420 protein-coding genes, 1 tRNA gene, 1 pseudogene and 1 riboswitch (2 of these 423 only partly in view) are annotated in these 461,373 nt (G+C 43.0%); of the genes and pseudogenes, 203 read left to right on the forward strand and 219 right to left on the reverse strand.

Going from position 1 to position 461,373, the window contains the following annotated elements:
* Nucleotides 1-1,250: the 3' portion of a PAS domain S-box protein gene (locus tag J3L18_RS27460; protein ID WP_129568987.1), read on the forward strand. The gene continues 103 nt to the left of window position 1, outside the view; only the last 1,250 of its 1,353 coding nucleotides appear in the window; the start codon falls outside the window, past its left edge; its stop codon occupies nucleotides 1,248-1,250.
* Between the two features lie 56 nt (nucleotides 1,251-1,306).
* Here the strand turns inward: J3L18_RS27460 and pfkA are convergent, their stop codons facing one another.
* The 4 genes from pfkA to J3L18_RS27480 form a co-directional block, all read right to left on the reverse strand.
* A complete protein-coding gene (gene pfkA, locus J3L18_RS27465) occupies nucleotides 1,307-2,284 on the reverse strand; it encodes a 6-phosphofructokinase (RefSeq protein WP_090532241.1) in 978 nt (325 codons plus the stop codon).
* A 146-nt stretch (nucleotides 2,285-2,430) separates the two neighbouring features.
* Entirely contained in the window at nucleotides 2,431-4,188 is a 1,758-nt protein-coding gene (locus tag J3L18_RS27470; protein ID WP_129568988.1) for a protein-disulfide reductase DsbD family protein, read from the reverse strand.
* A 23-nt stretch (nucleotides 4,189-4,211) separates the two neighbouring features.
* Nucleotides 4,212-4,664 carry a protein-disulfide reductase DsbD domain-containing protein gene (locus tag J3L18_RS27475; RefSeq protein WP_091167161.1) on the reverse strand — a complete coding sequence of 151 codons (453 nt, stop codon included), beginning with the start codon at nucleotides 4,662-4,664 and terminating at the stop codon, nucleotides 4,212-4,214.
* Between the two features lie 16 nt (nucleotides 4,665-4,680).
* Entirely contained in the window at nucleotides 4,681-5,454 is a 774-nt protein-coding gene (locus J3L18_RS27480; RefSeq protein ID WP_129568989.1) for a biotin--[acetyl-CoA-carboxylase] ligase, read from the reverse strand.
* A 47-nt stretch (nucleotides 5,455-5,501) separates the two neighbouring features.
* Between J3L18_RS27480 and rsfS the strand changes: the two genes are divergently transcribed.
* The 3 genes from rsfS to J3L18_RS27495 all read left to right on the forward strand — a co-directional run bounded on the left by rsfS (nucleotide 5,502) and on the right by J3L18_RS27495 (nucleotide 8,773).
* Nucleotides 5,502-5,876, forward strand: a complete 375-nt coding sequence (gene rsfS / locus J3L18_RS27485; protein ID WP_091167167.1) for a ribosome silencing factor — start codon at nucleotides 5,502-5,504, stop codon at nucleotides 5,874-5,876.
* A gap of 90 nt (nucleotides 5,877-5,966) precedes the next feature.
* The gene (ftsH, locus tag J3L18_RS27490) at nucleotides 5,967-8,078 is read left to right on the forward strand and encodes an ATP-dependent zinc metalloprotease FtsH (RefSeq protein WP_091167169.1); all 2,112 of its coding nucleotides are present in this window, start codon (nucleotides 5,967-5,969) and stop codon (nucleotides 8,076-8,078) included.
* Nucleotides 8,079-8,134: 56 nt separating this feature from the next.
* Nucleotides 8,135-8,773, forward strand: a complete 639-nt coding sequence (locus tag J3L18_RS27495) for a LutC/YkgG family protein (protein ID WP_091167171.1) — start codon at nucleotides 8,135-8,137, stop codon at nucleotides 8,771-8,773.
* A 135-nt stretch (nucleotides 8,774-8,908) separates the two neighbouring features.
* Here J3L18_RS27495 and J3L18_RS27500 read toward each other — a convergent pair whose 3' ends face one another.
* Nucleotides 8,909-9,994: a metallophosphoesterase gene (locus J3L18_RS27500; RefSeq protein ID WP_129568990.1), complete on the reverse strand. Its 1,086-nt coding sequence runs from the start codon at nucleotides 9,992-9,994 to the stop codon at nucleotides 8,909-8,911.
* A 150-nt stretch (nucleotides 9,995-10,144) separates the two neighbouring features.
* Here J3L18_RS27500 and J3L18_RS27505 point away from each other — a divergent pair, with 150 nt between their 5' ends.
* The 5 genes from J3L18_RS27505 to J3L18_RS27525 are packed head-to-tail and all read left to right on the forward strand — an operon-like array spanning nucleotide 10,145 to nucleotide 13,730.
* Complete coding sequence (locus J3L18_RS27505; RefSeq protein ID WP_129568991.1) at nucleotides 10,145-10,516, forward strand: hypothetical protein; 372 nt, start codon at nucleotides 10,145-10,147, stop codon at nucleotides 10,514-10,516.
* Between the two features lie 53 nt (nucleotides 10,517-10,569).
* Entirely contained in the window at nucleotides 10,570-11,229 is a 660-nt protein-coding gene (locus J3L18_RS27510) for a hypothetical protein (RefSeq protein WP_129568992.1), read from the forward strand.
* Entirely contained in the window at nucleotides 11,193-12,023 is an 831-nt protein-coding gene (locus tag J3L18_RS27515) for a sensor histidine kinase (protein WP_129568993.1), read from the forward strand. Before J3L18_RS27510 ends, J3L18_RS27515 begins: the two co-directional genes overlap by 37 nt.
* On the forward strand, nucleotides 11,989-12,630 hold the full coding sequence (locus J3L18_RS27520) for a response regulator transcription factor (RefSeq protein WP_091167184.1): 642 nt from the start codon (nucleotides 11,989-11,991) through the stop codon (nucleotides 12,628-12,630). The genes J3L18_RS27515 and J3L18_RS27520 overlap by 35 nt, the downstream gene beginning before the upstream one ends.
* A 29-nt stretch (nucleotides 12,631-12,659) precedes the next feature.
* Complete coding sequence (locus J3L18_RS27525; RefSeq protein ID WP_129568994.1) at nucleotides 12,660-13,730, forward strand: PA0069 family radical SAM protein; 1,071 nt, start codon at nucleotides 12,660-12,662, stop codon at nucleotides 13,728-13,730.
* 99 nt (nucleotides 13,731-13,829) lie between these two features.
* Here the strand turns inward: J3L18_RS27525 and J3L18_RS27530 are convergent, their stop codons facing one another.
* The 4 genes from J3L18_RS27530 to J3L18_RS27545 form a co-directional block, all read right to left on the reverse strand.
* Nucleotides 13,830-14,201 carry a ribosomal maturation YjgA family protein gene (locus J3L18_RS27530; protein ID WP_129568995.1) on the reverse strand — a complete coding sequence of 124 codons (372 nt, stop codon included), beginning with the start codon at nucleotides 14,199-14,201 and terminating at the stop codon, nucleotides 13,830-13,832.
* Nucleotides 14,202-14,282: 81 nt separating this feature from the next.
* Entirely contained in the window at nucleotides 14,283-15,026 is a 744-nt protein-coding gene (locus J3L18_RS27535; RefSeq protein ID WP_090532210.1) for a zinc ribbon domain-containing protein, read from the reverse strand.
* Nucleotides 15,026-16,123 (reverse strand): Nif3-like dinuclear metal center hexameric protein, encoded by a 1,098-nt coding sequence (locus J3L18_RS27540; RefSeq protein WP_129568996.1) that lies wholly within the window; start codon nucleotides 16,121-16,123, stop codon nucleotides 15,026-15,028. The genes J3L18_RS27535 and J3L18_RS27540 overlap by 1 nt, the downstream gene beginning before the upstream one ends.
* 32 nt (nucleotides 16,124-16,155) lie before the next feature.
* Nucleotides 16,156-16,512 carry a TM2 domain-containing protein gene (locus J3L18_RS27545; protein ID WP_223266146.1) on the reverse strand — a complete coding sequence of 119 codons (357 nt, stop codon included), beginning with the start codon at nucleotides 16,510-16,512 and terminating at the stop codon, nucleotides 16,156-16,158.
* Nucleotides 16,513-16,649: 137 nt separating this feature from the next.
* Here J3L18_RS27545 and J3L18_RS27550 point away from each other — a divergent pair, with 137 nt between their 5' ends.
* The 5 genes and pseudogenes from J3L18_RS27550 to J3L18_RS27570 form a co-directional block, all read left to right on the forward strand.
* Nucleotides 16,650-17,633 carry an NAD-dependent epimerase/dehydratase family protein gene (locus J3L18_RS27550; protein ID WP_129568997.1) on the forward strand — a complete coding sequence of 328 codons (984 nt, stop codon included), beginning with the start codon at nucleotides 16,650-16,652 and terminating at the stop codon, nucleotides 17,631-17,633.
* A 2-nt stretch (nucleotides 17,634-17,635) separates the two neighbouring features.
* Entirely contained in the window at nucleotides 17,636-18,427 is a 792-nt protein-coding gene (locus tag J3L18_RS27555) for an SDR family NAD(P)-dependent oxidoreductase (RefSeq protein ID WP_129568998.1), read from the forward strand.
* Between the two features lie 4 nt (nucleotides 18,428-18,431).
* A complete protein-coding gene (locus tag J3L18_RS27560) occupies nucleotides 18,432-18,707 on the forward strand; it encodes a hypothetical protein (protein WP_129568999.1) in 276 nt (91 codons plus the stop codon).
* A gap of 335 nt (nucleotides 18,708-19,042) precedes the next feature.
* Entirely contained in the window at nucleotides 19,043-21,409 is a 2,367-nt protein-coding gene (locus tag J3L18_RS27565) for an ABC transporter permease (RefSeq protein WP_129569000.1), read from the forward strand.
* Between the two features lie 142 nt (nucleotides 21,410-21,551).
* A pseudogene (locus J3L18_RS27570) lies at nucleotides 21,552-23,864 on the forward strand (ABC transporter permease); the annotation flags it as partial.
* Here J3L18_RS27570 and J3L18_RS31140 read toward each other — a convergent pair.
* From J3L18_RS31140 to recQ, 3 genes are all read right to left on the reverse strand, one after another.
* Complete coding sequence (locus tag J3L18_RS31140) at nucleotides 23,858-23,920, reverse strand: YSIRK-type signal peptide-containing protein (protein WP_223266147.1); 63 nt, start codon at nucleotides 23,918-23,920, stop codon at nucleotides 23,858-23,860. The pseudogene J3L18_RS27570 and the gene J3L18_RS31140 overlap by 7 nt on opposite strands.
* Nucleotides 23,921-24,019: 99 nt before the next feature.
* On the reverse strand, nucleotides 24,020-25,381 hold the full coding sequence (locus J3L18_RS27575) for a UDP-N-acetylmuramoyl-tripeptide--D-alanyl-D-alanine ligase (protein ID WP_129569002.1): 1,362 nt from the start codon (nucleotides 25,379-25,381) through the stop codon (nucleotides 24,020-24,022).
* Between the two features lie 173 nt (nucleotides 25,382-25,554).
* Entirely contained in the window at nucleotides 25,555-27,732 is a 2,178-nt protein-coding gene (recQ, locus tag J3L18_RS27580) for a DNA helicase RecQ (protein ID WP_129569003.1), read from the reverse strand.
* 292 nt (nucleotides 27,733-28,024) lie between these two features.
* Between recQ and J3L18_RS27585 the strand changes: the two genes are divergently transcribed.
* Together J3L18_RS27585 and J3L18_RS27590 are read left to right on the forward strand one after the other, a co-directional pair.
* Nucleotides 28,025-28,783 (forward strand): IS5 family transposase, encoded by a 759-nt coding sequence (locus tag J3L18_RS27585; RefSeq protein WP_129571991.1) that lies wholly within the window; start codon nucleotides 28,025-28,027, stop codon nucleotides 28,781-28,783.
* 76 nt (nucleotides 28,784-28,859) lie between these two features.
* Nucleotides 28,860-31,367 carry a M14 metallopeptidase family protein gene (locus J3L18_RS27590; RefSeq protein ID WP_129567907.1) on the forward strand — a complete coding sequence of 836 codons (2,508 nt, stop codon included), beginning with the start codon at nucleotides 28,860-28,862 and terminating at the stop codon, nucleotides 31,365-31,367.
* A 134-nt stretch (nucleotides 31,368-31,501) separates the two neighbouring features.
* On the opposite strand, the gene J3L18_RS27595 is transcribed toward J3L18_RS27590, so the two are convergent.
* The 4 genes from J3L18_RS27595 to J3L18_RS27610 all read right to left on the reverse strand — a co-directional run bounded on the left by J3L18_RS27595 (nucleotide 31,502) and on the right by J3L18_RS27610 (nucleotide 36,530).
* A complete protein-coding gene (locus J3L18_RS27595) occupies nucleotides 31,502-33,949 on the reverse strand; it encodes an outer membrane beta-barrel family protein (protein WP_129567908.1) in 2,448 nt (815 codons plus the stop codon).
* 303 nt (nucleotides 33,950-34,252) lie between these two features.
* On the reverse strand, nucleotides 34,253-34,474 hold the full coding sequence (locus J3L18_RS27600) for a hypothetical protein (protein ID WP_129567909.1): 222 nt from the start codon (nucleotides 34,472-34,474) through the stop codon (nucleotides 34,253-34,255).
* 12 nt (nucleotides 34,475-34,486) lie between these two features.
* Nucleotides 34,487-36,172 (reverse strand): PspC domain-containing protein, encoded by a 1,686-nt coding sequence (locus J3L18_RS27605; protein WP_129567910.1) that lies wholly within the window; start codon nucleotides 36,170-36,172, stop codon nucleotides 34,487-34,489.
* Between the two features lie 25 nt (nucleotides 36,173-36,197).
* Entirely contained in the window at nucleotides 36,198-36,530 is a 333-nt protein-coding gene (locus J3L18_RS27610) for a PadR family transcriptional regulator (protein ID WP_090532189.1), read from the reverse strand.
* Nucleotides 36,531-36,758: 228 nt separating this feature from the next.
* On the opposite strand from J3L18_RS27610, the gene J3L18_RS27615 reads away from it, so the two are divergent.
* From J3L18_RS27615 to J3L18_RS27625, 3 genes are read left to right on the forward strand one after another with little or no spacing between them, the layout of a single operon-like run.
* A complete protein-coding gene (locus J3L18_RS27615) occupies nucleotides 36,759-39,902 on the forward strand; it encodes a SusC/RagA family TonB-linked outer membrane protein (RefSeq protein WP_208102371.1) in 3,144 nt (1,047 codons plus the stop codon).
* A 20-nt stretch (nucleotides 39,903-39,922) separates the two neighbouring features.
* Nucleotides 39,923-41,380, forward strand: a complete 1,458-nt coding sequence (locus J3L18_RS27620) for a SusD/RagB family nutrient-binding outer membrane lipoprotein (RefSeq protein WP_091167231.1) — start codon at nucleotides 39,923-39,925, stop codon at nucleotides 41,378-41,380.
* Nucleotides 41,381-41,397: 17 nt separating this feature from the next.
* Nucleotides 41,398-42,303, forward strand: a complete 906-nt coding sequence (locus J3L18_RS27625) for a DUF1735 domain-containing protein (RefSeq protein ID WP_112656100.1) — start codon at nucleotides 41,398-41,400, stop codon at nucleotides 42,301-42,303.
* A 190-nt stretch (nucleotides 42,304-42,493) separates the two neighbouring features.
* On the opposite strand, the gene J3L18_RS27630 is transcribed toward J3L18_RS27625, so the two are convergent.
* Nucleotides 42,494-42,901 (reverse strand): DoxX family protein, encoded by a 408-nt coding sequence (locus J3L18_RS27630; RefSeq protein ID WP_129567912.1) that lies wholly within the window; start codon nucleotides 42,899-42,901, stop codon nucleotides 42,494-42,496.
* Between the two features lie 456 nt (nucleotides 42,902-43,357).
* Here J3L18_RS27630 and J3L18_RS27635 point away from each other — a divergent pair, with 456 nt between their 5' ends.
* The 3 genes from J3L18_RS27635 (at nucleotide 43,358) to J3L18_RS27645 (ending at nucleotide 46,191) form a co-directional block, all read left to right on the forward strand.
* Entirely contained in the window at nucleotides 43,358-44,662 is a 1,305-nt protein-coding gene (locus tag J3L18_RS27635) for an amidohydrolase (RefSeq protein WP_129567913.1), read from the forward strand.
* A 123-nt stretch (nucleotides 44,663-44,785) separates the two neighbouring features.
* Entirely contained in the window at nucleotides 44,786-45,292 is a 507-nt protein-coding gene (locus J3L18_RS27640) for a Cif family virulence factor (RefSeq protein ID WP_112656106.1), read from the forward strand.
* 110 nt (nucleotides 45,293-45,402) lie between these two features.
* Entirely contained in the window at nucleotides 45,403-46,191 is a 789-nt protein-coding gene (locus J3L18_RS27645; protein ID WP_129567914.1) for a DUF1835 domain-containing protein, read from the forward strand.
* A 157-nt stretch (nucleotides 46,192-46,348) separates the two neighbouring features.
* Here the strand turns inward: J3L18_RS27645 and J3L18_RS27650 are convergent, their stop codons facing one another.
* On the reverse strand, nucleotides 46,349-47,911 hold the full coding sequence (locus J3L18_RS27650) for a glycoside hydrolase family 10-like protein (protein WP_112656110.1): 1,563 nt from the start codon (nucleotides 47,909-47,911) through the stop codon (nucleotides 46,349-46,351).
* A 337-nt stretch (nucleotides 47,912-48,248) separates the two neighbouring features.
* On the opposite strand from J3L18_RS27650, the gene J3L18_RS27655 reads away from it, so the two are divergent.
* The gene (locus tag J3L18_RS27655; RefSeq protein WP_129567915.1) at nucleotides 48,249-49,166 is read left to right on the forward strand and encodes a DUF8428 domain-containing protein; all 918 of its coding nucleotides are present in this window, start codon (nucleotides 48,249-48,251) and stop codon (nucleotides 49,164-49,166) included.
* Nucleotides 49,167-49,475: 309 nt separating this feature from the next.
* Here J3L18_RS27655 and J3L18_RS27660 read toward each other — a convergent pair whose 3' ends face one another.
* From J3L18_RS27660 to J3L18_RS27700, 9 genes are all read right to left on the reverse strand, one after another.
* Complete coding sequence (locus tag J3L18_RS27660; protein WP_129567916.1) at nucleotides 49,476-50,276, reverse strand: hypothetical protein; 801 nt, start codon at nucleotides 50,274-50,276, stop codon at nucleotides 49,476-49,478.
* A 24-nt stretch (nucleotides 50,277-50,300) separates the two neighbouring features.
* The gene (locus J3L18_RS27665; RefSeq protein ID WP_112656116.1) at nucleotides 50,301-50,801 is read right to left on the reverse strand and encodes a heavy-metal-associated domain-containing protein; all 501 of its coding nucleotides are present in this window, start codon (nucleotides 50,799-50,801) and stop codon (nucleotides 50,301-50,303) included.
* Nucleotides 50,802-50,870: 69 nt separating this feature from the next.
* The gene (locus tag J3L18_RS27670; protein WP_091167255.1) at nucleotides 50,871-51,260 is read right to left on the reverse strand and encodes an HYC_CC_PP family protein; all 390 of its coding nucleotides are present in this window, start codon (nucleotides 51,258-51,260) and stop codon (nucleotides 50,871-50,873) included.
* Nucleotides 51,261-51,430: 170 nt separating this feature from the next.
* Nucleotides 51,431-52,111 carry a YiaD family glycine zipper/OmpA-like lipoprotein gene (locus J3L18_RS27675; RefSeq protein ID WP_112656120.1) on the reverse strand — a complete coding sequence of 227 codons (681 nt, stop codon included), beginning with the start codon at nucleotides 52,109-52,111 and terminating at the stop codon, nucleotides 51,431-51,433.
* 256 nt (nucleotides 52,112-52,367) lie between these two features.
* The gene (locus tag J3L18_RS27680; RefSeq protein ID WP_129567917.1) at nucleotides 52,368-53,702 is read right to left on the reverse strand and encodes a sensor histidine kinase; all 1,335 of its coding nucleotides are present in this window, start codon (nucleotides 53,700-53,702) and stop codon (nucleotides 52,368-52,370) included.
* Between the two features lie 4 nt (nucleotides 53,703-53,706).
* A complete protein-coding gene (locus J3L18_RS27685; RefSeq protein WP_112656124.1) occupies nucleotides 53,707-54,390 on the reverse strand; it encodes a response regulator transcription factor in 684 nt (227 codons plus the stop codon).
* A gap of 9 nt (nucleotides 54,391-54,399) precedes the next feature.
* A complete protein-coding gene (locus J3L18_RS27690) occupies nucleotides 54,400-55,308 on the reverse strand; it encodes a hypothetical protein (RefSeq protein WP_129567918.1) in 909 nt (302 codons plus the stop codon).
* Nucleotides 55,298-55,639: a hypothetical protein gene (locus J3L18_RS27695; RefSeq protein ID WP_091167264.1), complete on the reverse strand. Its 342-nt coding sequence runs from the start codon at nucleotides 55,637-55,639 to the stop codon at nucleotides 55,298-55,300. The genes J3L18_RS27690 and J3L18_RS27695 overlap by 11 nt, the downstream gene beginning before the upstream one ends.
* Nucleotides 55,640-55,825: 186 nt before the next feature.
* Entirely contained in the window at nucleotides 55,826-56,764 is a 939-nt protein-coding gene (locus J3L18_RS27700) for an FAD:protein FMN transferase (RefSeq protein WP_091167267.1), read from the reverse strand.
* A 411-nt stretch (nucleotides 56,765-57,175) separates the two neighbouring features.
* Between J3L18_RS27700 and J3L18_RS27705 the strand changes: the two genes are divergently transcribed.
* Nucleotides 57,176-58,621, forward strand: a complete 1,446-nt coding sequence (locus tag J3L18_RS27705) for a glycoside hydrolase (RefSeq protein ID WP_189549046.1) — start codon at nucleotides 57,176-57,178, stop codon at nucleotides 58,619-58,621.
* 132 nt (nucleotides 58,622-58,753) lie between these two features.
* On the opposite strand, the gene J3L18_RS27710 is transcribed toward J3L18_RS27705, so the two are convergent.
* Nucleotides 58,754-59,230, reverse strand: coding sequence for an Lrp/AsnC ligand binding domain-containing protein (locus tag J3L18_RS27710; protein WP_090532141.1), 477 nt, complete (start codon nucleotides 59,228-59,230; stop codon nucleotides 58,754-58,756).
* Between the two features lie 151 nt (nucleotides 59,231-59,381).
* Here J3L18_RS27710 and J3L18_RS27715 point away from each other — a divergent pair.
* Nucleotides 59,382-59,493: transfer RNA gene (locus J3L18_RS27715), tRNA-Asp, on the forward strand.
* Between the two features lie 584 nt (nucleotides 59,494-60,077).
* Nucleotides 60,078-63,500, forward strand: coding sequence for a ThuA domain-containing protein (locus J3L18_RS27720; RefSeq protein ID WP_129567920.1), 3,423 nt, complete (start codon nucleotides 60,078-60,080; stop codon nucleotides 63,498-63,500).
* Between the two features lie 130 nt (nucleotides 63,501-63,630).
* Here J3L18_RS27720 and J3L18_RS27725 read toward each other — a convergent pair whose 3' ends face one another.
* Nucleotides 63,631-64,203, reverse strand: coding sequence for a porin family protein (locus J3L18_RS27725; RefSeq protein WP_091167635.1), 573 nt, complete (start codon nucleotides 64,201-64,203; stop codon nucleotides 63,631-63,633).
* 192 nt (nucleotides 64,204-64,395) lie between these two features.
* On the opposite strand from J3L18_RS27725, the gene J3L18_RS27730 reads away from it, so the two are divergent.
* The 5 genes from J3L18_RS27730 (at nucleotide 64,396) to J3L18_RS27750 (ending at nucleotide 69,109) form a co-directional block, all read left to right on the forward strand.
* Nucleotides 64,396-64,611, forward strand: coding sequence for a hypothetical protein (locus J3L18_RS27730; RefSeq protein WP_090532134.1), 216 nt, complete (start codon nucleotides 64,396-64,398; stop codon nucleotides 64,609-64,611).
* Between the two features lie 63 nt (nucleotides 64,612-64,674).
* Nucleotides 64,675-66,426 carry a S41 family peptidase gene (locus tag J3L18_RS27735; protein WP_311084693.1) on the forward strand — a complete coding sequence of 584 codons (1,752 nt, stop codon included), beginning with the start codon at nucleotides 64,675-64,677 and terminating at the stop codon, nucleotides 66,424-66,426.
* Nucleotides 66,427-66,555: 129 nt separating this feature from the next.
* Complete coding sequence (locus tag J3L18_RS27740; protein WP_129567921.1) at nucleotides 66,556-67,062, forward strand: hypothetical protein; 507 nt, start codon at nucleotides 66,556-66,558, stop codon at nucleotides 67,060-67,062.
* Between the two features lie 252 nt (nucleotides 67,063-67,314).
* A complete protein-coding gene (locus tag J3L18_RS27745) occupies nucleotides 67,315-68,190 on the forward strand; it encodes an OmpA/MotB family protein (protein WP_129567922.1) in 876 nt (291 codons plus the stop codon).
* Between the two features lie 376 nt (nucleotides 68,191-68,566).
* The gene (locus J3L18_RS27750; protein ID WP_208102370.1) at nucleotides 68,567-69,109 is read left to right on the forward strand and encodes a hypothetical protein; all 543 of its coding nucleotides are present in this window, start codon (nucleotides 68,567-68,569) and stop codon (nucleotides 69,107-69,109) included.
* Nucleotides 69,110-69,196: 87 nt separating this feature from the next.
* Here the strand turns inward: J3L18_RS27750 and J3L18_RS27755 are convergent, their stop codons facing one another.
* The gene (locus tag J3L18_RS27755) at nucleotides 69,197-69,634 is read right to left on the reverse strand and encodes a DUF5990 family protein (RefSeq protein ID WP_129567923.1); all 438 of its coding nucleotides are present in this window, start codon (nucleotides 69,632-69,634) and stop codon (nucleotides 69,197-69,199) included.
* A gap of 137 nt (nucleotides 69,635-69,771) precedes the next feature.
* Here J3L18_RS27755 and J3L18_RS27760 point away from each other — a divergent pair, with 137 nt between their 5' ends.
* Nucleotides 69,772-70,428, forward strand: coding sequence for a metal-dependent transcriptional regulator (locus tag J3L18_RS27760; RefSeq protein ID WP_091167289.1), 657 nt, complete (start codon nucleotides 69,772-69,774; stop codon nucleotides 70,426-70,428).
* A 93-nt stretch (nucleotides 70,429-70,521) separates the two neighbouring features.
* On the opposite strand, the gene J3L18_RS27765 is transcribed toward J3L18_RS27760, so the two are convergent.
* The gene (locus J3L18_RS27765) at nucleotides 70,522-71,022 is read right to left on the reverse strand and encodes a hypothetical protein (protein ID WP_129567924.1); all 501 of its coding nucleotides are present in this window, start codon (nucleotides 71,020-71,022) and stop codon (nucleotides 70,522-70,524) included.
* Nucleotides 71,023-71,188: 166 nt separating this feature from the next.
* On the reverse strand, nucleotides 71,189-72,172 hold the full coding sequence (locus J3L18_RS27770; RefSeq protein WP_129567925.1) for a pyruvate dehydrogenase complex E1 component subunit beta: 984 nt from the start codon (nucleotides 72,170-72,172) through the stop codon (nucleotides 71,189-71,191).
* 152 nt (nucleotides 72,173-72,324) lie between these two features.
* Between J3L18_RS27770 and J3L18_RS27775 the strand changes: the two genes are divergently transcribed.
* The gene (locus J3L18_RS27775) at nucleotides 72,325-72,669 is read left to right on the forward strand and encodes a DUF7957 family protein (protein WP_129567926.1); all 345 of its coding nucleotides are present in this window, start codon (nucleotides 72,325-72,327) and stop codon (nucleotides 72,667-72,669) included.
* Between the two features lie 6 nt (nucleotides 72,670-72,675).
* Here J3L18_RS27775 and J3L18_RS27780 read toward each other — a convergent pair whose 3' ends face one another.
* Both J3L18_RS27780 and pdxA read right to left on the reverse strand, forming a co-directional pair.
* The gene (locus J3L18_RS27780) at nucleotides 72,676-73,863 is read right to left on the reverse strand and encodes a DUF5009 domain-containing protein (protein ID WP_129567927.1); all 1,188 of its coding nucleotides are present in this window, start codon (nucleotides 73,861-73,863) and stop codon (nucleotides 72,676-72,678) included.
* 82 nt (nucleotides 73,864-73,945) lie between these two features.
* Nucleotides 73,946-75,001, reverse strand: coding sequence for a 4-hydroxythreonine-4-phosphate dehydrogenase PdxA (gene pdxA, locus J3L18_RS27785; RefSeq protein WP_091167301.1), 1,056 nt, complete (start codon nucleotides 74,999-75,001; stop codon nucleotides 73,946-73,948).
* Nucleotides 75,002-75,272: 271 nt separating this feature from the next.
* Here pdxA and rsmA point away from each other — a divergent pair, with 271 nt between their 5' ends.
* Nucleotides 75,273-76,052, forward strand: coding sequence for a 16S rRNA (adenine(1518)-N(6)/adenine(1519)-N(6))-dimethyltransferase RsmA (rsmA, locus tag J3L18_RS27790; RefSeq protein WP_091167303.1), 780 nt, complete (start codon nucleotides 75,273-75,275; stop codon nucleotides 76,050-76,052).
* A gap of 106 nt (nucleotides 76,053-76,158) precedes the next feature.
* Here the strand turns inward: rsmA and J3L18_RS27795 are convergent, their stop codons facing one another.
* Entirely contained in the window at nucleotides 76,159-77,010 is an 852-nt protein-coding gene (locus J3L18_RS27795; protein WP_090532114.1) for a DUF4198 domain-containing protein, read from the reverse strand.
* A 59-nt stretch (nucleotides 77,011-77,069) separates the two neighbouring features.
* Here J3L18_RS27795 and J3L18_RS27800 point away from each other — a divergent pair, with 59 nt between their 5' ends.
* Nucleotides 77,070-79,049, forward strand: a complete 1,980-nt coding sequence (locus J3L18_RS27800) for an alpha-ketoacid dehydrogenase subunit alpha/beta (protein ID WP_129567928.1) — start codon at nucleotides 77,070-77,072, stop codon at nucleotides 79,047-79,049.
* Between the two features lie 219 nt (nucleotides 79,050-79,268).
* Here J3L18_RS27800 and J3L18_RS27805 read toward each other — a convergent pair whose 3' ends face one another.
* From J3L18_RS27805 to J3L18_RS27830, 6 genes are all read right to left on the reverse strand, one after another.
* Nucleotides 79,269-80,921: a hypothetical protein gene (locus J3L18_RS27805; protein ID WP_129567929.1), complete on the reverse strand. Its 1,653-nt coding sequence runs from the start codon at nucleotides 80,919-80,921 to the stop codon at nucleotides 79,269-79,271.
* A gap of 4 nt (nucleotides 80,922-80,925) precedes the next feature.
* Nucleotides 80,926-81,090: a hypothetical protein gene (locus J3L18_RS27810; RefSeq protein WP_189549048.1), complete on the reverse strand. Its 165-nt coding sequence runs from the start codon at nucleotides 81,088-81,090 to the stop codon at nucleotides 80,926-80,928.
* A complete protein-coding gene (fucP, locus tag J3L18_RS27815; RefSeq protein ID WP_129567930.1) occupies nucleotides 81,090-82,322 on the reverse strand; it encodes an L-fucose:H+ symporter permease in 1,233 nt (410 codons plus the stop codon). The genes J3L18_RS27810 and fucP overlap by 1 nt, the downstream gene beginning before the upstream one ends.
* A 13-nt stretch (nucleotides 82,323-82,335) precedes the next feature.
* Nucleotides 82,336-83,259 (reverse strand): ROK family protein, encoded by a 924-nt coding sequence (locus J3L18_RS27820; RefSeq protein WP_129567931.1) that lies wholly within the window; start codon nucleotides 83,257-83,259, stop codon nucleotides 82,336-82,338.
* A 21-nt stretch (nucleotides 83,260-83,280) separates the two neighbouring features.
* Nucleotides 83,281-85,185, reverse strand: a complete 1,905-nt coding sequence (locus tag J3L18_RS27825; RefSeq protein ID WP_129567932.1) for a glycoside hydrolase family 97 protein — start codon at nucleotides 85,183-85,185, stop codon at nucleotides 83,281-83,283.
* 437 nt (nucleotides 85,186-85,622) lie between these two features.
* Nucleotides 85,623-86,339 carry a hypothetical protein gene (locus tag J3L18_RS27830; protein WP_129567933.1) on the reverse strand — a complete coding sequence of 239 codons (717 nt, stop codon included), beginning with the start codon at nucleotides 86,337-86,339 and terminating at the stop codon, nucleotides 85,623-85,625.
* A gap of 54 nt (nucleotides 86,340-86,393) precedes the next feature.
* Here J3L18_RS27830 and J3L18_RS27835 point away from each other — a divergent pair, with 54 nt between their 5' ends.
* Together J3L18_RS27835 and J3L18_RS27840 are read left to right on the forward strand one after the other, a co-directional pair.
* Nucleotides 86,394-87,110: an SAM-dependent methyltransferase gene (locus J3L18_RS27835; protein ID WP_129567934.1), complete on the forward strand. Its 717-nt coding sequence runs from the start codon at nucleotides 86,394-86,396 to the stop codon at nucleotides 87,108-87,110.
* Nucleotides 87,107-88,720: an FAD-dependent oxidoreductase gene (locus J3L18_RS27840; protein WP_129567935.1), complete on the forward strand. Its 1,614-nt coding sequence runs from the start codon at nucleotides 87,107-87,109 to the stop codon at nucleotides 88,718-88,720. The genes J3L18_RS27835 and J3L18_RS27840 overlap by 4 nt, the downstream gene beginning before the upstream one ends.
* A 69-nt stretch (nucleotides 88,721-88,789) precedes the next feature.
* Here the strand turns inward: J3L18_RS27840 and J3L18_RS27845 are convergent, their stop codons facing one another.
* The 9 genes from J3L18_RS27845 to J3L18_RS27885 form a co-directional block, all read right to left on the reverse strand.
* Nucleotides 88,790-90,706, reverse strand: coding sequence for a T9SS type B sorting domain-containing protein (locus tag J3L18_RS27845; RefSeq protein ID WP_129567936.1), 1,917 nt, complete (start codon nucleotides 90,704-90,706; stop codon nucleotides 88,790-88,792).
* 238 nt (nucleotides 90,707-90,944) lie between these two features.
* Nucleotides 90,945-91,886 (reverse strand): acyltransferase family protein, encoded by a 942-nt coding sequence (locus tag J3L18_RS27850; protein WP_129567937.1) that lies wholly within the window; start codon nucleotides 91,884-91,886, stop codon nucleotides 90,945-90,947.
* Nucleotides 91,887-91,967: 81 nt separating this feature from the next.
* Entirely contained in the window at nucleotides 91,968-92,669 is a 702-nt protein-coding gene (locus J3L18_RS27855; RefSeq protein WP_129567938.1) for a LytR/AlgR family response regulator transcription factor, read from the reverse strand.
* Between the two features lie 375 nt (nucleotides 92,670-93,044).
* Nucleotides 93,045-93,644, reverse strand: coding sequence for a MiaE family protein (locus tag J3L18_RS27860; RefSeq protein ID WP_208057661.1), 600 nt, complete (start codon nucleotides 93,642-93,644; stop codon nucleotides 93,045-93,047).
* Between the two features lie 207 nt (nucleotides 93,645-93,851).
* Nucleotides 93,852-94,307, reverse strand: coding sequence for an FKBP-type peptidyl-prolyl cis-trans isomerase (locus J3L18_RS27865; RefSeq protein WP_129567939.1), 456 nt, complete (start codon nucleotides 94,305-94,307; stop codon nucleotides 93,852-93,854).
* Nucleotides 94,308-94,392: 85 nt separating this feature from the next.
* Nucleotides 94,393-94,857, reverse strand: coding sequence for an FKBP-type peptidyl-prolyl cis-trans isomerase (locus tag J3L18_RS27870; protein WP_129567940.1), 465 nt, complete (start codon nucleotides 94,855-94,857; stop codon nucleotides 94,393-94,395).
* A gap of 63 nt (nucleotides 94,858-94,920) precedes the next feature.
* On the reverse strand, nucleotides 94,921-96,666 hold the full coding sequence (aspS, locus tag J3L18_RS27875; RefSeq protein ID WP_129567941.1) for an aspartate--tRNA ligase: 1,746 nt from the start codon (nucleotides 96,664-96,666) through the stop codon (nucleotides 94,921-94,923).
* A 202-nt stretch (nucleotides 96,667-96,868) separates the two neighbouring features.
* Nucleotides 96,869-97,162, reverse strand: a complete 294-nt coding sequence (locus J3L18_RS27880; RefSeq protein WP_129567942.1) for a type II toxin-antitoxin system RelE/ParE family toxin — start codon at nucleotides 97,160-97,162, stop codon at nucleotides 96,869-96,871.
* Entirely contained in the window at nucleotides 97,147-97,383 is a 237-nt protein-coding gene (locus J3L18_RS27885) for a hypothetical protein (protein WP_129567943.1), read from the reverse strand. The genes J3L18_RS27880 and J3L18_RS27885 overlap by 16 nt, the downstream gene beginning before the upstream one ends.
* A 374-nt stretch (nucleotides 97,384-97,757) precedes the next feature.
* On the opposite strand from J3L18_RS27885, the gene J3L18_RS27890 reads away from it, so the two are divergent.
* The 3 genes from J3L18_RS27890 (at nucleotide 97,758) to J3L18_RS27900 (ending at nucleotide 102,328) form a co-directional block, all read left to right on the forward strand.
* Nucleotides 97,758-100,211, forward strand: a complete 2,454-nt coding sequence (locus J3L18_RS27890; protein ID WP_311084708.1) for a TonB-dependent receptor — start codon at nucleotides 97,758-97,760, stop codon at nucleotides 100,209-100,211.
* Between the two features lie 69 nt (nucleotides 100,212-100,280).
* Nucleotides 100,281-100,913 carry a nicotinamide riboside transporter PnuC gene (pnuC, locus tag J3L18_RS27895; RefSeq protein ID WP_129567944.1) on the forward strand — a complete coding sequence of 211 codons (633 nt, stop codon included), beginning with the start codon at nucleotides 100,281-100,283 and terminating at the stop codon, nucleotides 100,911-100,913.
* Between the two features lie 323 nt (nucleotides 100,914-101,236).
* Nucleotides 101,237-102,328, forward strand: a complete 1,092-nt coding sequence (locus J3L18_RS27900) for an acyl-CoA dehydrogenase family protein (RefSeq protein ID WP_129567945.1) — start codon at nucleotides 101,237-101,239, stop codon at nucleotides 102,326-102,328.
* 324 nt (nucleotides 102,329-102,652) lie between these two features.
* On the opposite strand, the gene J3L18_RS27905 is transcribed toward J3L18_RS27900, so the two are convergent.
* Nucleotides 102,653-103,189: a YfiT family bacillithiol transferase gene (locus J3L18_RS27905; RefSeq protein WP_090532080.1), complete on the reverse strand. Its 537-nt coding sequence runs from the start codon at nucleotides 103,187-103,189 to the stop codon at nucleotides 102,653-102,655.
* Nucleotides 103,190-103,279: 90 nt separating this feature from the next.
* On the opposite strand from J3L18_RS27905, the gene J3L18_RS27910 reads away from it, so the two are divergent.
* The 3 genes from J3L18_RS27910 (at nucleotide 103,280) to J3L18_RS27920 (ending at nucleotide 106,701) form a co-directional block, all read left to right on the forward strand.
* Nucleotides 103,280-105,109 (forward strand): FAD-dependent oxidoreductase, encoded by a 1,830-nt coding sequence (locus J3L18_RS27910; protein ID WP_129567946.1) that lies wholly within the window; start codon nucleotides 103,280-103,282, stop codon nucleotides 105,107-105,109.
* A gap of 75 nt (nucleotides 105,110-105,184) precedes the next feature.
* Nucleotides 105,185-106,174, forward strand: coding sequence for an AAA family ATPase (locus J3L18_RS27915; protein ID WP_129567947.1), 990 nt, complete (start codon nucleotides 105,185-105,187; stop codon nucleotides 106,172-106,174).
* Nucleotides 106,174-106,701 (forward strand): hypothetical protein, encoded by a 528-nt coding sequence (locus J3L18_RS27920; protein WP_129567948.1) that lies wholly within the window; start codon nucleotides 106,174-106,176, stop codon nucleotides 106,699-106,701. The genes J3L18_RS27915 and J3L18_RS27920 overlap by 1 nt, the downstream gene beginning before the upstream one ends.
* A gap of 50 nt (nucleotides 106,702-106,751) precedes the next feature.
* Here J3L18_RS27920 and dinB read toward each other — a convergent pair whose 3' ends face one another.
* The 3 genes from dinB to J3L18_RS27935 all read right to left on the reverse strand — a co-directional run bounded on the left by dinB (nucleotide 106,752) and on the right by J3L18_RS27935 (nucleotide 109,925).
* A complete protein-coding gene (gene dinB / locus J3L18_RS27925; RefSeq protein ID WP_129567949.1) occupies nucleotides 106,752-107,870 on the reverse strand; it encodes a DNA polymerase IV in 1,119 nt (372 codons plus the stop codon).
* 524 nt (nucleotides 107,871-108,394) lie between these two features.
* The gene (locus tag J3L18_RS27930; protein ID WP_129567950.1) at nucleotides 108,395-108,952 is read right to left on the reverse strand and encodes a DUF922 domain-containing protein; all 558 of its coding nucleotides are present in this window, start codon (nucleotides 108,950-108,952) and stop codon (nucleotides 108,395-108,397) included.
* Between the two features lie 25 nt (nucleotides 108,953-108,977).
* The gene (locus tag J3L18_RS27935) at nucleotides 108,978-109,925 is read right to left on the reverse strand and encodes an SPFH domain-containing protein (RefSeq protein ID WP_129567951.1); all 948 of its coding nucleotides are present in this window, start codon (nucleotides 109,923-109,925) and stop codon (nucleotides 108,978-108,980) included.
* A gap of 94 nt (nucleotides 109,926-110,019) precedes the next feature.
* On the opposite strand from J3L18_RS27935, the gene J3L18_RS27940 reads away from it, so the two are divergent.
* Nucleotides 110,020-110,208, forward strand: coding sequence for a hypothetical protein (locus tag J3L18_RS27940; RefSeq protein WP_090534854.1), 189 nt, complete (start codon nucleotides 110,020-110,022; stop codon nucleotides 110,206-110,208).
* 217 nt (nucleotides 110,209-110,425) lie between these two features.
* On the opposite strand, the gene J3L18_RS27945 is transcribed toward J3L18_RS27940, so the two are convergent.
* Nucleotides 110,426-111,553, reverse strand: a complete 1,128-nt coding sequence (locus J3L18_RS27945) for a CapA family protein (RefSeq protein ID WP_129567952.1) — start codon at nucleotides 111,551-111,553, stop codon at nucleotides 110,426-110,428.
* Between the two features lie 62 nt (nucleotides 111,554-111,615).
* Nucleotides 111,616-112,221, reverse strand: a complete 606-nt coding sequence (locus tag J3L18_RS27950) for a C40 family peptidase (RefSeq protein ID WP_112658808.1) — start codon at nucleotides 112,219-112,221, stop codon at nucleotides 111,616-111,618.
* A 467-nt stretch (nucleotides 112,222-112,688) separates the two neighbouring features.
* Between J3L18_RS27950 and pdhA the strand changes: the two genes are divergently transcribed.
* From pdhA to J3L18_RS27985, 7 genes are all read left to right on the forward strand, one after another.
* A complete protein-coding gene (gene pdhA, locus J3L18_RS27955) occupies nucleotides 112,689-113,684 on the forward strand; it encodes a pyruvate dehydrogenase (acetyl-transferring) E1 component subunit alpha (RefSeq protein WP_090534807.1) in 996 nt (331 codons plus the stop codon).
* A gap of 138 nt (nucleotides 113,685-113,822) precedes the next feature.
* Nucleotides 113,823-115,478, forward strand: a complete 1,656-nt coding sequence (locus J3L18_RS27960) for a dihydrolipoyl dehydrogenase family protein (protein WP_129567953.1) — start codon at nucleotides 113,823-113,825, stop codon at nucleotides 115,476-115,478.
* A gap of 301 nt (nucleotides 115,479-115,779) precedes the next feature.
* A complete protein-coding gene (locus J3L18_RS27965) occupies nucleotides 115,780-116,205 on the forward strand; it encodes a cytochrome B (protein ID WP_129567954.1) in 426 nt (141 codons plus the stop codon).
* Nucleotides 116,206-116,453: 248 nt separating this feature from the next.
* Nucleotides 116,454-117,863 carry an anthranilate synthase component I family protein gene (locus tag J3L18_RS27970; RefSeq protein ID WP_129567955.1) on the forward strand — a complete coding sequence of 470 codons (1,410 nt, stop codon included), beginning with the start codon at nucleotides 116,454-116,456 and terminating at the stop codon, nucleotides 117,861-117,863.
* A 72-nt stretch (nucleotides 117,864-117,935) separates the two neighbouring features.
* Complete coding sequence (locus tag J3L18_RS27975; RefSeq protein ID WP_091167367.1) at nucleotides 117,936-118,553, forward strand: anthranilate synthase component II; 618 nt, start codon at nucleotides 117,936-117,938, stop codon at nucleotides 118,551-118,553.
* 462 nt (nucleotides 118,554-119,015) lie between these two features.
* On the forward strand, nucleotides 119,016-119,798 hold the full coding sequence (gene trpC, locus J3L18_RS27980; RefSeq protein ID WP_090534816.1) for an indole-3-glycerol phosphate synthase TrpC: 783 nt from the start codon (nucleotides 119,016-119,018) through the stop codon (nucleotides 119,796-119,798).
* 349 nt (nucleotides 119,799-120,147) lie between these two features.
* Nucleotides 120,148-125,529 carry an Ig-like domain-containing protein gene (locus J3L18_RS27985; RefSeq protein ID WP_189549050.1) on the forward strand — a complete coding sequence of 1,794 codons (5,382 nt, stop codon included), beginning with the start codon at nucleotides 120,148-120,150 and terminating at the stop codon, nucleotides 125,527-125,529.
* Between the two features lie 40 nt (nucleotides 125,530-125,569).
* On the opposite strand, the gene J3L18_RS27990 is transcribed toward J3L18_RS27985, so the two are convergent.
* From J3L18_RS27990 to J3L18_RS28000, 3 genes are read right to left on the reverse strand one after another with little or no spacing between them, the layout of a single operon-like run.
* Nucleotides 125,570-126,421 carry a hypothetical protein gene (locus J3L18_RS27990; protein WP_208102369.1) on the reverse strand — a complete coding sequence of 284 codons (852 nt, stop codon included), beginning with the start codon at nucleotides 126,419-126,421 and terminating at the stop codon, nucleotides 125,570-125,572.
* Nucleotides 126,422-126,432: 11 nt separating this feature from the next.
* Nucleotides 126,433-127,206 (reverse strand): GDSL-type esterase/lipase family protein, encoded by a 774-nt coding sequence (locus tag J3L18_RS27995; protein WP_129567957.1) that lies wholly within the window; start codon nucleotides 127,204-127,206, stop codon nucleotides 126,433-126,435.
* Nucleotides 127,207-127,237: 31 nt separating this feature from the next.
* Entirely contained in the window at nucleotides 127,238-129,355 is a 2,118-nt protein-coding gene (locus tag J3L18_RS28000) for a prolyl oligopeptidase family serine peptidase (protein WP_129567958.1), read from the reverse strand.
* A 342-nt stretch (nucleotides 129,356-129,697) separates the two neighbouring features.
* Here J3L18_RS28000 and J3L18_RS28005 point away from each other — a divergent pair, with 342 nt between their 5' ends.
* Nucleotides 129,698-130,453 (forward strand): outer membrane beta-barrel protein, encoded by a 756-nt coding sequence (locus tag J3L18_RS28005; protein WP_112652635.1) that lies wholly within the window; start codon nucleotides 129,698-129,700, stop codon nucleotides 130,451-130,453.
* A 123-nt stretch (nucleotides 130,454-130,576) separates the two neighbouring features.
* Here J3L18_RS28005 and J3L18_RS28010 read toward each other — a convergent pair whose 3' ends face one another.
* Both J3L18_RS28010 and J3L18_RS28015 read right to left on the reverse strand, forming a co-directional pair.
* Entirely contained in the window at nucleotides 130,577-130,924 is a 348-nt protein-coding gene (locus tag J3L18_RS28010) for a hypothetical protein (RefSeq protein WP_112657142.1), read from the reverse strand.
* 11 nt (nucleotides 130,925-130,935) lie between these two features.
* Nucleotides 130,936-131,178 carry a hypothetical protein gene (locus J3L18_RS28015; protein WP_129567959.1) on the reverse strand — a complete coding sequence of 81 codons (243 nt, stop codon included), beginning with the start codon at nucleotides 131,176-131,178 and terminating at the stop codon, nucleotides 130,936-130,938.
* A 114-nt stretch (nucleotides 131,179-131,292) separates the two neighbouring features.
* Here J3L18_RS28015 and J3L18_RS28020 point away from each other — a divergent pair, with 114 nt between their 5' ends.
* The 3 genes from J3L18_RS28020 (at nucleotide 131,293) to J3L18_RS28030 (ending at nucleotide 134,884) form a co-directional block, all read left to right on the forward strand.
* Nucleotides 131,293-132,039 carry a UDP-2,3-diacylglucosamine diphosphatase gene (locus J3L18_RS28020; protein ID WP_129567960.1) on the forward strand — a complete coding sequence of 249 codons (747 nt, stop codon included), beginning with the start codon at nucleotides 131,293-131,295 and terminating at the stop codon, nucleotides 132,037-132,039.
* A 328-nt stretch (nucleotides 132,040-132,367) separates the two neighbouring features.
* Nucleotides 132,368-133,441, forward strand: coding sequence for a peptide chain release factor 1 (gene prfA / locus J3L18_RS28025; RefSeq protein ID WP_091167385.1), 1,074 nt, complete (start codon nucleotides 132,368-132,370; stop codon nucleotides 133,439-133,441).
* A gap of 222 nt (nucleotides 133,442-133,663) precedes the next feature.
* Nucleotides 133,664-134,884 carry an IS4 family transposase gene (locus J3L18_RS28030; protein ID WP_129567961.1) on the forward strand — a complete coding sequence of 407 codons (1,221 nt, stop codon included), beginning with the start codon at nucleotides 133,664-133,666 and terminating at the stop codon, nucleotides 134,882-134,884.
* A gap of 196 nt (nucleotides 134,885-135,080) precedes the next feature.
* Here the strand turns inward: J3L18_RS28030 and J3L18_RS28035 are convergent, their stop codons facing one another.
* The 7 genes from J3L18_RS28035 to J3L18_RS28065 form a co-directional block, all read right to left on the reverse strand.
* A complete protein-coding gene (locus tag J3L18_RS28035; protein ID WP_129567962.1) occupies nucleotides 135,081-137,354 on the reverse strand; it encodes a Tex family protein in 2,274 nt (757 codons plus the stop codon).
* A 287-nt stretch (nucleotides 137,355-137,641) separates the two neighbouring features.
* The gene (locus J3L18_RS28040; protein ID WP_129567963.1) at nucleotides 137,642-138,988 is read right to left on the reverse strand and encodes a DUF58 domain-containing protein; all 1,347 of its coding nucleotides are present in this window, start codon (nucleotides 138,986-138,988) and stop codon (nucleotides 137,642-137,644) included.
* A gap of 9 nt (nucleotides 138,989-138,997) precedes the next feature.
* Nucleotides 138,998-139,975 (reverse strand): AAA family ATPase, encoded by a 978-nt coding sequence (locus J3L18_RS28045; RefSeq protein ID WP_112657134.1) that lies wholly within the window; start codon nucleotides 139,973-139,975, stop codon nucleotides 138,998-139,000.
* Between the two features lie 3 nt (nucleotides 139,976-139,978).
* Nucleotides 139,979-141,154 carry a DUF4350 domain-containing protein gene (locus tag J3L18_RS28050; protein WP_129567964.1) on the reverse strand — a complete coding sequence of 392 codons (1,176 nt, stop codon included), beginning with the start codon at nucleotides 141,152-141,154 and terminating at the stop codon, nucleotides 139,979-139,981.
* Nucleotides 141,151-141,924: a DUF4129 domain-containing protein gene (locus tag J3L18_RS28055; RefSeq protein ID WP_189549052.1), complete on the reverse strand. Its 774-nt coding sequence runs from the start codon at nucleotides 141,922-141,924 to the stop codon at nucleotides 141,151-141,153. Before J3L18_RS28055 ends, J3L18_RS28050 begins: the two co-directional genes overlap by 4 nt.
* A gap of 7 nt (nucleotides 141,925-141,931) precedes the next feature.
* Nucleotides 141,932-142,777: a glycerophosphodiester phosphodiesterase family protein gene (locus J3L18_RS28060; protein ID WP_129567966.1), complete on the reverse strand. Its 846-nt coding sequence runs from the start codon at nucleotides 142,775-142,777 to the stop codon at nucleotides 141,932-141,934.
* Complete coding sequence (locus J3L18_RS28065) at nucleotides 142,761-143,735, reverse strand: stage II sporulation protein M (RefSeq protein ID WP_129567967.1); 975 nt, start codon at nucleotides 143,733-143,735, stop codon at nucleotides 142,761-142,763. The genes J3L18_RS28060 and J3L18_RS28065 overlap by 17 nt, the downstream gene beginning before the upstream one ends.
* Nucleotides 143,736-143,822: 87 nt before the next feature.
* On the opposite strand from J3L18_RS28065, the gene J3L18_RS28070 reads away from it, so the two are divergent.
* Nucleotides 143,823-144,581 (forward strand): RDD family protein, encoded by a 759-nt coding sequence (locus J3L18_RS28070; protein WP_129567968.1) that lies wholly within the window; start codon nucleotides 143,823-143,825, stop codon nucleotides 144,579-144,581.
* An 11-nt stretch (nucleotides 144,582-144,592) separates the two neighbouring features.
* Here J3L18_RS28070 and J3L18_RS28075 read toward each other — a convergent pair whose 3' ends face one another.
* Both J3L18_RS28075 and J3L18_RS28080 read right to left on the reverse strand, forming a co-directional pair.
* On the reverse strand, nucleotides 144,593-144,889 hold the full coding sequence (locus tag J3L18_RS28075; RefSeq protein WP_223266082.1) for a DUF2752 domain-containing protein: 297 nt from the start codon (nucleotides 144,887-144,889) through the stop codon (nucleotides 144,593-144,595).
* A gap of 35 nt (nucleotides 144,890-144,924) precedes the next feature.
* The gene (locus tag J3L18_RS28080) at nucleotides 144,925-145,362 is read right to left on the reverse strand and encodes a DUF5684 domain-containing protein (RefSeq protein ID WP_129567969.1); all 438 of its coding nucleotides are present in this window, start codon (nucleotides 145,360-145,362) and stop codon (nucleotides 144,925-144,927) included.
* A 129-nt stretch (nucleotides 145,363-145,491) separates the two neighbouring features.
* Between J3L18_RS28080 and J3L18_RS28085 the strand changes: the two genes are divergently transcribed.
* The gene (locus J3L18_RS28085; protein WP_129567970.1) at nucleotides 145,492-146,919 is read left to right on the forward strand and encodes an L-serine ammonia-lyase; all 1,428 of its coding nucleotides are present in this window, start codon (nucleotides 145,492-145,494) and stop codon (nucleotides 146,917-146,919) included.
* Nucleotides 146,920-146,923: 4 nt separating this feature from the next.
* Here the strand turns inward: J3L18_RS28085 and J3L18_RS28090 are convergent, their stop codons facing one another.
* Genes J3L18_RS28090 through J3L18_RS28110 form a run of 5 tightly spaced genes read right to left on the reverse strand, consistent with a single transcriptional unit; the run spans nucleotide 146,924 to nucleotide 149,958 of the window.
* A complete protein-coding gene (locus J3L18_RS28090; protein WP_129567971.1) occupies nucleotides 146,924-147,385 on the reverse strand; it encodes an RES family NAD+ phosphorylase in 462 nt (153 codons plus the stop codon).
* Nucleotides 147,382-147,789 carry an Xre family toxin-antitoxin system antitoxin gene (locus tag J3L18_RS28095; RefSeq protein WP_129567972.1) on the reverse strand — a complete coding sequence of 136 codons (408 nt, stop codon included), beginning with the start codon at nucleotides 147,787-147,789 and terminating at the stop codon, nucleotides 147,382-147,384. Before J3L18_RS28095 ends, J3L18_RS28090 begins: the two co-directional genes overlap by 4 nt.
* A gap of 56 nt (nucleotides 147,790-147,845) precedes the next feature.
* Nucleotides 147,846-148,565, reverse strand: coding sequence for an SGNH/GDSL hydrolase family protein (locus J3L18_RS28100; protein WP_208102368.1), 720 nt, complete (start codon nucleotides 148,563-148,565; stop codon nucleotides 147,846-147,848).
* Nucleotides 148,565-149,320, reverse strand: a complete 756-nt coding sequence (lipB, locus tag J3L18_RS28105) for a lipoyl(octanoyl) transferase LipB (RefSeq protein ID WP_129567973.1) — start codon at nucleotides 149,318-149,320, stop codon at nucleotides 148,565-148,567. The genes J3L18_RS28100 and lipB overlap by 1 nt, the downstream gene beginning before the upstream one ends.
* The gene (locus tag J3L18_RS28110) at nucleotides 149,317-149,958 is read right to left on the reverse strand and encodes a 4'-phosphopantetheinyl transferase family protein (protein ID WP_090530799.1); all 642 of its coding nucleotides are present in this window, start codon (nucleotides 149,956-149,958) and stop codon (nucleotides 149,317-149,319) included. The genes lipB and J3L18_RS28110 overlap by 4 nt, the downstream gene beginning before the upstream one ends.
* A gap of 211 nt (nucleotides 149,959-150,169) precedes the next feature.
* Between J3L18_RS28110 and dcd the strand changes: the two genes are divergently transcribed.
* The 3 genes from dcd (at nucleotide 150,170) to J3L18_RS28125 (ending at nucleotide 156,512) form a co-directional block, all read left to right on the forward strand.
* Complete coding sequence (dcd, locus tag J3L18_RS28115; RefSeq protein ID WP_090530796.1) at nucleotides 150,170-150,706, forward strand: dCTP deaminase; 537 nt, start codon at nucleotides 150,170-150,172, stop codon at nucleotides 150,704-150,706.
* A 159-nt stretch (nucleotides 150,707-150,865) separates the two neighbouring features.
* Complete coding sequence (locus tag J3L18_RS28120) at nucleotides 150,866-153,583, forward strand: TonB-dependent receptor plug domain-containing protein (protein WP_129567974.1); 2,718 nt, start codon at nucleotides 150,866-150,868, stop codon at nucleotides 153,581-153,583.
* Nucleotides 153,584-153,671: 88 nt separating this feature from the next.
* Nucleotides 153,672-156,512, forward strand: a complete 2,841-nt coding sequence (locus tag J3L18_RS28125) for a hypothetical protein (RefSeq protein WP_129567975.1) — start codon at nucleotides 153,672-153,674, stop codon at nucleotides 156,510-156,512.
* An 84-nt stretch (nucleotides 156,513-156,596) separates the two neighbouring features.
* Here the strand turns inward: J3L18_RS28125 and J3L18_RS28130 are convergent, their stop codons facing one another.
* Nucleotides 156,597-157,466 carry a DOMON domain-containing protein gene (locus J3L18_RS28130; RefSeq protein WP_129567976.1) on the reverse strand — a complete coding sequence of 290 codons (870 nt, stop codon included), beginning with the start codon at nucleotides 157,464-157,466 and terminating at the stop codon, nucleotides 156,597-156,599.
* Between the two features lie 99 nt (nucleotides 157,467-157,565).
* On the opposite strand from J3L18_RS28130, the gene J3L18_RS28135 reads away from it, so the two are divergent.
* Together J3L18_RS28135 and J3L18_RS28140 are read left to right on the forward strand one after the other, a co-directional pair.
* Entirely contained in the window at nucleotides 157,566-157,847 is a 282-nt protein-coding gene (locus tag J3L18_RS28135) for an ATP-dependent Clp protease adaptor ClpS (protein ID WP_090530789.1), read from the forward strand.
* Nucleotides 157,848-157,867: 20 nt separating this feature from the next.
* Nucleotides 157,868-158,416, forward strand: a complete 549-nt coding sequence (locus J3L18_RS28140; protein ID WP_208102367.1) for a histidine phosphatase family protein — start codon at nucleotides 157,868-157,870, stop codon at nucleotides 158,414-158,416.
* Between the two features lie 170 nt (nucleotides 158,417-158,586).
* On the opposite strand, the gene J3L18_RS28145 is transcribed toward J3L18_RS28140, so the two are convergent.
* Both J3L18_RS28145 and J3L18_RS28150 read right to left on the reverse strand, forming a co-directional pair.
* Complete coding sequence (locus tag J3L18_RS28145) at nucleotides 158,587-159,657, reverse strand: branched-chain amino acid aminotransferase (RefSeq protein ID WP_112657100.1); 1,071 nt, start codon at nucleotides 159,655-159,657, stop codon at nucleotides 158,587-158,589.
* A 127-nt stretch (nucleotides 159,658-159,784) separates the two neighbouring features.
* Complete coding sequence (locus J3L18_RS28150; protein WP_129567977.1) at nucleotides 159,785-160,738, reverse strand: tryptophan 2,3-dioxygenase family protein; 954 nt, start codon at nucleotides 160,736-160,738, stop codon at nucleotides 159,785-159,787.
* 84 nt (nucleotides 160,739-160,822) lie between these two features.
* On the opposite strand from J3L18_RS28150, the gene J3L18_RS28155 reads away from it, so the two are divergent.
* Nucleotides 160,823-161,305 (forward strand): universal stress protein, encoded by a 483-nt coding sequence (locus J3L18_RS28155; RefSeq protein ID WP_189549054.1) that lies wholly within the window; start codon nucleotides 160,823-160,825, stop codon nucleotides 161,303-161,305.
* Here J3L18_RS28155 and J3L18_RS28160 read toward each other — a convergent pair.
* Together J3L18_RS28160 and J3L18_RS28165 are read right to left on the reverse strand one after the other, a co-directional pair.
* Complete coding sequence (locus tag J3L18_RS28160) at nucleotides 161,302-162,591, reverse strand: HAD-IB family phosphatase (protein ID WP_129567979.1); 1,290 nt, start codon at nucleotides 162,589-162,591, stop codon at nucleotides 161,302-161,304. The two genes, J3L18_RS28155 and J3L18_RS28160, sit on opposite strands and share 4 nt — an antisense overlap.
* Before the next feature lie 70 nt (nucleotides 162,592-162,661).
* A complete protein-coding gene (locus J3L18_RS28165) occupies nucleotides 162,662-163,630 on the reverse strand; it encodes an NAD-dependent epimerase/dehydratase family protein (protein ID WP_091167429.1) in 969 nt (322 codons plus the stop codon).
* A 165-nt stretch (nucleotides 163,631-163,795) separates the two neighbouring features.
* On the opposite strand from J3L18_RS28165, the gene J3L18_RS28170 reads away from it, so the two are divergent.
* The 4 genes from J3L18_RS28170 to J3L18_RS28185 all read left to right on the forward strand — a co-directional run bounded on the left by J3L18_RS28170 (nucleotide 163,796) and on the right by J3L18_RS28185 (nucleotide 169,907).
* Nucleotides 163,796-164,977 carry a formimidoylglutamase gene (locus tag J3L18_RS28170; protein ID WP_129567980.1) on the forward strand — a complete coding sequence of 394 codons (1,182 nt, stop codon included), beginning with the start codon at nucleotides 163,796-163,798 and terminating at the stop codon, nucleotides 164,975-164,977.
* Between the two features lie 58 nt (nucleotides 164,978-165,035).
* Nucleotides 165,036-166,223, forward strand: coding sequence for a TlpA disulfide reductase family protein (locus J3L18_RS28175; RefSeq protein ID WP_129567981.1), 1,188 nt, complete (start codon nucleotides 165,036-165,038; stop codon nucleotides 166,221-166,223).
* Between the two features lie 102 nt (nucleotides 166,224-166,325).
* Nucleotides 166,326-167,456, forward strand: a complete 1,131-nt coding sequence (locus tag J3L18_RS28180) for a TlpA disulfide reductase family protein (protein ID WP_129567982.1) — start codon at nucleotides 166,326-166,328, stop codon at nucleotides 167,454-167,456.
* 372 nt (nucleotides 167,457-167,828) lie between these two features.
* Nucleotides 167,829-169,907, forward strand: a complete 2,079-nt coding sequence (locus J3L18_RS28185; protein ID WP_129567983.1) for a TonB-dependent receptor — start codon at nucleotides 167,829-167,831, stop codon at nucleotides 169,905-169,907.
* Between the two features lie 218 nt (nucleotides 169,908-170,125).
* Here J3L18_RS28185 and J3L18_RS28190 read toward each other — a convergent pair whose 3' ends face one another.
* Both J3L18_RS28190 and J3L18_RS28195 read right to left on the reverse strand, forming a co-directional pair.
* Nucleotides 170,126-172,681 carry a family 20 glycosylhydrolase gene (locus J3L18_RS28190; protein WP_129567984.1) on the reverse strand — a complete coding sequence of 852 codons (2,556 nt, stop codon included), beginning with the start codon at nucleotides 172,679-172,681 and terminating at the stop codon, nucleotides 170,126-170,128.
* 132 nt (nucleotides 172,682-172,813) lie between these two features.
* Nucleotides 172,814-173,740, reverse strand: coding sequence for a cobalamin-binding protein (locus tag J3L18_RS28195; RefSeq protein WP_129567985.1), 927 nt, complete (start codon nucleotides 173,738-173,740; stop codon nucleotides 172,814-172,816).
* A 167-nt stretch (nucleotides 173,741-173,907) separates the two neighbouring features.
* Between J3L18_RS28195 and J3L18_RS28200 the strand changes: the two genes are divergently transcribed.
* A complete protein-coding gene (locus J3L18_RS28200; RefSeq protein ID WP_091167448.1) occupies nucleotides 173,908-174,531 on the forward strand; it encodes a LysE family transporter in 624 nt (207 codons plus the stop codon).
* Nucleotides 174,532-174,615: 84 nt separating this feature from the next.
* On the opposite strand, the gene J3L18_RS28205 is transcribed toward J3L18_RS28200, so the two are convergent.
* The 5 genes from J3L18_RS28205 to J3L18_RS28225 form a co-directional block, all read right to left on the reverse strand.
* Nucleotides 174,616-175,542, reverse strand: a complete 927-nt coding sequence (locus J3L18_RS28205; RefSeq protein ID WP_129567986.1) for a bifunctional riboflavin kinase/FAD synthetase — start codon at nucleotides 175,540-175,542, stop codon at nucleotides 174,616-174,618.
* A 75-nt stretch (nucleotides 175,543-175,617) separates the two neighbouring features.
* The gene (gene truB, locus J3L18_RS28210) at nucleotides 175,618-176,349 is read right to left on the reverse strand and encodes a tRNA pseudouridine(55) synthase TruB (RefSeq protein ID WP_375339189.1); all 732 of its coding nucleotides are present in this window, start codon (nucleotides 176,347-176,349) and stop codon (nucleotides 175,618-175,620) included.
* A gap of 147 nt (nucleotides 176,350-176,496) precedes the next feature.
* Nucleotides 176,497-177,291 (reverse strand): undecaprenyl-diphosphate phosphatase, encoded by a 795-nt coding sequence (locus tag J3L18_RS28215; protein WP_091167458.1) that lies wholly within the window; start codon nucleotides 177,289-177,291, stop codon nucleotides 176,497-176,499.
* 95 nt (nucleotides 177,292-177,386) lie between these two features.
* Nucleotides 177,387-177,671 (reverse strand): DUF3098 domain-containing protein, encoded by a 285-nt coding sequence (locus J3L18_RS28220; protein ID WP_090530735.1) that lies wholly within the window; start codon nucleotides 177,669-177,671, stop codon nucleotides 177,387-177,389.
* A gap of 85 nt (nucleotides 177,672-177,756) precedes the next feature.
* Entirely contained in the window at nucleotides 177,757-178,635 is an 879-nt protein-coding gene (locus J3L18_RS28225) for a cell division protein FtsX (RefSeq protein WP_091167461.1), read from the reverse strand.
* Nucleotides 178,636-178,979: 344 nt separating this feature from the next.
* Here J3L18_RS28225 and J3L18_RS28230 point away from each other — a divergent pair, with 344 nt between their 5' ends.
* Nucleotides 178,980-179,180, forward strand: coding sequence for a hypothetical protein (locus tag J3L18_RS28230; protein ID WP_129567987.1), 201 nt, complete (start codon nucleotides 178,980-178,982; stop codon nucleotides 179,178-179,180).
* A 79-nt stretch (nucleotides 179,181-179,259) separates the two neighbouring features.
* Here the strand turns inward: J3L18_RS28230 and J3L18_RS28235 are convergent, their stop codons facing one another.
* The 3 genes from J3L18_RS28235 to J3L18_RS28245 all read right to left on the reverse strand — a co-directional run bounded on the left by J3L18_RS28235 (nucleotide 179,260) and on the right by J3L18_RS28245 (nucleotide 182,588).
* Nucleotides 179,260-181,008 carry an ABC transporter ATP-binding protein gene (locus tag J3L18_RS28235; protein WP_129568013.1) on the reverse strand — a complete coding sequence of 583 codons (1,749 nt, stop codon included), beginning with the start codon at nucleotides 181,006-181,008 and terminating at the stop codon, nucleotides 179,260-179,262.
* Nucleotides 181,009-181,216: 208 nt separating this feature from the next.
* On the reverse strand, nucleotides 181,217-182,011 hold the full coding sequence (truA, locus tag J3L18_RS28240; RefSeq protein WP_129567988.1) for a tRNA pseudouridine(38-40) synthase TruA: 795 nt from the start codon (nucleotides 182,009-182,011) through the stop codon (nucleotides 181,217-181,219).
* Between the two features lie 55 nt (nucleotides 182,012-182,066).
* Nucleotides 182,067-182,588, reverse strand: coding sequence for a DUF892 family protein (locus J3L18_RS28245; protein ID WP_189549056.1), 522 nt, complete (start codon nucleotides 182,586-182,588; stop codon nucleotides 182,067-182,069).
* Nucleotides 182,589-182,718: 130 nt separating this feature from the next.
* On the opposite strand from J3L18_RS28245, the gene J3L18_RS28250 reads away from it, so the two are divergent.
* Both J3L18_RS28250 and J3L18_RS28255 read left to right on the forward strand, forming a co-directional pair.
* Nucleotides 182,719-183,186, forward strand: a complete 468-nt coding sequence (locus J3L18_RS28250) for a DUF4293 domain-containing protein (RefSeq protein WP_091167471.1) — start codon at nucleotides 182,719-182,721, stop codon at nucleotides 183,184-183,186.
* A 373-nt stretch (nucleotides 183,187-183,559) separates the two neighbouring features.
* Nucleotides 183,560-185,392, forward strand: coding sequence for a DEAD/DEAH box helicase (locus J3L18_RS28255; protein WP_129567990.1), 1,833 nt, complete (start codon nucleotides 183,560-183,562; stop codon nucleotides 185,390-185,392).
* A gap of 236 nt (nucleotides 185,393-185,628) precedes the next feature.
* Here the strand turns inward: J3L18_RS28255 and J3L18_RS28260 are convergent, their stop codons facing one another.
* The 10 genes from J3L18_RS28260 to J3L18_RS28305 all read right to left on the reverse strand — a co-directional run bounded on the left by J3L18_RS28260 (nucleotide 185,629) and on the right by J3L18_RS28305 (nucleotide 196,894).
* Nucleotides 185,629-185,949, reverse strand: coding sequence for a hypothetical protein (locus tag J3L18_RS28260; RefSeq protein ID WP_090530718.1), 321 nt, complete (start codon nucleotides 185,947-185,949; stop codon nucleotides 185,629-185,631).
* A 47-nt stretch (nucleotides 185,950-185,996) separates the two neighbouring features.
* Nucleotides 185,997-186,308 (reverse strand): hypothetical protein, encoded by a 312-nt coding sequence (locus J3L18_RS28265; RefSeq protein ID WP_091167474.1) that lies wholly within the window; start codon nucleotides 186,306-186,308, stop codon nucleotides 185,997-185,999.
* A gap of 31 nt (nucleotides 186,309-186,339) precedes the next feature.
* Nucleotides 186,340-187,347, reverse strand: a complete 1,008-nt coding sequence (locus J3L18_RS28270) for an NAD(P)H-dependent glycerol-3-phosphate dehydrogenase (protein WP_129567991.1) — start codon at nucleotides 187,345-187,347, stop codon at nucleotides 186,340-186,342.
* A gap of 273 nt (nucleotides 187,348-187,620) precedes the next feature.
* Nucleotides 187,621-189,777: a DUF2231 domain-containing protein gene (locus J3L18_RS28275; protein ID WP_129567992.1), complete on the reverse strand. Its 2,157-nt coding sequence runs from the start codon at nucleotides 189,775-189,777 to the stop codon at nucleotides 187,621-187,623.
* Between the two features lie 25 nt (nucleotides 189,778-189,802).
* The gene (locus J3L18_RS28280; RefSeq protein ID WP_091167483.1) at nucleotides 189,803-190,828 is read right to left on the reverse strand and encodes an NHL repeat-containing protein; all 1,026 of its coding nucleotides are present in this window, start codon (nucleotides 190,826-190,828) and stop codon (nucleotides 189,803-189,805) included.
* Between the two features lie 204 nt (nucleotides 190,829-191,032).
* Complete coding sequence (locus J3L18_RS28285; RefSeq protein ID WP_090530702.1) at nucleotides 191,033-192,490, reverse strand: DUF1501 domain-containing protein; 1,458 nt, start codon at nucleotides 192,488-192,490, stop codon at nucleotides 191,033-191,035.
* A 4-nt stretch (nucleotides 192,491-192,494) separates the two neighbouring features.
* Nucleotides 192,495-194,813, reverse strand: a complete 2,319-nt coding sequence (locus J3L18_RS28290) for a PSD1 and planctomycete cytochrome C domain-containing protein (protein WP_129567993.1) — start codon at nucleotides 194,811-194,813, stop codon at nucleotides 192,495-192,497.
* A gap of 234 nt (nucleotides 194,814-195,047) precedes the next feature.
* Nucleotides 195,048-195,551 carry a hypothetical protein gene (locus J3L18_RS28295; protein WP_129567994.1) on the reverse strand — a complete coding sequence of 168 codons (504 nt, stop codon included), beginning with the start codon at nucleotides 195,549-195,551 and terminating at the stop codon, nucleotides 195,048-195,050.
* Between the two features lie 47 nt (nucleotides 195,552-195,598).
* Nucleotides 195,599-196,273, reverse strand: coding sequence for an energy transducer TonB (locus J3L18_RS28300; protein WP_129567995.1), 675 nt, complete (start codon nucleotides 196,271-196,273; stop codon nucleotides 195,599-195,601).
* Nucleotides 196,274-196,471: 198 nt separating this feature from the next.
* On the reverse strand, nucleotides 196,472-196,894 hold the full coding sequence (locus tag J3L18_RS28305; protein ID WP_129567996.1) for a VOC family protein: 423 nt from the start codon (nucleotides 196,892-196,894) through the stop codon (nucleotides 196,472-196,474).
* A 176-nt stretch (nucleotides 196,895-197,070) separates the two neighbouring features.
* Between J3L18_RS28305 and bshA the strand changes: the two genes are divergently transcribed.
* The 3 genes from bshA (at nucleotide 197,071) to J3L18_RS28320 (ending at nucleotide 200,448) form a co-directional block, all read left to right on the forward strand.
* Nucleotides 197,071-198,225, forward strand: coding sequence for an N-acetyl-alpha-D-glucosaminyl L-malate synthase BshA (bshA, locus tag J3L18_RS28310; RefSeq protein ID WP_090530693.1), 1,155 nt, complete (start codon nucleotides 197,071-197,073; stop codon nucleotides 198,223-198,225).
* A 94-nt stretch (nucleotides 198,226-198,319) separates the two neighbouring features.
* Nucleotides 198,320-198,511 (forward strand): hypothetical protein, encoded by a 192-nt coding sequence (locus tag J3L18_RS28315; RefSeq protein ID WP_090530691.1) that lies wholly within the window; start codon nucleotides 198,320-198,322, stop codon nucleotides 198,509-198,511.
* Between the two features lie 425 nt (nucleotides 198,512-198,936).
* Nucleotides 198,937-199,001: riboswitch (Fluoride riboswitch) on the forward strand.
* Between the two features lie 58 nt (nucleotides 199,002-199,059).
* Nucleotides 199,060-200,448 (forward strand): voltage-gated chloride channel family protein, encoded by a 1,389-nt coding sequence (locus J3L18_RS28320; RefSeq protein ID WP_129567997.1) that lies wholly within the window; start codon nucleotides 199,060-199,062, stop codon nucleotides 200,446-200,448.
* Between the two features lie 3 nt (nucleotides 200,449-200,451).
* Here J3L18_RS28320 and J3L18_RS28325 read toward each other — a convergent pair whose 3' ends face one another.
* Nucleotides 200,452-201,198, reverse strand: coding sequence for a class I SAM-dependent methyltransferase (locus J3L18_RS28325; protein ID WP_129567998.1), 747 nt, complete (start codon nucleotides 201,196-201,198; stop codon nucleotides 200,452-200,454).
* A 194-nt stretch (nucleotides 201,199-201,392) separates the two neighbouring features.
* Here J3L18_RS28325 and J3L18_RS28330 point away from each other — a divergent pair, with 194 nt between their 5' ends.
* The 4 genes from J3L18_RS28330 to J3L18_RS28345 all read left to right on the forward strand — a co-directional run bounded on the left by J3L18_RS28330 (nucleotide 201,393) and on the right by J3L18_RS28345 (nucleotide 205,096).
* Nucleotides 201,393-202,241: a helix-turn-helix domain-containing protein gene (locus J3L18_RS28330; protein WP_129567999.1), complete on the forward strand. Its 849-nt coding sequence runs from the start codon at nucleotides 201,393-201,395 to the stop codon at nucleotides 202,239-202,241.
* A 95-nt stretch (nucleotides 202,242-202,336) separates the two neighbouring features.
* Nucleotides 202,337-203,032: an alpha/beta hydrolase gene (locus J3L18_RS28335; RefSeq protein WP_129568000.1), complete on the forward strand. Its 696-nt coding sequence runs from the start codon at nucleotides 202,337-202,339 to the stop codon at nucleotides 203,030-203,032.
* A 106-nt stretch (nucleotides 203,033-203,138) separates the two neighbouring features.
* Nucleotides 203,139-203,996 (forward strand): helix-turn-helix domain-containing protein, encoded by an 858-nt coding sequence (locus tag J3L18_RS28340; RefSeq protein WP_129568001.1) that lies wholly within the window; start codon nucleotides 203,139-203,141, stop codon nucleotides 203,994-203,996.
* Nucleotides 203,997-204,301: 305 nt separating this feature from the next.
* Complete coding sequence (locus J3L18_RS28345) at nucleotides 204,302-205,096, forward strand: alpha/beta hydrolase (protein ID WP_091167525.1); 795 nt, start codon at nucleotides 204,302-204,304, stop codon at nucleotides 205,094-205,096.
* Between the two features lie 83 nt (nucleotides 205,097-205,179).
* On the opposite strand, the gene J3L18_RS28350 is transcribed toward J3L18_RS28345, so the two are convergent.
* Nucleotides 205,180-205,803 carry a polysaccharide deacetylase family protein gene (locus tag J3L18_RS28350; RefSeq protein WP_129568002.1) on the reverse strand — a complete coding sequence of 208 codons (624 nt, stop codon included), beginning with the start codon at nucleotides 205,801-205,803 and terminating at the stop codon, nucleotides 205,180-205,182.
* A 101-nt stretch (nucleotides 205,804-205,904) separates the two neighbouring features.
* Here J3L18_RS28350 and J3L18_RS28355 point away from each other — a divergent pair, with 101 nt between their 5' ends.
* Together J3L18_RS28355 and J3L18_RS28360 are read left to right on the forward strand one after the other, a co-directional pair.
* Entirely contained in the window at nucleotides 205,905-207,350 is a 1,446-nt protein-coding gene (locus tag J3L18_RS28355; protein ID WP_129568003.1) for a TolC family protein, read from the forward strand.
* A gap of 36 nt (nucleotides 207,351-207,386) precedes the next feature.
* Nucleotides 207,387-208,724, forward strand: coding sequence for an efflux RND transporter periplasmic adaptor subunit (locus tag J3L18_RS28360; protein ID WP_090530676.1), 1,338 nt, complete (start codon nucleotides 207,387-207,389; stop codon nucleotides 208,722-208,724).
* Nucleotides 208,725-208,986: 262 nt separating this feature from the next.
* Here J3L18_RS28360 and J3L18_RS28365 read toward each other — a convergent pair whose 3' ends face one another.
* A complete protein-coding gene (locus J3L18_RS28365) occupies nucleotides 208,987-209,547 on the reverse strand; it encodes an RNA polymerase sigma-70 factor (protein WP_091167536.1) in 561 nt (186 codons plus the stop codon).
* Between the two features lie 241 nt (nucleotides 209,548-209,788).
* Here J3L18_RS28365 and J3L18_RS28370 point away from each other — a divergent pair, with 241 nt between their 5' ends.
* The 5 genes from J3L18_RS28370 (at nucleotide 209,789) to J3L18_RS28390 (ending at nucleotide 219,887) form a co-directional block, all read left to right on the forward strand.
* Entirely contained in the window at nucleotides 209,789-210,853 is a 1,065-nt protein-coding gene (locus J3L18_RS28370) for a FecR family protein (protein WP_129568004.1), read from the forward strand.
* 221 nt (nucleotides 210,854-211,074) lie between these two features.
* Complete coding sequence (locus J3L18_RS28375; protein ID WP_208102366.1) at nucleotides 211,075-214,575, forward strand: TonB-dependent receptor; 3,501 nt, start codon at nucleotides 211,075-211,077, stop codon at nucleotides 214,573-214,575.
* A 23-nt stretch (nucleotides 214,576-214,598) separates the two neighbouring features.
* Entirely contained in the window at nucleotides 214,599-216,380 is a 1,782-nt protein-coding gene (locus tag J3L18_RS28380; RefSeq protein ID WP_129568005.1) for a RagB/SusD family nutrient uptake outer membrane protein, read from the forward strand.
* Between the two features lie 187 nt (nucleotides 216,381-216,567).
* Nucleotides 216,568-217,698, forward strand: coding sequence for an acyltransferase family protein (locus tag J3L18_RS28385; RefSeq protein WP_112651176.1), 1,131 nt, complete (start codon nucleotides 216,568-216,570; stop codon nucleotides 217,696-217,698).
* 281 nt (nucleotides 217,699-217,979) lie between these two features.
* On the forward strand, nucleotides 217,980-219,887 hold the full coding sequence (locus J3L18_RS28390) for a beta-N-acetylhexosaminidase (protein ID WP_129568006.1): 1,908 nt from the start codon (nucleotides 217,980-217,982) through the stop codon (nucleotides 219,885-219,887).
* 308 nt (nucleotides 219,888-220,195) lie between these two features.
* Here the strand turns inward: J3L18_RS28390 and J3L18_RS28395 are convergent, their stop codons facing one another.
* From J3L18_RS28395 to J3L18_RS28410, 4 genes are all read right to left on the reverse strand, one after another.
* Entirely contained in the window at nucleotides 220,196-221,812 is a 1,617-nt protein-coding gene (locus J3L18_RS28395; RefSeq protein ID WP_208102365.1) for an aminopeptidase P family protein, read from the reverse strand.
* A gap of 321 nt (nucleotides 221,813-222,133) precedes the next feature.
* A complete protein-coding gene (locus J3L18_RS28400; RefSeq protein ID WP_223266314.1) occupies nucleotides 222,134-223,501 on the reverse strand; it encodes an IS110 family RNA-guided transposase in 1,368 nt (455 codons plus the stop codon).
* Nucleotides 223,502-223,787: 286 nt separating this feature from the next.
* Nucleotides 223,788-224,783, reverse strand: coding sequence for a glycoside hydrolase family 43 protein (locus tag J3L18_RS28405; RefSeq protein ID WP_112651170.1), 996 nt, complete (start codon nucleotides 224,781-224,783; stop codon nucleotides 223,788-223,790).
* A 185-nt stretch (nucleotides 224,784-224,968) separates the two neighbouring features.
* Nucleotides 224,969-226,198 (reverse strand): DEAD/DEAH box helicase, encoded by a 1,230-nt coding sequence (locus tag J3L18_RS28410; RefSeq protein ID WP_176844447.1) that lies wholly within the window; start codon nucleotides 226,196-226,198, stop codon nucleotides 224,969-224,971.
* A gap of 163 nt (nucleotides 226,199-226,361) precedes the next feature.
* Here J3L18_RS28410 and J3L18_RS28415 point away from each other — a divergent pair, with 163 nt between their 5' ends.
* Complete coding sequence (locus J3L18_RS28415; RefSeq protein ID WP_129570789.1) at nucleotides 226,362-226,892, forward strand: GNAT family N-acetyltransferase; 531 nt, start codon at nucleotides 226,362-226,364, stop codon at nucleotides 226,890-226,892.
* A gap of 37 nt (nucleotides 226,893-226,929) precedes the next feature.
* Here J3L18_RS28415 and J3L18_RS28420 read toward each other — a convergent pair whose 3' ends face one another.
* From J3L18_RS28420 to J3L18_RS28450, 7 genes are all read right to left on the reverse strand, one after another.
* Complete coding sequence (locus J3L18_RS28420; protein ID WP_129570790.1) at nucleotides 226,930-227,370, reverse strand: low molecular weight protein-tyrosine-phosphatase; 441 nt, start codon at nucleotides 227,368-227,370, stop codon at nucleotides 226,930-226,932.
* A gap of 78 nt (nucleotides 227,371-227,448) precedes the next feature.
* Nucleotides 227,449-228,243 (reverse strand): S1/P1 nuclease, encoded by a 795-nt coding sequence (locus J3L18_RS28425; protein ID WP_129570791.1) that lies wholly within the window; start codon nucleotides 228,241-228,243, stop codon nucleotides 227,449-227,451.
* Nucleotides 228,243-228,824: a fumarate hydratase gene (locus J3L18_RS28430; RefSeq protein WP_129570792.1), complete on the reverse strand. Its 582-nt coding sequence runs from the start codon at nucleotides 228,822-228,824 to the stop codon at nucleotides 228,243-228,245. The genes J3L18_RS28425 and J3L18_RS28430 overlap by 1 nt, the downstream gene beginning before the upstream one ends.
* Before the next feature lie 53 nt (nucleotides 228,825-228,877).
* On the reverse strand, nucleotides 228,878-230,275 hold the full coding sequence (gene fumC / locus J3L18_RS28435) for a class II fumarate hydratase (protein WP_129570793.1): 1,398 nt from the start codon (nucleotides 230,273-230,275) through the stop codon (nucleotides 228,878-228,880).
* Nucleotides 230,276-230,455: 180 nt separating this feature from the next.
* A complete protein-coding gene (locus J3L18_RS28440; protein ID WP_129570794.1) occupies nucleotides 230,456-230,794 on the reverse strand; it encodes a hypothetical protein in 339 nt (112 codons plus the stop codon).
* Nucleotides 230,795-231,036: 242 nt separating this feature from the next.
* A complete protein-coding gene (locus tag J3L18_RS28445; protein ID WP_129570795.1) occupies nucleotides 231,037-231,696 on the reverse strand; it encodes a DUF6624 domain-containing protein in 660 nt (219 codons plus the stop codon).
* A 39-nt stretch (nucleotides 231,697-231,735) separates the two neighbouring features.
* Nucleotides 231,736-232,341: a hypothetical protein gene (locus J3L18_RS28450; RefSeq protein WP_129570796.1), complete on the reverse strand. Its 606-nt coding sequence runs from the start codon at nucleotides 232,339-232,341 to the stop codon at nucleotides 231,736-231,738.
* A 197-nt stretch (nucleotides 232,342-232,538) separates the two neighbouring features.
* On the opposite strand from J3L18_RS28450, the gene J3L18_RS28455 reads away from it, so the two are divergent.
* From J3L18_RS28455 to J3L18_RS28475, 5 genes are all read left to right on the forward strand, one after another.
* A complete protein-coding gene (locus tag J3L18_RS28455; protein ID WP_090530637.1) occupies nucleotides 232,539-233,147 on the forward strand; it encodes a DUF4142 domain-containing protein in 609 nt (202 codons plus the stop codon).
* Between the two features lie 121 nt (nucleotides 233,148-233,268).
* The gene (locus J3L18_RS28460) at nucleotides 233,269-234,285 is read left to right on the forward strand and encodes a Gfo/Idh/MocA family oxidoreductase (protein ID WP_129570797.1); all 1,017 of its coding nucleotides are present in this window, start codon (nucleotides 233,269-233,271) and stop codon (nucleotides 234,283-234,285) included.
* A 39-nt stretch (nucleotides 234,286-234,324) separates the two neighbouring features.
* Nucleotides 234,325-234,813 carry a TlpA family protein disulfide reductase gene (locus J3L18_RS28465; protein WP_091167572.1) on the forward strand — a complete coding sequence of 163 codons (489 nt, stop codon included), beginning with the start codon at nucleotides 234,325-234,327 and terminating at the stop codon, nucleotides 234,811-234,813.
* A gap of 473 nt (nucleotides 234,814-235,286) precedes the next feature.
* Nucleotides 235,287-236,372 (forward strand): glycine cleavage system aminomethyltransferase GcvT, encoded by a 1,086-nt coding sequence (gene gcvT, locus J3L18_RS28470; protein ID WP_129570798.1) that lies wholly within the window; start codon nucleotides 235,287-235,289, stop codon nucleotides 236,370-236,372.
* 51 nt (nucleotides 236,373-236,423) lie between these two features.
* A complete protein-coding gene (locus tag J3L18_RS28475) occupies nucleotides 236,424-237,179 on the forward strand; it encodes a 2-phosphosulfolactate phosphatase (RefSeq protein ID WP_091167578.1) in 756 nt (251 codons plus the stop codon).
* A 170-nt stretch (nucleotides 237,180-237,349) separates the two neighbouring features.
* On the opposite strand, the gene gltX is transcribed toward J3L18_RS28475, so the two are convergent.
* A complete protein-coding gene (gene gltX / locus J3L18_RS28480; protein ID WP_129570799.1) occupies nucleotides 237,350-238,879 on the reverse strand; it encodes a glutamate--tRNA ligase in 1,530 nt (509 codons plus the stop codon).
* Nucleotides 238,880-239,093: 214 nt separating this feature from the next.
* Between gltX and J3L18_RS28485 the strand changes: the two genes are divergently transcribed.
* Together J3L18_RS28485 and J3L18_RS28490 are read left to right on the forward strand one after the other, a co-directional pair.
* Nucleotides 239,094-240,311, forward strand: a complete 1,218-nt coding sequence (locus J3L18_RS28485; RefSeq protein WP_129570800.1) for a sensor histidine kinase — start codon at nucleotides 239,094-239,096, stop codon at nucleotides 240,309-240,311.
* On the forward strand, nucleotides 240,286-240,801 hold the full coding sequence (locus J3L18_RS28490; protein WP_223266236.1) for a DinB family protein: 516 nt from the start codon (nucleotides 240,286-240,288) through the stop codon (nucleotides 240,799-240,801). Before J3L18_RS28485 ends, J3L18_RS28490 begins: the two co-directional genes overlap by 26 nt.
* A gap of 116 nt (nucleotides 240,802-240,917) precedes the next feature.
* Here the strand turns inward: J3L18_RS28490 and J3L18_RS28495 are convergent, their stop codons facing one another.
* A complete protein-coding gene (locus J3L18_RS28495; protein WP_091167589.1) occupies nucleotides 240,918-241,292 on the reverse strand; it encodes a DUF6249 domain-containing protein in 375 nt (124 codons plus the stop codon).
* 207 nt (nucleotides 241,293-241,499) lie between these two features.
* Between J3L18_RS28495 and J3L18_RS28500 the strand changes: the two genes are divergently transcribed.
* The 5 genes from J3L18_RS28500 to J3L18_RS28520 all read left to right on the forward strand — a co-directional run bounded on the left by J3L18_RS28500 (nucleotide 241,500) and on the right by J3L18_RS28520 (nucleotide 246,917).
* Nucleotides 241,500-242,300: a hypothetical protein gene (locus J3L18_RS28500; RefSeq protein WP_129570801.1), complete on the forward strand. Its 801-nt coding sequence runs from the start codon at nucleotides 241,500-241,502 to the stop codon at nucleotides 242,298-242,300.
* A gap of 106 nt (nucleotides 242,301-242,406) precedes the next feature.
* Nucleotides 242,407-243,063 carry a ligase-associated DNA damage response endonuclease PdeM gene (gene pdeM / locus J3L18_RS28505; protein ID WP_129570802.1) on the forward strand — a complete coding sequence of 219 codons (657 nt, stop codon included), beginning with the start codon at nucleotides 242,407-242,409 and terminating at the stop codon, nucleotides 243,061-243,063.
* A gap of 181 nt (nucleotides 243,064-243,244) precedes the next feature.
* On the forward strand, nucleotides 243,245-244,036 hold the full coding sequence (locus J3L18_RS28510; protein WP_090530615.1) for a succinate dehydrogenase cytochrome b subunit: 792 nt from the start codon (nucleotides 243,245-243,247) through the stop codon (nucleotides 244,034-244,036).
* Nucleotides 244,037-244,077: 41 nt separating this feature from the next.
* Complete coding sequence (locus tag J3L18_RS28515; protein WP_129570803.1) at nucleotides 244,078-246,012, forward strand: fumarate reductase/succinate dehydrogenase flavoprotein subunit; 1,935 nt, start codon at nucleotides 244,078-244,080, stop codon at nucleotides 246,010-246,012.
* Nucleotides 246,013-246,131: 119 nt separating this feature from the next.
* Nucleotides 246,132-246,917, forward strand: a complete 786-nt coding sequence (locus J3L18_RS28520) for a succinate dehydrogenase/fumarate reductase iron-sulfur subunit (RefSeq protein ID WP_091167597.1) — start codon at nucleotides 246,132-246,134, stop codon at nucleotides 246,915-246,917.
* A gap of 388 nt (nucleotides 246,918-247,305) precedes the next feature.
* On the opposite strand, the gene J3L18_RS28525 is transcribed toward J3L18_RS28520, so the two are convergent.
* From J3L18_RS28525 to J3L18_RS28550, 6 genes are all read right to left on the reverse strand, one after another.
* A complete protein-coding gene (locus J3L18_RS28525; RefSeq protein ID WP_129570804.1) occupies nucleotides 247,306-247,623 on the reverse strand; it encodes a 2Fe-2S iron-sulfur cluster-binding protein in 318 nt (105 codons plus the stop codon).
* 2 nt (nucleotides 247,624-247,625) lie between these two features.
* The gene (locus J3L18_RS28530) at nucleotides 247,626-248,636 is read right to left on the reverse strand and encodes an NAD(P)/FAD-dependent oxidoreductase (protein WP_129570805.1); all 1,011 of its coding nucleotides are present in this window, start codon (nucleotides 248,634-248,636) and stop codon (nucleotides 247,626-247,628) included.
* A gap of 77 nt (nucleotides 248,637-248,713) precedes the next feature.
* Nucleotides 248,714-249,613, reverse strand: coding sequence for a LysR substrate-binding domain-containing protein (locus J3L18_RS28535; protein WP_223266237.1), 900 nt, complete (start codon nucleotides 249,611-249,613; stop codon nucleotides 248,714-248,716).
* A 526-nt stretch (nucleotides 249,614-250,139) separates the two neighbouring features.
* Entirely contained in the window at nucleotides 250,140-250,679 is a 540-nt protein-coding gene (locus J3L18_RS28540) for a DUF4199 domain-containing protein (protein WP_129570806.1), read from the reverse strand.
* Nucleotides 250,680-250,790: 111 nt separating this feature from the next.
* The gene (locus J3L18_RS28545; protein ID WP_129570807.1) at nucleotides 250,791-251,258 is read right to left on the reverse strand and encodes a response regulator transcription factor; all 468 of its coding nucleotides are present in this window, start codon (nucleotides 251,256-251,258) and stop codon (nucleotides 250,791-250,793) included.
* A 144-nt stretch (nucleotides 251,259-251,402) separates the two neighbouring features.
* Entirely contained in the window at nucleotides 251,403-251,771 is a 369-nt protein-coding gene (locus J3L18_RS28550) for a hypothetical protein (RefSeq protein WP_129570808.1), read from the reverse strand.
* 163 nt (nucleotides 251,772-251,934) lie between these two features.
* Between J3L18_RS28550 and J3L18_RS28555 the strand changes: the two genes are divergently transcribed.
* The 4 genes from J3L18_RS28555 (at nucleotide 251,935) to J3L18_RS28570 (ending at nucleotide 256,283) form a co-directional block, all read left to right on the forward strand.
* Nucleotides 251,935-253,878, forward strand: coding sequence for a DUF1800 domain-containing protein (locus J3L18_RS28555; protein ID WP_129570809.1), 1,944 nt, complete (start codon nucleotides 251,935-251,937; stop codon nucleotides 253,876-253,878).
* Nucleotides 253,879-253,896: 18 nt separating this feature from the next.
* Nucleotides 253,897-255,168, forward strand: coding sequence for a DUF1501 domain-containing protein (locus J3L18_RS28560; RefSeq protein WP_129570810.1), 1,272 nt, complete (start codon nucleotides 253,897-253,899; stop codon nucleotides 255,166-255,168).
* A gap of 87 nt (nucleotides 255,169-255,255) precedes the next feature.
* The gene (locus tag J3L18_RS28565) at nucleotides 255,256-255,450 is read left to right on the forward strand and encodes a hypothetical protein (RefSeq protein ID WP_129570811.1); all 195 of its coding nucleotides are present in this window, start codon (nucleotides 255,256-255,258) and stop codon (nucleotides 255,448-255,450) included.
* A gap of 332 nt (nucleotides 255,451-255,782) precedes the next feature.
* Nucleotides 255,783-256,283, forward strand: a complete 501-nt coding sequence (locus J3L18_RS28570; RefSeq protein WP_129570812.1) for an RICIN domain-containing protein — start codon at nucleotides 255,783-255,785, stop codon at nucleotides 256,281-256,283.
* An 89-nt stretch (nucleotides 256,284-256,372) separates the two neighbouring features.
* On the opposite strand, the gene J3L18_RS28575 is transcribed toward J3L18_RS28570, so the two are convergent.
* Entirely contained in the window at nucleotides 256,373-256,978 is a 606-nt protein-coding gene (locus tag J3L18_RS28575) for a YceI family protein (RefSeq protein WP_129570813.1), read from the reverse strand.
* A 123-nt stretch (nucleotides 256,979-257,101) separates the two neighbouring features.
* Here J3L18_RS28575 and J3L18_RS28580 point away from each other — a divergent pair, with 123 nt between their 5' ends.
* Both J3L18_RS28580 and J3L18_RS28585 read left to right on the forward strand, forming a co-directional pair.
* The gene (locus tag J3L18_RS28580; RefSeq protein WP_223266238.1) at nucleotides 257,102-257,977 is read left to right on the forward strand and encodes a winged helix-turn-helix domain-containing protein; all 876 of its coding nucleotides are present in this window, start codon (nucleotides 257,102-257,104) and stop codon (nucleotides 257,975-257,977) included.
* A gap of 330 nt (nucleotides 257,978-258,307) precedes the next feature.
* On the forward strand, nucleotides 258,308-259,129 hold the full coding sequence (locus J3L18_RS28585) for an alpha/beta fold hydrolase (protein WP_129570815.1): 822 nt from the start codon (nucleotides 258,308-258,310) through the stop codon (nucleotides 259,127-259,129).
* 83 nt (nucleotides 259,130-259,212) lie between these two features.
* On the opposite strand, the gene J3L18_RS28590 is transcribed toward J3L18_RS28585, so the two are convergent.
* Nucleotides 259,213-260,046, reverse strand: a complete 834-nt coding sequence (locus tag J3L18_RS28590; RefSeq protein WP_129570816.1) for a glycosyltransferase family 92 protein — start codon at nucleotides 260,044-260,046, stop codon at nucleotides 259,213-259,215.
* A gap of 779 nt (nucleotides 260,047-260,825) precedes the next feature.
* Here J3L18_RS28590 and J3L18_RS28595 point away from each other — a divergent pair.
* The 3 genes from J3L18_RS28595 to J3L18_RS28605 all read left to right on the forward strand — a co-directional run bounded on the left by J3L18_RS28595 (nucleotide 260,826) and on the right by J3L18_RS28605 (nucleotide 263,452).
* Entirely contained in the window at nucleotides 260,826-261,848 is a 1,023-nt protein-coding gene (locus J3L18_RS28595) for a glycosyltransferase family 2 protein (protein WP_129570817.1), read from the forward strand.
* A 53-nt stretch (nucleotides 261,849-261,901) separates the two neighbouring features.
* Nucleotides 261,902-262,480: a Crp/Fnr family transcriptional regulator gene (locus tag J3L18_RS28600; RefSeq protein WP_243771431.1), complete on the forward strand. Its 579-nt coding sequence runs from the start codon at nucleotides 261,902-261,904 to the stop codon at nucleotides 262,478-262,480.
* 75 nt (nucleotides 262,481-262,555) lie between these two features.
* Nucleotides 262,556-263,452, forward strand: a complete 897-nt coding sequence (locus J3L18_RS28605) for an SDR family oxidoreductase (RefSeq protein WP_129570818.1) — start codon at nucleotides 262,556-262,558, stop codon at nucleotides 263,450-263,452.
* A gap of 153 nt (nucleotides 263,453-263,605) precedes the next feature.
* Here the strand turns inward: J3L18_RS28605 and J3L18_RS28610 are convergent, their stop codons facing one another.
* From J3L18_RS28610 to J3L18_RS28620, 3 genes are all read right to left on the reverse strand, one after another.
* Nucleotides 263,606-263,788: a LytTR family DNA-binding domain-containing protein gene (locus J3L18_RS28610; protein ID WP_091171600.1), complete on the reverse strand. Its 183-nt coding sequence runs from the start codon at nucleotides 263,786-263,788 to the stop codon at nucleotides 263,606-263,608.
* Nucleotides 263,789-264,098: 310 nt separating this feature from the next.
* Entirely contained in the window at nucleotides 264,099-264,605 is a 507-nt protein-coding gene (locus tag J3L18_RS28615; RefSeq protein WP_129570819.1) for a hypothetical protein, read from the reverse strand.
* A complete protein-coding gene (locus J3L18_RS28620; RefSeq protein ID WP_129570820.1) occupies nucleotides 264,602-265,183 on the reverse strand; it encodes an RNA polymerase sigma factor in 582 nt (193 codons plus the stop codon). The genes J3L18_RS28615 and J3L18_RS28620 overlap by 4 nt, the downstream gene beginning before the upstream one ends.
* Nucleotides 265,184-265,733: 550 nt before the next feature.
* Between J3L18_RS28620 and J3L18_RS28625 the strand changes: the two genes are divergently transcribed.
* The 3 genes from J3L18_RS28625 (at nucleotide 265,734) to J3L18_RS28635 (ending at nucleotide 268,156) form a co-directional block, all read left to right on the forward strand.
* On the forward strand, nucleotides 265,734-266,696 hold the full coding sequence (locus tag J3L18_RS28625; protein ID WP_129570821.1) for a hypothetical protein: 963 nt from the start codon (nucleotides 265,734-265,736) through the stop codon (nucleotides 266,694-266,696).
* 3 nt (nucleotides 266,697-266,699) lie between these two features.
* Complete coding sequence (locus J3L18_RS28630; protein WP_129570822.1) at nucleotides 266,700-267,521, forward strand: MeeY/MeeF family manganese export membrane protein; 822 nt, start codon at nucleotides 266,700-266,702, stop codon at nucleotides 267,519-267,521.
* Between the two features lie 167 nt (nucleotides 267,522-267,688).
* Entirely contained in the window at nucleotides 267,689-268,156 is a 468-nt protein-coding gene (locus tag J3L18_RS28635) for a phosphatidylglycerophosphatase A family protein (RefSeq protein WP_091171610.1), read from the forward strand.
* Nucleotides 268,157-268,291: 135 nt separating this feature from the next.
* On the opposite strand, the gene J3L18_RS28640 is transcribed toward J3L18_RS28635, so the two are convergent.
* From J3L18_RS28640 to J3L18_RS28650, 3 genes are all read right to left on the reverse strand, one after another.
* Nucleotides 268,292-268,984: a response regulator transcription factor gene (locus J3L18_RS28640; RefSeq protein ID WP_091171612.1), complete on the reverse strand. Its 693-nt coding sequence runs from the start codon at nucleotides 268,982-268,984 to the stop codon at nucleotides 268,292-268,294.
* Between the two features lie 128 nt (nucleotides 268,985-269,112).
* Entirely contained in the window at nucleotides 269,113-270,924 is a 1,812-nt protein-coding gene (locus J3L18_RS28645) for a sensor histidine kinase (RefSeq protein WP_129570823.1), read from the reverse strand.
* 221 nt (nucleotides 270,925-271,145) lie between these two features.
* The gene (locus J3L18_RS28650; RefSeq protein WP_091171616.1) at nucleotides 271,146-271,514 is read right to left on the reverse strand and encodes a DUF3127 domain-containing protein; all 369 of its coding nucleotides are present in this window, start codon (nucleotides 271,512-271,514) and stop codon (nucleotides 271,146-271,148) included.
* Nucleotides 271,515-271,602: 88 nt separating this feature from the next.
* Between J3L18_RS28650 and J3L18_RS28655 the strand changes: the two genes are divergently transcribed.
* The 5 genes from J3L18_RS28655 to J3L18_RS28675 all read left to right on the forward strand — a co-directional run bounded on the left by J3L18_RS28655 (nucleotide 271,603) and on the right by J3L18_RS28675 (nucleotide 275,814).
* The gene (locus J3L18_RS28655; RefSeq protein ID WP_091171618.1) at nucleotides 271,603-272,778 is read left to right on the forward strand and encodes a THUMP domain-containing class I SAM-dependent RNA methyltransferase; all 1,176 of its coding nucleotides are present in this window, start codon (nucleotides 271,603-271,605) and stop codon (nucleotides 272,776-272,778) included.
* The gene (locus J3L18_RS28660; RefSeq protein ID WP_091171619.1) at nucleotides 272,779-273,276 is read left to right on the forward strand and encodes a hypothetical protein; all 498 of its coding nucleotides are present in this window, start codon (nucleotides 272,779-272,781) and stop codon (nucleotides 273,274-273,276) included.
* Nucleotides 273,277-273,526: 250 nt separating this feature from the next.
* Nucleotides 273,527-273,766: a helix-turn-helix domain-containing protein gene (locus tag J3L18_RS28665; protein WP_091171621.1), complete on the forward strand. Its 240-nt coding sequence runs from the start codon at nucleotides 273,527-273,529 to the stop codon at nucleotides 273,764-273,766.
* A 53-nt stretch (nucleotides 273,767-273,819) separates the two neighbouring features.
* Entirely contained in the window at nucleotides 273,820-274,470 is a 651-nt protein-coding gene (locus J3L18_RS28670; RefSeq protein ID WP_129570824.1) for an HD domain-containing protein, read from the forward strand.
* A 36-nt stretch (nucleotides 274,471-274,506) separates the two neighbouring features.
* Nucleotides 274,507-275,814 (forward strand): carbohydrate porin, encoded by a 1,308-nt coding sequence (locus J3L18_RS28675; RefSeq protein WP_129570825.1) that lies wholly within the window; start codon nucleotides 274,507-274,509, stop codon nucleotides 275,812-275,814.
* 114 nt (nucleotides 275,815-275,928) lie between these two features.
* On the opposite strand, the gene J3L18_RS28680 is transcribed toward J3L18_RS28675, so the two are convergent.
* The 3 genes from J3L18_RS28680 to J3L18_RS28690 all read right to left on the reverse strand — a co-directional run bounded on the left by J3L18_RS28680 (nucleotide 275,929) and on the right by J3L18_RS28690 (nucleotide 278,813).
* The gene (locus J3L18_RS28680; RefSeq protein ID WP_129570832.1) at nucleotides 275,929-276,324 is read right to left on the reverse strand and encodes an HIT family protein; all 396 of its coding nucleotides are present in this window, start codon (nucleotides 276,322-276,324) and stop codon (nucleotides 275,929-275,931) included.
* A gap of 126 nt (nucleotides 276,325-276,450) precedes the next feature.
* Nucleotides 276,451-276,924, reverse strand: coding sequence for a transcription elongation factor GreA (gene greA / locus J3L18_RS28685; RefSeq protein WP_090530524.1), 474 nt, complete (start codon nucleotides 276,922-276,924; stop codon nucleotides 276,451-276,453).
* A 353-nt stretch (nucleotides 276,925-277,277) separates the two neighbouring features.
* Nucleotides 277,278-278,813, reverse strand: a complete 1,536-nt coding sequence (locus J3L18_RS28690; protein WP_129570826.1) for a carboxylesterase/lipase family protein — start codon at nucleotides 278,811-278,813, stop codon at nucleotides 277,278-277,280.
* A gap of 224 nt (nucleotides 278,814-279,037) precedes the next feature.
* Here J3L18_RS28690 and pafA point away from each other — a divergent pair, with 224 nt between their 5' ends.
* Together pafA and J3L18_RS28700 are read left to right on the forward strand one after the other, a co-directional pair.
* A complete protein-coding gene (gene pafA, locus J3L18_RS28695; RefSeq protein WP_129570827.1) occupies nucleotides 279,038-280,720 on the forward strand; it encodes an alkaline phosphatase PafA in 1,683 nt (560 codons plus the stop codon).
* A 118-nt stretch (nucleotides 280,721-280,838) separates the two neighbouring features.
* Nucleotides 280,839-281,465, forward strand: a complete 627-nt coding sequence (locus J3L18_RS28700; RefSeq protein WP_129570828.1) for a thiamine phosphate synthase — start codon at nucleotides 280,839-280,841, stop codon at nucleotides 281,463-281,465.
* Nucleotides 281,466-281,624: 159 nt separating this feature from the next.
* On the opposite strand, the gene J3L18_RS28705 is transcribed toward J3L18_RS28700, so the two are convergent.
* A complete protein-coding gene (locus J3L18_RS28705; protein ID WP_129571973.1) occupies nucleotides 281,625-282,632 on the reverse strand; it encodes an IS110 family RNA-guided transposase in 1,008 nt (335 codons plus the stop codon).
* Nucleotides 282,633-283,041: 409 nt separating this feature from the next.
* Between J3L18_RS28705 and J3L18_RS28710 the strand changes: the two genes are divergently transcribed.
* From J3L18_RS28710 to J3L18_RS28735, 6 genes are all read left to right on the forward strand, one after another.
* On the forward strand, nucleotides 283,042-283,614 hold the full coding sequence (locus J3L18_RS28710; RefSeq protein ID WP_129568090.1) for a thiamine diphosphokinase: 573 nt from the start codon (nucleotides 283,042-283,044) through the stop codon (nucleotides 283,612-283,614).
* Between the two features lie 150 nt (nucleotides 283,615-283,764).
* Nucleotides 283,765-284,880 carry a DUF6515 family protein gene (locus tag J3L18_RS28715; protein ID WP_189549075.1) on the forward strand — a complete coding sequence of 372 codons (1,116 nt, stop codon included), beginning with the start codon at nucleotides 283,765-283,767 and terminating at the stop codon, nucleotides 284,878-284,880.
* 151 nt (nucleotides 284,881-285,031) lie between these two features.
* Nucleotides 285,032-285,376: a four-helix bundle copper-binding protein gene (locus J3L18_RS28720; protein ID WP_129568093.1), complete on the forward strand. Its 345-nt coding sequence runs from the start codon at nucleotides 285,032-285,034 to the stop codon at nucleotides 285,374-285,376.
* A 157-nt stretch (nucleotides 285,377-285,533) separates the two neighbouring features.
* The gene (locus J3L18_RS28725; protein WP_129568094.1) at nucleotides 285,534-286,814 is read left to right on the forward strand and encodes a replication-associated recombination protein A; all 1,281 of its coding nucleotides are present in this window, start codon (nucleotides 285,534-285,536) and stop codon (nucleotides 286,812-286,814) included.
* Between the two features lie 193 nt (nucleotides 286,815-287,007).
* A complete protein-coding gene (locus tag J3L18_RS28730; RefSeq protein ID WP_129568095.1) occupies nucleotides 287,008-288,483 on the forward strand; it encodes a DUF5687 family protein in 1,476 nt (491 codons plus the stop codon).
* 4 nt (nucleotides 288,484-288,487) lie between these two features.
* On the forward strand, nucleotides 288,488-289,204 hold the full coding sequence (locus J3L18_RS28735; RefSeq protein ID WP_129568096.1) for an ABC transporter ATP-binding protein: 717 nt from the start codon (nucleotides 288,488-288,490) through the stop codon (nucleotides 289,202-289,204).
* A gap of 119 nt (nucleotides 289,205-289,323) precedes the next feature.
* Here J3L18_RS28735 and J3L18_RS28740 read toward each other — a convergent pair whose 3' ends face one another.
* Nucleotides 289,324-290,565: a peroxiredoxin family protein gene (locus J3L18_RS28740; RefSeq protein ID WP_129568097.1), complete on the reverse strand. Its 1,242-nt coding sequence runs from the start codon at nucleotides 290,563-290,565 to the stop codon at nucleotides 289,324-289,326.
* 57 nt (nucleotides 290,566-290,622) lie between these two features.
* Nucleotides 290,623-291,762 (reverse strand): acyl-CoA dehydrogenase, encoded by a 1,140-nt coding sequence (locus tag J3L18_RS28745; protein ID WP_129568170.1) that lies wholly within the window; start codon nucleotides 291,760-291,762, stop codon nucleotides 290,623-290,625.
* Between the two features lie 408 nt (nucleotides 291,763-292,170).
* Between J3L18_RS28745 and J3L18_RS28750 the strand changes: the two genes are divergently transcribed.
* A complete protein-coding gene (locus J3L18_RS28750) occupies nucleotides 292,171-292,410 on the forward strand; it encodes a helix-turn-helix domain-containing protein (protein ID WP_112651072.1) in 240 nt (79 codons plus the stop codon).
* 88 nt (nucleotides 292,411-292,498) lie between these two features.
* Nucleotides 292,499-294,553 carry a M13 family metallopeptidase gene (locus J3L18_RS28755; RefSeq protein WP_129568098.1) on the forward strand — a complete coding sequence of 685 codons (2,055 nt, stop codon included), beginning with the start codon at nucleotides 292,499-292,501 and terminating at the stop codon, nucleotides 294,551-294,553.
* A 214-nt stretch (nucleotides 294,554-294,767) separates the two neighbouring features.
* Here J3L18_RS28755 and J3L18_RS28760 read toward each other — a convergent pair whose 3' ends face one another.
* The 6 genes from J3L18_RS28760 to J3L18_RS28785 form a co-directional block, all read right to left on the reverse strand.
* Nucleotides 294,768-296,393: an NADP-dependent glyceraldehyde-3-phosphate dehydrogenase gene (locus tag J3L18_RS28760; RefSeq protein WP_091171655.1), complete on the reverse strand. Its 1,626-nt coding sequence runs from the start codon at nucleotides 296,391-296,393 to the stop codon at nucleotides 294,768-294,770.
* Between the two features lie 177 nt (nucleotides 296,394-296,570).
* The gene (locus J3L18_RS28765; RefSeq protein ID WP_129568099.1) at nucleotides 296,571-297,362 is read right to left on the reverse strand and encodes a mechanosensitive ion channel family protein; all 792 of its coding nucleotides are present in this window, start codon (nucleotides 297,360-297,362) and stop codon (nucleotides 296,571-296,573) included.
* A gap of 366 nt (nucleotides 297,363-297,728) precedes the next feature.
* Complete coding sequence (gene groL, locus J3L18_RS28770) at nucleotides 297,729-299,360, reverse strand: chaperonin GroEL (RefSeq protein ID WP_091171658.1); 1,632 nt, start codon at nucleotides 299,358-299,360, stop codon at nucleotides 297,729-297,731.
* Nucleotides 299,361-299,510: 150 nt separating this feature from the next.
* A complete protein-coding gene (gene groES / locus J3L18_RS28775) occupies nucleotides 299,511-299,786 on the reverse strand; it encodes a co-chaperone GroES (RefSeq protein ID WP_090530466.1) in 276 nt (91 codons plus the stop codon).
* A 423-nt stretch (nucleotides 299,787-300,209) separates the two neighbouring features.
* On the reverse strand, nucleotides 300,210-300,971 hold the full coding sequence (locus J3L18_RS28780) for a hypothetical protein (RefSeq protein ID WP_091171660.1): 762 nt from the start codon (nucleotides 300,969-300,971) through the stop codon (nucleotides 300,210-300,212).
* 174 nt (nucleotides 300,972-301,145) lie between these two features.
* Nucleotides 301,146-303,884, reverse strand: a complete 2,739-nt coding sequence (locus J3L18_RS28785; protein WP_129568100.1) for a DNA gyrase/topoisomerase IV subunit A — start codon at nucleotides 303,882-303,884, stop codon at nucleotides 301,146-301,148.
* Nucleotides 303,885-304,181: 297 nt separating this feature from the next.
* Here J3L18_RS28785 and J3L18_RS28790 point away from each other — a divergent pair, with 297 nt between their 5' ends.
* The 4 genes from J3L18_RS28790 to J3L18_RS28805 all read left to right on the forward strand — a co-directional run bounded on the left by J3L18_RS28790 (nucleotide 304,182) and on the right by J3L18_RS28805 (nucleotide 308,258).
* Nucleotides 304,182-304,886 (forward strand): hypothetical protein, encoded by a 705-nt coding sequence (locus J3L18_RS28790; RefSeq protein ID WP_129568101.1) that lies wholly within the window; start codon nucleotides 304,182-304,184, stop codon nucleotides 304,884-304,886.
* Nucleotides 304,887-305,042: 156 nt separating this feature from the next.
* Nucleotides 305,043-306,941 carry a DNA topoisomerase IV subunit B gene (locus J3L18_RS28795; protein ID WP_129568102.1) on the forward strand — a complete coding sequence of 633 codons (1,899 nt, stop codon included), beginning with the start codon at nucleotides 305,043-305,045 and terminating at the stop codon, nucleotides 306,939-306,941.
* A 166-nt stretch (nucleotides 306,942-307,107) separates the two neighbouring features.
* Complete coding sequence (locus tag J3L18_RS28800) at nucleotides 307,108-307,599, forward strand: cytidine deaminase (RefSeq protein ID WP_091171669.1); 492 nt, start codon at nucleotides 307,108-307,110, stop codon at nucleotides 307,597-307,599.
* Nucleotides 307,599-308,258 carry a GDSL-type esterase/lipase family protein gene (locus J3L18_RS28805; RefSeq protein WP_129568103.1) on the forward strand — a complete coding sequence of 220 codons (660 nt, stop codon included), beginning with the start codon at nucleotides 307,599-307,601 and terminating at the stop codon, nucleotides 308,256-308,258. The genes J3L18_RS28800 and J3L18_RS28805 overlap by 1 nt, the downstream gene beginning before the upstream one ends.
* Before the next feature lie 68 nt (nucleotides 308,259-308,326).
* On the opposite strand, the gene J3L18_RS28810 is transcribed toward J3L18_RS28805, so the two are convergent.
* Nucleotides 308,327-308,755, reverse strand: coding sequence for a nuclear transport factor 2 family protein (locus J3L18_RS28810; protein WP_167516316.1), 429 nt, complete (start codon nucleotides 308,753-308,755; stop codon nucleotides 308,327-308,329).
* A gap of 173 nt (nucleotides 308,756-308,928) precedes the next feature.
* Between J3L18_RS28810 and J3L18_RS28815 the strand changes: the two genes are divergently transcribed.
* The 4 genes from J3L18_RS28815 (at nucleotide 308,929) to J3L18_RS28830 (ending at nucleotide 311,098) form a co-directional block, all read left to right on the forward strand.
* A complete protein-coding gene (locus J3L18_RS28815; RefSeq protein WP_129568104.1) occupies nucleotides 308,929-309,441 on the forward strand; it encodes a YdeI/OmpD-associated family protein in 513 nt (170 codons plus the stop codon).
* Nucleotides 309,442-309,488: 47 nt separating this feature from the next.
* Nucleotides 309,489-309,824 carry a winged helix-turn-helix domain-containing protein gene (locus J3L18_RS28820; protein ID WP_091171675.1) on the forward strand — a complete coding sequence of 112 codons (336 nt, stop codon included), beginning with the start codon at nucleotides 309,489-309,491 and terminating at the stop codon, nucleotides 309,822-309,824.
* A 167-nt stretch (nucleotides 309,825-309,991) separates the two neighbouring features.
* The gene (locus J3L18_RS28825) at nucleotides 309,992-310,480 is read left to right on the forward strand and encodes a molybdopterin-dependent oxidoreductase (protein WP_129568105.1); all 489 of its coding nucleotides are present in this window, start codon (nucleotides 309,992-309,994) and stop codon (nucleotides 310,478-310,480) included.
* Nucleotides 310,481-310,648: 168 nt separating this feature from the next.
* Nucleotides 310,649-311,098 carry a hypothetical protein gene (locus J3L18_RS28830; protein WP_129568106.1) on the forward strand — a complete coding sequence of 150 codons (450 nt, stop codon included), beginning with the start codon at nucleotides 310,649-310,651 and terminating at the stop codon, nucleotides 311,096-311,098.
* 178 nt (nucleotides 311,099-311,276) lie between these two features.
* Here J3L18_RS28830 and J3L18_RS28835 read toward each other — a convergent pair whose 3' ends face one another.
* Nucleotides 311,277-311,579: a DUF4286 family protein gene (locus tag J3L18_RS28835; protein WP_090530427.1), complete on the reverse strand. Its 303-nt coding sequence runs from the start codon at nucleotides 311,577-311,579 to the stop codon at nucleotides 311,277-311,279.
* Between the two features lie 140 nt (nucleotides 311,580-311,719).
* Nucleotides 311,720-313,528: a tetratricopeptide repeat protein gene (locus J3L18_RS28840; protein WP_129568107.1), complete on the reverse strand. Its 1,809-nt coding sequence runs from the start codon at nucleotides 313,526-313,528 to the stop codon at nucleotides 311,720-311,722.
* A gap of 184 nt (nucleotides 313,529-313,712) precedes the next feature.
* On the opposite strand from J3L18_RS28840, the gene J3L18_RS28845 reads away from it, so the two are divergent.
* The 3 genes from J3L18_RS28845 to J3L18_RS28855 are packed head-to-tail and all read left to right on the forward strand — an operon-like array spanning nucleotide 313,713 to nucleotide 317,924.
* Nucleotides 313,713-315,575, forward strand: coding sequence for a S9 family peptidase (locus J3L18_RS28845; RefSeq protein ID WP_167516317.1), 1,863 nt, complete (start codon nucleotides 313,713-313,715; stop codon nucleotides 315,573-315,575).
* 6 nt (nucleotides 315,576-315,581) lie between these two features.
* Nucleotides 315,582-317,228: a sensor histidine kinase gene (locus J3L18_RS28850; RefSeq protein WP_091171688.1), complete on the forward strand. Its 1,647-nt coding sequence runs from the start codon at nucleotides 315,582-315,584 to the stop codon at nucleotides 317,226-317,228.
* A 3-nt stretch (nucleotides 317,229-317,231) separates the two neighbouring features.
* Nucleotides 317,232-317,924, forward strand: coding sequence for a response regulator transcription factor (locus tag J3L18_RS28855; RefSeq protein ID WP_090530416.1), 693 nt, complete (start codon nucleotides 317,232-317,234; stop codon nucleotides 317,922-317,924).
* A gap of 132 nt (nucleotides 317,925-318,056) precedes the next feature.
* Here the strand turns inward: J3L18_RS28855 and J3L18_RS28860 are convergent, their stop codons facing one another.
* The 6 genes from J3L18_RS28860 to J3L18_RS28885 all read right to left on the reverse strand — a co-directional run bounded on the left by J3L18_RS28860 (nucleotide 318,057) and on the right by J3L18_RS28885 (nucleotide 324,689).
* Entirely contained in the window at nucleotides 318,057-318,680 is a 624-nt protein-coding gene (locus J3L18_RS28860) for a class I SAM-dependent methyltransferase (protein ID WP_129568108.1), read from the reverse strand.
* Between the two features lie 3 nt (nucleotides 318,681-318,683).
* Nucleotides 318,684-319,574, reverse strand: coding sequence for a UbiA family prenyltransferase (locus J3L18_RS28865; protein WP_223266091.1), 891 nt, complete (start codon nucleotides 319,572-319,574; stop codon nucleotides 318,684-318,686).
* 33 nt (nucleotides 319,575-319,607) lie between these two features.
* Nucleotides 319,608-320,900, reverse strand: a complete 1,293-nt coding sequence (locus J3L18_RS28870) for a metallophosphoesterase (protein ID WP_129568109.1) — start codon at nucleotides 320,898-320,900, stop codon at nucleotides 319,608-319,610.
* A 15-nt stretch (nucleotides 320,901-320,915) separates the two neighbouring features.
* Nucleotides 320,916-322,421, reverse strand: a complete 1,506-nt coding sequence (locus J3L18_RS28875) for a sigma 54-interacting transcriptional regulator (protein ID WP_129568110.1) — start codon at nucleotides 322,419-322,421, stop codon at nucleotides 320,916-320,918.
* 117 nt (nucleotides 322,422-322,538) lie between these two features.
* Nucleotides 322,539-323,636 carry a vWA domain-containing protein gene (locus J3L18_RS28880; RefSeq protein WP_090531322.1) on the reverse strand — a complete coding sequence of 366 codons (1,098 nt, stop codon included), beginning with the start codon at nucleotides 323,634-323,636 and terminating at the stop codon, nucleotides 322,539-322,541.
* A gap of 174 nt (nucleotides 323,637-323,810) precedes the next feature.
* Complete coding sequence (locus J3L18_RS28885; RefSeq protein WP_129568111.1) at nucleotides 323,811-324,689, reverse strand: carbohydrate kinase family protein; 879 nt, start codon at nucleotides 324,687-324,689, stop codon at nucleotides 323,811-323,813.
* Nucleotides 324,690-324,871: 182 nt separating this feature from the next.
* Between J3L18_RS28885 and J3L18_RS28890 the strand changes: the two genes are divergently transcribed.
* Both J3L18_RS28890 and J3L18_RS28895 read left to right on the forward strand, forming a co-directional pair.
* Nucleotides 324,872-325,291 (forward strand): YybH family protein, encoded by a 420-nt coding sequence (locus J3L18_RS28890; RefSeq protein ID WP_129568112.1) that lies wholly within the window; start codon nucleotides 324,872-324,874, stop codon nucleotides 325,289-325,291.
* Between the two features lie 124 nt (nucleotides 325,292-325,415).
* Nucleotides 325,416-325,898 (forward strand): adenylyltransferase/cytidyltransferase family protein, encoded by a 483-nt coding sequence (locus tag J3L18_RS28895; RefSeq protein ID WP_090530395.1) that lies wholly within the window; start codon nucleotides 325,416-325,418, stop codon nucleotides 325,896-325,898.
* Between the two features lie 39 nt (nucleotides 325,899-325,937).
* Here the strand turns inward: J3L18_RS28895 and J3L18_RS28900 are convergent, their stop codons facing one another.
* Nucleotides 325,938-326,789 (reverse strand): helix-turn-helix domain-containing protein, encoded by an 852-nt coding sequence (locus J3L18_RS28900; protein ID WP_090530392.1) that lies wholly within the window; start codon nucleotides 326,787-326,789, stop codon nucleotides 325,938-325,940.
* A 124-nt stretch (nucleotides 326,790-326,913) separates the two neighbouring features.
* Here J3L18_RS28900 and J3L18_RS28905 point away from each other — a divergent pair, with 124 nt between their 5' ends.
* Nucleotides 326,914-327,891: a phytanoyl-CoA dioxygenase family protein gene (locus tag J3L18_RS28905; protein WP_223266092.1), complete on the forward strand. Its 978-nt coding sequence runs from the start codon at nucleotides 326,914-326,916 to the stop codon at nucleotides 327,889-327,891.
* Nucleotides 327,892-328,039: 148 nt separating this feature from the next.
* On the opposite strand, the gene J3L18_RS28910 is transcribed toward J3L18_RS28905, so the two are convergent.
* The 4 genes from J3L18_RS28910 to J3L18_RS28925 form a co-directional block, all read right to left on the reverse strand.
* Nucleotides 328,040-328,921 carry a cupin-like domain-containing protein gene (locus J3L18_RS28910; protein ID WP_091215547.1) on the reverse strand — a complete coding sequence of 294 codons (882 nt, stop codon included), beginning with the start codon at nucleotides 328,919-328,921 and terminating at the stop codon, nucleotides 328,040-328,042.
* A 385-nt stretch (nucleotides 328,922-329,306) separates the two neighbouring features.
* Nucleotides 329,307-329,852 (reverse strand): fasciclin domain-containing protein, encoded by a 546-nt coding sequence (locus J3L18_RS28915; RefSeq protein ID WP_091171993.1) that lies wholly within the window; start codon nucleotides 329,850-329,852, stop codon nucleotides 329,307-329,309.
* 100 nt (nucleotides 329,853-329,952) lie between these two features.
* The gene (hemW, locus tag J3L18_RS28920; RefSeq protein ID WP_129568113.1) at nucleotides 329,953-331,074 is read right to left on the reverse strand and encodes a radical SAM family heme chaperone HemW; all 1,122 of its coding nucleotides are present in this window, start codon (nucleotides 331,072-331,074) and stop codon (nucleotides 329,953-329,955) included.
* 375 nt (nucleotides 331,075-331,449) lie between these two features.
* A complete protein-coding gene (locus J3L18_RS28925; protein ID WP_129568114.1) occupies nucleotides 331,450-332,079 on the reverse strand; it encodes a hypothetical protein in 630 nt (209 codons plus the stop codon).
* Nucleotides 332,080-332,926: 847 nt separating this feature from the next.
* Between J3L18_RS28925 and J3L18_RS28930 the strand changes: the two genes are divergently transcribed.
* From J3L18_RS28930 to J3L18_RS28975, 10 genes are all read left to right on the forward strand, one after another.
* Nucleotides 332,927-333,364, forward strand: coding sequence for a universal stress protein (locus J3L18_RS28930; protein WP_091171820.1), 438 nt, complete (start codon nucleotides 332,927-332,929; stop codon nucleotides 333,362-333,364).
* Complete coding sequence (locus J3L18_RS28935; protein WP_091171822.1) at nucleotides 333,357-333,614, forward strand: DUF2061 domain-containing protein; 258 nt, start codon at nucleotides 333,357-333,359, stop codon at nucleotides 333,612-333,614. The genes J3L18_RS28930 and J3L18_RS28935 overlap by 8 nt, the downstream gene beginning before the upstream one ends.
* 56 nt (nucleotides 333,615-333,670) lie before the next feature.
* Nucleotides 333,671-336,343 (forward strand): formate dehydrogenase subunit alpha, encoded by a 2,673-nt coding sequence (gene fdhF / locus J3L18_RS28940; RefSeq protein WP_129568115.1) that lies wholly within the window; start codon nucleotides 333,671-333,673, stop codon nucleotides 336,341-336,343.
* 562 nt (nucleotides 336,344-336,905) lie between these two features.
* Entirely contained in the window at nucleotides 336,906-337,112 is a 207-nt protein-coding gene (locus tag J3L18_RS28945; RefSeq protein ID WP_129568116.1) for a hypothetical protein, read from the forward strand.
* A gap of 21 nt (nucleotides 337,113-337,133) precedes the next feature.
* Nucleotides 337,134-337,757 carry a nitroreductase gene (locus J3L18_RS28950; protein ID WP_129568117.1) on the forward strand — a complete coding sequence of 208 codons (624 nt, stop codon included), beginning with the start codon at nucleotides 337,134-337,136 and terminating at the stop codon, nucleotides 337,755-337,757.
* A gap of 456 nt (nucleotides 337,758-338,213) precedes the next feature.
* Nucleotides 338,214-338,963: an SDR family NAD(P)-dependent oxidoreductase gene (locus tag J3L18_RS28955; protein WP_129568118.1), complete on the forward strand. Its 750-nt coding sequence runs from the start codon at nucleotides 338,214-338,216 to the stop codon at nucleotides 338,961-338,963.
* Nucleotides 338,964-338,983: 20 nt separating this feature from the next.
* A complete protein-coding gene (locus J3L18_RS28960; RefSeq protein WP_129568119.1) occupies nucleotides 338,984-339,988 on the forward strand; it encodes a lysylphosphatidylglycerol synthase transmembrane domain-containing protein in 1,005 nt (334 codons plus the stop codon).
* 95 nt (nucleotides 339,989-340,083) lie between these two features.
* Nucleotides 340,084-340,944, forward strand: a complete 861-nt coding sequence (locus tag J3L18_RS28965; protein WP_129568120.1) for a universal stress protein — start codon at nucleotides 340,084-340,086, stop codon at nucleotides 340,942-340,944.
* A 101-nt stretch (nucleotides 340,945-341,045) separates the two neighbouring features.
* On the forward strand, nucleotides 341,046-341,867 hold the full coding sequence (locus J3L18_RS28970) for a phosphatidate cytidylyltransferase (protein ID WP_129568172.1): 822 nt from the start codon (nucleotides 341,046-341,048) through the stop codon (nucleotides 341,865-341,867).
* Nucleotides 341,864-342,550: a CDP-alcohol phosphatidyltransferase family protein gene (locus tag J3L18_RS28975; RefSeq protein ID WP_243771430.1), complete on the forward strand. Its 687-nt coding sequence runs from the start codon at nucleotides 341,864-341,866 to the stop codon at nucleotides 342,548-342,550. The genes J3L18_RS28970 and J3L18_RS28975 overlap by 4 nt, the downstream gene beginning before the upstream one ends.
* A gap of 21 nt (nucleotides 342,551-342,571) precedes the next feature.
* Here the strand turns inward: J3L18_RS28975 and J3L18_RS28980 are convergent, their stop codons facing one another.
* Entirely contained in the window at nucleotides 342,572-342,793 is a 222-nt protein-coding gene (locus J3L18_RS28980) for an SHOCT domain-containing protein (protein WP_129568122.1), read from the reverse strand.
* An 18-nt stretch (nucleotides 342,794-342,811) separates the two neighbouring features.
* Nucleotides 342,812-343,717, reverse strand: a complete 906-nt coding sequence (locus J3L18_RS28985) for a universal stress protein (RefSeq protein WP_129568123.1) — start codon at nucleotides 343,715-343,717, stop codon at nucleotides 342,812-342,814.
* Nucleotides 343,718-344,060: 343 nt separating this feature from the next.
* Here J3L18_RS28985 and J3L18_RS28990 point away from each other — a divergent pair, with 343 nt between their 5' ends.
* The 6 genes from J3L18_RS28990 to J3L18_RS29015 all read left to right on the forward strand — a co-directional run bounded on the left by J3L18_RS28990 (nucleotide 344,061) and on the right by J3L18_RS29015 (nucleotide 348,292).
* Nucleotides 344,061-344,582, forward strand: a complete 522-nt coding sequence (locus tag J3L18_RS28990; RefSeq protein ID WP_091171846.1) for a YciE/YciF ferroxidase family protein — start codon at nucleotides 344,061-344,063, stop codon at nucleotides 344,580-344,582.
* Nucleotides 344,583-344,603: 21 nt separating this feature from the next.
* Nucleotides 344,604-345,707, forward strand: a complete 1,104-nt coding sequence (locus J3L18_RS28995; protein WP_129568124.1) for a baeRF3 domain-containing protein — start codon at nucleotides 344,604-344,606, stop codon at nucleotides 345,705-345,707.
* Nucleotides 345,708-345,807: 100 nt separating this feature from the next.
* Entirely contained in the window at nucleotides 345,808-346,248 is a 441-nt protein-coding gene (locus tag J3L18_RS29000; RefSeq protein WP_112653269.1) for an Hsp20/alpha crystallin family protein, read from the forward strand.
* A 215-nt stretch (nucleotides 346,249-346,463) separates the two neighbouring features.
* The gene (locus tag J3L18_RS29005; RefSeq protein ID WP_129568125.1) at nucleotides 346,464-346,985 is read left to right on the forward strand and encodes a DUF892 family protein; all 522 of its coding nucleotides are present in this window, start codon (nucleotides 346,464-346,466) and stop codon (nucleotides 346,983-346,985) included.
* A 7-nt stretch (nucleotides 346,986-346,992) separates the two neighbouring features.
* Nucleotides 346,993-347,667: a dienelactone hydrolase family protein gene (locus tag J3L18_RS29010; protein ID WP_129568126.1), complete on the forward strand. Its 675-nt coding sequence runs from the start codon at nucleotides 346,993-346,995 to the stop codon at nucleotides 347,665-347,667.
* Entirely contained in the window at nucleotides 347,660-348,292 is a 633-nt protein-coding gene (locus tag J3L18_RS29015) for a phosphoribosyltransferase (RefSeq protein ID WP_129568127.1), read from the forward strand. The genes J3L18_RS29010 and J3L18_RS29015 overlap by 8 nt, the downstream gene beginning before the upstream one ends.
* Nucleotides 348,293-348,322: 30 nt before the next feature.
* Here J3L18_RS29015 and cfa read toward each other — a convergent pair whose 3' ends face one another.
* From cfa to J3L18_RS29035, 4 genes are all read right to left on the reverse strand, one after another.
* Nucleotides 348,323-349,180, reverse strand: a complete 858-nt coding sequence (gene cfa / locus J3L18_RS29020; protein ID WP_223266094.1) for a cyclopropane fatty acyl phospholipid synthase — start codon at nucleotides 349,178-349,180, stop codon at nucleotides 348,323-348,325.
* 6 nt (nucleotides 349,181-349,186) lie between these two features.
* Nucleotides 349,187-349,432 carry a hypothetical protein gene (locus J3L18_RS29025; RefSeq protein WP_223266095.1) on the reverse strand — a complete coding sequence of 82 codons (246 nt, stop codon included), beginning with the start codon at nucleotides 349,430-349,432 and terminating at the stop codon, nucleotides 349,187-349,189.
* A gap of 19 nt (nucleotides 349,433-349,451) precedes the next feature.
* Entirely contained in the window at nucleotides 349,452-350,732 is a 1,281-nt protein-coding gene (locus J3L18_RS29030) for an erythromycin esterase family protein (protein ID WP_129568128.1), read from the reverse strand.
* A 554-nt stretch (nucleotides 350,733-351,286) separates the two neighbouring features.
* A complete protein-coding gene (locus J3L18_RS29035; protein WP_129568129.1) occupies nucleotides 351,287-352,378 on the reverse strand; it encodes an NHL repeat-containing protein in 1,092 nt (363 codons plus the stop codon).
* Nucleotides 352,379-353,053: 675 nt separating this feature from the next.
* Between J3L18_RS29035 and J3L18_RS29040 the strand changes: the two genes are divergently transcribed.
* On the forward strand, nucleotides 353,054-353,758 hold the full coding sequence (locus J3L18_RS29040) for a hypothetical protein (protein ID WP_129568130.1): 705 nt from the start codon (nucleotides 353,054-353,056) through the stop codon (nucleotides 353,756-353,758).
* 112 nt (nucleotides 353,759-353,870) lie between these two features.
* Here the strand turns inward: J3L18_RS29040 and J3L18_RS29045 are convergent, their stop codons facing one another.
* The gene (locus tag J3L18_RS29045) at nucleotides 353,871-355,748 is read right to left on the reverse strand and encodes a glycoside hydrolase family 97 protein (protein ID WP_129568131.1); all 1,878 of its coding nucleotides are present in this window, start codon (nucleotides 355,746-355,748) and stop codon (nucleotides 353,871-353,873) included.
* 468 nt (nucleotides 355,749-356,216) lie between these two features.
* Here J3L18_RS29045 and J3L18_RS29050 point away from each other — a divergent pair, with 468 nt between their 5' ends.
* From J3L18_RS29050 to J3L18_RS29080, 7 genes are all read left to right on the forward strand, one after another.
* The gene (locus J3L18_RS29050; RefSeq protein ID WP_129568132.1) at nucleotides 356,217-357,122 is read left to right on the forward strand and encodes a DUF4271 domain-containing protein; all 906 of its coding nucleotides are present in this window, start codon (nucleotides 356,217-356,219) and stop codon (nucleotides 357,120-357,122) included.
* An 18-nt stretch (nucleotides 357,123-357,140) separates the two neighbouring features.
* The gene (locus J3L18_RS29055; protein ID WP_090530369.1) at nucleotides 357,141-357,899 is read left to right on the forward strand and encodes a uroporphyrinogen-III synthase; all 759 of its coding nucleotides are present in this window, start codon (nucleotides 357,141-357,143) and stop codon (nucleotides 357,897-357,899) included.
* A 252-nt stretch (nucleotides 357,900-358,151) separates the two neighbouring features.
* Entirely contained in the window at nucleotides 358,152-359,468 is a 1,317-nt protein-coding gene (porK, locus tag J3L18_RS29060; RefSeq protein ID WP_129568133.1) for a T9SS ring complex lipoprotein PorK/GldK, read from the forward strand.
* A gap of 62 nt (nucleotides 359,469-359,530) precedes the next feature.
* Nucleotides 359,531-360,331 carry a type IX secretion system motor protein PorL/GldL gene (gene porL / locus J3L18_RS29065; protein WP_091171858.1) on the forward strand — a complete coding sequence of 267 codons (801 nt, stop codon included), beginning with the start codon at nucleotides 359,531-359,533 and terminating at the stop codon, nucleotides 360,329-360,331.
* Between the two features lie 44 nt (nucleotides 360,332-360,375).
* Nucleotides 360,376-361,896, forward strand: coding sequence for a type IX secretion system motor protein PorM/GldM (gene porM, locus J3L18_RS29070; protein WP_091171860.1), 1,521 nt, complete (start codon nucleotides 360,376-360,378; stop codon nucleotides 361,894-361,896).
* 6 nt (nucleotides 361,897-361,902) lie between these two features.
* Complete coding sequence (gene porN, locus J3L18_RS29075; protein ID WP_129568134.1) at nucleotides 361,903-362,880, forward strand: type IX secretion system ring subunit PorN/GldN; 978 nt, start codon at nucleotides 361,903-361,905, stop codon at nucleotides 362,878-362,880.
* A gap of 357 nt (nucleotides 362,881-363,237) precedes the next feature.
* Nucleotides 363,238-363,633, forward strand: coding sequence for a hypothetical protein (locus tag J3L18_RS29080; protein WP_129568135.1), 396 nt, complete (start codon nucleotides 363,238-363,240; stop codon nucleotides 363,631-363,633).
* An 83-nt stretch (nucleotides 363,634-363,716) separates the two neighbouring features.
* Here the strand turns inward: J3L18_RS29080 and uvrC are convergent, their stop codons facing one another.
* From uvrC to porW, 4 genes are all read right to left on the reverse strand, one after another.
* Nucleotides 363,717-365,537, reverse strand: a complete 1,821-nt coding sequence (gene uvrC, locus J3L18_RS29085; RefSeq protein WP_129568136.1) for an excinuclease ABC subunit UvrC — start codon at nucleotides 365,535-365,537, stop codon at nucleotides 363,717-363,719.
* 69 nt (nucleotides 365,538-365,606) lie between these two features.
* Entirely contained in the window at nucleotides 365,607-365,990 is a 384-nt protein-coding gene (locus J3L18_RS29090) for a four helix bundle protein (RefSeq protein ID WP_129568137.1), read from the reverse strand.
* A 35-nt stretch (nucleotides 365,991-366,025) separates the two neighbouring features.
* Nucleotides 366,026-368,290 carry a transglycosylase domain-containing protein gene (locus J3L18_RS29095; protein ID WP_176844528.1) on the reverse strand — a complete coding sequence of 755 codons (2,265 nt, stop codon included), beginning with the start codon at nucleotides 368,288-368,290 and terminating at the stop codon, nucleotides 366,026-366,028.
* 3 nt (nucleotides 368,291-368,293) lie between these two features.
* Nucleotides 368,294-371,260, reverse strand: a complete 2,967-nt coding sequence (gene porW, locus J3L18_RS29100; protein ID WP_129568138.1) for a type IX secretion system periplasmic lipoprotein PorW/SprE — start codon at nucleotides 371,258-371,260, stop codon at nucleotides 368,294-368,296.
* A 70-nt stretch (nucleotides 371,261-371,330) separates the two neighbouring features.
* On the opposite strand from porW, the gene J3L18_RS29105 reads away from it, so the two are divergent.
* From J3L18_RS29105 to J3L18_RS29160, 12 genes are all read left to right on the forward strand, one after another.
* Nucleotides 371,331-371,561, forward strand: coding sequence for an AtpZ/AtpI family protein (locus tag J3L18_RS29105; protein ID WP_129568139.1), 231 nt, complete (start codon nucleotides 371,331-371,333; stop codon nucleotides 371,559-371,561).
* Entirely contained in the window at nucleotides 371,558-371,944 is a 387-nt protein-coding gene (locus tag J3L18_RS29110; RefSeq protein WP_129568140.1) for a hypothetical protein, read from the forward strand. The genes J3L18_RS29105 and J3L18_RS29110 overlap by 4 nt, the downstream gene beginning before the upstream one ends.
* A gap of 32 nt (nucleotides 371,945-371,976) precedes the next feature.
* Entirely contained in the window at nucleotides 371,977-373,041 is a 1,065-nt protein-coding gene (gene atpB, locus J3L18_RS29115) for a F0F1 ATP synthase subunit A (protein ID WP_223266097.1), read from the forward strand.
* A 47-nt stretch (nucleotides 373,042-373,088) separates the two neighbouring features.
* Nucleotides 373,089-373,298 (forward strand): ATP synthase F0 subunit C, encoded by a 210-nt coding sequence (atpE, locus tag J3L18_RS29120; protein ID WP_110585792.1) that lies wholly within the window; start codon nucleotides 373,089-373,091, stop codon nucleotides 373,296-373,298.
* Between the two features lie 113 nt (nucleotides 373,299-373,411).
* Nucleotides 373,412-373,903 carry a F0F1 ATP synthase subunit B gene (gene atpF / locus J3L18_RS29125; protein ID WP_129568142.1) on the forward strand — a complete coding sequence of 164 codons (492 nt, stop codon included), beginning with the start codon at nucleotides 373,412-373,414 and terminating at the stop codon, nucleotides 373,901-373,903.
* Nucleotides 373,904-374,021: 118 nt separating this feature from the next.
* Nucleotides 374,022-374,564 (forward strand): ATP synthase F1 subunit delta, encoded by a 543-nt coding sequence (gene atpH, locus J3L18_RS29130; protein ID WP_090530328.1) that lies wholly within the window; start codon nucleotides 374,022-374,024, stop codon nucleotides 374,562-374,564.
* A 42-nt stretch (nucleotides 374,565-374,606) separates the two neighbouring features.
* On the forward strand, nucleotides 374,607-376,181 hold the full coding sequence (gene atpA / locus J3L18_RS29135) for a F0F1 ATP synthase subunit alpha (protein ID WP_091171886.1): 1,575 nt from the start codon (nucleotides 374,607-374,609) through the stop codon (nucleotides 376,179-376,181).
* A 146-nt stretch (nucleotides 376,182-376,327) separates the two neighbouring features.
* Entirely contained in the window at nucleotides 376,328-377,215 is an 888-nt protein-coding gene (atpG, locus tag J3L18_RS29140) for an ATP synthase F1 subunit gamma (protein WP_091171888.1), read from the forward strand.
* 302 nt (nucleotides 377,216-377,517) lie between these two features.
* Nucleotides 377,518-378,132 (forward strand): tetratricopeptide repeat protein, encoded by a 615-nt coding sequence (locus tag J3L18_RS29145; protein ID WP_129568143.1) that lies wholly within the window; start codon nucleotides 377,518-377,520, stop codon nucleotides 378,130-378,132.
* A gap of 543 nt (nucleotides 378,133-378,675) precedes the next feature.
* On the forward strand, nucleotides 378,676-379,059 hold the full coding sequence (locus tag J3L18_RS29150) for a hypothetical protein (protein WP_129568144.1): 384 nt from the start codon (nucleotides 378,676-378,678) through the stop codon (nucleotides 379,057-379,059).
* A gap of 141 nt (nucleotides 379,060-379,200) precedes the next feature.
* Nucleotides 379,201-380,094: a DUF4349 domain-containing protein gene (locus J3L18_RS29155; protein ID WP_129568145.1), complete on the forward strand. Its 894-nt coding sequence runs from the start codon at nucleotides 379,201-379,203 to the stop codon at nucleotides 380,092-380,094.
* Nucleotides 380,095-380,155: 61 nt separating this feature from the next.
* Complete coding sequence (locus J3L18_RS29160; protein WP_090530314.1) at nucleotides 380,156-380,353, forward strand: hypothetical protein; 198 nt, start codon at nucleotides 380,156-380,158, stop codon at nucleotides 380,351-380,353.
* 67 nt (nucleotides 380,354-380,420) lie between these two features.
* Here J3L18_RS29160 and gldB read toward each other — a convergent pair whose 3' ends face one another.
* Entirely contained in the window at nucleotides 380,421-381,458 is a 1,038-nt protein-coding gene (gene gldB / locus J3L18_RS29165) for a gliding motility lipoprotein GldB (RefSeq protein ID WP_129568146.1), read from the reverse strand.
* A 145-nt stretch (nucleotides 381,459-381,603) separates the two neighbouring features.
* Between gldB and J3L18_RS29170 the strand changes: the two genes are divergently transcribed.
* Both J3L18_RS29170 and J3L18_RS29175 read left to right on the forward strand, forming a co-directional pair.
* On the forward strand, nucleotides 381,604-383,253 hold the full coding sequence (locus tag J3L18_RS29170; RefSeq protein WP_129568147.1) for an NAD+ synthase: 1,650 nt from the start codon (nucleotides 381,604-381,606) through the stop codon (nucleotides 383,251-383,253).
* Nucleotides 383,254-383,363: 110 nt separating this feature from the next.
* Nucleotides 383,364-387,104 (forward strand): S8 family serine peptidase, encoded by a 3,741-nt coding sequence (locus tag J3L18_RS29175; protein WP_129568148.1) that lies wholly within the window; start codon nucleotides 383,364-383,366, stop codon nucleotides 387,102-387,104.
* Between the two features lie 27 nt (nucleotides 387,105-387,131).
* Here J3L18_RS29175 and J3L18_RS29180 read toward each other — a convergent pair whose 3' ends face one another.
* On the reverse strand, nucleotides 387,132-387,626 hold the full coding sequence (locus tag J3L18_RS29180; protein WP_129568149.1) for a hypothetical protein: 495 nt from the start codon (nucleotides 387,624-387,626) through the stop codon (nucleotides 387,132-387,134).
* 243 nt (nucleotides 387,627-387,869) lie between these two features.
* On the opposite strand from J3L18_RS29180, the gene ggt reads away from it, so the two are divergent.
* The 4 genes from ggt (at nucleotide 387,870) to J3L18_RS29200 (ending at nucleotide 392,137) form a co-directional block, all read left to right on the forward strand.
* On the forward strand, nucleotides 387,870-389,591 hold the full coding sequence (gene ggt, locus J3L18_RS29185) for a gamma-glutamyltransferase (protein ID WP_129568150.1): 1,722 nt from the start codon (nucleotides 387,870-387,872) through the stop codon (nucleotides 389,589-389,591).
* Between the two features lie 195 nt (nucleotides 389,592-389,786).
* Nucleotides 389,787-390,230, forward strand: coding sequence for a MarR family winged helix-turn-helix transcriptional regulator (locus J3L18_RS29190; RefSeq protein ID WP_129568151.1), 444 nt, complete (start codon nucleotides 389,787-389,789; stop codon nucleotides 390,228-390,230).
* 401 nt (nucleotides 390,231-390,631) lie between these two features.
* Entirely contained in the window at nucleotides 390,632-391,138 is a 507-nt protein-coding gene (locus tag J3L18_RS29195) for an FKBP-type peptidyl-prolyl cis-trans isomerase (RefSeq protein WP_091172003.1), read from the forward strand.
* A 72-nt stretch (nucleotides 391,139-391,210) separates the two neighbouring features.
* Nucleotides 391,211-392,137, forward strand: coding sequence for an FKBP-type peptidyl-prolyl cis-trans isomerase (locus J3L18_RS29200; RefSeq protein WP_091171905.1), 927 nt, complete (start codon nucleotides 391,211-391,213; stop codon nucleotides 392,135-392,137).
* A 5-nt stretch (nucleotides 392,138-392,142) separates the two neighbouring features.
* On the opposite strand, the gene J3L18_RS29205 is transcribed toward J3L18_RS29200, so the two are convergent.
* The 9 genes from J3L18_RS29205 to trxA all read right to left on the reverse strand — a co-directional run bounded on the left by J3L18_RS29205 (nucleotide 392,143) and on the right by trxA (nucleotide 399,757).
* Nucleotides 392,143-393,456, reverse strand: a complete 1,314-nt coding sequence (locus J3L18_RS29205; RefSeq protein ID WP_129568152.1) for a cryptochrome/photolyase family protein — start codon at nucleotides 393,454-393,456, stop codon at nucleotides 392,143-392,145.
* A complete protein-coding gene (locus J3L18_RS29210; RefSeq protein ID WP_129568173.1) occupies nucleotides 393,446-394,354 on the reverse strand; it encodes a TIGR01777 family oxidoreductase in 909 nt (302 codons plus the stop codon). Before J3L18_RS29210 ends, J3L18_RS29205 begins: the two co-directional genes overlap by 11 nt.
* 44 nt (nucleotides 394,355-394,398) lie before the next feature.
* A complete protein-coding gene (locus J3L18_RS29215) occupies nucleotides 394,399-395,865 on the reverse strand; it encodes an SDR family oxidoreductase (RefSeq protein WP_129568153.1) in 1,467 nt (488 codons plus the stop codon).
* Between the two features lie 79 nt (nucleotides 395,866-395,944).
* Nucleotides 395,945-396,259, reverse strand: a complete 315-nt coding sequence (locus J3L18_RS29220; RefSeq protein ID WP_091171910.1) for a Dabb family protein — start codon at nucleotides 396,257-396,259, stop codon at nucleotides 395,945-395,947.
* A 42-nt stretch (nucleotides 396,260-396,301) separates the two neighbouring features.
* Nucleotides 396,302-396,694, reverse strand: coding sequence for a hypothetical protein (locus J3L18_RS29225; protein WP_129568154.1), 393 nt, complete (start codon nucleotides 396,692-396,694; stop codon nucleotides 396,302-396,304).
* Between the two features lie 11 nt (nucleotides 396,695-396,705).
* Entirely contained in the window at nucleotides 396,706-397,275 is a 570-nt protein-coding gene (locus J3L18_RS29230; RefSeq protein WP_129568155.1) for a hypothetical protein, read from the reverse strand.
* An 88-nt stretch (nucleotides 397,276-397,363) separates the two neighbouring features.
* Nucleotides 397,364-398,698, reverse strand: coding sequence for an ABC1 kinase family protein (locus J3L18_RS29235; RefSeq protein WP_129568156.1), 1,335 nt, complete (start codon nucleotides 398,696-398,698; stop codon nucleotides 397,364-397,366).
* Between the two features lie 4 nt (nucleotides 398,699-398,702).
* Complete coding sequence (locus J3L18_RS29240) at nucleotides 398,703-399,356, reverse strand: TetR family transcriptional regulator C-terminal domain-containing protein (RefSeq protein ID WP_129568157.1); 654 nt, start codon at nucleotides 399,354-399,356, stop codon at nucleotides 398,703-398,705.
* 104 nt (nucleotides 399,357-399,460) lie between these two features.
* Nucleotides 399,461-399,757, reverse strand: a complete 297-nt coding sequence (trxA, locus tag J3L18_RS29245; protein ID WP_090530271.1) for a thioredoxin — start codon at nucleotides 399,755-399,757, stop codon at nucleotides 399,461-399,463.
* A gap of 198 nt (nucleotides 399,758-399,955) precedes the next feature.
* Between trxA and J3L18_RS29250 the strand changes: the two genes are divergently transcribed.
* Nucleotides 399,956-400,837, forward strand: a complete 882-nt coding sequence (locus J3L18_RS29250; protein WP_129568174.1) for an alpha/beta hydrolase — start codon at nucleotides 399,956-399,958, stop codon at nucleotides 400,835-400,837.
* 167 nt (nucleotides 400,838-401,004) lie between these two features.
* Here the strand turns inward: J3L18_RS29250 and J3L18_RS29255 are convergent, their stop codons facing one another.
* From J3L18_RS29255 to J3L18_RS29270, 4 genes are all read right to left on the reverse strand, one after another.
* A complete protein-coding gene (locus J3L18_RS29255) occupies nucleotides 401,005-401,835 on the reverse strand; it encodes a DUF6263 family protein (protein ID WP_129568158.1) in 831 nt (276 codons plus the stop codon).
* A 62-nt stretch (nucleotides 401,836-401,897) separates the two neighbouring features.
* Nucleotides 401,898-402,284 carry a hypothetical protein gene (locus J3L18_RS29260; protein ID WP_129568159.1) on the reverse strand — a complete coding sequence of 129 codons (387 nt, stop codon included), beginning with the start codon at nucleotides 402,282-402,284 and terminating at the stop codon, nucleotides 401,898-401,900.
* Nucleotides 402,285-402,332: 48 nt separating this feature from the next.
* Nucleotides 402,333-403,202 carry a hypothetical protein gene (locus J3L18_RS29265; RefSeq protein ID WP_129568160.1) on the reverse strand — a complete coding sequence of 290 codons (870 nt, stop codon included), beginning with the start codon at nucleotides 403,200-403,202 and terminating at the stop codon, nucleotides 402,333-402,335.
* A 422-nt stretch (nucleotides 403,203-403,624) separates the two neighbouring features.
* Nucleotides 403,625-404,869, reverse strand: coding sequence for an alkaline phosphatase family protein (locus J3L18_RS29270; protein ID WP_129568161.1), 1,245 nt, complete (start codon nucleotides 404,867-404,869; stop codon nucleotides 403,625-403,627).
* A 150-nt stretch (nucleotides 404,870-405,019) separates the two neighbouring features.
* On the opposite strand from J3L18_RS29270, the gene J3L18_RS29275 reads away from it, so the two are divergent.
* Nucleotides 405,020-406,252, forward strand: coding sequence for a serpin family protein (locus J3L18_RS29275; RefSeq protein ID WP_129568162.1), 1,233 nt, complete (start codon nucleotides 405,020-405,022; stop codon nucleotides 406,250-406,252).
* A gap of 37 nt (nucleotides 406,253-406,289) precedes the next feature.
* Here the strand turns inward: J3L18_RS29275 and J3L18_RS29280 are convergent, their stop codons facing one another.
* A complete protein-coding gene (locus J3L18_RS29280) occupies nucleotides 406,290-407,144 on the reverse strand; it encodes a LysR family transcriptional regulator (RefSeq protein ID WP_129568163.1) in 855 nt (284 codons plus the stop codon).
* 87 nt (nucleotides 407,145-407,231) lie between these two features.
* Here J3L18_RS29280 and J3L18_RS29285 point away from each other — a divergent pair, with 87 nt between their 5' ends.
* Nucleotides 407,232-408,203 carry an alpha/beta fold hydrolase gene (locus tag J3L18_RS29285; RefSeq protein WP_129568164.1) on the forward strand — a complete coding sequence of 324 codons (972 nt, stop codon included), beginning with the start codon at nucleotides 407,232-407,234 and terminating at the stop codon, nucleotides 408,201-408,203.
* Between the two features lie 91 nt (nucleotides 408,204-408,294).
* On the opposite strand, the gene J3L18_RS29290 is transcribed toward J3L18_RS29285, so the two are convergent.
* The 16 genes from J3L18_RS29290 to rpsL all read right to left on the reverse strand — a co-directional run bounded on the left by J3L18_RS29290 (nucleotide 408,295) and on the right by rpsL (nucleotide 421,325).
* Nucleotides 408,295-409,392 carry a thioredoxin family protein gene (locus J3L18_RS29290; protein WP_129568165.1) on the reverse strand — a complete coding sequence of 366 codons (1,098 nt, stop codon included), beginning with the start codon at nucleotides 409,390-409,392 and terminating at the stop codon, nucleotides 408,295-408,297.
* 2 nt (nucleotides 409,393-409,394) lie between these two features.
* Nucleotides 409,395-411,176 carry an NRDE family protein gene (locus tag J3L18_RS29295; protein ID WP_129568166.1) on the reverse strand — a complete coding sequence of 594 codons (1,782 nt, stop codon included), beginning with the start codon at nucleotides 411,174-411,176 and terminating at the stop codon, nucleotides 409,395-409,397.
* Nucleotides 411,164-411,664, reverse strand: coding sequence for a DinB family protein (locus J3L18_RS29300; RefSeq protein ID WP_129568167.1), 501 nt, complete (start codon nucleotides 411,662-411,664; stop codon nucleotides 411,164-411,166). The genes J3L18_RS29295 and J3L18_RS29300 overlap by 13 nt, the downstream gene beginning before the upstream one ends.
* 33 nt (nucleotides 411,665-411,697) lie before the next feature.
* A complete protein-coding gene (locus J3L18_RS29305; RefSeq protein ID WP_129568168.1) occupies nucleotides 411,698-412,096 on the reverse strand; it encodes a DoxX family protein in 399 nt (132 codons plus the stop codon).
* Between the two features lie 30 nt (nucleotides 412,097-412,126).
* A complete protein-coding gene (locus J3L18_RS29310) occupies nucleotides 412,127-412,810 on the reverse strand; it encodes a phosphopantothenoylcysteine decarboxylase domain-containing protein (RefSeq protein WP_189549077.1) in 684 nt (227 codons plus the stop codon).
* A gap of 64 nt (nucleotides 412,811-412,874) precedes the next feature.
* Complete coding sequence (locus J3L18_RS29315; protein ID WP_189549506.1) at nucleotides 412,875-413,765, reverse strand: IS1595 family transposase; 891 nt, start codon at nucleotides 413,763-413,765, stop codon at nucleotides 412,875-412,877.
* A gap of 156 nt (nucleotides 413,766-413,921) precedes the next feature.
* Complete coding sequence (locus J3L18_RS29320; protein WP_091171942.1) at nucleotides 413,922-414,365, reverse strand: YHS domain-containing (seleno)protein; 444 nt, start codon at nucleotides 414,363-414,365, stop codon at nucleotides 413,922-413,924.
* Between the two features lie 44 nt (nucleotides 414,366-414,409).
* A complete protein-coding gene (locus tag J3L18_RS29325) occupies nucleotides 414,410-414,880 on the reverse strand; it encodes a YHS domain-containing (seleno)protein (protein WP_129571489.1) in 471 nt (156 codons plus the stop codon).
* Nucleotides 414,881-415,048: 168 nt separating this feature from the next.
* A complete protein-coding gene (locus J3L18_RS29330; protein WP_129571490.1) occupies nucleotides 415,049-416,275 on the reverse strand; it encodes an RNA polymerase sigma factor in 1,227 nt (408 codons plus the stop codon).
* Between the two features lie 164 nt (nucleotides 416,276-416,439).
* Nucleotides 416,440-416,793, reverse strand: coding sequence for a YciI family protein (locus J3L18_RS29335; RefSeq protein WP_091171949.1), 354 nt, complete (start codon nucleotides 416,791-416,793; stop codon nucleotides 416,440-416,442).
* A gap of 153 nt (nucleotides 416,794-416,946) precedes the next feature.
* A complete protein-coding gene (locus tag J3L18_RS29340; protein ID WP_129571491.1) occupies nucleotides 416,947-417,147 on the reverse strand; it encodes a hypothetical protein in 201 nt (66 codons plus the stop codon).
* Nucleotides 417,148-417,154: 7 nt separating this feature from the next.
* Entirely contained in the window at nucleotides 417,155-417,469 is a 315-nt protein-coding gene (locus tag J3L18_RS29345; protein WP_129571492.1) for a hypothetical protein, read from the reverse strand.
* Between the two features lie 173 nt (nucleotides 417,470-417,642).
* A complete protein-coding gene (gene rpsJ / locus J3L18_RS29350; protein WP_022830652.1) occupies nucleotides 417,643-417,948 on the reverse strand; it encodes a 30S ribosomal protein S10 in 306 nt (101 codons plus the stop codon).
* A 174-nt stretch (nucleotides 417,949-418,122) separates the two neighbouring features.
* A complete protein-coding gene (gene fusA, locus J3L18_RS29355) occupies nucleotides 418,123-420,234 on the reverse strand; it encodes an elongation factor G (RefSeq protein ID WP_091171954.1) in 2,112 nt (703 codons plus the stop codon).
* A 190-nt stretch (nucleotides 420,235-420,424) separates the two neighbouring features.
* A complete protein-coding gene (gene rpsG / locus J3L18_RS29360; protein ID WP_129571493.1) occupies nucleotides 420,425-420,892 on the reverse strand; it encodes a 30S ribosomal protein S7 in 468 nt (155 codons plus the stop codon).
* A gap of 19 nt (nucleotides 420,893-420,911) precedes the next feature.
* Nucleotides 420,912-421,325 (reverse strand): 30S ribosomal protein S12, encoded by a 414-nt coding sequence (rpsL, locus tag J3L18_RS29365; protein ID WP_073405808.1) that lies wholly within the window; start codon nucleotides 421,323-421,325, stop codon nucleotides 420,912-420,914.
* A gap of 179 nt (nucleotides 421,326-421,504) precedes the next feature.
* On the opposite strand from rpsL, the gene J3L18_RS29370 reads away from it, so the two are divergent.
* Complete coding sequence (locus J3L18_RS29370) at nucleotides 421,505-421,741, forward strand: hypothetical protein (RefSeq protein WP_129571494.1); 237 nt, start codon at nucleotides 421,505-421,507, stop codon at nucleotides 421,739-421,741.
* A gap of 270 nt (nucleotides 421,742-422,011) precedes the next feature.
* Here the strand turns inward: J3L18_RS29370 and J3L18_RS29375 are convergent, their stop codons facing one another.
* The 13 genes from J3L18_RS29375 to J3L18_RS29435 all read right to left on the reverse strand — a co-directional run bounded on the left by J3L18_RS29375 (nucleotide 422,012) and on the right by J3L18_RS29435 (nucleotide 432,424).
* Nucleotides 422,012-422,701, reverse strand: coding sequence for a hypothetical protein (locus J3L18_RS29375; protein ID WP_129571495.1), 690 nt, complete (start codon nucleotides 422,699-422,701; stop codon nucleotides 422,012-422,014).
* Between the two features lie 249 nt (nucleotides 422,702-422,950).
* Nucleotides 422,951-423,133 (reverse strand): hypothetical protein, encoded by a 183-nt coding sequence (locus J3L18_RS29380; RefSeq protein ID WP_090530234.1) that lies wholly within the window; start codon nucleotides 423,131-423,133, stop codon nucleotides 422,951-422,953.
* Between the two features lie 136 nt (nucleotides 423,134-423,269).
* The gene (locus tag J3L18_RS29385) at nucleotides 423,270-423,608 is read right to left on the reverse strand and encodes a type II toxin-antitoxin system RelE/ParE family toxin (RefSeq protein WP_129571496.1); all 339 of its coding nucleotides are present in this window, start codon (nucleotides 423,606-423,608) and stop codon (nucleotides 423,270-423,272) included.
* Nucleotides 423,598-423,819 carry a hypothetical protein gene (locus tag J3L18_RS29390; protein WP_129571497.1) on the reverse strand — a complete coding sequence of 74 codons (222 nt, stop codon included), beginning with the start codon at nucleotides 423,817-423,819 and terminating at the stop codon, nucleotides 423,598-423,600. The genes J3L18_RS29385 and J3L18_RS29390 overlap by 11 nt, the downstream gene beginning before the upstream one ends.
* Before the next feature lie 25 nt (nucleotides 423,820-423,844).
* Nucleotides 423,845-424,051, reverse strand: coding sequence for a cysteine-rich CWC family protein (locus J3L18_RS29395; protein WP_129571498.1), 207 nt, complete (start codon nucleotides 424,049-424,051; stop codon nucleotides 423,845-423,847).
* A 162-nt stretch (nucleotides 424,052-424,213) separates the two neighbouring features.
* Nucleotides 424,214-426,586, reverse strand: a complete 2,373-nt coding sequence (locus J3L18_RS29400) for a ribonucleoside-diphosphate reductase subunit alpha (protein ID WP_129571499.1) — start codon at nucleotides 426,584-426,586, stop codon at nucleotides 424,214-424,216.
* Nucleotides 426,587-426,733: 147 nt separating this feature from the next.
* A complete protein-coding gene (locus tag J3L18_RS29405) occupies nucleotides 426,734-427,708 on the reverse strand; it encodes a ribonucleoside-diphosphate reductase small subunit (protein WP_090530224.1) in 975 nt (324 codons plus the stop codon).
* A 560-nt stretch (nucleotides 427,709-428,268) separates the two neighbouring features.
* Complete coding sequence (locus tag J3L18_RS29410; RefSeq protein WP_375339190.1) at nucleotides 428,269-428,685, reverse strand: methionine-R-sulfoxide reductase; 417 nt, start codon at nucleotides 428,683-428,685, stop codon at nucleotides 428,269-428,271.
* A gap of 189 nt (nucleotides 428,686-428,874) precedes the next feature.
* Nucleotides 428,875-429,417, reverse strand: coding sequence for an RBBP9/YdeN family alpha/beta hydrolase (locus J3L18_RS29415; RefSeq protein ID WP_129571500.1), 543 nt, complete (start codon nucleotides 429,415-429,417; stop codon nucleotides 428,875-428,877).
* A gap of 64 nt (nucleotides 429,418-429,481) precedes the next feature.
* Entirely contained in the window at nucleotides 429,482-429,946 is a 465-nt protein-coding gene (locus J3L18_RS29420; protein ID WP_129571501.1) for an SRPBCC family protein, read from the reverse strand.
* A gap of 98 nt (nucleotides 429,947-430,044) precedes the next feature.
* Nucleotides 430,045-431,481 carry an asparagine--tRNA ligase gene (asnS, locus tag J3L18_RS29425; protein WP_129571502.1) on the reverse strand — a complete coding sequence of 479 codons (1,437 nt, stop codon included), beginning with the start codon at nucleotides 431,479-431,481 and terminating at the stop codon, nucleotides 430,045-430,047.
* 182 nt (nucleotides 431,482-431,663) lie between these two features.
* A complete protein-coding gene (locus tag J3L18_RS29430; protein WP_090530211.1) occupies nucleotides 431,664-431,873 on the reverse strand; it encodes a hypothetical protein in 210 nt (69 codons plus the stop codon).
* Between the two features lie 59 nt (nucleotides 431,874-431,932).
* Nucleotides 431,933-432,424 (reverse strand): hypothetical protein, encoded by a 492-nt coding sequence (locus J3L18_RS29435; RefSeq protein WP_129571503.1) that lies wholly within the window; start codon nucleotides 432,422-432,424, stop codon nucleotides 431,933-431,935.
* 112 nt (nucleotides 432,425-432,536) lie between these two features.
* On the opposite strand from J3L18_RS29435, the gene J3L18_RS29440 reads away from it, so the two are divergent.
* The 4 genes from J3L18_RS29440 to J3L18_RS29455 all read left to right on the forward strand — a co-directional run bounded on the left by J3L18_RS29440 (nucleotide 432,537) and on the right by J3L18_RS29455 (nucleotide 437,185).
* Complete coding sequence (locus J3L18_RS29440; RefSeq protein WP_091171974.1) at nucleotides 432,537-433,406, forward strand: DMT family transporter; 870 nt, start codon at nucleotides 432,537-432,539, stop codon at nucleotides 433,404-433,406.
* A 388-nt stretch (nucleotides 433,407-433,794) separates the two neighbouring features.
* Nucleotides 433,795-435,738 carry a DNA primase gene (gene dnaG, locus J3L18_RS29445; RefSeq protein ID WP_129571504.1) on the forward strand — a complete coding sequence of 648 codons (1,944 nt, stop codon included), beginning with the start codon at nucleotides 433,795-433,797 and terminating at the stop codon, nucleotides 435,736-435,738.
* A complete protein-coding gene (locus J3L18_RS29450) occupies nucleotides 435,738-436,106 on the forward strand; it encodes a YraN family protein (RefSeq protein WP_091171976.1) in 369 nt (122 codons plus the stop codon). Before dnaG ends, J3L18_RS29450 begins: the two co-directional genes overlap by 1 nt.
* A gap of 5 nt (nucleotides 436,107-436,111) precedes the next feature.
* Nucleotides 436,112-437,185, forward strand: a complete 1,074-nt coding sequence (locus tag J3L18_RS29455; protein ID WP_223266287.1) for a glutaminyl-peptide cyclotransferase — start codon at nucleotides 436,112-436,114, stop codon at nucleotides 437,183-437,185.
* 93 nt (nucleotides 437,186-437,278) lie between these two features.
* Here the strand turns inward: J3L18_RS29455 and tnpA are convergent, their stop codons facing one another.
* Nucleotides 437,279-437,713 carry an IS200/IS605 family transposase gene (gene tnpA / locus J3L18_RS29460; RefSeq protein ID WP_129571505.1) on the reverse strand — a complete coding sequence of 145 codons (435 nt, stop codon included), beginning with the start codon at nucleotides 437,711-437,713 and terminating at the stop codon, nucleotides 437,279-437,281.
* 346 nt (nucleotides 437,714-438,059) lie between these two features.
* Nucleotides 438,060-439,706 (reverse strand): glucose-6-phosphate isomerase, encoded by a 1,647-nt coding sequence (gene pgi, locus J3L18_RS29465; RefSeq protein ID WP_091171980.1) that lies wholly within the window; start codon nucleotides 439,704-439,706, stop codon nucleotides 438,060-438,062.
* Nucleotides 439,707-439,959: 253 nt separating this feature from the next.
* Between pgi and J3L18_RS29470 the strand changes: the two genes are divergently transcribed.
* From J3L18_RS29470 to J3L18_RS29485, 4 genes are all read left to right on the forward strand, one after another.
* A complete protein-coding gene (locus tag J3L18_RS29470; RefSeq protein WP_091171982.1) occupies nucleotides 439,960-440,397 on the forward strand; it encodes a hypothetical protein in 438 nt (145 codons plus the stop codon).
* A 100-nt stretch (nucleotides 440,398-440,497) separates the two neighbouring features.
* A protein-coding gene (gene prfB / locus J3L18_RS29475; protein WP_129571506.1) for a peptide chain release factor 2 occupies nucleotides 440,498-441,590 on the forward strand; the annotation gives its coding sequence in 2 pieces (ribosomal slippage) (nucleotides 440,498-440,557 and nucleotides 440,559-441,590; 1,092 coding nt in all).
* 207 nt (nucleotides 441,591-441,797) lie between these two features.
* Nucleotides 441,798-442,712 (forward strand): alpha/beta hydrolase, encoded by a 915-nt coding sequence (locus tag J3L18_RS29480; RefSeq protein ID WP_129571507.1) that lies wholly within the window; start codon nucleotides 441,798-441,800, stop codon nucleotides 442,710-442,712.
* A gap of 107 nt (nucleotides 442,713-442,819) precedes the next feature.
* On the forward strand, nucleotides 442,820-443,248 hold the full coding sequence (locus J3L18_RS29485; protein ID WP_129571508.1) for a hypothetical protein: 429 nt from the start codon (nucleotides 442,820-442,822) through the stop codon (nucleotides 443,246-443,248).
* A 623-nt stretch (nucleotides 443,249-443,871) separates the two neighbouring features.
* Here J3L18_RS29485 and J3L18_RS29490 read toward each other — a convergent pair.
* The 4 genes from J3L18_RS29490 to J3L18_RS29505 form a co-directional block, all read right to left on the reverse strand.
* Nucleotides 443,872-444,249 (reverse strand): nuclear transport factor 2 family protein, encoded by a 378-nt coding sequence (locus J3L18_RS29490; protein WP_129571509.1) that lies wholly within the window; start codon nucleotides 444,247-444,249, stop codon nucleotides 443,872-443,874.
* 47 nt (nucleotides 444,250-444,296) lie between these two features.
* On the reverse strand, nucleotides 444,297-444,974 hold the full coding sequence (locus J3L18_RS29495; RefSeq protein ID WP_223266289.1) for a LytR/AlgR family response regulator transcription factor: 678 nt from the start codon (nucleotides 444,972-444,974) through the stop codon (nucleotides 444,297-444,299).
* Between the two features lie 3 nt (nucleotides 444,975-444,977).
* On the reverse strand, nucleotides 444,978-446,507 hold the full coding sequence (locus J3L18_RS29500; protein ID WP_208102364.1) for a sensor histidine kinase: 1,530 nt from the start codon (nucleotides 446,505-446,507) through the stop codon (nucleotides 444,978-444,980).
* Nucleotides 446,508-446,667: 160 nt separating this feature from the next.
* Nucleotides 446,668-447,540, reverse strand: coding sequence for a transglutaminase family protein (locus J3L18_RS29505; protein ID WP_129571510.1), 873 nt, complete (start codon nucleotides 447,538-447,540; stop codon nucleotides 446,668-446,670).
* Nucleotides 447,541-447,584: 44 nt separating this feature from the next.
* Here J3L18_RS29505 and J3L18_RS29510 point away from each other — a divergent pair, with 44 nt between their 5' ends.
* Nucleotides 447,585-448,184, forward strand: coding sequence for a hypothetical protein (locus tag J3L18_RS29510; RefSeq protein WP_129571511.1), 600 nt, complete (start codon nucleotides 447,585-447,587; stop codon nucleotides 448,182-448,184).
* A 115-nt stretch (nucleotides 448,185-448,299) separates the two neighbouring features.
* Here the strand turns inward: J3L18_RS29510 and J3L18_RS29515 are convergent, their stop codons facing one another.
* Nucleotides 448,300-449,427 carry a BamA/TamA family outer membrane protein gene (locus tag J3L18_RS29515; RefSeq protein WP_129571512.1) on the reverse strand — a complete coding sequence of 376 codons (1,128 nt, stop codon included), beginning with the start codon at nucleotides 449,425-449,427 and terminating at the stop codon, nucleotides 448,300-448,302.
* A gap of 208 nt (nucleotides 449,428-449,635) precedes the next feature.
* On the opposite strand from J3L18_RS29515, the gene J3L18_RS29520 reads away from it, so the two are divergent.
* The 9 genes from J3L18_RS29520 to J3L18_RS29560 form a co-directional block, all read left to right on the forward strand.
* Complete coding sequence (locus J3L18_RS29520; RefSeq protein WP_090530168.1) at nucleotides 449,636-450,616, forward strand: deoxyhypusine synthase family protein; 981 nt, start codon at nucleotides 449,636-449,638, stop codon at nucleotides 450,614-450,616.
* A 252-nt stretch (nucleotides 450,617-450,868) separates the two neighbouring features.
* Nucleotides 450,869-452,152 carry a c-type cytochrome gene (locus J3L18_RS29525; protein WP_129571513.1) on the forward strand — a complete coding sequence of 428 codons (1,284 nt, stop codon included), beginning with the start codon at nucleotides 450,869-450,871 and terminating at the stop codon, nucleotides 452,150-452,152.
* Between the two features lie 36 nt (nucleotides 452,153-452,188).
* Nucleotides 452,189-455,251, forward strand: a complete 3,063-nt coding sequence (locus tag J3L18_RS29530) for a TAT-variant-translocated molybdopterin oxidoreductase (protein WP_090530163.1) — start codon at nucleotides 452,189-452,191, stop codon at nucleotides 455,249-455,251.
* Nucleotides 455,252-455,277: 26 nt separating this feature from the next.
* On the forward strand, nucleotides 455,278-456,750 hold the full coding sequence (nrfD, locus tag J3L18_RS29535) for an NrfD/PsrC family molybdoenzyme membrane anchor subunit (protein WP_091165019.1): 1,473 nt from the start codon (nucleotides 455,278-455,280) through the stop codon (nucleotides 456,748-456,750).
* A gap of 5 nt (nucleotides 456,751-456,755) precedes the next feature.
* Nucleotides 456,756-457,292, forward strand: coding sequence for a DUF3341 domain-containing protein (locus J3L18_RS29540; RefSeq protein WP_090530157.1), 537 nt, complete (start codon nucleotides 456,756-456,758; stop codon nucleotides 457,290-457,292).
* Complete coding sequence (locus tag J3L18_RS29545; RefSeq protein WP_091165023.1) at nucleotides 457,276-457,860, forward strand: c-type cytochrome; 585 nt, start codon at nucleotides 457,276-457,278, stop codon at nucleotides 457,858-457,860. The genes J3L18_RS29540 and J3L18_RS29545 overlap by 17 nt, the downstream gene beginning before the upstream one ends.
* 13 nt (nucleotides 457,861-457,873) lie before the next feature.
* Nucleotides 457,874-459,142 carry a quinol:cytochrome C oxidoreductase gene (locus J3L18_RS29550; RefSeq protein ID WP_090530151.1) on the forward strand — a complete coding sequence of 423 codons (1,269 nt, stop codon included), beginning with the start codon at nucleotides 457,874-457,876 and terminating at the stop codon, nucleotides 459,140-459,142.
* Nucleotides 459,143-459,190: 48 nt separating this feature from the next.
* The gene (locus J3L18_RS29555; protein ID WP_129571514.1) at nucleotides 459,191-460,378 is read left to right on the forward strand and encodes a cytochrome c oxidase subunit II; all 1,188 of its coding nucleotides are present in this window, start codon (nucleotides 459,191-459,193) and stop codon (nucleotides 460,376-460,378) included.
* 20 nt (nucleotides 460,379-460,398) lie between these two features.
* Nucleotides 460,399-461,373: the 5' portion of a cytochrome c oxidase subunit I gene (locus J3L18_RS29560; protein ID WP_175490027.1), read on the forward strand. Its footprint extends 915 nt past the window's final position; only the first 975 of its 1,890 coding nucleotides appear in the window; the start codon lies at nucleotides 460,399-460,401; its stop codon lies off the right edge, out of view.

Raw genomic sequence — 461,373 nt, forward strand, 5'->3', positions numbered from 1 at the left:
AGGTCGGCGCTGATCACCTTCATCAAAATGTTGATTTTTTGATTGGATTGGTAAAACCTGAAACGTTTGCCGGTGTAAAGCAACTTACTGAGGGGCTTGCTATGAACGAGTCGATCCAAATAACGTATCCACTGGAGGCCGGCCAAAAGCAGCTAACCGAGAAACGTACACTTACTACTGATGGCCTTACCGGCCATAAAATCATATTAAGTAATATAACTTCTGCCCTCGATGGTGTTCGTACCCCGATCCCTTTTATTAAACCCGGCCTGAGCGAGCAGTTCCTCAATTCGCTTATTGATTCGCAAACCAATTTCCTGGTGAGGGTAGATACCAATGGCAGATTTAGCTTTGCTAACCGCCGGTTTTTTAAAACCTTCGGTTATGATGAGGCTGACATAATAGGTCATCATTTTTCAAAAACAACCATTCCGCAGGATGCGCAGCTGTGCCAGGACGCTTTTGTGGAATGTATTAATAATCCCGGCAAGATCGTCAGGCTCGCTCACAAAAAGCCTGCTAAAAATGGGAACCTGCATGATACCGAATGGGAGTTTGTATCCATCGCCGACGATAACGGAGTGGTAGTTGAAATACAGGGTATAGGCAGGGACATTACATCTCAAATGCAAATGCGGGAAGAGGCTTTGCATATGAAAGACAGTCTTGAAGCATTGATCAATAATACCAGGGACCATATCTGGTCGGTTGATAAGGAGTTGCGTTATTTGTACATGAACCAGGCCTATGTTGAGCAGGTGACTCATTTAACGGGCCAAAAACCTTTTAAAGGTGAATACTCCTATAAACATAAGGGCTTTGGCAAGCAATTAATTAACGATTGGACTGTTTACTATAACCGTGCTTTAAGCGGAGAACGGTATGATATTATCAGTGAAAGCATAGACCCGGTAAATGGGCAGCGGTTGTATTACGAAGTGAGTTTTAATCCTATTTATACCGCAACCGGCGACGTAATAGGTGCCGGATGTTTTGGCCATAATATTACCGAACGGCTCAAAATACAGAAAGAGCTTGTTAGCCAGAACGATCGTTTAAGAAACATAGCTTCTTTAAGCTCGCATGAGTTACGCCGGCCGGTGGCAAGCATGCTGGGGCTTATCAGCTTAATGGATCATGAAGATTTCTTTAACCCCGAAAATAAGGAGATCATAGCGCACCTGTTTACCGTGAGTGCCGAAATTGATACAGCGATAAGGCTTGTTGTTGACAGCACCATTGCCAAATAAAAACAGCCCCGGCTTGATTAAGGCGGGGCTGTTTTTATTTATCGTTTTAGCTTAAATTACATAGAAAGCATTTCAACCAGTTTGATCATGTTTGGATCGATGCCCTGGTGGTGTTTAATAGCATGCTCAAATGGGGTATAAGCAATTTCACCATTGATGAGGCCTATCATTTCGTTGCGGTGCCCGTCTCTCAAAGCTTCAACTGCGGCAGCGCCGACACGGCTTGCCAAAACTCTGTCCATACAGCTTGGTGCTCCGCCGCGTTGTATGTGACCTAAAATAGAGATCCGGGTATCATAATTAGGGAACTTTTCCTGCACTAACCTGCCCACTTCAAACGCGCCGCCCGCATCTTCACCCTCGGCAACAATTACTATACGCGATGTTTTATCTTTACGGCCAAATTCAAGACGGTTTAACAAACCTTCGAGTCCGGTTTTGCTTTCGGGGATCAGGATAGCCTCGGCACCGGTAGCAATACCTGTACGTAAAGCAATCAGGCCCGAGTCGCGGCCCATTACTTCAACAATAAATAAACGGTCGTGCGATTCTGCAGTATCCCTGATCTTGTCAACGGCGTCAACAACAGTATTAATGGCGGTATCGTAACCAATGGTAAAATCGGTGCCTACAAGGTCATTGTCAATTGTACCTGGTAAACCAACCACCGGAATATCATACTCGCTGCCAAAAACTTTAGCGCCGGTAAAAGTACCATCGCCGCCAATGGCTACCAATGCGTCAACTTTATTTTTTACCAGGTGCTCATATGCTGCCTTACGACCTTCGGGTGTTCTGAACTCATCACACCTTGCAGTTTTAAGGATTGTACCGCCACGCTGGATAATGTTTGAAACGGATTTACGGTTCATGGTAAAAAAATCACCTTTGCCCATGCCGTCGTAACCACGGCGGATCCCAGTGACTTCAATTCCGTAATACATGGCGGCACGTACAACCGCCCTTATGGCAGCGTTCATTCCGGGGGCATCACCACCCGAAGTAAAAACGCCGATATTTTTGATCTGAGTCATTTTTTTATTTTGGTTATAAACAGGCTAACCTATTCATAACTAATTAGGGTTGTAAATATTGTTCGTTATTCAAACGCCGCGCCTAACCAATAACACGCAGAATTTGAATTTTGCGCGAATTTACACTTATTTTTTAAACCCGATCCCTATTTTTTGTAAGCCGCTACGCCGCTATCCAAAAATTTAAGGTAGCTGGCTATGTCATAATTTGCAGGTGAGGTAGGGATTTCGGCCCCCGACGCGTCTTTTAGCAGGTTGCCGTCACTATCAAGCATGACATATAACGGTTGCGAATTGGAGTTGAAGCGCTGCGCCTCCAGGTTGCTCCATTTACCGCCAAGCGTTGTGATCTTTTTACCGCTGTAATCTGATACAAAGTGTTCCGCCGCAGGTAATTCTGCTTTGTCATCAACTACCAGCTGCAGCAGCACAAAATCATTTTTAATGCGGCTAAACACCTGTGGATCTGACCATACGTTGGCTTCCATTTTACGGCAGTTAACACAGTTAAAGCCAGTAAAGTCAATGAGTATCGGTTTATGCAGGGCCTTTGATACCTGTAAAGCCTGGTCATAATCATACCATGCATCCAGCCCTTTGGTTTTGATACGGGTATAGTTGGAGGCATATTTACGTTCGCCAATACTTGCCGGGATTGTGGCCGACGGGCTTGCTAAAGCTGAACCCGAGCCATCCGGAATATTTGAAAGGTTAAAATCCTGCGTAGCTTCAGGAGGTAAAAAAGCGCTTATGGATTTTAGAGGCGCTCCCCATAGGCCAGGGATCATGTAAATAACAAATGCAAATACAATTATGGCGAGGAATGTACGCGGAATAGTAAGGTACTTTACATCACTGTCATGCGAAAACTTGATCTTACCGATGAGGTAAAGCCCGATCAGTAAGCCAATGGCTATCCATAACGATAAAAATATCTCGCGGTCAAACCAGTTCCAGTGGTAGGCCAAGTCAACATTTGATAAAAACTTCAATGCAAATGCCAGCTCAAGGAAACCCAATACAACTTTAACGCTGTTAAGCCATCCGCCTGATTTAGGCAGGGTTTTCAGTGCTGAAGGGAATAAAGCGAATATGGTAAATGGTAAAGCTAATGCTAACGAAAAGCCAAACATACCCATTGCCGGACCAAGCCTGTCGCCTTTTGAAGCCGCATCAACCAGTAACGTACCTATGATAGGGCCTGTACATGAAAACGAAACAACAACCAGTGTTGAAGCCATAAAGAATATGCCTGCAAGGCCACCTTTATCCGAATTTGCATCCAGCTTATTGGCCAGCGAACTTGGTAGTGTGATTTCAAACGCACCCAAAAAGGAAATGCCAAATACAATGAGCAGCAAAAAGAAGAAAATATTAAATATGCCGTTCGTTGCCAGTTCATTGAGTGCATCCGAACCAAAAATAATGGAGATCAGCAACCCTAACGTAACATAAATTACAATGATTGATACCCCATATATGAGCGATTGCATAACGGCTTTGCTCTTGCTGCCACTTTTTTTGGTGAAAAAGCTTACGGTTAAAGGCAGTAAAGGATAAATACAAGGCAAAATCACCGCGGTGAAGCCGCCTAACAAACCTTCAATAAATATCTGCCAAAGTGATTTTGGCTTTTCTGCTGTTTTTGATGCAGCGGCGGGTGTCTTCGATGCCTTGGCTGCTTCTGCCTTTTTTACCGAATCGGCTTGCTTTTTCCTGATGGCTACGCTATCGGCAGCGGTGGGGATATCTGTAAATGTAACATCGGCAGCTGATACCGAAGTATCAGCTGCTTTTTTTTGCACAGCATAAGCCGGGTTTGCTCCGGCTATATTAAGGACAATCAGGGTAATTAATGTGATAAGCCCGGCGCGCAGGTAAGCACCTTTATTTAATAACTTCATGACTACTGTTGAGGTGTGTTGAATTATTTACCTAAAGGGATAGTGAAATCAACATCTTCCGGTGGCAGGCATTTCATATCGTTACAGGTCATGTAGGTTAGTTTTCCTGTAACTGCTGTTGCTTTGGGCGATTTTAAACTAATTTTTTGGCTGAAAACAACTTCCTTTTCAAAGTAGCTAACATTCATGCTGAATGATTTTTCATACTTGGTTACCGGAGTTGGCTCCGTTGTTTTGCCAACGGCAGCATATAATTTTGATGGGGTAAAATCAAATGAAGTTTTTATTGGGCCACCGTCTTTTACGGTTTGTGAATAAATGTGCCAGCCGTTTTGTATGGTTGCTTTCAAAAATACAACAGCTTCTTTGTCATTTACCTTTTTTGCCGCGTATGACCACCTTACCGGCGATTCGATCTGAGCGTAAGCGCCAACGCTGATGATAAGCGCGGTTACCAATACCAATAGTTTCTTCATTTGTTTGTTACGGTTATTATTTATTTAAAAATTTCAATTCTTTGAGGTTAAACTCCATTTGTTGCCCGTTAGTATCTTCAATAAGCAATAAGCCGTTTGGCAGTACATTTTTTACAATGCCATTGAATACCCTGCCGTTTGACTCAAAACTTTTAACCTCGTTTAACCAGTATAGTCGGCTTAAGTAACTATTCCTTACAAAATCAATTTGTCCGGCCTTCAGTTTCAGGTAGTATACTTCAAGCTTTTTGCAAATTTCCGATAATAACAGTGTTAAATCATAATCCTTTTGTAAGATTTGTTTTACAGAAGTGGCGTTTGAGGCGCCGGGCGGAAAATTTTCCTGGTTTATATTTAAACCAATGCCAATAACCGAGTCTTTGAGCTGAGCACCCTGTATGGTGTTTTCAATGAGCATGCCCCCAAGTTTTCGGTCGCCGTAATAAATATCATTGGGCCATTTTATTTTTAACCGATCGCCTAAGAGGGGATGCAGGGCGTCATATACGCTTAAACTGGCCGCGCGGTTCAAATCAAATTGTGCTTCAACCGGTAAGAAACGGGGTTTTAATAAAATACTGAAAGTAAGGTTTTTTCCAGGCTCGCTATGCCAGGTATTTTGTTGCTGGCCCCGGCCGGCGTACTGCTCTTCTGCCATAATGACCGTACCTTCGGGTACTGGCTTGGAATTTGACAGTAGATTTTTAAGAAAACTATTTGTTGAGTCAACTTGTTTAATTGTTACTAAATTTTGACCAACAAATAATCCTGAAAATATGTTATTTTGCAAAGTGTAATAATTTTATACTCAAAAACGTTCAAAACTAATTCTTTTTGATGGTAAAAAACAAAGTGTTAAGTGAATCTGCCTATATTTCAGAGCTGGCAATACATGGTATCCAGGAAAAAAAAGGCAACGATATTATCAGGTTAGACCTTCGTAATATATTCAGTTCAGTAGCAGATTATTTCGTGATCTGTCATGCTGATTCCTCGACACAGGTAAAAGCTATAGCAAATAGCATTGAGGATGAAATTTTCAAAGCCACCCAAGCCGAGCCCTGGCGCAAAGAGGGAATTGAGCATGGTGAGTGGATACTGCTTGATTATGTGGATGTTGTGATCCACGTGTTCAGGACCGATAAACGTGAGTTTTATGGAGTGGAAGATTTGTGGGGCGATGCAGATATTAAATATTATAAAAGTGCATAAACATCCGTCACAAAAAGGCTCAACGCATAGTCTTACTGTTACCGCGTAAAATTTAAATTATAGATTGTAAGTTTGAGCTCGTTAAAAGAAATGAAAGATATTAAAGATTCTAAATCAGAAAATCCAAGACCTATCCGTAAAATTGTGAACAAGAAGCCCTCGCCAAAACCGCCCAAGTTCAATATCATGTGGTTATATGGTATTGTTATTTTGGCCTTTTTACTGATTCCGGCCTTGTTAAACGGCGGATCGGGCAAACCGGTTACTTTCCAGGAATTTGAAGCAAACATGCTTCGTACAAATGATGTTCAAAAAATTGTAGCTTATAAAAGCGGGGACCTGGTAATGGCCGATGTTTACATTAAACAACAAAGCTTGTCAAAGCCATATTTTGCCAGTAACGTATCTAAAGACAAAAACTTTTTTAATACCAGTACCAATAGCGGTCCGCAGTTTACTTTTACGGATGCTTCTTATGAAAGCCTGAAAAAGTCTATTGCCGATGCTCAAAAGGATGTGCCTGATGATCAAAAAGTATCTTTACAATTTGAACAGGGACACGAAAGCCTGTTATCAAACTGGCTGGTACAGGGCGTTATCATGGTGATATTGTTTGCCGGCGTGTGGATCTTTATCATGCGCAGGATGAGCGGTGGTTCGGGCGGTGGCCCGGGCGGCCAGATCTTTAACATAGGTAAATCAAAAGCTACCCTGTTTGATAAAGAAGCCCAGGTAACCGTTACATTTAATGATGTTGCCGGTTTGGAAGAAGCCAAACAGGAGGTAATGGAAATTGTTGATTTCCTTAAAAACCCTAAAAAATATACTAACCTGGGTGGTAAAATTCCTAAAGGCGCGCTGTTGGTAGGCTCGCCGGGTACCGGTAAAACCTTATTGGCCAAAGCTGTTGCAGGCGAGGCGCAGGTACCTTTCTTCTCTCTGTCAGGTTCTGATTTCGTGGAGATGTTTGTAGGTGTAGGTGCTTCACGCGTACGCGACTTGTTCCGCCAAGCTAAGGACAAAGCTCCTTGTATCATATTTATTGATGAAATTGATGCTATCGGCCGTGCCCGTGGCAAAAATAATATAGTAGGTGGTAACGATGAACGTGAAAACACCCTGAACCAATTACTGGTTGAGATGGATGGTTTCGGTACCGATTCAGGCATTATTATCTTAGCTGCTACCAATCGCCCAGATGTGCTTGATTCAGCTTTATTGCGTCCAGGACGTTTCGACAGGCAGGTATCTATCGATAAACCGGATTTGATTGGTCGTGAGCAAATTTTCAAAGTTCACCTGAAACCAATTAAATTATCTGATGGTGTTGATGCCAAGAAATTATCGGCACAAACCCCGGGTTTTGCCGGTGCCGAAATTGCCAACGTTTGTAATGAGGCTGCGCTGATTGCCGCCCGAAAAAATAAAGAGTCGGTTGATATGACCGATTTCCAGGATGCTATCGACCGTGTTATTGGTGGTTTAGAGAAGAAAAACAAAATCATCTCTCCGGAAGAAAAACGTATTGTTGCTTACCACGAAGCTGGTCACGCTATTGCAGGCTGGTTCCTTGAACATGCCGATCCATTGGTTAAGGTATCAATTGTGCCTCGTGGCGTCGCTGCGTTAGGTTATGCCCAATATCTGCCAAAAGAGCAGTTTTTGTACACTACCGAGCAATTGCTTGACGAAATGAGTGTATCTATGGGCGGTCGTGTTGCAGAGGATATCGTTTTCGGTAAAATCTCTACCGGTGCACTGAGTGATTTGGAGCGTATCACTAAACTTGCTTATGCCATGACCAAAATTTATGGTATGAACGATAGTGTAGGTAACGTATCATTTTATGATCCGCAAGGCGAGTACCAGTTTAACAAACCATATTCTGATACTACAGCCGAAATGATTGACGCTGAAGTACGAAAGCTGGTTGATGTGGTTTATCAAAAAACCAAAGACCTGCTGAATGCTAAACGCGACGGTCTTGAAAAGATAGCTCAAAAGCTATTGGAGAAGGAAGTATTGTTCCAGAGTGATCTGGAAGAGATCCTGGGCAAACGTCCGTTTGACGAGCGCACAACTTATGATAAGTTTGTAAACGGTGAAGCCGCGTTAAATCCGGATGTGGATAACAATGCTATTCCAGACTCGCTGACTAATCCTGAACTTTCAAGAATAGACAGCGAAGATCCGAAACTTTAATTTTTAAATTATAATACAAAGCCACCGGCAAAGCTGGTGGCTTTTCTTTTTTAGCCATGAGGGATATCACTACATCAAAAGAAAAACTGCTTAAAAAAATCAGGAAAGCACTTTTGGAGAAAAGGGATAATCCATACCCTCAACTGGAAGATCAGCCCCTTTATCCTGCAACGGATGAAATGCCCGAGGTGGTCTTCGCCGAACAGTTTACTAACGTAGCAGGCCAATTTGTTTTTTGTGAGGATGAACTGCAATTTATTGAAAATCTGCTTACCCTTGCCGAAGAACGCAAATGGCACAAAATTTACTGCTGGGAGCCTAAGTTGCAGGAGATCCTGAACCAGTTTGAATACCCGCACTACGAAACCGATAAAGACTTTGAACAAGCCGAAGTTGGTTTTACTCTTTGCGAGGCTTTGATTGCCCGTAACGGAAGCATCCTGCTTTCAAACGGTAATATGGCCGGCCGCAGGTTAAGCATCTATCCATCGGTGCATATTGTACTGGCTTATACTTCGCAAATGGTTATGGACTTGAAAGATGGTTTTAAACTCATCAAAACCAAATATGGAAACCAACTGCCATCCATGATCAGCACGGTAACCGGCCCAAGCCGTACCGCTGATATTGAGAAAACACTGGTATTAGGCGCCCACGGCCCTAAAGAGCTTTTTGTTTTTATGCTGGAAGGCTGACCGTTGATTTTTTGATTACGATGATTTGGTTGATTTTTTCTGAAGTGCGATTTTTCGATTAGAGATTGATCTGATTTTTGCGCCATCTGATTGCCGTTCCTTTCGTCTTTAACCTTTAACCTTTCACCGCTCTCCTCAAAACAGCTCTTCCAAACCACATTCCTCTAATACTATTCGTTCACTTTGATTTAGCTTGTTGTATTCCCATTTAACGAGGCGGATGTGGCCATCTGAGATTTCGATGCCTGTTATATCGCCATCATCGTAACAACAGCAGCCGCTATTGAAATAGCTTGGGTCGCATGCGCTAAAATCGGGAGCCACATCACCTTTCACTTGCCGGTTAACGATCTGTTTATTTAGTTCATCGGCCAGGTTATCGTCTCCGGCTTTCCTTGCTTTCGCTATATCGTTATACAGTTTTTCGAGATGGGTTAATGACCTGAATACCGGCTGATGTGTGTGCCCGGTTATTAGCAGCGTGTTTTTTTGCCTCTGGCTCCATTCATACATAATGCGGTTATGATCTGTTTTGAGCAGGTCATTGTTTGCCGGGGTATTGATATTTACCTTCAGATATGCCTGGAAAGGTGCCCATACATTGGATACAAACCATTTACTGAACCAGTTGCCATCGCTTTGCAAATCGCCCTGGTGGCCATGCGTCATGAATATATTTAGTGGTTTACCATTAACTGTTGTTTGTAGTACAGCTCCTTCATAGATCTTAATTACTTCATCATAAATTTGCTTTAATCCAACTGCCGCTAAAGGGTCATTGTCCCAAAACAGATCATGATTGCCAAATATTTTCATGAATTCTTTACGTTGTATGAACCGTTTTTCGCTTTCAAATGTGGCTTTGTTGTGCTTTTTTATGGTGATGAACAAGTTTTCCCAAAGCTCCTCGCTGTCGCCAAGATTGATGTAGAAAAATTGTTGGCTGCAGTAATAATCAAGTGCTGTAAGGTAGTTCTTCTCGGCAAGGGCGAAAATGTCCATATCATCACGGGCGCCCTTGTGTTGATCAGAAAAGATAATGAATTTACCTTTTTCTGCGTCGAAAGGTATTATAAGGCCTTTTTTACCCGACCCGGTTAGCAGGCTTTTGTATAACCGGTTCAGTGATCTGTTAACCCGCTTCTTATCCGGTCGTGATGAGATCCTGTCGGCCAACCGGGCAACCGGCTTAGTTAACAGTTTTTGTAAAAACTTGCGCATGATTTTTTAACGTATGATATAGTGTATTGTGTTGTAAGTTGACAGTTACTTTTACCGTGTTTATACGGGATATAATACAGTGAAATAACGGATAGGTTGTTTTATTATAATTAGTTAGATTAGGCCTGATTTAAAGACACCCTAAATTATATGGAACCTATTGACTTAAAAACAGCCAGGGAAATGGTGGCCCGCTATAAGCAGACCCGAAAAGCGGTTATTGACAAACATCATGACGTTAATGATACGGAATCGACATGGATTTCGATTGATAAGCTAAAGGAGTTTGTTAATAATTTACCACCTGAAGCCACAGGTGTAAGGTTACATTTCGGAGTTCATGATGCCGATCATAGTAATGCGCCGCACCAAACGTCGGTTGCTATAGTTGGCACTGTTGCCGGAGCGGGTAAAGATGAGCATATTGATGCGATACAAAGTGATCAGGTAGCAAACCTGTCTGTGAGCGGCCTTGCAGCTTTAAGCAGCGGAAGGGAATGTCCGCCAATGTGCCAGGGATAGAATAAATTAATCAGTTTCATGAATGCTAAAGTATATATGTTATTTTAGCATTCATGCTGGAGAATTTTTACTATGTAATGGATGTGGTGGCTTTTGTATGCTGCCTTTTTACATATAAAGGGCTTGACAAGAACTTTAAAAGACTACTGCCCTTGTTGAGCTTTTTGCTTGTTTACGATTTTGTGAACATTTTTGGCTGGCTAAATATTTATCATTCAAACGCGTGGTGCAATAATATTGAAGACATACTGCTATTTGCCTTTTTTACATGGTTTATACAAGGCTTTGATGAGCGTATTGGACGACGAAAGAAGGTTTATATAGGTGCCGGCGTAGTTATCTTGTTATCAATACTGGATATCTTATTTGTACAAGGGGGGATATGGAAAAGAGCAACTGCAGCTACCCTTATACAAGATCTTTTTTTGATATGGATGATTTGCGATTATTACTATCGCCTGCTGAACAATGATAGTGACGAGTATATTGAGCTGATAACCCACCCCCCTTTCCTGGCATTAACGGGCGTATTTTTTTATTACTTATCCACAACATTTTTTTACTCATGTTTTGGTTATATGGTGTATCGAAATAATTATCATTTCTATTTGATAGCAGCAACGCTGCTTAACCTAACAACTTTTGCATTGAATTTTTTATTCTCAATAGCCTTTATATGCTCTTTCAGGAAGAACAGGTTATCCTCGTTATAATAGCGGGCTCCGCCTTCATACTGCTGCTTGGTGTATTCATTATCGGCTTTATGCTCATGTACCAAAAAAAGCAGAACAAAAACCTGCTTGAGCGCGAAAACCTTAAAGCCTCATTTAAGCAGGAGATGCTTAAAACGCAGATAGAGATCCAGGAGCAAACGCTTAACGATATAAGCCGTGAGATCCATGATAATATCACGCAGGTTTTGTCATTTGTAAAATTGAACCTGGGCCTGCTTAACAATAGCCTTGATGACGAAAAAAAAGCCCGTGTAAATGAGAACCGCGAACTGGTTTCGCAAACCATTAATGATTTGAGGCACCTTTCAAAAAGCATGAGTTTTGAGCATATCAGCTCACAGGGACTTATAAAAACGCTTGAAACCGAAACCGAACGTTTAACCCGCAGCGGTATCATCAATGTTGTTTTTGATGTTGAAGGTGATGTATATAGTTTAGGAGAGCAGCGCGAACTGGTGATATTCCGAATCTTCCAGGAAGCTGTAAATAATACCCTGAAATACGCTAAGGCAGCTAACCTTAAAATCGGTTTGTATTATACTGCACAAATGTTTAATTTGCTCATCGAAGATGATGGTGCTGGTTTCAATGCCGAAAAGGTTGATAATAAGGGCGGTTCGGGATTGCGGAACATTGAAAACAGGGCAGCTTTAGTAGGCGCGGACGTAATTATTGCCAGCTCGCCTGGTAAGGGTTGCCAGATAAAATTGTCGTTCAATCCCCTGGTACAACAAATTTATGCTAAAGGAACCCATTCAAATAGCCTTAGTTGATGATCATAAACTCTTCAGGAGCGGTATGGCTGCTCTTGTCTCCAATTTTAAAAGATACAACATACTATTTGAGGCCGCAAACGGGCAGGAACTAATAGACACGATAAGCAAAGGCATAGTTCCTGATATTATACTGCTGGATATCAGTATGCCGGTTATGGATGGCGTTGAAGCCGCGCAAGTGCTCAGGGCAAAATATCCCGGCGTTAGGGTCATCATATTATCCATGTTTGAGGATGCCGAAAAGGTACTGCTCATGGTAAAAATGGGCGTTAAAGGCTACCTGCTTAAAGATTCGGAGCCTTATGAAGTTGAAGAGGCCCTTTTAAAGGTTTCGCAGGGAGAGCTTTACTATCCGGAATTTGTAACCCGCCATCTCATTACCAACTTTAACAGCAAGTTAGAGAACATCAAGCTTAACCCGCGCGAAATAGAATTCCTTCGTCTTACCGGCACTGAACTTACTTATAAAGAAATTGCCGAAACCATGAACATCAGCGTGCGCACCGTTGATAGCTATCGCGACCAGCTTTTTGAAAAACTCCAGATTAAAAGCCGCGTAGGGCTGGTTTTGTATAGTATAAAAAATAAACTGATTGAATTGTAATTTGCTAATAAATTTAGCAAATTTGTTCAATGTCACATGAGGAAAATCCGGATTTTTTTAAAGGACGAGGGGCGCAGGTAAATACGCACAATAAGTTTCTGAAAAACAAGTATGTACTTGATCATATCGAGGGTATTGACGAGCCTTTGCTTGAAAATGGCAACACACAACTTTTTGAAGAAACGCCAAAGAAAATAGTAAGCGAATCCAATAGTCCTGATTTGAGCCATATGTACTCGATCAACCCTTACCAGGGTTGCGAGCATGGTTGTATTTACTGTTATGCACGTAACAGCCATGAATATTACGGTTTTAGCGCCGGGCTCGACTTTGAACGCAAGATCATTATTAAACCCAATGCCCCCCAGCTGCTTGAGCAATATTTCAACAAAAAAAATTATAAGCCGGTTTGTATCATGCTGTCGGGCAATACGGATTGCTATCAGCCTGTTGAACGCAAACTCGGTATCACCCAGGCGCTCCTTGAGGTTTTCTGGAAGTATAAAAATCCGGTTAGTATCATCACTAAAAACAACGTTATACTGCGGGATATCGATTTGCTTACAGATATGGCCAGGCTGAACCTGGTACATGTAAACATATCCATCACCTCCCTTAATGAGCAACTGAGGCAGAAACTTGAGCCGCGCACTGTAACAGCAACAGGCCGTTTGGCGGTAGTTCAAAAGCTTTCGGAAAAAGGCATCCCGGTACGGGTAATGGCAGCGCCGATCATTCCCGGGTTAAACAGTAATGAAGTGCCTAATATCATTAAAGCCGCCGCCGACAGAGGCGCTTTAGCCGCCGGTTTTACCATGGTGAGGCTCAACGGCAGCATAGCCGAAATTTTTAGCGACTGGATATATAAGGCTTTTCCAGATCGCGCCGAAAAGGTACTGAATATGATCCGCTCGACGCATGACGGCAAGTTGAATGATAGCGATTACGGTCGCCGGATGAGCGGCGAGGGCAAGGTAGCCGAATCCATTCACCAGATGTTTAAAATGGCTTGCAAACGCTTTATGAGTGATAGGCAGATGCCAGAATATGATTATAGTTTATTTGTACCGAGGAAGGGGAAACAGACAAGTATGTTTTAAGTGGGATTTCTTTCGACGCTCTTTTACAATCTTGTATAAACAGTTTAGAACGTAAGTGGTTTAAAGTTAATAGTCAAATAAGGTTTAAAGTTTCCAGGGCTATCGGCTCCGTGTGAATAAAAGCTTTTCAACTCCAACACCTATCCCCACCCCAATAACATAACACAACAAATCGCTCCACAAAAAGCCCTCACCTAAAACGAGCCTGCCAAACAGTGTGTACCTGATGTCATTTATCCATGGTGCTTTATAAAGCTGGCTAAACTCTATCGCAAAGCAAAACAGCAAAGCCGCAATAGCATTGAACCTGATAGTTTTGGTAATAAACAGAAATCTCATGATAAAGTAAACCATAGCAGCCCATAAAATATCGCCAATAAATAAAGGGATAAATTTAAAGTGACGGGATAGCAAGCCGAAGATAATGGTTGCTATTGTTAATATAAAGTAGGTTATCCTGGTTTTAGGCATGGAATAAATATCGCTAAATAAATGCAACAAAAAAGGCACCCATTGGGCGCCTTTGATATATTTAACTTTATAAATGGTTGCTTATGCTTCTTCAGCTTCCAAAGCCATTTGCTCGTCAACCAAGATACGTCCGCAATGTTCGCAAACGATGATCTTTTTACGCTGACGGATGTCTGACTGGCGCTGAGGAGGGATTTGGTTAAAGCAACCAGAGCATGAATCACGTTGGATAGTTACAACTGCAAGGCCGTTTTTAGCGTTTTGACGTAAACGGGTGTAAGCAGTTAATAAACGTTCTTCGATGTTGTCCATAGCTTTTGCAGCCTGGGCATTTAATTCGGTCTCTTCTTTTTCAGTTTCGGCAGTAATGGTGCCTAATTCTTCTTTCTTAGCGTCCAGGTCGGCCTGGCGGGCTTCCAGATCGGCCAATGCTTTTTCGTAAACCTGGGTTTTGTTGGTGATTTCGAAGCCGTATTCGCGAATCTTCTTTTCACTTACCTGTATATCTAAGCCCTGGATCTCAATTTCTTTTGAGATTGCATCATATTCGCGGTTGTTTTTAACCTCGTTAAGCTGGCCTTCGTATTTTTTGATGTTCGCCTGAGCTTCTTTGATCAGGTTTTTACGGGTAACTATGTCATCTTCCACATCGTCAAGTTCACCTTTGATCTTTTGGATGCGGGTTTCAAGGCCTGCAACGTCGTCCTCAAGGTCGGCAACTTCCATTGGCAATTCGCCCCTTACCTGGCGGATCCTGTCAATCTTGGTGTGGATAGTTTGTAGTTCGTATAAAGCTTTAAGCTTTTGTTCTACGGTTTGTTCCATTAAATAAAATATTTGACGGGGTTTGTATTTACTTCTGTTAAACGGACGGCAAAGATAGGGAATTTTTTTCTAATTATTTCATACAATAATTGCTGCGTAAATTGTTCACTCTCAAAGTGTCCGATATCTGCAATAACTATCTTTCCTTCGGCATCAAAAAACTCATGATACTTGTAATCGGCCGTGATAAAAACGTCGGCTCCTGCGGCTATGGCGTGCTTTAGCAAAAAGCCTCCCGAACCGCCGCACACAGCTACTTTTTTAACGTGTTTGCCCAATAATTTAGTATGCCGTATCACATGCGTGCGCATCTTATCCTTTACATGAAACAGGAAACTTTCTTCATTAAGCGGCAGTTCCAACTCGCCTATCATACCCGAGCCTACCTGCTGGTGCTGGTTGGTTAAATTGTAAAGATCATAAGCAACTTCTTCATACGGATGGGCCAGGATCAGCGCCATCAGGATCTTGCTCTCCAAATTGGCCGGATATACCGTTTCAATGCGGATCTCATCTTCCTTGTGGCGTTTGCCAATTTCGCCCACATAAGGGGTTGCGGCATCATTGCCTTTAAATGTCCCTGTTCCCTCTGCATTAAAACTAACCTCGCTGTAATTACCAATATTGCCTGCACCTGCTGCAAACAAAGCATCACGTACAGTGTCGGCATGGTTTAGCGGAACGTACGTAACCAGTTTTTTGATCAGGTTATGTTTGGGCAGCAGTATTCGGCTGTTTTTTAAACCCAAAGTTTCGCAGATGCGGGCATTAACACCGGTCATGATGCTATCTAGGTTGGTATGAATGGCATAAATAGCAATACCTTTACGGATAGCTTTTTCAACCACGCGTTCTACATAAGTCTTACCGTTGAATTTCTTGAGCCCTTTAAAAACTATAGGGTGGTGAGATATGATCACCTGGCAGCCGGTGGCGATGGCTTCATCAACCACAGCTTCGGTGCAATCAAGCGAGATCAGGGCCTGGCTTACCTCCTGCTCCGGGTTGCCAACGATCAGGCCAGAATTGTCATAATCTTCCTGGTAATTGAGCGGTGCGAGGCTTTCAAGGTAAGCGGTTAGGGCAGATAGTTTCATCAAGTTTTTTTAGAGATAAATAACGGCTTTGTTTAGCTGCTCATTTTAGCCATTTGGTAGCTTTCATAAGCCATATTCTTATTATACTCCAAAGTTATCGACTTATTGTTGATCAAATCCACAATGGTGCCAATCCAGCAAAAGCCTACTGTTAGTAAATAAACAATACCCATCCCAATCTGGCCTAATACAAAGCGCTGAATGCCGGCAAAACCTACAAAACCAAGCAAGGTAAACAACAATATATCCTGCGAGTTTTTGCGCTTATTGCTGTAAACCATGTAAAAATATTTTTTCTGGCTTTCTGTCAGATCGGGGGTGGCGTGTTGTAAAAATCCCAACTCTTCCGGCGAAAAACCGGCAAACGTACTATGTGGGTCCTGGTACATGTTCATATAGGTAAGGCTTATTAAAAAGTAATAAGCCAAATTTAAATATTTACCGCATTAAAACTATAGGTTAAAAAATGATTTAAAAATTCTTTTCCATACATAGGGGTAAACAATAGTGAGGTTGTAATACCTGTATGAAAGTTTTAGTAACCGGGGCAACAGGGTTTATTGGCAGGCAGCTCACGTTGTCGCTGGCTATGCAGGGCTACGATGTTAAAGCCTTATGCCGTAATACCGATCATCCATGTTTAATAAAGCATAAAAATATTGAACCGGTTACAGGCAATATCCTGTACCGGCAAAGCCTGGGAAGGGCTATGCAGGGCTGCGGACAAGTTTACCATACTGCCGCCCTTGCCAAAATGTGGTGCCGTAACCCTGATGATTACCATGAAACCAATGTTGTTGGTACCCGTAACGTACTTGAAGTTGCAGCAGGTGCCGGTGTACAAAAAATAGTTTATACCTCTACCTGCGGTGTATGGGGACCAACTGTTAAACACCCCATGAGCGAGAACGATCCGCGGATTGTGGGCTTCCCTATTGCTTATGAGCGTACCAAATACCTGGCCGAGCTTGAAGTGCAAAATTTTGCAAAGCAGGGAGGGATATACATCGTTACAGTAAATCCATCACGCGTATATGGCGAAGGGCCTGTTACCGAAAGTAATACGGTAGGCAAAATGGTTTTGGCCTATTTACGTGGCAAATGGCATTTTATTCCCGGCAACGGCGAACAGGTAGCCAATTATGCTTTTTTAACCGATGTGGTTGATGGACATTTTGCGGCTATGAATAATGGAACCAGCGGCGAACGCTATATCTTGGGCGGAGAGGATATTAGTTTTAATGATTTTTTCAAAACAGTACATCAGGTATCAGGTAAACAACATCGTCTCATTCATCTGCCGTTAAAGACTATTGAATTTTATAGCCATTTTGAAAAGCTTAAATCACAGCTTACCGGGTTACGTCCCTTTTTTTTACCTGAGTTTGCCGAACGTTTAAAGTATGATCAAAAGTATAGCAGCAATAAGGCTATAACCCAATTGGGTTATCGGATAACCCCCTTTGCCGAAGGGATGCACAAAACAATCAACTACCTTAAACAAGCCTGAACATGGTACATCAAACTGCAATTATAACCGGAGCCAGCGAAGGGTTGGGCAAATCATTTGCCATTGAACTGGCATTACGCCATGTAAACCTGGTACTGGTTTCATTGCCGGGTTCAGGTCTGCCCGAACTGGCATCGTTTATCCGCAAAAATTTTGAGGTTAAAGTAAGTTATCTTGAAATTGATTTAACCCTTGCCGAAAGTTACCCGGCTATTTTTAATTACCTTAGTGATAAGCAAATTACGGCCCACCTACTCATCAATAATGCGGGTTTAGGTAACTGGTCGTGGTTTGAAGATTTGAACATTGGGTTTTATAAAAAGCAAATTGAACTGAACGTGATTACACCCGTACTGCTTACGCGCCTGTTCCTGGCCCAGGCCGACGCTGCTGTTACTTCATACATATTAAATGTAGGCAGTTTGGGCGGCTTGTTTGTGGTGCCTAAAAAGCAGGTTTATGGTGCTACCAAATCATTCATCAGGTATTTTACCAAATGTTTGCAACTGGAGCTTCAGGGCTCAAATGTGAAGATCAGCCTGCTTAGCCCCGGAGGCATTAACACCAAGCCCGAGCTGCTGGTAATGAATAATAAGCTCAAAGGCCTATCAAAGGCAACCATTATGGAGCCCGGGCACGTAGCACGTATAGCGGTGGATGGCTTGCTGAAAGGAAAAAAAGAGATCATCCCCGGTATGATAAACAGGATGCTTGTTTTATTAAACAGTTTGCTGCCTGCCGCTGTTAAAGACATCATTATAAGGCAGCGCCTGGCCACCATTATTAAAAGCTGACAGCATGATCATTTCATTACTTACCTATCGGCATATTAAAAACCTTTGCAGCTTTTTCAAGCGCACGCGCAATAGTTTTAAGCTTATTAATAACGAGCGGATTGTTATTATCTCGGGCAGTATGCGTGGGTTGGTATTGTATTTTGACCGCGATGCCTGTGAGGTTAAAAATGGTGAAACAGATTTCATCAGTATTGATATAACGCGCGATTTTTCTGTTGATATGCTAATGCGGATCCTGGTAAATCACAATATCATAACCCCGGTTTTTGAAGGTTGATCGCATTGCTATCCTGGTAATTTAATTCGGTAATAGTTTAATAACCAGACCTAACCGTTTAAAGCCGTACACTGGCTGTAACGTTTCCGAACAATAGTGCCCTTTATTGCCTTTCAATGTGTTCATTGTAAGTTATTTATATTGTGGCATGAAATTTAATATCATGTTATGGTACCTGTACCGATATTACAAATGCGATGCCTGATTAGTTTAAATATGTGCTGAAAAAGATTATTGGGACATATCTGTGAGTATAATAGCATAACGCTGTTGGGGACTGTATATTGATGAATAAAATTGTTCTTTTCGTTAGTAAAACTTAAACCTACATAACCATGATCAGAACGTACTTTAAACTCGCTTACCGCAATTTAATTAAAGACAAAACCTATTCCGTTATTAATATATCTGGTTTGGCAATTGGCCTCGCAGCAAGTATCCTGATATTGCTTTGGGTACAAAACGAACTGAGTTACGATATGTTTCATAAAAATGCGGCACAACTATATCGTATAAACTGGGATGTTGATGGCTTAACCATGGCCGGCACACCTACTGCAATGGCTGCCTCGGTAAAAGCGCAATTACCGGCTGTGAAAAATGCAGTACGTATAAACCCGAAGAGTTACTTGTTTGAAGCCAACGACAAAAGGTTTATAGAAGACAGGGTAATTTATGCCGATCCCAATTTTCTGGATGTATTTTCATTCCCGCTTGTAAAAGGTGATCGTGCAGAAGCTCTAAAGCAAATAGATGGCGTTTTAATAACGGAAGCTACAGCCGTGAAATATTTTGGTAATGAAAATCCCGTTGGCAAGTTTCTGAAAAAAGACAATAGTGAAAACGTGATAGTGACCGGGGTTTTAGCCAACATTCCCGCCAATTCTCACATGCAATTTGATTTTGTAATGCAAACGGCAGCGTTATACAAAGCTAACCCTAAGGTGGAAAAATACCAATGGGAGGCGCTCTATTTTCATACTTATGTTCAGTTAGATAAAAATTTTGACCCAAGCCCTGCCAATTTAAAAAAATTGGAAAGTCAGATTTTTCAGATCTATCATAAATACGAACCACAAATGAAAAGTGCGTTCCATCTTCAACCCGTTACCCAAATTCACATGGCCCCGGCGATAGAGATGGATTTACCCGGGCACGGTAATGCGCTATACCTAAAAATGTTTTTTGTTGTAGCTATTTTAATACTTGCCGTTGCCTGTATCAATTTCATGAACCTGGCTACTGCGCGTTCGGCCCGACGGGCAAAGGAAATTGGCTTGCGCAAAGTAGCTGGGGCGCAAAGGTTTCAACTGATATTTCAGTTTTTAAGCGAAGCCGTGTTCACTGCTTTTTTATCGCTGCTTCTTGCACTTTGGATAGTAGTTTTGGTCCTGCCGATGTTTAATCAGCTGATTGGTAAACAACTTACCATTGATTTTGCCGATGCGAAGCTTTGGCTTGGTCTGTTATGTATCGCGTTATTAACAGGGGTGATATCGGGAAGTTACCCGGCACTGTTTTTATCGGGTTTTAATCCTGTTAAAGTGCTTAAGGGGAATGTGAAATCAATGGGCGGTAATTTAATTTTTCGCCATGCTTTGGTGGTGACCCAGTTTGTTGTTTCGGTGGTTTTACTGATAGGTACGATAGTTATTTACCAGCAACTTAAGTTTGTACGAGAAAGAAATCCCGGCTTTAACAAATCCAGCCTTTTATATATGGACATGAACGGTGACATGGTAGATAAAGAAGCTTTGCTGAGAAATGAGCTACGGCAAAATCCGCTCACCAGTGATTTTGCTATTACCAACGAACTTCCTATAGATGTGGGAGCCGGCGCAAACGCGTCGTGGCCCGGCAAAGACCCCAAAACGCTCGGAAACCCAACGCCGGGAATTTACGTGAGCGAAAATTTTGCCCATTTATTCGGATTGAAATTATTGGCAGGCCGCTTCTTCTCTGAATCGATCAAAACCGACTCCAATAACTGTGTCATCAATCAAAAGCTGCTGGGCCTGATGGGGTTTGCCAATGCGGCGGCAGCTATCGGAAAGCCGATGACATTGCACAACAAACCAAGCGTTATTATTGGTGTAGTTAAAGACCTTAATTTTAAACCGGCCCAGTCGGCTATTGAGCCGTTGATCATTGCTTTAACAGGGGGTAGTGGCACAGTTGTTATGCGAACCAAACCCGGAGCAACCGCGGCAACTATTGAAGCTCTGGAAAAAATAAGCAAAGAAATTAGTCCTGCCTATCCTTTTAGTTTCAATTTTGTTGCCCAGCAAATGGCAACCCTTTACCGCGGCGAGCAGCAAATGAGCGATATTTTTAAGCTGTTTGCCGCGATGGGAATTTTTATTTCATGTCTTGGTTTATACGGTTTATCGGCGTTTATTGCCGAACAGCGTACCAGGGAAATAGGCGTACGCAAGGTATTGGGCGCATCGGTATTTAACCTGGTTTATTTATTATCATCCGGAATTACCAGGTTGATCCTGATAGCTATCTGTATAGCATTACCGGTTGCGTGGTACGGGGCAAATACTTGGCTGGCTGGATTTGCTTATCATATTAATGTTAGCTGGCTGATATTCTTGGTGGCATCGGGGTCAGCTTTGGGTATAGCCTGGCTTACGGTTAGCTATGAATCTATCAAAGCCGCAACCGTGAACCCTATTAAGAGCTTAAGAACTGAGTGATGCTTGCGTTACATAAATGAACACCCAATTGTCCGTATCCGAACGATAATGTGCTGTTGCTTTCATTTAAGTTGTTGACATGTAGCTATTTGTGATATTGCCACTGTTTTGCATGCCACACAATTAAATAAAACGGATTTTTATGCTGAAGAACTATATCAAAACCGCCTGGCGGAACCTTGTCCGCAATAAGTTTTATTCGGTGATCAATATTGCCGGGTTAACCCTGGGCCTCGCCATTGGGATCCTGATCCTGCTTTGGGTGCAGGACGAATTTAGCTTTGATAGCTTTCATAAAAACGCATCAAATATTTACCGGGTAGAGCTTTTTGGCGGTACAGGGGCCAGCAAGCAGATCTGGCAAACAACAGTAGCACCGATGGGGCCGCTGGCTAAACAGGAACTGCCCGCTGTGCAAGATCAGGTGCGCATAACTAATAACTGGTTTTTCTCATTATTTAAATACCAGGATAAAATTTTTAACGAGCAGGCGGCAGGATTTGCTGATCCCTCCTTATTTACTGTTTTTGATTTTCCGCTGATTGAAGGTAACAAGGCAAAGCCTTTTACCAGCGACAACTCGGTTGTGATCACTAAAAGTACAGCAAAAAGATACTTTGGGAATGAGGATGCTTTAGGAAAAGTTATTGTGGCCGATAACAAAGAGAATTTTACTGTATCGGGCGTTATTGATGATTTCCCGCTTAACTCAAGCATTAATTATGATATGATCATGCCCATGAGCTATCATATCAAATATATGTTTACCAACAATAAGGTTGATCTGAACCATGATTTCAGCAATTACGCTTATGAAACCTATTTGTTGTTGAAGCCGGGTACTTCTTTAAAAAAGCTATCGGCCGATTTGAATAAAGTCCACCTGAAACGGAAGCCTGAAGATACCGATGCCGATTACCTCTTGCTGCCCGCAACTAAAATGCATCTTTATAATGCCGATGGTACCGACCGGGGGATCAGCACTGTACATATCTTTATCATTATCGCCTTAGTAATATTAGTAATTGCCTGTATCAACTATGTTAACCTTTCAACCGCGCGGGCTATGCTGCGCGCCAAGGAAATAAGCATGCGAAAGATCATCGGCGCGGCAAAAACACAATTGTTTATGCAGTTTGTGGTGGAAACAGCTTTGCTGTTTATCCTTTCGTCGGTTTTAGCAGTGTTGGTAATTTATAACGTAATTCCTGTATTTAATGAAATTGCGGGTAAGCAACTGGTATTTAATCTTTCCAACTACCATATCTGGTTGGTTATTGCGGGTACCATCACTGCTACACTTGTATTGTCCAGTATTTACCCGGCGCTACTGCTTTCATCTTTTGAACCATTAAAAGCACTTAAGGGTAAAATATCCAATGGTATTGGAGATGTGGTTTTCCGTAAGATCCTGGTAGTGGTGCAGTTCACCTTTTCAGTAGTATTGATCATCAGTACCATTGTGATCACCAGCCAGCTTAATTACATCCGGTCTAAAAATTTAGGCTATGATAAAAGTCATGTGTTTGCTTTTTGGATGCGCGATATGAAAGATCATTATGGTGCTGTTAAAGCCGAACTTTTGAAACAACCGGGGGTTGAAGCCGTAACGCGTTCAAGCGGCAATATTGTTAATAATGGTGGTATTTCCGGCGATAACGATTGGGATGGTAAAGCCACCGGTCAAACGTTTATTGTACATCCCCAGGGAATTGATAAAGATTTTATTTCTTTTTTTAAGATAAAAATGGCTGCAGGTCGCGGTTTTGATGGCTCGGTGAGTGATTCGGCTCATTATATCCTGAATGAGGCCGCAATTAAGGAGTTAGGTATGAAAGACCCGATAGGCAAACGTTTCAGGTTGCGTAAAACTGAAGGAACTATCATAGGCGTGGTAAAGGATTTTCACTTTGCAAGTATGCGTGAAAAAATTGGGCCGATGGTGTTTTTCTACGCCCCGGATACGTATGCTTCACTGTATATTAAAACAACCGGCGATGGTGCGCCAAAAGCCATAGCAGCTGCCGAAAAAGAGTTTAAACAATACAATGGCCAGTTTCCGTTTGGTTACACTTTCCTGGATGACATATTCAACAAACTTTACCAGGGCGAACAGCGGGAAGGTACATTGTTTAACTATTTTGCGGGGATAGCTATTTTAATCTCCTGCCTTGGCCTGCTTGGTTTGGCAGCTTACACCGCTCAGGTACGTACCCGCGAAATTGGTGTGCGGAAAGTTTTGGGTGCTACCGTAACAAATGTTGTTGCCTTGTTAGCAAAAGATTTTATTAAGCTGGTGCTTATTGCTATCGTTGTGGCTTTCCCGATTGCCTGGCTGGCCATGAGCCACTGGCTTGATGCATTTGCTTACCGAGTTGGCATAAGCTGGACAGCCTTTGTATTAGCTGCCGTGATTGCCCTATTGATTGCCTTTATCACTATCAGTTTTCAATCGGTTAAGGCCGCGCTGGCTAACCCGGTTGATAGTTTGCGGAGAGAATAAAGATTGATTTAGAAACGTAGAGACGCATCACATGCGTCTCCCGAATGCCGGGCTTTTTGCCTGTTTGTCCTTTGGGAAACACATGTGATGCGTCTTTCTTTGAAAACTTAAAACAACTCCACCAACCGCTCTAAAGCCATTCCTCTCGATCCTTTGATCAGGATAGTTGAATTGGTAATAGGCTGTGCTTTCAAAGCAGCAATGGCATCTTCGGCAGTTTCATAAAACTTGTCCATGGTCAATGGTCCATGATCCATGGACTGCGAAGCACCCAAAAAATCCTTTCCGATAAAGATGCGTTCATCAACAGCGGTATCCATAGCTTTGCGGATAACAGATGCATGTTCAACAGCCGCTTCCGGCCCCATTTCAAACATATCGCCCAAAATAAGTACCTTCCGTTTTGCTTCAATTTTGCCCACGTTTTCAATGGCTACAAACATGCTGCTTGGGTTGGCATTGTAATAATCGCAAATGAGCGTATTAGTAGCTGTTTGTACAATTTGCGAGCGGTTATTTTTAGGCTGATAACCCTCGATACCGGCGTTGATTTCATTAGCCGGTAAACCGAGATAGGTGCCTATACATATGGCTACTAAAATATTGGGCAGGTTATAAGTACCCGTTAGCTGGGTTTTAACTTGATAGCTGTCGCCGGTTTTATTATTGGTCCAACCTAAAGTGAGCAACGGAGAATTTTCCAACAGTTCACCGCTGATGAGATTGTCAATAGCATCGGTTCCGTAATACTCCACGTGAGGTAAACGACGGGCCGCGGCCATCTCCATTAAAACAGTATCATCGCTATTGACAAAGGTAATGCCATCATGTCGATAGGCACCCCCTTTAGGGGGCGGGGGGGGCGTCGCCATAAAGTCATACAATTCCCCTTTCCCTTTCTTAACACCTTCAACTCCGCCAAAACCTTCCAGATGCGCTTTACCAACATTGGTAATTAAGCCAAGCGATGGTTGAGCAATACTGCAAAGCAGCTCGATCTCTTTTTGGTGATTGGCCCCCATTTCAATAACGGCCACCTCATGGCTGGCATCAATGGTTAAAATGGTAAGTGGTACACCAATATGGTTATTTAAATTGCCTTGGGTAGCCTGGGTTTTAAAATGCTGCGATAATACGGCGTTGATCAGTTCTTTGGTGGTGGTTTTTCCGTTGGTACCTGTAAGTCCGATAACCGGGATGTCAAGCTGACGGCGATGATAACGCGCTAAATCCTGCAAGGTAGTTAAAACATCCTCAACCAATAAATACTGTTCGCCCAGTTGATATTCGGCGTTGTCAATTACTGCGTAAGCTGCACCGGCCTCAACTGCTTTTTGTGCAAAAGTGTTGGCGTCAAACTTATCGCCTTTGAGGGCGAAGAACAGACTGCCAGGCACTATCTTCCGGGTGTCGGTGCTAATTACGGGGTGTTTGAGGTATATATCGTACAGTTGGGTTGTGGTAGTCATGTGTGTTGAACAAATACAATTCAAAAATATGTCATCATTAGCTTGCGCACGTTTGCAACGAGTGCTTAACGTGGCTCGGCTCTTGTATCGCCGGGCTTGCGTTTTAAACGCAAGCCCATTTTAAGCGCTCGTTGCAAACGAGCGCAAGGTTATTCTTTCAAACTTAACAAAAATTATTCCCCCTTGTTCATCCAGCCAATTACAGCTTTGATTTCACCGTAGCTGTAATCATCGCCTAAAACTTCTTTTAAGGGGGATAGTCTTTCAGCTCCATAACTTTCAACGGCGTCGGCAATAACAGCGATCTTTTTCTGCGGAACTATTTCGGTTATATCCAGATCGCCGTTTTGTACATAATAACTCAGGTGTGTTTCTATGGTAGCTGTAGTGAACCCACGCTCAGCAGCTATTTCGACAACGGTTTTTCCGGAGCGATATAGGTTAAACGTTTCGGCTTTAGTATCATTGCTTCGCGAAGAAGATTTGGTTTGCCCCGGTGATTTCGCCTTCCGCTCCCGTTTAGGCGATTTCTGTTTTATTTTTGAACCGAGGCCTTTTTCAGCACAATAAATCTTAACCGGTTCAAGCAGTTCGCGACCATAACGGGCCAGTTTAATATCGCCAAAACCAGAAATCATTCGCAATTCATCCAAACTTTGTGGCAGGTAGGTAGCCATTTCCTGCAGTGTAGCATCGGATATAATAACATAAGCCGGTACATTTTCACCCTCGGCAATGCCCCGCCTAACTTCCCTTAACCGGTTGAATAACGGAATCTCATAAGGAAGGCTTTCTTCATGATGAACTTCTTCAACTTTTTCTATTTCAATAAACTCAACTTTTTGGCCGCCTTTTAAAACAGCTGCACTTTGCGCGGTAAGCTTTAAAACCGGATATTCGTCGCCGGCGGTTTGCAGATAGCCCATGGTAACCAGCTCGCGGATGTGGTGCTGCCAGTCGGCCTTGCTGATATCTGCACCGATACCGTAGGTTTTTAACTGCTTATGTTCTTCACGGATCTTATCGCTTTTTGATCCCCGCAAAAAATCTATTACATAGTTAGCCCCGAAACGTTCATTTAACCGGGCTACCGCCGAGAGCGCTTTTTGAGCGATCAGCGTGCCATCAAAACGTTTATATTCAGTTAAGCAAACATCGCATGAGCCGCATTTGGCCGGAAATTCTTCGTCGAAGTATTTCATCAGGTATTGCCTGCGGCACGATAGCAGCTGACAATATTTAACCATATCATTAAGCTTATTAAGCATGATGCGGCTTTGCTGCTCGTTGCCCTCTACTTTGGCAAAAGCCTGCAATTTCATTGCATCGCCGGGCGAGTAAAGCAATAATGCTTCCGATGGAAGCCCATCGCGCCCAGCCCTGCCGGTTTCCTGGTAATATCCTTCAATGTTTTTTGGCAGATCAACATGTACTACATAGCGCACGTTTGATTTATTGATACCCATACCAAAGGCGATGGTTGCCACGATGATTTTGAGGTCGTCACGTAAAAAAGCTTCCTGGTTACGGGCTTTAACTTCATTACTAAGACCGGCGTGATAGGCCTCGGCAGCAAACCCCTCATCTTTTAAATCCTCGGCCAAAGCCTCGGTAGATTTACGGGAGAGGCAGTAGATAATCCCGGATTCATCTTCATGTTCATTTAAAAAGGCGATGAGCTGTTTAAAGCTGTTCTTTTTAGGTGCTACGCGGTAAGTAATATTTGCCCTGTTAAATGAGGATACAAATATTGCCGGCTTATGAAGGTTGAGCTTTTCAAGGATATCTTTTTGCGTAAGCTTATCGGCTGTTGCCGTAAGTGCTATAACCGGCACCGACGGAAACTCTTCCTTAAGCCCGGCAAGCATTAAATATTCAGGCCTGAAATCATGCCCCCATGATGAGATACAATGCGCCTCGTCAATTGCTATCTGGGAAACTTTCAGCGTTTTTAAAAAAGGAATAAGCTTACTTTCTTTATTCTCTTTGCTTTCGGCACTGAACAAACGTTCGGGGGCAAGGTAAAGTAGTTTGATCTCATTGTTTCGGAGCCGGTTTACCAGCACCCTCGTTTCCTCGGGATTTAACGACGAATTGAGGAAAGCCGCAGGGATGCCGTTAACGTTCAGGCTATCTACCTGGTCTTTCATCAAGGCAATAAGCGGCGATATCACAATGGTCAAGCCATTGAGTAAAACAGCGGGTAACTGGTAGCATAATGATTTGCCGCCGCCGGTAGGCATCAGCGCCATTACATCTTGCCCCTTAAGTATATTTTGAATGATAGCCTCCTGCTCATGCCTGAAGGTACTATAACCAAAGTATTTTTGCAGGGCCTGGATAGGTGTCATGTTTGTTGATTGCAGATATGCAAATGTGCAGATTTCAGATTATAAATATGCGGATTTCAGATGTGCAAATTTTAAATTATAGATGTGCAAATTCCAGATGTGCGGTTCTCTTCTACCTTAACTAACTGTAATTACATTTTATCATTTACATATGCACATCTGAAATTTGCACATCTTAGAAGCTGTTTAAAAACGGGTGAAAGAAAATGTTATGTGTTGAAAAGTTGATAAAAAGGCCATCGCTGATAGCTTGAATAAATACTAATTGTGAATAACCACAAACCCAATTAGAATGACAAATTACCCAAGCAACTTAAGCGATAGCCAATGGCAATTTATATCAAAATACTTTGATACACAACGTACCCGTCGTTATGAACTGAGAGAAATCATAAATGGTATTCTTTACCTGGTAAAAACGGGCTGTCAATGGCGTATGCTACCAAAGGATTTTGCACCCTGGCAACTGGTTTATTACTATTTTAACACATGGAAAAATCAGGAGATCTTTGAAGTAATTCAGGAGAGCCTCGTTCAGCAAACGAGGTTAAAGCAAGGGAAAACCGAGCAACCAACGGTTGGTATAATTGATGCTCAATCTATCAAATCAACACTTGTAAGCAGCGAAAGCAGGGGTTTTGACGCAGGAAAAAGAATAAAAGGGATCAAACGTCACATTATTGTTGATACGCTTGGGATGGTGCTTGCTGTGGTTATTCAAAGTGCTTCGGTTCAGGATAGGGACGGAGCGATGGATGTAATCGCTAAGCTATTTGAAACATGGAACAATATCATTAAAATATTTGCCGATAATGGTTACCGGGGCGCGCTAATCGATAAAGTGAAAAACAAATTCAAAATAGCTTTTGAGGTAATAAAAAGAAGCGAATTACACATCTTTAAAGTATTACCAAAGCGCTGGATCGTAGAACGGACATTTGCATGGATCGATACTAACAGAAGAGCCGCTAAGAATTATGAGCGTTTTAACAATACAAGTACTGCCATCGTTCATTTATCTGCCATAAGAATTATGTTGAACCGTTTTTAAACAGCTTCTAACAATTTGCCAATATTTTTCTGCATATTAGCTTATCTCTTTTCTCCTATATATCTATTATTTATTTATGATAAAAAAACATTTACTCCTTTTTGTATTTGTGAGTTTTTTTTGCCCGGCCTTTGCGCAAAAGATCCAATCGCCGCAGGAGTTCCTGGGTTATAAACTGGGTGAGCATTTTACTCCACATTATCGTATCGCCGAATATTTTAGATACGTTGCGTCGGTTTCAAAAAATGTAAAACTACAGCAGTTTGGTACTACCAACGAGGGCCGGCCTTTACTGGCGATGTTCATTGCATCTGATGAGAATATTGGCAGACTGGAAGAGGTCCGTCATAATAATCTTAAACTGGCCGGGATTGAAAGCGGCGGCGGCAGCACTGCCATGCCTGTTGTTACCTGGCTAAGTTATAATGTACACGGTAACGAGCCTGCATCAAGTGAAGCTTCGATGTGGACTTTGTTTGACATGGTTGATCCGGCAAATGCTGCTACTAAAGCCTGGCTTAAAAATATGGTTGTTGTTATCGATCCATGTTTAAACCCCGATGGGCGCGACCGCTATGTTAATTTTTATAATTCGGTAGTTGGCGCTGCGCCAGATCCCAGCCCAACATCGCGCGAGCACGTTGAACCATGGCCGGGTGGCAGGGTAAACCATTTTTATTTTGACCTTAACCGCGATTGGGCCTGGCAGCAGCAAAAAGAAACCCAGGCCCGCGTAGGCTTATACAACCAATGGCTGCCGCAGGTTCATGTTGACTACCATGAGCAGGGTTACAACGCACCCTATTACTTTGCCCCTGCTGCCGAGCCTTACCATAAAGATATTACCCAATGGCAACGCCAGTTCCAGATCACCATTGGTAAAAACAATGCCAAGTACTTTGACCAGAACGGTTGGATGTATTTTACAAAATACGAGTTCGATCTGCTTTACCCTTCATATGGCGATACTTATCCTTTATACAATGGCTCTATCGGCATGACGTATGAGCAAGGTGGTATCAGTGCCGGTTTGGCTGTGGTTACCCGCAGCGGTGATACCCTTACTTTGGTGCAACGTGTGGCCCATCACCACTCAACAAGTTTAAGCACGCTTGAAATAGCCGCGTTAAATACTCAAAAGCTTTTGGATGAGTATAAAAAATTTTTTGACAACAGTCGGGCCAATCCCCCGGGCGATTACAAAACCTATGTTATTAAAAACGATAACAATAATAAAATTAACGCGTTGGCAAAAATGCTGGGCCGCAACGGCATCCAGTATGGTTTTGGCTTAGCTAATAAAACCGTTACCGGCTTTAACTATGTTACCCAAAAAACGGAGCAATATAATGTTGGCGCAAACGACCTGGTAGTTAATGCCTATCAGCCTAAAGCAGTATTACTGCATGTGCTTTTGGAGCCCAAAACCTTTATCCCGGACTCTAATACATATGATATCACGGCATGGTCGCTTCCGTATGCTTATGGATTGAAAGCTTACGGATTGAAGGAATCATTTAAACCTGCCAGTACCGAATGGAGCGTGGCCGAGCCTAAGCCTCTGGTAAATACACATGCTTACGCATATGTATCGGCGTGGCAATCGGTTAATGATGTGAAGTTTTTGGCTGCTTTGCTAAAAAAGAAGATTAAAGTGCGTTATGCCGAGAAGCCTTTTGAAGCAGGGGGCAAGCAATTTACAGCAGGTTCATTAATTGTTACCCGCGCGGGCAACGACCTGGCTGCTTTTGACCAGGTGGTTACACAAACAGCTGCAGCACTTAATCAGGAGATCACTCCTATTTCAACAGGCTTTGTTGATAAAGGATCGGATATTGGTTCGGATGCGGTAAGGTTTATCCATCAACCTAAAATAGCATTGATTGCCGGCGACGGTGTTAATTCGGAAGCTATGGGCGAAGTTTGGCATTTGTTTGAGGCGCAGATTGGATATCCGGTTACTTTAATAAGGTATCAGGACTTAAGTCGCACAAAACTGGGCGAATTTGATGTGGTGATTTGCCCCGATGGCCGTTATGAAGATTTCCCTTCAGAGAAATTGCAAAACTGGATCCGTGATGGTGGTAAGCTGATAGCCGTGGATAATGCTGTATCGTTACTGGTTGATAAAAAAGGCTTCCTGATTAAGCATAGGGAAGAGAAAAAAGAAGATAAGGACAAAGAAAAGGACAAGGATAAAACGGTTAAGTTATATGGAGACCGCGACCGGTTAGCGCTTAGCGAGTCTATTCCAGGCGCTATTTATAAACTGAACCTTGACAATACCCATCCGCTTGGTTTTGGTCTGCCGGATTACTACTATTCATTAAAGTTGAATGATGATATCTATGACCTTTTCTCTGGCGATGATGGCTGGAACGTAGGCACTATAAAAAAGGATAGTTACGTATCAGGCTTTGTGGGTGCCGAATCAAAAAAGAAGATCAACAACGGCTTGCTGCTTGGCGTACAACCCATGGGGCGTGGTTCGGTAGTTTATATGGTTGATGACCCGTTGTTCCGCAGCTTCTGGGAAAATGGTAAACTGCTGTTCAGTAATGCCGTGTTTATGGTGGGACAGTAACCCCCCAGCCCCCTGAAGGGGGAGCAGCGACATCGCTTTAAAAGTAAAGGGCTTGTTCCATTTTGGAAACAAGCCCTTTACTTTTAACTTATAGCCATGCTAATCAAAGGCTCCCCCTTCAGGGGGCTGGGGGGTTAATTATTCCCCTTTACCCTTCCTTTTTCATCATCGGCGCCGCTGCGGTGCTGACGCATTTTGATGGAACTGTTACCAAAGTTATAAGTAAAAGTAAGGCGCATTACCCGGGTATCATTTTTTTGTTTGATAACAAAGTTATTGTTCACCACCTGGCTGCTCAAATCATTGCGGCGAATGTTAAAGATGTCATCGCATGAAGCTTTGATGTTGAATTTCTTTTCCATGAATGATTTACTGACACCCATATCTACCGAGTAGCGCGGCCTGATCTTGTAAATGCCGTAGGTTAATGATGATTGGTAATCGCCGGTTACTTCAAAGCGGTAGCCTGCAAACTTGAATGTTTGTGTTGTACGACCCTGGAAAGCCCATTGCCCATCGTTAAACTTTTGACCGGCAAGGGTATCCGACTTAAAGCCCAGGTAAAACGCGGTTGCGTTAACATTGCCCTCCCACCATTTGGTAATGGTGAATGGTGTGTTGACGTTGACATTGTAACCGGTTTGGGTTTGCAGGTTTTGATGTGTTTCAAATGAGCGCTTGCCTTCGGTTAGTATCAGCTCGGTAATAGCATCGGTAGTATGGCTGTAACCGAGGCTTACGTTGATGGTTTTATTATAAGTATAATTAAGCTCAAAGTTTTGAGTGTATTGCGGGTTCAGGAACGCGTTACCTTGCGAATAAGTGTAAGGGTCAAGGTAATAAACAAAAGGGTTCAGGTCGTCATAGCCCGGACGGTCGATACGGCGGCTGTATGAAAAGCTTACTTCGTTTTTATCATTAATGGTTTGATTAATGAATACGCTTGGGAAAAGATTTAAATAGCTTCTCTTAACAGGTGTGCTACCAATAAGGTTACCTGTAGATCGGGTTTGTTCGGCACGTAAGCCTAATTGTACAGAGAATTTTTTGAATTGCTTATTCAGGTTCAAATACCCGGCATTAATTTTTTCGGTGTAAATAAACCGGTTGGTACGTGTAGTATCATTAATATAAGCACCGTTGCTGAAGATCTGCGCTTGCAGGTCATTATCGGTTTTAACACTGCTGAATTTTACCCCGGCTTCCAGTTTGATGGTTTTGGTAAGCGGTTTGGTGTAGTCAGCTTTACCGGTGTAGATGCTTATGGTTGAAGGTGTTTGGTTACGCAGCATTTGTGGTTCATGCTGTATACTTCCATCAGGTAAAAAATAATCGGTATTGTACATGGCATTGGAGTTGTTTTTGAATTTAGAGTAATCCAAATCAATGCTCAGCTCCTGGCCGCTGGTATCAAGCTTAAGCCTGTCGTTAAGGTTAAGGGCGAAGTTTTTATAGGTTTGCCTGATATCTGATGTAGTGCGCAACGATGAATCGGGCACGCCAAATTGTTTGCCGATAATTGTGCGGTTATCATTCAAGTCTTTTTCGCTGTTTGAATAGCCGCTTACCACAAAACCTATGGTATGTTTCGGGGTTAGGTCATAGTCGGCACCTAAACGATAGTTGTTGTAATGGTTGATACTTGGCAGGTTTGATTTCTGGTTGAAATAAGTTTTATTGCCAAGCGAATCAGTAATGATACGGTCAATGCCAATATCGTGGCCGCGTTTGTTATCACCCCGGCTTAATGAGGTAAACACATTGAGATTGCCCTGTTTGTGATTAAGGTTTAGGCTGCTGTTATCGCGCCAGTATTTGCTTTTGGCACCGCCCACGGTAATACTGCCGTTTGTGCCCGATTGTGTATTCTTTTTCAATTTAATATTAATGATGCCCGAATTGCCGGCCGCATCATATTTTGCCGATGGGTTGGTAATGATCTCAATAGATTTAATGGTATTGCCATCAGTTGAACGTAATAAAGTAGCCAGCTGCGCTGCCGTAAGATAGGTTAGCTTGTCATTGATCATGACAGTTACGCCCTGTTTACCTTTCAGGCTGATGTTATCGTCCTTATCAACAGTAACGCCCGGTGCACGTTCTAAAATCTCCATGGCGGTATTGCCGGCTGCAAGTACGCTGTTTTCAACGTTCATTACGGTGCGGTCTATTTTACGCTCAATAAGGGGTTTTGTGGCGGTGATGGTAACGGCCTTTAATTCGGTGCTGCCCGTGTGCAGGTTTAAAGCAGGAGCTGTAACATGCGGTGTATTTGCAGGCACGGTGAAGCTTTTGCTTACAGCTTTTTGATAGCCAACAACAGTGGCTTTAATAATATAGTTGCCCGCTTTTATGTTGTCAAAAACATAAACACCGGCATCGTTACTTAATGCTCCTTTAACCACAGTTGAATCGGAGGCGCGTAAAAGGCTTACAGTCGCATAATCAAGTGGTTTGCCCTGCTCGTTAACTAAGGCCCCTGATACCTTGGCGGCAGGCGGAGCCTGCTGGGCAAACGATACACTACAGCTGATAGCAACAAGCAGCAGTGTATAAAATATGTTGTGTATGATAGCTTTCATTTTTAGTTCGGTTTAAAAGTAAGGGCAATACAATGCCGTTAAAGGATTGCTCCTTTTTAAAAATTTGTAAATAAGTGTTTTTAGTTTCCGGGGTGCTTTTTCCGGTTTTTTAGGGTTTAGTAATTATGAGATATAGGCGATTGTTTTCATAGTATTCATGCTTTTGATTTAAATTTTTAGCAAAACAATCCCACCTGGCTTTTTAGGCCATTTTTTAACGATTATTAAATTTATGTTGCCGGATTACCCGGAAATGGTAATTGTGTTGCTTTTTATAGTAAGATGCAAAAACAGGGGTGTTGGTTACAGATTATTTTCACTTTTTAATGCAGGCATTAAATTTTTTGCCATATCCTTAATAATCCTGAAGGTAATTGGCATTTCATTTTGGCAGGGAATGTTTGCTTCAGGATTGCTTATCCTGTTGTTTAAAAGCGATTTGCCTCCTGTTTGCGACAGAAAGTAAAAAGGAATAATAAGCCCGCTAAAAATTAGCAGGCTTATATATTTAAAAATGCTTTTCATAGGAAGTTGTTTTTATTGGCCCTGCACTTTTGCAGTATCCGGACTTACCTGTGTAGTATCCTGTTCCTGTCTGAGGGCTTTTAAACTGTCGGCTTTGAATTTAGCTGCCTTTATTGGGTCAACTTTACATTCTAACCCATTGGCAGTCATGATATAAGTGGCCGTGGTAATGCCGTCGCCATCGTTTTTGCACTCATATATATTAAAGTTGATGTTGCGGTCGAGTTTTTGATCGATAATGATCTTAGCATTAAGCGGCACCTTTAAGGTAAGGTGTAGTTCCTGCCCGCGCCATAAAAAGCCTTTAGGCATTTCCAGGTGACGGTCAAAATTCAAAACTGAATCTTTTTGTTCAAAGCGATAGGCCGCGCTACGGGCGTTGATCAGGGCCTCCTCAAGATTGCTGCCGCGGGCGCTGAAGGTTTCGATAAGCACAGGTTGCGGCACATCGCTTTTTTCAATATCAATGGTAACGTTGCGATTTGGCATATCATCGCCATTAAAATCATCATCTAAAATGATCATCCCTTTAAAGCGCTCATTTATTTTGAGGCGGGTGCTGTCTTCATTACTTAAATACTTAGTGTCGTTCAGCTGCAGGTAATACGTGTTGTTTGTAGCTGGCTTAAGTTTAATCGTTTGCGTAAACTTACCGCCCTCGCGGAAGCCGGCCGCCGTTTTTACGCCATAATATGAAACCGCACCCAGGGATGCTAACCAGATACATAACAAGGTAGTACCAATTGAACGGTTAAATGAAGCTTTTTTAAACAAGAAGCCTATCGTTGATAAAATAATGGCTAATAAAGGTATAGTTAGTACTAAAAAGCCGCTCGCCATGAAAATACCATTGGCCTGGTGATTAGTTATGTTGAACGGAAACAGGTTGTAGATGCCCATATTACCAGCCGCAAATAAAGCGACAAGCGAAACGATTAGCGCTATGGTCATGCCAAGGCAGGCCAATAAAACAGCTGCAGCCAATAGTTTGCCAAGTAAACTGCCCGTACCCCTTAAAAAGGCGCCAAGATGTTCAAAGATATCGCTGATCAGATCGCGAACCTGGTAAATGAACGGTTTGGCTTCATGCTTAAAGTTTTGAAGGTTTTCACGTACGGTACTCAACTCTTCTTCAAAGTTCTTTTTAAAACCCTTCAAGTCCTGCTTTTCGCCTTTCATAGCCATACGGTCGGCGCGGGTAATGGCTTTTGGGACAGCCATCCATAGTATAAAATATATAATAAGGCCCATGGCGGCAAAAGGTACCAGGATAGCGAAGGCCAGCCTTACCCAGGCCGGGTTAATGTCAAAATAATTGGCAATACCAGCACATACACCACTGATGAGGTGATCATCCGGGTCGCGGAAAAGCCTGCGGCGTTCGGTATTGTACTCAAACGGATTGCCACCTGCAGCTTTGGCGTCGGTTTCGGCAGTTTCAAAATCCTGTACGCTGCCCATTTGTTCGGTAACTTCCTTAACGTCGGTCTCAACAATAACTTGTTTGGCGTCTCGTGCCAGGATCTCGTTAAACATTTCGGCAATGCGGTTTTCAATGTCGGTTGTGATCTCCAGGCTATCGGCCGAAGTAGAAAAATGACGCTTTACATCCGTCATATAATTCTTCAGCACTTCGTAGGCATCTTCTTCAATGTGAAAAACCATGCCGTTTATATTTATGATAATTGTTTTGTTCATGATTGTAGTGAGTTTGTAGGTTTTTCTATTTTCTATCGCCGATAGCTGTTTGAACAGCAAATACCAGCTCCTGCCAGGTTTTATCTAATTGTTCAAGTACCGCCCGGCCTTCGTCCGAGAGCACATAGTACTTTCGGGGCGGCCCGGAAATTGACTCTACCCAGTTATAGGTGAGCAGTCCGTTATTTTTTAAACGGGTTAAAAGAGGATACAGAGTACCCTCAACTACAAGCAGTTGGGCTTTCTTAAGTTCAGCAATTATGTCTGATGCATATGTTTCGCCCTTAGCTATGATGGAGAGGATGCAATACTCCAGTATGCCTTTCCTCATTTGGGTTTGGGTGTTTTCGACGATCATAATACAAAGATATATGTTTTAGATTGTATTATGCAATACATAGTACTATAATTATTATTCTTTTAGCTGAAACTTGGTTTTTTGAAAAAAAAATGACGTTTTAAAAGAAATTACTTGACTTTTTGATAACGTAACATTACTTTTATGATTAATTAACTATTAACTGATCTTATTATTAACGAAATGAAAAAACTTCTACTCGTAAGTTTGTGCTTACTTGTGTTGTCTATGACGCAAGTATTCGCGCAAAACCGTACAGTTACTGGTACGGTTACGGCCAAAGACGACGGCCTACCCATTCCGGGAGTAACAGTAAAGATTAAGGGTACAACCATAGGTACCCAAACCAGTGCAGCCGGTAAATTCTCTCTCAGTATTCCGGCAAATTCAACGCTCACATTTTCATTCGTTGGTTACACGTCACTTGACAAGGCGGTTGGAACTTCATCAATTGTTAATGCAGTTCTTGAACCCTCAGCTAAACAGCTGGGAGAGGTAGTTGTAACTGGTGCTTTGGGCATTAAAAAGGCGGCAAGAGAAACCGGTTACTCATCAACTAAAATTGGTGGTAAAGAACTTACCCAATCAAACGTTATTAACGTTGCTAACGGTTTAACTGCAAAAGTTGCCGGTTTGGCGGTATCAACCATTGATAACAGTATCGATCCTCAGGTGAGGATTACCTTACGTGGTAACAGGTCGGCCCTGGGTAACAACACCGCGCTTATCGTTGTTGATGGTGTGCCAATCCCGGGCGGATCATTATCATCAATCAACCCGAACGACATCGCCGACATTAACATCCTTAAAGGTGCCGGTGCAGCCGCGCTTTATGGTTCGGAGGCAGCAAACGGTGCGATGATCATCACTACTAAAAGAGGTACGGATGCCAAGCCTGTAATTACTTACAGCAATTCGTTCCAGCTTCAGGACGTTGGTTATTTCCCTAAACTACAAAACCAATACGGTATCTACGGGGGTGAAGGCGCTCCTTATGTTGATCCTATCACCGGTTTCTCGCTGTACACTCCTTATGAAAACCAGCAATATGGTCCGCTGTATGACGGTCACATGGTGCAGGTTGGTTACCCTGCAGGCGGTCCTAATGGTCCGGTATTGATGGTTCCATACTCTGCTCAGAAAAAAAATCCTATCAAAGCTTTCTTCAACACAGGTATTGTTGAACAAAACAACATTAGCTTCTCTCAGGGCGATTCCAAAAGCTCATTTTATTTCTCTGCTCAGAACGCTTACCAAAAAGGTGTAGTGCCAAGCGATAAAAACAACCGTACGTCGGTGAGTGTGCGTGGCGCTAAAAGTTACGGAAACTTCAAAGCCGATTTCTCGGTTGAATACACCCGTACAGATATCAGCACTTACGGTACAGGCTACAATGGCTCGCTGTTGTTCACCAACCTTATCCAGTGGCCATCATTCCTGAATATTAAAGATTTCAGGGATTCAAACAATGGTACCTTCTCAAATCCAAGCGATTTTTATGATGCTTACGCCATCAACCCATACTGGATCACTGACAATTCAAGGATCAACAAACAAAGGGATGTGTTCTTGTCAAACTTAACCTTGTCATACACCGTGAACAAATGGGTTGATCTGAACTACAGGGTTTCACATAACTTTGGTATCGACCAGGAGAAATACACCCGCCGCGAGGTAAACTTTACGCCTTACAGCATCAGCGATCCGCTGGGTGCAGGTAGTGTACAAAGTACCTTTACTACAGGTAAAGCCCCGGGCCAGGTAAATGATTACTACCAATATGGTGACGGTACCGCCAATGGCGATGGCTATGCGAGGTTACAAGGAGATGCGATAGTGACTATCCATCATAAATTTTTCAATAACGACCTTGGTGTTAACTTACTTTTAGGTAATACCATTACTCAAAAATACCGTAAAGCGATGAGCACAGGTAGCAATAACCTGTTGATCAAAGACTTTTATAATATTAACACAATCGGTGGCATTGCCTCAGCTTCAGAGGGTGAGCAAAAAATTCGCCAGGTTGCATATTATGCGGCTTTAAACTTAAGCTACAAAAATTATCTGTTCCTTGAAGGTACCGTAAGGAATGAGCGTGATTCTCGTTTAAGTACTGCAAACAGGTCGTTTTACTATCCATCAGGTAAAGTGTCGTTCATCCCCACTGATGCTCTCGACTTCCTGAAAAATAACAAAGTTTTAAGCTACTTAAAATTATACGGCGAGGTTAGCCGCGTGGGTAACATCTCAATTGATCCTTACAACTTAACTGATACCTACAGCGTTACCTCTGGTTTCCCTTATGGTTCGTTAGGTGCTTTAACTGCAGGTTCAATTCACTATAACTACGGTTTGAAACCAGAGTCGATCAACGAGATTGAGTTTGGTGCTGAGGCTTCATTCTTTGACGGCCGCGTTAGTGCAAAAGCCACATATTACAAACAAAATAGTAAAAATCAAACCCTTAAAGTTAGTACCTCTGCGGCTACAGGTTATCAGCAAGTTTTATTGAATGCTGGTGAAATTGAGTCAAAGGGTGGTGAATTTGAATTAACCGCCGATGTGTTAACCAAAGCTAAAAACAAAGTTGGTTTACGTTTAGGTGGTAACTTATCAATTAACGATTCGAAAGTTATATCGTTATTGCCAGGTATCAACTCGTTACAAATTAATAACAACGTTTTTGCAGTGGTGGGGCAGCCTTTCCCGGTTTACAAAGGTTCAGATCTGTTGCGTGATCCTCAGGGCCGTGTAATTGTAAGCGGTACTACCGGTTTGCCATCGGTTGATCCTACTCAAAGAAACTTTGGCCGTACAACGCCTAAATACATCCTTGGTGTTAATGCCCAGGTTAGTTACGATATCGTAACTTTATCGGGTGTTGGTGAGTTCCGCGGCGGTTACATCATCTACAACGGTGTTGGTTCAACCTTAAACTTTGGTGGTTCATCACAAATTTCAACCGAAGCAGGCCGTTCACGTTTTGTGTATCCTAATTCGGTTATCCAAACTTCGCCGGGTGTTTACACTCCAAATACCAATGTCACTGTTGCCGATGGTAACTATGGTTTCTGGCAAAGTTCTGCTTATAACACCGCAAACGGCCCAAGGGTATCGAGCGCTGCATTCTGGAAAATCCGTGAAATCGCACTTAATTTTGACTTAACTAAATTTATCCGTACAACAGGATTCATCAAAGGTTTAAGCTTTGCATTAACCGGTCGTAACCTGGCGTTATGGACTCCGAAAAGCAACCCTTGGGGCGATCCTGAGTTCAGTAACTCTGTTGGTAACGATGTTGGTACAAACAGTGCTTCGCAAACGCCCGCAACCCGTGTTTACGGTGCTGATCTTCACGTAACGTTTTAATTAGTTTAAAAAATAAAGAGATGAAAAAATATTTTTATATAATGGTAGGTCTGGTTACCATCGGTTTATCCGGTTGTAAGAAAGACTTCTTAGAACTTTCGGTGAACCCGAATACGCCGTCGGTCACCACTCCGCAATTTACGTTGGCCGGTGCACTTAAAGTAGCGTCGGATATCGTTAATATCAATTACCCTCACTACGGCGTTTGGGCAGGTCAGTTATCACCAAGCGGTAACTACGTGCCGAGCCCGCAATTGCAGCAATACCAGTTCACTACGGATAACTATCAGGTATTTGCCCCGCTATATGCAAACTTAACCAACTTTAACACGCTGGAAACTATTTCTGCTGATGCTTCATTTGCAAAATTCAGGGCGATTGCCAAAATCATGAAAGCGTATGATTTTGAACAGCTGGTTGATAATTATAACAATGTTCCTTACACAGAGGCATTTAACTCGTCAAAAACGCTGTTCCCCAAATATGATAAAGGAGCTGATATTTATGCCGACCTGATTAAACAAATCGATGCAGCTATCGCATTAATTGACGGTAACGCTTCAGCTACCAACCCTGATATTTCAGATATCGTATTTAAGGGCGATATGGCTAAATGGAAATTGTTTGCCAACACTTTAAAATTACGTTTGGCTGTTCGCGGTAAACTAACTGCTACATTACCAGCTTCGGGTGATGCTAACTATCTTAACGCAAGTGTGAAAGCCGCTACTCAACCTGGTTATGCCAATAGCGACGCGGTAGGTGGTCAGCAAAGCCCTTTCTGGAGAAGTTTTGGTTTTGATCAAAACGGTAACCCAACCGGTAACAACGCGTACTACCGTGCTAATGCATACGAATTAGGTATCTTAACAGCCACTAATGATACATTAAGGGCCAGGGCGTTTTATGCTGCGATAGCCAATGATCCAAAGAAAATCAAACGTGTTGGTATCATATTTGGCGATGATTCTGCTGTTCCGAATGCGGGTACAAGCGCCATCGGCCCGGGCTTGTTGAAATCAGCTACACAGGATGGTATCATGATGTCATCGGCCGAGTCATACTTTCTTCAGGCTGAAGCTGTATTGAATGGAACTATTACAGGTAACGCGCAAACTCTGTACGAAAGCGGTATAACAGCATCGTTTGTTGCTTTAGGCCTTAGTGCGGATGATGCCAAAACTTACTACAATCAGCCAATTGCTAATGTAAGCTGGGCCGCGAGCACTAATAAACTTCAGGCTATCATTACTCAAAAATGGATTTCATTAACCGGTTACGGAAGCCTTGAAGCTTATAACGAGATCAGGAGAACAGGCTACCCTGCTGTACCAAGATCAATTGATTCAAAAGCAATTGGTACAGGTTTACCAACCAGGGTGTTTTATCCAACTTCTGAGTATCAGCAAAACGCCGATAACGTAGGTAAAGAAGGAACCATTGACCCATTCAAATCAAAGATTTTCTGGGCTAAATAATTTAAAACGAGATAGATATGAAAAAGTTTATATATTCGAAGCTAACGGGCCTTATCCTGTTGGCGGGTGTAACATTACTTAGCTCGTGCCTTAAAGATGACAGGTACGTAGACTTTGGGGCATCAAAACCTATTGCCGAATTACCGATAAGCGGTTTGACAAATTTTAGTAAAGATGCGTTCACCGAAGCGGGCGATACTATTGTTAGGCAGTTTGCAGTTAATATTGCGTCGCCGTCAATCCCAACAACTGATACGAAAGTAACTTTGGCAGTTGATAACTCGGTTATTGCAGCTTACGCGAAAATTGATAACAGCGTTTCTTATGTAGCTATGCCTGCAAACGCTTTTGTGTTTACCGATGTCTCTGTAACTATAGCAAAAGGTACCCGCACAAAAATTGTTTCGGTTACTATTTATAAAAATAAGTTAGATCCGTCTTTAAGTTACATGCTTCCAATTGTAATAAAAGATGCTTCAGGAACTACTATCAGCGGTAACTTCGGTATCCATTATTATCACGTAATTGGTAACCACTTTGCCGGCGTTTATAAATGGGATTATTTACGTTACAATAACAGTTCAGGCACAGGAACTCCAACAACTGATTCCAAAGGACAGTCGGCCACTTTGTCTCCGGTTACTCCAACTCAATTTGAAGTTGCTTCAGGATACCTGGGATTACGCTATGAAGTTACATTTACGCAGAATGCGGGTACTTATTCTAACTTCGCAGTAGCGATAAATGCTGATGACGCAGCTGCTTTGGCTGATGGAACTTTGGCCGGAGCAAAAATATCGATCAGTTCGCCTGCCGAAATAGTATCTGTTGATCCTATAGCTCAGAAATTTATTTTCAAGTTTAAGGTTCATAATAATGATAACGGAACAGATAGATCGCTTCAGGATACTTACTATAAATAAAATTATTTAATAAGATTAATAAACAGGTCGCCAATCGGTGACCTGTTTTGCTTTAATAGATATCGGCTTTTACTTTTGCTTTCAATATGAGGTTGCAAAAACTATGCATCCAAATTTGTTTGCTTTTTGAGGCGAAAGTGATGTCAAATGTTGATAGGGATTCGGGTATTTTAATATTAAATTAATATAATTATTTTTTATCCACGCTATATTTCCCTGGCCCAATAAATATTAAACCGGCAAACATAACAGCGTCTTCAATGGCATGTGCTGCATCGCCCAGCCCGCCTCCGGTGCCCAGGTGCATTAACGCGGCTACCACAAGGTTAATAAACAGCAGGATACAAACCGGCCTGAAAGCTAGCCCGATGATAAGGAGGAAACCGCCAAAACATTCTGTAACTGCAGCAAGTAATCCCCAAATCATCGGCCAAAAATGGATGCCGACATATTTCATCGAGTCGCCAAGGTGTTTCCAGCTTTCGGTGCCTCCCATTAGTTTGGGATAGCCATGATAAATGAACATAATACCAAGACCGATCCGGATGATCAATAACCCGAGGTTTTTGTAATTGCTTAAATTGCCTAAAAGTGCCATTTAAAGATATTTTGTTGATGTGAGGACTTAAGGTAATAAAAATGTTGGAAGGTGTTAAAATAAGAGACTAATTCCTCCTTTGAGCGCGAGCGCTGGAATAACGATGAAGCGTCAATGTTCACACCGCTGCTAAACATAGCCCCCCCGCCGACTTCTATGCGAGACCACGAGATTATGCGCTTTTTCTTATTTAAGTTGATGGCCTCCCGGCTCCAGTTTGTCGACGATTTAGGTAACCCTATGTGTTTGTTAAATAATTGATCTTCAATAATTTGTGTTCGTATAATCGAAATTGTGTTAACCCTGTTACCCCCCTGCAGCCCTAAGTTAACGGCTCTGTCATCTCAAGAAAAGAACCACGCTTGCTTACCTTTTTTATTGGGGCTCATAGGCAGTACTCCCCAATCTACCATATTCAAACTATTGTGCTTATATTACTATCTCCAAACAACCCGTATGAAAGTAAGCCTTATTTTATCCTTATGTATTTTTTCATTGCAGGCATTGGCACAAAAAAATGCGTTGCGCCAGCAGGTAAATGCTAAAGCCGATGCCCTGCAGGAACAGGTAATAACCTGGCGCCGGGATTTTCATGAACATCCCGAACTGGGCAACCATGAGGTACGCACGTCGGCCATTATCGCCAAACATCTACAATCGTTAGGTATCGAGGTAACAACCGGCATAGCGACCACTGGTGTGGTTGGGGTATTGAGAGGCGGGCATCCGGGCCCGGTTGTGGCTCTGAGGGCAGATATGGACGGGTTGCCGGTTATTGAGCGCACACCTGTGCCATTTGCATCTAAAGTAAAAACTACTTATAACGGACAGGAGGTTGGCGTGATGCATGCCTGCGGGCACGATTCGCACATGGCCATACTGATGGCGGTTGCGCAGGTGCTATCGTCAATGAAAGCAGATTTACACGGCACCGTAAAATTCATTTTTCAACCCGCCGAAGAGGGTGTTGAACCCGGTCAAAAAGGCGGGGCAGAGCAAATGGTAAAAGAGGGCGTGCTGGAAAACCCCAAAGTGGATGTGGTTTTTGGGCTGCACATTAATTCGCAAACGGAGGTTGGCAAAATAACCTACCGGCCGGGTGGTACCATGGCGGGGGTTAATGATATGCAGATCATCGTAAAAGGGCGGTCGGCCCACGGAGCTTATCCATGGTCGAGCGTTGATCCGATTGTAACATCAGCACAGATCATCAATAACCTACAAACTATAGTAAGCCGCAATATCAATGTAACCGAAAACCCGGCGGTGGTAACTATTGGCGCCATAAAGGGAGGCAACAGGTCAAACATTATTCCCGAATCGGTTGAGATGCTGGGTACCCTCCGCTCCTTCACCCCTGCTGATGAAAAAATGCTGGTTACCAGGGTAACCGAAATTGCCACCAAAACAGCCGAAGCGCAGGGAGCAACAGCTACGGTAAAAATACCCTACAGCAACCACTATCCCGTAACTTATAACGATCCTGAGCTCACTCAAAAAATGCTGCCAAGCCTGCAGCAAACTGCCGGCGCTGCTAACGTACTATTACGCCCGCCGGTAACCGGTGCCGAAGATTTTAGCTTTTACCAGGAAAAGGTACCGGGCTTGTTCATATTTTTGGGCGGTATGCCAAAGGGGCGCGATCCGCTGAAAGCACCATCGCACCATACGCCCGATTTTTATATTGATGAAAGCGGCTTTAGTTTAGGTGTAAAAGCTTTGTGTAATATGACCATTGATTACATGAACAACAAGAAATAAGTTACTCAGTACCCTATAGCTCTTTTTAGTTTAGCTGAAACAATAGCGATCAAAAAGTATTTTTACACAAGCTTATTCGTATATTGAACGGCTTTAATAGCATAGTGTGAAATTGTTAAGATCATGAAAAAGCATTTACTACCCCTTTTATGCCTGTGCATGTTTATGAGCAGTTTGCCTGGTATTGCAGCTTCGGCAAAAATGATGCTGCCTGCCGATACGGTAGCTAAATTAAAGCCCGAGGTACGCCAGGTTGTTGAAACGGTAATAAAAGCTTCCGGCACTTTCAGTATCGAAGCGGTATCTGATCTTTACGCTCCTAATGCCGTAGTAGCCGACGAACAGCCTCCTTTTTCGTGGAACGGGCAACTGGCCGGTGTGCAATGGATAAATTCGGTACAAAAAGCGGTTAAGGATTTTAAGATCAGGGATTTTAAAGTCGATCTGCAGCGCATCAAAACTTTTCAGCAAACCGACGAAATAGTTTACCTCATAGCGCCTGTTGAATATACCGGCCTTGTGAATGGCGAACATTTTGAAGAACAGGGGGCTTTTTCGTTCGTATTAAGGATAGTGAGCGGTAAATGGCTCATTAAAAGCCAGGCCTGGGTACCGCGCAACGGCATGTAAAACACCAGTCTGTATCATAAGCCGGCCTACTTTTGCAATCTGAATTTAAAATTAAGGTTGACAAACTTCCCTTTAGAAAAGGTCTTGGTTTTATTTATAATTTAGCTTGTATGAACGCTATCCTACATATATTAAATGGCGATGCCGCGTTAGATGGTTTTGATCAAACCGGGCTCGACGGGGATGTTATGGTTTGGCGCGAAGTGTTTTCTGAAGGCCCTTTACAGGAAAATATCCTTTCAGGAAGTTTCTGGAGTGAGCGCCGCGATTGGATTGGGAGAACATTCGATGCCCCGGCAGATGAATATCAGCATAAAGTAATAGACGAACTGGGCAAACTAAACAGCCGGTATACCGAGATTAACCTGTGGTTTGAATTTGATTTGCATTGCCAGGTAAACCTGCTGGGCGTATTGGAAATGCTTTCGCTGAAAACCGATATGTCGGCCCCGGCCATTTACCTCATTTGCTTGGCAGATTGTGTTCAGTTTGATAATAAGAAAGGCCTGGGTGAATTAACCGGTGAACAATTTGAAGAATTGTATGATGCCCGCGAACGCCTGAACGAATGGGAGCTTGGCCTGGCCGCCGATGCCTGGAGGCTATATGTTAATAATGACCTCGCCGGGTTAGAAAAATGGCTTAATGAAAATACCTTTTGGGGCGGCATTCCGCTGCTTAAGCCTGCACTACAGGCACACCTGAAACGGATGCAAACCAATGCGGATGGGTTGAGCTATATCGAACAAAAACTACTGGATATTTATAATAACGGCGCTAAAACCAAGACGGCCATTTACCACGCCTTTTGGAAAAATGAAAGTATTTTTGGCATGGGCGATAGCGAGATCGATATCTATCTCAATAAACTGAAGGAAAAAGAGTTGATAGAGTTATAAATTGTGTCATTTCCTGACTGAGCAGAGAGGGGCTGAACATTGGGGCGAAAGAGAAATCTTATATGCCCGGCTTAAACGCCTTGGATAGCCGCTTGATATAGTGCATAAGATTTCTCACCCGGTCCTCGTTTTGAAATGACAACGGGATATTAAAGTATTACGGAACTGTGACGGCTATCGTTGGCGACCTTTCACTCTCATTCTTCATCCTATCTAATGCTGTGACTACATAAAGATAAGTTTTACCCTTAATAACAGTATTATCATCATACCCAAGCGTCGGATCATATTTGATTTTGAGAATGTTTTTAGGATTGTCGATGTCTATCTTTTCACCATCGTTAAAGCGGTAGATCACATAGCCGTAAACCGGCTCTTCGTCTTTAGCTAAAGTTGGAGTAAGCCACCTTACTGCTACACTTCTACCTACGGCTTTGGCCGTAACCTGTTGAGGGGCGTTAGGCGGTATCGAATCGCGCCATAGCATTACCGGCGGCAGTGCAGGGTATTGGTAATAATTGTCGCGGAGTGAGTCGGTAAAGCCAAGCGGGTTGCTGGTGAGCGAATTGGAACTAAAGTAAACACTGCCCTGAACCCTTGGGTTGTTGCGAATAAGTTCTATTTGCTGAGGTAGCTGAGCCGGGTTTCTGAAAGCCTGAACTTTGCGCTCGTTGATGCGGTAAGCCGCCTGGCCTACATATAAATGCCTGCCATAAGTATTGTCGCCCCACCAGTCGAGCAGCTTTTGAAAATCGGCAGCACGGTTGCCTATCTGCCAGTAAAGCTGCGGATTGATATAATCTATCCAGCCTTCTTTTACCCACTTGCGGGTATCGGCATAGTTTTCATAATATGAGGAACCGCCATTGGTTTCGGAACCTTCCTCATTTTGCGCTTTATTAGCCCAGATGCCAAAAGGACTTACGCCAAATTTGATGTTAGGATCATGCGCATGAACGCTGTCGGCAATCATATGTATCAGCAGGTCTACATTGTGGCGGCGCCAGTCTTTAATATTATCGTAACCTTCGCCGTACTTTCTAAATGTTTCCTCGTCGTTTATTTTTTGACCTGCAATTGGATAGGGATAAAAATAATCGTCCATGTGTACGCCGTCTATGTCGTAATTATCTACAACATCCAGTATTACCTGTACAATATAATCGCGCACTTCGGGCAGGCCGGGGTTAAAAGTTTTAATACCGCCGTAGGTAAAGAACCACTCAGGCTTTATTTTGGTAATATGCTGCGGACTAAGCGCTGCAAAGTTGCCGTCAAAAGTAGCGCGGTAAGGGTTAAACCAGGCGTGCAGTTCCATGCCGCGTTTATGTGCTTCGGTGATGGCAAATTCAAGCGGGTCATAGTTGGGGCTTGGGGCCTGGCCCTGTTTACCGGTTAAATATTTCGACCAAGGCTCACGGCTTTTGGCATAAAATGCATCGGCAGCGGGCCGCACCTGAAGCATAACCGCATTGATCCCGGTTTCCTGGTGCGAGTTTAGTATATCGATAAGCTCTTGTTTCTGCTTTTCTGAAGGCGATTTGGAGTTGGTTGGCCAGTCGATGTTAACCACGGTGGCTATCCATACCCCCCTGAATTCGCGTTTGGGCTGCATTTTTACATCAACCGGTGCCGGTACAAGATCGGCAGGTTGCGCATTGACTGTTAAACTTGTAAACAGGATTATAATCAGGAGTATGAACCGTTGGTATATATGCATCAAATAGAATTAAATTGAAAGTTGCAAAGATATAAACTCATAACGTAGCAGGTTTATTATGAAGTATAAAAATTGAAGCCTTATTGTGTTTTAAACATTTTGTAGTTATTTTAGCTCAACGCCTAAAACAATTGATGTAATAATTTTTTAAAAAATCATATTTTTAGTGTTTTAACGTTCAATATGTTAACCATTAAGGATAAATGCATCTGTATATACTTGCAGGAAAGCGCTTTACATCAATTAATAGTTGATATTTCGTTAAAAACTAAACACTATAGCTAAGCTTTTGTTATACCACTTGCTTAACTATGCTAAAACTTAACATTTAATTGCTATGGAAAACCAATCTGGGCAACAACAACCTAAGAAAAACTCAAACGTCATTTATTTTCTTATTGTAGTAGTACTTGCTTTATTGGGTACCGATGTGTATCTGTACCTGCAAAAAAACAACTCCGATAAAAAAATAGTTTATCAGCATGATGAGCAAACAAGGCTGCAAACCGAGCTCGACAGTCTTGAATCGCAGGTTGAACAGGTCACTGCAGGCAAAGCCAAAATGACAGCGGCACTAACCGCCAAAAACGATTCGTTAAAATCTACCATTAAAGTCTTGAGGGCTAAACTGGCCAAAGGTAAACTTACCGCACAGGAACTTGCCAAAGTACAGGAGGATGTAAAACAACTCCGTTATTTTGTAACCAAGTATACTGCCGACATTGATGAGCTCAAAAAACAGAACACATCGCTCACCACCGAAAGGGATACTTTAAAAACCAATTTGGCAACGGTTGCCAAAAAGGTGGATACGCTATCCAAACAAAATGAGGATCTTGGTGCTAAGGTGAAAGTAGCCCAGGCGCTCAAGCTTGCAACTTCGGATGTGGTTGCCTATAAAATAAAAGGCAGTGGAAAAGAGGTTGACGTAACCCGTGCAAACCCAGCCAAAAAACTGAAGATCAACTTCACTGTGGCCAGCAATACTTTGGCTACAAAAACTATGCATGATATTTATGTACGCGTGATTGACCCAACCGGAAACCTGATCACGGCACCTGATTCAGGAACTTTCAGCGCCGATGGCCAGGACCTGCAATACACCTACAAAACATCCATTGATTTTAAGGATGATGGCACACAATACACCATCGACTGGATAAACCCAACCCTGCCATTCCAGAAAGGCACTTATACCATTATGCTTTATGCTGATGGTGGTACTATGGGTAAAACAGGTGTAACGCTTAAATAATTATCGGCACTAATTTTTCGATTTAGGTCGGATTTCACGAATTACAAGAAGAGGCCCGGTTTGCGTAGCAAACCGGGCCTCTTCTTGTGTTTGATATTCCAAAAGGACATTATTACAATAAAGATGGAATTATGCATTACTCCAATTCGTGTAATTTGATTTAATTCGAAAAGTTAGTCATCATTAAATTTTCATCAGCGCCGGGCTTATCCTTAAATACACCTCAAATCCAATTGGTGTGCTGTCATAAATGATGTTGGGCAAAAGCCTCAACCAATATCACATACACGATGGTGAACGAAAGCAGGGTTAAAGATTAAAAAAGTTGTACTCCAGCCTGATGAGGTACATATTTTTAGTATTCCGTTGCATATCATTATAGACAGGCGTACGGTACGAGAAATCAAGCCGGCAGGTACTGTTAAAGATCAGTTGCAAAGCGGGTGCAACATCCAGATAACTTTCGCTATGCCCTGGGTTGATTTTGCCCAGCAGTTCACAATACAAGTTTAAATTGACCTGCTTGTAGTCGCGATAATTACGTGGTAAAAGCAAATAGCCGCCAGATAAGGTATAAGCCGCGGCATTACGTACTCTATTGGTTGAAATTTCATAGTTCCCGCTGTTATTAAAAGCCCGCAAATAGCTTGCCGAACCTGAAAGCGCCAGCTTATGCAGCAACTGGGTGAAAACTACACCGCCCTGTGCACCGCTGTTATCACCTTCTAAAGTGATCTCCCGGTTCACTATAGGATTGTTAATACTTGATAGCTTGGCAAAAAATGCGCCCCTGAAATGCTTTTGAACGGTATCGATAGATAGGAACCGATACTTAGCGTACACGCTGCCACCTTCAAAGTGCTGGCTTGAATTATAATAATCAGACATGTAAACCGAGCCATGCACCATCAAATGCCGGCTAACGCCATACATGGCTTCAATAGTACTGCGGTTTTTGTACGATGGCTTAAAATATCCCTGGTTTTCCACGCGAATGCCCAATGAGCCGGTTGCCATATTGCTGGCAGGTTCTGTATTTACATACAGTTCCTGCGCCGATACAGGGCGTGCCATTGCCATAAGGCAAACAGCCAATAATATCCTCTTCATAAAAAATGATGTTAAATGAAGAACTTAGATAGCTAAATGATAAACGCGGCCGCTTGCAGGGGCGGTATCCGTAACCTGGCCAAGGTATTTTTTTGATACCGATTTGGGTGCGAAACCATTGTCAACCACGGTAAAGCTCACATCGCCGGTGAATGATTTATCGGCAGCGTTAAGCAGGCGGTAAGTATCGCCCCCGTAGTTAAATGCATTCTCGGCAACTTTGGTATTGGCAAAATTATAAGTGGCTTTTAAACTGTTAACCGAAAATCCAGAACCCTGAACCTTTTTGCTGATCTGCTCAAAATTTACCGGAACGTCATTTTTAAAGGTAATGAGGTAAGTGTTACGGATCAGATCAGTTTTGATTTCGCCAATAAACGGCAGTGTGCGTAATGCTTTTTCGGTTGATTTGGCGCATAGTGCGCAGGTAAGGCCGCTAACCTGGAGTTCGGCTTTGGTAAATTGGGCTTTAGCTGCTGTTACAGAAAGCGCAAATATGATGATGAATATTTTTAAAGTTTTCATGTTGATCGTATAATTAATTGTTAGAGAATAAACTATTGATAAGGTTTACCGGGTTTAACAATTAACAGATCAAATGCGGAAGATACAGTTGCGGATAAATGTGGCGATGCCCTGAACCGATGGATCGGGAGGGCTGCGGTCATAAAATTTGTCGGAAGAGGAAGATGGTAAGGCCGGAAATAAGCTATCGAACGACCAGCTTGGCAGTTCAAAGCCAAACATCTTTGCTAAAAAGGAAGTTGATTCGCCCTGGTGAGCGTCTTTTACTTTTACTTCAACCTGTTTATCCTTGCAGCATTTCATTTTGCCGCCTTTTTGGTCCATTTTGCAGTTAACCGCCGGGGCATCAATTTTTACAGATGCTACATAGTCGCCGCAAATATGGAAATTAAGAGCAAAGCCCAATACCGTAACTGTGTACAGCATAGTGAGTAATATCGCTCCTGATCTTTTTACCATACTGCAAAAGTAGGTGATTAACTTGTTGATTACAAAATGTTTTTATCAGTTGGGATAATACATTGTTTAACAAATGTGCAAATAGTGATTTTGGCATATACCAAAAAGCCCCGGCTTTGCGCCGGGGACTTTCTCTTTAAACTATTAACTGATCTTATTATTACGCTGTATTACTGGGCAGCCTGTTTTGCCTGCTCCTTCATTTTTTCGTTTGCCACAATGGTGATCTCAACCCTGCGGTTTTGTGCGCGGCCATCGGCAGTGGTATTATCGGCAATTGGTTCACTTTCGCCCTTGCCGGTCACTGTCATACGTGATGAGGCTACGTTACCCGCAACTAAATATGATTTTACAGCATCCGCCCTTTTTACTGAAAGTGTTTGATTATAACTGTCAGATCCGGTATTATCGGTATGGCCGATGATGGTAATGTTAGTTTCAGGGTTTTTCTGTAATGAGGCAGCCAGGTTTTGCAGGTTAGTTTCCGCAGCAGGTTTCAAATCTGATTTATTGGTGTCAAATAAAATACCTGAATCAAATTTAACCAAAATGCCTTCACCTTCGCGGGTTACTGTGGCGCCCGGCACTGTTTGTTTAATTTCGGCAGCTTGTCTGTCCATATTACGGCCGATAAAAGCACCTGCGGTACCACCTACAGCACCACCTATAATAGCACCTAATGCGGTATTACCGGCAGCTTTACCAATAAAAGCACCTACTGTACCACCGGCACCCGCGCCAATAGCAGCACCTTTTTGTGTTTTTGTAAGTGAATTACATCCTGAGCCTAATATGCCTGCTGTAGCTAATGCTATACCAAGGGTGGCTACTTTTAATTTAAGCGTTCTCATCGTACTTGTATAATTATGTTATACCGTACTTTTTACAAAGCAGATGCCAAAAAAACCTGATGGCAGTATTATAGACTGCTTCCTTTAAAAGAACACCCTCCATCAATCATAGCAACATTTTTTTAATGATAAGTAAAGTTAATTTCAGTGGAGTAAAGAATGCAGGATTATTGATTTTTACAACACTGCCCGATTTTTAGTACAAAGCAGTAGTAAAATTTTTGCTACAGTACAATTTGGCATGCTTTTTTGAAGTTTAGGAAATTACTATCAACGTGGCCGGGAAAATAAGTTTGAAGGTGCTCCCTTTATCTTTTTCAGAAATTACATTGATTTCAATATCATGAAAGGCCGCTATTGATTTTACAATAGGCAGGCCCAATCCAAAGCTGTCTTGTTGTAATGACTGTCTGAATTTTTTAAAGCGGTTAAAGATCAGTGGGATGGCGGCTTCATCTATACCGACGCCAGTATCAGCTATACTGATCATAAATTTATCATTTACAGCAATACCTGTTACCTTAATGCTGCCGCCCTCATGATTGTATTTAATGGCATTGTTAATAAGATTAAAAAACAGGTTAAAGAGTAAAAATTTATTGACGTTGACAAAATGCCAGTTGTCTGGCATCAACATCTCGTAGCTGATATTTTTATCCTGTAGACGAATGGAGATCTCGTCATAAACCTCCTGTAATAGTTCGGATACCGATATCTTGTCTTCTTTTAAAAACTGTTCGTTCTCTATCTGCGAAATGAGCAGCAGCGTTTTCGTAATGCTCTTCAACCGGTTCAGGATCTTTTGCATTTCCAATAACCTGCCTTTAAGCTCATCGTTGATATCCTCCTCCTCAAACATATTCTCGATTTTTGACTGAAGAATAGAGATAGGTGTCATAAGCTCATGCGATGCGTTGGAAATAAACTCCCGCTCTTTATGAAATTTATCCGCAATGGTTTCAATCATGTTATGGATACTGATATCCAGGTGCTGAAAATCTGATGTGGTAGTACGTACCTGCCGGTAGGTATGAAAATTAGGGAATTTTTGCCCTACAAGCTTGGTTTTAATAATAAGCCGTAAAGGCTTAAGTACATAGGTTGAATATACCTGGTCGGCTAATACGGTCAACAAGATCATTCCCAGCAATACCTGGAAAGCTATGTTTTGTAGCGGGACGCTGGTTTCATCCAAAGTATCTACACTTTTGCCAATTTCCAACAGATAATTTTTGTTCTTGACCTTAAAGGTGTGGCTTAGTATGCGATACTCTAAAGTATCCCCTTCACTAAAAAGGCGCTTGCCTCTTTTTATAGTATCCAGGAAATAATCGGGATCAACTTCGTCCAGGCTGATATATTCTTCCTTAAGCGGGAGGTAGCTGCCGTAGCCTTCGCCGTTTTCGATGTAGGTTTCAATGCCCTTGCTTTTTACAATTTGCAGCAGCTTGTTTTTTTGTTTGATAAGCTTGCTGTCGACATAATTACGGCTGATATTTTTGATCAATACAGGAACAAGCAATACAAACAGTATCACGATTACCAGCTTGGAGATGGCGTTAAAAAGGGTAAGTTTTGTTCCTAATTTCAAATACTCAGACGTTGATCTTTATTTTATAACCCAAACCACGTACCGTTTCCAGCCAGTCGGGCGGGGCATAGGCATTTAATTTTTTACGGATATTTTTAATATGCGCGTCAATATAATTGCTGTCATAGTCATTATTCACCACGCTGCCCCAAATATGCTCGCTCAGCTGCATGCGGGTAAGCGTACGGTTTTTATGTAAAATTAAATAGGCTATGAGGTCAAATTCTTTTTTGGTAATGGTATTAACAACGCTGTTATAATAGGATATAGTACGTGCGGTAAGGTCGATCAGGAAACCACCCAGTTCAACAATGTTATTTTTAACACCAAACTTACGCCTGATGATTGCCTGCATACGGCTTTGCAGCTCAAGCAACGAAAAAGGCTTAGGCAGATAATCGTCGGCGCCAAGGTCGAGGCCTTTGATCCGGTCGTTGATCTCTGCGCGGGCGGTGAGTATAATACATGCCGCCTCCGAATTAGTTTTTTTTGATTCCCTGAGCAGATCAAGGCCGTCATAATCGGGCAGGCCCAGGTCTATCAATATAAAATCATACAGGTTTGTGGCAATTTTTTCGGATGCCGAAGTGCCGTCAAAACAAACCTCGCAGATATAGTTATAGTTTGAAAGAAAAATTTCAAGTTCGTGGGCAAGTGCTGTTTCGTCTTCTATTATTAAAACATTCATGTATTATGATTAATAAAAAACGTAGTAAAAAGTTAAATTATAAAATGACTCGCGCCGGTTAAGCAATACTCCTTCTACGTTAACCGGGATAGAATATTTGTACGAAAATTCAAACGTATAATGCGGCCGGTTATAAGCCACCGGGATTTTGAAGCTGTAATTAAGCATGTTGAACCGGCGGTTACGGCTCGCATAACGCGGGTCATATTGTATAGAAATATTGGCGGCCTCATCCCTGAAATGATGATCAAGCGAATACCGCTGAACAAAATTCTGCGTGCCCAGGATGAAATTAAAGGAAGGGTTAAAGGAAAGAAAATCCTGGTCGTCAAAAATGCTCCAGCTGCTTTCCCAGTATTTTGAATTGCTTATCGTTAAAAAAATGTCGTTCGATTTGCCGAAAAGATAATCGAGCACTGCACTTGTTTTCAGGTAATGCCAATCGTATGAATTTTTAAAATTGATATCATTTGAGGAGGCCGACTTGATAACCTGCGCTGCATCCCTGGCAAAAAAGAACCGCGTATAACTTGCTGAGCCGGAAAATGCTTTTGAAAACTTGTAAAAATATCCCCCGCCCAAATCAACCTCATCAACAGGGGCATAACCCAAAACCTTGAAAGCCGACCCATATAAAAAGATACCCGACTTGGTATTATAAATCAGATCGGCAGTAACAAAAGGATATTTTACCGGTCCGGTACGACCAAAAAACAGCACGTCGCTGCCATAACTTACCCCGGCCGAAATTGACCGCTTACGAATAATGGTATCAGAATCGGCTACTAAGGGGTGCTTACCGGCAAAAATGCGCAAATCAGTATCCGCACCAAATACGGTACCGCTTGCAGCCATAAAAAAAAGTAAGCAAAGGTATTTCATCAATATGGTAAATTGTTTAACCGGTTTAACTGCCATTTCTCCTCGGTATTTCGGGCGGGCGCTCCATGCCTTCGGGGCGGCGCTGCCTTTTTGGTTTGGGCTTAGGCGGTACGGCATCTTCGTCAACGGTAGCCGGCTTAGCCTGCCGCTTTGCTTTGGCTATTTCTTTAATTTTTTTCTTTTCATCCTCCAGTTGCTTTTTGGTTTTGGTAGTAGTATCAGCCGCTAATAAAGTATACGACAACGCACCCGGTTTTTTGTTACCGGCATGAGCAAGTGCATCAATGTTTTTTGTAAGGGCATTGGCAAATGATATACGTGTTGCAAATATCAATAACAGGACAATATACGCAAACCACTTTATCATTGAGGGGAAGAAAAGGTAAAAATAAGGCTCAAATAAAGGACAATTTAAATGTTTACACCAAAATGAGAAAGGTACAACAAATAACAATTCATTTGCAGGAGCACTTGTAAAAATGCCGATGCAAATGAATTATACCAGATCACAATTATGACGAAAGGTTTATGAGTGTACTTTAATGTTTGAAAGTCAGAGAGCAATATCTTTTGACGGATAAACCCGGTTTTGATCATCAATAATAACGCAGGCCACCTGGTTAAGCTGATTGATCATGTATAAGCCGGCGTTAACACCTATGGTGAGTATTGGTGTGGCCAAAGCGTCGGCAAATTCGGCGGTAGGGCTAAGGATGCTTACGCTTGTAATACCGCTAACCGGAAAACCTTTTTTAGGGTTAAATACGTTGGTGAATTTTTTATTGCTGATACTTGCATATTTTTCGGCATTAACCGATGTTGCAAAAGCAAGATTACTGATCTCCAAATCAGCAAAGGGTTGGTTTAGCTGGCTAATGTCGGCATCGGCAACAGTCCAGGGCTGCAGGTTTGGTTGTAAGCCCCATGCAAGCAGGTCACCGCCAAAATTGATCACGCCGCTGCTCACACCGTTCATTTGCAATACATATTTAGCCCGATCGGCAGCGTAACCTTTGCCGTTTGCGCCAAAACCTATGCGCATCCCTTTTTCTTTCAGAAAAACAGTTTGTTTTACAGCATCAAGCACTATGTTTTTGTAGCTGGCCAGTGGAAGCGTACGTTTGGCGGTTTTTACCGAAGCGTTTTCGGCTGTGGTTTCGTTAAATGCGTTATCAGCCAGGTAGGTAATATCAAAAGCGCCGTAAGTAAGTTCTGATATTTGCAGTGCCCTGTTAATGAGCCTGAATGTTTCACCATCGGCTTTAACCGGGGCAATACCGGCATTACGGTTTATGTGGTTGATGCTGCTGTCATCGCTAAAAGCCGAAAGCAGTTTTTCAACCCTGTTAATTTCATCAATGGCAATGTCAATTTGCTCATCGGCCAGCAGGGGGTTATTGCCCACTACACTAATCTCAAATTTATCGCCCATTAAACGTATGTTGCGTTTGTAGACTGTTAAATTATCGGTTAAAGTTTTTATAGCCAGCATAATAATAATCTTTTAAGTATCTAAAAATGAACACACAATGCACCGTAAATTACCTTACGCGAGTTTGATCAATTACGCTACATCACTCCTTTACAAAAACTAAAGTAGCGGCGCTTTATGAAATTGAGATGAAAAAGGCTTTTTAATTAATATAATTAACTGATTTTGACATTTTTTAACACTTAAATGATAAAAAGAGTTAAAGCGGGCAGAAGCGCTAACTTAAGAGGGCAGTGTTGAAGCAACATCGAAATAAAATATCTTTTTTCCTCTGCTTTTATAAATTTTCAGCAGGATATGGTGTTGAATATCCTGAAAGTAATATAGTCCATATAAAACCTGATTATGTCCATTTATCAGCTTGTTTTATTATCGAAAATTACGGACCAATTATCAATCAAAGAAAAGTTTATGAGAAAGAATCAAATCTTTTCAGCAATAGCTGTGACACTGGCTTGCGCTGTTTTGTCCTGTCGTAAAAATGCTGTGCCTCCTGCACAGCAACGCGTGAATCAGCCAGTTATAAATTCCGTTCAAAGCGGGGGAAGCATAACTGTAGGAATAGGAAGCCCCCTCCAGAAGATTGACCTTATAGGGGCGGGCTGCTATTTTTATAGTGGGCACCTGGTAAACGGGATAACTAATTTTACTGATGCAAGCAACTGGCTTTGGCATGACCTTAATGTAAATGTTTTTAAAATTGTACTTAGAGCTGATGGAGTGGAGGATGTGAATGATAATACAGACCCGAATAACACCGATTTTTCTAAATTTAATTTTATCGGCAATTCTAACCTGGTTGACCAGATAACAGCGTTAAAAAAAGCGCAACTTATAAATCCGGCTATTAAAGTTTGGGCTATTGCATTATCTCCGCCTAAATATTTGAAAACTAACAATAGCGTTAATAATGGAGGAACGCTTAATGCAGGTGTAACAAATGCTTATAGCGAATTCGGCGAATTTTTGTATGCTCATATTAAAAATCTAAAAGACAATGGAATAACAGTTAATTATTTGAGCTTAATGAATGAGCCCGATTACCCGTCTTCGGGTATAGCATATGAATCGGCGGAGTTTACCACAGCGCAAGCCCAAAGTGTATATACAAGCACTGCCGGATGGCTTAAAACTAAATTACAGTCATTGAGTATCTCTGTACCTGTTTTTGCATCCCCGGATTGTATTGATGTAACCCATACCGGATCATATGTTTCGGGGCTTAATGCCTCGGGGAACGTAAGTCTTTTCACCACTCATCAATATTTAAATAGTTCGGCTGCTAACTTTTCATCAGCCTCTTCATCAGCGGGTGCAAAGGGCCTGTATATGACGGAGTGGCACGCTGGCTTTGGTATGGGAACTACACCGGATGAATTAACGGCTGCCCTTGACCTTGTTAATAAATTTCATGATGCCTTTAGGGGCGGAGCCAAAGGCTGGCTGTATTTTGAATGGGGTAATCCTGAAACTAATTTTGGCGGGCTGCTGTATACTCCCTGGGGAGCGTCGGCGGTACGAAAGAAAAATTACTACGTTTTTCAACAATATACGGCTAACCTGCTTAACGAAAACTATATTCCGACAACCTTAACCGGCATAACGAACTTTGGAGCGGATAACGTAAGCGCTTTTACAACCTCAAACAAGGCCGATATTAATGTAGTTAACTGGAATACTGATCCCCAAAACAGGGTTAGGCTGTACTTTGGCGGCAATATAAGTACAATAAGGATTTACAGGACCAGCGCAACGGAAAATAACGCGTTGATTTGGAGCCAGGATAATGTGAATCAAAATTATTATGATGTTGATTATGCCGGAAAATCTTTCACTACAGTAAGGGTGACATGGTAATCGGCGCATGAATTTTCCCTTTTAACGCTCAATAGTCCGTTTTTGGGTAATCAATTTGAGGTTTTCATAAAACAAACGCCTATAGCCCGGTAAAAACCAGGCTGTAGGCGTTTCAATAATTTGAGTAAAAATTTATTCCAGCGTTATTTGCCTCCTGATACTTTCTTCAAGTGAAATAAAGGTTTCGGTACGTTGAATGCCTCTTACACCCTGGATCTGCTCGTTCAAAACTTCACGCAGGTGAGTGGTATCATGACATACAATTTTAGCAAAAATGCTCCATTCGCCGGTAGTGTAATGCAACTCGACAATTTCTTTAATTGTTTTTAATTGCTTTACAGCTTCATTATACTGTGATCCTTTTTCGAGGTAAATACCCAGGAATGCAGTGATGTCATATCCTAACTTTTGCGGATCTACCTCAAGGCTGGCCCCTTTTATTACACCCATCTCCTCTAACTTTTTCATCCGCACGTGTATGGTTCCGCCAGAAACAATCAACTCTTTAGCTATCTCGGTGTATGGAGTGGTAGCATTTTTCATTAATATTGATAAAATCTGGATGTCAAGATTATCAATTTCTAAATTTTGAGCTTTTCTGTGGGACATAAATTTGAATATCTATATTGAAATACAAGTTTAATTAAAATTCGATTAAAAATAAAATATTTTTGTTGAAATATTTGCAAGAAATAGATAGTCCTATTAAATTTGTATCAAGCAAAAGGGAAATGCTTAATGTTCTTTAAAGTAAAAACAATGTTGGGTGGTGAAATTTTTGGCAGACACACCTCCTTGTCCCGGTGGCGGAGATCATGGAAAACCCGAAGCGGGCTAACCACTCTGTGAAGGTTCGAATCCTTCCCCAACAGCAAGTTTAAGTACAAAGTCAGAAGTCTTAAGTCAAAATACTTAGAACTTCAGACTAATTACTTAAGACTTACAACACTGTAGGATGGTGAAATTTTTGGCAGACACACCTCCTTGTCGCGGTGGCGGAGAAATTGGGAAACTTTTAGCAATAAAAATAACCACTCCGTGAAGGTTCGACTCCTTCTCCTACAGCTCTTCTCATAATTTAGGTTTATAATTGGTTAGTAAAGGCCCCTGCCCATCAGGGGCTTTGCTGTTTTTACAGTTTTTTTATTTTGCACTCTCCAAAATATTGTAATCAGCCTAAGCCAATTCGCATAACATCATCCGGATAGCTTCACGGGCACCTGCCGAAAAAAGCAGGAAAGGAAATAACCTTTCTATATATGACCGGACGCAGCAAAAACCGTCAAAATCACAGTAAAAAATAATGTGTCATTTTTACACATTGCATATTGTTTCGTAAAGATTTAGTTATAAATTTGGTAGGCACCAATTTATTGCAATCGATTGTGGTATATTGCTGCCTTGAGTCCTGAAACCGATCCGAACACCAATTAACCCAATCTGCAATTAAGTCGATATGAAAAAAATCGTCCTGATGGTTCTTGTGGCATTCAGCTGCATTTACTTATCCTGTAACAAAACACGCCCCAATAAACCGCGCGTGCTTATCTTTTCAAAAACAATGGGCTTTCACCATGCATCCATCGATGCAGGTATAGCCGCTATCAAAAAGCTTGGCGCCGAAAATGGCTTTGAGGTAGACACTACAAAAAACTCGGCAATGTTTAACGAGGATACCCTCAAAAAGTATTCAACTGTTATTTTCTTAAGCACTACTGCCGATGTACTTGATTACAGGCAGGAAGCAGCCTTTGAACGTTATATTCAGGCGGGAGGCGGTTATGTAGGCATTCATGCTGCCGCCGATACAGAATATGACTGGGGGTGGTATGGTCGCCTGGTTGGCGCCTGGTTTTATGACCACCCGGGTATCCATGATAAAAACCCGAATGTACAGCCCGGCACTTATAATATAGTTGATGCCAACAACGATGCAACTAAAGATCTGCCTAAAGTATGGAAACGCACCGATGAGTTTTATAGTTTCCGCAAGCCATTGGCCACAGATGTACATGTACTCATTACCCTTGATGAAAACAGTTACAAAGGAGGGAAGCGTATGGGTGACCACCCTGCCACCTGGTATCATGATTTTGACGGCGGCCGTGCATTTTATACAGCCATGGGCCATACCGACGAAAGTTATAAAGAAACAGGCTTCCTGAAAATGCTGCTTGCCGGTATTAAATATGCCATAGGCGAAAATAAGGAATTGGATTACAGCAAGGCTAAAACCCAACTGCCACCCGATGAGGATCGCTTTAAAAAGACACAATTATCAACCGGCGAATTTTTTGAGCCAACCGAGATGACCATATTGCCGAACCTGGATATTATGGTGATCCAGCGCCGCGGCGAGATCATGCTGTACAAGCACGATACCCAGAAGGTGAAACAGGTTGGTTTTTTTGATGTGTATTGGAAAGCCCATGTGCCCAATGTAAATGCCGAAGAAGGGATGCTTGGACTGGCTAAAGACCCTGAGTTTGAAAAAAACAACTGGATTTATATTTATTATAGTCCTGCCGATAGTTCGGTAAACCGCCTTTCGAGGTTTACGTTTAAAAACGATACCCTGGATAAAAAAACGGAGAAGGTTATTTTGGAGGTGAAAGCCCAGCGTGATATCTGCTGCCACACAGGTGGCTCGATAGCATTCGGTCCGGGGCCTGATAAAACCCTGTTCTTCTCGGCCGGAGATAACTCAACTCCGTTTGACGAAAAAGGACAAAAGTACGTAAGCAGCGGTTATGCACCGCTTGATGACAGGCCGGGTCACCTGCAGTTTGATGCCCGCCGCTCGGCTGGTAATACCAATGACCTTCGCGGTAAAATTATGCGTATCAACCTTAAAGATGACGGCACATATGAAATCCCCGAAGGCAACCTGTTCCCGAAAGGTACGCCAAAAACCCGCCCGGAGATTTATGTAATGGGCGACAGGAACCCATACCGGATTTCGGTAGATCAGAAAAACGGCTACCTGTACTGGGGCGAAGTGGGTCCAGATGCGCACAATGACAGCCTTGACAACCGTGGCCCTATGGGATACGACGAGGTTAACCAGGCTAAAAAAGCGGGTAACTTTGGCTGGCCATATTTTGTAGGCGATAACAAACCGTACCACCTTTATGATTATGCCACAGGCAAATCGGGCCCGGCGTTTGATCCTAAGCACCCGGTTAATAACTCGCGTAATAACACAGGTTTAACCGATCTGCCGCCGGCGCAACCTGCATTTATCTGGTATCCTTATGGCCCATCGGCAGATTTTCCGCAGGTTGGTACCGGCGGTCGTAACGCTATGGCTGGTCCGGTTTATTATACAGATATGTTCCCGGAAGAAACCCGCTTGCCTGATTATTACAACGGCAAGTTTTTAGCATACGATTGGATGCGCGGTTGGATAAAGGCCATCACGCTAACTCCTGAAGGTGATTTTGATAAGATGGAACCTTTCTTCCCTAAATTGAAGGTAAACTCCATGATTGATATGGAAGTTGGCCCAGATGGCAGGCTTTATGGTTTGGAGTACGGCAGCGGTTGGTTTTCACATAACCCGGATGCTGGCCTGTTCCGTATTGACTATATTTCAGGCAACCGTCCTCCCGAAATTTCATCTTTCAAAGCTGATAAAACATCTGGCGTACTGCCTTTTACTGTTAAGTTGACTGCCAAAGCCGCTGATCCGGAAAAAGATAATATTTCTTACACCTGGAACCTGGGTAATGGTGTAACTAAAGAAACAACCACCCCATCGCTTAGCTATACTTACACAACAGTTGGCGATTACAAAATTACTGTTGAAGCAAAAGACGATAAAGGTGCAGCAAGCAAAAGCGCGCCGGTTAGTGTTTACGCAGGTAACGAGCAACCAACTGTTAGCATCAATATCAGTGGTGGTAATAAATCGTTCTACCTGCCTGGCGTGCCGTTCAAATATGCGGTTAACGTAACCGATGGACCTGCCACCAAAGCGATAGATCCAAAACGTATTTATGTTGGGCTTGATTATATTGAGGGTTTCGACAAGGCGCAATCAGCGGCTCAGCACGAGCAAGGCGAACCCGAAAACCGCGGTAAAACACTCATGTTAACTATGGATTGCAAAAGCTGCCATAAGGAAGACGGTAAATCAATAGGCCCGTCATTTGTTCAGGTTGCGGCCAGATACAAAAAAGATCCTAATGCCATGGCCAAACTCACCCAAAAGGTAATTAAAGGTGGTGCCGGTGTTTGGGGTGAAACAGCTATGTCGGCCCATCCAAACATTAAGCAGGGCGACCTTGATCAGATCATTAACTGGGTACTTTCGCTCGATAACAGCAATCAAAAACCTTCTTTAGCTGCATCTGGCACTATTATGCCTGCTCCGCCTGAAAAACAGCAGTCGGCAGCCTTAGTGTTATCGGCCAAATACACTGATGACGGCGGTAACGATATTAAGAAATTAACAGGTAGCAGCATTGTATCGTTAAACAGCAGTACTTACCAGTTTAAAGGCACCGAAAAATTCAACGGGTTTACCGCCTTTAAATACAATGGCATTAACCTGATGATCTATCCGGCTACCGACGGTTGGTTTGCATTGGAGAATATCGATTTAACAGGCGTACGCTCCATTAACCTAACCAATTTCTGGCAAGCACCACCTACTGCTCCGCTTAATTTTGAATTAAGGATCGATTCGGAAACAGGAACCCTTGCAGGTAAAGGAAGTATGCCTGTGCCTGCTAAGGATGCTAAAGGCGGCGCTGTTCACCTGGTACTTACGCCGGTAATTGACGGTAAAATGCATAAGCTGTTCTTCATATACAAACCGGCAAGTAAAGCCGCTATGACAGCAGGGGTAACATCAGTTGTGTTTAGTGCGAATTAGGGGCAAGAGCCCTAAACCACCCGTCATAGCAATTACGCGGGGGGGATAAAAACAAACGGCCCGGCAGGTTAACCTGCCGGGCCGTTTTACATTCCCAAAGTTCGTGTCCCCCACGAACTCTCTATAATCTTTAAAAAATCTTAAAGCCCACACTCAGTGCCCAAAGGTTTTGGCGTTTAGCAAAACTGTCGCTCACTTTGGTTAAGCCGCCTTCGTAACGCAAATCGGCAGTGATTGAACCTATATCAACACCGGCCCCAGCCTGGAAACCAATATTGCTTTTGTTAAAATCATTGAATGCATTACCTACGTTATTACTTACGCTGGTGCTTTGATCAAGCGTGTAAGTATAAATAGGCCCTGCCATAATGCGGAAGTTCAGATCTTTTTGGCCGAATGACTTACCTACCAATAATGGCACATTCAGGTTGGTGAACCTTACCTTGCCACTAAATGCGGTATTATTATCATTTGATTCAAATTTACCACCGGTGCCGCTCAGGTAAAGCTCTGGCTGTAAGTAAACGCCGTTGCCTACGCGGGCAAATAAACCAGCCTGGTAGCCAGTCAGGTTTTTGTCGTTAAAATTATCGGAGCCAATTTTTGAAAAATTGACACCCCCTTTTACGCCTAAAGAAAATTGTGCTTTTGCACTGATGCTTACAGCTATCAGCAATACTGCACTTAATAGATACTTTTTCATGATTTTAGATGTTAAATGTAAAGCCATAAACGCACGTTATCCTTTAAATTGTATACGGCCCTACGCTATTAATTTACTTTGGTTATAACCCGGCCCATATTTGAGCCGTATTACGTATTATCAATACACGAGCCAAATAATTAGCAGTAGCAACTTGGTATTTTTTATATTTTTGCTGAAAATAAATTGAACATGGCTGAAATCAGTATTACCAACAAGGATTGGGAACGCGTAAAAATTAAGATTCAACGTAAATACAACCACCTTACAGACGAGCAGTTAAAATACAGCGAAGGACAGGAAGAAAGCTTGATTACCAAACTGATGGACCTGGTAAACCGCGATCGTAAATATGTGGTTTTTACCCTAAAAAAGGCCCTGGTGAATATTGATACCAACCGACTGTAAAATAGACACTGCGGTTATACAAACTGGATAGCTTTTTTGTATTTTTATTTTTTTCGAGGATAAATGATGAAACAGGGTTTAGTGTTCAAAAAAGAATACAAAAGAGCAGGCTTATTTGCAGGTATTGCCTTGCTGGCCGCGGGTATAGTGGGTTTTAATGACGACCTGTTCCAGATCTCTAAGAACCTTGATGTTTTTGCCTCTGTTTATAAAGAGGTTAATATCAATTATGTTGATGATATTAATTCGGCTAAGCTGGTAAAAACCGGTGTTGATGCCATGCTCGATGGCCTTGACCCTTATACCGAGTTTGTGCCCGAATCGGAAATTGAAGATTATAAGCTGCATTACGTAAGTACCCAGTATGGCGGCATTGGCGCCAGTATTTTTCTGCGTAACGGTAAAGTATTTGTATCGGAAGTGTTTGCGGGCTTCCCGGCCCAAAAAGGAGATGTACACCCCGGCGATCAGCTCCTGAAGATAAACGATGTTGACCTTAACGGCAAAAATAATGACCAGGTGAGCCAACTGCTGAAAGGCTCAAAGGGTGCGGCCATAAAACTGTTCATCAAACGGGATAATACACCTCAGCCATTTGAAAAGAACCTGGTTCGTGACGAGATCAAACAGCCCAATGTATCGTACTTTGGCATGGTTGATGGCAACATGGGGTACATTAAACTGGATAAGTTTCTTGAAAATTCGGCTGCCGAAGTTACCAATGCCCTCGTGGAGCTAAAAAAGAAAAACCCCAACGGTATCATTCTTGATCTTCGCTCAAACGGCGGCGGTATATTACAGGAAGCTGTAAAAATAGTGAACCTTTTTGTGCAGAAAGATGTGGAAATTGTATCTCAAAAAGGGAAGATAAAGGAAAAGAACTTTACTTACAGCACCATCAGCGCACCGCTCGAACCCGATTTGCCGTTAGTTGTATTGGTTAACAGCCATTCGGCATCGGCGAGTGAAATTGTTGCCGGCGCCCTGCAGGACCTCGACCGCGCGGTGATCATCGGGCAGCGCAGTTATGGCAAAGGCCTGGTACAGCAAACTTTCAATTTACCATACAATAGCCTGGTAAAAATTACCATTGCCAAATACTACGTGCCTTCGGGCCGTTGTATTCAGGAGCTGGATTATACCCACCGTAAGGATGATGGCAGTGTGGTAAAAGTGGCCGATTCGCTGATCCATGAATTTAAAACAAAGAACGGCCGTTCTGTTTATGACGGCAGCGGCATTTACCCAGACCTGTTTATTAAACAGGAAAAATTTGCCAATGTTACCCAGGCATTGGTGGGCAAACTGCTGATATTTGATTATGCCACAGTTTACCACGATAAGCACGCTAAAATTGCCGATGCCCGTTCGTTTACGCTATCTGACGGTGAATACAATGACTTTATAAAATACCTGGCCGATAAAAACTATGGCTACACCACCGCATCCGAAAAATTATTAACCACTTTAAAAGTTGAAGCCACTAAGGATAAACAGTTCAACGATATCCAGGCCGAGTATGAAGGGTTGAAAACGAAACTTATCGCCAGCAAAAAGAACGACCTCATTCAACACAAAGACGAAATCAAGCAAGTACTTGAAAACGAAATAGTGTCACGCTATTACTACGAAAAAGGCCGTTACGAAACCAACTTTAAATACGATAAAGAACTTGCGCAGAGCGTAAAAACGATGCAGGACAAGGCCCAGCTGGTATCAATACTAAAAGGCGAAGGCTCCTATAAAGTTATCGGAAAGCCTGTATTGGCCATGGCCGCTAAAAAAGCAGCCGATAAAGATAGCGACGACGAATAAGCTGAACACCAGTCTGTTTCAATTCAAAATATACATTGTATCCAATTAGTTACCCGTTGCAATAGGTAAGGGAGTTAAACTTTTATGGCCTGTTATTGTCATATACTTACAAACAAACAATAACACCAAATGAAAAAGATAATTTTAACAGCTGCCATATTATTAAGCAGCTTAACCGTAAAAATAGCCAGCGCGCAAATAAGCTTAAATATCAACATAGGCAGTCAGCCGGCATGGGGGCCTGTAGGTTATGACCATGTAGATTATTATTACCTGCCCGATATTGACACCTATTACGATATCAATGCCCACCAGTATGTTTATTTTGATAATAATGTTTGGGTTCATGGGGCTATGTTGCCGCCACGTTTTGGTAATTATGATGTATATCGCAGCTACAAGGTAGTAGTTAACGAGCGCAGCCCTTGGATTAGGAACGATGTTTACAAACGTAAATATGCTTCATACAAAGGCCGTCATGATCAGGTTGTAATTCGTGATAGCCACGATGAAAAATACCGTAACCATTGGGTTGAACGTAAAACCGTGCGCAGGGTTGACGTAAAACAAAAATCAAATGGTAATAAACGCGGACATGATGGTCATGACAATCACGGCAATGGCCACCGCGATTAAGTTTTTGTATTGTTATAATTTTGATTGTTTTTATGAAGGACTGTCCCCCAAAAAGGACAGTCCTTTTTTCTTGCAATTCCCCTTATATCTTCCCTTAGGGGCATAGTTGGTCTTCGGCACAAAAGTTGCCCGTTTATGTCACATTTGGGTTAACTTTTATAGTTTGTTTACTTAGGTTTAGCTATAAACAAACATTATATTCGTTACTTAGTTAACCGATTTATTGTTAAACGATTTAAATCAAATTACACCATGAAATACCGAATATCCATTTTGGCACTGCTTGTAGTAGCAGTATTAGGCCAAAGCTGTGTAAGCAGCAAAAAGTACAAAGAACTGGATGCTAATTACACCCAATTACAAAACAGTACCAAAGACCTAAGCATTAAGTACCAAACCAGCGAACAGGCCCTTGCCGTAGCACGTAGCCGTAACAAAAGCCTTGAAGAGCAAATTGAGCAGCAAAAAACAAATGTAACCGCTTTGCAGGATGCTTTGAACAAATGTTTAAACTCAAGCAGTCAGGGCAATGTGAACATATCAAAGCTGGTTGATGAGATCAATGCTTCAAACCGCTACATACAACAACTGGTTAACGCTAAAAACAAAAGCGATTCGCTTAACATGGTGTTGACCAACAATCTTACCCGCTCATTAACTCCGCAGGAAACCCAGGATGTTGATGTAAAGGTTTTGAAAGGAGTGGTTTACATTTCATTATCTGATAATATGCTGTATAAATCGGGCAGTTATGAAATATCTGATAAGGCGGGTGCTACTTTAAGCAAGATAGCCAAGATCATTATGGACTATAGCAATTATGACGTGCTGATTGAAGGTAACACAGATAATGTCCCTATTTCGCAGAAAAATATCCGTAACAACTGGGATTTAAGTGCTTTACGTGCCTCATCAGTAGTGCAGGCCCTGCAAACCACTTACCAGGTTGATCCTAAACGTTTAACTGCCGGTGGCCGCGGTGAGTATAATCCTATCGCGGATAACTCAACCCCGAGTGGTAAAGCACAAAACAGGCGTACTCAAATTATCATAACACCAAAATTGGATCAATTTATGGACCTGATAGGCAAAGCACCGGCCGATCAGCCCGCGTCGCCTAAACAATAATTGTAGTTTAGCTATCAATATTTCAAGCCACCCGGTTAGGGTGGCTTTTTTTATGCAGCTATTTTCGTATGTTTTTGCAGACAGTATTGCAAAGCCTAAAGCAGGGTTACGGGAATCCCGGAAAGCTTTTATTTTCCATATAATTATTAACCGAATGATAACAAAACACAGTTTTTTTAATTTAGAATATTGCTCATTTAATTAAGACGGAAAATAACCAGCATTTGCTGTGTTACAATTAATTGAGCTTGCTTCATTACACTAAGGTTACCATTACAATGGCATTTGTTTTGAATAAATGGGGCAACAGATATTAAGACAGGTTAAACCACGGGCTTTAACTATAGTCATATAAATATAACTTATTACACGCGTTATGAAAAAGATGATTTTATCGGCAGTTATTTTGTTAAGCTGCTTCTCTGCAAAAATAGCTTCTGCACAGGTTAGTATTGGTTTAGGGATCAACATAGGCAGTCAGCCCGATTGGGGGCCTGTAGGCTATGATCATGTTGACTACTATTACATGCCTGACATTGATGCTTACTACGATGTGCCAACCCATAATTATATTTACTATGAAAACAACGTATGGGTACACCGCAGGTATTTACCTGTAAGGTATCGTAACTATAATGTTTACAATGGATATAAAGTTGTGGTAAATGAGCGTAACCCATGGATACGCAATGCATACTACAGGGATCATTATTCAGGCTATCGCGGCCGTCATGATCAGGTGATTATCCGTAACAGCCGTGATGTAAGATATGTCAATCACTGGCGCGGCGGCGACCGCGGATGGCATGGCGGTAACCCAAACAGAGGCGGATGGCACGGTGGCGGTGATCATGGTCATGGTGGCGGTCACGGTGGTGACGGCGGACATGGTCACGGCGGTGGTCACGGACATCACTAATAAACATTATTATTTAACAAATAGGCTTCCCGAAAAGGAGGCCTATTTTGTTTCCAGGGCGTATCTATAAGTTCATTGAGGCTCAGTTTAAGGCATATTTACCTTCCAGCCTTCAAATGGTTTGACCGTAGCACAAATGGGACTGCCGTCTTTTGTTGTTCCCGGAAAGCTCGTTATAAGGAATGCAGTTGGATGATGGCTAAGCTGGGTTATCATGTCCCAGGTTACTCCGGAAAGTGGAATTTTAACCCTGCGGCTCCAGCCTCCCACCTGGCCTGCATATTCACCCACGTCGATATAAAGGAATTGACTTGCGGGCTTTCCCTGTACAAACGGCCCCGAAAATCGAGGTTCATTAATCTTCTGCGGATCGCTTTTTAATTGAATCGTCAGATTAAATTGGATATCCAGCCCATCGGATCGTTGTGTCTGAATGGTTTCATATCCGGTTCCGCTACCCTTTTGAATTCCGAAATCTACCCCCACCGGAGGATTTTGAAGAAGAATACAAAGTTGAATATCCATATACAATTATAATACAAACCAATCTTCAAAAGTTTTATCCGGAGTATTTTCTTTTAAGCTGAGGCACTACCTAACGTTCAGGATGTAATAAGCGTTTTACTTTTGCTTATGTTTGTATTTTATCAAATTGAATACTGATGTATACGCTTTCGGAAGAAAACTATTTAAAAGCTATTTATCGCCTTGCATTACAAGGAAAGGATTTTAAAATAACGCCCACCGCCATTGCCGAATCACTCAGCAATAACCCAGCCTCGGTGGTAGATATGATCCGTAAGCTTACCGAAAAACAATTGATAGAATATGATAAAAAGAATGGTGTAAGGTTAACCCAGCAGGGCTTAAAGGATGCTACATTAATTGTACGCCGCCATCGACTCTGGGAAGTTTTTTTATTGGAGAAATTAGGCTATCACTGGGATGAGATCCATGATATTGCCGAAGAACTGGAACACATTAACGATGCCACCCTTGCCGACAGGCTGGATAAATTCCTGGGCTTTCCCGAATATGACCCGCATGGCGACCCTATACCTAAGGCGAACGGTAAAGTGCCCAAATCCTATTCTGTAAGCCTTTCTGAGCTTAAACCTGGTTCCCAAAGCCATGTTGCCGCCGTGCGTGACACCAGCAGTTCATTTTTGCAATACCTTCAACGGCTGAACATAGGAATAGGCACAAAAATTCAGTTGATTGAAAAAATCCCATACGACAGTTCGCTGGTGATAAAAATTGAAAACCGCGGGGACACCACGGTTTCGCAAAAGTTTGGCGAGAATATATTGGTGGACTAATTTTAGGTTAAAGGCGAAAGGATAAAGGTGAAAGGTTCAGTTAATCTTTACAAAAAAAGCCTTTTACCTTTCGCCTTTGTCTTTTTACCTCTTTTATGGTTTCCCCGTTACTCTTGATGATTCGGCAAGTTCACCGTCAACGTCTACATCAAAGTAGAGGCGGTAGATCTCCCATTCATTTTTGGGTTTGTAAAACATAAACGTCATGCGGGCCGGTTGGCCTTCGTGTTTAAGCAGATAGCTGTACAGTACCAGGCTGTTTGAAGCCTTGCGTTGCATGATCAGGTCCTTGCCGAGATATTTGCCTATTACACTGCGCATAGAATCTATTTTGACAATAATCCCGGTAAGCCGGGTTGAATCCATCTGCTTGTTGCTTTTAAAAATATCAATCACTGCGCGGGCTGTGCCTTGCTTGTCGTATTCTTTAAAAAACTTATCAATAAAGGTTTGTACCCCGGTTACCGAAGCCGCGGGCGAAGTTGCGGTGGCAGCGGTCGCCTGGGTTTGTGCCAAGGCAACATTGCCGGTGAATACCAGCGCCGATACAATAAAAAATAAGGGTTTAAATGCTTTAAAGTAGGTGTATCGCATGTTCAAAAATGTTAATTTTTAAAAGTAGGCATTTTTTACAAATCCCCCAATAATAGCTATTAAGATGATTGAAATGTGGCAAAGCGGGCAGCTAAAATAAAGTTTCAAAAAATAAAGAGCCCGGTATTCTCATATCTGGCTCTTTACATATTTTATATTAAAACGATTACTTGGTAACGTACATTACTTCTTTAACCGCTTTGATCACCCTTTCAGGGTTTGGCAGGTATTCCTGGATCAAAGTTGGAGCGTAAGGAAGCGGAACGTCACCGCCCATGATACGCAGGATAGGAGCGTCAAGGTAATCAAACGCGTCTTTTTGTACTTTGAAAGCAACCTCGGTAGCAATTGAACCTAACGGCCAGCTTTCTTCAATAATTACCAAACGGTTTGTTTTCTTTACCGATTCGATAACTGTAGCATAATCGATAGGGCGTACAGTACGCAGGTCGATCACTTCAACGTGGATACCTTCTTTTTCAAGTTCGGCAGCAGCAGCGATAACCACTTTCATGATCTTGCCAAAGCCAACTAAAGTAACGTCAGCACCTTCTTTAACAACTTTTGCTTTACCCAATGGGATATAGTAAGTTTCTTCAGGCACTTCACCTTTATCGCCATACATTAATTCCGACTCCATAAAAATAACCGGATCGGGATCAAGGATAGCTGATTTTAATAAACCTTTAGCATCGTATGGGTTTGATGGTACAACCACTTTTAAGCCAGGGCAGTTGGCATACCAGTTTTCAAAGCACTGGCTGTGCTGTGAGCTAAGCATACCTGCATTACCGGTAGGGCCGCGGAAAACGATTGGAACTGAAAACTGGCCACCGCTCATTGACATCATTTTGGCAGCGCCATTGATGATCTGGTCGATAGCTACCAGTGAAAAGTTGAAAGTCATGAACTCGATGATAGGGCGTAAGCCATTCATTGCCGAGCCGATGCCGATACCGGCGAAACCCAATTCAGAGATGGGCGTATCTATAACACGCTTTGCGCCAAATTCGTCCAGCATTCCCTGGCTTACCTTGTACGCGCCGTTATATTCGGCAACCTCTTCACCCATCAGGTATATATTCTCGTCGCTGCGCATTTCTTCGACCATGGCCTCTCTTAGCGCTTCTCTGAATTGTATTTCTCTCATTATAGTAAAATGATGTTTTTTTGCGAACGCAAATATAAACACTAATGTGTTAAATGCAATTAACCGTGGTATTGGTTTGATTTTTAATACATATATTTTACATTTAAAATCGAAAAAAAACTGATAGTGTCCATTTAATTCAAAAATTAACAATGGCTTATTCTAAAAATGGCAATCAAATAACGTTTTCCGAGGATAATAGCATCGATTTTGAATATCCAATCGAGGAAATTTTTGAAGTTGACGGTATTTTAGTTGTTACATTGAAAATACCCAACAATGTTCGTGATCGTCGTAATGTTTTTGCCTTTAGCAGAACCGGCGATTTTTTATGGCAGATAAAAGATGTACCGCTCTATCACAACGGCGATTTCTGCCCCTTTATAGGAGCACTTGCCAATAAGCAAAACGAATTTGTATTATTTAACTGGTGCGATACCGCTGTTATCATAGATCCGCAAACCGGTAATGTTATCAGAACATATCAAACAAAGTAGCTTTGTTTATATCTTAATCCGGATATTGATTTTATCCAATAGCCCCGTAAGCCATACCATTACAAAAGCAAATACAATACACTTGATTAAGCCGCCGGTGCCCTGGCTCAGGTATTCGGGGTAGCCTATCCTGCTCATTTCATATATTGGATAAAACAGGAAGGGCACTATGTAACAGGTAAAAGTGTTGGTGCCGGCGGGCTCTATCACCTTAAACCAGTTGTATTTATTTTTAACATCAACCAGGAAAATAAAGAAAGCATATACCACCAAACTAATGCCGGTACAAATGAGCACCCATGAAGGGGTATCGCGTTCTTTAGAGATGCCGCCACTGAAATACCGCACTATAAAGCCCAGGTTAAACAGGATGATAGCAATCAGGATCATGGCCACCCAAAGCATCTTCATTTCGTTATTGGCCTTGAGGCGCATGTACAATACCGAAATAAATACCCCTGCCATGGTGAACGACTGCATAGCGCCATTACCCGCAATCCAGATATAGCCCTGCAGCTTGTCGATAAAATCGAGAAAGCCGAAGTGCACATCCAGGTTAAAGAAAATGAAGAACATCCAGGCCGCCAGCTGTACCCATAAATGCCCGTCGGAATAGTAATAGATAAGCGCACAAAGCATGTATGACCATCCTATCAGGCCTAAAATACCCCACCAGGTAAAGTGAAGCCAGGTATGCCCGGGGTCGCTGGTACGATACAGAGCCGCCATGCCTGCAAGTAACAATATACCGAAGCCCTGCAACAAATAACGTTTAGTTGGTGACGTGTCCTTGCCGTAATCTAAAAAAATGAAGAAGAAACTGAATGTAACCAGGCTTTCCCAAACGGGTTTGGGTAACAGGGTGGCAGCTTCATTGTAGGTTTCCATGTTAGCATGAAAAAAACCTATAAAAATGAGCGCGAACGAGCGGCTTACTATTCGTGATAGTAGCTTGAAATTGTCGCCCTGCTTTAACCTGTTTTGAAAAGCAAAGGGAATCGAAAGCCCGACTATAAATAAAAACGCGGGAAAAATAGTATCGGCCAAACCCAGCGCATCAACATTTGAGCCCGCGTGTTTAAGCCATGTTGGGGTATTCGGAATGCCATCCAGGTCATTCACAAATATCATGAGGAACATTGTTACAGCGCGGAATGCATCTATTGAACGTATGCGGCTAAGAAAATTATTCATTCAGTCATGTAAATGCAACAAGCAGCGTAAATGTTTTAATTTAACGGTAATTAAATTGAAACATTACTATTACAAGGCTTTTTTAATCTCTGTCGCGGCTTAGCTTGCTGAATAAAAGTGGATTTTCATTAAGTTCCAGCCCTTCCTTACGGTTCTTTACAATGTGGATAGCTGTAAACAGCGCTTCGCGGAAGGAGATCTCAGAAGCCTGGTTTTTTCCTGCTATATCATACGCAGTTCCATGATCGGGCGAAGTGCGTACAAAGCTTAACCCGGCTGTAAAATTAACACCCGTTTCAAAGGCAATTTGTTTAAAAGGGATCAGGCCCTGGTCGTGGTACATGGCCAGTACAGCATCAAACTGCAGGTAAGTGCCATTGGCAAAAAAGCCATCGGCCGAGTACGGGCCAAATGCCAGGATATTGTTTGAGCGGGCTTCTTCAATAGCGGGTATAATGATATCTTTTTCTTCGCTGCCGATAAGGCCGTTATCGCCGGCATGCGGGTTAAGGCCCAATACCGCAATTTTTGGCTTGCGTACCCAGAAATCATTTTGCAGGCTTGTGTTCATTAGCTTCAACTTGGCCAATATTTTTTCGGCGGTAATGCTTTCGGCAATTTTTGATACCGGGATATGACCTGTAACCACGCCAACACGTAATGTATCGCTCACTAAAAACATCAGCGATTCGGCAGCACCATCGTATTGCTGTAAATATTCGGTATGGCCGGGAAAGTGGAATTTATCGTTCTGTATATTATCCTTGTTAATAGGAGCCGTTACCAGGGCATCTATATAGCCTTCTTTCAGGTCATAAACAGCGCGCTCTAATGATTTAAAAGCGTACTTGCCTCCTGCTTCCGTAACCTGCCCTATATCAATCTTTACATCTTCCTCCCAACAGTTGATCATGTTAGGTTTGCGGAAATGAGTTTGTGAAGGATCATTGATCACCAAAAAATTGAGCTCATTAACCTGGGTTGCGCGACGGTGGAACGAAGCCACCTTGGTATGCCCGTAAACAATAGGCGTACAATAATCATAAATCTTACTATCGGCCAAAGTTTTAATAATTATCTCTAAACCGATGCCGTTTACATCGCCAATGCTGATCCCAATTTTTAATTTATCGCTCATTATTTTTTATGATTTCACCGAGTTTTATGATTTCACCGATTTTTTTAAGCGGTGATTTCAATATTTTAACAGTGATGATTATTAATGGTTTATAAAGCTAAACGACCTTTTGCCTTTTGCCTTTCGCCTTTAACCTTCAACTTAGGCAAACCTTTTGCCTTTAACTTTTCGCCTTTAACCTATCTTTACACCTGCAAATAAAAGATTTTAAGCTTATAGTTCCTGATAAAAGCACAAATATGATTTAATTTGCTCAAATATTTGATTAATAATGACATTGGTAAGGGCAAAAAAACATTTAGGGCAACATTTTCTTACTGATAAAAACATAGCAGCAAAGATAGTGGACAGCCTGAAACCCGAAGGGCGTTTCGGCCATGTGCTTGAGGTGGGGCCGGGCATGGGTGTACTGTCTGATTTTCTGCTGCAAAAAAGCGAGTACGAAACATCACTCATTGATATTGATACCGAATCGTACGATTTTCTGAAAAAAAAATACCCGCAATTAGGTACCCGCCTTATCAATGCCGATTTTCTGGAGCTTGATTTTAAAAGCATTTTTCCCGAAAACTTTGCCATTATCGGTAATTTTCCCTATAACATCTCATCGCAAATACTTTTTAAGGTGCTTGACAACCGCCAGCAGGTGGTTGAGGTAGTGGGCATGTTCCAGAAAGAGGTTGCTGAACGTTGTGCCGCCAAACCAGGCAGCAAGGAATATGGTATACTCAGCGTGTTTTTACAAGCCTACTATAAAGTGGAATACCTGTTTACGGTGAAGGCCGGTGTATTTAATCCTCCGCCCAAGGTGCTTTCGGCAGTGATCAGGCTTACACGCAACGATAAACAAACACTTGATTGCGACGAGAAGCTATTTTGGCAGATAGTAAAAGCGGGTTTTAATCAGCGCCGCAAAACCCTGCGCAACGCCATATCGTCACTCATCAATAAAGAAAAACTGACTGATGAACCTGTCCTCGATCTGCGTGCGGAAAGATTGAGCGTAGAGGATTTTGTAAAACTTACTAACGCGGTTTCAGCGAGCAGGTAGGTAATCAACGTTCTGCGCCCTCTAAATCTCCCCCAAAAAGGGAAGACTTACAATGACGTCTCCATATTTTTAATCCGCTACTAAACCTGCAACTGCCGCTAAAAAATCAATGCTTATTCCCAAATCCAAACTCTCTGTATGAATTTGGTACGTCATCGGTATTGCTGAAGGCAAAGGTGAAAGTAGTACTCCAATTCTCATAGTCGGCTTTTTTATCCTGCGATGGTTCAACATGGGTTGAACTGACCATATATACCCCCTCCCGGCTCAGTTTAAAAAATACCAGGCCATTGCTGTCGCTCAATAATTTTTGCGGAACGATGGTGCCGTTCAAAGTACGTACATATTGCATCACCACAGCATCCTTCATAGGTTTACCTCTAAAAAGCACCTGGGCGGTAACATCATCGCCATAGCTTGATTTATAGGGATTTTGCTGTATTACAATTTCATATTCCTCACCCAGGGGTTTATCAAAGTCCTTACCGTTAGCTTTATCAACAGAAATAAGGGTTTTGCTTGACTGGTGATACTTTTCAACAAAGTATTGCTGACTACTGGCCCGGGCTTCTTCGGCCATTTTATCGAGGCCTTCACTTTCAAGCGCCCTGATAAATTTATTCCTTTCCGATTCTGTTTCATCATCCCTTACCAGTTCAAAAAGTGCAAGACCGGAGTTTTGCAGCTCATAGACAAGCAGACTGCTATCGGCAGAGTTACTGACTTTTGAAAGGTCCGTTTTCTTTGAGCCTTCATACAGCATAAATTTAGTTGCCTTTGCTGTGGCAAGTTTAAATTCATTTTCGGGTTTAAACTCGTTGCCGCTCAACAAATGCAGGTTAAGCTTATCGCCTTTGTGAACGTAAAAATTATGTGGCAATAAGAAAAAATCCTGCGAACTGGCCGCAAAGCCTATCATGAGCAGTAATATAATGATGAAAATAGAGGTGCGCTTCATAGTTTTTGGATAGTATCACCAAACATACAAAGTTTTAAAAACTTCAGTAGTTTTACGTTATGATTTTTGACAGGAAAAACCTCGATAATGATACTTTGCTGGAATTTTATAAAAAAATGCTGTTTCCGCGCATGGTTGAAGAGAAGATGCTGATCCTGCTGAGGCAGGGCCGCATTGGCAAATGGTTTTCGGGTATTGGCCAGGAAGCCATAGCAGTTGGCAGCGCCCTTGCTATGAATGCCGACGAATATATTTTGCCTATGCACCGCAACCTCGGTGTTTTTACATCGAGAAATATCCCCTTGTCGCGGTTAATGGCGCAATGGCAGGGCAAACCCTCGGGCTTTACTAAAGGGCGCGACCGCTCCTTCCACTTCGGTACCCAGGAGTATAAGATCATTGGGATGATATCCCATCTCGGTCCACAGCTTGCCCTGGCCGATGGCATTGCCTTAGCGGATGTATTATCGGGTAAAAGAAAATCAACCCTTGTTTTTACAGGCGAGGGTGCCACCAGTGAAGGGGACTTTCACGAAGCACTTAACATAGCCTCTGTTTGGAAACTGCCGGTAATATTTCTGATCGAAAATAATGGCTATGCCCTTTCAACCCCAACCAGCGAACAATATAATTGCCGCGAACTGGTTGATAAAGCCGTAGGCTACGGTATTGAAGGCCGCCGTATTGACGGCAATAACCTGCTTGAAGTTTATAACACCATAATCTCACTTAATAAAGCTATTCGTGAAAATCCGCGCCCTGTTTTGCTGGAATGTATGACCTTCAGGATGCGTGGCCATGAAGAAGCATCAGGTACCAAATATGTTCCCACTAATTTATTTGAGTGGTGGGCAGGAAAGGACCCGGTTACAAACTTTGAAAAGTACCTGATTACCGAAGGGGTTTTGTTTAAAGACATGATCTCTGTTATCCGTAAGGAGTTCGCCGCCCTTATTGAAACCGAAATTGAAAAGGCTTATGCCGAAACAGATATTATACCGGATGTGGCCACCGAAGTGCAGGATATGTACAAGCCTTACAGCTTTCCTGCTGTACAGCCCATATCATCGCCGGTTACCAGTAAGCGCTATATAGATGCCATTAGCGACGGGCTTAAACAAGCTATGCGCAAACACTCCAACCTGGTGATCATGGGGCAGGACATTGCCGAATACGGCGGCGCATTTAAAATTACCCAGGGCTTTGTTGAGGAGTTTGGTAAGGCCCGTGTACGTAACACCCCCATTTGCGAATCAGCAATTGTTGGTGCAGGTATGGGACTTGCGCTTAACGGCTACAAAGCTGTGGTTGAAATGCAATTTGCAGATTTTGTTACCTGCGGCTTTAACCAGGTTATTAACAACCTGGCCAAAACGCATTATCGCTGGGGGCAGGGGGTTGATGTAGTAATACGGATGCCCGCGGGTGCAGGTACCGGGGCAGGCCCCTTCCACTCGCAAAGCAATGAAGCCTGGTTTACCAAAACTCCCGGCTTAAAAGTGGTTTACCCGGCTTTTCCGGCAGATGCCAAGGGACTACTGCTTGCCGCTATTGACGATCCTAACCCGGTAATTTATTTTGAACACAAATACCTGTACCGCAGTATCAGCGCCGATGTGCCTGATAATGATGTAATGATAGAGATAGGTAGGGCTAATGTGATTAAGCAAGGCGAAAAGGCCAGTATAATTACATTTGGTCTTGGTGTACACTGGGCATTGGAGTATGCAGACAAACATCCCGATCAATCCATAGAGATCGTCGATCTGCGCAGCCTGCAGCCCTGGGACCAGGAAGCGGTGGAAACCAGTGTTAAAAAAACAGGCCGGGTGCTGATTTTGCATGAAGATACGCTTACCAACGGTTTCGGCGCCGAAATTGCAGCCCATTTGGCCGAACATTGCTTTAAATATCTTGATGCTCCTGTAATGCGTTGTGGTAGCCTCGATACGGCTATCCCCATGAATAAAGCCTTGGAAGATCAGTTTTTGGCCAAGGCGCGATTGGAAGAAAGCATGGAAAGGCTGCTGGCTTATTAGGCAGGGCCCCCGAGCTATACTTCTATTCCTTTAGGTTTCATGTCGCGCTGGGCAGCACCATTAAATATTTCGTTAACTCTTGATCTTAACTGATTATTGGCGATCAATTAGGGTATAATAAAAGACTATACTGCTTATCTAATTGCCTTTGGGTTTAAGTGAATCACAATTGAGTTTTTATAACAAGCATAACTATGGTTAATATTTTAAGCGTATAAATTATTTTTCAATAAAAAAGGATTGTTCAACGGGTATTGCTGTTTGCAGTTTAGGCTCACGATTGTTGCCATATTGCCAGGCTACCACGGTAACTTTTACCGGGAAACGGCTTCTCGGCGGAATCGCTGTAATATTTAATGTATTGCCTGATAGCTCCGCCGGGCCTTCTAATACATAAAACCCTACAGGCACCTGTGCATCTGAGCTGGCATCCAATTTTATTCCCTTTGCATGTGCCTTTTGGTTGGGGACCGGTAAAAATGTAATATGCTGCTCCTTCCCCGCTGTATTGTGTGGCGGCACAAGCATCTGTGATTGCTGTACGGCCGGTTTATACTCGGCATCTCCGGGATGGGTAGCAGCAAACCACAACTCATAACTATGCGGGTTCTCCCAAAAACCGGCCTGCGGGCTCAATCTGAAAGTGGAATCATTTAACTTAATAACCGGGCCTGTAATGCGGTTAATGGCAATAGGAGTATTCCCGGCAGCATGCCCTATAGCGGAACCAGCCGGCATGCCAGCCCAAACAGGTAAGCGGGGACTGCCCCCGGGTACCGTATCATAAAATGCAGCATGGAGTTTAAAAGTGATGCCATCGGCTTCAGGTTCAAATTTCAGGTTTACCTGCTGGTGCGTATTACGCTGTTCAACCATCCCGCCATGCTGTACATAACCTATGAGCTGTGGTTTTTGATTACGATGTTTTGCCTGGTAGGTTATTGTTGCCCGAGCTGTTTCTTCATCAAAATACCAGAAAGCTTTTGAAGCATCGCCCTTGTACCTGCCTACAGGTGCTGCATCCGCGGCGGGTAATTCATTATAGCGCCATTTATCAACCAGCCAGCCGGTTTTTGTCGGATCGATATCAATCAATTTCGGAACATTACCCGGAGGCACATTTTTTGGTAAGCGGTACTGCATGGCTTTTTTAATGTAGAAGGCCAGGTAACCGGTTTTTTCAGGCGTGGCAGCGAAATGCCCCTGTGCCGGGTTGGATAGCATACTCAATGGTAGCAGCGGATGTTCCTGTCTTTCTTTTAATCCCTCATCGCTCCAGGTGTTGGCAGCTTCGTATTCGCCCATTGTTTCCAAACAAGGCACATAATCCAGGCTTTGATCTTTACTCCAGATATCGGGAGCAAAAATGTTTCTTACATATGGCCATTGCCCGCTTACTGAGATGCAAGCAAGCGTACGCGAAGGGTTCCAGACACCGAAATAATAAGGCGCACTTGCCGCTGCCGAATGTCCAATAGGGATCACCGGCGCTGTTTTCAATTCGCTATAACCTGAAATATCAGCGAGGTCATTGATCAACGCGTTAAACTGATCTCCGGCGCCTTCGTTAAATAAAAACTTGAGATTGAAAGCTGGGCTAACCCAGATCTCCGCAACACCCAGCTTGCCCATATCCCCTCTGAATTGAGGATCTTCCAATATGGATTGCTCCTCCATATTGTTTTGAGCGAATATGACGGCCTTCACTTGCTTACAATTCGGCGATATCCATAAAAAAGCCCTTGACGGCTCTCGCTTGGTACCAGCAGGCTTAACCGCCACCGACCATTGCCAAACAGCCGCCTGTGCTACCGGCAGATCCGCCAACATCAGCGAGCTTAAAAAAATAAAATAATGACAATACCTTTTCATGATTCTAATTCAATACAATTTCAGTATCGGTGCTTGCCGGCATATTAAAACACCATTGTTTATTGAAACCCTGATTTACCGGCTCGCCTTTTATCGTTACATTATTGAGTGTGGTTGTATGGTGGGCAGATAATATGAGGGTTGATATAACTATCCGGGTGCTTTTCATTAATGTTTAACTTTATAAAGTTTAGCGCCGAATAAAAAGATCACCGCGTAGCAGATTATCGGAAGGTAATAAGCGTGAGCCACACTATGATTGGCTATCTGCCCCATTACCATTGGAAATACCGCGCCTCCTACTACTCCCATCGCTATAAAAGATGAAGCCTGTTGTGTATGACTGCCCAGGTTTTTGATCCCCAAGCTAAAAATGGTGGGGAACATAATGCTAAAAAAGAAGTTGATCATCAGCAGGGCGATGTATGATGTCCAGCCCAGGCTCTGTGCAACTATCAGGCACATTAAGATGCTGCCGCAGGCAAATGCCGCTAATAATTTATTGGGCGCGATATAAGTCATTAACGAGGTTCCCACAATACGCCCCAGCGCCATCATCCCCATAAAAATAACCATAAAGTAACCGGCCTTTTCATTACTGAAATGCATAATATCCACACCGTAGTTGATGAAATATGCCCATGTGCCGGCCTGCGCCGCCACGTTAAAAAACTGTGCCGCAACTGCCCATACGAAATGCGAATGCTGATACAGTTTTTTTGATGGCTCCACGTCTATGTTAACCGCATCAGGATCGATGGCCGAAGTTTCTGCATGAGGATCTGTTAAAACCGGAATTTTTAAAAACATAAAAGCAACCGCTATAAGTATAATCACACAGCCGATAGCTACATACAGCGTTTTTACGGAAGTAAGATCAGTTGAATGTACCGTGTCCGAACCTAAAAGGAAATATGAACCAATGGCCGGACCGATCATAGTACCTACCGCGTTAAAAGTTTGTGCGAAGTTTACACGCTGGTCGCTCCGGCGCTGATCGCCCAGGGCGGCCGCAAAGGGATGCGCAACAGTTTCTAAAGTAGCCATACCGCAGCCCATAATAAATAAGGCTATCCTGAAAAAAGTAAATGAGGCTGCGTTGGCTGCAGGGACGAAAAGAAATAAACCCAGGGCAAATAAAATCAACCCCAGTATTACGCCCGGTTTATAACCAAACTTCTTTAAAAAATATCCTGCGGGGATACTCATAATAAAATAAGCCCCAAACACGGAGAACTGGATTAAGCCGGATTGAGATTTGGAGAGATTAAGCACATTTTGAAAATGCTTGTTCAGCACATCGCTCATTGAATGCAGTAAGCCCCACATTAAAAATAGCGAGGTTACAAATACAAAGGTTACGATGAATTTTTTCTCGGTAAAAGCTGGTTTATTGGTCATATTGTTGTTAAAATTAATTACCCGGATGATTGGCGTTAAATAAGATATTAAGTCCTCGCCTGCTATCAAAAGCCGCAGCAGCACCCATCAGCGCCGCGTCTTCTCCCAATAAAGCTAGTTTTATTTTTAAACTTTCAGCATATGCTGTTAACCTGCTGGTAAGTTCATCCAGAAACATGCCCGATGCTTTTGCAATATTGCCACCAATAACAATTACATCAGGACCTTCAGTTTGGATAATATCCCGAAGGAATAAAGACAGGTTGACCGCAAACTCATCAAAGATGTTCCTGACCACAGCGCTGTGTTTGGACATTGATATCAGCGCGCTCACGCCCGTAGCAGACAGCCCGGTTATTTCATGATATCGCCGTAAGAACCATCTTGTTGAGAAACAATCATCTGCAATGCTATCTTTATAAGGTCCGCTGCCCAGGTTTAAATCGTTCACAATACCATCAACACTCAAAGCTGAACCAAACCCTGTGCCCAGCGTAAGCCCAAGAACCTTACGGGAGCCGGTGCCTGCTCCCGCCACAACTTCCCCTTGTAAAAATGCTTCGGCGTCATTTCGGAACAGGATATCTGCAGCATCTATCCTCAGCTCTTCCGACAGGTATAACTTAATATTTAAACCATAAATGGCCTCATACTTATGCAGGTCTTTGATCCGTGAAATCCCATTTTCATAATCAAATGGGCCAGGCATGGCCAGGGCAACCTGCTGCGCCGGAGATCCGAATTTTTCATAAGCCTGTGTTAATGCTTCCGCCCAGGTTTTAAGTATTTCAGTTGCCGTTCCACGGGAGTCCACAGTTAACCGGGTACGGGTATCTTCAATGATCATCTTTTTTTCCAGATCAATGACCGCTGTTGTAATATGCGTACCGCCGATATCTGCACTGATTACATAATTATTTTTATTCTGTTGGCTCATGTATGCTATATATATTATGGATTATTTTTCCGGAGTGAGGTACACCGCCTCGCCGCCTGATGGCAGCAGGGCAAATTTTAATACTGTTTTACTATTAACAGTTTTACTGCTGACCCTAACGTGCGTCTCAGTATTCACCGATGGGTCATCGCTGTAAATAGTCGCTTTATACTTTTTACCGGGTTCTAAAAAACTCAGATCAAGTTTAATTTCACGAGCATCATTGTTGGTGATAGTACCTACAAACCAATCTTTTCTGCTCCTGCGGGCTGTAGAAATGTATTCGCCGGGTATTCCCTGCACTATTTTTGTTTCGTCCCATGTGGTTGGGATCTTGTCCCAAAATTCCAGTTCGGGCTCATTATGCTCCGCCGAAGGCTTATCATACCAATACAGCGTTTGCAGCGGGCTGTAATAAATTGCGGCCAGCGCTAATTGATGGGCATGAGTAGTTTTAATACGTTTATTAAAATAACAGAAGGTATAATCGGCTGCTCCGGCAATATACCGTGTAAAAGGCAGCACGGTATTGTGCGTGGCATCGGGCATTTCCTCGTTACCACGGATCCCTTCGGCCGACATCAGGTTTGGCCAGGTACGCTGCTCGCCGGTTGGCCGCCAGTCGTCATGAATGTTTACCATGATTTGGGCAGCTGCCGCCTGCTGAATTGCCTTTTCCACCCAGGTTGTCCAGCGGTGAGAGCCCTGCTGCACAAAACCAAATTTTACGCCTTTAACTCCCCATTTATGGTAGATGGTAAATAAACTATCACTTTGAGCTAATAAACCCTGCTGATTAACATATAACCAAACACCAACACCCTTATCCTTGCCATATTTGATTATACCGGGCAGGTCAAAATCAGGTATAGCAACCTTGGTAGCATCCGAGCTAAAGCTAAACGCCGGTCCGTACCATTTCCAATCAAACAGAATATATTGCAGGTTATGCTTCACCGCGAAATCAATATTTGTTTTTGCATCATTTGTCGTCATGGCCATTACCCGCATGATTTTACCGGGTTTAATCCAATTGGTGTTGGCTATTGCCGATGGCTCATTAAGATTCAACATCATGTAATTATGTTCAATCAGGTCGCCCGGTTTTTCAGCTATCATGATTGCCCGCCATGGTGTGCCTACCGGCGAGATGAGCTGCGCCCCGCCAAACATAGAGGTTACCAGGGTAGATGGTTTATCGGCACTCAGTTTAAATTTGGTGCGCGCATAATCAATTAGCCTGGCTTCTGCCAGCGCTGCAAAAAGGCCATTAGGCAGTTCGATGGTTAACGGCCGTTCGCTTTCGCCGGGCCAGTTTTTTAGCGGCAGTTTGTAATATGGCGCTTGTGCCCAATTGGCAAACCAGGCTTGGGTGCCTTCAGGCAGGTGAAACTCGGTATTTTCTGCCCTGATGTTGTAGTAGGTTCCTTTAGGGTTTTCGGGGAAATAATAACGGAATGCTACCCCCTCGTTATAAACCCTTACCTGAACCTGCATCACATAAATGGGATTGTCATCCTTTACCAGCGTAATATTCATTGCGTTGTAATGATCACTAATCATCGCCCGCTCTCCGGTAACTGGTGCCCATGTAGTATCATGCCGGGAGGAATCAACGCCCGTGATCAACAGGTTTTCGCACCAGTTTTTATGCTGATCGACCTTCAATGCCATTGCTTTTTCTGAAAGATCATTATCCAGTTGCAGATCGAGGACTGACTCCAGAATTACCGGTTTGTTTTTATAATCCACGCTATAGTGCATCGTACGCTTCCCGGCCTCAACTTTTTGACGGAACCTGAATGTTATATTTTTATCCGGCGACCGAAGGCTAAGTACAGAATCTTTTATTCCCTGTCCCCGAACCACACTGATAAAGCAGCTTAACCACAAACCCGTAATCAATATTATTGCGTTTTTTTTCATGTCAGATAGTATTTATCCAGATAAGACAAATAATTTCATGATTTATAATCATATGAAAAGCAATTAGCAGCAATAATTACAAAGAGGATTCGGATCTTACTAAGAGATAGTATGTTACAGATAAGTAAGGGTAGATAAATAGGAGCTAAAAAAGTGGGAGCCCGACATGTGCGAACATGTGACAATTGAACCGGCCACTTTTAACCACCCGTTGGGGCCTTCAAGGTTGAATTTCGGCCAGGGTATGATTCCCCTTCCGGCCGGTTCATAAAACTCTCATCTTAAAATGCCGGGGCTTGTCATAAACTCTTCAACGTTGCAAAGACTTAAGTGGGGGTAACGCTGTTAACTGACCGGCTTTTATCCTTGCCCGATAGGGAAAGTAATGGACAACGGCACTACCGCTGCTCCCGGAATGAAAATAATTTGATAAGCTCTTACGCAGCATTCGAAATATACTTCACCAGGCTTCTTTTGGCCACCGGCAGCAGCGTTTGTTCAAGCGGAAAAGTGATATCGCTACGTACATAATAAACCGCAGGATTGGGCATAAACTTGTTACGATTTATGAGATGCAGTTTAATGCTTTCTGGGGTATTGGTGATACTTTGCTCGTAGGCATCAATAAAAGCTACGTTAATGCCGCGGTATTTATCATCCTTGCCTTCAAAAATAGTGATCTGGTACTCGTAGATCCGGTTGGTGCGTTCCTTGCCATTCTGTAACGAAAAATAACCGTGATAAGGCATTAAAGGGGTAATGCCTACGGGATCGATATTCACGTGGCTTTCTACAAAATCATAAATATCCCTGCCGGTTTTTATAGCCGGGTCCATTTTGCCTAGTGCGTAAGTAATGATCTGCTCTATCTCCTGCATGCTTTGATCATCCATAATGATCTTTTGATAGGTAAGCTTTACGGCGTCGATATCAGCCTGTGTTAAGCGTTGCGGAAAAGCCTGCTGTAACAGCGATTTATTCTTTTTAAAATCGATGAGGTTATTGTAATGAAATATCAGGTCGGCCAGGTTGGGATATAACCGGCTGTTATCAAAGTGACTATTAATTTCCTGAAGGTAACTTAACAGAATATATTTTTTGTATTCAAAATCAATATGACCTTCAATAAACCAGTTTGCGCCTAATTGCCTCATTTTTCAGCCTCCTTTTGATAGCTTAAATTAAACAAAAAACACCAACTTTGCAATATGCCCTATGGAACCCTTTATTTAATTCCCGTACCGCTGGCCGATGATGCGGCTGCAAAATCATTTACACCATACCTTACTGATACCATAAACAGTATCAAGGAGTACATCGTGGAGAATGAAAAAACCGCCCGTCGCTTTTTAAAAGAGGCCGGCTTGAAAACCCCGCAAAGCGAGCTTTTGATCCATGATTATGGCAAGCATAACCGCGACATGGGTAAGGCTGACTTCTTTAAAGGCCTGCAAGCAGGTAATGACGTTGGGCTGATGAGCGAAGCTGGCTGTCCGGGTGTTGCTGATCCCGGTGCTGAGATTGTGGATAAAGCCCACCGCATGGGCATTAAGGTTGTGCCCCTGGTTGGTCCAAGCTCTATTTTACTGGCGCTGATGGCTTCGGGCTTCAGCGGACAAAGTTTTGCATTTCACGGCTATCTGCCTATTGATAAGGTGCTTCGTGCTAAAAAGATCAAAGAGCTGGAAAGCACAGCCATAAAGCTTGATCAAACCCAGCTATTTATCGAAACACCTTTTCGCAATAACCCCATGCTTGAGGAGATCCTGAAAACAGGCAATCCCAAAACCAAGCTTTGCATTGCCTGCGACCTGACCGCCGCAACCGAGTTTGTGCAAACCAAAACCATTGCCGAATGGCAAAAGAAAGTGCCTGACCTGCACAAGCGCCCAACCATCTTTTTACTCTATCACGGCAATAAATGACCATAAGCCAGCAGCATACCCCGGTTATAATAGTAGGCGCCGGTCCGTCAGGTTTGATGATGGCCGCCCAGCTTTTACGCCATGGTGTTCAGCCGGTAATTATTGATAGCAAGCAGGGGCCAACCACGCATTCAAAGGCGCTTGCCGTTCAGGCACGGTCTATGGAGATTTACCGGCAGATGGGCGTCATCGATAAAGTGCTCAATGATGGTAAACGGGGAGGAGGTGTACAGTTTAATCAGGACGGTGAAGAGGTTGCCAGTCTTTCGCTTGCCAATGTTGGCGAAACGCAAACGGCTTTTCCATTTATCCAGATGTACCCGCAGAGCAAAAACGAGCGGTTATTGCTGGATTTTATTACCCTCAACTGCTGCCCGGTATACTGGAACACATCGCTGCTGTCACTAAGCCAGAATTCAGATAAGGTAACACTCAGGTTGCAAAACGGCGAGGATAAACAAACCATTACCTGCGACTGGCTGGTTGCGGCAGATGGTGCCCATAGCACTGTGCGCAAAAAACTGAATATTATTTTTAACGGGGATACCTACCAGCATCAATTTTATTTGGCCGATATAAAAATAGAGGCCGACTTTGGCGATAAGGTTAACCTGTTCCTCTCAAAAAAAGGCTTTGCAGGTTTTTTCCCTATGCCTGATGAACGGAGCTATCGTGTGGTAGGTAACCTGCCCGATGAATTTGATAAAAAAGACGAGCTTCAAATTGGCGAGGTGTTACCTCATTTGCGGAATGTAACCCAACAACAGATCATTGTTGAACATACCAACTGGTTCACTACCTACCGTCTGCATCACCGCATGGCCGATAAATTCAGGCAGCAGCGCTGCTTTTTAATTGGTGACGCCGCGCATATCCACTCGCCGGTTGGCGGACAGGGGATGAATACCGGCTTGCAGGACGCCTATAACCTGGCCTGGAAACTGGCAGGTGTGGTTAATAACCAGCTTAAGGTATCGGTGTTAGATAGCTATGAGCGAGAAAGGATGCCGGTAGCAAAAGAGCTCCTTAATACTACCGACAGGATCTTTAAAATGATCCTGTCGCGTAACTGGTTCATTAACTTACTGAAGAAATATTTGCTGCCTGTTGTTTTAAAATGGGTATGGAGTAAACCCAACCTTCGCGAAGCCTTTTTTAAACGGGTATCGCAAACCGGTGTCTCCTATCGCGATAGCGCCATAAACCTTAACTTAAGCCATGCCAGCCAGATCAAAGCAGGCGACAGGCTACCTTATCTCAAAGTGTTCGACGAAAAACGGGAGGTGGAAACCGACCTGCATGAATGGTGCAGTAAACCGGGTTTTACGCTCATCTGTTTAGGCAAGCTCAAAGAGCTCGACCTGTTTACCATTGCCAAATGGATCACCCAAAACTATGGGGCCAGTCTTAATTTTTTTTACCTGCCGCCATCAGCAAAAAACCAACACATTTTCGATGCTTTCGCCATCAAAGAAAACCAAAAGAAAGCCCTCATCATACGCCCGGATATGCATATCGGTTTTTTAAACGATGTGGTGGATATTGATATGATGGATAATTATTTGCTGAATGTAGTGGGGGTGAAGCCGATCATAGGTCATGGTTCATAGATCATGGTTGCCTGCGAATTGTTCCTGCCTGCGTATTTTCGCCATGAACTATGAACCATCAACCATGAACTAACGAACCACCATCACCCAGCCGCTCATCACATTGCCATTCTTTAAATCTATCACATAATAATATGTCCCTGACGGAATATCCTGGCCGTTAGATCTGCCATCCCAGGCTTCAGGATAGCCTGTGCTTTTAAACACCAGTCCGCCATAGCGGTTAAATACCTGCGTTGTCGAGGTTTGGTAAGTATTCAACGCCTCTATTGCCCAGGTATCATTAACCCCGTCACCATTGGGTGTAAAAGTATTGGGGATAACTACTTTTTTATAAACACGCACAAATACCTGGTCGGTTGCTTCGTCACCGCAGCCTGAGTTTGATACCACGTGCAGGGTGTAGGTGATATCTTCCATTGGTGAAGCTGTAGGCGTAAGCTCAAGGCTGCTGCTCAGGTTATCGGTCGGTGTCCAGTAATAGCTTACGTTGGTTCCTTTGGTGCTGCCGTTAAGTGTTGTTGACTGGCCCTGGGTAATGTACCTGTCGGGCCCGGCATTGGCCACAGGCTTTTTTATAACATCTACTTGTACTGTGGCTGTCGAGGTACAAGTGCCGTTACTTACTGTTACAGTATAAAGTGTATTATCTGTTGGGCTGGCTACCGGGTTAGCGATACTGGCATCTGAAAGGCCCGTTGCCGGCAACCATGAATAGGTTGAGCCTCCGCTGGCGTTTAATGTAACCGAACTCCCCTCGCAAATTGGCTCAACCGCATCAACAGCAGCAACAGGTTGGGCGTTCACTACAACCGGCACGGTTGCTGTGACTTCGCATCCCGAGGATGATTTAACCGTAACCGAGTATGTACCCGCTGCTGCAGCAGTAACGTTATCGATAGTTGGGCTTTGAATGGCCGATGTAAAACCATTTGGCCCTGTCCATTGATAACTCACCCCGGTTGATGCACTTAGCGTTAACGTTGTGCCTGCGCAAACCGGTGTATTGGCCGTTGCTGTTGATTGAGGCGGTGCGCCAACCGTAAGTGTAAGCACATTTGATGCTGACCGGCAAAGTGCCGAATTAATATTACCCGCCTGCGCCGTTACTGCCCGGTAGTAATAAGTACCAGCCACCGATGACGATGTTATCTGGTAACTTGAACTGGTGCTGTTTGCTCCGGTAAGATCCGTCCAGGCCCCACTGCCGTTTTTGTATTGCCATAAAACGGTATAGCCACTGGGGATGGTTGTGTTGAGTGTATAGGTTTGCGGAACATCTGAACAGGCCGATGCTGTATTGGCTGAGCTTGAAGTGCTGAAGCTGGCCTCTATCACAGGGCCATAAGGTCTGAAAACAATATCATCAATGGCAAGGTCATTGGCAGGGGCACCACCGGCGCTGTTATTGATCATTTTGATCACCACATCGCCGACACCAGCCGGTAGCGTAAAATTGAACGACTCCTGCACCCATTGATAATTGTTGTTTGTGCGGGCAATGGTGCCGGTATTAAAGCTTTGAATAATTGTTCCGTCAGTTTTTTCGATGGCGAAAGTGATGTTAGGCGGGCTGATATCATTGCTTCTTAACAAATTCACCACCCAGGCCGAAAACTGGTAGGTGGTATTGGAACATAAACCGGTAATGGCGCGCTTATAAAAATAATCGGTTTTGGATACGCTGGCATTTACCACCATCATATAGCCGCCTGTATTGCCTGTATGGTCTGTGGCCGACCACCAGACATTGCCTGCACCCGCGGTAGTGTTTTCAATGGTATAAGAGCCGTCGCTGGGGAAATTGGCACTGCTATATGTATAACTGGTTGAGCCCGAATCTGCAGGCAAGGCACCAGAATGTGTTGAACTGCCTGAGCCAAAGGTGATGCTCACCACAGGATCGCCGAGGCTTTGCGCGTTTGTTTTACGAACTAATAAAATGAGAAAAAAGCTGATTAGGGGGAGTAACTTTTTTGCTTCCAACGGAATACTGTTTTTAAAAAAGCGCCTGCATGTAACTACTAACACACAGACGCTACTATCGCAACTATTATGAAAAGGGGTACTAATAAACCATTTATGGGGTTATAATTGGTTTATGATATAAATATGGGGGCAAAGTCGGTTTTTATCAATAATGTATCGATGAATAGCGCTTTTGTATTGGTGAATGTAAAAAGGATTGGAAAAAAGTTTAAACCGCCTGTAAATAACCAGGTAATCAGTACCTGATCCGTTTGGATAGCCGTAAACAGGGCAGCTCCACCATGCGATAAAACAGGTAAGCAAAACTGATACTCACAGCAATGCCTGTTAAAAACTCAAACGCCCTGAATCCAAATGTTTTTGGCAGGTGCATACCCATAAAAGCTACAAGACTACTCCCAACAACATCATGAGTAAGGTACAGCGAAAAAGAGATTTTGGAAAAAAAGGCAATAGCAGGGTGGCGCTTTAAAGGCAGTATTAAAAGGACAAGTGCCAGAAGGCCGGCAGCCATAGGAAGCCACCCCGCACTATAAAAACCATAAGCGCTTACAGCTACACCGTATATCGAAACTTCAGCTACCCCCTTTTTACCTGTAAGGTACAGGTAATATAATATCCCAAGAGCAAAAAAAGGAAAAACGTTTAATAGTGTTGATCCGGGTACGGGTATAAATAAAGGCAATAAGCAAATCAGGGGCAGGGAGATGGCGCCCCATTTTTTTATAATAATTGGAAAGAAAACGCCGATGAACAGGTAATATTGAAACTCAATCCCCAGCGTCCAGTAAACGGGGTTCAAATAAGGGCGACCAATAAAATTGTTGATATAAGCTAAGTGGGTTAATATGTTACTGATATCGGGCCGATAATTTGCTTCTAATAAATACCCGGCCAAAATGGTCAATAATATGGAGACTATGTAAGGGGGCTCAATGCGTGTTATTCTTTTTAAAATGTATTTGGGGAATAAGGCCCAGCTATAATTTTCAGGAATAGCCCAGCAAATTATAAAACCGGATAACAGGAAAAACATCTGCACGCCCAGCCAGCCATAGTGTAAGCCGGGCAATGATTTGCCGCCAAGATGAAACAAAGCTACCGCCAATGAAGCTATTGCCCTGATATAATCAACCTGCTGAATATGTTGCCTTGTTTTATTGTTTGCTAAAGTCATTTATATAAAAACCAAATGCGTAAAGCTTAAAGCCAATTGATTAATATTATTGATAAGCCGATTGAAAGAATTGCGCTCATTTTACTTCTGTTTTGACCAGTTGCGTGCAAAATCATTATAGCTTTCGCTTACCGGGAGCTCAACATTTGTAAGCCGCACCTTACGGTTTTGGATAGACCGGATCTTATTAACAGGTACGATATAGCTGCGGTGAATGCGCTGAAATTTGGCGGAGGGCAATTTCTCCAATACCTTTTTCATGGGTATCAGCGTAAGGACGGTTTTATCATTAGTGATATGGATCTTGATATAATCCTCCATACTTTCAATATATTCAATAGTATCCAGGTCTATTTTAACCATGCGGTATTCGGAGTATACATACAGGCTTTCTTCAGCTTCGTCGTCGGTGGGCTTGTTTTTGTACTTGTAGTAATCAATGGCCTTTTCAACGGCTTTGGTAAAGCGTTTAATATCTATCGGTTTTAAAATATAATCAATCGCTTCCAGTTCAAAACCCTCATACGCAAACTTTTTATAGGCGGTAGTAAATATTACCATGGGTTTTGCCTGCAAAGAGCGCACAAGGTCAATGCCGGTAACATCGGGCATGTTGATATCAACAAAAAGAAGATCTATTGGGGTGTTTTTTAAAAATTCGGCGCCGGTTATAGCATCTTCAAAAGTATTAACCATTTGCAATGCCGGGAAGCGTGATACATATTCGTTTACAAGCCTTAAGGCCAGCGGTTCATCATCAATGGCGATACATTTAAGCACCATAATTTAAGTTTGTAAAGTAAGTTGAACAATATACTCATTATTCAGGCTGCTTATATTTAACAAATGCTTGCCGGAATATAAATATTCCATGCGCTGTTTGATGATGTTTATGCTGATGCCGGTACGCTGGTAATTTCTTTGCCGTACACCAAAGACCCGGTTTTTGCAGTAAAATGAAATATTGCGCTCATTAATATTAATCCTGATATAAATAGCAGCAGGTTCGCGCTTGCTTACGCCATATTTGTACTGACCCTGGGTATTTAAAAAAACAGCGGAAAGGCCATGAACAGTCTTAAGTTAAAAGTCTATAGTTCTAAGTCGCAAGGTAGTATACAGATCAACACTTCAGACTTTCGACTTCTGACTCAAAACTTACCCATGAATAGTTTCACCCTTACCGTAGTTCTGAATTACCTGGGCTTCATATTCCAGAAATTGTTTCCAGCGGGCTTCAACATCAATTTCTTCAGCGTATTTTTTGGCCAGCCGAATAAACATGGAGTAGTGGGTTGCTTCGCTTACCATTAGTTCGTGGTAAAAAGTGGCCAGTTGTTCATCATTAATATTTTCGGACAGCACTTTGAAGCGTTCGCAGCTCCTGGCCTCTATCATGGCCGAAAACAGCAGCCTGTCAATTAGCTGGGCTTCGCGGCCACCGCCGGTGATGATAAATTTTCTGAGCTCGTTCACATAGTTGTCCTTCCGCTCGCGGCCAAGAATATAACCGCGTTCCAATATAATATCATGTACGCGTTTAAAATGATCCATTTCTTCCTGCACCAGCAGGGCCATTTCCTGTACTAATTCGCTCAGGTTTGGGTTTTGAACAATAAGGGTAATGGCATTGCTGGCAGCCTTTTGTTCACAAAAAGCATGATCGGTCAAAATTTCTTCAATATTGCTCTCTACCACGTTTTTAACCCAAAGCGGATCGGTAGGCAACTGCAGTTTTAGGATGGTTTTCTCACTCACAGTACAAAGATAGTTTTTGGAGGTGAAAGGTTAAAGGCGAAAGGTAAAAGGTATTTTTACCGTGGAGATAAAAAAATGAAGACCATCTTTATGGGATAGCCTTCGTTATTGGCGCTTGATCCGGTATGAGTACCGGTTGCCGTGTTTAGCACATCATGCCGGCAGTAAAAACCATACCAGCAAGGTTTTTCTATAGCATTAGTTAAATCAACTAAAACTAAGCAGATCAATTGTAAATACCAAAACCGAATTTGCGGGGATGCTTCCGGCCGCACTATTGCCGTAGCCTTCTCTTGAGGGAATCACCAAAATAATCCGACCGCCGGTTTTGACATACGGCAGGCCCGATTGCCAACCCTTAATAAGGCCCTGCAGGCTTTGGTTTATGGTGCCCGAGTCAAATGTAGTTCCATCCAATAGTTTGCCGGTATAGGTTACTTTAACGGTCGAGTTAATGGTTGGATTTGCACCTGTTCCCTGTGTTACTATCTTGTAATAAACACCAGATCCATCAGCTGTAGCATGAAAAGCAGTGTCGGTACCGACATAAGCTTTAATTGCGGCATCATCCGTGGCTGCCTGTTTTGAGGCATCGAATTTGTCTTTTGAGCACGAGGTTAGGATCACCAATGGGGCGAATACGAATAATAGAAATTTCTTCATTAGTTAATAGTTCTGTTTCTGTTTGGATTAATTTGACGCGCAAAAGCTACAGAACGCTACAATAATTGAACTTATTTTGGGAAGATTAGTTAAATTCTGTTAAATCGACAGTGAACACCAATACCGAATTTTCGGGGATGCGGCCTACGCCATTGGCACCATAGGCAAGGCCCGAGGGTACAATGAGCAATATGGTGCCGCCCGCTTTTACCAACGGGATGCCTATTTGCCAGCCTTTAATCAAACGGTCTAACGAGCTTGAAAAACCGCTCGCTTTATCAACTACCATATCATTTAACAATGCTGCGGTATAATTTACAGTGACCAACGAATTTTCGTTAGGATTCCTCCCCTTACCTTCGGATAAAACCTGGTAATAAATACCGGAGGGGTGTTTCTGCACTTTGATCTGCGGGTTGGCCTTCAGGTAAACGCGGATCAGCGAATCATCTGTTTTGGCTTGTTTAGCCCGGTTTAATTTCGCTGAATTATCACATGACATCATCAGTGTAATAATAACCGCGCTTAGCAATAGAATGTATTTTTTCATGATGGAGGTCCAAATAAAAGCCCCCTTTGCAATAAAGGAGGCTCAATTTATGTTTTGGGTTGATTAAACCGTTGTTTTTATTTTTAGTTCGGTCATTTGTGCTTCGGCAATGGTTGATGGTGAATCGATCATCACATCGCGGCCCGAATTATTTTTAGGAAATGCGATCACATCGCGAATTGAATCCAAACCTGCAAATATCGATGCCAAACGATCGAAACCAAAAGCAATACCACCATGCGGAGGTGCTCCATATTCAAAAGCATCCATCAAAAAGCCAAACTGTTTTTGTGCTTCCTCCGGCGAGAAACCAAGGTGCTTGAACATCAATGATTGCAAGCCGCGGTCGTGGATCCGGATAGAGCCACCACCAATTTCGGTACCGTTGATCACCAAATCATAAGCATTGGCACGTACAGCTCCCGGTTCGGTATCCAGCATGGCAATGTCTTCGGGTTTTGGCGAGGTGAACGGATGATGCATAGCATGATAACGGCCACTTTCTTCGTCCCACTCCAGCAACGGGAAGTCAACAACCCATAGTGGTGCAAAAGTATTTTTATCGCGCAGGCCTAAACGGTTGCCCATTTCCAAACGTAGTTCATTCAGTTGTTTGCGTACTTTATCGGCACCACCGGCCAGGATCAGCATCAAATCGCCTTTTTCGGCATTGAAAGCAGCGGCCCAGTTGGTCAGCTCATCTTCATTATAGAATTTATCGACTGATGACTTCAGAGTACCATCCTCATTGTAACGGCAGTATATCATGCCAGTTACACCGATTTGCGGGCGTTTTAACCACTCGGTAAGCTCATCAACCTGTTTACGGGTATAACCTGCGCAGCCTTTGGCGTTGATGCCAACAACCAGTTCTGCATTGTCAAAAATGCTAAATCCTTTGCCTTTAACAATATCATTCAGCTCAACAAACTCCATCCCAAAACGTAGGTCGGGTTTGTCAGATCCGTATAAACGCATAGCATCTGAATACAACATGCGCGGCAGTTCAACCAAATCAATACCCTTTACAGTTTTGAACAGGTGACGGGTAAGGCCTTCAAAAATATTCAGGATATCTTCCTGGCTCACAAACGAAAGCTCGCAGTCGATCTGCGTAAACTCTGGCTGGCGGTCGGCACGTAAGTCCTCATCCCTGAAACATTTTACGATCTGGAAATAACGGTCAAAGCCGCTCACCATCAATAATTGCTTAAAAGTTTGAGGTGATTGTGGCAGAGCGTAAAACTCACCTGCGTTCATACGGCTTGGCACCACAAAGTCCCGCGCACCTTCCGGGGTCGATTTGATCAGTACCGGGGTTTCAACTTCGATGAAATCAAGCTTATCTAAATATTTACGCACTTCCTGCGCCATCTTATGGCGAAGTACCAGGTTGTTGCGGATAGGGTTACGGCGCAGGTCGAGGTAGCGATATTTGGCACGCAGTTCCTCGCCGCCATCGGTTTCGTCCTCAATCAGGAACGGCGGCAGCTTGGCGGCATTAAGCACTTCAATATCAGTAACGGCAATTTCAATTTCGCCGGTTGGGATTTTGGTATTCTTGCTGGCCCGTTCAATTACATCACCGGTAACTTTGATCACAAACTCACGACCAAGCCCGCGGCTTTTTTCGCGCAAGGTAGCATCTGTATCTGTGTTAAATATCAATTGGGTTAAACCATAACGGTCGCGCACGTCGATAAAAGTGGTACCGCCCAAATCGCGCGATTTTTGTACCCAACCGCATAAAGTAACTGTTTGGCCTAAATGGCTGATATTTAATTCGCCGCAGGTATGAGTTCTAAGCATAACAATGTTTTATAAAAGTCTGCAAAAGTAGGGTTTTGATTTCGGATTTCGGATTTTCGATTTCGAATTTAGTAACATGTTAATTTAAAAGCCAATAAAGGCTTTAAAAATATATTTAGGCATAAAGCAATTAGTAAGATTTGAATTTTGAGGTAATACTGCAATCCTGAGTTCTGAAGCCATTTATAAGTTGCAGATAGATTTATAAATTGAACTTCTTAGGATTTCTTCGGCTATCTCTAACCGTTAAAATTTCGATATATTCTGAAGTAATTCGATAATAGACAATATAATCACGAATGATTTTTATCCGGACAAGTGGAAAATCAGTAGGTCTTCCTATTTCGGGTGACGTTGCAATAATTGCGAAACTCGCTTTAAATAAATGGTCGAGCTTTAAGCTATATGTATTTGATTTATTTCTTTCTATCCAGTATTCTAAAATATCCACCCATTCCTGAACAGCTCTTGTTGACCATTTTATCTCCCTAAGCATTTATCAATCAAATTATTTACTGCATCATTTGTTAAAAAATTGCCGTTTTCAATTTGATCAATTCCCTCTTTAACTGCCTTAACTTCATCCGCACTCAATATGTAGATATCATTAGCTTCAGTATCAAGATCAATAACTCTTGAAATTTGATTTAGTAACGCAACATCATCTGTATGATTGATTTTGTCTATAAGCTTTTCCTTTAACTCAACTGCCGTCATTTTGATTCTCGCTTTTATCAAAAATACGCATATAGTTTCAATATATTGAAACATTAGCTCCCAATTCTCAAATCAAAACCTATCTTTGCTTCAATAATTCTCAAGGGGTGCCTTGCTTTGGTTGCAAAACAAACTGCAGATTGTTTTACCAAACTGAAAGACGGGCTGAGATCATACCCAGGGAGTAAGTCAATAAGTACTAAGTTTTAAGCCTTAAGTCAAAGCGACTTTGGACTAACGACTTCCGGCTCACGACTTCCCCCCACACCTGATCCGGATAATGCCGGCGGAGGGATAAAGGTAAATAAGTTAAGTGTACTGCCGCGTTACCCTGGCGCGCAGATGGTTTAACTCAATTTTTGTTTTACAACATTTTGAAAAATTTATTTGTGGCTGTTATGGCCCTGTTGTTGCCTGTTATGGCATCGGCCCAGCTTTCCATTTCGGGGAAAGTGACCAATCAATCCGGCGAAGCATTGCCCGGCGCAACTATTACTATTTTAAACCCGCAGCAAAGCACCGTTACCGACGCTGCAGGTAAGTATAGTTTTAACGATCTGAAAAAAGGCAATTATGCCGTTAAAGCAAGCTATATCGGCTATCAACCTTTAACCAAAAGTGTTACGCTTGCTGCTAATCAATCAATTAACTTTTTATTGGGCGGCAGTACATTTACTGCCGATGAGGTTACTGTAACCGCTACCCGTGCAGGTAAAAACTCACCTACAGCATTCACTAACCTCAGCAAAAAAGATCTCGAAAAAAACAACTTTGGCCAGGACCTGCCTTATCTGCTTAACCAAACGCCATCGGTAGTGATCAACTCTGATGCAGGTACGGGTATAGGTTATACAGGGATCCGCATCCGAGGGTCAGACGCATCGCGTATTAACGTAACGGTTAACGGCATCCCTCTAAATGACGCGGAAAGCCAGGGCGCATACTTTGTTGATCTGCCCGACTTCGCATCATCTATCAACACCCTGCAAATCCAGCGTGGTGTGGGTACCTCAACCAATGGAGCAGGTGCCTTTGGCGGTAGTATCAACGTACAAACGGCTACTCGCAGGGATACCGCCTATGCTCAGCTCGATAACTCGGCAGGTTCATACGGTTCACTAAAAAACACCGTAAGCGTAGGGACTGGTCTGCTTGGCGGCAGGTTCAGTATCGACGGCAGGTTATCGCGCATCCGTTCCGACGGGTATATCGCCCGTGCATCATCCCGGTTAAAATCATTTTTTGTAAGCGGTGCTTATTATGGTGATAACAGTACTTTAAGATTAAACGTGTTCTCGGGCCATGAGCGTACTTACCAGGCCTGGAACGGCGTAGCCGATTATGTAATAGGCGATGATACCCGCCCGGATAACCGTACTTATAACGAACTGGGAGATATGGGTAACGGAGCCTTTTATAAAGACCAGGTTGACGATTACCTGCAAAACCATTACCAGTTGCTATACGATAAAAAGTTTTCGGATAAACTGTCGTTCAGCGGGGCCCTGCATTACACTCATGGCGAAGGATATTACGAAGAGTACAGGAAAGGAGATGCTGTGAGTAATTATGGTTTATCACCTGTTATTTATGGTACCGATACCATTTCAACCACTAATCTTGTTCGCAGGCTTTGGCTTAATAATGATTTTTATGGTGTTACTTATGCCTTAAAATATCAGCCTACTACCAAACTGAACTTCAATCTTGGTGGCGCCTACAACGAATATAAAGGTGCGCATTATGGTAATATTATTTCTGCCGAAGAAAGCATAGGCGTTGGCCCTAACTATCAATACTATCGGGATAATGCTAAAAAGAAAGACTTTAATATTTTTGGCCGCGCCGAATGGCATGTAGACAAATTTTTGTTGTATGCCGATATGCAATACCGTCACATTAATTATTCATTTTACGGTATCGACAAAAACCTTAACAATGCCCAGCAAACAGCGCAGTTAAACTTCTTTAACCCTAAAGCAGGTGTTACTTACCAGTTTAATGAGCACAGTAATGTGTATGCCTCCTTTGCGGTGGGCAACCATGAGCCCAACCGCGATGATTATGTCGACTCGCCTCCGCAAAACCGGCCGAAACCAGAAAACCTGAAAGATTTTGAGGCTGGCTACCGCTTCAGCTCACCTGTTTTTAGTGGGGAGTTGAATGGTTTCTACATGCTATATAAAAATCAGTTGGTATTAACCGGGTCATTGAATGATGTAGGTAGCCCGGTGCGTACCAACGTAAAGGACAGCTACCGCGCGGGTTTGGAATTCAGCGGAAAAGTGAAAATCACTGATCAGTTAAACTGGAGCGCTACCGCAACCCTCAGCACTAACAAGATTAAAAACTATCACCAGTTTTTCTCTAATTATGATGATGGCTCGCTGGTTGAGGAAACATTTGCCAAAACAGATATCGCCTATTCGCCGTCATTCACCGGTTCAAGCGTAATCAGTTACAGCCCTGTTAAAGGCGGGGAAATTGCTTTCATCAGCAAATATGTAGGCAAGCAATACTTAGATAATACCATGAACCGTAATCCCGAAGGTTTTGGCATAGCGCCCGATAATGCGGCTAATCCTTATGCCGCCAACCGTTTGCTGAACAGCTTTTTTGTGAACGATGTGAGGCTGAGGTACAGCTTCAGTGTTCGCTCGGTTAAAAACATAACTGTTGGCCTGCAGGTTAATAATATCTTCAGCGAGAAGTATGAAAACAATGGCGCTACCTACCCGGATATTGAAGGCGGGCATGTAATTAACTACAACTATTACTTCCCGCAGGCGCCGCGAAACTTTATGGCATCGTTGAGTCTGGGATTTTAATGGGCACTAATTTTATATCGACACAAATTTTACGAATTGGATCAAATTTCACGAATTGAAAATTAGGATATGCAACACTGGCTCGACCTGTTCATTGAACAAATAAAGGAAACTACCTGGCTGCAATGGCTTGCTGTTGCGCTGGGTGTTACCGAGGTGCTGCTGGCCCGCGTAAATAACATATTGTTGTACCCGGCAGGGATACTGGGTACGGCCATATCCATATTTCTGTTGATGGAAGTTCATTTATATGCCGAATCGGTACTGAACGGCTACTACATTGTAATGAGCGTTTATGGTTGGATCTACTGGGTAAAGAAACGGAACGAGCCTTCGGTAAAAATTACCTACTCCACCAAAAGTGAATGGATAATAAGTTTGGCGATCAGCATTGTGGGTTGGGTGGTATTTTATTACATGATCAAAAACCTACCTGCTAAGTATTTTACACCGTCAAACGTGCCCGGCTGGGATGCTTTGGTATCCTCTACCGCCTGGGCAGGCATGTGGTTGCTGGCCCGCCGAAAAATGGAGAACTGGATCTTTCTGAACATCTCCAACTTTTTTGCCGTGCCCTTGCTGTTTTATAAAAAGCTGCCCATGTTTGCCATGCTTACGATATTCCTATTCATCGTAGCGATATGGGGGTATTTTGAATGGAAGAAACAGGTAGAGGCAGAGCGGTTGGTGGTTGGAGATTAGAGGTTAGGAAAAATATTCAATGGCCAGGTTGTACCAGGTGTTCAATTTTAAAAAGTGTAAACACCCGGCGTTTTTTGAAAAACAAATATGGTTGATAGTCAATGCTTTACGAATTGGTTAAAATTCAATTTTAATCAAGTTGAACGCCTTGGTTCTGGTAATCAGCGCTTTGTGTTTTTAAGGAGCCGAAACGTTGAACACCCGTTTTTCAAAAATTGAACACTGACAAAATACTGTCAGTATCTTTTGTTATCCTGATGGTAAATTGAGTATTGCCTGTTACGCTTTAAGCCTTTTGCTTTCAGCTTTAAGCTAAATAAAAAATGCATCCATCACAAAATTTAAAACCCGAATGGGTAGATATCATACGGAAAGCAGCTCCTGCAGCTGAGCAGGCCGGCAGGCTGCAGCCCAGCCAGCTGGCGCTTATTTATGAGCAGGGCTGGTTTAAATTTTTAGTGCCGAAAGCTTATTCCGGTTTGCAATTGGCGTTGCCGCAAATGGTACGGCTGGAAGAAAGTTTGGCCTGGGCCAATGGCAGTTTGGGTTGGGTAGTGACCCTTTGTGCAGGTGCAGGTTGGTTTGGTGGATTTCTGGATCCAGCTTTAGCTGCAGAGATCATGGCCAATCCGCAATTATGCCTGGCAGGTAGCGGTGCATCAACAGGTACAGCTACCATCAGCGGAGATGGCTATATCATCAACGGTGCCTGGCAATATGCCAGCGGTGCGCATCATGCAACCCATATCACCGCAAATTGCATCATTAAAAAAGGCGATGAAACTGTTTTGAATGATGAGGGCGAACCGCTGATACTTCCTTTTGTTTTCGACAAAAAAGATGTTAGTATTTTTCCGGCCTGGAAATATGTTGGCATGATGGCTACCGGGAGCGATGCCTATGAAGTAAAAGACCTGTACGTTGATAAAAACCGCAGTTTTAAGATCGACCCACAGTATACGGTTATCGACGAGCCTTTATACCGCTACCCCTTTCTGCAATTAGCCGAAGCAACGCTGGCCGCTAACCTTTCGGGATTAGCTGTTCATTTTCTTGACCTGTGCGGACCGGCCTTTGATGAACGGATGAAAAACCCGCGTTTAACCGAGCCGCAAAAAGAATACATTCAACAACTATTGGCCGATCAGATCATTTTACTCAATGAAGTCCGCGCCGAATTTTACCAGGCTGTTGATTACTCATGGAACAACTTTGACTCGGCCGATAATAACTGCTTACAGGAAGTAAGTTTAATGAGCCGGAAGCTGGCCAAAGTTTCGCGCGAAAGTGTGGATAGGCTTTATACCTACTGTGGTTTATCCGCCGCCAACCCCGATACGGAAATTAACCAGGTATGGCGGGACCTGCATACCGCAGGGCAACATTCGCTGTTAACCTTTGAATCGATTGATTAAAAGATATTCATTTAGCTCGTTCGTGACCCCGGAAAAAATCGGAATGACATTTGAAATTTATTTAAAGATGGTGCATGGGGCTGCGTTAGGGATGGGAGCGGATACCGGCCTGTGGCTAAGGCCTTGTGCCGTATGAGCGTACAGCCCGGGCCGCAGGCAACGCCCATATTTATAAATCAATTAAAAAACGCATCCGATAATCCATAACTTACATTCACGTCATAACGTCCCTTCAGAGCCTCTCGCAGAGAGACCCTGAGGGAACATGAACTTTATTCCGTAAAACACACCTTTCGCCTTTTACCTTTATCCTTTCACCTCAAATCAAACCTTCGCAAACTTCTTCACCGTTTCGGTTACATGTGCCAAATGATGGTTGCTATGCCATGCGTACAGGGCCAGTCCTTTTTTCAGCGATATCGTTTCGCCCGAGGCCGGATGAACAAAAGTGCGTGCCCATTCGTTTTCGGTGAAACTTTCAAACAGGGCTACAAAATGCTGATGGATGCCTTCCAGCATTTTTAATGATGGCTCAACCGGCAGGCGATAATCTGGTAGTAGCGCCCAGTCGGCCTCTTCATATGGCTTTATAGTTGGGTTATTTTCAGTGAGGGCAAGCTTAAAGCGGGTAATGGAATTCATGTGGCTATCGGCCAAATGGTGAATCACCTGGCGCAGTGTCCAGCCGCCGGTGCGGTATGGCGTATCCAGTTCCTGGTAATTAAGGCCGGCAATTGCATGACGCAGCTTCCCCGGCAGGGTAGCAATATCTTCAATCCAGCCGCGCATATCTTCGGTAGTGTATGAAGCCGGGGGCGCAAACTTCCCGATAGGGTATTTCATTTGTTCGTCTGTCATCATAAATGTTAAAAAAATTTAAATTAGGTATTATTTTATACTACCACAAGCTTTTGACCTATTTTAGCGTTCTGTAGATTGTTAATTTAACTAATGATAAAAAAGTTACTGGCGGTACTTTTAGTTTTTAACTGTACGCTATCCTTTGCGCAAACCATTAAAACCGATATATTAGTTGTAGGCGGAAGCGCAAGCGGAACAGCCGCCGCCATACAAGGTGCACGAAGCAAACTAAAAACCATGCTGGTTGAACAAGGCCCCTGGCTTGGCGGCAGCATAACAGCTGGCGGGATGAGCATAATTGAAGGTAACCGCAATTTACCAACGGGCATCTGGGGCGAGTTCAGGCGCAGGGTTCGGGATTTTTACAGCAAAACCCCGGGTTATGATACGGCTTACAATGCTACGCTAAGATTTGAACCATATACCGGGGCAGCTATCCTCAAAAAAATAACCGACACGGTAAAAAACCTCACCGTAAAACTAAATACCCCATTTACAGGCATTAAAAAAGATGGTACCGGCTGGGATGTAAGCTTTTCTATCGATGGTAAAACCACAATCGTAAAAGCCAAAGTTGTAATTGATGCAACCGAAACCGGCGATGTAGCTGCCAAAGCAGGCGAAACCTATGTTTATGGTTTTGAGAGTAAAAAACAAACCGCCGAGGCCCTGGCGCCTGATATTGAATCGGCACAACTACAGGACTTAACATGGATCGCCATTTTGAAAGATTTTGGCGCTTCCGCCGATAAAACTATTCCCAGGCCCGAAGGATATGATACAGCAGCGTATACCTGCCTTAAGGGTAAGAATATTAAAAAAATGCTTGATGACGGCAGGCTGCCCAATGATAAATACACGATCAAATGGGCCGAATGCGGAAACCAGTTCCCAGTTGCCCCTGATAATTTAAAGCCGGAAAACCGGGAAGCTTTTTTTGCCAAAGCACGCTTGCATACTTTAGGTTTGATTTACTATCTGCAAACCGAACTGGGCTACAAAAACCTCGGTTTGGACGAAGACTTTACTACCCCCGATCATTTGCCATATATTCCATATTTGCGCGAGGCAGGTCGCGCGACAAAAGGATTGGTGAGGATGATGCTGGATGATGTGTACAAACCTTACGACCGCGAATCAAAGCTTTACCGTACAGCAATTGCCGTTGGCGATGCTTCCCCGGGGCAGCATTATACAGATGCCAATGTTCCGAAAGTTATTTACCCGCCTTTCCCTGCCTATGGCGTACCGCTGGGGGCTATTGTGCTTAAAGACCTGGATAATTTACTGGTAACGGAAAAAGCCATGTCGGTAACGCACCTGGTAAATGCTAGCACCATGTACCCCTCGGTACAAATGGCTATTGGGCAGGGCGCCGGTGCAACCGCAGCCTATTGCGCCTTTTTTAAAACCACTACGCAAAACTTAAATGTGCGGATAATCCAGGGTGAACTACTTGATTTTAAAGCCTGGATCATGCCTTTTGCCGATATTAAACCAACCGACCCGTATTTCAGGGCAATACAACAAATAGGTGCTTCAGGGTTATTAAAAGGCGTACAAAAAACGGAGGGCAATACTGCGCGTTTGTTATTTCAGCCTGATTCCTTAGTTGCCACAGCCGAAATCAAACCAACACTGGAAGAGATTTATACCCGGGGCTTTTTATGGTTTAATAAAGAGAAGCCCGGCCCGGTGTTCACGGTAGGAAACCTATTATCGTTTATCAGCGAAACCACGCTAACCGATCCGCATACTTTGGAAATTGCCATGCAAAAGGCCTGGAAAGATCAATATAAATTCAGTTCTGCTTTTGATATGAAACGGCCGGTAACCCGCCGGGAGTTTGCCATACTGGCCAACAGGTTTTTTAATCCTTTTGCAAGGTCGGTGGATATTGCGGGGAGGATGGTGAATTAAGTGGCATTTATTGTTTTAAGCGAGGAATTATAAAACTGTATATTTACATAAAATAAGAAGTATCTTCACTTATTTATGGCGGAAATAAACGATATACAGATCAAGAATTTCAAATCGATCAAATCACTAAAGATTAACGGTTGCAGGCGCATTAATCTTTTTATAGGTCGCCCTAATGTTGGTAAGTCCAATATTATTGAAGCGCTCTCGCTTTTTACTACGCCGTTTCTTCGCCCTTCATCTGCCAAATCTTTTACCAATTTGGTTCGATATGAATCGGAGCCTGAAATTTTTTATCGAGGTAATATCCAGAAGCCGGCTACTGTTTATGCAGGAAATAACATTGCAAAAATCTTTTATGATCGTGAATCGGGTTTGGAAATTTCATTGGATGGAGAAAATTATTCAATAAAGCTCGAAGTTGACGATAATTCAAACGTTAAGCCAAGTAGGATGGCTAACATTGCGCCAACAAGTATCAGGCGTTATATTTTCAATCCAAATACAACTTATCACAAAGGAACAGCCAGAACATTAATCCCACCTTATGGCTACAACCTGTTGAATGTTATTGAGCAAAACGAAGATTTGCGTTTAGAAATCTCAGGTTGGTTTGAGGAATATGGACTATCTTTAGTTTTTGACCGCGCAAGCCAGCAGTTAAAAATTTTGCAAAATAACAAACGGGATAAGGACATCTTCCTGATACCATATAATTCAGTGGCAGATACGCTTCAACGGATGGTGTTTTTCAAGACTGCAATAGCAAGCAGTTCAAATTCTGTATTGCTTTTTGAGGAACCGGAGGCTCATTCATTTCCGCCTTATATAGCGAAAATTACGCAGGAAATGATTTACAATCAGTCAAACCAATATTTCATGGCCACGCACAGTCCTTTTATTCTTAATGACTTTTTGGAGAACGCCATAAATGACCTGTCAGTTTATTTGGTCGATTATGAACGTCACGAGACGAAAGTCGTAAGGCTGACTGATAAGCAACTTCACGAAATTTATCAAAATGGGGTCGACCTGTTTACCAACAGCGAAAGTTATTATATCTGATGGATCTTTGCTTTATCCCTGAATGCTTTGTAGATACTAATTTGCTGGAAACTCTTGTTCCTCCGCAAAAGCAATATAATCATCAAAAAGGCTGCGGTACCGTAACTAAGGTGATGAAAGAAAAGTTTAAAAATGACTTTTCAGTTGGTATTATTGATAAAGATAAAAAGCAGGTTGACTATTTGAACGAGTTTGAATTAGTGATTAACAGTGATCCGATTTTTTTGCACAAACATAAAAGCAAGCATCATTATATCATCCAGATAAGTCCGGCTATCGAACAGTTTATGCTTAGCGAAGCTGCGGGTGCAGGCGTTGATATAACTGCTTATGATCTTCCATCCGAGCTGCTGAAACTCACGAAAATCGCAAAGTCAACAACCAGTAAAAATGATTCACGGTTCAAACGATTCTTCACCGCCCTTATTCAAAACAAAGCATCTAATCTGGTAAAGTTAAAAAAATGGATTAAGTATCTTAAGACGGAGACCTATAAGGCGGATGTAGACGCGATGAGAAATCTTTAATTTGAGTTTTTACGATTAATGAAATGTTTCTGTGCAGATGCTCGTTCTCTCTACAACTCCAATTCCAGCTGATCCCCCGGTCCAAGGTCTTTATCATCCCGCTGCTTAACCGGCAATTCGCCAAAGTTTGAAAGCGAAATGCCCAACAGCCGCACTTTTACATCATCAACACCTGTTGAGGCCATTAATTGTTTGGCCGTATGGCTGATTGTTTCCAGATCGTTTACTGGTGTTGGGAATGATTGGTTGCGGGTGATCTGTTTAAAATCATGATATTTTACCTTGAGGGTGATGGTACGGCCTTTCAATTCATATTTAAGCAGCCGGTTATGAACCGTGATCGCTATTTTATCCAGTTCAGCCTCCATTTCCTCAAGAGTTGTCAGGTCATAAGCGAAAGTATCTTCGGCGCCCAGTGATTTGGTTTCGCGGTGGGGTTGCACTTCGCGGTTATCAATACCGCGCACTATCTGGTAGTAAAATTTGCCAACCTTGCCAAAGTGTTTTACAAGGTCACTTTCTTCCATTCGTTTCAGATCGGCTCCGGTGTGCAGGCCCATCTGTTTCATTTTTTGAGCGGTCACCTTGCCTACACCAAAGAATTTTTCGACAGGTAGCTGCTCCATAAAGTTTTCGATGCTTGATGGCCCGATAAACTTCAGGCCGTCGGGCTTATTAATATCAGAGGCTATTTTGGCTACAAATTTATTGATAGACACTCCTGCCGATGCGGTGAGCTGCAGTTCGTCTTTAATAGCCTGTTTGATAAGTTTGGCTATTTCAATGGCCGAGCCGATGTCCTGCTTATCGTTGGTTACATCCAGAAAAGCTTCATCTAAAGAGAGTGGTTCTATCAAGTCGGTATAACGGCTAAAGATCTCCCGGATATGCTGTGATACCTCCCGGTATACATTAAACCTTGGCCTTACAAACAAAGCATGCGGGCAAAGCTGTAATGCTTTTTTTGATGACATTGCCGAACGGATGCCAAATTTTCGGGCCTCGTAACTGGCGGTAGCCACCACACCTCCCCGACCTTCGGGCAAACCGCCAACCACCAAAGGTTTACCCCGGTATTCTGGAAAATCCCGTTGCTCAACCGACGCGTAAAAAGCATCCATATCAATATGGATAATTTTACGGTGGATATTTGGTGATTGCTCCGTCATGGTGATGAAAGCAAATATAGGCGGGTTGCTGGCTTGCTGCAATTGTTGTGGCAGATTGAAAGCCTGTTAACTTAGAGTGAAAAGCCTGGGAATGTGCGATTCCCCTCTTGAGAGGTGTGGCGGTGTGTGTTTTTGCTTTGATAAGCCGACCACCGCAGAAACACATCTTAACTCGCGCTCGTTTTTAACCTACCGTGCACCCATATCTTTAAAAAAAATGTCATTTCGATAGAGCTGGGCAAGCCTAAGCATAGGAGCGAAAGAGAAATCTTATACGCCCTGTAGAGCCGCTTTACATAGTTTAGAGCTGGATGTATAAGATTTCTCCTCACCACATCCGCAAATTCCCTAACAGGTTCGTCGATATGACATCTTCTTTTAATTCATAATACTAATAATTAAAAAGATATGGGTACACGGTAGGTTTGTAACGAGTGCGTAGCTGGGTTTGCGTTTATAACGCACGGGCGATTGCAGTAAGCTTGACGGAAGGACGCTTGAACATGCAAAGAGGATCTGAAAAATCAACTCTCGGTATCTCCCGGTAAAAATTGAAGTTTCTGTTGAAAATACGCATCCCAGCTGTGCTGTTGCTTACGATCTGTCATGTGAGCCGTGTCCTCATCATAATCGGCATTGAGCTGTTTATACTTGGCGTCGATGCGGTTAAAAATGGCCATGGCTTCGTAGTTGTAATTATTGCTGAAACGGGTATTGCTTACTATGCGTAACAGCTCCTGCTGCTCTAAAAACGCAATGGTGTAATGGCCCTGCTCATGTTTCAGTATTTCGCTGAGTTGCTGCGGCGTATTAACCCTGCTTTTATCAAGCCATGATTTATTGTTGTTAAGGATGAGCCTGATGTTAAAATTAAGCCGGTAACCCCTGCCTTCGCGCCGGGCCTGGTACCGGTAGTCGATGGTGCAGTTGGTATAAGCTACAACGCCGCCGGCATTAGCCCGCGGCGTTCCCCAAAAATCATTGGCAGTTAACTGGTGAAATGACTGTGCCGAAGCAGGCGCAATCATCATTAAAACGCACATGGCCGCAGGGCCTATCACTTTCACTATATTTCTTTTCATTTAAAAAACTGGCGGTTTCAAACTTTTACTTTTTGACGTTGTCGGTATGTAAAAGGTTTAAGGCCATCATTTCTTTTAACGTATGTTGCATCTGATCGGTTGAGCCATCCAGGAAAATAACATTCCCTTTTGAGTTTTCGGAAAAGTGTTTGATGGATTCTGTCCACATGGTGAACAAAATCACCGAGGTATCCATGTTGGCTTCGGCCATTTCTTTAGCAGCTACAGTCATACCGCGGGCAACTTCCTCGCGGAACAGCGCAATGCCCTGGCCACGTAATTGAGCTGCCTCACGCTCGGCCTGGGCCGAAATTTTGATGGCGTTACCCTCTGCCTCGGCAGCTTTGGTTTTGGTGATGAGCAGGGCCTGGCCTTCGTTTTCGGCAGCGGCCTTCAGGTTGTTTGATGCCACCACCTGGCTCATTGATTTCATGATCACATCATCAAAAGTAATATCGTTTAACTGGAGGTCCTGCAGGTGGTAGCCCCAGCCTTCCAGTATCACATCCAGTTGCTCTTTTACGTGTTCCACAATATCGCGGCGTAATATCAGTACCTCGCTCTGGCGTTTGGTGGCTACAAAAGCACGGATGGAGCCTTCAACCGTACGGATCAGGGCCTGCATCAGGTTGCGCTCGTCAACAAATTTAAAAGCTACGTTTTTGATGGTTTCTTCCTGCTGGTCCAATACCGAGTACAGCAGCATGGCCTTAAAATACACATTAGCCTGGTCGTAAGTTACCGCCTGGAACTCCAGCTCAACCGAGCGATTTTGGATAGAGATTTTGGAGTAAATGTTTTCGATAAAAGGGATCTTGAAATTAAGCCCCGGGGTTAGGATGCGGCGGTATTTGCCAAATACGGTGATGACTACTATAGTGCCCTGTTTTACAGACACAAACGAGGTGGAAATAGTAATAAGGATAACAGCAAAAATGATGATTGTTATCAATGATCCAAATGATTCGGGCATGGTTTGGTTTATTATGTTTAAAATAAAAGTAGCATTAATTATTGGTGTGTTATTTGTTTTTTAAAAAATGCTTATAAAAAACAACACACCTGTCATGAACTTAAAACGAACTTTTGGAGCTATATTGAGCGTGCTTGGTATAGTTGGCCTTATTTATACCGGTGTAGCTATCATAAACCATAGCGCACAAATAACCACCATGGTGGTAATAGGTATTATCTCATTAATATTTTTTACAACGGGTATCAGCCTGGTGCGTAATACTAAGGATGAAGCGGCTTAAATGTGCATGTTAGCTGCAAATTGCATAGTTACTCACCCGGTCTGCGCTTCGCTGGACCACCCTCTCTCCGGCTGTGCCGCAAAGAGGGTGGGAAAAAATTAAAATCCCCTCTTTGCGCAGCATAGAGGGGTGACGAGCGTAGCGAAGTCGGGGTGAAGTCGGGGTGAGTCCACACGTTGGCTTAATTTACCCTATGTCTTTTTTATCTGCTGATATTTTAAATAGCCGGATTAAGGCTGATCTCCCCGGTGTCGGATATAAGTAATCCCGCATCGGGGAAATCAGCTTCTGTAAGTTCCCTGATCCGGATAGCAGCACGGTTAAGCGAATCAAGCTCAAGCCCTTTATCATGCGCCTGCCTTAGGGATATGATGCGTCCGTTTAAAAACTCCCCCTTTTTGTTCAGCTTTACTTTTAATAATGGCGCCAGGCCGCAAACCCCTGCCACACTTACTGATTTATAAGTACAAAAGTTACCGAGACTGTAAGCGATCAGCCGGTTTTTATAAACCTCCATTGCCCGGCTCACGTGCGGGCCATTGCCCAATATAATATCCGCACCGGCATCAATAGCATTATGGGCAAAGGCATTTACATCGCCACGCTTTTCGCTGATGAATGATTCCATTGCAAAAGGAATATGTTCATAAGCTACGCCCTCGCCACCACCATGAAACGATACAATGAGAATATCACATTGCTGTTTCAGTTGGCTTATGATACGGGTTGCGTTCTTTAGGTTGAGAATAGGCAGGGTATTGGCATTGGGGGCAAAAGCGCAAAAGCCATATTTAACACCGTTACGTTCGAACACTGTGGAGGGGTGGCTAAGCAATCCGCCATAATTAATCCCTATGCTATCAAGTACGTGAGTGGTACTTATCCGGCCCGTATCGCCAAAATCGCCTATATGATTATTGGCCAGGCTCAGCAAGTTAAAACCGGCGTTTTTAAAAACGCCGGCATAAGCCGTTGGCATCCTGAACAGGTACGCCTTGCTTCTTTGATGCAGTTTATAATGTGCCGGATTTCCTCCGTCAAGCAAGCTGCCTTCAAGATTGCCAAAGGTTACGTCGGCGTTTCTTAGTTCGTCGGCAATAACATTAAAGCTGTTTTTAGCACTGTCAGGCGGGAGGGTGTAATTATTAGGGTACGATGTTCCGAGCATCATATCACCAACAGCGGCAATGGATATGGATGAATCATGCTGAACAACGGCTGTAGTTGTTGTAGCGGCAGTATCGGGTTTAGGTGCAGGGGCCAGGATTTGTTTTTTATTTGGCGGATGGTTACACGCCTGTAAAAACAGCGCCAGGCAGGCTGCCGTGAGCAATAAAAATTTCATTATAAAAAAAATCCCCTCACCGGGATGAAGGGACCAAAATAGTTTATTTATTTCAAAATCGTTTAGTTCTTGCTTTCGTCTACGTCGTCGCCCATGTCGTTGCTACCCGTCGATGCCGAACCTTTAAACTCGTCCTTAAATGAAGCTAACAACCTGCCGCCTTTATAAAAGAAACGGCTGTAGTAAGCATCGTCAAGGCTACTGATGGCTACACCCCTTGACGAGGCATGAGCAAATTTATTATTACCTAAATAAATACCTACATGCGAAATGCTGCGGCTGTGGATCTTAAAGAAAACCAAATCGCCTTCTTTTAACTCATCCTTACCAACAGGGTTAACCATGCTGAAAATATCGCGTGAGTTACGTTTAATATCAAGGTTAAAAACTTCGCTGTACAATTCTTTGGTGAAGGCTGAGCAGTCAATGCCTCTTCTTGAGCTTCCGCCAAAATGGTAAGGGGTACCAATCCAATCGTAAACAAAGTGAAAAAGTTTCATGTTTGAGGTAGCAGATAAAGCAACTCCCATAATTTGGGAAAAGTATGCTTTACCTAAACTTTCCTGGTCGTCTTTGTTATCATCACTGGTGCTTTGGGCACTTTTGGTTTGAGCTTGTGAAGCTACGACGCTGAAAAGTAAGGCAATAGCCAGGGCAAATTTCTTCATTTAATCAGTTTGTTTGTTGAGTTAGGACAACAAATTGTTTATTAAATCAGACACTATGTCTATCGTGCTCTACAAAACTATTTATATTTTTTAAAATTGCAAATAAATGCAGCTTATTTTTCAAAAAATATAAAAAAGTGCTTTTTATTACACATCCTTTTAATAAACAGGCTTTTGTACGTGTATTAATGTAATTTGGTTGTAATTATTTAAAGGCTTTTTTTAGTCTTTCGCGAAAAACAACCCTTCTAAAACTTCGCAAAACGATAATTTATTGCCTCCTGGTGTGTTTTTTTAAGTTCTATTTTAACTCAATGGGACATGCCAAACTAATAAACAGCCGGTTTGTTGTGTTTAAATAAACTTTAAGGCCACCAAATAAAATTTTGCAACAATTTGCTTGAGGTTTCGATATTTTGCAGGATATAATTAGATTTGCGCTTTACTCCAAAAAGGTTGTTTAATACATGAGTTCAATCGAAATAAACAAGGACACCTACCTGATGTGGTACGAACAGATGCTATTGATGCGCAGGTTCGAAGAAAAAACAGGACAGTTATACGGACAACAAAAGATCAGGGGCTTTTGCCACTTATATATTGGGCAGGAGGCTGTTTTGGCCGGAGCCATGTCTGTAATTAAACCTGAAGACAGTATGATCACCGCATATCGCGATCATGCTCATGCACTTGCTAAAGGTGTAACTCCAAACGCCATTATGGCCGAAATGTATGGTAAAGCTACCGGATGCTCAAAAGGCAAAGGTGGTTCTATGCACATGTTTGATAAAGAAAAACATTTTTATGGTGGTCACGGCATTGTGGGCGGCCAGGTACCACTGGGTGCCGGGATTGCTTTTGCCGAAAAATATAAAGGTACCGAGTTTGTGAACATTGCCTATATGGGTGATGGTGCCGTACGCCAGGGCGCGCTTACCGAAACCTTTAATATGGCTGCGCTTTGGAAACTGCCTGTAATTTTTGTTTGCGAAAACAATGGTTATGCCATGGGTACTTCTGTTGAGCGTACAACCGCGCAGACTGATATTTATAAACTAGGCCTGCCTTATGGAATCCCTTCATCGCCGGTTGATGGTATGGACCCTGCTGCGGTACACGTAGCAATGGACGAAGCTGTTCAGCGCGCACGTGCAGGCGAAGGCCCAACCTTCCTTGAAATGCGTACTTACCGCTATAAAGGTCACTCCATGTCCGATCCGCAAAAGTATCGTACTAAAGAGGAGTTGGAAAGCTATAAAGCGAAAGACCCTCTTGAGGCTACCAAACAAACTATCCTTGCCGAAAAATATGCTGATGAAGCATGGTTTGACGAAATGGACGCTAAGATCAAAGCTATTGTTGACGAAGCTGTGAAGTTTGCTGAAGAATCGCCATGGCCGGATGCATCTGAATTATATACAGATGTTTACGTTCAAGAAGATTACCCTTATATAAGGGACTAAGTTTTAAGTCGAAAGTACTAAGTCGAAAGCCTATAGTCTTTGCGGTCAAAAAAAAGACTTCAGGCTAAAAACTTCAGACTTTAAACTTCACGATAAGAACTAACTATATTTATACTGAATTTATAATACTATTAATATATGGCCGAAGTAGTAAAAATGCCTAAAATGAGCGATACCATGACCGAAGGGGTATTAGCGAAATGGCATAAAAAAGTTGGCGACAAGGTTAAATCGGGCGATGTACTGGCCGAGATTGAAACTGATAAAGCTACCATGGATTTTGAATCGTACCAGGATGGTACATTGCTGTATATAGGTATACAGGAAAGTGCTGCCGCCCCGGTTGATTCTGTAATTGCCATTTTAGGTAAAGAAGGTGAAGATTATAAGTCTTTACTTGACCAGGCTGGCAGTGGCGCTGCCGCAGAGCCTGCTAAGGAAGCGGCACCAGCTGCCGACAAAGCACCTGCCGCTACTCCGGCACCAGCCGCCCCTAAGGTTGATTTATCAAGCATTCCGGCTACGGTTATCCGCATGCCATTATTGAGCGATACCATGACCGAAGGTACCATTGAAAAATGGAACTTTAAAGTTGGCGATAAAGTAAAAGCAGATGATTCACTTGCTGATGTGGCAACCGATAAGGCTACCATGGAAGTTGTGGGTTACGAAGCCGGTACCTTGTTATATATAGGTGTTAAAGAAGGTGAAGCCGCTAAAGTAAATGATATCATTGCCATAGTAGGTAAAGAAGGTACCGACATTACCCCGTTATTACAGGATGGTGGTTCGGCCCCTGCCGCCGCTGAAGCTGCCCCTTCTGCTGAAGCTAAAACAGCTGAAGCTGCCCCTGCTGCCACAACTGAAAGCTCATCTGATGATGATAGTCGCGTAAAAGCATCTCCGCTGGCACGTAAAATAGCTAAAGATAAAGGTATCAACCTTAATGATGTAAAAGGCAGCGCTGAAGGCGGCCGTATCATTAAAAAGGATGTGGAAGAATATACACCGTCGGCTAAACCGGCTGCGGCTCCTGTTACTGAAGCTGCACCTGCTGCCGCTCCGGCTGCTGCTGCAAAAGCACCTATCGTATTGCCAACCTTTACAGGCGAAGAGAAATTCAGCGAAAGGCCGGTTACTCAAATGCGTAAAGCTATCAGCCGCCGCCTAAGCGAAAGCTTGTTTACTGCTCCGCATTTCTATGTAACCATGAGCATTGATATGGACCAGGCTATTGTGGCCCGTACCCGTATGAACGAGATCGCCCCGGTTAAAATTTCATTTAATGATTTTGTTGTTAAAGCCTGCGCTGTTGCTTTAAGGCAGCACCCTGCTATCAACTCATCATTCCTGGGTGATAAGATCCGCACTAATGAGCACGTTCACGTTGGCGTTGCCGTTGCTGTTGACGAAGGTTTATTGGTACCGGTTATCAAATTTGCCGATGGTAAATCATTAAGCCACATTTCGGTTGAAGTGAAAGAGTTTGCAGGCAAAGCAAAATCTAAAAAACTACAGCCAAACGAAATGGAAGGTTCTACTTTCACCATTTCAAACCTTGGTATGTTTGGCGTTGACGAGTTTACGGCCATCATTAACACACCAAACGCATGTATACTTGCTGTAAGCGGTATTCAGGCTGTTCCGGTTGTTAAAAATGGTGCGGTAGTACCTGGCAACATCATGAAGGTTACCCTGAGCGCCGACCACCGCGTGGTTGACGGTGCTACAGCTGCTGCCTTCCTGCAAACATTAAAGCAATTATTAGAAGAGCCGGTAAGGCTGCTGATATAATTTCGGATATCGGATTTTCGATTTCGGATTTTGAAAAGCGATGGGTTTAGGCTCATCGCTTTTTTTGTTTATGGGATAAATTATAAAAAATGTCATTGCAGCGCAGCGTGGCAATCTCGTAACCAATGCCAGTTCGATATGTATGGCTACGATTGCCACGTCGCCCCGGATGCTCTTTACCCATGCCGCTCTTCGCAATGACATTTTTTTATTAACGGCAGTTTATGTCTGCAAAAAAATGACACAATGACCTAATGACTTCAATGACCTATATGTGTATATTCACGGCAAATTTTGATGTATGACACTTTATAGCTTTTTTAAGGAATTTCATTCCGGTTTCAGGTACATTGTTATTGTACTGGTATTGCTGGCCCTTGTACGTGCCTTTATGGGCTGGCTGGGTAAAAGACCATATGGCGAGGGCAACCGTAAGCTTAACCTGTTTGCCATGATCTCGGTACATACACAATTTTTGCTGGGCATCATCCTGTTTTTTATCAGTCCGATGGTGCAGTTTAGCAAGGATACCATGAAAAACCCTGTTACCCGCTATTTCACGGTTGAGCATTGGGTAATTATGCTTATTGCCATTGTTTTGATTACTATCGGGCACAGCAAATCAAAGAAAGCAGCACTGCCCGAGGCTAAGCATAAAGCCATCGCTATCTTCTATTTAATAGGGATTGTACTTATTTCGGCAGGTATTATGCTTATTCCACAGTAATTCTACGTAGCTAATAGGATTTAGCAAATAAATAATTTCACAAAAAATTTGACAATTCAAATTTCTTTATAAATTTGTGACCGCGATGATTAAAAACACACATAAAAATAGCTGGTGGCACCAATTAAATTGGCAGCCGGCTTGCGCTTTTTGATCAGAGACAACCTAATCAATTGTGAACCTAAATAGGAAACCCGGCGACCCCAATTCGCCGGGTTTTTTTGTTTTAAGATATTTGAAAAATAAACATGAGCACATTTAAAATTACTACAACTTATAAAAAGCTGCTGGCCGATACCACTACACCAGTGAGCATTTACCTTCGCCTGCGCGATGTATTTCCTAACTCGCTGCTGCTGGAAAGCTCCGATTATCACAGCCGCGAAAACAGCACCAGCTACATTTGCTGCGAACCGCTCAGCGGCATTGTGCTCAATAACGGTATCCTTAAAAAACAATACCCCGATGGTAGCCAGGAAGTACACGAGGCTGGTACGTTTGATTTGATTGAACAGCTTAACAATTTTACCGGTAGCTTTGAAACCGACTCGCTGCCGCTAAAAATGATCACCAATGGCTTGTTTGGTTACTTTACCCACGAGGCCGTTGAACATTATGAAACCATTAAACTAAAGCAAAGCGATGATGCTACACGCCAGATCCCGGTGATGCAGTACCATATTTACAGGTACATCATCGCTATCGACCACTTTAAAAATGAACTTTACATATTTCATAATCAGCCCGAAGGTGCACCAACCAATGGCGGTATCGAAAAACTGGAATACCTCATCAAAAACAAAAACTTCCCCGAGTATAGCTTTAAAAGCAATGGCGATGAAAAATCGAACCTTACCGGCGATGAGTTCATTGCCATAGTGGAGAAAATGAAGCAGCACATTTATCGGGGCGATGTTTTCCAGATAGTACCTTCAAGGGCTTTCTCCCGTACTTTCCTGGGCGATGAGTTTAACGTTTACCGCGCCCTGCGTTCTATAAACCCATCACCATATCTCTTCTATTTTGATTTTGGCGATTTCAGGATCTTTGGCTCATCGCCCGAGGCGCAGATCACCATAAAAAATAATGTGGCTAACATATTCCCGATAGCCGGAACATTTAAACGCAGCGGTGATGATGAGCGCGATGCTGAGCTGGCCCGCAACCTGGAAAATGACCCTAAGGAGTCGGCAGAACATGTAATGTTGGTTGACCTGGCCCGTAACGACCTGAGCCGTCATTGTGAAAATGTAACCGTGAAGGCATTTAAAGAGGTTCAGTATTACTCGCACCTGATCCATTTGGTATCACACGTAAGCGGAAAACTGAAGCCCGGCGTATCGGCCTTTAAAGTTGTAGCTGATACTTACCCGGCGGGCACGCTGAGCGGCGCTCCAAAATACCGTGCCATGGAGATCATCGATGAAAACGAAAATATAAAACGCAGCTTTTACAGCGGTGCTATAGGTTTCCTGGGCTTCAACGGAGATTTTAACCATGCTATTATGATCCGTTCGTTTTTAAGCAAGAACAATACGTTGCATTACCAGGCAGGCGCCGGCATAGTCGCCGGTTCGATCCCCGAAAGTGAGCTAAGGGAGGTTGATACCAAGATCTCGGCTTTGAGAAGGGCTTTTGAACTGGCGGAGGAGCTGTAACCCCCTACCCCCCTGAAGGGGGAACAATAGTGAATAATAATTTTGACAAATATTGAAGATATATAAAACAAAATGAAAGAAAATACAAATACAACGGAAAGCACCCCCTTTAGGGGGCGGGGGGGGATTCTGATCATCGATAATTACGATTCCTTTACCTATAACCTGGTGCATTTGGTTAACGAGCTCGGCCTGGAATGCGAGGTTTGGAGAAATGATCAGTTTGCTATTGAGGATGTGGAGGCTTTTGATAAGATCATCCTATCGCCGGGGCCGGGCATTCCTTCAGAGGCTGGTTTGCTCCTGGATGTTATAGCAAAGTATGCACCCACCAAAAGCATATTTGGGGTATGCCTTGGTCAGCAGGCGATTGCCGAAGTATTTGGCGGGAGCCTGTACAATCTTAACCAGCCTATGCACGGTATCGCGACGCCGATAAAAGTGACCGATGGCGATGAAGAACTATTTGCCGGTTTGCCCGAAAGCTTTAAAGTTGGGCGTTACCACTCATGGGTAGTAAGCGGCAATGACCTGCCCGATTCATTGCAGGTTACCGCTATTGATGAAGCCGATAATTCTATCATGGCGCTTAAGCATAAACAATACGATGTAAGGGGCGTACAATTCCACCCCGAATCGATCCTGACCGATTATGGTAAGGAAATGATGCAAAACTGGCTTAAGGCTTAGTTTTATGAAATAATGATAACTTTGAAAAATTGATATAACGTCCCCGCAGGGGCTCTCGCAGAGGACCCTGATATCTGCGGCCATGCATGTGACGAACCGCAGGGGCTCTCGCAGAGGACCCTCGCGGGGTGCAGGACACTTAGCGGTGCGCGGTGGCCGCGTTAGGGATTGCAGTGAAAAGCCCACAGCGCGGGTTGGGATTGGGGGCAGGAAAAGAGAGGACTTGCAACGAAAAGCCCGGGCCGCAGGCAACGCACATGTTATAAAATTGATTGAAAAATACACTTATTAACCAATAGCTTACAACTATGTCATTATAAGGAAGAGAGCAATTAGCCCCCTCTAAATCTTCTACGGAAAGGAAGATTTAAAAAGCATTTAAAATCCTCTCCTCTGGACGGGGTTGGGTAAGACTAATTGCTTCGCGCCTCACAATGACATAAATATTAGTGCTTCGATCCTATGACGATACTTGATAAAATAGTTGCCAACAAAAAAAGAGAGGTTGCTTCGGCAAAAAAACGTACATCATATACCGTACTTGAAGAATCGGATCATTTTCACCGTGAAACCTATTCATTCAAAGAATTTCTGCTCGATCCCTCACGTACCGGTATCATAGCCGAGTTTAAGCGTAAATCGCCTTCAAAAGGTATTATTAACGATAAAGTGCGGGTTAGCGCCGTTACAACAGATTATGCCGCTGCCGGCGCTTCGGCACTTTCAGTTTTAACTGACCGTAACTTCTTCATGGGCCGCAAAGCCGATCTGGTGAAAGCGCGTTCGGTAAACAGCATCCCTGTATTGCGCAAGGATTTTATGATAGATGAGTACCAGGTGATAGAAGCCAAGTCATTAGGCGCCGATATTATCCTGCTCATAGCCGCTATACTTACACCTGCCGAAATTGATACCCTGGCCAAACTTGCCAAAAGTATAGGCCTTAACGTATTGCTTGAGGTACATAACCTCGAAGAACTGGAACGCAGCATTAACCCTAACCTGGATGCCATTGGCGTAAATAACCGCAACCTGGCCGATTTTACCGTGTCGGTTGAAACATCTTACAAATTGGCTAAACATATCCCCGCCGAGTTTATGAAGATTTCGGAAAGCGCCATCAGCGATCCCGAAACTATCAGGCACCTTAAACTGGAAGGTTTCAATGGTTTTCTTATTGGCGAAACTTTCATGAAACAGCAGGATCCGGGACAGGCTATGCGTGATTTTGTGGCTTTGTTATAAGCCAATCCGGATCTTTAAAGTATTATTACATCGCTGCCCGGGGCTGAAACGCTTACCGGCAGATCCCGTAATTGTATGAGGTACACTATCGTGCCTCTTTTATACCCGGTTATTTTCCTAACCGGGTATTTTTTTAACCTATAAAATAAATAATTTCACCTGGGTATCATTGTTCATTTTGTTGGCGTTTTATCAAACCTATTTTTAGTATTTTACGTAAAAAGGCGCACATCATTGCCGGATTGGTATAACATAAAAGTATTGTTTGCCAATCTTAAAACTGTGCTCAATAAGGGGAGTTGTTAAAATGAGCCGCTTGCAGCCACATTTATTGAGTATAAAGAGACTTATGAAGAACATTAATAAGCCGTTGCTTGTACTATTCCTGTTGGTTATTTGTTCATTAGCAGGGTATAGTCAAGTTTGTACATTGAATGTAACCATATCCTCAACAGCTAATACGATATGTTCGGGAAAGAATGTAACGTTAACTGCTAACCTATCGGGTGGTACAGGCCCATTTACCTATATCTGGAACACCGGTGAAAATACGCCATCTATTGATGTAAACAAAGCCGGAACGTATACTGTAACGGTTAGTGATAAAACCCCGGGCTGCCAGCCAAAAGTTGCCAGTATTCCGATTACCGCTGTAGCTTCTCCAAATCCGCCTACGGTAGCCAATCAGGTTGTTTGCCCCAATACTTCGGCAACATTAACAGCAACGGCTCCCGGAGGAACTTACCAGTGGTATGATGCCGGTGGCAATTTCCTGTTTACAGGTAACCCATATGTAACAGGCCCAATTACCCAGGGCACCATTTTTTATGTGGAAACCACTATAGGAAGTTGTACCAGTACACGAAGTTCGGTTGTTGTTAATGTAACAGGCCGGCCAGGCATTCAGGCAGATCCGGTGTGTTATGGTAGCCCCGCAACGTTAATAGCATCGGGTGCCGACAGTTATGCCTGGTATTCAAATTCCGCGGGAACAGGAACTCCATTGAGCAACGATGCAACCTATATAACGCCCCCATTATTTGCAAATACTACTTATTATCTTTTTACAGTAATTAAAGGTTGTACCAGCTCCGGTATACCTGTAGTTGCCCGAATCAATGCGCCACCTGCAGTTCCCGTACTTCCCGCCGGTGGCTACAGCACTTGTTCCGGATCGGCTATTACGCTGCATGCTGATGCCTCGGGGGTAGCTGAGTGGTTTGATGTGCCTTCAGGAGGCACGCCGTTAATTTCAAGTCCGGATTATACAACGCCGGTGCTTACCTCTGCGGTAACTTATTATGTGCAAACACGGGTAGGCGATTGCACAAGCGACCGTATTGCGGTGCCCGTATCTGTAACGCAAATACCGGCCGCGCCACCTTCGCAGTCACCGTCTGCCTGTTATGGCACCGGTATTACCTTAACTGCCGATCCATCGCCTACCGGCGCATATAACTGGTATACAGCTGCCACAGGTGGCAGTTCGGTTGGTACCGGCAATACTTTTCAAACCCCGGCTTTAACAAGTAATAAAACTTATTATGTTGAGCATACCACCGGCGGTTGCACAAGCGAACGTACCCCGATAACAATTACTGTTACCCCTGCCCCGGATGCACCGGTGGTGCCCGACGGGCCGGTAATTTGTAATGGGGCAACAGCCTCTTTAACGGCAACATCGGCACAAGGCGGAAGTTTTCAATGGTTTACCGCGGCCACCGGCGGTAACTCTATATTTTCGGGCGATACATTTACAACTCCCGCTTTAACGGCCACCACAACTTATTATGTTCAAACCACGGTAGGAACATGTATCAGCGAGAGGTCGGCAATTACTGTGACTGTTCTTGATCCGATCCCTGCCCCTGCTGTGCAACCGGTTCCGGCAATATGTGCCGGTACATCGGCCACACTTACAGCAACAGGCTCGCCCGATGAATATGAATGGTATGACCAGGCCACCGGCGGTAACCTGTTGGTAACCGGCAACACCTATGTTACGCCGGAGCTAACTGCAAATACCACTTATTATGTACAAAGTATAGCTAATGGCTGTAGCAGCCAGCGTACCCCGGTAACCGTACAGGTTACCCCACTGCCTGCCGCCCCAACGGTTAACGGTACTGCAACGGTATGCCCCGGCGACCCTGCCAGCTTAAGCGTTCCGGCTTCGGGCGCAACCATTCAATGGTATACTGGTGCTACAGGCGGTACACCGGTGCATACCGGCAACACTTATACTACCGATCCTTTGTTTGCACAAACAACTTTTTATGCCGAGGCCGTTAATGGCACATGTGTTAGTCCGCGTACCGCTTTCACGGTATCAATAACATCTATTATTGACCCCCAGTTCCGGTATCCTTCGGGCACGATATGTACATCGGGAAGTAATGTAAAGCCTGCTATTCTTAATCCGGCCGGTGGTACTTTTTCGTCATCACCCGGGCTGGTTTTTGTGAGTAACACCACCGGCGAAATCAATGTGGCGGCAAGTATTCCCGGAAAATATACCATTACCTTTACTTATGGAGGTTCATGCGCGGGAACGGCCAGCCAAAGCATATCCATAGTAACAACACCGGATGCTACTTTTACATATAATACCCCCATCTGTAACGATGTAAAAAACCCGCTGCCGGTTTTCCAGCCGGGGGCAAGTGCCGGCGTTTTCAGCGAACCGACCGGTAATATCGTATTTAAGAATCCCGGCACCGGCGAGATTGATCTGGTGAGAAGCCACGCCGGGGGGCCGTACACCATAACCAATACCATAGCCGCAAGCAGCGGCTGTCCGCAAAGTATTGCTACCAACACTATAACCATTTATAATAGGGTTATCGTTGATGCAGGCCCGGATCAAACCGTGAAGCAGGGCGATCCTGTACAATTGGCCGGCAGTTTTGGAGGGGGGGCTACATCAGTAAAATGGAAAACAGATGGCGCGGGGACATTCTCCGATGATACAAAGAAGGACGCTGTTTACACCCCTGCCGCAGGAGAAAAAGTTGCAACACTAACTTTAACATCTAATGATCCTGCGGGACCTTGCGGTTCAAAATCAAGCACAGTTACCATAACTATAAACCCGGTGCCCGCCGCGCCGACGGCCCCTGGTAAATCTGTTTGTACAGGCAGTACAACTAACCTCGTAGCTACAGCACCGGGCGGAACATACCGCTGGTATAGCGATGCTACCGGTGGAACACCTCTTAAGGTTGGCCCGATATTTACAACCCCGCCAATACTAAACGATATTACTTATTATGTTGCGACAACGGTGGGCGGTATTACCAGTGCGCGTACCCCTGTTTTGGTTAAGGCTATACCCCCTCCGGCAGCACCTACGGTTGGCACCGATAACACAGCAACGGTTTGTGAAGGCCAATCTGCAATACTTACCGCAAGCGGTTCAACAGGCACTTACACCTGGTACAATGTGCCCGTCGGAGGAACCCCTGTACACCAGGGAAACCCTTTTCCTACAGCTCCGTTAACCATCAACAGAACTTATTATGTGGAGACTAAGGTTAATGACTGTATTAGTGAACGCACTAAAGTTGATGTAAAAGTTACGCCCGCCCCACAGGTAATAAGCAGCGCCACAGGCGATCCGATATGCAGCGGTACCGCGCTAAATTACGCGATCACCGCCGACCAGCCCGGCGCCACTTTCTCATGGGACCGCCCCGCGGTTGCCGGCATCAGTAACCCCCCGGTAACGGGCCAAACATCAAGCTCAATTACCGAAACACTGTTAAATAACGATGCAAACGGTGCGGCTGTTGACGTGGTATATAAAATAACACCATATTTAAACGGTTGCCCCGGGCCTGTGTTTACATACACAGTAAAGGTAAATGCCACCCCTGTTGTTACAAGCGCTTCGCCAGGCCCGGTTTGTAATGGTACAAGCACCAATTATGAAGTTAAATTTAACACCCCGGTAAAAAGCTTTACATGGAGCAGGGATGCTGTTGCAGGCATCAGTAATGCCGCTGTAACAGGGCAGGCCGCGCGTACCATAAAAGAGGTGCTTTACAATACCACCACTGAGCCTGTTGAAGTTACCTATATGTTTAATTTTAAAACGGGCGACTGTCCGGGAGTTCCTTATCCGCTTAAGGTAACGGTTAACCCGGGAGCGGTAATTACCAATCCACCACCTTCAGAGCCGAAATGTAACAACACACCACTGGGGCTTACTTTAACATCCAATATATCTACGGCTACTTTTTTATGGAGCAGGCCGGCTGTCACCGGCATCAGCAATGCCCCGGTTACCGATCAAACCGCTAACCCTATTAATGAAGCACTGGTTAATACTACAACAAACCCTATCCAGGTTTCTTATATCATAACACCCGTAGCATTTGACTGTCCGGGCACTCCAGTTAAATATACGGTAACTGTAAGGCCCCAGACATTAAAAATAGAAGGGCACAGCAACAGCCCCGTTTGCGAAGGCAATGATATTATACTGCAAACCCAGCCTATAGGTGGTGCAACATATTTGTGGACCGGTCCCAACAATTTTAGTTTGGAAACTCAAAGCCCAAGCACAACCATTCCAAACGCCACCGCCGCTAACGCCGGTACCTATAATTTGTATTTGATAATTAATAGATGCCCGGGTGAGCCAAGTCCAGTAGATGTTATGGTTGATCCGATTCCAGTTGTTGTTCCCGGCCCTTCGCATAACGTATGTATCAATGATCCATTCATTCAACTTGCCGGTGAGGTACATAGCACAACCAATACCGGGATCTGGGGCTTAGGGCCCGGTGCCAGTGGCAGTTTCTCTAAGCAGGATGAGCTCAGGGGACAATATTTCCCATCGAAGGAGGATAGAGCTGCAGGATCAGTTACTTTAATCCTAACGTCAACTGGGAAAGATTTTTGCCCTGTATCAAAGGAAGTCACATTTAAGTTTGCGCCAGATCCTGGTGCCGATGCCGGACCGCCAAGCATCGATAATGTTTGTATCCAGAGCCCAATGGTGCCGCTGAGCGGACAGGTATTTTCCGGAACTACAGTAAAATGGACATCGGCATCGGGATTGGGGCGATTTATCCCTTCGGATAATATACTAAATCCAAGCTTTCAGCCCGACCCAATAGATATTGCAAAAGGCTCGGTTAAATTGATACTTACCGCAACCCAGGCCGATAATTGTCATACGCCGACTGATGACATCACCATTAATTTTGTTCCGCCGCCGACGGTGCAGGCAGATGCAGCCGGCGATACGAGATATGTTTTAAAAGGGCATACCATCACTTTAAACCCGGTAGTAGGCAGCGAAAACGTAACCTATGAATGGACACCGGCCACCGGTCTGGATAACCCTACAGCTAAAAACCCGGTAGTAACCGGCGATCAGGATATAATTTATCAACTGAAAATCACCGATAAGTCAAACGGCTGCGTTAACAAGAGCACTGTTGCGGTTAAGGTTTCGCCGGTAATAAACGTTAGTAACACCTTTACACCAAACGGTGATGGGGTAAATGACTATTGGGAAATTAAAGGCTTAGTAGCGTATGAAAACAGCACAGTTGATGTTTACAACCGCTACGGGCAACTTTTATTTCATTCTGTAGGCTATCCTAAACCCTGGGATGGCACTTATCAGGGAAAACCGCTACCGTCCGGTACTTACTACTATATAGTAAATACAAAGATGAATAACATTGTTATTTCGGGCTATGTAGTGATTTTGAGGTGATGGAATGCAATTAGCAAACAATTTAATGAGTTACCGACGCTTAATTGTTAACCAATAAGTTTTCAGCCGCCCTGATACTGCATTTTTGATATTTTACATAAGCCGCAACTGCCCGCTTCCGAATGCTTGATTGCGATTCGTTATTGACATAGCCTGTTATTGCATCATGGAGAGTGTAGGCCTCGGGGCACATGAGCCCGGTTGTTAAAAGCAGGGGATTAGCTTTGGCAGTACTAATAAAATCGCCAAAGTATTTTTTGCTGATACAGGCCAAAATGATGCAATCCCGGGTTTTGCTATCTGCATTTTTAAATTCGTTGGGTAGTTTGAAGTCCATCAGCCCATCATGACCAATATAAGCCAGCAATTGCGCATTGCCATTAATGCCTATAACCCGTCTGTTATAATGTATGGTATCCTTTAATTGGCCCGCGCAACTAAATAAAAAATCTTCGGTAGTTTTTTCAATAGCCTGGCCATCCCAGGCATCGGCTACTAAATAAACCTTTTTTGTGCGATGCCGAAAGATGAGCCTTTCCAGTATCATTGGGCTTCTTTTTTGTTTTTTAAGCAATTGCCAGTCTTTACTTTTTTTAAAATAGGTGCGCACACCGTTATCGCTGCCCCAATATAAATTGGTTTCGGGATCCTGACCATTTCCAATTACGGGCGGCACAGGTACTATTCCCTGATATTTATTATCGCAAAGGGCAACAAAAACATGGATTACTTTAAAAGCGGTATCAGTATAAGCAATGGTTTTAAATTTGGGCACAGCCGCATGGCTGCTACCAGTTTGGGCAGGCTGTTTTACAGATGGTTTGCACGAGCAAATGAATAAACATATCGATACCGTAAAAATCCGGATCTTGATATGTGCTATGTAACCCATCGCCTGTTTATTTAAAAATAACGCTTTATTATTTTATTGATAGCCATCCCCCAAAACTGCCCTAAAGCATCGGCCCCCTTTTTATTGGGGTGAAGATAAAAAGTACCTTGTTTACCGTTCTCGGGGATGAGATCAGTTAAATGATTTTTTTCGAAGTAGGCGAACGCTTTGGTATCGCCCACAAAAACCTGTTTGGGATTTGTAACTGCATATGCTTTTATAAGCTCATCTATCATCGGCACATAACTCTGCAACCTGCTCAGGCCTTCCTGTAAATATTTGGAGCCATTATAGGTGTTAGGGCTATACCATAACGGGTGCTGGAAAATGATAACCGCTTTTGGAAAATCGGCTAAAAGTTTATCAGCTATGGTCTTTAAATTTTTTTGATAATCTTCAGGCGATACGGGAGCACCATGCGGCCCGTGTATAGCACTGTCATTTGTGCCAAGTTTTACCGAAAATATGAGTAATGCGTCCTTATTGGTAAAAGCGTTAGCCGCTTCTTCAACTTTGGCAAAAGTACCTGTGCCTGGCAAAAAATCGAGCGTAGTGTAGCCGCTATGGCCCTGGTTACTGAAACTTACTGTGTCCAGGTTCTTTTGTTTTTGCAGATAAGTTACAGTAGTAGCCGGGGGCGCTTCCGTAGCGGGATCGGCCAGCTGCACACCCTGGGTAATACTGTTGCCTATGAATACGATGTTTAAATTTGGTTTTTTATGCTGCGCGAATGTTATTGCCGAGGCAACGAATAACAGAACAACAGCTAACAGGTATTTTTTCATTTATAAATTGAGTATTGAAATTAAAAAATCGTTACCATTTTATCCCCATATTCCAGAACATGAAAGCCCATTTATCAACCTGGCCATTGATGAGCTGGGCTGTACTTTGTCCTGCTCCGTGGCCGGCATTGGTTTCAATGCGGATAAGTGTTGGCGCAGTACCCTGCTGGTATTCCTGCAGGCGTGCCGCAAATTTAAAGGAATGGGCGGGTACTACACGGTCGTCATGATCGGCGGTAGTAACCATGGTAGCAGGGTAAATGCCCGGTTTAAGGGCATGGTATGGTGAGTAGTTATAAAGATATTTAAACATTTGTTCCGAATCTTCGGCGGTGCCATAATCATAGCTCCAGCCGGCCCCGGCAGTAAATTTATTATACCTCAGCATGTCCAGCACGCCTACGGCAGGGAATGCTACTTTAAACAGGTCGGGACGCTGGGTTAGCATAGCGCCGATAAGCAGGCCTCCGTTTGAGCCGCCCGAAACGGCAAGGTAATCTTTGGAAGTATATTTATTTTTGATAAGGTATTCGGCCGCGGCAATAAAATCATCAAACACATTTTGTTTTTTTAGCTTGATGCCTTTGCGGTGCCAGGTTTCGCCATACTCGCCGCCGCCCCGCAGGTTAGGCACAGCATAAATACCTCCATGCTCAAGCAATATGATGTTTGATGTACTGAAAGCAGGGGTTAAGCTAACGCCAAAACCACCGTAAGCATACAGCAAGGTTGGGTTTTGCCCGTTAAGTACCGTCCCTTTTTTATAGGTGATGATCATTGGGATCTTTGTTTTATCCTTTGAGGTATAAAACACCTGTTTTGATTCATACTGTTCAGGATCAAACTTTGCCCCCGATTTTTTATAGACAGAGGAGGCACCGGTTTCAATATCCAGCTTAAAAATAGTAGGCGGGTATATATAATTTGTAAAAGTGTAATAGGTAACCTTCTCTTCTTTTTTTGTGCCGAAACCCGACGCGGAGCCTATTGATGGCAACTGGATAGTACGTTCAAGTTTGCCATCCATATTATATTGCTGGATCAGCGAGGTGGCATCCTGCAGGTATTCGGCAAAAATTTTACCTCCGCCGGTAGTGGCGCTTAATACGTTTTTAGTTTCGGGGATAAGGTTTTTCCAATGGGTAATGCCGGGTTCGGCAGCATCAACAGTAACTATTTTAAAATTGGGCGAGTAGATATTGGTGAGGATATAAAGCTTGCTTCCCACATTATCCAAAACGCTGTGCTGGTTATCAAAATTGTTCACAACGTTAATGATCTGGCTGCCGGGTTTGCTTAAATCCCGGATATAAAGTTCGTTGCCGGTTGTTGAAGTGGCGGCTGTGATCACCAAAAAGCGTTCATCCTCGGTAAGATAAGCTCCTATGTAACGGCGAGGGGTTTTATCACCGCCGAAGACCAGCTTATCGGTACTTTGAGGTGTGCCCAGCTTATGGTAATAAAGTTTATGAAATTGTGTCATACCCGAAAGCTGGCTGCCTTCTGTCGGCTTATCGTAGCTGCTGTAATAAAAGCCATCGGTACCATGCCATGCCAGTCCGCTGAATTTTACATCTTTCAGGGTATCACCCACAACGCTTTTATCTTCGGTGTTAATAATGATAACCTTGCGCCAGTCCGAGCCTCCCTCAGAGATCTGGTAGGCTGCCAGCTCACCGTTTTTGCTAAACTCGATGCCTTGTAAAGAGGTAGTACCATCGGCAGAGAATTTATTCGGGTCGAGAAAAACTTCGGGGGCGCCGTTATCGCCTAATTGGCGGTACAATACATTTTGGCTTTGCAGCCCGTCGTTTTTATAAAAGTAAATGTATTTGCCTTCCTTAAAGGGAGCGCTATATTTTTCGTAATTCCATAAAAACTCCAGGCGCTTATGAATGTCGGCCCGGTAGGGGATCTGATCGAGATAGTTGAACGTTACCTTATTTTCTTCCTGTACCCAGGCTTTGGTATCATCGGCATGGTCATTCTCCAGCCAGCGGTAGGGATCGGGCACTTGTGTGCCAAAATAGGTATCAACAACATCAATTTTTTTTGTTTTAGGGTATGGAAGTGTTTTTATAGTCATTTGTGCATGTGTATAGCTGCAAAATAAAACAGCTAATGCAAATAAACAGAACGTTTTTGTCATGGTTGTTTAAATTACAGGCAACTAAAGATAGCCATTCAGGTTACATTGCCGCAAGGCAATAACGGTTCAAAAGGTTAAAAGTTGTTAATTTTACACCCGGTTGCTGTTTAATTGCCCGTGGCAGGCTATATTAGCGGCGTGAAAAAACTGTTGTAAAATAAGGGCAAGTTGTTAAAAACTAACCCCTTTATTTTTTTGCAGCTGATAACCGGTGTAATTTTTAACCTGAAAGCGGAGCCTGTTATCACCGAAGTATCAATAATAATGCGTTTTTTTACACGTTTGCTTTGCGGTTAAGGATGCAGCGGCAACTTACGGTAATACAGTTACATAATAACAAACATGAAACAAACCCTTACTTTTTTTACAGCAGGCCTTTTAATGCTGCTGGCGTTTACTTCAAAAGCTCAGGATACCAACGATAAAGATGACGAAACCAAAGTAAAACTTAAACCTTATGTGGGCTTAGGTATGGGTATTTCTTATCCGTTAAGCGATTTCCAAAAGGTGGATTATAAAAATAATAAATCGGGCTTTGCAAATAAGGGCGTTACCTTCCAGCTTGACGGAGCATATTATATTTACAGAAATTTTGGTATCGGTTATACTTTTTCATACCAGGACCAAAGCAATTTTTCATATGATGACGACCTGATATTATCGCAAGGCTATACAACCGATTTTAAAGCCGACCAGGGAACCGTAACAGCCGATAAACGTTACCGTAGCTTTAACCTGTTAGTAGGCCCGCAATACACCTTTGTATGGCGAAGCCTGTCATTTGATTTAAGAGCATCGGCAGGTGCTATCAAAAGCCAAACATCACCGCAGTTAACCATTAGTGTTACCGGTGTTGACGCGCAAACCGGCAGCATTACCCAGCAAAGTGCTAAAGGCTATGCTTTCGCTTACGGCGGCAGCGCGGCTATCAGGTTTGATATGGGTGCCGGCTGGGGTTTATCGCTTAAAGGCAATTATGTTAAATCGCAGGGATATGATGTAACCACAACTGGTCGTACGCTTAATGTGGGCCGTTTGGTAACCAAACAGCCAATTACCGAAGGGCAGATTGTATTTGGCTTGTACAAAGCTTTTTAATTGAAGCTAAAGGCGGAATGCATAAAGCTTAAGGCTAAAAAACCTTAATAAGATTATTCTCTTATAAACAAAAAAAGCAGATCAACGGTCTGCTTTTCTTGTTTATAAGGCGCTGATAGCTTGTTAGTTAACCGTGATCTGCTCTGGTTTGTCGGCTACGATTTCGGGCTGGCCTTTAAAAAGTTCAAATGTGCCGGTTGCGCATACGTGTTTTCCTTTTATGGCAGATAGGTCAAGCTTTATTGTGCTGCCTTTTACAGCTATGGTATATTTTTGCCTTGGGTAAGCTGCGCCCATGTTCAAAAGGGTAAGAGTGTCGCTCACTGCTTTGTACGAGTAAACGGTATCGCACAACGTGCCTGTTTTGCCTATATTAGCCTTGAAATCAGCCATGGTAAAGCCTTTTGACTGTGCAGATGCCTTACCTGCAAAAACAACCATGATCAATGCCGGCAGTAATATTTTTTTCATTGCTTAATATATCAATGCTTTGGCGATTGCTGGTCTTCGTCTTTTTTATCCGGAGCAGGGGCATAGCCATCTTCAAAATTTAAAGTAAACGCTGATTCTGATGCCCGGGAGGCCGCGTTCAGTCCGGCTACATCCGGTTCGCTTTTATCAATTATTTCGTTACCGGTATCCTGGCCTTCATTCTGCTCATATTCATTGCCGGGGTCTTTATCTTCCTGCGCATCGTCAAGATTTGGGTTTTCGGGGATTGCCATAATTTTAATGTTTAATGTATGCTGAATAACCACTAAGATACGGCGTTGTTTGCTGGTTATTGTGTAACAATCTTTATCTTTTCTGTTTGGCTGTTAAAACGTACTTTTGCCGATATGCCGGTTCGCGACAAACTCTATTTTGCTTCTGATGTTCATTTAGGCACAGGCACATATGCCTCAAGCCGCCAACGCGAAGATAAGATAACGCGCTGGCTCGACAGTATTAAGCATGATGCCGCCGAACTATTCCTGGTTGGCGATATTTTTGACTTCTGGTTTGAATACAAAACCGTAGTGCCCAAAGGCTATATCCGTTTTCTTGGCAAACTTGCTGAACTTGCCGATGCCGGTGTAAAGCTTTACCTGTTTAAAGGCAACCACGATATGTGGATGTTTGATTATTTTGTAAATGAACTGGGCGCAACTATCATCAGCAACGAATTGACAATTGAGCGCGGCGGAAAGAAATTTTTCATTCATCATGGCGATGGGCTTGGTCCGGGGGATAACTTTTATAAGTTTTTGAAAGGTTTTTTCAGGAGTCGGTTTTGCCAGTGGCTGTTTGCCCGCATTCACCCAAACCTTGGCGTGGGAATAGCCAATAAATGGAGCCGCCACAGCCGGGATACCAATGCAAAGAAAGAAAATCCAAAACCAGGCGAACAGGAATGGCTGGTAAATTTTTGCCGTGAAGAATTAAAGACTAACTTTTACGATTACCTTGTTTTTGGCCATCGCCATATGCCGCTTGATATTCAAATGACCCCTCAAAGCCGTTATATTAACCTTGGCGAATGGATTTCATATTTTTCTTATGCCGTTTTTGATGGTAAAGAATTGAGGCTGGAGTATTTTGTTTAGTTCATGGTTAATAGATCATGGTTCATGGTTTTTGATTGGACTAATTGATATTGATAGGGTGGCTTTGCTATGATCCATGAACTATGATCTATAAGCCGAGCTACCTATGGTCCATGAACTATGAACCATTGGCGGGGTGCTCTATGATCCATGAACCATCATCTATAAACTAAGAAAAACAACTTACAATCGCTGAATTAAAATATGCAGTAAAATGCGTACTTTTGTGCACTTTTTTGCAGTAAGCCTGTAAGCCGCCCGAAACGTCAAATCTTTCATAAGCCGGTTCAATATCAAACAGTTTTAGCTGCATTATTATTTATAAAATATGTTAGATAAATTAGAGCTGATATACGAGCGCTGGAAAAATGTTGAAGGTGAGCTAAGCAATCCTGAGGTAATGCAGGATATGAAGCGTTTTGCCCAGTTGAATAAAGAATATAAAGACCTTGCCAAAATTGTTGATGAGTATCATATATACCGCAACATTATGAGCAATATCGAAACCAATAAAGAGATCCTGGCTACCGAAAAAGATGAGGAGTTTCGTGAGATGGCCAAAATGGAACTTGACGAACTGCTTGCTCAACAGGAAGTAAAGGAGGAAGAAATTCGCCTGATGTTGATCCCTAAAGATCCTGAAGATTCTAAAAATGCTATTGTGGAGATACGTGGTGGTACCGGTGGTGATGAGGCAGCCCTTTTTGCCGGCGATCTTTACCGCATGTATATGCGCTATTGCGAAAAACGCGGCTGGCGTACCGAGCTGGTGGATTATACCGAAGGCACCAGCGGCGGTTATAAAGAGATTGTATTTAACGTAAACGCCGAAGACGCTTACGGAACCCTTAAATATGAATCGGGCGTACACCGTGTACAACGTGTGCCTGATACCGAAACACAAGGCAGGGTGCACACATCAGCAGCTTCGGTGGTTGTATTGCCCGAAGTTGATGAATTTGACATCGATCTGCAGGTAAGTGATATCCGTAAAGATTTGTTCTGTGCTTCAGGGCCGGGTGGTCAGTCGGTAAATACTACCTATTCGGCTGTGAGGTTAACCCACATCCCTACAGGTATTGTTGCCCAGTGCCAGGACCAAAAATCACAACTAAAAAACTACGATAAGGCTTTACAGGTACTACGTTCAAGGGTGTACGAAATGGAGCTGCAAAAGCACCTGGAAGAAACATCAAAAAAACGTAAAACCATGGTATCAACCGGCGACAGGTCGGCCAAGGTACGTACCTATAACTATCCTCAGGGTCGTTTAACTGAACACCGGATCGGTCTAACTATTTACAACCTGCCTGGCGTATTGAACGGCGACCTGCAGGAAATCCTTGAATCGCTTCAGTTTGCAGAGAATGCTGAGAAGCTGAAAGAAGGGACAGTAGCGTAAGTTATAATCAGATATTAAATAGAAATCCCCAGCCGTAAGGTTGGGGATTTTTTTGTTTGTGAGAAACTATTCAGGGAGTTTGCTACTAACTTTTTAAAAAGATCGTCATGCCGAACTTGTTTCACTGTTGTCCGGTAAAGATTTTTTAGGAAAAAAGGAAGGGATAGCCGAAAGACTACCCCTTTGTGTTGATATTTGAGTTACCACACTTAAATACACAACATGAGCAAAAGTACTTTTTTTACCGGACAGCCGGTCCTGAATCAGTTATTAGGTTTAATAGATCGTAATAATGTTCGATCATTAGCGAGGCGTGGGGATCACGATCGCTACTACCGTTACTTTGATACCTACACACACCTTGTAACGATGCTTTACTTTGTTTTTAACAGATGTACCAGCAGCCGGGAGGTGATCAGCGGCATGAAAGCAAGCCTGCATAAGCTTTATCATATCGGTATAAGTAAATGCCCGGCCAGAAGCACCTTATGCGATGCTAATGCCCAGCGTAGCTTTGAAGTATTCGCCCGTATTTATGATAACCTGTATAGGCGGCACAAGCAACTTTTACCGGACAGCCGATTAAAGATCGATCCTAAGCTATTCATTGCCGATTCTTCAACAATTACCTTATTTCAGCAAATATTGAAAGCACCAAGCCCGGGAAAGGCCAACGGTAAGAGAAAAGGCGGGATCAAAGTTCATACGCTCATTAAGGCAGCAGATGATGTACCGCTGAAAATCAGCTTCACGGCAGCCAGTGCTAACGATATGCCTTTCCTTAAAGAGATCAAACTCGAACCAGGGTCCTTTATCGTTTTCGATAAAGGTTACGTAGACTATTCTGAATATCAAAGAATGACAAATGAAGGCGTATTCTTTGTCACCAGGCAGAAAAAAGATGCCAAATACTCAACAATGAGGCTGAATGAGCTTAGCGAACAAAGTAAGGTACACGGTGTCATCGAAGATAAACTACTCCTACAGGGCACACGTACTCAAAAAGAGGGTATCCAGTTGGAGACTCGCCTGGTTACTTTCTTTGACAAAGAAACCGAAAGGACATTTGAGTTTTTAACCAATAACTTCTCGTTACCCCCTGAAGCTATTGCCGATCTTTATAAGAAGCGATGGCTTATTGAAATACTATTTAAGCGGGTAAAGCAAAATTTCCCGCTTAAATACTTCCTGGGGGATAATGAGAATGCAATCAAAATACAGATATGGTGCGCTTTTATTGCTGATCTTCTAATCAAAATTGTCCAGGTACAACTCAAAAGACAATGGTCTTTCTCTAATCTGAGTTCAATTATAAGACTCCATCTGATGAGTTATATTCACCTATTTAACTTCCCGAACGATCCAGAGAAACTGTCCGTCATGCAAACAAATAATACCCGGCAGCTAAAATTGGGGGGCTTGGACATCAGTTTTAAAACCTAAATCCTTCTGTTTATACCCTAATACAGTCTTTTTATACCAATAACAAACTTTACCGGACAACAGTGAACTTGTTTCGGCACCCCACAGGACGAGTCGCAAATTTGCTTAGCAGGCTTGCTTAGCAAGTGGGGTGTTGAAACAAGTTCAACATGACTGGCTTTTGTAAACAAGCACGTGAGCAATCCCGTTTTTTTAATTACAACTTAAACTTACCCTTCAACGCAGCCAGCTTCAAGGCCATATCGGTTTCCGGTTCTTTTTCAACCCTTTTATTAAAGTTGGGCTTGTTGTTATTGCCTTGCGGACGGCGGTCATCGTTCCTGCGCTGGTTCGGTTCGCTTTTGTCGTTCTCTTTCATGGATAGGGCAATGCGCTTGCGGTTCACATCAACCTCGGTAACAGTTACCTCAACCTTTTGATGTACTTTCAGTACTTCGTTAGGGTCTTTAATGTACCGGTTGGTGATCTGGCTCAGGTGAACAAGGCCATCCTGGTGAACGCCGATATCAACAAAAGCACCAAAGGCTGTAATGTTGGTGACGATGCCCGGCAGCTTCATGCCCACTTTCAGATCGCCGATAGCATTTACACCTTCTGTAAAGCTGAAAGCTTCAAACTGCTCGCGCGGGTCGCGGCCCGGTTTGGCAAGTTCGGCCATGATATCATTCAGGGTTGGCAGGCCAACTGTTTCGGAAACATATTTTTGCAACGGAATGCTTTTGCGCAGGGTTGGATTGCTCATCAGGTCTTTCACCGTACACTTCATATCAGTAGCCATTTGTTCAAGCAAGCCATAACGCTCCGGGTGAACTGCACTGGTATCCAACGGGTTTTCGGCATTGTGGATCCGGAGAAACCCTGCTGCCTGTTCAAAAGCCTTATCGCCCAAACGCGGAACTTTTTTCAGTTGCTCGCGGCGTTTAAAAGCGCCGTTCTGGTTGCGGTATTCTACAATGTTCTGTGCCAGTTGCGGACCAAGGCCTGATACATAAGCCAGGATTTGTTTTGAGGCAGTGTTTAACTCAACCCCCACCGCGTTCACGGCGCTGATCACCGTGTCATCTAATGAGGTTTGCAGCTTGTTTTGGTCAACATCGTGCTGGTACTGGCCTACACCAATTGATTTTGGGTCGATCTTTACCAGCTCGGCCAATGGGTCCATCAAACGGCGACCGATAGATACGGCCCCTCTTACGGTTACATCATAATCCGGAAATTCTTCCCTCGCCACTTCAGATGCCGAATAGATAGAAGCACCGCTTTCATTAACCATTACAATAGTCACGCCCGGTAAATTCAGGTTGCGAACAAATACTTCTGTTTCGCGGCCAGCGGTGCCGTTACCTATAGCAATAGCCTCGATATTGTATTTCTGGAACAGGTGCTGTACCGTTTTTTCGGCTTCACGCGCCTGGCCTGCACCGGTGTGTGGATAAACAGTGGTGTTTTCAAGCAGTTTGCCCTGCTCATCCAAACAAACCAGTTTACAACCGGTACGGAAACCTGGGTCAAGCGCCATTACGCGTTTTTGACCAAGCGGTGCGCTCAGCAATAGCTGGCGGGCATTTTCTGCAAATACGCGGATCGCTTCCTCATCGGCTTTCTTTTTGGTAAGCAGGCGCACCTCTGTTTCCATCGATGGTTTTAACAGGCGTTTGTAGCCATCGGTAATAGCCAGGCGGATTTGTCCGGCAGCTGGGTTGTTTGCTTTGATAACTGAATTTTCCAATATCTCCAGTGCATCATCTTCTTCAGGTTTCAGGTCGAGCCATAGGATCTCTTCCTTTTCGCCGCGGCGCATGGCTAATACGCGGTGCGATGGCGCTGTTTTAACAGGCTCAGTCCATTCAAAATAGTCTTTGTACTTAATGCCTGCCTCTTCTTTGCCTTCAACCACTCTTGATGCAAAAGTGCCTTTTTCAACAAACAGCTCTCGGATTTTGGTACGTATTTCAGCATTTTCGGCTATGGTTTCGGCAATGATATCCCTTGCGCCGGCTAAAGCTTCTTCAACGCTGGCTACGCCTTTTTCATCGCTGATATATTCGGCAGCTATCAGTTCGGGGTCGATATTTTTTTGTTCCAATAAAACATCGGCCAATGGCTGCAGGCCTTTTTCGCGGGCTGTAGTAGCACGGGTTTTGCGTTTTGGGCGATAAGGAAGATAAAGGTCCTCCAAAGTAACCATCGTTTCGGCCTCGTTGATCTGTTTTTCCAGCTCGGGAGTTAGTTTGCCCATGTCTGTAAGCGATTTCAGGATAGCCTCACGGCGTTTATCCAGTTCCCGCAATTGCTGTACACGATCACGAATAGTGGCAACCTGTACCTCATCCAAACTGCCGGTAAGTTCTTTACGGTAACGGGAAATAAATGGAACGGTAGCTCCTTCATCAAGCAAGCCTACCGTAGCGGTAACCTGTTTCTCAGCTACAGAAAGCTCTGCAGCTATTATTTTATAATGAATACTCATAATCAAAATTCGGACTGCGAAGTTGAGGGAATAGGCTTACAATTCAAAAAAAGATTGCTAACAAAAAGTTGAAAGTTTTTGATTGGGCTGTTGTTGGTAATGTAAATATAGGGTACATTTTGTTATCCGGCAGGTTTAAAATTGTCTCTGCGGCGCGCTAAACCGCCCGATGTTAAAAATGCTGATCTTTTCTTTAAGTTTCAAAATGCAAAGAATGCATGATGCCGATAAGTAACATTAGCGCAATGGGTAATTACGTAATGACAATTCGGGAAATGTATGGTCATTTATATCTTTTGCTTCGCCTTTATTTCCAGGTAGCGGTTTACTGTGTTTATGGTAAGGTTTTGGGGGGATGTCAGTATCGACTGGATGCCGTGGCTGGCCAGCTCTTTTACCATCAATTTTTTATCGTAAGCAAACTTTTCGGCAATGGTTTTTATGTAGATGCCTTCAACATCTTTGGCAGGCTGTTCGCTCAGGGTTTTTAATTCCGTATTTTCAAAGAAGACTACCAACAGCAGGTGAAACTTGGCTATCCGTCGTAAAAAAGGCAACTGCCTTTGTAATGCAGGTAGGCTTTCATAATTAGCGAAGAAAACAATGAGACTTCTTTGTTTTATTACCCTGCGTACAGTAGTATAAAGCGCCTCCATGTTGGTTTCAAGGTAACGGGTTTTTTCCTTATATAAAACCTCCAGGATTTTATTAAGCTGAGTGTATTTGCTATCCGCAGGTATAACAGTCCCAACTTTTTCCGATACCGTGATCAACCCTGCTTTATCTTCTTTTAACAGCGCCACGTTTGATAAAACAAGACTGGCATTTATGGCATAATCAAGCAGGCTCAGGCCTTCAAAAGGCATTTTCATTGAGCGCGACTTGTCAATTACACAATATACATGCTGCGATTTTTCATCAACGTATGAGTTCACCATCAGGTTGCTGTGCCGGGCGGTAGCTTTCCAGTTAATGGTACGATAGTCATCACCTGATACATAGTTTTTCACCTGCTCAAATTCGAGGCTATGCCCAATCCGCCTGATCTTTTTTATGCCGATATCAGTTAAGCGGTTTGAAATAGCCATAAGTTCATACTTCCGCATTTGTAAAAATGAGGGATAAACCGGTAATATTTCGGTCTGTTCAAAATTGTATCTGCGCGAGATTAACCCCAACGGTGATTTCACAAACACCCTGATAAAACCAAACTCATATTCGCCGCGGCGGGTAGGCCTTAAGAGGTAAAGGATCTGCTTGTGTTCCCTGGGTTTCATCATGGTTTTAAACCAAACGTCACGCTTCTGAAATTGCTCAGGGATCTCGTCAATGATGCCAATATTTATATTAAAAGGGTAAAAGCTCTCTATATAAATACCTAATTCGTTTTCGTCGCCATTGCTTAACCTTTCAGGAGCTATCCGCTTTGCAAATACGCCGTTTGATGTTCTGTAAAGCATCAACAGATCAAGTATTACCAGGAGCACAACTATCCAAAACGCCAGCCTCGGTATGATGCCAAGCCAGGGGAAAAAGAAACCGAATATAAACAGCACTACGCTGCCGGCAAGGCAGGCGAATAGCTTATTATTAAAAAAAAGGTTCTTATAAAACAATCCGATCAGCTTTTTCACAGCAGGGTATTAGCGGGGAACTTCTATTTTCTGTATTATTTGTGCAATTACTTCATCAGGGCTTACACCTTCCATCTCCTTATCGGGCGTAAGCATGATGCGGTGCCTTAAAACAGGCGCAGCTACATATATTATGTCTTCGGGGGTTACAAAATCACGCCCTTTAATTGCAGCAAGTGCCTTAGCCGCGTTTATAATAGCTAATGAAGCCCGGGGCGATCCGCCAAGCTGTACCGATTTACTATTGCGGCTTTCATGAATTATTTTGGCTGCAAACTCAAGCAGTTTGGGTTCAACATGTAAAGCACGTACCTGCTGCCTTACCTCGGTAATATCCACAGAAGACAATACCGCGCTGATCTGATTTAGCTGATCGGTAGTTTTTTGCTGATGTTGCTGGGTTACAATGGCTATTTCTTCTTCAAGCGTTGGATATTTGATCTCCACCTTAAATAAAAACCTATCCAGCTGCGCTTCAGGCAAACGGTAGGTGCCTTCCTGCTCAACAGGATTTTGGGTAGCCAGCACTGTAAATGGTTCTTCCATTTTATAGCTGTGCCCATCAATAGTGAGCTGGCGCTCTTCCATCACCTCAAATAATGCCGACTGCGTTTTTGCGGGCGCCCGGTTTATCTCGTCAATAAGGATAATATTGCCGAATATAGGTCCTTTCTTAAATTCAAATTCTGTTGTCTTAGGATTAAAGACCGAAGTTCCCAAAATGTCCGAAGGCATCAGATCGGGTGTGAATTGGATCCGTGAGTAACGGGCATCAATAGCTTTAGCGATAAGTTTAGCGGTAAGGGTTTTGGCAACACCAGGCACACCTTCAATAAGGATATGACCATCTGCCAGCACCCCCGCTATCAATAGGTCAATAGATTCTTGCTGGCCTACTATAATTTGGGCAAGTGTAGCCTTGATTTGTTCAACAGCAGTATGCAGCTTACCCAGATCAGTACGTTGTTCAAAAAGTTCGTTTTCCATGTTTTACCTGGATTGGATATAAAATTGTTCAATAAGTTGGTTCAGTTTAATCAGCTCATGATCTGCAATGTCTTCATGAGTAGTAATAAAATTCAAAGCCGTAGTCAGGTTAGCAGCCAGCGAATGAGGAATGCCACTTTTTTTGGCGAGCATATCAGTAAACTCCTCATCAAGGTTATTGGTTCTTAACGAATACTTATCCCTGATATAGCTTAAAAGGTATAGGGCTTTTTTATGAGCAATATCGGCATTGTCACGTTTCTCATAATATACCTGCCCAACAACGGTAACAAAATCAACAGTAGTATTTTTTAGCGGTTCAACTACTGGTATGATTCGCTGCCGGCGTTTTGCTTCATATACTATAAAAAGTGCCATGCTGAAAAAGGACAAATAAAATGCCCACCGCAAAGAAGGGTTTCGTAAAAATACACGCATGGTTGTTTCGTCTTCTGGTCGGCCCAGGGTATAATACTGGTCCCATATTAAATTACCATCATTTTTCACAACAGATAGTGCCTTTGCCGCATAATCCATGCCCCCGCTGGTTAATAAACTGTAATTGGTAAACATAAGCGGATTAGCATTCAAAAAAATATGCCCTTTTCCAATGGTATATTTTAAAAAATTGGTTTTGTGCTTTGTGTTTTTTCCGAGTACCAGAGCTTTGGCAGTGTCAATTTTGCTAAAGTACCCGGTATTCATACCCCTTTCTGCACTGTAAAGCTGCGTAGTATCTATTTTGGGATTTGAGAAGCGAATACCGAGCGCATCTTTATTTTCAAATACAACCTGGGTTTGTACTTTAAGGTCCTTTCCCAGTTCTTCACCAAAGTATGATGCGGCTATAAAAACATCATTGCCTTCATTCACAAACTTCCTCAGCTTTATATAATCGTATTCGTTGAGGTTTATCGAGCTGCAAATTATAAGATAGGTTGCGTGCTTTATTCCGTGATCATTTATAACATTATAAAGCGGCTCGCGGTATGTAGTAACATTTGCGGCAGGAAATATATCGTTGATTTGGCTGTACAAAATATAGGTACCAAAAGGGATCTTGTCATTTATATCCAGCGTTTCGTTCCAATTAATGGATTTTGGCCGGTTATATTGCGCAACCAGGTAAATAAGCATTAAACTGCCCAATGCAATAAGGTAAACCCTTAAACTTTTCATGACAGGCTCTGTTTAAATTCCTGAAAAATGTTATTTATCCGTTGATATGATTGTCCGTCTATCGGGAAATCCCCATACCAAACATATTCAAACTGCCTGGTAACAACTGTAAATTGTTCGCGCTGGCCTGCATTAGTTAATTCGTTAATATAGGCAGTATTGGTTTTTTCAATTTTCCAGTTTATCAGGTTAAGATCACTCAATTGTTTAAGGCTGCGTAAATAAAGCAGCCTTACCGCAAGGCGGTAATTCTTATTTGATAAAGCATCATCTATAGCTTCATCAAAGCTTATTTCATGAATGTTTTCAACAGCTTCTGAGTAGGGAACCGATGCGCTTTTAGCCTGCTTTTTAAAAAGATGGGGAAAACTGATGCCTAACAATTTTATTATACAATAAATGATAGCAAAAGCACCCACACCCAGTATCACATATTTTATAACATTAGCAGAGCTTTTGCCCATATTGGCACTCCCGAATAACTTTTGAAACAATTCGGCAACCCAGTTCCAAAAGCTTGCCCACAAATGCCACACCCAGCTCCAAAAGTGGTCCCACCAGCTTAGGCCTTCTTTTATAACATGGTAGTTAAAGTCTTTATCATTTTTATACTTATCCATTGCCGCTTCATTAAAATGCTTCACTGCAACGTCTACAGTATCAACTTTAATAAAAGCATGGGCGTGTAACGGAGATGCTTTACCGGCAGGTACAACATGCCCACCCATCGCGAGATTTGTTTGATGCAGGATGTTTGATGGTTTAAACATAAGCCGGTTAGTATTGCTCTGTTGAAAACTGATCAGTAGCGGGGTCATTTTTACCAAATGATTTGATCCTGTTTACAAGATTGTTTGCTTCCTTATGTTCAGTTAAGCTAAAATAAACCAATGTAATTGATATAACAGGCAGCAGCCACAAAAACTGGCAAACATGCTCAATAATAGCCTCAACTACCGCATATGTGGTGTTATAATAGGTGCCTGTTAGCCATTGGCTGCCACCGTAAAATATCATTGCCGGGATAAACAATGCCATTACCATTGCCAAAACAATAATTGACATCAGTAATATAACCCCGAATGTAAACCACCAGTTTTCTTTAATGATTTTAAATGATTTTCTAATCGCAAATTCGACGCTACCGTTTTCTATGATCATTATTGGAGTAACTAACCCAAAAATGGGAGCAAGGTACACCAAAGGGAAAAAGCAAAAGAAAAACGCGATAACCAGGGCAACACTCAATAAAATCTGGGTACCCAGCACCCTGAAAAAATAATATTTAAAATAAGCCCAAACTTCAAGCGTGGTAGGTGGCTGGTTTTCCTTTTGCTGGTATACTGCCAGATAGCTTATCGCCGTTAACACTAAAGCCGAATAGTTAACCTGCTCAAAAAGGATTTTTGCTATTCCCCAAAATGAAAACGCCGAATACTCGCCCTCCTGTGTATGCTGGAAATTAGATAGTATGGTTAACAAAGTGCTGGTTAACAAAAACATACCACATATTACAAGGTATGATTTAAATAGCGGTTTAAAATTTTGCCGTACAATAACAAAAGTATCGCTGATGATATCTCCAAACTCACGTGTTTTACTTAACTCAATATTCTCCTTCATTTGCGATTTCAACAATTTTTAAACGGTGTGACAGGTATGCAGGGTAAATTACAACATACCAAATTATAAATAAAAAAGAACCTCCCAAAATCAAGCTGCTGAGCCATACCGGCATTTCTGTATGGCGTGTGATGAAGCTTTCAAAAACAGCGGCAGTCACCACAATTGGCGATATTCCAAGCATAATCTTAAGCCCGTTAAGTGCGCCTTTTTTTAACGATACCATACGGCTAAACGTTTTAGGGAATAACAGGCTATTGCCAATTATAAGCCCGGCTGCACCGGCCAGAATAATAGTTGATATCTCGAGCGTACCATGGATCCAAATCACCAAAACCGACTGTATACCCAAACCCTTGCTAATGAATAAATATTGAAAACAGCCAACCATGAGCCCGTTACGGAATAAATTGATCACCGTTCCGGCCGATAAGGTAATACCCAATACAAAAGTAATGGCGGTTACCGTGAGGTTATTCTTCGCAATCATCCAAAACATCACAAATTCATTCTGACTTTTAAAAACACCAAATGGATCGCCCTTACTGATGTTTTCATTAGTCATGTTCACATAATCATCCGACAGAACAAACCTGATGAAGGTGCGGTCATATTTGGCTGATATAATGCCAATTAAAAAAAAGGTTATGAAAAAAATAAACGAATACAATATTTGCCTTTGATACTGTTTAAATAGCAACGGTAATTCCGTTTTCCAAAAAAACACAAACCGGTTAGCTTTTTCCTTCTTGTTTTTATAAATAGATTGATGGAAGCCTGCTGCTAACCCATTCAAATACAAAGTGGTTTTTGACTTTGGGTAAAATGTTTTTGAATACGCGAGATCGTCGGTAACGATTATGAAACGCTCGGCAAGTTCATCAGGGTCTTTTGCAGGCTCAGTTTCATAACTTTTCCATTTGGCCGAGTTCTGTTTTATAAATAATGGCTCACGCATGTGAAAGGCTCAGTAATTTTTTGTTAAAATAATAACAATATTTGATGTTGAGATATAAAGAATTAAATTGTTAATTATATTTATTGCATGCAAACAGTAAAGATACACACTTCACAAAATATTGAAATTGATTATGAAGTAGCAGGTTTAGGCGAACGCGTTTTGGCGCGTATTGTAGATATGGGCGTTTTTATGGGAATAGGATATATTTGTTACTTTATAATTATCTTCTTTTTTTTAACAACAATACAAAACTTTAAAGGCGATAGCATTCCTGCAGTATTAATAGTAATAGCTATAATATATTCGCTTGCAGCTGTTTTTTACGATCTCGTTGCCGAAGTATTTTTTAACGGCCAAACTATTGGCAAATACGCGGTAAAAATCAAGGTAGTAAGCATCAATGGTTCACGGCCATCATTTGGGCAGTTTTTGCTTCGCTGGGTATTCAGGCTTGTTGACTTTGGGATTACTTTTGGGATAGGGGCGCTGATATCTGTAGCAGTATCCGAAAAAAAACAACGCATTGGCGATATAGTTGCCGGCACAACGGTCATAAAAACCACACCCAATGCCCAATTAGGCGACCTGGTTTTTGCTTACCAGGATGATGAATACGAACCCACATTTAGTAACGTAGCTGATTTAAGAGATTCAGACATTACGTTGATACATGAAGTAATAAGTAATTTTAAAAGTACAGGTAACAGCCAAATAGTATATGACATGGCTGTGCGTGTTAAGGAATATATTCATGCGGATATTCCGCAGGGAATGAATGAGTATGACTTTTTGTTAACTGTAATTAAAGATTACAGCCACGTGGTTGCGCGTATGGGCGTTTAAACCGGGCTTTTTTAAAGATTATATAATTTATATAAGTACGCGATCAGTATGATGTTCCCGGTTATCAGGTAAAGCGTTTTTTTTGCGATGTGCTTTTTATCAAATTTTAACCGGCCATCAAGCAATACAAAAACAAAAGTAACGAGCAGGGGAATGGTAGCAGGGTATAACTGTAAGCTATCATGCATATGACCTTTCAATAAGGCAATAACAGAACGCTGAAAGCCGCAACCCGGACAATCATAGCCGGTGAATTTCTTAAAAGGACAGGGTATTAAATGATTTTGCAGCCATTGAATGAATATCAAATGGCTGCAAAATAAATTATAACAATGCATAATAATTATGCTTGCGGATCAAAAGGTTTTTGGTAATCGCCGGAGCCAAAACGATTGTTCATATTGGCTTCTTTGGCTGATGGGCCTAAATATACGGCATCTCCAAAACCTAAAATCATAATAAAAATAGGGTGTAACAATATAAGGCCAACAGTAAAACCTTCGCTTTTGCCAAAACTTTTACTTACCAAATTAGCCACCCATATTACAAATATAAAATTGATACAAGGGCAAATCATTAAAAGGAACCACCAGATAGGTTTACCTACTATTTCACAAAGAACAATGTAGTTATAAATGGGTATCAGGACGGCCCATCCGGGTTTGCCGGCTTTCACAAATACTTTCCAGGCTGCTGCTGCTGTTAAAATAAATATAGCCAAATAAATTACGATGGCTACAGTGGGAATGCTGCCCAATCCGGGCGAAGGGTAATTTTCCATTTTAAGTGTTTAAGTTGAGGTTTTCGTTTATATAACTTATTGCAAAATATAAATTTTTTTAAATAAAAATTAAAGAGAACGTATTTATTATGGAACCTGTAATTATAATTTATCCTTAATTTTGACTTGATGCAAAGAGAACAGATTTCGGTTTTTGATATGTTTAAGATAGGCATAGGCCCGTCGAGCTCACATACGCTTGGCCCCTGGCGTGCAGCCCAGCAGTTTGTGCAGTCGCTTGAGCAACAGGGGGTACTGCCGATGGTGCAGCAGGTTAAGATCTTATTATATGGCTCATTAGCCAAAACAGGTCATGGGCACGGTACGGATATAGCTATATTATTAGGTTTAAGTGGCGATGACCCCGTTACTTTCGAGGTGGACCAGGTAACACCTAAAATTGAGCAGATCAAAAGGTCGCATCAACTGATCATTGGTGGTATTTTACCATTGAGTTTTTATGCTGAGGATGACCTGCTGTTCCTTTTTAACGAAAGCTTACCTTATCATCCAAACGCGGTAACTTTCCAGGCATTTTTAAGTACCGGAAAGGCAATTTCTGAAACATACTACTCGATAGGAGGTGGTTTTGTGGTGAAGGAAGGTGCTTCAGGGCAATCAAAAGCGGAGGTTGACCTTCCCTTCCCTATTGATACCGCAGCCGATCTGCTGCACTGGTGTATCAAAACAGGTCTTCGGATTTCGGAAGTGGTGGCCGAAAACGAGCTGGCCTGGCGCAGCGAACAGGAAACCCGTACCGGAGCGTTGAATATCTTCAAGGCATTAAAAGAGTGTATTTACCGGGGATGTCACACTACCGGCCAATTGCCTGGCGGGTTAAATGTGGCAAGGCGCGCCGCAAAATTAAACGCAAGGCTCATCGGGAATAATAAATACAGCAATTATGATGAATGGGTTGCGGCTATCAGGAATACAGGCGACAGCTTTAAAAATACTTTAGATTGGGTAAGCTGTTTTGCATTAGCCGTTAATGAGGAGAACGCTTCATTCGGCCGTGTGGTAACCGCGCCAACAAACGGCGCCGCAGGCGTTATTCCTGCAGTGCTCCAATATTACATTGCTTTTTGCGATGGCAATACCGAGCAAAAGATCATCAACTTTTTATTTACCGCCAGCGAGATCGGGAGCATATTTAAAAAAGGCGCTACCATATCGGCAGCTATGGGCGGCTGCCAGGCCGAAATAGGCGTATCATCGGCTATGGCCGCGGCTGCTTTGACCGAATGTATGGGCGGTACCCAACGCCAGGTACTCATGGCTGCCGAAATAGCTATGGAACATCACCTCGGTCTCACCTGCGATCCTATCGGCGGGCTGGTACAGGTCCCTTGCATTGAACGTAATACCATGGGGGCCATTAAGGCAATAACAGCATCACAATTAGCGCTGCAAAGCAATCCTGAAAAAGCGAAGGTAAGCCTTGATGCCGTGGTAAAAACGATGTGGCAAACCGCGCTCGACATGAACTCGAAATACAAAGAAACAAGTGATGGCGGATTGGCAATTAACATCCCTATCAGTTTGCCGGAGTGTTAATTACTTACTTCTTAAACAGTCTTGAATCAAATTCAAAAAATTCGGTATTAATAATTTTTACGGCTTTATAATCGGGGTGTAAAGGGTTGATCAGGTAGTTAAAATCGCCCGCAACAGTGGCCGATGGTACCTGGAGCGCTAAATATTTGTTGGCTTTTACAAAGCCGTCACCAAATTGCTGTGTTGCTTTGATCAAGGGGTTGCTATTCCACTTTTCGGGTAACTGATCAACGCCGGGCTTAAAAACATCTGCATTATCAGGCAGCTCAATCGTCGCCATAAAATAATCAGAAGGCATAAATCCAAGCGGTGTATGTACCGCAACTTCGAGTACAGCCAATGCGCGTGACGAAGAGGTATAAACTACAGCAGTTCCTTTACTGTTCCAACGACCGCCGTTTAGTTCAGCCCCCCTGCCGCTCAAGTCATGAATGTAAGCCTGCTTACTTAAGCGATAAACGATCATGCAAGTATGCCATGTTCAATACGCCCCAATTCATCGCGGATCATATTGATCCCAAAGGCTGTATCCAAAAGTTCTTTAGGCTTTACTCCGCCCAGGGGAATGCTTTTATAATCCATCCAGGCGTAAAACTTATTTTCATCGCCAAAAACCTCAATACCCTTTTTATAGAGTAATTCAATCATAATTATCTTTTCAGAATATATGGGATCAAAGGTTTTGTTTTCCTTTTTATAACGTTGAATTGTACGCTCGGAAAGATGAAGGTACGAAGCCCAGTCATCAATATTAAAATGAATATGTTTTGATAATTTGGTAAGATAGGGGAATGAGATTCCTTCCCTTACCATAAAGGTTAAATTAACCTCGTCATCATCAAGAAATTTATAGGGTTTTGGAGCACTCATGACATTCACTGTAAATTGTCAATAAATTTACGACAATTGTCGTCGAAAAGCAAATCTTATTTTTTAGCAAAAACAGCCCCTACCGCCGCCTTCAGTTTATCAACCCACATTCCATACATTTTACCGGATGGATGCAAACCATCGGTCGCCAGTAAGGTAAGATCATTCGCCGCCAACTTAGAAACGCCGGTAATTTCAACATAATTAACCTTTGCATTAGCACTTATTTTACGGTTAATATCGTTGAACTGATCGATCTCAGGGCCGATAACGGCATCCTGCCCTTGAGCAAAAGGTGTAACACCATAGTCGGGGATAGACAGCACAAATACATGCTCGCTGATACCGTCAGCAAATTTAATGGCCGTATTTAAAACCTGCTCAAACTTAACGCGGTAATTTTCCTGGCTTAAGCCATCATATTGATCATTTACACCTATCAGCAGCGTGACTACATCATAAGTATTGCTTTTGATGCTGCTTTGATCAATAGCTTCAATGAGTTGATCGGTTGTCCAGCCGGTGCGGGCTATGATAGCCGGCGTATTTACTTTGAGGCCTTGTAACTGGTTAGCCAGTTGATTAGGAAATGCCTGTTCAGGGAGCACAGACTGGCCTATGGTATATGAATCGCCGAGGGCAAGGTATGTTAGGGTATCCTTTATCACGGTAACTGGTTTTGACGGGGGATTATAACTAACCGGCGCCGGCGTGTTTTTGCCTGCACAGGCCGATAATGTAACTGCAGTGAGTAAACTTAAAATTATTCCCTTCATTATAATATCTCCATACCAAAAAGTACGGAAATATGGTGTTTAAGGATTTTTTTTACTTCGTTAATGTCAACCTCATGCCCAAGTTCCTGCTGCATGGAGGTAACAGCCTTATCGTCAATACCGCAGGGCACTATGTTTTTAAAATAGCTCAGATCGGTATTTACATTAAGCGCGAGGCCGTGCATAGTAACCCAGCGACTGCAGCGTACGCCCATGGCGCATATTTTACGGGCTTTGTCATTATCGGCATCAAACCATACGCCCGTATAACCTTCATAACGACCGGCCTGCAGGCCAAAATCGGCGAGGGTAAGGATCACTGCTTCTTCCAGCGTACGCAGGTACAGGTGTATATCAGTAAAAAAATTATCAAGGTCGAGTATCGGGTATGAAACAATTTGCCCCGGCCCATGATAGGTAATATCACCGCCCCTGTTTATGGGATAATAAACAGCCTGTTTTTCTTTCAAGCCTGCCTCATCTAATAATAAATGTTCTGGCTTACCGCTTTTACCCAGGGTATACACGTGCGGATGTTCGCAAAAAACCAGGTAATTAAAGGTTTCGTCGGCTTTGATAGTATCGTATGCTATAGTCCCTGCGTTTTTAGCAGCTGCTTCGTAAGCCGTTTCACGATTACGGTTGTCTATTTTAGTTTTAACCGTTTCACTAAAAAGGGTTTCCTGTTTATCCCAGGCCTGCTGGTAATCAACCAGGCCCCAATCCTGAAAAAATACTTTCTTGTTTTTCATCATTCGCCCTTTACGTAGCCTATCATATAATCTTCATATTGCAGATAGCCCACGGTATAATCAATGGTGGTATCTTTTTTATTCAATTGCGCATTCACCACACCGTGGTGCTCAAACTGGAAAGGCTCCAAAAAAATGTTATCGGCAAATGAAACCTCTTTTTGGCCGTTACATTTATAAACAGCCTCCTTGGCGCACCAGCAAACATATAGTTGTTCAATTTTTTGCGGGCCATTTATGAATTTCAACTCCTCCTTACGCATAAACTTGTTGGCAATGCGCTCAACTTTTTGCTTAATCTGCTCAATATCAATCCCAACCTTATATGTTTTGCTGATCATCACAGCGGCATAATCAAACGAATGGCTTAAGGAGATATGGTAAGGGAGGTTTACCAGGTAAGGCTTGCCATGCTCATCAACTTTACAGTCAATATACTCATCGGTACGGAGCATTTTACGCAGCAGCACGCGGGTACCCAGCCAGTGCAGGTGGCGCTTGCCATTGCTCAGGCTTTCTACAAAATCTTTTTCCTGCTGATCAAGCTGTAACTGGCTGTACAGGTCTGTAGCCTCCTCCTCGATACGCCAGAGTGCAAACTCGGTGTCATCATCAATACGCTGCCTGTATGCTATCGCCATAAAAGTAAAATTGCAAAATAGGTTGCAAACATATGTCAAAAAAAATTAAATAATATCAGCGCAGCTACATATTCGTAATCGGCTGAACCATATCAGGTTTAGGAGTTGTTTCTGCGCTATCTGAACGCATTTTGCCGGCCAATATTGTTTATAAAAGCCGGCGCCGATTAGGCTAATTTTCATAATTTAGCGCCAGCAATAACCTGCCTGTATGATACTATCTGATAAGCGCATCCTCGAAGAAATTGAACAAGGCCATATTATTATTGAACCATTTAACCGCGAATACCTGGGCACTAACTCGTACGACGTTCATTTGGGCAAATATTTAGCTACTTACCGTAGCCGGGTGCTTGATGCCAAAGTTCATAATGAGATAGATGGCTTTGAAATTCCGAAGGATGGCTTTGTGCTTCAGCCAAATACCCTTTACCTGGGCGTAACAATGGAGTACACCGAAACACACCGGCATGTTCCGTTTTTAGAGGGCAAATCAAGCACAGGGCGTTTAGGTATCGATATTCACGCAACAGCGGGTAAAGGTGATGTTGGTTTCTGCAATACCTGGACACTTGAAATTTCATGTGCCCAGCCGGTGCGCATTTACGCCGGCATGCCCATTGGTCAGCTTATTTATTTTGTAGTTGAGGGCGAGATTGAAACACTGTACAACAGTAAAGCCAACGCCAAATACAATAATCCTACTACACGCCCTGTTGAAAGCATGATGTGGAAGAATAAGTGGTAGGTTTAAGCCACAAGTATTAAGTTGAGTGTCTCAAGTTGGTAGTCTTAAGTATTCAGTATAGAAAATAAAGTCAGATTTTCGACTAAAGACTTCGAACTTCAGACTTAATACGACTTGGTACTTTTTTTGCGTATCTTGGTAGTTCAAGATTATCTTTCTATGAACCTAAAACGCCTATCGGTTGGAATCCTGATCACCTTAATTGCCGGTGCTACCTTAGCTTTTATAAAACCCGATGATGAACTGGTAACAAAAATCATTGCCCAGCTTGATAAATGGCGCACCGATCATCCGCAGGAAAAAGTTTACCTGCACTTTGATAAGCCTTATTATGCCATTGGCGAGGATATCTGGTTTAAAGCCTATGTTACTATAGGCAGTGAGCATAAGCTTTCGGCTTATAGCGAAACCCTGAATGTTGACCTTATTGATGATAACGATTCGGTAAAACGCAGCCTTAAACTTCCCTTAACAGCCGGCCTGGCCGCGGGCGATTTTGCTTTGGCCGATAGTATGACTGAAGGAAATTACCGCATCCGCGCTTATACCAACTGGATGCGAAACGAAGGAGAGGCCTATTTCTTCAATAAAACCATCAACGTGGTAAACGGAATCAGTAACAAGGTTTTTACTAAAACAACCTATGCCTACAGCACCTTAAACGGCAAACAAAAAGTAACTGCTATTACTACCTATACAGATCTCAACGGTATAGCCTACGTTAATAAACCAGTAAGCTATGAAGTTGAAATAAACGGAAAATCAATCGCCCGGGGGAAAGGTATAACTGATGATAAAGGGAACCTCACAGTCAGCTTCACAACCGGTCAGGCAGTTTCAATAACATCCGGCCATATCAATACCGAGGTTAAATTGGATGAAAAGCATACTATAGCCAAAGCCGTACTTATAAAAACGCTATCAAACAAGGTCGATGTTCAGTTTTTCCCGGAGAGCGGAAATTTAATTAATGGTGTTTTTGAAAAAGTAGCTTTTAAAGCTGTTGGCGTCGACGGGTTAGGGGTTGATATTAAAGGCTTTATTGCCGACGATCAAAACAACCAGGTTGCGCCATTGGGCGATAGCCATTTTGGCATGGGTACTATTACCTTTGAGCCTGAAAGTGGTAAAACTTATAAAGCGCACATTACTTATGCCGATGGCTCTGAAGGTGTTTTCGATTTGCCCAAAGCCGTTGATAACGGCTATGTATTAAGCGTCAACAGCATGCGCGACGATAAGGTGTTTGTATCTATAATCCCTGGTAAAAGCACCAGCAATGGCACGGCCTCATTATCGGGTTTAACGCTGATAGCGCAATCTGGCGGCGAGCTTTGTTATGCAGGCAAAAGTAAGGATGGGGCAACCTCCTTTTCGGCTGCCATCCCTAAAAACAAATTTCCATCGGGCATTGTACAGTTCACCCTGTTTTCGGCAACCGGCGAACCTCTGAATGAGCGCCTCATCTTTGTTCAAAACCCCGATCAGCTTAAGCTTGCCGTTACTTCCGAAAAACAGAACTATAAACCCCGCGAAAAAGTTACTATTAATCTCAACGCTAAAAACAGTGAGGATAAACCCGTTGTGGGTAGTTTTTCGGCATCGGTTATTGATGAATCAAAAGTTACTACTGATGAAGCAAATGAAAGTTCTATATTTTCAACACTGCTGCTCACCTCCGACCTGAAAGGATATATTGAAAAACCGAACTATTACTTTACTAATGTAAGTAACGAAACCAAGGACAACCTTGATGCACTGATGCTTACCCAGGGCTACCATCGCTTTGAGTGGAAACAGCTGCTTGCTGATAAATTTACCCCAATAGTCTTCAAGCCCGAAAAATCGCTGGAAGTAACCGGGCATCTCAAAACTTTTGGTGGCAAGCCTGTACCTAACGGCAAGGTTACCCTTTTTTCAACATCGGGAGGAACTTTTATTATGGATACCGTGGCTGATGCCGAAGGTAAGTTTACTTTTAAAGACCTTGTTTTTAGGGATAGTATCAAGTTTGTGATTCAGGCGCGCACTGCTAAAGACCGCAAAAATCTCGACATCACCCTTGATAATGTAACTCCGCAATCTGTTGGGCCTAATAAAAACGCACCCGATATCCAGGTCAACATCAACGATGGCGCATCGGCCTATCTGTTGAACAGTAAAAAGCTTTATGACGAGCAGGTAAAATACGGTATTGGCAACCACACTATCGTATTAAAGGAAGTAGTGATCCGCGAAAAGCGGGAAAACCCATTTAAAAACTCTTCTAACCTTAATGGACCCGGCAATGCAGATCAAACACTTACCAGCAAAAATCTGATGTACGGTGGTGGAATGCTATCCCAGATTTTACAAGGCAGATTAACCGGTGTGATTTTTCGTAACGGCACGCCTTATTCAACCCGCAGCCCGGGAACTCCCATGCAAATTGTACTTGATGGAACCTATGTAGGAAGCGATTTCCTGGATAACTTAAATGTAAATGATATTGCCACTATTGAAGTTTTACGAAGCATTGGCAACACTGCAATTTATGGCTCAAGGGGAGCTGGCGGCCTTTTGGTTATTACAACCAAGCGCGGCGGTGAAAGTGTTTACAATAGATACGCGCCGGGTATTGTCACCTATGCTCCTAAGGGATATTATAAAGCGCGCGAATTTTATTCGCCTAAATATGATGATCCTAAAACCAATGCCCAAATGCAGGACCTCCGCAGCACCATTTACTGGGCGCCAGGCTTGTTAACTGATAAGGATGGCAATACATCTATGAGCTTCTTTAACGCCGATGCTAAAGGTACATATCGTGTAATAATTGAAGGTATTGATGCCGATGGTAATTTAGGAAGGCAGGTTTATAGATATAAGGTGGAATAATAAAAATAGAATGAGGGTGTAATTAATCTATTTATATTGTGTAAGTCTAATATTAACTAATATATTAGAATAATAACACTTAAACCTTATGAAACCTTTTCGCATAACCCTTTTTGCTATTTTTTTATTATACAGACTTGCATGTACAGCACAAACTAATACTCTGCTTTTAAACAAGGCTGTTAATTCGCTTAATAAGTGGTCGTCAGCCTATGCAACTGAAAAAGTTTATTTACACTTGAATAAACCTAATTATTTGCCGGGTGATACTATTGGGTTTAAAGCCTATACAGTTATCGGCCCGCAACATCAACTATCTGCATTAAGTAGTGTTTTGTATGTGGAGCTTATAAACCCCAAAGATTCTGTAATAAATCGTAAAATATTCAAACTGGCTTCGGGCACAACACGGGGCGAATTCGCATTAGGCAATTCAATCATTGACGGAACTTACCATGTTAGGGCGTATACAAACTGGATGCGAAACGCAGGTACGGACTATTTTTATGATCAATCTTTCCAAATTGGAGGGATCGAAATTTTGACCGGGCAAGCCGCACAGCAGCATTTAATATCGCAACCCGACGTTCAATTCTTTCCGGAAGGCGGATTTCTCATTAATGGCCTTCGTTCAAAAGTAGCCATAAAGGTGTTAAATGCCGCTGGCCTTGGCGAAGATGTAAGTGGTATCATAACAGATAATACGGGAACCGTTGTAACTGAATTTAGCACACAGCATTTAGGGATGGGGGTGTTTGCACTTACACCGCAAAAAGGTAAAAACTATAAAGTACAGATTACTGATAAAAGCGGCACCAAATTTAGTACTGACCTCCCCTTGGCCAAAGATGATGGACTTGTTTTAACTGTCAATAACAGCATGGCCGACTCACTCAGGATAAAGATCACCCCGGGAGCGCCAACATTTGCACAACAACGTGATTCGACGTTTTATTTGATTGGCCAGGTAGCGGGCAAGGTTTATTATACTACTGCCTTTAAATTATCAGAGCAATCGTTTTTAATTAAAGTAGAGAAGAATAGGTTTCCATCCGGCATATTGCAACTTACTTTATTAGGGCCGGATCATAGTCCAATAAATGAACGTGTAGTTTTTATCCGCGGTAATGACAACCTCAAACTGGCTATAAGTGGTGCCGGCGACAAAGCCCGGGGCCGACAAAAAATGTCTATTGATATTAAAGCTGTAGATATCGATAACAAGGCTGTTGTAGGCTCATTTTCGGTAGCGGTAATTAATGAAAGCAGGGTTAGCTTTAATGAAGACGCAGAGCCTACAATAATTAACAATCTGTTATTTACTTCAGATATAAAGGGCTTTATTGAAAAGCCTAATTATTATTTCACAAACATCGACGATAAAAAAAATGCCGATCTTGATATACTAATGCTTACCCAGGGGTACCGGAGGTTTGATTGGCCAAATATTTTAGATGAGAAACTGCCTGCTGTTATTTATAAGCCCGAAGATGCACTAACATTAACCGGAACATTGAAATCATCATCAGGAGGGCTTTTATCTAATGGAAAAATAAGCCTCACATCAACTGCTGATAATTTATTTATTGATACCGTAACAGATGCCAACGGTGATTTTAAATTCAGCAACCTTGATCTTTCCGACACTTCAAAAATAGTGCTCAGGGCACGCAAGCAAAACAACGGGAAAAACGTATCCATTTATGTAAAACAGCCTGACTATCCTGTAATAAATAAGTCTAAGCACGCGGGTGATAATAACGATTTGCTTGATCTATCACCGGAGCAAATCGTAATTCTGCGAATGAATGCTACCGAAATCAGGAAAAAACGACAGATAGATTCTCTTAAAAACGGGGTGCAGCTTAAGGAGGTAAAAATAAAAGGTGAAAAAAATAAAAGCTTGGCGGAATTAAACAGATATGGCACAATACAGGACAGAAAACTTGACATGAGTAAGTTAAGAAATAAAAACTTCAGTTCGTTAGGAGACGCATTGTTTTGGACTGAACCACTTTACTTTGGCCAAAAATCGGCTTACATCCGCAAACCAGCAGCGTCTCCTGTTCAAGCTATTCAAGATACCACCAAGGGGATATTAGTGGATGGTATAAGTTACACACCTGATATCTTAAACAGCTTATTAGCCAGTGAGATTGAAAGCATTCATATAATCGCACCCATTGACCCCAGAGCATCCGCCCCCATCATTGTAATAACTACCAAACGCAAAGCAGGTACAGATACCACCGTACTTAAACAGGTAAATATCACGGCTAAAAGAATCAACAAAAAACCGGACATGAGCTATTCCAAGAACCTGAACGGACCTGGCAATGCTGACCAGGTAATTATGGGTGATAAAATTGGTAGTGGATGCATTCGTTTGTCTGACTGCCTCATTGGGCGCGTTTTTGGTGTTTATTATGATAAAGATGGTAGTCCACGAAATACGAGGGGCGGCGGAAAGATGTCTGTTATTGTTGATGGGAATATCTTAAACGGCTATGCCCTAAATAACGTTAACGCCAATGATATTTATAGTATTGAAGTATTGCGTAGTGGCGCAAGCATAGCGATTTACGGCTCAAGCGTGGGGGCTGGTGCCCTGGTGATCACCACCAAACGCGGGAATAACAATTTTGTAACCAGCGAATCTCCCTCCGGCCTCATAACTTATCCATTTAAAGGATTTTCAAAATCCCGCGTATTTTATTCGCCCAAATACCGGCACACAGCTAATGAAACAGAAGGCACAGATCTGAGAAACGCTATATATTGGCAACCTGGTCTTTTTACAGATAAGGACGGCAAAGCAACGTTTGAATATTTTAATGCAGATACAAAGGGCACTTACCGTATTGTTATTGAAGGCATTGATGCCGATGGTAATTTAGGAAGGCAGGTTTATAGGTATAAGGTGGAATGATATTAAGTCCGCAGTCAGAAAGTCCGAAAGATTTAAGCAATGCTAATGTTTATCTCTTTCGGACTTTATTTTTGGCGAGCAAACTTATTTACTGCTCAAATAATACTTCTCCCAAAAATCAATAGATTTTGACATTTCGCCTGCGCCGCCCGCTGCACCACGGCCCATACCGCCGCCCATGCCACCGCGACCTCCTCTTCCGCCACGGCTGCCACCCATGCCGCCTCCGCCCATTGCTCCTCGTCCGCCGCGACCACCACCGCCGCCAAAGCTGCCACCGTCTTGCTCGCCCCCACCTGTGCCTGCCGGGCGCTGGAAACCGTTGATCTTAAAATTAAAAGCCCACTCATTTTTAAAAGCATCGTTACCGGCGTGGAAAAAGCTTAAGGGTATGGCCGCTTCATAAACCAAATCGCCATTGGCATCGTAATTTATGGCTGTTTTAATGCCGTAGGTATTTGATGTGGTGATCATATCGCCATCAATATCCTTAAACCCAATAACTTTAATATATCGCAGCTTAGTTATCCGCTCGCGCATCAGCTCGTCACGGTCGGCCTGGGTAATTTCGCCGTTATCATCTTTTGGCTTGGCAAACTCCGGCTTTTCATCCGGGGCTGCCAACGGAAAAGTAAGCATAAAACTATCTTTCTTTTTCCCTTTAGGATCAATGCTCAGTGTAATCCCTGCATTTAACACTTTCATCTTATCAAGCCTGTCGCTAATGCGGATAGCTGCATACAGGTAATCCTTATCATTGGCCAGCGCGTAGTTCAGCTTCTTCTCTTCGTTGTAATAACGCAGGCTGTCGCCCCATTCTTTCAGATCGCCATCAATGTTAATATTAGCGGGCGGGCCCTGTAAGCTGTTTTGAGTACTTTGGGCCGATGAATGATGAGATGCCAAAAGTTGTGCAGTTAATGCTAAAACAAAAGCCGGGGATGCTTTTTTCATGTGAAATTTTTTAGGGGTTTTGTGTAACATGATTTTTAAGACCATGGAACACGATTTTAACTTTTTTATTATTGTTTTTGAGTAAATTTGTAGTTACGTATGCCAACTGAAGTACAGGAAGAAACATTTACCCTCGAAGAGTTACTTGCAGGACTTAAAGAGATGCATCGTTTAATACTTTGGAACGATGATTTTAACACTTTTGACCACGTGATCCACTGCATGATGAAATACCTGGATTACTCCGAACCCCAAGCCGAAAAGATAGCATGGAAAGTACATAACGAAGGCAAATGCGCCGTACTGGAAGGCTCCTTTACCGAAATGGAGATCTACCGGAAGATCCTTCAGCAGGAGGGCTTAACAGTTTCAGTAGAATAACACGCTAAAAAATAACCGACATGCTAAAAAGATCATTTTTATTTTTTTTATTAGTCGGTTGGGCAAGCCTGACCGCCTGCGGCCAGGGCAAAAACCTGAAACTGGTAATTATCCGTCATGCCGAAAAGCCCGATGTTGGGGATAACCTTTCGTGCGCCGGGTTTAACCGTTCGCTCAAACTGCCCGAAGTTTTAAAAGCCAAATTCGGTTTGCCCGATCATATTTATGTGCCGGCAATGCACCAGGGTAAATCAACCGCGAGGGTGCGCATGTTCCAAACCATCTCGCCGTTTGCTGCAAAATATAATCTCTCCGTCAACAGTAATTTTGAAGAAGAGGATGATAACGGCGTCGCTAAAGAGCTTACCTCAAAAAAAGGCACCATCCTTATTGTATGGGAACATAATCAAATTAAACCTTTACTGAAAGCTTTAGGCATGAAAGTTAAAGACCTGGAATGGCCCGACAGTGATTTTGACAGTATTTGGATTGTTACTTTCAAAAAAGGCAAACCATCATTAACAATGGATAGAGAAGGGATTACACCGGCTTCGGGGTGTAGTTTTTAAGAATATCACTAAAATCATGTCATTGCGAGCGCAGCGTGGCAATCGCATGCTATACAGAGCGGACTTGCTTACGTGCGATTGCCACGCTGCGCTCGCAATGACATAGAGATTTGTAAATGTAAAACGCCCCGGATTTTCCGGGGCGTTTTGTGTTTTATGTTAACTGATAATTATTCGCTAACCAGGTAATTCCAGCCGCGGGTGTCCGGAACATTACCATATTTAATGGCATCCAGTGTATCAAATACTTTGTTCGAAAACTCACGTGTTTTCGGATCGCTCAGGAAATACTCCTGGCCTTCGTAGCTGATTGAAGCTACAGGAGCTATAGTTGCGGCAGTACCGGCACCAAAGGCATCGGTAAGTTTGCCATTTTTAGCACCTTCAACAATCTCGGCTACAGAAACTTTGCGTTCTTCAACAGTGATACCCCACTCTTTGGCTAAAGCTATAACGGTATCGCGGGTTACACCATCTAATATCGTATCTTTTGCTTCGGCTGTGATCAGTTTACCATCCAGCAGGAACATCGCGTTAGCAGCGCCCATTTCTTCAATAAACTTATGCTCTTTGGCATCAGTCCAAATCAGTTGATCAAAACCTTCTTCAGTTGCTTTGCGGGCCGGCAGCATGGAGCTTCCGTAGTTACCGGCAGCTTTGGCATAACCCATGCCGCCTTCGGCAGCGCGGGTATAGTGTGTTTCAATTTTAACACGCAATGGTTTTGAAAAGTACGGGCCAACGGGGCCAATCAATACCATGTATTTATAAGTTGAAGACGGTGTTACCCCCAGGTACGGATCAGTAGCGAACATGAATGGGCGGATATACAAAGCATGGTTTGGCTTTGAAGGAACCCAGTCGCGGTCAAGGTCAACCAGTGTAGCTATACTTTGCAAAAAGATTTCTTCGGGTAAAGTAGGCATACAAAGGCGCTCGGCCGATTTGTTGAAACGGATAGCATTTTTATCCGGGCGGAAAACGGTAATTTTTCCATCAGCATGTTTATAGGCTTTCAGTCCTTCAAAAAACGCTTGTCCGTAATGAAGTGCTGAAATTGCAGGGCTTAGACCAATTTCGCCGTAGGGAATGACCGAGAGATTTTTCCATTCACCGTCCGCGTAATCGGCCACAAACATGTGGTCAGAAAAAGTTTTTCCAAAAGGTAAGTTGTCAAAGTCCGTTTGCTGCAAACGGGAAGCAGTTGTCCTGCTGATCTTGATGTCCAATGTCTCGGTCATGGCATTAAAAATTAATAAATTATAGAAAATGGCAAGTTAGGCATTTTTATGGCCTACGCCAAAAATTTGCATAGTTAAATGGTGATTATCACATATAAAACATCATTTTGACAATATGATTGCCAGTTCAATTACTACCCAGCACATCATCAACCCAGGCCTTACCCCAGTTTTCTTTTTCCTCTTCGCTCCATACCCAGGGATAAAAGATTCGCTTTTGAAAACGTGGCGGCAGGTACTTTTGCCAGTTAGTGCCGCCTGTTGCCTTAATATCCTCAGGCTCGCGGTTTAGATAACGCACCGCCGATTTATAATGTGAAAGCGGCCAGTTTACATTGACATTGATATCCAGCTGGCGCAATTCGTTACGCAATTCAGGAGTCAGTTGTGATGACGAATCAAATTGTTTAGTCAGCGTATTAAAGTTGTGCTTAACAGCGGCCTTGCCCAGTTCAATAAATGTTTTTGAATATTTTTTCTCGAACTGTTTAAGCGTCAAAGTCTTTTTACCGGTGGAAAGTTCGGTAGCGCCAAACTTCCAGTACAGGTATTCAAATTGCGCTTCAATAGTTGCATGCTGCAGTTCTTCACGTTTATCTTTAGCAACCAGGTTTATAAAATCCGTAGCGTAGATCTCGATCATGCGGTACTGCCCCGACTGAAAACCGCTTGCCGGCAGCAACGACATCCTGAATTTCAGGAACTGCTCTTTCTCCATGCCATCAACCATGATTTCGAACGAGTGGGTTAAGGCACCAAAATACCTGTTGATCCTTTTTAACCGCGCTGTAAAAAACTCGGCTGTCAGCGGCGTTGCTTCGGCAATTTGTTTGCACTCATGCAGGGCCAGCTTAAAATACAATTCAGTTATCTGGTGATAAATGATAAAGATCTCTTCGTCGGGAAAAGGGGTTTTAGGGTTTTGTAAGCTCAACAGGGTATCCAGGTGGATATAATCCCAGTAGGTTAAAAAATCTGCATAAAGCAGGCCATCAAGATATGAGTTCATATCCTGGCCCATAGCTTCGTACTTTTCCTGCAGTTGATTTAGCCGGTCTTCAATTTCGGTAGAGAAATGCATACTTCAAAGGTAATAAAATAGTATACTGCTAAAACATATCCGTATTAGGTTGTTATAATGGATACAAGCCTTATAAATATTATTATGAAGATCAGGAAGATACTCATCGGTATTGATGAAAGCGAATTTTCACGTTATGCGGCGGCCTACGCTTTTGATATAGCCCATACCTATAGTGCCGAAGTTGGTTTGGTACACATCGTTGAACCCATCATTGTTCCCACCGATACCCAGGACGGTTTATTAGGAGGGATGCCATTTGATCCTAATATAAATCTGCCAGGCACAGAATTAGAAACATTGCAAACCGAGCGCTCTGCCGCATTGCTGGATCAGACGGCAAAAGAATGGGGCGAGGGACTGGAAATAGCTCACTTCACCCAATACGGATCTACAGCTGAAGGTATTATTGAATGCAGTAAGGAGTTTAATGCCGACCTGATAGTTTTAGGCACTCACCGCCGTACCGGTATCGATAAATTCTTTTTAGGCAACGTTGCCGAGCAGGTGGTCAACAAATCATTGATCCCTGTATTGGTTGTGCCTTATATTGAAGCGAAAAATTAATATAAAAGCCTGAACTTAATGGTATGCTCAATCGCTTTTAACTCGTTCAACACTTCAGTATCATAGCCTGTATTAACGTCGGTAATTACATACCCTATTTGCGGGTTGGTAACCAGGAATTCACCCACAATGTTAATATTATGGCGGGCAAATACATCGTTAATTTTAGCCAGTATCCCCGGTACGTTTTTATGGATATGAATTAAACGGTGGGCATTGTTAACACGCGGCGGCTGCAGATCGGGGAAATTGCAACTGGTATGTGTTTTACCTTCATTCATGAAAGCCATTACCCTTTTTGGCAAAAAGTCAGTACTGTGCGGGTTATGCCTTGGGTCGTCAAAAATGATGATCCCGTTTTCGGCAGCAGCATCGGCAAGCTTGCGGTTACATTTGCCAAAAATACCAATCACCTTTAACCTGCCTGCATTTTGAACTTGTTCGGCGCTTGGCTGATGTTCTTCGTCGCAAAATAACACACCGGCTTCTTCAAGATATTTTTCTTCAACATCGTCGCGGTGGCGCATGTTGTAACCCTCTTTTTTAAGCTGGTCTAAGGCATCCTCATCCACATTACCCACAACCAAACATTTAATACGGTTTTTAGGGTAGGAGATGGCACGCGGCAGTTTATTCAGATAGAGGAACTCGTCAAAGCTTGGGGTAATATGGTCGGCCTTTTCGGCTACTGATTTACGTTCGATGTTTTCGGTAAAAGCGAAAAACTTTTTGATCATGCCCGATTCCTTTAACTGGAAATCAGAATAACCATCACCGATACCATAAATATCACCCGGTAACTGAAGCTCTTTCAGCAGCTTTACTTTACCGCCCTCCTGCGAAAGCGGGTTTTCGCGGTCGTAACCTATAATATTGCCTTCCTCGTCAAACACGAAAGTGTTGGCGTAGATATTTTCTTTTTTAATGTGGTACTCGGTTACTACCGGTGTAATGAACTCTTTGAACCCACCGGATACGATCAAAACCTCGTCCTGGTGATTTTTAAAGAAGATAGTATTCCGCGAAAAAGAAGTAGAAACTTTCTTTTTAAGATGGCTGATCAGTTGCTTTAAATGATCGCGGTTAGCATTTAGCAATTTTACCCTGCGCTCTAAACTTTCGGTAAACGATAGTTTACCTTCCATCGATGCATTGGTCAAATCTTGTATCTGTTTGTAGATATCTTCGCGGTCGGGGCGATTTTTTAGAGAGATCCGGGCCAGTTCATCAAGGGCCTCAACCTGTGTAAAGGTGCTATCGAAATCAATAATAAAGTACTGTTCCATCTTGGCTGCAAAGGTGCGAAAAAATTTGCTGATAGAACAGGTAGAATTTATAGGTAATTGAAAGCTCTTATTATTTTAACGCCTCACAAATTTCCCCTATCGTCTTACTGATTGGCTTAAACTCAAAGCCTATCGCTTTTTTTATTTTTGAATTATCAAACTCGCGGGTTAATGAAGCCGCTTGTGCCGATGTTTTATCTATAGCCGGAACACCACCGGTTATAGCCGAAACAAAAGCGGCCCCGCGCCAGGCCAGTTCCATCATCCAGGGTTTAGCAAAAATAGCGGGTGGCTTGATGCCGAAACCTTTTGCTATCTCGGTAACCATACCTTTGTAGTCCCGGTTTTCAGCGCTGATGATATAACGCTCGGCCGTAATATCACTGTTCATTAAACCTACCATGCATTTGGCAACATCTTCTACATCAACAAAACCTATGGTGCCCGAGGTATAAAATTTAAGCCCCTTACGTACCGTGTTGAATAAAGCGCCGCTGCCCTGGGTGCCGGCACTCGCGCCAATTATCAACGAGGGATTAACAATAACAGCGTCCAAACCTTCGGCAATACCCCGCCAAACTTCCATTTCGCTTTCCAATTTAGATATGGCATAACCATCATTTTCTGTTGATTGCTCCAGGTGGTGGTTTTCGGTAATTAACTCTCCGGGTTTGGCGGCGCCAATAGCAGCAATTGAGCTTACATGCACCATCCTTATGCCACGTTCATTACAAAGATTAACCAGGTTGGCAGTCCCCGTAACATTGGTATTGATCATCGGCTTTTTATCCGCCTGCTTTAATGATACCCAGGCGGCACAATGGTAAACTTGGGTAACGCCATCAAGAGCATCGGCTAATGCAAAAATATCCATTATATCGGCGTCAACCCAGTCGATGTTTTCCTGGTATGGTAACAGTAACCTTGGGATAACTGAACTTGCCCTTTTGGTGCAGCGGATTCGCTGCCCGGTAGTGGTAACCAATAGTTTTGCCAGTTCGGCCCCGAGAAAACCAGTTGCGCCTGTTATTAAGATCATGATGCAAATGTGAATATTTTTTAGCTCAAAGCAGAAGCCTAAGGCCTAAAGCTTTCTTTTTTAAACTTAAGCAACATGGTAACAAAAGCTTTCTGCTTTTAGCCTTAAGCTTTAGGCTAAAAAATCTGCACATTTGCACATCTGAAATCTGCACATTAAACACTTATGTCATTAGCTGATTTTTTTACGCCGATTGATCTTAAAAAGATAGTTCCTAAAAAAGGCTATTATACCAGCCAGCTTGGCGATAAAATTGTGCATTATTCTGTCGATTTTCCTGATCTGGAGGAGAAAACGGATATTGCCATTATCGGTGTTATGGATGATCGTAATGCAATTGGCAACCCCGGTTGTTCACTTGGCCCTGATTACATCCGCGAAAAATTATACCAGTTAAACGAAGGCGGCTATTCTGTAAAAATTGCCGACCTGGGCAATATCCGTGCCGGCGAAAAGGTAACAGACACCTACTTCGCTGTTAAAACGGTAGTGAGCGAACTGATCAAAAAAGACATCATCCCCGTTATTTTAGGTGGAGGACAGGATCTTACTTACGCCCAGTACCTGGGTTATGAGGAGCTTGAACAGAAAGTTGACCTGGTGGTAATCGATTCGCATTTTGATTTGGATGAAGATAATCACGGCGAAAGTATTGAAACTACTTCTGCTTCCTATCTCAACAAAATATTCCTGCATGATCCCAATTACCTTTTTAACTTCAGCAACCTTGGCTACCAAACCTATTTTGTAAGCCAGGACAGCCTGCGGGTAATGGACAAACTTTATTTTGATGTACACCGTTTAGGCGAACTGAGCGGCAATATTGCTGTTACTGAACCTGCCATCCGTAATGCCAGCATGGTGAGTTTCGATATCGGTGCTATCCGGGCTGCCGATGCCATGGGGAATGCCAATGCCACGCCAAATGGTTTTTATGGCGAAGAAGCCTGCCAGCTCTGCCGTTACGCGGGCTTTAATGATAAACTTACTTCGATAGGTTTTTATGAATTTAACCCGGCTTTTGACAGTAACGGGCAAACCGCCTGGCAGCTGGCGCAAATGATCTGGTATTTTATTGACGGTTTTTATAACCGCAAGCGCGATTTTCCGCTTAACCCTAAATCCCAATACCTTATTTATAAAACCAGCTTAACCCACGACGACCAGGAAGTAATATTTGTAAAAAGTAAAAAATCCGACCGCTGGTGGATGCAGGTGCCCTACCCGTCGGCAGGTTCGCCTAATGAGCGTTTTCATTTGGTACCCTGCAGCTATGCCGATTACAAAACAGCAACATCCGGCGAATTACCGGATCTTTGGTGGCGCACATATCAAAAATTAAACTGATATTCACAATTTTAACCCTTGCTCAGACGTTAGCAGCGTAGAGTTTTTATATATTTTAATGAAGAAATTATTTTTTTACATAGCCGCCATGCTGCCGGTAACGGCGCTTGCACAGGCTACAGACACCTTTGTTATTAATGGTAAATTAGGCAATGTCACCACACCCGCCAAAGTATATTTATCGTACCAACTGGGTGCTAATAATGTTACCGATTCGGCCAATGTGGTTAACGGTGCATTTTCATTTACCGGTACGATATTTAACCCCGTTAATGCCACATTAGCTGTTAACTACAAGGGTTTACCCCTCGAAAAATTTATCGATGGTAACTATAAATATGCCGATAACGGCAGCCTGATTTCAAAGACGGCCGACGACATAGATTTTTTCCTGGAAAAAGGTACCATTGTCATCACCAGTAAAGATTCGATAGATAAAGCGCAGATCACAGGTTCGCAACTTAATACAGATAATGTAAAACTCCAGGCTCAGTTAAAAGCCATCAATCAAAAAGGAGAAAAACTGATGGCTGAGGCTAGGGCAGCAACGCCGGAGCAGCAAAAATCGGCAGCTTTCAGGAGTGCCATGCAGGCAAGGTATAAAGCCCTGCAAACAGAGCAAAAAACAACCTTGAAAAGCTTTATTGCAGCCAACCCCGATAGTTATTTAAGTTTACTTGCACTAACCTCGGTGAGCGGACCGGCCCCAGACCTTAGCGAAGTTGAGCCATTATACAATTCGTTATCTCAAAAAATCAAAGATACCGAAGCCGGTAAAATGATGAAGGTGCAGCTCGACGCCCTAAAAGTTACGGCTATTGGCTCCGAAGCTCCTGATTTTATACAAAACGACGTTAACGGAACACCTGTAAAGCTATCGTCGTTCAGGGGCAAGTATGTGTTACTTGATTTTTGGGCATCATGGTGCGGTCCCTGCCGCCAGGAAAACCCGAACGTGGTACGTAACTATGCAAGGTTCAAAAACAAAAACTTTACGGTAGTTGGGGTTTCGTTGGATAGGCCCGACGGCAAATCGGCATGGCTGGCTGCCATTAAAAGCGACGGATTGGAATGGACGCAATTATCTGATCTTAAATTCTGGAACAACCAGGCTGCGGCTTTGTACTCGGTAACATCTATCCCTCAAAACTTCCTGATCGATCCGCAGGGAAAAATCATTGCAAAAAATCTGCGCGGCGAAGATCTTGATGCCAAACTGGAACAGCTATTTGGAAAATACAATTAATTGATAATATGGCCCCTGCCAGGGCAATATTAATTAATATGTCATATTCACCGTTGAATTAGCCGGATATTTAATACCCGGCTAATTTTATTATATTGCGATATGAACTTGACCTCAATTAAAAAAATAGCTTTAACAGCAATTGCAAGCGCCCCTGCTTTAGCTTTTGCCCAGGATGCCCAATATACTGTGCAAGGTAAAATTGGCGACTATAACGCACCGGCGAAAGTCTATGTGCAATATCGTAAAGATGGAAAAACGGTTGTCGATTCGGCAGTATTGAACGGAGGAGCCTTTAAATTTACCGGTAAAACAAGCACAACAACACCTGTAAGCGGTTATATTTTGTTTAACCCCAAAGGTACCGGTCTGCATAGCTCAGAAGATTATCGTTCCATTTACCTTGAACCAGGTACCATCAACGTAAGCGCCCCTGATAAAATTGCTGATGCCAAAATAGAAGGTACCAAAACCAATAACGATAACGAAAAATATAACCTGGCCGAAAAACCGATTAATGATGCCTATGAGGCGCTTTCCGCAAAACGTAAAACCGCCACGCCGGAGCAAATGGCCGAACTAAATGCCGAAGAAAAAAAGATCGACGACCAGGACGCACAGGTAAATAAAAAGTTTATCCAGGAAAACCCCGATTCATACGTAAGCCTTAACGCGCTTGAATCATATGCCTACAGTGCCGATTACGTAGATATTGCCCCATTGTTTAACAGCTTCAGTCCTGCTATTAAAGCAACCGAAGCAGGCAAGAAATTTGCCGAACGCCTGCCAAAATTAAAAGCTGTGGCATTAGGCGCAACCGCCCCCGAGTTTGCCGAAGCTGATACTGCCGGTAAAATGGTTAGCCTGTCATCATTTCGTGGTAAATATGTACTGATAGATTTCTGGGCATCATGGTGCGGCCCTTGCCGTCGCGAAAATCCTAATGTGGTAAAGGCTTACAACGCTTATAAAGGCAAAAACTTTACCATACTTGGCGTGTCGCTCGACAGGCCGAATGCGAAAGATAAATGGTTGGCAGCTATCCACAAAGATGGCCTTACCTGGAACCATGTATCCGATCTTAAATTCTGGGACAGTAAAGCAGCCGATCTGTATGCAGTACGCGGAATTCCTCAAAACTTTTTGTTAGATCCTAACGGAAAGATCATAGGAAAAAACCTGCGGGGTGAAGATCTGGAGAATAAGCTTGCGGAGATTTTTGGAAAGATCTAATCATATTATTGAAGTCATTGACCGTAAAAGCCCTGGTAAAATTGATTTTGCCAGGGCTTTTCTGTTTAGTTTTTCAGATTTGCTTAAACACAAAGAACAAGCTTTACCGAAAATCGCACCACTTATAAGCTGTTTATAAACGGATGAAAATATTTCTGTAGAGACGCATAATTGCGTCTCCCGGAGGACAAGCTAATTTCAAAAGCTTATCACGTATCGTAAATTGCAAGTGGGAGACGCAATTATGCGTCTCTACATTCAAAAACTATTGTTTTTAAACAGCGACCTACAGTGTCAACATATTTACAAACCTCCGATATTCTTTTACGGGTATAAACACCTATTTTTGAAGACGTCCCTGAACATCAACCTATGTTAAAACCGTTTACGCTAATAACTTTCGCGCTGGCAGCAGCTATCACTGCACACGCACAAAATAAGATCAAGCCTAACAGAGATACCACCGAGCTTAAACCGGTGATCATCAAAGGTTACCTGAGCGACCAGCCTGTGATAAGCGTACCGGCGTCGGTAAGTGTGCTTAATGCAGCCCAGCTCAGGATCCAGCCTGATAATTCATTTGTAAATGCCTTAAATACGGTTCCGGGGATACGTACCGAGGAGCGTTCGCCAGGCAGTTATCGTTTATCCATCAGGGGCAGTTTATTACGTTCGCCTTTTGGCGTGAGGGACGTAAAGATCTATTTTGACGATATCCCGCTTACCGACGCCGGCGGCAACAGTTATTTAAATGCCATTGATATAGCGGCCATACAAAAGATTGAAATATTAAAGGGCCCGGATGGCAGCTTATTTGGGGCAAACTCAGGCGGGGTAGTCATTCTTAGTCCGCTTAACCGGTATAACGACAGTACCTATATTTCGGCCGGGATAAATGGCGGTTCATACGGGTTGTTTCATGAAAAAGCAGCAGTACAATTAAAAACTACCAATTACCTGCTCAACATTAACCAAAGCTTTCAAACCTATCATGGCTACAGGCAAAACAGCGATACCCACCGCAACTACCTGCAACTGGCCGATAGCTGGAACTACAGCGGCAAAAACACCTTAAAAGCATTGGGCATTTATTCCGACCTGGCCTATCAAACACCGGGTGGCTTAAACCTGGCCCAGTATACCGCCAATCCGAGATTAGCCCGCCAGCCTACGGCAACTTTGCCCGGGGCTATTCAGCAACGCATAGGTATTACTACCAAAATGTATTTAGGCGGCTTAACCAACGAATATCATTTTAACGACCACATCCGCAACGTGCTGGCTGTGTTTGGCAATCACGTTGATTTTGCCAATCCTTTTATCACCAACTACGAACAGCGTAGTGAAAACACCTATGGTTTCCGTACTTATTTTGAACTAACCGGCGATAAGAAACCCAATTTAAACTGGAAAGTTGACCTCGGTTTTGAATGGCAGCAAACCAACTCGCACATTGCCAATTATGGTAATAAGAAGGGGGTAAAAGATACCACCCAAACCGTTGATGATATCCACACCAACCAGCATTTTGTATTTGCCCGTTATGCTGCCGATGTGTATAAACGTCTGCATATTGAAGCCGCGGTAAGCTTAAACGATTATGGTTATGATTTTAAAAACCTGTATCCGCTTAATCAAAGCAACTTTACTAACCGAAACTTTAGCGCGCAATTGATGCCGAGGCTGGCTTTATCATACCAGTTCATTAACGCATTGGCGTGGCGGGCAAGTGTAAGTCGCGGTTATTCAAGTCCTACAACTGCCGAGGTACGGCCAACTGATAATAGTGTAAACACAAGCCTGCAGGCCCAATACGGCTGGAATTATGAAACAGGTTTCCGCCTGCGCAATAGCGACGAAACTTTTATGCTGGATGCATCTGTTTACTACTATCGCTTAAACAATGCCATAGTACGCCGCCTAAATGCTAATGAAACCGAACATTATATCAACGCCGGTGGCACCAACCAGTTAGGCACCGAAGCGTCATTATACTATTGGATTATTCGCCCAAACAGGTATAACTTCATCCGTGGGCTACAACTCAACGGATCTTTTACGTACAGTCATTTCCGGTTTAGGGATTATATGGTTACCAATGCCAATTATTCGGGTAACAGGCTAACGGGCGTACCTAAAAACGTATTTGTGAGCAGCCTGCAGATCAGGTTCCCTGAAAGTATTGCATTATTTGTTCAGCATACCTTTACTTCAAAAATTCCGCTGAACGATGCAAGCACCGTATATGCGCCAAAATATAACCTGTTGCAGTCCCGCGTTAGCTATCAGCCAACCATTGGCCGTAAAATCCGTTTTGAAATATTTGCTGCCGCGGATAATTTACTGAATCAGAAATATAGCCTTGGTAATGATTTGAATGCTGTAGGTAACCGATATTATAATGCAGCTCCGCTGAGGAATTACTCGGTTGGGATGAATTTTATGTATTAGATGGTTAATAGTTGATGGTTCATAGATCATAGTAATCGCCGACTACGCTCGCCTTAATCAATAAAAACCCGGAAGGTAAAACCATGTCATTGCGAGGAACGAAGCAATCGCACGAAAGCAGAGCGGCTCTGTAATGTATGCGATTGCTTCGTTCCTCGCAATGACATGATTTTAATATGAACACGGCCTTTTTTAAAGCTTGCAAACTGCAAACTGAATTACGGATTCAAATTGTTATTACCTCCCTCAGCAATATTACTTCCCCTGCCTTTCGGATCAAAAGCGCGGAATTTGATAACGCCGCCATTGTAGTTAACAGGGCCAGTGTAAACCTTACTACCAGCGTCAGGATCTTTACCATTGGTTGTATACCGGATGGTTAAACCCGGGAACTCCACATTACTAAAATATTTACCATCCTGCAGGCTGATCCCTGGCTTAGGCACACGGTAATCATAGCCACCGTTATAATAAGAGAGGCGGGGCAGTTCACGTTTGCCTAACACATTTAAAAAATTTGACCAGGCAGCCTGGTATGCTTCTTTACTTTTTACAGGGTCTTTTTCGGTGGCCCATGCCGGGTCTTGCGCCCAGGCACGTTCAGCCAGGCCAAGCAGCCTCGGGAAAATCATGTATTCCATTCTTTCGGGGCCTTTCACTGTTTCGGCCCATAAGGCACCTTGCAAGCCTACTATATTGCTTTTACCATAATCGGTAAGGCGTTGCTTGCCGATGAAGATATTCCTGTTTATCGGGTTGCCTTGCTTATCAACGTCGGCATTTTTAAAATAATCGTAGGGAATAAATGAGAAGAATTTATCAATGCCTAAAAACGCGCCCCAGTAATAGCCCGGCTCATCAAATGATTTGTAATTGGCCATATCAAAATATAGGTTGGTAACGCAGGTTAGCACTACTTTGTAACCACCATTAGCCAAACGGTAAGCCAAATCTTCCTGCCCTCCGCCTAATACGTTGTTCCAAACATCAACCTGTAGGTGTTCTTTTGTAAAATCCGGATTTGGTACGTAAGCCGGCTGACCGTCGAGGGTTGTTTTACGCAGCGCCATTTCTTCCCAACCCGACAGGCGGATACCTTTCGCTTTCAGGATTTCATTAATCCTTCCGTAGAAATAATACCAAAGATCATTAGTGCTCTGTATTTCGGGATGGGTAGACTTAAGCGCTGCATAAGCAGGTGATTTTTCCCACACATTGGCAGGGACCTCATCGCCACCGAAGTGGATGGTGGGCAGTGGCGCTTCGGCTTCTTTGTAAGTGCTGATGAGGTCATTTACAACAGTCTCCACAAAGTTATAGGTTGAAGGGAGCGATACATCAATCACGTTATCGTTCCAGTATTGTACCGAGCGATACTCAGATTTATCATTGGGATCATACAGTAAATATTTTTCAGCTTCAGCCTTTTTGCCTTCGGCCATTAATCGGTCATAGCGAGCGTTCATTGCTTTAATAGCTCCGCGGGCGTGCCCCGGTGTTTCAATTTCAGGTACTACAGTGATATGATGGTCATTGGCGTATTTCAGGATCTCGATATAATCTGCTTTCGTATAATAGCCGGTGCCAAAAGGGTTATTAATCTCCGGGCCAGAGCCGTGCGACGGTGGCAGGTGGCGTTTGCTATCAAGGGTATGCCCACGTTTCGAGCTGACAGCAGTAAGCTCAGGCAGCGCAGGAATCTCTATTCTCCATCCCTCATCATCCGTTAAATGCAGGTGCAACACATTAAGCTTGTACAGGCTCATCGCTTCCAGTAATTTCAACACCTGCTGTTTTGACTGAAAGTTACGGGCTACATCAAGCATTACGGCACGATACGCAAAACGAGGGGCATCGGTAACTTCAACGCATGGAATTTGTACCGATGATGGCGTTTTAGCTAAAGCGCTCGCCGGGATCAGGCTTTTGAATGATTGAATACCATAATAGATGCCGGTATTTGCAGATGCGCGGATAACCACAGTGGTTGGTTTTACACTTAGCTCGTAAGCTTCATTGCCCAAACCGGCTTTGTATTCAAATGAAATAACTTTACCCGGTTTTCCTGTTTCCTTTTTTCCGAAGATGCCGCCAATGTAATTACGTAAAACAGCTGCTTCTTTGCTGAACCGCGCATCGGCAGATGAAACTTGAGCGCCCGCAGCGAACGAAAAACTGCCGCTGCTTAGGCTATAACTTACCGGTGTAGGGAAAACTTTCAGTAACTGATCGGCAGGAATATCGGCAACCGTTTTATTCCTGTCATAAACAATTTCGGGGGTTATTAAGCCCTGGTAAGTTGGTTTGTACGGCGTAATATCATATGAGCCGAAAGAATAGCCTTTTTCAGGGGCATTATCCCAAACAAGGTATGGCCCTTCAGGTGCATCGGTAATGTTTACCACAGGGTCATCGCACACAAATTCAATGCGGGAGGTTTCGCCGGGTTTCAGGTCTTTGAAGCCGGATGTTGGGGTTATGCTGTATAAGTCGCCGTTAACCTGTTCAATCAGGGCGTTATTGCTAACGGCCGTTTTGGTAAAACCGCGCCCCGAATTAAAGTAGATCTTCCATCCCCCTGCAGGCAAAACCTCATGACTTTTATTGGTAATCACCAGTGCGGTGAGGGCTTGGTTTTTATTTTGATAGTTATTGTCCATTACCTGCCAGGTGAGGTGCAGGTTGGTTACGTTCGGTTTTTTATCATCACTAATTTTAAAACCGCTGCATACAAAAACCGCGGCGATAACCACCAGCGTAAAAATTTTGTTCATAATTGATCCTGTGCCTGGGAGATAGCAGACAGGTAAATATATTACTTTTTAAATTATTTTAATAAGTGTTTTTTATAGAGACAGACCACAGGTTACGCTATCGCTAAACCTGCGGCAGTAGTGACTCAAGACTTAAAGGGAAAACTTAATCCACCCTTCCCCTTCATAACCAAATATGAATTGCTTAGGGCGGATGATTTCGGCCAGGATCTCTATTGAGTCGACAATCCTTGGGCTAGGACGATTGAAATACTGGTTGCCATCGGCAATATAAAACCTATCGTTTTTTACTGCTTTGAGTGATGCAAAACCCGGGCGGTCCAAAAGGAGGTTTATCTCACGCATGGTGCGTTCAATACTGAAGCCGCAAGGCATCACCACAATAATTTCCGGGTCCTGCTGCAGGATCTCATCCCACTCAATATATGGTGAGTGCTTGCCGTCCTGTGCCAAAACAGGCGTTCCGCCGGCTATGTTTACCAGGCCTGGTACCCAGTTGCCGGATATCATTACTGGCTCCAGCCATTCAATACAGGCAACGGTGGGTTTGCTGTCTATAAATTTCAGTTTATGCTTAATAATGTCAACCCGTTCCTGCAGGCTTTCAAGCAGTTCGGCACCGGCCGCGGGCACGTTCAGTGCATTGGCAACGGTAACAATGTCGTTAAAAATATCATCGAGACTGTTAGGCTGCAGGGATATAATTTGTGCCTGTTTATCCAGGTAGTTTTCAAGCGCTTCTTCAACATCTTTTAACGATACGGCGCAAACCTCGCACTGGGCTTGTGTTATCACTACATCAGGTGAAAGTGCTTTAATTTGTTCCCGTTTTACGGTATAAACCGAGAGCGCATCGGCCAGGATCTCTTTCACTTTTATATCAATATCGGCGCTGCTCAAACCATCCGGAAAATTAGCTTCAGTACATATGGGTAATTCTTTAACAGATGCCGGAAAATCGCATTCGTGCGAACGCCCCACCAGGTTTTTCTCTAATCCTAAAGCACAAATTATCTCGGTAGCGGCCGGCAGTAATGAAACTATTTTTTCAGTTGGCATGTTAACACGTTTAAAGTTTGCAAATGTAAGGAAGATTCTGAACCGGGATTAAACGGATTTGTCAGATTATTGGATTCTAATGCCGACATCGGACAATACTCAAATCCTATAAATCGTGGTTCAGACAATAATTTGCCAACTCCAATTAACAACCTATCTTTGCTGCAATGATATTTTTGACTTTTTTCATCGGGCTTATAGCTAATTTCATAGGCTATATACCACCCGGCAATATAAACCTAACTTTAGTACAGATCACTATAAACCGTGGCATAAAAGAGGCTGTACGTTTTATTACAGCTTTTTCGGCAGTTGAATTTTTCTTTACCTATTTTATTATGCATGCTGCCCGCTGGCTTTCGGGACAATTGAAATTGGGCACCATCATCGACTGGATCATGGTGGTTTTGTTTGGTGTAATGGGTTATATCACCTGGATTCATCGCAATGCCCCACCTAAAGCCAATTACTCTGAACACGCCAGTATTAAATACGGTATTTTATTAGGCTTTCTAAACCCCATGCAGGTACCCTTCTGGATGGTTACAGGCACATACCTCATTACGCATGAATGGATCCTTGATGGCCGCGTAGCTCTTGTTATTTTTAGTCTGGGTTCGGCAGCAGGTGCTTTTTTATGCCTGTTTATCTATGCCAAATTCGCTAAATACATACAGGAAAGATTTGCGTTAAGCACCAGGCTTATCAATACCAGCATAGCTATATTATTTTTTGCTTTTGCAGTGTATCACGTTGTAAAGCAGATTTATCTGTCGTTTTTCAAACACTAAAAATCTTGATTTTCTTGACTTAAGGATTGCCTGATACGATTAATGCCAAATTCAAGGTAATCCTCAAATCCTAAAAATCATGGTTCAATTCATGACTTTCAACACATCAACCTTATCCTGGGCCAGCTGAACTTTCAACTCGTCGAGCGATGAAAACTTAACATCACCCCGGATGTAGTGGTGAAACTCCATACGGATAGTCTGATTATAGATCTCTTCGTTAAAGTCAAAGATGTTTACTTCGATATTGCGGCTAAGGCCATTGACCGTTGGGCGACTGCCGATGTAGGCCATCCCTTTATATTTCTGATCAGCTATAATTACTGTTACCGCAAAAATACCATCGCATGGAATAAGCTTATATTTTTCTTCAACCACGATATTGGCTGTCGGATAACCAAGCTGACGGCCGATCTGATCGCCGCGGACAACCTTTCCGGTAATAAAGAAAGGATAGCCTAAAAAGGCATTAGCCAAATGAATATCGCCGCTTAACAGGGCGTTGCGGATACGGGTTGAGCTGATGGCCACCTCGTTGATGTCCTGTTCGGGAATTTCTACCACATCAAAACCATACACAGGGCTAAGGCGCTGCAGGTCTTCAAAGCCGCCCTGCCTGTCTTTACCGAAGCGATGGTCATAGCCTATTACTATTTTTTTTGTACCGATTTTGTTAACCAGCACATCGCGGATATAGCTTTCGGCGGATTGATTGGAGAAATCTCTTGAAAAAGGGGTTATAATGAGATGGTCAACCCCGATACGTTCCATTAGGTCGGCCTTTTCGGCAATGGTGGTTATCAGTTTCAGGCTTTCATCTTCCGGGTGCAGGATCATACGCGGGTGCGGAAAAAAAGTAAGGATCACCGTTTCGCCTCCTGTGCTTTCGGCCAGCTCCTTAATGCCTGAGATAATTTTACGGTGCCCTAAGTGTACCCCATCAAATGTACCGATGGTGACTACTGCATTGTTTACCGCTGTAAATTCGTCGATATTATTGTAAACCCTCATTTATGAGTAAAACACAAAGTTAATTTTTAGTTGATGGGATTAAAAACCGGAGTGTTTGAGCTTTGTAAATTTCCTTTACCGCGCTGTATGTACATCTGATACTTTTAATTCCCTCACAGTATTTACCAGTTCCATCACTTCCCAGGCATCCTCAATTCTGAAGTTACCGCTGCGTGTACGTCGTAATTTTGAAAGATAAGCCCCGTTGCCTAAAGCCGCGCCAAAATCATTCACCAGCGAACGGATGTAAGTGCCCTTACTGCACACCACCCTGAAATCAACCTCGGGCAGCTCAATGCGGGTTAGTTCAAACTTAGTTATAGTGACGTTACGGAGCTTCAGTTCCACATCCTCGCCCCGGCGTGCCTTTTCATATAAACGCTCGCCATCAACTTTTATGGCCGAGTGCGCCGGCGGATATTGCTGGATATCGCCAATGAACTGTCTGCAGTTGTTACGCAGCATTTCTTCTGTGAGTTGGCTGATGTCGAAACTTTTGTCTGGCTCCGTTTCCATATCGTACGAGGGGGTAGTAGCACCCAATACCATGGTCCCGGTATATTCCTTTTCTTCGGCCTGGAAAGTATCAATCTGCTTGGTCATTTTACCGGTGCAAATGATCAACAGGCCTGTAGCCAGCGGATCAAGCGTGCCTGCATGGCCAACCTTTAGTTTAAGCGGCTTAAATGAATTGCGGAGTTTGCCAACCACATCAAAGCTTGTCCATTGGTACGGTTTATTAACCAGCAGTAGCTGACCCTCGGCAAATTCCTCTATTTTAGTGTACGTGTTCTTCAAATCTTTTATTTACACCGGATCAATTTATCCGATTTTTCGCAAAGGTACGATTTTCGGCCCTATTGCCGGACAAGCTATAAATTACTACGCCGGATCAATCTCTTTTGATATGAGAATGATCCGGCGCGGCAAAATTAATGTGATATACTTAAATGCTTAAATCGTTTGTAATTGGTGTCCGCTCAAAATTAATCCTATAATAACAGCTCCAATCACAATACGGTACCAGCCGAAAATCTGGAAACCACGGCGCTCAAGAAAAGTAATGAATGTTTTAATAGCCAGCATGGCAACAATAAAAGCAATGATATTACCTATGGCCAGCAGTTTAATTTCTTCGCCGGTAAATACGTGCCCTTCTTTATGGAAGTCGTATAGTTTTTTTGCAGTCGCGGCAAACATAGTGGGCACCGCCAAAAAGAATGAAAACTCGGCAGCTGCAGTTCGGTTTAGTTTTTGCGCCATGCCACCAACAATAGTAGCAGCCGAACGCGATGTACCGGGGATCATGGCTAAACACTGAAAAAAACCTATTTTAAATGCAGTTAAATTGCTGATTTCTTTTTCTTCTTTAATCATAGGCTTGTTGAACCATTTATCAACAAACAATAAAATAATACCGCCAACAAAAAGGGTAATACCAACGGTAAGCGCGCTCTCCAATAAAGCATCTATCTTTTTGCTAAACAATACGCCAAATACCGCTGCAGGGATAAAAGCGATAAACAGTTTTAAATAAAAATTAACCGATTGGAGGAACCTTCTCCAGTACAGGAACACTACCGATAAGATGGCACCCAGTTGTATGGCAATAGTAAAAAGCTTAACAAAAGGATCGGCTGCTATGCCCATTACTGATGAAGCAATGATCATGTGCCCGGTTGATGATACGGGCAAAAATTCAGTTATCCCTTCAATAATTGCAAGGATAATAACATGGATTAAATTCATTGGGGTTTTAAGGGGTTGAGGTAGAGATATACGTTATTACAGTAGATATCTTTCACTAAAACATATCTACTGTAAAATTCAGCATGGTTACTGTATTAATTAGCCGAAGGCTTTTTAAGGATAGCGAAGAAACCCAAAGCAAAACCGCCCAAAACTACTATTGGGGCGATAACTATTTTGGTAGTGCTGTAAATGTCAGTTGTGCCCGACATCAGCACAAAACCGAAGGCAACAACCGCCACGCTGATGATTAGCATACGGTAATTGCTTTTATCAAATATAAATTGTACCGGCGCAGTAGCTTTTGCGGCACCGGTTGCTGCCGGCGATGTTGCAGCAGTTGTTTTTACAGGAGCCGCTGGTTTAAATTTTTGTGCCATATATCTTTTTAATGAGTGAATTATTGATTTAGTGAATTAGTGATTAAAAGTTCAGGTCAAGCATTTCAGCTTTGACCTTTAACCTCTACCTGTACAGATCGTATATTTTTAAACGTAAAAACTTGTTAACTGCTAAAAAGGTACTGAAGCCTGATATAAAAATACCCAGCCCAACTACAACTAAAAACACGATGCCAAACTCGGTGTAGTTTTGCAAAAATACAAGGTCGGGTACGTTGTCATAAGCAACATATAAAGTACCTATCAGCAGGATAATAGCAATCAGGCCGCCTAATAAGCCATGCCAGATCCCGTACAGTAAAAAAGGCTTGCGGATAAACCCTTTTGTAGCCCCAACCAGTTGCATTGACTTGATCAGGAAACGCTGCGAATAAATCGCCAACCTGATGGTATTATTAATCAACGCTACCGAAAGCACTACAAAGATTCCGGCGAAGGTAAGGATGATTAAACTGATGGTCGTTACGTTCTGGTTCATCTGGTCAACCAGTGACTGCTGATATTTAACCTCTTTTATTAAGGGGTTTTTCAGCAACTCGGCTTTAAACTTTTCGATATCCTTGTTGTTGGCATAATCCGCTTTCAGGTAAACATCCACTGACTGCGATAGCGGGTTATAACCTAAAAACTTTACAAAGTCTTCGCCAAGATCTTTTTGCAGGTTGCGGGCGGCAAGCTCTTTACTTACGTATTGGGTTTGTTTTACCATTACGTTGCCATCCAACTGTTTTTGAAGTTGCAATACATCGCTTTCGTGGGCGGCATCATCAACAAAAATATTAAGCACGATGTTTTCTTTAACATAGCTCGAAATATTTTTAGCGTATACCAGTATTAAACCCAGCAGCCCTACCATTAACAGCACCATGGCAATACCAAATACAGTTGAAATGTAGATGGTTTTTGTCTTTTTAGAGGATGCGCTTGCTTCAAATTCTTCCATTTACTTTTGTTAGATGTTAGATATTAGACGTGAGATTTGAGATCACTATCCCCCTCAAGTTAACATCATATTTCTGCGAAAATAAGAAACCCTCCCTAAAGGTAAAAGTTTATTGCTTATAAATATGTTTAATAACGCTTTAGCTTAACAGATTTAACATTTATTAACAGCAGAACCGGGATTTGGGGGGATTTTTCGGATTACACAGATTTCGACAAATTCCGATCAAACAAACATCCGGAAAAACAGAAAAATCCCCCCAAATCCCGGTTCAGACAAATTAAAGATCAATTCTGATCTAAACCTGGAGTTAAACAAAGCGCTACCGCTATTGTTATCAATATATGACAAAGCCAGCAAACGAAAAAGATAAACCTTCGCCATCAGATACCCCGACCCACAGGCCAAATGACAACGGGAATAAAAGCAAGGTGCGTAAAGAAGATAAACAATATCACGCCGATAATCCGCATGGAGGCGATATTGCCAAAAAGCATGAGAAAGAAGAACAACCGGTTCATTCGGTGAAGAGTGTACCGAAATAAGCCCCCTCTAAATCTCCCCCGGAAGGGGAGACTTAATTAAGATCTTTAAGCCCTCCCTGCTGGGGAGGGTTGGGTGGGGTTATCTCGCAATCCCCGCCGAGTTAAACTGAAGGTCGTACAATTTCCGGTAGTGCCCGTTCTCAATTTTAAGCAACTCCTGGTGGGTACCCATTTCCATGATCTCGCCATGGTCAAGTACAATGATCCTGTCGGCGTTTTGAATGGTGGAAAGCCTGTGGGCTATCACTATGGCCGTACGGCCTTCCATTAATTTATTGATGGCATTCTGGATCAGGATCTCGGTTTCTGTATCAACAGATGACGTAGCTTCGTCCAAAACTAAAATTGCGGGATTATAAACCAATGCCCTGATAAACGAGATCAGCTGCGATTGCCCGGCCGAAAGTGTTGAGCCGCGTTCCATCACATTATAATCGTAGCCACCGGGCAGGCGTTCGATAAAATCATGCGCGCCAACATCTTTGGCTGCAGCTATGATCTGGTTGCGGGTGATATTGGGATTATTGAGGCTGACATTATTGGCAATGGTATCGCTGAACAAAAACACATCCTGTATCACAGTTGCTATCTGCGAACGCAGGTAGTTTACATCATAATCATGGATATCATGTCCATCAACCTTTACACAACCTTTGCCAATTTCATAAAAACGGTTCAGGATATTAATGGTTGATGATTTGCCTGCGCCGGTTGCCCCTACCAAAGCCAGGGTTTCGCCGGGTTTAATGTGGAAACTGATGTTTTTCAGCACCCAATTTTCATCATTATAAGCAAACCATACTTTATCAAAGCTAATATCGCCCTGCAGCCTGCCTGTTGTAAGTGTGCCTTTATTTTCGGCCACCTCGTCGGTATCCAATACTTTAAAAATCCTGTCGGCACCTACCATACCCATTTGCAGGGTATTAAATTTATCGGCCAGCTGGCGGATAGGCCTGAATAACATATTCAGCAATACTATAAAGCTGGTGATCAATCCAGGAGTAATTCCCTTGCCTGATGCGGAGATAGTTAGCATTTGACTATCTGACAGCATTCGTTTACAACCATACCAAACCAACAGGCCCATGCATATGGCAAACAGAATTTCTACTACAGGAAAGAATATCGAATAATACCAGTTTGAGCGGATATTGGCATCGCGGTACTTTTCGTTCACAGCTTTAAATTTGCGCATCTCCTGGTCTTCACGGGCAAAGATCTGGATCACACTGATCCCCGAGATATGCTCGGCCAAGAAAGTATTGAGCCGCGCCACCTGCGTACGCACCTCCTGGAATGAGGACTTAATAGCCTCCTTAAACACATAGGTTGAAGCAAACAGGAAGGGCATCGGAATAAGCGTAATCAGGGCCAGTTTCCAGTCCTGCCAAAGCATATAGCCTATCACAGCAACCACCAACAGCATATCACCCATGATAGAGATCAACCCTTCCGAAAAAATATCGGCAATAGTTTCCAGGTCGGACACCGTACGGGTAATAAGCATACCGATAGGCGTACGGTCGAAGTATTTTAATCTTAAACTGGTAATGTGGTTGAAAATATCGATCCTCAAATCGCGGATCACATATTGGCCCAACGCATTGGTTAAATAAGTTTGGTAGTACTGCGCAATAGTTTGAATGAGAAGCTGTGCTATCATGAGCTCAACCATAAAAACCAACCCATTATAATCATCGTTCAAAATATTAACATCCAATGTACGTTGGATCAGGATTGGCTGCAGCAAAGCATTGGCTGCTATAAAAATGGTGAGGAAAGTAGCTATAACAAAGGTTTTATTATACGGCTTAACGTAATGCATTACCCGGCCGAGTAGCTTCCAGTCGAGGGCCTTTCCGGTTACGCCCCCAGAAGGGGGGGCTGCTTGCTTGGTTGCTCCCTCATTTGCTGAGGAGGGAGTTTCCTGTTTATTATCTTTTTCTTCTTTAGCCACTATATCAAAGTTAAAGTATAATTATCTATCTTCAAATCTCATCCACATTATCCACCATTGTTCCCCCTTCAGGGGGTTAGGGGGCTAATGGAGCGACCAGTTGGTAAGGATATTTAACTTCCGTCAAATACAACCCGCAGGCAGGTACGCTGGTGCCAGCGTTTGAGCGGTTTTTACTTTCAATAATTTCACGGATACCTTCCGGTTGCATTTCTTCCCGGCCGATCATTATCAGCGTACCCACAATGGCCCGTACCATGTTACGCAAAAACCTGTCGGCAGTTATATGGAAGACAATGCCGTTTTCTGTTTTCACCCACTGGGCGCGGGTTATTTTACAGTTATTGGTTTTAACCTGGGTGTTTGATTTGCTGAAACAGCTAAAATCAATATACTCCATCATAATAGCCGCGGCTTGGTTCATCAGATCGATATTGGGCACATCGCGCAGCTGCCATGAATATCCCTGCAAAAAAGGGTCTTTATTAAAGTGAATATGGTATTGATATGAGCGCGATGTGGCATCAAAACGGGCATGCGCATCGGCATGTACCGCGACAATGTTTTTTATGGCGATATCAGGTGGAAGCAGAGCGTTTAGCCCCCCCCGCCCCCTGAAGGGGGTGCTTTCTAATGCACTTACTCCCCCTTCAGGGGATAGGGGGGCGTCAAAATGCGCAAAGAATTCCTTGGCGTGCACGCCTGTATCTGTACGGCCGCAGCCGGTAGTTTCTATCGGGTGTCGTAAAATTGTGCTTAGTGCCTTGTTCAGCAGTTCCTGTACAGTTACGGCATTTTGCTGTACCTGCCAGCCATGATAGGCAGTGCCATTGTAGGCCAGTTCAATAAAATAACGCTGATTTGTGCTCACGACGGCAAAGTTAATAATCTGCCGCCTATGCCGGGTTCATAATTTGGTCATAGTATTATGCAGGTTCGGTTATATAGGCCTTATAGATTGCCTCAAACACCAGTTTATTTTTAACAGCCAGATTAAAAGGCTTATTGATAAAGGTGTTGCTATATCCAATGGCTTTTGCCAGGTTACGCAAAACATCAAAATAGGTTATTTCAATCCCTTCGATGATCTGCACATAAAATACAATGAACACATCACGCTCCATGGCAGTTTTCCCGGTTTTAATTGCCGATATATAAGCTTCAAGCGTCATGGCTTTTATGCCAAGTACCGTCGTTTTTGATGGCGTTTCATTAATGGCGCTGTAAATAGAATCGAGCTGGGCAAGCTGCTTTTGGGTAGCTTCATAACATTCCTGTACAGCCTCCTTTAAATAAGCTAAGGATGCAAGCTCTTTTATCTCCTCAAAAAAATCAATCAGATGTTTTTTACCAAAATAAATGCTGTTCAGGTGCTCAAGGAAAATCCTTTTTAGATGGACATTCTCAAATTTAACATCTTCGGGGGTTTGTTCACTAATAGGGGGCATCTGACAACTGTTTAAATACAAATAAATATACATTAAATAATTATCATTCAAAGCAAGCAATATCCTTATTAAATTAGTGCTTCTCCAATAAGCAAAACATTTATATTTGCCTTTATAATTTTTTAATATCATGCTGCAACGCATCCAAAGCATTTACCTTTTGTTCGCTAGCCTTGTGCTGTTTGCCCTTTTCTTTTTTCCGCTTGCCCACAACGTCTATATTAATGATAAACCCTCAAGCATTATGGTTACCGGCATTTACCAGGATGTGAACGGCGTACAGCAACATACCCAAACATTTGTGGCACTAACCGCTATAACAGCTATTGTTGCCCTTATTCCTTTGGTCATCATTTTTCTATATAAAAACAGAAAACAGCAAATAGCCTTCTGCTATAGTGCTATACTTGTACTTATTGGCTACAGTTTCTGGATGGCACAAACTGTTAAAGGTGCAGCAGGCAGCATTACCCTTGATACACGCACGATGGGCATTGGCCTGTTCCTTACTTCACTAAGCATCATACTGATCATCTTTGCACAAAAGAGCATAAAAAAAGATGAGAAGCTGGTAAAATCGGCCGACAGGTTGAGGTAAACCCGGGTTAGTGTTAAGTCGACAGTACTAAGTCGGCAGTTATAAGTCTGGTTTCCTTTTCTATAGTTAAAACTTATGACTAACCTAAGTTCATTGTTTGCAATCTCTTTGTAAAAACCAGGTAATAGATTTATGATTTTCATGCTTACTAAGACCCCTTGTTATCTGAAAATCGGGCTTTAAAAACCGGAGAAAAAGGTAATCCTTGTTATGAAATTATTAATTAACTGGTTTTTTTTCAGTTAATTAGTTGCTTATTCTCAATAATACTACCAAACTTCATTTTATCTCAACCCGCCTATTGGAATTATAAAACATTAACACTATCTTTGCGCCCGATTTGGCGATGTTGCCAGATTCGTTATTTAAATTCATGAACAACCCATTTATTGAACTGGGAATCCGTCATGATATTGTTAATGCCATCTCTGAGTTAGGATTTGAGAATCCTACACCAATCCAGGAGCAGTCAATCCCGGTATTGTTAACAGGCAGCAACGATTTTGTCGGATTAGCCCAAACCGGGACCGGAAAAACTGCTGCCTTTGGCCTACCATTGTTGGAACTGCTTGATTTCGAAGAAAATCATCCACAGGCACTTGTTTTATGCCCAACACGCGAACTTTGTTTACAAATCGCGAACGACATTAAGAACTACTCCAAAAAAATGAGCAACGTACACGTTGTTGCTGTTTATGGCGGAGCAAGCATTATGGATCAGCTACGCCAGATCAAACGCGGCGTACAGATCGTAGTTGCTACACCAGGGCGTATGCTTGATATCATTAACCGTAAGGCTATTGATTTTTCGGCTGTGAAGTATGTAGTATTGGATGAGGCTGATGAAATGCTCAATATGGGCTTTCAGGAAGACATTGATAGTATCTTATCTACCACACCCGAAGAGAAAAAAACCTGGCTATTCTCGGCCACCATGCCTGCCGAAGTTAGGCGGATCGCGAAAAAATACATGACCGATCCTTTCGAGCTTACCATGGGCGCAAAAAACACCGGCAATGCCAATATCGAGCATGAGTACTATATAGTACGTGCACGTGACAAGTATGCCGCGTTTAAACGTATTGTTGACTTTAATCCTGATATTTTTGGTATCGTATTTTGCCGTACCAAAATTGAAACCCAGGAAATTGCTGAATCGCTGATCAAAGACGGCTACAATGCCGATTCATTGCACGGTGACCTTTCACAGCAACAACGCGATAAAGTGATGAAACGCTACCGTGAGCGCAGCCTGCAATTATTAATTGCAACCGACGTTGCCGCACGTGGTATCGACGTTAACGACGTAACTCACGTTATTAACTATTCATTACCCGACGAGATTGAAAACTACACTCACCGTAGCGGCCGTACAGCCCGTGCAGGTAAAACCGGTGTATCAATCTCTATCGTTAACGCCAAAGAATTAGGAAAAATTCGCCAGATTGAGCGTGTTATTGGTAAAAAATTCGTGAAAGCTGAGATCCCTACAGGTTTTGATGTTTGCGAAAAACAATTATTCTCTATCGTTCACAAGGTACATAACGTAACTGTAAACGAAGAGCAGATTGAGCAATACCTGCCGCGTATTTATGACGAGTTTAAAGATTTCACCAAGGAAGATTTCATCAAACGATTTGCTTCAATTGAGTTTAACCGTTTCCTTGATTATTATAAAAACGCTCCTGACCTGAATGCCAGCGTTGAAGAAGGCCGTAACAGGTTTGAAGATCGCGGCGAACGCGGCAATGGTGTACGTGGCAACTTTACCCGTTTATTTATAAACTTAGGTTCGGTTGATGAATTTAACCGCGGCGATTTGTTAGGTTACATCTGTAACACTACCAAAATAAGCGGCCGTACCGTAGGTAAAATCGATGTTAAAGGTGTGTACTCTTTCTTTGAAGTACAAAACGAAGATGTTGATAAAGTGATGGCCAGCTTTAAAGAAGCCGAATATAAAGGTCGCCCCGTAAGGATTGAGATCTCAGGCGAGGGCACCAGCGATAACCGTAGCGGCGGTGAACGCCGTGAAGGCGGATACCGTGGCGGAGATCGCCGTGAAGGTGGTTACCGTGGCGGCGAGCGTCGTGAAGGCGGTGGTTACCGTGGCAACGAAAGGCGCGAGCACAGCAATGGCGGTGGTTTCCGCGACTTTTCAGGCAAACCCCGTGAAGATCGCCCTGAGCGCAGAAGGAGATTTTAATTATCCATCATAAAAAAACCACCATGTGCAAAGCATGTGGTGGTTTTCATGAGCTTCCTTTAGTAAGAAGCATTAGTTTTAGTTTAGTTTTGTTAACAAAGCCTTTTTACCGCTGCATACGGGAACAAAGGCTTTTGTTTTATATATAAGCCCGCCTTTTCTGGTCATAAGCAAACTTTAACCCATCCATTAAACTTATGAGCTTTCGGTTTTAGGCATTTAGCTTTCCGCTTACATTAACGGCTAAATTCAACAATGTCCGAATCAGGATAACAAAGCGTTAGCTTACTGTCGGTAAGTTCCTTAATAAAAAACTTGGTATAAGGCCTGCTCCCCTGGTATGAGGTGTAAATCGTATCATTTTTTACAAAATAATCCTCTTTGCTGGCCTGCCCGTCGTCCATAATAAAATCTTTATCCGTTATCGAAAGCTTGGTAGCACCATCTTTTGATTTCCAGTTGCCTTCCAGCTTTTTATTGGCAGCCGGCGGCTGAGAACAAGCGTATATCAATAACATGCCTGCAACTGCAGCAAATATGGGAGCAAACTTTTTCATGACGGATCAGGATTTTTTAGAACGGCTTACGCCTTTGTTGAATTTAATTATTGGGTAGGTTTATCTATCAGTTCAGATTTTTTCAGATAAACCCGGTGACCTTTTTTATTCACATAAAAATAATGCGAATATTTATCAATGTAAATGGTTTCGCCATTAGGGCCAGCCTTGCCGGCATATTTCTTATCAGCTACCGTAGCTGCGCCTTTAGCCGCAATTTCGGATGTTTTATGGCCTATTTTTTTTGTGGTTTTGCTGATCTTACCACCGAGGGTTGAATCCTTATGTGTTTGGGCAAAGCCCGGGCTAACCATAAGTGTACCAGCAGCAAACAGGGCTATTTTAAACAGATTTTTCATATTGACAGTAATTAAGTTCCTTTAATAAAAATCAACTCAATTTCTCGGCCAAATTTCTCATTTCTACTACAGGTGAGCGTTTTTGATATAAAATAGCATAAACAGCTTCGCAAATAGGGATGCTCACGCCGTATTGCTTATTAACCTCGTGTAGGCAATTTACTGCATAGTACCCCTCGGCAATCATGTTCATTTCCAGTTGGGCCGATGTTACTGTATATCCCTTGCCTATCATGTTACCAAAGGTGCGGTTACGGCTGAATTGCGAATAAGCAGTGACAAGCAAGTCGCCCAGGTAAGCCGATTCTTTAATATCCCTGTCGATAGGATATACAGCGGCGACAAAACGCTCTAATTCGCGAATGGCGTTTGATATCAGCACCGCCTGGAAATTATCTCCATAGCCCACACCATGGCAAATACCACTGGCAATTGCGTATACATTCTTCAAAACAGCCCCATATTCTGTACCATAGATATCATCAGAAATGTTTGTTTTGATATACCGGGTATTGATCATTCCCGCAAACTGCGAGGCAAGTTTTGTATCTCCGGAAGCTATAGTTAAATATGATAATTTTTCGAGCGCTACTTCCTCGGCATGGCACGGCCCGCTGATCACCATAAAATCATCAAACGATATATCGTATTTTTGATGGAGGAATTCGGCAATTATCAGGTTTTCATCGGGTACAATACCTTTTATAGCCGATACTATTTTTTTACCTTTCAGATCGGCAGTAGTAATGTCTTTTAGTGCGTCTTTCAAAAAAGCAGCAGGCACATTAAGCAACACAATGTCAGCAGCCGCTATGAGTGGTTTCAGATCGGTAGATATATTTTGTTCGGGAAGTTTGATCTCCACCGAGCTAAGGTAATGCGGGTTACGCGCAAACTTTTTCAAATGTTCCACAGCTTCGGCATTACGCATCCACCAAAAAATTTCTTTTGGGGTGGTGTTGTCGATAAGCATTTTGATATTAGCCGTAGCCCAGCTCCCCCCGCCAACAACTGTGATCTTGTTTAATTTTTTATCCATCAATAAATAATAGAAATATCGCTGCCTGGTTTTAATCGGCTAAGCAAATTAATGAAATATTATGCAGATTGGCGAATGATAGAAAAAGTGGGCTTAACTACTTTTTTGAGTCTTTTTGCAAGACAATAACCTGGCTCCGGGCCGATGCTTCCGTTTTTCTTTTCTAAGATAAAGAGTTTAAGATAGTTTGCACGCTCCCGGGTTTATTTTGTTGTCGGGATGGGTAGGTTAAAGAATAGCAGGGGAGCGCAAGATGCTATTAGTTATTAAGCATCAATTCAAAAACACCTCATCCAAAAATACCCAGCCCGGTTTGCCTTTGGCCGGATGCCATGCCGGCACACTTTTAAGCGATTGGGCAACCAGTTTGATGCAGGATATCTTTTGTTCGGATTTTAACTTACATTCCAATGGGGTCAAAATAAACGGATCAGACTTTTTGGGTACCCCTGTTTTAAGTGTGCTTAATAGCTTGAGATGGTTTTGATCGGTGCCTCCCCAAACCTCAACCCCGGCGGGTAAAAAGATCTGAGAACCTGTATTACGCATTACATTGAGACTAACCGAATGCAGATCAATCGGTTTATTAAACCACATGATCACCGCCAGATCCTTTTGCGATGCAACCCATTTTCCGTTGCCAAAATTGTCGCCGCCTAATTCTTTATCAATAATTGTTTTAGCGCCATCGCCTTTGTATTTGTCGTCGGGATATTTGACAAAGCTAATGCTATCGGGTGTATAGGCACATTTATAAACATTGAATTGTACGGTATCGCTGCCAACCCATCCGGCTTTAAACGCCCTTGTCCTGATCACGGTACTTTGGGTAAATACAATGCCTGGTTTGTAAGATGCAGCCTTGATACTATCAGGCACCGAACCATCAGTAGTGTACCGGATATCCGCACCTTTTATAGGGTTGCTAAGTTGCAAAGCATAATTCTGCTTAAATATAACTGCCGTATTTTTTAACTGCGGACTGGTGAGCTTAAGCGCCTTACCATCATCCTTAAAGCCGGTTAACAGGCTAAGTTTGGGGTTTTGTTTTTGAAGCAGTTGCAGGTCGGCCGGATTTAGGCCGCTATCCCATACAGCGAGTTCATTGAGGCTTTTTATAGCGATGAGCTGTTTTACATCGGCTATATTAAGTTTAACACCCGTTAATGAAATACTCTTGAGATATTTTAAACCTGCTAATTCCTTTAAGCCTTTGCCCGTAACATCACTGAAGTTAAGGTTTAGCCTGCGAAGGTTTTCAAATTTGGCAATCGTTTTCAGGTCGGCATCCTTTACGGGCATCTTGTTCAGATCGAGCGATACTACCTGTTTTTTTATAGAACTTAACTCATCCAGCACTTTTACATTATAGGTGCTTTTATTGTAAATATTAACCGCCAGCGCCGGCGACTCACTGGCCAGTGGATAAACCACCCGGTAGTTGTTGTTCAGCTTTTGAATTTCTTTTTCATTGGCTGCCGAAAAATCATAAACCTCTTCTTCGCTTTCTGCGGGTTTTAAGTGCGTCGCAGCTATCATACGTAATGAATCGTTGGCAGGTAAATCAATCACTTTTTTACTGAAACCGGCCTTGCTTTTTACCCACAGGTAAAGGAGCATTTTTTCATCATCGGTAAGCTGTGTTTTGCCGGTAGGCGGCATGTGTTTCTTTTCGGTTTCGGGCAGGTGCACACGTTGCAGCAGTAGGCTCATGGTTGGGTCGCCGGCTATGAATAGTTTGCCGGTTTTGCCGCCTTTCATGATTGCTGCCGAATCAGTAAGCATCAGGCCGCCTTTCTTTTTATCGATATTATGGCAGCTTTGGCATTTAACTTCAAATATGGGGCGGATCACATCGTTATAAACCAGGGCCTGGTCTATCGGTACCACGTTTTTGCTCTTATCCATTACCGGGCCCAAAACAAAATCATTGCCATGGGTAAGGTTGCCGCCAAGGTGCCCGGCAACAATTAAACAGAAAACGGTTATTATAGCTCCGGCTTTAGCGAACCTTACGGTATATTTTGAGGTATGGCGGATGAGGTACACTCCATACCCGGCAAAGGCCACGCTTACTCCAAACCATTTATGCCATTGTAAAGTATCGCCTTCATAGCCCGGCTCCCTTGAAAGGAACAAGCCCATGATCACCGTTATTGATGACAGTAATGCACCCAGCAGCAGCAGGTAACTTGTAAAGGTTTGATACAGTTTTTCGTTAATAAACTCGGCCCGGTAACGGAAAAACTCCATCACCATGGCCAGCATCAGTATCACGATGGGAAAATGCAGGATCAGCGGGTGCATGCGGCCAACAGGTTGCAGCCAGCGGGGCACAACCAGGCTATCGCCGGCTATAAGCAGCACTACAATAAAAATATTAAGGGCAAATAATGTCCCTTCCGCAAAACCTTTGTGGCTGCTTTTCATATACGCCGGGCTGTATGTGTATTAATTAAACCCTTGTGAATTTATAAGGATATACCTTGCCCGATGCCCATTGTGCTACATACAAATTCTCGTCGTTATCCACACAAACATCGTGGGGGTTCAGGAAAATCTTTTCGGCCTGGGCCATTGGTTGCAGCACACCGTCGGTATACACTGGTTCGGTACCGCCAAGGTTGGATACTACTTTATTGTTTTTATCTAATATGGTAGTAAAGCCGGTATTCTCCTTGCTCAGGTCGGGCGAGCGAAGTACGGCAGCGTACAAATGATCTCCCTTAATTACCGGGCGGCAAACGCATGCTCCCGGCAGTTTGATCACTTCCTGTAGTTTGCCATCCATGCTGAAGCGTTTAAAGCAATTACGGGTACGATCGGTAACCAGTAATGTCGGTGTATCATATCGCCTGTCAATCACGATACCGTGCGCATTATCCAGGTGTTCGTCGCCCTCGCCTTTACCGCCGAAGAAACCTTTTAGTTTGCCATCTTTATCATAATGGGTAACGTATTGGGCCCCGTAGCCATCGGCAATAAAAATATCGCCATTGCTGTCGATAGTAGTTTCGGTGGGAACAAATTCTTCGGCTTTTTTGTAAACGCCGGTTTCGAGCGGCACATTAATAGTCATTAAAATACGGCCATCAAGCGTGGTTTTATAAACCTGGTGTTTTACGGTATCGGTTATGAACAGCACCTCGGTGCCGTTTTCATTAAACAGGGTGAGGCCATGTGCACCGGGGAAATCATGCCCCCAGGTACTTAGCAGTTTGCCCGATTTATTATAAATGAGTACATTGTTCTTAGTCTCGTTGGTGAGCAGTAAAATGCGGCCTTTTGAATCCTGCACCATCTCGTGGCAATCATTCACCGGGTTCTTCTGCGAATCGGCCTTGCTCCAGTTTTTATCCATGCGGTAGCGCATATTTCCGTGACCGTAAATTAGCCCGTCATCTTTTGCTAACATGTCTTTAGCTATAAAAAAGCCTGCTGATAAAACTGAAGTGTGCTTGATAAATTCTCTTCTTTCCATACCGTTGATTTTTATGATTGCGTTGATTTCGCTGATTATTTCTTTTGATTACACCGATTTTTTGAATCCTTGTTCATCCCGTCATTGCGAGGAACGAAGAAATCGCGAACTTTACAGGGGCGGACTTGCATAGCCCCTCGGCCTCCGTGCGATTGCTTCGTACCTCGCAATGACATAGTTGAATGGGGAGGGTTTAGGTGGGGTTTATGCTATGATCCCCTTCACCACATTCCCCGCCACGTCCGTTAATCTATATCTTCTGCCCTGACTTTTATAAGTTAGTTTTTTATGGTCTATACCCAATTGATTTAATATGGTGGCATGAAAATCATGCACGTGTACCGGATCTTTTACGATGTTGTAGCCAAACTCATCTGTTTCGCCGTAAACGATGCCCGGTTTAATACCACCGCCGGCCATCCAGATGCTGAAACAGCGCGGATGATGGTCGCGACCATAATTGGCTTTTTCCAGTTTACCTTGACTGTAATTTGTGCGTCCAAACTCTCCGCCCCAGATCACCAGTGTTTCATCCAGCAGGCCACGTTGCTTGAGGTCGGTAACCAATGCAGCCGATGCCTGGTCTACGTCTTTGGCCTGACCGGCCATTTCCTGTGGCAGGTTGCTGTGCTGGTCCCAGCCCTGGTGGTAAAGCTGTACAAAGCGTACGCCGTTTTCAGAAAGTTTGCGGGCCAGCAGGCAGTTAGCCGCATAAGTGCCGGGAATAAGGCATTCCGGCCCGTACATCTTCACAATATCGTCCGACTCCTTGCTTACGTCCATAATTTCGGGTACGGCGGTTTGCATGCGGTAAGCCATTTCGTACTGCTGCACCTTGGTGTTTATTTCCGGGTCGCCAAACTCTTTATAGTTCATGTCATTGAGCTCGGCCAGTTTATCCAGCATTTTACGGCGCTCGTGACGGTTCAGTCCTTCCGGATCATTCAGGTACAGGATTGGGTCTTCGCCGCTGCTGAACTGTACGCCCTGGTGAATGGAATCTAAGAAGCCATTGCTCCACAATTTGGAGTAAACACCCTGCCCGTTTCCCTTGCCTTTAGATAGCAATACGGTGAAAGCCGGCAGATTTTTATTCTCGCTGCCAAGACCATAACTTACCCATGAACCCATGCTGGGTCGGTTGCCCTGCTGTGCCCCGGTTTGGAAAAAGGTAAGTGCCGGATCATGATTGATGGCATCGGTGTTAAGCGATTTAATAATGCAGATATCATCGGCAATTTTACCTATATGTGGGAACATATCGCTGATCCAGGCGCGCGACTCGCCATATTGCTTAAAATCATAAAAAGAACCTACCAGCGGGAACGAAGCCTGCTTAGCCGTCATGCCGGTAAGGATCTGGTTGCCGCGTACGGATGCCGGCAGCTCCTGCCCCATCATTTCGCGCAGCTTGGGCTTGTAATCAAACGACTCCAGTTGTGAGGGTGCCCCATCCTGGAACAGGTAGATTACCCGCTTGGCTTTTGGCGCAAAGTTGGGGATGCCGGGGATAAAATCAGCCTCGGCTTCATCGCCCTTGCCACTAAACAGATCAGGAATGAGTAAAGAACCCAATGCTACGCTGCCAATGCCCAAACTGAGCCTGGAAAGAAACCTGCGCCGGTTGATGTTAAGCCTGTTTTCTAAAAAATATTTTTCCATGTGCTCAGGTTTTTGTTATGGCTTCTTCCAGATTATACATGGTATCAACCACTTTCATCATAGCTGCCAGTGTTATTTTATCCAGATTGGCCGGTACCGGATATTCGCCCACGGTTAGCAGTTTTTCGGCATCGGCCTTTTTCATGGTTTTTAGTTCATCTGTATAGTATGAAGTTAAAATTGCCAGTTCTTTTTCCTGCGGATGGCGGCAGAGGATCAACCGGAAAGCTTTGGTGATCTTTGCTGTCGATGTGCTTTTGTCCTGCAAAAGTTTTGCCGCTAAAACCCTCGCGCTTTCCAACACTGTTGGATCGTTCAGCATTACCAGTGCCTGCAATGGGGTATTGGTACGCAGGCGTTTTACTTCGCACTGGTCGCGGTTGCTGGCATCAAAAATACCTAAGGATGCTGGCGGAACGGTACGTTTAATTAGGGTATACATTCCCCTGCGGTACAGGTTTGGCCCGTGCACCTGTTTGTAATTCGCCAAAATCCCCCTGCCCGAGGTGGCATTTTCCCAAAGGCCGGGCGGCTGGTAAGGGTTAACACTCGGGCCGCCAATGGTTGGATTAAGCAGCCCGCTGCTGGCCAGCACCAGGTCACGAACAAATTCGGCAGGTAAACGGCCCCTTGGGCCCCGGGCTAATAAAGTATTATCCGGATCTTCCTTCAGTTTTTCGGGTGTGGCCGCTGCCGATTGCCGATAAGTGGCCGACATTACCATCTGTTTTACCAGCCGTTTAATATTCCAGCCATGATCGCGGAAATCAACAGCCAGCCAGTCCAGCAATTCCGGGTGCGATGGCAGATCGCCCTGCATACCGAAATCGCCAGAGCTTTTTACGATGCCCTTGCCAAAAAACTCCTGCCACATCTGGTTTACAAATACACGGGCGGTAAGCGGGTTGTTTTTGTTGAACAGCCATTCGGCCAAACCCAGGCGGTTTTTTGGGTAGTTATTGGTAAATGGCAAAATGGATTTGGGCGTACCGGCCTGCACCTCATCGCCATGGGCATCGTAGTTACCTCGCTTAAGAATATAAGTTGGCCGCACCTTGTCACTATCCGTCATGATGGATACGATGAGCTTATCGGTATCGCGCTTGTTCACAAAAGTCAGGATCTTTTTAACATCGTCGTTACTGATCTTCATCATGGGGTTTTTAGCATAGGTTTCAGGCCCGCCCACAGTTGATTGCAGGCCTACTTCCTTCACATTGTTAAAAAAGGCATAAACCTGGTAGTACTCTTTTTGCGAAAAAGGGTCGTATTTGTGATCATGACAATGAGCGCATTCCAATGTGACGCCCAATAGTGCTTTGCCGAAGGTATTGGTTCGGTCGGTTACATAACTAACCCGGTATTCCTCATCAATTACGCCTCCTTCTTCGGTTATTTTATGGTTGCGGTTAAAGCCTGTTGCCAGCAACTGTTCCTTAGTGGCGTTGGGGAGCTGATCGCCCGCCAGCTGCCAGGTAATAAACTTATCATAAGGCAGGTTTTCGTTATAGGCGTGGATCACCCAGTCGCGCCATGGCCATTGGGTGCGGTAATTATCATCCTGATAACCGTGCGAGTCGGCATAGCGGGCAACATCCAGCCAGTGCAGCGCCATTTTTTCGCCGTACTGTGGGGTAGCCATCAGCTTGTCCACCATTTTTTCGTAGGCGTTAGGGCTTTTATCGGCCAGGAACTTATCCATTAAAGCAAGAGATGGCGGCAGACCGGTCAAATCGAGTGAAATGCGTTTCAGCAGGCGTTCTTTATCCGCTTCGGGATTCGGCTCCAGGCTGGCCTGCTCCATTTTTTGCAGTACGAAGTTATCGATAGCATTTTTAGGCCATGCCGCGTTTTTTACCTGCGGAACCGGGTAATTTCGCGGAGCGACAAAAGCCCAGTGTTTTTCATATTTGGCGCCCTGTTTTATCCATTTGTGAATGAGTTCAACTTCATAGGGTGATAACCTCTTTAAATTGGATGACGCCGGCGGCATCTGCTCGGTGGTGTCTTTGGTAGAGATTCGGCGATAAACCTCCGATTGCATAGGATCTCCGGGTACAAGCGCGTGCGATGATGGGTTATCTTTTAATGCTTTATAAGCGCTCTCCGGAAGATCAAGCCTAAGGTCGGCTTCACGATGAGAAGCATCAGGGCCGTGACATTTATAGCACTTGTCTGAAAGTATTGGGCGGATATTAAAGTTGTAGCTGATGGTATCGGGCACCTGTTCTTCGGCTATCCCGCCCGATGAATGGCAGGAATAAAGCGTGTACAGCATGCAGATGGCTATTGTAAGCCACACATAATACAACTTCCGGTACATGGGTTTAAAATTGGTTAAACAGAAATTAAAGTTATATAATTTATAGCACAATTTGCAAATACATATTTGTGTTCTCAAATTGATTTAGCGGGGGCAATATAGCATGAAAAATGATATGTTCATACATTTTGTACAAATGTTTTAACATAAACGCGGAGGAGGGCATTTTTAAAGAATAAACGCGGAATAGCCGATGAGCCAAAAATTGAATTGTACTTGCTAATATTTGTTTTTTTAATGTAAAGGAGCAATGTGCTGGTTGCTCATCTTTTCCAACTTTTTAATATCCCGGTAAACGATATATAAAGGGATGATCCCAAAAATACCGAAGCAGCAGTCAATGAACCGCCAGTAAACGGGGATACCGCGGATTGGGCCGGCAATAAAGGCCAGCGGGAACACCATTACGCAGGCAATCATGCCAAACTCAATTATCCAAATGTTTTTAACCGGGTCTTTCAGCGGGCCAACAAATGCCATAGCAATAACAAGGTGACCGAAAGCCAGCCAGTCGGTGCCATAAGCCAGGTAAGGATAGTTTTGATTGGTTGTTTTTACTGCGAGATAAACATTGGTTAGCCAGTCCTGCATAAATCCCGGAGATACGGAGGCATGATTAGCAAGCCAGGCAAGTTCAGTTTCGATAGGGAAAGCGGTTACACCACTTAGTACCAGACCGATGATAAATACAGTTACCCAGGTTTTTATTTTTTTGCGAAGTTCAGGTTCGGTTTTCATAACAAGGGCAAGTTAGGGAATTTGGTGGTATATTCTCCCTTTAGGGGTTAGTGGGCGCAATACTTCTTTATAAAATTATCGGCCTTATCGCTGCCTATGTTGCGGATAAAATTCCAGTCGTGACAGGCGCCTTCTTTGTCGCCTTGTTTAAATTTTTCGCCGGCCTGGCTTAATACATCGTTTATAAAATCATCATCGTAGCCAAGTTGTTTTTTTAGGTTAATAATGATAGCCTCTTTGGTGGTATCGGCCTTGCCTTTATATTTATTGCTGTAGTAATTGGTCACTGCGTTTTCCAGTTCCTGCTGAGCTTTATAGCTGGCAATGGCGCTTTGCATATCGCGGATGCTGGCAGGCCCGCAACGTGCGGGATCAGGGTCAAAACGGATGGGTTGAACGATATTAGTTTTAAGATCATACCCCGCCGGAACCACCCACTGGCCCGATGTAAGTTTAATAACCCTCAAAGCTTCATCGTCAAGGTCGATGCCGGGGCCATCCTGTACTTTAGCATCATGTACCACACCATCTTTATCAACCATAAACGAAACATTGATGGTTCCCGAAATACAATTTTGCCGCGAATATTCAGGATAAATGATCTTTGTCTTCAGAAAATCGTTAAACGCCTGCTGTCCACCTTTAAACACAGGCTGTTGGCCAAGCAAATAGCCCGCTGTAAAAATGATCAACGCGATATGGAGACAAAGGGCTTTAAGCATAGTATAAATATCGACAATAAATTGTGGATTATGTTTAGATAGCCTTAGAAAGAATTATGGTTGAATAACTAAACGGATAGTCATATTTGTTTTCAGTATCCCATTTGCAAGCGGCTTGCCAATCAACTTGCTGTAATTGGCTGACCACCTGTTTTATATGTATAACTAAATCCAAAATCGAAGATCCGAATTCTCAAATCAAAGTACCTGGTTAAACTCCAACCGTTCGCCATCCGGCCCGGTGATGTTGAAATATTTGCAGCCATTTTTCCAGAATTGTAAAAACACGGGCTCTCGTTCAATCACGTTAAAGCCAGCTTCTTTAATAGTTTTAAAGGCGAGGTTGATATCATCAACATCAAAGGCTACGTGATCAATGTGCCCGTTTGATCTTGAACGGATCTCGGCCAGCGAAGCTTCAGGCAATTGGTAAAGCTCCATGATCATATTGCCGCGCTGCATCATAACGCAGGTGCCGGTACCGCCGTTATCGGTAAAAGGGGCTTGCATTACATTGTTAAAGCCCAGTCTGGCGTAAAATTGTTGTGATGCTTCAATATTGGTTACCGGCACGCCGATATGTTGTATCCCGTTTATTGCTAAATTTATATGGTTGCTCATGTTGATAATCAGTTGTTTATTATGGATTTAATATATGTTTAAACACTCGGTAGCGGATATGGTTGGCAACGCCGGCAAAATAAATATGCAGTAATTATCATCCATCCATCATTTTACACAAGCTTAACACATTTGATGTAAATTGCAGTTAAACTTGCACCAATTAAAACATATTAATGAAGATCGGAATTGTTTGTTACCCAACCTTTGGCGGAAGCGGGGTTGTTGCCACTGAACTTGGTAAAGCCCTTGCAGACCGTGGTCACCAGGTTCATTTTGTGACCTATAACCAGCCGGCGCGGTTGGATCTCTTTTCCGAAAACCTGTTTTATCACGAAGTTTCGGTTTCCAACTATCCGCTGTTCGATTTTCCGCCCTACGAGCTGGCCCTGGCAAGCAGGCTGGTTGATGTGGTGCGTCATGAGCAATTGGATGTACTGCATGTGCATTATGCTATACCCCATGCTTCGGCCGCGTTTATGGCCAAGCAAATATTAATGACCTATGGCATTTATATCCCTGTGGTAACTACACTGCACGGTACAGATATTACTTTGGTTGGTAAAGACCGCACCTTTAAACCGGTTGTTACTTTTTCCATTAACCAAAGTGATGGTGTAACAGCCGTATCGCAAAACCTTAAAGAGGATACCTATAAGTTTTTTGATATTAAGAAGGATATCCTCGTGATCCCTAACTTTATTGACCTTAGCAGGTTTAGCCTTAAACCTAAAGATCATTTTAAGAAAGCGATTGCACCTTCGGGCGAAAAGATCCTGGTACATACCTCCAACTTCCGTAAGGTGAAACGTACCGAAGATGTAGTGAAGATTTTTGCTAAAGTGATCAAAAAGATCCCGTCGAAACTGCTGATGGTAGGCGACGGCCCCGAACGTTCCATGTGCGAACAGCTTTGCCGCGATTTGGGCGTTACCGATAATGTACGCTTTTTAGGTAAACAGGATGCTGTTGAAGAGATCCTTTCTGTATCCGATTTGTTCCTGATGCCATCGCAATCAGAAAGTTTTGGTTTAGCAGCGCTTGAAGCTATGGCTTGTAAAGTGCCGGTGATTAGCAGTAATGCCGGTGGTTTGCCCGAATTAAATATTGATGGCGTAACAGGCTTTTTGAAAGAGCCAGGAGATGTAGAAGGTATGGCAGAAAAAGCAATATTTATTTTGGAGGATGAAGAACGTTTAGCTAAATTTAAAGAAAATGCACTGGCACACGCCAAAGAGTTTGAATTATCTACCATTTTGCCCAAATATGAAAACTTTTACCTTGAGGTAATTGAGCAAAATAAAGCTAAGCTGTTTAACCAACAGTTGTAATAAACCTGATACAATTCAGAAAATATTCTTTAAAAGTTAAATTTTATCGGTTTCGTTAATTAATTTAGTTTTTCACTCCTAAAAGTTAAAACTTATGGCAAAGCACACACTAAAAAGCGGACAACTCCTTAAGTACATCGGAAAAAAATGGAAAAACCTGCACATTGGTCATCCATTAAAATTTATGGGGTACGATGAGAATAGTTTCGCCGACATCTGGGTGGAATACCAGGGTAAATTAATGCTTCTGGCACTTAAGGATGTGGAAACACTAAGCGTTGCTTAAGTAGATAACTTGAGCCGGTCTGTTCAAAAGACAAGGGAAAATAGCCTTACTCATGCATACGTGCTAAGTAAGGCTATTTTATTTTGTAGATTTTAGATCCCCTCTCTTGAGAGTAATAGCCCATCAAGAGCAGATGATGAATTAGACTGGAAATTACAAGCGGTATAGTTGACTCACCCGGTCTACGCTACGCTGGACCACCCTCTCTGCCCTTTGGGCAAAGAGGGTAAAGAAAAATAAAAGAAAAAATCTCCTCTTTACGCTTGCGTAGAGAGGGGTGACGAGTGCAGCGATGTCGGGGTGAGTCGATATGCGCGATGATTTTCATGACTATGCCTTTTTATGGGCTATTACTCTCAAGAGGGGAATCGCACATCCCGAGCTTTTAAAACTTTTGTTTTAGAACAAAAGAAACCTATATTAGCGTCACAAAAGGAAATGGTGTCTTCCTACTTAACCGCCCTAAAAAGCTGATGGCGCCTACAGACAATTAACTCACAGGCTTTTATCCTGTGCTAATTTTTTGTGGGTACATAAATATCAGCAACATGCAAAATCAAAACCGACTTTTTTCTTCGCAACATTTCGCAATTCTTAAAAACGCCCTCCGGTGGACGGTCATTATCATCCCCATAGCTGTTGTTATTGGCAGCGCGGTTGCCTTATTCTTGTGGTTGTTGAGTTGGGCTATCCATTTTAGGTTTGCACATAACTGGCTGTTGTTTTTGCTGCCATTGGCAGGTATCGCTATATTTTTCATTTATAAATTTTTTGGTGGTCCGGCCGAAAAGGGGAATAATTTAATTATTGATGAAATCCACAACCCCGGTGGCGGGGTTCCCAAGCGTATGGCCCCATTGGTGCTGATCACCACCATTATCACTCATTTGTTTGGCGGCTCGGCCGGGCGCGAGGGAACGGCGGTACAAATGGGCGGCAGCTTAGCCCAAATGATAGGCAAATGGCTTAAGCTTAACGAAGCTGATACCCAAACAGTACTTACCGCGGGCATAGCGGCGGGTTTCGGGGCAGTATTTGGTACGCCGTTAACTGGTGCTGTTTTTGCAATGGAGGTGCTGACGATAGGCCGGGTGCAATATAATGCGCTGCTGCCCTGCCTTATTGCGGGCATTGTTGGGGATGTTACTGTAGCTACATGGGGAGTTCATCACACGCCTTATCATATCGATATTGTCCCGGTTATCCCGCATTGGTTTTCGGGTTATATTTCAACCGATCTGTTGCTTATCATTAAAACCATAGTAGCTTCAATCGCTTTCGGACTGGCCAGTTACCTTTTTGCCAAAATGGTACATGGCATCAAAAGTTTTTTTACCCAATACATTAAAACGCCCTGGTTGATCCCGTTTATTGGCGGGCTGATCATCATCGCGCTTACTTTTGTTAATGGCAAACCCGATTACCTGAGTTTAGGGGTAGATGCCGAACATGTTGGTGCTGTTACAATCCCTTCAGCTTTTCATGCCGGCGGTGCCGATACCTGGAGCTGGCTCTGGAAAACCATTTACACTACAGTAACCTTAGGTACCGGTTTTAAAGGCGGCGAGGTAACACCGCTGTTTTATATTGGCGCTACTTTGGGCAATACGCTATCCGGCTTACTTGATGCGCCGGTTAGTTTATTTGCCGCTTTAGGTTTTATAGCGGTTTTTGCAGGCGCAACTAATACCCCGCTGGCCTGTACTTTTATGGGTATAGAGCTTTTTGGTGGCGAACACGCCCTGTTGTTTGCCGTGGCCTGTTTCACAGCCTATCTTTTCAGCGGGCATACGGGTATATATGGCTCCCAAAGAATTGGGGTTACTAAGTTAACCGGTGGGGCGGCTGATGACAAAACGCTTTCGGAAGCAATGAAAAGGCGCGGATATTTATACCATAAACTGGCGAAATATAGTTTCCTTAAAGCGAGAGAATAAGCACTATTTAGTAGCGGTAACCACAATATAAGGAGATAGCAGCTTTGATTCAACCGGGATGATTTTGGTAAAAACCTTGCCTGCTACCCACACCAGTTTGGTGATCGCTTTAGCTATGGCAGGCTTGTTAGCCTTATCTTCCAGCCAAACAGAAAATTTGCCGTAATAATATGCCTCAACATTTTTTAACCCCAGTTCCTTGCAATAGCCGGCCAGTAATGGAGGGTTCATACTATTGATGTTGTGTTTTTCGTAGTTATTAAGGTCGTAGTTGCGTTGTACCCATCCATTAACACCAGTAAAGTTAGGCAGGGTAATAAACAGTGTGCCTCCCGGTTTAAGGAAAGAGAGGTGTTTTTCAATAATGCCTTTGGTATCATTAAAATGCTCTATCAATCCGCATGAAAGTACCAGGTCATATTCGGTTTCGGGTTGGTATTTGAACAGGTCACCCTCAATAACCGCGATGTCCTGATCATTAAGCTGATTGGCATCCAGTACTTCCTTTAAAACTTTTGGGTGCACATAAAAATCGAACAGCGTAGTTTTTAACCCGAAATACTTCTTCAAAAAAATGGCAAAATAACCCGGAAAACCTCCAAGCTCAATAGCCGACGCCGGTTTATTGGTATCGATAATCTTTTTTAGCAGCTTGTGAAAAGTATAATTAGCCGGCACATTGAAAGCCAGGTCTTTTTTTGATTCCCAGTAACCAGCCCAAAATGCCTTGTCGGTGAGTTCGTTGCTCATGGGTGCAAAGGAAAGATAATTCGGCAATAGTTCAAAACACTGTTATTTTGTAAAGCATGGATTTGAGATGGTAACATCAACAGGAAATAATTACAATCATCCGGGAATTGTACATAGATATATCATGCGATGAATAAGCAACTTTGTGTAATTAATTAAACAACAGTGTAATAACTGTATTAAATTTAGCATTCATGAGCAATGAACTTATTCCTACAATCAAACTTGATGAAGTAATTGAGCTTGGTTTGCAAGTGGTTGATTATGGAAAAGCGGGCGATCTTCATTTTCTTAAGAGCCCTCACCGCAACGAACATTATCTTTTTGTATTGGTAACGGACGGTAACCTGAAACTCGTAGTTGATTCGCGCGGGATGGTGATACCGGCTCAATCTGTTTATTACATTTTGCCTGGGCAGGTAATGCAGCATTTTGACACCGAAGCCGATGCTTACGTTATTGCTGTGGATGCCTTTTTGCTTAATCAAACTTATAAGTTTATTCTTGATGAAGGTTGTTTTGTACAAACGCCTGTGGCGATAAACGCAGAAAGGGGCGGGAGGCTAAAATCGGCGATTTCACTGCTGGGCGCTGAAGTGAAAGATGCAAGTGTTAATAGCTGTAAGGAACATATAAAACGGGGATTGATTGATGCGGTAGCAGGCATGTTTGCCGGAGAATACGTTGATAGTACAATAGCTCACGGGAGGAAAGACTCAAGCGCTGTCAGAATCACTACGGCTTTTAAAAGGCTGATTTTTGCAGAATATAAAACATTGAAAAAGCCTTCTTCATATGCTTCGGCTTTAAATATATCTACCCCATATCTTAACGAAGCGGTTAAAGAAATATCCGGACAAACGGTTAGTTACTGGATTCAGAATATGATCATGTTTGAAGCAAAGCGCCTGCTGATTTATACCGATAAAACCATTAAGGCCATTGCTTATGAATTGGGTTACGCCGATTACGTCTATTTTTCGAAGATGTTCATTGGGATGGTAAAGATGTCGCCGGGGGCTTTCCGTAAAAAATACCGCTAATTGTACATGTACTTCCGCTATTACTACATTGTTTAAGCTTGAAACAGTTTGTTGCTTTGTGATAAATCAAATCATTATAAAACAACAAATTAACCATGGAAAACTTAAAAAATGTAGTGCTGGTACACGGCGCGTTTGCAGACGGATCTGGCTTTAAAGCACTCTATCAAATCCTTACTAAAAAAGGTTATAACGTATTGGTGGTGCAAAACCCGCTAAGCTCATTGGAAGATGATGTAAAAGCAACCCATGTTGTATTAGACAAGATTGGTGGTCCTGCCATCCTTGCCGGGCACTCGTGGGGTGGCGCTGTAATTACCGAAGCCGGTAATCATCCAAATGTAGCTGCGCTGGTGTATATCGCGGCTTTTCAGCCGGATAACGGCGAATCAGCACTGCAGTGGCTGCAAACCGCACCACCTGCACCGGAAAACGGCGTGTTACCTCCCGATGAAAAAGGCATTGTATACTATGATAAAGACAAGTTTCACGCTGGATTTTGCGCTGACATTGATGCCGATGAAGCCGCTTTTATGTATGCATCACAAGGTGCATTTTACGCAAAAGGTTTTGTTTCGCCGATAACTGACGCGGCCTGGCGTCATAAACCGGCTTATGGTTTAATTGCTACCGAGGATAAAAGTATCAATCCGGATATTCAACATGCTATGTATAAGCGATCAAACACTATTGTAACCGAGGTAAAAGGCAGCCATGTGATTTTTATGTCGCAACCAGAGATTGTTGCCGATGTGATTATTGAAGCAGCCAGAAAAGCTTCGGAAGTGTAAAAAAAACAGTTTAAATACTGTATGAACATCCGTGTGCATTAAACCGTATGCGGATGTTTTGTTTAAAACCTCATCAATCTGCCTTATCTTTAGCACCAAAAAATTAATGAAGTTAATTGTTTCCGACCATAAAACCGGCGGCGATCTGTTACTGATCAGCGGGGAAGAAAATTTTGACCGTTTCTTTTATACCCGCGATAAAACAAAGAAGTACTTTACCATAGCCTGGAATACCGGCGCGAGTCAAATAATCAATATAGATGGTGCAGATCATGTATTTAACGCGAATACGCTGTTACCGCTCATGTTCGACCAAACCTTTACGTTCGAAAGGTCGGCTGATATTATCGCCTGGCAATTTAACAGGGAGTTTTATTGTTTGATAGACCATGATACCGAAGTAAGCTGCGTAGGTTTTCTTTTTGGGATGGGCGATCTGCTATTCATTCCTCTGGATGATCCCAGCCAATCGAAGCTTAAAGTACTGCTTGATATTTTTACGCAGGAACTGCATATTAAAGATAAAATTCAGAATGACATGCTGATCATGCTGTTAAAGCGGCTGATCATCATGGTAACTCAGATGGCCCGTACAGAATACATTCCCCCAGAAAATAACCAGGATCAAAAACTGGATATATTCCGAAAATTTAACCTGCTGGTTGAAATGAATTTCAGAAGCGAACATTCTGTTAACTTTTATGCGGGACTGATGAATAAATCGCCCAAAACGCTCTCAAATATTTTCTCCCTTTATAACGACAAAACGCCACAGCAGGTGATCCAGGCGCGTATTATTGTTGAGGCGAGGCGATTGTTGAGCTACACCACAAAGTCGGTTAAGCAAATTGCTTATGAACTGGGTTTTGAAGATCCTGCCTATTTCTGTAATTTTTTCAAACGACATACCAGGCAGTCGCCCGCAGAGTTCAGAAATGGGAAAGCGCAGCCGGTGGCAGCGTAAAAGGAAGCAAATGTGTTGAACTAAAAAGGTAAAAAGTGGGGGAGGTGCGATTCCCTCTCCTGGTAGGGTGTAGGGAGGGGTTTCATAGCCCGATATATCCGTTACATGGCGTACAAACCCCTCCCTGCCACCGCGCAAACCAGCCGCACCCCTCCCCAAGGGAGGGAATTGAAGAACTTTCCCAACTCATTTAAGCCATTCGGGAAGATATTACAATCTTTCGGGAACTGGCGACATTTCCCACCTGCCGCATTTGGGGCACTTTTGTATTGTTAAATCAAATACAACATTTAAGATAAAACAATATGAAAACTCCAACATTGAAAAACAGAATTAAAATAGGTCTACTTAGCCTGGCATTAACCTTTGCAGCCGTATTAGGTTTTACTATTTCATCACAGGCCCAGGCCGTAAAAAATGTAGTGCTGGTACACGGCGCATTTGCTGATGGATCTGGCTATAAGGCATTATACAATGAACTTACCAAAAAAGGATATAATGTTACAGTGGTGCAAAACCCACTCTCTTCTTTGGAAGACGATGTTAAAGCTGTAACAATAGCATTGGACAAACAAGACGGACCTGCGGTATTGGTAGGCCATTCATGGGGCGGTACGGTAATTACCGAAGCAGGTAACAACCCAAAAGTAGCAGCCCTTGTTTATATCGCGGCACTGCAGCCAGATAAAGGTGAAACATCTGTTCAATGGTTGCAAACTGCTCCTCCTGCTCCTGAAAATGGTGTTCTGGCACCTGATGATAAAGGCATTGTTTATTATGACAAAGCTAAATTCCATGCCGGTTTTTGTGCCGATATAAGCAAAGAAGATGCTGATTTCATGTATGCTTCACAAGGTGCCTTTTATGCAAAAGGATTTGGCACCCCTATCACTAATGCAGCCTGGAAAACTAAACCTGCTTATGGCATAGTTGCCACTGAAGATAAAAGCATCAATCCTGATATAGAACGTGCTATGTACAAACGTTCAAATACAATAATAACTGAAATAAAAGGAAGCCATGTGGTTTTCATATCGCAACCTAAAGCAGTTGCCGCTGTAATTATAAAAGCAGCCGAAAATGCTTCTGTAAAAAAATAAGCTACCGGTAGCTTTTAAAAACTCAAAAACCGGGTGCCGATATTGGCATCCGGTTTTTTTATTGCCAACTGTTATTTCCCCCTTTAGTGGGTTAGGGGGCTAAAACTATACCCTTCCTTGCTCCAAGCCTCCAATGCCCTGGGCAATACATACTCCAATCGATCAAAAGCTTTGATGCTGTCATGAAATACTACCATCGATCCTGCTTCGGTATATTTAAGCACTCCTTTTAAGCAATCTTCAGGTTTAAGGGCCGCATCAAAATCGCCGCTGAGCACATCCCACATAAAAATATTCAGATTGGGTTTCGCTGCTTTCAGCGCGCGGGCCTGTGACCTTTTTATCCTTCCGTAAGGGGGCCGAAACAACGATGTATCCAGCAATTTATCGGCCTGTAAAAAATTATCAACATAGGTTTGGGTATCGGTTTTCCATCCTTTAAGGTGATTGAAAGTATGGTTGCCAATGGCATGGCCACCGGCTTTTACCTGTTCAAAAATATCGGGGTGCTTGCGTACATTGTCGCCAATGCAAAAAAAGGTGGCTTTGGCATTGTATTGTTTTAAAATATTTAATACAGCCGGTGTAACAATTGGTATAGGGCCGTCGTCAAAAGTGAGATAAATGCAACGGTCAGTTGATTTTATATCCCAGGTAAGTTGGGGATAAAGCTTTTTCAGCAGCCACGGGGTTTTAACCAGGTACATACAGATGAGGTAGTTTGTGTTTTATCCCTATTAACAACATTTAACAAAAATAAACACTGCAATGTAATGAACAGTTGCTTACCATTGTATAGAAAAACCTTATGAAACTAAAATTATTACTATCAGTTAAAGCAACGCTCATTTGCACAATAATATTTTCGGTTTGCGGCATTAATGCCGGCGCGCAGGAAGTAATAGGCTTGCAAAAGGCGGTAGACCTGGCCCTTGAACGTAACCTTACCATTAAACAGGCCGAATTTACAGCTGCCATCACCAACGAAGATCTTAAACAGTCGAAATATAATCAACTGCCAAATTTAGCCGTAAGCCCACAGGGCTCATTCAACTTTGGCCGTAATATCGACCCTTCAACCAACCAGTTCAGCAACCAGCGCATCCTGGCGGTTAATGGTAACTTTACCTCGCAGGTAACACTGTTTCAGGGCGGGCAATTGCGTAATACAGTAATTCAGAACAAGATTTTGCTTGATGCTGACAAAACCAACGTTGCCAAAGTAAAAAACGACCTGATATTGAACGTGGTTACTACCTACCTGCTGGTGCTAACCAACCAGGATTTGGTAAAGGCTGCGCAACAGCAAATTGATGTATCAAAAATAGCTTTGGACCGCGCCCAGAAAAGCTTTGATGTGGGTAATCAAACCCTTGCCGATCTGTCGCAAGCCAAAGCGCAGCTCTCGACCAACGATCTGAACTATACCAATGCCGAAAATCAGCTGGAACAATCCTTATTGACCCTAAAGCAATATATGGAGATGGATCCTGGTACCGACATTAAAGTTGAAAGGCCGGATATCAGTAAGTTAAATAATGTAAAAACGGTGTACGATGCTCAGGAGGTAGTAAAAACAGCTCTTGCGGTAAACCCTGATGTGTTATTGGCCGAGCAACGTCAAAAAGCGGCAGCGCAGGGTGTTAAAATAGCAAAAGGTAATTATTATCCATCGGTAGTATTATTTGGTGCTGCCGGTTCATACTTTTCTGATGCCAAGAACACGCCATTTGGTGTTACTCCAACAGGCAGATTTGACACTATTGGTTTTGTGCAAAATTCGCAACAGGCGGTTGTAGTGCCTAACTATAAAGTTGGCTATAAAAGCAACCCATTCTTCAGGCAACTGAGCGATAATTTTAACCAATCTGTAGGGGTGAGTTTACAGATCCCGATTTTCAACAGGTTTCTGTCACGCACAGCGGTTAGGAAAGCAAAACTGCAAAATCAAAATGCCGAGGTTACAGCGCAACTGGCCCGCAACAATTTGAGCAAGATTATCTACCAGGCGGTATGGGATTTACAGGCGGCTGATAAGCGTTATGCATCGGCAACGCAAACTTATAACGCAAATAAAGATGCGTTTAATATTATCCAGCAACGCTATACAGTAGGTTTGGTTAACTCGCTTGATTATAATACATCGCTAACCAATCTTAACAAATCGCAGTTTGATATGATTGAGGCTCAATACCAGGTGATTTTCAGAAGCAAAGTCATTGACTATTATTTAGGTAACCCTATAACACTTTAATAAAATCTTAACCGTAAAATATCCAAATTCACCGTCATGGGAAAAACTACTAAATATATTCTGATAGGTCTTGGCGCACTGATTGTCCTGCTGATCATTGCTAAGGTTACGGGCCTGATAGGCAAGCCCGCGCTAACCCAGGTAGCTACCGAAAAGGCCGAAACACGCGAAATAAATGAAACCGTATCGGCCAGCGGAAAGATCAAACCACATGTTGAGGTTAAGATAAGCCCCGAAGTATCGGGCGAGGTGGTTGAGCTGCCAATAAAAGAGGGTGATGTGGTTAAAAAAGGCCAATTGCTTTGTAAGATCAGGCCCGACATTTTAAAGTCAGGTTATGACCGGGCTATAGCATCGTACAATACCCAAAAAGCAAGCGTAGGTAATTCAAGCCAGATGCTTAAGCAAGCCGAAGCTACCTATGCTAACCAGGCCGGTATTTACAAGCGCAGTAAAGAGCTTTATGATAAAAAAGTGTTAACGGTTTCGGAATTTGAAAATGCCAAAGCTGCTTATGAAGGCGCTAAAGCATCGCTTGAAGCTGCCAAACAAAATGTGGTAGGCTCGCAATATGGCCTGGCACAATCACAGGCATCGGTTAAGGAAGCACAGGATAACCTCGCGAAAACAACTATTTACTCGCCGGTTGACGGGGTGGTTTCAAAGCTATCTGTTGAAAAAGGTGAGCGTGTTTTGGGTACCCAGCAATTTGCCGGCACCGAGATCATGACTATATCTGATTTGAGCAAAATGGATGTGAATGTTGACGTGAATGAAAACGACATCAACCGCATCTCCCTTGGCGATTCATCAAAAATTGAGGTAGACGCGTTTTTAGGCAAGAAATTTACCGGTGTGGTAACTGAAATAGGCAGCTCGGCAAACGTGGTGGGTACATCTGCCGACCAGGTAACAAACTTTACCGTAAAGGTGAGGATCAATGCAGATTCATATGCCGCCCTGTTAAAGAAAACAGCCGATAATCCATCACCTTTCCGTCCGGGGTTAACAGCCACTGTTGATATCAGCACTAATTCGGCCAAAGCGCTGTCGGTACCAATCCAATCGGTAACCACCCGCGAGGAAAAGAAAGAAAATAACGGTCCGCCGAAAGCTGATGAGGATAAGAGTAAACCACAAATCAGTCCGGTAGCCAAAGAATACGTATTTGTACTAAACGCAGGTAAGCTTAAACAGGTACAGGTAACTACGGGTATCCAGAACGATAGTTACATCCAGATCTTATCCGGCCTTAAAGGTGGCGAAGAAGTTGTATCAGCTCCATATTCGGCTATTTCAAAAACGCTTAGCGATGGGCAAGCTGTTCAGAAAGTAGATAAGTCAAAATTATTTAACGCTGATAATACTAAGTAATTGATATGCATATGTGCAGGATTCAAATGTGCATATCAATTAGATTTTCAGACGCCCGGTTTCGCCGGGCTTTTTTGTGAACGGAATTTCCGATGATTAAACCCATCGTTAAAAATGGGCGCGAGTTTAAGATGAACGGCGGTCATAGCTTTGTCCTCGAAGCATGGACGGCATGCCTGCGTGCAACCCTTCGACAGGCTCAGGCTAACAGGCCTTCTTTTGTCATTTCACCTTCGCTGTTCGCCGGGTTTTGACCGGCAATTTAAAAAAGCATATAACTCACATGCTTCAACACCTGGCGTAATTTTTCGAGGGCGATGCTCATCTGGCGCTCTACTGTTTTAGGGGAGATATTAAGCTGTACGGCAATTTCGCGATATTTCATATCGCTGAAACGGCTCAGTACAAAAATCTCGCGGCATTTTTCGGGAAGGGTAGCTATGGCAGCTTCTATCTGCAGGGCGAGTTCTTTTTCCTCCAGTCCGTTTTCGAGCGTATTGCGCAACTCATCAAACAAGTTGTTTTTTTCGAGGTAATTAACGTAAAGGTTTTCTATTTTCTGGCGCTTAAGGTAGTTAAGGCTCCGGTTTTGCACCATTTTAAAAAGATAGGAACTTACTGATGAGCAGAAATTGACCTCATGCCCGCGCTCCCACAGGTGGGTGAATACATCGGCGGTAATTTCTTCAGCAACGGTTAAATCGTTTACAAAACGATTGGAGAACAAAGTTAAGCGGGTATAGTATAGCCTGAACAGGGTTTCAAACGTTTTCGCGTCACCCTGTGTAAATGAGGTTATAGGTAGTTTGTTTTCCTGGATCATTAATCCCGCCTTTAATTAATCCGAATACTTTTTAAAAAACTTTAACAAGTTACAGAGTTTTTCATTCTGTATCAAATTTAATATGGAAATAATGAAAAGCTAATCACAAACATTCTGTAAAAAAACAGTTACGCGTAATATGAAGGGGACGTTCAGGTTACTCGCCGAATAAAATTGAAAAATATTTCTTTTCGTTTTGAGGGTATCTGTTTTTTCGATTGTCTTAACGATAATATTACAAATGGATAACGAAGAAGTAAAACTGCTACTGGTAAAATATATAACGGGCGAAGCTACCCCACAGGAGCTTGAGCAGGTTAAACAATGGATAAGTGCGCACCCCGAAAACGAGCAGTATTTTGTACAACTGTATGATACCTGGCATAACATGCTTTACCTGCAACCGGCGGTTGTAAATAAAGACAATGCCTATAATAAACTTTCGACCGGTATGGAACCAGCGGAGCCGTCGCGCTATGCAAGGCTGATCAGTTGGGGCAAAGTGGCAGCGACTATTGCTTTACTGGCAGCGGTTACCGTTACCTTATATAACAGGTATTCAAAAAATGCAGAAAGCGTAAGGCAAATAGCCGCTAACCCCGGCGCCATTAAAAAAATTGTTTTGAGCGATGGCACGCAGGTTTGGCTTAATGCAGGCAGCAAGCTTAATTATACGGCCGATTTTGGTAAAACAACCCGTACCGTTTACCTGGAAGGCGAAGCGTTTTTTGATATCGCTCCGGGTAAAAAGGAGGTCCCTTTTATTGTAAATACAAAAAACTATACCATAAGGGATATCGGTACAAAGTTTAACCTTAAGGCCTATGCCTCCGACCCGTTCTTTGAAACCACAGTAGTAAAAGGCGAGGTATCTGTAGAGGGAAATGTAGATAACAACGCGCATGAAATGAGCCGCATTTATGTAAAGCCGCGGCAGGTGCTCCGGATCTATTATCACCCCAAAAAAGAGAATTACAGCTATGCAACCCCCGAGCCCAAAAGCCTGAACGAGATCCAGGTATCAGAGATTGACTCGGCAAAGCTTGATCGTTATGACGGCTGGAAGGAAAACCTGCTGGTATTTGATGGCGCTACCCTTAGCGAGATAGCTAAAGTGCTTGAACGAAGATATAACGTCACTATTAACATGACCGATGCCGAACTGAGCAATATACGCTATTCGGGCAGTTTTAAAAATATCCAAAGCATCGAAAAAGTGCTGGCTATTATAAAAGCTAATACCGCTATCAATTATTCGGTAAACGGCAACACAGTAAACATTACACGAAACAACAATAATGATTAACGACTAAAAAAACAAAAAGGAAACTATGATCAAAAACTAACATTCTCTTTTACATAAAAAAACCCGGATGTGCTACCAACACGCCCGGGCCTAAAGCAATCAAAGCTAATACCCTACGCTTGGGGAAGCATCGTATTAACTGATTAACAAACAAATTTATGATTAATTTTTACAGAAAGTCCGCTCTGGCCGTCGGCCCGTGGCAAAAAACGATCAAAATTATGAAGCTGGTAACCGTTCTGCTCTTGACGGGCATTATGCAAATACACGCTGCCGCTTATTCACAAAACGTTTACAACTTTAATGTGAACAATATTTCTGTTAAGCAAATGTTTAAGCAAATTGAAAAGAACAGTAAATACACTGTTTTTTACAGGCTTGACCAGGTTGATGTTGACAGGAAAATAAACGTGGATGTGCAGGACGCGCCTATTGAGTCGGTAATGAAACAGGTGCTTCAAAAACAGCCGCTTACTTTCCAAGTGGTTGATGATATCATCATTATAAAACCTGCCGATGCAAAACCTGTTGTCACGGTAACTGTAACAGGTGTAGTTAAAGATGTGAGCGGTCAGCCCTTACCGGGCGTTAGTGTAAAGCTCAAAGGCAGTAATTTAGGCACAGTTACCGACATCAACGGTAAATATACCCTAACCCTGCCCGATGGTAACGGCTCACTTGAATTTGGCTTTTTAGGCTTTACCACGCAGGTTATTCCGGTAAATGGACAAACAACCATCAACGTAACTTTGCTTGAAGAGTCAAAAGCGCTGAACGAGGTGGTTGTGGTTGGTTATACCACGCAGAAAAAGAAAGACCTTACCGGCGCTGTTGCTGTAGTTAACGTTAAAGACCTTAATAAACAGGCATCGTCATCAGTAAACTCGCAATTGCAAGGCCAGGCATCGGGCGTTACCGTTACCGGATCGGGACAACCCGGCGAAGAGCCGCAGGTACACATCAGGGGTTTTAATACTTTCGGAAATAATACTCCCTTATACGTAGTTGACGGTGTGGAAACATATGATGTAAGCACGCTGAACCCTAATGATGTTGAAACCTTCCAGGTGTTAAAAGACGCGAGTTCGGCATCAATATATGGCGCAAGGGCGGCAAACGGCGTTATCATCATCACTACCAAACGAGGTAAAGGCAAAGTAAATATTCAATATGATGCCTACTACGGTACGCAAAGACCAAAAGGCGGCAATGTCTGGAATACCATTACACCGCAACAAATGGCCGATCTGAAACTTACCGCTAAGAAAAATTCGGGCGATAACAGCATTAAAGATGCCTTGTACAACCCAACCGGTACAGGCTCGGCTTTTACACTGCCTGATTATATTACCCCGGCAGGTGCTAAAGAAGGTGACCCATCTGTTGATCCATCAAAATACTATGTAAACCCTTTTTATACATCAGCTGCAGACCTGGGCAATTTTTACAGGATAACAAGGGCCAACAAAGCCGGTACCGACTGGTATCATGAGTTGTTTAAATCGGCCCCGATGAATAGCCACAATATATCGTTGAGCGGCAGTACCGATAACGCCAGCTATTTATTCTCGTTAAATTATTTTAACCAGCAAGGTACACTGATTGATACTTATCTTAAACGATACACGCTGCGCTCCAATACCACCTACAATGTAACTAAACACATCAGAGTGGGCGAAAACCTGGCTTATTCTATAACCAGGCAGCCGCAGGTAAATGACGGAACATCACATTCGCAGGTTAGCACTAATGACCCGGACGGCGTTATTGCACATGCCCTGCGCGAACAGCCCCTTATTCCTGTTTACGACATTAAAGGTAACTATGCGGGAAGTTACGGTACGGGCCTTGGCGATGCCAATAACCCGGTTGCTATACAGCAGCGTACAAAAAACAACCAGTCAACAAGTTATCGTTTGCTTGGTAACGTATTTGCCGAAGCCGACATTATTCCCGGCCTTACCTTACGTACCAGTTTTGGCGGCGATATCATCAACAGCAACAACCATTCGTTTTCGTTCCCTACATATGAAAACGTTGAAAACTCTTCAACCAATACTTACAGCGAAGGATCAGACAATAGCTACACTTATAACTGGACCAATACCCTTAGCTATCAAAAAGTATTTGGCAAACACAATGTTAACATAGTGGTAGGTACCGAGGCCGTTGAAGATCACGACCGTTATGTTGGCGGCAGCATTCAGGGTTTTTACACTTTTGATCCTGATTATGTAAACCTGTCTACCGGTACCACCAATAAAAACACTTACAGCGGCAAATCTAACAACTCATTATTTTCGGAGTTTGCCCGTTTAGATTATACTTATAACGACCGCTACCTGTTTAACGCCACTATCCGTCGCGACGGCTCATCAAAATTCCCGGTTGACCAACGTTATGGCTACTTCCCGGCATTCAGCGCGGGCTGGCGTATCTCGCAGGAAAACTTTATGAAAAATATTACCTGGCTTACCGACCTGAAGCTAAGAGGCGGCTGGGGTATTATGGGTAACCAGATCAATATGGGCAGTAAAGACGCTTACGTTACGTTCAGTAATGATATTGGCCAGTCGTATTATCCTATCGATGGCTCTCTTAACCTAACTCCTGGCTTTTACCAGGACCAAACAGCCAACCCTCACGCACTTTGGGAAAAAGATATTAACTCCAACTTTGGCTTTGATGCAACCTTATTTGGCGGTAAAATAGCCGTAACTGCCGATTACTACCGCAAAGACATTAAGGATTTGTTATTTAATGCTACCCAGTTAGGTACTGCGGGCAACGGTGCTTTCCCGGCACAAAACGTTGGTAAAATGAAAACCGATGGTCTTGACATTTCTGTTACCGGCAATTTCCGGGCCAGCAGCGATCTGAGCTTTAATGCTACCGGTACTTTAACCACTTATAATAATAAAGTATTAAAAGTATCTGATGACAGGGATTACTTCCCTGGTTCTGCAACAAGCAGGTTTGATAACCCAATTACCCGCAGCCAGGTAGGTCATTCTTTAGGCGAGTTTTATGGTTACCAGATCGTGGGCTTCTGGAATTCGCAGGCCGAAATTGACGCAGCCGACAAAGGTGTACAAACCCGCACCGGCGATCCGAATGCTTACTACCAATCAGATGTAAAGGTTGGCCGTTTCAGGTATAAAGACGTAAACGGTGATGGTGTCATTACCGATGCCGACCGTACTTTTATCGGTAATCCAAACCCGAAAGTTACTGCCGGCTTAAACCTGGGTGTAAACTATAAAAACTTTGATGCCAGCGTATTCCTTTACGGCTCATTCGGCAATAAACTATGGAACAGCGTTAAATACTGGCGGGATTTCTATGCTTCATTCGGTACAGCAAAAAGCTATACCGCACTTAATGATTCATGGACGCCAACCCATCAAAATGCAAAGGCTCCTATCCAGGAACTTGACGCATCAACCAGCAGCGGCGCTACACCAAACTCATACTTTGTTGAAAACGGCACTTACGTGCGCATGCGTAACGCGCAGGTTGGCTACACCTTTAACATTGCAGGGCTTAAAAAGGCGGGGATCCAAAAGTTAAGGATCTATGTATCGGCAACCAACCTGTTTACTTTAACAGGCTACAGCGGTGTTGATCCTGAACTGAGCGGCAACACCAAAGATTTTGGTATTGACGAGGGTAGCTACGCCAGCCCGCGCACCTTCATATTCGGAGTTAATTTTTCATTATAACAGCAATATTTAAACGGATTACAATGAAAGCTAAAAAACTTATTTCCATAGCGCTTTTAAGTATACTATCGCTTGGCGCGTGTAAAAAATCATATCTCGATAAACCTATTAACGGCGCCCTCGAGCCTCAATTTCTCGAAACAGAATCAGGAGCTAATGAACTGCTTGTAGGTGCTTATGCAGTGTTGGATGGTCAGCAGGGCGGCGATGCCTCAGTAGGCGGCGGCGGCGCGTGGGAAGCCTCGCCGGATAACTGGGTATATGGCGGTGTAGTAGGCGGAGATGCATCAAAAGGCAGTATAGCCGGCGATCAGCAACCGATAGAACCGATGATGAAATACAACGCAGATGCCAGCAATGGTTTTTTTGACAGCAAATGGCGGGCCGATTACGAGGGGGTATCACGCACAAACAACACCATCAAAATAACCAATAAGGTTACTTCGATATCAGCCTCGAATAAAACGAATATACTGGCACAGGCCCGTTTCTTAAGAGCGCATTATTACTTCGACCTGAAAAAGATGTTTAATAATGTGCCCTATCTTGATGAAACAACAACCGACATTAATCAACCCAACAACACAGATATTTGGCCAAAGATTGAAGCGGATTTCAAATACGCTTACGACAATCTGCCTAATACCCAAACCGAAGTTGGCCGCGCCAATAAATGGGCTGCTGGTGCATACTTAGGTAAAACATACCTATACGAGCATAAATATGCCGAAGCAAAGGCTGTATTTGATGCGGTTATTGCGCAGGGTGTAACTTCCGATGGTAAAAAGTATGCACTTAACGCTAAATTCAACGACAATTTCAGAACGGCTACCAACAACAGCGCCGAATCTGTTTTTGCTGTTCAGGCTGCTGCCAATACTGACCCTAACGGCCCTTCACAAGCCAATAACGGCGATATGCTTAATTTTCCGTATGGCAATAGCAGTCCGTTTAGCTGCTGCGGTTTTTACCAGCCATCAATTGACCTGGTTAATCATTTCCGCACCAATTCGGCTACCGGTTTACCATATCTTGACGATTATAACAGCCACGCTATAAAAACAGATATGGGCCTGGCATCGGCCGATGATTATACTCCTGACGCCGGTACAATTGACCCGCGCCTTGACTGGACTGCCGGTCGCCGCGGAATACCTTATCTTGACTGGGGCTTACATCCGGGAGCCGACTGGATCCGAGATCAGCAGTACGGTGGCCCTTATTCGCCTATCAAAAACGTTTACGGCCAGGCCGAGCAGGATGTAAACGGCGATAACACCTCATGGGCGCCAGGCTCAGGCATCAATTACAACATTATTCGTTACGCCGATGTACTGTTAATGGCCGCTGAGGTTGAAGTACAGGTTGGTAGCCTTGATAAAGCCGAAAGCTATGTAAACATGGTGCGTAACCGCGCAGCAAATCCCGAAGGTTTTGTATATAAATACAAAGATAATGATGACCCTACAGCAGGTTTCACCACCCAGGCAGCAGCTAACTATAAAGTGAGCCCTTATCCCGGCGGTGCCTTTGCCAACAAAGATTTTGCGCTTAAAGCCATTTATTTTGAGCGTAAAATTGAGCTTGCCATGGAAGGTCATCGCTTTTTTGACCTTGTACGCTGGGGCATTGCCGATACCGAGCTTAATGCTTACATAGCATATCAAAGTACGTTGACCAGTGATGTAAAAGGCGGTAAATTTATTAAAGGTAAAAGCGAATATTTCCCGATACCGCTGGTAGAGATTGACTTAAGCGCTAAGGGCGGCACACCGCAATTGAAACAAAATCCGGGATATCATTAATTAAAGCTGAAAGCAAAATGCGCAAAGCTAAAAGCTAATAAACTGGTGTTCAGTTGGTAACAGGAAAATGCAAAATTATAAATAACCTGACAACTTATCGGGAAAGCATACTTCCCGGTAAGTTTATTATCTTGCCTTAACATCCCTGCTTCTGAAAAGCTGATTATAAACATTTTTAAACCCATTTATGGACAAATCATCATCGCGGTTTTTATCGCTGGATGTATTTCGTGGCATGACTTTATGCTTCATGATCATTGTAAATACGCCGGGCAGCGGAGCAGCCCCTTTTTCGCCACTTGAACATGCCGCATGGCATGGCTTCACCCCAACCGATCTTGTGTTTCCTTCTTTTTTATTTGCAGTAGGCAACGCCATGAGCTTTTCAATGAAACGCTACCAGGAAATGGGCAACTCGGCTGTGCTAAGCAAAATTTTCAGGCGTACCCTGCTCATATTTTTAATAGGTTACCTCATGTACTGGTTCCCTTTCTTTTCAACAAGCGGCGGGCATTTTCATCTAAAAACAATTACCCATACCCGCATTATGGGTGTTTTGCAACGCATTGCCCTGTGTTATTGCTTTGCCTCGCTCATGATCCATTTCCTGTCCAAACAAACGGTTTTCATTTTATCGGGGTTATTTCTGGTGATCTACTGGATCATCCTGCTGGTGTACGGTAACCCAGCCGACCCGTTGAGCATGACCGGCAATGCGGGCATTTATCTTGATAAATTTTTATTCGGCCCTGATCATTTATATCACGGCGAGGGCATTCCCTTCGATCCGGAAGGTGTACTAAGCACTTTACCAGCCATTGTAAATGTTGTGGTTGGTTACTATGCCGGCAAATTCATTCAGCAAAAAGGAAAGGGGTATGATACCACCACCAAACTGCTGTTAACTGGCTGCCTGTTCATTTTTTTGGCCTTATGCTGGAACATGGTTTTCCCGATCAATAAAAAACTGTGGACAAGCTCCTTTGTGCTGGTAACCACCGGGTTGGATTTAGTGATCCTCTCAGCTTTGATATATGCTTTGGAAATTAATAATTGGAATAAAGGCAATTGGGCCCGTTTTTTCACCACCATGGGGAAAAATCCGCTGCCTATTTATGTGCTATCCGAAATACTGCTGATCCCGGTAAGTATGATCATCATAAGCGGAACCAACGCTGTCGACTGGATTAACACTGCTTTTTACCAGGCTATAGTGCCCGGCCCAATAGGGTCATTATTGTTTGCCATCAGTTTTATGATGATTTGCTGGCTGGTTGCTTACATCCTCGACAAGCGGAATATCTATATCAGGGTGTGATTGGAATTTTGGATTTCGAATGTTCGATTTCGGATTTTTTTTTGGGTTTCATCGATTGATTTTTGATTTCACCGATTTTGTCTGAACAGGAATTTTAAGGAATTAAGTAATTACAGAACGCTCTGCAAATTCAAAAAAGAATCTAAAAATTCTTTTAAAATTTGAGTTCAGACAATATCCTGGTCATCCTCAAATCCTAAAAATCATGGTTCAGAAAATATACTTCTTAATATTATTTAAAAAGTTTAATTTGCGTACATCCAATTAAATAACAATTCTTTATGAAGAAATTATCCTTATTGCTTTGCGGCTGTATGGCACACCTGCTTTCTGCGGCCCAAACAACCAAACCGGCACTCGCGCTTATTCCGCAACCGGTAAAAGTTACCCAAACTACCGGCCAGTTTGTGCTGCCCAAAACAGTAATTGTAGAAGCCGGTTCATCTGCCGATGTGGCAAATGTAACTGCCTATCTTAAAAGAAAACTGTCTACTGCTACGGGTGCATTCATCACTATAAAAAGTGCAGCACCCACCGCGCCGATCAGGCTGATTCTAAATAAAACAGCCGATACCGTACTCAAAACCGAAGGCTATAAACTATCCGTAACTCCTAAAAAAGTAGTGATCCGTGCTAATGATGCCGCGGGATTATTTTATGGCGTACAAACGTTTTTCCAGCTGATGCCTAAAGAAATTGAAGGATTGGAAGTAGCCAAAGGCGTAAAATGGACTGCACCCGCGGTTGAAATTACCGACTATCCAAGGTTTGGATGGAGAGGCTTGATGTTTGATGTATCACGCCACTTTTTTACCAAAGCCGAGGTTAAGCAATACATCGATGCCATGGTTAAGTATAAATTTAACCTGCTGCATTTACACCTTACCGATGATGAGGGCTGGCGCGTAGAGATCAAAAGCCTGCCAAGATTAACCGAAGTAGGATCGCACAACGTAAAAAAAGTAGGCCAGTTTGGTACGTTTACTCCACCTACAGCAGATGAGCCACGTACCTACGGCGGTTTTTATACCCAGGAGGATATCAAAGAGTTGGTACAATACGCCAAAGACAGGTTTGTGAACATCCTGCCCGAAATTGATGTTCCTGGTCATAGCCTCGCTGCGGTAGTTGCCTATCCCGAGCTTTCATGTACACCGGGTGCCGATAAATACGTAGTAAACTCGGGCGAACCTTTTATGGACTGGAGCGGGCCGCATAACCGCGCTATTGTTGATAACACGCTTTGCCCGGCCAATGAAGCGGTTTATACCTTTATGGATAAGGTGGTTACTGAAGTTGCCCAACTGTTCCCCTTCGGCTATATTCATTTGGGCGGCGATGAGTGCGCCAAAAATTTCTGGGAGCAAAGCGATGCCATAAAAGCATTAATGGCCAAAGAAAACCTGAAAACGATGAGCGAAGTACAGGCTTATTTCGAAAAGCGACTTGAAAAAATCGTAGAGTCGAAAGGTAAAAAATTCATGGGTTGGGACGAGATCATTGAGGGCGGTCTGGGCCCTAACGCCGCGGTTATGAGCTGGCGCGGTATCCAGGGTGGCATCACCGCTGCTAAAGCAGGCCATGAGGTGGTAATGAGCCCAACAACATTTGCATATCTTGACTATATGCAAAGCGACCGTGTAAACGAAACCAAGATCTATGCCACACTTCGCTTAAACAAAACTTACTCTTGGGAGCCTGTACCTGATAGTGTTGATGCACGCCTCATTAAAGGCGGTCAGGCCAACTTATGGACCGAGCAGGTATACAACATCCGCCAAGCCGAATATATGACCTGGCCACGCGGCATGGCTATTGCCGAGGATGTATGGTCGCCAAAAGGAACTAAAAACTGGGACGGATTTTTTAGCCGGGTTGAGAAACATTTCCCGCGCTTTGATGAAGCCGAAACCAAGATAGCCCCAAGCGCTTACGATCCATCATTTGATGCAGTGTTGAATCCTGACAGCACGTTAAAAATCACACTAACAAATGAGGTAAACGGGCTGGACACTTATTACAGCTTCGACAACTCGTTCCCCGACAGGTTTTATCCAAAATATACAGCGCCGATAGATGCCCCTAAAGATGCAACCACGCTAAGGGTGATCACTTATCGTGGTAAAAAGCCAATAGGCCGTATGGTTACCATGCCATTGGCTGAGTTGAAGAGCAGGATTAAGAAGTAAGAATAATTCATAAATAGAAAGCCCTCCGGATTGAATTTCGGAGGGCTTTCGTGTTTAAGTACGCTTATACTATCGCCAACGCCCGGCTCCAGCCGAGTGTTTACTATTAAGCGGCCTCTGGCCGCCGAAGTTCTGTTATTTTCTTGCGCTCGTTTGCAACGAGCGCTTAATATGGTTCGGCGATTGCATCGCGGATATCGCATTACAAACGAGCGCAAGGTATGTTCGCTTCGGCGGCCAGAGGCCGCTTAATAGTTGCCACTCGGCTGAAGCCGGGCCGCGGCGGGCTTTTTCTATTGGCGTTATTTTTATTTCAGCTCCGGAAATTTGGTAGCCTCAAAAATACTTTTCTCAGTAGCAGCTTTTTCAACATCCTGCCATTTGCGCGGCGCATCTATCGACAGGATTGTGCCCTTGTCTTTACCAATTTGTACGTCATCTTCAATACGTACGCCAATATTCCACCATTTTTTATCGCAGGGGCTGCCGGCAGGGATATAGATCCCCGGCTCAACGGTGATCACCCAGTTCTCTTCCAAATTACCGCGACCGCCTTTGTCATGCACATCAAGCCCTAAATGGTGCGAGCAGCCATGCGGGTAATATTTACGTACTTCTGAAGCATCCTTGATAATACCAAGCTTAATTAATCCGGCCGATAATACTTCTACCGATTTTTGCTCAAGACTTGCATAGGGAACTCCCGCTTTACACAATTTAAAAATCTCTTCCTGCGCATCGTAAACTAATTGGTAAATGGCTTTTTGCTCTTCGGTAAATTTGCCGTTAGCCGGTACAGTGCGGGTAACGTCGGCAGAATAGCCATGATATTCGGCACCAACATCCATGAGTAATAACTGGTTATCAATTTTTGTGGCCGAGTTTTCTTCATAATGCAGGATACAACCATTAGCGCCTGCACCTACAATTGGTGGATAGCCCTCGTCTTCTGCTCCGTATCTTTTATGCACGTAGGTCATGATGCCTTCAACCTCGCGCTCGCTCATATTGGGTTTTACCGATTTCATTACTTCCAGATGGGCAAGGCTTGAGATCTCAACAGCCTTTTTCAATACGGCTATTTCCTCTGGTGTTTTTACGCCGCGGAGTTTTGAAGTAAATTCAGCATATCCGGTGTTACCGCCGTAAGTTGTGCCAATCTTTGCCTTAACATCGGCAAGCGTTGAAGAATCGGGCTTGGCCGCCAATTGTTGTATAAGCGGATTATTTTTGTGATCCTCATCAGCAAACTTATCTTTAAAATAAGTCATGAAACGGGCTAAATTTTGAGGAGTAACCATTCTTGCTATCAAATTAAGATCACTCATAACCTGCCTGTTGGTTTCCGTTATGCCAGCCTTAATTTTGAAAGCTGCGATCAGTTTTTTTAGCTCGCCGGTCGATCCATCGCCGGTAACATCTTCGGGCAGTGCATCATAATACACATTGGCAAACTTTTTAAAATCAACCGGGAATTTCGCGAAATCCTCGCTGTTGTAAGCCCGCTTAAAACCAAGCTGCGATTTAGCGCCCTCAACGCCTAAACGCCTGCCTGTCCACTGCTCACGACCGGCATCCCGGTGACGTACAAATAGCACCTCGTTATAGCTGCTGTCGCCCACAGCCTGCATCTCTTTAAATACCAATAACACTGAGTTGGGTTCTTTGTAACCCGAAAAATAATACAGATCGGGGTTAGGATGATAAACGTAGTTAACATCGTTCGAAAACACCTGTTCAGGGTACGAGAAGATCACCATCACCGAATTGGCGGGCATCAGGTTGCGGAGCGCCTGGCGTCTTCCGGCATGAAACTCTTTGCTTAAATAATCGGTGGGCAGGTTTTCGGCGGCTTGTCCGAAACAGCGGTTGCTGCCAGTAAGGGCAAGTAAAATTACTAATGCCCGAAAAAATGATCGCGTCATAATGATAAAGGAATAATGTCAGTCAAAAAAACGGTTTAAGATACTAAATATCAGGGATTATCACGCTCACCCTTTTGGGGTGAAAAGATTGATGTGCAAATGAAAAGACTTCAGATGTGCAAATTAGCAAGGACAATATCAACGCTGAAACCAATGGCTACAAAAAAACAACTATGTCATTGCGAGGAGCGGCCCGGGTTTGTGTGCCAGGGGCGACGTGGCAATCTCGTCGCATAGACAGCAAACCGGCATGGCGAGTAGCATTGGCTATGAGATTGCCACGCTATCGCTTATAATGACGTGTCTGTAAGAGATTCATAATCAAGCTGCTTTTTGGAGTGTAAGACCAAGTTTTTGCGCTTCTTTTTGCAGACGGCTGATCTTTCTTGCCTTTTGAACCTCTACATCTTGCTGGACTTTAGTGACATCGTAGGCTTCCTGTTTAAGTACCATATTATAAAATATCACGGCTATTTTCCTGGCCACTGCTTTAATAGCTTTTGCCTTTCCCTTAGTTGCAGCTAATTTTCGGTATTGCTGCCCTAACGGCCCCTTGCTTTGCCACAGGCAGTTTGCCGCCAACCTGAAAGCCTGCGTAGCCGGGTTGTGGGTGATCCGTTTTTCATAGCCTACGAGCTTGCCTCCTGTTATTTTAGGACGGGGTGACAGGTTTAACCAACTTGTAAAATGGCCTGCGGTAGGCCATTTGCTCATCTCAGGCCCTGTTACTGCCAGTATCGTTAGCAAGCCGATCTCATCCAAGCCTTCCACTGCTGTCAGGTCCACGCCCAAAATTGCTACCAGGTAATCTTTTAAGTTGATATGATATTGATTCTTGCGGACCATGCCTTGTTTCTTTGAGCTTTTTATCTCCGGTGCCAATAGTTTAAGCGTTTGTTCGATGTGCTGTTCGTAATAAAGCATCTGCTCTTTAAAAAAGTCGTATGCCTTTAGGCTGCCCCTAAGTGTATTGATCTGGCTGTCCCGGTAGTCTCCCTCAAGAGAATGGAGCAATTCCTGCTGACTTGCTTTCAGCCGTTTATGATCGATACTACAAAGCAGTTTTTCCGGATCTGAGATCCCTGAGCAGATCATCCGCAAAAGCTTCATGCCGCATACACCTTCAATATCGCTGATCAGGTGCTGGAACTTGATATTCATTTTGGTCAGGGTGTTTTGGATACGGTTGAGTGTATCGCTTTTTTGGTCCTGGCAGATCTGCCTTTCATGGATATATTGCCGCAGGTCCTGGTAACAGGCCGGAGCAATATGTGATTCGCGTAAAAGACCATGGGTAAGCAGCTTATGCAACCACTGTGCATCATTAATATCCGTTTTTCGTGCCGATACATTCCGATAATGGCTTGGGTTGATCATCACCACCTTTATGCCCCGGGACTCAAGGATACTATGCAGGGGCATCCAATAGTTGGCGGTTGATTCCATCGTTACGATCTCCACCTTTTCCCCCTGTAGCAAGTCGGCCAGTTTATTAAGACTGGAGGTAAAACTGTCAAACTGTTTCAGGTGGATCTGATCCCTGGAATCAGTGTAAGATACGACCATGAGCATACTCCCTACATCGATCCCGGCTGATCTGGGGTAAAGAATCCCAAATCGTTCCATCTTTTTTGAACCTGCAGGAGTTCCTGCCCCCTTCTTCTTTTTGTTTTGTTTAGCTTTGCCCATATTTTTAAAAAACAGGGCAAACTCTGCCGCTTTAAAAAGTCTAAGCTTAAAAGCGCGGTAAACCACCAGTTGGTCAGAACTGGTGGTTCCCTATAATGTTTTTTGCAAAAAGCGACAGTCCCAAACTCGCAAGCGGGCTCTTAAAGGCCCCAAGGGTTATACGGGGTGTGTAGTTTGCCCGATGTTCAAGACAAATATCTTACTTCTCATCGCAATGCATGTCATTTCATTTTTTTTCAGGGCTTCCCTGATGGTTACTCGCAATGACATATTAAATTTGAACGATCTACTTAATCTTCCTTGCCGTTACACCTTCATTGGTGATCTTAACCGGCAGGATCTTTCCATCCTTGTCAAAATACATTTTATCGATACAAGTAACGCGGTGGTTGCCATCAGTTTCGGTTAAGGGACGGCGGTGGTAAACAATATACCATTCGTCCTTACCCGGCACCTGGATCACCGAATGGTGGCCTGCTCCTGTAGCAATATTAGCGTCTTGTTTTAATATTGTCCCGATCCGGTTAAACGGACCGAATGGAGAATCGCCAATAGCATAAGCCACGCGGTAATCCGGACCAGTCCAGCCGCCTTCGCTCCACATAAAGTAATATTTCCCTTTTCGTTTAAACATCACCGGGCCTTCAACATAATCTTTAGGGGTGATCAGTTTGTAGGTTTCACCATCTTTAAACGGTTCGATACCTGTAAAGTCGTTTTTTAGCTTTACGATATTACATTGGCCCCAGCCACCGTAAATCATGTAGTACTGGCCGTCGTCATCTTTAAACACAAATTGATCTATAGGCTGCGCTTTATTGATGATCTGGCCAATGAGTGGTTTGCCCAAAAGGTCTTTGAACGGGCCTTCGGGCTTATCGCCAACGGCAACACCTATACCGCCAACTTCGTTATTGTTCTGAATATCGTTAGCGCCAAAAAAGATATAGTATTTACCGTCTTTTTCAGTTACTGCCGGAGCCCACATAGCACGTTTAGCCCACTTTACAGCGGCAGTATCGATAATGCGGGGATGCTTAGTCCAGTTAACCAGATCGGGCGATGAAAAGGCATCCATAAATACCTGGTCGTTATATTTGGCCGAGTAGGTTGGATAAACCCAATATTGCTTATTGAAGATTTTGGCTTCCGGGTCGGCATACCAGCCTTCAACAATAGGATTACCTGATGTTTTCTTCTCCTGTGCTAATGCCTTATTTTCAGATATGATAATTGCCGCACCAAACGTTGCCAGTAAAACCAGTTTTTTAGGAATGATCATTGGGAAATAGATTTTTGGTCTAAGATATTAAAATAGATAAAACGTTTTAGTAATGAGGTGCGAATTTATTCGGATTGAGACGAATTACACAAATTTTTAAATTGTTGAGCTTTAACTGCCAACTATTAATTCGTGTAATTCGATTAAATTAAATCAACACCCAAAATGGTATTCGTGAAAACTTTTTAATTACCCGTATTCTGCTGTTTCGGCTTCTTTTTACCCCAGCGACGGTTAGGTTTCCTTTTGGCATCTCCTTGAGGCTGTTCGGGCTTCAGGGGTTGTATTGTGGCCAGTTCATCCGGCAGTGCCATCAGCTTTATCGGCTTTTCAATCAGTTTCTCAATATTTTTAAGCTTGCGCTCATCGCGGTGGTTAACGAAGGTTATGGCGGTACCGGTGGTAGCGGCGCGGGCCGTACGACCAATACGGTGAATATAATCTTCCGGATCGCCTGGAACGTCGTAGTTGATCACCAGGTCGATGCCCTCCACATCAATGCCGCGCGAAAGGGCATCGGTACCAATGATAACCGGTAATTGCTTGTTTTTGAATTTAAGGAGGATCTCTTCACGCTCCTTCTGTTCCAGATCGGAATGGAACGACATGGCGTTGATCTTGATTGCTTTAAGCTCCTTATATAATGCTTTAACGATCTCCTTGCGTGATGCAAAGATGATGATACTTGTAAATGCCGAATCTTTCAGGATATGCTGTACCAACGGCGTTTTTTGTTGATCATGAACCCGGTAAACCTGCTGATCGATACCAACGGCCGGCTGCGAAATAGCGATATTGATCTGCTCCGGATCTTTCAAAATAGCTTTTGCCAATGAGCGGATGCGGCCGGGCATAGTGGCCGAAAACAACAACGTTTGCCTTTCTTTTGGCAGGTAGCTGATAATTTTCATGATATCATCCGAAAAGCCCATATCCAGCATTCGGTCGGCCTCATCAAGTACCAAATGGGTAAGGTGATTAAGCTTCAGCACGCCCGATGTAAGGTGGGCTATCAGTCTGCCGGGGGTAGCTACAATAATATTTACATTGTTTTGAATGCCGCGGCGCTGTTGTTCGTAAACAATGCCGTCGCCGCCGCCAAAAACAGCAATAGAGCTGATACCGGTAAAATAGGCAAGGCCTTCAACCTGCTGATCTATTTGCTGGGCAAGCTCGCGGGTTGGTGCAAGTATAAGGGCACTGGTATGGTGTTTATTTGTTTTGCTGATGCTGTTTAAAACAGGAAGCAAATAAGCGCCGGTTTTACCGGTACCGGTTTGAGCGCACGCAATCAGATCGCGCCCCTCCATAATGGCTGGGATGGCCATAGATTGTATGGGTGTGGGGTTTACGAAACCCATGCTCTCTACACCTTCAAATAATTGCTCGTTAAAATTAAAATCCTGGAAAGTCACTATATCTTATAAGTAAATTATGCAAGGTATAAAAATTTAACGGCAAATGAGGGTTTTAGCATTAATTGGGCTTCCCTTAAAGAATCAAAATAAATCTGGTCACCTTTTATATGACACTCAACTTACCTGTACAATCAATTCAAAAATATATTTTTGAAAACCTATGAATATTATCACTCAAACACCACGCTTGCTGATCCGTGAATTTACAGCCGAAGATGAAGAACTTGTTACCGCAATAGATGCCGATGACCGGCTTACTCAATATGTGAAAAAACGTACTCCGCAAGAGAGTAAACAGGTTTTTAAAGATACGCTGAAGGAATACCGGAACGGTTCGGGCCTGGGCAGATGGGGGATTTTTAATATCACAGATAACGATTTTATAGGTGTTTGCGCCCTTAAACCAAGCGATTACGACAAGAGCCGCATTGAGCTGGGCTACCGGCTGCACCTCAAATACTGGGGACAAGGTATAGCTACCGAACTTGCCGAAGCACTGATCAGTTATGGATTCAATGATATAGGACTAAAAGAGATTTGCGCCGTTACCCATCCGCAAAACGCAGCATCACAAAGGGTGCTGATTAAAGCCGGTTTTGTACGTGAAGGGATTGTGTTTTGGTATGGGGAAGATGTGCCGTTTTTTAGGGTGAAAAACCCCACCCAACCCTCCCCGGAAGGGAGGGCTTAAAGACATTTATTAAAAGTCTCCCCCATTGGGGGGAGATTTAGAGGGGGTGTAACTCTTCTATAATATCCCTACATCCGTTTTCAATCAGCTCAAAAACCGGTTCAAACTGGTTATCGTCATAATACGGATCGGGGACAACCTTATCACCTAACAGAAGCTTTACTTTAGCAGTCTGTTCTTCGTTGCGGGCCATATCAAGCACATCGCTCAGGTTATTGCGGTCCATCACAAAAATATGGTCAAACTCGTCAAAGTCTGTACGCTTAAACTGACGGCAAACCTGTTTGCTGATATCGATACCATGGTTACGGGCTGCGCGAATGGAGCGTCTGTCAGGAGCTTCGCCTATATGCCATCTTCCGGTACCCGCCGAATCAACATCCCAGCCAAGTCCATTTTCATCTGCCAGGTGCTGCATAACCCCCTCCGCCAGCGGCGAACGGCATATATTACCCAGGCACACCATTAATATTTTCATTTTTTTGAGGTAAAAGGCGAAAGGATAAAGGCGAAAGGTTTAGGCAGAAAATCTACCTTTTACCTTTCACCTCAAGAACTATCCAAATATCTGGTTCAGCAAACCGGCCAAACGTACGCCGGCTTTAACCATTTGCTGGTTAAGGGTTGCTATATGGCTAAAGTTGTATTTGTAACCAAGTTTATCACCGGTTTTAGTTTCGGAGTACAGTTTATCTGCCATCTGGTTGCTTTCGTATATCCACTGGCTCATTGGCGCTTTTTGTAACTCTGTGCGTTGAGCGGCTGTGGTGTGGTTTATCATCGCGGTGTACTCGGTGTAGCTTAACTGCTGAAGGTCAATCAGCTCGCTGTCCCAAACCGAATGCAGGTTGCTCTCTTTACCAAACCATTGTACCTTTACATCGTTACCGCCCTTATCACTCAGGTGACCAGTGTGCAGCGGTTGGTGCACATCCTCAACAATATGGATCAGCATGCGCAGGTAAAGCAACTTGTTGGTTTTGGTAGTAGTTTTCTTTTTAAGTTCGGCCACCAGGAAATTCATTTTGGTATAGGCATCGGTAATCGTATCGGCCTTTAAATAAGCCTGCAGGTCCGGGTAGCTGTAAGCTTTTTCCAGATTGATAAAATGCCAGTTATACAGGTAATTGTATGCAGGGTCTGATTTAATAAAATCGGCCCAGTTGCTGGTAATGGCAATCGACTCATTACCTAAAATGGCTTGAATAGCTTTACGGGCTTTGGTTGTTAGGTAGCTATCCGCAACCTGGCCGCAAATGCGGTGCCCATTAGTGCCCCAGGCCATGCTTTGCAGGGGGATATAAAATATCGCCACCAGCAGTAAAAGTTTTTTTAAGGTTTGTGTTTTCATTACAATGGTTTTGGAATGCAGCTTGTTCTTTTTATTAAATGCGCGTTAATAGGTATTACATTGGATGTACTTACAAACCGGATCAGCGAGTCGCTTTGCTTATGAACCTTAAAATATTCTTCATAATCGCCAAATCTGAAACAACCCTGCTCATTTTTATACGAGCCATCAGCATTGCAAAACTGCCCTTTAATGTGGAGTGTGTCCCGCCGTTGCGAATAAGTTCCCCGTATATATTCATCCCAATGGCCTTTGCTCATACACGTATCAGCCCCGTAATTAACCTTGCTAACGGTACTGATCTTCAAAAGAAATGAATCACAGCTGAATTTAATATCGTATAGCGAATATGTTACCAGGCTTTTTTGCGCAGGTACCGAGTCTTGTTTCCATTCGCCCTGCAAATAACCCTCGCCGGGCGTTTGTTTATCCGGGTTCATGGTACAGGAGGTTATTATGAGGCAAAAGGCGAAAGGTAAAAGGCGAAAGGCTTTTTTTAAGCTAAAAGCCGAAAGCGGAAAGCCCAAAGCGAAAGGCTTAAAGCGGAAAGATAAAAAGCGAAAGCTATAGCGTTTTTGCATAAGCGAAAAATAAAAAGGCCCCTCTCCATCCGGAGAGGGGTTTGGGGTGAGGCTTATTTCAAACTGCCTATCATATTTTCGGGGCGTACCCACTCGTCAAACTGTTCGTTGGTTAGTAAGCCTAAACCGATAGCAGCTTCGCGCAGTGAGCTGCCGCTTTTTAAAGCTGTTTTGGCAATTTTGGCGGCGTTTTCATAACCAATGTGCGGGTTAAGCGCGGTTACCAGCATCAGTGAATTTTCAAGGTGTTTTTTGATGCCATCATAATTAGGCTCAATGCCTACTGCGCAATGATCATTGAACGACACACAGGCATCACCTATTAACCTTGCCGATTGCAGGAAGTTCGCCGCCATAACCGGTTTAAATACATTCAGCTCGTAATGGCCGTTTGAGCCGCCGATAGAGATAGCCACATCATTCCCCATAACCTGTGCAGCTACCATCGTAACAGCCTCGTTTTGGGTAGGGTTAACTTTACCCGGCATAATTGATGAGCCTGGTTCGTTATCCGGAATATGGATCTCGCCAATACCCGAACGCGGGCCAGAAGCCAGCATCCTGATATCGTTAGCAATTTTCATTAATGAAACCGCAATTTGTTTCAGCGCGCCATGACTTTCAACAATGGCATCATGAGCGGCAAGAGCTTCAAATTTATTTTCTGCTGTGATGAACGGCAAGCCGGTAAACTGGGCAATGTACTCAGCAACTTTTACATCATAACCTTTAGGCGTGTTGATCCCTGTACCTACAGCCGTACCACCAAGGGCCAGTTCTGAAAGGTGATCAAGCGTATTACGCAATGCTTTTAAGCCGTGGTTCAACTGTGAAACATAACCTGAAAACTCCTGGCCTAAGGTAAGCGGGGTAGCATCCATCAAATGGGTACGACCAATTTTTACTACGGATTTGAAAGCCTCAACCTTAGCCTGCAAGGTATCGCGCAGTTTTTCGATTCCGGGGATGGTTACATCAATCAGGATCTTGTATGCCGCAATGTGCATAGCTGTTGGGTAAGTATCGTTTGATGATTGTGATTTGTTCACGTCATCATTAGGGTGAATAAAGGTTTTGCCTTCGCCCAGTTTATTGCCTTGTAATACGTGTGCACGGTTAGCAACAACCTCGTTCACGTTCATGTTTGATTGCGTACCCGAGCCAGTTTGCCAGATCACCAGCGGAAACTCCGAAGCAAGTTTGCCGGCTAGGATCTCGTCGCAAACCTGTGCTATCAGGTCGCGTTTTTCTGCCGGTAAAACACCTAAATCGGTATTGGTAAAAGCGGCAGCCTTTTTCAGGTATGCGAAAGCGTCGATAATTTCCTTTGGCATTGACGCCTCCGGACCAATTTTAAAATTATTGCGTGAGCGTTCGGTTTGCGCTCCCCAGTATTTGTCGGCAGGTACCTGTACCTCGCCCATGGTATCGTGTTCGGTTCTGAAACTCATGGTATTAAATTTTGCAGGGGCAAAGTTATGTTTTTATATGATGCGGGGGAATGCAGGGTGTAAACTTTTTGATAGGGGACGTGATTTTTAAAGGAATACTATTTCATTATTTGATTGTATCGAAGTTGAAAGAAGAGGTAGAATAAAAATATTATTTACGGTAGTGTATAAGTTTGATTATTAACGAGGAGCGATAGAATCAAAAAAATTATTTGCCCACTCGATATCATCTTGTTTGCTTACAGAAATAACACATACAAGTATTTGATTTTTTGATTTCTTTGCCCCTTTTAACTGCCAACTATCGGCATTTTTCACTATAGTTGGTTTACCGGCGAAAGAATCAGTTAAGAAAGTATCGCCGCCACTAACGTGAAGTGCCGAAACGTATATTACCCGGGTACCATCTTTATTAACAAATTGGCGAGAGTCGGGGTTTTCAATCATATCAAAATCCGCTATATCTCCAAAATTCCAATTATTATAGATAGACTTTTTTCTTTTGAGCCAATTAAACATAAGATAAAGCTAATGAAAAGAAAGCCATATAAAAAAGGAAGTATTCGGAACTGAAACAATACTTAATGATTAGCACCTAATCCAGACAAGCGGTTCTTACCAGTTTTCAAGAAGTCTTGTACTTGACACTTATAACCAACACGGTTAGCAATCCATTCAAAACCGAAGAAAAAAATTGGGACGATCAAACAGAGCAGACTGATATTTATATAACGTTTCTTGATTTTATCCTACTCATACAGCTACCACTTCACATCCTCAATTTTCACAACCTTATAATCAATCCCCAATCTTTTGGCATTCTGTTCAACAGTTTGATCAAAACCGGCTTGCTTACGACGTTCATTTACACCTGCCGCGTCTTTTATCGGCCACACATAATAGCCAATTTTTTGGCCGTTGCGCATTGGCTTTGACGTAGCCTGCGAACCGTAGATTTGCTCTTTACCTTCATACATCAGCTGCCTGTCGAGCATCATGGCGTACAACCTGAAAGGCAGTTCTTTGTTTTCGGCAGCCGTTTTTATCGCGGGCAGGTACTTATCTATTTTAGGGGAATGCTGCACTACCGACCATGCAGCTTCATTAGTTGGTTCGCCAACAAGCGTTTTGCCGGGGTAACCGTACTTGTTAAACACATTCTCGATAAAAATCAAATTGGTCGAATCGGCCTGGCTCTGAAGCTTCCAGTAATGGCCTGTTGCTTCTTCCGGTTTAACCGGTAAAGTTTTCAACACCGAATCCTTTTTGCTCGGATCCATCAGATAAGTTAGGATCTCGCGATATTTCTGATCAAGTGCTAATACACTGTCAAGCTGTCTCTTCAAAATAGGGTTAAACTTTTGCTGTGCAGATGCTGTGCCTGCCGTTATCATTAACAAGGCGATGATCAGGTTTTTCATGGTCAATAAGGTTTAAGCAAATAAACGCAAAAACCTGTATCACAAGTATAAACTATCCGCCTTTTCAAACAATTTTTTATTGCATTCGGTGGCACCTAAAGAATAATTGAATCGCGAAAGCGCATACAGCAATGGAAGCTTGGCCGGCGCTATTTCATTTTGCTGCAGATCGTTGAGCCAGTCGGCCCCGTCAAACTCTGCCCGGTATTTTTTTTCGAGGCGATCATAGATCCGGTAGGCATCATCATAGCTAAGCCACTCCGGTTTGATGTACAGACCGGTGAGGTCGCCCATTTTTTTTCGTTCCTCCGCTTCTGCCGTATCGGCGCTGCCAAATACAAAATAAAAATACAACCACAGGGTCAGGCCAATGGCCCCGATTAACAAAGCGGTTGAATCCCTTTCGCTAAAAAAGAAGATGAAAGCAATAAAGGCTATGATCACCGAAAACATGCGGGCGTAGCCTGCAATGATGCTTTGATGGTTGAGCGGGATATTAAACCCATTGCGGCTTCGCCAGGCCGACCGGGTTACCAGCATGGAGCTGGTTGGGAACAGCGGAATGCCAATAACCACAAATTTGGTCTCTATCCACTGCCCGTTAACCTCATGCACTTTGCCCAAAAACAATGATCCTATTAACATATCAGGTATAATTTAGTCGCGTTATTATAAACCACAACTTATAAAAGTGCTTTTAAACAAATGTTAAATATTTATTAAAAACTAAATATTAACAAACGGCACCCCAATTACCTGTTGTTTCTTATTTTACAAATAAGAAAATCAAACTTAATTAACTAAAAAATGTTAACTGTAAAAACAAATACATAAACACTACTATGAAAAAGTTAAGTTTAATTGCGATGATGGCCCTGGCGGCATTATCATTCCAGGCCTGTAAAGGCGGAGCAAAAAGCGGCAGCGGCGATAGCACAGCAGCTGCAACAACTGACACTGCCGACAGTGCCAACAAAGTAAAAGACACAACTACTACCGGTGCTACAGGCATTGCCGTTACTGCCGATGATGCAAAATTTGCAACCGAAGCGGCAAATGCCGGCTTAGCCGAAGTTGCCGTTGGCCAGTTGGCCAGCGAAAAGGCAACCAATGCCAAAGTAAAAGATTTTGCTAAAATGATGGTTACTGACCACAGTAAAGCAAACGACGAACTAATGGCCATAGCCAAAACCAAAAACATTACCCTGCCATCGGCACCTGATGATGAGCATCAGAAAATGAAAGCCGACCTGGCAGCCAAAACAGGCGCTGATTTTGACAAAGACTATGTTGATGCTATGGTTAAAGGCCATAAAAAAGTTGAATCATTGTTTGAAGATGCTTCAAAAAACTGCAAAGATGCCGACCTTAAAGCCTTTGCAGCTAAAACATTACCTGTTATCCAACACCATTTAGCCGAGATTGAAGCTATTCAAAAAGGCATGAAGTAATCAGCTATTGATTAATTCAAGACAGAAAAAGGGAGATGTAACAATCTCCCTTTTTCTGTTTAATTCCCTTGTACAGGTGTAGCTAAAACGATACTTTTAACACAGCAAAATCTACTTTAATATGTCGAAACCAATAGTAACCGGCCTCATGGCCTATGGAATGTCGGGACGGATTTTTCATGCCCCGTTTTTAACTACCAATCCGGGCTTTACTTTTAAGGCCGTGGTTGAGCGCCATGAAAAAAAAGCCGGCAAAAAATACCCGGATGTGATGAGCTATGATAGCATCGACCAGCTGCTGAATGACGAGGAAATAGAGCTCATCATTGTTAATACCCCTAACAACACCCACTTTGATTATGCTGTACAAGCTCTAAATGCAGGTAAACATGTACTGATTGAAAAACCCGCAGCCGTAACTTCAAGCGAGGTGAAAGCGCTGTATGATTTGGGTAAAAAACTTGATTTGAAAGTGATGATCTATCAAAACCGCCGTTATGACAGCGGTTTCCTTTCGGTAAAGGAGGTGATTGAAAGCGGCAGGTTAGGTGAGTTGATCGAGGTTCATTTCAGGCTGGACAGGTACCGCATGCCCATCGGTGCAAAACAATTTAAAGAAACAGCGGGCGTTCCGGGCGGCGGCCTTACCTATGACCTTGGCGCGCATTTAGTTGATAATGCTATCAGTATCTTTGGCAGGCCATTGAGCTATGAAAAAACTACCGCTGCATTCAGGCCAAACTCGCAGGTTGATGATTATTTCAATATCCACCTTAAATATCCTAATCAGCTTAACGTATACCTAACCTCGGGGTTGCTCATTGCCGAGCATACTTATGGCTTTGTGGTACATGGCACATTAGGCAGCTTTGTAAAAATGCGTACCGATGTACAGGAAGCACAGCTTGATGCCGACATGATGCCTACCGACGAAGGTTTTGGCATCGAGCCCGAAGGCAGCGACGGTAAACTGGTGCTTATGGGTGCCGACGGGCAGAAGACCGTGGAATGGATAAAGTCACCCAAAGGTAATTATAATGGCATATTTGATGCCGTATATCATACCGTGCGCGAAAATGCGTTATTCCCGGTAACTGAGGAGCATGTTGCCTGGCAAATTGAATTGCTTGAAAGCTAAAAATGTTGTAACTATGCTTATTAAATGCTAATTAAAATAATGAAGAAACTGTATTTACTGCTTTGTCTGATTATTGCCGCCGGGTGCAGCCAGGCACAAACGCCACCTGCTAATTCCGGCTTGCCGCCATATCACATCCTCACTACAGACAGTGTTTACGTTACTCCTGCCAACCTGAAAAAAAACAAACCGGTAATGGTGATCTATTTTTCGCCCGATTGCAGCCATTGCCAGCACCTGATGTATGATCTGAAACCCGAGCTGCCCAAATTAAAAAATGTACAGATAGTGATGATCACTTTTATGCCTATGCTTAAAGGGATCCAAACTTTTCAGCGCGATTTTGACCTGGCCAAATACCATAACATTACTATCGGCACCGAAGGTTATACCTACCTGGTACAAAAATTTTATAGTGTACAAACAACTCCATATATCGCTATTTATGATAAGTATGGTAAATTATTCCAGTCGTACCCAAAAGTGCCAAAAATTCCGGTACTGATGGAAACGCTTAAAAAAGTATAAAGTAGCTAACTTATAGCTCAAGCCGGTTAACGCAACGTTAACCGGCTTTTTTGTTTAACGTCCCCTCATGATCTCTCGCACCCTGAGTTACCCCACAAAACTGTTTTGTCGTTTAATCAGCAAGGTGTGTTGTTTTGCCCGCTGGGGCAAAGGATATTTTTATAACTAACGTCCCATCAGGGTCTCTCGCAGAGGACCCTGATGTATACGCCATGCTGGCTCGTTGTTCTGACTCTTGAACGCGGTAAGCCTCAGGGTCCTCTGCGAGAGACCCTGAGGGGACGTGAGGAGGCTGTTTTTGTTACCTGCTACCAGGGTAATCCTTCAATCCTATAAATCACGGTTCAGAAAAAAATCAGTGTAATCGATGAAATCAAAAATCAATCGGTGTAATCCCCAAAAAATCAAACCAATCAACGGGTACCGATTACGCTTCATAATAGTTACCTTTGCGGCCAATATTTAAGTTGACGATGAAGAATACCGCATTAACCGATATCCACGTAAAAGCCGGTGCCAAAATGGTTCCATTTGCCGGTTACAACATGCCCGTTCAATACACAGGCATTAACGCCGAACACGAAACCGTGCGCAAGGCCGTTGGTGTTTTTGACGTAAGCCACATGGGCGAATTCATTTTAAAAGGAGAGAACGCGCTTGATCTGATTCAGCGGGTTACCAGTAACGACGCCTCAAAACTATACGATGGCAAAGTGCAGTACTCATGCCTGCCGAATGAAAACGGTGGTATTGTTGACGATCTGCTGGTTTACCGGATCGACGAAAAAACCTATATGCTGGTGGTTAACGCTTCAAATATTGAAAAAGACTGGGACTGGATCTCCAAATACAATACCAAGGGTGTAGATATGAAAAACATATCCGACCGTACATCACTGCTGGCTATCCAGGGTCCCAAAGCTGCCGAAGCTTTACAAAGCCTTACCGAGGTAGATTTGGTATCGATGGAATACTACACCTTTAAAAAAGGAACTTTTGCAGGTGTTGACAATGTATTGATATCAGCTACAGGCTATACCGGTGCAGGCGGCTTCGAGATCTATTTTGAAAACCAATATGCGGAGCAGATCTGGGATGCAATTTTCAAAGCCGGCGAGCCTTTTGGTATTAAGCCAATTGGTTTGGGCGCACGTGATACCTTACGTTTGGAAATGGGTTTCTGTCTATATGGTAACGACATTGATGATAACACCTCACCGCTTGAAGCCGGTTTAGGCTGGGTAACCAAATTCAATAAAGAATTTACCAATGCCGAAGCCCTGCAAGCCCAAAAACAAGCTGGTGTAAGCCGCAAACTGGTAGGTTTTGAAATGATTGACCGCGGCATTCCCCGCCATGACTATCTTATAGTTGACGCTGATGGCAATACTATAGGTAAAGTAACTTCAGGCACGCAATCCCCATCGTTGCAAAAAGCTATTGGTATGGGTTATGTGGATACAGCGTTTGCCAAAGAAGGCACCGAGATTTATATCAGCATCAGGGATAATAAAATTAAAGCGCAGATTGTAAAACCTCCGTTTTATAAAGCCCCCTAACCCCCTAAAGGGGGAACTACCTTCAAAGTTTTCTAAATTAATTAAACACAAATGTCTGAAAATACAATTACTCTAACTCCCCCTTTAGGGGGCCGGGGGGCACACGTTTGCCTAACCCCTGCATTACTGCCACTTTTTAATGTGGAGGATTATATTGTAGTGGTTATTGATATTTTCAGGGCAACATCATCTATATGTTATGGTATTGAAAACGGTGCTGAGGCTATTATACCGGTATCACAAGTTGAGGAGTGTGCCGCGTATAGAGAGAAAGGGCTGGATTACCTTCTTGCCGCCGAGCGCGACGGATCGGTAGTTGATGGTTTTGATTTTGGCAACTCGCCATTTTCATATACTAAAGAAAAGGTTGCCGGTAAAACAATAGTGTTAACCACTACCAACGGCACACATGCACTGCATTTATCGCGCAGCGCAAAAAAAATTGTTATTGGTTCGTTCCTGAACCTTTCCGCTTTAAGCAACTGGCTTAATACCCAAAACGAAAATGTGCTGCTGGTGTGTGCCGGCTGGAAAAACAATTTCAATTTGGAGGATACCCTGTTTGCCGGTGCCGTAATTGAGCAGTTAAAAGATAAAGGATTTTTACTGGACGATGCAGCCTTAGCCGCTAACGATCTTTTCCAGGTTGGGAAAAACGATATCAATGCGTATCTCAAGAAAACATCGCACGGCGAACGCCTTAAAAAATTGGGCATCGAAAAAGATATCGAGTTTTGTTTACAGGTTGATTTGACAACTGCCATTCCTGTTTTGGAAGGGGAGAGGTTGGTGAAGTTGGTGGTATAAATATAATATGCCATTGCGAGGAGCGGCCTGGACTAAAGCGTATGGGGCGACGCGGCAATCTCGTAGCTATGCATATTGAAGAAGCATTAGCTACGAGATTGCCACGCTATCGCTCGCAATGACATAAATTCTTGAGCTCCCGAAAGAGCCTGTGTAAGTAAGCACCCCCTTTAGGGGGCGGGGGGGGTAAACTCCACCAAGGCCTTTTCAATCCTGCTGATGGTTTCTTCTTTACCAAGCAGGGCGACAATATCAAATACATGTGGACCAAACTTGCCGCCAACCAGCATAATGCGGAAAGGCAGCATTACATCGCCAACTTTTAAGCCTTTTTCTTCTGCAAGTGCTTTGAATTTAGCTTCCAGGTCGTGCGCTTCAATAGCCGTCTCATTATTTAGCAAGGCGATAAACGCATGATAAAACGCTGTTTTGGCATCAGTCCATTTAGGTTTTACCGCGTTAAGGTCATACTCCTTAGGCTGCTCAAAAAAGAAGCCTGCCTGCTGGTAAAAATCAGGAAGTAATACAACGCGATCTTTGATTAAAGTGATAACCTTAGTCAGGTATTCATTATCGGCAACAGTAACACCCTTATCAGCAAATACTTTTATAACACCTGACTTCAGACTTTCGACTTCAGACCTCTTAATCCACTCGGCATTGAACCATTTGGCTTTCTCAAAATCAAACTTGGCGCCCGATTTGTTAACGCGCTCTATCGAGAATTTTTCTATCAACTTGTCAAGCGTAAAAATCTCCTGCTCGGTACCGTCGTTCCAGCCCAAAGTTGCCAGCAGGTTCAGGAAAGCTTCCGGTAAAAAACCTAATTCACGGAAACCCGGCGTCAACTCGCCTGTTTTTGCATCAAACCAGTTCATGGCATACACCGGGAAACCCAGTCGGGCTCCATCACGTTTGCTCAGTTTACCGTGACCATCCGGTTTCAAAATCAGCGGCAGGTGTGCCCATTGGGGCATGTCGGCCTTCCAGCCCAGATATTCCCAAAGCAGCAAATGTACCGGCGCCGAAGGCAGCCATTCTTCGCCGCGAAAAGCATGCGTGATCTTCATCAGGTAATCGTCAACTACAACGGCCAGGTGATAAGTGGGCATGCCATCGGCTTTTAATAACACTTTATCATCAACCAGGCCGGTTTCAAAGCTCACATATCCGCGAATCATATCATTGAAACTCACGGTTTCGCCCTCCGGCATTTTAATGCGGATCACATGCGGCGTACCTGCATCAAGCAAGGCATCAACCTCGTGCTGAGGCAATGAAAGCGAGTTTCTTAGGGTATGGCGATAGGTCAGGCCGTACTGAAAATTGGGGATCTCCTTCCGGTTTTTGTCCAGCTCTTCGGCGGTATCAAAGGCATAATAAGCATGCCCTTCCATAACCAGGCGTTCGGCATATTCGCGGTAAAGTGGTTTACGCTCGCTTTGGCGATATGGCGCGTAAGGGCCACCGGCAACCGGGCTTTCGTCTGGGTGAAGGCCGCACCATTTAAGACAATCTAAAATATATTCTTCGGCACCTTCCACGTAGCGGGTTTGGTCGGTATCCTCAATTCGCAAAACAAAATCACCGCCATGTTTTTTGGCGTATAAATAGTTAAACAACACGGTGCGCACACCGCCAAGGTGTAAACCACCGGTAGGGCTTGGCGCAAAACGGACTCTTACTTTTTTATCGGTCATGATGGGGGCAAAGATAAGAGGGAAAGTCCATAGTCCATAGTCGATAGTTCATAGTATTATTTAAGCGTGGCTATGGTTATTAGTCGATGGTTGATAGTCCATGGTGATACTTGAAACATACCATGGACTATCGACTATGGGCTATGGACAATCTCTCCACAACAAAAAATTATATTTTACAGAGCAATTTTACGTTATTTGAGCTGTGCCCAGCATGAACCCATATCAACAGAAAAAACGTTGGAAATATTTACTTCTTGCATTTGCCGTGGTAATTGCAATTGGCTCATTACTTTATACCCGTTACCTGGTAAAAAACATTGAACGTTCGGAACGTACCAGGGCCCAGGTTTGGGCCATAAGTATGCGCCAGATTCTTGCCTCAGATGATAATGACTTTTTAAACTATGTAATAGCCGTGCGCGATAGTCTTACCGTCCCCGCCATTGTAACTGATGGAAAAGGCGAAATAGTTTTACAGCGTGGCTTAGACACTACAAAGACTTTTATTAAGCTGGAAGCCGAAAACAACAAGAGGAAAAAATACGATCCGGCTTACTTTAAAGAAGAGCTCGCCTATATGAAGGGTCAGCATCCTCCCATTAAGCTCCAGGTTTTGGGCGAAGAAAACTTTGTTTACTATAAAGATTCAGCGCTACTTACACAATTACGTTTGTTCCCTTATATTCAGCTTACCGTAATTGCTATATTTTTACTGATGGCCTATACCGCCTTCAGTTCGTCCCGAAAGTCGGAGCAGGACCAGGTTTGGGTTGGCTTAGCCAAAGAAACAGCCCACCAGCTGGGGACACCTATATCATCGCTAATTGCCTGGATTGAGCTGATGAAGGAGAAGTTTAATGCTGAAGACGATGTACTGATTGCCGAAATGGAAAACGATGTAAAGCGTCTTGAAATAGTGGCCGATCGCTTTTCAAAAATAGGCTCCAAATCTGTATTAGAAGAGCATGGTGTATATGCTGTAGTTAAAGATTTTGTTGATTATTTTAAAGTAAGGGTAAGTAAAAACATCAGTTTTGAACTTATCGGCAACCCTCACCTAAAGGCCGGTCTGAATGTTCCGCTGTTTGATTGGGTGATAGAAAACATATTAAAAAATGCCGTTAACGCTATCGAGGGCAAGGGCAGTATTAAGGTTGAAATCAGCGGCAATAAGGTAAAAAACCAGATTTTTATTGACATTACCGACACCGGTAAAGGCATCCCTCGTTCTAAATTTGATACTGTTTTTCAACCCGGTTATACCACCCGCAAGCGGGGATGGGGACTGGGGCTTTCGCTTACTAAACGTATAGTAGAAAACTATCACAACGGGCAAATCTTTGTAAAAGATTCGGAAATAGGTAAAGGAACAACCTTCAGGATAGTACTAAAAAACACGCGCAATGATAACAAAACCAAAACCAGGTGATTATTCGCCATTTGCAGCGGGATATGTGGGCCTTGTTGGCGACAATGATGTAATTAACATGCTTGAACAGCAAATGGACAGCAGCTACCAACTATTAAGCAATTTAACCAATGAAGAAGCTTTGTATGCCTACGCTCCCGGTAAATGGACTGTTAAGCAGGCTTTGGGACACATGATTGATACCGAACGTACTTTTGCTTACAGGGCCCTGGTATTTTCGCGCAACCATGTTGAACTGCCCGGTTTTGATCAGGATATTTACGTTAACAATACCGATTTCAACAGCCAAAACATAAAAGATTTGGCCGAAGAATTTAGAGCTTTGCGCAAGGGCAATCTGTATATGATTAAAGCATTCAGCGATGAGCAGCTAAATCGTAACGGTATTGCCAGCAACCATTTGTTTACCGTTGCCGCATTTGTATTTATGCTGGCCGGGCATGAGCGCCACCATTTAAATTTATTTAAAGAGCGGTACGGAATAGGATAAGATATTTATATCGCACCTCGTAAGGTATTTAAATATAAAGACTTACGAGGTTTTTAAACTTCGTAAGTCTGAGCTTCGCGATTTGCGAGGGTAGAAGAGAAGCCGTAGCTGTTTTCTTATTTTTCTTTGTGCAATTCTTCTTTATCCAGCACTTCTCTTTTCTCGATGCGGTATGATAAGAACAAACCTGCCCCTCCAAAAATAGCGATCAATGCTACGTACAAAAAGAAAACATCATCGTCAAAGCTATTGAATATGCCACGGTTTAAAACGTAGGCCAAAAATAGCCCGATACCCGAACCAATAAGCAGTAAGCCCCATTTTAAATTTTGGTAAGGAGCCGATTGCGGTTTATAACTCCTCGGATCCATGTTTCGTTCAATCATAGCTAATTTCTCCCGTTTGTTTAAGTAAACGATCCCGAAGATCATTGCGAATAAGCTGAGGGGTATTATAATTCCTGCTAATACGCCCAATTCACCTGCGCCCATAATATTTGTTTTTTTTAATTAAGTTAATATTGTTTTTTCTCTCTGTAAATACGCCATTGCGGTGTATTTGTAAGCTATGACCACATGTTTTTTAAACAGGTTACACCAATTTTTAATTTTTATTCATTAATTTTTATTTCGCTTTATAACTGCATATTTTAATTACTTTTATATCAGGAATAAAAACAAAACCCGAACGTTATCACAATGAAAAAAACACTCTTTTTCTCGCTTTTAGCGATATTAATCTCATTTAAAACATTTAGTCAGAATACATTTCCCGCAACCGGAAACGTCGGTATTGGAACTACATCACCTGTACGGCCTTTACATATAGCGGGTAACGGGATGCGTATAAGTTCCAATTCCACCTCCACTTCTTATACCGATATTCTTGATGTAACCAATCAATTTGTACTTAATAAAGCTTCGTTAAGCGGTAACACCTTGGTAGACATTAATCCCGTTCCATCTGATACTGTTAGCAATGCTTATATCCGTTTCTTCCGGGGAAGCAAAACTACGGGCGGGGTATATCTTCAACTATGCTCGGGAAATGGCACCTATACAATTAATACAAACCTTTCGGGCAATGGTGCCAACAGCTATATCAATGCTTTAGCCGGGAATGTAGGCATAGGAACCACCTCTCCACATAATAAACTTGATGTAAATGGCACTATACATTCCAAGTCAGTTTTAGTAGACCTTAACGATTGGCCCGACTATGTCTTCGAAAAGGAATACAAAATTCAGTCGTTGAGCTCCCTGGAAAAATACATTGAGCAAAACCATCATTTGCCGGGGATACAGTCTGCTAAGGAAATCACGGAGAAAGGATTAGATTTGGGAGAAACCAATAAAATACTTACCCAAAAAATAGAAGAGCTAACGCTTTATTTAATAGAGAGCGAAAAAAGACAAAAAAACCTTGAGGCTACTGTGGAACAATTACAGAAACATGTAAATACATTGAAGGTGATCAAAAAGAACGAATCACGTAAATAACATCCCGACTGCTGACCAACAGGGCATAATATTTTCTACTCCTGTTGGTCACTTCAATTTGCCTTCGCCAAATTTAAAGTATCTGCAATTTATTAACTTTGCCTTGATGATAAGTGCGGCTACTCCTTTTAACCTGCTGGGGCAGGATCTTTTATTATTACCACAAAAAGCTATTTACTGGCAGCAGCAAAGCGCCCTGATAATTGCCGATGTGCATTTGGGCAAAGTGGGCCATTTCCGTAAAGCCGGCATAGCAATACCAAGGGATATGGAGCAAAGCGACCTGGCTGTACTTTCCGATCTTATTTATGAACACAAGCCGGAAAAGTTAATTTTTTTGGGCGATCTGTTCCACAGCGATATGAATAACGATTGGGATTGGTTTATCCTTTGGCGCAGCCAGTTCCCCGCGTTACAGATCATCCTGGTCCGCGGCAACCATGATATCATTGCAGATAAGCATTATCATAACCTGAATATCGAACTGCACGATGAATTGTTGATCGGCCCCTTCCTCATGATGCACCATCCGCTTGCTGACGACAAGCAGGCAGCGGGTTACGTTTTTTGCGGGCATATCCACCCGGGGGTAAACTTAAGCGGCCGGGCACGTCAAAGCATTACATTGCCTTGCTTTGCCTTCGGCAATAAACAGGGAATTTTACCATCCTTCGGAAAATTTACCGGGCGGGTAGCTATCCGGAGCCTTCAAAACGACAAGATCTTTGCTGTTTTGAAAGATAAAGTTGTTGCCATAGCCTGATTTTTATCTCCAAAATGCACTAAATTCATCAATTTCCCTGTCATCGTATTGTATTTGGATGTTGAATACCAGGGTATTATTTTAGATTGATTCTAAATAGCTTTTTGGTCTCCAATAAGCCAAAACCTCTTCTATGTTTTGTTATTTAATAAATACTTTTGCCTAATAAATCCAATTCATAATGAGCGAATTCAAACAAACCTTAAACTCGTCGCTGGGCAAAAAGCTGATCATGGCTTTAACAGGCTTGTTTCTGTGTACCTTTTTAATTGTGCACGTAGGCGGCAACCTGTTGTTGTTTAACAACGATAACGGTTTCAGTTTTAACGTGTATGCCAACTTCCTTACGCATTTTCCGCCTATTGAAGTTATAGCATACCTGTTGTACCTTTCCATTTTAGTGCATGCACTATACGGTTTGATCCTGACTGTCAAGAACCGTAAAGCCCGCCCTGTACGTTATGCGGTAGCGGCAAAATCTGATGCTTCATGGTCATCAAAAAACATGGGCCTGCTGGGTTCAGTTCTGTTCCTGTTCATCGTTATCCACATGGGCGATTTCTGGTTCCGTTATCATAACGACAAAACCATGGGCTTTAAAGAGTACCGTACCGACCTGGCAACCGGCGAAACAAAAGTTAGCGATTACACCCCGGCCAATGCCGAATTCAGCCACTCGGTATCGACCGAAAACAATGTGGAAGTTGTAAGGGTAAAAGACCTGCACGCGCGTGTTGCTTACAGTTTCAGCAACATTATCTACGTTATATTTTACGTAATAGCCATGGGCGCTGTAGCATTTCACTTGTTACATGGTTTCCAGAGCGCGTTCCGTACGCTGGGCTGGGTACACCGTAAATATACACCGGTAGTTTACTTTATTGGTACATGGCTGTTTGCAGTTATCATTCCGCTGCTTTTTGCCGCCATGCCGGTTTATTATTACTATTTATCAACCCAGGGAGCTCACTAAGTTAGCTGGCCAAAAGCCACAAACATAAATACAAAGAAGAGATGACATTAGATGCTAAAATTCCTCAAGGCCCATTAGCCGAAAAATGGAGCAAGCATAAATTTGATCTGAAGCTGGTTAACCCCGCCAACAAGCGTAAATACGATATCATCATTGTAGGTACCGGTTTGGCAGGCGCTTCGGCAGCTGCCACTTTAGGCGAGCTGGGTTACAACGTTAAGGCATTTTGTTTCCAGGACAGCCCACGCCGTGCACACTCTATTGCTGCACAGGGTGGTATCAATGCCGCTAAAAATTATCAGAATGACGGTGACAGCGTTTTCCGTTTATTTTACGATACCATTAAAGGCGGTGATTACCGCGCCCGTGAAGCCAACGTTCACCGTTTGGCGGAGGTTTCGGTTAACATCATTGACCAGTGCGTTGCACAAGGTGTACCTTTCGCCCGCGAATACGGCGGCTTGCTGGATAACCGTTCATTCGGAGGTTCGCAGGTGTCGCGTACATTTTACGCGAGGGGCCAGACAGGACAGCAGCTTTTATTAGGCGCTTACTCTGCGCTTAACCGCCAGATCCACGCTGGTAAAGTAAAAATGTACACCCGTCACGAAATGCTTGACGTGGTAACTATAGATGGCCATGCCAAAGGCATTGTTACCCGTAACATGCTTACCGGCGCTATCGATACGCATGCAGGCCACGCGGTATTATTATGTACCGGTGGTTACAGCAACGTATTCTACCTGTCAACAAACGCTATAGGCTCAAATGTAACGGCAGCCTGGAGGGCACACAAACGTGGCGCTTTCTTCGGTAACCCTTGCTATACTCAAATTCACCCAACCTGTATCCCGGTAACCGGTGATCACCAGTCTAAGTTAACACTGATGTCTGAATCGCTGCGTAACGACGGTAGGGTATGGGCTCCAAAAACTGTTGAAATTGCCGAGCAATTGCGCAAAGGCACATTGAAAGCAGACCAGGTTAAAGAAGATGATCGCGATTATTTCCTTGAACGTAAATATCCTGCTTTCGGTAACCTTGTTCCGCGCGACGTGGCATCACGTAACGCTAAAGAAATGGTTGAAGAAGGCAGAGGCGTAGGCGGCTCGGGTTTTGCAGTATTCCTTGACTTTGCCGATGCTATTAAACGCCTGGGCGAAGAAACCGTTAAAGCTAAATACGGTAACCTGTTTGATATGTACATCCAGATCACCGACGAGAACCCATACAAACAACCAATGCGTATTTACCCCGCGGTTCACTATACCATGGGTGGCCTTTGGGTTGATTATAACCTGAGCACTACTATCCCTGGCTTATATGCTTTAGGTGAGTGTAACTTCTCCGATCACGGTGCTAACCGCCTTGGTGCATCTGCACTGATGCAGGGTTTATCTGATGGTTATTTCGTGATCCCTTATACCCTTGGCGATTACCTGGCTAAGATTGGCCCTAAAAAGGTTGATACCAGCCACCCGGCGTTTGAAAAAACCAAGCAGGACGTAATTGCCCACGTAAACAAATTGCTGTCATTAAAAGGAACTAAAACCACTAACGAATACCACCGCGAGCTTGGCCACATTATGTGGGAATATTGCGGTATGGCCCGTACCGAAGAAGGCCTGAAAAAAGCCAAAGGTTTGATCCAGGCATTGAAAGCCGATTTCTGGAAAAACGCTATCGTAACCGGCGAAAACGAAGAAGTGAACGCTTCGTTAGAAAGAGCTGGTCGCGTGGCCGACTTTATCGAACTTGGCGAGCTGATGATCGATGACGCTTTAATGCGTAAAGAATCATGCGGTGGCCACTTCAGGGTTGAATCACAAACTGCAGATGGTGAAGCGCTTCGTGATGACGAAAACTTTGCGTTTGTTGCTGCCTGGGAGTTTAAAGGGGAAAATCAGCCGGAAGAGTTACATAAAGAACAGCTGACATTTGAAGCAGTTCATTTATCACAACGTAATTACGCATAGTTAGTGAATGGTTGATTAGGTGAGTAGTTGATTAGGTTTCCTATCCAACAAAAACCACTCTCTTAATCAACCATTCTCCCAATCAACAAAAACAACGATAACTCAAATCTAAAACAAAGATGAGTAACGGAAATATGAACCTGACGCTTAAAGTATGGCGTCAAAAAAATGCTCAAACCGCGGGTAAATTCGTAAGCTACAAAGCCGAAAATATTTCGCCCGACATGTCGTTCCTTGAAATGCTCGACGTGGTTAACGAAAGCCTGACCCACAAAGGCGATGAGCCAATTAACTTTGACCACGACTGCCGCGAAGGTATTTGCGGTATGTGTTCATTATATATCAATGGTCACCCGCACGGGCCAAAACGCGGTATCACTACCTGCCAGCTGCACATGCGTACCTTCCACGATGGTGAAACTATCACCATTGAGCCATGGCGCGCTGAAGCATTCCCTATCGTAAAAGATTTAGCGGTTGACCGCTCTGCTTTTGACAGGATCCAGCAAGCTGGTGGTTATGTTTCAGTGAACACCGGTGGTGTACCTGATGGTAATGCTATCCCAATCCCTAAAGTTATTGCTGATGAAGCTTTTAACTCGGCTACCTGTATTGGTTGCGGAGCCTGCGTTGCTGCCTGTAAAAATGCCTCGGCTATGTTGTTCGTATCGGCTAAGATCACTCAGTTGGGCTTGTTACCTCAAGGTCAGCCGGAGCGCTATCGCCGTGTACAATCAATGGTTGCCCAGATGGACGAAGAAGGTTTTGGCAGCTGTACCAACACCGGTGCCTGCGAAGCCGAGTGCCCTAAGGAAATTAAATTGACTAACATTGCCCGTATGAACAACGACTATTTTAGCGCGAAACTGTTCAGGGAAGAAGAAGTACATGAGCAGGGTCATTAATTGATCTTTCTGTTAGGATATAGTAAACGGCCCGGCTTGTCCGGGCCGTTTTATGTTTTACTCAGAAGCTGTTAAAACGGGTTAAATAAAGTAGGCAATAAAAACGCTTTTGCGTTTTTTGGGAATAAGCACGCAAATTTTTTTATCCGGCTTAAAACTAAGAAACTGTTTAAATATCGACGCATATCGTTTACAGGTAGATAAAACTTCATTGCCGTTGGTTTTAACCAACGGAATAAAGCATTCACAATAAGAGGGCTTCAGCCCAAATCCGCTTGCATAATTAGGCTAAAGCCAGGAGTTTTCGGCTCTTAATCCGTTGGTTAAAACCAACGGCAATTAATATTCTTCATTCTTAAACAGCTTCTTAGAACTCAAGACTTTCGGCTTATTCCTCTCCCACAAGCTTAAATACCATCCCATCCATATCTTCAGAGATCCTGATCTGGCAGGCCAGTCTGCTTGCAGGTGGAGCGTAGGGTAGCGTATCCAATACATCGAGCTCGGTATCCGTAGCAGTAAAATATTCCTCGGGACCTTCTATCACCTGTACGTGACAGGTGGCACAAAGCGCCATACCACCGCAGGTGGCCAGTATATCGTACTCAGATGCCTTCAGTACTTCCATCAGGCTCAGGTTTATGCCTTCCGGAATTTCAACGGCCCTGCTGCCTCCGCCGCGGTCAATTATGGTTAAATTTATCATGGCTAAAAAGCGCTTACACCGTAAACGGTGGTGTATTTAAAACTCAGTTTTTGCTCGGGGTAAACATATTTGAAAGCACTTTGGGCCATTAACGCACTTTCATGAAAACCGCAGAGTATCAGCTTAAGCTTACCCGGGTAGGTATTGATATCGCCAATGGCATAAATGCGCTCAATATTGGTGCTGTAATCAACTGTATTTACCGCGATGGCCGATCTGTCGATATTCAAACCCCAGTCGGCAATAGGGCCAAGCTTAGGGCTAAGGCCAAATAAAGGAATGAGGTGATCGGCTTCAATATGGCTTACCTGCTGGTCCCGGTCAAGCAGGGTAATCTCCTGGAGGCGGTCATCGCCGGTTAAGGCAACTACGTTTGACTTAAGGACCAGGTCGATCTTGCCTTCCCTGGCCAGTTCAAATACCTTTTCGGCACTATCGGGAGCTCCGCGGAAAGTATCCCCCCGATGGACGAGGGTAACCCGTTCGGCTATGTTGCTCAGAAAGATGGCCCAGTCAAGGGCAGAATCGCCGCCACCTGCAAGTACCACTTTTTTATCACGGAAATGTTCGGGATTTTTCACCATGTAGGCTACGCCTTTTCCCTCAAAATCTGTAAGGCGGTCAATTTCCGGTTTGCGGGGTTCAAAACAGCCAAGGCCGCCGGCAATTACTACTACCTGGCAATGAACGGTTGTGCCGTCGTTGGTTATGATATTATAAGATCCGTCATCATTGCGTTGCAGGTTTTCTACCCGCTCGCCCAAACTAAAGGTGGGGTGAAACGGGGCTATTTGCAGCATCAAATTATCCACCAGTTGCTGTGCGGTAACATCAGGATAACCGGGAATATCATAAATAGGTTTATGCGGATAAATTTCGGAAAGCTGGCCGCCAACCTGTGGCAGCACATCGATAAGATGGCAGCGCATTTTTAGCAGCCCGGCTTCAAAAACAGCAAATAAACCAACAGGTCCCGCGCCTATAATGCAGATATCGGTAGTAATTTTTTCCATGTATGATCGCCTTTGATTCAGCAATCAAATTTGCCGCTAAACTAACTGGCAATCAAATGATATAAAGTAATATAAGATTACTTTAAGTTATAATTGGCAAGGCAAAAACGTTTAAATAACTCTATCAGCTTGCTGTGTTTGCCATGCAATTGTATGAACTGAAAAGTGCGGAAAATCTCTAATCCTTTAACATCAATAATGGTGAGCTCGTTGTATTTTAACTCGCTTACTACCGATTGGATGGAGAGAAATGTTGCTGTTTCTGAGTATAAAAGATATTGTTTTATGGCGATACTGCTCTCCAGTTGAATCTCGATGTTCAGGTCTTTAGGGTTGATTTGCACGGCGGCCAGGGCATTGAAGATAACATCCAGGGTGCCCGATCCGGCTTCCCTTAAAACCAACGGGATAGCGGGTAATTGTTTGGGAGTGATCTCGGTCTTTTTGGATAACTTATTGTTAGCACTGGTTACCAGTACAATTTCATCTTTAATAAAATCGGTATAGGATAATTGCGGCGAATGGGCAGCACCTTCTACAATGGCAATATCTATTTTTTCGGCCAGTACCAGCTGCGAGATCTGATCGGTATTGGCCTGGATAAAATTGAAAGTAACCTTAGGATATGTTTTTTTAAACATAGCCAGCAGCTTGGGCAAAATGGTTTGCGCCACGGTGGTACTGGCCCCTATGTGCAGTGTACCGGCTTCCAGGTTGTTAAGCTGTGCCAGTTCAGTTTCCAGGTCGGTATAGGTTTGGAAAATCTTTTCGGCATATTTTTCAAGGATCTTGCCGGCAGTGGTAAGGGAAATATTATTGCCGTTTCGTTTAAACAACTGTGCACTGAGTTGTTGCTCCAGTTCCTTGATATGTTTGGTGACCGCCGGCTGGGTAATAAACAGTTCGGATGCAGCTTTGGTAAAGCTTAACCGCTGTGCTACCGTATAAAAAACCTTCAGCCTGAAATCAAATATCATTGGGGCAATTTAGGAATAAATAGTTTATCCGGCATGGCATTGTGAGTAAGCATCAAGGCAACCTGAAAAAAAATAGTTATGACATAAGGAATTTATTTTAAGGATGTTGTGCGAGGGCAGCGTTAGGGATTGCAGTGTAAAGCCCACAGCGTGGATTGGGATTGTGGGAAGGAAAAGCGAGGACTTGTAACGGAAAGCCCGGGCCGCAGGCAACGCCCAAGCCTATAAAACAGGTCGAAAAATACACTTAGTAATCAATGACTTACAATTATGCCATTACGCAAGTGCGGCGACCACATACTATACAGGGCGGCTATGCCTCCGTGCGATTGCCAGGCTGCTTAATGACATAATTAAAAAAATGGGGTCATGCTGAGCCTGTCGAAGCATAGCGGGGTGGGCCTCTGCGCGCGTCCTTCGACAGGCTACCCATGACAAGCCCTCCACACCTATTGTCATTTCACCTTCGGAGGCCTCCGGATTTTACCTACTCGCAATGATATAAAATTATACCGATGTAGTTATTTTAATTCGTAGCCAATTGTGGGCTGGCATCCTTGCGTTTCAGGATCAAAGCTGCTATCAGCGCAATCACCAGGCCTACGGGCAGTATCTCCATGTAAGTAAGCACGATTACGCCGAAGGGACTTTTGTACATATTAACATAACCGGCCATGCTTGCTTCCTGTTGCTTAAGTTCGGCAGCCGTAGCACCATGGGCTTTGGCTTCCCTTAAAACATGGGCGACGTATTTGGTCATAAAATCGGGGTAAAAGTTATAGAACTCTATTAACCACACAATCACATAAACTGTTGAGGTGATCAACACAATGTAAAGGCCGATCATAAAAGCTTTGCCGAAACTAATTATACCTTCGTTGTATTTGTCACGGTAATTTTTGATGGCTACAAATATCAGCGAAAACGCCAGCAACATGGAGCCATAGCCCACCCACATGTTGCCCTGAAAGTTGGGGTTGTTATAGCAAAGGGCTCCCGAAATTCCCCCGGTAGCAGCAATGATGAGGCCGGAGATTGATCCAAAAACAAATACATTCTTTTTCATATCGTTTTATGTTTTGATAGAGCAAATTTGGCTTGTCAGAAACTTTTCGGGCTCATACTTTAGGGTGATTTTGAAAAATATGCTGCCATTAGTACTAAAGTATGAAGCGGGTTAAGGAATAATGCTGAGCCGCTTCCCCATTTCCACGGCCTGGGTGCGGCGTTTAACCTCCATTTTTTCAAACACCTTTGCCGAATGTGTTTTGATGGTATTCAACGATACAAATAAACGCTCTGAAATTTCCTGGTTACTTAATCCTTCGGCCATTAATTGCAAAACATCAAGCTCGCGTTTGCTGAGGCCAAGCTTTTCCACCTCTGTCTGGTTAATGATAAATTCAGGTCCGTTATTTACATAAACCTGTTTTTCTACAACAACTGTTTTGGGTTTGGTAAGTTTAAGCGCCAGCCAAATTCCTAATACGGTAAAAAATACTGCTATGGCACCCATATAAATTTCATAGGCATTATCAACAATGATCAGTTTAAGCTCAAGCCATTTCAGCAAAAACAACAGCAGTGCAAGTGCTACCGCGTACAGTATGGTATGTTTGTTTTTTGCCAATAAATTTGAAGCCATGTTATGATCACCGATTTATCTTAAAATTAGGATTATTTAAGATAAAGCAGAAAGGCACACAAAACAAAAAAAGCGGAAAACATCCCGCTCTTAAATTTATAATTTGTCAAGTTAATACCTTAATTCTGAAAGTCCTGGTTCCTTTTATTCATCAGCTTTAGCCGCGTCTTTCCTGGCTTTTTTATCAGCTTTTAATTTTGCATAGGCTTTTTGTTGTTCGGGGGTGAAAATCTTGTTTAAGCCGGTGGCGGTGCGTTGTTTAATCTTTTGATTGGCCAGGTGACTGGTTTTTTTATCCTGTTTCAGTTTTTTCAGGCTATCGATACTTGTTGCCTGGGCAAGCAGGATAACATTGACTTTTTTTGCCTGGTCGGCAGTAAGTTTTAAGTTTTTTTGCAGGTGCTCGGTTTTGTTGGCCGCTTTTTGAGCAGGCGTTTTTTCAATCTTTTTTTGTGCGTTGGCTGCGTAGTTTAGTCCGCAGGCAAGGGCCAGTAGCATCAATAGTTTTTTCATATTTTTTATTTTTTGCAGATAATTAATTTATTGACAATATAGATGAGTTTTAGTTTAAATAGATATGCGTATAAGTTTCTTTGACAATTAAATTAAACCAAAGGGTTCTTTTATGGTCGTACTAATGCAAAAGTTAAATTTTTAATTTAATAACCCGGATACTATGAAAAAGGCTGTTAAGTACTGGTGTGGCTTTGTTATGTTGTTGTGTTTGTTTACCGTATTTACTGCCTTTTTGCCGGGCTATCCTAATACAAGTTTAAAATTTCCATATAAGCAGGCGGGTTTAACACCCGAACAGGCCGCGGCTCATTTACTGAGCCGTTTTACTTATGGGGCAACCCCGGGCGAAGTAGAAGAAGTATCCAAAATCGGCCCCGAAAAGTGGTTTGCCCAACAGTTGGATGCCCAACTCCCGGATGATTCCCTTAATCAACTGTTAAATAAATATGATGCCTTAAAACTGAGCAATACAGAAGTTGTTGCCCAATACCCCAAAGGCGCGCAGGTTTTGCGAATGGCTGTAAGGGATGGTATAGTTAACAAAGATTCGGTAAAAACAGATCGCAAAGCTTATCGCGATCAGCTGCAAAACTACATGCAGCAAAACGGATTAAAGCCCAAGCAGGATCTGTTACGTCAATTCATCAACCAAAAAATATTAAGAGCCGCTTACAGCAATAATCAATTACAGGAAGTAATGACCAGTTTCTGGTTCAATCATTTCAATGTATCTATAGTAAAAAACGACTGTTCGCAATATATCCCCGCTTATGAGCGCGATGTGATCCGCCCTAATGCCCTTGGCAAATTTAATGATTTGTTATTGGCCTCTGCCAAATCGCCGGCCATGCTATATTACCTGGATAATTTTAGCAGCTCGGGGAATAAGGACAATATGGAGCAAAGTAACAGGCCGATCCGCCGCCGGCTGATGCAGCAAATGCAGGGTGCGGATACAGGTCGTTTTGCCAATATGCCCAAACTAAACAAAGCAAAAAAAGCACAGGGGCTTAATGAAAATTACGCCCGCGAGGTAATGGAACTGCATACTCTTGGCGTTGACGGCGGCTATACCCAGCAGGATGTTACCCAGGCGGCTAAAGTACTTACCGGCTGGTCGGTTTATCCAATGGGCACTTACGGACAAGCGGGCCAAAAACTCATGAACCGTATTGGGGATGAAAAACTGCAAAGCCGCGGTTTTGTACATGAGGGCGATTTTCTGTTTAACCCTAACAAGCATGATAATGGCGAAAAGACGGTATTAGGCCATCATTTTGCTGCCGGGGGCGGGTACGAGGAGGGCGTGCAACTGCTTAATATGCTGGCACATCAACAAGCTACGGCGAAATTTATAGCAAAGAAAATAGCTGTGCGCTTTGTGAGCGATAACCCGCCGCAGAGCCTTATTGATAAAATGGCCCGTACCTTTATGGATAAGGATGGGGATATTAAACAGGTACTGATCACCATGGTTGATGCGCCTGAATTTTGGAGCGCTGCAGCCGTAAGGGAAAAAACTAAATCGCCCTTTGAACTGGCCATAGGCTCGGTACGTTCATTGCATGCCGATATTACCCAGCCTTACCAGTTGTTTAACTGGATCAATAAAATGGGCGAAAAAATGTACTATTACCAGGCCCCGACCGGCTTCCCCGATAAAGGCCAATACTGGATCAATACCGGCGCGCTGCTTAACCGCATGAACTTTGGTTTGGCGCTGGCATCGGGCCGGATCCCCGGCGTAAAGGTTGACCTTGCAGCACTCAATAACCATCACGAGCCCGAAAGTGCACAGGCCGCGCTCATCACCTATAGTAAAATCATTATGCCGGGCCGTAAGCTTGATGAAACCATCAAACGGCTTACCCCCATGCTTAACGATCCCAAACTTATGGAAAAGGTTGGCGAAGCCAGCGCTAAAACTCCTGTTGCAACCTCGGTGCCGGTGGCTGCCAGTGATGAGATGATGGATCAGCAGGCGGGTTTAAAAGGCAAACGGAAAAATAATTTTATAGCGATGCAAAGCACCTCCGGCAATAATTCTATGCTGGCGCAGGTGGTTGGCGTTATCATTGGTTCACCCGAATATCAAAGGCGTTAATTGCAGGAGGATTTAAAAATGGTATCAAGAAGAGGCTTTTTAAAATCGGGCGGACTGGCCCTTTTAGGTGTAGGATTACTGGGCGGCATACCCGGTTTTTTAGCTGAGGCAGCCGCGAGCGAAAAAATCTCATCGCCCTATAAAAAGAAAAAAGCGCTGGTATGTATCTTTCAGCGGGGAGCTATGGATGGCCTGATGGCTGTTACTCCGTTTACAGATGATTATTTGAAAGCTGCCCGGCCAAACCTGTTCATGTCGGCTGCCAAAAGTGGTACAGGTAATCCGCTGATAGACCTGGACGGGCGTTTTGGTTTGCACCCTGCCATGAAGGCCTTTGAACCCATGTTTCGCGAAAAACGTTTGGGCATTGTTCACGGTATTGGCTCGCCTAATAATACCCGCTCGCATTTTGATGCACAGGATTATATGGAATCGGGCACTCCATTTAATAAAGGCACCTCAAGCGGCTGGCTTAACCGGGCTGTGGGTTTGCTTGGGCATGACGCGCTTACACCGTTTACGGCCGTGAGTATGACATCGGCCATGCCACGTTCTTTTTATGGCGACAACCCTTCGGTAGCCATCAGCAATTTGCAGGATTTTGCAATTCAAATGCGGGGTAATCCTGCCGGAGCCAATATCGCGGCCAAAAGTTTTGAAGATCTGTATGATCAAACCGCATCAGGCTTACTGAAACAAACCGGAAAGGAAAGTTTTGAGGCTATGAAAATGCTGCAGAAAACCGATGTTAAAAATTATACACCTGCCAATGGCGCTGTTTACCCCAACTCGGCATTGGGCAATTCGCTGAAACAAATAGCCCAGCTCATTAAAATGGATGTAGGACTGGAAGTTGCCTTTGCCGAATCGAACGGTTGGGATACCCACTTTAACCAGGGAACCGAAAACGGCATCTTCGCCCGTAATGTTGCCGACCTAAGCAACAGCATAATGGCCCTGTGGACCGACCTGGGCACCTACCAGGACGATGTTACCATAATGACCATGACCGAGTTTGGCCGTACCGTGCATCAAAACGGGACTGGTGGTACCGATCACGGTCGTGCCTCATGTAACTTTATTTTAGGTAATGATGTAAGCGGCGGTTTAGTGTATGGCGATGTAAAGCCGCTCGCCGTTGAAAACCTTGAAGATGGCCGTGACCTTACCGTAACTACCGACTTTAGAAGTGTGTTCAGCTCAGTAGCTGATAAGCATCTTGCGATAAATAATGATCATATACTGTTTCCCGACTGGAAAGGGGATAGGGTGAATGTAATGAAGGGATAAAAGCATACTGCCGCGGTTTTAGCGATAGCATAACCCGTGATTGGATATCCCTGAAGTTTCCAACTTCAGCTCATTCACTGGCTGAAGTTGGCTGATAACGTAAATCGGCCTAAAACCGGGCAAGCACTTTGCTTGCGAAAGCAACAACTTTTAGCTATTAAAAATGGTGGCGCTGTTTTGTCAGTACTTTTTTTCCAAAACCTTCCAGGTTTATTTTTGCTTAAAAAATATCAAAAAATCAGTAGTATAAAAGCCTTCGAAAAAGCACTGTTGAAACATTAACTTTATATTCTCTAAAGTTTTAATAATTGATTATCAATTATTTGGATATGTTTCACTAAAATCGTTAAAGCGTTTATTATCAGAACAGATGACGTTTTAATGTGTTTCGTGTTTCACTCTTAAAATTTGGAACATGATGTTGTTTCAGAAAAAAAGGCTTGGGTGTTTTTCCAATTTTTTATGGGGAATTAAAATTTGGGGACACCACATTTGTTACAATCAATTCGCATGCAACACATCTACCGCTTTGATACATATCGACTAAAAACTGAATCAATTTTGATAACAGCTGTTTGCAGTTTGTATCTAAATTTGTTTAAATCGATATACCTATGAAAAAAATTGCCTGGCTGTTATGTTTCCTGTTACCTGGCCTCGCGGTTTCGGCCCAACAAATTAAAGGGAGCTATGCTATTAAAAATGAGCAAACCGGGATGCTGTTACGGGTTAAAGACGCACATTCAGAAAATGGTACCCCACTGGTTGCTTACTATCCCGAAAACTGGAAATGCATGACCTGGAATTTTAAACATGTTGCAGGGAATACCTATCAGCTTCAGAATTTGCTTACCAATAAAACATTCCAGCCTAAGGGCGATGCTGATGTAAACGTAGCTTTAGAGGAACAACCGCTTAACACGAACAGCACCAATCAGCAATATGAGTTTGAGGCGATAGACCATGATACTTTCATGATTAAACTGAAAGGGACAGACTTATACATTACGCCATCTGATAAAAAAGGGGCAGTTAACTCACAGATAGTTTTAGCTAAAAAGACAAATACAAAAGATCAGTATTGGAATATTTACGAACAATCGCCTACCATGTGATTCACTATCTTAAGACACTGTGCTAACCGGTAATATTATAACCAGGCCTGAAATAGGATTCTGCAACGGTATCTGCCCAAAACAGTGCGTTAATCGGCCGTAAATATAAGATTCAACGAAACCGCTATCTCGTCGGTAACAACTGTGTTTTTTACGGCCGAAAAGAAATCCCATGCTTCCCGCCTGGGCTGCATATCGATTTTCCACTTGATACGGTCAATTGTGGTATTTGCCTTAGCGTTGATGATATCGTTCTTTTTAATGATAGCTGCTATAAATTGAATGGGATTGCTGATCCCTTTTATGGTAAGGATGCCGGTCACGTTAAAGTTGGTTGACTGGCCAACGCGTGTAATTTCTTTAACAACCATGGTTGCTTCCGGGTACCGGTTTACTGAAAAAAAGCCCTCTTTTTTCAATTCTTCATCTACCTTTTTATTCCCGGCCGCATCGGCATGATCGGTACTGTGCATGGTATTCATATTCAGGCTAAAGGTGCCGTTTTTTGGTTCACCGCCAGCCGTATACTCCAGGCTGCCCGATTTAAAAAGCAGATAGCCGTAATGGCCACCCATAGTTTTGCGGGTATCCCATAAAACTTTACTTTTTTTAATATCTAAATGGTAGGTTTGCTGTGCAGAGGCTGGGATCAAGGCCATGGACAGCCACAGGATAATTGCGTATTTTCTTAACATACATAAGTGATTTATTTGGCAAACCTACTCAGCTTCAGCGCGTTTGTTATTGCCGATATTGTAAATAAAATTGTAAACTTTGTAAATTAAATCTCCGGGAATATGGCCGGTTCCAAACTACCAATGAATAAGACAACCAAACGCTTGCTGGGGCTTGGCTCCCTGCTGCTCATGACCCTTTTATGTGTTGCTTTCAGTTTTACCGGTAAGGATGACTTTGATATGGCCCGGCAGGAAATTCTGCTCCGGAAAATTGGGCACGAGGTGCTATTATATTCGGGGGATAGTACATCTCGGGTGATGCCGGTACAAAAGATTGCCGAAAATGAGTACCAGTTACGGTTTGAGAATGAATTTTCTTTTCAGCCCGATTCGCTTGTGAAAGCAATCAGTAGCGCGTTGGCAAAGGACAACCTGGCTAACGACTATATTGTGAATGTTTTAAATTGTGGAGGGAGCAGTGTGATATTTGGCTATGCTATATTCAAAAATAAAAAGGACAACATAATGCCCTGCTCGGGGCGGAAACAACCTAAAAGCTGCTACGTGATCAACCTCAAATTCAAAAGCCAGGGATGGGGTGTACCTCAAAAAGGATATTTAATTGGCGGGATACCTTTATTGGCGTTTATCGGGCTTGTAATTTCAATGTCGGGTAAAAGCCGGAAAAATACAGTTGTAAACAGCCCTGCCGCTGAGCATGGTTTTAAAATAGGTAATATTATATTTAACCCGGCCAGGCGGCAGTTGCACAGCGCCGGAATGATTACCGAGCTCACCTTAAAAGAAAATAAACTGCTGCTCATCTTTGCGCGGTCGCCAAATGAGATCATTGAAAGGAGCAGGCTTCAAAAAGAGATTTGGGAAGACGAGGGAGTAATTGTTGGCCGGAGCCTTGACATGTTCATATCAAAACTGCGAAAAAAACTGGAGCATGATCCGGCTATTAAACTGGTGAATATACACGGCAAGGGATATAAGCTGGAAATCAACGGATAATTACTTTTGTAACTATAAGCTTCGCTGTATATCTGTACAGGTAATCCGCTGTCTACATACTATAACGTGTTTTTTTATAAATGATTTTTAGCGCCGATAAACGTTGTTAAGCTTTCCGTCAAAAAAATAGTCGATTTATCGCATCCAGGTAAATTTCGATACAGTTTTGAAAGGCTCTCCCTTAATTCACTATTTTTGGATGCCGGCCAGCTTTATTTGCGGATATGATATATATCTAAAGAAAAACCTAAAGGCATTACTTTGATAATCATTTGCGAAAAATGCCCTGCATCTTCAGCGCTTTATTAATCACCATAATTGAAAAACAAAATGAGTAAAATTACAGTAAAAGACGGAACCGAAATTTATTACAAGGACTGGGGAACCGGGCAACCATTAGTTTTCCATCACGGCTGGCCTTTATCTGCCGATGACTGGGATGCTCAGATGTTCTTTTTCCTTGAACAAGGTTATAGGGTGATAGCCCATGACCGCCGCGGCCATGGACGTTCAAGCCAAACCGCAACAGGTAATGAAATGGATACCTATGCAGCTGACGTTGCCGAGCTTGTTGAGGCGCTTGACCTGAAGGGTGCAATCCACATCGGTCACTCTACAGGTGGTGGAGAGGTTATTCGTTACGCTGCAAAATATGGAAAAGGACGTATCGCCAAAGCTGTGCTGATTAGCGCGGTTCCTCCGGTTATGGTTCAAAGCGAAAGAAATCCTGATGGTGTTCCGATTGCCGTATTTGACGAGATCCGCGAAAGCACTGCAACCCAAAGGAACCAATTTTACCAGGACCTGACTATTCCGTTTTATGGCTATAATCGTGAAGGTGCTAAAATTTCACAAGGCATCAGGGACAACTGGTGGCGCCAGGGTATGATGGGCGGTATAAAAGCACATTACGACTGTGTTAAAGCTTTTTCGGAAACAGATTTTACAGAAGACCTTAAAAGTGTAGATATTCCCGTGCTTGTTTTACACGGGGAAGATGACCAGATAGTTCCGTTTGCAAACTCGGCACTAAAATCTATAAAGCATCTGAAAAATGGTAAATTGATCTCCTATCCAGGTTTTCCGCATGGTATGCCTACTACCGAGGCTGCAACCATCAATAAAGATCTTTTAGCTTTTATTAAAGAATAATATTAAACTTTATTTAAAATAAATGACTTTAAAAAAATCGACTGCCCGGAAAAAGGCAGTCGATTTTTTACCCGATTTACAAGTTATTCCACAGGTTCCATTTTTAATTCCTCTGTTTTAACTTTAATTATTTCAAGTATCGTTGTGTCCTGTATAACGTTTGTGTCATCGTTATGCTCGTGAAAATCAGCCATTTTTCTGACCCTGATCGTATCACCGGCGCCCCGGCTAATTTTTTCCAGATATTCTTCTTCCGACCGGCAGTAATAATGATTTATTTGAATCTTATCTACACTCACATCTGAAAACGCACCTACCACCGGCTCAAAATTTTCATTTACAGCAAACTTTTCGTTCTTGTAATAAAAATAATGGGGGTTATCACATTTGTCAGCAAACTTTGGCTGAATGATACATTTGGTATGGCGGTTTTTGGGAAAGTTTGTTTCCGATCGTAATACAAAACTCTCCAATTGTGGTTTATTGGTTCGTTTTTTATGGCCGTTTGAACCAAATATAAGCCAGTTAACATTGAGGGCTCCATATTCTTTATAATCTTCAAGAAACTCAGAAAGATTGTATGGATAGGCTTTGGGAACAATAAATTCATCCATATCAACAAATGCTATCCATTGGGTGGATTCACCAAACCTGTTAACACAGTCGGTATAAGCATTCATCTGTTGCCCCTGCCCTTTTATTTTTCTAACAGTTACATAGGAGTTTAACTTCAATTTCTTCAACGTCTCCTTGACGGGAATTTTGCTCTCGTTGTCATAGAGATAAAAATGCTCTACTCCAATTAATAAGTAATAATTTATCCATTCTTCAAGGTAAGCATTTTCGTCTTTTATGATAGCGCAAATAGTGAGCTTGTAGTTCCGTTTTGATTTTGTAAAATATCTTAGGGCATGCATAGATATATTCAGATTAGTTTGTAAATAAGGTTTAGTTACCGGCTAACTTGTTGTACAAGGGCTTATCAGGTATTGTGCCACTGGGCAAATCTTCTTGCAAATTCATTTTTGATAAGTCTTTACGTTCCTTCGCAAACGAAAACAAATCATCATAATCGACAAACATGATTTAGAATAGCTGAAATCAATACATATTACCTTGTATAATAACGTGCGATATAGTTTTTCAATATAATTTTTGTCGGCAGACTTCAGGTTATGATATCCTTCCATATTGCCGGATAATAAAATATTATTATTTTTTAATTACGATAAAAATTTTGCGAACGCTACATACTTTCTGAAGTAACTTGCCTTTTATGTCAATTTTTCCGTTGCCTTTGAAACAGTTGGGCAGTAATATTATTATTGACGATCTGGTATTAATTGTTTCCCGGCGATTATTTAAACTGCAAAATCTTGTTTTTAAAGCAGGAAACTACAACTGATTAAAGAAAATGAAAGCTGTTTGTAACACAATTATGTTATTGGGTATAAATCCCAAAGATATAAAAACATATATACAATTGTAAAGGCTTCCTCCCCGTCATTCTGTTATTAATACAAAAAACCTGGTTATCTGCCGGTTATGCCTGTTTTAAGTACCGCCGAAGAAAGGCATCAATATTGATTGAAGTTTTCTTCATGATTATATCGTATAAGTTAATTTCGGCAGGTTAAATACGTTAAAAATGAATGAAATGTAATTATTCGTTAAAAGTTTACGTTAATACATAGTAATGAACAAAAGTTTACTACCTATGACAGACGCCCCTCTTGTTTCTATTGTACTGTGCACATACAACGGAGAGAAGTACCTGCATCAGCAATTGGACACGTTGATTACACAAACTTATGAAAACGTTGAAATTATAGCAGTTGATGATTGCTCTTCAGACAGTACATATAGTATTCTGCAGCAATATGCATCCTTGCATCCCCGAATCCATGTTTATAAAAATGACAGTAACATTGGATTTGCTAAAAACTTTGAAATAGCTTTTGGGTATTCAAAAGGAGAACTCATAGCTTTTTGTGATCAGGATGATTTATGGCACCCTGAAAAGATTGAGTTACAGGTAAACGCAATAGGTAACAACCAGCTTATTTATCATGATTCGGAGTTTATTGATGAACATGGCAAGCGCTTTTGTTATTATAACTCCGAAGTTGTTAATGAAAGCGGAAGTAATTACAACTACAAAATGTCGGATGTTTATAATTTTTATAAAGGCAACGATCCGGAAGTTTTCCTGCTGCAAAATTGTGTTTCCGGCCATGCTATTATGGCGCGGCGTGATTTACTGAAGCACGCCCTTCCTTTTAATAAAGAGTTTTATCACGATTGGTGGCTAAGTTATGTTGCTGTTAATATTGGTACTATAGATTTTATACCAAAGTGCTTGGTTAAGTATCGTCGCCATGAAGAAAGTAGCACCGTAAAGGATAAAAAAGCGGAAACTAAAGGTCAAAAGCTAAAGCAGGATATCAAATGGATAGCTCATTGTTTAAAATTTAAGTCAAACAAGAACCCTGAATTTGTAAAAAGGCTGTATAATCTTTATAGCGGCTATACCAGCCATTTTTTGTCCCTGCGTTTATGGTGGCTCCTTAAACAAAATGCCCATAAATTATATTACTTAACCAAGCGCAGTGAAATATCACAACAACGCGATGTAAACCGGTTTATCTGGGGTGTGAGGTCTCGAGATTTTTGGTATACGCATATCAAAAAGAAGCCGGAAAAAGTATTCAACATTTGAGTTTCATGCTTTGGTGGTAGCTCACTTGCTATTGAAATGTTTATTATTTTTGGATGATGCATCCGGAATTTGAAACATATCTGCGAAGGAGTGGCCTGGCTGAGGAAGCGGTCCTCAGGGTCAGTGATCTGGCAGTGGCAAGAAAATTGCGCCGTAATGAGCTCCTTTTTAGCGCAGGCGAAATTTGCCGGCACAAGGTATTTGTTGTAAGCGGGCTACTGCACACGTTCAATATCTCGGCGGGAGGTAATCAGCATATTTTGCAATTTGCACCGGAAAACAGCTGGACGCTTGATGTTGAAAGTTATGACCGGCAGGTACCCTCGCAAGTGAGCATAGGAGCAGTAGAACCCAGCGCGATACTCTGCTGGCAAAAAAAGGATTTCGATATGTTGCTGGCAGAGGTGCCGCAACTAAAAAAATTTGCCGAAGGCCTTATTGCCCGTAATATCCATTACAGCCGGAAGCGGATCCTGATTTCATTAAGCGCAACGCCCGAAGAAAAGTATGAAGATTTTATCCAAACCTTCCCGGACTACCTGGCTCGTTTGCCCCTGCGTATGATTGCCGCTTATTTGGGCATCTCCATAAAAACCCTTACCCGTACCCGTCACGCGCAGCTCCTGCGCTAATTGAAATTATGGTCAGCTGACCATCTTTAGCATGATTTTATTGGGGAATTTTGTATCAAATAAAATCATTGACCTATGCGTGTATTTGTAACCGGAGCCTCAGGATTTGTAGGCTCAGCAATAGTAAAAGAACTTTTAGAGGCAGGCCATGAGGTACTTGGCCTCGTCCGTTCAGATAAAGGCGCTGAACAATTGGCATCAACCGGTGCCGAAGTATACCTTGGCGACATCAACGACCTGAAATTTATTCAGCAAGGTGCCGCCGCGTGCGATGCTGTAATCCATACGGCTTTTAATCATGATTTTTCACAGTTTAAGGCCAATTGTGAAGCCGATCGGAAGGTAATTGAAGCCCTGGGCGATACACTTGTCGGAACAAGTAAACCTTTAGTTATTACCTCCGGAGTAGGGCTTTTGAATTATGGCCGGCTGGTTACAGAAGATGACGCGCCGCCTGCAGGATCAGATGTTATTCCGCGCGTAGCTTCAGAGGAGGCCGCTGCGGCTGCCGCGGCAAAAGGTGTAAAAGTTTATACGGTGCGCCTGTCGCCCAGTGTGCATGGTGAGGGCGACCATGGTTTTGTACCGATGATCATTAATATGGCCCGGGAAAAAGGAGAATCGGTCTATATAGCTGAAGGGAGCAATCGCTGGCCTGCCGTTCACCGTTCAGATGCCGCAGTTCTATATCGCCTGATTATAGAAAAGCAACCTGGGCTTCGTGTGTTTCACGCCGTAGCTGAAGAAGGTATCGAATTTCGCGAAATTGCCGAAGCAATTGGTCTGGGCCTGCATTTGCCTGTACTGAGCAAAACAGGTGATGAAGCGGCGGCGCATTTTGGCTGGTTTTTACACTTTGCATCATTGGGTTGCCCCTCATCCAGCGAAAAAACACGCGCGGCCCTAAATTGGCAGCCTAAAGCTGTCGGGTTAATTGCTGATATGAGAGCTGCCGGTTATTTCCGGCAATAACATTGACCAAAACTTTAAGTTTACTCAAAGAACAAAAGCCGTCGTATACTTTTGCGATGGCTTTTGTTCTTTGGTTATTGGGTGATGAGTAAAAAACAAGCTTAGGTAACCAAACCAAGGATAACTTCATAATAAGCACCGCTCACCGGCAATTCAATACCTGCTTAATTGCACTGTACGATTTTGTAAGGATTTTATTTTACCTACCGGAACAATATACCTGTGGTGAATGCGCTGAAATTTTGCAGAAGGCAGCTTTTTCAATACCTCTTTTAATGGCATTAGCGTAAGTATGGGCTTGTCATTGGTTAAATGGATCCGGATATAATTTTCCATCGGGGAAATTTTAAATGGAATCTGTTATTGGTTTGAGAGAAGGATCGCCTTTAAAAAATAAAAGCCTCCCAACCTTGCGTCGGGAGACTTTCAACCTAAACCTTATCACAATTAAACCGGTAAGTTTACCAGTTCGTGAATCTTGTTACAATCACTGTGCCAAAAGCGGCGACTTTTTAAATTTTTATTTAATGTATTCTTGTTGATACATTAATCATAGGTTAAAACTGAGATTCCTGTTACAAAAGCCAGGTGTGACCAGTGTCAATATGACACTTTGGATGATTTGGCATATAGAAAACTGAACACTTTATGCCTCTTTTGCAGCTTTTTTTCTACGCAGATAACTGTCAGTTAAAAATAGCGCCAAAATTACGTCAAACACGAAAAAACTTTTCATGAAAGCGCTATTGAAAATGGCGTTGGCTGCAGGCAATTTTAAATTTGCAGGTAGTTTAATGTTTACAACACTGAACGGATTTCCAGAAATTTGGACATTTGAAACGGTGATTGCCAGCAGGGCCAATATGCTTAGCACAAAAAAAGCCGCAATACCCAGTATAATCTTTTTATTTATAGTTGATTTTAGAGGTGCCAGTGCCTGATCTGCCCTGATAGCCTCCATTACATTATAGTTAAAGGCCATTGATGGTTCATCAAGTTCCAGGCCGGCAAACTCCTGGTTTAGCACAAGCAGCTCTGTGTACTTTTGTTTGTACAGCTTATCTTCCTCAATAAGCCGGGCAATGGCTTCCTGCTCAGCCGGTGTGCAGGTACCATCAATATAGTTCCAAAGTTTTTCTTCGATGGTGTTCATATCAGTTCTTTCACCTCGTGTTTTAAATTGCGCTCCAGCTTTTCTTTCAAACGCTGGCGTGCCCTAAATAGTTTAACCTTAACGGTATTTGTTTCAATACCCATTGTTTGGGCAATTTCTTCTAACGATTGCTCCCCCTTATAAAAGAGGGTAATAATAGTGGCGTCATCGGGCAGTAATTGCTCAATTGCCTGGTTCAGGTAATATGACCGCGATTTGTTTTCTGCGTTGTTGGTATCATATGCCGATTCATGGCTCTCAACCTGTACAAATGTACCTTCATCATCAATCGAATCGGTATCCACCCGTTTCTTTCTTAAAAATGTCATAGCTGTAGTATAAATTATACTATACAGCCAGGTACTGAATTTTGACTGCCCCTGGAACGAAGCCAGCGAGCGGTACGCTTTCACAAAACAATCCTGCGCAATCTCTTCAGCATCTTCCCGGCCCTTTGCAAAACGCAGGGCCAGCGTAAAAACAAAACGCTGGTGCCGCTTAACCAAATCAGTGTACGCGAACTGGTTACCAGCCAGGGTTTGCTCAATAAGTTCGATATCTGAAAGCTTGCTCTGCATTATATAACCCCTGTGACCACACTTTTACAGACCAGGTTACACCTTTATGTAAATATAATTTATTTTGATGGGAATAGATACGGTATTAGGGGATTGCGCGTGGGGCGCGTTAGATTGCAGTGTAAAGCCCGGAGCGCGTAGAGAGGTTGCGGGTAGGAAAGGCGAGGACTTGCAACGAAAAGCCCGGGCCGGAGGCAACGCCATTGTCTGAATCAGAATTTACAGAATTTGATAATTGACCGAATGCTAAACCAATAAAAAATCCTTAGTTCATTTAGCTCAGGTATGATATTAAAAGAAATCCGAATTCGAAAATTCCAACTCCGAAATCAATCATAGCGTTGCCTGCGGCCGGGCTTTACGCTCATACGCCTGCAGGCATTACGCTCCCGGCCGGTATCCGCTTCAATCTAACGCAAATTTGGGTTCAATTAAAGCGGTGCCCTCTAAGGTCAATAATCCAAATACACACCCGATTCGTAACATACGCCTCAACATTCAATCTCATAATTTTGTATTTTTACATTTATAAAAGGGATATTGTACGTTGATGGATGAAAACAGGCTAAATATTTTAAATAGCTCAAACAGGATGCTCAGCAAGCTTCAACTGCTGTCGGTATTTTTTGAAGATGAACTCATTTATAAGATCTACCTGCGTACCCAGGTTATCCATAAGCTTTTTGAAACCAATCCCGAAATCGATATCAATAAGCTGGAACTTTTTCATGTGCAATTTACCACCAGTCTGGTCGACCTGCTCCGCAAGATCAAGAAGAACAACGAGAACAATGTAAGCCTTGTGCTCGACGAGATCCAGCTTACCCGGGAAATGATTGATAAGATGGATGATAATGTGCTCACCGAGCAGGATTTCAAGATAGACAGGCAACGGCAGGCGCTGAAAGTAAACCTTTCGTTGCGGAAGCTTTACCAGGTACTTTCAGATAACTCGGCTGATTATCCTTTCTCCAAAAATATCAATGCCTTCAGCCTGCGCTATGGTTCCGATTTTTTTTATAACATAACTCCCGAACTGTATAATGAACTTGTGCAGCATAACTATAATGATACCTATCATAATAACTACGCTACTATTCAGCGTAAGCTGATGGGGGTATTGTTAAAACGCGAGTTCCGTACAGAGTTTTACTGTGGATTAAAGGCCGGTAACCTGATACTGGAAGTGTATAAATTTATGGATGAAGACAGGCACTTTTTATTTTCGCCTGCCAATAATTTATTCCTATTTTGCGATGTTACAAAGCTTTCGGGCATCGAGCATAATAACAATCTGTCAAAAAGGGAAAAACTGATGCATGAGCTGCAGGACAAAATTGATAAGCTGCAAAGCGATGTAGTTACCATGAAAGCTTATATGCCTCCCGAAATAAAAAGCCTATTAGCCGAAAACTACAAAAAAATAGCCGACATCAACTTTTTACAAAGCCTGAGCGATGTGGATGTGCAGGCCAATATTTTAAAAGCAATGCTTAATACCGATATTATATAATTTATGGAGTTTTTACATTACCTGCTTGGCCCCGACCTTAAGGCCGGCCTATTGATTGTCCTAAACCTGATTGTTATTGAGAGCCTCCTCTCCGTTGATAATGCCGCCGTACTGGCTACCATGGTACTTGACCTGCCTCCGCATCAGCGTAAAAAAGCACTACGTTATGGTATTATAGGTGCATATGTTTTACGGGGTGTTTGTTTGTTTTTAGCGGCATGGCTGGTATCTGTTTGGTGGCTGAAACCACTTGGAGGCCTTTACCTGATATACCTGAGCTTCAATTATTTTAAAGGCAAACTGAAAAAGGCCGACGGCGATGCTGAAGAAGAAACGGTTGATAAAAACAAGAACTGGTTTTACCGCTCAACCGTTGGTTTGATAGGTAATTTGTGGGCAACTATAGCTTTAGTGGAGCTGATGGACCTTGCCTTCTCTATTGATAACGTTTTTGCAGCTGTTGCATTTACTGACCATAAGATGTTAATTTATATTGGCGTGTTTATCGGGATCCTGGCCATGCGATTTGTTGCCCAGGCTTTTGTAAGGCTGATGGAAAAATTCACTTTCCTGGAAACCGTAGCTTTTATCGTGATTGGCGTACTGGGCATTAAACTGGCCTCATCGTTATTCATCCACCTTTATCCTGAAGCGGGATTTTCAAAATTGATGGAAGGAGAAAGCGCTGATATTTTCACTTCGGTGTTTACGGTGGCGTTATTTATTATCCCGGTACTTACATCATTGCTGTTTAACTTCCCAAAAAGACATACTATTGAACCAGAAGTTGCAGAAGCGGCAGAGGATGTGCTGGATAAGCAGTAGGCATACATTCCTTTATTTGTCATTTCGATAGAGCCGAAGGGTGTACTTTAGCGGGTGAGGACGAAAGAGAAATCTTATACTTTACGCCATGACCGCAGGAAAGGTGTATAAGATTGCTCACTATCGTTCGAAATGACAATTTTTAATTCTTTAACGATACAAATTAAATGTTCCTAAATAAAACAATAGCTTCCATTTTTGGCATCGGTTTTTTAAAAGGCGGGGGTACTTACGCCGCCATTGTTACCTGTGGCTTTATCTGGTTATTGTGGCAAAACCCGGCTTTGCAAAATCCCTGGTACCTGTTGGCTATTACCATATTTGTTACCGCACTTGGCGTATTTGTAGGCAATAAGGTTGAACCCGACTGGGGCGAAGACAGCTCGCGTGTGGTAATTGATGAGGTTGCCGGAATGCTGATAGCTATGCTTTTTATCCCTGCTAACTTATATTTCCTTTTAGCCGGATTGGTATTGTTCCGTTTTTTTGATATTGTGAAACCGCTTGGCGTACGCAAAATGGAAGATCTTGGCGGTGGTTTGGGTGTAATGATGGATGATGTGCTGGCTGGCGTTTACTCCAATATCCTGCTTTGGATTGGATATTTTGTGTGGATGAAATTTGGAGCACATTAGTGAAAGAGCGGGTTTGTGAGATTTCCTCTTCCTAGCCCATAAATCAAATATGTGGTTACATAGCTAACTTGGTTAAGCCCCCTTGAGGCCTATATCACACAAATAATTTTTTCAACACAAAAATTAACCCTGAGTTCAGTTAATCAGCAGCTTATACCCCCGTCCGTGTACGTTGATGATCTCCACATTGGGGTCATCTTTCAGATACTTACGGATCTTGCTCAAAAATACATCCATACTCCGACCGTTAAAATAATTGTCATCATGCCAGATGTTCAGCAGGGCTTCTTCGCGGGTAAGCACCTCGTTTTTATGCACACACAACAGGCGCAGTAATTCGGCCTCTTTGGTAGATAGCTTTTGCTGGTTGTCTGTTGTCATGATCATCTGGGTTGTATAATCAAACGTATATTTCCCAATTTTAAAGGAGGTTTGTTTCTCCTCTTCCTTTTTGCCGATATTATCTGTACGTTTTAACAGCGCATTTATACGAAGCAGTAATTCCTCAATGCGGAAAGGCTTGGTGATATAATCATCTCCCCCCAAATTGAAGGCCTGGGTTTTATCTTCAATCATGCCTTTGGCAGTCGCAAAAATAATAGGCACCTGGGCATTTATCTTACGGATATCCTTACCAAGCGTAAAACCGTCCTTTTTAGGCATCATAACATCCAGTATCAGCAGGTCATATGTTTGTTTGGTAAAGGCGCGTAGGCCTTCTTCGCCATCTTTACATAAAACAACATCAAACTTACCTTTCAATTGCAGGTAGTCTTGCAGTAACAGGCCTAAATTGGCATCATCCTCAACCAGTAGTATTTTCTTCATATATTTTCCAAGTCAGGAAGATTTTTTAGTCCGGAAGTCCGAGGTCGGAAAGTCCGTAAGTCTTTATTTATTAAGTGGCTGAGCTTATATTACGGACTTTCGGACATCCCGACTTTCCGACTTAACAATTACGCCACTGCAAACTTCAGCTCAAACTCCGAGCCCTTCTCTTTTTCTGATTTCACGCTTATGGTGCCATTCAGGCGTTTTACTATGGTATTAACATAGCTTAAGCCCAGGCCAAAACCTTTAACGTTGTGCACGTTCCCGGTAGGGATGCGATAAAACTGTTCAAATATTTTTGATTGCTGGTCGCGGCTCATGCCTATACCTTTATCAGCTACTTTAATAACAATTTGCCCGTTTTTAACAAAAGTACTTATAGTTATATCAGGCGCTTCGTTGCTGTATTTAATGGCGTTATCAACCAGGTTGTATAATACGTTCGAAAAATGCAGCTCATCAGCAATGATATAGGCTTTTTCGGCATCAAGGTGCAGTGTGGTTTTAGCATTGCATTTTTGCAGTTTGAGCGCCATACTGTCAAGCACTATGGTAACCATTTCATTTACATCAACCGGTTTTTTATCCAGTTTAAAATCGTTACGCTCAATGCGGGCAATGTTTAATACGCGTTCGATATGGCTGCCTAAACGGGCGTTCTCTTCAAAAATGATGTTCGCTAAACGGGCTACCCGGTTTTTATCTTCGGCAATTTCATTATCCCTTAAAGCTTCACTGGCAATCATGATGGTTGACACCGGGGTTTTAAACTCGTGGGTCATGTTGTTGATGAAATCGATCTTCATTTCGGAGATCTTTTTCTGCCTCAATATTGAAAATATAGTATAACCGAAGCAAAGGATCAGCACCATGGTAAGGCCGCCGGTTGTAGCCATGGTAGCAGTCATATTACTTAATATCAATGAGTTTTTTTGCGGAAACGAAAGCCGGATCTTTCCGGGGTCGTTAATCACCTCTTTGGTAAAAATGGGTGTTTGGTAAGTATTTGCCGCTACAAACACAGGCAGCTTTTCGCCCTGGCTGTCGCTGGCATTTGAAAATATGAGCGAGTCGCTGTTGGCGGTTGTTACTTCGTAGCTGAAAGGCAGAAAAATGCCTTTATTATGCAGCTCAAAACGCAGTAACGAATCTATCCAGAAAGGGTTGATCCGTTTATTCAACGGTTCGCCCGATTTACGGTATTCTTCGGCCAGGTTTTCAATAACTGTGGGCTTATTGCTCAAACTGTTAGCCTTTTCAAGCGAATCGGTCTCCAGCATTTTTTTTATTTGTTGAACCTGCCGTTCCTTTTGCTTACGGGTTTGTTCCTGTACCCATAACGGATTGATACGCGGTACCGAGATCATTTGTTTGCCAAACTGGGGGTCGACGTAGACATACCTCAGGGTATCATACTTATGAAGTTTTTTAGGATGACCTACCCTGCGGGTAATACGCGTATGCACTATCTCGGGCGTAAGTTGCTCATGTACTACGCCAAACTCGTCTGTATATTCTTCTACACGTACTTTAAAATCAACCGTACCTTCTGTTTGTAGTAAGCCGTTAAGCTCATCATCCATTTTTCTGCGCTGGATCATGCGCTGCAAACTATCGCGCAGTAAAGTAATCCGTTTTTCGCGGGCAGATGAATGTTTTTTTGTTTTTGGTATTCCCGCTACTTTTATCGTGCTTATGTCCTGTTCTTCATTATCGGTGCTAATGGCAGCTTGCTGGGTTTTGGTTTTCAAAAAGTTATTCGCATCCTGGCGGGTAACCTTATCTACCACATTGTTCATAGCCTCCCTTACTTGGCGATCGAACGAATCGGACTGCATCTGGTATGATTGCCTCAGAAAATAAAATTGCATAGCCATTACGCCCAGCAACGCAAAGCTCATTAAGCCAATAATTAAACCTATGCTCCTTTTCTTCATTTACTAACAAACAAAATTATCCTAAATCCGCACACAAAAATTGCATTTAACAAAATTTAACAAATGTACATTCAATTTAAAACTCTGCTGCTTAATATTTTATTGTATCAATTATTGAGATGTCTGTTTAAGGCTATGGGTTATAACGGGCAGCGTATAAACAACAAAAGGCCCGTTAACAGGGCCTTTTGAAATATTTTACTTATGCTTTTCTTTATTTATTAGAATGGCAGATCGTCATCATCGGCCGATGAGCTGATATCAGCTGACGGAGCTGCATATTGCGGTGCAGCAGGCGCGTTGTTAGCAGCAGCCAGCGGGGTAACCCTCCATAACTGCAATGAGTTAAAATAGGTTTTTTTACCCATTTTATCTGTCCACGGGCGGCCTTTAAGGTTAAAAGAAACCTCTACATCGTCCCCAACTTTTACGTTATCCAGTAAATTGCAACGATCCTGTATAGCCTCAAACTTTAAATATTCAGGGTATTGAGGGTTCTCAATATATTCAAGTATAAGTTCGCGTTTTTTAAGTGAATCGGTTACTTGCTGGGTAGCCGATACTTCATGTACCTTACCTTTAACTTCCATAATTAGTCTTCAAATAATTTAAAAATGTAAAGTTAATAGTAAGAAATTAAAATAGGGGCTTTTTAATTCTTAATTTTACCGAATTAATATGCAAGTTTTCCACACCGAAAGTAAAATCATAATTACATGTAACAAAAGGCTTTCGCCTTACCTGCAAAGGGAGGTTGAAGCTTTAGGCTATGAGCCGGTCCGCGTTTTCCCTACCGGGGTTGAACTAAAAGGGACCGTTACAGATACTATTCCGCTTAATTTGAACCTGCGTTGCGCAAGCCAGATCCTGTATTCGTTAAAAACTTTTACCGCCCGCGACCCGAAAGAGCTTTACGATGAGCTGGTAACCATTGAGTGGGAAAAGTTGATTGATTTTACCGGCTATTTCTCGGTATCATCAAATGTAAATAACGAGCACATCCTTACCCCGCTGTTTGCCAATGTAAAGGTAAAGGATGCCATTGCCGACAGGATCAAATCCATTAAAGGTATCAGGCCCGATTCGGGCCCGGAGGTTAATAAAACCCTGGTACATCTTTACTGGCAGGATGACCGTGCCGAAATTTTCCTGGATACATCGGGCGAAACCCTGGCCAAGCACAGCTACCGTAAGATACCCGGCAAGGCACCAATGCTTGAGGCTTTGGCAGCATCAACCATTATGGCTACTAAATGGGATATGAAAAGCACATTCATTAACCCTATGTGCGGTTCGGGTACCCTGGCTATTGAAGCAGCATTGCTGGCTACTGATAAATCTCCGGGTTTGTTCAGGATGAATTATGGTTTTATGCACATACTGGGTTACGATGAAACCGTATTTTTTGCCGAACGCCGCAATTTAAAAGATAAAGCAAAAAAGGAAACCGGCTTTAAAATCATTGCCACCGATATCTCTGAAGACGCAGTTGACATCGCCCGTAAAAATGCCAGAACAGCCGGCGTAGAACATTTGATCGATTTTGCCGTTTGTGATTTTGAAGATACTGAGGTTCCGGCAGAAACTGGTGTAGTAATGTTTAACCCCGAATACGGTGAGCGTTTAGGCGTACACACTAAGCTGGAGATCACCTATAAGCGTATGGGCGATTTTATGAAAAAGAAATGCCTTGGGTATAATGGTTACGTTTTTACGGGTAATCCCGACCTGGCCAAAAAGATAGGCCTGAAGGCAGCCCGAAAAATTGAATTTTATAATGGTAAGCTTGATTGCCGCTTGTTTGAGTATGAATTATACCAGGGCAGCAAACGCGAACCGAAAGAAGAAAATTAAATGAAAAAGATCCTGTTATTTATAACACTTATTTTATCATCAGTACTGGTTAAAGCACAAGCGCAATTGGCATTTCCGTTTCAGGGCGGTAGTCCTATTATGAACCGCTTTTTTAAAGACAGTCTTGTTGTATCGCCCGAAATCATTAAAAAGAAAGCAAGCGGAACAGCGGTGTTTAAATTTACCGCTGATGAAAAAGGTTTGATTAAAAAAATAATTGTTTACTATGCCGATGATGCCATACTGGTAGTACCCATCATTGAGGCGCTAAAAAAATCAAATCATAAATGGATCATCCCCGATCATGAAAAACTGCATGATTTTATTTTGCCGTTTTCCATTAACTTTAATGCGCCGACAAATACAAGCAATGCTACTATAAAGGCGGCATTTGATTATTACAGCAAACGCAAGCCAATCATATCTTATAACCAGGTACCGCTTGAAACGGCTACTTTATTGCCCACGGTAATTGTTAGTTACAATTTAAGCGAGTAGTTTTTTTAATAAAAAGGAATTTGAAAGCGACAGACTTTGCGGCCTGTCGCTTTTTTTGTCTTTATTATTAATTAATATGGTTGTTAAAACCTATGTATTTATACCGGCTCTTATAAAGGGCTGTTAATTTTTAATTAAAAAAGTATAAAATATCAGCTTTTCAATTGGTTAGCCATTAAAAAAATTGAAAATTTTGAAATCCATAACCCCATTATTTTCGTTATTTATAATCGAACTAATAAGTAAATGGATGAAAGATATGCTAAATTTAAAGATCAAGGCTATAGCTGCTAACATAAGGCATACCAGGGAGGGATTAAATTACACCCAGGAATATCTTGCAGCCAAGCTGGGTATATCACAAAACGCGTATAGCAAAATTGAGTTAGGTTATACAAAAATAACAGTGGAAAGGCTTTTTCAGATCTCCGCTATTTTGGAGATTGAAGTTGCCGAACTTATCGATACAGAAAAAATAGCCGCTGCTTAACGTTTTATACACAACCCCATTGTTCTGTCTTTTGCTTAGTATCTTTGCAAAAGATGGAACATAATAAAATCATTGAAGCCACTGCAAATTTTGTGCGCAATACGCTCAGCGACGCAGAAGGTGGTCACGACTGGTGGCATATTCACCGTGTTTGGACAAACGCGAGGCTCATCAACCAAACAGAAAAAACCGATCAGCTGGTAGTTGAACTTGCTGCCCTGCTGCATGACATTGCCGATAGTAAGTTTCATAATGGCGATGAAGAGATTGGCCCGCGTACTGCCGGCAATTACCTGCAAAGTATGAATGTTGATACTGGTGTTACCGAACATGTGCAACAGATCATCAGGCATATGTCGTTCAAGGCCAGCTTTGATAAACCCTCCTTTCATTCGCCCGAACTGGCTGTAGTACAGGATGCCGACAGGCTGGATGCTATTGGCGCCATCGGTATTGCCCGTGCCTTTACCTATGGAGGCTTTAAAGGCCGCGAATTGTACAATCCCGAGATCCCGCCAAACCTTAACATGACCAGGGAAGAATATAAAAACACTACCGCACCAACTATTAATCACTTTTACGAAAAGCTATTACTACTTAAAAATAAAATGAATACGCCTGCCGGTAAGGCACTTGCCGAACAAAGGCACACATTTATGGAGCATTATTTAAAACAGTTTTTTGACGAATGTGGTTCAAGTTAACGTGAAAGCTTACTTTTGCGCCAAAATTGACAGCCCATGAAAAAACTTATACTTACTATAATACCCGTATTAATTACCGCCGTCGCTTTGGGGCAGGATACAGCTAAACGTCAGCGGTTCAACTTCCATTTCCAGCAAACAGTAATTACCCAATACAAACCATCGTTTCATGCCGATTATAACGGCGACAATAGTTTACTTACCAAAGAAGAAACACAAAGCTCAATTACCACTACGCTTTTTGGCGGTGCAAGGCTCTGGAAAGGCGCCGAAGCTTATTTTAATCCCGAACTTTCGGGCGGATCGGGCCTGAGCAAAACGCTGGGTGCGGCAGGTTTCCCTAATGGCGAAACTTTTCGTGTAGGCGGCGCAGAGCCGAAGATCTACATCGCCCGCTTATATTTTACCCAAAACTTTGAATGGGGCAAGGATAAAGACACCATTAGCGATGATGCCAACCAGTTAGCCGGTTTAAAAAGCAAGCGTTACTTTTCGGTTACCGTAGGTAAATTTGGTATGGCCGATTTTTATGACGGCAATGAATTTAGCCATGATCCGCGTACGCAGTTCATGAACTGGAGCTTAATGGATAACGGCGCATGGGATTATCCCGCCAATACCCGCGGGTATGTTATGGGGATCCATACCGAATTAGGGCAACCTAACTGGACTTTGCGTTTTGCCTTTACCATGTCAACCACTACCGCCAACGGAGCTATCTGGGATCAGAAAATTGGTAAGGCAAACACCCAGACCTTAGAATACGAAAAACGCTATACACTTAACGGCCAAAAAGGTACCTTCAGGATCTTAGGTTTCCGTAATAATGGCAAAATGGGAGATTATCGCCTGGCAATCGCGCAAAGCCCTGTTGCCCCCAATGTTGATACCACACAAGCTTATGGCAGGCACAAATATGGTTTCGGCATCAGCGCCGACCAATATCTGACCAAAGATTTTGGGGTATTTGCCAAAGTGAGTTATAATGATGGTAAAACCCAAACATGGTATTTTACCGAGATTGACCGTTCATTGAGTTTTGGCGGCGTACTTAAAGGTAGTTCATGGAACCGTGGCGATGACGAACTGGGCCTCGCTTTTGTAGCCAACGGCATCTCAAACGCCCATCGTGATTATCTTGCAGCCGGCGGCTACGGTTTCATCATAGGCGATGGCAAGCTTAATTACGGCACCGAATTTATTGCCGAACTTGATTATAAAATAAACGCATACCAAAAAAAGTTCTGGCTTACACCCGGTTACCAGTTTTTGCTCAACCCGGCCTATAATAAGGACAGGGGGCCGGTAAATGTCTTTTCGCTAAGGGCACATGTGGAGTTTTAAACATAAAAAGGCCTCGTCACTTATATTATGATGAGGCCTTTTTGTCTATATATAAGCTAAAAGCAGCATGAGCAAAACTAATAGCTAATAGCTTGATTAATGTTATCCAAATTGTTAACTGATTGCCTGTCTGATCTTCTCGGCGGTAGTGTTAAATTGTTCGGGGGTGAATTTTTGTTTGGGGAGCGAAAAGTTAATGCTGCTCATATCATTCATCGGTATAAGATGGATATGCGCATGGGGCACATCAAGGCCCATAACTGCTACTCCAACCCGTGGGCAGGGAACAGCCATTTTTAAACCGAGGGCTACTTTTTTGGCAAATACCTGTAAGCCTATATAAGTATCATCGTCCAAATCAAAAAGATAATCAACCTCCTTCTTTGGGATCACCAGCAGGTGACCTTCCGTAAGCGGAAAAATATCCAAAAAAGCCAGAAATTCATCGTTCTCGGCCACTTTATAAGCGGGGATCTCGCCTGCAACTATTTTTGAAAAGATGGTCATTATTGGTGAGTGGTTTGTTATGTTGATTGGATGAGTGGTTCTTTTATAGCGCAAATTATTCAGGTAAGCAGTTAATTATGACAGCTGGATAAAACCCAATCAACATAATAAACCACTCACCTAATTAAATTATCTGCTTATTTCCAGGATCTCGAATTCAATTTTACCTGCAGGTACGGTGATCTCGGTTTTTTCACCAACCTTTTTGCCAAGCAGGCCTTTAGCTATCGGCGACGCTACCGAGATTTTACCGGTTTTAAGATCGGCTTCACTCTCTGATACCAGCTGATAACTCATGGTAGCTCCGTTTTTCAGGTTCTTGATCTTTACTATCGACAATGCAAGTACCTTCGAAACGTCAAGTTTTGATTCATCAAGCAGGCGCGCATTGGCCAGTGTTTCCTGCATCTGGGCTATTTTGGCCTCATGTAAGCCCTGCGCTTCTTTAGCCGCATCGTATTCGGCATTTTCCGACAGATCGCCTTTGTCGCGTGCCTCAGCAATAGCTTTTGATATATCGGCACGGCCGGTTGTTTTTAATCTCTGTAGTTCTTCTTTTAATTTCTCTAAACCATCTTTGGTATAGTATGATACCTCTGCCATAACGCAAAAATTAATTAATATTATTACTGTTAATCAACCAAAAAAAACCGCCCTTCCCTGTTTTAAGAAAGGACGCAATGCTTATAAAAGCAAACAAGACTATGTAAGCCCTCTGCTTACATAGTCTTGCGTTTTGGTAATTAACGAAGATAAGTGATTTAAGTTTTATTATCCAAATTTTTAAGAGGGGAATTTTTTTACATTATTCCGGGTTTATACCCTTTTGTTTTTGTTTTATGGTATCCACTAACATTTCAAGCCTGGCTGTCTCATCAGTTTATTATGCGGGTGTTTAAGACTTCCCTACCTAAATGTATCTGGCAGCGTTTATTATCTGGGTCTTTATCTATGTATTACTTTCCGTTGGCCTTCTTCACCATAAAATCCAAAGCGACTTTATCCGGCAAAGGTTTTGCGCCCGGCTTCTCACCCAATATCATTATTTTATGATCAATTGTTGTATAAGCCGGCCATGCAGGTACGCCTTTCCCGTTCGGGTTACCGGTTTTAACGAAATTAACCCAGTAAGTGCTCATTGTATTGGCCAGTTGCTGATCGACAGGTTCCCATGGCCGGTTCAGGAATTTGAGGTTATCATAGGCATAAGCAACCTCGCCAGTATGGAAAGCGCCGTATTTTACAAAATCGGCAGTGGCAGGCAGGCGGCGGGTAAAACGGTAGACGTAAATTTTAGATTTCCCTTTTTCATTTTGCACATTGGCCCAGGTATAATTCTGCATCCCGAAGATCTGATCGCGGTTTATCCGGGTTTGGGAGGTCGCGGCTTCCTGGTCCGAACCCGCCGGGTATAGTTTTAAAAATGCATCAGCATCGGCACCATATTGGCTTTTTATCATCTTTTTATACTCTTCAGCAGTTTTTGGCGGACCTACAAAAGCGTCGTCTTCGTTCCAGCCGGTAAGTACAGGCACATCGTTTTGTTTATGCTCATTAAAAATATCAGCGATGGTTGCGGGTAAAACATAGCCGTCAATAACCGGGCGGCTTTGGCCTTTGCCAACCAGTTCGGCAGCGGGTTTACTCCTTAGTTCGGCAATGGTGCTTGCACCCAAGGCAGTCGCTATTTTTACACCGGCTGCTTCTGCTTCCCGCAACCCGCCTGATCCTTGCTGACTGATAAAACTGGCCCCGCTTTCGGCAATTGCACCACCGAACAACCCTTTACCTAATGGCGATGCCACCAAACAATTTACACTCATGGAACCTGCCGACTGCCCCGCTATGCTAACCTTATCCGGGTCTCCACCGAAAGCCGCGATATTCTTCTTCACCCATGTTAATGCAGCCAACTGATCCATCAAACCATAATTTCCTGAGGCATTATGCGGCGATTCCCTGGTTAATTCGGGATGGGCGAAGAAACCAAAAATCCCGACGCGGTAATTAATAACCACAAATATGATCCCTTTTTTAGCCATCGCCTCGCCATCATAAATAGGTACGCCAGCTCCACCACTTACAAATCCACCGCCATAAATATAAACCAACACAGGGCGTTTTTCTGACGGTGTTTTTGCGGCAGTCCATACATTAAGGTACAGGCAGTCTTCGCTGATGGGCTCATAGGGGATCAGGAATTCGCGCGTGTAAACACCAAAGGGGTCTGGTTTACCCTGCATTGGGCTGGCCGCAAAATCGGTGCATTTTTTAACGTCGTCCCAGGGCTTTACCGGCTGTGGTTCCTTCCAGCGTAAATCACCAACCGGTGGCGCTGCAAAGGGAATACCTTTATAAATATGCACATCGCCCGCCTGATTGGTTAAGCCTGATACTTTACCTGCATCAGTAGTAACAACATCAGGGTTTTTATTTTGAGCGACGACAGAGCAAGCCAGCAGCAAAAGCGGCAATAAAAGGATGCGTTTCATTGATTATAGGTTTAATGATTGGTTTGCTAAACTTACAAAGATTTGGGCATTTTGTAAACACGGCCCCACCCAAACCCTCCCCGGAAGAGAGGGCTTTAAAGTCTCCCCTTCCGGGGGAGATTTAGAGGTGGTTTCTGTAACAATCCTCTATATTTAACAAAAGCATCACATTGCATTTTAAATGCTTTGCTGATATTTGGCGAAATCAAAAATCTTTTTTCGCGATGAAGTTTAAACATCTGCTGCTTATTTCCCTGTCCTTCGCTACCGTTTCGGTATCGGCCCAAAAAAAGAAAACTACAACGGCTGCCCCGGCATCTGCATCAATTCCACGCCCAAAATTAGTTGTGGGTTTGGTGGTTGACCAAATGCGCTGGGATTACCTGTACCGCTATTATGACCGTTACCAAACCGGTGGTTTTAAGCGCATGCTTAATGAAGGCTTCACCTGCGAAAACACCAATATCGACTATATTCCAACGGTAACCGCTGCAGGCCATACCTGCATATATACCGGATCTATCCCCGCCATACATGGCATAGTGGGTAACGATTTCATTATCCAGGCTACGGGTAAATCCATGTATTGCACCGACGACAGCACGGTGGTAGCCGTTGGCAGCACTTCAAAAGCAGGGCAAATGTCGCCCCGCAACTTGCTGGTTAGCACAGTTACTGATGAATTGAGGCTGGCTACTAACTTTCGCTCAAAGGTTATCGGCATAGCATTAAAAGACCGCGGCGGCATCCTGCCTGCCGGTCACTCGGCCAATGCTGCTTACTGGTTTGATGATGCCAGCGGTAACTGGATCACCAGTACTTATTACATGAATGACCTGCCCGCCTGGGTTAAAACCTTCAACAATCAAAAAATTGCTGAAAAATACCTGAAGCAGGACTGGAACCCGTTATATCCTATTAATACGTATGTACAAAGCGCACCCGATAACAGCGATCGTTATGAAGGTAAATTTGCCGGTGCCGCTACACCAACCTTACCGGTCAAAACATCCGAACTTTATAAGGGCCATATTGGCATGATCCGTTCTACTCCGTTCGGCAACACCATGACGCTCGATCTGGCTAAAGCTGCTATTGAGGGCGAAAAATTGGGTAAAAATACCGTAACCGACTTTTTAGCCGTGAGCCTTTCATCAACAGATTATGTTGGCCATCAGTTTGGCCCTAACTCGGTTGAGGTTGAAGACACTTATTTAAGGCTTGACCAGGACCTGGCCGCGTTTTTTAATTATTTAGATGCAACTGTAGGTAAAGGCAATTATTCAGTTTTCCTGAGTGCTGACCATGGCGCTGCCCACAATCCTAACTTCTTGAAAGATCATAACATCCCTGCCGGTGTTTGGGATGATGGAAAAGCTGCAAAAGAAATGAACACGATGATCAGCGATAAATACAAAGTGGATAACCTGATCATCAGTATGGATAATTACCAGGTTAATTTTAATAACGCGGCCCTTGCAAAAGCAGGCGTTAGCGAAGAGGCTATAAAGTTAGACTGTATCGAATACCTGAAGAAACAACCTGGCATTGCCTATGCAATCGACCTGCAAAAAATACAGGAAGCCAATATTCCCGATGAGCTGCGCAGTATGATCATCAATGGTTATAATGCCGAGCATAGCGGTGCTATCCAGATCATCCTGAAACCGGCATGGTATACCGGCCACGGCACAAACGATCGCGGGCCAACCGGTACTACACACGGCACCTGGAATCCTTATGATTCGCATATCCCATTGGTATTTATGGGCTGGGGCATTAAGCATGGCAGCCTTACCCGCCAAACACATATGACCGATATTTCGGCTACTGTAGCATCGCTACTGCATGTCCAGGCCCCTGATGGCTGTGTAGGTAAAACTATCAGCGAAGTGCTGAAAAACTAAGTCTGAAGTCAGGAAAGCCGGAAAAGTCCGAAAGTTTGCAACACAAAACTTTCGGACTTTTCGGTTAATAATTAAAAACTTTCCGACTTTAGGGCTTGACCGAATTCGGACTTATAAAATGAAAAAATACATTTCTAAATTTCATTATCTTACACATGATCTGCCCGGTTTTAGCCACGTACAACAGGTGCAGATGGCTTGCGGTGCGGGCGCAAACTGGGTACAATACCGTTGCCTTACCAAACCCGAAGATGAGCTGATTGATGAGATAAACGAAATAGCCGAAATTTGCGATGAATGGGGCGCGACCTTTATCATCGCTAATCATTACGACTTGCTTGACCGGGTTGATGCGCAGGGTGTGCATATAGATGATAGTGATGCCGATCCGGCCAGTATCCGCAAGATTATCGGCCCGGATAAAACTCTTGGCGTATCGGCGGCAGGTGCTGATGAATTATTGAAATTACAAAGTACCGGAGTGGTTGATTATTATGTTTACGGGCCATTTGCATCCACTAATACAGAGGAGTCTGTTGGGCATCACCCGCTTGGTTTTAACGGATATCGCCAACTGGAGAAACTGAGCATCGGAATCCCCGTGATAGCTGTTGGCGGCATCCAAGTAGATGATGTAGAACCGCTGCTTCAAACGGAGATACACGGTATTGCGGTATCATCGGCCATAAATATGGCTGCAGACCCGGCTGCGAAGTTGAAGGAGTTTTACAGGAAGATGTACTGATAGCTATCTATATCTAAAGAAACGTTGTCATTTCGAAACGAGGAACGAGTGAGAAATCTTATACGACTTATTTTAACTTCGGTTAATGCTTTACCGGGCGTATAAGATTTCTCTTTCGCCCCAACGGCAGGACCACCCCGCTCTATCGATTTCTATGATTTAAGCAACTAATTTTTGATAATTTTTTTCGTAAGGTCTGTTTTGGTTGACGCAGGCGAAAAGGCGTAATATGAGTTTGTTCCTAACTGCATTAATGACACTCATTTTATTCTTTTTCTCCTGCAATACCTTACGTTCGTAAAAGCGTTTTAGATCTTGGTTATGCTGTATGGCAACTATAGCGGCAAGATGTAGGAGCGTTTTGACTTTTTTGTTGGCCATATGCGATACCCTTGCCTTTTTAATAAGCTTACCGGAGTCATCTGTAAACGGTGCTACGCCTGAATAGCAAGCGAACTTTTTAGGGTCGCTAATATCCTTGAATTCGTTGGTAGTAACAATGACCTGTACGGCGGTTACTTTGCCAATGCCACTTACTGAAGTTGCCAGTTTGAATATCCGGGTTAATTCTTTGTCCGCTTTAATAATTTCCTCAATAGCCCGCTCTGTCCTGGCTATGTCCCCTTCGATCGCCTTTAAGGAATGGCTACAGGCTTGTATGTTCTGCTTGCTGGTTTTGCCGGGACTGAAAGATACATGCTCTTTTAGTGGCACTTTCAACTGTTTTTTAACAGTTATTAACCGTAACCGGGTAGCTGCAAGATGGGCAAGTTGCTGCACAGCTTCGCGCTTAGGCTCCCATAAACGCAGTCCTTCCCGCTCCTTATAAGCATACCAGGCGATGCGCATGGCATCTACCTTGTCATTCTTGCCCCGGATATTCCCTAATGAGTTCTTGATCTGGGTAGCTGCTTCTAAGCAAATATGTGCCTTCTTTTTATGCAGGCAAGCCAAAGCATGGTTGTTATAAATACCAGTATGCTCCATGCAGAAAATAGCTTTGCTTAAGCTGAACCCAAGAAGCTTTCCCAACTCCTTGAGAAATGTATTGATTGCTGCCGGAGCGTTAGCAATTTCCTGGTGGAATAAAAACCGGCTGCCTTGCTGGACAGCAAAGTCCAATTCGTTTTTGGACACATCGATGCCAATGAAAAATTCAAATTCCATATCTTTACCCTGTTTATGTTAGTAAACAGTTAACATGTTTTAAACTACATCAATTCCTTACTAATGAGCCTCGTAAACTCTAATTTCTATTTGATGCCACAGTTTAAAACAAGCGGTAAAGGAGTAAATCGAACGATAGGCCTACAAGCCTGGAAATGACAATAATGCGCCTTTACCGCTGTTAACTTTATCCACAAAATCTAAGGTTATTAACAAAGAAAAAGAAGCAAAAAGAAAGCTTCAACAATAATAATAACCCTTATTATTTTGTTGAAGCTAATCTAAAGGAAATGACATCGGTATTAAAAACTATTCTACCGTCATAAAACTTTGATTTGGTTTCAGCAATCAATAAAAACCCCATCTTTATATTTTCATTTAATATTCATCTGTTCCATCTACATTAGCAATGTCATCACATCATATAGTTCGCGAAAAACAGGAACCAGCTTTATTAGTTTTAAGCATGGATACTTTTGATGAGGAAATGCTGGGGCAGTTGCTGGAGTGGAGCCCGACCGTGATCTGCTCTACCGGTACCGCCGAAAAGCTGGATGCATCAGGGATTAAAATCGACTGGATAATAAGTGATGGTGATTCGGGTGATTTGCAGTCGGACGTGAAGGTGATGCCTTCGGGAGGTGACAATGCGGCAGGCGCAGCTTTAAAATACCTGGTAACGCATAATTACCCGGCGGTCAATGTAATTACCGATGTGCTGAACCTGAAAGATTTTTTGTTTTATGCTGATAAAATAAACCTGGTGATTTTTAGGGAACGACAAAAGATCTACCCGGTTAATTCGGGCTTCAGTAAGTGGAAACCCGCAGGTGAGTTCATTGAAGTACTTTCGCATCCGTCGGGCTTACAAATAAGCGGGCTTGAAACTACAGGCAATAACAGGTATAAAACCACCCATGATGGTTTTTTTACCCTGCAGTTTGAGCAACCTTTTTTGTTTATTGCCGAGGATATAGCGTAGCGAAAACAATAGCTGGTACGTATAGCTGGTATTGGTTCGCTTTTTGAGTAAAAAATAATTAAAAACGCGTTAAACCGTTTAAACATTTAATAGTCTATATATTTATATCAGCAAAAAATACCATGCTGATCTGTTAAAAAATCTTTCATCATGAAAAGGACATATAAAAATCTATTAACAATTGCTTTAGGGGGCTTATTGAGCTTATCTCTGGCATTTAATGCTGATGCACAACGTGGCGGCGGTTCTCGCGGCGGCGGCGGTGGTGGTGGCGGCGGTGGTTCAAGACCGTCAGGCGGGGGTGGCGGTAGTTTTTCCCGTCCTTCTGGTGGTAGTTTTTCCCGCCCCTCAACTTCATTTAATGGTAGCACACGCAGCGCTATCGCAGCACCGCAAAGGAGCTATGGAACTGACTCGCGCAGCAGCGTAGGCGCTTCCCAACAACGCAGTTATGGTGGTCGTGATTACGCAATAAGGCCAAATGGCACATCTGTGGCGCCTCAACGCAGCTATGGCGGCAACGGTCGTGCCGTATACAATGGTAACCGCAGCTATACTACTGTAGACAGGCGCGTTTATAATGGCGGTCGAGGCACTTATTACAGAGGTGGTTCATATGCATACGGTGGTCGCAGGGTTTATCCCGGTACTTACCATTACGGTGGCCGCGGCGGTTATTTTGGCAGCCACTACTATTATCCATATCGTAACTATTATAATTCATTCTATTATCCGCGGTTAGGTTTTAGCATAGGTTTCTTGCCATATGGTTACTATCCTTTCTGGTGGGGCGATTACCAATATTTTTACAGCGATGGTTTGTACTACCGTCAATACAATGACCAGTATACCGTTGTTGAACCGCCGATAGGGGCCGAGATTAAAACCCTGCCTTCAGGTGCCGAATCTATTATGATCAATGGCGAACAGTACTATGAGTTAAATGGTGTTTACTACCAGCCATATACCAAAGATGACAGCTCAACTGTTTACGTTATTGCAGGTAAAGATGGCCAATTAAATACCGATCAGGGCAACGGAGATGGCAGCAGTGTTGATCAGGGCCCGCAAATTGGTGACATTGTAACTCAATTGCCACCGGATTGCCGCAAGATCAAGATCAATGGTGAAAAGCTGTTTGTATCCCCTGATGGTTATTACTACCAGGAAACTCAGGATGACGGCAATAGAGCTTACAAAATTGTAGGCACCCCATCTGATGATCCCGAAGATGGCAACGGCGACCAAAACCCGAACCAACAGTAATTAATAAAAATTCAATATATATAAGGCCGCTTCCATTATGAAAGCGGCCTTTTTTGGTTCTTGTAGAATCTGAACCGAACATTTCAAATTAATGCAAACCTTTTTTAACTGCAACGGGTAGTATGTTAAGTAAAACTTAAAATTTACCATTATGCAAAATCATGATCACCGCGCTATTATTCAAAAACTATTGAATTGCGCTTTAGCTTGCGAACATTGTGCTACTGAATGCCTGCACGAAGAGGATGTTAAAATGATGGCCGGCTGCATTAGTCTTGATCGGGACTGCGCTGACATATGTGTCCAGGGAGCCCGCCTATTGCAAAGAGATTCAGTTATTGCCCACCAATACCTGGTTTTATGCGAGGAGATCTGCCGTCTTTGCGCTGCGGAGTGCGGTAAACATCAGCACGATCATTGCCAGGAATGTGCCAAAATCTGTATCGATTGCGCGGAGGCCTGCCATGCACATCATGAGCCCATTACACAAGATTGAGATAATTATTTAGCTCCTGCTTGAGAATAGTCGTCAAAAAGCGGGAGGGTCGTGCGATTCTCCTCTCGAGAGGAGATGTTGAAAACCCTGCGTAAGCACAAACACTATTTACTAATTTTTTTAGGATTTGGCGTTTTCTTTTCTGAATTTTACTTTTATGAATAACCTCCCGCCATTAGCCGAACGTATGCGTCCCAAATCGCTTGATGATTATGTAGGGCAAAAACATCTTGTTGGGCCGGGGGCGGTGCTGCGTAAAGCTATCGAGTCGGGTTCATTGCCGTCGATGATATTCTGGGGACCGCCGGGAGTGGGTAAAACCACTTTGGCTTATATTATTTCGCAGTCATTGTTTCGTCCGTTTTTTGCTTTAAGTGCCATTAACTCGGGCGTAAAAGATGTAAGGGAGGTTATAGAAAAGGCATCACTGTTAAAAAAACAGGGCGAGGTGCTGCCGATATTGTTTATTGATGAAATTCATCGTTTTTCCAAATCGCAACAGGATTCATTGTTAGGCGCTGTAGAACGGGGCATTGTTACGTTGATAGGCGCTACTACCGAAAACCCATCTTTCGAAGTTATCTCGGCTTTGCTGTCGCGATGCCAGGTTTATATTTTGCAGCCGCTGGCCGAAACCGACCTCATCGACCTCCTGAACAAGGCGATGAAAGAGGATGTGGTTTTGCAGGGTAAAAACATCACCATCAAAGATCACGAGGCTTTACTGCGCCTTTCGGGAGGCGATGCGCGCAAGCTGCTCAATATTTTCGAGCTACTGGTAAACGCTTTTGACATACCTGAGATAATATTAACCGATGAGGTTGTATTGGAGCATGTACAGCAAAACATGGCCCTCTATGATAAAACCGGCGAGCAGCATTACGATATTATTTCAGCCTTTATCAAATCTATGCGGGGCTCTGATCCTAATGGGGCGGTTTATTGGCTTGCGCGAATGATTGTTGGCGGCGAAGACCCTTTGTTTATAGCCCGCCGTATGCTGATCCTGGCGTCCGAAGATATTGGCAACGCTAACCCCAATGCTTTGCTGCTTGCACAAAGTTGTTTTGAGGCGGTTAATAAGATTGGTATGCCTGAATCGCAACTGATATTATCGCAGACGGCTATTTACCTGGCAACATCGCCCAAAAGCAATTCGGCTACAACAGCTATTGGTGCGGCTATAGCATTGGTGCGCCAAACCGGCGATTTACCGGTGCCGCTGCACTTACGTAACGCACCAACCAAATTCATGAAAAACATAGGCTACGGCAAGGATTACAAATACGCCCATAGCTACGAAGGTAATTTTACCGACCTTGATTTTCTGCCGGATGCTATCCGCGGAACAAAAATTTACGACCCCGGTAACAATGCGCGCGAAAACGAATCAAAAGAAAAGTTAAGAAAACTTTGGGGCGACAGGTATAAATACTAACTTAAGCTTCGCTTTATAAAGGGTGTTAATTAATATCATATAACAAATTGACCAATATTAATTAATTTATAACTTTAGGCTTTGCGCACCGTACCTATAGCTTTTATATAGAACATTTATAGCTTTGGACTTTGTGCAGTCTGCTTTTAGCTTTATATAAAACCTATACCTTAACCTTTAACTGTCTATACTTATGATCACTACCTTTCTCGGGCACGAACTTAAAGCTTTCTGGCGGTCAAAAAACACAGGTAAAAGTATTGCTATCCGTGTGGTGATGGGCTTACTTATCCTTTATCTTTTTGGATGTATTTTGCTTGCCGGTTTGTTTTTGAATGAAATTTTGGGCCAGGTTTTTCCGCATGATGACATAGTGGTTTCTTTTTGCGGTATCATCCTGCTTTATTTTTTGTTTGACCTAATGATGCGCATGCAATTGCAGGAGCTGCCAACGTTAAGGGTGCAGCCATATCTTCATTTACCTATAAAAAGGAATACGGTGGTCGGCTATCTGGCCTTTACGGCCATGCTCTCGGTTTTTAACCTGTGGCCCATTATACTTTTTGTACCTTTTATTCTAAAAGTAATCCTTACCGATTCGGGTGCTTTGCCTGCGCTGGCTTTTATATTGGCTATTATCGGTTTCATGCTTTTCAATAACTACATGGCCTTGTTTATTAAACGCAAAGCCAATCTTAACGGTTGGGTTTTCCTGGTGTTCGCAGCGGCGCTCGTCCTTATTATTACCGGCGATTTCAGGTTTCACTTGTATTCGGTACGCAATATTTCCTATCTGTATTTTGGCCACTTGCTCAATAAACCGGTGTTGGTATTGCTGCCTGTTGTGCTTGCTGCAACCATGTATTACATCAATTTTGCCTACTTAAAACAAAACCTATACCTCGAAGAGCTGAGTTCGCGCAAGGCATCGGCTTATAAAAGCAGTACGGAGTTTCCGCTGTTAAACAGGTTTGGTAAAGTTGGCGACCTTGTCGTAAACGAGCTGAAACTGATATTCCGTAATAAGCGGCCACGATCGGCATTGGTTATGGGGTTGTTCTTTATGTTTTATGGGCTCATATTTTATACCAACAGCCATTACGGGCAAACCTGGTACATTTTTGTGGGCATGTTCATGACCGGTATTTTTATTATTAGTTACGGGCAGTTCATGTACAGCTGGCAGGGCGCTCATTTTGATGGCCTGTTGGTAAGCAAGATCAATTTCCGCGATTTTTTAAAGGCAAAATACCTGCTGTTTACCATGGTATCAACCGTGGCTTTTATATTGACTACGCCTTATGCTTATTTTGGCTGGCGCATTGTTTTGGTACATTTTGTAATGTATCTGTGGAATATCGGCATCAACACAACCATTGTGCTGTTTTTTGCTAACCGCAATGCCAAACGGATAGATCTGTCAAAAGGTGCGTCGTTTAATTGGGAAGGGGTGGGGGCAACGCAAATGCTTATTTCATTTCCCTTGATGATCACGCCGTATATCATTTACCTCCCTTTCTCCCTGTTTAAACATGCTGATATTGGCCTGGCCATGCTGGCCGGTACAGGGATCATATTCATTTTAACCCGCGATTTTTGGGTTAAAAAACTGGAAGAGGATTTTATACAAAAACGTTACACCGTTGCCGAAGGCTTCAGAAATAAATAATTCTATGATTGAAGTAAGAAATTTAAAAAAGGTTTATAACGGGATTACCGTTGTGGATGTACCTGCCCTGCAAATTAACAAAGGCGAAAGCGTTGGCCTTGTAGGTAATAACGGCGCAGGTAAAACCACACTGTTCCGGATGGTGCTTGACCTTATTCGCGCCGAAAGTGGCGAGATTTTATCCAACGGTGAAACTGTAGCTGGTCATGAGAAGTGGAAAGATTACACCGCTGCTTATCTCGACGAAGGTTTCCTGATAGATTACCTTACACCTGAAGAGTATTTTTATTTTATAGGAGGGCTGCATAGTCATAACCGCACATATGTTGACGAGGTGTTGGTTAGCCTGACCGATTTTTTTAACGGCGAGATCCTGAAGAAAGGGAAGTACATCCGCGACCTGTCAAAAGGTAACCAATGCAAAGTTGGTGTAGCGGCCTGCCTGTTGCAGGAACCTCAATTGCTGATGCTGGACGAGCCCTTTGCCAATATCGACCCAAGCACCCAGTTCAGGCTTAAAAGCCTGCTGAAAGATCTGAACAGGAATAAGGGTGTAACTACCATAGTCTCCAGCCATGATCTTAACCATATCACCGATGTGTGCGACCGCATCCTGCTGATGGAAAAAGGCGTGATCATTAAAGATATTGCAACCAGCTCATCAACGTTAAATGAGTTGGAAGCGTATTTTGGCGTTGAGGTCGCCCCTCCTGCCCGTTAAAAGGGTGACTACCGTCAAGCCCCCTTTTTAAGCATAAACAAAAAACGCATTGCCGACAGCAATGCGTTTTTTGTTTAAAATCTTCTTTTGAAAAGCGCGCGTGCGTATAAGCACCCCCTTTAGGGAGCGGGTGGGGCCTGGATTAGCTCATCCGTCAATTTCTCAAACTCGTTGATAAACTCGGTATAATGCTCCCCCGTACCGGGGCCGCTAAAACCTGTATGGATCTTTTGTACGTCGCCGTTTTTATCAATAATGATGGTGGTAGGGAAGCCAACCACTTTTGATAACATAGGCAGGCTTTGGGCGGTTTGTTTTTTATCGCTGGTATAGCCGGTAACCAACAGCGGGTAAGGTACTTTAAACCTGTCTTTTACCTGCTGTAGCGCTTTCTTTGATTTCTCAAAATCGGTGGTGCGCTCATAGGCCAGGCCAATTACCTCAACACCTTTATCGTGATATTTGTTATAGTAGTTGACCATAAAAGCAGTTTCGTCCATGCAGTTAGGGCACCATGAGCCCAATATCTGTACAATTACTACTTTGTTTCTGAACCTGGCATCATCAAGCGAGATAGTTTTGCCATCAAGGTCCTTAAAGCTGAAAGTTATTTTTTTATACCCCGGCTTTAATGAAGTGAGTGAATATGCATCGGGAAGTTTGGCATTTTCATCCTTTACAGCGGTCCATGCCTGCACAGATGAATAGCCGGCGAAAAATTTACCGTCGGTTAAGGTCTTATCATCGCTAATGGTAGCAGTAAAAGTATAGGCATGACCACCGTCGAAAGTAGAGAGGTAAAGTTTATTGCCACTTACCGAGCCTTCTAAATAACGGTAATCGCCGGTGGTGGTTAAGAAAGTACCTGTAAGTCTATTACCGTCCTGCTTAAACTCGCCAACGGTGGTATCGCGGTCCTCGCCCTCACCAAACACTGCCGACCAGCGGCCTCCGATATTAAATGTCGGTTGTTCAGTATTTTTAAAAAAGCGCCATGAAGTATTAGGCCGGGCGCTGAACGGAACAAGGAGATCATTATCCGCCAGGTGCCTTACCCAGTTGCCGTTAAGGCTATCTCCATTAAGTTTCAGCTTAAATTCTGAATTGAACAGCGGCATATGGATAAAAACAGAATCGCCTTTGGTAGCAACCTCTGTTACTTTAAAATGCTCGGCACCGTTAATGATAGCTAATTGTTGTTTGCTCCCGGTGTTGTTGACCTCGAAATTAAAAGGGATTTCGGTGCCTGATTTAGTTTTAAGCGCACCGCGCCATACACCTGTTTTTAGTTTGGTTTGAGCAAAGCCGGTTTGCAGAAATAGTAATCCGCAAATACCGGCTATAATATTTTTGAAAGTCATACTTAAATAAATAGTCTACTTAATCTATATACTTTCAAAGGTATAAAAACAGCGCCGTTATTTCAACAATCCGCGCGAAATGACAATTCTTTGAATTTCAGATGTTCCTTCATAGATCTGGGTTATTTTTGCATCCCGCATCAGGCGTTCAACGTGATATTCTTTCACATAACCATACCCGCCATGGATCTGTACCGCTTCGGTGGTGGTACGCATAGCTACTTCAGATGCATACAGTTTAGCCATTGATGATGCCTGGGCGTAGGGTTTTCCATGATCTTTAAACCACGCTGCTTTAAGGCACATCAAACGGGCTGCCTCAATTTCGGTAGCCATATCGGCCAGCTTAAATTGGATAGCCTGGTGATCCGCCAGTGGTTTGCCAAAAGTTTTGCGCTCCTTAGCATATTGCTTGGCCAGTTCATAAGCGCCGGATGCAATACCCAAAGCCTGCGACGCAATACCTATACGGCCGCCATCCAGTACGTTCATGGCAAACTTAAACCCAAAACCGTCTTCGCCAATGCGGTTCTCTTTAGGCACTTTTACGTCGGCAAACATCAGCGAGTGGGTATCCGACCCGCGTATGCCCATCTTGTTCTCTTTAGGGCCAACAGTAAAGCCCGGCATTCCTTTTTCAACAATAAAAGCGTTAATACCATGGTGCTTTTTTTCGGCATTGGTTTGTGCTATTACAATATAGGTAGATGCGCTGCCTCCGCTGGTGATCCAGTTCTTAGTACCATTAAGCAGGTAATGATCGCCCATATCAATGGCTGTAGTACTTTGTGATGTAGCGTCAGAGCCGGCTTCCGGCTCCGAAAGGCAGAAAGCGCCGATGCATTCGCCTTTGGCCAGCGGTACCAGATATTTTTGCTTCTGTCCTTCGCTGCCATATTTCTCCAATCCATAGCATACCAGCGAATTATTCACAGAAACAATTACTGATGTGGATGCGTCAATCTTTGAAAGTTCTTCCATCACCAGCACATATGATATGGCATCCATACCGGAGCCGCCGTATTGCGGAGATACCATCATGCCCAGGAAACCCAGTTCACCAAGTTTCTTAACCTGTGCGGCAGGGAATTTTTGCTGTTCGTCGCGTTCAATAACACCTGGCTTCAATTCTGTTTGCGCAAAATCACGCGCAGCCTGGCGAATCATTTTTTGTTCTTCGGTCAGTTCAAAATACATGGGTATAATTAAAAGCATAAATATATAAAAATTACTATGCATGCATAGTAATTTTTATAAACAAAAAAAGAGAGCTTTTTTTGAAGCTCCCTTTCCCCTAATTAATTTAAACTATTGATTAAACCCAAAACAAAGAACAAAAAATCTCAACTTGGGCGTCTGAGAATTCAATTTAATTTTTCACAGGTAGATGTTACTAAATCTTTTATTTTTTCACAGATGATACAGGGCGAATAGCTATATACAAATCCTTTGCCATAATTATAAAATTGTGGCATTAATATTTCATGTTTAAACGTTAGTTGCTCATTTTTATAAAAGAATAATATCTGTATATAAAATGTAATGATGTTATTTTATATTTAGCTTAAACAAAAAGTACAAAGTATTATATTATCCGATCCAGTCATGCTTTTAACTGATTTTGAATACCTTAACGACACTAATAGCGCATTTAAACGCAAAGTTGCCTTGAAGATTAAAACCTTACGCAAACAAAATCAGGTTACCCAGGAGAAGTTTTTTAACGAAACACACATAAATATTGCCCGGCTCGAATCAGGTATTATTGATATCAGGTTGGAAACACTTCGTAAAATTTGTTATTATTTTAACGTTTCCTTAGCAGGTTTTTTCCAGGAGATATAATAAATTATCATATTTTAAAAAATAAGCTGTCCTAAATTCTATTTTACCATACAGTTGTTGTATTTTAATTCATACACACACCTAAAAAATGAACAGAAAAACCCAATCCTTATCCATAGTTGCCGCCGCGCTTGGCACCTTACTTAGCGCCTGCAGCCAACCCGACAAAACAAAAGCTTACGAAGCCGGCGACCCCGTAATCCATAATATGGATACCACCGTAAAACCCGGTGACGATTTTTTTAAGTATGCCAACGGAACCTGGCTTCGTAAAAATCCTATTCCGGCTGCATATGCCTCCTGGGGCATCGGCAATGTGGTGCAGGAGGAGCTGCGCGACAAGATGAAAAAGATCAACGAGGACGCGCTTAAGGCTAATACTCCGAAGGGCAGCAACACCCAAAAAATAGGTGATTTTTATTTCAGCGGGATGGATACCGTTAACATCGAAAAACAGGGGCTTGCACCACTAAAAGATGAACTGGATAAAATTGACCGGATAACGGATATCAAAAGCCTGGTTGAGGAGTTTGCACACTTACAAAGGATTGGCGTTACACAGCCTATCGGCGCTTATGTTGGGCAGGATGCTAAGAACAGTGCAAAGATGGCTTTGGGTTTATACCAATCGGGCATTGGTATGCCTAACCGCGATTACTACTTTAATAAAGATGCGCATAGCGTAGCCATCCGTACCGACTATCAAAATAATTACCTGCCCGCCATATTTAAACTGGCAGGCCTGCCTGCCGATAAAGCAATTGCCGCCGCTAAGAAAACTTATTCGCTGGAAACTTTCCTGGCTGATAGCAGTCGGAAACTGGAGGACCTGCGCGATCCTTATCATAACTATAACAAAATGCCACTTGCCGCGCTGAGCAAGCTGGCCCCGGATATTGACTGGAAACCCACTTTTGAAAAGATGGACTACAAAAATGCTGATACCGTAATTGTAGGACAGCCTGAGTATTACAGGGCGCTTAATAAAGCACTAAAAACTTTTACTATAGATGACTGGAAGAATTATCTTCGCAAGAACCTGGTCACTGCTTTTGGGCCATACCTCAGTAAACCGTTTGATCACGAAGTGTTTCGGTTTTATGATAAGGTGATTTATGGCAGTACGGCCCAACTTCCACGCTGGAAAAGGGTATTGGATACTGAAAACGGTTTGATGGGCGAGGTATTAGGGCAAATCTTCGTAAAAGAATATTTCCCCGAAAAGACAAAAGAGCGCTATGTGAAACTGGTTGAAGAAATGCGCACCAGCTTTAAAGAGCATATTGAAAAGCTGGATTGGATGAGCCCCGAAACCAAGGAGAAAGCTTACTACAAATTATCAAAAGTTGTCCCTAAAGTTGGTTATCCGGATAAATGGAAGGATTTTTCAACTCTGGAAATTAACCGGGGCCCTTACGCCCTCAATGTATTACGGGCAAACGAATGGTGGCATAATTTCAGTGCAGCTAAATTAGGCAAGCCTGTCGACCGGACTGAATGGGATATAACGCCTCAAACCTATAATGCTTACTATAACCCGTCAAACAACGAGATTGTATTGCCTGCCGGCATTTTTACCATTCCCGGTTACAAGGATGAAAATATTGATGATGCCGTCATTTACGGCTATGCTGCTGCCTCAACTATTGGCCACGAAATGACCCACGGTTTTGATGACCAGGGCCGCCAGTTTGATGCTGCCGGAAACCTTAAAGCCTGGTGGAAACCGCAGGATTCGGTAAAATTTAGTCAGCGTGCCCAAATGCTTATCGACCAGTTTAATGGTTACAGCATTTATGGTTTGCATGTAAATGGCAAAGCTACTCAGGGTGAGAACATTGCTGACCTCGGCGGCATTGTAATAGGTCTTGACGCGTTCAAAAAAACACAGCAATATAAAGAGGGTAAACTTATTAACGGGTTGACACCCTTACAGCGCTATTTTTTAGGATATTCATTAGGCTGGCTTACGCAGGACAGGAAAGAATCACTTTCGAGCCAGATCTTAACCAATGAACATGCGCCCGGTTTTATGCGTGTTAACGGCCCGTTTACCGATGTGCCTGAATTTTACGAAGCCTTTCATATTAAGAAAGGTGATAAGATGTGGATAGACCCGGATAAACGAGTGAAGATATGGTAGCGTAGCGGTAATGATGTAACTGGCCGTTACATGATCACAATGATAACGTTTAAAACAGACACGAAGCAAATCCAAACCATACAGGGCGACTGTAAATCGGGATTGCTTCGTGTATCATAGTTGCATGACTGTAAGTTGTTAATTGTCATTCGTAATATGTATTGTAGTTTTAGGATTGTCCTGGGGCTACTCCTCATGACGTCCTAACGGTTCCCTACAATATAAACTTCGTGCTCAGGAAATTGGAATCATTGTCATTCACAATTTCGTTGATGATGTTTTTGTTGGTTTCGGTCATTTTAGTGGTAACTAATGAACGGATTGAGAACGACCTTAACGCATCATGTACCGAAAGTGTACCCTCGGCGCTGTCCTTGCGCCCGGTGAACGGAAATACATCCGGACCGCGCTGGCACTGACTGTTAATGTTTACGCGGCTTACTAAATTCACAAAGGGATCGATCAGTGACGAAATTTCCCTGGCATCATTACTGAAAATACTCACCTGCATACCATGTGGCGAATCTATCTGGTAAGCGATAGGCTCCTCAATATCTTCAAACGGAATTACTGGGATCACCGGTCCAAATTGCTCTTCGCGGTACAGTTTCATGTTTTCATTAACCGGGTAAACTATGGCCGGGAAAAAGAACGAAGCCGATGTTTCACCGCCGTTTTCGTTAATCACTTTTGCGCCGTTGGCTAAAGCGTCATTTACAATATCGGTAAGGTAAGCCGGTTTATGAGGTTCGGGGAGCGGGGTAAGTTTTACGTCCTTTTCCCAGGGCAGTCCGAACTTAAGTTTGGCAACGGCCTCGCTCAATAGTTTTAAAAACTCATCAGCAACGGCTTTATGTACAAATATCACTTTAATAGCAGTACAACGCTGGCCGTTAAATGACAGCGAGCCTAAAATGCATTCGCTCACAGCCTGCTGCAGGTCGGCATGTTTGGTGACTATAGCTGCGTTCTTGGCGTCCAGACTTAAAACAGCTCTTAAGCGATTAATTTTAGGGTGGCGCTTTTTCAAATCATTTGCCACTTTGCTTGAGCCAATGAAAGCCAGCACATTCACCTTGCCCGATGACATCAGCCCGGGTGTTACCACTGCGCCCCTGCCATAAATGGTGTTCACCACTCCTTTAGGGAATGATTCCTGGAAGGCTTTTAGCAATGGGTAATGCAATAGTGTGCCGTGTTTAGGCGGTTTAAATAAAATGGTGTTCCCCATAATCAGCGCGGGGATCAGCGTAGTGAAAGTTTCGTTTAACGGGTAATTAAACGGCCCCATACAAAGCACTACCCCCAGGGGCGAACGACGGATCTGGGCCACCAGGCCCTCGGCCATTTCAAAGCGTGACGACTGACGGTCAATATCTTTTAACGCGTCGATGGTGGCATTGATGTATTCAATAGTGCGGTCAAATTCTTTAGCCGAATCAGCGTATGATTTGCCTATTTCCCACATCAGCAGTTTTACCACCAGCGTACGTTGTTCGCTCATTTTGTAAATAAAGCGCTCCATACATTTAATACGGTCGGCAATGCTCATGGTGGGCCATTCGCCGCGGCCATTGTCATAGGCTTCAAGCGCGGCATCCAGGGCTTCAAAAGCTTCTTTTTCGGTGCAAACCGGGTAGGTGCCTATCAGCTTCCGGGTAAAAGTACCGTCCTCTGCCCAAAAACCAACAGGTGAGTAAACTTCACTTACTTCGCCGTTCCATGGTTTCATTTCGCCACCGCTCAGATATTCGCGCTGGTGTACTTCTTCAATCTGAAATTCGGGGGGGATATTATTTTCATCAATAAAAATTGAACTGAGCTGGGTTTTAAAACTCATATTTTTTCAAGGGTTTGATTTCCCTAAGATAAAAAAAGCCTGCTTTAACAAGCAAGCTTTATGTGTTATAATTGTTTACTGATTTTAATAACCGAAGGCATTATTGATGATTCGATCTGCCTTCGTGAAAGAATTATCCTTTTGAAGGGCCTTTGATTCCCGGTTTCCTGCTTCTTTTCAAAATCCTGGTTTAGGGAAATTAACGCCACCTGCGGCAAGCTCTTTAAGCATTTGTTCCTGAAGGTTTATTTTAGCATTGAGGAAATCGGCAGGATCGACCCAAACATTAATAGTAAACCTTACACAATCGTTATCCAGGCTAATAACACCCACGCGCGCGGCCGGGTCATGAAGGATATCTTTATTGGCATTTACTACGCCTGTCATGATGGCCTTCGCCTTTTCTATATCATTGTTATAGCCTACCCGCAATTCAAAATCAAGACGGCGGCGGCCTTCGCGCGTTATGTTTACAATAACTTCATTAAACAGCTTTCCGTTAGGGATAATGACGGTTTTGTTATCGGCAGTAATAAGTACGGTATAAAACATCTGTATAGATACCACCCTGCCATCCTGGCCTTGCGCAACAATGCTGTCATCTATCTCAAAAGGTTTTAATAACAAAATCAGCACACCACCTGCAAAGTTTTGAAATGTGCCCGACAGCGCCAAACCGGCTGCTACTGAAAATGCGCCGATAATGGTAGTGAAAATGCTCATTTCAAGCCCTATGATGTTCATTACCCAAATAATGAGTAAAACATATAAAGCTGTAATGGTTAGGCTTAAGAAAAATGGCTGCAGTGACGAATGGATGCCGCGTTTCATCATACGCATGCGCAGCCTTGCACGCAAAAACTTAATAAACCATAACCCAATAAAAAATATGATTAGTCCACCTACATAATTAGGGCCGCGGTTAATAAGCCAATGGTGGAACTCAATGTAAAATTCGTCCAGTTTCATAACTGGGCGCAAAGTTAATAATTATCTATTAACTGTACAGGGAAACGAAGAGCTCGGGGCCCTTAAACAACACCCACTCAACCAGGGTGCTTTGTATTTGTTTTGTTTTTTGAGATAGACGTTTCATGACCTGCATTATTCAAATCCTGTGCCTGATTAGTGCTGTATCAGATTTGTTATGCAAAATTACGTATTACTACGCCCAGAGGATTTGGAAATTAATCAAATGATTAATAAATGACCGTTGAATTACCTTAGGATGACTATAACGGCCTCTTTTAAAGCACAAAACCCTGTATGCTTTTGCATACAGGGTTTTGAAAGTATATAAGTTTCTATACACCCCTTCAGGGGGCTTGGGGGCTCTTACATCATGCCGCCCATGCCACCGCCACCCATTGGTGGGCCAGCTGGAGCATCTTCAGGATCATCAGCCAATACAACTTCAGTTGTTAATAACATTGAAGCGATTGAAGCAGCGTTCTCTAAAGCTACGCGACCTACTTTAGTTGGGTCGATAACACCGGCAGCAATCAGGTTTTCGTATTTATCGGTACGTGCATTGTAACCAAAGTCGGCAGTGCCTTCTTTAACTTTTTGCACAACGATTGAACCTTCGATACCAGCGTTTTCGCAGATCTGACGTAAAGGCTCTTCGATAGCGCGACGGATGATCTGGATACCAGTGTTTTCGTCTTCGTTATCGCCTTTAAGGTCAGCTAAAGAAGCAACAGCACGGATGAAGGCAACACCACCACCAGCTACGATACCTTCTTCAACAGCGGCACGTGTAGCGTGTAAAGCATCGTCAACACGGTCTTTTTTCTCTTTCATTTCAACTTCGGTAGCAGCACCTACGTAAAGTACAGCAACACCGCCAGATAATTTGGCTAAGCGCTCTTGTAATTTTTCGCGGTCATAATCAGAAGTTGTTGATTCAATTTGTGATTTGATCTGGCTTACGCGGCCTTTGATCTCTTCTGCAGAACCAGCACCATTGATGATAGTAGTATTATCTTTGTCGATAACGATTTTCTCAGCAGTACCTAAGTAGCTAAGATCAGCGTTTTCTAATTTGTAACCTCTTTCTTCAGAGATCAAAGTACCACCGGTAAGGATAGCGATATCCTCTAACATAGCTTTACGACGGTCGCCGAAACCTGGAGCTTTAACAGCAGCAACTTTCAGTGAACCACGGATTTTGTTAACTACCAAAGTAGCTAAAGCTTCACCGTCAAGATCTTCAGCAATGATCAATAATGGTTTGCCGGTTTGTACTTGTTTTTCAAGGATAGGAAGCAATTCCTTCATCGAAGAGATCTTTTTATCATAGATCAGGATGTAAGGATTTTCCAGTTCAGCTTCCATTTTATCAGCATTGGTTACGAAGTAAGGAGAAAGGTAACCACGGTCAAACTGCATGCCTTCTACAGTTTTAACTTCAGTTTCAGTACCTTTTGCTTCTTCAACAGTGATAACACCGTCTTTACCAACTTTTTCCATTGCTTCAGCAATTAACGAACCGATAACCTCGTCGTTATTTGCAGAAATAGAAGCAACTTGTTTGATTTTGTTATTGTCTTCACCAACAGTTTGTGACTGGGTTTTCAGGTTTTCAACAACTGCTGCAACCGCTTTATCGATACCGCGTTTCAAATCCATTGGGTTTGCACCGGCAGCCACGTTTTTAATACCTGCAGTTACAATAGCCTGAGCTAAAACAGTAGCAGTAGTAGTACCATCACCTGCAATATCGGCAGTTTTTGAAGCTACTTCTTTAACCATTTGAGCACCCATGTTTTCAAGGGCGTCTTTTAATTCAATTTCTTTAGCAACAGTAACACCGTCTTTAGTGATGGCTGGTGAGCCAAATTTTTTGTCGATGATTACGTTACGGCCTTTAGGACCTAAGGTTACTTTTACTGCGTTAGCAAGGATATCAACACCGCGTTTCAGGGCGTCGCGTGCTTCAACATTGTATTTAACTTGTTTTGCCATGATGTTTTAATTATTGAATTATTGAATTAGCGAATGAGTGATTTGATTTCGCTTTCAATAATCTATTTTTTTTAATTTCTTTGATTTTAAACCAGCGGTTTGAACAGGAATAAATTCACTAATTCAATAACTCACTAATTCACTAATTGGTTAAAGAACTGCGTATATGTCTGATTCACGCATAATTAAGTACTCTTTACCTTCATAGGTAATTTCAGTACCTGCATATTTACCATATAAAACCTGGTCACCAACTTGTACGGTTAAAGGCTCATCAACTTTTCCCTGTCCAACAGCAACGATGGTTCCACGTTGAGGTTTTTCTTTGGCAGTATCAGGAATGAAGATACCTGAAGCGGTTTTCTCTTCGGCTGCTGCAGCTTCCACTACAACCCTATCGCCGATCGGTTTAATGTTTAATGACATAGTTATAACTGTTTATTTTTATTTAAGTTTTTCAGCCCAATATGCAACATCAATTATGCCAAGCGGGTATTATGGCAAGTATTGACAGGCTAAACTGTTTTAATGTCAGCAAAAGGTTATTTGCGTTTTGCGGCTTAACAATTTTTTAACCCGATGGTGTCAGGTTGTCAGTATGACTTAGGGATGACGGTAGGGGGATGATGCTTAAAAAAAAATGTCATTTCGATAGAGCAGGGGGGAGGAGTGCGCGGTAGGGCGAAAGAGAAATCTTTTAGGCTTTGCAGAGCGATAATGTATGATTTATACAAGGCGTATAAGATTTCTCCTCACTCCCACGCGTATTTCCTCACTTGTTCGTCGAAATGACAATCAGTTTTTATTGGTCGGGAGCGATTAAGAAAGAATGTTGTATCTGAACGAGTCTTACGCCGTTTTCCTCACCGCTGATAACTTCTTCACTTCATCCTTAGCTTTTGCAAACCATACTTTATTGCTTTTTCGCTCAACAGGGCTTAACTGCGATTGCTCGTTGAGCATATCCGTGAAAATTTGCCAGGCATCGTCATCGCGGCCGGCACGGGTAAGGAACATGCCGTATTCATAGCGGGGCTCAAAATAGGAGTAACGCCCTTTCATCAGTTTAAATTCATTTTCGGCCAACTCTTCCTGGTAAGTAAGCTCAAGCGATTTGGCATACAGGATGTGCGCTTTTGAGCGGGCAAATTGTGGTAGCTTATAAAGTTTTTTAGCAATAGGAATCACCTCGTTATACTGGCCTTTTTCAAAGTAAGCCACAATGAGCTGCGCCATTACGTGCTCGTTTTCGGCAAAGGCACCGGTGAGACTGTTTTGATATATTTCGAGTGCTTTATCGGTAAGCCCGGCGTCCAGATAGGCATCTGCCAGTTTAACACGGTTGGCAAAAGTATCGGTAAACCTTACTTCATCTTCAAGGCGTTTAATTTTGGCCCCGGGGTTTATTACCGCTTCAACATTTAGTTTAGGTGCACGGATACCTCGGTTGGATAGTATTTCGCTGTATATATAATACAAGCAGCCAAATACGGGTATTACTATCAGGATCCAAAGCCATTTTTGCTGGGTGCCGCGCCGCAGGCTGTGAATGATACAAAATGCCTCTAATATCAATATAATATAATAATAATTGCCACCGCCGAAGTACATGCCTGTTTATGATATAAGATTTAGTAATATTCAAAAATAACTAAAATACAGCTGTAAACAAGGGGGGTATAGCTGTAAAATGATTTTTTTGCTAATTGTTTGAGTATTGGATAAACGGGATTAATCGGCAGGTAAATAAAAAAGCCACCGGCTATTGTTACCGGTGGCTTTGCGTTAAAATAGCCCTAATTGTCCCTGATCGTCCATGTCGATATCGTCGGGGTTAGTGATCTCAAAATCGATCTTTTTAGGTGGCTTTGCCGACTCTTCAGATTGATCGGCTGGTGTTGCCGGCCCGTCTTCCTGAGAAACTACAGGCTCATCTTCATTTGTATCTGTTGATGCAAGAGTAGCTTCTTCGTTAATGTCGGTTTCGGCAGTTTCCGTTGCCTGGTTAATGCCATCACTTATCAGCTCAACTGATTTTACCGGATGTTGTGAAAGGCGGTTGCCCATGGCTTTCATTCCTTTTACATCAATAACATCTGCTAAATTCAGTTCGAGGGTTTCAGGTGTTTGATCTTTGCCTTTCAAGTGTGTCATGCTGATTACCGGCGCGGTGTGACCGATCAACACCATTTTTGATCCGGCTTCTTCACTGATCAGGCTTATCTGCTTACCAACGGCTATGTTTTCAAAAGAGAAACGCTTAACAAGATAGTTTTTGGATTTGCCTTCAATGTGTACTATCGAGAACACTGCCTGCGGCTCATACTTTTCGATAAGGATCATCTTATCATCAAAGTGGTTGTTAAGATCAAAGCTGCTTAATTCATAAACGCCATTGCTGAGCACGGTGAGAATGCGGTCGTCACCATCAAATTCGCCCAGGTATTTGCCGCGGCCATCTGCGTTCAGGCGCTTCAGGATATCATCATACCAGATCTTACGTCCGGCCAGCGTTGACACACCCTTGCTTTTCAGTATGATTTTTTTAACCGGGTATTTGGTAATGATATTACCCATCGAACCGCGGCCTTTGATAGCTATAGATGCGAAATCCTCATCAAACTGTAGTTTTTTAAGTTTGGAGTGAGGTTTAAGCTGTACGTTCACCACTTCGGCCTCGCCGTTAGGGTTGGCGGTAAAGTACAATACTTTTGAGCCTTTGGTGCCTTTGGTAAGGTCGTATTCCTTATCGCGGGTTACACCCACTACCGAGAATCGTTTGATATAACTGATGCCACTCTCGCCGTCTTTATATATCATATTATAAACGGTGCGTTCGTCATTCTTTTTAAATACGGCAACGTGAATGATGTCCTTACCCACAAAAACCTTGTCCTGCACTTTGGTAATCATACAGCGGCCATCGCCCCTAAAAACAATGATCTCGTCAATGTCTGAACAATCGCCAACGTATTCAACCGAGTCATCTTTCTTCAGGCCAGATCCAATAAAGCCGTCGGCCCTGTTAACATATAGTTTGATATTAGCCAATGCTACCTGTGCAGCTTCAACCTTATCAAAGGTGCGCAGTTCGGTTTTGCGCTCTCTGTCCTTACCATATTTATCCTTCAGTTTTTCGAACCAGGCAATGGTATACTCGGTAAGGTGTTTTAGGTGATGTTTTACCTGTTTTATCTCATTTTCGAGCGCCTTCATTTGCTCATCCGCTTTTTTAACATCAAAGCGGGTGATGCTGCTCATAGGTTTATCTATCAGCTTTTTATAATCTTCGGGCTGTATGGTGCGGTAAAACTGCGGAAAGAAAGGCTCAAACAAGCGGTTCAACACTTCCAATACCACTTCAAAATTGCCCGAGTTTTCGTACTCAGGATTTTTATACATCCCTTCCTGGATAAAGATCTTAAGTAATGAACTGAAGAAGATCTTCTCCATTAAATCCTTCAGCCTGATCTCCAACTCCTGTTTTAGCAGGTCTTTGGTGAAGAATGTGCTTTCGGTAAGCATATCGTTCACGCTCATGAAGCGCGGCTTATCATCCTGTATTACGCAGGTGTTTGGTGATATGGATACCTCGCAATCGGTAAAGGCATAAAGAGCGTCGATGGTTACATCGGGCGAGATGCCCGGAGCCAAGTGAATAATGATCTCTACATCCCTGGCGGTATTATCCTCAATTTTTTTGATCTTGATCTTACCTTTATCGTTGGCCGAGATCACGCTGTCAATTAAACTGCCGGTAGTAGTAGTAAATGGTATTTCGGTAATGGCAAGCGTTTTTTTATCGCGCTCAACAATTTTAGCCCTTACCCTCACTTTACCTCCACGCTGACCTTCATTATATAGTGAAGCATCAGCCATGCCCCCTGTCGGAAAATCAGGCATGAGGTTAGGGCGTTCACCTTTTAATACGGCTATGGAAGCATCAATTAACTCAATAAAGTTATGAGGTAAGATTTTGGTAGCCAAACCTACCGCAATACCTTCGGCTCCCTGTGCAAGCAACAAGGGGAACTTTACCGGCAGAGTAATAGGCTCTTTGTTACGGCCGTCATAGCTGGCCTGCCAAACGGTGGTATCCGGGTTAAAAACAACATCAAGCGCAAATTTTGATAAGCGCGCTTCAATATAACGGGGGGCCGCTGCCGAGTCGCCGGTTACCGGGTCGCCCCAGTTTCCCTGGCAATCAATCAACAGGTTTTTCTGACCAATCTGCACCATCGCGTCACCAATAGAAGCGTCACCATGAGGGTGATATTTCATGGTGTTACCTATAACATTGGCGGCTTTGTTAAAACGCCCGTCGTCCATTTCCTTCAACGAATGCAGGATGCGGCGTTGTACGGGTTTTAAACCATCGTTGATATGGGGAACAGCCCGGTCGAGAATTACATAGGATGCATAATCAAGAAACCAATTTTCATATAACCCATCGAGTGAGGCAACGGTGTGGAGTTTTTCTTCATTAGGGTTTGGTGTATCGTTTTGATGCAGATCTTCACTCATTATTCAATAAAAACTTTTGGATTGGTAAAGATACGGATTATGTGCTGATGTGCAGATGAAGTGAGCTACATTTTAACGTCTTGTTAATATTGGTTTATAACAAAATTGTTACGTTTAGGTGGGTTTGCAACAATTACTAATCACGTGCGTAAAAATTATTAATGTAACAAATAATTGATTGATATTGTCGTTAAAGCATAGCGGTTATTTGAATGCGCGAGGGTGTTGATTAATTAATTTGTTTATATATTTACCTATGATGCTTTAACCAGGTTTTTTTTCCTGGCTGCCCCTTAAATGAAAACTATTTTGAAGTTAACCCGGCCCTTATTGCTTATGGCTTTGTCGTTGCTGTGCTTTACAAAAAGCATAGCTCAGATAAGTCTAAGGCCGTTATATGCCCAAAATAATAAGAAACATACAACAGCGAAGGTTAAGCCTGGCTACTCAAAGCTCAAAACAGCAGGTACTGATCAGTTTAAAGAATTTACCAAGCTTTTGGCCCAGGCCAATGTAATTTATACCCCACCCAGGGGGTTTAAAGAGATTCCCGCTCCCAATGATGAGGATTTTTCATTTGATTATGCGTTGCAGTTGCCGGGGCAGGATTTTGAAGTATGGTTCCAGGTAAAATCCCAGAAACAGAATTATACCAGTTATGAGCAGGGGCAATATGATATTGACCGGGAAACCGAAAATCCCGATTCGATATATATAAACATGAGCAGGGCGCACGCCATAGCCTTTACCGGCGAAAGGGATAACTTTATGCGGAGCATACCGGTTAACGTTTTAAACAGATATAAAGCTGATGCCGGTAAGTCATACCTGTTAAACCTGCTCGATTTGCCTGCTACCAAGCATTATAAATACGCGCTGCTTATTGCATTACAGCGTAACCATACCGGCACCATTATGGCTGTTTGTTTTACTAATGATAAAGGCCCCGAGTTTTTTAAAAATGTAGACAGGGCAAGTAATTGCTTGAAGTTTAAGCCGTAGAGAGATACAGAAAAGTAATCTCTCTGCTGTGTCATTTCCTTTATATAATTCCCCGATGTTAATAAGTTGATATTTGCTCTCCGTTAATTCAGGCGGGAAGTTTTATTTTTGCAGTTAGGCGTATTTTTACGCTGTTTAATTTTCTACTTTATATACATGGCAGAACCAGTTAATTATAGTGAAGATAGTATCCGCTCCCTCGATTGGAAGGAGCACATCCGTTTACGCCCCGGTATGTATATTGGTAAACTGGGCGATGGCTCTGCTTATGACGATGGTGTATACGTACTGCTTAAAGAGATCATTGATAACTCGATAGACGAGTTTGTAATGGGATCGGGCCGTACCATTGAGGTGAACATGAGCGACCATAAGGTATCGGTGCGCGATTATGGCCGCGGTATCCCTTTGGGTAAAGTGATCGACTGTGTATCCAAAATAAATACAGGCGGTAAATACGATAGCAAGGCCTTTCAAAAATCGGTAGGTTTAAATGGAGTGGGTACCAAAGCGGTTAACGCGCTTTCCAACTCATTTACAGTACAATCATACCGCGACGGCCGCACCAAACTGGCCGAGTTTGCCAAAGGTGAACTTATACGTGATGAGAGTGAAAAAGATACCACCCAGCGTAATGGTACTGCTATCAATTTTATACCCGATGATACCATTTTCAGGCATTACCGGTTTATCCCGGAGTTTGTAGAAAGTATGATCTGGAACTACGTGTTCCTGAACGCGGGCCTTACTATCAATTTTAACAATCAAAAGTATTTTTCGGAACGCGGCCTATATGATTTGCTTACCCGTAATACGGATGCTGAAACTTTACGGTATCCAATTATCCACCTTAAGGGCGAAGACATTGAGATAGCCATGACCCACGGTCAGCAATACGGCGAAGAATATTATTCATTTGTTAACGGTCAAAATACTACCCAGGGCGGTACGCACCAGGCCGCCTTCCGCGAGGCGGTAGTAAGAACCGTACGCGAGTTTTATAAAAAAGAGTTTGATGCATCGGATATCAGGGCTTCAATTGTTGCTGCTATTGCCATAAAGGTGCAGGAGCCGGTGTTTGAGTCGCAAACTAAAACCAAACTGGGCTCGCAAAATATTGGTCCGGAAGGCCCGTCTGTGCGCGGCTTTATTAATGATTTTGTTAAAAAAGAGCTTGATAATTATCTGCATAAAAACGCAGAAGCTGCTGATGGCTTGCTAAAAAGAATCCTGCAATCAGAACGGGAGCGTAAGGATATTGCCGGTATTAAAAAACTGGCCAACGAGCGTGCAAAAAAAGCATCATTGCATAACCGCAAACTGCGCGATTGTAAATTACATTTTGACGATACGCATGAACGTAAACAGGATACCACGTTGTTCATTACCGAAGGTGACTCGGCCAGTGGATCGATCACTAAATCGCGTGATGTGATGACCCAGGCTGTGTTCAGCTTAAAAGGTAAACCCCTTAACTGCTTTGGCCTAACCAAAAAGGTAGTTTACGAAAACGAAGAATTTAACCTGCTGCAGCATGCACTGAATATTGAGGACGGCCTTGATGCTTTGCGTTACAATAACATTGTGATAGCTACCGATGCCGATGTCGACGGGATGCACATCCGCCTGTTGTTGATGACCTTTTTCCTGCAGTTTTTCCCTGATCTGGTAAAGGCCGGTCACGTTTCCATATTGCAAACACCGTTATTCCGCGTACGAAATAAAAAGGAAACCATTTATTGTTACAGCGATGAGGAACGCCGCAACGCCATAGCTAAATTGGGTAATAAACCCGAGATCACCCGGTTTAAAGGTTTAGGTGAAATTTCGCCCGAAGAATTTGGTTTGTTTATTGGTAAAGACATGCGGCTTGACCCTGTAATATTAAGAGATGCCAATGTAAAGGCGCTCCTCGAATATTTTATGGGCAAAAATACTCCAGCCCGCCAAATGCATATCGTTAATAACCTGAGGGTTGAAAAGGATGATGAAACCATCAACCCAACAATAGCTAAAGAAACTGAAGCTGAGGAAGAGTTGCCAGTGGCTGTATAAACCTTGATTTGCCTGATTGAAGGATTTCCTTGAATTGCATAGCATGAGGATACTTTAATCAGGCATTTTTTTATCATGGAAATCAAATAATCCTAAAAATCAGGGTTCTTATTGAAAAATTTCCTTATCTTGTTTCCCCCGATTTTTTAACAAGGGTCGATAATATATGATAAGTCACGAAATTAAAATAGCCTTTGACGAATATGAGTCGCTGGCCGATCTTGATAAAGCCGACAGGCAGCTGTGCCTTGAAGCACAGAAAGCATTAAAAAACTCACATTCTCCATATTCCAAATTCCGTGTTGGGGCTGCACTTCGTTTGCAAAGCGGTAAAATTATTTATGGCAGTAACCAGGAAAATGTAGCCTATCCATCGGGTTTATGTGCCGAGCGGGTGGCATTGTTTAACTGGGGCGCCAATCACCCTGATGATCCTATCGAGGCCATGGCAGTAACGGCACATTCAGATGATTTTCCTATTGTAAAACCAATTACCTCTTGCGGATCATGTTTACAGGTATTAGCTGAATGCGAAAAGCAGCAAAATCAATCAATAAAAATTATATTGCATGCCGAAGATGGACCGGTTTGGATCATCAAAGGCATTGAAAACCAATTGCCGTTTTTATTTTTTGAAGAACGTATAGCTACTCCATAATGAAACTGAAGTTTTTTTTTCTCTTCATAGGTCTTGCATTTAGCATTGATGTATTGGCCCAGCAGGGTTTCCCGTTTGATAATGAGATCAGGGCATTTAAACATCAGGATAGCCTGAGCTTTCCAAAACCAGGTGGTATTTTATTTATCGGCAGTTCATCTATCCGTAAGTGGACAGATCTCGAGCAGCGGTATGCCGGCAGGCCTATTATAAGGAGGGGAGTAGGCGGTTGCGAATTATGGCAGATAGCAGATTATTACACGCCTTACATCCTGCTCCCATACAAGCCACGCAAAATTTTTGTTTATGCCGGCGAAAACGATATAGCGGCAGGTAAATCGGCCCAGGCGGTTGCCGCTTCATTTGCAAAGCTGTGGGAACTAATCCATCAGAAATTGCCGGGTGCCGAAGTGTATTTCATGTCGATTAAACCGAGCCCGGTGCGCGCTAAATATTATGATGTGGTTTATGCCGCGAATGAACTGGTGAAAAGCTATCTGAAAGGAAAACCAAAAAGTTATTATGTCGACCTGGTTCCGGCTATTTACAAGCCGGGTACTACAGCCCCGGATTCAAGTTTGTTTAATAACGATTACCTGCACCTTAACAGCAAAGGTTATGATCAATGGCAAAAGGTACTTGATCCGCTGGTGAAATAAAATAAAAAAGGCCCCGCACCAACGGGGCCTTTACCTACTTACATATTAAACACTAAACTAAAACTTACTTATTTAAAAACGCTGTACACGTTTGTAATTTTCCAGCCGCTGCCGGTGTTAGTAACGGTTACATAGTTGCTGCGGGTAAAAGTGCTGTATTTCATATCAACTTTTACTACGGCAAGGTCATTATTGCTTTCAACAATTGAAGTGCTGGTAATGCAATCCTGCTCGGTATTTTTATTGGCTTTTAATAAGTCAACTACTTCAGTTTTGGTAAAACTTAATACTTTAGTGCCGCGTAACATGCTGAATTTTGCCGATTGATCTACCACTTCGTTAAAGCCCTGCATTTTGCCGCGGGTCATGGCATCTATATAAGTGTTGATGGCGTAGTTTTTGGTTAAATTATCGCCTTCAATTTTATTTGTTGCTTTTGCTGCAGTGCCTATTACTAATAAGGCTAAGCCAAGCATGATTGATTTTAAGGTTTTCATATTGTTGTTGTTTTTTAGGTTTTTAACTTTTAAATTGTTTTTATACTCATAAGACATCGCTACCATGCATTACGTTACAGCCTCTACAACTAAATATGACGATTTAACAAACATTTAACATTTTCGCATATTTTTTAATGATGATGATAACAATATGCTATTAAATAATACTTATGGTTGATTTTAATACCATTATTTTACAGTTTGCCGAACAGGGCGAAAAAACCGGATGGACCTACATTGAAATTCCGGCAGATGTGGCGCAAGAAATGAAGCCCGGCAATAAAAAATCGTTTCGTGTAAAGGGTAAGCTTGATGAGTTTGAGGTGCGTGGTATGGCCCTGATGCCAATGGGAGAGGGGAATTTTATCATGGCCCTGCGCCGGGAAATCTGTAAAGCAATCCATAAACATCGCGGGGCCATGCTCCGGGTACGGCTTGAACCCGATAATGATTTTAAATACATTGTTCCTGATGATTTGCTGGAGTGTTTGGAATACGAACCCGATGGCGGCGATTTTTTCAATAGTCTTGCCGAAAGTCACCGGGGGTATTTTATAAAATGGATAGAGAGTGCCAAAACCGAAGTTACCCGCGCTAACCGTATAGCACAAACCGTTAACGCCATGGTACGCCGTATGGATTACGGCCAAATGCTGCGCGCGCAAAAAAAAGCAAGGGAGTAACTGTGTAGTGTATCAGCTATAATAAATTTGATGATTAATAATTATTAATGGAAATCCCTTCATTTAAACTTAACGGTCGCATCTGGATAGAAATGGACGAGGAAAAAGTACTTGGCCATGGCCGGGTCGAGTTACTTGAGCGGATCCATGCCTCCGGCTCCATCAGGCAGGCCGCGCTGCAAATGAAAATGTCATACAAGCAGGCCTGGGATTTGGTGAACCACATGAACGATGGTTTTAAACAACCCCTCGTAATTTCAAAAAGAGGAGGAAAGGGAGGTGGAGTGGCCTTGCTTACACCATTTGGGTTGGAAGTTATCGGGGAGTTTAAAGATCTGCAGCAAAAATTCTCTCAATTTTTAGACAGTAATAGCAAAAAGTAAAAGTTTTTTCTGGGTTTAGTATTGAAAATTAAAAAACGGTATTCGTGGTGGATTGATTTGTCGATCCTATTCTGCATTTTTGCGTTGTGTTTTTTAAAATATAACGTAAGCGCCATATGATATAACCGTTTTGCAGATCTGCATCAATCAAAAAACTAACATAAGCCATGAAAAAATATACCCTTATACTGCTGCTATTGATAGCCGGTTTAACAACACAGGCGCAAACAAAAGAAGCCGTAGTAAAAGTAACCGGAGAAGTAACAAATCCACTAACCATTGGCCCTGCCGAGTTACAGCAATACAAGCAAACCACAGTTACCCGTAAGGACAAGGACGGAAAAGCCCACCTCTATTCGGGTGTAATTGTATCCGAAATACTGACTAAAGCAGGTGTTACCCTGGGCGCCGACTTACATGGTAAAAACCTGGCTAAATATCTTTTAGTTGAAGCCGGTGACGACTACCGGGTACTTTTTGCCCTTGCCGAGCTGGATAAAGCTTTTACCGATCGCATGATAATTCTTGCTGATAAAGTTGATGGACAGCCCTTGGCCCCAGCCGATGGGCCATTCCGCATCATTGTTCAGGATGAAAAGAAACCTGCGCGTTGTATAAAGCAGGTAATTGCTATGAAGGTGATGTTTGCGAAGTAGGATAGGTATATTTAATTTGAAATGCTATCTTAGAAGCTGTTTAAAGATATCATTGCTAGGTACGAAGCAATCGCAAACTATACAGGGCGGGCCTGCTAATGGGGGGATTGCTTCGTATCTCGCAGTGATACTTTTTTATTTAAATAGCTTAATTAATTTAAACCTTTCATGATTCCATATAGCCAGGCTGTAGAGCAACTTGAAGAAGAGAAACCTAAAATATACACCCTTAACTCAATCAGGGTAGCAACATTTATATTCGGGCCATTAGCCGCGGGGTATTTGGTATCTCAGAACTACAAAGCGTTTAACGAGAAAGATAAATCAACCACAACCTGGATAATTGCCGTTGTCGCATTGATCGCAATTATTGGCCTGGCTGTTATTACTTCAAGTACAGAGCGGTTTCCAAGATTTATATTTCCATTGGCTTATGCCTGGGGGACTTTCCTACTTGTACAAAAGTTCCAGGGCGAACAAATGAAGGAGCATTTTGCCACTGGAGGTAAAACTTTTACTATATGGCGTGCATTGCTTGCCGGTCTGATTTGTCTAATTGTGACAGTGGCAGCCATATTTTTGATTCTTTTAATGATACCCGGTGCTCTTGACGAATAGGAGCATGAGAGTTTCTTAATAGATCATGAACTATCAAACTATATCGTAGAATATATATAATCTCTGAACAGCGAGCCAGCACCAGAGGTGCTAAGGGTTTGTAGAAAATGAAATGAACAGATTTTCAGCGTGCCAGAGATACGCGACCTCAACGCCACGCATCGCTGGCACAATTAGTTTATTCCACCTCTTCCATCAGGGTATTGAACATCACAAATTTTTCGTTAAATTTTTCCTGGTGGGTAGCCTGGAATTTATGCAGGTGGTTCATGTAAAACTGCTGAAAATGCTCAATGCTATCAGCATTGTATTGAATACAGTAGGTAACCCCTTCGTTTGGCGAATCAATAACAGTCAGGATGCGGTACGAGCTGAAATGTCCGGTAGCCATGATAGCCGGGATATGGATGGTTTTGATATAGTTAAGCCATTCGTCATGAATGGTTTCGTCAATTATTATGGTGTCGTTGTATACAATCATGTTGTAAAATTAGTTATTTAAGTTGATTGGGTGAATGGTTGATTTAGTGAGTAGTTGATTAGGTGACTGGTTGGCATATTCAGAACAGCAGCAATTTAGACAACCACTCGCCATTTAACCTAATCAACCACTTACCAACTTTAAGACGCATCCGGTTTATCGCCCCTTAATACTCTGAAGCGTTTACGGGCTTCGTTGATCCAGAGGCTGCCGGGATAATCAGTTAAGATTTTTTGGTAGTAGTTCCTGGCAGTGGTTTTATCGTTCAACCTGTTTTCGTAAATATCGCCCAACATAAATACAGCATCATCGGCCCACAGGTCGGCAGGATGTTCTTCAAGTATTTTTTTCAGCAGGGGTACTGCGCCGGCATAATCCTTCTGCTGGATCAGGATGCGCGATTTCGACATCATGATATCATCATCTAAAGCATTGTTCGGGAACTTTTTGCCAATACTGTCTAATATCATTACTGCCTTTTCTGGATTTTGAGCAAAAATCTGCAAATCGGCCCGGGCGTACATTTTAAGCGCTGACCCGCTGCTATCGGCAGCAAGATTATCCTGGATCAGCAGCAATAGGTTAAGTGCATCGTTTGCTATTAATTGCGATGTAGCAACTTTCAGCACATCCAACTGTCCCTTTGCCCAGGTGAAATCTCCGGTATAATAAGCCATTTTAGCATTTCTGAATAAAGCATCCTGCCCGACGGCAGTAGCGGGGAAATCTTTCTCAACCTGGCTGTAAAGCAGGGTGGCTTCCCAGGGTTGGTTGTTAAGCAGGTAAATATCGCCTAAATCAAGCTTGCAATCGGCTAAAAGGTTTGGCCTGATATCATTTAACCTGGTAGTTTCTTCCAATAATTTTTGGGCGTCCTTAAGTTTGTGAAGCTTAAAGGCTTGCAGGTTGGCCAGTTTTTGCATGGCAAAAGCGGTGCTGCTGTTACGTCCAAACTCGGTGAGCAGGTCGTTATAATCTTTTTCAAGTCCAAGCAAATCTTCGGGCAGGTATTTGCCCGATGTTACTTTCAGGTTTTTGGTGTTGATCAACTCAATCTTTGAGGGGATGTATAGGGAGGTTGTTTTCCCTTTACTGATAATGTATTCATATCCGCGGATGGCTTCGTCATAAGCCTCATTGGCAATGAAGGTACGGCAGAGATCATAGATGCTGTTACCATCGTCATTTTGTCTGCGGCTCAGGGCCAGTGCCTGGTTAAGGGCCAGATCAAATTCCTTTTGCTGCAGGTACTGCCAGGTAAGCAGATCGGCATAAATGGTTTGCTGCGGATCTTTCTGAATGCGTCTCAGTAAAGCTGTTTTAAGCATATCATAATCAGCGCTACCCTCGTATACATTTGAAAAAGCATTTTCGGCCTGGTTTATAAAATTGGGGTTTTGAGGTAAAAAGTTCAGGTATTCGTCGGTGAGGGATATTTTGTCGCGCTTAAAACGGTAAAGGTTAATAAGCTCATAAGTAAACATGTTATCATTTTTAAGCAGTTTCCGTCCTTGCTGAAAAATTTTGATTGCATAATCAATATTAGCGCTTTGGTAAAATTGAGATGCCAGGGCAGCTATTTCACCCTGGTCGGCAGGGAGGCTTTTGATCAGGTCATCATAAATAGCGTCGGCTTTGGCCATATTGCCCTCCTGCGTGTAAATGTTACCCAGCATTATAGCATACTGGTGGTCATCAGGATGGCGGCGGATCAGTTTTTTGGTGATGCTTTCGGCTTCATCAAATTTTTTAAGGTTGAGCAGTGTATTTATGTATACACTGTAATAGTTCTCGTTGTTTTGCTTGTATAACTTTTGATAAATTTCGAGTGCTTTTTGCGGTTCGCCGTTAGCATTGTATTGCCTGGCCAGCAGCAGTTCATTGTCCTGTGCAAGCAGCCTGCCGCTAAAGCAAAAAGCAAGAATAATAACAATATATAAAGCCCTCATCTGTTCAAAAATAATCAATTAATAGGATTGCTTAAGCCGGTTTGCCATATTATTTATATAACGGTATATAAGGGTAAAATTGTAGTGACATCTTGATAACATCGAACTTATTTATCTAATTTGAGTACGTGAATAAAATGGGGTATTTGTAGCTATGTTGAGCCGGGTCAGATTTTTTCTTATTGTGAGTTGCATTATCGTCTTCTTTTCCTGCAACAGGAGTAAAGTAAGGCAAATACCTATTATTGACTTTTTTAAAACACCCGAAAGGAGCTTTTACCGAATTTCGCCCGATGGTAAATATGTATCATACCTTAAGCCATTTAAAGATAAGCAAAACATATTTATACAGTCATTAGCCGATGGTAAGGAACGAATGGTTACTCAATTTGAGGACTATTCAATCAGAGGTGATTATTTTTGGACATACAATAACCAGCTTGTTTTTTCGCAGGATCTTATCGCTACCGATTCAGTTAAAATGTATGCTTTTGATGTGGCTACCAATAAAAGCCGGATTATATTATCATTCGGTAATGTGAGGATTGGCCTGGTTAACCGTAACCGGCAGCAGCCAGATATCATCACTATTAAGACCAATGAGCGAGATCCCGGCAATTTTGACGTTTATCGCCTTAATGTGAAAACCGGCGAAATGAAGACTTACCTGCTTAATCCGGGGAATATTACTGAATGGTTTGCAGATGCCGACGGCAGGATCAGGCTTGAAAGGGCATCAGACGGGGTTAACGAAACCATCTTATTCCGCCCCGATGAGGATAAGCCCTTTAAGCCTATAATCGAAAATAATTTTAAGAATGCAGTAAGACCTATAGCATTTACAGGTATAAAAAATTATTTCTATGCGCTATCAAACGTAAACCGCGATAAGATGGCCCTGGTTGAGATTAATGCGGAAGATGGTAAAGAAGAGCGGACAATTTTTAGCTGCAGCAAAGCGGATATCACCAGTTTCGAATATTCAAAAAATAAACACCGGATAGAGTTTACCGGCTGGGACGAATCAATGCCGCGTAAGCATTTTCTTGCACCTGATGTTGAGCAGATGTACCAAACCATTCAGCAACAGCTTAAGGGTAATGAGATCAGGGTGGTTGACCGCGACAGCTCTGAGAATAAATTTATCCTCAACACTTATACCGACCGTAATCCCGGTTCATACTATCTTTTTGAAAAAAACAGTGGTAAGTTAACCAAGCTAAGCGATATCAACTCAAGCCTTGTACCTGCCGAATTATGCGCCATGAAACCTATATCATACCATGCGCGCGATGGCTTGCTGATTAATGGTTATTTAACCTTACCAAGGGGCGATAAAAATGAAAACTACCCTGTAGTAGTTATGCCGCACGATGGTCCATGGGGGCGTGATACCTGGGGATATGATGACCAGGTGCAGTTTTTAGCCAATCGTGGGTATGCCGTGTTCCAGGTTAATTACCGCGGATCAACAGGCTATGGCAAGGCCTTCCGAAGTGCGGGATATAAACAGGTAGGCGGCAAAATTCAGGATGATATTACCGATGGGGTACACTGGCTTATTGATACTAAAGTTGCAAACCCTAAAAAGATTGCCATTTTTGGCGGGCGTTTTGGCGGTTTTTCAGCGCTTTATGGTGTGTCTTTTCATCCCGAGTTATATAGTTGTGCGGTGGTACAATACGGCCTCATTAACTTTTTTACCTATATCAAGGATGCGCCGCCGTTTGTTAAGCCTTATTTAAAAATGACTTACGAAATGGTTGGCAACCCCGAAACTGACGCAGATCAGTTGAGGGCTATATCGCCTGTTTTTCATACCGACAAAATTAAGGTACCTTTAATCATATTCCAGGGTGCCAAAGATCAGCGGGCTAATATCAGCGAGCTTAACCAGTTTGTACGCGAGCTGCGTAAACGTAACGTTGATGTGAAATATTTTTTAAAACCCAATGAACGTGCATATTTCAGGAGCGAACATAACCGTATGGAAATGTATGCCGAAATAGAGAAGTTTTTGGATAAGAATATGCGGGTTAAACCATAAGCCGACATGGCATTACAGAAAAACGCTTACCGGCAAAACTTTACGCTGATCACCATTTTCCTGGTGTTCATTTCCATAACTTTCGTGGTAGCCCTGTTTATATCTTATAACCTCACCGCAAAGTATGTTGAAAATGAGTTTTCCTCAAAAAAGGTTGAGGTACTGGAACAAACCATTAAACCGTATTATGAGTTTTTTCAGAATAAAATCCCTGAAATAACCTCCTATCAGGGTTTTCTTGATTCGGCATCGGCAGGTAAATATGCGGCCTCTGTTTTTCATGATTATAATTTTGTGCGCCGGGTTATCTTTTATGATGCCCTCATTGGCGGCAAAACTACGATGACCGTACGTAAAAATAATTTGAACATAGCTGCTAAGGCGGTTTATCAGTATTGGCACGTTAATGACAAGGTGTACGGGGCCGAGCAACGGAGAACAGTCAATGAAGATGATTTCAGAGAGATGGCTATTAAATTAAGTAATTATATTGCCTTTTCAGATACATCACGAGTATCAAGTCAGGATGAACTTTTTAAAGCATTTTGGGATGTGAAACCCGACAAGATCAGTTATACCAATGTTCTCAGGCGCGAGGATGTACGTATTTATCGTGACATGCAAATGCTCGGTAACAGCAAAGGGGCTTCATACAAGCAAAACATGATGACCTTTTACCTCGACCCGTATCTGATCAAGGTGAAAAATACGCATCCCGAGCTGTACGAAAATGTATCCATTCAACCCGTAGTATATGACCCTATTGACAGTGAGGGCGATAAACTGATAACCGAGGTGTCATTACCAGTGGCTTTTTCTGATTATAAGCTGTTCTTTAGTTCGGCACAGGGTTATTTAACAGCCGAAATTAACCGCCGCTTTATGCCTATCGGAGCTATTGTGTTATTAATGACCCTGTTTTTAATGCTGATAGGCTGGCTTATATACCGTAATCTGAATGTGAACATGAAACTGTTCAAGCTTCAGTATGATTTTATCAACAACTTTACCCACGAGTTTAAAACACCGGTAAGCGTAATCAAAATAGCCGGTTCAAATTTGCGTGGCGATGGCGAACTTACCGAAAGGCAGCGCCGTCATTATGGCAAAATATTGGATGAGGAAGCTGATAAGCTCAACGAGCTCATGAACAAGCTGCTTTCCTTTACGCAGATTGAAAATAAATCCATTACTTTAAAAGAGGAAGAGATTGATATAGAGAATTTTATTAGCCGGTATATTGATACCTTTAAAATAAAGTACGCTGATTTTAATATTAAATTTAAAATCAACAGGGTTGAAACTTTTTATACTGATCCTGTATTATTAGGGAGTGTTTTTCAAAACCTTATCGAAAATGCATACAAGTATTCGCACCCTCAGCAAAAGGAGTTGTTCATCAATATTTCACAGGAAAAGCGCAATATTGTTTTTTCGTTTGCAGACAAGGGGATAGGGATACCAAAAAATGAACTGAATAACGTTTTTAAGAAGTTTTACAGAATAGAAAACCAATACAATCAAAACGGGAGCGTTGGCCTGGGTTTGGCATTTTGTAAAGAACTGGTTAATTTTATGAACGGCGAAATAACCGTTTACAGTAAGGTTAACGAAGGTTCGGAATTTATAGTTACGCTTCCATACGAAAATTAAGATATGAACAAAGAAATTAAAATTGCGCTGGTTGAAGATGACGAGAACCTGCGTTTCCTGGTTTCAGAGCGTTTGCAATCAGAGGGGTACAAGGTACTGGAAGCCGGTAATGGCAATGAAGCCGAAACCATGATATTGGCTGAGCAGCCTGATATTGTACTGTTAGACTGGATGCTGCCCGGCAAACCGGGCTCGGAGGTTTGCGGTAATATCCGCGAAAAAGGGTTCGATAAACTCATCATCATGATGACCGCTAAAGCCCAGGATGTTGACAAGATAGAAGCCTATAACTTTGGGGTATCTGACTATATCACCAAACCATATAACATGGACGTATTGGTGGCGCTGATTGAGAACAAAATCAAGTTTTCTCTTAACAGCGAAAAACCCGAATCGTACCGTTTTGCCAACATGGAACACCTGCCTAACACGCACCTCCTCATCCGCGATGGCCGTAAGATAGAGCTAACTATCCTCGAAAACAGGATCCTGCTTTATTTCCTCAAAAACAAAAACAAGGTTATCAACCGCGAAGAATTAATGATGGAAGTTTGGGGCTACAACGCCGATGTAAATACCCGCACCCTTGATATGCACATCGTTCGCCTGCGTAAAAAGATTGAAACCAATGCCGATTCGCCGCAATACTTACAAACTGTAAGGGGGATAGGGTATAAGTTTGTTTATAATCAGTAGTTTCAATTAAAATATGTCATTGCGAGCGAAGCGTGGCAATCTCGTAGCTATACAGGTCGAACATGCATTGGCCACGGGATTGCCGCGTCGCCCCCGGCACTTTAGCCCATGCCGCTCCTCGCAATGACATGTTTAAGATAATTTTCTATACACCCTCGCCACAATAAAATCTCCAAAAAAGGTTTTATTATCAATTACGCTATACCCGGCAGTGCTAAAACGCTTTTCAATAGCCGGGAGCTTGCTGGCTTCTATCCCGCAAAGCAACCTGAAAAAAATGAACATGCTTCTGAGCATTACATTCTGCCACCATTGGCCGGTTAGTTGAAAGTCGGCGTTAAGCCACAATCCTTCTGGTTTGAGCAGGTTATGTAAATGGTTAAAAACGTTGTCTACCGTTTTATCCACAAAGTTATCGAACAAGAAGGGCGTGATAACCACATCAAAGCCGGCAGTAAGTTCAACGTTTTCAATAGCATCGTTAACAAAGGCAACTGTGTTTTGGCCGGTTTGCCTTTTTTGCGAGAGCTCAGTCATATTAGCCGAAATTTCCACATAGGTAATATCTAAACCCGAAGGATGTATTTTGGTGAGTTCTTCCAATATCCAGCCTGTTCCGCCACCTGCGATGAGGATTTTACTTTTTGGTGGAATAAAGCCTAATAAATAAACCTGCGCGTTTATCAAAGCTTTGCCGTAAACTATTCTTGAAAGCCGATCATAAAACCATGCCGAGTTGTTATAATTGGCAGCCATGTTTTAATGGAGAAAATATTTAACAGCATTGAATGCTACTACAATTACATACTGTAAAATCAGTACGCCATCCATATAAAAAAAGTAATAGTACTCATTCTTTTCCCAGGCCGATCTGAAGATGAGCCATCCGGTAAGGAACATGGTAAGTGTGAGTGCAAAGAAATCAAGGCTAAAGCCATTTTGCCTGAACAGGAACATAAGTACAATGTAGCCGGTGAGCAATACCTGGCAAAAAAGATAAGCATTTTTTTCACCCCAAACTACCGGGATGGTCTTAAGGCCCACTTTACGGTCGTCGAAAAGGTCCCTGATATCGAAAGGTATTGTAAGCGCACCTATAAATAAAAAGCGTTTGGCTATGAGTATAGTAGTATCGCGCATGCTGATATCGGTTAGGTGATTATGCATTGATTCCAATACCGGGAACAGTACACAGCTCATTGTCCATACCAGGGTTATCAAAAACGGTTTTAAACCGGGGATATTTCTTAAACCAAATTTATGATCGCCTACACTAAACAAGGGTAAACCGTAGCCAAATGATAAAACACTGAGAAATATGAGCAGGATCTTTGATTCGGTAGTGATGATAAAGAAAAGCGGGACCAACGATAGTAGCGACACGATGGTAAATGTTACCATAAGCCGATAATGTGCAAAAAACCAGCGTACCCTTTTATAAGGCGACCGTTGTGGTTTAGTTGGACGGGTGATGAGGATACAAAAATTGTAAATACCCAGTGTTGAAGTGAATAACAAGCCCAAAACAGGGAACACTGGTTTTGATCCTATTAAGTGAAAGGTTAACAAGGCCTGTGCTACAGCACAAAGCGACATGAAAATATTACTGAAGAGCAGAAAATCTAATACAGACTGTAGTAATTTCTTCATCGGTAAAAGGATAGCAGCTTCTGCCTGGATCTTTTAGGAAATTGGTAATGAGGGATCGCGGCCTGCTTTTAATGTAAATATCGTAATCTCCGGCAATATTCCAACCCTGCCGGTTAAACCAACAAAACCAAAACCTACATTTACATATAATTGTTGTATGTTTTCCTGGTAATGACCAGCCCATTCATTATAAACATATTTTATAGGGCTATATTGAAAATGCGGGGTACGTACGCCAAATTGCATGCCATGGGTATGCCCGGCAAACATGGTATCAATTTGTGGGTACTTAGGTAATACCTCGGCCCGCCAATGCGATGGATCATGCGAGAGCAGGAGCTTTACCGGCAGGTCATCGGTGTTTTTTACGGCCAGGTCCATGCGCCCGTATTTGGGGAAGCGGCTGTATTCGCTCCAGTTTTCAATACCTAAGATCCCTATTTCTTCTCCGTTGATTTTTAAACGGCGATTTTCGTTCCTGAGCAGGTTCCAGCCCATGTTTTTATGGGTGGTTATCAGGTCATCATGATTTTTCTTTTTATCCGCCGGGGAGTTCCAGTCGCCATAGTCGCCATAATCATGGTTACCCAGGGTTGAAAAAACACCAAGGGGGGCTTTTACTTTAGCGAAAATGTCCTGGTAGCTGGTCATTTCCGATGCTTCATCGTTAACCAGATCGCCGGTAAAAAATATCAGGTCGGGTTTTTCATTCAACAGCATTTCAACACCACCGAGCACCGCTTTTTTATTATAAAAGCTGCCTGAATGAATATCCGAGATCTGCCCGATCCTTAAGCCATCAAAGGCCTTTGGCAGATTAGGCATATACATAGTTTGATACAGTACATGATAATCATACGAACCTTTAGGCATGGCCTTTTTTATAGCGGCCAGGGGAACGGTTGCGGCAAGCAGGCCTGCTTTTAAAAGAAACTCGGAACGGGGAATGGCATCATCAATATTAGTAGCAGAGGCAGGAGCAGTAGGGAGAGGAATTGAGGTGTCATTTTTTTTCCTTTTCAGCGCAATTTTTTGCCTGATATCATCGGCAAAAATGAATGGTATAAAAGTAAATTTACAGATGAGCAGGATAAATGTTACCAGTAAACAGGCTGCGCGTACACCCGTACCTGCTATGGTAATATAACCTGCAGTTAAAAGCGCGGCCACACACAAGGCCGAAAAGCCCCAATAAAAAATGGCGAATGCTTTTGATTGAAGCAATCGCCATTTTTTGAACGCGCCTCGGATACCGTATAAAACATACCGGTCGGCCAGCAGCTCAATTATGATCCAGAACAATATGCTTAGCGCCTTAAAAATCATAGAGCGCCATATATTTTAGTACCGGTCGTCGTCAATATCAAGGTCATCGTCATCGGGCTGCAAGTTAAATAAACTGTTAAACATATCCGAAAACGCGAAGCCATTATCCAGGAAACCTTTGTTCAATTGTGAAAATTCCGACAGGCCGTGAAGTACAAATTCCATCAGCAGCAATTGCTGGCTTTCGCCCAAACGCGGGTGGATCTTTTTTACAAGGTCTTTCAACCCCACAACTTCTTCCAGCGATTTTTTGTATTCCTGCATGGGCATATCATCAACCAAAGCTACATTGTTGCCATCGCCAAACCAGTTAATGATAGCTGCATATGGGTTAGGGGCTTTGGCTTTCTTAGCCTTTTCCGGGTCAGGGAAAAACGATAGCAGTAAGCTTTTGATGGCTTTACCTATCAGGATATTGGCCACTTTGCCTGGTCCCTCCAGTTCACCCTCATAAACCAGCTCAATTTTACCGGTGATGGCAGGTATCACACCTAAAAAGTCGGTAATACGTACAAAGGTAGTTTTTTCGTGGTTGATGATCATCCTGCGCTCTGCATTACTGATCAGGTTTTCATAGGCCGAAATGGTTAAACGCGCAGATACACCCGATTTTTTGTCGATATACTCGGAGTTACGGGCTTCAAAAGCAATTTGTTCCACCAGGTTTTTAACCAAACCATCAGCCTCAATAGCGATACGCTGATCATCGGTAAGGGACGCTTCCTGTTGCGTGATCTTGCGTGAAATCTCAACCGAACGCGGGTAATGTGTTAAAATCTGGCTCTCAATGCGGTCTTTAAGCGGTGTTACTATCGAACCACGGTTGGTATAATCTTCAGGGTTGGCGGTAAACACAAACTGGATATCCAGTGGTAAGCGTAATTTAAAACCACGGATCTGGATATCTTTTTCCTGTAGTATGTTGAACAGCGATACCTGGATCCGGGCCTGCAAGTCGGGCAGCTCATTGATCACAAAAATGCCGCGGTGCGCACGTGGGATCAAGCCGAAGTGGATCACACGCTCATCCGAATAGGTTAATTTTAAAGTAGCGGCTTTGATTGGGTCAACGTCACCAATTAAATCGGCTACGGTAACGTCAGGGGTGGCCAATTTTTCGGTATAACGCTCAGAGCGGTGGATCCAGCCAATAGGGGTGTCATCGCCTTTTTCGGTTATGATGCTATGACCATACCACGATATGGGGTTGTAAGGGTCATCAAACAATTCTGATCCCTCAATATATGGGATATATTCATCAAGCAGGTTAACCAGCAAACGGGCAATACGGGTTTTTGCCTGGCCGCGTAAGCCTAACAGTAAAATATTGTGACGTGACAAGATAGCAGTTTGCAGATCGGGGATAACAGTATCTTCAAATCCGATGATGCCCTCAAAGCCGCCTTCGCGTTTTTTAAGCTGTTCAATAAGGTTAGCACGTAATTCGTCTTTAACCGAACGGCTTTTATAGCCTGTTTGCTTTAACTGGCCGAGGGTTTTTATATCTAATAATTTACTCATTCTGTTTTTGTAGTCCGGAAGTCGGAAAGTCCGCAAGTCCGAATGTTTATTTTTAATTTAAAGGACAGTTGTTATTCGTATTTCAGACTTCCAGACGTCGGACTTCCGACTAAAGACTTACCTCACAGTCCTTCTTCTGTTTCTGATATAATCCTCAAAAATGTACTCACCAAGACCGTTCAGGGAACTGTAAAAGGCTTTGCCTCCGTTTGTTTCTGTGAATTTACGAACAAACTGCTGCAAATAAGGGTCTTTAGCTATCATAAATGTAGTAATAGGTATTTTTAACCGCTTACATTGGGCAGCCATGTTAAGGGTTTTGTTAACCACTTTCCTGTCCAAACCAATGCTGTTTTTATAATACCTGGTGCCTTCCTTTAAGCAGGTTGGCTTACCATCCGTAATCATGAAAATCTGCTTATTGTGCGTTTTACGGCGTCGGAGCAGATCGGTAGCCAGCTCCAAACCTGCATAGGTATTGGTATGGTAGGGGCCAACCTGCAAGTAAGGTAAATCCTGCAAGGTTATTGGCCATGCATCGTTCCCAAAAACAACAATATCCAGCGTGTCCTTAGGATATTTGGTGCGGATCAGTTCGGCAAGGGCCATAGCTACTTTTTTGGCCGGAGTGATCCTGTCTTCGCCATAAAGGATCATGGAGTGCGAAATATCGATCATGAGCACAGTTGAAGTAAGGGTTTTGTAGTCCATTTCCTCTACCTCAAGATCGCGTTCGGTCATCATGAAATCGCCTATACCGTGATTAACCTGGGCGTTGTGGATAGACTGGGTCATGTCTATCTGATCAAGGCTGTCGCCAAACTCAAACTCGCGGCGTTCAGCATTTTTTTCATCGCCCTGGCCTGATTGCGGCGAGCGGTGGTTGCCTTTGCCTGATTTTTTTAGCTTGCCGAAGATCTCCTCCAGAGCAGATTGCCTGATGCTTTGCTCAGTTTTTGCCGTAATCCGGAACTCGCCATTCTCATTATTTTCGTCGAGATAACCCTTTTGCTTTAGTTCATCGATGAAATCGCCCATGCCATAATCATCGTTAGTAAGGTTATATTGTTTATCGAGTTCGTTAAGCCAGGCTAAAGCTTCGCCTGCATCGCCCGATGTATAGTTGAGCAACTCGAGGAATAATTTTAACAATTCGTCAAATCCGCCTTTAGGGATTTGGTTGGGCTTAAATTTGGAAAATCCAAAACCACGCATATTTTGTCCTTTCTGTACATAAAGGAACGGAATATTTTTAGGAAAAGTTTCGCTGCGGAAGTGATAAAATAAATTGTTAGTTAAGTATGACAATTAGATTTTTGATTCCGGATATCCTATTAGCAGCAATAGCCTGTTAAACCAAATCCGAAATCCCAATTCCCAAATCCGAAATTAAATATACGCCAAACTATTCCGGAGCTCAGGCGGGTATACCGGGTTAGCGCCTCGCTGGCTGGCTACATATGAGCCAACGGAGCACGCTTTATCTACCACCTGCTGCATGGGTTTTCCCGAAAGGAGGCCGGATACAAATGTTGCCAGAAAGGCATCGCCGGCGCCTACCGTGTCGGCAACTTTTACCGGACACCCGGGACTGTCATAAAATTCATGGTCGTGCCATACCAGTGCGCCATGCTCGCCGCGGGTTACGCAAATGGTTTGGCTATGATATTTGGAACGGAACTCGCCAATTTGATCGTGCAGGGAAGCACTACTTCCACCGATGAGCAGGTTGGCTTCTTCCTCGTTCATTTTTACTACGTCGGCCCGGGCTACCAATGTTTCAATAGTTGACAGGGTGTAATGCGGCGGGCGAAGATTTACATCAAATATTTTTAGCGCCGGGGTTTCATCAAGCAGGTTTAATAAGGTTTCGCGGGTAGTAGCGGTACGGCAAGCCAAACTGCCAAACACAATGGCCCTGGCTGCCTGGGCTGCTTTAGTGAGTGCAGCCGATGGTTGTATGTTATCCCATGAAACGGGTTGTGGAATAATATAGGTAGCGGTATTGTTTTCATCAAGCTGTACGGTAACCTCACAGGTTGGAAATTCATCGTCCTGCTGAATTAGGTCCGAATACAGGTCATTGCTTTTTAAAAAGCCTATCAGTGCATCGCCCGAGTTATCCATACCCACAGAGCTCGCAAACGCTGTTTTTACACCCTGCTGTACCAGATGCCGGGCTACGTTCATGGGTGCGCCACCAGCTTTTTTTCCGTCGCCAAAAGCATCCCATAAAACTTCGCCGAAGCTTAATACCTGATTTCTCATAGTTAATTTGTTTTTTTACTGACGATGAAAACCAAATATACTGTATTAAGTTGGATTTTATTTTTTGTTTGAACCATGATTTTAGTCATTTTTAGGATTAATGGATTTACTTTGCCGATATAACAACAGGTAATCTGTTAATCGGGCAAATCGTGAATCAGAAAATTGTATACCTTTATTATATGAAAATAATATTGCTGGGTTTTGTGTTTATGTTTGCTGCCACAGGGTGCTTTGCGCAGAACAGGCAAGCTATTCTGAAAGTAATGCACACACAGGAGGAGGCCTGGAACCGGGGCGATATTGAAGCGTTTATGCAAACTTACTGGAAATCAGATTCGTTGGTTTTTGTAGGAAAAACGGCGCCCGCTTACGGCTGGCAAACAACACTTGATCATTACAAACAAACTTATCCGGATAAGGCTGCCATGGGGCAGCTTAGCTTTAACATCATACAGCTAAAGGTATTGGATGCAACCAATGCTTTTGTTTTGGGAGGATGGAAACTAACCCGTGAAAAAGATACACCAGGTGGCTATTTTACGCTATGGTTTAGGAAAATTAATGGTGAGTGGAAGATAGTTTGTGACCACACCTCGTAAAAGAGATCAGGGTTGGAGATAAAAGGTTAAGTTGATAAATACGGGGATTTGGAAGCGTGGGAATTAGCGATTCCTCTCTTGAGAGTGGAATTTAAAAGATACCGGATCGCAAAAATACTACTGCATGAAAAGAGGTTTAGTAATTGGGAAGTTTTTGCCGCTCCATATTGGGCATATGGCTTTGATTGGTTACGCGCTTGACCATTGTGATGAGCTTGTAGTGGTTATTGGTGCCAGTGATGATGAGCCCATTGATGGAAATATCAGGCTTGATTGGCTCGAAAAAACTTACGCAGGTAATGACAAGGTTAAACCTGTATTATTAAGCTATGATGAAGCTATGCTGCCGGGTGCGGGCGACTCGATAGAAAATATGTCGAGACTTTGGGCCAGCTATCTTAAAAAGAAGCTGCCGCCTATTGATGTGATATTTGCTTCAGAGGCCTATGGCGCTTATATGGGGCGGTTCCTGGATTGTGAAAGCGTTATTTATGAAGAACCCTGTAAAATTGTACCGGTGCCAGCGGCAAACATCAGGGAAGAGCCTGACTTATACCTGCATCTTTTACCCGATGTGGTTAAGGATTACTATAAAAAATCAGGCTGAATAATTCTGGCGGCAATATTTTACAGGCGTTATTCCCGATCAATCCTTAGCAAACCAGTTCCGCTTAAAATCGGAGGGATTCTTTCCAACTATCTTATTAAAGAGTTTATTAAAATATGATAAGCTTTCAAATCCCACAGCGTAACAGGTTTCAGTAACGTTTTTATCCTGCATGAGCAGGTTTTTGGCTACATCAACACGGTATTGGTTCACGAAATCGGTGAAGGTCATTTTAGTTTGTTTTTTAAAATAGCGGCAAAAAGCCGCTGTAGTAAAGTTCACTTTAGCCGCCACTACATTTACATCGGGTTTAAGATTGTAATTACTGCCGATATATTCATAAATAGCCCCCATCCTGATCTTATCTTTTAAAAAAAACTGCAGGTTCGGCTCGTCGTTGTTTAAAATCGTAAATTCTTTTGAACCAGCCAGTATGTTAAAGATCTCCATTAACCCCATTAACTGCTGAAAAGAATCCATCCCCGGTAAAAGTTTCAGTTTTCGCACTGCTGTAGTCCTGGTATCTCCATAAAAAGCAATACCGTTGGCGGCTTTTTTGAAAAGCTGCCCGATGGTCGAAAATTCGGGAGTGATGCCTATTGCCGTTCCCATGAAATCTTCTTTTAGCTGCACCACTATCTGATGGTATTCGCTCCGCAGCCGGTAATCAAAGTTGAGGTGGGGGAGGTTACTGCCAATAAGCACCAGGTCATGCTGGGTGTAGCCGGAAATGTGTGAACCTACGTGCCTTATCCCTGCATCTGCCTCAACATAAACCAATTCGTATTCGGGGTGATAATGCCACAGAAAAGTGTTGCGAAGCCGGGGTGAAAAGAGTTTGAACGATTTGCCAGGTTCAAAATTAATCTTCTCTAACTGGATCTTATCCATGCTATATTGAGCATTAAGTTTTAGTAAAGGTAAACAAATGATCAATATAAAGCAAATTTTGGTCATTGTACAGGATAATCCATCTTCCATGCCAACCTAAATTTGAGTTATAAATCAAAAAAAAATGATGAAGACCGAAAACGCAACCATGACCATGGCAACCACGCCGGCGAATGCACATAAAGAGATCCCTGGTAATCCGTCAACCGCTAAATCAAGCCAGATCCGCCTGAATGAACGTAAAAACAATGCACCGCTGAAAGTGCTTAGCGAGGCCGATTGGCAATTTTGGATAGAGAATGGTTATGTGATCATCAAAAATGCAGTACCTAAAGAGCAGGTGAAAAAGCTGGCTGATTATCTGTGGCAATATGAAGATAAGGATGCCAATGATATCACTACCTGGTATAAAAAGCCCAATGCCCAAATGCAAATGAGCGAGTTGAACAATACGGGCATGGTTGAAATTTATAATCAGCAGTTTATGTGGGATAACCGGCAATATCCTAAAGTACATGCGGCTTTTACAGATATCTGGGGTACCGAAAAGCTATGGGTAACTATTGACCGGGCCAATCTGAATTTTCCGCTAAGGCCTGGCTTTGAATATAAAGGTTTTATTCATTGGGATTATGACCCGGAAACCAAACCTCAAAATGTGCAGGGCGTACTGGCCCTTGCCGATCAGACTGATGAAAACATGGGTGGTTTTCAATGTATCCCGGAACTATATCGTACATACGATACCTGGAAATTAACCCAACCCGAAGATAGGGATCATTATAAACCTGATACCACCGGTTTTGAGACTGTGAAAGTGAAACTGGAAGCAGGTGATCTGCTGATATTTAACAGTTTGCAGCCGCATGGCATAAGACCTAATACCAGTGCAGATAAAGTGCGTATAGCGCAGTATATATCCATGATGCCCGCCCAGGAAGACAATGAAGAGCTAAGACAATGGCGCATTAACAGTTGGCAAAGCCGCGAAGCCATGCAGGGCTACGCTTTTCCGGGCGATCCGCTGGAACGGGAAAAGCAAAATCCGGTAGCTGAGCTTAGCGATCTGGGTAAAAAACTTTTGGGCTTGGAGCGTTGGTAGATTGTATCTCATATACACGTTTTCGGGAGCATTTGATAAACAAGCTGGTTGTGAAGACACGGTCGTGGGTATAAAACAAAATAGCGATGGACAAATCCATCGCTACTCAATATCATGCCTTAAGACTAAAAACGTAAGACTTTCGACTTTAAAAAGGTTTCCCTGCGGCAAGCTCTCTATTAGCCCATTTAACGGCCAGTCCTTCGCGGTATTTAGCATATTTGCCTTTGAACATCATTTTTAGAGCGCTATCAACACCACCTTTAACGGCCAGGTTGTATAGGCTTGCCGCTTTACGGCTTATGCTGGCATCCCATGCGCGAAGGCTGAGTGAGTATGAACCATCCACATATTTCATCCAGTGCCAGTAGCCGGTTGGCATAAACAGGGTATCGCCATGTTCAAGGAAAACTTCAATACCTTCTACACCGTCAAGTGCCGGGAATTTTTTGACATCAGGATTTAGTACATCATAGTCCTCCAGTGCATACGTGGCATTGGGGATACAGTACAGGCGGCGCTTCCACTTGTTTTCAAATAGGATCACATGCTTACGCCCTCCAAAATGGGTATGGAAAATATGCGGAAGATCAATATCGTAGTGTAAAAAAGTAACCGAGTTTGAACCTCCGAAAAACATGGCGGGCATGCTTTCCAAAAAGCCCCCCATCAGGTCCTTAGGTAATACAATATCATCCAAAAGTTGTGGCGCTTGCTTAAATATGTTAAAGAAAAAAATCCTTAACTCGGTTGGTTTACTGCGGATAAGGTCGATATATTCATCAAAGGGCATTTCAGTTGCCGACGAATTGATGGGTTTTGACGGATCGGCCTTTGAATTATCGTACAATGGCACTACTTTATTGCCAACAACCTGCTTTAAATATTCGGGTGTCCATTTTTCGCGGGCAGGCCAGCTTTTGGTAAGCCCTTTGATAACCAGCGGGCGACGAGGGTCTAAATAATTCTTCTTGAAGTCTTCGGGAGAAATATTTTCAACCGTATCGATCGGGTTAAGAATGAAGCACATAATAGTTTATTACTTTAGGGGGATTACGCTTATTTTAAAATAAAGTTACAATATTGTTTCTTACTCGTTTAAAAGCATTCAAAATAACGAAATAAACCCCAAAGTAGTATAAATATATCTTAATATTATGGCCTGCCTGATACAAGGGCGTTGTTAGCGCGTTTGATAGCCAGGCTCTCCTTCCAATCCATTGGTACCGATTTTGAAATTGTGCTGACAGTTGGATTTTAGTGGCAGTACGGAGCCGCGGTGGTAGTAGGAAGTTGCAGATGCAGTTTGATGGAGTATAATCAAAAAGAATATTTTGGCTATCGGCATCTGATCATTGTACCGCTTGTATAACTGCCACTGCCAACTGCTTCTGCCATTACAAACTGCAACCGGCTTAATTGGGTTTCAAAACCGAATTAACTACCTGGATAACGCCGTTGCTTTGTGCAACATCGGCTATGGTAATGAATGATTTGCCCCCTTTTTCGTCAACAAGGTAAAGTTTTGCACCCTGCGACATCACAGTAAGCGTGCCGCCGCTCAGTGTGTTAAGCTCCAGTTTACCTTTGCCCTCTTTTACTTTGGTTAACAGCTCGGCCGAGGTTAATTTGCCGGGCACCACATGATAAGTAAGCAGTTTAATAAGATTGGCCTTGCTTGCGGGTTTCATCAGGTTGTCAACCGTGCCTGCAGGAAGCTGGGCAAAAGCTTCATTAGTAGGTGCAAAAACAGTATACGGCCCGGCCGCTGATAGGGTAGGCGCCAAACCAGCAGATTTAATGGCGTTTACCAGCGTGGTATGGTCTTTTGAGCCGGATGCGTTTTGTACGATATTTTTAGCGGGCGACATGACGGTACCGCCTACAGTTTTTTGGGCGAAAGCTTTTGGGGCTATGGTAATAGCTATAAACGATAGGGCGATAATGAGTACTTTTTTCATAATTGCAGGCATATAAAACATTGCGATTTGATAAATATAAACAGTTTTTAAAACCATTTTGCTTTGTAACAAAGTACTGACTGTAAAAAAACTCAAAGGTTTAGAAAAATAATCCGGCTGCAATATGATCGGCATACAGTTTACCTGTTGCGCTAAGATAAATAACATTATCTTTTTGTATGATCCATTCCCTATCGAAATATTCGGCGGCAGCTTTGAGTAATTCGGCTGATGCGCCTTTGGCTATCTGGTTGAGCTTAACCAGTTCAAGGCCCCAGATTGTGCGTAATGAGGTCATGATATATTCGTTCAGGCGGTTCTCTTCGGTTAGCTCCTCGGTTTCGGCCTGTAGTTTTCCGGTTTCAAGCGCCTGCATGTATTTCGTGTTGTTAGCGATGTTCCACTGCCGTGTATCGCCGTTATAAGAATGCGCCGAGGGGCCAATTCCTAAATATTTTACCCCTTTCCAGTAATTTGAATTATGACGGGAGTATTGGCCGGGCTTGCAAAAGTTGGAGATTTCGTAATGTTCAAACCCATGTGCCTGCATGGCATCCATCAGCACTATAAATTGCTCTGCGCTTTGTTGCTCATTCATGGGGAGCTGTTTTTTTTTGCTAATAAAGGCTGCCAGTGCAGTTTGCGGTTCAACCGTCATCGAATAGGTAGACACATGCGGAACATTAAGCTCAAATACCTTATCTAGGTTTTGCTTCCATTTGGTATCACTGAGCATGGGATAACCGTAAATGAGGTCGACCGTAATATTTTCAAATCCGGCGTCCTGGGCGCGTTTTACTGATGATTCTGCTTCCTGGCCGCGGTGTACACGGTTCATCCAAACCAGGTCCTCGTCAAAAAACGACTGGATCCCTATGCTGAAGCGGTTAACCGGTGTTTGTTTAAGGGCTTTGAGTTTGTCGGGTTTCAGATCATCGGGGTTGGCCTCCAGGGTTATTTCGGCCACGGAAGATACGGTGTGGAGTTCGGTTAGCGTGTTAATGATCCTGCTGATTTCGTCGCCATCCAAAACAGAAGGGGTGCCGCCACCAAAGTAAATGGTTTCGATGGTTTCACCGTTGAGGTAACCTTTTTGCAGCTTGATCTCACTGATCAAAGCATGCAGCATTTCATCTTTGTACTTCAACGATGTACTAAAATGGAAATCGCAATAATGGCAAGCCTGCTTGCAAAAAGGGATATGTATGTAAATACCTGCCATTTGGCAAATGTAAGCGCAATTACGGGTTTCTGAATATTTATATTGACAAGGAATATTTTGTTCCGGGCACCCGGGTCACTGAGTCAGACAAAGATAATCTTAAGATCATGCACTTTGCAGTTTAAGAGAGAACGAATTAAATTTTTCAGGCCACGGTTATAAGCAGCCTGTCAAAGTAAATTATAACCTGTTAGACTACTTTGATCAATATTGGGTCAAGAATTTAATTATAAATTGAAGTGCTTTATTATTCACCTTAAGCGATATTTTCCCAAAAGAGATGGCTTTAGTTCAGGACATAGATGAAGATTTGTTAGACAAACTATATGATAAGGACAAGTGGGTATTTCTTGACCTCAGGCTTTATCCGGTTTCCTATTGAATTACTTGTTGTTTTACCATGTCTTTAAGGATCAGTTGCCCGTATTCATGGCCAAGGGCCTCTGAATCAGATGGATTAAAAGACTGTGTTTGTACAGAGTAGATCAATTGTTGGGTGTCCATTTCATAGAGGTTACTTTCCCAAAAGTACCGGGTATTTGTCACATAGTATCCGGGCTCATAAATGCGGCGGTATATTGCTGTATGGTACCCCCAGAAATGATTGTAATAATAGCTATAGGGTGAATAGTAATAAATATGGCCCGGGACATAGCTTTTTTCTTTCTCCTTATCGAGCATTACGATAGTGATAACAGCGTCAATTCCGTCATTTTTAATTTTGCTCATTGCCGTTTGCTCGTCCATTTTGTCGAAGGCTTTGGGGCCATATTCCTGCATTGATGCTACAGCATTATAACCCCGGGCCTTTAAATCGCCCGCCATATGGTTTTCCATGTTCTCTTGAAGAGTCCGGTCTGCGGCCCGGACAAGTCCTAATACCAGTATCTTATTATATTTATGGGGGACAGCATTTTTGGCTTTCCAGGAGCTTGTAATTTTGGATGTGGCGCATCCGGCCACGATCAGTAACAGGGCTATGCCCGTCAATTTTATTCTTTTCATAACTTACAGCTTTAAATAAACGACTGTAAATTATAAGTATTTAGTGTGATGCAAAATGATTGCGGTTATACTATGAAATGATAAAAATTACATTACAAACCTCGATGTGAATTTGGTATGGCAGTCATTTTTTGCTGAGCAAGCGCAAAAATATGAAGCGGTTAATCACCGGTGCTTTTTACGATTCAAGTTGAGTTTTTAAATTTTTGGCCCGCAGAGGTCTTCCCCTCGCGCACGCAAGGTATGCGTACATTTAAAGATAGTAAAAGTAAGGCCGGGCACTTGATTTGGTGGGGGGCATTTTAAAAATACTCTTACACCCGAACTTAGCATGAAATTGATTTCCCGGTTATGACGATTTTTTTGCCAGGACTATGCGTACGGCCGATAGCGTATTGGCAATCGCAGCAAAACCGGGTGCCGATGTGGTGCTGGTAAATGCTTGTTTCATAGCCCTAAACCATTTCCCGGGCAACAACGATAGCGATTTTACGGTGAGTAACAAATGTTGAAAACGAAATGCTTTTATGGCCACGAGCTTTAAATGAAAAAAAAGGGTAGCCTGAAATTCTTTGTTTTACGAAATTGAGGAAACAAGTAAGGAATTATGATTGCTTTAGGAAGGCGTCTGTTATACAGCGCCTCATTATGCTCTAAAAATGAAATTTGGTGGTTAATCAAAATCCATCGCGTATTATTCAATATTTAAAAGAATGATTATTATCATTCTTTTGTAATTAACTTCAGAATATCTTTATAAAAGGGCTAACACAACTTAATTGATATAATTTATAGCTCTTTCATTTCGGGCCTATTGTAAGCACCAATTTAAATAAGGCATAACCATATGAGCGATTTTAAAAAAATATTAATAGCAACAGATGATGGCCCGACATCTGAAATTGTTGCACTAAAAGGATTTCAATTAGGAAAGAAACTCAATGCGGAAATCGCATTAGTAAGCGTTGTTGACACAACAGTTTTAGTAAGCGAAACCGGGGCAACAAGTCAGGAATTGGCAGAAATTATTAAAAGTAACCATGTTGATAATCAACAAATATTAATTGAAAAAGTATTTGGTGATTTTAAAATTTGGTCATTTGTGGAACAAGGAAATCCTTATGAGGCTATTCTGAGAGTTGCAAAAGAATGGGAAGCTGATTTAGTAGTACTTGGAACACATGGCAGAACCGGGTTATCCAGTTTATTGGTAGGTAGTGTATCGGAAAAAGTGATCAGGCATTCAACAATACCCATATTTATTGTACCGACAAAACATGATTGAAAAACTATTTCCCGGTACTCATCACGCAGAAGAAACTGTCCGCAGGTCTATTGTAAAAGCTATCAGTTATAGGGCCGCCATTTTAATTCTTGATTTCGCAGCCATCTATCTGTTTACCGGACAAATAAAAGTTGCGGTTGGTTTTATGATAGTCAGTAACGTTTACACCACTATCGGTTATTTTTTTTATGAAAGAATTTGGGATAAAATTAGATGGGGTAAAATTATTTATAAAACAACAGATCAATAATGGGGGTACAGTGCCTGTAGTTTTACCACCTATTTACCCGTATACAATGCTTTGATATGTATAGTGTCATCATTAATAATAAAGAGCATCACGGCGAAGCAGGTCAGACTATTCTGAACCTGCTTCATCGCATTGGCGTTGATGTGCCGGCTCTTTGCTATGATGAGCGCCTGCATCCTTTTTCTGTTTGTCGTTCATGCCTGGTGAAGGTAAAAGGCCAGGACCAATTGCAACCGGCCTGCCGCACCCTCCTTACTGATAAAATGGTAGTGGAAACACATACTTCTGAAATTGAGGATTATAGGAAAGGCATATTGCAAATGTTGGCGAGGGATTATCCTTTTTCTGAGGTAACAAGATTCCCGCAAAAGGAATTTCATCAATGGCTAAAACATTACGGCATAACAGAAGAAACTAAAAATACAACCACCCCGGTTATTGATAGTTCACATCCCTATATGCAAGTGGATATGGGACGTTGCATTAACTGTTCAAGATGCGTAAAGATATGTGATGAGCTACAGGGACAGTTTGTATGGCATATCATAAACCGTGGCGATAAGACTAAAATTATTTCCGATTCTAAGAGTTTGTTCGCCGAAAGCTCATGCGTAAGTTGCGGCGCATGTGCTGATGCATGCCCTACTGGGGCCATTGAAGACAAGCAGGCGATCAAATTGGGTACGCCCGACGAGATAACAAGATCAGTTTGTGCTTATTGCGGGGTGGGATGCGAAATAGAAATTGGAGTAAAAGAGCAGAAAATTGTAGGGGTACATCCTGCCAAAAATGCCCTGGTTAATAAGGGACATCTTTGTGTTAAAGGTCGTTATGCATGGGAATACATGTATGCCGGCGACCGGATCACACAACCTATGATACGATGCGCCGGTAAATGGAAGAAGGCATCATGGGATGAAGCCATTAAGTATTGCGCGGAAAGATTAACATCGATCTCCAAAAAGCACGGAGCTGACAGCATAAGCATCATCGGCTCGGCAAGAGCCACTAATGAAGACAATTACTGTATACAAAAATTTGCGCGGGCTGTTATCGGGACAAATAATGTGGATAATTGCGCCAGGGTTTGTCACCAGCCTACAGCCAAAGCCATGAGCATGGTTTTGGGCACAGGCGTGTCCACAAATTCTTTTGATGACATTGAAAGGGCAAAAACAATACTGGTTGCAGGAGCTGATACCACCGAGAGCCATCCGGTAGTAGGTGCAAGAATTAAGCAAGCTGCAATTAAAGGCGCTAATCTCATCGTGATAGATCCACGGAGAACAGAACTGGCAGAATATGCCACCTTTCACCTTCAGTTAAAGCCGGGAACCAATATCCCTTTATTTCATGCAATGGCCCACGTTATAGTATCCGAAAAGTTGCATAACGAAGAATTTATTATAAACAGAACCGAAGGATGGGATGAGTTTAAAAAATTTATAGCAGAATGGACACCGGAAAGAGCAGCGAAAATCTGCGGTGTTCATCCACGCCTGATAAGAGAATCGGCCCGCCTGTTTACACAAAAATCCCCGTCCATGTGTTTTCACGGTCTTGGGTTAACGGAACATACGCAAGGGACGGAGAATGTTATGGCGCTCATAACAATTGCACTGCTTACCGGGAATATTGGTAAAGAAGGTGCTGGCATAAACCCTTTACGCGGGCAAAATAATGTGCAGGGATCGGCTGTTATGGGCTGCGACCCTGCGGTATATACCGGGATGGCCTCCGTAAAAACAGAACGAAAAAGATTTGAGGAGCTATGGAAGACAGATCTTCCAGCCACCCGGGGATTAACTCTCCCTGAAATGCTTGATGCCGCTGTAACGGGAGATTTAAAGGCAATGTGGATCATAGGGTATGATGTTTTTTTTACTATGCCCAACTCAAAGCATACCAAAGAAGCTTTTGATATGCTTGATTTTATTATTGTTCAGGATATGTTTATGAACGAAACGGCGAAAAAGTTTGCCGATGTTTTTTTACCCTGCGCTTCTTCTTTTGAAAAAGAGGGAACCTTCATGAATGCGGAAAGAAGGATTCAAAAAGTAAGAGCTGCAGTATCCCGGCCACAAGAAGTGAAAGCAGATTGGGAGGTTGTTTGCATTATGGCGGCTGCGATGAAAAAAAAGGAACTATTTAACTTCTCATCTGCACAGGACATATGGAATGAAATAAGAGATACCTGGAGTGCAGCCTATGGTATAACTTATGAGCGGTTGGATAATAATGGTATCCAATGGCCCTGTCCAACTACAGATCACCCCGGAACAACCATTCTTCATACCGAAACTTTTCCACGAGAAGGCGGCAGGGCAAAATTATCAATAATTGAATTTTGCCCTACTCCTGAACAGGTAACACCCGCATATCCGTTTATCCTGATAACCGGCAGGACGCTTTATCATTTTAACGCAGGTAACATGACCTACAGAACAGCCAACAAAGATATTTGCCGTGCAGATTTGCTTCACTTAAACCCAAAAGATGCAAATATCATCGGCTTGCAAGATGGAGATACTGCAAGAGTGGTCAGCAAATATGGCGAGGCCTCCCTGACTGTATGTATTGATAAATCGTTAAATAAAGGTGAGGCATTCAGTACATTTAATGATGCCCGGGTTTTTATCAATAAAATAACCAGTCCGCTGCGGGACAAATATGTGCAAACACCCGAATACAAAATCACAGCGGTTAGAATCGAAAAATGGTCGGCGTGAAGCACGTATGCAGGAGAAAGGGGCGAATATATACTACCTTTTCTAATAAAATGATCTTTCTGCCTCATTCATGTTGCGTTCAAAAGATTCTACCGGCCCGATCGTAACGCTGTATGCGGACAGTTATTGATCCCCTTGCCCAAGGCGGGCGTAAAAACTTTTTTGAATGCTGTATCTTTTGCAAACGTGCTTTTTATGTACACGTTAACCTTCTCCTTGTTAACGGCCTCCAGTCTTCCCACCGCTTTGCGGTTTAATATGGTCATTTAAAGGTCTCCCGTACTTTTTCTATCAAGGGCAAAAGGATCACATATAGCAAGATAATGCCGTAACCACAACCCAGTTGAATGCAGGTTTGATTTAACATTTTTTTGGGGTGCCGGCTGATCTGGTTTTTATAATTTAAAGATGGTCTGCATTCCGTCCGCAGAAAATGCGGTGGCATCTTTAAAATGTGATCTTAAACGAGTTCCGGGATCGATGACAAGCATCATTTGAGATTCTGATATTGATCATTTATAAACTGTGTGCTATTCAGGTACTTTGTTAATAAAATTCACCGATGAAAAATAAAAGAAACGATAGCAGGCCTGTACCGCCGGAAGCTCCCTCGGTGCCGCCACAACCGGAAGTAAAACCTTCTGCTGAGCCCGTAGTACCCGTCTCCCCGGCCGAAGCTCCTGCTACAAAGCCCCAAGAACTGCCTCAGGAACCATCGCCCTATGATTTTCCCCCTCCTGGAGAAGGCCTTTTTCCGGAACTATTTTGAAAAAGTTTGAACCCAGCGATCATGAAGATAGCAGCAGACAACGAAACCTTGAAAACGATCTTTAAAAGAAGAGCGGTGCGGCAATATCTGCAGGATATGCCCGATGATGATATCCTGGAAAAGGTAATAGATGCCGGACGAATGGCCCCTTCTGCCATGAACGGGCAACCCTGGAAGTTCTATATCGTGACCCACAGGGATACCATCACATCATTTTCTAAGGCGATTGGCAAGGTTGCGTTAAAAGCAGTTGCACATGCTGCGGTTAAACATCCAGTGAAAACGCTCAAAACACTGTTGCATTTTTCACCAGGGCCTGTTGGCCTGGAATCCGACGATCCGATCTTTCATGGCGCGCCGGTCGTTGTATTTATCACCTCGCCCAAAGGGAATGAATGGGCGGGCCTGGATATCGGTATGTGTGCGCAAAACATGATGCTGGCCGCCAAATCGCTGGGCCTGGATAGCTGCCCTGTAGGGTTTGGTAAATACATTGAACAAACACCGGTTTATCATAAGCTTGGGATACCATCCGCAGAAGAAGTTGAGTTGGCGATCATTTTCGGTTACGGCAATGAAAAACCCGATCCGCACCCGCGGGCGAAAAATAATGCCATCTTTATTGACCGGATGGAATGCTGCTGAGGCCCCGGTTATCAGGCGGGTAACGTATACCTTTCCAATATTGCATTAAATATATCGCTTCGTGACGCAATAGCGTTGAGCCCTGCATTCTCTATAATTTCCGAGCATAGTGTAATACAGTTACTTAATTGCATGATGGAGGCCATTTTTTGACCGGGAATTTTCAGCGGCCTTTGAACGCCATCAGTTACCGCTTTGCGGATACTTTTTCAGTATATGCCGAACCAGGCTATTTCGCGTTAAAAGGTCATTATAAAAGGGAAGCGATATCGGAACGTATCCTTATTTTACGTTGTCCATACGTTACAGCGTGGATCTCTGACGTTATGCCGCTCTTCAAAATTGTGATCAGGGTCATAAGGATTCATGACTAAAGACATGGGCGTTTTCGCTGCTTCCTGTATCTTTATCTTATACAAAAGAAGGTTTAATCAACAATAATTTAGATTGATAGTTATGAACAATTTAGCAAACAAGGTGGCTATTGTTACTGGCGCCGGTTCAGGAATTGGCAAGGCAATAGCCGTTTTGTACGCCTCGGAGGGCGCTAAAGTTGTGGTTTCCGATATCGATGAAAAAGGAGGAAAGGAAACACTTGCAACGATCAAAGCAAAAGGCGGAGATGCCATTTTTGTTAAAGCGGATACCTCTGTTCCGGATGAGCATAAAAAGCTGGTTGAACAAACTGTCCAGCAATTCGGTGGCCTTCATATCGCGGTTAACAACGCCGGGATTGGCGGTCCGTTAAATACTGTTAGTGAGTATCCGCTCGATGGCTGGGACAAAGTTATTTCAATTAACTTATCCGGCGTCTTTTATGGGATGCACTACCAGATCCCGGCCATGGCCCATTCTGGGGGAGGAAGCATTGTGAATATGGCTTCTATTTTGGGTAAGGTAGGTACCAAAAGTTCGCCGGCTTATGTGGCCGCTAAACATGGCGTGATTGGCTTAACAGAGGCCGCAGCATTGGAATACGCTGATCAGGGAATACGCATCAATGCTGTTGGTCCGGGCTATATTCAAACCCCGTTGCTGGATATCCTGGACGATACAACCATCAACCTGCTTAAGGGATTGCACCCGATGGGCCGGCTGGGCAAGCCTGAGGAAGTGGCCGAACTGGCGCTTTGGCTTAATTCTGACAAAGCGTCCTTCGTTACCGGGTCTTACTATAATGTCGACGGAGGTTATTTAGCGCAATGATCTGATCAGATAAAACGATCATGGCTGGCCCGAAAAAACAACAACTGTTCAGCCCTGCGCGTATTTTGTTTTACACGCTGTCCGTCGTGGTATTTTATCTTGTCATTCATTATATCGGTAAGCTGAGGGACATTCGCACGCTATTGCTGCAGATGAGCATGGTCTGGCTTTTGCTGGCCCTGGCGGCTCAACTAACAACATATCTGTTCAATGTACTGATTCTCCGCACACTTCTGAACGGTCAAACCGGGGACGCTGATATTCTGACCCTATTTAAGCTGTCAGTAGTGATCATGTTTGTTAACCAGGCGTTACCGACAGGGGGAATAAGCGGCAATAGCTACATATTCGGCCAGCTGGTCAAAAGAAAGGTTCCGGCATTGGCCGCATTTAAGGCCCTGGTCCTGGAGTCTATTTGCTATTATATGGCTATTTTGGTGCTGTTAGCTGCTTTTTATGGCTGGTACGCCTTTCATACCGTAAGGGTAAACCGTGTTATCAGTTATACGGTGGGCACCGGGATTGTATTTTTTACAGCGTTGAGCATACTGATGCTTATCGTCGCCGACAGGCGAGCACTCTCTTTTATTTTCCGGAAACTGAAACGGTACAAATGGCTTAGGCGGCATATTGCAAAAGCCAGTCTTTTGTCTTCAAGAAAAGGCGAACAAACCAACTGGCGGGCCTTATTCAAAAACAACGGCTCTGTCACCACTGCGGTCATGCTACAAATGGCTATCCTCATATTTGATGCCCTAACCGCCTTTGCAATCCTGCAGGGCTTTCATGTAACACTTGAGGGCTCCAAAATTATGCTCGGGTTACTTTTGACCCTGGTTATCGGTTCATTACCCATTTCGCCGGGTGCGCTAATCGCTTACGAAAGCGCGATGACCTTGTTTTTTACGCTGCTGGGAGTACCGGTACACGCAGCGCTGGTCTTAACCCTGCTTTTTCGCTTTTTCACGTTCTGGCTGCCTATCCCGGTGGGGCTGTTCCTTTACCGGGACCTCCGACGCGGCTAAGCCTGGCCCAGGATCATATTCCAATGTGCGCTCCGTCATTTACCGGAGGCTGAACAATTGGTATTTTGCAGTAGTCATTAGTTGATATACTATTTATGAAAAGCATACTTGTATTGACAGACCTTTCAAAAAACGCTGCGTACGCGGCCGAATCTGCGACCTGGCTCGCCGATCAACTGCATGCCGGGCTGGTGTTATGGCATTGTGAACCGAAGATTCCGGTCATGCCGGGCTACGCCGGGGGAGCCATGATCGCCCGCGCAATACTTGGACCCGATGAGGGCAAAGAAGCCGTTCACGATGCTTTATCGAAACTGGAAGACCATATTTCCGGCACGGGCGGCAAATATAAACCACAGCTCAGTGCCCGTTATTGTGAAGGTAGCCTTCAGGAAGAACTGCGGAAGGAAATTGCCGGACAAGCATTTGAGATGATCGTGATAGGTGCCTCCACCGATTGTGCGGCCGATCATGTTTTTTTTGGTAGTGATACCTGGAAGGTTATAGAAACGGCAAATTGCCCGGTACTCGTCGTGCCACCGAAAGCTGGCCTGGACCAGCTATCTAAAATCGTTTTTGCCACCGATTTTGAACCTGAGGACTTGAAGGCGATCCTTTACCTGGAGGAATTAAGCAAAACCCTGGATTTCCAAAGTGAGATCGTTCACGTTACCCTGAACGGTGAGAACGATGAAGGAAAGATCGAAAAGGAAAATGCGTTCAGCCGTCAGTTGGTGGAGCTAAAACGTCCTGTTTCCATTAAAGGGATCAGGGGAAAGGAAGTGGTCGGTCGTTTGAATCGGCTCTGCGTGCAAACCCGCGCGGATCTGCTGGCCATGACCCATCATCAGTACACTTTTTTTAAACGGCTGTTCAGTGACAGCGTAGCGAAAAAAGAACTCGCACATCAGAAGATACCGTTGTTGGTGTTCCCGGTTTATCAAAAAAAATCATGATCGTCATTGTATTTGGACTTTTTTCCATAAAAAACCGCTGAAGAATGCAGTCGGACACGGGAAAGTACCCCTATTGATCTGTGCTGAAAATTCACTTCGCCATGACAGAATTTAGCCGTCGTACCTTTACCGGCACAGGCCTGGTTATAGTAATCATGTCTGCCACTTGGTGTGGCCCTTATAGTTTTATGACGCTGTTGTTGCTGATCGACCTGCTCAGCCTCATGGAATTTTACCGCCTGCTGGAAATACCTGGTGCAAGGACTTCGAAGATAGGCGCCGCTTTGTTGTCTATGGTCCTGATGCTTTCAGGCTTTGGCGCCATAACCCATTTAACCAGTTGGAAATGGATGCTCATGGTGATGCCCGTCGCTTTCGGCATTTTTGTCACAGCGCTTTACCGCCCCGCCCAAAAGCCTTTTCATGGGTTGGCCATTACCTTTTTAGGTGTCATTATAATCACGTTACCCCTTTGTTGCTTCGCCGCGATCCCATTTTTAGCCAGGCCGCACGGCAGCTACCATTTCGCGCTGCCCGCGGGTTGTTTTTTGTTGTTATGGGCCAATGATACAGCTGCCTACCTGTCCGGACGCTGGCTGGGCAGGCATCCGCTGTTTTTGCGGATATCTCCAAAAAAAACCTGGGAGGGCAGTGTGGGTGGCCTGGCCGCGGCCTTAACCGCAGCATGTGTGCTTGCTCAGTTTTTCACGCTTTTAAGTCCAACGGAATTAGCTATATTGTCGGTCACGATCGTCATCACCGGCACTTTTGGCGACCTGGTTAAATCGCTGCTTAAACGAAGCCTCGATATCAAAGATTCCGGTACGATCCTTCCGGGCCATGGCGGGATGCTGGACCGGTTCGACAGCCTGTTAGGTTCGGCACCATTTATTTTTGCTTATTTAATCTTGTTGGCATGGTGAGCAACAAAGTCTACCGGGTGGTTAACCTGATCACTTTTTACCGACTGGTTGCCGCACCGCTGTTATTGTTCCTGCTCCTGACAGGACAGTTCACTGTTTTTAAATGGTTGTTGGCCCTGAGCTTTTTTACAGATGCCATCGATGGCTGGCTGGCCCGCAGTTTTAAAGTGATTAGCCTGCTGGGAGCGCGCATCGATTCAGTTGCCGACGACCTGACCATACTGGTGGCGATCCTGGGTATCCTCCTGTATCGGCCCGGCTTTTTGCGCGGCGAATGGCTACTGGTTGGGGGCATGACCCTGCTCTATGTTATGCAGAACTGCATGGCACTGATCCGTTATGGTAAACTGACCAGTTTTCATGCTTACGCTGCAAAGGTCGCCGCTGTACTGCAGGGGGTATTCCTGGTTCTGGTCTTTTTCCTGCCCGAACCTGTGGCGTTCCTGTTTTACCTCACCGCCGTCTTAACGATCATTGACCTCGCCGAAGAAATCCTGCTCGTATTGATACTGCCGCAATGGCAAGCTAATGTCAAAGGCCTATACTGGAGCTCAGGCAGATTAAAAAGCGCGGCTCTGGAAGATAAAATGGAACACGATGAAGATCAGGGCCAGGATCACGGCCACCAGGAGCAGGAAGGGATACGGATTTATGTCTCCATTTACTTTTCGTGTTTTCAATAAACGTTTCATGACCGTTTTATATCATTCATTTTCCAATATCTTCTTTCTTTCCCTGTATTCCTCTTCGGTTATTTCGCCCGAGGCAAAGCGCTTCTTCAGGATATCAAGGGGCGAATCCTTTCTTTTCCGTTGACCTGGAAGATCATAGGGCGTTGCAAATATCCAAAATAATATAGCTAACCAAAGGAGCCACCATAACAAGTGCATTCCCCAAAAATGATAACCGTGATAAAAATAAAACATGGGTCGAAATTTTTTAATTTATAGTAAAGGCGTTTTGCGTAAGTTCCGCGGCGGAGGCTGGTTGCCAGGTTGTCTGTCATATTTAAGACCGGGCGGAAAAACTAAAATTGCCAATTGCTGACCGGAGATCATTGCCTGTGATTCACTATGACCAAAGAACCTGGAAATAAAGGAGTGTTGCCCATGGGTCATGGCTAAAATACTGGCGCCGTTTTTAATACAGTAATTCTGTAGCCCTTTATGGATGTCATCCGCTTGCACATGGTTATAGTTGAGCCCGTGATGATCAAGGTATTTACGGAAGGCGACCTCGGCGCCGATATGGGTAACTACTTCTCCAGGTTGGATGATATGGACAATGTCAAGGCCAAAACTCATACGTGGCAACAGCTCTTGCAGGCAACTTATTGCGGCTATATCGGCGATGCCGAAGTCCGTGGCAAAAACAATTTTTCCAGAAAGGTTTATAGCTGCATCAGGAGGAATGATCAGTACCGGTTTGCGGGCTTTCCGGATGACCGCCGTCGTGTCGCTGCCGCCGAGCAGATGCTCCAGTGCGCCGCCAGACCTGCCACCCATGATCACCATTTCAATATCCGGCGCTGCAGTAAGTTCACCGATGACGTCGCCCAGGATTCCTTCGCCGTTTCTTTCCCCGATGTCCACATGGAAGCCCCGTGTCATGACGGCAGTCTCCCTGAGTTTGTCGACCTCTTGTATCAGGCGTTCTTTGCTGTCTTCAAAGAGCATCCCGGCTGTTTCGGTCACATAGGGGCCGCCGCCATTGCCCGGTATCAACGGGACATAAGGTAGGGTATGATATAAGAGGATGCCATCGCCCAGTTTGCGGGCCATATCCAGCGCTGCCACTTCGGCATGAGCCGCATTAGCTGAAAAATCGGTGAGTACAAGCAACTTTTTCATTTACATTTCTTTTTTAATGCGCGCCATAATTTTAGTGCTTCAGCTTGCAGTTTCCGCATCCGTTCCATGCATTGCGCCTGCTCGTCTTTTTCGCAGATCGGAAAATCCGTTTTTAGCAGATGCGCATCGGTTAGAGTAGTCGGCTTATTGCTTTTTTTGGCCATTATACTGAATTTGAAATCAAAGTTACCCGGCGGGCCGGTACCGAAGAATGACTGCCGACACTGCAATGCCTGATCTCAAGCACTTTAAATCGCCAAGGTGATGAATATCAATTACCGACATGACAACCATCATCGCTATCCCGCTACCATAAGGGTAGTTTTGACCCATAAACTTTGCAATGGAAACGATGTCAACCACTTCCTCTCTCCGCCAACTCCTGTATGAGGATGTCAGCCGGATGATCAGTGCAGAAATGCTCTTGAAAAGCAGCGTACTCGGGTGGATAAACAAAGGTAACTCGGCCTCCCTGAAAATGCTGATGCTGGGCTATCAGGATCTTGTTGAAAAACATATCCGGCAATTGGGAGCATTCCGCCGGGAAGAACAGATCACCGCCTGCATACCGGGCAACGGTGTAATGAGCGCTTTTATCGCGGATGTGGATGACAGGCTTTCCGCATGTACCCGCCCCGAGGTAAGAGATGTTTGCCTGCTGTCGGCCATACAAAGCATTAATCATTTCAAGATCAGTGTTTATGGTACGATGGCTGCGTTTGCCGGGGCTGTCAGACTGGAAAAGGCCGGCCTGATGTTTCACCAGGCGGAGCTGGATGAGAAAGAAATTGACGAGCGGCTTTCATACCTGGCCGAACATGAACTAAATCGGAAGGCTATGTCGCCGGCCGCAGCGACCGAATAGGGATATTAAGAAAAAAGAACCATGAAAACTCAACTTAGCCCGGATATCATTGAAGTGCTGAATGCCCTACATTACCGTCCTGCTTTATCGCTGATCCTGCCAATGGATGCGCAGGTTAGCCTTAAGGCAGAAATAGCACATAAGCTAAAGATAGCAGCCGATAACGCTGCGCGGGAATTGCGCCGCGATTATCCAGAAGAGCAATGTGCGCTCATGACCAAAAAGCTGCAAAGCCTGTTGGAGGGGCTGATCCTGCCCGCTGACAAGAAAGGAATTGCTATTTATGTGTCGCCGGTATTTGAAAAGGTGCTGTACACTGATTGTTCCGTAACCGAAAAGCTGGTGATCGACGAATCTTTCGAGATCCGCGATCTGCTGTACGATGCCAAACAGCACCATAAAGTTCTTTTGCTGGTGCTAAGCGGTCAGGAAACCAAGATTTTTCTCGGAGATCGCGGCACTTTGCAGCCATTGCCTTCTAACATACCACAGTCAATTTATGATTATGTGCCGGATGGCCCGGAAAGGATTGGAAATTTTTCAGACGTCAGCGAGCATAAGCAGGTAGTTGTCGACAATTTTCTACGCCATATAGACGAGGAGCTGGGCAATTTGATCCATGAGTATTCTTTACCTGTTCTGCTGCTTGGTGCTGAACGGATACTCGGCCATTTTGGAAAAATCAGCAAACATACTTCCGCGATCATCGGTCAGGAAGCGGGTAATTATGAACATGCTACCCTAACTGAATTACAGGAGGTGATTGCACCTTGCCTGGCCAGCCTGCAAAAGCAACGCGAATGCGAATTATTGGTACGGCTGGACGAGGCCGCCGGCCAGCAGCGGCTGGCTAAAGGGGTTTACGATGTGTGGCGGGCCGCCGCCGAAGGCAAAGGCCAGTTGCTGGTCGTGGAAAGGAATTATAGTTTTCTGGCCAGGCATAGCGCTGAACCCGGGATGATTGAAGCGCTGACCGAACCCTATGATCATTTTTCGTACATCCGCGACGCAGTCGACGATGCGCTGGAAAAGGTGTTGAAGGGTGGCGGCGACGCAGAATTCGTGGCCGACGGCGTGCTTGGAGATTTTGGCCATGTCGCCCTGGTCAAATACTATGCGCCATGAATTCCTGATTCGGGTCATTTTTGGGGATGACCGGGATCCTATTTCTGGTGGCAAGCCGCCTTTAGATTTGAAAATTATTAATCACTTAAAATTTAATGTCATGAAAACACAAGTGGTAAGCAAATTTACCGACAAGGTACCCGCCTTATTTGAGGATATTTTCAAGCCCTGGACCGAATTATTCGATGGCGGTTTTTTAAGGAAGGAACTGCACGTCCCGGCAGTCAACATTATCGACCATAAGGGCCAATATATCTTATCGATGTCGGCACCGGGGCTAAAAAAAGAGGATTTTAAGATCGATGTGGATGGCGACGTTCTAACGATCAGCAGCGAAAAGGAAGAAAGTAAGGAAGAAAAAGAGGAAAAGTATACCCGTAAAGAGTACAATTATTCTTCCTTTAGCCGCAGCTTCACACTTCCGGAAGGAACCGATAAGGAAAAGGTAGTCGCCAAATATGAAGACGGCGTGCTGAAAATTACGGTTCCGCATAATCACCAGATTAAAAGCCCTTCCGCGAAACATATCGCGGTAAATTAAGCCTGATATTTAAAATATGGCTTGTGCCCCGCCCAAAGGTGGCGGGGGCTATTTATCCGGTACCCCTGGTAGGTACAGAGAGAATTTACCACTTTGAGATATCATTTCTTCGAAGCTTGATAAATTGCAGTGTGTTTAATATCAATAGCTTACGTGATAGAGCTCATTTTTTAATCGCGCCATTCCGGTAACTTTACTTCTGAAACAAAAATGCTATGGAAACAAGCAACAATATTTCCAGCCTCCGTCAATTACTTGACGAGGATAGCAGCCGTTTGATCAGCGGCGAGGTACAATTGAAAAAGGGCATTTTAGAATGGATGACCAGGGACACTCCTTTCTTGTTCCAAAGCCTCATGCACCGATATCTCGGCAAGATCGAAAATCACATCTGTGGGCTTGAGGAGTTTTGCCAGGAAGAACAACTCCTCTCCCTGAAAGACTTTAATCGGATAATGAACGCTTTCATTGAAGATATCAATAAAAAACTATCGGGCTGCACCTCTAAACAGGTTAAGGCCGCTTGCCTTTATGAAGGCATACGGGAAATCTGCTATTACAAGATCAGCGCTTATCAAAGTGCAGCCGCTTTCGCTGCTGCCGTTGGGCTAAACAAAGCCGGCCAACTTTTTTACCAGGCCGTAAAAGACGAGAAAGCGATTGACGAAGAATTGTCGCGTATGGCAGAGCATGACATTAATTTGAAGACGCTGGCGCCTTTGGCACTGGCTAAATAAACCGGCGATGAACAGATATAATAATCAAATAAGTATTCCTGCCGACGGTATTCGACTTGCGGGTGTATTGACCATACCGGCGGATGCCCGCGCTATAATCGTGTTTGCGCATGGCAGCGGAAGTAGTCGGCTCAGCCCGCGCAATATGCAGGTTACAGGTTACCTGCAGGCCCATCACTTCGGCACCCTCCTTTTTGATTTGCTGACGCCTGAAGAAGATGAACATTACCGTAACCGCTTTGCGATCGAACTGCTGAAGGGACGTCTCATCGCTGCAACCCAATGGCTTTCGCAAATACCCGCAGCCCGGGACTGCGTAGTGGCTTATTTTGGCGCAAGTACGGGGGCGGCGGCCGCCCTGAAAGCCGCTGCGGACCTGCGCCACGTCTTTGCCGTGGTTTCGCGTGGCGGCCGGCCTGATATGGCGATGCAAGAGTTGCCATATGTTAAGGCACCCGTGCTGCTGATCGTTGGCAGTGAGGATGAGCAGGTATTATCCTTAAACCGTGTTGCGTACAACGAACTTGGCGGTGAAAAGCGGTTGGAAATTATTCCAGGTGCAGGACATTTGTTCAGTGAACCAGGAAAACTTGCTGCCGTAGCTACCATGGCGGTAAGCTGGTTTGCCCAACATCAGCCGCCGGTAGCTTCTGATCAACCCTTAATTGACGGCCATGTTTAAAGATAGAATTCATGCCGGCCAAACACTTGCAGAGAAACTGGGTGTCTATAAAGGGCGACCGGGCGTGGTACTGGCGGTGCCCCGCGGCGGTGTGCCACTTGCGTATTACGTGGCGCGGGAACTGGGCTTTCCGCTGGATATTGTACTGGTTAAAAAGATTGGCCATCCGGAGCAGAAAGAATACGCAATCGGTGCAGTGAGTCTCACAGACTATGTGATAACCCCGCATCCGCACGTTTCCCAGGCTTACGTAGATGCTGAGTTAAAGCGGATCCGAAAACGGCTTATCGAAATGCGGCAAAAATTTATGGGAGACAGGCAGCCGGTCGACCTTTCAGGTAAGACGGTGATAATAGTGGATGATGGTGCGGCAACCGGCCAAACGCTCCGGCGTACACTGGATGTGATCAAAAAAAGCCAGCCGGAAAAAGTTATCGTTGCCATTCCTGTAGCATCCGCCGAAGCAGTACAGTTATTGAAACAGGACGCCGACGAGGTAATCGCCTGCCTGATTCCTCCCAAATTCTATGGGGTTGGCGCCTACTATGAAAACTTTAACGAAGTGAGTGATGAGGAGGTGTCCTTTTACCTCGATAAGCTTAGTCGTCTTCGTAAAACCGGTTGAACTAAAAGTTTGTGTTTTCACGATTCCGGATCAACGTACGGAACGGTAAATAGATGGGTACGAAGGCTTAGAAAGCACTAATTGCCACAAGCTGTTTTTATTTGCCCGGAAAGACGCGGCGCAAGCACTGAGGTAGTAAACCCACATACGATAGAAACGGGAATCATATTTGCCGCGGAGCTCAGGCCAGCCGGCACGAAAGCGATCCAGCCAGGCCATTAACGTCAGGTCGTAATCATGACCGAAGCAATGCCAGTCGAGCAAAAGCAGGTGTTCTTCGAAAGATCTGCTGAGCTGCCCGGGAGAGGGGATCTCGCCATTCGGAAAAATGTAGCGGTTGATCCATGGGTCGACAGGCGAGTTATCTTTACTGCCGATAGTATGTAACAGAAAAAGCCCCTCAGGATGCAGCAATTCATTTACCTTCTGCATGAAAACAGCATAGTTTTTTAAACCGACATGTTCGAACATGCCGATGGAAACGATCCGGTCAAAGTGACCGGTCATTGTCCGGTAATCTTGCAGCCTGATATTGACCGGCAACCCCGCACAGCGCCGCCGTGCCAAGTCTGCCTGTTCTTCGGAGATCGTGATCCCGGTAACCCGTACACCGTGTTTGCAGGCGGCATATTCCGCGAATCCACCCCAGCCACAGCCGATGTCCAGTATTTCCATCCCCGGCTCCATCTGCATTTTCCGGCAGATCAGGTCGAGCTTTTGCTCTTGAGCTTCATCCAGGTTGGTGGCATTTGCCCAATAGCCGCAGGAGTACATCATGTATTTTCCAAGCATACATTCAAACAGTCGATTGCCCAAGTTATAATGAACGGTCGCCACTTTCTTTGAGCGACGCAGTGACTGCCGGTTTAAAAAACAGTTTACGAGCATCGTCAGTCATCTTCCCGGGTGCTTGCGTACGATCTTTTCCAGGTCGGCCATCAGCAATCTGTAAATAAGGTTATCCAAACGCTCGCAATCCCACCAGCGGTCCATATAGGCCTCGCCAAGGCCCAGCGAACCTTCCCGGATCACCCGGCCGTAAAAGCGATCGTCGAGCACCCTGATATCAGCCAGATTACCGCCATCGGTCTGTACGCCGGCTGTAATCAGTAGTTCTTCGGTAGTATTGCGTGCTCCCATTGTTCAATCCCGCTTCGTCTCAAAAATTAAACGGATAAGTTTCCGGTACCAGGTGCCCGTCCGGATGTATATGCATCGGATGGACGCCAGTGGTCTCGTCAATGTATAAAAAAGCATCGTACCGTCGGCCGGGTACTGTAGGTACATAATTACCCGGTTTCTCCTGCGCTGGATCATAAACTACCCCAATAGCCCGGTGTGGCCATGTCCGGTTAAATTCGCTTCCCCTGTCCTGGCCAAATACCAGGAGCTGGTCGGCCCTAAAACGGCGGTGCAGTTCAGCTTCCAGGCTATCAGGTTCCGCATCAGGTACCGGCATGACCGTCATAGGTGAACCCCAGGCAGATCCGCCGACAACGCTGCCCCGGTAACTTCCGAAACCAACCAGGACAGTGTCGTGTTCCCCCAGCTTACTACGGGAAAGTTGGCCGATGTTAAACAAACCCTGGCTGCGCATGGACGTATATCGTGCATCGCCAATGTGTGTATTGTGAGCCCATACAATGGCTTTTGAATGAGGTCCATGAAAATCCAATAATCGCTGCAAGGTTTCCATCATATGCGTATCCCGAAGGTTCCAGGTCTGCCCGTCAAAATGCATCATTCTCCGGTAATATGCTTCGGCGTTGACCGCTATATGCGCATTCTGATTGGTGTTAAGTGACGCTTCCGGATCGTGGTCATAAATCGTTGTTTTTTTACGGATCTCCGCCATTAAATTGACCACCTCTGTTTCACAGGAAGTACCCTGGCGCCAGGTTGCACTTGCGTACCGCTGCGGATCTTCTTCAAATGGTTCAAAGCAGCGCAGGGCTTCTACAGCGAGATCGGCTGCTTTTGGGTCGTGCTCATATAGATAATTAACGAGCACTTCCATGGATTCCCAAAGCGAATAAACATCCAGGCCATAAAACCCCGCACGTTTATTAGCTGGCTGGCCGGTATTAAACGTTTTAAGCCAGTTAAGCAGGACGTCCACTTCCCAATTTGCCCACATCCAGGTGGGCCAGCGGTCAAAATCACGCAGTAGCTGATAGGAAGCCTTGTCCTGGTCGTCATAACCTTTTATCCATCTGTTTAATCTATAGCAATCCGGCCAATCGCCTTCTACAGCGATGAAATTAAATCCCTTTTCAGCGATCAGGCGCTTGCTGATGGCCGTACGCCAGGTATAATACTCATGCGTGCCGTGGGTGGCCTCGCCCAGCATAACACATCGCGCCGACCCGATACGTTCCAGTAGCGGATCGAGGTCATTCATCCCGGTTAAATTATAAGTCGCATCAATCATTTTGCCCATTTTATTTGAATCCGGTCGGTTCCCCGACGATAGTATCTTTTTAGGCCAACTGCTGCCTGACAGCGAACCGTCAGCGTTTCTTGGTTCTCAGGCCGGTCTGTTCCAATATCTTCTGCTGATGATCTTCATCGGAGTAATTAATAAATAACGTGATCATTAAAAAAACTGCCCAAATTTACCGAAGGTTTTGATATATTCATATGTTTTCAATCATGTTGTTTATTGATATTCAGCAAATTGTGTTTGGATTTCCTTTGTTTGGATGAATTGTAAAGCCGGGGTATATTTCCGTAGATGATGTTTTCTGAAATTCAAAGCGATACCCAATTTGAACCGATGTATCAGCGAACGCCTGAGATATTCCACAATTGGAGAATAAACGACGCTTTGCAATAGTAAGAAGCGCTCACTAACGCTAATTAAGGCTCGTGAGTGCGTAAGTAAAGAATAGACCTTGTCCGTTCCTCGGATAGCGTTTGCATTGTAAGATGAATTTAAGAATAACCCATGTGACGATTTGGGATATTAACGACCGCTGTATAAATTACCAGCACTTATTTACCCAATTCTATCTTTCTTATCATATTGTTATCTAAATCAGCTACATATAAATCGCCGGAACTATTTATCGCAATGTCGGTCGGTAGTCTGAACGAAGCGGAGGCGCCCGGGCCATTTGCAAAGCCATAGACGCCGGTACCTGCAATTGTTGTCACCATACCCTGCGGCGTCACCTTACGTATCTTATTATTAGCATAATCCGCCACGTATAAATTGCCGGATGCGTCTAAGGCCACGCCAGCCGGATTATGAAATGAAGCTGCAGCGCCCTGACCATCGGCCGCGCCATAGGCGGGTTTGCCTGCAAGAGTTGTTACTACTCCATCCGGGCTTATTTTGCGGATCATGTGGTTCTCAGAATCTGCCACATATAAGTTACCTGCTGCATCCACCGCTATGCCGTCTGGATAGTTAAATTGTGCTGCTGTACCCTTGCCATCGGCTGCTCCCCGAACACCGCTGCCCGCAAGTGTTGTTACTACACCATCCGGACTTATCTTGCGTATCTTGTTGTTTTGTTCATCCGAGACGTACAAATTACCTGAGCGATCAAAAGCCATGCCTCTTGGTCCTGTAAATGACGCTTCAGTGCCATTGCCATCGGTCGAGCCTGGTTGTCCGCTACCCGCAAAGGTTGTTACCTCGCCCGTTGGCGTCATCTTATAGATCTTATTCCAAAAATCCCCTATGTATATATATCCTGAGGCATCCACTGCTAAGCCCCATGGAAGATAAAAAGATGTACCAAGCGTTGTTACCTCGGCCTTTTTGTTTATCTTACGGATCAAGCCGTATTGAAGATCTGACACGTATAGATTACCTGTAATATCGAATGCTACCCTATTGGGGTGATTAAATGAAGCTCGTGTGCCCCTGCCATCAGCGGAGTCCGCAACTCCGCTACCAGCAAATGTGCTTACCGTTATTTTGGTGGGTTTATGGACGTTTTTAGCACAAAATGATGCCAATGTACTACTGTCCGCCAATGTGCTCACTATTGGTTTAGTGGCATTAATCCGATCTTTATTACAGGAAGTACTACCTATAAGTAAAGCCAGTCCTAAAATAAAACATTGCTTTTTCATGGTATTGATGATTTAAATTAAAGTAAAATCGTACTTATCTCCGTTTGAAGTAAAGATCCCTAAAGAATGAAGCATGTTATATGACTGAGGTCACGATGCCCGGTGATTTAACGCACCAAGGCCATGGCTGAAAGGAAGGATTTTATAGTAAATATGCAGACAATATTGAAATTATAGATAGTGATGAATGTATGTAAATTGGCTTTAACAGCATTCTGAAGATTATCACACAACTTATAAAACGCCAGGGCGGCTGGCTTGTAGTGTTTGGGCAATTTCACTTATACCAATGCTACATCGACGAATAACATGTTCAACGATCCTGCCGCGGTGGGAATTTACATAACATTTAGCAGATGATATCTTGTTTTTACGTTCAAACTGATAACTGACTATTGATTAGAATATTCCCACCGTCTATATTTTAAAATCAATAGCAAAAGCGCAAATCGAAGGGTAAATGACATTCGGATCATCCCTTTTTTAATTCGGGCGTTCAGATTCAACAGAACCGGCGTTTAATAAATTTTCTGTATTGACGTGTAATAGCTTGTTAGTTATACATTCTATTCCGTCCATGCGGCAAAGGTAGCGCAATTATTTTTGGCCAACACCAATATTAATGCAATAAGGTTTTACACTTTCTGCTATCTTTAGTTACCAACTATCCTAATAATGAACTTTAAATACGCTATGTTTTTTATCATTCTGTTATCCAGTGCTATGGCCAGTAGTCAGGTGGGTAATAAAGTTATCCAAATCAATATCAGTAAACTTTTAAACGCCCGTACTGTAACTACAGTTGCCGGTGGTAAACTACAAAGTTGGGTAACCGGTATTGATGGCGGTGGTAAAGGGGATGGTTATCTTACCATGGCGGCTGCATTATTAAACGGGGACAAAGCTGTACGTGCCTTGCCCGATGATCCATTAATTGCAGCAAATTCGGCTCACCCGGCTATATTGCTCCATTATAAAAACGGAAAAAAAGATAATCAAGCCCGCTGTATTGCGGGTGCTGATAGTTTTAGCTTTGATGTGCCTCAAAAAAAATATTCGGGTTTGTATCTTAGCCTTACCAGTTCCGAAGGGCCTTCGCAACTACATATTACACTAACTTATAGCGATGGTAGCGAGTTTAAAGATTTTAAATTGCCCGATTATTATAATGATATACCTGAAGGTAACTCAAACCTAAGCTACTTAGTGCACGGCCTGGCTAAATGGGGCCCGGGAAATAAGATAACAGAAAATGATCATCATAATATTGATGTATTGAATATTCATCCTGATCCCGGACGCATCCTTAAAAAGGTTACTGTAAGTAAAGATAAAGCCGGATACCTTGTTTTTTGGGCTGCTACAGGCGTTACGGAATAACATACTTATTAATTGATCATGTGTTTTGTGTTGATTCCGCATAGTTATACAAAACAAGTGCTTAACTGGCTTGGCTGTGCCCTTGCGCGCCATATGCCATATAACGCCTTGTTTACTGTAACATAGCTGCAAAGCCGCCTCCCGGCGATAGCTTCATAGTAATCGTATCCTTGGGACTAAGTAATCTTTCTTCGCGGTGAATAGATGCGTTGGTATCTGCTCCATCATATATCAATGTCCCTTTTGTTGAGTGCTGCAGAAAGTTTAGCGGAACCTTGATTTCGCGTGCATCGGCACCATTCATTACGCCAACCCACCAGGTGTTTCCTTTTTTACGCGCATAAGCAACAATTTCACCCATTCGGGTACAGCTTAAAACTTTTGTCTCATCCCAGGTTGTGGGTATCTTCTGAAATAAATCAAACATCGGGCTCTCCAGGTAAAATTTATATTCGTCCGCGAAGTGTGTAATAGGAGAAAGATATACGATGGATTGAGCAAATTCATGGGCCCAGGTGAATTTTTGCGATGTAAGTTGCTCCGGGTTGAGTATTACCGGAGTAAAATCTGCAGTACCGGCTGTAAAACGCGTAAATGGCACAGATACGTCATGGTCTAACGGCGCTGTCCTTTTATACCGGGTCATGTGATATTCGTTACCCCTAACTGCTTCTCTTGTAATATCCATGGGATAGGTTCTTGTCAATCCCGTTGGCTTAACACTTCCGTGAAAATTAAGCATCAGCTTAAGGTCTGCACAATCCTGCATGGTACCCATGTACCATTGCATAATAGATGACGTTGCAGGGGGGATGAAATCTATTTTAATGCCCGCTGCTCCCAGATCTTTGATTCGCTTTAGATAAGAATAGCGTGCCGCTGCAGATCGCATTTCTTTAGAGTCAACCCAAACAATTGATTTTACGCCAATACTTTTTCCGTATGCTATTACATCTCCCAAAAGCTGCCACTGATCTTTACCCGGCTCGCTCCAATTTCGCCATCCATCATCTACTAAATAATATTCCCATTTTAATTTAGCTGCCGCATCATACCAATTTCTTTGTTCGGCAAACCGGGGAGCCCCAACGCTCCACCATTGCCATAAGCAACGGCCTGGCATTACCCAACTAAAGTCATTGCCTTTTTGTGGTGCCGGGCACAGATTCGTGAGCAGGTCTGAGTTTACTAATTCAGTTAAATTTTGGGCTATGATAATTGTTCGCCAGGGAGATACTTTTTGATTTTCATAAAAGCCTTTAAGTACAGAATGTTCGGTATCGCTATCCGATTGTACATCCCAACCGTTGGGTGAAAAGGGGAAGTTTGCTTTGAAAGAATTATCATGACGTATAAAAGACATGTCTGAAAAGTCTTCGCAATCAGCTTCGGAAACCGAGGCAAAAATCCCGTTTACATTAAAAGTTAAGGGCCCCATTATTGGTGTATTTTGTGGAACTGATGGCAATGGAGTTACATGGCTTAGGCCCTCATAACCTTCGTTATAACCCGACCAGGCAACCTGCGTTACTTTTCCGGCAAACTCCCATGAGGTCGAGTCGGCATTGATTTTTTTGGTATCGTAAGGTAATGTGTAACGTACAGCAATGCCGTCATTATAGGCACGCACAATCAAGTTGAATTTCTTCTCTGCTGTTAGCAAAGGAATTATAATTTCATTCGCTTCGTTACGTGCCGTTTTGTGAGCGCCGTTGATAGTATAGGTTTCTTTTATCTTTTTATTTGAAGTAGCACCTGCAAATTTGGTTTCAACTCCCAGATCGATACCATCAACAGTTAAACCCAGGCGCGATGGTGCTATTAACATTGTATTATTAACTGCTGCGTTGTATAATAATTTGCCTTTGATGATGAATATGTGGGCATTGATTTGTTTGTCGGGGCTGCTAATTGTGATGGTCTTTTGCTGGGCGTATCCATTGTAATACAAACACAGTACAAGTAGTAATAAGCAGGTATTTATTTTCATAATTAGCGCTTTTGGCATTTAAATAAACAGTGCAAAGAATTTAAATATTCCAGATTGGTATTTAGCTTATTTGTTTAATTATCGGTGTAATGTCGGCGTTGAGCTGTTTGACTAATGGTTTGGCAAATAATTTACATAACTGCTTAATATTGCTAAATTTTCAGCCATCCCTTAAACAGTTAACCACCCTGGCTTATTCTGCAGCAAATATATTTTAGCACCTTTTACCCAAATTGTATTAATTAGACTTTTCTTTATAAGAATCCGACTTTTTAATGAATAGCAAGTTTTTAAGGTTCAAATAAATTCAAAAAAATATTAATTGATAAAATTCTGGTTCAGATAATTACCCTACTTTTGCAAAAAATAATAAGCCCTTTTTAAGCTTTGAGGATCTGTTTGGTTATTTGGTGTTGCCTGCTGTTTTTATTGAATTGTACTGCTGCTTTTGCGCAACAGGATTCAATAGTGGCTGATACGCCTGTAAAATTACCAACACGCGCTTTTCGTCCCGGCAATTCGGTGCTTGATTCGGTAGCTTATGCCATGCAAAACAGAGATAAATTTATTGCAGACTCTATTGCTATGCGTTACCTCAGGGTGCCTGATGCGGCCATGCGTGCCGAATATGCCGATAGCGTTTTTGCCCACGAATTATACCATGGCTACGGCTTTCTTGATCTTCATTCCAGGTCAAAGAGCAGGGTAATGGAGGGGCATAACCGCCCTTCGCGTGATCCCTGGGTTATTGTGCTCATTATTGCCATGCTGTTGTATACAGCTATTCTTAACCTTGCCCTGGGCAAAGATGTAAGCAATGTATTTGCCTCTTTTTACAGCAAACGCGTACTTTCGATAGCCGGTAAAGAAGAGAGTCCGGTTAGTTCGTGGGCTTTCCTGGGCTTGTTTTTGTTATTTTGTGCTACGTTCGGTTTGTTTTTATATCAACTGGCTGCATACAAAGGCGTTTACTATAAAATAGCAGGAAGCGGCCTGTTTACTTTTCTTACCATAGTCATTATTGTTTTATTTTCGCTCAAGTTTTTAATACTCAAGTTTTTAGGATTTGTGTTTGATATTAATAAACTGGTGACCGAATATCTTAATATTCTGCATCTTACCTATTTTAATATCGCGTTTGTTTTTTTGCCCGTGGTTATTTGTTTTAGCCTTCTTGGTGCACAATACATTCCTGTATTACTTACAGTTACGCTCATTATCATCATTGTAATTTTTATATGGCAATACATCAGGAGCAGCGTAAATATAATTTCTACCTTTCGATTTCATAAGTTTTATTTATTTACGTATCTTTGTGCCCTCGAAATTTGCCCTGTTTTGATTTTAATAAAGGCATTGAATATTAAAATTTAGGTTATTAAAAGCACTGAATTGGAAGATAGAAAGAAAAAGGTTAAAAGCATACTGGTTACTTTGCCTAAGCCCGAAAATGATAAAAATCCTTATGCCGAGCTGGCTAAAAAGCTTAACCTGAAAATTGATTTCAGATCATTTATTCATGTTGAGGGTGTGCCCGCAAAGGATTTCAGAAAAGAGAAGATCAACTTAGCTGATTTTAGCGCAGTGATCTTTACCAGTCGTAATTCTGCCGATCATTTTTTTCGCATATGCGAGGAGATGCGCTTTGAGGTGCCTGTTGAAATGAAATACTTTTGCCTTTCAGAAACCATAGCGCTTTACCTTCAAAAGTACATTCAGTACCGTAAACGTAAGATCTTTTTTGGCAAGCAAACCGCTGCTGACCTGGCAGAGGTTTTGAAAAAGCATTCGTCGGAAAAATTCCTTTACCCATGCTCGGATGTTGCTGCCGAAGAAACGCAGCGTTTTTTGCTGGAGAACGGTTATAACTTTACCCCAGCGGTGCTTTTCCGCACGGTTTGCAGCGATCTTTCTGACCTCGCCGATGTGTTTTATGATGTTATAGCATTTTTTAGCCCGTCAAGTATACAATCGCTGTATAAAAACTTTCCCGATTTTAAGCAAAACAATACACGCATCGCCGCTTTTGGGGCGACTACTCATAAGGCAGTGCTTGAGGCTGGCTTAATTTTGGATATACCAGCTCCAACCCCCGGCGCGCCGTCAATGACAATGGCTATTGAGCAGTATGTTAAGCTTGTAAACAAATAAACTGGAAATTTATTTAACCAGGCTGCAACTTTTTACCATATTTACCCGTATAACCGCTAACTAATTGTCATGTTAACAATTGGTTAGCGGTTTGTTAATTATATAGCGTTTTGTGTGGCATTGAGAAGATAAGTGCACAGTTTATCGGTTCAAGAAGCCAAATTATCGTTTTTTATAGCTTACATTGAGTAAAATGTAATATATTCGGACGTTGCATTGTGTTATAGTTATATAACTGATTTTGATTGTAAAATGAAGCAGATCTACTTTTTAATAATTGTTTTAGCAGGTGGTGTATTAAGTGGTTGTGGCCGCGGAGGCGGTGACCGGGGGGAAGTTGTGGGAGTTCCTGCAAGATCATTCAGGGCTGAGGTGCCTTACGGAATGGTTTATATTCCGGGTGGTAGTTTCCTTATGGGGCAAACTGATCAGGATGTAACCTTTGCCCAGATAGCCCAAACTAAACAGGTTACTGTTTCTCCGTTTTTTATGGATCAAACCGAAACCAGCAACAGTCAGTACAAAATGTTTGTAAACTGGGTGCGCGATTCAATAGCCATTACCAATTATATCAACGATAATAAGTATTTCATTCAGCCCAAAGGTGGCGCCGGTAATAATAATGGCGGTAAAAAATTCATCAACTGGGAGTTTGTAAAGAAAAACCCTATCTGGAGCAGTAAAGGCAACCAGGCAAACAATACTCAAAAACTGCAGGGTATGTATTACCAGGGTGATGACCGTGTGTTTGACCGTAATGAGGTTGACGTGCGCTTACTTAAATATAACTACGCTTTGTTTACCCTGCGCGATGCTGCAGATCATCATAACGATAAAACAAAACATCGTTCCGACTTCATTGTTCGTGATACCGTAGCGGTATACCCTGATACGCTTGTTTGGTTAAGCGATTTTTCATATGCCGCCAACGAGCCTATGGTTGAAAGTTATTTTTCACATCCTGCATTCCGTAATTACCCTGTTGTAGGGGTAACCTGGAGGCAGGCCAGAGCTTACAGTGTATGGCGTACACGCTATAATGACGCTTATAAAGATAAACGCCATTTACCGCACCGTGCACCTTACAGCTTACCTACGGAAGCCGAGTTTGAGTACGCGGCACGTGGCGGCAGGATAGGTACCGATTATCCATGGGGAGGGCCTTACATTAAAAATGCAAAAGGTTGTTTACTGGCTAACTTTAAGCCGGGGCGTGGTAATTATACCGATGACGGCGGCGCGTATACTGTGCCGGTACATTCATACTTCCCTAATGATTATGGTTTATACAATATGGCAGGTAACGTAGCTGAATGGACATTATCTGCTTTTGACGAATCAGCGTCAACATTTGTGCATGATCTTGCACCAACATTCAATTACGAAGCTAAGTCTACCGACCCCGAAATATTGAAGCGTAAAGTTGTACGCGGGGGCTCATGGAAAGATATTGGATACTTTCTTCAAAACTCAACCCGGACCTACGAATACCAGGACACTGCTAAATCATATATCGGTTTCCGCTGCGTCACCAAATATTTAGGGCGCGACATTACAGATAAACGCTAATCAAGAGTTAGTTAAACGCAAGCAAATCAAATTAAAAAATAAAAGTTTACTTCTGAATTATTATGGCTGGAAAGAAAAAACCTTACGGAATAGGCAACATCGTATCATGGGGTGCTACTGTGGTGATTATAGGGTTAATGTTTAAGATTTTGCATTGGCCCGGTGCCACTTACTGGATAGCAGGGGGACTTATAACTGAGGCTATACTGTTTTTTATATTAGGATTTCAGAGAGAAGACAAAGAAATTAACTGGGCACGTGTGTATCCCGAATTAAATGAAGACTTTCAGGGAGAGCTTCCGAAAGCCACTGTAAGGGGCGGTGGTAATACAAGCCCTTCAACAACTGCTGCGCTGGATAAAATGATGGAAGACGCAAAAATTGGCCCTGAGCTGGTGCGCAGCCTTGGTGATGGTTTACGTACATTTGGCGATAAGGTAGCCGCTATATCACGTGTTACCGATGCAGGGGAAGCTACTATAGCTTTCACAAGCAAAGTTAAAGAGGCTACTGCAAGTTATGAAAAACTAAGTGTGTCATTTGACAAGGCATCGGCCAATTTGACCGAAATGGCAAACTCCAATGTTGATTCAAAGGCATATCACGATCAGGTTAACCAATTGGCTAAAAACTTATCGGCACTTAATGCGGTTTACGAGCTGGAATTGCAAGATTCAAGCGCGCACTTAAAATCAATGAATAAATTTTACCAGAACCTTTCGCTTACCATGAACAACTTTAATGAATCAATGGATGATTCAAAACAGTTTAAGGAAGAGGTAGGGCGATTGGCTAAGAACCTGGCATCATTAAACGCAATTTATGGTAACATGCTCACAGCTATGAACCAGCCGCGTGTTTAATATAATTAATTAATTGATTGATTACCAGAAAAGATTTATAATAAATGGCCGGAGGTAAGGAAACCCCAAGACAGCGAATGATAGGTATACTATACCTGGTACTATTGGGCCTCATTGCCCTTAACGTACCGGATAGCCTGTTGGACGCGTTTAAGAATATTACGAATAGTTTGGATGCATCAACCAGGAATGTTAATACTGGTTTGCAAAACACATACAGCGCTTTTGAGGCTACAAAATTGAAAGAACAGGCTGAACGGGCGAAACCAATTTATGATAAGGCTAAACAGGCAAGTGCTATAGCTGCAGAATTAAATACCTACGTTGAACAGCTGAAAGCAAAGCTGATTCAGGAAGGCGGCGGCATTAACCCGGAGATTGATGACGTTGACGCACGGGATAACCTGGATATATCGCCCCGTATCATGATCAATCAAAAAAATGGGGAGAAACTGAAAGCTAAAATTGATGAAACCCGCCAAAGGTTAATGGTAGCTTTAGGTAAGGACAGTGTAGGCGTACAGTTTTCACTAAATACCGTAGCGCCTAAACCGCATGGGGATGTTAGAAAATCATGGCAGGAAGCTAACTTTGGCGATGGCATACCTTTAGGCGCGGCCCTCACTACTTTAGCCAAAATTGAAGCTGATAGCAAAAACGCCGAAAACGAAGTAGTTAAGAAATTATTAGGTAAAATTGACCAGGCTCAGGTTACGCTCGATAAGTTTAGCGCAGTAGTGGTAGCTCCAAGCAGCTATGTGATAGCCGGACAGCCATATACTGCCCAGATCTTTTTGACAGCATACGATTCAAAATCAAACCCTGATATTACTGTTAACGGTAGCAGGGTATCTGTTACAGACGGTAAGGGTAATTATACCATTACCGCGAGCGGCGAAGGAAAACATACCGTAGAAGGTTTTATCACGGTTAAAAACAATACAACCGGTAAAAATGATTCTTATCCTTTCAAGCAGGAATATACGGTTGCAAGGCCTTCGGCAGTTATTTCTCCTGATAAAATGAACGTACTTTATATTGGTGTTCCTAACCCGATATCGGTATCTGCACCTGGTGTAGCAGCAAGCGACTTAAATGTGCATTTTAGCGGCGCCGGTTCGCTTAGCGGTTCGGGCGGGCATTATACAGCTACGGTAAGCAGTATAGGCAGAGCTACGATTTCTGTTAGCGGTGCAAAAGGAGCGGTATTAGGTTCAACGGAGTTCCGTATCAAAAGGATCCCTGACCCTAAGCCACAGTTTGCAGGTAAAAGTGGTGGTAACACCAGTTCGGCCAATATCAGGGCACAAGACAGGCTTTTTGCCCAGCTGGATAACTTTGACTTTGATGCTAAATTTAACGTAACGCACTTTACTATGCTGGTTGTAAAACCGCGCCAGGATGCCATTATTTTATCAGGCTCGGGTGGTGAATTAACCGGCGCTATGCATAGTGCTTTGAATACGGTTACACCAGGAACTACTGTTATATTTAAGGATATCGTTGCGGTAGGCCCTGACCATTCACCGAGGTCACTTGACCCTATTGTATTATCCGCAAATTAAACGCGTATGAAAAAGAGAATTTTAGTTGTTATCCTGTGCCTGGCTTGTGTAAGCGCTTATGCGCAAAAAAAACGCACCAAGAGGCCGCCGGCAAAAAAGGCAACTACCGCCAGGCAAACAACTCAGAAACCTGTACAGGTTCAGCCGGATAATGTTACCAGCCAGCAACCCCTTGATACTGCAAGTAAAATTGCTGCAAAACCTTTTGACAGGCCGCTTGACGGCTATTACAAAAAGAACAATATTTTAAACGCCAAGGTTACACCGTATCCTAACTTGCGTGAAAATGATGTAGCATTTGCCAAACGCGTTTGGCGCGAAATTGATGTACGCGAAAAGATGAACCAGTACCTGGCTTCACCCAAAGGCCGTTTAATTGATGTATTGCTTGACGCCGTAGCCAAAGGCGAGCTTACCGCGTACGACCCAACTCCGGGAAAAAAGGATGATCCCAATGGCGATGGTTTTACTACTCCTTTAACAGGTGCACAGGCCCGTGGCCGTTTAGCATCTGACAGCAGTGTGGTTGAAAAGCGCGATAAGGATAATAACGTTATATCATCCACGCTTGTTGCAGGTGAGTTTAATCCTGATAGCGTACTTAAATTCCGCATTAAGGAAGATTGGATCTTTGATAAACAGCGCTCTGTATTTGAGCCCCGGATTATCGGTATTGCTCCCTTGGTTAAACCTAAAGGTACAGGTACACTTGACATTGATTTTCAGCCTGCTTTTTGGATTTATTTCCCTGAAGCGCGCGCGGTACTTGCAACCAAAGAAGTGGTTAGCCGTAACAGTGATGCCACAGGCTTGAGCTTTGACGACGTGTTTATAAAACGCATCTTTACCAGTTATATCGTTAAAGAAAGTAACGACAAAGATGAGCGTATAAAAGATTATGCTCAGGGCATTGATAAGCTTTACGAATCAGAAAGGGTTAAGAAGTCCCTTCTTGACTGGGAGCTTAATCTTTGGCAGTACTAATACATTAAGATTAAACAAGATTTTACAAAACAGGCGATGAATTTTCATCGCCTGTTTTGTTTTTATGATTCTGATAAGACAAGTATGAATTATTAATTCATAATCCCGCTTTATGTGCAGTTTTCACTCTTCCCCTGACCAATAACTCAAAGCCTTCGACTAACTCCTCAAAAAATCCGACCAACTCCCGAAGGTGGTGTAAATGGTGCTATTTTAGCGTTTGCCGAGTCCTTTCGGGGCTTTGTCTATTTATATCAGCAGCTGGTATAACACTTTTTAGCGATTAAAATATATGTTGTTCATTTGATCATTGAAAACAACAACACAACATATTTAAAACATTAAAACCTTACGATCATGAAAACCTCAATAAAATTATCAGCCTTATTTGTATTATTAACCGCAGGAGTATTTGCTACTACAACAGCCAAAGCCTTTGTTGATCCTAACGATGTTACCCCTAAAGCAAAAGAAGTTGTAAGCTTTAAAGCCCTTGATCATGATCGCGGTTTGACAGTGAACTTTGCAAAATCTGAAAGCGGGAAATCAATGGTGAAAGTTTACAACAAGGACAATGAACTTTTGTTGAAAGACATTGTGCCGAGCAAAACTGATGTAAGCAAAGGTTATGTGTTAACCGGTTTGGCAGATGGTGAATACACCATGGAAATCTACACCAATAACCAGGTTGTTAAAAAATCAATCCATGTTTACCAGGATGGCGACCAAAAATCATTTTATATAGCTCAGTAATAAAAATCACAAACATCAATATATAAAGAAGGCCTGGTTGATTGAACCAGGCCTTTGTTGTTTTAGGTGTAGTAATCCGGGAGCTATCCTTGCTCAATTTCTGCTCCTGTATTAAAATAAGCCAATATGGCTTTGGCTTGTTTAAGATTTACTACTTCGAGCAGCATTTCCTCATTAGCTTCGCGGATCTTCTTTACCGATTTAAAGTATTTAAGCAGCTTTTCGGCTGTAGTTTTGCCTATGCCCTCTATCAACTCAAGTTCTGTTGCCAATGTGCCCTTATCGCGCTTTTTGCGGTGAAAAGTGATCCCAAAACGGTGTGCTTCATCGCGCAGGTGCTGGATTACTTTAAGTGTTTCCGATTTTTTGTCGAGATACATGGGGTACTGATCGTTAGGGTAATAAAGCTCCTCCAGGCGTTTGGCAATGCCTATTACTGTTACTTTTTTATCTATGCCTAATAATTTGAGGCTATGCATTGCCGAGGATAATTGCCCCTTGCCACCGTCAATCACTATCAGTTGCGGTAGTTCTGTTCCTTCATCCAGCATCCGGCGGTAACGGCGGTGTACGGCTTCTTCCATAGTGGCAAAGTCGTTAGGTCCCTCAACGGTTTTAACATTGAAGTGGCGGTAATCTTTTTTAGAGGGCTTTCCATCTTTAAATACCACAATGGCCGATACCGGGTACTTGCCCTGAAAGTTGGAGTTATCAAAGCATTCAATATGGCGCGGAAGTTGGTTCATGCGCAGGTCTTTCATCATTTGCGTAAGCAACCGTTCGGTGCGGATCTCGGGGTTCAGTTTCTCGTACTGGTCAATCTTTTCCTTTTTAAAGAACTGTACATTCTTTTGCGAAAGGTCAAGCAATTTGCGTTTTTCGCCCAGTTTAGGTACGGTGAATTTAATGTTAGGATGATCCTCAAGATCGATATCAAACGGTACGATGATTTCCTTGCTGTCGCTGCTGTAACGGCTCCTGAACTCGGATATGGCCAGCGTAAGCAATTCCTCGTCGCTTTCGTCAAGGCGTTTTTTTAGTTCGATGGTTTGCGTTTGGATGATAGTGCCGTTCATCACTTTCAGGAAGTTTACAAATGCCAGCTTCTCTTCAGATGCGATGCTGAACACATCAACATCAGTAATCGAAGAGTTAACAACAGTTGATTTACTTTGGTAATTTTCCAGCAATTCAAACTTGCGTTTAAGCCGGTGCGCCAGCTCAAAATTCATTTCCATGGCCGCTGCTTCCATCTCATTTTTTAAGCGGCGAAGAACTGCACCTATCTTGCCATTGAGGATATCCTTGATTTCCTCAATGCTGTTATCGTAGTCTTCTTCTGTTTGGTAGTTTTGGCAGGGGCCTTTGCAGTTGCCCAACTGGTACTCCAAACAAACTTTAAACTTTCCTTTGTCGATATTTTCGCGGGTGAGCTGTAAGTTACAGGTACGTAAAGGGTAAGTTTCCTTGATAAGTCCCAAAATATTATGCATCATGCTCACCGATGCATAGGGCCCAAGATATTTAGAGCCGTCTTTTATTATACGGCGGGTCCAGAAGATGCGTGGGTAGTTTTCGTTCTTAATGATGATCCATGGATAGGTTTTATCATCCTTCAGCATAACGTTGTAGCGCGGCTGATGCTTTTTGATCATGCTGTTTTCCAACAGCCAGGCATCAACCTCGGTGTCAACGATAGTAAAAGTTATAGCACGGATTTTGGATACCAGTACCCGTGTTTTGGCATTGATATGGATATCCTGGTTAAAATACGAGCCAACACGGTTGCGCAAGTCCTTGGCCTTACCAATATATATCAGTTCCTGCTCACTATCCCAGTATTGGTAAACCCCGGGTTTGTGAGGAATGTTTTTTAAAGCTGCCCTGTAATCGAATTGGTTCATTAGTTCAATGGTTCATTAGTTCATTGGTCTGCTTGGCGGTTGTTTTACCAATGAAACATAGCTTATTGTTTATTGGTCTCCTTTATTGCCCTCGCGTTTGCCAATAAACTTTAGGTATGAATTTAATTTGATATGGATGACCTGTAATTTTTCAAACAGATCATTGAATTGCTCATCAGTTATCAGGTTTCTTTTCTTTGATTTCTGAAGCCAGCCTTTGGTTTCCAAAATTGAACCCCGACTAAAATAACAGAAATTGCGGTTTTCCTTGTAATGGTATCTTCCATAGCCTTCTGCAATATTCGCGCTAATTGAATCGGCAGAACGTACCATTTGTTTACCAGCAGTATCCTTGGTAAAATAGTCCCACTCACTTACGATAAACCAAATTTCATCGCTGAAAGTATCAGCCAATCTGTATGCCTCTAAATCTTCGCGCGAGTGATGGCTCATGCTATTAAACTATTTACCAATGAACTAATGAACTATCAGAATCCCAATTTCTTATCTACCTCAGTAGTTCCCTGCTGTTGCTGGTTATAGGCCCCGCAATCCAATATGATGCTAACTCCATTTGCTGGGGCATCAAAATCAACATTCTTTTTGATGCCTAAAGCTGCATTGGCATATACCTTTTTCATGTACAGCGCAAATATCGGCAGGGCACTGTTGGCACCTTCGCCCAAACGGGTGCTCTGGAAGGCAATGTCACGATCTTCGCAACCTGTCCATAAGCCGGTGACCAACTGCGGAGTTATACCTATAAACCAACCGTCGGAGTTATTTTGAGTTGTACCGGTTTTACCACCGATAGGGTTGCGTAAACCATATTTATAGGTTAATCTTGAACCGGTACCATCTTCAATAACTCCTTTAAGCATATAGGTCATCACATAAGCCGTTTGCGGGTTCATGGCTTGCACCACGCGCGGAGTATGGGTGTACAACACGTTGCCGTTTTTATCTTCAATGCGTAAAATATAAGTAGGCTCTGTCCACAGGCCGTGGTTGGCGAAAGCGGAGTAAGCGGCCGTCATCTCAAAAACAGAGGCATCAAACGTACCCAGGCAAATTGAAGGATAAGGCGGAACATTGGTTGTAATACCCATTTTTTTGATCAGATCAACAACAGGTTCTGGTTTAACCTCGCCCATAACGTGGGCCGTAACCCAGTTTTGTGAGTGTGCTAATGCCTGCCTTAAAGTAATAAAGCCCGGCAAAGTTTCGGATGGCGACGAGCGCGGGCACCACGGCGCGCCATAACCACGGATAGTATCAGGCACGTTATTGATTTTCATACATGGAGAGTAGCCGTTGTCGATAGCCACAGCATAAGTAAATGGTTTGGCTGTTGAACCTACCTGGCGGGTGCCATTCTTTACCTGGTCGTATTTAAAATGTTCAAAGTTGGTGCCGCCAACCCATGCCTTAACATAGCCGGTTGTGGGGTCCATACTCATGAGAGCATTACGCAAAAGCATTTTACAGTAGATAATACTGTCAATTGGCCTCATCATGGTATCGATATTGCCGTGCCAGGTAAACAGGTTAAGCATGGTTTTGGTCTTGAAGTTTTCTTCAATCTCCTCGTCAGATTTTTCCTGTTGTTTAAGTTGTTTGTACCTGTCAGATTTTTGCATGCCCTGGTCAAGCAAAAATTTGAAGTTGTGGATGCTTTTGTAAAGGTTACGGCCGCGCCAGTGGTCATTGAACTGTGCCTGCAAATCTTTCATATAATCACGCTGCGCATCCTCCGCATATTGCTGCATGGTGGCATCAATGGTGGTATATATTTTTAAGCCGTCGCGGTCAAGATCGTAAGGGGTGCCATCAGGGCGGTTAATATTCTGTTCTTTAAAGATCTTTTGAAGCTCTTTCTTCAATACCGAACGGAAGTATGGAGCCAGTCCGTCAAAATGATTGTTTTGGTGAAAATCAAGGCCAAGTGGCTTGCGTTTATATTCTTCAACCTGGCCTTCACTCAGGTAATTTTGTTCGGCCATACGGTTTAGTACCAGGTTGCGCCTTTTAAGTGCATTATCCGGGTGACGGATAGGCGAATAAATGCCCGGGCCGTTAACCATGCCTATTAACAGGGCAGCCTGATCGGGTGTTAGTTTATCTGGCGTAGTGTTAAAATAAGTGCGCGCGGCCGATTTGATGCCATAAGTGTTATAAGCACCAAAGTCGACCGTGTTGAGGTACATGGTGAGGATCTCTTCTTTGGTGTAATGACGTTCAAGCTTAACAGCTGTAACCCACTCCTGTAGTTTTTGAATGATCCGCTTAAATGGATTGGCAGATCGTTCTGAAAAAAGGTTAAGCGCCAGCTGTTGTGTTATGGTACTGCCACCCTGCTTTTGCCCAATAAGCAAATGCGCGAAAATGGTAAAACTTCGGCCAAAATCAATACCTGAATGGTCATAAAAGCGTTTATCTTCGGTAGCAACCAAAGCGTTAATTACGTTTGGTGACAGTTCGCGGTAAGTAACGTTGGAACGGTTTTGAATATAGTAAGTCCCCAATACCTGTTTGTCGGACGAGATGATCTCTGTAGCCTGGTTGCTCTTGGGGTTTTCCAGGTCGCGGAACGAAGGCAGCTGACCAAACACATCAAAAATAGTGAGTGTTATCATCATAACAACAAAAGCAAAAAGGCCAAGCACAATTCGCCATATGTACCAGTTGTATCTTCTTATATCTGCAGGCTGGAGTTGATTTTTCGAGTTAAACCTTGTGTTAGTGGTTCTCATTTTCTAATAAAATTTCTGATAGTAGTCAAAATAACTATCCAATATACTTTGGGTTGCTAATTTATCCAGATTTTCTTTGGTAATGATAAAAATGCTGTATTTATCCTTTGGAACCTTCATAATATCGGGTAGCAGAGGTACAATGGTACGTGCATAATCTTTAGCATCGGCAAGGCTGTAAAAACGGCCAACGTATATCAGCTGGTTATTTTCGCCAACGCTTTTAACGTGGTGGATTACTTCGCTGCGGGTGTATCGTGTACGGTTAAACTGCCCTACTCCAAAACGTGTAGAAGCCAGATTAGTTGTACCACTGGATACATTTATCACAAAGTAATAGTTGCTGCTGTCGCGCTTGCTGAATATGTAGTTTACCGCTGGTGTATTGTTAATGGCGGCCGGGTGAACCGTAGCCACAATATCTTTTTGTTTAGGTGCCTGCTGCGTGGCTATATCCCTTGAAGTATCCGGCATTTGGTGTTGCGGTAAAGGGATCTGGCCTACGGCAAGTTGTTTTGGTTGTTGAATTGCAGCCTGCTGAATTTGTGGTGCCGATGTTTTAGCCCCGGCTATTATATGCGTGTCCCGTTCGGGCAGGCGCTCCTGGGGAGTTACATTTTGTGCCGATGGGGTATATGGCGGACGGTATTCTGTTTGTTTTTGATATGCTACCGGTGGGGTAAAAGGGATCTCGTTAGGATCATCATTAAATAATACCACCGGACGCGCAGCTATTTCGACCTTGTTCGAATCGATATAGGCCAGGTGTTGGTTTACCAGTGGGGCGATGAGCTTATCCTGCGGATATTTTGCGGCGATTAACTGCAGATCGGCCTGAAATGGCGGCAACTTTTCCATATGCCCGGCAGCAATAGCTTTCAGATAGTATAACTGCGCTGCATACCGATTGTCAGGATATTTGTTAAGCAAATCATTTGCTTTCTCAATCACTTTTGCGTATTGCTTTTGAGCATACTGATTGTACACTTCGTTATAAAAGCCGTTAAATACAGCATCTACATCTGCCAGCTTGCGTGCATAATCCGGATCGAGAATTACTTTAGCAAATACACTTTCCGGATACTCTTTAAGCAGCCTGTTTTTGTAATCGTTTGACTTTGCAGCGTCTATATCGGCATAAAGCCTGTACAGGTTATAATAAACTGAAGGCTTATCGTTGCTTTGAGGGAAACGCGCAAGCAGGGTTTCGTAAGTGGCAATAGCTTCCTTTTTATCTTCCAATACATCGCGATAAAAATTAGCCATTTCAAAATAGGCGTTATAAACCCTGAAATTTGATTGCTGCAGTAGGGCGGGAGTCAGAGGCAGGTTTTTAACCAGGTCCTGTCTAAAAGTGCCTGCCGATACATTGGCAGTATTATAAGCTGCGCTGCCAACAGGCGCATCCGGATCATTAACCTGTGAGCCAATGCCGGTATTGGCTGTAGGAATACCAGTATTTGAACGCCTGCTGCGGCGCCAGTTATCCTCCAGCTTACGGTTGCCCCATAAACGCTTAAAGTCGTTATAACCCTGGTTTATGGCGCTGTTATTGTAAAAGTAAAACGTACTGCCGCTGTTTTTATTTGAGGAAGATGAATTACTGTTCCTGTCGAGCGTATTTGACATAGTGCCGTTATTGACATTGGCAGCGGCACCGGTGGCTTCCAAAGCGGCTTGTTGCTGCTGGCGTGTTTTGCGGGCTACCATTTCATCTATATGGGCATCACGGGCTTTTTCATCCAAAGCGGCAAGCATTTGCAGGGTATCTTCGCGCGAGATGGTTTCAAGCAGGCGGGTAAGGATCTGCAGGTTATCGGCCTTTTTGCGGATGAGCTGATAACCGGGATAATTTGTCGACAAGTTATTGAGCGTACTGTCATAATAAAGCCTGGCGTTTGCGTAATCGGCCTTGTTTTTAAAGTTGATATCGGCAATGCGCAGGTATGACAGCCCTTTTTGGTTTTGATTTTTGGTGCTAACCCGTACCGATTGCTTGTAACTTTTCAGCGCGTTGTCGATTTCGCCGGCTTTGAACTGTTGTTCACCAATCTGGTAATAGATCTGGTCGTAAAAATCGGCATTGTCTTCATTCTTAAGCAGGGCACGTAATAGGTCGATCTTACTGGCTTTAATACCGTTTTGATTGTCGCGGATGCGGATCCGGTTAAGGTTGGCATTAAATGCCATTTCAAAACTGGCGTTGCTTTTAACTATGCGGGTATAGCTTTCATAGGCATCGGCCGGCTTGAGGTTGAGTTCCTGTAATTGGCCCAGGATAAATATCCAGCGGAGTTTGAGATTGCTGATATAACTGTATTTAATGGCCAGTTTAGCCATCTCTTCGGCTTCGGCATAGTTTTGGGTTAAGATATCATATTGCAGCTTGGTGGCGTAAACATCGGCAGTAATATTTTTTTTAGGGTTGATATCCTGTATGGCCGAATCAATTACCAGTTTAGCTAAAGGTAACTGGTTAAGGTACATAAGCCCGCGGGCTTTCCATACCAAAGCCTCCTGTTTTAAATTAGCTTGTTTGCCAAATGAACGGGTTACATAATTACAATACTCAACAGCATCAAAATAATTAGCCTCCAGGTAGCGGGATTTGCCCAGGACCAGGTAAGCATCACCTAAATAATGGCTTTGCTCCTTAATACTGATGATCTTGTTGGCTTTTACAATGGCTTCTTCCAGGTCCTTATCAGGCGTACCTGTTTGTGCGGTGGTATCGGGGTAAACATTTAATAGTTCACTATAGGCATCGGGAAAAGATGCTGCATAGCTTTCCTGCTTGAGCCTTAAAATTTCGTTAGCATTAAATAATATGTTGTAGTGGGCTGTGAGGTTTTGCATGGTGCGGTTAAACCCGCTTTGTTTTTCAAGCGAACAACCTGCCGCTACCAGTATAACTGCAAACAGAAAAAAAAAGTGGGTGTTTGATTTATAGAATGATGATAATCGCCTCAATGCTATATGGTAGTTAAAAAAGCATTGCTAAAATACTAAAGATTATGCAATAGGTTTAATAAATTTGCGCATGCCCGAAAATGACGAAAATAACAAAGATGAGTTTGGGAAGCCTTTAAATGCTTATGCTAAATATAGCAGCATCGGTTTTCAGATGATAGTTGTTATCGGCATTTTTTCCTTTGCCGGCTATAAGATTGATGAAGCCGGTAAGCACGATGTAAAATGGGCTACAGCGGTACTGGCCCTTATTGGGGTGTTCATTGCTTTATATATCGTTATCCGATCTGTTAAAAATTGAAATTACTTATCACTACTTTATCGTTTCTACTGTTTGCCGTTATCATAGCAGTACCGCCGTTTTTGTTAAGCAGGTCTGCTCATGCCTCCTGGCTTGACCCTCACTTTTGGGTGATATTTGGTTTTGTAACCGGGCTCACATTTATTACCACTATTTCGATACTGATAGTAACCAAAATCAACAAGGAAATATATGCTCAAACCTTCCTTGGTGCTACCATGATCAAGCTTTTGACCTGTATGTTTTTTTGCCTGTTTTTTTTACTTAAAATCAAAGTAAACGGGGTGATATTTATTGCCAATTTTTTTTACGTATATTTCTTCAACCTCGTCTTTGAAATTTACGGCTTATTATGTACCTTGCGCAACCAAAAATTAAAGTAAAAAACTCTCTGCTAATGGATTTTAGGCCTGTTTTGAACTCAAAAAAAATCACCTTAGGTATCCTTTTAAGCGTTTTTTCGCTGTTTGTAACGGTAAAAGTACAGGCTGTACAAGAAAAAAACACTACTGAAGCTGCTGCTGAAAGCGGCGAAAAAGAAAAGTTTGACGCCAACGCTACCATCCTTGAACACATTGCCGATTCGCATTATTTCCACATTGGTGGAAAGATTGCTGTGCCACTTCCGGTGCTTCTTTATACCGATGGCGGACTGGAGTTTTTCATGGCTTCAAAATTTGGTCATGAAGGCGAAGAAGTATATCAGGGAAAGTATCATACTTATGCTTTGGTTAAAGACAAAGTAAAAGCTGTTGCTGCAGATGGTAAAACCGTTGACGAAAGCGCTAAAGTGTTCGACTTGTCGATCACCCGTAATGTTTGCTCGATGTGGTTATCGGTAGTTTTGCTGTTGCTCATCTTCTTTACCGTGGCCGGATCATACAAAAAACGTGTAGGTAAAGCGCCAAAAGGTTTGCAGTCATTATTGGAACCGCTTATTCTTTTCATTCGTGATGAGGTTGCGTTGCCTAATATCGGTTACAAGTATGCTAAGTTTATGCCGCTGCTGTTAACCATGTTCTTCTTTATCCTGATCAATAACCTGATAGGTATGGTGCCGTTTTTTCCGGGAGGTTCAAACCTTACAGGTAATATCGCGGTAACTATGGTGCTTGCAGTTATCACTCTTATAGTGGTTAACTTTAACGGTAACAAGTATTATTGGAAACACATATTTGCTCCTGATGTTCCGTTCTGGCTGTACCCAATCATGTGGGTAGTGGAGCTTGCTGGTATCATTTCGAAGCCTTTTGCGTTAATGGTGCGTTTGTTTGCTAACATTATGGCAGGCCACGTTATTGTTATTGCGCTGATTTCATTGATCTTCATCTTCGGTACAGTAGCTGTAGCGCCGGTGTCGATCGCCTTCGCGTTGTTTATCGACGTGTTAGAATTGCTGGTTGCTTTCCTGCAGGCTTTCATCTTTACAATGCTTACTGCATTGTTTATTGGCAGCGCTGTTGAGGAGCATCATCATTAATAATTTGTAATTAATAATAACACTATATTCATTTAAATTTAAAAACAATGGTTGGAAGTATTGCTGCATTAGGTGCAGGTTTAGCAGTTATCGGTGCAGGTATTGGTATCGGTCAAATCGGTGGTAAAGCGATGGAAGGTATCTCTCGTCAGCCGGAAGCTGCTTCAAAAATTCAAACTGCCATGATCATCGCTGCCGCACTTGTTGAAGGTGTTGCTCTTTTCGGTGTGATTGTTGCACTTTTGGGTAACAAATAATTTTACCCTTAAAAAATAAAAACCGGGCCGTGTAACGGTTGGTTACACACCGGTTTTTACTTGAATGAATAGTATTAATTAGAACTATAGTATAACGTTATCATATAAAATAAATGGAGTTAGTATTACCTGATTGGGGTTTGGTTATCTGGACAACGATCACATTTGTATTTTTGCTTATTTTATTAAGGGCTTTTGCCTGGAAACCGATCATGGCAGCCATTGGCGAGCGTGAACGTTCAATTGAAGATGCTTTATTAAAAGCAGAAGCTGCTAAAGAAGAAATGAGCCGTTTAACTAACGAGAACGAATTGTTAATTAAACAAGCCCGTGCAGAGCGCGACCTGATCCTGTCTGAAGCACGTAAAGCTAAAGATCAAATCGTATCTGATGCTAAAGAACTTGCACACAAAGAAGGTGCACGTATGATTGAGCTTGCCCGTGTTGAAATTAACAACCAAAAAGCAATTGCTTTAGCTGATGTTAAAAACCAGGTAGCTACTTTATCTTTGGAGATTGCCGAGAAGATCCTTCGTAAGCAATTTGAAGATCAGCAGCAACAAGACGAATTGGTAAGCCAGTTATTAAAAGAAGTGAAGTTATAAGATTTCGGATTTGGGGCGTAGGATTTCGGATTTAATCCGGTACTCGCTGATCTATTCAAAACCGAAATTCAAATTGAAAATTCCGAAATCGAAAATTCGAAATCCGAAATAAAAAAACATGTCAGAAATCACGGTAGCAACCAGGTACGCCAAATCGATCATTGATCTTGCACAGGAACAAGGAATTGTTGCAGAGGTCAAAGCCGATATGGATCTTTTCTTAAAAACCCTGAAGGGCAGCCCCGAACTGGTAGCAGTATTGGCTAATCCTATTATATCTCATTCAAAAAAGATCAAGATCCTTGACGAGATATTTTTAAATAAGGTTAGCAAAACTACTATCGCTTTCTTTAAGCTGATGGTTAACAAAGGGCGCGGCGAAGTATTATATTTTACCGCCGGCGAGTACATTAACCTGTACAATGTTAAAAACCATATCACCAAAGCTAAGGTAACATCAGCTACTGCGCTTTCTGAAGCTAATAAGAAAACATTGGTTGCCGAATTGCAACAATCAGTTGGCGGTACAGTAGTGCTGGAAACTAAAGTTGACCCGGCTTTGATAGGCGGTTTTGTGTTAACTATAGGTGACAGGCAGGTTGATACCAGTATTGCCGCAAGCCTTAGGAAAATGAAAAAGGAATTTGCTGTAAAGGCGTAATTAGTAAGTATTAAAAGTAAAACTCTAAATAAATTTTAAACAATGGTAGAGGTAAGACCAGACGAAGTATCAGCAATTTTGCGTCAGCAGTTGGCCGGCTTCAAGTCAGAATCTGAATTAGAAGAAGTGGGTACTGTACTCCAGGTGGGTGACGGTATCGCACGCGTTTATGGATTAACTAAAGTACAGTCGGGTGAGTTGGTTGAGTTTGGCACAGGATTGCAAGGCATCGTACTTAACCTTGAAGAAGATAACGTGGGTGTGGTATTGTTAGGTAAATCTGACGATATTAAAGAAGGTGATACCGTTAAACGTACCAACAGGATTGCATCAATCAACGTAGGCGAAGGCATGCTTGGCCGTGTTGTTGATACCTTGGGTGCCCCTATTGATGGTAAAGGCCCAATCACCGGTCAAACTTACGAGATGCCGCTTGAGCGTAAAGCTCCTGGTGTAATCTACCGTCAGCCGGTAACCGAGCCATTACAAACTGGTATCAAAGCTATCGACGCGATGATCCCTATCGGTCGTGGCCAGCGTGAGTTGGTTATCGGTGACCGTCAAACCGGTAAAACTGCGGTTTGTATCGATACCATCATCAACCAAAAAGAATTTTATGATGCAGGTAAACCTGTAATCTGTATATATGTAGCTTGCGGACAAAAAGCATCAACTGTTGCTAACATTGTTCGTACGCTTGAAGAGAACGGCGCTATGCCTTACTCTATCGTAGTTGCTGCTAACGCTTCAGACTCTGCTACCATGCAGTTCTTTGCTCCGTTTGCTGGTGCAGCTATCGGCGAGTACTTCCGTGATACAGGCCGTCCAGCTTTGATCATCTATGATGACTTGTCAAAACAAGCTGTTGCTTACCGTGAGGTGTCATTGTTGTTACGTCGTCCACCGGGCCGTGAGGCTTATCCGGGTGACGTATTTTACCTGCACAGCCGTTTATTAGAGCGTGCCGCTAAAATCAACTCAAATGATTCTATCGCGCAGCAAATGAACGACCTTCCTGAGTCTATTAAAGGCATCGTTAAAGGTGGTGGTTCATTAACAGCTCTTCCAATCATTGAAACACAAGCTGGTGACGTATCTGCATACATCCCAACCAACGTAATCTCTATCACCGACGGTCAGATCTTCCTTGAATCTAACTTGTTCAACGCAGGTGTTCGTCCGGCTATCAACGTAGGTATCTCTGTATCACGCGTAGGTGGTAACGCACAGATCAAATCAATGAAGAAAGTTGCCGGTACTTTGAAACTTGACCAGGCTCAGTTCCGTGAGCTTGAGGCATTCTCAAAATTCGGTTCTGACCTTGACGCTTCAACCAAAAACGTGTTAGATAAAGGTATCCGTAACGTAGAGATCCTGAAACAAGGTCAATACTCACCGGTGACTGTAGAAAAACAAGTTGCTATCATTTACTTAGGTACAAAAAACTTAATGCGTAACGTACCGGTAAATAAGGTAAGGGAATTCGAAACCGAATTTACCGATCAGTTAGAAGCTCGTCACCCAGAAGTTTTAGCTGCCCTTAAAGCAGGTAAATTTGACGACCAGCTTACCGGCGTACTGGAAACAGTAGCTAAAGAACTGTCAGCAAGGTATTAATTTTTAGATTTGAGATGTTAGATGTGAGATATGAGATTGGTCTCTTCCACATCTGACGTCTTTATATAAATTAGATAAACAGATTGAAAGTGCAGATGTGAGGCTATCTCAAATCTCATATCTCAAATCTCACATCTCAATAAAGAATGGCTAATTTAAAAGAAGTAAGAAACAGGATCAAATCTGTATCATCAACCCAGCAGATCACCAAGGCTATGAAAATGGTTTCGGCTGCTAAGTTGAAACGTGCTACCAACGCTATTATTCAGCTGCGCCCTTACGCAAGTAAGTTGAAGGACCTGCTGGCTAACTTATCTGCAAGTTTGGAGGATAACACTTCTCCTTATCTTCAGGAGCGTGAGCCGGTACGTGTATTGGTAGTTGTGGTATCATCAAACCGTGGTTTGGCCGGTGCTTTCAACGCTAACGTTATTAAAACAGCCAATAACCTTATTGCCGAAAAATATCCTAAACAGCTTTCTGCCGGTAACGTATCTATTGTTGCTATCGGTAAAAAAGCCCAGGAGTTTTACCAAAGGCGTAAGTACAACGTAATTGGTAATAACAACGACCTGTACTCGGATCTTAATTTCGAGAATGCTTCAAAAATTACCGAAGCGATTATGCAGGGCTTTGTTAACGGCGACTACGACCGTGTGGAACTGGTGTATAACCACTTCCGTAATGCCGCCGTACAATACCTGATTGCTGAACAGTTATTACCGGTGCCAAAGGCCGAGAAGAAAGAGGAAATAAAGGCAGCTAATGTTGATTACATCCTTGAGCCATCACAACAGGAAATTGTTGAGCAACTGATCCCTAAAAACATCAAGATCCAACTGTACCGTGCTGTATTGGATTCAAACGCTTCTGAACATGGTGCCCGTATGACAGCGATGGACAAAGCAACCGAAAACGCAGGTGAGCTTTTGAAATCATTAAAACTTTCATATAACCAAGCCCGTCAGGCAGCCATCACTACCGAGCTTACCGAGATCGTAAGTGGCGCGGCAGCCCTTTCAGGCGGTAACTAAGTTTAAGAGTACTTTTATATAGAAAAGGCTTTCCGAGAGGAGAGCCTTTTTTTTGAACCTTGATTTTTGGGATTGGAGGATTGTCTTGATTTTACATCTAATTTGTTAAATTGACAACTTACATTAGCTGCTATTGGTCGAAGTTTATCGTTAGCGTAACTTCGTCCTAAAATTAAGCAAGCACTCTGCTTGAACCGGAATAACTTGAATTGAGATAAATGCGTTTGTGTTTATATATTTAGGTTAATAAACCTGGCGAAGCTATCGTCATCAGCGGAGAGAAATCATTAACAGTAAATTAAATGAAAAATATAGCAGCAATCTTTTTTTTGTGCCTCTCCATTAGTTCTTGTGCACAGAGGGTTTCAAAAAATGAGAAACCGCCAAAAGAATGTGTCCGGTTAAATGATGAAGGGGTTAAATATTTAATGAAACCTTCATTGGGTGGAATGAACCAGGCAGATACTGCTATCACATTTTTTAAGGAGGCAATACATTGCGACAGCAATTATATAGTGGCCTTTGTAAATTTAGCGGGTGCTTATGAGAACAAACATGATTTTAAATCTGAAATGCTTGTGTATAATAAGCTATTATCATTAACTAACAACTATCCTGGATTTATAGTGCAAAAGGCGATATTATTTGAAAAGCTTGATGAAGTAGATTCTGCAAAAAAGAACTATACTATTGCCGCATTGGGATACAGCAAAAAGTTGTCGATGTCTCCAAACGATATTGATGCTATAAAAGGGCTGATTGATATAAAAGCGTTAACTGTTGGTAAAGATGAAGCGATTAGTGAATTAAATAAACAAATAAAAATACACCCTGATATTGCTGCAAAGCTAAACGACGAACGCTTTTTTTATGAAAGCTTCGACCGCAAGACAATGACAGGTCGTTCTGATTATTAGGTGCAACCTTTAATACGTTAAACTGGTGCCATACTTGTTGAAATTTAGCGATAGCGTAACTTCCTCCTAAAATAGTACAAGCATTCTGCTTGCGAAAAGAGTAACCTAAATCTATATTCGTATCAATGGGCTTAAAAAGAGCAGTATTAAATCTAAGTATTTTGACCTTTGCAATATCGTTAACGCAGGAATGTTATTGCACTTCCGATTCTTGTGGCAATTCGGCCATGGCATTGATTGTAGGGCCATTGGGGCTTTGTTTTGGAGGCGCATGTTTTAGCTGGTTGGCAAACCCTCTCTTATTCATCGCATGGTTTTCTTTCAGGAAGAAACCGTTAAACGCCGTTATTACTAGTGGGGTATCCGTAGCTTTAATGTTTTCATTTTTATTCTTTAAGCAGATTATCTCAGATGAGGGAGGGAATTACTCAGCAATAGTTAGTTATAAATTGGGATATTGGCTATGGCTACTAAGTGGGGAATAATGTTGGTTGGTAGTTCATCGATCTTTTATAAGTCGAGGGTTGACAACAATAGCACCGCATGAAAATTATATTAACGAATTGGATCAATCTCTTTGGAGTGTTTGCAGGCGTATTTGCTTTTTCAGTTATATCAACCTTAAGTGATGCCAACTCATCTGATAATATATTTCAGGCCATACTTGCTTCCTTATTTTTAGTTATTGGCTATGGACTTATGTTTTGGTTTTTGTTTATCATACTATTGGTTGTGTTAGATCTGCTACTAATAGTCCCGTATAAAAATTATCTTAAAATCTGGCTGGTCATAGAATGGCTGATCATTAGCAGTCCTTTTATTTACGGAGTGATTAAATATCATGAATTGATATTTGCAGTAGGCTTAGGCGCTTTTTTTATAACCCAGTTATTGCGGGAAAAATATATTTTGAGGAAGATACTTTAGTAAACTCATGCAAGTATAGACCATTTTGCTATCAGGTAATATCCCAAAACTCAATCAACGCAATCATAACAAAAATCAACGGTCAGGGTTACCTCTTGCTACTTCCCTGTATCAATGTATACCAAAGAAAATTAAACAGTTATGAAAACAAAGTTATTCCTGGCGTTGCTGGCGGGCGTGTTGCTGCTGGGCGCTTGTAAGGGCTCAAATTATGAAGCCATCCGCGATGACAAAGCTTCTTCATCGAGTGCGGATACGGTGGCTAAAATGACCGACACATCAAAGGTGGATATCCCGACAACCAAACTGGTAAAAACTGCCGACATGCGTTTTAAAGTAAAAAGTGTTCAGCAAACGGGCGATGCCATAGTGGTGCTTACCGCCAGCGACGGTGGCATGGTAGTGCATCATCAAATGCAGGCCTATGTAGAGCGATCAGAAGATATCCGTGTGAGTAATGATTCGGTTAAACGAGTATCGGCGCTAAGAACTGATGCCGACATGACGGTTAAACTTCCTTCAGAGAAGCTTGAAAGCTTTATGACGGAAGTGGCACACATGGGTATGTATGTTACGCTGCGCAAAATGGATATTGAAGACCGTACGCTTGACTATCTTTCCGAAAAATTAAAACTCAAAAACCGGCAGGACCTGGTAGATCAGCAAAAGAAAGGAAAAGTAGTTATCAAAAATCCGGTAAATGTGATGTTATTGAAGGACGATATGGTTGATCAGCAAATTGGCAATATGCGCACAGATGAAGCGGTAAAATACAGCATTGTTACCCTTAGCTTTTACCAAAGCAATTTTATAAATCAGGAAATGATAGCCAACGACGATCCTTCTGCCTATCAGTTGCCATTTTTTAACAGGCTGATGATAGCTTTGAGCAATGGCTGGCACTTGTTTGTTGAATTGCTGTTAGGCCTGGCAAACATTTGGGTATTTATAGTGCTGTCAGCAGCTTTATGGATGTTGTACCGCTATTATAGGCGTAAACACCCAACCTGGTTTGCCGGCGGCATAAAATCATAAAAACTTTGTCGCTTTTTCGGTAAACATTTCTATTTTTGCGCAAACATTAAAAATCGGTACCATGGAATCAATGGAAAATGCTAACGCAGAAGGTCATTACAAATTATTAACTGTAGCTATTGTTATCGGTATAGTAGGCGTGTTCCTGCGTTTTGCCGGCGATGCCAACACAGGCTTCATGTTTACTTCTATATCAAATATTATTTTGATCATTGGTATCCTGATCGCTTTGAAATGCGTTTTCGCAATTATGAAGTAATAAACCTGTAAAAGGGAAATGATATAAAAAAAGCGCCTTCATTTTGAAGACGCTTTTTTTGTGCCTTTTATTTGGGGTGATATCCCGATTCGTTCAGGAGTTTTTGGGCATCTTTATCAGCCATCAGCTGTGGTAGCGTTACATCAGGGTGCTTATCCATATATTTCCTTACTATCTGCCAGCCCGTCCACACAGCAAGTTTCGGTGCCGATTCATTCTTTTCGCCAAGGCCGGGAGTGAAGGGGGCTTCCGTAAGGTACTTCTGAATTTTTTGGTAATCGGTTTCGTATAACAGGTTCTGTTCTAAAAAGTATCCCCAAATCTTACTTTCAAATTCATGGCACCATTTCAATTGTTCGGTACTATAACGGATCTTGGTGCTATCGGCCACATCTGGCAGTATCTTGTCCATAAAGTACATGATCTTGCCGTTATAGATCATTTTATTAAGCAAGGCTTTATCATTGTCATCTTCCGGGAACATGTCCTCACGTGCTATGCCTTCAACCACTCGGGGCGTAATATTATCCGGGGTAAACCACCTGGAAAGATAATGCGGAAAAGCATTGGTAAGCGAAGGATAAAAACGCGAATCCGCACCCAGAAACAAATCTATCCCGACGCCGAAGTAGCCATCACCAATGGTAGTTTGTGCCTGGAAGCCAGAAATGTAGGCATATACCCGCGGGAGCGGTTTTTGAGGGTAATAATATTTAATGTATTTAAAGGCTTCGGTAAGGCTGGCGTTCTGCCGGTCCATATTAGGGAAGGCGGCATCGGCGTCGTGCTTGAGGTCGTTATAGGCTTTGCCCGCAAACACCTGGCGAAGGGCTTTAAAATAGGTGGTATCCTTAGTACTGCCAACCTGTAAAATGCGTTCAATAAAATCAGGGTAAAAACTGCCGTATTGTTTTTGCAGGTAGGAAGCTTGCAAGGCCATCGGCTTGTTGTGCATGGCATCAAAATCATGGTCGAACCGTTCAATTTTGACATTAACGTTGATATTGCTTACATCAATTTTTTTGTTGCGGGTACAGCTGCTTAATATCAGGCCGATGGAAAAAATTAAGTAAATTTGCTTTGCTATATACCGGGTAGGGTTCATCTTTATCCTTTAAGGCAAAAGTAAATTTATTTGCATTAATGTTGCTACTATTGTTAAGTCAATAGTCGGTAGTCCTAAATCGAAAGTCTTATTTTTTGACTTTATACTGAAGACTTGCGACTTAAGACTAAAATATACATATACTATGAAAATCGCGTTAGCCCAGCTCAACTATCACGTAGGTAATTTTGAATCGAACACCAATAAAATCATTGATCATATTATCAAGGCGAAAAATAACGGGGCTGACCTGGTTGTATTTGCCGAGCTATGTGTTTGCGGTTATCCTTCGCGCGATTTTTTAGAGTTTGATGAATTTATAGGCTTGTGCGATGAAGCTGCTAAAAAGATAGCTGAAGTATGCGTTGATATAGCCTGCATCATAGGCTTGCCAACACCCAACCATAAAACAGAGGGTAAAGATCTGAGCAATTCTGCTTATTTTATTGAGAATGGCGAGGTGAAAGCAGTGGTAAACAAAGCCTTGCTGCCTAATTACGATGTATTTGATGAATACCGTTACTTTGAGCCTTCAACCGAGTTTAATTGTATTGAGTTTAAAGGCAAGCGAATAGCGCTTACTATTTGCGAGGATCTGTGGAATACCATCGAAAACCCGCTGTATGTTACCCGACCGATGGATACCCTCATACACCAGACTCCGCATGTAATGATTAACATTGCGGCATCACCTTTTGCCTATAATCACGATGAAGAGCGCATTGAGATACTGAGTGATAACGCCAGCCGTTATAAGTTGCCTCTGTTATATGTTAACCATGTGGGAGCGCAAACGGAACTAATATTTGACGGTGGTTCATTGGTGTTTGATAATACAGGTAAGCTAATTGATGAGATGCCTTATTTTGATGAAAGCATGGCTTACTATACATTGAATGAGGATAACACGTTGAGCTTTGATCATCCAACAACGATAAAAACCGAACGTCCGGGAGACATTGAGCAAATTTACCAGGCAGTAATCCTTGGCATCCGCGATTATTTTTATAAATCGGGCTTTAAGCAGGCAATTTTAGGCTTATCAGGCGGGATAGATTCGGCTGTGGTATGTGCTTTGGCTGCAGAGGCACTTGGGCCTCAAAACGTGATGGCTGTATTGCTGCCTTCACGCTTTTCAACAGATCATTCATTAAAAGATGCTCAGGATTTGGTTGATAACCTTGGTTGCAAGCACGAAATAGTGCCCATTAAAAGCATTACAGAGGCCTTTGAAACAGCATTAAATCCGCAGTTTGACGGTTTGCCTTTTAATATCGCAGAGGAAAATATCCAATCGCGCAGCAGGGCTGTTTTATTAATGGCGATGTGCAATAAGTTTGGCTATATTTTGCTGAACACCAGTAACAAGAGCGAGGCTGCTGTAGGTTATGGTACTTTATATGGAGATATGTGCGGTGGTATTTCGGTTATTGGCGACGTTTACAAAACCCAGGTTTTTGAGCTTGCGCGATACATTAATCGCGATAAGGAGATCATACCTATTAATTCCATCGTTAAACCGCCATCGGCCGAACTAAGGCCCGATCAAAAAGATACCGATTCACTGCCCGAATACGACGTGCTTGACAAGATCCTGGCCGAGTATATCGAAAATCGCTGCTCATCGGCTGAGATTATCAGGATGGGGTATGATGAGGCGACTGTTCGTCGGGTGATTAAGCTTACCAATTCGGCCGAGCATAAGCGTTACCAAACTCCGCCTATTTTAAGGGTATCGCCAAAAGCATTTGGCATGGGGCGCAGAATGCCAATTGTGGGCAAATACCTGTCGTAACGGCTAATTTTTTCACTCTTTAATTGTCAAGTTTACGAATATTGTAAAGCGTTGGTTGTTTTGTTTTAGTTGAGGTTGATTTTTCTTAAAATTGCCTATCTTTCAAACCAATGATCAAACTTTACACAATTGTTTCCTTTTGCTTTTTGCTCTTGTTTGCAGTAAGCGACGCTATGGCCCAACAGTCATTGATCAGCGAAAAGAACAGGCTTCAGCTTAACGATATTTCACAGCAATCGCTCACAAACTATAAAGCATCTCACGACAAGGCAGTGTCATTAGCGGCCACGCATGGATGGACATTATCCCGCCGTACAAAAAACGGTAACCTGGTTACCTTACAGGGAGTTAATAAATTAGGGTTCCCTATATATCTTATTACGCATAACAATACCACCGCGGCAGCCACCACAGGTACTAATACTTTGCAGCCCGGAGGGTCATTAGGTTTGAACTTGTCAGGATCGTCAGATTTTTTGACCAACAAGCTGGCCATATGGGATGGCGGCGCGGTTTACAAAGCGCACCAGGAATTTGCAGGTAAAACCATCACACTAAAAACAACCGAACCGGTAAATGACCATTCATCACACGTGGCAGGTACCATGATTGCCAAAGGCATTTATGCACCTGCTAAAGGCATGTCGTTTGGGGCAACAACGCTTCAGTCGTATGATTTTAATAATGATGAAACCACCATGAGTGCCGCTGCTGCCAATCTTCTACTTTCCAATCACTCATACGGGGTAGTAACGGGTTGGGATTATAATGATTCGGCCGGACGCTGGGAATGGAATGGTTTACCAGGCGACACGGTAGATTATAACTTTGGTTTCTATGACTCAAAAACAGCCAACTGGGATAAGATAGCTTATAATGCCCCATATTACCTCATTGTTGAATCGGCGGGTAATGAGCGTTCAAGTAATGGCCCTGCGGTAGGAGAAACCTACTATGGTTACAAAAGTAAAACTGATCAAACTTTTGTGAACAAAGGCGCCCGCCCTGCCGGGATCAGCAATAATGATAGTTATGATATTATAAGCACCAGCGGTAATGCCAAAAACATACTTACTGTAGGTGCAGTTTACCCGCTATTGTATGGGCCAAAAAACCGGAGTGATGTAGCCATAGCGCCTTTCAGTAGCTGGGGCCCAACGGACGATGGCCGTATCAAACCCGATATTGTGGGCGATGGTGTTAACGTACTTTCGGTAGGGGTTGATAACACTACCTCCTACGCTACTTTATCAGGCACCTCAATGGCTGCCCCTAATGTTACGGGCTCGCTTTATTTGCTGCAGGAATACTATGCTAAACAAAATGGAGGAACATTTATGCGGTCGGCCACATTGAAAGGGTTGGTTTGCCATACTGCCTTTGATGCCGGTAATGTGGGGCCTGATTATATTTATGGCTGGGGATTGCTTAACATGACCGAGGCTGCACAAGCCATAACCAATAATGGTGGTAAAAGCATAGTAAGCGAAAAAACGCTTACACAGGGACAAACACAAACCTATAACGTAATAGCATCCGGTAACCGCTTACTGGCCGCAACCATATCATGGACCGATCTGCAAGGTACGCCAACTACCGAGGGGGTGATCAACAGCCGAACTCCTAAATTGGTGAATGACCTCGATATCAGGGTAAGTGACGGCACAACAACTTTTACTCCCTGGGTGCTTGACCCTGACAAGCCCGGATTTGCTGCAACTAAAGGCGACAATATTAGGGATAATATTGAACAGGTATATGTCCCTAATTCGGTTCCCGGCAGGGCTTATACTATTACGGTATCACATAAAGGAAGCTTATCATCCGGGTCGCAGGCATACTCGCTTATCGTTACCGGGGTTGGGGGAACTGCTTACTGTGCTTCGGCTCCGCTTTCAAATGCCGACTCAAAAGTTGATAATTTAAAACTCGCTAATATTGATAATACCGAGACTGCAGGTTGCACAGGCTACTCGGACTATACCAACCTTACCGTACAGCTTGAGCAGGCTAAAACGTACCCCTTGAGCATCACCCTTGGCACTTGCGGCAACAATTTTAATAAAGCTGCAAAAGTGTTTATAGACTGGAATGCTAACGGTGTGTTTGAAGATAATGAACTGGCAGCAACAACCGGGATCATTAATGGCACCGGTACTTATAATACCAACATTACCGTGCCGGGAACAGTAACTGCCGGGGCTTATAGCCTGATGCGGGTTGTGCTTACAGAAACCGGCGATGCATCAACCATTAAAGCATGTGGCAGCTATGCCAAAGGCGAAACCCAGGACTACCGGGTGCAATTTCTGCAAACCAGTATTGATGCAGGCGTTATTTCCATTGTTAGCCCGGGCAGCAGTGGTTCGTGCTCGGCGAGTACACCGGTTACGGTGAGGCTTAAAAATTTTGGCAACGCGGCTATAAACAATATCCCGATAACAGTTACCATTACCAATGCCAATAATGTTACAACTACTTACAACGAGATCTATAAGGCATCATTGCCAGCATTGGCCGAGGATAACTTTACCTTTAGCCAGGAGTTTAATGCGGTTGCAGGGGCATCCTATACTATTACCGCTACCAGTAAACTTACCGGCGATCCGGTTAGTAGCAATAATTCGGTTACAGCCAATATCACCATTAATTCGCCGGCAACTATTGGCGATCTGAGTGCTTATTATTGTACCACTACCAATCAATACGAGTTATTTGGCACTGGTGACGGTACTGTACTATGGTATCAGAATGCAACTGATGAATTGCCCATAGCCGCCGGAAGCGAAGCGTTAACAACTCAGGCGCCGGTTAATAATACTTACTATGCAGGCGTTAATGATTTTAGCGGAACAATTGGTCCTGCTACTAAAAGTGTATTTACGGCTGGGGGGTATAACCAGTTTACCCCTTATGTAACTGTAAGCACTAAGGTGCCGGTATTAATTAAAAGCGCGCGTCTTTACATTGGCAATTCGGGGAAAATAACATTTAATGTATCCAATGCTAACGGGCAAATTGTATCGTCGGTTACTATAAATGCTGTTGCAACCCGTACCACCCCTCTGGCAGGCGCACAGCCCGATGATCCTAACGATCAGGGACAGGTGTATGATTTAAACCTGTCGTTACCAGGTGCCGGCAACTACCAGATATCGGTTGATTTTGCTGACCAGGCTACAATATATCGTAACAACGGAGGGGTAACAGGTTATCCGTTTAAGATCGGTAATATATTTAGCATTACCGGTAACAGCGCCACTGCAACCAATGGCGATACTACCGCCTACAAAGGGTACTACTATTATTTTTACGATATGAAGGTGCAAAGCCTGGGCTGTGCATCGGCCACGCGTAAAGCGGTAACGTTGAGTAGGCCGCTTATTACCCAAACCAATAACACCCTTAACTCAAACTTTACCGATGGTAACCAGTGGCTGTTAAATGGCAATGTAATAAGCGGGGCCACCGCTGCAACTTACAACCCTGTACAAAGTGGAAAATACCAGGTGCAGGTTACACTGGCCAATGGCTGCCTGGCGCAATCAGATAATTATGTTTACGCACGCGAAGGCAGGGCCGGAAATAAAAATGAAATTGGGTTGAGCGTGTTCCCGGTACCGGTAAGCACTGATTTAAACGTGGTATTTGCGGCCAAAGAAGCCACCACCATGAAATTATCCCTCATTAATGCTTTAGGTGAAGCGGTTTACCAGGGTGGGCAGCAAAATATTGATCAGGGTAATTACAGCACTATTTTGAATGTGAGCAGGCAAACGCCTGGGGTATATGTGCTTAGGGTATTGCTTGGACAGAAGGTCTATTCGCAAAAAGTTATCATCACCCGTTAGGCAGGTGATGATAATCTCTTTTATTTTTTAGAAGGTATACTTTAATCCCAGTCCGGGTGCAATATCGAAAAATGGCCCTCTTGCCAGTTCAAGTCGTGGATTAAGGTCAAGGCTGATTGCAATTGGCGCCGAAGGGATAACATATTCCAAACCGATAACAGCATCGGCACCTATCAGGATGTGTTTGCCGTTGTAGTATTCGTCGTCGCCGCCAAAACGTTTGTAGTAGCCATTGCCTACCGAACCAAGGTGGCCGCCAAAGCCATAATAAAAGCTCAGTTTATCAACATTAAAAGCTTGCTGGTTTAATTCATACAAGCCGGTTAATACCGCACCGTGATCGCGGATACCCAGGATGCCTTCAAGCGCGGTGCCTTTATCCATAAAATATTTAACAGAGGGGCCAACCTCGTATGCGCCAAATTTTAAACCTACTGCTGTTTTATAGTCTTGGGCCTGTGAGTTTTTGCTGATCAATAAAAAGAATACGGAAAATAATAAAAGGTACGTTAGTTTTTTCATGCAGATGAATTTAATGATTGACAATAATGTAGCTGTAACAAAAAAGTGACCAGCTTGTTTAGCTTAATTTTGAGCTTTTTATTTCATGCAAATAAACGCCAGAATTGCTTTTTTATGCTATATGTGTTTAAAAAACATTGTGCTTTGATTGGTATTGGATTGGTTTTCAATAGAAAAGAATGGTTTCGGATTGTTAAATAAAGCACCCAAATAAGTTATTTTAGTGAAGATTAAATTGCTGTAATGACTATAAAACGCCTTGAAATAAATAATCCGAAATTCCAGATCCTGTTTTTATCCGTAATATTTTTTGTTTTGTCGGGATGTGCACCGGGGCAGCTCGGGCTCAATAACAGCGGTCAGTACCGTAACGGAATGGTAGTTTGCGCATATCCCGATGCCGCACAGGTGGGGCTTGATATATTGAAGAAAGGAGGTAATGCAGTTGATGCCGCCGTAGCGGTGCAATTTGCTTTGGCAGTCACTTTGCCCGAAGCCGGCAACATAGGTGGCGGCGGTTTCATGGTTTACCGTGCCGGTAACGGTAAAACAAGCACACTTGATTTTAGGGAAAAAGGCCCGGGTGCAGCTAATGTTAATATGTATCTTGATTCGGCCGGTAATGTAATCCCCAATATGAGTTTGTATACCCACAAAGCATCGGGCGTGCCAGGATCAGTTGATGGAATGATTGAGGCTCATCGTAAGTACGGCAAACTGAAATGGGCCGATTTGATTGAACCTGCCATTAAACTTGCCCGCAACGGTTTTAAAATAACCAAACATTTGGCCAGCGATCTTAACCATACCGCCGGACAATTTAGAAAATTAAACCCGGGTAAAAATTATTTGGTAAAAGAAGGGGAATGGAAGGAAGGCGATTTGTTGATACAGGAAGATCTTGCCAAAACATTTGAACAGATCCGGGATAAAGGCCGTGACGGTTTTTATGACGGGCCTGTTGCGGATTTGATTGTTGATGAAATGAAACTTGGTAATGGCCTTATCACGAAAGCTGATCTCAAAAACTATCATGCTGTTTGGCGTGATGCACTTGTTGGTAAATACAAGGATTACAAGATTATTACCATGCCGCCGCCTTCAAGTGGGGGGATTGCTTTATTGCAATTGCTGAAGTCGGTTGAGCCTTATCCGCTGAAAAGATGGGGCTACAATCAGGATTCTACCATGAGGCTTATCGTGGAGGCCGAGCGCCGGGTATACGCAGACCGTTCCAAATATCTTGGCGATCCGGACTTTTATAAAGTGCCGGTTGATAGCCTGCTCCAGCCGGCTTATATTACATCGCGCATGAAAAGCTTTAACTGGGACGCCGCTACGCCAAGTGCCAGTGTCCAGCCAGGCTCATTTGTTGGTTATGAAAGCGACCAGACCACGCATTATTCCATTGTGGACAGAGAGGGCAACGCGGTATCTGTTACCACCACGTTGAATGATAGCTTTGGCTCAAAGATATTTGTAGGCGGGGCGGGCTTTTTGCTGAATAATGAAATGGATGATTTTAGCTCCAAGCCCGGTGTGCCAAACATGTACGGGTTGGTTGGTGGCAAGGCTAACAGCATCCAGCCCGGGAAGCGGATGTTATCATCCATGACACCCACTATTGTTGAAAAGGACGGCAGACTGTTTATGGTGGTAGGAACTCCCGGCGGTTCAACTATTATTACCTCTGTTTTCCAAACCATACTTAATGTAATTGAATTTAATCAGAACATGCAGCAGGCTGTTGCATCAAAACGTTTCCACAGCCAGTGGCTGCCCGACGAAGTAACTATTGAGAAGGACGGTGTTGACAGTACTACAGTTGGCAAGCTACAAAGCAAAGGATATAAGATTGTAACCACCAAATCCATTGGCCGTGTTGACGCTATCCTCAAAACTAAATGGGGCTATTACGAAGGCGGGGCCGACCCGAGAGGGGATGATACTAAGATGGGTTTTTAGTAGCAATAGCATTTTTTAGTGGCAGTTATAATAGGCAGCAGCAGCAGCAATTTTTAGTTGAAGGATAAATATCCAAAAGCATAATCGAAGCCTATAGTAAGAAGTCTCAATTATTACTGTCACTACAACCGCTACTATTAGTGCTGCTGCAACTAAATTTGCGTAATCAATAAGCATTTCTTACGTTTGGTATGCATGCATAATAATGTAAAACACCAGGAAACTATCGACTATTTTATAAAGATAGTGTGGCAAACCATGGCTAACCGTTACAACCAGTTGGTGACGGAGTTTGGCTTTACACAATCAATAGGTTACCTGCTCATTAATATCGACGAAAAGGAAGGTACTACCGTATCGCAGGCTGCTGCCTTGCTGGGGCTTAAATCAACCAGTCTGTCGCGCATGCTTAGTCAGCTGGAAACTACCGGGCTGATATATCGCGAAAGCAATGAGGGCGATAAGCGTTCGGTTAAAATTTACCTTACCGCATTAGGTAAAGAAAAACGACATCAGGCCCGTGTAATAGTACGCCAGTTCAATAATTACCTTGATGCTAACATCAGCGAAGCCGATAAACAACACCTCATCGAAATGCTTAAAAAGCTGAACAAGCTTACCGTTAACTATAAACCCTGATTGCTCATTATGCTTCGCGTCATTGCGCTGCGCTGTCATTATGCTGCGCAGTCATTGGTCATTATGCTTCGCGTCATTGCGCTGCGCTGTCATTGGGTCATTATGTTGCGCGTTATTATGCTACGCTGTCATTTTGCTTTGCAGTCATCGAGGCATTTACTTCGTGTCATTAGTCATTATGCTTGGAGCCGTTGAGTTATCGACAGTATGCCAGGCAATGACTTAATGACCAAATGATAAAATGACCGCGCAGCGCCCACACTTTTACTTAAAATCGAGCGTTTTACCTTCGAAATATCCCTTATCGGGTGTTTTAAACGGTGCCTGCTTTTTATTAATTGTTAAAAAGTGTTAAGCTGCCGTTTTTCTATTTTAAAAGAATAAATTTGCCTTTTGAATTGATGAACAGGATACTGATAGTTTTATTGCTTTTAGGCGTTATTGCAGGTGGTTGCGTAAAATCATCCGTCAGCCCCTTAGTTCAATACAACAAGCAAAAGGAAATTGACGACAAGATCATAAGCGATTATGTGGCTGCCAACGGCTTAGTAGATAAGGCTAAAAAGGTGTATGATACAACAGGTGTTTATTACATAGTAAACGATGGAGAAGGGGGAACAGGTAATGTGCTTTACACCAGTTCGACACAGGTTACAGTTGGTTATACCGGTAAAATACTAACATCGGGCGTTGTATTTGCCCAAACGGATCAGTTTCATCCTACCTATATATTGGGGGGGGTAATTAAAGGCTGGCAGTTAGGTATCCCGCAGATCAAACCGGGAGGTAAGGTTCGGTTGCTGATTCCATCGCGTTATGCCTATGGGCCATATGCGCAGGATTCGATACATTTGCCGGCAAACTCGGTACTTGATTTTCAAATTCAGCTGTATAACGTAACCAATTGATAAAGCCAGATAAAAGGGACATATAGCCAGCGAGCAAAAGCTTTAGGCGGTTAAAAAGACAAATTATAATAAATGAAACAAACTATTTTTACGCTCTTAGTACTTATCTCTATAGGCCTTATATCATGCCGGAAAGACAGGAACGATCCGGACATTAAGCAATATGACGACACCCAGATCAAGAATTATATAGCGGCAAACAGCATCACAGGCATGTTACGTGATACCACCGACGGTGATACCACCGGTATTTACTACAAGATCCTTTCACAAGGCCGCGGCACACCGATGGATTATTCAGATCAGATCTCATTTGTATTCACCGTTCGCACGCTCGATGGTAAGTTTGTATCTGTTGACTCGCTTAACGCGAACCATTTTTACGGTTATTTGGGACATGTTAGCAACTCACTGCCCAAAGGTTTACAGACAGCTATCCACAACCTCATAAAATATAAAGGTACGGCGGCAAGGGTGATCATCCCATCACATTTGGCTTATGGCGTTAACGGTTACGGATCGGGTAGCTCAAGTAATGCAAATACTCATATCGGCGGTAACCAAAGTTTGGATTATTATATTAATGTGGTTTCAAACCAGGAGCTGTATGATGACGCTGTAATTAAAAATTATATCAAAACTAAGGGGCTTACCGGATTTACCAAAACGGCTGACGGAGTATATATAAAAGTAGCTACACCTGGTACCGGTTCTGATTTAATAGGCCTCGATTCATATATAACATGTACCTATTCGGGCAAATATTTAAATGATACAGTGTTTGACAGTACCTCTCTGCAAGGGACAACCTCTTCATCTTTTACAGTTAGCGGTTTGGTTAAAGGTGCCCAGGAGGGTTTAACCGGGCAAACAGCCGGGTCTGCAGTATCTATCATAATACCTTCGAGATTTGGTTATGGCAACACTGGCAGTGGTTCATCAATAGCTGCAAATGTGGTGTTGTATTTTGACTTTACAGTAGCTACGGTTACTAATTGATGTAATTATTTAGCCAACGCCTTTTTAAACGCTGCTAAACAACGGTCGCGGGCTTTGCTGTGATCAACAATGGGTTTTGGATATTTGCTGAAGTCGGCATATTCCGGAACCCATTTTTTTATGTATTTAAGTTCGGGGTCAAACTTTTTGGTTTGGGCATCGGGGTTAAAAATCCTGAAGTACGGCGCCGCATCGGTACCTGAACCTGCAGCCCATTGCCAGCCACCTACATTGCTGGCCATTTCATAATCCAACAGTTTACGGGCAAAATAGCGTTCTCCCCAGCGCCAGTCAATCAGCAGGTCTTTGCTTAAAAAGCTGGCCACTATCATACGCACGCGATTGTGCATAAAGCCGGTTGTATTCAGTTCGCGCATCCCTGCATCAATGATTGGGAAACCGGTTTCGCCTTTGCACCAGGCATCAAACTGTTTTTCATCGTTTATCCATTGGATGCGGTCATATTCCGGCCTGAAAGCATGGTCCATCGTATGAGGGAAATGATGTAATATCATCATATAAAATTCGCGCCAGATGAGCTCATTAAGCCAGGTTTTATCATCATGACTGTAGGCCGTACCTGCCAGTTCACGGATGCTTACGGTACCAAAGCGTAAATGCATGCCAATATGTGAGGTGCCTTTAATAGCCGGAAAATCGCGCTGCTCTTTATAATCTTTAATTACACCTTCATAACTTTTGTCGGGCAGGGGCATATTGCTTTTTTCAAAGCCCATTTCTTTTAACGATGGGATAGGAAATGCTTCGGTTTTATAAAGATTTTTAAGATATTTTTTTGTTGGATAGGCCTTTAAATAAAATGGTTTTAGAGTACTGTACCATTTACGCTGGTATGGAGTGTAAACGGTGTAAGGCTTGCCATCGTCTTTTATAACTTCATCCTTTTCAAAAATTACCTGGTCTTTATAGGTTTTAAAGGGGATGCCATGCTCTTCAAGTTTTGCGCGTACCCTATCATCGCGTTTAGTGGCGTAGGGTTCATAGTCGTGATTGGTGTAAACCGCGGCAATGTTATGGTCTTTGATGAGCTTATCCCAGGCGTGTATTGCTTTATCATAAAGTATCAACATAGTGCTGCCATGCTTATGCAATGCTGTACTTAAGCTTTCAATAGTTTGATAGATGAACGTAACGCGGGCATCGTCCTTATCTTCAAGCTTGTCAAGAATTTCTCTATCAAAAATGAATACGGGCAAAACAGGATTGCCGCTTTTAAGAGCATAATAAAGGCCTGCATTATCATCAAGCCGTAAATCGCGGCGGAACCAGAATATGCTAACCGGTGTTTTATGATCCATAAATTTCACTTAATGCTGTATCTATATCAGCAAATTTAAATTTGAAACCGGCGTCTTCAATTTTTTGTGCCGATACTTTGGTACTGCCCAGTACTATACTGCTCATCTCGCCCAACAAAAGTTTGAGCACAAAGCCCGGCACATTTGGCGCCCACAATGGTTTATGTAATTGTTTGGCAACGGCCTGGGTTAATTGCTTATTGGTGACAGGATTTGGTGCAACCATATTGTAAACGCCGCTAAGGTTCTTATTTTCGATCCCTAAAAGGTACATATCCACAACATCCTGCCAATGGATCCAGGGCACCCATTGTTTACCGCTGCCAATGGGCGAGCCAACATATAGTTTTATAGGTTTTGCAAGGGTTGGTAATGCACCGCCATCTTTATCCAGTACTACACCGGTACGGAATTTCAAAATTCGAATCCCAAACTTTTGGCCCTCATCAACGGCAGCTTCCCACAGTACACAGCATTGGGATATAAAATCCCTGGCCGGAGCGCTTGTTTCATACATCAGTTCATCCCCACGGTCGCTGTAATAACCAATGCCTGATGCGGAGATAACTGAAGTAACCTGATGCTGTTTGCGTTTCAGCAAATCATACACCAGCTCAATTGATTTTACGCGACTATCGATCAGGTCTTTTTTACGGGCATCGGTCCAGTGCTTTTCAGCAATGCCCGAGCCGGCCAGATGCACGATGGTATCAATCCCGTCGATACAATGCTCATCAATGATGCCTTTGTTGATATCCCATACAAATGTCTTTACCTGCGGATTGTTACCGGCTTTTCTGCTTAAATGACTTACGGTATAACCCTTAGCCAATAATGCTTTAGTGAGAAGTGTTCCCAGTAATCCTGATCCGCCGGTTAGTAGTATACTTTTGTCCATAATTTTGTCCATAGTGTTTTTACCTGATACGCTATTGCTATGGACTATGGTCTATCGACTATTGTCCCGGCTTTTTCTTTATAATTAACAATCTCCCTTGCCATACCGTTAAATATAAACAGGTGAAAAGGCCACATGGCATACCAGTACAAGCGGCCCCACAGACCATTGGGCCTAAAGGTAGCTACCTGACTTAAACTTTGCTTACCATGGCGTTCAATTATTTTAAATTCAAGCCATGCTTCGCCCGGTAATTTCATTTCAGCGTACAGGAGCAGGCGTTTGTTTTCGCGGTCGGCCAGCAAAACCCGCCAAAAATCAATTACATCACCCGGACTTATATTGATATTGCTTGTGCGCCCCCGGCGCGAGCCAACACCACCAAAGATCTTATCCAGGAAACCGCGGATGTTCCAAATCCAGTCCCAATAATACCAGCCCCGGTTGCCGCCTATAGAAAGCACGTTGGTAAACACTTCGTTGGCCGGGCGTTCAAAAGGCATTTTTACTTTGTATTCCTGCGTGCCGTTTTGAGGTACCTTGATCTGGTCCATAAAACCGGGATTAAGGTAACCCTGGTTAAAAGCATCTTTCCAGCTGGAAACGATGGAGTTTTGCTCAATTTTAACAAAGGCAAGCTCAAGGCATTCTTTATAAGTAAGGCATTTACGTGGCACAACCTCATCAATGCCATGATCATGCATAATGGTTTCGTTCTTCATGCTGTTTACAAGGCTTTGAGCAAGTGTAAAGCTTGTAGAAGTAACAAAATACAGCCAATACGATGATATTTTAGGAGATAGGAAGGGTATGGTTATAATATACCTTTTCAGCTTACGTACCTCAGCATAAGTAAGCATCATCTGCCTGAAAGAAAGGATATCCGGCCCGCCTATATCAAAGGCCCGGTTGTAAGATTTTTCATTTAGCATTACACCTTCCAGATAACCAAGTACATCACGGATGCCGATGGGTTGGGATTTTGTATTGACCCAACGAGGAACGGTCATCACAGGAAGCTTTTCGGTAAGGTCACGAATGATCTCGAACGAGGCACTACCCGAACCGATGATAATAGCCGCCCGCAAAACGGTTAAGGCTGCTTTGCCTTCTTTCAGTACATCTTCCACATGCCGTCGTGATTCCAGGTGACGCGAAAGATGTTGATCGTTGGTTATCCCGCTTAAAAATATGGTTTGTTTGCACCTGGTTTTATCGAGTGCCTTTACAAAGTTATGGGCCGAAAGAGCCTCGAGTGCGGCAAAATCATGAGTTTGCGCCATGGAGTGCACCAGGTAATAAGCTGCATCGAGATCTTCAGGAAATGCTTCGATATTTGACTCTTTAAGCAGATCGCCGGTAATGAGGGTGACTTTACCGCTAAAATCGCTATGCTCGTGAAAACGACGTTTATCACGTACCAGGCAAACTACATCATGGCCTTTCTCCAGTAAAACCGGGATAAGCCGTGTACCTATATAGCCGTTAGCGCCAGCAAGCAAAACCTTCATGCATAATGAAACAACAAAAAAGGCAGGCTGTTTTAAGCTAAACGCCTGCCTTCATAATAAATTAATAAATAGTTATATCCTATATGTTTACACTATCTGTCACCACTACTTTGCTGCACAGTGGCTTAGCATATTCTTCGGCAAATATCACATGGGTAGGGTCAACCTGGTAAGCTTCCTGCGCTTCGGCGGTATCAAATAAAATCAACAGTGATACATCATAAGAGCGGTCAATTACATCGCGATTGGTATCGGCCGGCACGCCGATATGTATATCGCGGATATGTGGAATAGGCAGAAGGATATTAAGCCCTTCAATCAGTTTATCTTTATCGGCTTTGTTTTTTAACCAGAAGTGTACGTGGTGTACAAAAGTGTTTTGGAGTAGAGGCATAAGGATATGTTGTTAGTTTTTTCTTTTGAAAAGTTTTGTGACCTAATTTGAATTAAAAGGTTTATTTAAAACGATGTTTAAATACGCCTGAAAATTCTGATAGCCGTTTTTTGATGAATTTCCAAGGTCGATCATATCGCCAATCCCTGTATCAAATATTTGCCAGTTATTTTTTATGGCGAGATCTATCAGTGGATAAATAGCAGATTCACCATATAAATTGAGCATTAAAGTACTTGAAGGCTCACCATCATCAAAATAATCTATCGTAAAATCATCTTCTTTTATTTCGTGGTGGTCACCATCTGTAATTATATTTTTGAAATACTTTTTAAAAGCCCTGGAAAATGAGACAGGTAGTAATTGTTTTTCATCCACATCTGCCAGGTCAGTAATTTTTTGCCTCGAACTAAATAGTACTACATCCCAACTCATATTACATGAAATTAATGCATACAGCCTACATAAACTCTTCCCTTAAAAACAAAGGCCGTTTTAACCTTATCAATAACTTGTAAGGCGCTATCTGCACTGTTTTTGTTTTCATAAATTCCGGCTACTAAAGCAATCGTTTTTGGGCTTGTATCAAATTGGTAGTTCTCAAGATATTCAAGGCTTAACGTTTTGGATGGAAATCTCCGTGGATAATATTCGCCCGCATAAATCTCATCTTTATCCTTATCGGATAATGCAATGAGGTCTTTAGCTTTATTATATCCCCGTTCCATCGTATCAATAGGGATACCGGATAATTTATTCAAGTCAAACATTCTATTCCTGAGCGTATAATAATTGATACCTGTATCGGCAATTAAAATATAGTAATTTGCATAAGCAGGTTCACTATCCGTATTAGATGTATCAATACCTGCTGCCTTAATCTTGATTGTGTTTTTATAGGATGCAGCCAAAACCTTAACATGTTTTACTTTAAGAGAATGGGTATCTTTATCAGAAGGTTTCGATTTGCAGGCAGCAAATAAGCATACTATTATAAGCAGAAAATGAACTTTCATATGAGGGTATAGGTTATCCAAATATAATTGAATTCAATTTGAAAGGCAAATGCGTGCTGTTCATTGTAAACTCAAAACTGCCAAGTGCTTAATATTCCAATACCACATGCGGTTTAAAAGTATCCGTTTTTACTTTAGCTTTCAGCTCATGCAAAATATTATATAACCCAAAATTGGTGCGGTTTACATAGATAAAATGTTTAACGCCCCGGGCTTGTTTAAATTCCGGCATTTTTGATATGCGCTCGCCAAAACCGTATAACTGATCAAAAAATTCGGTCTGGCCAAAATCAAATGTATCGGTAATATATGGTTGGGCAAACAGGCTTATCATTTCCTTATACTGGGTATAATAAAACTCGATCTGCGCCGGGGTATCTCCTTTATGGATCATATCCAGCTGGCGGAATGCCTTGATTGTTTCTTCCTTGTTATCCAGTAAATTGGTTGATGTAAGCGAAAAGAACGGATAATAAAAGTCCTCCGGCATTTCCTTAATGCAGCCAAAGTCAATAACCCCAAGTTTGCCTTCTGGCGTGATCATAAAATTACCGGGATGCGGGTCGGCATGTACGGCGCGGAGCTCATGTTGTTGAAAGTTGTAAAAATCCCACAAAGCCTGACCTATCTGGTTGCGAAGATCCTGCGATGGATTGGTGGCCAAAAACTCTTTCAGGTGTTTGCCTTCCAGCCAGTCCATGGTGATAATTCGCTTACTGCTTAGTTCGGGGTAATAATTAGGGAATACCACATTTTCAAGATTGGCACAGGCTTTAGAAAACTCAACAGAACGGCGTACTTCAAGCTCGTAATCGGTTTCCTCGAGCAGGCGTTCTTCAACCTCTTTCATGTAAACATCCAGTTCCTTCTCGCTCATGCCCAGCATCCTGAAGGCAAAAGGCTTAACAAGTTTCAGGTCAGACGAGATAGAATCGCCTACACCAGGGTACTGGATCTTAACTGCAAGCTTTTTGCCATTTAGCTCGGCCTGGTGAACCTGGCCTATCGAAGCTGCATTGGTCGATCGGATATTGAACTTATCAAAAATCTGATCGGGGTTTTTGCCAAAATACTTCCTGAATGTTTGCACAATAAGAGGCCCGGAAAGCGGCGGAGCATTATATTGCGATTGGGTAAACTTATCAACATAAGCTTGCGGCAGCAGGTTTTTATCCATGCTGAGCATTTGCGCTACCTTGAGCGCGCTACCTTTAAGCTCACTTAATGATTGATAGATATCAGCGGCATTATCCTCGTTCAACTCCGATTTATCCAGATCAGGGTTGAATAGCTTTTTGGAGTAATGCTTAATATAGTTGCCGCCAATTTTAATACCTGTTTTTACAAATTTGGCCGACCGCTGTACTTTGGTAGTAGGTATGCTATTTTGTTCGGGAGTGGCTCCCGGAGTTTCATCTGCCATAGTTTTAAAATCCCATCTTATCCTTTATCCCGCCATTTTGCACCAAAAACTTACCGTATTCAAAAAGGTTGTCGATAGGTGAGCGTTGAAAAAGATCAAAAGTTACATTAATGCCTTTTTCGATGGCCTCATCGGTTTTCTCAAAGCCGGCCGAGTTATCGTTGATCCAGAAGTTAAGTACGAAGACAAACTGGATCCATAAGGCGTCTTTATACTTTTTTGAGAAGTATTTACGATCGCTTAGTTCGGTGCTTTCAATTCCTTCCTTCAAAATCTCATCTGCAAAACCCTCAAAAAGGTCTTTCAGCGGACTGAATACCCTGGGCGTAGTAAAACCCTTAGGCTGCTTTTTAATGCTGTAAACCGCGAAGCTGCGGCTGCTTTTCAACAACTCAAAAAAACCGTAAAAAAATGATAAAGCTTTTTCACGTGCCGTATAGCCTTCCCAAACTTCCTGGGCACGGATCTCGGCCAGTGTTTTGGTGGCAAAACCAGCCCAAATGCCCTGTTCAACCGCTTCAAATGAGCCATAGAACTGGTAAAATTCGGCTTCGCTCATTTCATTTTGCTTTGCGAAGATATAAACCGATTTAGGCTGTTCGCCTTCGGTTAACACATAATCGATATAGGCGTTCTGGATGTTTTCGATAGTTGCCATGTTAAACCTTTCCTCAATCCTCTCCAAAGGAGAGCACTTTTTAAGTTGTTATATTTAAATCAAACTCTATAACTTCCTCTCCTTTGGAGAGGGTTGGGGCGAGGTTACAAAAACTGCTCAACCACCTGTTGCAGCTGCCTGGCCTGCACCACGCCGCTTTGGCGCCATTTGCTTTGCCCTTTTTGAAAAATCATGAGGGTTGGTACGCTTTGTATGCGGTAAGCACTGGCTGCAGCAGGATTTTTGTCAATATCTATTTTGATGATCTTTACCTTATCACCTAACGCTGTTTTAACATCGTGCAGTATAGGCGGCATCATTTTACAAGGCCCGCACCATTCGGCCGAAAAATCGACCAGCACCGGTGTTTCTGATGCTATTATTTCCTGGAAATTTGCCATAAGTATTTTATTAGTTCATGGGTCATGGTTCATAGATCATAGAACGAATCGCTTTATAGATGACAGGATATCAAATTATTACCTGTCAATCCATGAACTATCATCTATGAACCATGAACTACTCAAATTTAACCATTAACTCGTGTAAAAGTTTAGGATATTAACTATGAACCCTCATCTATGAGTTATATTTACTTTATGCAAACAAAACTAAGCACTTACCTATTCCTGGCGGTCCTTGTATTGCCTTTTTCGGGTGTGGCCCAGGGCACTGTTATACCGCTTTGGCCAAACGGAGCGCCGGGATTTGAAAACCGTCGCAATGAGCCCGAACAGGCTAAAGACTATTGGGTTAAAAATATTCACAATCCATCACTTACTGTTTTTGCGCCGCCGAAGGATAAAGCCAATGGTGCCGCGGTGGTGATATGCCCCGGCGGCGGGCATCGCTTGCTGGTGTATACTGCCGAGGGTGTTGACCCTGCAAAATATCTTAATACGTTGGGTGTTACGGTTTTTGTGCTGAAATATCGTTTAGGCAGAGATACACTATCGCCATACAAAATTGATGTACACGCCAAACAGGATGGCTATAGGGCCATGCGGCTGGTACGCAGCATAGCAACTCAATACGGCTTGGATACAAACCGTATTGGGATGATGGGTTTTTCGGCAGGCGGCGAGGTGGTTGATATGGTTGCTTATGGCGAAGATAAAGGTGACCCCGGAGCTCCTGATCCTGTCGACAGGTTAAATGCCCGTCCCTCGTTTTTGATCCAGATCTATCCGGGACCCCTTTATATTCCCGATAAACTACCTTATGACGCTCCGCCGGCGTTTTTGTTAGCCGCCAATGATGATGTTTGCTGCTCTCCATCGGTAGTAAAATTACTGCAGCGTTACCGGGAAGCGAAAATACCGGTTGAAGTACATATTTATACCCAGGGCGATCATGGCTTTAATATGGGTTACCGGTCAAAGCTGCAAAGCATCAGCACGTGGCCCCAACGCATGGCCGACTGGCTGAGTGATAATAATTACCTGCACCCGGCAACAGCCAAAAGGATGAAACTTCATTAAGTACGGTAAAAAAATAGGATTATAAAAGAGAGGCATATGCATGACTGAACAGCATAGCCTCTTCTTTTAACAATAGCCCTATTGTACCCCTACGTTCGGGACTAATGTATCTTGTAACAGCTTTGGGTAAAAGCTGTGCGTTTTGTAATGAATCTCCCCGGTTCGTATTAATTCATTTTTATACAATTTTCCACTACTTCGGTACGCCGGCCAAATGAATAAGTGGTGTCATTAACAAATTTGTAACTCAGCGTAGCTGTTTTTACTGTTGAAACCAATATCACGTCTGAAGCATTATCAACCACAAGTACACCATTCGTATTACTGTTTTGTTCAGGTGCTGCTGATGTACTGGTAAGCATCAGGTTAGTATACTTGTCAGGCTGTGTTGATTGGCTTACTGTATAAGTAGTGTTTATCTTCTCATTGCCCGAAGATATATTGCTCACCCAGCTTGCACCCGTTTTTAATGCTTCCGAGTTATCTGCAACCAGGTTTAAGCGTGTGCCGGTTATAAACTGATCCTGTTTAAAACCTGCGAATAATAACAGCGTATCGGTAGCGTATCGCTCATCCGGATCATTTACATCGGTTATGATCCCATTTTTATCAATGCTGAGCGTTACCGATTTGCCTATAAGACTTTGCAATGCCATCTGGATATATGAGCTGGTATCGGCAGGCCTGTCTGAGCTGTATTCCATTTTTTTACCAAAGGCATCCATTGTATCGTTGATGTGACTTGTGGTAACAGTTAAAACAAACCCGCTACGAGTAATACCTGTAACCTTATAGGTTTTTGATATTGATGATGTTGTATTGACATGGAATGTTTGCTTCCCCCGCTGCAATATACTTGCCGCACTTATATAGGTTGTTTTATTGTACTCATCGCCCTGCTTAAACGTAAGTTCGCGGCGTTGGGCTTTGCTGAAGCAGGCTGTGAACAGCAATAAAGCCATTAATGCCGTTTTTATATTGAAGAGGTGTGTTTTCATTTTTTTAATCGATTTGTATTATCCTCCGTCGGATTGAAAAACTAAATCTAAATAACTGTTTACTAATGGCTTGGCATATGGGTCGGTGGCGGCATATGCGTAGGTGGTGGCATATGCGTTGGCGGTGGCATATGAGTAGGCGGCGGCATATGTGTAGGCGGCGGCATATGGGTTGGCGGTGGCATATGTGGCCCCGGTCCCGGTGGCGGCGGAGTGGGCGGAATGTTAGGTGGTTTAATCGGTGGCACTGGTATTACCGGTTTATACGGCGGTGGAGGTAGTGGCGGCACTGTGGGTGGCGGAATTACCGGTGGTGGTGGCGTATAAGGAGGTAGCGGTGGTGGTACATTCCAATCTGATTGATTGTTTCTGCTTTGGGCAGAAGTCTGCTTAATGCTTATAACTAAAGTTGCGGACACGACTAATGCTGCTATGATTATCTTTTTCATAGATCTTATATGTTTTAATGAAATAATTAATTTTTTGCTGAGAAAGAATTATCGTCGGTTTAGGGAGAGGGGGTAACCGATGGACAATACCATATTGGCTTTATTATTGGTATACCGGGTAAGGTTTGCAACCCCTACTGCTAAACTTAAAGGCACCGGGAGCGGTCGGATCCCCGCCGAGATACCGAGGTTCATGCCGGTCCATTCGGCATTTACGTTTACATGTTGTATAAGTTCGTAGGATACGCTGCCAAATACTGCCGTACCGTGTTTTCCTCTGCCGGCAGCAATATCTTTGGGGCTTTTTTCGTAAAACCGGCCACTGCCTATGCCTATTGTATAACTAAGCCTTGAGCAGCCCGGGGTTAATGATTTAATGGTTTGTATAGCATGGGTTACGGCAAGATAATAGGTTGAGCCGGAAGCGTCTGATTGCCTTGCATTGGCAAACATCTGCAATGCCCCGGCCGAGATACTTGTACCTGCAAATAGCTTACGGCTTATTATGAAGTTTCCTGAAAAATCCCTGAACCTGTGCACATCCGTCATGTTTAAACTGGCGGCAAAGTTTATTGCTTTTACAGGATTACCAACGCATGCCCCTGCAGAGGCGATCAGATCGGCTTTGTTGTCTCTGTACACTTCAGGGTAGGTAGCGCCAAGGCCTCCAAACAGATAGGTGCCGTATCCCCCAAAGCCCGATGGAATTAAGATGCCGCCGGGGGCATCGCTTGGGTAAAGCTCATTTTGTGCTGATATTGTTTGCTGGTTGGTTTGAGGAACAGGAGCCAGAAAGTTGTCTATCTTTTGCGTAAGTTCCTTTTCAAACTGGTTTTGGCTATAAACAGTTTGTGTACTCAAACAAAATGCGCCGGTAACACAGCAAATAATTGCCCATATTTTGGTTTTACAGATCATTTTAGTAAACGGATTAGGTGTGTTTTGATGATTGTGATGAACAGATCAACGCCAGCAAGCAATGATCTAATGTATGCAATTTACCTGCAAAAAAGCAACCGGTAATTTTTTGTTTTTGGGATAAAACGGCTGGTTTATTAACGGAGCTGCGGGGCTTGTCATAATAAAATTTAACGTGCTGCTGTTAGCAGGCGTTACACCAGGGGGACATGATTGTGGCTTTTTCATTGTGATTTGGATTGTTTTTATATCACAAGTTTACGGAGACCGGGGAGGGCACACAATACAAAGTAGTTTGTATTTTGAGTTGATTGGGTTGAGTAAGCTTAACCGGGATGTTTTTACAAGAGATACAAAGCAATAACGCCTCCTTACATTTAGTGCAGGGAGGCGTTATGAAAATTTCTAAATAATGAGCCAGGTTACTTCTTTTCATCAAGTACAACCCATCTGTTCGCTGTATTATTCAACCCTTCAATAACAACCTTATAAAATTTAGAGGGCATATTTTTAACATCAACCAGCACATGCTCATTAGTAACCGGTACAGTAGCTAACAGCTTATAATCATCGGCCTTACCTTCTTTAAAAGTATTATCGGCTGCTATCCATACCTTAACACTGCCTTTGGGGTCAAACGCTTTCCATGTGATATCCAATGAGCCCTGCACATAATTAGCGGCAGGCTCTGCCACTGATAGCGGACCGATAAGCGAAATCCCATCCATCTCACGTTGTTGTGCTTCGGGTACTTTTACATTTAAAAAACTATTGATAGAGGGCGTTATATCAACAATACCCGGGGTATAAAATTTAGCATAGCTATTAAGCGGGCGGTAGCTGGTAACCATCCAGGTTGAGCGCTGGCGGGTGCTTTGACCACCGTGATTTTTACCGGTTGCTTCGTCGCGGCCATGATCTGTTGTGATAAAAATCAGCCAGTCTTCTTTAAAATGTTGCTTCCGGTATTGTATTGCTGCCCAGATTTTGCCTACCTGGGCATCCATTTTTTCAATAGCATCATAATATTGCGGGCTATCGCCGTATTTATGCCCCATATCGTCGGTATATTCCAGGTATACCCATGAAAGGTCGGGAGCTTTATCTTTAACACAATCCGCTGCCGCTGCTGCTACCTGCTCATCTATCAGGTGCATATAGTTCCCGGCCTTGTCATGCGGAAATTTAACCGTATCCAGTTCATAACCATCATAAGCAAAATCAGGATGGATGTTACCTGCTGCGGATAACCGGTCCCCAATTAGCTTGGTGCGGTTATCTGTCCAACTGCTAAATACGGCTGTCTTTTTGTTGGGATAAGCATTTTTAAACATCCGGAATATATTCCAGTAATTATAGTTTGGAGCCTTGATGTCGTTGCCCCAAACGTTGTGTTTGTTAACCCAGGTAGCTGTAAGTAAGCTGTTGTAGCCATTGGCAGATATGGTTGGCGTTTGCGAATAACCACCTTTTTCGCCGCCAACATGCGCACGAAGGTAGGTACCCTGCTTAGCTATCAGTTTCAGGTTAGGGGTATTCAATTTTTCAATAACATCTGCTGGGATGCCATCAGCAATAATAAAGACTGCTTTGCGGGTTTGGGCGGTGGTATTTAGCCCGGCCGATATCAGGAGGAAAAGAGCTGCGGCTTTAAGTAGATTTTGCATCGATATAAGTAAATGTTTTAAAGGACTAAATTACGGTGTTTTAAAAGTACAGGCGTTAAAAAATTGTTATGCTTTTGGGGCTGTTATATTTTTAACGTGCTGTAGCGTAAATGATTTACAAGGCGTAATATAATTATAAACCTATCAGCCATGGTGCGCAAACTAACCTTACTTTGTTTTGGGATTTTAGCTATAACCGCCTGTAAAAAGGGAGGTATCAGCCCAGTTAATAAAGATCCGGGTAAAGATCTGGTGCTTTCCGCAACCGAACAGCAACAGATTGGGCCTGGTAATGCTTTTACCTTAAAGCTTTTCAGCGCGAATGTTAATAGCCTTGACGCGGATAAAAACGTCATCATTTCGCCATTAAGCGTAAGCTTTGCCATAAGTATGACCAGTAATGGCGCCAGCGGGCAAACCCTTACAGATATCCGCAAAACCATGGAGTTTAGCAGTTTTACCGAAGAACAGGTTAACAGTTACTATCATAACCTCATCACAAACCTCCCCGATCTCGATCCAAATACTACGCTTAAAATAGCCAATTCCATTTGGTACGCTCATAATTTTACGGTGCTGCCGGCATTCCTGAAAAGCAATACCGATTTTTATAGTGCCGAGGTGAAAGCGCTCGATTTTAGCAATGAATCAGCATCCCTAACTACTATTAATGATTGGGTAAGCCAGCAAACTAACAGCAAGATTCCAAAGATCCTCGATAAAATTTCGGATGGGGCCCGGATGTACCTCATCAATGCCATTTATTTTAAAAGCATATGGAAAACCCGTTTTGATGCAAAAGCAACCTTCAAGGCGCCATTTAGTTTGTTAAATGGCGGCACTGTACAAGCTGATTTTATGACCAATAGCCATGCTGAACTTAAAAGCGCGTATTATAACGGTACAAACGTGGTTGAACTGCCTTATAGCAACAGTAAATACAGCATGATATTGATGATGCCTGATGGAGATATAAAAAGCTTTGCACAGGGCCTCGATTCAAGTAAATGGAATTTACTGATGGGTAAACTCACCGCCGGCAAATCGGACATTACCATGCCCAGGTTTAAATTTAGCTATGACATTACGCTGAATGATATTTTAAAATCATTAGGGATGAGCATTGCCTTTAGCGATATGGCTGATTTTAGTCGCATTAACGCGGGTGGTGGCCTTAGTATATCCGAGGTGAAACACAAAGCTTATATTGATGTGAATGAAGACGGTACCGAAGCCGCGGCAGTAACATCTGTTGGCATAGTGACTACGGCAGCTCCACCAACTCATGTTTTTAATAAACCTTTCATTTTTGCAATACGGGAAATGAAAACCGGGCTGATACTATTTGCAGGGATAGTGAGGAACCCGGCGCTGAGTGAATAAAATGCTCTCCGGGTTTATGCCAGGACCACAGCACTGCTCAATACATTTCTACAAAAGCCTTCAAAGGTCTTGATTGAGGAATGTTTTTACGATAGATGAGCACCGTTGACATAGTGCCCAGTTCTTTGTTTAAGGTATGTGTTTTTAGTTTGCGGCCTGCGTAATAATGCTCAATCAGTTCGGCAGGAAGGATGCTGATCCCCAAACCCGCTTCCACAAAGTTAATGATCCCTTCCAGTGAGTTTAGTACAATACTTTTATATTGGATAATACCTTTTGAATTTAACCACGCTTCTAATCGGGCCCGAAATACGCAGCCTTGGTCAAACACAATGATCTTGAGTGGCGAGGTAATAAGGAATTCTTTAAGTTCCAGGCCTTGTGCGGGGGCGAGGATCACCAGTTGTTCTTCTTTGATATGTACCTGTTCCAGTTCGGGCGAGTTGATAGGGGCTGATACAAAGGCTGCATCGAGTTTGTAATTGATTACATCGCTAATGAGGTCACTGCGCATTTGCGACCTAAATTCCAGGTCGACATCGGGGTAAGTATCGGTAAAGCGGGTGAGGATATCCGGTACTTTAAAAGCCATGGTGGTCTCAATGCATCCTATTTTAAGGCTGCCGCTTACCCGGCTGAATTTTTTAATGTCCTGTTTGGCTTCATGCACTAAGTGATCTATCCGCTTGCTGTATTGCAACAGTGTTTCGCCGGCACTGGTTAGCGTTACTTTGCGCGATGTGCGGGTAAACAAATCGGCACCAAACTCTTCTTCCAGGTTTTTAATACGTGCCGTAACGTTAGACTGTACGGTAAACATCGCTTCGGCCGCTTTAGTAAAACTTCCGTTGGTAGCTACTGCTTCAAAAATCTTCAGATCATTAGTATTCATAAATCGTTATTTATGATTTTATATATCGTTATTAATCGTTTTTAATAATCAAATGTCGATATTAATTTTGACTCATCAAACACAAAAATGAAAACTAAAAATCTCATACTAAGCGCAATTATAGCTACTGTAATTACCAACGGGGCCAATGCACAATCAAAACCGAATTCAACTTTAAAAATTCAAACCATGGAAAAAAATCAAATTCATTACCGTAATATCAAAGCCAGGGGCTTAAATATTTTTTATCGCGAAGCAGGGCCTGAAGCCGCCCCAACAATATTGTTATTGCACGGCTATCCTACATCTTCACACATGTTCAGGAACCTGATCCCGACGTTAAGCGCAAAGTATCATGTACTGGCGCCCGACCTGCCCGGTTTTGGATATTCTGACGCGCCCGATCATAACCAATTTCAATATACTTTTGATAACCTGGCTAATACCATGCAATCGTTTATTGATGAACTTGGGCTTAAACGTTTTGCCATTTATATATTTGATTATGGTGCCCCTACCGGTTTAAGGCTGGCTGTAGCTAACCCCGAAAAAATAACCGGCATCATATCTCAAAATGGTAATGCATACGAAGAAGGCCTGAGCACAGGCTGGAATCCTATTCAAAAATATTGGCAATACCCAACCCAGGAAAACAGGGATGCATTGCAGGACTTCGTAACCGAAAAAGTAACTAAATTTCAATACTTTGAAGGCGTATCCGATCCGTCGCTGATAGCCCCTGAGTCATACGGCTTAGACCAGCACTTCCTCGATCGCCCGGGAAACGTGGAGATCCAGCTTGACCTGATGCTTGATTACCGTACCAACGTGGCTTTATATCCTAAATTCCAGGCTTATTTCCGCGAATATAAACCAAAGCTCTTAGCTGTCTGGGGTAACAAAGATCCTTTCTTTTTACCTGCCGGAGCCGAAGCCTACAAACGAGATAACCCCAATGCTACCGTTAAATTTTATAATACAGGCCACTTTGCGTTGGAAACACATGCCAGAGAAATAGGCCTGGATGTGCTGGGCTTTTTGGATGGATTGCCTAAGTAATTGAATAATCAATGACCTCACCCAACCCTCTCCATTGGAGAGGGTTGAAAAAGTTTCTTAAAATAGTCCTTCCGGGAAGATTTAGAAGAGCCTATTGCTTTGTCAACGTCCCTTTCTCCGCCAACAAAAAATCGGCAGTAGTAAAACCTTCCAGCTTTTTGGCCAGCGAACCATCGGCGTTGAAAAAGAACAGGGTAGGAGTGGCCCTAATAGGATATTGCTCCTTTAACTTTTTACCGTCCCCGCTATCTATATCAATAGCTACATTAACTAAACTTGGGTTATAAGCTTTACCTAATTCTTGTTTAATCAATACTTCCTGCTCCATTTGTTTACAGGTTGGGCACCATGACGCATGGGCAAATACAAACAGCGGTTTGTTTTCGGCTTTGGCCAATGCCTGCGCATCTGCAAGAGAAATAGTTTTAAAATTGATACCCTGCTGTGAGCTAAGTCTTGGTTTGTACCTGGGGGTGCATGATGCAAGGCCAATTACCAAAGTAGCCAAAAATACCAATAATATTTGAGCTGATTTTTTCATTTGATTTCTATTTAGTTGTATTTGTGCTGCAATGAGTTTATAGGCCTGTACCAGGCCTGTCATTAATAGAGTTAATCCTAATATCCAATTGATTAGGTTATGCTGTGCTTTAAGTATATTCATGAGGTAATTACCCACAACACCATAGATAATAAAAGAGAGCAGTGTTCCTGTGCCAATGGCAATTATAAAAATGTTGTAATCGCGGGTTTCATTGCTTAACACTTTGCGGTTTTTTAAAACGGCTGTCCAGCCCATCCAAAAAGGTAAATGAAGCGGGTTGAGCAAGCTTAGCAATAAACCCGAATAAAAAGGGTTTATCCCTGCAAAGGGCAGTACATCCCTGAAATTGTGCATGTGGAACGCGGCCCAGAGGGTTTTATAGGCCAGCATGAGTATAGCGATGCAAAATACTATACTTAATATTTTGAACAGTTTTTTTAAACGAACCAGGTGGTCAACCACCACAAGGCCAATGCGAACGATCACTACCTCAACCAAAATAGCGGCAAAGGCAAACCAGGCAGCCCCCGCAACATCATTGTTGAGGGCGAAGTTGGCTATGCTGGTATTTAATGTACCAATGGGCAGCGCACCAACAAAACTAATGCTGAATGCCACCCAAAATAGTTTTAATTGCTTTGTCATGGTCACGATACCAGCTTTAAGTATTCGGTGTTATTTTTAAGCATGGTAATGCCTTGCTTATGAGTCATGTAATTAATGCTTTTTTGTTGTTTATTAAGTTTGCTTACGCGATAAAGGAGCTTCCAATGCCTGATGATCTCGTACCAGGCGAAGAATATTGAATGTTTGGGATCGTAAATATGAGTTGGTTCGCTGCCGGCACCGTTCAGTTCTATGATGGATAGATTTTTGCCGCGGCATAGCTCATCCCAGGTGTTATACATTACATCCAGCCGGCCAAAATAAAATCCGGGGACCTGGCGGCATATGTCATCTATCGCATCCGTCAATTCATCGGTAATAAGATGACTAAGGTCAATGAATTTAGCACCCCGGGCATGGTTACCATAAGGCACCAGCGTTTTTGATTTGCCAATAGGTAGAACTTGCTTCAGCTCTTCACCATAGGTGTCTATCAATACAGGCAGTTGCAGCAGGTAGCGGGGCTCTTTGATAATGAGCTCCATCATGGTATGTTTGCCATCGCCGGTTAGGGCTAAAAACTCCTTGCCAACTATACCGGTTACCTGGCCTTTGGCTTCGCCCGGTAAGCGGTAGTAAAATATGCCTACTTCGCTTTTGTACTTAATATATTCCTGTACCAGGAAATCAACCCTGATTTGTTGGGTATATTCCAGCAATTCTACTTCGTTATGCACCAGTTTGACCTGTACACCCCTGCCTCCAATATCCGGTTTGGCGATTAAGGGGAAGTCGAAATTTTTATCCTTTATGACCGATTTGATTTGCCTAAAGTCTGTTTTTGTTTTAAAGAAGATGGTTTTTGGATAATATTGTTGGGGGATGAGGTTATAAATACTGGCTTTGCTTTCCAATGTAAAACCACCATTTTCGATCAGTGGATTAGCCGTGCTGAAAAAGAAAAACGAACGCGCCTTAAAACTCAACCAAAACCAATAAAACATAACAGGTGCGTAAAACATATTGAGCGACCAGTATTCCCAATTAAAAAGCCTGATTAAAAATCTTCTTAAGCCAAAAAAACGGGGCAATACAACAGGTCTGTTGCTATCAGCTTCTATAGCAAGATCATGCACATATTCATTGCCATCTCTCAAATCATGATAGGTCATGGTAATGTTTTGCAGACTGACGTTGATGTTGGTAACACTTACCGTTTTCATTTTACCGCTACGGTTTATTACCAATGCGTCGGTATCATCACCTTTGCCAGCATGGTGATGAAAATACATGATATCTTCCACCTGATCCGGATTGGCTGATTTACACCAGTTATTAAACCAATTGACACGTTTGGCGGCTGCCACCTCATCATACAAAGTAGCCGACGACCAGATATGTGCGTCCTTGCCATCCAGCAATTTAATATGTTTCCGCTCGCCGTCCCAGCGGCACTCATATAAACTGCCTTGTGCATAAAGCACTAAAGTAAAGGGCTCAACAGCTATAAGATCAATGTCCTGATAAAAAAGGAAGGGGTTCTGTGCATTGATAATCTCCATTAGTACCAGCCCACGGCTGGTTTTATAGGGAGGTACGGCCGTATGTTTTACAAAAGCTCCATTTAACAATACAACAGTGTCGCCATTGTTTTTGGTGGCTATCCAGCTGCCGTTGCGGTCGGCGTCTTTTGGGTACAATAGGGTGTAATTGCCATTTTGATATTTGCGTGGTGCTATGGCCTGCTTGCGGTTAACGTTTTCATCGCGGTTGGAGGTAAGCTGGAACCCGCTTTTTGTAGGGATATAGGTTACTGTGCACATGCCTTACGGTACTTAAGTGTTGACGCGGCAACGCCAAATTCATCAGGAATAACCACATCCGATACTGCATTTACGCCAATACGGATCAGGGCCATATGATGAACGGTATGTTCCAGGTTATAAACCAGCTCGCGGTAGTAATTTGAAAATACCTGTGCCGAATGTGCTTCGCCTTCGCCGTATTCGGCTTGTAGCAATAATTCTTTATCAGGCTTTTGAACGTTTGCTTCTACCTGGCGAATGGTTGTGACGGCGAAATCTTTATCAGCTTCAATGGCTTTATTGCGGACGCGTTTATCATAATCAACCATGCCGGTTTCGTAACCTTTATTCAATTCAATAAAGAACTCAAGAATATGACGGGTATGCTGGCCGATACTTGATTGCGACAGCAGTTTTACCGGTTGGGTGTATTGTAAAGGACTTAATTCGTCAATTACATATTGTAGCTGCTCCAGCAGGTTGGAGATAGGTTCTTTCAATTGCATGATGCTAATTATTAGCAGTGGTTTTTAATTTTATTAATGAAGAAGAGGGATGAGGTTTAAAACCTCTTTCCTGAAAATGTAAAGCAGTATGGCTGATGTTGCGAACACGATTGTTGCCAGTATAAAAAGCTGACCGCCATCGCCCTGTACTACGATTCCCAGTTTGGTAAGATGAAAAAATATGGCGCCGGCCATTAACCCTACAGCTATCAAAGCGCCTATGCCGGTAGTGCGGGGGATAATGATCAGTATGGCGGCTATCAGTTCCATGCTGCCAATGCCAATCCTGCCCCAGGGTTCCATACCCAGTTTGGTAAATATGTAAACCGACTCGGGGGCAGCGGTGAATTTGAAGAACAAGGTTTGTAGCATGATGATGGCTGCTACAAGGCGCAGGGCCCAAACAAGTATGTTAAATTGTGTGTAAGTCATGATATTGAGTGGTGTGTTTGCTGAAAATATTTATGCTTGTACAGGCGCTTGCAGTCGTTGGCTCACTTTGATGGCGGCCATAACAATATCCCGGGCTACCTCTGCTTTGCTTTTAAGCGGGTATGCCTGGAACAGGAAATCGCGGTTGATGACCGTGATCTTGTTTGTGTCGTACCCAAATGTTGCGCCTTCGTCCTGTACAGAATTGAGCACCACCAAATCGAGATTTTTACTGTATAGTTTTTTGAGCGCGTTTTGCTCCTCATCGTTAGTTTCAAGAGCGAAGCCGATTGATACCTGATCCTTGCGCTTGATCTTACCGAACTCAAAGGCGATGTCGACATTTTTAACCATTTGCAGGCTAAACTCCTGGGTCGATTTTTTCATTTTTTGAGCGTATATCTGTGCCGGTTTATAATCGGCCACTGCTGCGGCGAAGATTGCTATCCGGGCTACGGGGAAATATTGTTGACAGGCCGCATACATTTCATCAGCCGAATTAATATGGATAACTCTGAGGCTGCTGTGAGATAAACTGATATTTACCGGCCCCGAAACTAAAATCACCTCAAAGCCCTGATCTAAAAAAGCCCCGGCAATGGCATAACCCATTTTGCCCGACGAATAGTTACTAATGAAACGTACCGGATCGATGGCTTCGCGGGTGGGGCCGGCCGTGATTAACACTATGGGTTTGTTGTGTGTGGTTTTCATCTTGTTTGATGTGGTTCTTGAAAGCATGGGCTTGCATGATTCCCCTCTTGAGAGTAATAGCCCATCAAGAGGCAGTAGCCATTTTGTTAATTAAAAAGTTAAACACCTGGTTATTGCCTCTATTGTTATATTTAAATGTGAACTCATTCAGGTATGATTGCAAATGTCTGAGCGATACTTTATGGTATTGACCATATATCCCCCGTTTTAACAATGTCCAAAAGCCCTCAATCGTATTGGTGTGATACTCTCCCCGGGCATACTCTTCTTTTTCCTTGTTTAATACCTGATGTTCACGGAATATTTTATTTAAACCGGCATATCCACCAAAGCCGTCCGTTACAATAGTAGCATCTGTGCTCACTGATTGTTCAACAATGGGTTTGAGCGTTTTCCCATGTGCCTTATCTATGACCTGAAGCTTTAGACGGCCATCCCGCTCCAATAACCCAATCACGGGCTGTTTATCCTGCATGCCGGTGACCTGCAAATTATTATCGCGCCTTTCCTGCCGCTTTTTCTTTGAGTGATTGGCTTTTTTACCACCTAAATAAGTCTCATCTACCTCAACAATACCCTTAAACAAACCGCCATCCCCGCCGTCCCGCATGGCTTCCCGTATCCGCATCTGCAAATACCAGCCTGTCTTACGATTGCATCCCAGATCCCTGCTTAACTGACGTGCAGATAACCCCTTTTTCGCATTCAGCATTAATGAAATAGCCAAAAACCATTGCGGCAAAGGAAGTTTGGTGCCCTCGAAAACAGTGCCGACCAAAACGCTATAGCTGCGGTTACAGCTATTGCAAATATGCCGTTGGCTTTCCTGGCGCTTGCTGCTCCGTTTGCTGTTGCAATACGGGCATTCTGGCAATCCTTGCCATCTTAATCCTTCAAGATAGTCTATGCAACTGGACTGATCTGGAAAACGCTTAATCGTCTCTATGATATTCATTATCATAAATATACAAATTATTCCTGCCTTTTCATGGGCTATTACTCTCTTGAGAGGGGCTGAGGGGGGCTGCCTTGAAAAGCGTACTGCATACCCCCCCCCTGCCGTCGCACCTTGCCTTCGCGCCCCCTCTCAAGAAGGGATTTTGAATTGCTTTTACTTTTGCCCCTTTACCTCAGGCCATTTTTCATCGGCCACTTTAATGAGGTTTGCCTGGTCTTTGGTCCACAGTTCTTTTACCTTATCGTTGTAGTTGAAATAAAGCTTATCGTTCAGTACTGTCCAGGTATCAGTTTGGGTAGGGGCTTTGTGACCTTGTGAAGTGCCATAAGCGCAGTAACCGCCGTACTGCGGGGCATACTTTTCAGGGTCGGCTTTAAACGCTTCGAGGTTTTCATTGCTGGAGAAGAGCCAGGTAGCTTCTTTCCATTTGTATTGAAATTTATCTGAGCCTTTTACCGGTTTCGATTCTTTGAAAAATGCCACCGGATCATAGCCTTTAATAGCCTTGCCGCCCGGAGCAAATATTTCTGATTGCTGGGCATAGGTTTGAACTGCGGTAACAAATGCGAGTGCCGCGATAATTAATAAACGTTTCATTTTTTTGATTTTAGATTGATTTATAATTGATTATTAAAAGCTGTTTATCGGATGGTTTTAGCCCAGTTGGCATCTGCTTTTGTTTTGAGGTTAGCCTCGTCCTTATCCCAGGATTTTTTTGTATTATTAAAAAACTTGTTGTAAAACAGGTACAGCTTGTTATTAACGAGTTTGAAGGTCTTGGGATCTATCTCTACTTTTTCGCCTTTGGCGCCCATGGCATAAGCGCACCAGCCGCCATATTGTGGTTCGTATTTAGCAGGATCGACTTTAAATAAGTCCCTGTCCTGAGTGGAAGCGAAGTAATAAGTAACGCCATCGTTTGCAAGGGAGATTTCTTTTTTGCCCTCTACGGCTTTTTGCTGAGTGAAGTAGGCTACAGGATCATAGCCTTCGAGCGCCAAGTCTGTTTTATCTAAATTGAACTGCTTTTTACGAACGTTTGTCTGGCTTTGTGCCGAAGCCATGCTTACAACAAATACAGTAGCTAAGAATAAATTGAATAATTTTTTCATGATTGTGTTAAACTTGATGTTTGGTTTTTCCTCCTTTGTCGGGGCGGACTATCAAACCTTACAGCGAATCAGAAAAATATTTAAACAGGGGAGCGAAGCGATTTATAAAGGAAATGAAATAGGTTTAAATTTTGTTTATCGGTCGTTTTTTGCTGATCTGGGCTGGTGTTAATTCTGAAGTTTATCTATTTTGCTTTGAATAAGGGTGTTATCAGCAGGCGTTTTTATCAGCGTTAGTGCTTGCTCAAAGTTTAGTTTTGCCCGTTCATTGTCAATGCCGGTGTATAGTTCGCCAAGCAGGGTATAGTAAAACTGGTTTCCGGTGAGTTTCAATTTTTCGGCCTCACTAATGGCTTCTTCGGGGCTATTGGCTTTGGCAAGCGCAAAGGTGCGGTTGAGTGCCGCTATAGGTGAGTAGGCTATTTGCAGCAGGCGATTATAAAGCTGCAATATGTTTTCCCATTTTTGTTTGGAATCGGTTTTTTGGGTATGCCAATAGGCTATACTGGCTTCAATGTGATATTTTGATAATTGAGTGCCGGTGGTGGCTAGGTTTAAATAAAAGGCACCTTTGGCTATAAGGTCATAGTTCCAGAGGTTGGTGTCCTGATCTTCATATAAAATTAGTCCGCCGTTTTGATCTGTGCGGGCTTCAAACCTCGAGGCATGAAAATACATGAGCGAAAGCAATGCGTTAACCGGCGGTTTGTTGGTGCCTTCGTTTTCAATAAGCATGTGGCAAAGGCGCATGGCCTCAAAGCAAAGGTCTTTACGCAAAACCTGGTTATCACTAACAGAATAATAACCCTCGCTAAACAACAGATAAATAGTGGTGAGCACGTTTTCGAGCCGGTTATCAATTTCAGCCGGACCAGGCATTTGGATTTCTATTTTTTCATTGCGGATCTTTTCCTTAGCCCTGAACAGGCGTTTGTTAATGGTTTCTTTATTGGTCAGGAAAGCTTCGGCCACTTCATCAATTCCGAAACCGCAAAGTATGCGTAACGAAAGCCCGATCTGTGCCTCGGGTGGGATGGCAGGATGACAGATTGCAAACATCATTTGCAGCTGGCTGTCGGTGATGTTTTGGAGCGAAAGATCGATTTCCGGTTCATAGGCCTCCGCTGTTTGGATTTCCGTGGATATTTTGTTTTCAAAAATGCTATTACGTTGTAAATGATTTTTCGCCTTGTTTTTGGCTACGCTATAAAGCCAGGCGGTTGGGTTAGGCGGGATGCCTTTATAACTCCAGGCCTGGGCTGCGGTAAGGAAGGTATCGCTGGCGATGTCTTCGGCAGTTTCCATCTGATCAAACCCAAAGCGGCGGCACAGCACCGATACTATTTTGCGGTACTCGGTGCGGAATAGATGGGGAATGATTTCGGGGTTTTGCATGGGGCAAATGGAAAAATGTCATTGCGAGTGATAGCGCGGCAATCTCGTAGCTGTGCTTCGCCGCTTTGCATATCTCGCAGGCATAACTACGGGATTGCCACGTTGCGCCGGATACTCTTTTGCCCGAGCTGCTCCTCGCAATGACATGATTTATAAAATTATCCTTAATGCACCCCGTCATTTTTGGCAACCTTCCGTACTTCAACGGTATTACCATCGCCCTGCAAAACAGGGCAGCCTTTGGCAAACTCCACAGCTTCTTCAACAGATTCGGCTTTTACAGTGATTAAGCCGCCTATCGTTTCTTTGATCTCGCCAAAAGGACCGTTGGTAACTACGCCACCGTGACCTACAATTTTGGCATCGGCAAAAGGCAAGCCAGTGCCACTCACAAATTTGTTTTGAGCAGCTATGCCGCCAATCCAGTCCATAGTTTGTTTCATCCAGATTTGGATCTGTTCGGGAGAAGCCACTTTGGTGCCGTCCTCGTGCCTGAAAATTAAAACGAATTCGTCCATCTTTTTAAATTTTAAAGGTTAATAAATATATGAATTACACCTCTATATCAAATGGAAATGGCTAAATAGGACAGGGCGGGTAATATTTATTGAATTTGAGATGTTCAATTTCGGAGTTTTTCTGAACCCGGGTAATTTCAAAAATCAGAAAGTTTATGTGATAGATAATCGCTTTTTAAATTCCAGGAAACAAACAGTTCGCCCTTCGGCAATATCTGTCTGACTTTTAGCAATCCTTTCCAAAACCCACAATGGTAAAATCTCATCTGATTTATAGTCAAGCTGCTTGGCATCAGGAGACAATGCCTGGGCTTTATTTTCTTTACCTATTATATTTGTTGTTTTAGCTTTCATCGCTTTATTATTTGATTTTAGCAATTATACCATAACATGTTTTCTTGATTGTACAATCGTATTTGAGATCGCCAATTGCTCCTGTTACTCCATCGGTTTCATATGGACTTACAAGTACAGAATCGGAAGGGACAGTATTTTGAGTATAACACGGACCGTCTATGCGGATTGTATCGGTTTTATTAACAATGATTATGGTGTTGGCATGTATATGAACATATCCGCAATATCCCTTTGTATGTAATATAACTAGTCCTTTTATGGGTTGGGTTAATTTGAAGTATTGCCACTTTGCTTTACATTTATCAACAGTTTTTGCCATTTTGTGTATTTTACGCTGTGTTGAGCAGCTAAAACTTAATAGCATAATTGCCAATAAAAAAAGGAAACTTCGCATAACTAAATGTAAAATTTATAAACCAAAAAAGACCATCCGCGTATGCAAATGGTCTTTTTATTTTTTGATCCCACACCTTTCAGTGGGCCGGTCGTCTATCAAACTTTGATCTCAACCTCAACACCGCTTGGCAATTCAAGCTTCATCAGGGCATCTACAGTTTTTGAGTTAGAGCTGTAAATGTCTAATAAGCGCTTGTATGAGCAAAGTTGGAATTGCTCACGTGCTTTTTTGTTTACGTGTGGTGAACGTAATACGGTGAAGATTTTCTTTTCGGTTGGTAACGGAAGTGGTCCGCTAACTACAGCGCCTGTTGGCTTTACTGTTTTTACGATTTTCTCGGCAGATTTGTCTACCAGGTTGTAATCGTAAGATTTCAATTTGATCCTGATTCTTTGGCTCATTGTTAATTAATTTTTGTGATTTCACCGATTAAAGTGATTTCACTGATTTGATTTGACCAACCATAAGAGCTATTTATTATGGCTGATCGGGTTATTATTATTTGAAAATTTGAAGATGAGGCAATTTGATAACGTAATTTTCAAATTATCAAATCGCCCAATCTTCAAATTAAATTAGTCGATAGCAACTTGTTTGCGGCCTTTTGATTTGGCAACAACTTCGTCCTGTACGTTACGAGGTGCATCAGAGTAGTGGTCAAACTCCATAGTTGAAGTTGCACGGCCTGAAGTGATAGTACGTAATTGAGTTACATAACCAAACATTTCAGAAAGTGGTACCATAGCTTTGATTACCTGTGAGCCGTTACGGGTGTCCATACCTTGCAGCTGGCCACGACGACGGTTCATGTCACCGATAACGTCACCCATGTTTTCTTCAGGGGTTAGGATTTCGATTTTCATGATTGGCTCAAGCAATACCGGTTTACATTTTGGCAATGCTTCGCGGTAAGCAGAACGTGCAGCAATCTCGAATGATAACGCGTCCGAATCGACTGCGTGGAATGAACCATCAATCAAACGAACTTTTAAGCTTGTAAGTGGGTAGCCTGCAAGTACACCATTGTCCATAGCGGCTTTGAAACCTTTTTCTACAGATGGGATAAACTCACGTGGGATTGAACCACCAACAATCTCGTTAACAAACTGCAAGCCTTCTTTGTTATCGTCGGCTGGAGAGATAACAACCTGAATATCCGCGAATTTACCACGACCACCAGTTTGTTTCTTGTAAGTTTCACGGTGTTGGATAGTGCCGGTGATAGCTTCTTTGTAAGCTACCTGAGGAGCACCCTGGTTAACTTCCACTTTAAACTCGCGTTTTAAGCGGTCCATCAAAATATCTAGGTGTAACTCACCCATACCAGAGATAACTGTTTGACCAGTATCTTGATCTGTTTGTACCCGGAAAGTTGGATCCTCTTCTGCCAGTTTACCTAAAGCGATACCTAATTTATCAACGTCGGCCTGAGTTTTAGGCTCAATTGCCAAACCGATAACCGGCTCAGGGAATACCATCGACTCAAGAACCAACTGATGTTTCTCGTCGCAAAGGGTATCACCTGTTTTGATATCTTTAAAGCCTACTACCGCAGCAATATCACCTGCACCCACGTTAGGGATAGGGTTTTGCTTGTTAGCATGCATCTGGAAGATACGGCTGATACGCTCTTTGCTTTCTGAACGCATGTTGTACACGTATGAACCAGCATCAAGGTTACCAGAGTAAACACGGATGAAGCATAAACGACCTACAAACGGGTCGGTAGCAATTTTAAATGCTAATGCTGCAAATGGTTCTTTTACATCTGGTTTAACCAAAATTTCGGCACCTGTGTCAGGGTTAGTACCAACAACACCTTTTGAATCAAGAGGTGAAGGCATTAACTCCATTACATAGTCAAGCATGGTTTGTACACCTTTGTTTTTGAAAGATGAACCGCAAGTCATCGGAACGATTTTGCCGGCCAAAGTAGCCTGACGTAAAGCGTCTAATACTTCGCGCTCAGTGATGGTTGTAGGATCTTCAAAGAATTTCTCCATTAAAGAGTCATCAAACTCAGCAACTGCTTCCAATAATTTCTCTCTCCACTCTGTAGCTTCGTCAAGCATATCGGCAGGGATTGGAACTTCGGTAAAGGTCATACCTTTATCATGCTCATTCCAAACAATACCACGGAAGTTGATCAAATCAACCACACCTTTAAACTGGTCTTCGGCACCGATAGGTAACTGCAATGGAATAGCGACGCTGCCCAACATTTCTTTAACCTGTTTTACCACATTAAGGAAATCGGCACCAGAACGGTCCATTTTGTTAACGAAACCAATACGCGGAACGTTGTAGTTGTTAGCCAAACGCCAGTTAGTTTCTGACTGAGGCTCAACACCATCAACCGCGCTGAATAAGAACACCAAACCATCAAGTACACGTAATGAACGGTTTACCTCCACGGTAAAGTCCACGTGACCCGGGGTATCAATAATGTTCATGTGATAGTTGTGGTTGCGATATTTCCAGTTTACGGTTGTTGCAGCCGAAGTGATGGTGATACCACGTTCCTGCTCCTGGGCCATCCAGTCCATAGTAGCGGCACCTTCGTGTACCTCACCAATTTTGTGGCTTACACCAGCATAGTAAAGGATACGCTCGGTAGTGGTAGTTTTACCAGCATCAATGTGAGCGGCAATACCAATGTTTCTTGTATATTTTAGATCTCTTGACATGTCAATTATTGATTTATTGAATTAGTGAATTAGCGATTGAATAAAAACATACGGATCAGGTCCTATTGTATCTTCAATTATTAATTCAATCCTTTTATTTGTTTTTTATGGGATGAATTGCCGAAATAATGAATTATTGATTAGTAAAATGTTACCAAATCAATAATTCACTAATTCAGTCATTCACTAATTAGAATCTAAAGTGTGAGAACGCTTTGTTAGCCTCAGCCATTTTGTGCGTATCTTCTTTCTTCTTAACAGCGGCACCTTCGCCTTTTGCAGCAGAGATGATTTCACCTGCTAATTTCTCCATCATGGTTTTTTCACCGCGACGACGGGCATAGCTGATTAACCATTTCATACCTAAAGCTACTTTACGCTCAGGACGAACCTCTGTAGGTACCTGGAAGTTAGCACCACCTACACGGCGGCTTTTTACTTCAACAGCAGGCATTACATTGTTTAAAGCTTTTTTCCAGGTTTCTAAGCCGTTTTCGCTTGTTTTTTTCTCAACAATTTCAACAGCGTTGTAAAAAATAGAGTATGCGGTTGATTTTTTACCATCATACATCATGTTGTTTACAAACCTTGTTACCAAAGTATCATTGAACTTTGGATCAGGAAGGATAATTCTCTTTTTTGGTTTTGACTTTCTCATTGCTTTCTATCCTCCTTAATTATTTCTTTTTACCTTTTGTTGGCGCTGCTGCTACCTGACCTGGTTTAGGACGTTTGGTACCATATTTTGAACGGCGTTGGTTACGGCCAGCTACACCTGATGTATCCAGTGCACCACGGATGATGTGGTAACGTACACCTGGTAAGTCTTTAACACGACCACCACGGATCAAAACGATAGAGTGCTCCTGTAAGTTGTGACCTTCACCAGGGATGTAAGCGTTTACTTCTTTACCGTTGGTTAAGCGCACACGGGCAACTTTACGCATTGCTGAGTTTGGTTTTTTAGGGGTAGTGGTGTACACACGGGTGCACACGCCTCTTCGCTGTGGACAGCTGTCCAACGCTGGTGACTTACTCTTGTCAACCAGAGCTACTCTACCTTTTCTAACTAATTGCTGAATAGTAGGCATTTCTTGCTTTTTTGTCTAATAATTTTATCCCGCATTTCGGGACTGCAAAAGTACGAACATTATTTTTGATTTTCAAGTAGTTGTGTGAAAGTTTTTTTGAGGGAAGAAGTTGATGGTGTGGCCCACATAACTCATTTGTTTTGCTGATAAATGCGATATTAGAATGAATTAGTAAGACGATGAAATATTACAAACGAAATTGGGACGAACCGAGAGGTGATGAATTTGATTTCTGGGGTACCTCATTATGGTACTTTGAATGTGGTGAAGATGATTGTGTCTTGAGGCAGATAGAGGTATACGGTGATGGGACTGTTTTAAAATATGATGAAAATCACCCCGAGGATCAATACGGTAAATTATCCGAAGCGCCTTTGGAGGCAGACGAATTTGCGGAGTTTGAGATTACTAAATAGGAGTTTGAAAATATATGGCTAAATGAACAGTGAAATACTAAAATTTCTTAAGCCTTTTTAGTTGTCTGAACTCGGATTAAACGAATTAAAGAATTTATAGAATTCGCTTGCATTTTGTTAATTCTTTAATCACTGTTCAGAAAAATAATCAGCGAAATCAACGTAATCATAAATATCAACGGTAAAAAAAGGGCCGGTTACCGATGTAACCAGGTTTAGGTGACAGCGGGCCGGCCCGTAATACTTTATATATTGATGTAATCAGGGAGCTTATTCTTTTACCTTATTCCAGGTGTCGCGGTTAAAAGCCAATACTTTGGTTGGGTTGCCGCTCGCGTCTTTAGTGAACTTTAAGGGAAAGCCAAAGGCTTGATTTAAAAATAACACTTCAGACAATGGTTTAAAATTGATTTCCTTGCCATCCCATGATTGTTTGAGCGTTAATCCGTCGGGTATCGCGGTTATAGTCAGAAAAAGATCAGCCCTCTCATCCGATTGATATTTGCCCGCCAAAACTTTTATTTGTTCGGGTTTCAGTTGTACCTCTTTAGGTGGGGTATAGCTGTTTATCTTTGCCCATATTTGCCTGCCACCTAAAGTGATCTGGTTTATTTCGCCGGCTTCATTCTTTGAAAATACAACAGGGATCTTTTCATCGCCGTCATCATCTAAAAGTTCAAATTCCAGGTCTGATTTGCGGGTTAAAGTTAGTTTTTGATCTCCGCCAAGCTGTTGGGCAATTAGTTTATCACCATCTGCTGTTACTTTATATACTCTATACTCGTTATCCTTTTGCTGATAAATGCCTTCAAAAGCTTTGAGCTGTGTATCTGCAATAATTATTGTTGGCGACTTTGCCACTTTTGCGATAACCGGTGCAATGCCCGGGCCGGTCAAAGCAAATGCAGCTATAAATGCAAACCTGCATATATAGCCCGTGATAATTTTAATGCTGGTCATTTTTGATAGGTTTATAATGTTGAACCAAATCTACGAAAAATGATTTGGTAAAATCAAATTTTACAGAATTAAATTTTGATGATATTTGTTTTGTTTGGTTTAAATTCTGATTTTTATCTATTTTTCATTTAAAACTATAATAAAATTCTGTGCTGAATAAATCAGATGGGCATAAAAAGAGCGCCGGTAAAACCAGCGCCCTCTTTCATCACTCACTAAACTACTTATGGAAAACTTAAATTAAAAACATTAATAACCGCGGTCGTGATAATGACCGTGATCGTCACCGTCATGGTAACCATTATTATATCCGTTGTTATAGCCGTTACGGTACCTGTGATGGTGACCATAATCTTCACGAACAACGCAACCTGAGGTTACAGATACTACTGCTGATATTAATAGTGCCAAAGCAACAAATTTCCTTTTCATGGTGTAAAATCTTTAATCATCATCTATATTGAAGATGTACACATATATGACTGATGGAAATGGAAAAGGATTAATGGAGAGGAGATATTTGAGAGACTCTTTGAATTATGCTCTCTGGATGTGGGCTGATATTCTACTATAGGCCCTCAGATTTGATTATCTTTTTGATATCGTTTTTGTCGATGGAAGCTTCTTCGGATTTATCGAAGATGGTTATCAGATAAATATCTGTCGAAGTGTTTGTTTCCTCTATAATGTAAGTAATTATTCTAAAGCCGCCGCTTTTGCCTTTTCCTTTCGATTCATCCGCAACCCGCACTTTATAGATGTTTGAGCCGTAGTTGTCGCCAAGTTTAGGGTTTTTTATTAATTCTTGTTCAAGATGGGCCAGGCTTTTTGATAATGTGGCAAATTTTTTGACGAGCCTTTTAGCCTTTTTTAAGAAAAAGGCGGTAAGAACAACCTTATTCGCCATTTAAAAGATCGGACATAGAATAAGTTTGCGCTTTGCCTTCGCGAATTGCTTTAACTTCTTTCAAACCAATTTTAATTTCGTTCAGGAGCTTGGTTTTTTTTGAGTTCTTTTTGTCAGGAGACACAGATATAATCTCTCCTCCTAACTCTTTTACAAGAGCTGATAGCTTTCTTTGGGCCTTTTCAGGGAGTTGAATGGTTATAGTGGTCATACTCAAAGATAATAATTAATCAGTATCAAACCAACCCCATGCTTTCTCTATACTCTTGCTGAATGATAAGCAAACAATTAGCACACAAACACCCGTCATACAGCTCGCTCACATATTGTACCTCGTTAATAGTAAGCTGCACAGTACTGCACTGGCACTTGGTGAATGAATTGGCTTTACATTCAAAAGGTGTTTGGCAGCGTTCGCAACGGATGATTTCGTGTTTGGGCATCTCTTTAGTCCATAGCTAATGGTCCATAGACCATAGAAAAGGTTTGCTAAAATATGGAATGTAGCAGTGACTTATTAAATATAACTGTCATTAAATAAAAAGTCCATGAACTATAGCTTTGTAGCTATGGTCCATGGACTATCGTCTATCGACTAAAAAAACTTATGCAGAGCAAGTCACGCAGCCTTCCTCCATTGAGCAGGTTGGGCCTGCCGGAATTTCGTCGGCGACGGCGTCAACAACGGCCGGGATAACCGGATCCATGTTTTTACCGCCCTGGTTTTCAACTGTAAATTTAACTGCTTGTGATGCTGCTTGTGTACGCAGGTAGTACATACCTGTTTTCAAGCCTTTTTTCCATGCGTAGAAGTGCATTGAAGTAAGTTTCGAAGCATTTGGCGAGTTGATGAACAGGTTCAATGATTGCGACTGGCAAATGTACGCGCCCCTGTCGGCAGCCATATCAATAATGCTGCGCATTTTGATCTCCCAAACAGTTTTGTACAATGCTTTGATATCAGCAGGGATCTCAGCTATTTCTTGGATTGAACCGTTTGCGCTGATGATCTTATCTTTCATGCTGGTGCTCCACAAACCAAGGTTTACTAAGTCACGCAGCAAATATTTGTTTACTACAATGAATTCACCACTTAATACACGGCGGGTGTAAATGTTTGAAGTATATGGTTCAAAGCATTCGTTGTTACCCAGTATTTGTGATGTTGAAGCAGTTGGCATTGGTGCAACTAATAATGAGTTGCGTACGCCGTGGTTCATTACATCTAAACGCAGGTTTTCCCAATCCCACCTGCCGCTTTCTGGTTTTACACCCCACAGATCGAACTGGAATTTACCTTGTGACAATGGTGAGCCTTTGAATGTTTCATAAGCACCATCTTTTATAGCCATATCTTTTGAAGCTGTCATTGCTGCAAAGTAGATGGTTTCGAAGATCTCGATGTTTAGTTTTTTAGCTTCATCGCTTTCAAACGGCATACGCAGTTGAATGAAAGTATCAGCCAAGCCCTGTACACCTAAACCAATAGGACGGTGACGCAGGTTTGAGTATTCAGCTTCTTTAACCGGGTAGTAGTTACCATCAATGATCCTGTTAAGGTTGATAGTTGCCTGGTAAGTTACTTCGTACAGTTTATCATGATCAAAAGCACCATTGTTGATGTAACGTGGTAATGCTAATGAAGCCAGGTTACAAACAGCTACCTCGTTTGCATCGGTATACTCGATGATCTCGGTGCAAAGGTTTGAGCTTTTAATGGTACCCAGGTTTTGCTGGTTTGATTTACCGTTAGCCGCATCTTTATATAATAAGTATGGCGTACCGGTTTCAACCTGTGCATCAAGCACTGCAAACCAAAGTTCCTGTGCTTTTACTGTACGACGCTGACGGCCTTCTTTTTCGTATTTAACGTACAGTTCTTCAAATTCTTTGCCCCAGCAATCGGCTAAGCCCGGTGCTTCGTGGGGGCAAAATAAGCTCCAATCCTCATTGGCTTCAACGCGTTGCATGAACAGGTCAGATACCCAAAGGGCGTAGAACAAGTCGCGGGCACGCATTTCTTCTTTACCATGGTTTTTACGCAGATCAAGGAATTCAAAGATATCGGCATGCCATGGCTCTAAGTAAACGGCGAAAGCGCCTTTACGTTTACCACCGCCCTGATCAACATAACGTGCGGTATCATTAAATACACGCAGCATTGGGATAATACCATTGCTGGTACCGTTAGTACCGCTAATGTATGATCCTGTAGCCCTTACATTGTGGATACTTAAACCGATACCACCCGCGCTTTGCGAAATTTTAGCAGTTTGTTTTAATGTATCATAGATACCCTCAATGCTATCATCTTTCATGGTTAACAAAAAGCATGATGACATTTGAGGTTTTGGTGTACCTGCATTAAACAAGGTTGGTGTAGCATGTGTAAACCAACGCTCGCTCATTAAATGGTAGGTTTTGATAGCGCTCTCGATATCGTTTTTGTGGATACCTACAGATACACGCATAAATAAATGCTGCGGGCGCTCGGCAATTTTACCGTCGATCTTTAACAGGTATGATTTTTCGAGGGTTTTGAAACCGAAGTAATCAAAGCCAAAGTCGCGGTCATAAATGATGGTGCTGTCAAGCAGTTCCGCGTTTTCTTTAATCACTTCATAAACGTCGTCAGCGATAAGCGAGGCATCTTTACCTGTTTTCTTGTCAACATACTCATGCAGGAGGCGCATGGTTTCCGAAAACGATTTGATGGTGTTTTTGTGCAGGTTTGATACCGCGATACGCGAAGCCAGCAAAGCATAATCAGGGTGCTTGGTGGTTAATGACGCGGCGGTTTCGGCAGCCAGGTTATCCAGCTCGGAGGTGGTTACGCCATCAAATAAACCTTCAATTACCTTTTTAGCCACATCAATGGGGTCAACTAATTGAAACCCATAGCACAGTTTTTCAATACGTGCGGTGATCTTGTCAAATTTTACGGATTCTCTTCTTCCGTCTCTTTTTACTACGAACATTTTGCCCCTCCTTTTGCCCCGTTAAAAGCGAAGCTTTTTTAGTTAATATTATTGTGATTTGATTATTTTCTGAACCTTGATTTTTCTTGATTTTGGGATTGGCCTGAGACTACCTAACCTCTAATCACCAATCTCTAACCTCTTCAATTAAAAATCATCATCAAGCGAAAAGCTTTTGCTTTCGGCCGATGCATTCAGTACACCACTTTTTTGATAATCGCCTACACGCTTTTCAAAAAAGTTGGTTTTGCCCTGTAACGAGATCATTTCCATGAAATCGAACGGATTGGTTGCGTTATAGAATTTATCGTACCCAAGTTCGCTCAACCACCTGTCGGCCACAAACTCAATGTACTGGCTCATTAGCTTGGCATTCATTCCTATCAGGTTAACCGGTAATGCCTCGGTTATAAATTCTTTTTCTATCTCTACCGCATCGGTAATGATCTTGGTAACCTGTTCCTGCGGTAGTTTGTTTTCAAGCATGCCATATAATAAGCAGGCAAATTCGCAGTGCGAACCTTCATCGCGCGAGATCAGCTCATTGCTGAAAGTTAAGCCCGGCATCAGGCCGCGTTTTTTAAGCCAGAATATGGAGCAAAAGCTGCCTGAAAAGAAGATCCCTTCAACCGCCGCGAATGCAACCAAACGCTCGGCAAAGTTGCCGTTGTTGATCCATTTTAGCGCCCATTCGGCTTTTTTGCCAACACATGGTACGGTTTCAATAGCATGGAAAAGGCGATCTTTCTCGGTCGGATCTTTTACGTAGGTGTCTATCAGCAGGGCATAGGTTTCAGAGTGGATGTTTTCCATCATGATCTGGAAACCATAAAAGCAGCGTGCTTCGGGCAATTGTACTTCGCTCATGAAGTTTACCGCCAGGTTCTCGTTCACGATACCATCGCTTGCGGCAAAAAAAGCGAGTACATGCGAGATAAAATGTTTCTCGCCCGAATTAAGACTTTCCCAATGTTTGATATCGTCCGATAGGTCGATTTCCTCGGCGGTCCAGAAGCTGGCCTCCGCTTTTTTATACATCTCCCAAATTGCGGGATACTTAATGGGAAGGATAACAAACCGGTCCTTGTTTTCCCGTAGTAATAATTCGTTTTCCAAACTCATTGGTGTCTACTTTTTTAGTTTCTTTCTTTAATCAGGTATTCAGACACGAAAGCAAGCCCTACTTTTCAATAAAGCTTTAAATTTTGATGCCTTCGGGTTTACTCCTTAGCAACTGTATTGTGTAACTTTCTGACAGCCAGTTATTTAATTAGAAGTTGACGAGTGCTTCTGGCTGCCGGCTGAATGCCTTTTTTATTACCTTGCTGAGCAAAGTTAATGTTTGAGTTGTGTAGTTGTGAATGATAGTTTTTCACAAACCCCCGAGTTATCCACACTTTATCGGCACTTGTTATATTGATGAAAAATTAATGGACTTGAAAACAGCCGATTAAAAATTTGATTGAAATTAGCATGCCTTTATACTTGCGGATTACGATAATTTAACATTATAAATTACTTGACTTAACACCGACAATTATTGCCAATAATGAAATGCTTTTGCTTGCAGCAGGTATCAATATTAAAATGCGAAGTTAAAAGGTTGTTGCAAGCCGGTATGTGGAAAACAATTACGCCCGTTCGCCATGAACCAACGGGCGTATTCCTAAAAGTTTTACGAATTATTTTGCGTCCTCAACCGGAACAAATTTCATCGACACTGAATTTACACAATGGCGGGTGTTTTTTGGCGTCATATATTCACCTTCAAACACATGGCCCAGGTGTGCGCCGCAATTTGCACACAGGATTTCTACCCTGCGGCCATCGGCGTCTACTTCGCGGCGAACAGCTCCTTCAATCTCATCGTCAAAACTCGGCCAGCCGCAAAACGACTCAAACTTATCTTCCGATCGATACAGCGGCGCATCACAGCGTTTGCAAACGTATAAACCTTGTGCCTTATTGTTCAGTAACGAGCCGGTGAACGGCCTTTCGGTGCCTTTGTATAATATTACCCTTTCTTCTTCGGGCGTTAATTGATTGTACTCCATATTTTTTGTTGGGGTTACACTAATTTTTTTGATGATTTCACCGATTGGGAAACTCCATCCGGTGTTTTGATCTACTATAAAGATACGACAATTTAGGCCGACATAATGTTTTGCAGGCTGATGTTTACACTGGTTTGACGGGGAGTGGCAGATGTGTTGATGTGCAGATTTCAGATGTGCAGATTGCTGAAAATATATAGCTACCAGGACCACTGAAAGCCTGCGGCAGAAGGTTTAATATCCCGCATCCAGCTTTTTTAACAGTTCGAGGCCTTCATTCCACTCTCCGTAACCCGCTGATACATTGATATGGCCGGCATCGCCAATATTCACAATTTCACTTCCCCAACTGTCTGCAAATAATGAGGCCCGTTCCCTGCTTACATAGAAATCATTGTTACTAAATACGGTTATTGATTTGAATGGTAGCTTGCCTAATGGCATCGGGGTAAAACCACTTGTGCCGGTTGGATAACTATCTGCTTCAGTATCGCTCGGCGCAACCAGTAATGCACCCTTTATTGCAATGTTATATTGTTTTGCCCACGAGGCTATGGCTGCACAAGCCAGGCTGTGGCCAACTAAGATTACGTTTTCCGGGTCATAGCGGTTTACATAATCATTTATAGTTTTTATCCAATCGCTGCAAACCGAGGTTTCCCAATCCTGTTGTTCAATACGGGTAAAATTGAACTGTTTTTCCCAAATGCTTTGCCAATGTTGTTGATCTGAATTACCCAATCCCGGGTGTATAAGAATATCAGCGTTGAAAACCATAGTTTCGGTAAGATGTTAAATAACTTAATAATTGAAAGCTCAAGATAGGGATTTTAATCCTCGGTCATGAGTTTGAACGACCTTCAGCCACCTGTTTAATCACTTTATTCCTCTTTACCAACAATTGTGTCATATAGTTAGACAGGAACAGAAAGTTTACCGCTTCTCCCAATATTCCGCCCGGCGATTCGAACGTGAAAATATCCCGCATCATGGTTTGGTTAAGGATAGGATAAAAATAATGCTCATGCGTAAAGTTTTTGAAAGCACCCTCAACCTGGATATCGGTAAAGTAATTTGGATAGTCCATTTCGGTGATCTTTGAGGTAAGGTTTTGCCATATGCCGAAATGCTTTGCCCGCCAGGTAACAGTTTCGCCGAGCTCAATCAAGCCGGTTGTACGCCCGACAATAGCTCGTTCGCCAGTATGTTTTGTTGACTCTACATGTACATCAATGTTACGGGCAATGTCAAACACTCTTTCAACAGGCGCATTAATATGGGTAGCAAGCAGAATTTGTGATGGCATATAGTATAAAAAAGGCTGTCGTTTAGCGACAGCCCAAATATAGTGTTACGCATTACAAATAATCAGCGTAATCATCAAAATCAAAAAACAATCAACGGTTAAAATTCCGCATTCTTGGGGAACCTTGGGAAGGGGATTACATCGCGGATGTTGCCCATGCCGGTAACAAACAGCACCAACCGCTCAAAGCCTAAACCAAAGCCGGCATGCGGACAAGAGCCGAAACGGCGGGTATCCAAATACCACCAAAGTTCTTCGGTAGGGATGCCCATTTCGTTCATGCGCTGCTCAAGCTTGTCTAAACGTTCTTCACGCTGTGAACCACCTACAATTTCGCCAATGCCCGGGAACAGGATGTCCATGGCGCGCACGGTTTTGCCATCGTCGTTCTGGCGCATGTAAAACGCTTTGATCTCCTTTGGATAATCGGTCAGGATCACCGGCTTTTTAAAATGTTTTTCAACCAGGTAGCGCTCGTGCTCACTTTGCAGGTCGGTACCCCAGCCTTCAACAGGATAAACAAACTTTTTCTTTTTGTTTGGGGTAGATTCTTTCAGGATGTCAATGGCCTCGGTATAGGTTAGGCGCTCGAAATCGTTATTTAAGCAAAACTGCAGTTTTTCAAGCAGCGTCATTTCTGAGCGTTCGTTTTGCGGTTTGGTTTTTTCCTCTTCAGTTAAGCGCTGGGTTAAAAATTCAATGTCATCGGCATTTTTATCCAACGCGTATTTGATCACATATTTCAGCATGTCCTCGGCAATGTCCATGTTGTCAACCAGATCGTTAAAGGCTACTTCCGGCTCAATCATCCAAAACTCGGCCAGGTGGCGTGTGGTGTTTGAATTTTCGGCACGGAAAGTTGGGCCGAAGGTATAAATATCACTCAGGGCCATAGCGCCAAGCTCACCTTCCAACTGACCGGATACGGTTAAGTTAGTGGCACGACCAAAAAAATCCTGTTTGAAATCAATCTCGCCGGTATCAGTTTTCGGAATGTTATCCAGGTCGAAGTTGGTAACGTGAAAAGTTTCGCCCGCGCCTTCAGCATCTGAAGCCGTAATTACAGGGGTATGCAGGTAAACAAAACCACGTTCCTGGAAAAACTGGTGCACCGCGAATGCCAGGCTGTTACGCACCCTGAAAATAGCGCCAAACGTACTGGTACGGAAACGCAGGTGGGCGTTTTCCCTCAAAAACTCAAGGCTATGCTTTTTAGGCTGGATAGGATATTTTTCAGGATCGCTATCGCCTAAAATCTCAATCTCAGTTGCAACAACCTCAACTGTTTGGCCTTTACCTAAAGATGCTATCAATTTACCCTGAACACTAAGTGCTGCACCAACGGTAATGCGTTTAAGTAATGCCGGGTCGGTATTTTCAAAATCAACAACTACCTGGATGTTATTATTAGTTGAGCCATCATTCAAAGCAATAAAACGATTTGAACGGAATGCACGCACCCATCCTTTAACTGTTACATCAATTTCGGTTTGCTGGCTTTGCAGCAATGCTTTGATCTTAGTTCGCTGACTCATATCATGTATAATTTTTAGAGTCGCAAAAATACAATTAATTATGAAAGCGCACTTTGAAACATGAGCTAAAAAACATTAGCATGTTAACACGGAAAGATATATCAGGAGAAAGGGGGAAAGGAAACCAGCGACTAAAAATGTAGCCGGGAACATGAAGTATCCCGGCTATTTCTTTTTGACGCTTACTTGTTTGTAACCATGATGGTGTCACGGAGTAACGTGTTTGTCGTCGCGCCGCCTACCATAATAGTGTCTTTGCTTTTATTCAATGACTGGTTGGTAATGCTTTTTTTTGCACTAACACTGTCTTGTTTTGGGGCTACGCCATTTTTTTGGCAGCCAGCAAATAACAGAAGTGATACTGAGGCGGTTAATAATAGAGCTTTTTTCATAAAACAAATTTACAACTAATACGAATGATAATTAAGCTTAGTTACAATTAATATAAAAGTTAATATTTGAGCTTAGCTTTAAACTTACCCTCGCTAAAAGTAACCTTGTCCGGATGACTTTCGGTTTGGCTATCAATTACTTTCAGAAAACGTAATTCGAACAATCCCTGCAGTATTTTATCGGCCTGGTTGTACGCAATTATAGTTACCGAACTAAGATGGGTAGGGTCAGGTTTGTATCCGGCTAACGGGGAGCCGTTTTTTGTAATGTGGTAATAGTTTTCGTTTGCTTTGAGGGTATAATACCCAACACCATCAAACACAATTTTAAAACCTACCTGCTCTTCTTCACCTCCAATGGTGCTTTTTGCTGATATGGTAATGGTATCACCCATTATATTCGAACCGGAAGGATTAGCCTCCCATTTGATGTTGTTTTTTTGCGTAAGCATAAAATCGGGTATGACCGGAAAATTACAGCAGTCCTTTTTTTTGCAGGCCGAAAAAAGCAGGGCCACGGCTATGGCTAATATCAAACAGGGATATTTCATTGCTTTACTGATGACAGGTTAATAAATTGTACAGGAAATATAAAGATATTTAAAAGTAAAGCATATTATACGTGGTTTCAGTAAGTTTGCCGCTCATTTTGTTTTATCGCCCATGAATCCCAAATTGAGCCTCGTTATTGGCATTCTATGCATTTCTTTTTCGCCGATATTTGTAAAGCTTGCCGGGGTATCACCAATTGGTTCGGCATTTTACCGGGTGTTTATAGCCTGGATTTGTCTTGCCCCATTTTGTGTATTTAGGCAAAAACTTAAAATAAATAAAAAGCAATTGCTTATTTCCATAGCTGCGGGCATGGTTTTCGCCCTTGATATTGCGGTATGGAATATTTCGCTGTTAAAGATCAGTGCCACTGTATCAACCCTTATTGCCAACCTGGCCCCGGTTTGGGTAGGCCTGATGAGCTTCCTGTTTTTAAGAAAAGGATCAGGTCGGCTATTTTGGATAGGTACGCTCATTGCCATCGCCGGTATGGTTGTTTTGGTAGGTTATGAACATATTTTGCACATGGAACTTAATGCCGGCATACTGCTGGCTATACTCGCCAGTTTTTTTTATGCTACTTATATCATGATCACCAAAAATATTATGGCCGGTATTGATGTGTTTAGTTTTATGTTTTACAGTATGCTGAGCGCCAGTATTTTTTTGCTGGTAGTCAATGGATCTATGCATAACGATATTGTTCATCTTTCTTTAAAAGTTTGGCTTTGCTTTATAGGTATGGGGCTTATTTGCCAGTTAGCAGGCTGGCTAACCATCAATTACTCGTTACGTTATCTGGAACCAACCAGGGTTTCCATTGCCTTATTAAGCCAAACGGTTTTTGCCGGGCTGCTGGCTGCTTTTTTACTGCATGAACGTTTAGGTTTTAATGAGATTGTTGGCAGTATAATTGTATTGGCCGGGATAGCAGTGACCTTTTTAAAACCACGAAATCGAAAAGCGAATACCTTGGTTTAAACGGGTTTAAGCGCAGTACAAATGAAGCTGTATCATATCATGATGTTAATATCTTCAGTTCGCTTCGGTCGCAACGGTCGAAGCACGATTGTATAATTTTATTACTTTTTTAATACTTTAGTGGTATTTAATGTAATCCCCTTTCTTTATTAAGTAGTTGATTATAAGTTTGCTGTGTTTAAATTATGGAATTTATGTTAACCCTGTTAACCCCTGTCATTGCAGTAATTAAATTGGTATATATCTCAGGATCTTAACTCAAAGCGTTAAACGGTAACTTGTCTCTTAAGGAGATTGAATTTTAAACAGCTCGTTATCAAACAAAACCGTATTTTAACGTTTTCGAATTACGGGCAACGATCTATCTTCCCTACATTTGCTTTAACTCATGATTCAAAAATCCACTATCGACCGTATTATGGAAGCCACCGACATTGTGGAGGTGATAGGGGAATTTGTGCAGTTAAAAAAACGCGGGGCTAACTACGTAGGCCTTTCGCCTTTTGCGAATGAGCGTACCCCTTCGTTCACGGTATCCCCGGCAAAAGGTATTTTTAAAGATTTCTCAACAGGAAAAGGCGGTTCGGCTGTTACGTTTTTAATGGAGCTGGAAAAGTTCAGTTATCCTGAGGCCTTGAAATGGCTTGCTAAAAAGTACGGCATTGAGGTTGAAGAAACTGTTGAAGCTCCCGAAAACCGCGAGGAGGATCTTCGCCGGGAAAGCCTCATGATCGTATCGGCATTTGCTGCTAAGTTTTTTCACGAGGCCATGCTCGAAACGGAGGAAGGGCAAAGCATCGGTCTCAGTTATTTTAAAGAACGCGGCTTTAATGCCGAAACCATCAAAAAGTTTGAATTGGGTTACTCGCCCGATCAATGGGAAGCTTTTACAGGTGCCGCTATCAGGAACGGCTATAAAGAGCAGTTTCTGGTCGAGAGCGGTCTGTCGGTAAAGCGGGATAACGGGGCCTTGTTCGACAGGTACCGCGGTCGGGTAATGTTCCCGATCCATAGTTTTACCGGCAGGGTAATTGGTTTTGGCGGCCGTACACTAAAAAAAGATAAAAACGTAGCCAAGTATGTTAACTCGCCCGAGTCGGAGATTTACCATAAATCAAATGTACTTTACGGGCTTTACTTTGCTAAAAAGGCCATTCGTGAGCAGGATAACTGTTACCTGGTAGAGGGCTATGCCGACGTACTTTCGGTACACCAGGCAGGGGTTGAAAACGTGGTGGCTTCATCAGGCACATCACTCACAACCGAGCAGATCAAACTCATTGCCCGTTTTACTAAAAATATTACCATATTATATGACGGTGATGCCGCTGGGATCAAGGCTTCGCTGCGTGGTTTGGATATGATCCTGGAGGAAGGGCTTAATGTAAAAGTAGTGCTGTTTCCGGATGGACATGATCCTGATTCATTTGTACAATCGAAAGGGTCAAGTGCTTTTAAAAAGCACATCGAGGAAAATAAGAAGGACTTTATCCTGTATAAAACCCAGATCCTGCTTAAAGAAGTTGGAAACGACCCGATAAAAAAGGCTGATGTGATCCGTGAGGTGGTTGAAAGTATCGCCAAGATCCCGGATAGCATCAAGGCGTCGGTATTTATAAAGGAGTGTAGCGGCTTATTGCAGATAGACGAGCGCGCCCTTTTATCCGAGCTCAATAAAATGCGCACTGCCAAAGCCAAAAAGGAGGAGCAGCAGCGTCAGCAGCAAAACAACAGGTTTGCGGAAATGCCCGATGAACCTCACTTTTTTGATGAGCCTGTTGAACTTGAGCCACAAGTTGCTAAAGACGATGCTTTTCAGGAAAAGGAAATTGTGCGTTTATTGCTGCATTATGGAAGCCGTATGATTGACTGGGACGGTATAGCCAATACCTATATAGGCCCTTTCATTATAGCCGAGTTGAGTGATGTTAGTTTTGATCATCCGGTTTGTAAGCAGATTACCGAAATTTACCGTCGCGAAGTAGAAAACGGCGTACTGCCGGATGAGGCTTATTTTATTCACCATAAGGACAAAGCTATAGTTGATTTAACTATTAACATGTTAGCCAGTAAATATTCGCTCAGTGAAAACTGGTACGAAATGCATAGGATCACGGTGAACGATGAGCAGGTTAATATGAAAGCAACTATTCTTGGTGCGATATTTCACCTTAAAAAGCATAAAGTTGGTAAAATGCTGGAAGACCTGCGAACCCAGCTTCAAAAAGCCGATACGGAGGCCGATCAGGAAATACTGCTTAACCAGTACATGCGTATGAAAAAGGTAGAAAAATCAATATCTGACTTTTTGGGCTCCGTAATCATAAAATAATGGCCCAACACCTTGAACTTGGCCGCACCGGCGAAGCATTAGCCAAAACCCACCTCGAAAAAGCAGGTTACGAAATTCTTGATGAAAACTGGACTTACGGAAAAGCTGAGATAGATATAATTGCTTATAAAGACAAGGTTATTATATTTACCGAAGTAAAAACCCGCACGGGCAATGGTTTTGGTGAACCGGAAGATTTTGTTGACAACCGTAAACAAAAACTCCTGGCCGAAGCAGCTGATGAATACATTTACCTCATGAACCATCAGGGCGAAGTGCGGTTTGATATCATCGCTATTTTGTTTGACCGCAGTGGAAATTATATACTAAACCATATAGAAGATGCGTTTTGGCCTTCGGCCACATAACACTTATGAATAATAAACTAAAGCTATTTTTTGCCGCCCTTGCCCTAATGGCCTTCGGCTGCAGCTGTAACCATAAACCTGATAGCTCGGCTACAGATTATACCATCACCCCCGACGCCGGTGCAAACTACAAAGCCGGCGATAAGATCGACATCAAAGTAGGCTATCCCACAGGTAGTAAAGTTGATTCGGTAGTGTACCTGCTCGATTCGGTAAAGTTCGCATCCAGTAAGGATACTGCAGGTATCAGTCTTAAAACGGATACCATTGGCCTGGGCATCAGGATAATCACGGCTAAAGTTTACGAGGGCAGTAAAAGCAATGAGGTATCAACCAATGTCCTGTTATTAGCAGCAAAAGCCCCTGCCAGGTACACTTATAAAGTTGAAAAAGTTTTCCCTCATGATACTGCTGCATATACCGAAGGCCTGCAGTATGTTGATGGTGTTTTATACGAAAGTACCGGAGACTATAAACACTCATCCATCCGCAAGGTTGATTTGAATACAGGTAAGGTTTTACAGGAAACCAAGCTTGATGAGAAATACTTTGGCGAAGGTTTATCGGTTATTGGTGATAAAGTAGTGCAGCTTACCTGGAAGGAAAAGGTAGGGTTTGTGTACGATAAAAATACATTGAAGTTGCTTAACAACTTCGCCAACAACGTTGGCCCCGAAGGTTGGGGGATGTGCTATGACGGAACAAAATTATACATGGATGATAGCACCAACCGGATCTGGTTCCTTGACAAGAATGATTATCACCAGATAGGCCACATTGATGTGTGTGACGATAAACAACAGATAGATTCGATAAACGAACTGGAATACATCAACGGTAAGATCTATGCCAACGTTTATCAAACCGATAACATATTGGTGATCAATCCTAAAACTGGTGCGGTGGAGCAGATAATAGATATGAAAGAGATTTACCCGGTGGCAAGCCGTCCGCAGGACAGGGATTGGAATAATAACGTGCTAAACGGAATCGCCTGGGATGCCAAAGGTCAACGCCTGTTTGTTACCGGTAAAAAATGGCCGCATTTGTACCAGGTTAAGTTTGTGCCGGTGCCGTAAGTCTCGTCCCCTGACCTCCTGAAGGGGGAACCATAGCTTGAAAGACTATTTTTATAAACATGAAACGCCCGGATTAACCGGGCGTTTCGCGTTTTAGTTATTGAGCAGTTGCCAGCCATATCGGTTCATAAATTCTTCAACCTCATCACTGAATGATTTCTTTTGATGATGATTTTCCTGATTGTTAATATAGCTAATGACAGTTGATACCTGTGATTCACTTACCGATACTGCAAAGTAGTCGTCCTGCCAACCGAATTGTTGTTTTATTAGTTTGTTCTTATTTATCCAAAGAGATGATTCTCCTTTAATTAGCTGGCTTATTTTGGCAATATTTTGATCTTTTCCTAAAGAAATAAGGCAATGGATATGATCGGTATAGCCATTAATCGCTTGTAAGAATAACCCTTTCTCTTTGCAGTTCTCTATGATGTGTTTATGTATCTGGTATCTTATGTTTTGAGTAAGCAAGGGTTGTCTGTCTTTAGTTGCAAATACCAAATGGATCCAGATTTTTACAAATGACATGGTTTGTGGTTTGTCCTAAATGTATGGTTATTTTGGCTAAAGCCACTTAGCACCTGGCAACTTTATCCGTTGGTTAAAACCAACGGTAATGAAAACAAGATTTCGAAAAGGCTTCTTTCAACCAATGAATAGGAAATTGCTCGACTGCGTTAATTCTCTATAAAAAGAAAATTCATTGCCGTTGGTTTTAACCAACGGAACAAAAAAAGCAACATGAGGCGGCTTTAGCCGAAATCGCCAGAAAAGGTTCTACTAAGCACTCAGTTTTTTTAACAACACCCCCCCGGAAAATCCGGTGGGGTGTTGTTAAAATATAAAACTTCCCCCCTTTAGGAGGCTGGGGAGATTACCTCCACGCTTTATATTGATTGATTAGTCCATTAGTTGATGAATCATGGCTGCTGATCTCAGCGTTATCTTTTAGTTCAGGAAGGATTTTGCCGGCAAGTTGTTTACCAAGCTCAACACCCCACTGATCAAAGCTGTATATGTTCCAAATGATGCCCTGGGTAAAAATTTTATGCTCATACATGGCAATCAGCGCGCCTAAAGTGTATGGTGTGATCTTTTTAATCAGGAACGAGTTTGTTGGACGGTTGCCTTCAAATACCTTGAACGGAGCTATTTTAGCTATTTCCTCGTCAGATTTTCCGGCAGCTTTTAGTTCTTCAATAACTACCTCTTCGGTTTTACCGTTCATTAAAGCTTCGGTTTGAGCAAAATAGTTTGACAGCAGCATGTTGTGATGTTCGCCCAGTGGATTGTGAGATTGTGCCGGGGCGATAAAATCGGCAGGGATCAGTTTAGTGCCCTGGTGAATCAATTGATAAAAAGCGTGCTGACCGTTTGTACCAGGTTCGCCCCAAATGATCGGACCGGTAGAGTAGTCAACATCTTTACCATTACGGTCAACATGTTTGCCATTACTTTCCATATCGCCTTGTTGGAAATAAGCAGAGAAACGGTGCAGGTATTGGTCGTAAGGTAAGATAACATTGGTTTCGGCCTCAAAGAAGTTGTTATACCAGATACCGATCAGTCCCATAATAACCGGGATGTTTTGGTCAAATTCGGCAGTTTTGAAATGATTGTCAGTCGCGTGGGCACCGGCAAGCAAATCGGCAAAGTTTTCAAAACCAATGCTTAGGGCAATTGACAAACCGATAGCGCTCCATAAAGAGTAACGGCCACCAACCCAGTCCCAAAATTCAAACATGTTTTTAGTATCGATGCCAAATTTTTCAACAGCTGCTGCATTGGTTGAAAGAGCGGCGAAGTGTTTAGCTACATCGGCCTCAGTAGCACCGCTGGCCAGGAACCAGTCGCGGGCGCTGTGGGCGTTGCCCATAGTTTCCTGGGTAGTGAAAGTTTTTGAAGCCACCAGGAACAGCGTAGTTTCAGGATCAACTGCTTTCAGGGTTTCAACTATATGAGTACCATCCACGTTACTTACAAAGTGGAGGTTCAAATGATTTTTGTATGCTTTTAAAGCTTCAGTAACCATTACCGGGCCAAGGTCTGAGCCGCCGATACCAATATTAACCACATCGGTAATAGCTTTGCCGGTATAACCTTTCCACTCGCCCGAAATGATGGCTTCACTGAAGGCTTTCATTTGGTCAAGCACTTTATTTACATCTGGCATAACATCTTTACCATCAACATAAATAGGAGTGTTGCTGCGGTTACGTAATGCGATGTGTAATACCGGACGGCCTTCCGTAACGTTAATTTTTTCGCCGGAATACATGGCGTCTATCGCCTCTTTTAATGAACATTCTTTGGCCAGCTGTATCAATAAAGCAATGGTTTCATCATCGATACGGTTCTTTGAATAATCAAGCAGGATATCCTCAAACTGGATCGAGAACTTATTAAAACGCTGGTCGTCAGCATCAAACATTTCTTTCAGGTTTTTTGATACAATATCAATGTAATGATCTGTAAGATATTTGTAAGCCTGGGTTGTTGTAAAATCAGTAGTTGGCAGCATAATTGTGTTGTTTTTCAACAAAAGTAAAAAGTTAATTGTTAGATAGTCATTAAATAAATTATTAGCCTGTCTTAGTGTTGTTTAAACACGGCCGGCATAGTGTTGATTTTACACTTGAAAATTATGAGAATTACAAAAGAATTACAAATATATTTTGAAGTTTAAAATTTTTATTTAATATATTTGTGTCGATGGTAATCAAATGAGGTATTTATCATCAATTTGTAAATTTACTTTAAAAACACGTATTACTATGTTCGAAAAACTGTTTTTGCTTGTAAAAGATAACGCCGGGACGGCTGTTATCAACAACCCGGTGATTCCTGCTAAATATCATGAAGCAGTGATCAATGAAGCTTCAAGTTCAATCATTGAAGTTTTAAAAGGCCAGCTTGAAAGCGGCAAGGTGAAGGAACTTATTAAATACTTTCAGTTCTCGGGTAGTTACAACAATTCATTAGTATCGAGCATAACCAACCGCTTTGCAAATAAGCTTAACACTTTTTACAGTATTGACCCGGCACATGCGTTAACAGTTGCAAAGGCTCTGATCCCAACTGTAATGAATGAACTGATTAAGGAAACAAAAAGCGGTGAAGCCAAAGAGTTTGCTTTGGGTACTATGTTAACTAAACTGAACGGTAACCGTACCGATCTGAACCCGCTTGTGAACAACCTGATGGTTGCCTAACATACTATTACATCTGCCTAATGAACAGGCCTGCCGATTGTTAAACAATTTGCAGGCCTTTTTATTTATAGCAATTTTTCAAATTATATATATTTGCCGCATGACTAAAGAACAAGTTCAGGATTTAAGGGATAGAGTAACTTCCCTGAGGAGGCATCTTTGACATTGATAAGAAGCTGGAACTATTACATGAAGAACAGGAAATAACCATCGGCCCGCATTTTTGGGATCATCCTAAAGAGGCCGAAAAAGTATTGGCGTCCATCAAAGTTAAAAAAGTGTGGACGGATGCTTTTCAGAAGGTGGTATCGGTTGTTGATGACGCCGGCGTGCTTTTTGAATTTTACCAGGGCGGTGATGCTACCGAGGCCGAAATGCAGGAACAATATAATGCGGCTTTAAAAGCCGTTGAAGAGCTTGAGTTTAAAAATATGCTCTCGGCCGAAGAAGATCAACTAAATGCGGTGCTTCAGATCACGGCGGGTGCCGGTGGTACCGAAAGCTGCGACTGGGCCGGCATGCTCATGCGTATGTACATTATGTGGGGCGAAAAGAACGGTTATAAAGTAACCGAGCAGGATTACCAGGAAGGCGACGTGGCCGGCGTAAAAACCGTTACCCTGCAGTTGGAAGGCGAGTTTGCCTATGGCTATCTGAAAGGTGAAAATGGGGTACACCGCCTGGTGCGCGTATCGCCTTTTGATGCTAATGCCAAACGTCACACCTCTTTTGCCTCTGTATATGTTTATCCCCTGGTTGATGATACCATTGAGATTGAAGTAAATCCGGCCGATATCGAATTTGAAACTTTCCGCTCGGGTGGTGCCGGTGGTCAGAACGTGAATAAGGTAGAAACTGCCGTGCGTTTATATCACAAGCCATCGGGCATCATCATCAAAAACCAGGAATCGCGTTCGCAATTGCAAAATAAAGATAACGCCATCCGCTTGCTTAAATCACAGTTATACGAAATTGAGATGCGCAAACGTATGGAACTAACCAATGCTATTGAGGGCAATAAAAAGAAGATAGAGTGGGGCTCACAGATCCGTAACTATGTTTTACATCCATATAAACTGGTAAAAGACCTCCGTACCGATCACGAAACTTCCAACGCTGCGGCAGTGCTCGATGGAGATCTGAATGATTTCCTGAAAGCCTACCTGATGGAATTTGGCGGGCCAAAGAGTTAAAAATAAGAAAGTAAGGTCGTGCCGAATTTATTTCGGTACCCCACATGCCGGTATACCGTCCGTATGGCGTAGGCCAGGTAAGTGGGGGCCTGAAACAAGTTCAGGATGACGGTATAGTATAAAAAACGGAGTATCATTTCTGATACTCCGTTTTGTTTTTGGAAGATTAATTGTATTTTGGACACATCCAATTTGCCTTTTAAAAATATGAAAACCTTCTTATCTGCCTTAGTCTTGACAGTTATAACATTTGTATCCTTCGCACAGGAAAAACCGATGCTGCTTTATCCTAAAGGTGTTCCCAATTCAAAAAAAGCCCCGGCAACTTATGTTGAAAAAACAGACAACAGGAGCTGGATCACCATGGTAACTGAGCCAACGCTAACGCCTTACCTGCCCGAAAAAGGTAAAGCTAACGGCGCTGCCATTGTTGTTTGCCCTGGCGGTGGCTATTCAGGACTGGCTTCAGATCATGAAGGTAAAGCCGTAGCACAAGCCTTCGCTCAAATTGGGGTGACCGCTTTTGTGTTAAAATACCGTTTACCAAGTGATGATATTATGGCTGATAAATCTATTGGGCCGCTGCAGGATGCGCAAATGGCCATATACACCGTACGTAAAAATGCCGCAGAATGGAATATCAACCCATCTAAAATAGGAATTATCGGTTTTTCGGCAGGCGGGCACCTGGTTTCAACAGAAGGTACGCATTTTGATAAACCGGTTATTGAAGATAAAGAAAACATCAGCGTACGCCCTGATTTTATGATGCTGATCTATCCTGTAATTTCTTTTGGTGAATATGCCCATGTTGGTTCAAGGGAAAACCTGATAGGTAAGAGCCCATCGGCAGCGCAGTTAGATCTGTATTCGAACGAGAAACAAGTGACTGCCAACACCCCGCCAACATTTTTAGTGCACGCCGAGGATGATAACGTAGTGCCTGTGCAAAACAGTCTGTTATTTTATGATGCCCTGTTAAAAAATAAAGTGAAGGCCGAAATGCATCTTTTCCAGGAAGGCGGTCATGGCTTCGGGATGAACAATTCTAAAAATAAAGGTAAGTGGTTTGAATGGGCTGCCGCGTGGCTGGAGGAGAACGGCTTTTTGAGCGGGAAGTAATCCCGCTGGAACGAAATTTTTCTGCTTTAAAAACAGTAAGCTAATTTTATTGTTGAGGTAAACAGTCTTTTTTTGAAAGCTTGAAGTTCGACCTTAATGATGATTTTATGTTGAAAAGAATACTGTTAGCAGCGTTGCTTGTTGCCGGTGCCTGCTTTAATGTTATCGCCCAATCCATCAAATACAAAAGCGTATCCAACCAGGACCTTACTTACGTTTTAAACAATCTGCAAAAGCGTTATGTGTATACAGATCATAAAACGCTGAGTATAGCGGTATATCTTGTAGCCGATCAGCAGAGTGATGCAGATGCTCCGGCCGATTGCAAAACGCCCGGTTCTATTTATATAGCGGTGTCAGAAGTTAAGCCTCAGCCTCAACAGTATGTTTATAAACTGAACCCAGTTTGTGATCCCAAGTTTGTTAATTGGATCAAATCAAAAAAGATGTACAAGATTGCTTTCAGCTATGGCGCAGCGGCTAAAAGGAAAACAGCTACTATTGGAATTACGTTGAAGAAGCTGATGGTAGAGTAAAACGTTGATGTTTAAAAATGGGTGTCATCCTGAGTGATTTAAATCCGGTGGCCTCTGAAGGTAAAATGACATCTGCGTCACGTCATTGCTGTAAGGAATGAAGCAACCCCCGACAGGCTGGTAACGGGCTTCATTAGTATTTGACTTACATCGTCGCGCTCCTGGCCGCGCGGGGCCAATTACGTTTTTCGCTATTGTTCATTTTTTAAGGTGCTCAAGAAGGCTCCGCCGTTTGTCTTGACACAAAAGTAACCAAAAAGGCTTGCAGCAGAGAGGCTTCTTTGCGCAAAAACTGGCCCCATAGCCATCGGCGTTGCCTTCACCCTGCAAAACGAACAGAACCACGGGCTGCAATTATTTTGCCCCGATTCGCACGCAATGCCTCCGCTTCTGCAAAAACTTGCCATGCCCCTGCAGCCGCACCGCCCAGCATCGTTCTGCTCGTTTTCACCCGAAGCTGATCTGCTGCGAAAAACCACATTTTTTATCTTGTCATGGGTAGCCCGTCGAAGCATAGTGGGTAGGGCCTCTGCGCTCAAGTCTTCGACAAGCTCAAACTGACAGGCTTCTTTTGTAGTCACATCTTCATGTCCGCCGGACTGTCAAACTTAGCATTAGTTTTATCAACTAATATCCATTATCCCAACAATTCTATCTCCGTCAAAAGTGAAAATTGAATGCCCTTTCAGATTTAACTCATCACCTTTCTTTAATCCATTTGGCAGGTCGGCGGCTAAAATTGCGTTATAGTCAATAGCTATTTCGGTTTTGTTGCCGGTGTGTTTAAAAGACCGAATAATTTGCTCGCGGCGTTCAAAAAGCTCAGTTGCCTGTTCGGCCTGGCTCCTGAATGCTGCTATACCATCAAGCTCCATATCCACATCACCGTTTGATATGTTTTGAAATTTAACGGATGGTGCGAGGTTTTTAAGCATGTCTTCAACATCAAAGTTGTTATAGGCCTTTACATAATTGCTGATGATAAGTTCGCGTTGCTGCATACGCTAAAGATAATGATTATGCCAGCGTTTAAACGATCTGTAAGGGATTATTTAATCATTCCCAAATTCGGCACATAAGCACCGCCTACCGGTAGCAAAAATCCATTTACTGTTACCTGATGGCGTTCTATCTTATCAATTTTATTTACAGCGGCAATAAACGACCGATGGATCCTGACAAACTTCTCAGCCGGCAGTAGCGCCTCAACTTCAGTGATGGTCATGCGGGTAAGCACTTTGCTATCCTTTAATATAAAATTTACATAATTACCTGTGGCTTCTAAATGATAAATGTCATCGAAGTTAACGCGCACCTGCTCATAGCCGGTTTTCAGGAATATGTAGTCCTTAACCTCGGCAGTGTTCCTAAAACTGTAAAGTTCATAAGCTTTGTTGCAGGCTTTTATGAACCGGGTAAGCGCAAAGGGTTTCAATAAATAGTCTACCGCGTCCAATTCAAAGCTGGTAACAGCGTGTTCGGTGTAGGCGGTGGTAAATATTACCAGCGGTTTTTTATTGAGACATGTTAACAGATCGATGCCCGAAATATCGGGCATCTTAATATCCAGGAACAGCAGATCCACAGGTTCGCGCTGCAGATAGTCCATTGCTTTAAAGGCATCGGTAAACTCGGCTTTGAGGTCAACAAAAGGCACTTTTGCAGCATGCGAGCGGATCACATCAAGTGCTATGGGTTCGTCATCAATGGCTATGGCAGTAATCAAAGCTTATTGCAATTGTATGGTTAAATGTATGAAAAAATCTTTCGCACTTTCGCGGATCACCAATTCGTGTTTGTTAGGGTATAAAAGTGCCAGTCGCTGTTTAACGTTCTCGAGGCCGATGCCATTGTTGTATTTTTCGGTGTCGTTAACTACTTTGGGGTGGATGCTGTTATGCACATCAAAGTAAAGTGTATTTTCCCTGGTTTGCAGGCTGATGTTGATGTGTGACGGTTCGCGCAGGCTGATGCCGTGTTTAAATGCGTTCTCAATAAAAGGGATCAGCAACATTGGAGCTATCTGCAGGGCGTTCATATGCTCTTCAATTTGCAGCACGATGCTGATGTCCGGCGAGGTTTGAGTGCGCAATTTTTGCAGGGCGATATAGTTATTAAGATAATCGATCTCGCGTACCAGCAGTATTTTTTCCTGCATGTTTTCTTGTAGCATAAAACGCATCATATCGCCCAGTCGTTGCACACCTTCGGCGGTACGTTCGGCATCTTCCTGTAAAGCTGTTCCGTAAAGTGTATTTAATGCGTTAAACAGGAAATGCGGGTTAATTTGTGAGCGAAGAAAATCCAGATCGGCAGTAGAGCGGCCCAGGGCAGTTTTTAGGTAGGTGATCTCCTGGTTACCCGCCAGTTTGCGTTTGTAAACTATCCAGGCAAAAGGGGCTGTAATCAGGATTTGTATCCCGCAATTAAAACCAAAAATAATGAATACGGGATCCTTTTGGTCAAAAATAAGTGCGGTTATAAAACCTATCGGAATTCCGATAATGATCATAATACCGGCAACTTTAAGCAGGTAATTAAAAATGCCGCGGTTTTTGGCAAGTGTTTGAGGTATTAAGCTATAAAATGATAAGGCATAAATACCAATGGCTGTTGGGCCTATAATAACGCAAGTAGTGATCAGCTCTATTGGGCCGTCAACAAGTGCCATTAAAAACACAATGATCATCAAAACAACGATAGCAATGATGCAATCATGAGTAAGCACCCGGTATTTTGCCTGGATCTTGTCGACATTTCCCAACAGGAACCTTGCCGAATATTTGATCATGCTGTAAAAAGTAAGCATCATCATTACCCATAGCGCATACAATACATTTGTTTTGAAAACGATGTTGTATACATAATCGGCTGATCTGTGGTAAAACAGGTATCCTTTTAACCAGGTATCGGTAATGCCAAACAATCCCCAGAGGATGATAAGCAATGCTAATCCTAAAATGATATTCCATACTACCTGCTTTTTCCCGGCAAGTGCGGGTATAATCACAAAGTTCCAGAGTAAAAAAGCTCCATAATAGCCGGTATACCTAAACACCTGTGGGAAGAAATAATATTTAGAGTAGGAGTAATGCAGGTGATAGTTATTAAACATATACCTGTATGGGGTCCATATTTCGTTGTCGGCACTGTTGGCTACTTTAGCCAATAGCAGCATAACAGCAAAAGCGTAAATGGTGCTTGCGGCCCAAAATTCAATTTTGCCAAGGTTAAGGTTTTTTTTCAGGAGATCGTTCATCGTATTTTGAATTATGCCCGCAAGGTATAATGCACAATACTACTGAATAAATAAATGGGATGAAACACAGTATCGGTGTGATGAAGGGCCCCCTAACCCCCTAAAGGGGGAACAAATAGCAGGTGAAAAGATGAAATCCTGCAAATCAAAAGCACCCCCTTTAGGGGGCGGGGGGGGCTTCCATGATATTTAGCAGCTCATTCAACTCCCTCACCTTTTCTGCCGAACCCAGATTTTCGTAGGCACTGATGAGGTTGCGAAGCACACGCTTAATAATATCAGTGTTGGAGCAGGGTTCGTAAAACTGCTTATCAAATTTAAGTTTAAGCTGTTTCAGGAACATATCCACATCGCGCCTGCCGAACAGGAAGCCTTTATTAAAGGCGTTGATATAAAACAGGATCCCGCTTTCAAACTCGCTTTGCATACTCTCGTCAAGATAGGCGAGGATAAAATGCTGGGGAAGATTTACGCCGTAAACAGGGATATCCAGCTTTTGTGCAATGATAGAGTAGATAATTGCCAATGAGATCTGGTTGCCTTTTTTAGTTTCCAATACCTGGCTCAGATAGCTGTTTTGCGGATCGAGGTGATTGGCTGTATTACCGCTAAAGCCGTAGATATTGTAAAACACATGGTTAATGAGCTTGATCTGCTCTTTTGGACTGGCCTCGTTCATCATCTGGATCCAGATATCTCGTTTAATAGCTTCTATCTGGTTAATTACCTTTTGCTCATCAAGGTCAGGATATTGGTATCGGTTAATGATGAGGATGCCCTGCAACAAGTCGAATGCGCCGCTTTGGTTCCAAAGTTTTAAATCGTTTTTAAGATTACTGAACTGAATTTCATGTACCAGGTTGGCAATGCGTTCTTGTTGAATAGGGTCAAAAGCCTGTTCAAAGGCCGACTCGAGATAAGTAATAGCCTCTGCTCCATATGAAAACAATTTGTTATACACATGCTCAAAGATCTCGCTGTCCGGATCATCCAGCAGGCGGATCAATGAATTTACTTCAGTTGGATTTATCATACGCTGTAATGCTAAAATACTAAACCTTTTCTATTTTTACAGCAATGTATAATATAAGGTATGGGCTTAATTACCTGCGGCACCGTTTTTTGGCCAACAACAGGCACGGCATACACTCTCCATTTGTTTACAAGCTGATTGATACGGTTATCTACGATTATCGAGGCCAAAAAGTGTACCGCGATATTAAAAAAATCGCCCAAAAACAACATTCTGACAAGGGTGTGATAAATACACTGCCGTTAAAATTTTACCATCTGCTTTATAGGTTTTGTGTTTACCTTAAGCCCCAAACGATATTGTTAGCTGATGCGGAGGATTACATCACCGAATTTGTTATTAAACAATCTAACCCCGAGGTTCAAAGTGTTTCATCAACAACATTAGGCATTCGCCAGGTTGACATGATACTGGCAGATGCCTTAAAACAAAGACCTGTTAGTTATCTTGAAAAGATTATTCCGTCTATCCATGATGACAGCGTTATAATATTTACAAACATCTATCGCAATGCATCCACCAGGCAATCATGGGAGCAGCTTAAACTAAACCAGCAGGTTAGGGTAACTATTGATCTCTTTTATATCGGCCTGGTATTTTTTAAGCCAGGAATGAGTAAAGAAGATTTTAGGGTGAGGTATTAACCGTTGGTTCGTTCATGGTTAATAGATCATAGTTCATGGCCGAAGTGTGGTTGTATTAAACCACTCAATCCATTTACGATAATTTGCTATGAACCATCAACTATGAACTTAAAGATCAAAACGACTGTCCCAATGCAATATAAAAACCGGTTAATCTTTTTTCGTTAGGAATCTTCTGGCCTACACCATAATCAACACGTACGGCAAGCCCTTTTTCCACATCGAAAAAGTAACGGATGCCGCCGCCATAGTTTGGTTTTAGTTCGGATGTGCTGAAGCTGCTTTTAAAAACTTCGCCCCCGCCAACAAAGCCGGCAAACCCAATGCGGTCGCTTAAGCGGTAGCGTAGTTCGGCCTGGCCGGCAATCATGTTACGGTCACGGAAACGGCCATTGTAATAACCGCGCATCAGTTCGTCGCTTCCCAGGCCGGGTAGTAAATAAAATGGCGAAGTACTGCCGGTAAGGCTTTGTTCCTGCACATCGAGGCCGAGTACCCATTTAGGTGCCAGCAAAAAAAACTGCGAGTATTCGATATTAAAGAATCCGCCTTTATAGTCATTATTGCCAAACATGCCGTGTATAGCCTGGAAATAGGCGTTTACGATGAGCCCTTTGGTGGTGTATGTATTATTGTTCCTGTTATCGAATGTGATGGTTGGTCCTATATAGGCGCTTGGACCACCGCCATGGTCTTCAACGCGAGGATCGGTATAAAATATACCTGTCTTATCATCGTCTCTGAATTTGTAATCCCAGGCACCGCCTGTTATGCCGGCATACAGGTTATTGGATATTTTTTTTTCGGCGGTAAAATTAACCTTGAACCGCTTTTGACCAATCCTGTCGGAATTGGTCTTTAATGTATTGTTGCCGATACCATAAAAGTTGAAAGGGAAATTGATGTAACTGATGCCGGCTGTAAGGTGATAGTTGTTTCCGGGTGTCCAGTAGCTGGTAGTAAGGCTTAAGCGGCTCTGGCCTTTGGTAGTAATGGAGGCATAGCCAAAAACATTGGATACCCTTGTATTGAGTTTTGAAGTATCGGTATAAAAAGAAAGGAGACCCGCACCGCCAACTTCAAGGCCGGTTTCCGGAGCGGAGCTTAATACAGGCAAAATAACAAAGCTGCTTTTGCGGGAAGTATCTTTATCAAAATACATTCGCTTTACAATGCGGGAGATTTGTGAAAAGGCACTGGTTGAAAAAGCGCAGACCAGTATTAAGGTAACAAGTTTCTTCATAGATGTTTGTCGGGGCTAATATAACCCATTTTGTTTTATAAGGTTCTGCGAACGGGCATTTTTAAAATTAGGATGACAATATGCTGAGGGGGGTAGGGGACAGGAAGCTAATTTTAGGCATGAAATGGTTATAAAAAGATAAAGGTTCATTTAAAATTCAATTTAACTAAAATGTCTACTTTTGCGGCTGAAATTTTATTGAAATATTATGAGCACTACAAGAGGACCTATTTCGCAGTTTATTGAAAGAAATTATCTGCACTTTAACGCCGCGGCATTAATGGATGCAGCTAAAGGCTATGAAACACACCTTGAAGAAGGCGGTAAAATGATGGTAACCTTGGCCGGTGCCATGAGTACAGCCGAGCTGGGTATTTCACTGGCCGAAATGATCCGCCAGGATAAAATTGCTATTATATCATGTACAGGTGCTAACCTTGAAGAGGATATCATGAACCTTGTGGCACACTCACACTACAAAAGGGTGCCTAACTACCGTGACCTGAGCCCCCAGGAAGAGTGGGACCTGCTCGAAAATCACTATAACCGTGTTACTGATACCTGTATTCCTGAAGAAGAAGCTTTCCGCCGTTTGCAAAAACACATTCATAAAATTTGGAAAGATGCTGATGACAGTGGCGAGCGCTATTTCCCACATGAATATATGTACAAAATATTGTTGAGCGGCGAGCTGGAGCAATACTATGAAATTGATCCTAAAAACTCATGGATGCTGGCTGCTGCCGAAAAGAACCTGCCTATCGTAGTACCAGGCTGGGAAGACTCAACCATGGGCAACATCTTTGCTTCATACGTAATTAAAGGTGAGCTTAAAGCTTCAACCATGAAAAGCGGTATCGAATACATGGCATGGCTGGCCGACTGGTATACTAAAAATTCATCTGGCAAAGGCATCGGCTTTTTCCAGATAGGTGGTGGTATAGCCGGCGACTTCCCGATATGTGTTGTGCCGATGCTTTACCAGGATATGGAAATGCATGACGTACCATTCTGGAGCTATTTCTGCCAGATCTCAGATTCAACTACTTCGTATGGTTCGTACTCGGGCGCAGTTCCAAACGAAAAAATAACCTGGGGCAAGCTTGACATCCACACACCTAAGTTTATTGTAGAGAGCGATGCTACGATTGTTGCACCACTTATTTTTGCCTGGTTATTAAAACAATAGATAAAATTTTATAATTAAAGTTGGATAATAATTATTCCCTAAAAATGTCAAATGACATTAATATGCATTTAGCAGCGTTTAAACGCAGCTTTTTGTCTATTTAGAACGATTATAAATTATAGGTTGGTGTCATTTATGTGTCACCGATAGTGTATAAAATTATACTTTTGTGCCTGTAATTATCCGATGAAACATACATCTTACAACAGTTTCAATCATTAATATAAAAATTATTTAGCATAAATACACTGTATGAGAAGTTTCTCATTGATTCTTAAACAATTCTCAAGGTCGGTTTTACTGATTGCCGGGTTTGCTTTTTGGAGTTTATCAACTGCGTACGCGCAAACTGACGCTGCTAAAGGCGAGGCCATTTTCAAATCAAAATGTACTACCTGTCACAAAATCGACACCCGTTTAATTGGTCCGGCATTAGGCCCGCAGCTTACTCAAGAAACCGACGATAAATATCTTATCCAGTGGATTCAGAATAACCAGGCGCTGATTGCTGCTAAAAACCCTAAGGCACTCAAAATTTATAATGAGTATAACCAGTCGGGCATGACCGTATTTGCTGACCTTAGCGATGCTGATGTAGGTAATATTATAACCTACGTTCGTGCTACCTGGAAAGACATGCAGGCTAAACCTGCAGGCGGTGCTACCGCTGCTCCGGGTGCGAAAGTTGAAAGCGGCCCGAGCGATATGGTTGTTTACGGTTTGATCGGTATCATTGTTATCGCTTTCATCGTTATCCTGGTACTAAACAGGGTAGTAGGTTCTTTAGAGCGCATTTTGCTTAAAAACAAAGATCTTATTATTGAGGACGAGGTTCTTACTCCGGAAGGTGCTGTAGCGGTTGATGCTAAAAAGGAATTTATCACTAAGATCCTTAAAAACAAAAAACTGGTATTCTTTATATTGGTTGCCGGTACTGTTGCAATGTGCAGCTGGGGTTGGGTTACTTTATGGAACACCAACGTTCACCAGGGTTACCAGCCGGTGCAACCTATTAAATATTCGCACGAGTTACACGCCGGTATCATGAAAATTGATTGCCAGTACTGTCACTCAGGTGCATACAAGTCAAAAAATGCTTCTATCCCTTCATTAAACGTGTGTATGAACTGCCACAAGGTTGTTAAAACCGAATCGGAAGAGATTCACAAGATTTATGATGCTTTGGGTTACGATCCAAAAACACAGAAGTATGACAGCACCGCGGCTAAACCAATTCAGTGGGTACGTATCCACAACCTGCCCGACCTGGCTTACTTTAACCACTCACAACACGTAAAAGTTGGCGGTATTAAATGTCAGCAGTGCCACGGCCCGGTACAGGAAATGAAAGAGGTTTACCAATACTCTCCGCTTACCATGAAATGGTGTATCCAATGCCACAAACGTACCGAAGTTAACGGTAAAGGCAATGCTTACTATGACAGCATCCTGGCTGCACACGATAAGATCAAGAAAGGTGAGAAAGTTACAGCCGCCGTATTGGGTGGTATCGAGTGCGGTAAGTGTCACTATTAATAAAAAGAATTTAGCATTACAGTTTATACAGCTTAAATGGACAGCAATAAAAAATACTGGAAAGGTTTAGAAGAACTAAACAGAACACCAGAATTTGTTGAGAAAAATAAGAACGAATTTGCAGAGCCAATTCCTATCGAGGAAGTGCTTAGCGGATCTGGTTTATCAGCTAAAACTCCACGCCGCGACTTTTTAAAAGCGCTTGGTTTTGGTGTTGGTGCGGTTACATTGGCAGCTTGTCAGAAAGTGCCGGTGCATAAATCAATTCCGTACCTGATCAAACCTGAAGAGGTTACCCCGGGTGTTGCTAACTATTACTCTTCAAGCTATGAAGGTCAGGCTATTTTGGTTAAAACCCGAGAAGGTCGTCCTATCAAAGTAGAAGGTAACCCTAACGATGTGTTTTCAAAAGGTGGTTTAAGCGCGCAGGCCCAGGCTTCGGTACTTGACCTGTATGATGTTAACCGTTTAAAAGACCCTAAGTTAAAAGGTGTAGAAGCAGGTTGGGCCGAGGTTGATGCTTATGTAATGAAAGAGCTTGCAGCTGTTGCTGCATCAGGCAAAGGTATCCGTTTGGTTACTTCAACTGTATACAGCCCTTCAACCTTAGCAGTTATTGCCGAGTTCATCGCTAAATACCCTACTACAAAACATATCAATTATGATGCGGTTTCCTACACCGGCATCATTCAGGCTAATCAAAACAGTTTTGGTAAAGCAGTATTGCCTCACTACAACTTTGATAAAGCCGATGTAATTGTAAGCTTTGGTGCTGATTTCTTAGGTACATGGATCTCTGGCGAAGAATTTACCCGCCAGTACGTTTCAAACCGTAACAGCAAATCGCTGGCCAACAAAAAAATGTCTCGTCACATTCAGTTTGAAACTGGTATGAGCATGACCGGTACTAACGCCGATGCCCGTATCACTACCAAACCATCTGAAATTGGCGTTGCATTAATAAACCTTTACAATGCAATCTCTGGTACTACTTTACCTGGTTCAAAAGCAACCGGCAACAAAAAGGTTGATACCGCTATCCAGTTAGCCGCTAAAGAATTAGTAGCAGCTAAAGGAAAAGCATTGGTTGTTTCAGGTTCAAACGATGTTGCTACACAAGTATTGGTAAACGCTATCAACTCATTGTTAGGTAGCTACGGTACTACTATCGATTTGGATAACCCATCAAAACAATACGCTGGTAACGATGCTGCATTTGTTGAGTTTGTAAGCGAAGTAAAACGTGGTGATGTTGGTGCAGTATTATTTTTGAATGCTAACCCTGCTTACGATTACTACAAAAATGATGAGTTTAAAGCAGCGTTGAAAAACGTTCGTTTAACAGTATCATTTGCTGATCATGACGACGAGACAGCTTTATTAGCTACCGTTAACGCTCCAAACCACCATTATTTAGAGACATGGGGCGATGCTAACGCTGTTGAAGGTTACTACACAGTAGTTCAGCCAACAATTAACCCGGTTTACAACACCCGCCAGGCCGAGCACAGCTTACTGGTTTGGATGGAAAACCCAATAAAAGATTATTACACTTACGTACGCAAAACCTGGGATTCGGGCTTGTTAGCAAAAGGCGGCTTATCTGGTCAAAAAGGATGGGAAACCTTGTTGCAAACAGGTATGATTATAGCTGCTCCGGCAACCGCAGGCGCTTACAGCTTTAGCCTTGACCTTGCCGGTGTAACCCAAAAAATATTAACCCAAAGCAAAGCTGTTGCCGCTGATGGTGACAAATTTGAATTACAGCTTTATGTAAGCCAGGCTATAGGTGATGGTAAACGTGCCAACAACCCATGGTTGCAGGAACTTCCTGATCCGGTTTCAAAAGTTACCTGGGATAACTTTGCTGCCATGTCAATTTCTGATATGAAGAAATTGAAACTGGAAGAAGGTGATGTGATCAAAATCGAAGCTAACGGTTACTCAGTTGAGTTACCGGTATTAGCCCAGCCTGGTCAAACTCAGGGAACTTTATCTGTTGCTGTAGGCTATGGCCGTACAAATGCTGGCCCGGTTGGTAACAACGTTGGTAAAAATGCTTTCCCGTTCTTTAGCTTAAGTAATGGTACTTTCCAAACAGCTGCTGTAGCGTCATTCAAATCGGCCGGTTACAAATCGCCGCTTGCACAAACACAAACCCACCACTCGTACGAGGGCAGGAGCGTGATCCGCGAAGCTACTTTTGTTGAATACAAAAAGAACCCTGCTGCGGGAAGCGGTAATGAGCACGGTCGTAAAGATTACAACGCCGAATCGCTTTGGGATAACCATGATCGCCCTGTTTATGACTGGGTAATGGCTATCGACCTTAACGCTTGTACCGGTTGCGGTGCCTGTGTGGTTGCATGTTCTGCAGAAAATAACATCCCGGTTGTAGGTAAAGATGAGGTTTCACGTCGTCGTGAAATGCACTGGATCCGTATCGACCGCTACTATAGCTACAATGACCATGGCAACAGCGAAGAAGCAGTTACCAAAGAAAAGGAAATTGATAAGCTTGAGAACTTTGACAATGTATCGGTTGTTCACCAGCCAATGCTTTGTCAGCACTGTGACCATGCACCTTGTGAAACTGTGTGCCCGGTATTAGCTACCGTTCACTCGTCAGAAGGTTTAAACCACATGGCTTACAACCGTTGCGTAGGTACACGTTATTGCGCTAACAACTGTCCATTCAAAGTACGTCGCTTTAACTGGTTCAACTACTGGAACGATGCACGTTTTGATAACTACCTGCAAGGTGAGCATACACAATTAGTACTTAACCCGGATGTGGTTACACGTTTCCGTGGTGTTATGGAAAAATGCTCAATGTGTATCCAACGTATCCAGGCTGGTAAACTGAAAGCTAAAATTGAAAAACGCCCGCTTAAAGATGGCGAAATCAAAATGGCTTGTCAGCAAACATGTTCTGCCAACGCTATCGTATTCGGTAACAGGAATGATCCTAACTCTGAAGTTTCAAAAGCACTTGCAAGCGAAAGAACTTACTACGTGCTTGAAGAACTTAACGTACAACCAGGTATTGGTTACCAGACAAAAGTTAGAAATATAATAGAAACTGAAGCTCAGGCATAAATTTTTATATACAGAGATTAAGATATATGGCATCTCATAGTGAATCAATAATAAGGGAACCGTTAATTACGGGTAAGGACATCACGTATGCAAAAATTACGAATGATGTATTACGCCCTGTAGAAAATATGCCGGGTAAAGCCTGGTGGATCGGCTTTAGTGTAGCCTCGCTTGGCGCCTCGCTTTGGGTTTTCGCAATCAGCTGGACCTTCTGGTTCGGTTTGGGCGAATGGGGCCTGAACAAAACAGTAGGATGGGCCTGGGACATTACCGGTTTCGTATGGTGGGTAGGTATCGGTCACGCCGGTACGCTTATCTCGGCGGTATTGTTACTGTTCCGTCAAAACTGGCGTAACTCTATCAACCGCTCGGCCGAAGCGATGACAATCTTCGCGGTAATTTGTGCGGCTACTTATATCGCCGCTCACATGGGCCGTCCGTGGATGGCTGTCTATTCATTACCGTTGCCAAACCAATACGGCTCGTTATGGGTAAACTGGAACTCACCGCTTATCTGGGACGTATTTGCGATCTCAACATACTTCTCGGTTTCATTGGTATTCTGGTACACAGGTTTATTGCCTGATATCGCTACCATCCGTGACCGTGCACAAGGTATCCGCCGCCGTATCTACTCGGTATTGTCATTCGGCTGGACAGGTTCAGTTAAAACCTGGCAACGTTTTGAAACAGTATCATTGATCCTGGCAGGTGTTTCAACCCCACTGGTACTTTCGGTACACACCATCGTATCAATGGACTTTGCAACTTCATTGGAACCGGGATGGCACACTACCATCTTCCCTCCATACTTCGTTGCAGGTGCGATCTTCTCGGGTTTCGCCATGGTACAAACCCTATTGCTTATTGCACGTAAGGTTTTAGGCCTCGAAAACTACATCACCATGTTCCACATCGAATCGATGAACAAAATCATCATGTTAACAGGTTCGATAGTAGGTGTGGCTTACTTAACAGAGTTGTTCATCGCTTTCTACTCTCAAAACGAGTATGAGCAATATGCTTTCGCAAACCGTATCGCCGGTCCGTACTGGTGGGCTTACTGGAGCATGATGACCTGTAACGTAATTACCCCTCAGCTGTTCTGGTTCAAAAAGATCCGTACCAATATTCCATTGTCATGGGTATTATCAATCGTGGTTAACATCGGTATGTGGTTTGAGCGTTTCGTAATTATCGTTACCTCACTGCACCGCGACTTTATACCATCAAGCTGGGCTATGTTCTATCCAACCTGGGTTGACGTGAGCGTGTTCATCGGTTCAATCGGCGTATTCTTTACCATGTTCCTGTTGTTCATCAGGGTATTACCTTCTGTGGCTATGGCCGAGGTGAAATTACTGTTGAAAAGCTCAAGTGAGCAGGCTAAGAAGAAACTTATGGACGAAGGCCATGTTGTACCGGCCGAAGCAGAATTTTACATCGCTTCGCTGGAGAAATTTGATAGTGTTGAACAGTCTGAATACTTAAAAGCATAATACTAATGAGTAGCACTAAATATATATTAGGCGTTTTTGATGATCCCGATGAAATGATGCACGGGATTGATAAGCTGCAAAAGAACAGCGTACCTATTTATGACGTTTATACGCCTATGCCTATCCACGGTATTGAGGCTAAATTGAACATTAAGGATTCGCGTTTAGGTTATGCAGCATTTATGTTCGGTTGTTTGGGCGGTACCATTATGTTCAGCATGGTTTATTATATGCTTGTTCATGATTGGCCTATCAATATCGGTGGTAAAAACTTCTTTGCTATCCCGGATTTTATCCCGGTTACATTTGAGTGGACGGTATTATGGACTTCATTTGGTATGACCTTTACTTTCTTCTTCGCAAGTCACCTTTTCCCGGGCCGTGCGCCAAGGGTAATGGACCTGCGTGCAACTGATGATAAGTTTGTAATAGCGATCAATGCTAAAGGAAACATTTCTCACGATGATATAACTAATTTACTAAAGGAAGCGGGCGCTACAGAAGTTAAGCATAACGACAGAAAATATGTTAGCTATGAATAAAATTAAAATATTAGGAACAATTGTTACTATTATCGCTGCTTCGATAATTTTTACATCGTGCAAGGATAAAAGGAGTACCGGCTGGGAGTATGCACCTAATATGTACGAGCATTTGGCATACGATCCGGATCAGAAAAATAATAATTTTAAAGATGGTAAAACCGCTCAGTTACCACCTGCCGGAACTATCCCGGTTGGCTTTACCAAATTTGATTATCCAAATACCAAAGAAGGTTATGAATTAGCCAGTGTTGAGGTTAAATCTGTACTGGCACAAACTCAGGCTAATTACGCCGAAGGTAAGATTTTGTTTGAGCACTTTTGCTCACCTTGCCATGGTGTTAACGGTCAGGGTGACGGTTTAGTGGTACAGCACGGTTATCCGGCTCCTCCATCATATTCAAAAGGCCAGTCATCACGCGGTGGTAACATGAAAGACCTTACAGACGGTAAAATTTATCATACCATTACTTACGGTGTAAATGCTATGGGTTCATACGCTTCTCAGCTTGCTCCCGAAGAACGCTGGAAAGTGATCATGTATGTTCACCATTTACAAACCTTATAAGAAAAAGATATTAATGAAGACTCATAATAATTTTGACGGGCAATACGAATTTGTCGGCAAAGCCAAAACATGGAGCTTAATATGCATCGTGATTGGTTTGGTTGCCATACTTGGTGGCTTTGCGCTTGGCTACGCTGAGCGTACCTTTGCCAACCTGTTGCTAATGACCTATTACTTTGCAGCGGTTTGTATGTGCGGTATTTTCTTTTGCGCCGTGCAATATGCAGCACAAGCTGGTTGGTCTGCATCAATGATCAGGATTCCACAAGCTTTTGGTAAAGTTTTGCCGATAGCAGCAATTACTCTTATTGTGGTAGTTATCGCAGGGTTTTCATTAACACATACAGTAACCAACGAAGAAGGTAAGCAGGTTGTAGCTCCTTACTTGTACAAAATTTGGGCTGCTGCCGGTGTTACTGATCCTCATAACGAAAATTACAACGCCATTATAGCTGGCAAAGCTGGTTACATGAATAAAGTTGGATTTATAATCCGTTTAATTTGCTTCCTTGGTTCATATTGCATATTTGGTCGTTTATTGGCTAAATATTCAGAAGCGGAAGATGATTTGGGCGGCATGTTCTACTACAAAAAGAGCTTTAACATGTCATGCTTATTCCTGGTGATCTTTGGTTTTACTACACCAATATACGCTTTCGATACCATCATGTCATTAGAAGCAGAATGGTTCTCAACTATGTTTGGTTGGTATAACTTTGCAGCAATGTGGGTTAGCGGTTTATCTGTTATTACACTTACATTAATCAGGTTAAAACGTATTGGTTACTTTGAATGGGTTTCAGAAGATCATATGCATAGCTTAACCAAGTTTATCTTCGGTTTCTCTATCTTCTGGACTTACGTATGGTTTGCTCAGTTCTTGTTGATTTACTATGCTAACATGCCTGAGGAAACAGTTTACTTCTTTAAACGCTGGGAGCCTGAGTTTAAACCTTGGTTCTGGATCAACATCGTAGTAAATTTCCTTACTCCGTTATTAGTGTTGATGTCACGTGACTCTAAACGTATCTATCGTACTGTTGAGATTATGTGTATTATCCTGATTGTTGGTCACTGGTTAGATTACTTTATGATGATCATGCCTGGTACAGTTGGCCCAACTTCATCATGGTTAACTGAGATTGGCCCGATTGAGATAGGCGTGTTCTTAGGTTTCGGAGGTTTATTTACCTTCACTGCGATGACAGCTTTAACCAAGTTCAAATCGTTGGTTCCTAAAAAACACCCGTTCTTACAGGAAAGCCTTCATCATCACATATAATAATTATTACATTTGCACCATATACAGAATACCAAACAGCTTACTAAAATGGGATTCAGAAAACTAATAAATTCTAAAAAACTACTATCGTTCTTCGCTGCGTTTATGCTCCTGGGCACAAACCTGCTGATGGCGCAAACTGCGGCAGGTGCTGCTCCGGGCCAGGAAGAGGCCCCTAAGGTTGACTGGACCGGGATTGCGTATTATGTGCTTATATTTTTCCTGATCTGCTTAGGCGTTGCCATTGTTGGTAAAATCCTCAAGATCTACGATCTTACTTTAAAGATGCAAGGCAAAAAAGGCATTAAGTGGAATACCGTGATGGCTGTAATTTGTATTGTTTTCCTTTTTGTAGGTTTATACGGTGCTTACTGGTCATTTACCGAACAGGGCAGTATGACATTGCCGGAAGCCGCTTCGGCTCATGGCGTTAAAATAGATGAGATGTTTACCGTCACCACTGTTTTAACAATGATAGTATTTTTTGTTACCCAGATCCTGCTGTTTACATTCCTGTTCCAATACCGTCATTCTGATAAACGTCGTGCACACTTCCTGCCTCACAATAATACCATCGAAAAAGTTTGGACAATTGCACCTGCTATCGTTCTGACTATCCTGGTTGTGTTTGGTTTCTTTACCTGGCAGAAGATCATGAACAGCGAAAACCTTAAAGATGATATCAATATCGATGTAACCGGTCACCAGTTTGCCTGGGAATTGCGTTACCCTGGTAAAGATGGTGTATTAGGCCCCAAAGATTTCCGTTTGGTTACAGGCGCTAACTTGTTAGGTGTTAACTTTAAAAAGAAAAGCAGTTTTGATGACTTGAAGGTTGATACTATGTATCTGCCGGTTAACAAATCAATCAGGCTGAATATCCTTGCACAGGACGTTATCCATAGCGTTTATATGCCTCACTTCAGGGTTCAGTTGAACGCGGTACCTGGTTTACCAACCTTCTTTAAATTTACCCCGACTATTACTACCGCAGAAATGCGTACCAAATTAGACGACCCTAAATTTGAATATACCCTTTACTGCAACAAAATATGCGGTGGAAGCCATTACAACATGCAAAAAGTTGTACGTGTTGTTTCTGAAGCCGAATATCAGTCATGGCTGTTAAGGCAAAAGCCTTACCTCAATGATGCTTTAAGAAAAGAGCTTCATTTTGCGGCAGCAAACAACGAGCAAAGCGGTGCTTCAACAAATAGGTTAGCGTTAAATAATTAATAAAGATAAGAAATAGAGATATGTCAACATTAGCAGTTCACGACCACGCAGGAGCCCACCACGACGAACACGGTCACGAACACCATCATGACCAATCATTCCTGTCTAAATATGTATTTAGCATGGACCACAAGATGATTGCCAAGCAATTCCTGATTACAGGTATTACGATGGCGGTTATCGCAATGATTTTGTCAATCCTGTTTAGGATCCAGCTTGCTTACCCTGATAAAACATTCCCGCTGTTAACAACTTTGTTGGGTCGTTTTGCACCTAACGGTCGTATCAGCCCCGATTTTTACCTTGCTTTGGTTACCATACACGGTACTATCATGGTATTCTTCGTACTAACTGCCGGGTTGAGCGGTACTTTTGCCAACTTATTAATTCCATTGCAGGTAGGTGCACGTGATATGGCTTCGCCTTTCATGAACATGCTTTCATACTGGTTCTTCTTTTTAGCCAGCGTTATCATGTTGTCGTCTTTCTTTGTACAAAAAGGCCCTGCCAGCGGTGGTTGGACAATCTATCCGCCATTATCTGCATTGCCAAAAGCAATGCCGGGTTCAGGCGAGGGTATGACCCTTTGGCTGATCAGTATGGTACTGTTCGTTGCATCATCTTTAATGGGTGGTATCAACTACGTAAGTACTGTATTAAACATGCGTACAAAAGGCATGGACCTTTGGAAAATGCCTTTAACTATCTGGGCTTTATTCCTTACTGCTATATTAGGTATCCTTGCATTCCCGGTTTTAGTTGCTGGTGTAGTATTGTTGATATTTGACCGCAGTGTTGGTACAAGCTTCTATTTATCTGATATCGTATTAAACGGCGTACAGCAACCATTTGAAGGTGGTAGTCCGATCCTGTTCCAGCACTTGTTCTGGTTCCTTGGTCACCCGGAAGTATATATCGTTATTATGCCTGCGATGGGTATCTCATCTGAGGTAATGTCGGTAAACTCACGTAAACCAATCTTTGGTTACCACGCG

The sequence above is a fragment of the Mucilaginibacter gossypii genome, from assembly GCF_017569325.2.
Lineage (GTDB): Bacteria > Bacteroidota > Bacteroidia > Sphingobacteriales > Sphingobacteriaceae > Mucilaginibacter > Mucilaginibacter gossypii.

Excerpts from the sequence above, each read along its gene's own strand:
- pfkA (WP_090532241.1), bottom strand. The coding sequence starts at position 2,284 with ATGACTCAGATCAAAAATATCGGCGTTTTTACTTCGGGTGGTGATGCC.
- J3L18_RS27470 (WP_129568988.1), bottom strand. The coding sequence starts at position 4,188 with ATGAAGTTATTAAATAAAGGTGCTTACCTGCGCGCCGGGCTTATCACA.
- J3L18_RS27475 (WP_091167161.1), bottom strand. The coding sequence starts at position 4,664 with ATGAAGAAACTATTGGTATTGGTAACCGCGCTTATCATCAGCGTTGGC.
- rsfS (WP_091167167.1), top strand. The coding sequence starts at position 5,502 with ATGGTAAAAAACAAAGTGTTAAGTGAATCTGCCTATATTTCAGAGCTG.
- ftsH (WP_091167169.1), top strand. The coding sequence starts at position 5,967 with ATGAAAGATATTAAAGATTCTAAATCAGAAAATCCAAGACCTATCCGT.
- J3L18_RS27495 (WP_091167171.1), top strand. The coding sequence starts at position 8,135 with ATGAGGGATATCACTACATCAAAAGAAAAACTGCTTAAAAAAATCAGG.
- J3L18_RS27500 (WP_129568990.1), bottom strand. The coding sequence starts at position 9,994 with ATGCGCAAGTTTTTACAAAAACTGTTAACTAAGCCGGTTGCCCGGTTG.
- J3L18_RS27505 (WP_129568991.1), top strand. The coding sequence starts at position 10,145 with ATGGAACCTATTGACTTAAAAACAGCCAGGGAAATGGTGGCCCGCTAT.
- J3L18_RS27510 (WP_129568992.1), top strand. The coding sequence starts at position 10,570 with ATGCTGGAGAATTTTTACTATGTAATGGATGTGGTGGCTTTTGTATGC.
- J3L18_RS27515 (WP_129568993.1), top strand. The coding sequence starts at position 11,193 with ATGCTCTTTCAGGAAGAACAGGTTATCCTCGTTATAATAGCGGGCTCC.
- J3L18_RS27520 (WP_091167184.1), top strand. The coding sequence starts at position 11,989 with ATGCTAAAGGAACCCATTCAAATAGCCTTAGTTGATGATCATAAACTC.
- J3L18_RS27525 (WP_129568994.1), top strand. The coding sequence starts at position 12,660 with ATGTCACATGAGGAAAATCCGGATTTTTTTAAAGGACGAGGGGCGCAG.
- J3L18_RS27530 (WP_129568995.1), bottom strand. The coding sequence starts at position 14,201 with ATGCCTAAAACCAGGATAACCTACTTTATATTAACAATAGCAACCATT.
- J3L18_RS27535 (WP_090532210.1), bottom strand. The coding sequence starts at position 15,026 with ATGGAACAAACCGTAGAACAAAAGCTTAAAGCTTTATACGAACTACAA.
- J3L18_RS27540 (WP_129568996.1), bottom strand. The coding sequence starts at position 16,123 with ATGAAACTATCTGCCCTAACCGCTTACCTTGAAAGCCTCGCACCGCTC.
- J3L18_RS27545 (WP_223266146.1), bottom strand. The coding sequence starts at position 16,512 with ATGTACCAGGACCCACATAGTACGTTTGCCGGTTTTTCGCCGGAAGAG.
- J3L18_RS27550 (WP_129568997.1), top strand. The coding sequence starts at position 16,650 with ATGAAAGTTTTAGTAACCGGGGCAACAGGGTTTATTGGCAGGCAGCTC.
- J3L18_RS27555 (WP_129568998.1), top strand. The coding sequence starts at position 17,636 with ATGGTACATCAAACTGCAATTATAACCGGAGCCAGCGAAGGGTTGGGC.
- J3L18_RS27560 (WP_129568999.1), top strand. The coding sequence starts at position 18,432 with ATGATCATTTCATTACTTACCTATCGGCATATTAAAAACCTTTGCAGC.
- J3L18_RS27565 (WP_129569000.1), top strand. The coding sequence starts at position 19,043 with ATGATCAGAACGTACTTTAAACTCGCTTACCGCAATTTAATTAAAGAC.
- J3L18_RS27575 (WP_129569002.1), bottom strand. The coding sequence starts at position 25,381 with ATGACTACCACAACCCAACTGTACGATATATACCTCAAACACCCCGTA.
- recQ (WP_129569003.1), bottom strand. The coding sequence starts at position 27,732 with ATGACACCTATCCAGGCCCTGCAAAAATACTTTGGTTATAGTACCTTC.
- J3L18_RS27585 (WP_129571991.1), top strand. The coding sequence starts at position 28,025 with ATGACAAATTACCCAAGCAACTTAAGCGATAGCCAATGGCAATTTATA.
- J3L18_RS27590 (WP_129567907.1), top strand. The coding sequence starts at position 28,860 with ATGATAAAAAAACATTTACTCCTTTTTGTATTTGTGAGTTTTTTTTGC.
- J3L18_RS27595 (WP_129567908.1), bottom strand. The coding sequence starts at position 33,949 with ATGAAAGCTATCATACACAACATATTTTATACACTGCTGCTTGTTGCT.
- J3L18_RS27600 (WP_129567909.1), bottom strand. The coding sequence starts at position 34,474 with ATGAAAAGCATTTTTAAATATATAAGCCTGCTAATTTTTAGCGGGCTT.
- J3L18_RS27605 (WP_129567910.1), bottom strand. The coding sequence starts at position 36,172 with ATGAACAAAACAATTATCATAAATATAAACGGCATGGTTTTTCACATT.
- J3L18_RS27610 (WP_090532189.1), bottom strand. The coding sequence starts at position 36,530 with ATGATCGTCGAAAACACCCAAACCCAAATGAGGAAAGGCATACTGGAG.
- J3L18_RS27615 (WP_208102371.1), top strand. The coding sequence starts at position 36,759 with ATGACGCAAGTATTCGCGCAAAACCGTACAGTTACTGGTACGGTTACG.
- J3L18_RS27620 (WP_091167231.1), top strand. The coding sequence starts at position 39,923 with ATGAAAAAATATTTTTATATAATGGTAGGTCTGGTTACCATCGGTTTA.
- J3L18_RS27625 (WP_112656100.1), top strand. The coding sequence starts at position 41,398 with ATGAAAAAGTTTATATATTCGAAGCTAACGGGCCTTATCCTGTTGGCG.
- J3L18_RS27630 (WP_129567912.1), bottom strand. The coding sequence starts at position 42,901 with ATGGCACTTTTAGGCAATTTAAGCAATTACAAAAACCTCGGGTTATTG.
- J3L18_RS27635 (WP_129567913.1), top strand. The coding sequence starts at position 43,358 with ATGAAAGTAAGCCTTATTTTATCCTTATGTATTTTTTCATTGCAGGCA.
- J3L18_RS27640 (WP_112656106.1), top strand. The coding sequence starts at position 44,786 with ATGAAAAAGCATTTACTACCCCTTTTATGCCTGTGCATGTTTATGAGC.
- J3L18_RS27645 (WP_129567914.1), top strand. The coding sequence starts at position 45,403 with ATGAACGCTATCCTACATATATTAAATGGCGATGCCGCGTTAGATGGT.
- J3L18_RS27650 (WP_112656110.1), bottom strand. The coding sequence starts at position 47,911 with ATGCATATATACCAACGGTTCATACTCCTGATTATAATCCTGTTTACA.
- J3L18_RS27655 (WP_129567915.1), top strand. The coding sequence starts at position 48,249 with ATGGAAAACCAATCTGGGCAACAACAACCTAAGAAAAACTCAAACGTC.
- J3L18_RS27660 (WP_129567916.1), bottom strand. The coding sequence starts at position 50,276 with ATGAAGAGGATATTATTGGCTGTTTGCCTTATGGCAATGGCACGCCCT.
- J3L18_RS27665 (WP_112656116.1), bottom strand. The coding sequence starts at position 50,801 with ATGAAAACTTTAAAAATATTCATCATCATATTTGCGCTTTCTGTAACA.
- J3L18_RS27670 (WP_091167255.1), bottom strand. The coding sequence starts at position 51,260 with ATGGTAAAAAGATCAGGAGCGATATTACTCACTATGCTGTACACAGTT.
- J3L18_RS27675 (WP_112656120.1), bottom strand. The coding sequence starts at position 52,111 with ATGAGAACGCTTAAATTAAAAGTAGCCACCCTTGGTATAGCATTAGCT.
- J3L18_RS27685 (WP_112656124.1), bottom strand. The coding sequence starts at position 54,390 with ATGAATGTTTTAATAATAGAAGACGAAACAGCACTTGCCCACGAACTT.
- J3L18_RS27690 (WP_129567918.1), bottom strand. The coding sequence starts at position 55,308 with ATGGCAGTTAAACCGGTTAAACAATTTACCATATTGATGAAATACCTT.
- J3L18_RS27695 (WP_091167264.1), bottom strand. The coding sequence starts at position 55,639 with ATGATAAAGTGGTTTGCGTATATTGTCCTGTTATTGATATTTGCAACA.
- J3L18_RS27700 (WP_091167267.1), bottom strand. The coding sequence starts at position 56,764 with ATGCTGGCTATAAAAACTTTAACCGATAATTTAACAGTCTACAAACGC.
- J3L18_RS27705 (WP_189549046.1), top strand. The coding sequence starts at position 57,176 with ATGAGAAAGAATCAAATCTTTTCAGCAATAGCTGTGACACTGGCTTGC.
- J3L18_RS27710 (WP_090532141.1), bottom strand. The coding sequence starts at position 59,230 with ATGTCCCACAGAAAAGCTCAAAATTTAGAAATTGATAATCTTGACATC.
- J3L18_RS27720 (WP_129567920.1), top strand. The coding sequence starts at position 60,078 with ATGAAAAAAATCGTCCTGATGGTTCTTGTGGCATTCAGCTGCATTTAC.
- J3L18_RS27725 (WP_091167635.1), bottom strand. The coding sequence starts at position 64,203 with ATGAAAAAGTATCTATTAAGTGCAGTATTGCTGATAGCTGTAAGCATC.
- J3L18_RS27730 (WP_090532134.1), top strand. The coding sequence starts at position 64,396 with ATGGCTGAAATCAGTATTACCAACAAGGATTGGGAACGCGTAAAAATT.
- J3L18_RS27735 (WP_311084693.1), top strand. The coding sequence starts at position 64,675 with ATGATGAAACAGGGTTTAGTGTTCAAAAAAGAATACAAAAGAGCAGGC.
- J3L18_RS27740 (WP_129567921.1), top strand. The coding sequence starts at position 66,556 with ATGAAAAAGATAATTTTAACAGCTGCCATATTATTAAGCAGCTTAACC.
- J3L18_RS27745 (WP_129567922.1), top strand. The coding sequence starts at position 67,315 with ATGAAATACCGAATATCCATTTTGGCACTGCTTGTAGTAGCAGTATTA.
- J3L18_RS27750 (WP_208102370.1), top strand. The coding sequence starts at position 68,567 with ATGAAAAAGATGATTTTATCGGCAGTTATTTTGTTAAGCTGCTTCTCT.
- J3L18_RS27755 (WP_129567923.1), bottom strand. The coding sequence starts at position 69,634 with ATGGATATTCAACTTTGTATTCTTCTTCAAAATCCTCCGGTGGGGGTA.
- J3L18_RS27760 (WP_091167289.1), top strand. The coding sequence starts at position 69,772 with ATGTATACGCTTTCGGAAGAAAACTATTTAAAAGCTATTTATCGCCTT.
- J3L18_RS27765 (WP_129567924.1), bottom strand. The coding sequence starts at position 71,022 with ATGCGATACACCTACTTTAAAGCATTTAAACCCTTATTTTTTATTGTA.
- J3L18_RS27770 (WP_129567925.1), bottom strand. The coding sequence starts at position 72,172 with ATGAGAGAAATACAATTCAGAGAAGCGCTAAGAGAGGCCATGGTCGAA.
- J3L18_RS27775 (WP_129567926.1), top strand. The coding sequence starts at position 72,325 with ATGGCTTATTCTAAAAATGGCAATCAAATAACGTTTTCCGAGGATAAT.
- J3L18_RS27780 (WP_129567927.1), bottom strand. The coding sequence starts at position 73,863 with ATGAATAATTTTCTTAGCCGCATACGTTCAATAGATGCATTCCGCGCT.
- pdxA (WP_091167301.1), bottom strand. The coding sequence starts at position 75,001 with ATGAGCGATAAATTAAAAATTGGGATCAGCATTGGCGATGTAAACGGC.
- rsmA (WP_091167303.1), top strand. The coding sequence starts at position 75,273 with ATGACATTGGTAAGGGCAAAAAAACATTTAGGGCAACATTTTCTTACT.
- J3L18_RS27795 (WP_090532114.1), bottom strand. The coding sequence starts at position 77,010 with ATGAAGCGCACCTCTATTTTCATCATTATATTACTGCTCATGATAGGC.
- J3L18_RS27800 (WP_129567928.1), top strand. The coding sequence starts at position 77,070 with ATGATTTTTGACAGGAAAAACCTCGATAATGATACTTTGCTGGAATTT.
- J3L18_RS27805 (WP_129567929.1), bottom strand. The coding sequence starts at position 80,921 with ATGAAAAGGTATTGTCATTATTTTATTTTTTTAAGCTCGCTGATGTTG.
- J3L18_RS27810 (WP_189549048.1), bottom strand. The coding sequence starts at position 81,090 with ATGAAAAGCACCCGGATAGTTATATCAACCCTCATATTATCTGCCCAC.
- fucP (WP_129567930.1), bottom strand. The coding sequence starts at position 82,322 with ATGACCAATAAACCAGCTTTTACCGAGAAAAAATTCATCGTAACCTTT.
- J3L18_RS27820 (WP_129567931.1), bottom strand. The coding sequence starts at position 83,259 with ATGAGCCAACAGAATAAAAATAATTATGTAATCAGTGCAGATATCGGC.
- J3L18_RS27825 (WP_129567932.1), bottom strand. The coding sequence starts at position 85,185 with ATGAAAAAAAACGCAATAATATTGATTACGGGTTTGTGGTTAAGCTGC.
- J3L18_RS27830 (WP_129567933.1), bottom strand. The coding sequence starts at position 86,339 with ATGAGGCAATTAGGCGCAAACTGGTTTATTGAAGGTCATATTGATTTT.
- J3L18_RS27835 (WP_129567934.1), top strand. The coding sequence starts at position 86,394 with ATGCCCTATGGAACCCTTTATTTAATTCCCGTACCGCTGGCCGATGAT.
- J3L18_RS27840 (WP_129567935.1), top strand. The coding sequence starts at position 87,107 with ATGACCATAAGCCAGCAGCATACCCCGGTTATAATAGTAGGCGCCGGT.
- J3L18_RS27850 (WP_129567937.1), bottom strand. The coding sequence starts at position 91,886 with ATGACTTTAGCAAACAATAAAACAAGGCAACATATTCAGCAGGTTGAT.
- J3L18_RS27855 (WP_129567938.1), bottom strand. The coding sequence starts at position 92,669 with ATGGTGCTTAAATGTATCGCCATTGATGATGAACCGCTGGCCTTAAGG.
- J3L18_RS27865 (WP_129567939.1), bottom strand. The coding sequence starts at position 94,307 with ATGAAGAAATTTCTATTATTCGTATTCGCCCCATTGGTGATCCTAACC.
- J3L18_RS27870 (WP_129567940.1), bottom strand. The coding sequence starts at position 94,857 with ATGAAAAAATACATTCTATTGCTAAGCGCGGTTATTATTACACTGATG.
- aspS (WP_129567941.1), bottom strand. The coding sequence starts at position 96,666 with ATGCTTAGAACTCATACCTGCGGCGAATTAAATATCAGCCATTTAGGC.
- J3L18_RS27880 (WP_129567942.1), bottom strand. The coding sequence starts at position 97,162 with ATGCTTAGGGAGATAAAATGGTCAACAAGAGCTGTTCAGGAATGGGTG.
- J3L18_RS27885 (WP_129567943.1), bottom strand. The coding sequence starts at position 97,383 with ATGACGGCAGTTGAGTTAAAGGAAAAGCTTATAGACAAAATCAATCAT.
- pnuC (WP_129567944.1), top strand. The coding sequence starts at position 100,281 with ATGCAACACTGGCTCGACCTGTTCATTGAACAAATAAAGGAAACTACC.
- J3L18_RS27900 (WP_129567945.1), top strand. The coding sequence starts at position 101,237 with ATGCATCCATCACAAAATTTAAAACCCGAATGGGTAGATATCATACGG.
- J3L18_RS27905 (WP_090532080.1), bottom strand. The coding sequence starts at position 103,189 with ATGATGACAGACGAACAAATGAAATACCCTATCGGGAAGTTTGCGCCC.
- J3L18_RS27910 (WP_129567946.1), top strand. The coding sequence starts at position 103,280 with ATGATAAAAAAGTTACTGGCGGTACTTTTAGTTTTTAACTGTACGCTA.
- J3L18_RS27915 (WP_129567947.1), top strand. The coding sequence starts at position 105,185 with ATGGCGGAAATAAACGATATACAGATCAAGAATTTCAAATCGATCAAA.
- J3L18_RS27920 (WP_129567948.1), top strand. The coding sequence starts at position 106,174 with ATGGATCTTTGCTTTATCCCTGAATGCTTTGTAGATACTAATTTGCTG.
- dinB (WP_129567949.1), bottom strand. The coding sequence starts at position 107,870 with ATGACGGAGCAATCACCAAATATCCACCGTAAAATTATCCATATTGAT.
- J3L18_RS27930 (WP_129567950.1), bottom strand. The coding sequence starts at position 108,952 with ATGAAAAGAAATATAGTGAAAGTGATAGGCCCTGCGGCCATGTGCGTT.
- J3L18_RS27935 (WP_129567951.1), bottom strand. The coding sequence starts at position 109,925 with ATGCCCGAATCATTTGGATCATTGATAACAATCATCATTTTTGCTGTT.
- J3L18_RS27940 (WP_090534854.1), top strand. The coding sequence starts at position 110,020 with ATGAACTTAAAACGAACTTTTGGAGCTATATTGAGCGTGCTTGGTATA.
- J3L18_RS27945 (WP_129567952.1), bottom strand. The coding sequence starts at position 111,553 with ATGAAATTTTTATTGCTCACGGCAGCCTGCCTGGCGCTGTTTTTACAG.
- J3L18_RS27950 (WP_112658808.1), bottom strand. The coding sequence starts at position 112,221 with ATGAAGAAATTTGCCCTGGCTATTGCCTTACTTTTCAGCGTCGTAGCT.
- pdhA (WP_090534807.1), top strand. The coding sequence starts at position 112,689 with ATGAGTTCAATCGAAATAAACAAGGACACCTACCTGATGTGGTACGAA.
- J3L18_RS27960 (WP_129567953.1), top strand. The coding sequence starts at position 113,823 with ATGGCCGAAGTAGTAAAAATGCCTAAAATGAGCGATACCATGACCGAA.
- J3L18_RS27965 (WP_129567954.1), top strand. The coding sequence starts at position 115,780 with ATGACACTTTATAGCTTTTTTAAGGAATTTCATTCCGGTTTCAGGTAC.
- J3L18_RS27970 (WP_129567955.1), top strand. The coding sequence starts at position 116,454 with ATGAGCACATTTAAAATTACTACAACTTATAAAAAGCTGCTGGCCGAT.
- J3L18_RS27975 (WP_091167367.1), top strand. The coding sequence starts at position 117,936 with ATGAAAGAAAATACAAATACAACGGAAAGCACCCCCTTTAGGGGGCGG.
- trpC (WP_090534816.1), top strand. The coding sequence starts at position 119,016 with ATGACGATACTTGATAAAATAGTTGCCAACAAAAAAAGAGAGGTTGCT.
- J3L18_RS27985 (WP_189549050.1), top strand. The coding sequence starts at position 120,148 with ATGAAGAACATTAATAAGCCGTTGCTTGTACTATTCCTGTTGGTTATT.
- J3L18_RS27990 (WP_208102369.1), bottom strand. The coding sequence starts at position 126,421 with ATGGGTTACATAGCACATATCAAGATCCGGATTTTTACGGTATCGATA.
- J3L18_RS27995 (WP_129567957.1), bottom strand. The coding sequence starts at position 127,206 with ATGAAAAAATACCTGTTAGCTGTTGTTCTGTTATTCGTTGCCTCGGCA.
- J3L18_RS28000 (WP_129567958.1), bottom strand. The coding sequence starts at position 129,355 with ATGACAAAAACGTTCTGTTTATTTGCATTAGCTGTTTTATTTTGCAGC.
- J3L18_RS28005 (WP_112652635.1), top strand. The coding sequence starts at position 129,698 with ATGAAACAAACCCTTACTTTTTTTACAGCAGGCCTTTTAATGCTGCTG.
- J3L18_RS28010 (WP_112657142.1), bottom strand. The coding sequence starts at position 130,924 with ATGAAAAAAATATTACTGCCGGCATTGATCATGGTTGTTTTTGCAGGT.
- J3L18_RS28015 (WP_129567959.1), bottom strand. The coding sequence starts at position 131,178 with ATGGCAATCCCCGAAAACCCAAATCTTGACGATGCGCAGGAAGATAAA.
- J3L18_RS28020 (WP_129567960.1), top strand. The coding sequence starts at position 131,293 with ATGCCGGTTCGCGACAAACTCTATTTTGCTTCTGATGTTCATTTAGGC.
- prfA (WP_091167385.1), top strand. The coding sequence starts at position 132,368 with ATGTTAGATAAATTAGAGCTGATATACGAGCGCTGGAAAAATGTTGAA.
- J3L18_RS28030 (WP_129567961.1), top strand. The coding sequence starts at position 133,664 with ATGAGCAAAAGTACTTTTTTTACCGGACAGCCGGTCCTGAATCAGTTA.
- J3L18_RS28035 (WP_129567962.1), bottom strand. The coding sequence starts at position 137,354 with ATGAGTATTCATTATAAAATAATAGCTGCAGAGCTTTCTGTAGCTGAG.
- J3L18_RS28045 (WP_112657134.1), bottom strand. The coding sequence starts at position 139,975 with ATGGAAAACGAACTTTTTGAACAACGTACTGATCTGGGTAAGCTGCAT.
- J3L18_RS28050 (WP_129567964.1), bottom strand. The coding sequence starts at position 141,154 with ATGAAAAGTTTAAGGGTTTACCTTATTGCATTGGGCAGTTTAATGCTT.
- J3L18_RS28055 (WP_189549052.1), bottom strand. The coding sequence starts at position 141,924 with ATGTTTAAACCATCAAACATCCTGCATCAAACAAATCTCGCGATGGGT.
- J3L18_RS28060 (WP_129567966.1), bottom strand. The coding sequence starts at position 142,777 with ATGAAGGAGAATATTGAGTTAAGTAAAACACGTGAGTTTGGAGATATC.
- J3L18_RS28065 (WP_129567967.1), bottom strand. The coding sequence starts at position 143,735 with ATGCGTGAGCCATTATTTATAAAACAGAACTCGGCCAAATGGAAAAGT.
- J3L18_RS28070 (WP_129567968.1), top strand. The coding sequence starts at position 143,823 with ATGCAAACAGTAAAGATACACACTTCACAAAATATTGAAATTGATTAT.
- J3L18_RS28080 (WP_129567969.1), bottom strand. The coding sequence starts at position 145,362 with ATGGAAAATTACCCTTCGCCCGGATTGGGCAGCATTCCCACTGTAGCC.
- J3L18_RS28085 (WP_129567970.1), top strand. The coding sequence starts at position 145,492 with ATGCAAAGAGAACAGATTTCGGTTTTTGATATGTTTAAGATAGGCATA.
- J3L18_RS28090 (WP_129567971.1), bottom strand. The coding sequence starts at position 147,385 with ATGATCGTTTATCGCTTAAGTAAGCAGGCTTACATTCATGACTTGAGC.
- J3L18_RS28095 (WP_129567972.1), bottom strand. The coding sequence starts at position 147,789 with ATGAGTGCTCCAAAACCCTATAAATTTCTTGATGATGACGAGGTTAAT.
- J3L18_RS28100 (WP_208102368.1), bottom strand. The coding sequence starts at position 148,565 with ATGAAGGGAATAATTTTAAGTTTACTCACTGCAGTTACATTATCGGCC.
- lipB (WP_129567973.1), bottom strand. The coding sequence starts at position 149,320 with ATGATGAAAAACAAGAAAGTATTTTTTCAGGATTGGGGCCTGGTTGAT.
- J3L18_RS28110 (WP_090530799.1), bottom strand. The coding sequence starts at position 149,958 with ATGGCGATAGCATACAGGCAGCGTATTGATGATGACACCGAGTTTGCA.
- dcd (WP_090530796.1), top strand. The coding sequence starts at position 150,170 with ATGATACTATCTGATAAGCGCATCCTCGAAGAAATTGAACAAGGCCAT.
- J3L18_RS28120 (WP_129567974.1), top strand. The coding sequence starts at position 150,866 with ATGAACCTAAAACGCCTATCGGTTGGAATCCTGATCACCTTAATTGCC.
- J3L18_RS28125 (WP_129567975.1), top strand. The coding sequence starts at position 153,672 with ATGAAACCTTTTCGCATAACCCTTTTTGCTATTTTTTTATTATACAGA.
- J3L18_RS28130 (WP_129567976.1), bottom strand. The coding sequence starts at position 157,466 with ATGAAAAAAGCATCCCCGGCTTTTGTTTTAGCATTAACTGCACAACTT.
- J3L18_RS28135 (WP_090530789.1), top strand. The coding sequence starts at position 157,566 with ATGCCAACTGAAGTACAGGAAGAAACATTTACCCTCGAAGAGTTACTT.
- J3L18_RS28140 (WP_208102367.1), top strand. The coding sequence starts at position 157,868 with ATGCTAAAAAGATCATTTTTATTTTTTTTATTAGTCGGTTGGGCAAGC.
- J3L18_RS28145 (WP_112657100.1), bottom strand. The coding sequence starts at position 159,657 with ATGACCGAGACATTGGACATCAAGATCAGCAGGACAACTGCTTCCCGT.
- J3L18_RS28150 (WP_129567977.1), bottom strand. The coding sequence starts at position 160,738 with ATGCATTTCTCTACCGAAATTGAAGACCGGCTAAATCAACTGCAGGAA.
- J3L18_RS28155 (WP_189549054.1), top strand. The coding sequence starts at position 160,823 with ATGAAGATCAGGAAGATACTCATCGGTATTGATGAAAGCGAATTTTCA.
- J3L18_RS28160 (WP_129567979.1), bottom strand. The coding sequence starts at position 162,591 with ATGGAACAGTACTTTATTATTGATTTCGATAGCACCTTTACACAGGTT.
- J3L18_RS28165 (WP_091167429.1), bottom strand. The coding sequence starts at position 163,630 with ATGATCTTAATAACAGGCGCAACTGGTTTTCTCGGGGCCGAACTGGCA.
- J3L18_RS28170 (WP_129567980.1), top strand. The coding sequence starts at position 163,796 with ATGTCATTAGCTGATTTTTTTACGCCGATTGATCTTAAAAAGATAGTT.
- J3L18_RS28175 (WP_129567981.1), top strand. The coding sequence starts at position 165,036 with ATGAAGAAATTATTTTTTTACATAGCCGCCATGCTGCCGGTAACGGCG.
- J3L18_RS28180 (WP_129567982.1), top strand. The coding sequence starts at position 166,326 with ATGAACTTGACCTCAATTAAAAAAATAGCTTTAACAGCAATTGCAAGC.
- J3L18_RS28185 (WP_129567983.1), top strand. The coding sequence starts at position 167,829 with ATGTTAAAACCGTTTACGCTAATAACTTTCGCGCTGGCAGCAGCTATC.
- J3L18_RS28190 (WP_129567984.1), bottom strand. The coding sequence starts at position 172,681 with ATGAACAAAATTTTTACGCTGGTGGTTATCGCCGCGGTTTTTGTATGC.
- J3L18_RS28195 (WP_129567985.1), bottom strand. The coding sequence starts at position 173,740 with ATGCCAACTGAAAAAATAGTTTCATTACTGCCGGCCGCTACCGAGATA.
- J3L18_RS28200 (WP_091167448.1), top strand. The coding sequence starts at position 173,908 with ATGATATTTTTGACTTTTTTCATCGGGCTTATAGCTAATTTCATAGGC.
- J3L18_RS28205 (WP_129567986.1), bottom strand. The coding sequence starts at position 175,542 with ATGAGGGTTTACAATAATATCGACGAATTTACAGCGGTAAACAATGCA.
- J3L18_RS28215 (WP_091167458.1), bottom strand. The coding sequence starts at position 177,291 with ATGAATTTAATCCATGTTATTATCCTTGCAATTATTGAAGGGATAACT.
- J3L18_RS28220 (WP_090530735.1), bottom strand. The coding sequence starts at position 177,671 with ATGGCACAAAAATTTAAACCAGCGGCTCCTGTAAAAACAACTGCTGCA.
- J3L18_RS28225 (WP_091167461.1), bottom strand. The coding sequence starts at position 178,635 with ATGGAAGAATTTGAAGCAAGCGCATCCTCTAAAAAGACAAAAACCATC.
- J3L18_RS28230 (WP_129567987.1), top strand. The coding sequence starts at position 178,980 with ATGACAAAGCCAGCAAACGAAAAAGATAAACCTTCGCCATCAGATACC.
- J3L18_RS28235 (WP_129568013.1), bottom strand. The coding sequence starts at position 181,008 with ATGCATTACGTTAAGCCGTATAATAAAACCTTTGTTATAGCTACTTTC.
- J3L18_RS28245 (WP_189549056.1), bottom strand. The coding sequence starts at position 182,588 with ATGCCCCCTATTAGTGAACAAACCCCCGAAGATGTTAAATTTGAGAAT.
- J3L18_RS28250 (WP_091167471.1), top strand. The coding sequence starts at position 182,719 with ATGCTGCAACGCATCCAAAGCATTTACCTTTTGTTCGCTAGCCTTGTG.
- J3L18_RS28255 (WP_129567990.1), top strand. The coding sequence starts at position 183,560 with ATGAACAACCCATTTATTGAACTGGGAATCCGTCATGATATTGTTAAT.
- J3L18_RS28260 (WP_090530718.1), bottom strand. The coding sequence starts at position 185,949 with ATGAAAAAGTTTGCTCCCATATTTGCTGCAGTTGCAGGCATGTTATTG.
- J3L18_RS28265 (WP_091167474.1), bottom strand. The coding sequence starts at position 186,308 with ATGAAAAATCTGTTTAAAATAGCCCTGTTTGCTGCTGGTACACTTATG.
- J3L18_RS28270 (WP_129567991.1), bottom strand. The coding sequence starts at position 187,347 with ATGGATAAAAAATTAAACAAGATCACAGTTGTTGGCGGGGGGAGCTGG.
- J3L18_RS28275 (WP_129567992.1), bottom strand. The coding sequence starts at position 189,777 with ATGAAAAGCAGCCACAAAGGTTTTGCGGAAGGGACATTATTTGCCCTT.
- J3L18_RS28280 (WP_091167483.1), bottom strand. The coding sequence starts at position 190,828 with ATGGAAAGAAGAGAATTTATCAAGCACACTTCAGTTTTATCAGCAGGC.
- J3L18_RS28285 (WP_090530702.1), bottom strand. The coding sequence starts at position 192,490 with ATGGAAAAATATTTTTTAGAAAACAGGCTTAACATCAACCGGCGCAGG.
- J3L18_RS28290 (WP_129567993.1), bottom strand. The coding sequence starts at position 194,813 with ATGTACCGGAAGTTGTATTATGTGTGGCTTACAATAGCCATCTGCATG.
- J3L18_RS28295 (WP_129567994.1), bottom strand. The coding sequence starts at position 195,551 with ATGAAAACCGAACCTGAACTTCGCAAAAAAATAAAAACCTGGGTAACT.
- J3L18_RS28300 (WP_129567995.1), bottom strand. The coding sequence starts at position 196,273 with ATGCTTAAAGCCCTTTGTCTCCATATCGCGTTGATCATTTTTACAGCG.
- J3L18_RS28305 (WP_129567996.1), bottom strand. The coding sequence starts at position 196,894 with ATGAGCAACCATATAAATTTAGCAATAAACGGGATACAACATATCGGC.
- bshA (WP_090530693.1), top strand. The coding sequence starts at position 197,071 with ATGAAGATCGGAATTGTTTGTTACCCAACCTTTGGCGGAAGCGGGGTT.
- J3L18_RS28315 (WP_090530691.1), top strand. The coding sequence starts at position 198,320 with ATGGCAAAGCACACACTAAAAAGCGGACAACTCCTTAAGTACATCGGA.
- J3L18_RS28320 (WP_129567997.1), top strand. The coding sequence starts at position 199,060 with ATGCAAAATCAAAACCGACTTTTTTCTTCGCAACATTTCGCAATTCTT.
- J3L18_RS28325 (WP_129567998.1), bottom strand. The coding sequence starts at position 201,198 with ATGAGCAACGAACTCACCGACAAGGCATTTTGGGCTGGTTACTGGGAA.
- J3L18_RS28330 (WP_129567999.1), top strand. The coding sequence starts at position 201,393 with ATGAGCAATGAACTTATTCCTACAATCAAACTTGATGAAGTAATTGAG.
- J3L18_RS28335 (WP_129568000.1), top strand. The coding sequence starts at position 202,337 with ATGGAAAACTTAAAAAATGTAGTGCTGGTACACGGCGCGTTTGCAGAC.
- J3L18_RS28340 (WP_129568001.1), top strand. The coding sequence starts at position 203,139 with ATGAAGTTAATTGTTTCCGACCATAAAACCGGCGGCGATCTGTTACTG.
- J3L18_RS28345 (WP_091167525.1), top strand. The coding sequence starts at position 204,302 with ATGAAAACTCCAACATTGAAAAACAGAATTAAAATAGGTCTACTTAGC.
- J3L18_RS28350 (WP_129568002.1), bottom strand. The coding sequence starts at position 205,803 with ATGTACCTGGTTAAAACCCCGTGGCTGCTGAAAAAGCTTTATCCCCAA.
- J3L18_RS28355 (WP_129568003.1), top strand. The coding sequence starts at position 205,905 with ATGAAACTAAAATTATTACTATCAGTTAAAGCAACGCTCATTTGCACA.
- J3L18_RS28360 (WP_090530676.1), top strand. The coding sequence starts at position 207,387 with ATGGGAAAAACTACTAAATATATTCTGATAGGTCTTGGCGCACTGATT.
- J3L18_RS28365 (WP_091167536.1), bottom strand. The coding sequence starts at position 209,547 with ATGATCCAGGAAAACAAACTACCTATAACCTCATTTACACAGGGTGAC.
- J3L18_RS28370 (WP_129568004.1), top strand. The coding sequence starts at position 209,789 with ATGGATAACGAAGAAGTAAAACTGCTACTGGTAAAATATATAACGGGC.
- J3L18_RS28375 (WP_208102366.1), top strand. The coding sequence starts at position 211,075 with ATGAAGCTGGTAACCGTTCTGCTCTTGACGGGCATTATGCAAATACAC.
- J3L18_RS28380 (WP_129568005.1), top strand. The coding sequence starts at position 214,599 with ATGAAAGCTAAAAAACTTATTTCCATAGCGCTTTTAAGTATACTATCG.
- J3L18_RS28385 (WP_112651176.1), top strand. The coding sequence starts at position 216,568 with ATGGACAAATCATCATCGCGGTTTTTATCGCTGGATGTATTTCGTGGC.
- J3L18_RS28390 (WP_129568006.1), top strand. The coding sequence starts at position 217,980 with ATGAAGAAATTATCCTTATTGCTTTGCGGCTGTATGGCACACCTGCTT.
- J3L18_RS28395 (WP_208102365.1), bottom strand. The coding sequence starts at position 221,812 with ATGACGCGATCATTTTTTCGGGCATTAGTAATTTTACTTGCCCTTACT.
- J3L18_RS28400 (WP_223266314.1), bottom strand. The coding sequence starts at position 223,501 with ATGGGCAAAGCTAAACAAAACAAAAAGAAGAAGGGGGCAGGAACTCCT.
- J3L18_RS28405 (WP_112651170.1), bottom strand. The coding sequence starts at position 224,783 with ATGATCATTCCTAAAAAACTGGTTTTACTGGCAACGTTTGGTGCGGCA.
- J3L18_RS28415 (WP_129570789.1), top strand. The coding sequence starts at position 226,362 with ATGAATATTATCACTCAAACACCACGCTTGCTGATCCGTGAATTTACA.
- J3L18_RS28420 (WP_129570790.1), bottom strand. The coding sequence starts at position 227,370 with ATGAAAATATTAATGGTGTGCCTGGGTAATATATGCCGTTCGCCGCTG.
- J3L18_RS28425 (WP_129570791.1), bottom strand. The coding sequence starts at position 228,243 with ATGAAAACACAAACCTTAAAAAAACTTTTACTGCTGGTGGCGATATTT.
- J3L18_RS28430 (WP_129570792.1), bottom strand. The coding sequence starts at position 228,824 with ATGCAAAAACGCTATAGCTTTCGCTTTTTATCTTTCCGCTTTAAGCCT.
- fumC (WP_129570793.1), bottom strand. The coding sequence starts at position 230,275 with ATGAGTTTCAGAACCGAACACGATACCATGGGCGAGGTACAGGTACCT.
- J3L18_RS28440 (WP_129570794.1), bottom strand. The coding sequence starts at position 230,794 with ATGTTTAATTGGCTCAAAAGAAAAAAGTCTATCTATAATAATTGGAAT.
- J3L18_RS28445 (WP_129570795.1), bottom strand. The coding sequence starts at position 231,696 with ATGAAAAACCTGATCATCGCCTTGTTAATGATAACGGCAGGCACAGCA.
- J3L18_RS28450 (WP_129570796.1), bottom strand. The coding sequence starts at position 232,341 with ATGTTAATAGGATCATTGTTTTTGGGCAAAGTGCATGAGGTTAACGGG.
- J3L18_RS28455 (WP_090530637.1), top strand. The coding sequence starts at position 232,539 with ATGAAAAAGTTAAGTTTAATTGCGATGATGGCCCTGGCGGCATTATCA.
- J3L18_RS28460 (WP_129570797.1), top strand. The coding sequence starts at position 233,269 with ATGTCGAAACCAATAGTAACCGGCCTCATGGCCTATGGAATGTCGGGA.
- J3L18_RS28465 (WP_091167572.1), top strand. The coding sequence starts at position 234,325 with ATGAAGAAACTGTATTTACTGCTTTGTCTGATTATTGCCGCCGGGTGC.
- gcvT (WP_129570798.1), top strand. The coding sequence starts at position 235,287 with ATGAAGAATACCGCATTAACCGATATCCACGTAAAAGCCGGTGCCAAA.
- J3L18_RS28475 (WP_091167578.1), top strand. The coding sequence starts at position 236,424 with ATGTCTGAAAATACAATTACTCTAACTCCCCCTTTAGGGGGCCGGGGG.
- gltX (WP_129570799.1), bottom strand. The coding sequence starts at position 238,879 with ATGACCGATAAAAAAGTAAGAGTCCGTTTTGCGCCAAGCCCTACCGGT.
- J3L18_RS28485 (WP_129570800.1), top strand. The coding sequence starts at position 239,094 with ATGAACCCATATCAACAGAAAAAACGTTGGAAATATTTACTTCTTGCA.
- J3L18_RS28490 (WP_223266236.1), top strand. The coding sequence starts at position 240,286 with ATGATAACAAAACCAAAACCAGGTGATTATTCGCCATTTGCAGCGGGA.
- J3L18_RS28495 (WP_091167589.1), bottom strand. The coding sequence starts at position 241,292 with ATGGGCGCAGGTGAATTGGGCGTATTAGCAGGAATTATAATACCCCTC.
- J3L18_RS28500 (WP_129570801.1), top strand. The coding sequence starts at position 241,500 with ATGAAAAAAACACTCTTTTTCTCGCTTTTAGCGATATTAATCTCATTT.
- pdeM (WP_129570802.1), top strand. The coding sequence starts at position 242,407 with ATGATAAGTGCGGCTACTCCTTTTAACCTGCTGGGGCAGGATCTTTTA.
- J3L18_RS28510 (WP_090530615.1), top strand. The coding sequence starts at position 243,245 with ATGAGCGAATTCAAACAAACCTTAAACTCGTCGCTGGGCAAAAAGCTG.
- J3L18_RS28515 (WP_129570803.1), top strand. The coding sequence starts at position 244,078 with ATGACATTAGATGCTAAAATTCCTCAAGGCCCATTAGCCGAAAAATGG.
- J3L18_RS28520 (WP_091167597.1), top strand. The coding sequence starts at position 246,132 with ATGAGTAACGGAAATATGAACCTGACGCTTAAAGTATGGCGTCAAAAA.
- J3L18_RS28525 (WP_129570804.1), bottom strand. The coding sequence starts at position 247,623 with ATGATAAATTTAACCATAATTGACCGCGGCGGAGGCAGCAGGGCCGTT.
- J3L18_RS28530 (WP_129570805.1), bottom strand. The coding sequence starts at position 248,636 with ATGGAAAAAATTACTACCGATATCTGCATTATAGGCGCGGGACCTGTT.
- J3L18_RS28535 (WP_223266237.1), bottom strand. The coding sequence starts at position 249,613 with ATGATATTTGATTTCAGGCTGAAGGTTTTTTATACGGTAGCACAGCGG.
- J3L18_RS28540 (WP_129570806.1), bottom strand. The coding sequence starts at position 250,679 with ATGAAAAAGAATGTATTTGTTTTTGGATCAATCTCCGGCCTCATCATT.
- J3L18_RS28545 (WP_129570807.1), bottom strand. The coding sequence starts at position 251,258 with ATGGCTTCAAATTTATTGGCAAAAAACAAACATACCATACTGTACGCG.
- J3L18_RS28550 (WP_129570808.1), bottom strand. The coding sequence starts at position 251,771 with ATGAAAAAACTATTGATGCTACTGGCCCTTGCCTGCGGACTAAACTAC.
- J3L18_RS28555 (WP_129570809.1), top strand. The coding sequence starts at position 251,935 with ATGAAAAAGGCTGTTAAGTACTGGTGTGGCTTTGTTATGTTGTTGTGT.
- J3L18_RS28560 (WP_129570810.1), top strand. The coding sequence starts at position 253,897 with ATGGTATCAAGAAGAGGCTTTTTAAAATCGGGCGGACTGGCCCTTTTA.
- J3L18_RS28570 (WP_129570812.1), top strand. The coding sequence starts at position 255,783 with ATGAAAAAAATTGCCTGGCTGTTATGTTTCCTGTTACCTGGCCTCGCG.
- J3L18_RS28575 (WP_129570813.1), bottom strand. The coding sequence starts at position 256,978 with ATGTTAAGAAAATACGCAATTATCCTGTGGCTGTCCATGGCCTTGATC.
- J3L18_RS28580 (WP_223266238.1), top strand. The coding sequence starts at position 257,102 with ATGAATAAGACAACCAAACGCTTGCTGGGGCTTGGCTCCCTGCTGCTC.
- J3L18_RS28585 (WP_129570815.1), top strand. The coding sequence starts at position 258,308 with ATGAGTAAAATTACAGTAAAAGACGGAACCGAAATTTATTACAAGGAC.
- J3L18_RS28590 (WP_129570816.1), bottom strand. The coding sequence starts at position 260,046 with ATGCATGCCCTAAGATATTTTACAAAATCAAAACGGAACTACAAGCTC.
- J3L18_RS28595 (WP_129570817.1), top strand. The coding sequence starts at position 260,826 with ATGAACAAAAGTTTACTACCTATGACAGACGCCCCTCTTGTTTCTATT.
- J3L18_RS28600 (WP_243771431.1), top strand. The coding sequence starts at position 261,902 with ATGATGCATCCGGAATTTGAAACATATCTGCGAAGGAGTGGCCTGGCT.
- J3L18_RS28605 (WP_129570818.1), top strand. The coding sequence starts at position 262,556 with ATGCGTGTATTTGTAACCGGAGCCTCAGGATTTGTAGGCTCAGCAATA.
- J3L18_RS28610 (WP_091171600.1), bottom strand. The coding sequence starts at position 263,788 with ATGGAAAATTATATCCGGATCCATTTAACCAATGACAAGCCCATACTT.
- J3L18_RS28615 (WP_129570819.1), bottom strand. The coding sequence starts at position 264,605 with ATGAACACCATCGAAGAAAAACTTTGGAACTATATTGATGGTACCTGC.
- J3L18_RS28620 (WP_129570820.1), bottom strand. The coding sequence starts at position 265,183 with ATGCAGAGCAAGCTTTCAGATATCGAACTTATTGAGCAAACCCTGGCT.
- J3L18_RS28625 (WP_129570821.1), top strand. The coding sequence starts at position 265,734 with ATGGATGAAAACAGGCTAAATATTTTAAATAGCTCAAACAGGATGCTC.
- J3L18_RS28630 (WP_129570822.1), top strand. The coding sequence starts at position 266,700 with ATGGAGTTTTTACATTACCTGCTTGGCCCCGACCTTAAGGCCGGCCTA.
- J3L18_RS28635 (WP_091171610.1), top strand. The coding sequence starts at position 267,689 with ATGTTCCTAAATAAAACAATAGCTTCCATTTTTGGCATCGGTTTTTTA.
- J3L18_RS28640 (WP_091171612.1), bottom strand. The coding sequence starts at position 268,984 with ATGAAGAAAATACTACTGGTTGAGGATGATGCCAATTTAGGCCTGTTA.
- J3L18_RS28645 (WP_129570823.1), bottom strand. The coding sequence starts at position 270,924 with ATGAAGAAAAGGAGCATAGGTTTAATTATTGGCTTAATGAGCTTTGCG.
- J3L18_RS28650 (WP_091171616.1), bottom strand. The coding sequence starts at position 271,514 with ATGGAAGTTAAAGGTAAGGTACATGAAGTATCGGCTACCCAGCAAGTA.
- J3L18_RS28655 (WP_091171618.1), top strand. The coding sequence starts at position 271,603 with ATGCAAGTTTTCCACACCGAAAGTAAAATCATAATTACATGTAACAAA.
- J3L18_RS28660 (WP_091171619.1), top strand. The coding sequence starts at position 272,779 with ATGAAAAAGATCCTGTTATTTATAACACTTATTTTATCATCAGTACTG.
- J3L18_RS28665 (WP_091171621.1), top strand. The coding sequence starts at position 273,527 with ATGAAAGATATGCTAAATTTAAAGATCAAGGCTATAGCTGCTAACATA.
- J3L18_RS28670 (WP_129570824.1), top strand. The coding sequence starts at position 273,820 with ATGGAACATAATAAAATCATTGAAGCCACTGCAAATTTTGTGCGCAAT.
- J3L18_RS28675 (WP_129570825.1), top strand. The coding sequence starts at position 274,507 with ATGAAAAAACTTATACTTACTATAATACCCGTATTAATTACCGCCGTC.
- greA (WP_090530524.1), bottom strand. The coding sequence starts at position 276,924 with ATGGCAGAGGTATCATACTATACCAAAGATGGTTTAGAGAAATTAAAA.
- J3L18_RS28690 (WP_129570826.1), bottom strand. The coding sequence starts at position 278,813 with ATGAAACGCATCCTTTTATTGCCGCTTTTGCTGCTGGCTTGCTCTGTC.
- pafA (WP_129570827.1), top strand. The coding sequence starts at position 279,038 with ATGAAGTTTAAACATCTGCTGCTTATTTCCCTGTCCTTCGCTACCGTT.
- J3L18_RS28700 (WP_129570828.1), top strand. The coding sequence starts at position 280,839 with ATGAAAAAATACATTTCTAAATTTCATTATCTTACACATGATCTGCCC.
- J3L18_RS28705 (WP_129571973.1), bottom strand. The coding sequence starts at position 282,632 with ATGGAATTTGAATTTTTCATTGGCATCGATGTGTCCAAAAACGAATTG.
- J3L18_RS28710 (WP_129568090.1), top strand. The coding sequence starts at position 283,042 with ATGTCATCACATCATATAGTTCGCGAAAAACAGGAACCAGCTTTATTA.
- J3L18_RS28715 (WP_189549075.1), top strand. The coding sequence starts at position 283,765 with ATGAAAAGGACATATAAAAATCTATTAACAATTGCTTTAGGGGGCTTA.
- J3L18_RS28720 (WP_129568093.1), top strand. The coding sequence starts at position 285,032 with ATGCAAAATCATGATCACCGCGCTATTATTCAAAAACTATTGAATTGC.
- J3L18_RS28725 (WP_129568094.1), top strand. The coding sequence starts at position 285,534 with ATGAATAACCTCCCGCCATTAGCCGAACGTATGCGTCCCAAATCGCTT.
- J3L18_RS28730 (WP_129568095.1), top strand. The coding sequence starts at position 287,008 with ATGATCACTACCTTTCTCGGGCACGAACTTAAAGCTTTCTGGCGGTCA.
- J3L18_RS28735 (WP_129568096.1), top strand. The coding sequence starts at position 288,488 with ATGATTGAAGTAAGAAATTTAAAAAAGGTTTATAACGGGATTACCGTT.
- J3L18_RS28740 (WP_129568097.1), bottom strand. The coding sequence starts at position 290,565 with ATGACTTTCAAAAATATTATAGCCGGTATTTGCGGATTACTATTTCTG.
- J3L18_RS28745 (WP_129568170.1), bottom strand. The coding sequence starts at position 291,762 with ATGTATTTTGAACTGACCGAAGAACAAAAAATGATTCGCCAGGCTGCG.
- J3L18_RS28750 (WP_112651072.1), top strand. The coding sequence starts at position 292,171 with ATGCTTTTAACTGATTTTGAATACCTTAACGACACTAATAGCGCATTT.
- J3L18_RS28755 (WP_129568098.1), top strand. The coding sequence starts at position 292,499 with ATGAACAGAAAAACCCAATCCTTATCCATAGTTGCCGCCGCGCTTGGC.
- J3L18_RS28760 (WP_091171655.1), bottom strand. The coding sequence starts at position 296,393 with ATGAGTTTTAAAACCCAGCTCAGTTCAATTTTTATTGATGAAAATAAT.
- J3L18_RS28765 (WP_129568099.1), bottom strand. The coding sequence starts at position 297,362 with ATGAAACTGGACGAATTTTACATTGAGTTCCACCATTGGCTTATTAAC.
- groL (WP_091171658.1), bottom strand. The coding sequence starts at position 299,360 with ATGGCAAAACAAGTTAAATACAATGTTGAAGCACGCGACGCCCTGAAA.
- groES (WP_090530466.1), bottom strand. The coding sequence starts at position 299,786 with ATGTCATTAAACATTAAACCGATCGGCGATAGGGTTGTAGTGGAAGCT.
- J3L18_RS28780 (WP_091171660.1), bottom strand. The coding sequence starts at position 300,971 with ATGTACTTCGGCGGTGGCAATTATTATTATATTATATTGATATTAGAG.
- J3L18_RS28785 (WP_129568100.1), bottom strand. The coding sequence starts at position 303,884 with ATGAGTGAAGATCTGCATCAAAACGATACACCAAACCCTAATGAAGAA.
- J3L18_RS28790 (WP_129568101.1), top strand. The coding sequence starts at position 304,182 with ATGAAAACTATTTTGAAGTTAACCCGGCCCTTATTGCTTATGGCTTTG.
- J3L18_RS28795 (WP_129568102.1), top strand. The coding sequence starts at position 305,043 with ATGGCAGAACCAGTTAATTATAGTGAAGATAGTATCCGCTCCCTCGAT.
- J3L18_RS28800 (WP_091171669.1), top strand. The coding sequence starts at position 307,108 with ATGATAAGTCACGAAATTAAAATAGCCTTTGACGAATATGAGTCGCTG.
- J3L18_RS28805 (WP_129568103.1), top strand. The coding sequence starts at position 307,599 with ATGAAACTGAAGTTTTTTTTTCTCTTCATAGGTCTTGCATTTAGCATT.
- J3L18_RS28810 (WP_167516316.1), bottom strand. The coding sequence starts at position 308,755 with ATGAAAACCTTAAAATCAATCATGCTTGGCTTAGCCTTATTAGTAATA.
- J3L18_RS28815 (WP_129568104.1), top strand. The coding sequence starts at position 308,929 with ATGGTTGATTTTAATACCATTATTTTACAGTTTGCCGAACAGGGCGAA.
- J3L18_RS28820 (WP_091171675.1), top strand. The coding sequence starts at position 309,489 with ATGGAAATCCCTTCATTTAAACTTAACGGTCGCATCTGGATAGAAATG.
- J3L18_RS28825 (WP_129568105.1), top strand. The coding sequence starts at position 309,992 with ATGAAAAAATATACCCTTATACTGCTGCTATTGATAGCCGGTTTAACA.
- J3L18_RS28830 (WP_129568106.1), top strand. The coding sequence starts at position 310,649 with ATGATTCCATATAGCCAGGCTGTAGAGCAACTTGAAGAAGAGAAACCT.
- J3L18_RS28835 (WP_090530427.1), bottom strand. The coding sequence starts at position 311,579 with ATGATTGTATACAACGACACCATAATAATTGACGAAACCATTCATGAC.
- J3L18_RS28840 (WP_129568107.1), bottom strand. The coding sequence starts at position 313,528 with ATGAGGGCTTTATATATTGTTATTATTCTTGCTTTTTGCTTTAGCGGC.
- J3L18_RS28850 (WP_091171688.1), top strand. The coding sequence starts at position 315,582 with ATGGCATTACAGAAAAACGCTTACCGGCAAAACTTTACGCTGATCACC.
- J3L18_RS28855 (WP_090530416.1), top strand. The coding sequence starts at position 317,232 with ATGAACAAAGAAATTAAAATTGCGCTGGTTGAAGATGACGAGAACCTG.
- J3L18_RS28860 (WP_129568108.1), bottom strand. The coding sequence starts at position 318,680 with ATGGCTGCCAATTATAACAACTCGGCATGGTTTTATGATCGGCTTTCA.
- J3L18_RS28865 (WP_223266091.1), bottom strand. The coding sequence starts at position 319,574 with ATGAAGAAATTACTACAGTCTGTATTAGATTTTCTGCTCTTCAGTAAT.
- J3L18_RS28870 (WP_129568109.1), bottom strand. The coding sequence starts at position 320,900 with ATGATTTTTAAGGCGCTAAGCATATTGTTCTGGATCATAATTGAGCTG.
- J3L18_RS28875 (WP_129568110.1), bottom strand. The coding sequence starts at position 322,421 with ATGAGTAAATTATTAGATATAAAAACCCTCGGCCAGTTAAAGCAAACA.
- J3L18_RS28880 (WP_090531322.1), bottom strand. The coding sequence starts at position 323,636 with ATGCGTGGTTTTGGATTTTCCAAATTTAAGCCCAACCAAATCCCTAAA.
- J3L18_RS28885 (WP_129568111.1), bottom strand. The coding sequence starts at position 324,689 with ATGAGAAATCAGGTATTAAGCTTCGGCGAAGTTTTATGGGATGCTTTT.
- J3L18_RS28890 (WP_129568112.1), top strand. The coding sequence starts at position 324,872 with ATGAAAATAATATTGCTGGGTTTTGTGTTTATGTTTGCTGCCACAGGG.
- J3L18_RS28895 (WP_090530395.1), top strand. The coding sequence starts at position 325,416 with ATGAAAAGAGGTTTAGTAATTGGGAAGTTTTTGCCGCTCCATATTGGG.
- J3L18_RS28900 (WP_090530392.1), bottom strand. The coding sequence starts at position 326,789 with ATGGATAAGATCCAGTTAGAGAAGATTAATTTTGAACCTGGCAAATCG.
- J3L18_RS28905 (WP_223266092.1), top strand. The coding sequence starts at position 326,914 with ATGATGAAGACCGAAAACGCAACCATGACCATGGCAACCACGCCGGCG.
- J3L18_RS28910 (WP_091215547.1), bottom strand. The coding sequence starts at position 328,921 with ATGTGCTTCATTCTTAACCCGATCGATACGGTTGAAAATATTTCTCCC.
- J3L18_RS28915 (WP_091171993.1), bottom strand. The coding sequence starts at position 329,852 with ATGAAAAAAGTACTCATTATCGCCCTATCGTTTATAGCTATTACCATA.
- hemW (WP_129568113.1), bottom strand. The coding sequence starts at position 331,074 with ATGGCAGGTATTTACATACATATCCCTTTTTGCAAGCAGGCTTGCCAT.
- J3L18_RS28925 (WP_129568114.1), bottom strand. The coding sequence starts at position 332,079 with ATGAAAAGAATAAAATTGACGGGCATAGCCCTGTTACTGATCGTGGCC.
- J3L18_RS28930 (WP_091171820.1), top strand. The coding sequence starts at position 332,927 with ATGAGCGATTTTAAAAAAATATTAATAGCAACAGATGATGGCCCGACA.
- J3L18_RS28935 (WP_091171822.1), top strand. The coding sequence starts at position 333,357 with ATGATTGAAAAACTATTTCCCGGTACTCATCACGCAGAAGAAACTGTC.
- fdhF (WP_129568115.1), top strand. The coding sequence starts at position 333,671 with ATGTATAGTGTCATCATTAATAATAAAGAGCATCACGGCGAAGCAGGT.
- J3L18_RS28945 (WP_129568116.1), top strand. The coding sequence starts at position 336,906 with ATGAAAAATAAAAGAAACGATAGCAGGCCTGTACCGCCGGAAGCTCCC.
- J3L18_RS28950 (WP_129568117.1), top strand. The coding sequence starts at position 337,134 with ATGAAGATAGCAGCAGACAACGAAACCTTGAAAACGATCTTTAAAAGA.
- J3L18_RS28955 (WP_129568118.1), top strand. The coding sequence starts at position 338,214 with ATGAACAATTTAGCAAACAAGGTGGCTATTGTTACTGGCGCCGGTTCA.
- J3L18_RS28960 (WP_129568119.1), top strand. The coding sequence starts at position 338,984 with ATGGCTGGCCCGAAAAAACAACAACTGTTCAGCCCTGCGCGTATTTTG.
- J3L18_RS28965 (WP_129568120.1), top strand. The coding sequence starts at position 340,084 with ATGAAAAGCATACTTGTATTGACAGACCTTTCAAAAAACGCTGCGTAC.
- J3L18_RS28970 (WP_129568172.1), top strand. The coding sequence starts at position 341,046 with ATGACAGAATTTAGCCGTCGTACCTTTACCGGCACAGGCCTGGTTATA.
- J3L18_RS28980 (WP_129568122.1), bottom strand. The coding sequence starts at position 342,793 with ATGTTTTATTTTTATCACGGTTATCATTTTTGGGGAATGCACTTGTTA.
- J3L18_RS28985 (WP_129568123.1), bottom strand. The coding sequence starts at position 343,717 with ATGAAAAAGTTGCTTGTACTCACCGATTTTTCAGCTAATGCGGCTCAT.
- J3L18_RS28990 (WP_091171846.1), top strand. The coding sequence starts at position 344,061 with ATGGAAACGATGTCAACCACTTCCTCTCTCCGCCAACTCCTGTATGAG.
- J3L18_RS28995 (WP_129568124.1), top strand. The coding sequence starts at position 344,604 with ATGAAAACTCAACTTAGCCCGGATATCATTGAAGTGCTGAATGCCCTA.
- J3L18_RS29000 (WP_112653269.1), top strand. The coding sequence starts at position 345,808 with ATGAAAACACAAGTGGTAAGCAAATTTACCGACAAGGTACCCGCCTTA.
- J3L18_RS29005 (WP_129568125.1), top strand. The coding sequence starts at position 346,464 with ATGGAAACAAGCAACAATATTTCCAGCCTCCGTCAATTACTTGACGAG.
- J3L18_RS29010 (WP_129568126.1), top strand. The coding sequence starts at position 346,993 with ATGAACAGATATAATAATCAAATAAGTATTCCTGCCGACGGTATTCGA.
- J3L18_RS29015 (WP_129568127.1), top strand. The coding sequence starts at position 347,660 with ATGTTTAAAGATAGAATTCATGCCGGCCAAACACTTGCAGAGAAACTG.
- cfa (WP_223266094.1), bottom strand. The coding sequence starts at position 349,180 with ATGCTCGTAAACTGTTTTTTAAACCGGCAGTCACTGCGTCGCTCAAAG.
- J3L18_RS29025 (WP_223266095.1), bottom strand. The coding sequence starts at position 349,432 with ATGGGAGCACGCAATACTACCGAAGAACTACTGATTACAGCCGGCGTA.
- J3L18_RS29030 (WP_129568128.1), bottom strand. The coding sequence starts at position 350,732 with ATGGGCAAAATGATTGATGCGACTTATAATTTAACCGGGATGAATGAC.
- J3L18_RS29035 (WP_129568129.1), bottom strand. The coding sequence starts at position 352,378 with ATGAAAAAGCAATGTTTTATTTTAGGACTGGCTTTACTTATAGGTAGT.
- J3L18_RS29040 (WP_129568130.1), top strand. The coding sequence starts at position 353,054 with ATGAACTTTAAATACGCTATGTTTTTTATCATTCTGTTATCCAGTGCT.
- J3L18_RS29045 (WP_129568131.1), bottom strand. The coding sequence starts at position 355,748 with ATGAAAATAAATACCTGCTTATTACTACTTGTACTGTGTTTGTATTAC.
- porK (WP_129568133.1), top strand. The coding sequence starts at position 358,152 with ATGAAGCAGATCTACTTTTTAATAATTGTTTTAGCAGGTGGTGTATTA.
- porL (WP_091171858.1), top strand. The coding sequence starts at position 359,531 with ATGGCTGGAAAGAAAAAACCTTACGGAATAGGCAACATCGTATCATGG.
- porM (WP_091171860.1), top strand. The coding sequence starts at position 360,376 with ATGGCCGGAGGTAAGGAAACCCCAAGACAGCGAATGATAGGTATACTA.
- porN (WP_129568134.1), top strand. The coding sequence starts at position 361,903 with ATGAAAAAGAGAATTTTAGTTGTTATCCTGTGCCTGGCTTGTGTAAGC.
- J3L18_RS29080 (WP_129568135.1), top strand. The coding sequence starts at position 363,238 with ATGAAAACCTCAATAAAATTATCAGCCTTATTTGTATTATTAACCGCA.
- uvrC (WP_129568136.1), bottom strand. The coding sequence starts at position 365,537 with ATGAACCAATTCGATTACAGGGCAGCTTTAAAAAACATTCCTCACAAA.
- J3L18_RS29090 (WP_129568137.1), bottom strand. The coding sequence starts at position 365,990 with ATGAGCCATCACTCGCGCGAAGATTTAGAGGCATACAGATTGGCTGAT.
- J3L18_RS29095 (WP_176844528.1), bottom strand. The coding sequence starts at position 368,290 with ATGAGAACCACTAACACAAGGTTTAACTCGAAAAATCAACTCCAGCCT.
- J3L18_RS29105 (WP_129568139.1), top strand. The coding sequence starts at position 371,331 with ATGCCCGAAAATGACGAAAATAACAAAGATGAGTTTGGGAAGCCTTTA.
- atpE (WP_110585792.1), top strand. The coding sequence starts at position 373,089 with ATGGTTGGAAGTATTGCTGCATTAGGTGCAGGTTTAGCAGTTATCGGT.
- atpF (WP_129568142.1), top strand. The coding sequence starts at position 373,412 with ATGGAGTTAGTATTACCTGATTGGGGTTTGGTTATCTGGACAACGATC.
- atpH (WP_090530328.1), top strand. The coding sequence starts at position 374,022 with ATGTCAGAAATCACGGTAGCAACCAGGTACGCCAAATCGATCATTGAT.
- atpA (WP_091171886.1), top strand. The coding sequence starts at position 374,607 with ATGGTAGAGGTAAGACCAGACGAAGTATCAGCAATTTTGCGTCAGCAG.
- atpG (WP_091171888.1), top strand. The coding sequence starts at position 376,328 with ATGGCTAATTTAAAAGAAGTAAGAAACAGGATCAAATCTGTATCATCA.
- J3L18_RS29145 (WP_129568143.1), top strand. The coding sequence starts at position 377,518 with ATGAAAAATATAGCAGCAATCTTTTTTTTGTGCCTCTCCATTAGTTCT.
- J3L18_RS29150 (WP_129568144.1), top strand. The coding sequence starts at position 378,676 with ATGAAAATTATATTAACGAATTGGATCAATCTCTTTGGAGTGTTTGCA.
- J3L18_RS29155 (WP_129568145.1), top strand. The coding sequence starts at position 379,201 with ATGAAAACAAAGTTATTCCTGGCGTTGCTGGCGGGCGTGTTGCTGCTG.
- J3L18_RS29160 (WP_090530314.1), top strand. The coding sequence starts at position 380,156 with ATGGAATCAATGGAAAATGCTAACGCAGAAGGTCATTACAAATTATTA.
- gldB (WP_129568146.1), bottom strand. The coding sequence starts at position 381,458 with ATGAACCCTACCCGGTATATAGCAAAGCAAATTTACTTAATTTTTTCC.
- J3L18_RS29170 (WP_129568147.1), top strand. The coding sequence starts at position 381,604 with ATGAAAATCGCGTTAGCCCAGCTCAACTATCACGTAGGTAATTTTGAA.
- J3L18_RS29175 (WP_129568148.1), top strand. The coding sequence starts at position 383,364 with ATGATCAAACTTTACACAATTGTTTCCTTTTGCTTTTTGCTCTTGTTT.
- J3L18_RS29180 (WP_129568149.1), bottom strand. The coding sequence starts at position 387,626 with ATGAAAAAACTAACGTACCTTTTATTATTTTCCGTATTCTTTTTATTG.
- ggt (WP_129568150.1), top strand. The coding sequence starts at position 387,870 with ATGACTATAAAACGCCTTGAAATAAATAATCCGAAATTCCAGATCCTG.
- J3L18_RS29190 (WP_129568151.1), top strand. The coding sequence starts at position 389,787 with ATGCATAATAATGTAAAACACCAGGAAACTATCGACTATTTTATAAAG.
- J3L18_RS29195 (WP_091172003.1), top strand. The coding sequence starts at position 390,632 with ATGAACAGGATACTGATAGTTTTATTGCTTTTAGGCGTTATTGCAGGT.
- J3L18_RS29200 (WP_091171905.1), top strand. The coding sequence starts at position 391,211 with ATGAAACAAACTATTTTTACGCTCTTAGTACTTATCTCTATAGGCCTT.
- J3L18_RS29205 (WP_129568152.1), bottom strand. The coding sequence starts at position 393,456 with ATGGATCATAAAACACCGGTTAGCATATTCTGGTTCCGCCGCGATTTA.
- J3L18_RS29210 (WP_129568173.1), bottom strand. The coding sequence starts at position 394,354 with ATGGACAAAAGTATACTACTAACCGGCGGATCAGGATTACTGGGAACA.
- J3L18_RS29215 (WP_129568153.1), bottom strand. The coding sequence starts at position 395,865 with ATGAAGGTTTTGCTTGCTGGCGCTAACGGCTATATAGGTACACGGCTT.
- J3L18_RS29220 (WP_091171910.1), bottom strand. The coding sequence starts at position 396,259 with ATGCCTCTACTCCAAAACACTTTTGTACACCACGTACACTTCTGGTTA.
- J3L18_RS29225 (WP_129568154.1), bottom strand. The coding sequence starts at position 396,694 with ATGAGTTGGGATGTAGTACTATTTAGTTCGAGGCAAAAAATTACTGAC.
- J3L18_RS29230 (WP_129568155.1), bottom strand. The coding sequence starts at position 397,275 with ATGAAAGTTCATTTTCTGCTTATAATAGTATGCTTATTTGCTGCCTGC.
- J3L18_RS29235 (WP_129568156.1), bottom strand. The coding sequence starts at position 398,698 with ATGGCAGATGAAACTCCGGGAGCCACTCCCGAACAAAATAGCATACCT.
- J3L18_RS29240 (WP_129568157.1), bottom strand. The coding sequence starts at position 399,356 with ATGGCAACTATCGAAAACATCCAGAACGCCTATATCGATTATGTGTTA.
- trxA (WP_090530271.1), bottom strand. The coding sequence starts at position 399,757 with ATGGCAAATTTCCAGGAAATAATAGCATCAGAAACACCGGTGCTGGTC.
- J3L18_RS29250 (WP_129568174.1), top strand. The coding sequence starts at position 399,956 with ATGCAAACAAAACTAAGCACTTACCTATTCCTGGCGGTCCTTGTATTG.
- J3L18_RS29255 (WP_129568158.1), bottom strand. The coding sequence starts at position 401,835 with ATGAAAACACACCTCTTCAATATAAAAACGGCATTAATGGCTTTATTG.
- J3L18_RS29260 (WP_129568159.1), bottom strand. The coding sequence starts at position 402,284 with ATGAAAAAGATAATCATAGCAGCATTAGTCGTGTCCGCAACTTTAGTT.
- J3L18_RS29265 (WP_129568160.1), bottom strand. The coding sequence starts at position 403,202 with ATGATCTGTAAAACCAAAATATGGGCAATTATTTGCTGTGTTACCGGC.
- J3L18_RS29270 (WP_129568161.1), bottom strand. The coding sequence starts at position 404,869 with ATGCAAAATCTACTTAAAGCCGCAGCTCTTTTCCTCCTGATATCGGCC.
- J3L18_RS29275 (WP_129568162.1), top strand. The coding sequence starts at position 405,020 with ATGGTGCGCAAACTAACCTTACTTTGTTTTGGGATTTTAGCTATAACC.
- J3L18_RS29280 (WP_129568163.1), bottom strand. The coding sequence starts at position 407,144 with ATGAATACTAATGATCTGAAGATTTTTGAAGCAGTAGCTACCAACGGA.
- J3L18_RS29285 (WP_129568164.1), top strand. The coding sequence starts at position 407,232 with ATGAAAACTAAAAATCTCATACTAAGCGCAATTATAGCTACTGTAATT.
- J3L18_RS29290 (WP_129568165.1), bottom strand. The coding sequence starts at position 409,392 with ATGACAAAGCAATTAAAACTATTTTGGGTGGCATTCAGCATTAGTTTT.
- J3L18_RS29295 (WP_129568166.1), bottom strand. The coding sequence starts at position 411,176 with ATGTGCACAGTAACCTATATCCCTACAAAAAGCGGGTTCCAGCTTACC.
- J3L18_RS29300 (WP_129568167.1), bottom strand. The coding sequence starts at position 411,664 with ATGCAATTGAAAGAACCTATCTCCAACCTGCTGGAGCAGCTACAATAT.
- J3L18_RS29305 (WP_129568168.1), bottom strand. The coding sequence starts at position 412,096 with ATGACTTACACACAATTTAACATACTTGTTTGGGCCCTGCGCCTTGTA.
- J3L18_RS29310 (WP_189549077.1), bottom strand. The coding sequence starts at position 412,810 with ATGAAAACCACACACAACAAACCCATAGTGTTAATCACGGCCGGCCCC.
- J3L18_RS29315 (WP_189549506.1), bottom strand. The coding sequence starts at position 413,765 with ATGAATATCATAGAGACGATTAAGCGTTTTCCAGATCAGTCCAGTTGC.
- J3L18_RS29320 (WP_091171942.1), bottom strand. The coding sequence starts at position 414,365 with ATGAAACGTTTATTAATTATCGCGGCACTCGCATTTGTTACCGCAGTT.
- J3L18_RS29325 (WP_129571489.1), bottom strand. The coding sequence starts at position 414,880 with ATGAAAAAATTATTCAATTTATTCTTAGCTACTGTATTTGTTGTAAGC.
- J3L18_RS29330 (WP_129571490.1), bottom strand. The coding sequence starts at position 416,275 with ATGCAAAACCCCGAAATCATTCCCCATCTATTCCGCACCGAGTACCGC.
- J3L18_RS29335 (WP_091171949.1), bottom strand. The coding sequence starts at position 416,793 with ATGGACGAATTCGTTTTAATTTTCAGGCACGAGGACGGCACCAAAGTG.
- J3L18_RS29340 (WP_129571491.1), bottom strand. The coding sequence starts at position 417,147 with ATGAAAGCTAAAACAACAAATATAATAGGTAAAGAAAATAAAGCCCAG.
- J3L18_RS29345 (WP_129571492.1), bottom strand. The coding sequence starts at position 417,469 with ATGGCAAAAACTGTTGATAAATGTAAAGCAAAGTGGCAATACTTCAAA.
- rpsJ (WP_022830652.1), bottom strand. The coding sequence starts at position 417,948 with ATGAGCCAAAGAATCAGGATCAAATTGAAATCTTACGATTACAACCTG.
- fusA (WP_091171954.1), bottom strand. The coding sequence starts at position 420,234 with ATGTCAAGAGATCTAAAATATACAAGAAACATTGGTATTGCCGCTCAC.
- rpsG (WP_129571493.1), bottom strand. The coding sequence starts at position 420,892 with ATGAGAAAGTCAAAACCAAAAAAGAGAATTATCCTTCCTGATCCAAAG.
- rpsL (WP_073405808.1), bottom strand. The coding sequence starts at position 421,325 with ATGCCTACTATTCAGCAATTAGTTAGAAAAGGTAGAGTAGCTCTGGTT.
- J3L18_RS29370 (WP_129571494.1), top strand. The coding sequence starts at position 421,505 with ATGAAATATTACAAACGAAATTGGGACGAACCGAGAGGTGATGAATTT.
- J3L18_RS29375 (WP_129571495.1), bottom strand. The coding sequence starts at position 422,701 with ATGACCAGCATTAAAATTATCACGGGCTATATATGCAGGTTTGCATTT.
- J3L18_RS29380 (WP_090530234.1), bottom strand. The coding sequence starts at position 423,133 with ATGAAAAGGAAATTTGTTGCTTTGGCACTATTAATATCAGCAGTAGTA.
- J3L18_RS29385 (WP_129571496.1), bottom strand. The coding sequence starts at position 423,608 with ATGGCGAATAAGGTTGTTCTTACCGCCTTTTTCTTAAAAAAGGCTAAA.
- J3L18_RS29390 (WP_129571497.1), bottom strand. The coding sequence starts at position 423,819 with ATGACCACTATAACCATTCAACTCCCTGAAAAGGCCCAAAGAAAGCTA.
- J3L18_RS29395 (WP_129571498.1), bottom strand. The coding sequence starts at position 424,051 with ATGCCCAAACACGAAATCATCCGTTGCGAACGCTGCCAAACACCTTTT.
- J3L18_RS29400 (WP_129571499.1), bottom strand. The coding sequence starts at position 426,586 with ATGTTCGTAGTAAAAAGAGACGGAAGAAGAGAATCCGTAAAATTTGAC.
- J3L18_RS29405 (WP_090530224.1), bottom strand. The coding sequence starts at position 427,708 with ATGAGTTTGGAAAACGAATTATTACTACGGGAAAACAAGGACCGGTTT.
- J3L18_RS29415 (WP_129571500.1), bottom strand. The coding sequence starts at position 429,417 with ATGGTTTTCAACGCTGATATTCTTATACACCCGGGATTGGGTAATTCA.
- J3L18_RS29420 (WP_129571501.1), bottom strand. The coding sequence starts at position 429,946 with ATGCCATCACAAATTCTGCTTGCTACCCATATTAATGCGCCTGTTGAA.
- asnS (WP_129571502.1), bottom strand. The coding sequence starts at position 431,481 with ATGAGTCAGCGAACTAAGATCAAAGCATTGCTGCAAAGCCAGCAAACC.
- J3L18_RS29430 (WP_090530211.1), bottom strand. The coding sequence starts at position 431,873 with ATGAAAAAAGCTCTATTATTAACCGCCTCAGTATCACTTCTGTTATTT.
- J3L18_RS29435 (WP_129571503.1), bottom strand. The coding sequence starts at position 432,424 with ATGAAATATCCCTGTTTGATATTAGCCATAGCCGTGGCCCTGCTTTTT.
- J3L18_RS29440 (WP_091171974.1), top strand. The coding sequence starts at position 432,537 with ATGAATCCCAAATTGAGCCTCGTTATTGGCATTCTATGCATTTCTTTT.
- dnaG (WP_129571504.1), top strand. The coding sequence starts at position 433,795 with ATGATTCAAAAATCCACTATCGACCGTATTATGGAAGCCACCGACATT.
- J3L18_RS29450 (WP_091171976.1), top strand. The coding sequence starts at position 435,738 with ATGGCCCAACACCTTGAACTTGGCCGCACCGGCGAAGCATTAGCCAAA.
- J3L18_RS29455 (WP_223266287.1), top strand. The coding sequence starts at position 436,112 with ATGAATAATAAACTAAAGCTATTTTTTGCCGCCCTTGCCCTAATGGCC.
- tnpA (WP_129571505.1), bottom strand. The coding sequence starts at position 437,713 with ATGTCATTTGTAAAAATCTGGATCCATTTGGTATTTGCAACTAAAGAC.
- pgi (WP_091171980.1), bottom strand. The coding sequence starts at position 439,706 with ATGCTGCCAACTACTGATTTTACAACAACCCAGGCTTACAAATATCTT.
- J3L18_RS29470 (WP_091171982.1), top strand. The coding sequence starts at position 439,960 with ATGTTCGAAAAACTGTTTTTGCTTGTAAAAGATAACGCCGGGACGGCT.
- J3L18_RS29480 (WP_129571507.1), top strand. The coding sequence starts at position 441,798 with ATGAAAACCTTCTTATCTGCCTTAGTCTTGACAGTTATAACATTTGTA.
- J3L18_RS29485 (WP_129571508.1), top strand. The coding sequence starts at position 442,820 with ATGTTGAAAAGAATACTGTTAGCAGCGTTGCTTGTTGCCGGTGCCTGC.
- J3L18_RS29490 (WP_129571509.1), bottom strand. The coding sequence starts at position 444,249 with ATGCAGCAACGCGAACTTATCATCAGCAATTATGTAAAGGCCTATAAC.
- J3L18_RS29500 (WP_208102364.1), bottom strand. The coding sequence starts at position 446,507 with ATGAACGATCTCCTGAAAAAAAACCTTAACCTTGGCAAAATTGAATTT.
- J3L18_RS29505 (WP_129571510.1), bottom strand. The coding sequence starts at position 447,540 with ATGATAAATCCAACTGAAGTAAATTCATTGATCCGCCTGCTGGATGAT.
- J3L18_RS29510 (WP_129571511.1), top strand. The coding sequence starts at position 447,585 with ATGTATAATATAAGGTATGGGCTTAATTACCTGCGGCACCGTTTTTTG.
- J3L18_RS29515 (WP_129571512.1), bottom strand. The coding sequence starts at position 449,427 with ATGAAGAAACTTGTTACCTTAATACTGGTCTGCGCTTTTTCAACCAGT.
- J3L18_RS29520 (WP_090530168.1), top strand. The coding sequence starts at position 449,636 with ATGAGCACTACAAGAGGACCTATTTCGCAGTTTATTGAAAGAAATTAT.
- J3L18_RS29525 (WP_129571513.1), top strand. The coding sequence starts at position 450,869 with ATGAGAAGTTTCTCATTGATTCTTAAACAATTCTCAAGGTCGGTTTTA.
- J3L18_RS29530 (WP_090530163.1), top strand. The coding sequence starts at position 452,189 with ATGGACAGCAATAAAAAATACTGGAAAGGTTTAGAAGAACTAAACAGA.
- nrfD (WP_091165019.1), top strand. The coding sequence starts at position 455,278 with ATGGCATCTCATAGTGAATCAATAATAAGGGAACCGTTAATTACGGGT.
- J3L18_RS29540 (WP_090530157.1), top strand. The coding sequence starts at position 456,756 with ATGAGTAGCACTAAATATATATTAGGCGTTTTTGATGATCCCGATGAA.
- J3L18_RS29545 (WP_091165023.1), top strand. The coding sequence starts at position 457,276 with ATGTTAGCTATGAATAAAATTAAAATATTAGGAACAATTGTTACTATT.
- J3L18_RS29550 (WP_090530151.1), top strand. The coding sequence starts at position 457,874 with ATGAAGACTCATAATAATTTTGACGGGCAATACGAATTTGTCGGCAAA.
- J3L18_RS29555 (WP_129571514.1), top strand. The coding sequence starts at position 459,191 with ATGGGATTCAGAAAACTAATAAATTCTAAAAAACTACTATCGTTCTTC.